Here is a 461,373-nt window from a genome sequence, read left to right on the forward strand (position 1 = left end):
TAATGCCATAATTCCAAATCCTGATGCTCCGGAAGCAATCAAATTATTTCTCCCTGGGATGTTTTCTCTTGCCAAACCCGAATTGGAATTTGCACTTTCCCAATAATATAAAAACCCTGCTTCTTGAACCATTGTTAATAATTCTTCTTCTGACAACTCCCTAGTCGATGCAGTAACCGAATTAGAAATCTCTGACTCTTTTTGATTGTAGTCTACGGCTGTTATTCGGTAATAAAATGGGGCTCTGTCTAATCCGACATAATCACTATACCTATTAAATTCTGGTCTTTGTATACCAATATCTTTAAACTTTTTCCCGTCTTTTGACCGATAAATTTTATAATACTTGACTAATCCATCAACAGATTCCCATGTAATATCTATATGACGATCATAACTACGTGCTTTTAAATTACTCGGTGCTTCTAATTGCTTAGATGAATTTCCATTGATAACAACAATATCATCAATGTAAATAATATGGTCTTCATTATCATCAATGCCTTGTGAAAAGGTAATTGTATTCATTAGGGAATGGTCAAAATCAAAATCATATGTGGGTTGTGCCATTTCTGGGTCGTAAACAAAACGATTGAATGGAATTTTTATGTGTATCCACTTACCTTCTTGAAGTACTTTGTCATCTATTAAATCTCTAAATGCAACAGTGGGTGTCCTCCCACCTTTACGGTTTTTCAATGACAAATCCGGAAGCTTATCAACTGAAATTTTCTTTTTTGAGAAACACCAAAAGGATAGTGTATCACCAATATAATTAGCTTGCCCTCTCCATCTCTTTTTATTTATCGATACATTCCAGTTTCCTCCTGGACCTGATTTCCATTGTAATTTTAAACTGTTAGGTGCACTTAAAAAGGTGATACTATCTGTTAGTAGTTTAGTATCTATAAATTTTAGACTACTTGGTTTGGAGTACTCTCCATAACTATAATGGTAGTTACTACCATGCTTAGCATTGTCAAAAAACATATGCTCATCATAAGAGTCTTGCGCATTGATGGTATTAGTTGTTACTAACAACATAAAGAAAACCAATACTATTTTTTTATGATTTTTATAATTGCTCATTAGTATACTTTCTATTTAAGTTTTAGCTTGGTTTCTTTTTTCTAATGCTTCTTTTATTTCTAGGCATCGCTCTTCTGTTAAGGTATAGCTCAGCGTAAATAGGATGGAGATTATACATAATACTAATGGCAAGCCTATTTCTACGGCTCTCATCATAAAAAGTGTATAGGGCGACTGTAGTATTAATACTGGTATACGATCTTTAATTTCTACAAGCTTTTTATCAAAAACATTTAGGTTATCAGTATTTTTCAAATCTGTAAGACCTATGTTAATACTAGTTATACTATGAATAAGCTTTTGATAATGTTCCTCACTTTTTGTGTTTTCTAATAATTTAGATTTTAAGTGTAACAAGAGTTGTTCGCCACTATTTCGGGCTTTTATTAAATCTACTTCTGTTAAAGTTAGGTTTAGCCTTTTAACTATATCTTCTAATTCTGAAGATTGATTGTGAAGATTTGGGTTATCTAAACGACTTTGAAATACTTCAAGTTTTTGATTTGTTGTTATTATTTGTGATAAATAGTTTTTTAAACCTTCTTGCTCTGATACTGAATTGATTTCACTATTAGAAATCTCATTTTCTAATTGCTTTTTATATTCAGTTGCTTTTTCTAATGCTACTACATTGAAGGCTTTTATGCTTTCTACTAATTGTGCTGGTGTGTCTTCTAAATTTTCTAAATTAGTTTTCCAGGCCTCCCTTTTATCTTGTATTTCATTGATAGTACCTTGTAGTTGGTCCACACTAGTTACCTGACTTTCATCAAATTGAGTAAACACAATTAATACTCCAGCTACAAAGCTTGCTAAAGCGGTTCCCATTTTAATAAACCACCAAAAAATAGAATAATAACTTCCTTCTGATCGACGACCCGTTTTTAAATCGTCTTCATCACATATATCACCTACCATTGATGAACCTAATGTGAAGAAAAAAAGCATTCCTGCTGAAAGCAGTATAGTTGGAATCACAACTAAATATGGATACTCTTGATTATAACATACAATTTTTGAAAGCTGAGCCAAACACATTAGTCCAATCGCAATCAATAATGTTTTACGCTTTCCTACTTTTGGGCTCAACCAATTTAATGGAAATACAGCAAGAAGCCCAGTAATAGCCCAAACCGTTCCGTTTACACCTAAGAGAGTTGAAGCAGCTACTTTATCTCCTTCAAAAACGTAAAAAATAGGAATATAATAGCCTAATAAATTAACAAAATTAAAGCCCATGGCCAATGTGAAAATTATTATAACTAACCTAAGAAATGTTTTATTTTTAAAAGTATGTTTAACGTCACTCCAAAAAGCTGTTTTTTTCTGTTTTGAAGCAGCTTTAAAGTAAGGTTCTTTTACCTTAAAAAACCACCAAAAAGAAAGCGGAATCAATATTGCGGCGACCATTATGGAAACATACTTCATTCCATCTGCTTCATTACCTCCAGCGCCTTTGAAATATTCCATATTTGCCAAAGCAAAAAGCCATGGTGTGCTCATAGCAAAAAGATTTCCAAGAAAACTTTTTGCACTAAATAACCTAGTGCGTTCGTGAGAATCCGTGGTCATTTCCATTCCCAATGCACCATGTGGAATTTCAAAAATTGTACATGCAGTAAAGAAAATTAGCAACCAAAATAAAATATAAAACAATTGAAACCATTGAAATCCAGACTCTGTTGGGAATAAACTATGAATCCATTCTCCATCCGGTATCCACCACATAAGCACAAAACTAACGGCTACTGCAATGCCTCCAACAAGTAGAAATGGTCGGCGTCTACCCCAGCGGCTTCTGAAGTTATCAGAAAAATGACCAACTATAGGATCGGAAATAGCATCCCAAAGTCTAGGAATAATTAAAATAACTCCTAACCAAAGTGCACTTAAACCTAAGCTAATATTCCCTATTAGCCCAATTAGTTGCCCTGCAATATTAAACAAAGCTATTGGAATAATACCTCCAAAACCATAAGATACTAACTGTAAGAATGGTATACGATTTTTTTGTCTTACAACACTTTTTACGTCATTTACTTGACTACCCATAATAACTTTGTGTTTTGTTTTTAATATTATTAATTACTTGATAATTATTGGCTAATCTTTAATTTTTTAAAAGAAAAAAGGAGAGAATATAATATGCTCTCCTTTTTAAATCAAACTACTAAAATCAAACTAATTTAAATTATACATTCTTAATTATAAATTCTTTTCCTTCTATATCAAGGCGCTTCAAATCTAATATCATCTATAAAATAATCATCTGTAGCGGTACCATTAGTTTCCCCTGCATTAAAGAATAATACTAATTTTGTGTTTCCAGCACCTGCTGAACTACTAAAATCAAAAGCATATTCAACCCATTTATCAACAACTGTAATATTAGCCCGAATCTCTTGTGCTGTACCCCCTTCTATTTTAGCTAGAATTGGAACTGTTTTAGTTGACAATACTTTAAATTTAAGTTGATTTTTAGTTGATAAATCAATAGGTGCTCCAAAATCTATAAGCAAATTATCCCATGGATTAGTTCCATCATCTGTATATTTCCCTACGTTAGAACTTCTATTTTCACAACTTGCATTAGGGTTTGTAACTATAGGTATCGTATTCACTCCATCAAAGTTTTGTTGACAATCAAAATCGTTAACAATACTTAAATCTTGAGTAACACCAGCACAGTTTTCTACAATAGCACTACAATCCATTGGTGAAAACTTGAAATCGTCTATGTAATACTTGTCAGTAGCAGTACCATCAGTTTGCCCTCCATTAAAGAATAAAACTACTTTTGTATTACCATTTCCTGCAGCAGCGCTAAAATCAAATGTGTAGTTCTTCCAATCTCCAGTTACATCAATTGTTCCCCAGATTTCCATAACTGTTCCACCTTCTAGTTTTGCTAAAATTGGCACTGATTTATCAGAAAGCACTTTGATATTTAATTGATTATTTGAAGATAAATCAATTTCTGCTCCAAAGTCAACAAGAAGGTTATCCCATGCATTTGTTCCATCATCTGTAAATTCACCTACAAAATCACTTGTATTCTCCCCACTTTTATTTGGGTTTGCTACAACGGGTGCACTATCGTTTTGGAAAGTATAATTTTGTTGGCATTCAAAATCACTAATAATACTTAAATCTGCTGGGATACCAATACATGGGTCTACCCAAGGAGCAAATTTTAAATCATCTATATAATAAACATCTTCAGTTGCACCATCGCTTTTTCCTCCGTTAAAGAAAAGTACTACTTTTGTATTACCATTTCCAGCAGCAGCTCTAAAGTCAAAAGTATATTCAACCCATTTATCCGTTTGATCTATACTTCCCCAAATTTCCATAGCTGTACCACCTTCTAACTTAGCTAATAATGGAACTGTTTTACTTGAATGTATTTTTACTTTTAATTGAGAATTGGTAGATAAATCAATTTCTTCTTCAAAATCAATTAATAAATTATCCCATGCATTTGTTCCATCATCTGTATATTTCCCTACAAATTCACTTTCATTAATTCCACTTTTATCTGGATTATCTACAACAGGAGCAGAAGTTTCTTTCGTTTTATCTCCTAAAAATCTATTTTGTTGACATTGGAAATCACTAATAATACTCAAGTCTGCTGTTACGCCTTCACAAGGGTCAATAGATTTATCCCAAAATAAATCATCGATAAAATATTCATCTGTACCACTGCTTTCAACTCCTGCATTAAAGAAGATTACTAATTTAGTATGGTTCTCAGTTGCTTCGCTACTAAAATTAAATTCATATTCTGTCCAACCACTATCTAACTCAATAGTATTATCTTTTTCTATTGGGGTAGATGTACCACCTTCTAACTTTACTTTTAGTATTCCTGAAACTTCAGTTCTAACCTTCATTTTAAAAACACCATGTGTAGATAAATCAATAGGAGAACCATAGTCTATGACCAATGCATCCCATGCATCTGGTCCATCAATTGTTTTACCAACAAACTTACTTTTATTAACTCCAGACTCACTAGGATTCCTTACAGTTTCAACTCCTGTCAATTCTACATTAGCCTGACATTGAAAATCAGTAAGAATATTTGTATCCTTTACAACATTTGGGTCATCACAAGATTGGTATACTATTGTTGGGTATTCTGTTAGCTCTTCTTCACAAGAAAAAGTTAACAAAACAATAGCTGAAAGCATTAGTATACTTCGAAAAATTTTGATTGTCTTCATAAGATTTATTAAATTTAAGTTGTTAATTATTCTTTTTTTACAGTTTTTATTTTTTAGTTAAAATTTTTTGTAATAAAATTTGTTGGTAAATTCGTGATTCGAATGTCCAGCAATAAATAACTGAAATTCTCCTTCATCGATAATAAACTCACCTCTATTGTTATGGAATTTTAATAGTTTATCAGTAATAACAAATTCTACTTTTTTTGTTTCCCCTTTTTTAAGAAATACCTTTTTAAATCCTTTAAGTTCTTTAATTGGTCTGGTAATACTTCCCACAACATCTTTAATGTATAATTGTACAATTTCTTCGCCATCATAATCTCCAGTATTAGTTACGGATACTGATATTTTTATTGGTGTTTCTGAGGTGAGTGTATGAGTATCTAGCTTAACATCACTATACTCAAAGGTTGTATAACTTAGCCCATATCCGAACGGATATAGTGGACTGTTATCTACATCTAAATATTTTGAGGTATACCTTGGATCAGCATTTTCTATATCTTTAGGTCTTCCAGTATTTTTTTGATTATAAAAAATTGGAATTTGCCCTACATTTCTAGGAAACGATACCGTTAGTTTTGCTGACGGGTTGTAATCGGCATATAATATGTCAGCTATGGCGTGACCTCCTCCTGTACCAGGGAACCAAGCTTCTACCATGGCATCTACTGTAGTACTTTCCCAAGACAGGTCTAATGGTCTTCCATTCATTAAAACCAATACTATTGGTTTTAATGTTTTTTTAATTTCTGCTATCAACTCCTGTTGGTGTCCTTAGCAATTTAATGTTGGTTCTACTTGCCGCTTCCCCACTCATATGAGCTGCTTCTCCTATAACCATAACCACAACATCTGAGTCTTCTGCTATTGCTATAGCCTCTTTAAACCCTGATGTGTCTCCACCAATAATTTCGCAGCCTTTTGCATATTTGTAATCTATAGCTCTGGTATCTAACGCTTCTTTTACACTTATTATGGCATCTGTGTTTTTATGTCCATGTGCCGCCCAACTCCCAAGAATATGTGATTGGTCATCTGCTAAAGGACCAATAAGAGCTACTTTTTTAGTATTACTTATTGGTAAAATCCCATCATCATTTTTAAGAAGTACTATTGACTTTCTGGCTGCTTCTCTTGCTAATTCAAGATGTGTCTCATTAAGAACAAGATTCTTTTCTTTAACTTCATCGCAGTATCTATAAGGATCATCAAATAACCCTATTTTAAATTTCATTCTAAGTATATCTCTTACTGCTTCATCTAATCGCTCTATAGAAATTTTTCCTTCTTCTATGGATTGCTTCATGTAGTTTTTATACACACCTCCTTGCATATCCATATCTGAACCTGCATTCATAGCTAACTCTCCCGCATGTTTCAAATCTTTTGCATAGCCATGATGTATCATTTCGTTAATAGATGTATAATCTGTAACCACAAAACCATTGAAATCCCATTCTTTTCTTAAGATATCATCAAAAAGAAATTTATTTCCTGTTGCTGGAACTCCGTTTAGTTCGTTGAAAGCCGTCATAAACGTAGAGACTCCTTCATCTAATGCTGCTTTAAATGGTGGTAAGTATACATTGTGCAACATAACCTCTGACATGTCTACTGTATGATAGTCTCTTCCAGACTGTGCAGCTCCATAAGCTACAAAATGTTTTGCACAGGCTAGTACTGTATTGTTATCTGCTAGATCGCCTTGAAAACCTCTTACTCTTACTCTAGCTATTTCACTTGCCAAATAGGTGTCCTCTCCTGCGCCTTCAGAAATTCTCCCCCAACGTGCATCTCTAGAAATATCAACCATAGGAGCAAAGGTCCAGTGCAACCCTACTGCTGTGCATTCTATTGCTGCAGTTCTTGCAGTTTGCTCCATTAAGTCTAAATCCCAACTGCATGATTCTGCCAATGGTATTGGGAAAATAGTTTTGTAACCATGAATAACATCGTAACCAAATAATAATGGAATACCTAAACGGGTTTCTTCAACTGCTATTTTTTGAAGTTTTCGTGTATATGCGGCTCCTGTTGCATTAAAAATTGCACCAACATATCCCTCTCTTATATAATTTTTATAATTCTTATCCAAAACAGGACCTGTGATGTCCATACTACTAGAATACATCACTGTTTGCCCTATTTTTTCCTCTAAGGTCATTTTTGACATTAAGGCATCAATTTTTGATTCCATCTCAAAATTTGGATCAAGTTTAGCTTCCTTTATTTCATTATTATAATTCATAAAAAAAATTACAATTAATATGTATGTTTTAATTCTCATTAAATTATTGGGCTTGAAAAACCAAGTTTATTTAATCCATTTTGTATCTCTAAATCTTGCATAAAAAGATTCCACAATAGTTGTGTTCTATAGTTCTCTATCATTGCTATTATTGGTCCTTGATCAATGGCCAAATATCCATCTGCTACCCAATTATGATGCTCTGAAAAGGCATCGTAAAACCCATATTGCCCCCATAGTTTATGGTTGAGATCGTAATAAAAATGCTCTAAAGCTTTTTTGGATTCTATGGGTGTATACGGAAAAGAGGATAATGCTGCAGTTGGTGTTATTATACCCAAATCATTACCTGGGTGGTGAGCTGAATATCCTGTATGATTATCACTTGCTGTTAAGCCCCAACAGCTATCACTATATCCCTTGAAATTATTTGGATTAGACTTACAGTATTCATAATTGATAAGTGTATGATTTCTATTTTGCTCGAAATAATTTTCTACGTACTCATCTTTTAGTCCTCTTGGATCCAGTCCAATAAATGAATACTGAGCTAAAAATAGTGGCCCACCCAAATCTTCTCCTAAATATAATTTATGGTTGTAAAAAGTTTTTCCATTATACATGTCTCCGTTTCGGGTCCAGCCATTAGAATAAACTTCTTTACTAATTGAGTGAGAAGGCGAAGAAGCTGCAAGAATATAAACTATCAACGCTTCATTCCATCCACTTATATTAAGATTAATTTTGAAATCATGGGTCTTAGACCAATGCCAAGTAATCGATTTATTCCCTTGAGTATACCAATCCCACTCTACATTTTCCCATATTTTAGTGATTCGATTTCTCAACTCATTTTCTTCTGAATTATTTTCAGAAAAAAACTGTCTATTTATAAGCAACCCTTGAATTAAAAATGCTGTCTCTACTATATCTCCTCCATCATCTATACCACTAAAAGGTTTTGTTTTCCCTGTTTTTCCAATATACCAATGAGAATAAGCCCCATGATAGGTTTCAATTTTCTCCAAGAAGGTTAAAACTTTTTTCAAATGAAAAATGGCTTCTTCCTTCGTAATCCAACCTCTATTAACAGCAATCGGAAAACAGGATAATCCAAACCCTGAGCCTCCAATTGTGATAATATCATGACCTTTACCATCAAAAGAATCTTTCTGTGAACGTTCCCTTGCTAAACCACTAATTGGCTCGGCAAAATCCCAAAAATAATTAAAGGATCTTTTTTGAACTGAATCCAATAAATCTTCAAATGGTATTGCTTCAATATTGACTTTTGTAATCTCTTTACTTTTGGTATCTTTATGCTTACAATTAAAAAGACAAAATAATATACAAAAGCACAATAGTAATAGTAAGCTATGCCTTTTAATCAAGTTGATTTTATATTTTTTCCTTTTAATTATCATACAAATACTTTAAAGATTACTAAAAAGTAAAGCCAAGCTTAGTTAAACCGTCTTTTACATTTTGATCATTCATAAAAAGATTCCATAACAACTGTGTTCTATAATTTTCTATCATGGCAACTATAGGTCCTTGGTCTATAGCCAAATACCCATCTGAGTACCACTTATGGTGTTCAGAAAGTGCATCATAAAATCCATATGGACCCCATAAATTACTTTTAAGATTCCCATAAAAATACCTTAATGCTTTCTCTGATTCTATAGGTGTATAAGGAAAAGAAGATAAAGCTGCCGTAGGAGTTATTACACCTAAATCATTGTTAGGTTCGTGGGCTGAATACCCTTGATGATTATCACTTGCTGTTAACCCCCAACTTTCACCATTGTAACCTTTATAGCCTTTTGGGTTAGCTTTACAATACTCATAATTAATTAGTGAATGTGCTTTATTCTGCTCAAAATAATTGGAAGCGTATTGGTCTGACAAATTTCTTGGGTCTAATCCTATGAATGAATAATGAGAAAAAAATAAAGGTCCACCTCTATCCCATCCTAACGGTTGTTTAATACCATAAAATGTTTTTCCATTTTTTATAGCACCATTTCGTCCCCAACCATTTATATAAGTTGACTTATCTACACTATGAGTAGGTGAAGAAGCTGCTAATACATATAGAATTAAAGCTTCATTCCAACCACTAACTATATGGTTCTTTTCGAAATTAAAATTTTTAGACCAATGCCAAGTAATCGATTTATTTCCTTGAGTATACCAATCCCATTCTACTGCTTCCCAAATAGCCGTTATACGATCTCGAATATCTTTTTCATCTCCATTACCATTAAAATACTGTCTATTAATTAATAAACCTTGTATTAAAAAAGCAGTCTCCACTATATCTCCTCCATCATCTTTAGCACTAAAAGGTCTTGTTTTTCCTGTATCGCCATAATACCAATGTGAAAAAGCACCATGATAAGTCTCAGCAGACTCTAAAAAAGTCAATATTTTTTTAAGACGAGCTATGGCTGCAGTTCGGGTTATCCAACCTCTTTCAACTCCCGCAGGAAAACTTGATATACCAAAACCTGAGCCTCCCATAGTTACAATTCTAGGAGATTCTCCTCCATAAGCATTATCTTGAGAACGTTCTCTAGCTAAACCACTCACTGGTTCTGCAAAATCCCAGAAATACTTAAAGGTTCTTTCCTGAACTATGTCTAAAAGTTCGTTTAAAGTAATTTTGTTAACAGGGTTGTTATCTCCACCTCCAACATCTGGTGGTGGAGGTGTTATTTTCTCTGAACTACAACTAAATAGTATAACTATTACACTTAAATATTTAATAAATAATTTGTTATTCATTGCGTTCAATTTTAAAATTTCACCTAAAAAGAGATTAGCCCTCCCAAAACAATAATTGGGAGGAGCAATTTTTAGTTTTTTATCGTTAATTAATATCCTTGATTTTGAATTAGCACGCCTCCAGATTTAACAATTTGCTCTTGAGGAATTGGAAATACCTCATGCTTATTATCAACAAAAGGAATTCCTTTTGAACGCAATACATCACCAGCTCTACCTTGTCTCACTAAGTCAAAATAACGATCATGTTCAAATGCTAATTCCCATCGTCTTTCTTTCCAAACATCCATTTGTGTAGGACTCGCAATATCTGTTAACCCAGCTCTATTACGTACTAAATTTAAAGGTGTAGCTGCATCGCCACCTATCTGAGTAGCTGCTTCTGCATTTATTAATAACACTTCTGCATAACGTAGAATTCTTATATTCTTCCCTGTTTCCCATGCATCAGAAAATTCACTTGAATACGCTTTTTGGTTGTACATTGGATTCACAGCATTTACATTAATCTCTCTTCCATCAAAAAGAATTTCTCCTCTAAACATGATAGTAGCATCTCTTCTAGTATCTCCTGATTCATAAGAATCAGCCAAATCTTGTGTTGGAGTATTAAAACCCCATCCAAAACCACCATCGCCTCTTGCTCCTTGGGAAACACTGTATCCTTGAACACCTGCTGCAGGTTGATCTGCTCTAGCTTGAATTTCAAATATAGACTCTATATTGTTTTCACTCGTTTCTTTCCAAATGTCCTCATAGTTAGGTGTTAACCCATACTCGTTAGATGAAATAATTTCATCAGTTAAAGTTTTTGCTTCCTGCCATTTGTTCTGGTACATACTAACTTTAGCTAGAAGGGCTTTTGCAGCTCCTTTTGTTGCTCTCCCAAGTTCAGAATTTGGGTAAGCACTTTTCTCTGGTAAAACTAAAATAGCGTCTTTTAAATCTTGTTCAATAAAAGCATAAGTGTCTTCTTTACTCGCTTTTGCTAAAATATCTGGAGTTACATCTTCTATGCTTGTTATAGCTTTTAATAAAGGCACTCCACCATATGTTTTTACCAACCTAAAATAGAATAATGCTCTTAAAAACTTAGCTTCTCCAATTAATCTATTTTTCAAATCTTCATCCATATCAAACAAAGGCAATCTACTCAAAGATTGATTTGCTCTCTGAATTCCTGCATAATGCGAACTCCAAACCTCTCTAACTGACAACAATGTTGCATCAATTTCTAAACCATCTAAAAGATTTTTATCTGTACCAGTATCACCAGCTGAACTTCCTTTAGATGCATCGTCAGATGTAATACTTGATATCCCTATCCATGAAAATGTACTTGTAGGCCATTGTAAAAACTGATTATATATTGCGTTTACTAATTCTGGTGCTTTTTCAGCAGTTAATGCAGATTCTGTTTCTTGATTAGTTTTGACATTAACAAAATCTTCACTACAAGATACAATTAGCAGAAGCATTAAAAATGCTAATGTTTTTTTTCCAAGATTGTTTTTTATAATATGTTTCATCTCTTTATTTTTTTTTAAAATGACAAGTTTAATCCTGCGTAGAATGATTTCAAAGTCGGGTAAGCATCTAACTCAATACCTGCTGTCCCTAGAGGATCTCCATTTCCACTACCAGCCAATTCTGGAGTAAATCCTGAAAATTTCTTAAATATAAATGGATTTTTAGCAGAAGCGTAAATTCTGATTTTTGAAAAATACTTCGAAATATTTTGAGGCAAAGTATATCCTAATGTAATATTATTGATTCTTAAGAAATCACCAGACTCTAAATAATAAGTAGAAGATAAAGGCACTGCATTGAACGCAATTGGCCCTGTATTACTAGCCCTTCCAGATGTCCAACGATTATTAAAGGTAGATCTCTCTATATTTTCACCCGAAAAACGTTGTGCTTTTTTACCATTATATACTTTGTTTCCAAAGTTTCCAAAAGTATCAACATTAAAGTCGAAATTTTTGTACTCAAATCCTAGGTTAATTCCAAAAAAATATTTGGGAAAATACGACCCGAAAAATTGTCTATCTGTTTCATCAATCGTTCCATCATTATTAACATCTTTATAAACAAATTCACCTCTATCATCTATTCCTTCAATATCATATAAAAAGAAGCTACCTAATGGCTGTCCAACAGCAACTCGCTTTGTATATTGTCCGTTATCAATATTTCCACCTGTTTGTTCATTAAAAAATGGATTTAACACTTTAGTCAACTCATTTTTATTGTATGAAAAATTACCTCCAATATGATATTTAAATTCATCGCTTATAGCATCAGACCAATATAAAGAACCCTCAACACCTTTATTTTGAATTTCTCCTACGTGAGAATTAAATGGAAGATAACCTACCACATCTGGCAGTTGTATCTCTAAAGTAGCATTAGTATTGACTCTTTTATAATAATCAATTTCTCCACTTAATTTACGATCTAGCAATGTAAATTCAACTCCTAAATTTAACTCATTGGTTACCTCCCAAGTTAAATCTTCTTGAACTGCTCCTGAAATTGTAATACCTTGTTGTACGTTTTGCCCTGAACCGAAAGGATAAAAACCACCAGCTCCTGTAGTTGCAGTTAAAACATTAAATCTAACATTATCATTTCCTAATTCTCCATAACTTGCTCTTAGTTTAAGAACATCAAACAAACCATCTTGCATAAAATCTTCTTCTGTAACTACCCATCCTGTACTAACTGCAAAGAAATCACCAGAACGACTACCTGCTTGGAATTTACTAGAGGCATCTCTTCTAAAAGAAGCATTTAAAAGATATTTGTCTTTATAATCATAATTTACCCTTGCGATATATGAATAAAGTCTATGCTGAACGTTTAAATTACCATCCGACTTTTGAGTAGTATCTAAATCACCAGTTCCTAAATTAAATCTTAAGTTTCTATCAATAGGCACATTATTTCGAGTTCCAGATAAAAACTCACCACCACGCTCTTCAGCAGTTATCCCTAAAGTAGCATTAATGTTATGCACTTCGTTAAAGGTTTTATTAATGGTTACATAGTTATCTACAAACCATCTATAACTATTAAAGTTAGACATGGTTAACCTTGTTTTTGCCGGGTTATCGATTCCTCCTTCAAATTTGGCTTCTGTATTATCAGGGTTAGATGCTAAGTAAGAACCTAAACGATTCCTAAAATCACGAAAACGATCATACTCTGATTCAATCGTAAAACGAGATGTGAATGTTAAAGGCTCTAATAATTTATAATCTAATTTAAATGCTCCTTGCAATCTAAATCTTTTCTCCTGTTGTTCATTGAATTCTATAATTGCAGGATTTCCTACGTTGTTAATTGCTTTAGAAGATCCATATCTCCCCTGATCATCTCTCACAGGAATGATTGGAGCTTGTTTGTAAGCTGTAGTAAACCTACTATCTATTGTGGGACTAGAACTAGATAATTGAACATTTATGTTATGTGAAAAATCTAGTTTGTCATTTATTTTATAATTTAAATTACTTCTTAGGGTAAGCCTGTTGAAATCACTGTCCTTAAGGATACCTTCTTCTTCGTATAATCCTGCACTAAAAAAAGATTGCAAATTTTCAGTACCTCCAGAAAGTGATAAATTATGGTTAGAAACTCTACCTATTCTAGTAATTACATCTAACCAATCAGTATTATAAGGTTGATTTGTAGGTAAAAACGAACTAACATCATTGTCATTAGATAAACTTCTTAAAATAGCTTCGTTAGTATAAATTACGTATTCTGAAGCATTAGCCATTTCCACTCTACTTAGTATATCTCTAAAACCAGTATAATTGTCATATGTTATTTTCATTTTACCTTCATGACCCTTTTTAGTAGTCACAACAATAACACCATTAGCCCCTTTATTACCATAAATAGCTAATGAAGCTGCATCTTTTAGAACATTCATCGATTTTATATCTGAAGAATTGATATTATCAATGTTATCTGTAATTAATCCATCAACCACATAAATAGGGCTACGACCACCTTGTACAGTACCTAACCCTCTTATCACAATAGTGGATGCTCTACCCGGAGCATCTGAAGCAATAATTTGCACACCTGCAGCCTTCCCCTGTAAAGCCTGTATCGCATTTACTACTGGTTCTTTTGCTAAATCTTCTCCTTTAACTTGCGTGACCGAACTTGTTAGAATAGCTTTTTTCTGAGTTCCATATCCAATAACTACGATTTCATCTAACTGATTTATTCCTTCTTCTAAAATAATTGCATAGTTACTAAAAGTTGTTAATACCACTTCTTTAGACTTATAACCTACATAACTAATGATTAATACGTCTCCTACTTTAGCAGTAATTGAAAACTTCCCGTCAAAATCTGTTTCAACACCTTTTTGAGTTCCTTTTACAACAATAGTTGCTCCTAGTAAAAAAGAGCCATCGTTAGATGAAACAGTCCCATTAAATTGTTTTTGAGCTGATACACTTTGCATCGAAAATGTGAAAAACAGCATTAACAAAATTTTAATTTTCATATCTTTCCTTATTAATTGAATTAAATTGATTACACTCATAATTTGTTTAATGTAAAATTAACAAAAACACACATGATATATTTAGTCTCTTAATTAGAAGAAAGCGTAAAAAACTGAAATACAATGTATTAGCACGTATACGTATATTAATTTTTAACTTTTAGATGTAGAAAATGATGTAGAAAATAAGGCAAAAAATGAGATGGAGATGAATAAAATTACACCTTAAAAAGAACTATCTCTAAAAAAACATATCAAAATTTAAGCAAAAATTTAGCAAGGGTTTCTTCAATAGTAATATTTAATTTTTTCCCTAATCTATATCTGTGTAATTCAACTCCTCTAACACTTATACCCATAAGTGGGGCAATTTTTTTAGAAGTAAGACCAGTTTTCACATATGCACAAAGCCTTAAATCTTTCTTTGTTAATTTTGGTTGTATATCTGTAAGCTTTTTAAAAAAATCTTGATTTAATTCATTGAAATTTGATTCAAATATTTCCCAATCCCTATTATTAAAAATATTTTTTTCTGCTATTTCAAGAATTTTTTTAGTTTTTACTGATTTTTTAGGACTGATTTCTACAAATCGCTTGAGCTCATTTCTTAATATCATAATTGACTCATTTTTTCTTATTGCAGCATCAGTAGTATTCAATAATTCTTTTCTTTTGGACTCTATTTCTTTTTTTAGATTTTCTTTTTCAATTTTGTTAATTCTATTTTGAGTTTCGCTAATATATTTTCTTTCAAGTGCTATTTGCTTTTTCTTCATTTTATTTTTATTAAAAATATAAATTAAATAAAAAACTAGTAGTAGCAGTAATACATATATAAACTTCATTAACAATGATAAGTACTAAGGTGGAAGTACTGTAAAATGAAGCTCTTTTATCTTAGAAATTTTTTCCTTTATACTATTATTTTTAATAGCTAAAACGTAATCTCCATATGCTAAATTTTGCAGGGTTAGTTTGCCTTTATTGAACAATTCATTTTGGTTTATTTTTCCATACAAATTATAACTATACTTACCTCCACCATATAGATAAGGTGTGCTAATTTCGAAAGATAAGTATTGAGCGTCTTTATAAGGAATCCGTAATTTAAACTCATTTATAGAGAACTCTTTATTTTTTGAATAGATCCTATTAATAATGGGGGTTTTAACCTCTTTATTATCTTTCTCTTCTATCTCATTCATAGTAAAGAGAGCAAAACCATCATTAAGGTTTATAATTCTTAATGAATCGTTCTGAGCTTTAATTTTCTCAAAACCACTTACAGATCTTCTTTTAACCTCAGACATATCAATTTGATTGATCTCAAGGTAATTTTCATCAAAATAAGTAATTCTATTCTCCTTATCTATTAACCAACCGCCTTTATCTCCATATGAAATTAAAGCTTTGTTATTGAATTTTTGAAACCTCTCATAACTAACAATACTGTCTTTGTTTTTTAGATAAGTAAACCATAATCCGGAATTATAAAACAAAATAGTATCATTTATTTTACAAATCTTAGTTTGATATAGATTGTGATTTTGGATTTTCTCGTAAGCTTTTATTTTTAAAGCTTCTGTATAGTTTTTATTAAGTTGTATTCTAAAAACTCCTTTATATGGATGTGAAGCCCAAATAACAGAATCCGATTCAAATACAATTTTGTTTACTAGAAAAGAAATATTTTTTACTGAAACAGAATACCAACTTTTTTCATTTTTCCGAACTAACCTTATTCCTGTATAAGTGCTTTGTAGGTATTGGTTCTTTTTTTTTGGTACCTTTATCATTCTATAGACTCCGTCAGAATGAATTTTTTCAGAGATAGTGTCTGAATTTATTACAAAACTTCCTTCATTGTGATTAACAAATAATTGATTATTTATTATATCTAAACTCCAAACATGACCTTCAGTATTATCAATTAATTTTAACTCTCTAGTCTTTGAAAGCATATAAACACCTGTATTGCTTGCCAGATAATATTTATTTTTAAAAAAGACTACATCATAAACTCTTCCTAAAATACCTGTATCATCTTTATAGAAAAGAAAAGGTGATTTAAAATTAATTTTACTTAGTCCATTATCCAAAGCAACCCAAAGTAACCCTTGTTTAAATTTTAAATCTAAAACCGTATTATTATTTAACCCTGAAATATTATTTATCTGCTTAAGTGTGTTTAACTTGATATTATAAAGAATTAACCCTTCTTTTATAGTGCCAAAAATTAATGTGTCTTCATCTAAAAAAGTGGCTTTATTTAAAATACTTTTGTAAAGAAATAAATTTATTTTCTTTGGTAGTGATTTAGCTTTTTTTAAAGTCGAATTGTATAAAAAACCTCCATTTTTAAGGTCGAAAAAAAACAATTGTTCTCCTACGGAAGCTACATTATTTATAGAATCCAATTTGGGTAAAACATCCTCTCTACCTCTATAAGGAATTAATTTATCATTATGTACTTGGAGAAGTCCTCTACTTCTATTACCAATTATCAATTTGTTTTGATATACCACCATATCAAAAGTATCTACGCTATTTTCAATATACTTAATAGCATCTCCATCGTATACATAAATTCCACCTGAAATTGATTTAAAAAATATTTTTTCTTTATACGAAGTTATTTGCCAGAATTGTTCATTTGTAAAATCATGTGAAGCATCAAACTTATTAACAAGTGATGTGTATTTTATACCTCCGTAACTATTCTTTGTCCAAAAACCAAACTCTTCATAAGAGCCTGTATAAATTCGATTTTGATCTACCAAAACTGAACGCACAATTGTATTGTTTGGAAGCTCAAAAAGTTTCCAAACCTCTCCAGTATACATTAGAAGTCCTTTGTTATTTGCTACATAAACAACTCCATCTGAATCAACATCAATTCCCCAGTTTTGATTATCCGCATTATAATCTTTAATCGAATAATTTTCTATCTCTGGATTAAAACTTTGAGAATTTAAGGGCAAGCAAACTGACATTAAAACAACAAACAAAGCGTATGTCCTCAAGTACAATGCTATTTTCATTCTTCTACGGTTATTGTTTTTATCGTAAATTTTAAGTAAATATAAGTAAATATATATGTTTTTACTAATATTTAATAATATTCATTTAAACAATATTATTTTTAGAAATGAGTGATATTATGCTTTGAATTATTTAAATTCCCTACATCTAATCTAGCTTTAAATAAAGTCATATTTATATAATAATTTTCAGTATCGCTTTGTATTTTAGCTGAAATAATAGATACAATATTTAAATTTTGTTTTTTTTATTTCATTTTTACTCTCCTTGCTTTTTTTGTTGAAACAACCCTGTTGACTGGAGGATTTGGAGGAGCAACTTGCTTTTGCAATAATGGACAAAAATGATAGGAGGAGATTGCCCATGGTGTGGACAAGTAGGCTCCATAAGAGGAGGCTACAAAGGGCTTTGCATTGAATAGCAAATAGTTCATAGTAATAACTGTAAGCAGCCCTTAAAACCCCACTGTTTAAAAGAATAAAAAATAGTACCTTTAAACAGAAAAAAAAAATCCCTTCCAAACTAACAGTTCAAAAGGGATTAAAAGCTGCTTTTGTTGGCCTACAAGGACTCGAACCTTGAATGTCGGTACCAAAAACCGGTGTGTTACCAATTACACCATAGGCCAATGCTTTATTGCGGGTGCAAATTTATAACAAAGTTTCAATTCTACAAGCATTTTCTAAAAAAAGATTCGGTTTAACAATCTTTTATGAAATTTTCAATGGGGTTCCCGCTATTTACGAGCATTTTATTCGGATTTATTAGTAAATTCGCAACACAATATTTTACAAATCATGACATCATTCAACTTTAAAAAATGGGATCTAATTTTAGGTTGGACCACATTTACTATAGCTTTAATTACCTATTCTTTAACCATAGAACCTACCGTAAGTTCTTGGGATGTTGGAGAATACATCTCAACAGCTGTAAAACTTGAAGTGGGTCATCCTCCTGGAGCACCTCTATTTCAAATGCTAGGGGCCTTTTTTGCGATGTTTACAACAGAGGTTTCAGAAATTGCTAAAATGGTGAATTTCATGTCTGCTCTTGCAAGTGCATTTACCATTCTTTTTATGTTTTGGACGATTTCTAATTTGAGTCAAAAATTGGCATTAAAATCGGGTGCACTAACCGAGGGAAAATACATTGCAATTTTAGGAAGTAGCCTTGTTGGATCCTTAGCATATACCTTTTCGGACAGTTTTTGGTTTAGCGCCGTAGAAGGTGAGGTTTATGCAATGTCTTCTTTTTTAATGGCGTTATTGTTCTGGCTGGGCTTGAAATGGGAAAGCGAAATGCACCTCCCTCGGGGGAACAAATGGTTGGTTCTAATCAGTTTTGTAGTGGGCCTCTCCTTTGGTGTTCACATTCTATCCTTATTAGTCATTCCGTCCATTGTCTTATTGTACTTCTTTAAAACCTATCCAAAAATCACCCTAAAAACAACTGCGATTGCAACCTTTATTGCGATTGTGATATTGATGCTTGTTTTTAAATTTCTATTTCCATTTACTTTAAAATTCTTTAGTGCTTCCGAATTATTTTTCATCAACTCTATCGGAATGCCTTACAATTCGGGCACCATTATCGCAGGAATTATTTTGATAGCTTTGTTTTATTATGGGCTCAAATGGACTCGAAAAAAGAAGAAAATAGCGCTTAATACATTCCTATTGTCCTTGTTATTTATCATGGTTGGGTTCTCTTCTTGGATCATGTTACCCATAAGGGCCAATGCCAATACTACAATTAACGAAAATAATCCATCGAGCGCACGTGAGTTACTCGCCTATTACAATAGAGAACAATACGGAGACGCCAATGTTTTTTATGATACCTATTATTCAAATTCTTACCAAAGAGAAATTGACCGAGACACTCCTTCTAAGGACGACAAACCAAAATACGAAAAGAAAGACGGAAAATATATTATAGTAAATCATTACAAAGATGTATTGCCAAATTATTCCGACAAGCACAAAGGATTTATTCCACGAATGGTAGACCCCTCTCCTGCAGTCATTAAGCGTTACAAAGCCATTGCTGGAATCCCTCAGAAAAGCGAACGAAGACCCACTTTTGGGGAGAACTTGACCTTTATGATCGACTATCAGTTTGGGTACATGTACGGACGATATTTTATGTGGAACTTTGTTGGAAGACAAAATGACATTCAAGGAAATCTTGATATCAACAACGGAAACTGGTTGAGTGGAATTGATTTCATCGATGAAGCGCGAATCGGTTCTCAACAAAACCTTCCATCTTATGTTCTTGAAAACAAAGGACGAAATACCTACTATTTTTTACCCTTTCTGTTAGGATTGATTGGTCTCCTCTACCAGATCAAATGGGATAAGGAAAACTTTTTCACTTTACTGCTCTTTTTTGCTTTTACAGGTTTGGCAATCATTTTTTACACCAACCCCAAACCATTCGAGCCTCGAGAAAGAGATTATGCCGTGGTCGGTAGTTTTTATATTTTTGCAATCTGGATAGGTTTTGGAGTGCTCTCCATGTATGAAGCGCTTAAAAAGTGTGCAAACCAAAAAACAGTAGCAATTGTCATCAGTTCGATCGCACTCGTTGCTGTACCTGCTTTAATGGCACAGCAAAACTGGGACGACCATGATCGCTCTAACAGATTTACTGCTCACCTGAATGCACAGGCCTATTTAGAATCTTGTGACCCCAATGCCATTATGTTTACCATTGGCGATAATGACACTTTCCCGCTCTGGTATATGCAAGAAGTAGAAGGCATTCGAACCGATATCAAATTGATCAATACTAGTTTGTTTGCAACCGACTGGTACATCGATCAAATGAAACGTGCTACTTATGATGCACCTCCGATTCCATCTCAATTGACCCATGATTTATACAAATTTGGAAGCTTGGATGTTGCATATTATTTTGATGAATTGAGAGCCATCCCAAAAGACTCTACCATTTCTATCAAAGACTTCATGCGTTGGATAGAAAGCAAAAACAGTCGAACTTTTTACGATTTAGATGAGGATGGTATTCCCGAAAAAATATTACCCTCCAACAATATCCGAATTCCTGTCAACAAAGAAAATGTCTTGGTGACAGGAATTGTACAACCCAAAGATGCGGATAAAATTGTGGACTATATCGACATTAAAATAGATCGCGGAATTACCAAAAACAGAATTTTAATGCTAGATATCCTAGCCAATAACGATTGGAAACAGCCGATATACTTTACCGGTGGTTCCAATGCAGATGAAGAATACATTTGGTTAAAAGACTATCTTCAGCTAGATGGATTGGGATACAAACTTGTTCCAATCAAAACACCAATTGGAAAAAAGAGCCTTTTTGACATGGGGAGAATCGATCCTGAAAAAATGTACAGTAATGTTCAAAAATGGAATTGGCGCAACATCAACGATGGAAAAATCTATTTGGACGAACAAAGCAAACGAAATGCCATTTCAATGCGAAATAGCTTAATGCGCTTATCTTCAGCCTTCGCACAGGAAGGGGACACTTTAAAAGCCATTGAGGTTTTAGACCTATCTCTAGACAAACTACCCATCAAAGATTTTGACCATTATAGTTTGTCCTTAGAATATCCAGAAATGTACTATCGCCTGGGCGAAGTTGAAAAAGCTAGAAAAACTGCTGAGATATTGATTGATTTGTTTAGAGAAAAACTCATTTGGCACAGTAGCTTTTCAAAAAATGACTTCGACTTGGTTTTTGAGGATTTTGACATGACCTTCCGCTATTTGTATCGAGGAGTATTAGAGCAGGTGCAAGAGAATGATCCCGAATTTGAATACTTGAAACAACTACAAGACGAATTTAATGGAACGCTGGATTTATTCAACCATATCATGCCTGCTGAAGAAGAAGAAACTGCTGGGGATGCTGATCTTTTTAAAGACTAAAAAGCAATAAAATCCTGCTGCCGTTCAGACGAAGGCAGGAAATTTTATAAAAATCAAAAAATCAAAGGTATTGTTGTACGAGACCAATCAGCGTATTGGCATCTTGCTCTCCTGTTTGGCGCCATTTCATTTCGCCATCTTTATAAATCATAAAAGTAGGATTTCCTTTGACACGCAAAGCTTCTGCAAGAGGTTCGTTCTTTTTGATGTCAATTTTAATCACTTTGGCACGATCACCCAAAGCAGCAGCAACATCACGAAGTGTTTCCACACCATTATCAACCTCATCCCAATCGAAATAGAAATCTATTAAAACAGGCTTCTGAACACTAATTAATTCACCAAATTTTGTCATAACATAAAATTTATATGGGGCAAAAACGTATAAATTATCGAATTCTTAATCTACAAATATACGAAATCTTAATGAATCCTTTGAGTATCAACCTTTTTTCAGTTCAATGACGGTAATTTCAGGCCAAATTCCTACTCTACCTGGAAAGGCATGATAACCAAAACCGCGGTTTACATTTATGAATCTTCCAGCCTCTTCGTACAAACCTGCCCATTGTTTGTAAACATATTTTGAGGGACTCCATTTGATCCAACCCGGAATTTCAATACCCAACTGCAAACCGTGCGTATGCCCACTCAAGGTCAACTGATAATTGAACGGATCTTGTTTTACTTTATATTCCCAGTGACTAGGGTCGTGAGACATTAAAATCTTAAAATCATTTTGATGAATCCCTGCAGAAGCTCGCTCTAAGTCCCCCGCTTGATTGAATCCTTTTCCCCAATTCTCAACGCCCAATAAGGCTATTTTTTGACCTTCTTTTTCTAAATATCGGTGTTCGTCCAACAACAAATCAAAACCAATTTTTTGATGTACGTTTTTGACTTCCTGAAAGTTTCTGACCTTGTCTTCAGGATTTTTCCAGTCCATATAATCACCATAATCATGGTTTCCAAGTATTGAAAACTTTCCATGTTTGGCTTCCAATTTGTCAAAAACAGAAATCCAACTGTCCATTTCGTCGGCTTTATTATTTACAAGATCTCCGGTAAATAAAAGCAGATCCGATTTTTGCTCATTGATCAAATCAACTCCGTATTCAATTTTCTCTTTATTGGTAAAGCTTCCCGAATGAATGTCTGAAATTTGGGTAATCGTAAACCCATCAAAAGCGGCAGGTAAATCATCAAAAGTAAGCGTGTATCTGACCACCTTATAGTTGTATTTTCCTTGTATGATTCCATAAATAAAGGAGGCAAAAGGAATCGCTGCCAACCCCAAAGCGAGTTGAGAGAGGAATTTCCTTCTATCAGCTAGAGGTTGTGTTTCTCCAGAAGAAATTACAGAAAAGAATTTTAAAATCCATCGGTAAACATCTTCTCCAAAAAGAATACAGAGAATTGCCAATTTGGGTAATAAGACCGTTAACATAGTCCCCATTGCCATTTGGAATTGGGGGGTTTGCCCCTGGCTTCGGTCATAGGTGATCATGACATATAAAAAATTACAGTAGGCAACCAAACTGATAATCACCCACGAATATCGAATCCATTTGCTTTTAGACACCGTTTTGAGCGCCTGAAAAGCATACAATTCGAGCACCACCATAATGATCACTAAAACACTTATCCTCACAATCCAACGCATATCCCTGAAGTCTTTAAAAATTTTGACAAATATACCTGTTAAAACACAAATCAATTTTAACATCCTGTTAAAGTTTTGTAGCTTTACTGCTGTGATTCTTTTTCTTTAGAAAACACATTGTTTTTCGTCAAGAAAAAAAATCCTTAACACAGATACCAACCCAATGTCAGACCAAAAAAGAGTTTTTTTAGTAGATGCTTTTGCATTAATTTTTAGAGGATATTACGCGTTTATAAAAAACCCACGAATCAATTCCAAAGGTCTAGACACGTCTGCTATTATGGGTTTTATGAATTCGCTACTAGATGTAATCAAACGAGAAAGACCCGATCATTTGGCAGTTTGTTTTGACAAAGGTGGTAGTGTTGACCGAGTAGAAATGTTTGAAGCCTATAAAGCCAACCGAGATGAAACTCCAGAAGCTATTAAAATTGCCGTTCCTTATATTCAAGAAATACTAAAAGCCATGCACATTCCAGTGATGGTCAAAAACGGTTTTGAAGCCGATGATGTCATTGGAACCTTATCCAAACAAGCAGAAAAAGAGGGCTACAAAACGTATATGGTGACTCCTGATAAAGATTTTGCCCAATTGGTTTCCGAAAATATTTTTATGTACAAACCCCGTTTTGGAGGAGGTTATGATATTTGGGGTATCCCCGAAGTTCAAGAGAAATTTGGGGTAACAGATCCTTTGCAAGTGATTGATTTTTTAGGAATGATGGGAGATGCGAGTGACAATATCCCCGGACTGCCTGGGGTGGGCGAAAAAACAGCGAAGAAATTTTTAGCTACCTATGGTTCTATGGAAAACTTGTTGGCAAACACCCATGAACTAAAAGGAAAAATGAAAGAGAAAGTAGAAGCTGCCAAAGAATTGGGACTGCTCTCCAAAAAACTTGCCACCATTATGTTGGATGTGCCAGTTACCTTTAACGCTCGGGACTTTGAGCTAGACGCTCCTGATTTAGGAAAAGTAACCGAACTTTTCAACGAGTTAGAATTCAGAAATTTATTGGTGAACTTCACCCGAACGTTTTCAGAAACAGAAGTGGCTACAGCAACTGAAAGTGTGAAAGTAGCACCTGTTGTAAAAGCAAAAGCTCCTGCTGATGACGGTCAATTCGATTTGTTTGCAGCTCCAGGAACTGGAAATATTTCCGAAGCTGACGTAGCCTCAGGGTTTAAAACCATTGAGAATACCAGTCATTTTTACCAGCACATCGACTCGGCCTTTTCAAGAAAACTATTGTTAAAAAAATTACTCCAGCAAACATCGGTATGTTTTGATACTGAAACTACTGGTCTAAAGGCTTTAGAAGTGGAACTAATTGGCATTGCCTTTTCATACGAAACTGGCAAAGGATATTATGTTTCGTTTCCAGAAGACCAAGAAGAAACCCAAACTATTTTAGAAGAATTTCGTCCCTTTTTTGAGTCGGAAACCATCGAAAAAGTAGGGCACAATTTAAAATACGACCTCAAAGTATTGTCCAACTATGCCATGGCTGTCAAAGGTCCTTTGTTTGATACAATGATTGCTCATTACCTCATCAATCCAGACATGCGCCATTCAATGGATATGTTGGCGGAAACCTATTTGAATTACCAGCCCGTATCGATTACGGAATTGATTGGTAAAAAGGGAAAAAACCAACTTTCGATGCGGGAGGTTCCACTAGCAGACCAAACCGAATATGCGGTGGAAGATGCCGATATTACGTTTCAGCTTAAGGAGCATTTTACCAAAGAATTAGAAAGTGGAAATGTAACCCAATTATTCAACAAGGTAGAATTGCCCTTGGTATCGGTCTTAACGGCGATGGAAATTGAAGGAATCAATATTGACGTCCCTTTCTTAAACCAATTGTCTGTTGCATTGACTGATGATATCAATAGGCTAGAAAAAAGAATTTACGAACAAGCAGGGGAAGAATTCAATATCGCTTCACCCAAACAATTGGGAATCGTTTTGTTTGAAAATATGCAATTGGTTGCCAAACCCAAAAAGACAAAAACAGGTCAATATTCTACAGCAGAAGACGTGCTGTCCTATTTGGCAAAAGAGCATCAAATTATTCGAGACATCCAAGAATACAGACAGTATAAAAAATTGCAAAGCACCTATGTAGATGCCTTGCCCAATGAGGTGAATTCAAAAACAGGAAGAATTCATACCCAGTATATGCAAGCAGTCGCGGCTACGGGAAGATTGAGTTCGAACAATCCGAATTTACAGAACATCCCTATCAGAACCAAGCGAGGACAAGAAGTACGGAAGGCTTTTATCCCAAGAGACGAGCATCATGTGTTGTTAGCGGCAGATTATTCTCAAATAGAATTGCGAATTATTGCGGCACTGAGCGAAGAAGAAACCATGATGAACGCCTTTAAAAATGGCGAAGACATTCATGCTTCTACAGCCTCAAAAGTCTTTGGAGTGCCTTTGGAACAGGTAACTCGTGAACAGCGTAGCAATGCAAAAACAGTTAATTTCGGAATTATCTACGGAGTTTCTGCTTTCGGATTGAGCAATCAGACCGATTTGAGCAGAAGTGAAGCCAAGGAATTGATTGACACCTACTACGAAACCTATCCAAAACTGAAAGCCTATATGTCCGGGCAAATAGATTTTGCTCGCGAACACGGCTATGTAGAAACGGTATTAAAAAGACGTCGTTATCTTAAAGACATCAACTCTCAAAACGCAATGGTGCGAAGTGGTGCCGAACGAAATGCTGTAAATGCGCCCATACAAGGTTCTGCAGCAGACATTATCAAATTGGCGATGATCAACATTCACCAGCGATTTGAAAAAGAAAACTTCAAATCTAAAATGCTCTTACAGGTACATGATGAATTGGTTTTTGACGCCCATAAAGACGAAATCGAAATCATCCGACCCATAATCAAATACGAAATGGAAAACGCCTTTACCATGTCGGTCCCTTTGGATGTAGAAGTGGGTCTGGGAGACAACTGGCTCGAAGCGCATTAATATTTCATCCCTAACAAATAGCTCCCTGTCTAAGGGTGTATTTGCTCCTTTTCAAATATCAAACCATCCTTTTTGAAAAACGGTATCTCAAAAACGAAGTAAGACCCGATTTTGAGCAGGAATCTAAAAATTCTGTTCAGGGGTGTGAAATCTTTATTAGCTGGAATGACTGGGGCTAAAACATTGACAATTTGTTATGTAGCAACAAAAGTGAGAGAAAATTATGTAAGCTGTGTTTTGAATTTTTGGAATAATGATAAAGTAACTGAAAACAGACTCGCACTTCTGTTGGAAAAAATAATATGGCATAACAATCGTAACCGTTGCACAAGCCCACGAATGTACTGTACTGTTTTAAAGGGCTTCCATAAGACCGAAAGAGCTTTGTAAGGCCAATCATTTCAGGTACTTTTTTAAATTATAAGCAATTGCTATTACAAACTTCTCTTTTTTAAGGAAGCCGCCAATATCACTTAAAATACTAAAGTTTGCTGTCGAAACGAAAAAACTCAATTTCAAAGTCACTTAGAACAAAATACATTTCTTTTTTTTGATTAAATTAGTCCCGAAATAAATTACCCATGGGAGAAAATACAAAAGAATTAGAGAGCTATTTAGCAAATCATTATATACACAGAAGCAATTGGCTGAGGGCAGCCGTCCTTGGAGCCAATGACGGAATTTTATCAACCGCAAGTATTGCTATTGGTGTTGCCGCTGCAAGTGATTTTCGAGAGCCGGTAGTATTGGCAACACTGGCAGGGCTAGTTGCGGGTGCTTTGTCTATGGCAGCAGGAGAATATGTTTCCGTTTGTTCTCAAACAGATATTGAAAAAGCAGACATAGAACGGGAAAAAGAAGAACTTCTTGAAATGCCTGAACTCGAACTTCAAAGACTCGCTGAAATTTACGAACATAGAGGCCTAAAAAAAGAAACGGCCATGCTAGTTGCAAAAGAATTTACAGCCCATGACGCTCTCGGAACCCACATTCGCGACGAGCTAGGAATCAACGAAATAAGTCAGGCCAACCCCATGCAAGCAGCTTTTGCTTCTGGGGCTGCATTTACCGTTGGAGGAATGTTACCCTTTTTAGTTACCCTCTTTCTCCCTCTGAAAAGTATGGAATATTCATTGTACGGTTTTGCCTTATTTTTCCTAGCCCTTTTGGGTGCCGTATCTGCCAAAACAGGAGGAGCAAGTATTGGAAAAGCAGTTCTAAGAATTTCTTTCTGGGGAACAATTGCAATGGGATTGACCGCCGCTGTTGGTCATTTATTCAATGTGAATATTGCCTAAAATAAGGTCATGAAAATTTTTAACTACGAAAAAGAAAACAGCTCTTTTGGGTACAAAACCATAATTAAGACATTAAAAAAACGAATTAGTTTCCAAAAAAAGTATTTTTGCTTTTACGAACCATACCACACTAATTTTGAGTCTTTTTCATCTATTTAAATCTGATGTTTCGAAAATTGAACTTCCTAAAAGGTTCACATTCCCGTTTTATTACGAACCACATAGGCTCGCAAAATTAGCCGCTAAAGAACTGCAAGATTACTTAGAAATTCAAACTGATTTTATTCACAATTTCGGATTCGATGCAAATGATTCCAAAAATGCCATTGGAAAAATGTTTGGAGTACTAGTCGTGAAAAATCAAAATGGTCAATTAGGCTATTTGGCTGCATTTTCAGGTAAATTGGAAGACGAAAGTTGCCCGGAGACATTTGTACCACCGGTTTTTGATTTAAGAACTCCTCATAGTTTTTATCGAAAAGGAGAAGAAGAAATCGGAAATATCAACCAACAATTGACTGCATTAAAAAAGGATCCAAAATACCTCCTTTTGAAAAAAAATGTCCAAAAAAAATCCAAAGAAATTGAAAAAGACCTTGAGCTGCAACGAAAAAAGATGAAACGCTCTCAAAAAGAACGAAAGCTTCGCAAAAATACTGCTGCTCAAAATTTAACTGCAAAAGATTTCGCCATATTCACGACTAAACTAACCCAAGAAAGTTTTAATGATCAATTTTTTTACAAAGAACTACTTGCCTATTACACCCTCAAAATTGATCAGAACAGAAAAGAATTTCTCTCGTATGAAACTCAAATTACAACCCTAAAAAAGCTTCGGAAAGATACTTCTGCATTGTTGCAAAAAACCTTGTTTGAAAAGTTCCAATTTTTAAATTCCAAAAAAGAATCCAAAGCTCTCATCGATATTTTTAACAATCCTGAAATAAAACCTCCAGCGGGTTCTGGAGAATGCGCTGCTCCAAAATTATTGCAATTCGCTTTTAAAAATGAGCTTACTCCCATTTGTATGGCCGAGTTTTGGTGGGGAGTCTCTCCAAATTCTGACATCAAAAAACATCAAAATTTCTATCCTGCATGTCAAGGTCGATGCAAACCCATTTTAACACATATGTTAGACGGGATTACGATGGATGAAAACCTACTTCTTAAAGAGATTTCTACAGACAAAGCACTGGAAATTATCTACGAAGACGATGCCTTGATTGTGGTAAATAAGCCTGCAGAATTTTTATCGGTTCCCGGAAAAGAAATCAGCGATTCTGTCTATACGCGCATCAAAGAACAATATCCAGATGCTACAGGGCCCTTAATTGTTCACCGACTTGACATGTCTACATCGGGAATACTGTTGCTTACCAAGACCAAAGAAGCAAACAAAGCATTACAAAGTCAGTTTATCAAAAGGACCATCAAAAAAAGGTACATCGCATTGCTTGAGGGTGATGTATCTGGAGAAAAAGGAAAAATTTCCTTGCCTTTGCGATTGGATCTTGATGACAGACCCAAACAATTGGTTTGTTTTGAACATGGCAAAAACGCAGAAACTATTTGGGAAGTCATCAACAGAGAACAAGGAAAAACTCGAGTGTATTTGTACCCAATTACAGGAAGAACCCATCAATTACGAGTTCATGCAGCCCATAAAAATGGATTGAACCATCCGATTCTCGGTGACGATTTGTATGGAACCAAACAAAATCGATTGCATTTACATGCAGAATTTATTGCTTTTACACACCCAACTACTCAAGAAAAAATGAGCTTTCGAGTTCCTCCTGATTTTTAAAATCAAAAAAAACAGAAAACGGGTCTTTTATAAAATTTTCTTAAATTGTCCTACTTTTTAAAATTATATGCGCCCATTTACTATTTTTCGGCTGCCAAAACGGTTTCAATTATTAAAAACCTTTGCCATTACCTTTCTTTTTATATCAGGTATTGTCAGGATTGTGCTGTATTTTTTAAGTTTTGAATATTTCACTTTTCATCCAGTACACTTATTTCAAATTTTCGGTATCGGATTTTTCTTCGACATCGGTGCTTTATCCTATTTTTTAGCATTGTATGCTTGTTACCTACTTCTTGTCCCTAAAAAGTATATTGGAAGTAAAATCGATAGGATCATTACAAAATTTACCTATGGGTTTTTGCTCTTTCTTCTTCTCTTTTCATTTTTAGCAGAAATTCCTTTTTGGCAAGAATATCAGCGTAGGTACAACTTTATTGCAGTAGATTATTTGCTATACACCTATGAAGTTCTGGAAAATATCCACCAGTCGTTTCCAATGCCAGCTCTATTAATTCTTATCACCTTACTTCTCATTGGATGTATTCTTTTTGCCAAACGAAAACTCGCATATCACTCCACTTTTCAAAATACAGATGACTTTGTTTCCCGACTTGTTCCAACTTCAATCACCCTGATGGTAATGGGCGTTTTCCATCTGTATGTATACAATAATCAAGCAGAAGTCTTTGAGAACATCAACGAAAATGAATTGGCAAAATCGGGCTTGTATTCATTTTTTTCAGCATACAAAAGCAATGAATTAAACTTCAATGAATTTTATCAAACAGCTCTCCAAAAAGACCACTTCAAAATTGCACGACAGCATCTAAAATCTCAAAATGAGCAATATATCAACAATTCAAATAGCATTTTACGAAAGGTCTCTCAAGAGGGCTTAGAACGTAAACCAAATATTATTTTTATCGGTCTAGAAAGCATGAATGCTAGTTTTTTAGAGCGCTATGGAAACACCCAAAACCTAACACCAACGATTGACGCGCTTCACAAAAAATCAATTGCCTTTACCAATATGTATGCCACTGGCACAAGGACCATTCGAGGCCTTAAGCAATCAGTTTGTCTATTCCACCAACCCCTGGAAGAAGTATTGTTAAAAGAAAAGACAATGAAAACTTGTTTACTATAGGAGCTGTTTTCAAACAGAAAGGCTATACTAGAACCTTTATCTATGGTGGAGATGCAGCATTTGACAATATGCTGAATTACTTCAGTAACAACGGATTTGACATCGTAGATCGAAAAAAATGGCACCGTGTAACCCCTGCCATCGATACCAAACGAGATCACCTCTCAGATGCCGAAGTGAGTTTTGAAAATGCATGGGCAGCTTGCGATGGGGATCTGTTAACGAAACTGCTACAAGTCGCCGACACACAGTACGAAAAGAAGCAACCCTTTTTTAATTTTGTGATGACCAGTTCCAATCACCAGCCCTATACATTTCCCGAAGGCGTCATCGACTCCAACGAGAAAACCAGAAATAATGCAGTCCGATATTCTGACAAGGCATTGGAGCATTTTTTTACAGAAGCGAAAACCAAGCCATGGTTTAAAAATACGGTTTTCGTGCTTATGGCAGATCATTGTGCTTACAGTGCTGGAAGAACAGAAATCAATATTAAGAACCACCACATCCCTGCTTTTATCTACAATATGGAAGCACAATCCCCTATTGAGGTAGATAAATTATCCTCGCAAATCGATATTTTTCCTACCCTATTTGGATATTTGAATTGGAATTATTTGAACAATTTTTTTGGAAAAGATATCACATTAATGACATCTGAAGAAGAACGCGCATTTATTGGAAATCACAGAAAGGTAGGACTTTTAAAAGACAAGAAATTGACCGTATTGGAAACACAAAAAAAGCATGCTACCTATACATGGAATCAAAAAGAAAACCAGCTGAGCTCCATCAAAACGGACTCACTACTACTTCGGGAAACCATTGGATACTACCAATCTGCATATGAGCTCTTTAAGAATGGAGGGCTTAAAATAAATACTCTCCAAAAATAATGGAATTGACTGTTTGAGAATCAAATAATTAACAGTACATTTGCACTCCTTTTTTAAGGAAAAGTTAATTTATATAAATATACAAAAACTAATAGTGTAATTATGAACACATTAAGTTACAAAACAGTATCAGCAAACAGCGCTACCGTAAACAAGGAGTGGCTTTTAGTTGATGCGGACGGGCAAACGTTGGGTCGTCTAGCTTCTAAAGTAGCAAAGCTCATTAGAGGTAAACACAAACCAAACTTTACTCCTCACGTAGATTGTGGAGACAACGTGGTTATTATCAACGCAGAAAAAATTGTTTTAACTGGTAAAAAATGGAGTGACAAGTCTTACATCCGTCACACAGGATATCCAGGTGGACAAAGATCGTTATCTGCAACAGAAATGTTCGCGAAAGATCCTACAAGATTGATCGAGAAAGCAGTAAAAGGAATGTTGCCTAAAAATATTTTAGGATCAGCGCTTTACAGAAACTTGTATGTATATGCAGGTGGAGAGCACAAACAAGCCGGTCAAGAACCGAAAGTTTTTAACCTAAACGATTATAAATAATGGAGACAGTTCACAAAATCGGAAGAAGAAAGACAGCGGTTGCTCGTATTTATCTTTCTGAAGGAAAAGGAAATATCACTGTAAACAATAAAGAGTATACAAAATATTTTACCACAGGGACTTTACAGTACAAAGTGCAACAACCATTAATGCTTACAGGAGACTTAGAATCGTATGATATCAAAGTAAATGTATATGGTGGTGGTGTTACAGGTCAAGCTGAAGCAATTCGTTTGGCAATCACAAGAGCATTAGTATCAATCAACGAAGAGCACAGATTAGTTTTAAAACCAGAAGGTTTATTGACTCGTGATCCAAGAATGGTTGAACGTAAGAAATTTGGTCAGAAGAAAGCTCGTAAGAAATTTCAATTCTCTAAACGTTAATCTTAGAATTCTTTCTAAATTAATTTTTAAGAGACTGTTATATAATTTAATATTAAACAGTTTAGCATCTAAATATAGAAGACTCGAAAGACTACTCCTATATTGATACAAAACAGAAAGTAAACACATTTATAAAATGGCAAAAGTAAATATTCAAGAATTATTAGAAAATGGAGTGCATTTTGGTCACTTAACAAGAAAGTGGAATCCAAACATGGCTCCTTATATTTATACAGAACGTAATGGTGTACACATCATTGACTTGTATAAAACAGCTGCAAAAATAGAAGAAAGTGCAGATGCATTGCAAAAAATTGCAAACTCTGGACGTAAAATTTTATTTGTTGCAACCAAAAAACAAGCAAAAGATATCGTTGCTGAAAAAGCAAAAGCAGTAAACATGCCCTTCATTACTGAAAGATGGCTAGGAGGAATGTTGACCAACTTTGTAACTATCAGAAAAGCTGTTAAGAAAATGGCAACGATTGATAGAATGAAGTTAGATGGTTCTTTTGATGCATTGTCAAAAAGAGAGAAATTACAAATCAATCGTCAGAGAGAGAAATTGGAAAAGAATTTAGGTTCTATTTCTGATATGACTCGTTTACCTGGAGCAATCTTTGTAGTAGATATCAAGAAAGAACACATTGCAGTTGCAGAAGCTCAAAAATTGAATATTCCAATCTTTGCAATGGTAGATACAAACTCTGATCCTAGATTAGTAGATTATGTAATTCCAGCAAACGATGATGCTTCAAAATCAATTGAAAAAGTTTTATTTCATGTAAGTGAAGCAATCGCTGAAGGTTTGTCTAGCAGAAAAGCAGATAAAGACAAAACTAAAGAAGAGCCAAAAGCGGAAGCAGTAGCAACAGAAGAAACTCCAAAGGCAAAGGTGAAAAAAGTGAAAGCGGAAGAAGTGAAAACTGAAGAAGTTGCAACAGAAGAAGTGAAAGCGGAAACTCCAGCCAAAGAAACAAAATAAGTACAACTTTAAAATAGATATAACATGGAACCAGTAAAGATTAGTGCTGCTGATGTTAAAAAATTAAGAGAAGCGACAGGAGCTGGAATGATGGACTGTAAAAAGGCATTAGTAGAAGCTGCTGGAGATTTCGATAAGGCAATTGATGTTTTACGTAAAAAAGGTCAGAAAATTGCAGCAAAAAGAGCAGATAGAGATTCTACTGAAGGAGTTGCTGTAACAAGAATAAACGCTGACAACACCACAGGTGTTGCGATCGTATTGGCTTGTGAAACTGACTTTGTTGGTAAAAACGATTCTTTTGTAGCATTGGGTGGTCAATTTGCAGACATCGCTTTAAATTATTCAGATAAGGAATCTTTCTTAGCTGCTGATTTTGGAGGAATGACTGTCGCTGACAAATTGATTGAACAAACAGGAGTGATTGGTGAAAAATTAGAAATCACTGCTTTTGAAAGAATTGAAGCTGCGTATGTAGGCGAATATACACACATTGGTAAAATTGCTGCTTTAGTGGGTTTATCAAGTGCTGTTAAAGGTGCAGATACCCTAGCAAAAGACGTAGCAATGCAAATTGCTTCAATGGGAGCTACTACACTGTCTTACAAAGATTTTGACCCTGCATTTGTTGCTTCAGAAACGGAAGCAAGAATTGCGGTCATCGAAAAAGATAATATTGAACTTGGTCGATTAGGGAAAACTTTGAAAAACGTTCCTCAATATATTTCAATGTCTCAATTATCTGACGCGGTCATTGCAAGTGCTGAAGAAGCTGCTAAAGCAGAATTAAAAGCCGAAGGAAAACCAGAACAAATTTGGGATCGTATCTTATGGGAAAAATGGAAAGATTCATTGCAGATAACACGACTTTAGACTTAGAACAATGTTTGTTAGATCAAGCGTTTATCAAAGACGAAAAGAAAAATGTAGCCGCATACGTTGATTCGTATGGTGATGTTTCTATCACTGGCTTTAAAAGAGTTACTTTAGGATAATACTTCCTTTTGAACCTATTGAAAAACCTCACATTTTTGTGAGGTTTTTTTGTTTTAAAAGAAGATGGGCATTCACTACTAATTCTTCACTATTGACAACACATTTTTTAGGTGAATTTTGGTTCGCGCATCATGAAGAATGCGATTCAAAGAACCCAATGAGATTAAGTGGATGATAAATTGTAGAATGGATTTGCGAAAAAATTAATGGACCCCTTGAATTCCCAAAAAAAACTCAAAAAAAAAACGTAATTTTGCGCGACACTTGTTTCCAACGAAGTGGGAGTCTAATCCTATAGAAAATACTATGCAATACAAAAGAATTCTTTTAAAATTAAGTGGAGAAGCCCTAATGGGGGAACGACAATATGGAATTGATCCTAAACGTCTGGCTGAATATGCTAAAGAAATCAAACAAGTTGTAGAATTAGGAATCGAAGTCGCCATTGTTATTGGAGGTGGAAATATTTTTAGAGGAGTTGCAGGTGCCGCAAACGGAATGGATCGCGTACAAGGCGACCATATGGGGATGCTCGCAACCTGTATCAACGGACTAGCCCTCCAAAGTGCCTTGGAAGATGAAGGCGTTATTACACGCTTGCAGACAGCCTTAGAAATCAAGGAAATTGCAGAACCTTATATCAAGAGAAAAGCAATTCGCCACTTGGAAAAAAAACGCGTTGTGATATTTGGTGCGGGAACAGGAAATCCCTACTTCACCACAGATACTGCAGCGGTTTTACGCGCTATTGAAGTAAATGCCGATGCCATTTTGAAAGGTACTCGTGTAGATGGAATTTACAATGTAGATCCAGAAAAGGATAAAAATGCGGTTAAGTTTGAAACCATTACATTTAAAGATGTGATTGAAAAAGGGTTGAAAGTAATGGACATGACTGCATTTACCTTAAGCGAAGAAAACAATTTACCAATCATCGTTTTTGACATGAATACCAATGGAAATTTATTAAAATTAATTACCGGAGAAGATATTGGAACGGTCGTTAGCAATAAATAATCATCCCTTTTAAAATTAGTACCAAAATGAATGAAGAAATTGAATTTATCATAGACAGCGCGAAAGAAGCAATGAATGCTGCTATGGAACATTTAGTGAAAGAATTACGAGCAATTAGAGCAGGAAAAGCAGCTCCTTCTATGTTGGTCAATGTAATGGTGGACTACTATGGTGCGCAAACACCTTTAAGTCAGGTTGCCAACGTCAGCACACCAGATCCTAGGACTATCTCGATTCAGCCTTGGGAAAAAAACATGCTTCAACCCATCGAAAAAGCCATTATGATTGCCAATCTTGGTTTCAATCCTATGAACAATGGAGATGTTATTTTAATCAATGTACCCCCATTGACAGAAGAACGAAGACGCGATTTGTCGAAACAAGCCAAAGCAGAAGCGGAACACGCCAAAGTAGGAATTCGAAATGCGCGTAAAGATGCCAACAACGAAATCAAAAAAACAGACATCGCAGATGATCTGAAAAAAGATTCGGAAGCTTTAGTACAAAAATTAACCGATTCTTATGTAAAGCAAATCGACGAAACCTTTGCTGTCAAAGAAAAGGAAATTATGACAATCTAATTCAACCTCCCTTTTGAAGCTTTTAAAAGACATTTGAGGCATCCATATACTTACCAGCTTGACGAAATGTTCTTGATTATCATATCAAAAACTTCGTCAGGCTTATTTTTTACCTAGCAATTTCCTCTTTTTAGAAACCCTCTTATTTTGTTTCGACCACCCTTAGTAATTCATTATCTTTGTAGAAATTTTTTTGGATGAACTTTTGGACAAAAGTCGCGGGTATTATATTAAGAAACCGTTTTTTAGTTTTAATCATTATTGCTGGTATTACTGCTTTTTTAGCTTCGCAGACCAAGTATATGAAATTTTCATATTCAGAAGCGAATCTCTTACCAGAAAACCACGAAGCCAATCTAGAGTACAATAAATTTTTAGAAATTTTTGGGGAAGAGGGAAACTTAGTGATTTTAGGAATCAAAGATTCAACCGTATTTACTCCCGAAAAATTCAACGCATGGAATAATTTAGTCAATAAATTTGATGATCGAGAAGAAATCGATTTTACCATTTCTATAGCCGATGTTAAAAAATTAAAAAAGGATACCAAAAAAAGAAAGTTTGTTCTAGAGCCTTTGTATGAGGAAGATCCAACGACTACTAAAGAGGTTTTGGCAATCAAAAAACAACTTTTTGAAAAGCTTCCGTTTTATGACAATTTATTGTTCAATAAAGAAACCGGAACTCTGCAAACTGCAATCTATATTAAAAAAGCGATCATTAATACGCCACTGCGTAGAGATTTTATTTTCAACTACCTCAAACCCACTATTGAAGCTTTTGAAAAAGAGACTGGCATGGATGTTCGTATTTCTGGAATGCCCTATATCAGAACCTTAAACGCACAAAATATTCAAGACGAAATTCAACTTTTTGTGGGAGGTGCACTTGGAATTACAGCACTGATTTTCTTTTTCTTTTTCCGTTCGTTTAGGGCAACTTTTATCACTCTTTTGGTGGTGATAATTGGAGTTGTTTGGGCATTTGGTTTTATCGGTCTCTTTCGATATGAAATTACGGTTCTATCTGCATTAATACCTCCCTTAATTATTGTGATTGGGGTTCCTAATGCTGTATTCTTGATTAACAAATATCAGCAGGAAATAAAGAAACATGGGCAACAGGCAAAAGCCTTGCAACGCGTAATTTCAAAAATTGGAAACGCGACCTTGATGACCAACATAACGACTGCATCGGGTTTTGCAACCTTTGTTTTTGTCAAAAGTAATCTCTTGAGAGAGTTTGGGATTTTGGCTTCAGTGAACATCATTAGTATTTTTATTTTGGCACTGTTAATCATTCCTATTTTATACAGTTTTATGCCACTTCCTAAGAAAAAACATTTGAATCACTTAGAAAAAAAGTGGATTGAAAATGTGGTCAATTGGATGGAAAAAATGGTGAGAAATCATCGAATTACGGTCTATTTCGCAACCGTACTTATTATTGTAATTAGTATTATTGGAGTTTATAAAATTAGAGTTTCAGGAAGTTTGATTGAAGACATGCCAAAAGGAATGGACTTCTACAAAGACATTCGTTTCTTTGAAAAAGAATTTGGAGGAATCATGCCCTTAGAGATTTTAATAGACACGAAGAAAGACAAAGGAGTCATGAAATTATCTACCTTAAAAAAGATGGATAAAATTAATGAAGCCATTGAAACGTTCCCAGAATTGTCCAAACCCATCTCTGTGGTGAATTTAGTAAAATACTCGAAACAGGCCTATTACAAAGGAAACCCGAGATATTACCAACTTCCAACTGGACAAGAACAAAGCTATATTTTTGCCTATACCAAAAATTCAAATAGCGATGCGAGTATGCTCAAGACTTTTGTGGATTCTACAGGACGCTATGCTAGAATTACAACATTTATGAAGGATATTGGAACCGACAAAATGGATGTCATCCAACAGCGTTTGAGGTCCGTCATCAACAAAGAATTTCCTTCAGATAAATATTCTGTTTCCATCACTGGAAAAGCATTGGTTTTCATCAAAGGAACCAACTATTTAATTACCAATTTGGTACTTTCTCTTTCATTGGCCATTTTATTGATTGCATTGTTTATGGCATGGATGTTCCGATCACCACAAATGATTCTTATTTCATTAATCCCAAATATTTTACCCCTATTGATCACTGCTGGACTCATGGGCTTTTTTGACATCCCAATAAAACCCTCTACCATCTTAGTTTTTAGTATTGCATTTGGAATTTCGGTCGACGACACCATTCACTTTTTGGCAAAATACAGGCAGGAGTTAATTGCAAATAATTGGCGGATTAAACCCTCTGTATATGCTGCACTGCGAGAAACCGGAGTCAGTATGTTTTATACTTCCATCGTCTTGTTTTTTGGGTTCTTGGTGTTTACGCTTTCCAGTTTTGGAGGTACGATCGCATTGGGAGGATTGGTTTCTGTGACTCTACTTTTGGCAATGGTTTCGAATTTAATTTTGTTACCCTCACTCCTTTTAACTTTCGAAAAGAAAATTGCCAATAAAAAGGTATTTAAAGAACCATCGATAAAAATTTTCCCTAATTCAGATGAAACCACTGAAGAAAGTGAATAACACAATGCTTTAAAGAGCCTCGTTTTATTACATTTTTTCACTTCAAAAAAAGTATATTTGTTTCTTTATTGAACAGATTTTATTCGCGCACATAATAAAATAAAAAGATGATACATAGCAGCGTTGCCACGATCTTAAAATCGGGTACAATTTTACAAGAAGTAACTTTAAATGGATGGGTTAGAACCTTTAGAAGCAATCGCTTTATTGCAGTCAATGACGGTTCTACAATTAATAACATTCAGTGTGTCATTGATTTTGAAAACACCCCAGAAGAAACTTTAAAAAGAATTACAACGGGAGCTGCAATCGCTATCAAAGGAACCTTAGCCGAAAGTCAAGGAAAGGGACAATCGGTAGAAATTCAGGTTTCTGAAATAGAAATTCTTGGAGATTCAAATCCAGATGAATATCCAATACAACCTAAAAAACACAGTTTTGAATTTTTAAGAGAAAATGCACATCTACGTGTGCGCACCAATACCTTTGGAGCTGTAATGAGAGTTCGTTCTGCTTTGTCTTTTGGTGTACATAAATACTTTCAAGAAAACGGTTTTAACTACGTCAATACCCCTATTGTTACTGGTTCAGATGCAGAAGGCGCAGGTGAAATGTTTCGAGTTACAACCTTTGAAGACAACAAAGCTCCCCTAACAGAAGAAGGAAAGATTGATTATGCAAAAGACTTCTTTGGAAAAGAAACTAACTTAACGGTTTCTGGTCAACTAGAAGCAGAAACCTTTGCCATGGCATTGGGGAAAGTTTATACTTTTGGACCCACATTTAGAGCCGAGAACTCCAACACAACTCGCCATTTAGCAGAGTTTTGGATGATTGAACCGGAAGTTGCTTTTATGGATTTGGACGGAAACATGGACTTGTCTGAAGATTTTATCAAATCTGTTTTGACATATGTACTCGAAAATTGTAAAGACGATTTGACCTTTTTGGACCAACGCTTAACTGACGAAGAAAAAACAAAACCTCAGGCAGAAAGAAGTGAGATGTCTCTATTAGAAAAGCTTCATTTTGTAGTAGACAATAATTTTAAGCGTGTTTCATATACCGAAGCTATTGATATTTTGCGCAATTGCAAACCCAATAAAAAGAAGAAATTTCAATATCTTATTGACGAATGGGGATCGGATTTGCAATCGGAACACGAACGTTATTTGGTTGAAAAACACTTCAAATGCCCAGTGATTTTATTTGATTATCCTGCAAATATAAAGGCTTTTTATATGCGTCTGAACGAAGACGGAAAAACAGTTCGAGCCATGGATGTCTTATTTCTGGAATTGGAGAAATGGTGGGAGGAAGCCAAAGAGAAGAACGCTATGATGTTTTGGTTGAAAAAATGAAAGCATTAAAAATCGATGAAAAAGAATTGTGGTGGTATTTAGATTTACGTAAATTTGGAACTGCTGTACATTCTGGTTTTGGATTAGGGTTCGAACGCTTGGTACAATTTACTACAGGAATGAGCAATATTAGAGATGTAATTCCATTTCCAAGAACTCCTCAAAATGCAGAATTTTAATTAGATTTTTGTATCTTTAAAATATGCTAAAGCAAAGTTTACAATACAAACTCTTACAAAAATTATCTCCTCAACAAATTCAGTTGATGAAGCTCATTCAATTGCCTACACAAGCGTTTGAAGAGCGTTTGAAACAAGAAATTGAAGAAAACCCTGCTTTAGATACAGGCAAAGAAGAACCTGATTCTTTTGAAGAAACTTTAGACGACGAATATGACGATGCTGGCACAGAAAAAATAGATACCGATGATATCAATATCGATGAGTATCTGAGTGATGACGACTTCCCAAGTTACAAAACACAAGCCAACAACTATTCAGCAGATGATGAAGAAAAAAATATGCCATACGAATCAGGCACAACCTTTCATCAATCTTTAAAAACTCAATTGAATACCTTTCGCCTTGACGAAGAAGAACGCTTAATTGCAGAATTTTTAGTGGGCAGTATTGATGACAGCGGCTATATCCGTAGAGAAATTATCGACTTAGTGGACGACTTGGCTTTTACGTCTAACATTTTTACTACTGAAGAAAAAGTGGTTTTCCTTCTCAAGAAAGTGGTACATACTCTGGATCCAATTGGAGTGGGGGCTAGAGATCTCAAAGAATGTTTGATTATCCAATTAAAAGGAAAAGAAAGAAACAAAATTCGAGATTTAGCCATACAGATTTTAGAAACTGCTTTTGATCATTTTGTCAAAAAACATTACTCCAAACTTCAAGAAAAATTTTCTATCTCTGAAGAAGAACTAAAAGAGGTAACCATTGAAATCTCTAAGCTCAATCCTAAACCAGAAGCTCCTTTGCCGGCAATAGTAAAATAGCCGAACAGATTGTTCCCGATTTTTCGATCCGAATTCTAGATGGCGAGTTGGACTTGACCTTAAATTCTAGGAATGCGCCAGAATTGCATATTTCTAGAGAGTACAGCAACATGCTTAAAGGCTATCAGGAAGCCAACATAAAAAGCAAGTCGCAAAAAGATGCAGTGTTCTTTATCAAACAAAAACTAGATGCTGCTAAATGGTTTATAGATGCAATCAAACAACGTCAGCAAACCTTATTGGTTACTATGAATACGATTATGCATTATCAATATGATTATTTTTTAACAGGTGATGAACGCAAATTGAAACCGATGATCTTAAAAGATATTGCTGATAAAATAAAGATGGATATTTCTACAGTATCAAGAGTTGCAAACAGTAAATATGTATCGACTCCTTACGGCACGAGATTGATCAAAGAGTTCTTTTCCGAATCGATGAAAAACGATCAAGGTGAAGATGTATCAACCAAAGAAATTAAGAACATTTTAGCATCTATTATTTCTGAAGAGGACAAAAGAAAACCTCATACTGATGAAAAACTAGCAGTCCTTTTAAAGGAAAAAGGCTATCCTATTGCAAGGAGAACCATTGCAAAATACCGAGAACAATTGGAAGTCCCAGTTGCCCGTTTACGAAAAGAAATTTAATGCGATTCCAGAAATTCATATCTGCCATCTTGCATCCCATCGTATTGCCAACAATTGGGGTTTTGATCTACTTTTTGGTGGTTCCTCATTCCATAAGAAGTATTCAAAGACAATACTTTCTTGGTTTCATATTTCTCTTTACCTATATCGTTCCTTTAACAATTTTAGCAGTACTCAAGGGATTGAAACTCATCCACTCTTTTCAGCTCCCTACCTTAAAAGAACGTAAAATTCCACTTTTTATAATGATTTTACTCTTTACCATCTTAGGGGGGATTTTTATAAAACTTTCAGTCTTCAAAGATTTTGGAATGCTTTTTTATGGAACATCATTTGGATTGATCCTTGTGTATGTCTTTTCAAAATTGAATCTAAAAGTTAGTTTGCACTTACTTTCAATGGGAGCAATGGTCGGTTTCTTTATGATGATGGGAATTGAATACATGACCTCTATGATCCCAATACTTGTTTTACTGCTATTGCTATCTGGTTTTCTAGGGAGTTCTCGACTGCATTTAAAGGCACATACACCCCGAGAAGTATACTTAGGTTTTTTCTTTGGAATCATAACGCAAATAAGCACCTACGTCTTCTTATAAAAAATAGAACACCAAACCAAACTTAAGAGCTTTGGTTCGTATGGATTCACCGGCAATGCTTCCCTCCTTATAGATTGGTGACAATCCGTAAAAAAGATGAAAATTAAAGGCATCATATCCTGCAGAAAGGGTCAATCCATACTGTAATTTGGTGTAGTCATTAATATTTGAATAGGAGGCCTGAAGCTCATTTGCATCGATATACTGAAAACGATTTGAAAAGTTATACAGCAGTTTCACCCCTGTATAGATTCTCCAAAATTGATACTTGTTGGCTGTTGAAGTCCTCCATCGAAGTTCAAAGGGAACTTCAATATTGTGAGAAAAATAGGTATTTGAATTGAGTGTATAGTCCTCAGAGAAGACTGTGCCACTATTGAATTCTTGTACTTTTAATTCGTGATTATAGAAATCAAATCCATACCCTGCTCCTAGTGCAATTGAAATTGTTCCTCCCTTGTTAAGAATGATATCTTTCATAAACCCTGTTGAAATCCCATAAGAAAAACCACTTCGTGAAATTGTACTGGGTTGATCGTACATTTGATTATAGGTAATCATGGCATACAATTGATCGTCAGCATATCGATCGCCTAGTTGCAAAGAATCTTTTTGAGCAAGTGCGAATGCACTGCAAAAAAGAAGAAAAGGGAGAAGTACTTTATTCATATTTTTGAAACGAATATTAAAGATACACTTTTTCACGAATTCGACTCAAGAATCCGTCTCAAAATAATTTATCCAAAAAAAAAGCAATCCAGGAAAGGATTGCTTTTTTTTTGTTTTCGATACAAAGAATTACTTTATATCCGAACCCGTATTGGTTGAATAACTTACTTTAAGCGCATTTACATCTCTTAATTTCAATCGAATATCAATAATAGTACCTACACTCGATTGTTTGTCTGCTTTTATAGAAGTCGTCATAAATGGAACCTCAGCTTCTGAAACTTTGGTTCTAGCATTGATAATAAATGCTGGAACTTGATCAGCAGAAGCGATCTTATCATTTAATTGAATCTTATTGTAACCAACACCATATTTAGCGTCTTTTGCTTTTCCGATATATATGGTACTTACCAAACTTTTATGTTCCAATTTCTTTACTTCTGTAGCAGAGGGTAAGGAAGGAGTATCAATTTGTAAGCTTGTTTCTCTCATAGTTGTTGTAACCATGAAGAAAAACAATAGCATAAAAACGATATCTGGTAAGGCTGCTGTATTTACCGCAGGGATTCCTTTTTTTCTCTTTTTAAATTTAGACATACGTGTTAAATTTTAAAATTAGTTTGCCGATGTTGGCTCAGCATCAGAAATAATTTGAGGATATGCACTTTTTATATCCTCCACTTTTTTCTTTAACTCTTCGTTATTTTTATCGTCGCTATAAGCTTTTTCAAGCTCTGTAAAAGACATTCTATAACGTTCTTGACACAATCTATTTCTTAATTCTGTATAAGCTTTCAACAACTCATTTTGTACAACGATATAGGTCCCATAATCAGTTCCTCGATCACTTTGAACAGAAATAATGGCTTTGTTTGGGTGATCGGAAGAAGTACTGCTTCGTTCACCTTTGCAATAGTCGCAAGGTCCTGTAGCTACACCATCTTCAATTTTACCTTCACCTCCACCATTGTCTATAAACTTTACCGCAGCATCTTTTAGTTCTCTAACATTCATCCTGTTCCCTTCTACTAAGAGTTCATTATTCCTGTTAATATTCACTTCAAAGATGTTTTTCTCCTTAATTACTGGAGGAACATAATCTGCTGGTGGCTTTTCAGATAATTTTTTAGATATACCCGAATCCACATTCATAGTCGTTGTTACTAAGAAAAAGATTAATAACAAGAAAGCAATATCTGCCATTGAGCCTGCATTAATTTCTGGAGTCTCTCTTCTTGCCATAATTTATGATTTTATTAATCCTTTAACTAAATCGTATACAAAGAATAAACTTGCTACCAATCCTAAAGCAATGCTAAACCAGATTCCAGTTCCAACCCATTGGTTTGTTGCTGTTCCAGCCTCACCGCCTTCTAGTACTTTATTTTGTGTATCAAGTACTGCGTTGCTGTCTGCCATAAAGTAACATATTATTAATACTACGGCTAAAAGACCTACTCCTAAAACCATTTTCTTTAGGTTTTGAGGATTTTTAATCATACTCCAGACCGATAGTACCAATGCGATAATAACGGAAGCGTACAAAAGAAATGCTGAAAACCATACAATAGGGTTGATCACACTTTGTTGCACAGCTGGGTCATTCTCTAAGGCAGTTGTATCTTCCATAAAAACTCTAATGAAAAGTACAGCACCTATAACAGCGATAACGGCTACGAATATGCTTAAATATTTTGCTAAATTATTATCTTTCATAATGATAATTATTTTTTGTATTTGACTAACAAATCGATTAAAGAGATAGAAGCATCCTCCATATTATTTACGATACTATCGATTTTAGATACGATGTAATTATAAAAAATTTGTAAAATAATTGCTACAACTAATCCAAATACAGTTGTCAAAAGTGCTACTTTAATCCCTACAGCAACTACTCCAGGAGAGATGTCATTCGCTACTGCAATCATATCAAACGCTTTTATCATTCCAATTACAGTTCCCATGAAACCAAGCATCGGTGCTAAAGCGATAAATAAAGATAACCAAGAAATGTTTTTCTCTAATTGTCCCATTTGAACACCACCATAAGAAACTACAGCTTTTTCAGCAGCTTCAACTCCTTCATCTAATCGATCTAACCCTTGGTAAAAAATTGACGCAACAGGTCCTTTTGAATTTCTACAAACCTCTTTTGCAGCTTCAACTCCACCAGAACTTAAAGCTTCATCTACACTCGCTACTAATTTCTTGGTATTGGTTGTTGCCATGTTTAAATAAATAATTCTTTCAATTGCAATGGCTAAACCTAATATTAGGGCTACTAATACAATTCCCATAAATTGTGGGTCACCTTCAATAAAACGTTGTTTTAATTCTTGGTGAAAAGTTTTTTCTTCAGTTACTGCTTCTTGCGCAAAAGTTGATTGAATAGCTCCAAAAAACATAAATCCTGCTACAGTTAGGACATTTACTACTTTTTTCATCTTGGTTATAATTAAATTTTAATAATTAACGGGTTAAAGGTATTCATTTTCGATTCTAAAAAAACAAATTATAAAAAGGAGTTTATTTTAAAACACATTTTTAACACATTCGTTGTTAAGAAGGGGCAATTAACAAAAAAATGTTGAACATTTAAAAAAAAATGAAAGGTTTTTATAAAGATTTAACGGAATAATTTCATTTTTCTGTGAATTGAAGAAAAATAAATTAAAATTTAACATTTCCAAAACTCCTTATCTTAAGAAATCTCACCTCTTAAAGAGCTTTCAAAGAACATTTTAAAGGTAGATGCCTCTAAATTTTCAGCCAATAAGTACATTAATTTCGCAATTGCACTTTCTGTAGTAATATCTTTTCCATTGATCACTCCAATTTCTTTTAAAGCAAGACTTGTTTCATAATGACCCATTACAACACTTCCCCCGGCACATTGTGTCACATTCACAATATGGATTCCTTTTTGGATTGTATCGGCTACTAAATCAAGAAACCATTTTTTGGTTGGTGCATTTCCTGCTCCATAGGTTTCTAAAATTACTCCTTTAAGATTTTTTATTGACAAAATATGCGCAACAACAGTTTCAGTAATCCCTGGAAATAATTTTAAGACAACAATATTAGTGTCTAATTTTTTTCTAATTATTAGTTTTTCTTTAGGATTTTTTTGGTGATGAATCAGATGCTCATTAAAATTCAAATGCACCCCACTTTCTGCCAAGGGAGGATAATTCAAGGAAGTAAAAGCTTCAAATTGTTCAGCATTTACTTTGGTGGTTCTATTGGCTCGGTACAATTTATATTCGAAATACAAACAAACTTCAGAAACTGCTGGTCTTCCATTAATTTTCGCAGCGGCTATTTCGATAGTAGTAATTAAATTCTCTTTAGCATCGGTTCTCAAATCTCCAATAGGTAATTGAGACCCCGTAAAAATGATGGGTTTCTGTAAATTTTCAAACATAAAACTAATGGCAGAGGAAATATAAGACATGGTATCAGAACCTGTCAAGACGACAAATCCGTCATATTTTTCATAATTTACTTCAATCAGCTCTGCAATCTGTACATAATATTCGGTATTCATATTAGAGGAATCGATCAACTCTTCAAACGAAATGCTATCGATACTACAATCCAATTGTTTTAATTCTGGAATTTTCTCTACAATCTGAATAAAATCAAAAGCTTTAAGAGCATTGGTTTTATAATCTTTAACCATCCCAATGGTACCCCCAGTGTAGACAATTAATATGTTGGTTTTATTTGTCATTTTGTCATTTTTACACTCCAAATGATAGAATGGAATACTTTATGCTGTAAAGCTATCAAACAAAAATGAATTACAATTTTAAAAATTAAAAATTATGATGGAATTTTATCTATTGATTGGCGTAATTTCATTGGCAAGCTGGGCAATTAGCAATACCTTGAAAAATAAATTTAAAAAATATTCTCAAATTCAATTGCGAAATGGAATGAGTGGAGCTGAAATTGCTTCCAAAATGCTAGTAGATCATGGTATTTCGGATGTCACTGTCATTTCTACTCCAGGAAAGCTAACAGATCACTACAATCCTCAAAATAAAACAGTCAATTTGAGTGAAGGGGTCTACAATCAAAGAAATGCAGCAGCAGCAGCTGTTGCGGCCCACGAAGTAGGGCATGCAGTTCAACATGCACGTGCTTATCAATGGTTGCAAATGCGTTCTCAATTAGTTCCCATTGTAAGTATCACTTCAAAATTCTCTCAATGGTTGGTTATTGGAGGAATCATTTTAGGAGCTGCTTCTGGCGCAACAGGCGTTGGATTTTATATTGCTGTTGCGGGATTAATTTTTATGGGCTTTGCCACCTTATTTAGTTTTATTACCCTTCCTGTAGAATATGACGCGAGCAATAGAGCATTGGCATGGTTACAAAACAAAAACATGGTTTCTCAACAAGAATTGGCAGGTGCCACCGACGCACTCAAATGGGCTGCAAGAACTTATTTGGTTGCTGCTTTGGGCTCTTTGGCTATGTTGCTGTATTGGGGATTGCAAATTTTAGGAAATCGAGATTGATTTCATCTAGGTACTGAGTAGATTTTTTGTTTAGAAAGCTAAAAATACGTTTGAATTTCAAACGTATTTTTTTTTGATGCAACCTTTCTTAAACTACACACGTCTAACAGTTGTAAAAGAGCAACAAAGTGATTCAAATTCTATGCGACTTAAAATTCCGAATGTAACAAATTGGCGTTTTAAAAGTCCTTTAATAAAAAACCTATGAAATTTTTAATCTCCATTGTACTACTTTTCCTGTTTGGAATGAATTCTGTTTTTTCTCAATATTCAATTAAGGGACAGATTACCGATTCTCAAGAGCAACCCCTGCCTTATGTCAATATAGTTCTATATTCCATTACCGATCTTAAAAATCCAAAAGGAACTGTTTCTGATGAGAATGGAGCATTTGAATTTCAGAAAATCGTTGAAGGAAACTACCGCATCGAAATCTCGAGCTTAGGTTTTGAAAATCAAAATATTGAGGAATTTGAACTAAAGGCTAACAAAATCTTACCCATCATCTTAAAAGAAGAAAGTACAGAACTAAACGAAGTCATCATTAAGAGTAAGCGACCAGTGATAAAACAAACTGCCGAAAAATTAATTGTAGACTTAGAAAAATCGGAAATGGTCAACACCTCTTTGCAGGATGTAATGCGGAAGATCCCAGGAGTTTTGGTCACCGACTCCGGCATTTCAATTGCAGGAAACAGTGGTGTTCGAATCTTAATCAATGGGAAAACAACGGCCTACATGGATATTGAAACCTTACTTCGTGATTTCCCTGCAGATAATATTTCAAAAATTGAAGTAGTAGAACAGCCTTAGTGCTGAATATGAAGCTACGGGTAGCGGTGCTATTATCAATATTATTTTAAAAAAGAACGTCAAATTAGGAACTCATGGAACTGTAAATTCGTGGATGGGTGAAGATCAAGGTTTTGAATGGGGTTCTGGATTTTCTATTGCTAGTTATAAAAACAAATTAAATTGGCAAACGAGTGTTAATTACTCACAACCTACTTGGCGAAAAGATTTATTTTTAGTAAGAACCGTTGGAAATGAGGTCTATGATCAAGTAAGCACAGAGCCTTTCGATCCTGATAATTTTACCATACGTGGAGGCATCGATTACTATATTCATCAAAATCACTCCATCGGAATTGGCACAAGCCTAAACACTATGAAATTGACAAGAATAGCGAGTAGCCGGACGATTATCTCCGATGACATTCAAACCAATACACTATTTTCTGAAAATTCGTTTGATCGAGATCGTAATGATTTCAACATCAACCCCTATTATGAATACAAAACAGACAGTGACAAACTCGTTGTTGATTTTAATTATGTAGATTTTACCAACGACAATACCAATATATTGTCTGACATAGCTGGGAGTACCGTCCCTTTTAAAGATCGTAGGTATATTCAAAATGGAAACTATAAAATCCAAACCTACCGTATCGATTACTCAAAAACCATTTCAGATCATTATAAATTGAGTGCAGGCTCTCGATATGCTGTTGTGAAAACAGATAATGACTTACAATCTTTTTTAGAAATTAACAACAATTTTGAGCCTCAAGAAGCTGAGAGCAGTCGATTTGTTATTGATGAACGTATTTTTGCAGTGTACACGAAAATAGATGCCAGTATAGACGACTGGTCTTTTTCTGGAGGCTTGCGGTATGAAGATAGTCAAACCGACGGAACCTCTACCTTTCTTAAGAATAAAGAACTGACTTCAGAAGTCCAAAAAAGACCAATTCAAAAACTATTTCCAAGTGCCTCCTTCAGTAAAAAATTGACAGATATTTTGGGTGCGAGTGTCTCTTATAGTTATCGAATCCAAAGACCCTCTTACAATAGTTTGAATTCTTTTACGACCTATTTAGATCCCTATTCTGCTGGAGAAGGAAATCCACAATTGACTCCTTCTTATACCCATAATTACCAATTCAATTTAACTTATAAAAACCAACCTTTTTTTACCATTGGATATCAAGAAACCGACGATGTAATTTTTGACTTGATTAAGCAAGACAATACGACCGCACAAATACGTCAACAAGAAGTCAATGTAGAACAGAACTCCAATTGGAACTTTCGCTTATTTGCTCCTGTAAACTTCCTCAAGGGCTTAGAAGGTTATACAGGTGTGATTGTAACCAATACCGATTATCAGTCATCTAATTTTACTATTGATTTGAATCAATGGAACTTCATTTGGTTTCTACAAGCAAATTATCAATTGCCATGGGAGGTGAATTTTGAAGTGAATGGAAATTATGGAACGGGTGCTTTGGAAGGACAAATTGAAGTTGAATGGCTAGCTGGTTTGGATTTTTCTTTTGGAAAGAAATTTTTTGACGATGCCTTAAAAGTAAATCTTGGGTTTAACAAAATGCTCAACAGAGGTTTTGTTGGAAATATCGATTATGGGAACGGAATTGCTGCCATTGAGAGCATTGACTCAAGACAAAATATTCAGTTAAAACTCATCTACAATTTTGGTTCTAAATTTGGAAAAAAGAAAGCGTCCAGAAACACCAATACTGATGAAGAAGATCGAATTCGAGATGGCCAATAAATTTTAAACATTGATTAAACTATGGAATCTTGAACACTATGACCTTCATTAATCGCCTTTCAAACTAGCTATGCATTCCTTCAAGCAAAAAACCTTTTCGATTGCTCAAAAAGGTTTTTTTGTATTTGAAAAGTATAAAATTTAGCATGCTAACGTTTAGTCATTTAACTTTAAAACTGCCATAAATGCTTCTTGCGGAATTTCAACATTCCCCACTTGTCGCATTCTCTTCTTTCCTTTTTTCTGTTTTTCCAACAACTTGCGCTTTCGAGAAATATCTCCTCCATAACATTTTGCTGTTACATCTTTACGCAAGGCCTTGGTCGTTTCTCTGGCAATAATTTTGGCACCAATTGCAGCTTGAATAGGAATATCAAACTGTTGTCTTGGAATTAATTGCTTTAATTTCTCTACAATTTTCTTCCCGATACCGTAAGCATTATCGGCATGCAATAAGGCTGAGAGTGCATCAACAGGTTGTGCGTTTAATAAAATATCTACACGAACTAATTTTGACTCCCGCATTCCGATAGGAGAATAATCAAAAGAAGCATATCCTTTTGAAACGGTTTTCAAACGATCATAAAAGTCAAATACAATTTCGGCCAACGGCATGTCAAAAGTCAACTCGACACGTTCGGTTGTTAAATAGGTTTGATTGGTGATTTCTCCACGTTTTTCAATACACAACCCCATTACTTGTCCAACAAAGTCAGACTTCGTTATAATTGAAGCTTTGATAAATGGTTCCTCAACTCGATCCAATCTCGAAGGATCGGGCAGGTCTGTAGGATTGTTCAACAAAATCATTTCCGTTGGATCTTTCCTCGTATAAGCGTGATAAGACACGTTGGGAACGGTGGTAATTACCGTCATATTAAATTCGCGCTCTAATCGTTCTTGAATAATCTCCATGTGTAACATTCCTAGAAATCCACATCGGAAACCAAAGCCTAAAGCAGCAGAACTTTCTGGAACAAAGACCAAGGAAGCATCGTTCAATTGAAGCTTTTCCATTGAATAACGAAGCTCTTCGTAATCTTCAGTGTCTACAGGATAAATTCCTGCAAAAACCATCGGTTTTACATCTTCAAACCCATCAACAATTTCTGTAGTTGGATTTACTGCATCGGTTATGGTGTCTCCTACTTTTACTTCTTTGGCTGTTTTTATTCCGGTAATCAAATACCCTACATCTCCTGTTTTGACAGATTGCTTTACAACTTGACTCAGCTTTAAAGTTCCTACCTCATCGGCAAAATACTCGTTATCGGTTGCCATGAATTTAATGCGCTGTCCTTTTTTAATTTCTCCATTAAAAACTCTAAAATAAGTTTCAATTCCACGATACGAATTGTACACTGAATCGAAAATTAAGGCTTGTAGAGGTGCATTGGGATCTCCTTTTGGAGCAGGAATTTTATTGATAATAGCTTCTAAAATATTTTCAATACCAAAACCAGTTTTTCCACTTGCATGAATTACATCTTCTGGGTCACAGCCTAACAAATCAACAATATCGTCAGTTACTTCTTCTGGATTTGCAGAAGGTAAATCTACTTTGTTTAGCACAGGAATAATTTCTAGATCATTCTCAAGTGCCAAGTATAAATTTGAAATTGTTTGTGCTTGAATACTTTGAGCTGCATCTACGATTAACAAAGCGCCTTCACAAGCTGCAATGGAACGAGAAACTTCGTACGAGAAATCTACGTGTCCAGGAGTGTCAATTAAATTCAAAATAAACTGTTCTCCATTATGAGTATAATCCATTTGGATGGCATGGGATTTAATAGTGATCCCGCGTTCGCGTTCCAAATCCATACTATCTAACAACTGGGCTTTCTTTTCCCGATCGGTTACAGTCTTTGTAAAATCTAACAATCTATCTGCTAATGTACTTTTACCGTGATCAATATGTGCGATAATGCAAAAGTTTCTAATATTCTTCATCTGTTAAATTTGATTTCTAAAGTGGTTGCAAAGATAGGTTTTTTCAATCTCAAAACAACAATAAGTATTGGTGTTCAAAGAAAGCCAAAAACACCTATATTTTGAATAGAATGTCCAACTCTTGAATCAAAAAACAAACTCAAATTATCCTATTGAAATCAGTCTAGCCATTCTGCAATAAACAAATTGGTGTCTCTGATTACTGTATTTCAGAATGGCAGTCCTGTTAGTCCTGCCATTCTGCAATAAACAAATTGGTGTCTCTGATTACTGAATTTCAGAATGGCAGTCCTGTTAGTCTTGCCATTCTGCAATAAACAAATTGGTGTCTCTGATTGCTGTATTTCAGAATGGCAGTCCTGTTAGTCTTGCCATTCTGCAATAAACAAATTGGTGTCTCTGATTGCTGTATTTCAGAATGGCAGTCCTGTTAGTCCTGCCATTCTGCAATAAACAAATTGGTGTCTCTCCCACCTCCATTATTTCTATTCGAAGAAAAGGCCAGTTTTTTTCCATCGTTTGAAAACACAGGAAACGCGTCAAAGGTTTCTCCATGGGTAACTCTTTCTAAATTTTTACCATCCAAATCGATCAAATACAAGTTGAATGGGAAACCTCTTTCTGCTTCAAAATTTGAAGAAAATAAAATCTTCTTCCCGGAAGGGTGAAAAAATGGACTCCAATTTGCGTTTCCTAAATCGGTCAATTGACGCAACTCAGAACCGTCTGCATTACAGATATACAATTCCATTTCGGTAGGTTCAACCATTCCATCGGCTAATAGATCTGTATACGCTTTGATAGCCTCTTTTGTTTTTGGCCTCGATGATCGAAAGATGATTTTTGACCCATCTGGCGAGAAAAAAGCACCTCCATCATACCCTAATTCGTCAGTAATTTGCAGCACATTCGATCCGTCAATATTCATGGTATACAACTCTAAATCTCCACTACGAGTAGACGTAAAGACAATCTTATCCCCTTTTGGCGATACGGTTGGCTCTGCATCATAACCTTTTTCGTTGGTCAATTGTTGTACAATATTTCCCTGAAGGTCTGCCTTAAAAATATCAAAACTATCATAAACTGGCCAAATGTATTTTCCGTTTTTACGCAATGGAACTTCTGGGCATTCATCATCGACCAAATGCGTTGAAGCATAAATAATATGTTTGTTGTCTGGCAAAAAATAGGCACAAGTAGTACGTCCTTTTCCCGTTGAAATCATTGGAGGGATTTGGTCTTTAAATGAAGCATTCGCGTTCATTAAAAACATTTGATCACAACTTACATTCCAGTTTTTGTTGTTCGATTGAAAAACCAATTGGGCATCGTCAAAACTCCAGTAAGCTTCAGCATTGTCACTCCCAAAAGTCACTTGTCGGAGGCTCTTAAAATGAACTTCTTCAGGATATATTAAGGAATCTTGAGTAACGACCTTTTCTACTGCTTTTATTTCAGGAGTTGTAGGAGTCTTTTTGCAAGACGCAAAAAACAAAGCAAATACTAATAGACAAACAATTCTCATTTTCTTTTTTATTAATTAACTTTACAAAAATAATAGTTATCGTCATGAGAAACCTCCTATTTATTATCTTTTTCTGTTTTTTAATTTCCTGTAAATCAGAAATTCAACAAGAAAATAGCATCAAAGAAGACGTTGCATATTTAGCTTCCGATGGGTTGGAAGGAAGACAAACTGGAACAAAGGGCGAAAAAAATTGCAGCAGACTATATTCAAAATCGATTTAAAGAATTGGGCCTGTCACCTAAAGGAACAAAAGGCTTTATGCAACCATTTACGTTTAGACCTAAAACAAATCCACATGACGAAATCAAATTTGATGTGAATGGTGACGGTACAATTACGGGCAACAATGTTCTTGGAATGATCGATAATAACGCATCGAATACTGTAGTTATTGGGGCTCATTACGACCATTTGGGCTATGGTGGCGAAGGGTCATTGTATAGAGATTCTGTCAAAGCCATTCATAACGGAGCCGATGACAATGCCTCTGGAGTTGCCATACTCTTAAACTTAGCCGCAAAATTGAGAAATCAACCTTCGAAAAACAATTATGTTTTTATGGCGTTTTCTGGTGAAGAAATGGGCTTGCTAGGCTCTAATTATTTTGTAAAAAACCCAACCATCGACGCAAAGAAAATCTCCTATATGATCAATATGGACATGGTAGGTCGTTTGAAAAAAGACAGTGCTTTGGCGGTATACGGAACGGGAACTTCTCCGATATTTAAACAAGTCTTGCAAGCACATAACGAGCATTTCAAACTCATTCAAAGAGCATCTGGTGTGGGACCTAGTGATCATACGAGCTTTTATTTGACAGACATTCCCGTATTGCATTTTTTTACTGGACAGCATGACGACTACCATCGCCCTAGTGATGATTCAGACAAACTGAATTATGAGGGGATGGAAACCATCAGCAATTATATTTTTAATATTGTTTCTGATTTGGATTCCAATGGAAAGCTCCCTTTTCGAAAAACAAAGAATGAAAGTGAAGAAACTCCCAGGTTTAAAGTTGGTCTTGGAGTTGTACCAGATTATTTGTTTGATGGAAAAGGAATGCGGATTGATGGAGTATCAGAAAATAAACCAGCGCAAAAAGCAGGGCTTCAAAAAGGAGATATTGTTATTCAATTGGGAGATCATCTGGTGGTCGACATGATGAGTTATATGAAAGCTTTAGCAACCTACAAAAAAGGAGACCAAACAAAAGCTGTCATAAAAAGAGGGGATGTGGAAATAGAAAAGGAAATCAATTTTTAAGAAAATCATGCTCAAAACCAAACACAATTTTATTTATAAAATACATTTACTAATTTCTAGCATCATTGTAATTCCAATTGCGTGGGTATATGGTTTCAATCCTGCATCTCAATTCGATATTCAATTACAAACTATTGATGAACATAATTTTTTTAAAGCCATTATGGGCTTGTATTTAGGCTGCACAGTTCTTTGGATTTTAGGGATTTTAAAAGAGCAGTATCTAAACACAGCACTGCACTCCAATATTGTTTTTATGTTGGGTTTAGGCCTCGGCAGGGTGGTCAGTCTTTTTATAGATGGCACACCGACCTTTGGGTATCTTTTTGGAACTTTTGCAGAACTTTTTCTTGGAGGCTACGGAATTTGGGTTTTGAGGATTAAAAACACTAATTTTGCAAAAAAATAATCTGTTTTGGTAAAAATAGGAACCATAGAACTCCCCGATTTTCCACTTTTATTAGCTCCAATGGAAGATGTTTCAGACCCCCCTTTTAGAGCTTTGTGCAAAGAAAATGGTGCGGATGTTGTGTATACCGAATTTATTTCTTCGGAAGGACTTATTCGAGATGCCGCTAAAAGTGTAATGAAACTAGACATCTATGAAAAAGAACGTCCTGTAGGAATTCAAATCTTCGGAGCCAATCTAGAGTCCATGTTGCGTTCGATTGAAATTGTAGAAAAAACAAATCCAGATATCATTGACATTAACTTTGGTTGCCCTGTTAAAAAAGTAGTTTCCAAAGGAGCTGGTGCCGGAATTTTAAAAGATATCGACTTGATGGTTTCTCTTACAGAAGCCATGGCAAAACATACCAATATACCCATTACTGTTAAAACCCGATTGGGTTGGGATGATGCTTCTATACGTATTGTTGAAGTTGCAGAACGGTTGCAAGATGTAGGTTGTAAAGCTATTTCCATCCATGGAAGAACCCGTGCACAAATGTACAAGGGAGATGCAAATTGGGAACCCATTGCTGCCGTAAAAAACAATCCAAGAATGCACATTCCGGTCTTTGGAAATGGAGATGTAAATACTCCTGAAAGAGCCATGGAAATGCGCGATAGATATGGATTAGATGGCGCAATGATTGGTAGAGCTGCCATAGGATATCCTTGGTTTTTTAGAGAAGTAAAACACTTTTTTAATACGGGCGAGTACTTGAAAAAACCGAGCATTGCAGAACGTACCGAAATGGCACGAAAACATTTGAAAATGGCAATTGACTGGAAAGGTGAAAACTTAGGCGTATTTGAAACCCGAAGACATTATACCAACTACTTTAAAGGAATTCCTCATTTTAAAGAACACCGAATGAAAATGGTTACTTCTGACGACTCACAAAGTGTATTTGCTGCATTTGACGAAGTACAAGAAAAATTTGGGCATTTAGAAATTCCTGAATTTGAATAACGGTCTGTTTTCTCTTCAAAAAAACCCTTTTGCTACCCTTCTATGAACTCTTTAGAAATTCTACTTCCTGCAATTTTCGAAGCAAAGAATCCCAAAACAGTAATGGTGAACACCACAATCCCTAGATTGGTCCATCGAAATTCAACAGGATAAGCAAAGTTTTGAGTAATCATAAACCAGCTAAATTTTTGTTGTAAAAACACCAGTATAATAGCAAGGCTGAGCCCGACCAACATTCCAAAAAAAGTGAGTAAAAATCCTTGTAAAACAAAAATTCGTTTGATTTCATTGATTCCTACTCCTAAGCTGTAGAGTGTCTTCAGATTGTTTTTCTTTTCGATAATCATCATAATAAGAGCACCAATTACATTGAATAAAGCAATGATGACAATCAGGGTAAAAATAAGATAAGAAACAAAATTTTCCGTATTGATAACCTTATAATACAAGGCATTCAATTGGGCTTTGGTTGCTACTTTATATGCTTCACCTAAAGAATTTTGCAACTGACTTGCAATTGCATCAGCATCAGCATCTGCGAGAAGTTTTAACTCAATTGCTGTAATTCTATTGAGCTCGAAACCCAACAGCGCTCTCGCCAAAGCGATGTTTACAAAAACATATTTGTTGGCAAACTCTTCTGTGCCAGAATAGGTCCCGATAATTTGTGCATCTACTTTAGAAAAAGCATTGCTTTCAGTCAAAAACTGGGTTCCAGGATTGGGAACATAGATTTCTAAAGGCTTTCCAAAATTAAGGATTCCCAATGAAAGTTTATAGGAAATTCCGTTTCCAATAACAGCGGTATTCAAATAATCTCCATCCAGCCAAGTTCCAATATCCAATACTGAATCGATCTGAGTAATTTGGTTGTAATTCGCATCCACCCCTTTTAAATAGGCAATGACATCTTTTTGATTGTATTTTAAAAAAACACGTTCTTCAATTACTTTTGAAGTAAGTACTACTGAAGGATTACTGGAAAGTACCTCGGCAAAATCAGGTGAATAAACAAATGACTTTCCTTTGGAAGCGGTAATTTTGATGTCGGGATCTGAAGCGTCCAACATGGCATAACTGAAGGTACGCAAACCCGAAAAACCTGAAAGAATTATGAACAAGGCCAACGATCCTACAATTACACCAAAAGAGGCAATAATCGTAATCATATTGATGGCATTATTACTCGCTTTTGAAAATAAATACCGTTTGGCGATATAGTAGGAAAAATTCAATTTTTTGATTTGATAATGTTGAAATATACCAATTAAAATTGACTTACTAGCCTCTTTTCCTTTTTGGAAGAATAGAAGGATTTTTGATTGGATCTTCGTCTTGACCTCTTAATGACTTGTCAATTTCCTCAATATAATCTAACGTATCATCTCCGAAAAATAATAATTCAGGCATTCTACGCAGTTGATTTTTGGTTCTTTTTGCCATTTCATGTCGAATTAATGGCGTATTGGATTGTACTCCTTTTACAATTGCATCTCTGTTGATGGATGGAAAAATACTTAAATATACTTTTGCAATCCCTAAATCGGAAGTTACATGGACTTTAGAAACAGATATTATGATTCCTTTCATACCCTCCTGTGCCGCTTTTTGCAAAACGTCTACCAAATCTTTTTGTAGTACTCCTGCGATTTTCTTTTGTCTGTTCGTTTCTTCCATTCGGCAAATTTACGACAAATTTACATTCCGTCATGATTTCCAAACCATAAAAAACAGGGAGTATCCCCTAAAAATGAAGGACATCCATAAGAAATAAGTCCTCTTAAAATACGAAATGTAGTATTTGATAAAAAAACTTATCTTGCCCCAAAATAAAAAATACCCTTTTAAAAGAGAATGTACTTATATTTGAAAAATAAGGCTTCCCTTTTTAACCAAACCATACTAACTAACAAACTATGCAATTCTTTACTTTTATTGGATTTACGGCTTTAGTAGCCATCATTGCTTATTACAAAACGCGAAACGAAGAAGCCACATCAGACGGCTATTTTCTGGGCGGACGAAGTTTAACTGCAGGAGTAATTGCGGGTTCTTTGTTACTTACCAATTTATCTACAGAGCAAATTGTAGGATTGAATGGTGCGGCATATCAAAGTGGATTATCGGTAATGGTCTGGGAATCTCTTGCAGCAATTGCCATGATTGTTACTGCCCTTTTTCTTTTACCAAGATATCTAAAAGGCGGATTGACTACAGTCCCTGGTTTTTTAGCAAAACGATTTGACACCTCTACAAAAACCTTAACCTCAGTTTTGTTTCTTTCTGGGTATGTAATTGTTTTACTTCCTGTTATTTTATATTCTGGATCTCTCGCAATCAGTGGGATGTTTGATATCCCTCAATTATTGGGAGTGACACATACACAATCTATTTGGATTTGTGTATGGGGAATTGGAATCATCGGTTCTATCTATGCTGTTTTTGGAGGGTTAAAAGCGGTAGCTGTGTCAGATTCGATCAATGCGATTGGGTTATTAATTGGAGGTCTTTTGATCCCTGTTTTTGGATTGATTGCAATTGGAGATGGAAGTGTTTTGGATGGATTAGCTGTCTTAGTCACTGAAAACCCTGACAAGTTTAAATCGATGGGAGGCCCAACAGATCCGGTGCCTTTTTACACCATTTTTACAGGAATGATGCTGGTACAGTTATTTTATTGGGGAACCAATCAGCAAATTATTCAAAGAGCTTTAGGAGCAAAAAATTTACAAGAAGGTCAAAAAGGATTGTTATTGGCTTCGTTCATTAAAATATTAGGGCCGATTATTGTGGTGTTACCTTGGTTTGATTGCCTTTCATTTATTTCAAGGAAATCTTGAATCTGCAGATAGTGCCTATCCAATGTTGGTAAAAAAAGTATTGCCAGGAGCTTGGGTTGGATTTTTTGCAGCGGTATTGTTTGGTGCTATTTTAAGTTCATTTAATAGTGTTTTAAATAGTTCTGTCACCCTTTTCGGAATCGATGTCTACAAACAACACATCAACAAAGATGCGAATGAAAAAACAGTCGTGAAATATGGGAAAACATTTGGGGTTGCTCTGGCTTTTGCCGCGATGTTTATTGCTCCTTTGATTGCAAATGCAGGAAGTCTATTTGATTACCTTCAAGAAATTAACGGAATTTATAGTATTCCTATTTTAACCATCATCATTGTAGGATATTTAACCAAACGTGTCCCTGCAATTGCCGCAAAAATTGGACTTGTTTCTGGATGTGTCTTGTATATTATCAGTCAGTTCTTTTTGAAAGATTACTTCATTGACAATGCCTTACAAGAAGCCTCATTAGCAGGAATTGTCGATACCGCTCAATTGGCATTAATTAAAGTGCAAGCATATCCTCACTTTTTGGACATCATGGCAATCTTATTTGTATTGAATATTTCAATCATGCTGCTCATCGGGAAATTATACCCTAGAGAAGAAGCATTTGTACATGAATACACAAAGCAAGTTGACATTACTCCTTGGAAATATACCAAACTTGTAGGAGGAATTATTTGTATGATCGTGATTGGTTTGTATATTTATTTCGCATAAATTCATTGTATAACAACATCCATTTCAGGGTTTAAACCCCTGAAAGGGATTATTGATAGAACCGTTTTTTTTTACGTTGACACTATGAATAAAATAGAACATATCGGCATTGCAGTGAAAGATCTTGACGCATCAAACAAACTATTTGCAGCCCTATTGGGAACGTCTCATTACAAAACTGAAGAAGTAACAAGTGAAGGAGTCAAAACTTCATTTTTCAAAGCTGGGCCAAATAAAATTGAGCTTCTAGAGGCTACAAATCAAGAGAGTCCAATTGCAAAATTTATCACAAAAAAAGGAGAAGGAGTTCATCACATCGCTTTTGCAGTCGATGATATTGAATCAGAAATTGAACGCTTACAAAAAGAAGGTTTTGTTGTTTTAAATGCGGTTCCAAAGAAAGGCGCAGACAATAAATTAGTGGCGTTTTTACATCCCAAATCTACAAGTGGCGTTTTGATTGAACTTTGCCAAGAAATCGTACCCTAACATTTAAGGTTTAATTAAGAGAATCTGTTTTACATCAGATTAAATTTCTAAAAGCTTCTTTGTATATTGCGAAGGATTAATCGCTACCATACACATGTCTTCAAAATTTGATACATACCAAAAAAGACGCTTAAAGTCGTCTTACTTTTCTGTAATCATTAGCATTGCCCTCGTCTTATTTATGGTAGGTGTTTTGGGATTGATCTTATTAAAATCGACTAAAGTAGCGAATCATTTTAAAGAAAAAGTAGCCATCAATCTCTTCTTAAAAGATGAAGTCTCTAAAAAAGAAATTCGAGGATTTACTGCTTTTTTAGAAAAAGAACCCTTCACCAAAAAAGTGATTTATATTTCAAAAAGTCAAGCAGCTAGAGATTATAGCCGAGAAATCGGAGAAGATTTTTTAACCTTTTTAGGAAAGAACCCTCTTAAAAATGGAGTGGATATCTATCTAAAAGCCGATTATGTTACTTCAGAAAAAATGCTCGCTTTGGAACAAAGATTTCAAAAAAATGCCTTTGTTGCAGACGTGACTTATGACAAACCTCTGATCCAACTTCTTACCAAAAATATACAACGAATCAGTTTTTGGCTGCTCGTGTTAAGCAGCTTTTTTGCCCTAATTGCCATTCTGTTGATCAATAGCTCCATTCGACTGACCATTTATTCAAAACGATTCAATATCAAAACCATGCAAATGGTTGGAGCAACCAAATCGTTTATCCGAAAACCTTTTCTTTGGAGAAGCATCCAACTAGGCATGTTAGGAGCACTGCTTTCCTTAATTGGGTTGGCGATCATTGTCTATTATGTAGACAAATACATTCCTGCTTTAGAGTTGCTAAAAGATTATATCACTTTAGTCTATTTGGTAAGTGGTGTCGTTGTTTCTGCATTTTTAATTACTTTGATCAGTACCTTTTTTGCAACACAACGTTTTTTAAATCTACAAACAGACGAATTATATTATTAAGATGAATACTCCAAAAGAAACAACGAAAGAATTTTTATTCGGTAAAAAAAATTACCTATTCATGGTGATTGGTTTGGTGGTCATTGCCATCGGATTTATGTTTATGGCTGGCGGTGGCAGTGAAGATCCTACTGTTTTTAATGAGGAAATTTACAACTGGAAAAGAATTCGCCTAGCTCCAACCCTAGTCCTACTTGGACTAGCGATTGAAATCTATGCTATTTTAGCAAATCCTAAAAAATAACGATGACTGTATTTGAAGCAATGGTTCTTGGAATCATTCAAGGTTTAACCGAATTTTTACCTGTTTCTTCTAGTGGGCATTTAGAATTGGCAAAAGTAATTTTAGGAGACACGTCTGTCCCTGAAGAAAGCTTAACTTTTACTGTAGTCTTACACTTTGCAACAGCATTAAGCACCTTGGTTATTTTCAGAAAAGAGGTTCTCGAAATTGTAAAAGGATTGTTTCAATTCAAATGGAATGATGCTTCTGAATTTTCTGTAAAAATCATCCTCTCAATGATTCCAGCAGTCATTATTGGGTTGTTGTTTGAACAACAATTAGAAGCTCTTTTTGGAGGAAAAATAGTATTGGTTGGCGTCATGCTTTTGTTTACTGCTCTTTTGCTTCTATTGGCAGACAAGGCCAAAAGCACCAACAAAAAAGTAAGCTTTTTAGACGCTGTACTCATTGGAATTTCCCAAGCTATCGCAATGCTGCTAGGAATATCGAGATCTGGTGCAACCATTTCAACCTCTGTATTACTTGGCATCGACAGAACAAGAGCAGCACGATTTTCATTTTTAATGGTTGTTCCGTTAATCTTTGGGAAAATTGGAAAAGACCTCATTAGTGGTGATTTGAATTTTCAATCTTCAGAAATCATTCCAATTTTAGCAGGTTTTATTGCGGCATTTGTTGCTGGATTGTTGGCCTGTAAGTGGATGATCACTTTGGTTAAAAAAAGCAAACTATCTTATTTCTCATTGTACTGCGCTCTGGTTGGGCTCGCTGCAATTTCATATGCTTTACTTCAATAAATGACAGAAGAAGATTATAAAAACGGGCAAGTTTTACTGATTGACAAACCTCTTGAATGGACTTCATTTCAGGCGGTCAATAAAATTCGCTGGCACATCAAACAGCGTTTTGGAATAAAAAAAATTAAAGTAGGCCACGCAGGAACTTTAGACCCTTTAGCCACTGGATTGCTCATTATTTGCACTGGAAAGCAAACCAAAGAAATCAATACCTACCAAGGGCAAATCAAAGAGTATACAGGAACCTTTACGATAGGGGCTACCACACCGAGTTACGATTTAGAAACAGCGGTCGACCAAACTTTTCCAACAGCCCATATCACTCCCGAAAAGATTCATGCTGCCACCCAACAATTTTTGGGTGAAATTGATCAAAAGCCTCCTATTTTTTCTGCTATCAAAATGGAAGGAAAACGACTGTATGAACTTGCACGAAAAGGAGAGACTGCCGAAATTAAATCGAGAAAGATTACCATTAGCGAATTTGAAATAACCCTTATCGACTTTCCAAAAGTCGATTTTAGAGTCGTTTGTAGTAAAGGAACCTACATTCGTTCGTTAGCATTTGACTTTGGAAAGGTCTTAGGATCTGGGGCACATTTATCCGCTTTAAGAAGAACAAAAATTGGAGAATTCAAAGTCTCAGATGCAAAATCAATCGAAGATTTTATCAAAACGTTAGAAATGGTATAGTTTTTGGCTAAAAGATGAGAAAGAAACTCCAATGAAAAAAACACTTCTCCTTGTTCTACTAATTGGTTTGGTGCAACTCAGCTTTTCACAAGAAACCTACAAAAGACCTTTTTTTACGACCTCTCTTGCAACCACGCTTACCATCAATGAGAACTACACCTTAGATCCTGACGACGGAGAACCTTTTTTAATTCCTAACTCTATCATTCTCAGAATGGGAGTTGGATATCAATTACATCGAAGGATATTACTGAGTGTACACACTGGCTTTGACCATCATTGGGGGTATGATATTACTGCAATCCAGGATATGGAACCCTTCGCTATAATATTACAGAAAACGATGGAGCTGCTTTTTTTGTAGAAACTAGTTATGGAAAATTGTGGCGCCCCACCAAAAGATTTAGCGATGGAAATTATTCCGGTATTGGGATTGGATTTGAATTGGAAAGCACATCAAATAGGAGTAGCAGCTTTCGTTTGAAATACCACAGGAAATCAATTTTAAATTTTGAAAACAATCGGCTAGACAGTTTTTCAATTGGATTTGGACTCTCGTTTTTCTAAGACTTTCTTGCGCCGAGTTGTTGGATTCCTGAAGTTAAAAAAGGAAGTAAAGGAAGGCTTTTCATAATTGTAAAATCATCAACAAGCGAACTCTCATTGCCTAAAAAAGCAAGTATTTTTTCGGCAGGCACTTTTTGAAAAATGGTTGCAAACACCTCTTTACCTGTTAATTTTTTAGTCAATAGCACATCAATTAAAGTACGATCATACCATTGATAGATGTTGTCCTTCAATGAATTGCGTTGGTTTGGGTTTTTACCTGATTTTAAATTCTCTACAATATCTGCAACATTTTTTTGGATAAACTGAAATGTATAGCCGCTGCTTGCTTTTGTATATCCACCAGCAGTCCCCAAATTCACAATAGCCCTTTTAGGATTTTTATCAAACCGTGCCAAAGACATTGGAATGACCCCAAACTCCTCATGTAAAAGTGTATATTGTTCAATCTTTAACGTTTCTTGAATGTACTTTTTCAAAGCAACTGTATACGCCTCTTTTTCTAACAAATTCGGGCTAAAGAGTGTGTATTCTACCAAGGCTTCTGTGGGGGAAGTGGGCAAAACGTACATAAAAGTTGCTCCATGTTCTTGAGACAAACTAAAGTCCATAAGCCTTCCAACTTTGGGATTAAAAACAGGCTCTTTAGCTTGAATCACCCAACCTTTAAAATGTTGTAATAGCGAATTTTCTTCGGTAATCTCTGGGCTGAAAAGAGCTGTAGAGTTGAAAATATATCTAGCTGAATAGCTATTTTCTGTTGTTTTTAAAACGGCTATTTCTGCATCAGCATCCATCGAAATAATGGTTTCTTGAACAAAGGTTACGTTTTTAAATTTCTTTGCAATGCTGAGGACGAAATTGTAAAAATCAATTCCCTGAATCATCTTATAGGTATATGCACCTAAGTCTAATTCTTTTTTAAAATCAGTAGTTATAAATTCTAAGCTTTTCCATTGGGCATGGACAATAGACTCAAACTTACTAAGGTTGTTTTTCCCAAAAACACCAAGTTCGATCATTGTGCTGTTTTTGATCTTGGTCGATCACTAAAATCGATGTATTTTGCAAAGAAGGCGTGTTCAGTAATGAGTGCAATAGACTTAGTCCTGCACATCCCGATCCTGCAATAATATAATCGTATTTCATGCTTTTATCTCAAAAATCGATTGTACCAACTATCTTCAATTGCCAATTCCCAATGATTGTCCAAATCTTCTTTGTTCGAAACAAGATTATCAAATATGATTGACTTCCCTGTAAGTGCTTTGTTCTTGAGTAATTTTTTAAAATCTTTCAATTCTTTGTACTGGACAAATTCCCCTTGCTTAAAACACACATTCATTTTGTCTAAAAGAGATACATGATAAGTTTCTTGTAATTCTAAAATAAAAGAAACAGAAATGTCAATATCTTCATTGGTAAGTTGATAGGATTCTACATCAACTGCAAAAATGATGAAACGATTGTATAAAAATTGATAGGAAGCTTTGAAGTTTTCATTATCAGATTTCCAATTTTCAATAAAGTTTTTAATTTTTCCCTCGATTTCCTCAATTTCATTTGGGTAAAACTTTCTATCAGAAGGATACACCCATACTTTTGAGTCTTCTGGTAATGAATTATAGTCTACGTACATCTCTCTGCTTTAAGTAAAAAGCAAAGATATTAAAAAGAAAAACCGTTTGGTATGAATTTAGAAAACGGTTTCTTAAAACTTTGTACTAAAACTAAAATTTCGATTTGTTGCCTCCCGAAACAACATTGGAGATTAGACGATTTACAAAATCTTCTTGAATGCTTTGCCCCTTGTTTTTATTGTACCAAACTTGTAACTCTTGTTTAAACTCAGGGTCTAAATCACCATGCAAGGCTTTGTATTCTTCTGCCATTTTAGTAGCTACCGTAGGCCTTGGCCCTCATAGGTGTAAAGTACGTTCTGTTCTTGATCAAGAGCAATTAATTTTGGTATGGCTCTTGCTCCGTGGGTTAAAAATAAATCCATGAGTTCTAAATGATCATCTCGAAGAACGATCTTCAAGTCAATGTTGTTATTTTCTTCAGCCATCTTATTGATCACAGGTAAATTTTGAGCAGCATCACCACACCACCCCTCTGTAAGGATTAACCACGTTTGTTTCTGCTTGACCTGTTGAATGACTTCTTTGGTTTGCTTTAAAATTTTGATTGTTCTGTCTAAGCGTTTCATTCGCTTGTCATTCAACAAACTGTAATTGGTAAGTGCCTCAGATTGATCTGGCCCTGTCGATTTTCCTCGGGCTAACAAATCACTAACAAGGATTTTATAATCTTGATAAGAGATTGCCTGCTCCAAACTTTGTTGTATTATTTTTTTCATAAAAATTTGAATATTGAATTCCTAGTATTAGACCTAAATATTTTAAAACTTACAGCTTCCATTGAGCAAAATTTATTTTTGAAGAATTGATATGATATCTTTGGTCATGGTTTCTAAATCGAACCTGTGTTGCCAATCCCAATCAATTCTTGCACTCGAATCATCGATAGACTGTGGCCAACTATCTGCAATTTTTTGTCTGAAATCGGGGACATAGCGTATTGTAAATTCGGGAATGTATTTTTGAATTTCCTTAGAAATTTCTTCCGGAGTAAAGTCAAAAGCAGAAATATTGTATGAAGTTCTTATTTTGATACTACTGACCTCTGCTTGCATCAACTGAATGGTGGCGCGAACGGCATCCTCCATATACATCATTGGTAAACGGGTCTCTTTGGATAAAAAACACTCATAGCGCTGCTCTTTCACTGCTTTAAAAAAGATCTCAACTGCATAATCGGTGGTACCTCCACCAGGTTTTGTTTTCCATGAGATGATTCATAGGTATCGCAAACTACGGACATCAACACCATAGTGTTGATGATAATAATTACACCAGAATTCTCCAGACAATTTACTAATTCCATAGACCGTAGAGGGCTCCATAAGGGTCTTTTGACGAGTATTTATTTTTGGCGTTGTAGGGCCAAAAACAGCAATAGAACTTGGCCAAAATACTTGTTGGATATGCTTTTCTTTTGCTAAATCTAGAACTGCAAAAAGAGAAGTCATATTGAGCTCCCAGGCTTTCTTTGGGTGATGTTCTGCTGTCACAGACAACATCGCCGCTAGCAAATATACTTGGTTAATTTGATATTTTTGTACCACCTGTAAAATGGCTTCTTTATCCGAAGCATCCAAAATCTCGAAAAGTCCAGAATGAATGTTTTCTGAATCCATTTTTTTGATATCGGAAGCAATGACTGCATCCTCCCCGTATAGCTCTCGTAACTTTTGAGTCAACTCTGTGCCAATTTGACCACAGGCTCCAAGAATTAAAATGCGTTCTCCCATTATCTATAATTCAATTTTATACAGAAACAAAGGTACTTATTTTAAGTATTCTTAGAAAACAAAATCGAAATTATAGTATCTATAAAAAATACTCCTTTTTAATTCATTTCTGTTAAACTTTAAAAAGACAAATAAGATATTTTAATAATGAGTATTTTAGCAGATCAAACAATCTTTTTTGTGAAAAAAATATATGCCCTTTTAGTACTCCTTGTTGCATACTCTTGTCAATCTAAGACTCAAGAAGACCCGAAAAAACCCGTAAAAAAGGAAAAATCGAGCGAGGTTGAACAACATCCCTTGAAAACGAAGATCCATTCTGAATTTGTCAAAGAGGTTGAAGAATGGAAGGAGTACAAAGTTCTTGAAGAGTTTATGGTGAAATTTTACAAGACATCTCCTAATGAAGCCTTGAGCAATGCCCTTGAATTGAAAAATGTCGTTACAAGCTTAAAAGACAGCATCAAACCTGCTGTTTTTCAGAGTCCATCTTTTGACGCAAGAGTAAATGTCCTTTATAATGAAGCCGAAAGACTTGCCGACATTACCTTTATTCCTGTGGTCAAAAAAGAAGAAATCAATGCCCAAGTTGAAAAAATAGTACAAGCATTTGCAGCGTTTAATTCGAAAATAAATGCGGTATTGTCTCAGAAAAAATTTGAAGATGAAATTACAGTTTCATCAGATAATATTGGATTGGATAGAAGTAAAATGGATTCAATCTCACAAAAAACCCTTTCAGATATTGACAAAAAACCACCCGTAAAAAAGTTTATCCCAAACCAAAAGCTACCTAAATTCAAAAAAAATAGGAACGGGAAAAAAAATCTAAAAAGAGAGATCGAAAATTAAAAAAGTACAACTCCATGAAACGCCTATTTTTTATACTCTTAGTAAGCAGTTTATTGTTGAATTGTCAACATCAAACAGCACCCGAGACAGAGACTATTATCAAAGAAAAAGTAGACAAACTCCTAAACAATTGGCATCAAGCGGCAACAGATGCTCATTTTGAAGACTATTTTTCTACTCTAAATGTAGCTTCTGTGTTTATCGGAACAGATGCTACAGAAAATTGGACAAAGAAACAGTTTGAAGCATTTAGCAAACCTTATTTTGACAAAGGGAAAGCCTGGGATTTTAAGACCTTAGAGCGAAACATCTACATAGGAAAACACAAAGAAATCGTTTGGTTTGATGAACTGTTAACAACTTGGATGGGTACCTGTAGAGGTTCTGGGGTTCTCGAAAAAACCGATACCACATGGACGCTAAAACACTATGTACTATCCGTTCCAATTCCGAATGAAGACATACAGGCAGTCATTGCTGCCAAGAAAAAAAACGATTCCATTTTTTTAGCACAATTTAAGCCCTAACTCATTTCTTCTTAAAAACCTTAACGGAGGGACAATTTATGCTAGAACTTCATTGACGACTTTGTAAATCAATTCGTTTTCAAATCCTTTTCGCATTAAAAAATCGATGAGTTTTTTCTTTCTTTTGAAAATATTGGGTTCAGAAATAACTGCATTTCTATTTTCTGTAATTCGATAGAGCGTTTCTATATATGCATCATCGTCAATTTCCTTTAGTGCTGTTTTAATATTATAGGCAGAAATATCTCGAAACTTTAACGCACTCACAATTCGTTGTTTTCCCCAGCTTTTAATTCGAAATTTCCCTCGTGCATAACTTTTAGAAAAACGTTCCTCATTCAAAAAATTTTCTTTCATCAAGCTTAATAAAATCAGTTCTCTGGCTTCCGGAATGAGCTGGTATTCGTGCATTTTTTGCTCTACTTCCTTGTGACATCGATCCTGATAAACACAATACAATTCAAGTTTGCGCTTGATTTCATCTACCGTAAACGATTTTTTCTTTTGAATCATGATTTCGAAAATACAAAAAGAGGATGAAACCAAAACCCTTCCATCCTCTTTTTTTCATTATGAACTAAGTACTACTCTATTGACGTTTGTGCTGGCTGAAATTGTTCTTTCAATTTCATTTTAAACTTGGTAATCAGGAAGAATAAAATAGGTACTACAATTAAGGTTAAGAAGGTGGCAATAAAAAGTCCATAGATGACTGTTTTCGCCAAAGGTCCCCAAAACACAACATTGTCTCCACCCATATATATATGTGCATCAAACTCGCTAAAGAGTGTGAAAAAATTGATATTTAAGCCAATTGCTAACGGAATCAGCCCTAAGATCGTCGTAATGGCAGTAAGTAAAACGGGACGCAAACGTGCTTTCCCTGCTTTTACCACAGATTCGTACAAACTTTCTAACGGGAGGTAATCTTCACTAGAGATGCCGTCTTTTATTTTTCTTCTATCGATTAACAACTCTGCATAGTCCAATAAAACCACCCCGTTGTTTACTACGATTCCTGCGAGAGAAATAATTCCTACCATAGTCATCATGATTACAAAAGGGGCTCCTGAGATAACCAAACCACCAAAAACACCTATAAAACTTAAAAAGATTGCCAGCATGATGATTCCTAGTTTTGAAACAGAATTGAATTGAAAAATTAAGATAAAGAATATCAGCATTAAACCCGTAAAAAAAGCTCCAACCAAAAAGGCCATTTGTTTGTTTTGTTCCTCAATCTGCCCAGTATAATCAATTTTGATTCCTTTGGGCAGGTCTTTAAAATTCTTCATAGCTCCCTGAATTCTTGCAACCACAGCACCTGCATCGGTTTCTCCAGGAGAAAGAGCAGAATAGACCGTAACGACTCTGTTGACATCTTTGTGTTTGATAGCACTAAAGCCAGAACTATTCATTTGTGATGCCACTGCCGAAACAGGAATCTCTTTTATTTTTCCTGTTGCTTGATCTCTAAAAGTGATTTTCTGATTGAAAATAGCACTTTTATTATAGCGATCATCTTTATTGAAACGAACATAGATATCATAATCTTCTCCATTTTCTTTATAAATTCCAGCTTTGTTCCCAAAGATAGCCGCTCTTAATTGTTGTCCAACTTGTCCTGTGCTTACTCCTAATTCACCCGCTTTTTTTCGATCGACCAAAACCTGCATTCCAGGTTTAGATTTGTTGACATCGATTTTCAATTCATCCACACCAGAAATACTTTGAGTATTTAAATAGTCGCGCATGCTTTCTGCAGTGAAAATCAATTCTTCGTAATCATCCCCCTTCAATTCAATATTGATAGGAGATCCTGCTGGGGGTCCATTTGCATCTTTTTCAACAGAAATCAAAACTCCTGGATAGATTCCTACCAAAGCTGCTTGGACTTTCTGACGTAAAACCTCACTGTCTTCTCCTCTTCGGTATTTGTACTCTCGCATTGAAGCGGTAATCTTTCCTTTGTGTGGCATTTCTGCAGAAGAACCTCCATCTGTTTGCGGATTACCCGCTCCTTCACCTACTTGAGAAACTGTACTCTCTACCAAAAAATTGAAGCCATTGTCGGTATACATTTCTTGATTTAAGACCCCTGCTACTTTTTGCTCAATTTCCTTTGTAATTTGATTGGTTTTTTCAATATCTGTTCCTTCTGGATATTCAATATATACAACAATTTGATTGGGCTTATTGTCCGGAAAAAACTCAACTTTTGTTCTTTGAGCTCCTAGCGACCATCCAAAACTTCCAAAAGCAAAAAATAGAAGAACAAACGTTCCAAGAACCAGAATGTAAGGTCTCCAGCCTGTAAGAGCTGCTTTTAATTGTCTTTCGTACCAGTTTTCAAGAGAGACCAAGGTGTTTTTTTGAAAGTAATTGGCAGCTTTTCTTAAGAACAATCGATAGACCCACAACATAATTGCTGTGAAAATAATTAAGGTTCCTAAAGCATGATGATCGCCCCCAAAAAAATAGATGAACAAACCAATAGCTGACATGATCGATGTAAGACGGATAATTTTTTTCAAAGGCATGTTTTTATCTTCAATACTCATGAATTGAGAGACCAACACCGAGTTGAAGAAAATGGCAACAAATAATGAAGATCCCAATACGATGGATAGGGTAATGGGTAAAATCACCATAAACTGCCCCATAATTCCTACCAAAGACCTAAAGGAATAAAAGCTGCAACCGTTGTTGCTGTAGAAATAATAATTGGAAAGGCAATTTCTCCAATACCTTTTTTAGCCGCTTCAACACGTGTCATTCCTTCTTCATCCATCAATCGGTAGACATTTTCTACCACAACAATCCCGTTATCTACCAGCATTCCTAGCCCCATAATCAGACCGAAAAGCACCATAGTATTTAATGTATAACCCAATCCACCTAAAATCATTAACGACATGAACATGGACATTGGGATGGCAAAACCTACAAAAATGGCGTTTTTAAAACCTAGAAAAAACATCAATACAATGACAACTAAAATAACTCCAAAAATAATGTTGTTGACCAAATCATCAACCTGACCGATGGTCTTCGGGGATTGATCATTGGTAATACTTACTTTTAAGTCAGGAGGGAAATTATTTTGGATAGCCTCTGCAACTATATTTCCAATTTTATCTGCAGCAGCCACCATGTTTTCACCTGATCGTTTCTTTACATCCAACATTACAACGGGGGCACCATTTTCTCTAGCATAGGTTGTTTTGTCTTTATCCTTGAAAGAAATTTTGGCAATATCTTTTAAATAAATTGCATTTCCATTTTCTGCTTTGATGACAAAATCTCCTAAATCAGAAGGTTTTTCGATTTCTCCAAGAATTCGAAGTGTTCTTCTTTGCTGGCTGGTAATAAAATTTCCCGCAGACATGGTGATATTCCCTTGATTGATCGCATTGGTAATGTCATCAAAACTTACTTTAGAAGCCATCATTTTATAAATATCTACCGCAACCTCTACTTCTTTGTCTTGAGCACCACGAATAGCAACTTTCTTAATTTCTGTCAAGTCTTCAATTTCGTCTTGTAAAAACTCTCCGTATTCTTTTAGTTTTGAAACTGGATAATTTCCAGAAATATTGATATTTAAAATGGGAACCTCTTCAGAAATACTCAATTCAAAAACATTGGGAGTTACTTTTGCACCGTTAAAGGTTGGCCAATCTTCTCCTGCAATTTCTTGATCTATTTCATCTTTTACTTTCTGTTTTGCTTTGTCAACAGAAATGTTTTCATCAAATTCTACCGTAACAATGGAGTAATCTTCCTGGGAGGTTGAAGTAATTTTCATCACATTACTCACCGATTTCAACTTGTCTTCTAAGGGATTTGTAATTAGTTTTTCAATATCCTCTGCTGTGTTTCAGGATACACCGAACTGATGTAAATCTTTGTTTCGTTGATCTCTGGAAAGTTCTCTCTAGGCATGCTAAAATAGGACGAGATTCCTAAATATAAAATCAGGAACATTAAAACATAAATGGTTGTTTTATTTTGGATTGCCCAAGAAGAAAGTTTAAACTCTTTGTCTACTTGTTTGTTTGTATTGCCCATTGTTTACTTTTTGTTAATCACTTTTACCACCTGACCGTTGTTGACACTTCTTGCCCCTTCCATAATAATTTCTGTGCCTGAAACAAGATTTTTAAGAACCTCGATAAAATCTCCTTGGGTTTTTCCAGTTTCAATCACCAGTCTTTTGGCAACGGCTTCTTGATTGTCTTTTTTATCCTTAATAATATAAATGAACTGCTCTCCTTTTGCATTTTCAGAAATGATCGACTGCGGAATTAAAATTGCTTTGGAATTTGTATAATCGTTTAATTTTAATTTTGCAGTGAGGTTGGGTTTGATGTTTCCTTTTGAATTGGGTACTGCAATTTCAATTTTAAATGAGCGGTTGTTGGGATTGATAAAGTTGCCCACCTGTCTAATTTTGGAATGAAGGGTTTCGCCAAGTACTGGAAAATGCACAACCACTTCTTTGTTTTTTGTGATACTACCAATATAGTTTTCAGGGACATCTGTTTCGATATACATATTGGAAAGATTGACGATTCTAAAAATTTCAGCGCCTTGACCGGGTACTACAACCGTTCCTTTTTCTTTAAAAACACCATCAATAATTCCAGAAAAAGGGGCTTTGATTGTCGCTTTTTCTAACTGTTGTTTCAGTTGGCTAACCGCACTTTTCTGAGTTTCATAGGTGGTTTTTGCTTGTAAAAACTGCATTTCAGAACCGATTTTAAGATCCCATAATCGTTTTTGACGTTCGAAAGTGGTTTTTGCAAGTTGTGCATTTGCTTCCATCTGTGCTACTTGTTGAGACAATCCCCCGTCATCAATACTCGCTAAGGTTTGCCCTTTTACAACCTGCTGTCCTTCGGTTACCAAAACCTCTCTTAGGATTCCCGGCATTTCTGGATAGACCAAAACGTTTTGCTTGGTTTGTACATTCCCTTGCAATTCGATAAGATGTGTAAACACCTCCTCTTTTGTGGTAAACGTAGTAATCAACGGAATGTTTTTGTCTTCGCTTAAAAGTGATAGCTGCTCATTCAATTTCTTCAAATCAACCGAAAATTCTTGGAGCTTCCCTTCAATTTTTGCCTTTTCAGCTTGCATCAATTCTACATTGTTAGATGCTAAAATTTCGTCAACAGAAGCTTCTTTTTTGGTTCCACAAGAAGTAATCATAAGTGCGGTGAAGATTCCTAAATATATCTTTTTCATGTTATTTTTTTGTTTTGATTGATAAGTTTAATGCGTTTTCTAGGGCTGCTTTTTTAGCAATGACATCCAACATCGATTGAACGTAATTTTGTTGCTGAGTATATAATTGATTTTGCGCTTGTAATAAATCGAAACTTGAAGAAATTCCTTCAAAAAACTTAAAGCGTTGCTTTTTTTCGATGCGTTCAGCAAGACCAACGTTTCTTTTTGCGGTGAGGTAATTGCCAACACTCAGTTGATAATCACTTTTTGCTTTTTGAGCAAGAAGGTTTAATCGTTGCTTGGTTTCTTCCAATCTAAAATCAGACGTCTCTAGAGCAATTCTGGCTTGAGCAATTTTTGCTTTTCTTCCTAAACTACTAAAAATTGGCAGCTTCAAACTGACGCCTAACAGGGAAGAGTCAAACCATTGCTGACTTCCTTTGAAAAAGGAAAATGAGTCCGAAAACGATTGACTTCCATAATTGACAAAAGTAGAGATACTTGGTAAGGCTTTGCTTTGTTCCAATCTCATCAGTAATTTTTTTGTTGCGCGATCATTTTCAGCAATTTTGAAATCGATATGATTTGAAACCTCAAAAGGTTCTGTAATGATTTCCAAACTGACATGTTGTTCGGCTAGGGTATCCAAATCATCGGTCAAAATCAGTTCGGTGTCAATAGCACTTCCCAAAGCAAGATTCAGCATCTGGTATGCAATTGCTTTCATTCTTACAATGTTGTTCAGTTGATTCTTTACAGTTCCCACTGTAATTTCAAGCTGCTCTACATCTTCTTCTTCGTTGAATCCATTCTCGTATATTTTTTGAGCATCCTGTAAATTCTTTTCTAATATTTCTAAATTTCCCTTTAAAATTTCGATACTTTTTTCCGAAACGAGAACAGTTCCATAGGCATTTATCACAGCCTCACGAGTCAACAATGTTGTTTTTTCATTGGCTTGTTCTGAGATTTTCAGATAGGCTTTGGACGCTTGTAGAGACACCAAGTAGGAACCATCAAAAAGCAATTGAGAAACTGTTACAGAAGCACTTAAGTTTTGTTTTCGCCCAAAAACAAACTGCTCGTCAACACCATCTCCATCAAAATCAGCCAAACTAACGGGCTGTTTTAAAAAATTTTGATAGTCGATACTTCCATTAATTTGCGGCAAACCACTAGCTGTTGTTTCCCATACGACTTTTTTTGCAGAAGAAATATCATTTTGGGTGGCTTGTATGTTATAACTGTTTTCTAAAGCAAATTGAATCGCTTCTTCAAGAGACAAATGCAGGCTTTTTTCTTGAGCAGTTGCTCCCAGACTAAAAGCAAGCGCAAAAAATAGCAGTCGTGTTTTTTTCATTTTTATTTTTGTGTTAATTGGTCTAATTGTTTGAGTCCTTTTTCAGTTGCAATTCCTCTCAAATGATATTCTAAATAATAGTCCGTCAACTCGTTCATTGAAAACTGTTGCAAAGGAAACAGGTCTCTGTCTTTGGTAGCCATCATTCCATGAAAATAAATTCTGGCAATAAAATCAATATCAATAGAAGCTCTAAAAAGATGCTGTTCGATCCCTTTTCGCAAGTTTTCTTTGATACAACTTTGCATAAAACCGAATTGCTTCTGTTTTAAATCGCGAAAAATTTTGGGATAGAATTTTTGCAATTGATACTGAGGAGATGATTTTTCATCTTTCAAAAACGTCATTACAAAGCGCTTCACCTCATACATTTCCAAAATCGGATTTTCTTCATGTGCCTGTATTTCAAAAATTCCTTGAGAAATTGTATGAAAGGCATTGTATGCAACTTCCTCTACCAAAAGACTCTTTGTAGCAAAATGTGTATAGATGGTTTTTTTTGAAATCCCCATAGCAGTGGCAATTTCATCCATGGTGACACTCTTAAAACCTAAGTTTAAAAAGAGCTCGGTTGCTTTGTCTACAATAATTGATTTCATAATTTTGGAATGCAAATATACAAATGGAAACTTTAGAAACAAAAAAAGTTTCCATAGTTTTTCGTTTTTTTTGCGATAAGTTTCAAGGAGCGACTTCTTTATATTATTTTTACAAAAAATTATCCCTTGGACATACTACATTATCAAAAATCGTTTCTAAACTATTTAGAGTCTAAAAACTGGATTCAAGAGCCTAAAAACCTTTACGAACCCATCGATTATATTCTACAATTAGGAGGGAAAAGAATTCGCCCCATACTAACACTCATGGCTGCAAATATTTTTTCTGGAAACTTTCAAAAGGCACTTCCTGCTGCACTTGCCATAGAAGTATTTCACAACTTTACGCTGGTGCATGATGACATTATGGACGATGCGCCACTGAGAAGAGGCCAAGCAACGGTTCATGAAAAGTGGGACCTTAATACAGGAATTCTTTCTGGAGATGCCATGTTAATTATGGCCTATCAGTATTTTGAAAACTATGAACCGTCTGTTTTTCAAAAACTTGCAAAATTATTTAGCAAAACAGCATTGGAGGTTTGTGATGGTCAGCAGTTAGATGTAGATTTTGAAACCCGTAACGATGTTTCGATTCCTGCTTATATCGATATGATTCGTCTTAAAACATCGGTCCTAGTCGCTGCTGCCCTAAAAATGGGTGCTATTGTTGCAGAAACTTCAGATGAAAATGCCGATTTAATCTACGATTTCGGACTCAACTTGGGATTGGCATTTCAGCTACAAGACGATTATTTAGATACTTTTGGTGATCCAGAAACTTTTGGAAAACAAATTGCAGGCGATATTATTGAAAATAAAAAAACATTCTTATATCTTAAATGTTTGGAGATTGCTAACGAAGAAGACCAACAAAAATTAACATTTTTCTATCAACAAAAGCTCCAAGAAAATTCGATGAAGATAACGGAAGTTACACAGATATTTGAACGATACGACATTCCTTCCTTGGTTCAGAAGCAGATCAATAGCTATACCGAAAAGGCATTTGAAACCTTGTCAGACATGGAAATGGAGGCCACTGGTAAACAAAATTTAAAGCAATTTGGACTTTGGTTAATGAATCGATCGGTATAATTTTTTTTTTGAATTATATGATCTAATATTTAAAATTAATAGTACATTTGCAGCCACTATTTCGGTCCCATAGCTCAGCTGGTTAGAGCATCTGACTCATAATCAGAGGGTCCTTGGTTCGAGCCCAAGTGGGACCACTTAAACCACTCTATTTAGAGTGGTTTTTTTTTGTTTAAGACCATTTCAATATTAATTTTGAAAGGAGTCGCTATGCATAGTTCACTTTAGATAGAGAAATACTTCATTGCTTTTGATAGCTTTTCAAGGGAACCTGTTTTTTTTAAAAAATAGCTTCTCATAAAAAATCCTTCTGGAAGTTTTATCTTTTTCTATGCAAATTAGTTAATGACTGTGGCTTTAATTTTTGTATATTGTACTAATTAATAATTTTTTAAATTAAAAACCTTATGAAGTTTATCAACAATTGGTATCCAGTGATTTTAGCATTTTTATGTTTGATTTATTCCGTAACCTATGGAATATTGGGTATGTACGAAGAAGCTCAGTATTCAGCACATTGGCTGGAACAATATTACTATTTGCAATTGCAATTAGACAACGAAGAAAAAAAGTATAATGAGTATCGGATTCTTCATAGTGGGTGGTGTTATTTTTGCAACATATATGGGATTAACTATATGGAACATCATTTACTCTAACAGAAAGCAAAAAGAAGAAAACTATCCCTCTTCACAAAAAGATGTAAATACGGAGGGTCTTTAGAAATTAATAGAGATCTCGGGAATTCTACTGCTTTTTAGTGCTAGAATTCCTTTTAAACACAAGAGATACCAAGCCTATTTGAATGTAGTTCTTTGTAATAAAAAACAGCCTAAAATTTTTCAAGAGTTGTTTTTAACTCCATACTTCCACAGAAAAATGAATGCTATTTCTGAGTAAGTCTCGCTACATATTTACCAATTACGTCAAACTCGAGGTTGACAACCGAATCAACCTGCATATTTTTAAACATCGTATTTTCGAGAGTATACGGGATAATAGCAACACTAAACTCGGTGTCTTTCGAATTAAAAACGGTTAAGCTAACTCCGTTGATGGTAATGGATCCTTTTTCGATCGTAATGTTTCCTTGATTAGAAGTGTAGGAAAAGGTAAAAACTGTACTCCCATTTTGGTCTTTAATTGCAGTACAGACTCCTGTTTGATCAACATGACCTTGAACCAAATGACCGTCCAATCGGTCTCCCAATTTCATGCCTCTTTCTAAATTTACAATATCGTTTACCTGCAGATGACTGATATTGGTTTTGTCAATAGTTTCTTTTATGGCAGTTACAGTATAGATGTCTTCAACAATCGCCACAACTGTTAAACAAACACCATTGTGTGCAACACTTTGATCGACCTTCAACTCTTTTGTAATCTTACTCTGAATGCGCAAATGAAGATTTTCTTGATCCCTCTCAACACCAACAACCACTCCAAGGGTTTCTATAATACCTGTAAACATATCCGTAAATTTTAACTACTTTTGTAGCGTTCAAAAATACGAATATTAGCGATTAAAAATGGATAAAGTAGACAAAATAATAGTAGGGATTTCTGTAGGAGATTTAAACGGAATTGGAATTGAGGTAATTTTAAAAACATTTGAAGACAAAAGAATGTTGGATTTCTGTACACCGGTTCTTTTTGGGTCTACAAAAGTTGTATCCTTTCATAAAAAGGCTCTAAACAGTCCAACTCTAATCAATGGAATTACAGAAATCAATCAAATCAACCACAGCAAGGTAAATCTTTTCAACATTTGGAAAGAGGATGTAGACATAGAACTAGGAAAAGAAACGAAGATCTCTGGGGTCTATGCCGCAAAATCTTTAGACATTGCAGTAGAACTTCTCAAAGAAAAGAAAATTGATGTGTTGGTTACTGCACCCATCAACAAAGAAACTATCCAATCCGAATCCTTTAATTTTCCAGGACATACGGAGTTTTTAGAAGAAAAACTGGAAGGAAAAAGCTTGATGATTTTAATGACAGATGTATTGAAAATAGGATTGATCACTGGTCACATCCCCATTTCGGAAGTCGCCTCCACCATTAGTCCAGAATTGATCAAAGAAAAAGTAGCCATTTTACATCATTCCTTACAACAAGATTTTGGCATCAATAAGCCAAAAATTGCTGTTTTGGGGTTGAATCCACATTGTGGAGATAAAGGAGTCATCGGGAAAGAAGAAGACGAAATCATCAAACCAGCCATAGAAGAAATCAAAGAAAGTGGAAAATTGGTCTATGGACCTTATGCTGCCGATGGATTTTTTGGTGCGAAAACCTACACGCAATTTGATGGAATCTTAGCCATGTATCACGACCAGGGTTTAGCTCCTTTCAAAGCGCTATCATTTGGCAATGGTGTAAACTATACCGCAGGCTTGTCAGAAATCAGAACATCTCCAGATCACGGTACAGGATTTGAAATTGCAGGAAAAAACACGGCAAATCCATCTTCATTTAAAGAAGCGGTGTTTCGTGCAATAGCAATTTTTAAATCTCGAAAAGAATACCAAGAGCTGACTAGAAACCCACTAAAAACAAAATAGCCACAAACGCATAGATTTTTTAATATAAAAGATGGTATGAATACATTTTTTTATATCTTTGCACGCTCAATTGATAATTGATAATGAAAGACTTGAAGGAATTTAATATCCACTTTGTAGGTTTTAAAGAAGGAATTCATTTATTTTCATATGAAATTGACAATACGTTCTTTGAAGCTTTTAATTATGATGAATTTTTAAGTTCAGCAATTAAAATCGATTTAAATTTTACAAAAAAAAGCACACATTTTGAGCTTGATTTTAGTGCTACAGGAAGTGTTACTATTCCTTGTGATACGACAAATGAACCCTTTGATATGGAGGTAAGTCCTACCTTATCAATGATTGTGAAATTTGGCCCTGAGTTTAATGATGACAACGAAGACATTATAACAATAGCCTATGAAGCAAACAAAATTGATGTTTCACAGTATATTTACGAAATGATTATTTTATCAATTCCTCAGAAGAGAGTCCATCCAAATGTGTTAGATGGTACGATGCAGTCCGAGGCATTGTCAAAATTAGAAGAACTAAAAATAACAACAGAAAAAAAAGTTTCAGAGGAAACAGACCCAAGGTGGGATAAATTAAAGAATATAACAACAGAAAAAAATACATAAAATGGCACATCCTAAAAGAAAAATATCTAAAACAAGAAGAGATAAAAGGAGAACACATTACAAAGCTGCTTCTCAACAAATTGCAACAGATCCAACAACTGGTGAAGCACACTTGTACCACAGAGCGCACTGGCACGAAGGAAAACTCTATTACAGAGGACAAATCGTATTAGAATCTGCAGTCGCTGAAGCTTAAAAAATATTTTACATTATTAAAAAAACTCTCAAAACTGAGGGTTTTTTTATGTTTAAACGCATAAAACGAGTGTTTTTTGCTGTTTTTAATCAAAAATTGAAATAAATTTCATTTCTTTGATTTCGAAATTTTCATTCGACAGAAATAGACATTATGACAAAAATCACTGCAGCAATTTCAGCAGTTGGGAAATATGTTCCTGAATATATTCTTACAAACAAAGAATTAGAAACATTGGTTGATACCAATGACGAGTGGATCACTTCCAGAACAGGAATCGAAGAAAGAAGAATCCTAAAAGGTGAAAATAAAGGGACTTCCTTTATGGCTATCAAAGCCGCCGAAGAACTAATTCAAAAATCAAAAATAAACCCCAAAGAGATTGACTTGGTCATTGTTGCTACCGCAACTCCCGATCTTATGGTTGCCTCAACGGCAGTATTTGTGGCTACAGAAATTGGTGCTACAAATGCTTTTGGATACGATTTACAAGCTGCCTGCTCTAGTTTTCTATACGGAATGTCTACTGCAGCAAGCTATATTGAGTCTGGAAGATACAAAAAAGTCCTATTAATAGGTGCCGATAAGATGTCTTCAATTATAGACTATACAGATCGAACAACTTGTATTATTTTTGGTGATGGAGCGGGAGCAGCCTTATTTGAACCCAATACCGAAAACCTAGGACTGCAAGACGAATATTTGAGAAGTGATGGAATTGGAAGAGAATTCTTGAAAATTGATGCTGGCGGCTCTTTACTACCCGCTTCAGAAGAGACTTTAAAAACCGGGCAACACTTTATCCATCAAGAAGGGAAAACGGTATTTAAACACGCTGTTTCGAACATGGCAGATGTATCAGAAAAGATGTTAACCCGAAACAATCTTACCAAAGAGGATATACAATGGTTAGTACCTCATCAGGCCAACAAACGAATTATTGAAGCCACTGCAAATCGAGTTGGGGTAGAAGCAGATAAGGTAATGATGAATATTCAAAAGTATGGAAATACTACATCGGCAACATTACCGTTATTATTAGCAGATTACGAAAGTCAATTAAAAAAAGGAGATAACTTAATATTTGCCGCATTCGGTGGAGGCTTCACGTGGGGAGCAATCTATCTAAAATGGGCATATAATTCATAAAAACAATCAACTAAATCATAAGAAAAATGGATATTAAAGAAATTCAAAATCTTATTAAATTTGTAGCAAAATCTGGCGCTAGCGAGGTAAAGTTAGAAATGGAAGACATCAAGATTACCATCAAGACTGGTTCTGAAAAAACAGAAACCACTATTGTTCAAGCTGCACCAATGGGAGCAATTCAAGCCGCACCAATTCAAGCTGCACCAGTTGCAAGTCCGGTTGCTGCTGTAGAAGTAGCGAATGATACCGACAAATACATCACTGTAAAGTCGCCAATCATTGGTACTTTTTACAGAAGACCATCTCCAGACAAAGCAAACTTTGTAGAGGTTGGTTCAGAAATTAGCGAAGGGGATACGGTATGTGTCATTGAAGCAATGAAGCTTTTTAATGAAATCGAATCAGAAATTTCTGGAAAAATTGTAAAAGTTTTAGTTGAAGATTCTTCTCCTGTAGAATTTGATCAACCTTTATTTTTAGTAGATCCATCTTAAACAATTAAACAGTTCATTTTAGATGTAACAGAGCAAACAATAGTTGTTTGACTTTGCGCTTTTTAAAATTTAAATGCTAAAAAACATGTTTAAAAAAATATTAATTGCCAATAGGGGTGAGATTGCACTTCGTGTGATCCGTACCTGTAAAGAAATGGGAATCAAAACAGTTGCTGTGTACTCTACAGCAGATGCAGATAGCCTTCACGTCCGATTTGCTGATGAAGCCGTTTGTATTGGCCCTGCTCCAAGTGCTGAATCTTATTTAAAAATGTCCAATATTATTGCTGCTGCAGAAATTACAAATGCAGATGCTATTCACCTGGATACGGTTTCTTATCAGAAAACGCAAAATTTTCAAACTTGTGCGAAGAGCATCATATTAAATTTATTGGTGCAACGGGTGCGATGATTGATCAAATGGGTGATAAAGCAAACGCAAAAACAACCATGAAAGCTGCCGGAGTTCCTTGTGTTCCTAGTAGTGAAGGAACCATTGCAGATTTCGCAGAATGTGAGAAAACAGCAAAAGAAACAGGATACCCTGTAATGCTAAAAGCTTCTGCTGGTGGTGGTGGTAAAGGGATGCGTGCAGTATGGAAACCTGAAGACTTAAAAGAGGCTTGGGATTCTGCGAGACAGGAATCAAAAGCAGCTTTTGGGAACGATGAAATGTACATGGAAAAACTCATTGAAGAGCCACGACATATAGAAATCCAAATTGTTGGAGATTCTTATGGAAAAGCGTGTCATTTGTCAGAAAGAGATTGTTCAGTACAACGTCGTCATCAAAAATTAACAGAAGAGACTCCTTCTCCATTTATGACAGATGAATTGAGAGAAAAAATGGGAACTGCAGCTGTAAATGCGGCAGAATATATTAAATACGAAGGAGCAGGAACGGTAGAATTCTTAGTCGATAAGCATCGTAACTTCTACTTTATGGAAATGAATACCCGAATTCAAGTAGAACATCCAATTACAGAAGAAGTGGTCAATTATGATTTAATTCGTGAGCAAATTTTAGTAGCAGCGGGTACTCCAATTTCAGGAAAAAATTACTACCCTAAAATGCACTCAATCGAATGTAGAATCAATGCTGAAGACCCCTATAATAATTTCAGACCTTCTCCAGGAAAAATTACAACTTTACACGCACCTTGGTGGTCATGGAGTTCGAATTGATACTCACGTCTACGCTGGCTATTCAATTCCTTCCAACTACGACTCAATGATTGCAAAATTGATTACAACTGCTCAAACACGAGAAGAAGCAATCAATAAAATGAAAAGAGCCTTAGACGAATTTGTTATTGAAGGAGTCAAAACTACCATTCCTTTCCACAGACAGCTGATGGATCATCCAGAATATGTTTCAGGGAACTATACCACTAAATTTATGGAAGACTTCGTAATGGAGTAAAAAAAGATAAATACATATTAGTATAAATAAAAATAGAGAATACAGTTTGTATTCTCTATTTTTTTTATATTTATACCTTATAAGTATTAACTGAAGATCTAAAAACGCCCCAGAATACAAATTTTTCACTTCTTTAGTTTGAAAAATCAATACAATTCTATGGATGAACCAAATTTAGACTATATCAATCAACTGGCAGATGGAGATGAGTCTTTTAAACGAAGTATTACTGCTATTCTTAAAAAAGAATTCCCCATTGAGATGGCAGCATTCTATAAAAGTTATCATTCGAAAGACTTTAAAGAAACTGCGAACATTATCCATAAAATTAAATACAAATTTAGCTTAATGGGTTTAGAGGAAGACTTTGAACTAGCTACCTATTTTGAATGTGAGGTCAAATCTGGATGCGTTGATTTATTCCCCAAGTTCGAAGGTATTTTAGAAAAAATAGATCAGTATATAAAATCGCTATAATACACTCAAAAACAATGAAATGTATCATTATTGACGATGATGAAATATCCCGCTTGATTGTAAAACAATTATGTGTGGGGTATCCAAACATACAAGTTCTTGAGGAGTTTTCCGACGCTATTGAAGCAATAAAATACCTGAACAACACTACTATAGACATCATTTTTTTAGACATCTATATGCCCTCATTTTCGGGTTTTGATTTTATTCAAACCCTAAAAACACCTCCTAAAATAATTCTAACAACTACGGATAGAAATTTTGCATTGAAAGCTTTTGAATATCATTGTATCATCGATTATTTGGTAAAACCCATCTCAAAAGAACGATTCAGTAAAGCCATTGAAAAAGCTACTATAAAAGAAATTCCAAATACGCATAACCTGAGTACCCCCCTAGATCATTCAGATTATTTATATGTTAGCTTAGATCGAAGGTTGATTAAAATTGACATTTCAAAAATATATTTAGTCGAGGCAAACGGAGATTATATCAATATTAAAACTTCAGAAAAGACCTATATTGTTCACTCCACACTCAAAAAAATTCTTGAAAAACTACCTCCTAGCACATTTCTTAAAATACATCGTTCGTTCATTATCAATATTTCAGAGATTGAAGACATTGAAGACAATAGTATTTTGATCAAAAAGAATGTAATTCCAATGAGTCGCGGTAGTAAAAAAGAATTGATGAAGCGAATTAACTTACTATAAACTCCTCTTCATCGACATTAAACGCCAGTTTGTCGACACAAAATACTCTTTCATCGAAAAGTTTAAATTGAGACTGGCATTATCTCTACATTTGAACATGGTTAAACGGTAAATTAATAACTTTAATTTATTTAGTATAATTAGTTCAATTGTAAGTTGGGGAATTTATTAATTGTTTTTTAAGAGAAGGACTGTTTCTACAGTTCTTCTCTTTGTTTTTTTTAGTATTTGCTAAACTTTTACATGACATACAATACTTAATACTGTATTGAGTGACTATTGAAGTTTGTTTTAACAAAGTTAAGAAACCCACCCCACTGCTATGGGGTGTTACGATTTCTATCTTCCTTCTTCATAATATGCTTACCACAGTTTTGTGAAGATTCTTCTAATTTCCTTTAACTACCGATTTTTGAGAATTTCTATAAAATCGACAATCATTAAATATTGCTCTCTACTTTAAAATGAGAATCAAATTTGGTAAATTAATTTGAAATTCTACATAATAACGAACCCCTTTAGAATCTCTCCATTTTAAAAAAAATAGCGAACCTAAAAACTGAAACCCAACCCCTACAAGGACATAAATAGACGAAAATAGAGTTTCGCCTATATTTTAAAAAGTACGTTTGTATCGGTTTTTTAATTATAAAAATTAGGTACATTTCAAAACAAATCCATACCTTTAGGGAGTTAACAAAATATTAAAGCTTTGAATAAAACTCCCCAAAAACTGCTCTTATTTGTGCTTTTCTTCTCTTTACAATTGGCTGCTCAAACCGATTTTGAAATTGAATCTAATTTTTTACTATTTGAAGACGCAAAAAATGGAAAGCCCGTTCTAATGTATAACGATAGCACTTTAGCAACTGGTTTTCATTTTACAAAAAAAATAAGAACTGCCTTCCCAAAAGAATTGGATACTGAATTTTTCAATTTCAATCAATACAAAGTCAAAGGGAACACCTACCTCGTCGATGCAGGAAATGGCCCTGTTGTTCAATACGAAGACGGAAAATTCACTCGCATTGATAAGTCATTTAGGCATCAAAATCAGTTTGGAGGAATTCCTTTTCAGAAAGAAGACGAGATGTATCTTTGGGGCGGATACGGCATCTTTTCCTATAAACAAATACTCACCAGATATGATTTTAAGGGCGGAGAATGGACTGAAGCAGAACAAGGCCTTGAAGAAACACTACCTCCAGCACAATCTTCAAAAATACATGTACAAATAGAAGACAAAGTCTACCTCTTTGGAGGATACAGCAAAAACTTTAGCGCTGTAAATGAAAAAACCTTTCTAGACAATACCGTTTGGGAATTTGATATCGCTCAAAAGATTTGGAAAAAATCTGGAAATCATGGAATGGATCAATATGTTACACTGGATAAAATTGGCGAGGCATTTGTTTTTGAACGTGAAAACGCATTGGTTCTAATTAAAGAAGATGTTTTCGAGATTGACATTCAGAAAGATCAAGTTGCCATGTACCGTCAAAAAAATTTCAAAAATATCAAAGCAATTGTTTACCATTCCAAAACAGATCAGGTTAGCTATGTATATGTAAAAGCAAACAGAAAACTAATAGCAATAACAGAACCATACAATTCTTTTAAGGGAGATCTTGTCCAAAAAGGATCCTTTTTTGCAACTTATAAGTTAACTACGCAATTACTATTAGTCATCCTTGTTCTATCCGCCTTTGTTGTGGTTTGGGTACTTCAAAATAATTATAAAAAAACGGCATACAAAAACAAGCTTGTGTACAAGTCGGGGTCCAACACCTTTATCTATAACGGTAGAGTCCTAAAACAACTGACAAAGCCTAAAAAAGAACTCTTGAAAATTTTAATGGAAAATCCATATGAATTTCTACCACTTGTCGAGTTGAATAAAGCAATTACGATAGATCCAAATGAAAGCTATGGGGCTATTAAGAAAAGAAGAGAAATTTTAATAAAAGAACTTCAAAAAGAACTTTCTCTAATTTTATCTATTGATAAAGAAGCTGTTTTTGAGACTCGTCAAAACCAATCGGATCGTAGAATCAAAGAAATTCGCCTCAACATTGAGGTCTTCCTTCGTTAAATTTACAAGCTTAAAAGAAGATTCAAAAAACGACTTTACAAAAAAAATAGGCATAAAAAAACCGTAACAAATGAATGTTACGGTTTTGTACTGAAGGCGGGACTTGAACCCGCACGGCCATTACTGACCACTGGATTTTAAGTCCAGCGTGTCTACCAATTCCACCACTTCAGCATGGTACTGCTAAATAGAGCGAAAGACGGGATTTGAACCCGCGACCCCCACCTTGGCAAGGTGATGCTCTACCCCTGAGCTACTTTCGCAGTCATTGTTAGTCTTATTAAAGAACTTTTTGCTCCTCCTCTTGGGCTCGAACCAAGGACCCTCTGATTAACAGTCAGATGCTCTAACCAACTGAGCTAAGGAGGAGTTTGCTTCACATTTGTGATTAGCGAGTGCAAATATATATCTTTTTAGAGTATCACCAAATATTTTGCATTAAAATAATATTTTTTTTTCATGCTAGATAAGCACTAAAAATAATTCTATTTATTACAAAAATTGTATTTTTACAGCCAGAATATGCTTACAAAAAAGGCACAAACTATTATATGGACAAATTTTCGTTCTTAAACGCAGCACATACTGGCTTTATAGCCGATTTATATGACCAATACTTACAAAATCCCGACGCAGTTGAACCTAGTTGGAGAAGTTTTTTTCAAGGCTATGATTTGGCCAACGAGAACTATTCTCTTACAGATGATGAAATAAACCAGGATTCTACGGTTTCAGCAGACATTCCAGAAAAAGTTAGAAAAGAATTTTTTGTGGTAGACCTCATCAATGGCTATCGAACTCGTGGGCACTTGTTTACAAAAACTAACCCCGTAAGAGAGCGTAGAAAATACGAACCTACCTTAGCAATTGAAAATTTTGGATTGTCTCAAGACGATTTGAACAAAACCTTCTCTGCTGGAGAGGTTTTAGGAATTGGGAAAACGACACTTTCGGAAATTATAAAACACTTGAAAAGGATTTATTGCGAATCTATTGGTGTGGAATATATGTACATGCGAAATCCAGAGAAACTGAAGTGGTGGCAAAATCGTATGACAATAAACGATAATCATCCTAATTACTCTGTCGACGCTAAAAAATACATCTTAACAAAATTAAATCAGGCAGTTACTTTTGAAAATTTTTTACAAACCAAATATGTAGGTCAGAAACGATTTTCGTTAGAAGGTGGAGAAACTCTTATTCCTGGAATTAGTGTTATCCTTAGAGACGCCTCTGAAAAATATGGTGTTGAAGAATGTGTAATCGGAATGGCACACAGGGGCCGTTTAAACACTTTGGTTAACATTTTTAAAAAACCAGTTCGTGAATTGTTCAGTGAATTTGAAGGAAAGGATTTTGAAGACCAAAATATCGATGGAGATGTCAAGTATCACTTAGGAATAACACTCAGCAAAACGTACAGAGATGGAAAGGAAATGAAGATGAACTTAGTTCCAAATCCATCACATCTAGAAACAGTAGCGGCTGTAGCAGAAGGGATTACCCGAGCTAAAATTGACAGAAAATACAACGGAGATAACAGTAAAATAGTCCCTATTATAATTCATGGAGATGCTGCAATTGCAGGGCAAGGAATTGCTTATGAAATTACACAAATGTCTAAATTGAACGGATATAAAACAGGAGGAACCATTCACATCGTTGTCAACAACCAAGTGGGTTTTACTACAAATTATTTAGATGCACGTTCAAGTACTTATTGTACAGACGTTGCTAAAGTAACTCTATCGCCTGTTTTACACGTAAATGCAGACGATGCAGAAGCAGTTTGTCATGCGATGGAAATGGCATTAGAGTTTCGAATGAAATTTAAGACCGATATTTTTATCGATTTATTGGGATACCGAAAATACGGGCATAACGAAGGTGACGAACCTCGTTTTACACAACCAAAATTATACAAAGCTATTGCTCAGCATCAGAATCCAAAGGATATTTATGCTGCTCGATTGTTACAAGAAGGGGCAATTAGCAATACCTATTTGGACGAAATTACCACTGAATTTAAAGAGATGCTTTCTTTAGAATTCGATAAATCCAAAGAAGACAGCACCTCAAAATTAAACGAATTCATGCCTTCTCTTATGGACAGGTTATGTGCGTAGACGATTGGATGCGATGTTGCAAATGGTTGACACAACCTATGCCGTAGACAAATTAAAAAACATCGCAAAAGTAGTTTCTACAGTGCCCGAAAATGTTCAGTTTGTCAGAAAAGCAGAACGTATTTTACAGGGAAGAGCTAAAATGGCTTTCGAAACGAATGAACTTGATTGGGGAATGGCAGAAAATCTTGCCTACGGAAGTTTACTAGAAGAAGGCTTCAATGTGCGTATTTCAGGACAGGATGTTGAAAGAGGAACCTTCTCGCATCGACATGCAATTATTCGTGATGAAATCACAGAAGAGCGAATCAACTTACTCAATAAAAACCCAAATAGTACTGGGGAAATGACGATTTACAACTCGTTATTATCTGAATACGGAGTTTTGGGCTTTGACTATGGATATGCCATGGCAAACCCAAACACATTGACCATCTGGGAGGCCCAATTTGGAGACTTCTCGAATGGAGCTCAAATCATGTTTGATCAATATATTTCTGCAGCGGAAGACAAATGGAAATTACAAAATGGAATTGTAGTCTTACTTCCTCACGGATATGAAGGACAAGGTTCGGAACATTCATCTGCACGAATTGAACGGTATTTACAATTGTGTGCAATTGACAATATGACCTTGGCGAATTGTACAACTCCTGCAAATTTTTATCATTTGTTGCGAAGACAAATGAAACGCGATTATAGAAAACCGTTGATTGTCTTTACACCTAAGAGTTTATTACGTCATCCTAAAGCTGTCAATTCAATTAAAGATTTAGCAACTGGTGAATTCGAAGAAGTTATTGACGATACAATCAATCCTTCAAAAGTAACCAAATTGGTCTTTTGTATGGGTAAATTCTATTATGATTTATTAGAAGAACGCGAAATTCTAGGAAGAGAAGATATTGCATTGGTTCGAATAGAACAACTATTCCCATTGCATTTGGAAAAATTACAAAAAGCAATCGATCGATATCCTAACGTAAAAGAATATGTTTGGGCGCAAGAAGAACCACGTAATATGGGGGCTTGGAGTTATCTATTAGAGCGATTTGACCTAGTTCAATTGACCGTTCGCTCACGTAAATATTATGCAGTACCAGCAGCGGGTTCTAGTACACGATTTAAAAAACGTCATAAAGAAGTAATCGATAGTGTTTTCAGAACAGAATAGGTAAATCGATTTTTTCACTATTTTCTTTTTTGAGTCAACTATCAAAAACAAAAAAGTACTGAACACAGTCTGAAAAGGATTTGAAAATAAAAAAATTAAATGCTGTTTTACAGCGAAATTAAATTAAGAACTGATGATTTTAGAAATGAAAGTTCCTTCTCCAGGGGAATCAATTACAGAAGTTGAAATTGCAGCTTGGTTAGTTGAAGATGGAGATTATGTTGAAAAAGATCAACCCATTGCAGAAGTAGATTCTGACAAAGCGACCTTAGAGTTACCTGCTGAAGAAAGTGGAATTATCACTTTAAAAGCTGAAGAGGGAGATGCAGTTGCTGTCGGTGAAGTCGTTTGTTTGATCGATACCAGCGCAGCCAAACCAACCGGTGATGCTCCTATAGTAACAGAAACACCAGTTGCAATTGAAAAAATAGTAGAACCAGAAGCGCCAAAAACAGTAAGCTATGCTACAGGAACTGCTTCGCCTGCGGCAAAGAAAGTATTGGCCGAAAAGGGCATCGATACAAGCGATGTTAAAGGGACTGGGAAAGATGGAAGAATTACCAAAGAGGATGCGATAAAAGCAGTTCCTTCTATGGGAACTCAACCCGCAAATGGATCTCGTAGCACCGAACGCAAAAAAATGTCAATGCTACGTAGAAAAGTAGCAGAACGCTTGGTTGCCGTAAAAAGTGAAACTGCGATGTTAACAACCTTTAACGAGGTAAACATGCAGCCAATTTTTGATTTACGCACCCAATACAAAGAAACCTTTAAAGCAAAACACGGTGTTGGATTGGGCTTTATGTCTTTCTTTACCTTAGCTGTGGTAAGAGCCTTAAAAATGTATCCTGATGTCAATTCAATGATAGATGGAGACTTTCAGGTAAAACACGATTTTCAAGATATTTCAATTGCAGTTTCTGGGCCTAAAGGTCTAATGGTTCCTGTAATTAGAAATGCGGAAGACCTTTCTTTTAGAGGAGTGGAATCAGAAGTAAAACGTTTGGCCATCCGTGCAAGAGACGGTCAAATTACCATTGATGAGATGACCGGTGGAACCTTTACCATTACCAATGGAGGAGTTTTTGGATCGATGTTATCGACACCAATTGTCAATCCACCTCAAAGTGGAATCTTAGGAATGCACAATATTGTAAACAGACCAATGGCAGTAAATGGTGAAGTTGTAATTCAACCGATAATGTATGTGGCTCTGTCATACGATCACAGAATTATTGACGGTAGAGAATCTGTTGGATTCTTAGTTGCGGTGAAAGAAGCCCTTGAAAACCCTGTTGAATTGTTAATGGACAACAATCCTACAAAAGCATTGGAAATGTAAACTTGCTTCAAACGGAACGTGAGGAAGTTTGAAAATATCCCCATTAAAAATCCTGAGTAAAATACTCAGGATTTTTTTCGTTAAAATAGGGAAACCAACCTAAAATCGTACTCCAAAATCGTTTTCAAAACCACTATCTTTGCTTAACTAAATCATAAAATGGCTCCAACTTTACTGTCCTCCCCTTTGCAAGGTTTTACCGATTTCAGATTCCGAAATGCATTTCATCACTATTTTGGCGGTATCGATACCTTTTATGCACCCTATATCCGCTTGAACGGGAAGTTGAAAATAAAGCAATCCTATCAAAACGATTTGTTGCCCGAAAACAATGCGAGCTTAGAAGTAATTCCGCAAGTAATTACCAACGATGCCGAAGAGTTTTTATTTGTTGCCAAATATGTACAAAGTTTGGGCTATAAAGAGTTGAATTGGAATTTAGGCTGCCCCTATCCGATGGTCACCAAATCAGGAATGGGATCTGGATTGATTTGCAATCCGTCAAGAATTGACGAAATCTTACACAGAGCACATAATGAAACCGACATCTTAGTTTCAATGAAAATGCGAATGGGTTATGAAAATGCAGAAGAAATATTAGACGCATTTCCGATTTTAGATGCATATCCTCTCAAGAACATTGCCATTCATGCTCGAATTGGAAAGCAACTGTACAAAGGTCCTGTCAACTTAGAAGCCTTTGATCGTTGCATGAAGAGCACCCAGCACAAACTGTATTACAATGGTGACATCACCTCTGTAAAGGCTTTTAATAATATTCAAGAGCGCTTTCCAAGTATCGATCATTTTATGATAGGTCGTGGCTTAATCGCAGATCCCTTTTTACCGAGCTTGATCAAAAATAATTCAACCACCTATCCCAAAAATAGGTGGGAAATTTTTGCTGAATTTCATGATACGATCTACAAAGAATATGATGACTATTTATCGGGACCAACTCCAATAAAAATGAAAATGTTAGGCTTTTGGGAATACTTTTCACAATCCTTTTCAAATCCACAAAAAACCTACAAAACCATTAAAAAAGCAGGGAATCCAGCAAAATATCAACAAGCAGTCGCTTCAATTTTTAAAAAAGCACAGTCCACATAAAAAGTACAAACAGGAAATTAAGTTCTCCTTTTTTATCATTTAAAACAACATCTTGAAAGACCTTTTACTCATAACTCCTCCTTTTACCCAATTAAATACACCTTATCCAGCAATTGCCTATTTAAAAGGTTTTTTAAACACAAAAGAGATCTCTGCATTTCAAATTGATTTGGGCATTGAAGTAATTCAGGCACTATTCAAGAAGAAAACCTTTGAAACACTTTTTGAAATTGCATTTAATAATGACAGTATTGTTTCAGAAAATTCACAGCGAATTTATGCGCTAAAAGAGGCCTATTTACAAACATTGGATGATGTCATTCTCTTTTTACAAGGCAAAAACCACACTTTAGCGAGACAAATTTGTACGCACAATTTTTTACCAAGAGCTTCTCGTTTTGAACAGTTAGACGATTTAGAATGGGCTTTTGGCGAAATGGGAATGCAGGACAAAGCGAAACATCTTTCTACCTTATATCTTGAAGATTTATCTGATTTTATTGTGGAATGTATCGATGAGAATTTTGGTTTCAGTCGCTATGCAGAACGCCTAGGAAGAAGTGCAAATCGTTTTGATGAGTTGTATCTCAGCTTGCAACAAGAGCAAAGTTTTATCGATGATATCACGCTTCAAATTCTTGAAGATGCTTTAAAAAAAACAGCCCCAAAGTTGGTATGTTTTTCTGTCCCATTTCCAGGAATTTATACAGCGCCTTTCGCTGTGCTCAATATATTAAAGCAAACTACCCCAAACTAAAAATAGCGATGGGTGGTGGATTCCCTAATACAGAGTTACGTTCTATTTCGGATATTCGTGTATTTGAGTTTTTCGATTTCATAACCCTCGACGACGGGGAACTACCTATAGAACTCTTACACGCAAAAGTTCAAAACCCAGATTCAACAGAATTTAAAAGAACCTTTCTTTTAGAAAATGGGAAAATCTCTTATAAAAATACAACCACAAAACCAGACTACAAACAAGCAGAAGTTGGCACACCAGACTACAGCAATTTAACATTGGATGCCTATATTTCTGTGATCGAGATCGCCAATCCGATGCACAGTTTGTGGAGTGATGGCCGCTGGAACAAACTAACTATGGCTCATGGCTGTTATTGGGGAAAATGCACCTTTTGCGATATCTCTTTAGATTATATTAAACTTTATGAACCCGTAGCTGCTGCACTTATTGTAGACAGGATGGAAGAAATGATTTTACAAACTAAAGAAAATGGATTTCATTTCGTCGATGAAGCTGCACCTCCTGCCCTAATGAAAGCCTTGGCTTTGGAAATTCTAAAAAGAAAGTTAACCGTTACATGGTGGACGAATATTCGTTTCGAAAAAAACTTTACCAAAGATCTTTGTTTGCTCCTAAAAGCATCGGGATGTATTGCCGTTTCTGGAGGTTTGGAAGTCGCTTCAGATCGTTTATTGAAATTGATAGACAAAGGAGTTACGGTTTCACAAGTAGCACAGGTTACTCGCAATTTTACAGAAGCAAATATCATGGTGCATTCGTATTTAATGTACGGATATCCTTCACAAACTATTCAAGAAACGATAGATAGTTTGGAAATGGTAAGACAACTTTTTGAACTTGGCATCATTCAATCTGGATTTTGGCATCAATTTGCCCTCACTGCACATAGTCCAGTGGGTTTAAACCCTTCTGAATATGGCATTACACCTACTTACAAAGACATTACATTTGCGAATAATGATGTTGATTTTATTGATCACACAGGAATTAATCATCAGCTATTTAGTGAAGGATTAAAAAAATCTCTCTTCAACTATATGCACAATGTTGGTTTTGATATGGACTTACAAGAATGGTTTGATTTTACAATTCCACAAAGTACAATCACCCCCTTTTATATTGAAGACTGCCTGACCGAAAACAGTCAGCTAAGCCTAAAACCAACAGCTAAAATTGTCTGGCTAGGTGGGTCTCCTCTGGTTCGCGAATTTTCAAAAAATAAAAAAGGTTTTCAAAACACGTTTCTTCAAATGACCTTTCACGACAAAACGGAAACAATTCAAATCAAAGTAGACAAAGACAAAGGGGAATGGTTTTTAAAAATCCTAGAGGAATTAAAACCTTCACAAAAAAAATTACCCACTTTTTTAGAATTAAAAAACGATTTTGAAATTCATTTTGAAGATTTTGAATTGTTCTGGTTTTCAAAACCAATACAAACACTCAATGATTTTGGTTTGTTGGCTGTCTAATTGTTCTCGAAAAAAACAAAATACATTCAAATTTTAGGAACCAATTTTTTATCTTGCTAAAAAAAAGCACAAATGCCAAAGAATCCTGAATTAGAGCTTGCCCTACAATTTATTGATAAAACAGATCGAAATCTATTTATCACTGGAAAAGCAGGTACAGGAAAAACTACTTTTTTACACCAAATTAAAAAAGAATCCCTAAAAAGAATGGTCATCGTAGCACCTACAGGTGTCGCAGCAATCAATGCAAAAGGAGTAACCATTCATTCTTTTTTTCAGATGCCTTTTGGTCCGATTCTACCCAATCAGATTGCAAATACGTCCAACGAACAGCGTAAATTTTCAAAAACAAAAATTGACATTATCAAATCCTTAGATTTAATCATTATTGACGAAATCAGTATGGTTCGAGCAGATTTGCTGGATGGAATTGACCAAGTGATGCGCCGTTACAAAAACCGAAATAAAGTGTTTGGAGGTGCTCAAGTGTTAATGATTGGGGACCTACAACAATTGGCTCCCGTAGTAAGGCCCAATGAATGGAGCTTACTGCAACAGCACTACAATACGGTTTATTTTTTCAGTTCAAAAGCCTATCAAGAAGCCAATGTAGTGTCTATTGAATTGAAGCACATTTATCGACAAAAGAATGAAGATTTTATCACAATCTTAAATGAGATTCGAAATGATAATTTGTCCGAGAAATCAACACAAATTTTAAATAAACGTTTCAACCCTAATTTTTCACCAAGCAAAGATGAAGGTTATATCACCTTGACCACTCATAATAGAAGAGCCGATTTAATCAACGATTCTGAGCTGAACAAACTCAACAATAAAAGCACTTATTATCAAGCAGAAATTTCAGGAAAATTCAATGAGAATGCATTCCCAAATTCAGAAAAACTAGAACTTAAAATCGGTGCTCAGGTCATGTTTATTAAAAATGATTCTTCTCCAGAGAAAAGATATTACAACGGAAAAATCGGAATTATTACCGATATATCAAGAGAGTCAGTTACGGTACAATGTGCCAATGAAATTGATGAAATTGTTACTGAAAAAGAAGTATGGGACAATATCAATTATTCCATCAATGAAGAAACCAAAGAGATCAAAGAAGATCTTATTGGTTCTTTCAAACAGATTCCTCTGCGATTGGCTTGGGCAATTACAATACATAAAAGTCAGGGATTGACCTTCGAGAGAGCGGTGATCGATGCCGAAGCTTCCTTTGCACACGGGCAAACCTATGTGGCTTTGAGTCGATGCACTTCCCTAGAAGGATTGGTTTTAAAAACCCCTATCACTAGTAGCGCAATCATCAATGATCAAACGGTGAGTCTGTTCAATCAAGAGGTAGAAGAAAATACCCCAAATGAAGAAATTTTAATAGCTTCTGAAAAAGAATTTCAATTGAATCTCATTTCAGAATTGTTGGATTATCAATCATTCTTATACCCTATCACTCGTTTAATTGATATTTTCTATAAAAATCAAACCAGTATCAAAGGGGAAGTTATTGAGCATCTACACACGATAAAAGATGAAGGGATTGTTGCTTTGATGAAGGTTTCCGCTGGATTTAAACATCAATTGGTAAATCTTTCAGAAGATGCTGTTCTCCCAGAAAATAGCAGCACCGTACAAGAGCGGTTTTCAAAGGCTATTTCATATTTTTTGACACAAACCCGAAACAATATTCAGAAACCACTGGATGCAATAGCGATTGCTACTGATAATAAAGCAGTCAAAAAAGATTTTAGCAAACAATATGACTCCTTACAAGAAAAGTTAAAAGAGAAACTATTTTCACTTGAAAAAATGTCGGACGGTTTCAACGTTCAGAACTTTTTGCAAATTCGCGCCAAAGCAGTTTTGCAAAAAAGTGAGCCTACTAAAAAGAAGACAATAGCCTCCAAGCGAGATCCGATTTTAACAATCAAATTACGAGAACTAAGAGATGAAATCTCAAAAAATCATCAGATTCCGCATTTTCAAATTTTCACTCAAGAAACCTTATATGCCTTATGTGATGCGTTGCCAAGAAATGAAAAAGAGCTTTTAAAAATTCCTGGAATGGGGAAAATTCGAGTCACTAAATATGGTTCAGAAATCTTAGAAGTAATTGAACAATACTGTCTAGAAAACAGGATTGATCAATTCAACCAACAGAAAAAAGAATATAAGAAACCAACCAAACAGGTTACTTTTGAATTGTTCCGATCTGGGCTCTCTATAAAAGAAATTGCCAAAGAGCGAAGCCTTACGACTGGGACTATCGAAAGTCATTTAGCAAGTTATATTCCATCTGGTGATGTAGATGTTTTAGAATTGATTCCTGTAAAAAAGTATAAAGAGCTTCTGAAAGCGATTGAAGAAACAGACTTTAAAAACCTCACCGAACTCAAAGAAAAAGTATCAAAAAAATTTACTTTTATGGAGTTACGAATGGTTTTGTTATCTATGGAAAATTAAGTTTCCATCTCTAAATCCCCCCTATTCTGTCTTCCAAAAACTGAATACCAAACATGAGGTACTCTTCACTTTATTCTTTTACAAGAAACTCAATTCAATTTTATTTTTTAATTTTAGTACATCAACCATAAAAATAGGCTTTATGAAATTAGGTGTATTCACGATGAGTTTAACAGTAAAAGATCTTCTGAAATCGAGAGATTTTTATGAAAAACTTGGGTTTTCTGTTTTTGCAGGTCAACCAGAAAAAAACTACCTCATCTTAAAAAATGGCAATTCTCTAGTTGGATTGTTTCAAGGGATGTTTGAGAAAAACATCCTAACCTTTTCTCCTGGATGGGATGAGAACGCTCAAAAGCTGGAAGACTTTGAGGATGTAAGAGTTCTTCAAAAGCGTTTGCTAAAAGAAGGTATTGAACTAGAATCTACCGTAAACGAAAGAACTTCAGGACCCGGACGCTTTATGCTTATTGACCCAGACGGTAATCCAATTTTAATTGACCAACACGTTTAAAATTAGGCACAAAAAAACCGAGCATAGCTCGGTTTTTTTTATACTTTAAAATAAATTTATTTTACTTCTTTAGTACTTAAATGAAACTCTTCATAAGTTTGTAACAAACTCATCAAAGCAGATATTAAATCTTTTGTTTCTAATAAAATACTAAAGTATAGCGAAGTATTTTTAGGACTTGTTTCATCCGTTCTAATTCTTTCAACTTGCTTTTCTATAGACTTCGAAACATCATTGAATAAGGCTTGTTTTTCAACTAAAACTGCATCTAAATGATCAAAAGTTCTGTTGTGAAATACTTCACTCACTTTGTTCAGTAAAGAAGTTAATTCATTATCAATTTCTTTTAAATCTTTTAATTGTGGTTTCTTTAAATTCTTATGATTATTATTTACGTGCTTATAACTAGCTCTAGAGATGTAACTAATAGATTGCGCTATATCTTGTAAATATCCTAAAACCATAATATAGAATCTACTTGCAGGTACCGAAGTTTCATCTAAGGATTTGATAAAATAGAACACACCGTCTTTTAATCCATCAATCTCATCATTCAATTTCCCAACATGCTTGTCAGTCTTTCGCAATTTATTCAAATCATGACTGGCCAAATCGTCAACAACATTTGTATACAATTTATTCACACGAGCTGCAACTTCAGAAATATGATCAGAACTCTCTTCAATCACACCATTGATGGTAATTAAATCAGCTCTTTCTATATATTCTTGTTTTTTAACTTCTTTCGATTTCTTTCTATGAATCAAGGTATTTCTTCCAATTAAAAGGGCAACAAAAGCTAGAAGAATAGGAATCATCACCATATCCCAGCTAATTAAATAGGCAACTAATGCAGCGGCTAAAAATGCTGTGATTGCTGTTAAAAACCATCCTCCAATAACATTGATAACTCCCGCAACTCGATACACTGCACTTTCTCTTCCCCAAGCTCTATCGGCCAAAGAGGTACCCATGGCAACCATAAAAGTTACGTAAGTAGTAGACAATGGTAATTTCATTGAAGTTGCAATAGAGATTAAAATACCCGCAACAATTAAATTTACAGCTGCCCTCACCAAATCAAAGGCAGGCAATTCATAGGTTTTATCTTTTGGCAATGCAATGACTGGTTTTTGAAACTTTGCATCTACAAAAGCTAGTGTTTTTTGTGGAATCACATAACTAATTCCCTTATTGATGGTCATAGCTGCCCGAACGACTACTCTAGACAAAGGGTTCGGTTGAAATTTTTCATGCCCTTCTCCTTGCCTCGATAAATCGATTCCTGTTTTAATTACATTTTGTGCTTTGCTTGAGGTCCACAATGTAACTACCATAATTCCTCCTGAAAACAATAACAACCAGATATTAGAAGGCACTTTTTTGGCTAGTACTCCCATGGAGAATGCGTCTGCCCCAATACCTGAAAGTTCCCATGCTTGGTATGAATTCCATGCTGCAATAGGTACTCCCACAAAATTAACCAAATCATTTCCAGAGAAAGCCATCGCTAAAGAGAACGTTCCTACTCCAATAATTAGTTTTAAAACATTTACTTTAAAAAACTGAATTAATAGTTGAGAGATCAATGACCAAACCACAAAACTTCCAGCAATTATCGTGAAGGTATTTCCTTCAATTAAAAATTTAACATCTTTATAAAAAGGAGTTCCTTTTAATCCTTTAATAATGATAAAGTAGGTAATTGCAGTAATTGCAAAACCACCAAATAGGGCGTTGATGTAAGAGGCTCTTTTTTCAAAATTAAAAGAGTAAATCAGTCTCGATGCAAATTGTACAATCGCTCCAACAGAAAAGGCTACTACAACCGAGAGTAGAATCCCAAAAATTATTTTTGTTGCGGTTTCATGGTTGATATAAGTCCAAAGATCTACAAAAGATTTTGTTCCATCAGGGCCATAAATTTTAATCAAAGAAATACAAACAGCAGCTCCTAACAATTCAAATACAATTGAAACTGTAGTAGATGTTGGCATACCTAACGAATTAAAAATATCCAACAAAAGAATATCGGTAATCATGACCGCCATAAAAATAAACATGATATCCTGAAACATAAACATGTTTGGATTGAAAATTCCTTTTCGAGCAACCTCCATCATACCACTAGAAGTGATGGCTCCGAAGAACACTCCTAAACTGGCAATGATCATTATATTTCTTACTGAAATTGCTTTTGAACCTATCGCTGAATTTAAAAAATTGACAGCATCATTACTCACTCCTACTACTAAGTCTACTATAGCTAAAACAGCCAAAGCAACTAACATTAAAATATATGGATCTCCCATTGGTTTATTTAAATTAAGATGTACAAATTTATAGTCTTTAAAAACTATCTATGTTACGTTAATGTTATCTTTTAAAAATGAATATCTACTTGTACTCGGTATAATAATTGATTGGTTTTAAACCCGATATCGGTATAACTTACATCGGTTTGCACTTTCAATTTGTGTCCAACTATATATTTAGAAAGCCCTATCGTGTATTGATTATCAGAACCTTTTCCAGTAACACTCTTGTCCCATTCAATATTGGTGTATCTTCCTGATAGCTCTACGGTTTTAGATAATAAATATCCTGTTTGTAAGTTCACACTACTTCCGACTTCTACCTTTGCTCCGGTAAGTGTACCATCTTCATTTTTTGCAAAGGGGTCAGCTGCATCTCTGTTGGCATATTCACCCATAAATGAAAAACCTTTGTACTTGTACATTGTGTCTATAAAAAATGTAGAAATATTGGTAGTATAGAAGCCTCCTGTATCATTTGCCATATAAGACCCTTGATTACTTCTAGTTTTTACCGCATCGTTATTAAAATCATATACAAACCCTAAAGAAAATTTTGGTTTTTCCTCAAACTTTAAATCACTTCCTCTATAATCTCCTTTGCTTGCAAAATTTCCGAATGGTAAAAACTCTACTCTAGCGGTATATTGATGACCTCCCAGATTTCCAGTAGTAACGTTTCGTCCTTCACCTTGAGAAATGGCAACGGCTTCTTTTACAATAAAACTATCCGATAGCTTAAAGTGGTGTCTTAACTGTACCCCCATATCACGATCAATATTAAATTTACTATTTAATAAAGAACGATCTACTTGTTGTAAATCTCCTGAAGAAATAACACGTTCTCTGTTTCAGGAAGTTTTGTTTGTCCTAACCATAAAACCAAGTTCCCGGAGAAATTCCATTTTACAACAGCGTCCAAAATATATTTTGGAGCATTATTGGTAAATGAAGAGGCTTTTCCAATATCTCTATTAGATAATCCCAATTCTAATTTGTAGGTCAATTTTGGTGAATAGGCAAATCCACTAAATTTTAAACGAGATCTTCTTACCAGAGCAGAAGATGTTGGGTTCGATAAACCATTGTCTGCATCCCATTGAGAAGTCGACAGAAATTGCATTCTTGCACTAATATTCATTGAAAAAGTATTGTCTTTTCCAACCAGGTTAAACAATCCTTTTCCAAATTTTGGTGCGTTTGTTTCTTGTGCATTGATCCCCAAAGAAACAATCATACACAAAATCATAGGTAATGATTTGTAATTCATAAGTATTAGTTTTTGTCGCTGCAAATAACCAATAATCATGTTAACTCAATGTTAATGAATCATTATTAAAAAGAAAAAACTGCCTTGATCAAAGGCAGTTCGTCAAATAAAATAGTTGACAAAAACTAAAAATTATGTTGACAATAATTCTTTAAAGAACATTACAAATATGATACTTCATTGTCAACGTATAGTTTCCTGAAAATTAAAAAAATGTTAACTGTCTTTATGGATTTAACCTTTCGGTAAAGGTTCTATAACACAAGCATAATTTTCAACACCCTAAAAATTTACATTGTTGTTAGAATTTTGCAAATATAATTTAACATGAATATGAAAAAAATTTTAATTGTTGTTGCATTGTTTATATCCCTCATTGGAAATGCACAAAGTAAAGGAACCGTAACGGGTGTTTTAACAGATAAGGAATATAACAATGACCCTTTGCCTTTTGCAAATGTACTGATAAAGGGAACCACATTAGGAACTACTACCGATTTTGATGGGATCTACACCTTATCGTTAGAACCATGAAATCATACTATTATTTTTAGCTTTTTAGGATACAAAACTATAGAGAAGTCGATAATCCTTACTGCTAATGAAACGGTGACCATAGACCAACTAATGTCTGCAGAAGAAGGAGTTGCTCTAGAAGAAATCACTATAAAGTCTACTGTCAATAAAGAAAAAGTAGCTGCATTGATTTTGGAACAGAAAAAAGCCGTTTCGATACAAACAACCATTGGAGCTCAAGAATTGTCTCAGAAAGGAGTTTCCAATGCTGCTGCTGCTGTTACAAAAACTGCAGGAGTCTCAAAAGGCGCTAAAAACGTAATCGTAAGAGGACTTGGAGATCGTTACAATTCTACCACACTTAATGGATTGCCTTTGCCTTCTGAAGATCCAGAATACAAAAATATATCACTAGACTTTTTTGATACCAACATCATCAAAAATATTGGAGTCAACAAAGTTTTTTCAAGCGCAAATGCTGGAGATGTTGGAGGAGCCAATATCAATATTGTATCGAAAGAACTCAACAAACTAAAAGAAGCAAGTATTCGTTTGGGGTCTGGCATCAATTCACAAACAGTTTCCAAAGAATTTTTAACCATTGATGGAGCCAATAAATTTGGAACTCAAAAATTGACCCATTCAATTACAGATTTTTCAGTATATAATTTTAAAAACTCTTTCCAACCAAATCGTCAAAACTTACAAATAAATAAGAGTGCTTCGTTTAAATATGGCAAAAAATTTGTGGTGGGAACCAACAACACATTCAGTGTGTTCCTAGTAGGAAATTCTTCTGGAAATTATCAATATCAAGAGGGAAACATCAAACAAAATACCAACGGTGGTTCCGTTTTTAGAGACTAGGAATTTTCAAAATATTCCTACACTGTTTCTCAACTATTGATGGGGAATCTAAAATTTAAATCTGAATTTTATTCACTAGAATTCAATCATTTATTTATTCACAACAACAAACAGTCTATTGGTGATTATTTAGGAACCGATGATCCACAACAAGGAGGAGATCTTTCGTTTCTAAGAAGACAACAAACCAATAATAATGAGCTGTATGTAAATCAGCTTATTGGAAATTATTCAATTTCAGACCGTTTACAATTCGAAGCGAAAGGAGCTTTCAATAGTATCAGAGGAAATGAACCTGACAGAAGATCTAACGAATACTTAATTCGAAATGGAGAAACGAGGCCCAATACAAATTCTGATGGAACCAATGAACGCTACTTTTCTAAACTACAAGAAAATGACTATGCAGCCAAAGGAAAAATAAGCTACAAGTTAAATGCAGATGAAGAAAATATAAGCAGTATCGATTTTGGGTTAGATTATAGATACACAGAACGTTTATTTTCAGCTAGCATCTTTAACCACCGATTTACTGGAAAGGGGCCGCTCATTTCTGTAGACAACCCTGATGCTATTTTCAATCAAAATGGAATAGATACAGGTATATTTTCATTAACCTCTTTGAATGTAAAAGCATCTGACCCTAATAAAATTGTACCGTTTACCTATAGAGGAAAACGTTTGGTAAGTGGCGCATTTACGAATCTTGTCTATGAAGCCAGTAACCGATTCGTTCTTTCTGGTGGAATCAAATTTGAAAAATCGATACAACGAGTTACCTATGCAACCAACATTGGAAATAGCGCTCTTGATGGTCCATCTAACATTAATAGATCATATGTTTTACCGAGCTTCAACATGAAATACAGTATCACTGAAGATCATATTTTACGATTGGCGGCCAGTCAAACTTATACCTATCCACAATTTAAAGAAACGGCTCCATTCAAATATCAGGAGATCAATTTTGCAAGTCAAGGTAATCCAGACTTAAAGCCTTCAGATAATTATAATTTGGATCTGAAATACGAATACTACTTGTCTTCGAATGAATTAATCACGCTAACTGGGTTTTACAAACACATCTTAAACCCAATTTCAAGAAGTGAAATATCAAGTGCAGGGAACACATTGACCTACTTGAATGTAGGTGCAGATGCATCTATTTTAGGAATAGAAGTAGCTGCTAGAAAAAATATTTTAAAAAGCGAAGTCCTTTCCGATAACGAATATTCTTTAAATGCTGGTTTCAATGCATCCTACTTAAATTCTAAAGTAAACTTAGACAGTAGTTCTATCGCTCAGTTTCAACAAGCTAGTTCACAGCTAGAAGGTGCTACTCCCTTTTTAATGAATGCAGATCTATCTTTCAATAAAAAATATGAAAATAATGAATTTACAGGAACTGTTGTTTTTAACTATTCTAGCGACCGCGTCTATTCTATTGGAACAAGAGGATTTGAAAATATTTTCGAAAAAGGAATTCCAACATTAGATATTGTATCGTCTTATACCCTTCACAAAAAATACCGTTTGAACATCAAAGCTACAAACTTACTAAATCCTTCGTTTCAGTTAAGTAGAGCCAGTACGACTGAAAATTCTGTGGTGTTAAGTAATTATAAAAAAGGGGTAAATCTAAGTGTGGGTATTTCTTACGAATTCTAAGGAAAATCCAATTTTAATAACAATTCTTTAAAAAAAAGAAATCATAAAGAAACATTCTCATTGCAAATTTGCAGTACACATATAAACAAATTAAAAAAAACAAAAAATGAAAAAATTAGTACTTTCAGTATTCGCAACAACAGCCATTTTATGCGCAAGCTGTTCATTAGACAACGATGATCAAAACACTGGTGGAAACACCAACAATGAAGTGACTGCTCAAAATTTAGCAGGAAACTTGACCACAGACTTACGACTTAGCTCTGGAATTGCACACAATTTAATTGGTGCCCTTTTAGTAAAAGACGGAGCTACTTTAACTATTGATGCAGGAACAAGAATCAATGCATTGGCAGGAGGAACCGATGTCTATATTATGGTAGAAAAAGGAGGGAAAATCATTGCTGATGGAACTATAGACAGCCCAATCATATTTACTTCAAATGCAACCAATCCACAACCAGGAGATTGGGGAGGAATTATTTTAAACGGGAAAGCGCCTTTAAGTAGACAAAGTGGATCTGAAAGCAACTCGGCCTCAGAAGTGAATACCTCGATTTTATATGGTGGAAACATTGCAGATGATACTTCGGGTATTTTAGATTATGTGAAAATTGAATACTCGGGAGCCAGAATTGATGACGAAGCAGAACACAATGGACTTACACTTAATGGTGTAGGATCTGGTACGGTGATTTCTAATATTGCAATTTTGAATGGTGATGATGATGCTATTGAATTCTTTGGAGGAACTGTAAATGCAACAAACATTTTAGTGATCAATGCAAAAGATGATATGTTCGATTTTACACAAGGCTATACAGGAACTTGCACCAACTTATATGGTGTTCGAGAAAATGGTTTTACAGCAGTAACTTCCGATCCTAGAGGAATTGAAGCAGACGGGAATTTAGATGGAAATACACCAACAGACAGTAATCAATCTGTATTTACCATCGATAAAGTAACCATTATTAACAATGCAGCAAATGTAGATCTATCTGACGGAATAAAAATAAGACGTGGGGCTACTGCTACAATTACCAATGCATTTATTCGTTTAGGAGCGGATGCAACCTTTGCAGATGTAGTAGACTTAAAAGACAGTAAAGGAGATGCAACGGATACTACATCTATTTTAGGAGTTGCCGATACAGCGAATGGACTTGACATTGCTGATGTTAAAAACACAACCTCTGGAAATGCAACTATCACCTTATCTGCTGGAACAACAGGAGGTGCAGATACTAGTGTTTTTGCTTGGACTGGATACAGCTTCTAAATAAAAGTGATCAACTATTCATAAAAAAACAGGCTTTTTAAGCCTGTTTTTTTATGAATGAAAATCTTTTCTATTCGTAAGTCGCAATATTGAATCCTGATGTAATCGTGTTCACATCTACTATTACATTGTTTTCATAGTGTATCTCTTTTAAAGCAGTTGAACTCCAAACCAACCATTTTCCTACTTTGTTTCCTTCATTATAAAATGCAGTTTGAATAGTATTCCCTTTTCTATCAAAACGGGTCCATTCTCCAGTAAGCCTTTGATCCTTGAAAAAACCAGTGGTGCTAACTGATCCATCCTGATAATAATATGTTGCTTTAACCAAATCTCCTTCAACAGTATAACTGGGTTGTTTTTCTTGAGATAATCCTACAAATCCAGTCATGAGCAATGCCAATAACAGTAGTTTTTTCATGGTAGTCTTGTTTTTTAAGTTCCTATTGAATCAAATTTAATAAATTAATTACAATTAACAAACATTTTGGTAACATTAATTTAACATTGCAATGAAAATCCATTTTTTATCGTCTAATGAAATTTTAAAATAAATCCTTTTTCTGTTTAGCAATTTCTTTGTCAAAAATCTAGAGGTTATAGATAAGAATTTATACTATTTGAAAAGTTCAAAGCAGTCCTTACAGAACACGCACCAACAGTATTAAGTGCATTGGCTATTTTAGTTATTAGGATGTATGCTATTAAAATTATTGTTAAAGAAAGTCGCCAATTAATGAAAAAAAATGGCGTAGACCTTACGCGACAATCTTTCTTAGAAAACCTCATCGGATGGACATTAAAAGCCTTGTTATTTATTACTGCAATTTCAAAGTTAGGGGTTACAACTACTTCATTTACAACCATTATTAGAGCTGCTGGTTTGGCGGTTGGTTTAGCACTTCAGGGTTCTTTATCTAATTATACTGTGAGGCCTTGGGTAAAACTAAGGATTATTGGGAAGTGTATTTTGATAGTAGAGAGAATACAAAAATTGCCCTAGATACAGCTGGCATTGAAATTCCATATCCTCATCGAGTCAATATTAATAAGTAGGCTTCTTTTTTTTTCTGGGATAATGATAAAGTCTTTTAAATAAAAAGGCTCAAAATAAGCGACGTCTTCAAAATCTCTTTGAGAAAATTTGTCAAACGAAAGTTGAGCCATCTGGGCTGCTGATGGAAATTTATCTGCAACAAAAACAGCATTCTTATGAGTAAGAATCGCTTGGCATTTTTCGGCACCATCTCCCAAAAAATACACCTTTCCTGCTTCCAAATAGTCAGAAAAAGAAGTTGCATCTATGATATCTGCTTGAATTGCTCTAAGAGGTTGATGGTTTGCAGAAAAAATAGCAGCATAAACTTCCATTCTTCGTGCATCTAACATGGGCACAATAACACCTTCAGCAATCGAAATTGAGGTTGATAGTGAAGCAAGAGTTTCAATAGAAATCAAAGGTTTATCGATGGCAAAACAAATCCCTTTTGCAGCAGAAACTCCAATTCGGAGTCCAGTATAAGAACCTGGCCCTTTACTAACCGCTACTGCATCGATCTGTTGAATCTCAATTTTTGCCTCTTTTAAAGCCTCATTGATAAACGGATGTAACTTCTCTGCATGAGAGTAATTAAGGTCGTTTAACTCTTTTAAAATAAGGACTTCTCCGTTTTTAGCAATACTTACAGAACAATTTTTTGTTGCTGTTTCAATATTTAAAATAATCGCCACTTTTAAAATTTTTTACAAATATAACTCTTACAAAAAACAAAACCCCGCAAAAAGCGAGGTCTTCTATATTGTATGTTCAAGAATCGGTTATTCTAAAATCAATTCCCCAGAATAAAATTGTAATATTTTTGATTTGAATGCATAATCATATTTTGAACGAATCAAAGCACCCTGTGCATTCACCAATCGAGTTCTTACTTGATCAAAATCGAACAAAGACATATCTCCAAAATTGTATCTCTCTTGAGAATTTTTAAAGGCTTCTTCTTGGGCTGCTAGAGAAATTTTTGCTGCTTGATAGCTGTTAAAAGAGGCTTTTACATCTAAAAATGCTTGTTCAATAGTTTGTTTTAATTGTATTTTCTCACTCTCTAATCGGGTGATGAAAATTTCCTTACTAATTTTTGATTTCGCAACATTATTTTTTGTTTGAAAGCGATTAAAAATTGGCACACTTATTTTGAACCCAAATCCGTATCCAAAATTATCATTCAATTGAGTTAGCAAGTTGGTGTTTGAAAATCCGTAAGGCAAATTAAGATTGTATCTATAATTTGTAGAAACCACTGCTGAAGCATTAATCGTAGGTAAAAAATTAGATTTTGCAATTTCAATACTTAAATCGGCACTTTCAATTGCCAATTTTGCACTTTCTATTTCAGGTCTGTTGATCAATGATTTTTCGAAAACAGACTCTGAATTGTTATAAAATAAATTTGATGAAGGTGTCTCTAACTCTAGGGTAGCAACATCAAAATCCTGAATCGGCACTTGAATTGCTTGTGCCAAGTTCAATAGGGCAATGCTTAAAATATTTTCTTGCGCAACTACCGCTTGAAAATTGGAGGCTGCTGCAGACTGGGTATTTAAAACCTCTCCTTTCGCAACATCACCAGCTTCAAATCTGCTTTGTACTGCTTCTATTTGTTTTTTACTAATCTCATATTGAACTTGAGCCACATTCAAATTTTCTTTGGCAAATAAGACATCTAAATATCCTCGAACTACAAAAAGAGAAATGTCGTTCTCCATTTTTTGCAAATCATATTGACTCGCTTCTACACCCAATTGTGCTTGCTTATAGGTATTTGTATTTCTAAAACCATTAAAAATTGTGTAACCAGCATCCAATCCTAAAGGTCCTCCAAAAAAACCTGTTGAAACCCTACTGTTGGTAACAGGGTCAATTCCTGAGCCAAAATTTAATTTTACATCAGTAATTCCGTTTAAATTTGGTAAAAAATTACCTTTGGCAATGGAAACATCTTTTTCGGCAGATAAAACATTGAGTTTGTTTTGCTGAACAGAAATATTTCTTTCTAAAGCTTGATCTACACATTCTTTAAGTGTCCATTTTTTTTGAGAAAAACTGACAATGGAAGTAAATAGAGCAACTGCAATTATGATTTTAGTTTTCAATATGTAATATTTTTGAATTGGTATCTTTATGATTCTTATAAAAAACAAAAAGTCAAGTCCCTAATAAGTTCTAATAAGACGAATAAAAGTAGAAAATGTTACAGTTATAGCTTCTTTTTGAAATGTTAATTTTTGTAGTTCTTTTTATAGCGATATAAAGAGTAAAAAAGAACTCCAATTAAAAGGTATGGAAAAACCATTAAATAGGCAATTCCGTCATTCACTCCTTCAGCCAAAGAAGGATCCCCATTTTCTACCACAGCTTTACACATAGCACATTGTGCGCTGCTTTCCATTGAGCTAAAGATTAAGAAAAGCGTAAAGAGTTTTATTTTATTGCACATAATAAGGAGCGATCATTAGATAAACAATTACACCTGTTACCGCTACATACAACCATAATGGAAATGTAATTTTTGCAATTTTTTTATGGGCTGGAAAATCTGTTAATTTTGCTCTCATATAGGTTGTAAGCACAAAAGGGATGACAACTACAGAGAGTATGATATGCGTAATTAAAATAAAATAATATACATATTTGACAAATCCTTCACCAAGAAAGGGTGTGGAATTTGAAGTCATATGATACGCAACATACATCACCAAAAAAAGTACCGAACAGAAAATTGCAAACGTATTCAGATTCTCGTGTAATTTTCGATTTCCTTTTTTGATTGCTATAACAGCTGCAATTAAAACAATTGCAGTCAAACCATTTACGGAAGCATAAATTGGAGGTAAAAAATTCATCGGTGCTACATCAAAGCCCAATTTTTGTAAGTTTATACCAAACAAAGCAGCAACTGCAATTGGAATTATAATGGATAAAGCAGTAATGATTTTTTTATACTTTTTCTCTAAGGCTAGATTCTTATTCATTTAATAACAGTTTAATATCTTCTTTTAATTCACTTATTTGGTCTGGAAAACGATGTTCTTCCAAGGCGCGATAAAACATAATTGGATTTCCAAATTCGTCTTTTCTAGAACGAAGATAGCCTTCTTTATCAACCAAAGCAAATAAGCCTGAATGTTCAAAGCCTCCATGCTCTCCACTGCTTTTCCCTGCATATAGAGAAAAACCATTGTTTGATAATGCGTATACAGCTTCTTCAGAGGCACCTGTCAGAAGATGCCAGTTTCGGTGTGTAATTCCTTGATCCTTTGAGTAAGCTTTTAGTACTTCAGGGGTATCTATGTCTGGAGTAATGGAAATTGAAGCAATTCCGAAATTAGAATTTCCGAAAAAGGCATCTTGAATGCTAAGCATTTTACGGTTCATAATCGGACAAATACTTGGACACGTTGAAAAGAAAAATTCAACCACATATACTTTTCCTGCATAAGTTTTGTTGGTTATTTTTTGACCTTCTTGATTGACAAATTCAAAATTAGGAACTTTGCGATATTCATCTTCGGAGGTAATTGATGCGATGTAGGAAAGAGGTTCCTTATTCCCAAATCGTTCAGCTATTTTGGGCACCGTATAGATTCCAAAAAGCAAGATGATAAAAGTGATACCAATATAAGAGTTTTTTTTGTTCATTTTTGATAACTTTAGGCTAGATCTCTCTATCCGCATCATTCTTTTTTAATGCCAATCTGTATTCTGCCAGTACGACTTTCACATCGTCTTTCATCTTCTTATTCAATTCAGAAACAGAATTCATATTATACCCGTACAATTTTCCTTCAAAACTATCTTCATCGGTCAATCTTCCTCTAAGATTAATTTCTTTATCAATTAAAAAAGCATTTTGACTATGAAGGTTATTCAATGGAGTTCCAGTTTGAAAGCTTTCGTGAAAAAGAGTTATCTCTTCTTCATTTGCAGCGACAAACTTCCATTTGACCATGTTAGTGAAATTACCAATTTCCTTCTTTAAGAGAGCAACTTCTGCTGCTTGAGCTATTGGATAAACCGCTACCAATTGAAAATTTTTAAACCCATAAAATGGTTTGTATATTTTTTGATTTAAGTTAAAAACTCCTCCTTGAATTCCTTTTATATCATTTCCTAAGAAACAAACAATCGAAATTTTTTGATCCAATGAAACTTGTTTTGTAGTGTCAATCAGAGAGACGTCCATCACACTTTTGGTAACTACAGGTAGTTTTCCGAAATTATTAATCCCTGTAGAAAGGACCAAATAAAACATTAGTGGAAATATAAAAAGTAAAAAAAGGACAACTCTTTTTTTGGATATTTTCATTTGATAATTGTTTTAAGCAAAAAAAAGGTGGTTATAAAACCACCTTCTATATGTATTACCACTTAACGAGTGGCCCTAAGGTGTCATAGACATAACCGCCCTCTATCAATAATAAGGTTACAAGATAACAGATTAGAAAAATGGGCGTCCAAACAATCGCACGTCTGAACCATTTTTTTTCTCCTTCCAAGTGCATAAAAGACCAAGCAATAAAATATGCTTTGACTAATGTTAAGATAATGAAAATCCAATTTAACCAACTTGTTCCTAAAAGGTTTGATAGATATAAAAAATCGGGCTTTATAATTCCTAACCATACTTCTACACCCGTAATTAGGGTTAAGATGATTAATACTATCCAAATTTTCTTTGTATTCGATTCGTGTGCGTGTGCCATTTGTATGCTATTTATTTTATTAAACTAAGTAGAAGAATGTGAATACGAAAACCCAAACTAAATCTACAAAGTGCCAGTACAATCCTACTTTTTCTACCATTTCGTAGTGACCTCGTTTCTCATACGTCCCAACAATGACATTAAAGAAAATAATAATGTTAATTAGAATTCCAGAGAATACGTGAAAACCATGAAAACCTGTTATGAAAAAGAAGAAATCTGCAAAAATGGTATTTCCATATTCATTTACCTCTAAATTTGCTCCTTCTACGACTAATCTTGTTTTAGCTAACTGTGCAGAACCCTCTTCTCTTGACAAAATAGTTTTCTTTTTTGTTTCTAAGTTGATCAATTCTGTCCTTACTTGAACTTCAGGGTGCGTGTTATAAGCTTCAATAATTTGATCTACCGAGTAGGTCGCTATCGTTGGTTCTTTTTCAAACCACAATCCATTTTCTTTTGTGTGTTGTTCTCTACCATCTGTTCTTTTTGTAGTGACAAAATCAGACAACGCGATTTGTTCCCCTTCAGCATTTACAAATTGTAGAATTTTTCCTTCAGTCGTTTTCACTGCACCATAAGAACCTTTGATAAATGTTTTCCATTCCCAAGCTTGAGAGCCTACAAAGATGATTCCAAAAATAATGGTTGCAAACATGTACCAAGCAACTTTATTTTTTTGCATTTTATGACCTGCATCTACTGCCAAAACCATGGTAACAGAAGAGACAATTAAGATAAATGTCATAATTGCAACATAAATCATTGGGTAATTACCGTGTACAAAAGGAACGTGAGTAAAAACTTCATCAGCAATAGGCCAAGAGTCAATAAATTTAAAACGTGTTAAACCGTACGCTGCTAAAAACCCAGAAAAGGTTAAAGCATCGGAAACGATAAAAAACCACATCATCATTTTACCGTAACTTGCGCCAAATGGTTTTATACCACCTCCATCCCAGGTTTCTTTTTTGTTAGAAGTTACCGCTGAATTTGATTTCATATTATTATTCTGTTAAATAGTTTTTTAATAGTTCGCCAAAATTAATCATTTTTCATCACTTAATAAAAGAGAAAAAGAAAAATAGATAAATCCATAATATATCTACAAAATGCCAGAAGATAGCACCTAGTTCAAAGCCTAGGAAATCATTTGGTTTGTATTTATATTTAAAATGATTATAAATAACAACAAGTAGTACAACTACCCCTGCCAATAGGTGTAAAACATGCAAAAATGTAATCCCGATGATAAACGATGTTGATACGGTGCTCTCGGGCCCTGTAAAGAACAAGCCAATGCTTTTTAGTTGATTGAAGCCTACATATTGTTGCCAAACAAAACCAAGTCCCAATACAAGTGTAAGTACTACAAAAAATAAAGAAAGTTGTCTTTTGTCGCTCTTAATAAATCGCTGCGATAACAACAAGGAAATGCTACTCAAAACGATCAAAACTGTACTGATATAGAATGCTTCTGGTAAATCGAAAGAAACCCAGTCATCTCTCCGCATACTAATGACGTAGGCACTCGTCAGTCCTGCAAAGAACATCACCATACTAATCATGGAAACCCATAACATTGGTTTTGCTGATTTGCGTTTTGCTACTAATAATTCTTCTTGTAATTTTTCTTCTGTTATCATTTCTTAATGTAAAAATTTATCAACCACATAAATCACTTGAACCAATGTTATGTACAAAACACTCGATAACATTAGCTTTCTAGCCTCGGTGTTCTGTAATGTTTTATGGAGCTGCACTGCATAATACAGCATTAAACAACCCAATAATGCAACGATTATAGCAGTTGCAGGGTAGATATAAAAATCTCCTGTAGCTCTTAAAACAGGTGCAACGGAGATCAAAATCATAATCACGGTGTAAAAAATTATTTGCTTTACTGCCCCCGTATCCTTCGTATTCATCGGAAGCATATTGAAACCGGCTTTCTTATACTCTTCATATTGCAACCATCCAATAGACCAAAAGTGAGGAAATTGCCAGAAAAATTGAATCATAAATAAGATTCCTGCTTCGATTCCAAATTGATTGGTGGCCGCAACCCAGCCCAACATAAATGGAATGGCTCCGGGAATTGCACCAACAAAAACAGTTAGAGGAGTTACAGGTTTTAAGGGTGTATAGGCACTTGTATATAAGAAAATAGAAATAGCGCCAAACAAAGCACTCTTCGCATTGATATAATAAAGGATGCTTAAGCCTACAACTGCAAAAAGAATGGCGATGAAAAATGCTGTTTGAACAGACATCCTACCCGTTGGCAAGGGTCGATTTTTTGTACGCTGCATCAATGCATCTGTATCTTTTTCAATAATTTGATTGAAAGCATTTGAAGCACCTACCATTAAAAATCCACCAACAGCAAGCAACAATAGAATGGTGTAATCGACTGTTTCTACGGCTAATAAATACCCTGCCACTGAAGAAAAAACTACACTTAAAGACAAACCAACTTTAATAAGCTGCTTTAGATCTGTAACTGTTGTTTTTAAAGATGTATTATTCTCCGAAATGGTAGTAGAATTCATGATCTATTTACTTGACTGCAAAGATATTTCATAAATATGACTTTACAATGAGTTTTTATGCTTAAAAAGAAAAACCCACACAGAAAAGAATCTCTTCTGAATGGGAAAATTGCTATGAAAAAGAAAAAGTGTGATTTAAACCACACATCAAAGACAATAAGAGATCTATACTAAAGTGTTAACGTTTTTTTTAACGAGTAAATGAGATTGATTAGGTCATTTTTGAAACATGATTGTTCTTCAATAGATATTTCTGTTTAGATTCCTTACAAATTGCAACTCCAGTATTGTCAAAATCTAAACGATGTCCATATTCACTTACCCAACCTATTTGTCTGGACGGATTCCCAACCACAAGTGCATAGGGTTTTACTGTTGTTGTGACCACGGTACCTGCACCTACGAAAGCATATTCACCAATGATATTCCCACAAACAATGGTAGCATTGGCACCAATACTTGCCCCCTTTTTTACCCGTGTTTCTAGATATTCACTTTTTCTATTGAGAGCACTCCTTGGATTGATCACATTTGTAAAAACCATCGAAGGTCCTAAAAAAACATCGTCTTCGCATTGAACCCCTGTATAAATGGAAACATTATTCTGCACTTTGACATTGTTCCCCAAAACTACCTGTGGAGATACCATAACGTTCTGACCAATAGTACAGCTTTCACCAATAGTACAATTTGGCATGATATGACTGAAGTGCCAAATTTTTGTATCCTTACCAATATTGCAATTTGGATCGATTACAGCCGTTTCATGTGCGAAATATTGTTTCAATATAAATTGTTTTTCGTTGTTGTGTTTTCCTGTGTGCAAATTTGTTTAGCCGATGAGGTTCCTATCCGATCGACTCCCAAAGCAATCATTTTTTCTGCCATCTGATAATCTCGAACACCTCCAGCTGCCTTGACTTGCAATGGTTTTGCATTGCCAACAATCAAGGGTATATTTTCTAAAGTAGCCCCATTGGGTTCATTGTTCTCTGTGCAATAAAATCCTGTTGATGATTTTACAAAAACACGCTGTGCAGCGTCTTGCTTAAAATGAGCCAAAACCAGTTCTTTTATCCGTTGTGAAATTACGACTATTTCTTCATTTGTTAAAGCAGCGGTTTCAATAATCCATTTCGCAACTTTCATGTTGCCTAAAGACAGTTTTGTACATTGGATAATTTCTTCATCAATCAATGCTAAATTTCCATTTTTAAATGCTGTATAATTCAATACAAAGTCGAGCTCGTCTGCTCCTAAATCAATGGCTTTTTGAGCTTCCTTCAATTTTTCTGAAACTGTTGCCCTTCCATCATGAAACCCGATAACCGTCCCTATTAATGTCTTTGAGTTTGACTGATTCAAAAGATCTCTTACCACAGGAATATATTCTGCGCGTATCATAACTAATTTGTACTGATACTGAATTGCCTCTTGAGTGAGTTCCACTACATTTTCCAAATTTTTTTCTTCAGAGATTCCTCCCTGAATTGCAGTCTTCAAATAGGTCGCGTCTAAAAATTGATGAATTTCCATTGGCCAAAAGTACACAATATTGAATTCTTTTTATTCGACCTGAAAGGAAATTGGAAGCGTATAGCGAACTTTAACGGGTTTCATTCGTTGTTTTCCAGGGGTGAACTGAGGTAGTTTTTGGATGATTCTTAGAACTTCTTTTTCTAATTTAGGATGGGGAGCTCTGATTTTAATATCGATCACCTTTCCATATTTATCAATTACAAATTGCGAATGCATTTTATGCTTTCCTGAGTGTAATCCTAATTCTTGTGCTAAATTTGAGTCAAAATTTTCAACAACAAATCGAGTCATCTTTTTGCCAAAACATTTCTTATTTTCTTCTTTTGATAAGCCCTCACAGCCCATGTACACAGGAGCATTTTCAATGAGTATAAATGGGACAGTTTCTGGTTCTGGACCTTTAGACTCATCTATATAGGTTACAGTATTAATATCCAAAATAACAGGATCTTCATTTATAGTTTCAGGAAAAAACGTTTCTATGACTGTGTCATCTCCAACCTTGAAATCATCTAAATCAAATACTTGAGGGGGTCTTTCTTTTCTTGTAGGAATTACTTTGGGTTCTTTTTGGAAGTGGCTATTTTGGGGCTCACTAGGAAAACAACGAATTGTCAGTTCCTTGGAAAGAGAATTTTGAACGTACAGCTGTTGTTCGGTTTGGTGCTCTAAAAACGCATAAACAATAGATAACGATAGGACTAAGCCCAACTGCATAAATACCGAAGAGAACTTTTCTAATTGTTTGGCAGGTACTTTTTTTGTGTTTTTCATCATTCGACTGTTTTAAGGTTACCCTGAAATAAAACCAAAGAACATGCCATAAAAAAAAGCGCAACCAAACGGTTGCGCTTTTAAAAACTATTTTTTTAAGTTACTCTACGATTAAAGTAAATGGGATGCTATATTTCACCCCTACTGCTTTTCCTCGCTGTCTTCCATAGTGTCATTTTCGGCAACATTTTCATCACCTTTACAACTTCACTTTTAATCTTTGGGTGTGGAGCTCTTGCTTGAATGTTTACAACGTTTCCATTTTTATCAATTTTAAAACCGATGAATACTTTTTTACGTCCTGGATTTAAACCCAATTCGTTTGGTAAGTCTGCATCAAATTTTCTAGAAAAATGTTTTTGAACCATTTTACTAAAGCAGGATTTCAATTCTGATTTATTTCCTTTACATCCAGGAAAAACAGGAACATCTTCAATAATCATAAAACTTACGTCCTCTACAACCTCTTCTGCCTCTTCTACCTCTACGATTTCTTCAACAACAATCTCTTCAGATTCATCTGTTTCTGTACTTTCAATTACAGTTTCTTCTACTTCTTTCTCGTCTTCTACAATTTCAATTTTTTCTGGAGCTGGTGGTGGCGGAGTTTTTGGCTTCACCTCTTCAATGCGCTCTGTAATAACGGTTTCTTCTTCCATATCAGCATTCATATTCACCACACCTAAATCTCCGATATTTCTATCATAGGTTTTCTTTTCTATGGCAGCATATGTTATGAATAGAGCTAATACTAGGCCTATTTGCATAAAAATTTTACTGTAGTTTTCTAAATTAGATTTTGGATTTTTTTTAATTTCCATCGTAAAAGGTTTTTAATAGTTGGCTAATTTAATTAAATTATTGATTTATCTGCAAGACTTCCACTTATTTTACTGTTTTTTTTCAAAAAAAAGATTGAAAAATAACAATGCAAGTAGAGCTCCTGTTGTATTTGCTAGAATATCAATGAAATCGCCAGTTCTATATGTTGTTAATACTGTTTGTAATACTTCAATAAATATGCCATAAATAATACAGGCTAGAAGAATGTAGTATTTGTAGTGTCTTTTTGTAAAAGTCAGCAACCAGCTCATCGTTAAAACAAAATAAGCAATCCCATGAAACAGTTTATCAATATTTGAAAGATGAACTACTGGTAACTCATTCGTTTTGATGAGACTTAAAAAGGCGATCCCTAGTGTACTGGCAATCGCAAGCCAAATACTCTTATCCTGCAATAAGGTCTTTATAGGCATCTGCATCTAATAAGGCGTCTATTTGAGAATCGTCTGTAAAAGCAATCTTAATCATCCACCCCTTTTCATACGGATCTGTATTGACCAATTCTGGATCATCCTCTAGAGCTTCATTAAACTCACAAACTTCACCAGTTAAAGGCATAAACAAATCGGATACTGTTTTTACAGCTTCTACAGAACCAAAAACATCTCCTTCTTCTACTGTATCGTCTAATGTGTCAACGTCTACATAGACTATATCGCCTAATTCTCCTTGTGCAAAATCGGTAATACCTACAGTGGCAATATTGCCTTCAATTTTAATCCACTCGTGATCTTTTGTGTATTTTAAATTTGATGGGATATTCATGCTAAAATGTGTTTATAGTTGCTATTAATTTCCTCCTAAATTGTAAATAATATTGAACCCACCATTAATTGCCTGTCTTGGAAATGTGGTAGAAATCGCATATTTTGACGTTTGATGATTGTAATAAAACGACGCGGTTAAATTACTATTTAATCTATAATCTGCAGTAAATTTTAATGAAAATAATCGCTGTCCACCACTAATTTGATTATTGTCGATATCTACCGATCGAATTTGCGTTAAATTATCTCTAAAAGAAATATCTCCTCTTAGGATGACATCTCCTTTTAAAGTTTCTTTTTTTCCTGTAAAACGGGTGCTAAATTTCACGTCTTTAAAGACATACCCCATCCCTACTATATATTCTGTCCCTTTGATATCTGTTAAAGTACTATTGTTGAAGTTCATCGTTAAGGTGCGGTCTCTTTTAACTTCTCCTCGAAAAGAAAATGAGTTCTTCATTTTCATGTCTACTTTTAATAATGGCGAAAATTCATCGACCAATGTCACTGCAGAAACTAACAATTCCGGTTCGTAATTTTTTGCTGTATTGATATTTGGATTTAATGCATCTCCACTATACTGAAGATTGTTGGTAAAACTTGAAACGGTATAGGAAGATCGATATCCGTGTGAAACCACAAATGTGCTAAAGTTTTTCTTAAACCATTTTTTCTTCATAAAACCGTTATACCTTAAGGTCCAGTTAGGAATTGGAACATCTCTAAAGAGTCCCGTACTTACTTTTTCTGGATTGCTTCCTGAATAGGCCGCCATAAAAGCAGGTAATAGAACTTGTTGGCTGTTCTCACCAAAACCGTCTATAGGTAAACCACTCTCTTCAGATAATCTCTTCGCAACGATTCCTCGATGGTCTTTCATTTTTTGAAACAAGGCATCCCCATTTGAAAAAGAAGTTCCGATCATTGCATAACTAGTGCTAAAGTTCCCTGTTTCAAAAGCGGCAGCTCTTGCATCTAGAACTCCAAAGGTATTCGCAGGATTGTTGGTGTCTACAATTACATCTAATTGTTGCTGTAAATCTCGAGTCTGAATTTTATTTCCAATAACATCAATATTTAAATCTTGAAACGGTTTTAACGTATAGGAATAATCTAATTTGTTATAATGTGTTTTCCGATAGGTCTTATTAAAATACGCCTTGGTCTGGATCTGTTGAATCGGGATTTCTTGGATCGATCAACCAACCATTGATCAAGGCTTTATTTCGAATGTCTACTTGACTCCCAAAAGCAAATGATGTCGGTGCTCCGCCTAAAAAACCAACGGTTTCATTATAGCCTATAGTAACAATTGTCCATTGTTTTCTGAATAACTAATTTTACCTTGTTTTACAGAAGTAACCAGATTGTATGCCCCTTTCAAAATTTGTGTTCCCAAAGGTAATTTTTTGCTTTTTGCAACGCCTCTTGGTGCTCCCTGAATGTTTGCCCCACTTCTAGCACTTCGATTTCGCTGTGATTTTTTAAGAAACAATTTTTCAATTCCAAGTTTTTTGTAAAACTTATCAAAATTAAACGTTGTGTTTAAATTGTGGGTGTTGGCATTCTGAATGACATTTCCAATTTTTTCGTTGATCGTGTTGTCTTGAGAGGTTACTTGCCAATCAAAATCTGCAGTGTAGGCATAGTCTGCTTTTACAAAATCTAAAAACGGAATTTTATTTATTGGCAACTTATAGGTCCCATTTAATTTTTGATGGTATTTGTTGGGTCTTCCCGTATTGAAAAAATCATCAAAAACTTCCAAATCTTCTCCTGAACCAAAGGCATCATAGATATGACTGTTGGTGGCATTGAAGTTAAGTTGGATTGATTTTGTCAAATCGAAACCAATGGCATAGTCCCAGTCAAACAAAAATCTGCGTTGTTTTAATTCGGGCTGTGCAGACAGTCCTTCAACCAAGTTCCGAGATTGTTGCGCACTGTATTGTCTATTAATTCTAGAATTTATGGCTAAAGAGTTGGGCACTAAATTAAAATTAAAGTCTTTTAATAACTGCCAATAGTCCCCTTGTAAAGAATCTAAATTTTTAAAAGGAGTAATTCCTTTGGATTGAAAATTAAAATTATAAGCCGCGGAAGCTGTCACACTTTCATTGAGGTATTTTTCAATATTATAATCTCTGTGAAACTCTTTGTTGTGTGCATAGGATACAGAAATATTTTCCACATCATAAGGTTGTGGTTTTTTTTCAGAACTAGGGTTTCGATTCTTTTTTACATTGTTAAAACTAATGCTAGTTCTTTTGGTATAATCTCTAGAAAACTCGCTATTTGGGTTTTGTACGATCGCATCTGCCAAAGCAACATCTTGATATTGCGGATCAAATTTTGGATCGATAAACTGCTCACCAATACTATAGCTCATTGGCAATTGAATGCCCCAATTTTTGGGTGTTAACACACTACCCAATTGAACTGTAGTAGCAAAATTATACTCTTTAGTTTCGTCTAAGCTTCGTTGATTTACACGATCCCCAACATTTCCAAAACCTACCGTTTGCATGCTTCCTGAAAGAGAAACATTGGCAACATCTGCAAAGTTGGCATCTGCATTCACAACTGCAGCCCAGCCTCCTTTGTTGTCAAATCCTGCTGAACGCAATTCGTTGAACCAAATTTCTGCACTTTTGGGCAAAGTGGTGTTATTTTTCAACCCAAGAACGATGGTTCTTAATTGCGCTAGGGTTGGATTTCCTTTTACACTTACTTTGACATCTTCAACGATAGAGGTATACAATTCATTGATAGCCGCATTTGACACATCTCTTTCCAACTTGATCTTCCCTAAACTCTCAAGCGCAACATCTAAATTGTTTTCTTCAGGCCATATATCCAAAGCAGAAATAGCTTTATTATCAGTTACTTTCAACGGAATTTCGATCTGATAAAAGTTGTCTTTCAAATCGGTTCCCAATCGGATTACAGCCGCCATATCTCCGTCAGAAATCGTATTGCCAATCTCTAATTCCTCTAAATGCATAAACATTTTAAGCTGTTTGAATCTCCTTAAATCGACACTGATATTTTTATAAATGGCTCTTGTTTTGTTGGGTTGTAAATTCGAAACCTTTAAGGTTACCGATTGTTCGTTTTGTTGCTGAACAGTGGTACTTCCTTGCAAACGTTCTCTCACAATTCCTGGAGGCAATACATAGCTACCTTCATTCTGTTCAATACTCACAACTCCAACTTCAAAATCGTTTAATTCAGTCTGGGTTAAATCGCGGTCTGGATTGATGTTTGGGTCTAGGGTTCTGACATAACGCCTCCAGTCGCCTCGAACTAAATCCAACTCCCCAAAACGTAAAACAACAGGCATTTTAAATCCAGAAACAAACATTCTCATAAATCGAATACTGTTAAAATCTGAGATTCCATTAATTGGAACTCCACTCCGAACAGGAACTCTAAATTGATACCATTTTGAGGTTTGCTTTTCACCGTTTTCTAAGGTAACAGTAGTCGATTTTTCATCAACAATAAAATTAGTTCCTTTGACCAAATCGGCTTTGTTCATAGAAATTTTATACTGAAAATAACTTTCAATGGTATTCATGGTTTGATCCCTGTTGATGTCTTCGACATCTGGATACGATGTAGATGCTGTTGGATAAGCTTCTGGTGATTGATTGATTGTAGGAGAATTCCCTTGTGTATTGTTAAAGTTTTTATACCTTTTGATGACTGAAGCACCTTCTGAATCCAGTGACCCTCCTCTAAAAAACTGGAAATTATCGGATGCGGGATCTCCCTTAAACATTGCAGAAATTTGAGAATCTGTAATATTAAATTCTGATATTGCTTTTGAAATTTCCTCTTGATCACTCAGTCCATCAAAACCAAGATCCTGATTGGCTCGTGCAGCGTCTTCTTCACTAAATGCATAAATAATAGAAGGATTGGCAGGAACTTTCCCCCAAAGAGTAGGTGTTGTATTTTCTGTCCCACCAATTTCTGGCAAGCCATTTTCATACATTTTTCGATTGTCCTTATTGATGTCTTCTGAGATATTTCCAAGGTTGAAATATAAATCTCCAACTTGATTGGAGGCGTCACTCCAATCCAAACCTTCGGGCAAACCTTCTTCGGTGCTAATCGAATAATTTTCATAGGGGTCCATCATCCAAAACTGAATGTATTCTACGTTGGCTTGATCAAAATTATTGGTGGTTAAAGGACGGGTAATTCCTGCCCAACGAGTTGCTGGATCTTTAAAAGTTCCATCGGGATTGACATTGATTCCAGTATCAAAATTGTAAGAACCTCTTTCATGTGGAAAGTAAGCCAAATCCAGCGTTCGAATCAAACTATTCTGTGTAATATCCAATTGTTGATTTGGAAATAATTCTCTATAGTTAATCTGTCTGGTCTCTGCTCTAGACAAATCATCTGCACTGACTCCTGGTGGGGTAGCACCCAAACCATAGAAAACTTGATCAATGGTGTACTAAGGCTAATTTTGCTCTTTTATAATTGTACTCAATGGTATTGTTACCTCCATTAAAAACGTCGTTGACAGTATTTTTTGGAGTACTCGCCAAATACCATTGCAAAGGAGATAATAATGAAATTGGTACTTGTGAGGCTTCAAAATCATCAATATAAGAAGTGGCTGCACCCGCCACATCAATTCCACTTGGTGTCCTGGTAATAAATAAGCCATATCTGCTCTTACAGACAAATTAGACGGTACATCGGTATCGACAAAAGGAAGCTTGTTTGCTAGTTTTGTGAAAAAAGGCACTTCTGTAGCATAATCTACATTCAACCCTAACATGGTATTGTTAATGGGTTCTGATCCAAAATTCACTTTGGGTGTCAGTGGTCTTTCTTCAACATTTAAAATAGTTCCTCCCAGAACAAAGTCATCTGAAAAACGATGCTCTACATCGATCCCCATGAACGTTTTTCTTTGCTGATTGAAAACTGCATTGTTTTCTGTAGAAACACTAATAGGCACTCCAGAAGCTTGTAATCCAGGGTCAATAATTTGTACTTTCCCTGCTAAATAATCAACCACATAATCAACACCTTCCACCAACTGTCTTCCTCCAGCAGTTACTTTTACAGATCCTCGAGGAACATTAAAAGCACCTATGGGGATTCCGCCAGAATCCTCGGATTTAAAATACCCTTTTAAGAAAAACTTATCTTTATTTTGATAATTGTTTTTGATATTGATCCTCGTATCTAAATAGAGTTCCTTAAAAACGAAAGTCTCTTTATCGCTCTGATCTGTTAATTGATCGTCTAGATTTCCTCCAAAAGGTTCTGGTTCTGGGAAAAAGATCAATCCATTTTGAGAATTCACAGTAACACCTTCTACATAATCAAAGTACCCATCGGCATCTCGAAACTGACTTTGATCCAATTGATCCAATCGCAATACTTGCAACAAGGGTTTGTTAGAGATCTCTAGTGTTTTTGCATTCTGAAGGGTATTTGAAGGAATTCCTGTGGCATCATCTCGATACTGAATTTCGAAACGAAAGCCTTCTTGTGAGAGTGGATAGGCACCTAAAGCATAAACGTTTTTCATCATTAACCTCCAAGTAGGAAATGGTTCAAAACCACCTTGCCCGTTCTCTCTTTTTGTGGTCAGCACCTCACTTCTCAATAGCTTTACTGCTAGGTTATTGGGAGCTTGAATTCCATCATTTGAAAATTCACCTACTTTAAAAGAATTTTGCTCGATTGGAGATCCATCTGCTTTTTGCACATTTCCTGCAACGGTATATTCGTAAGCAACTGCCAAAACTTCCCCGTCGTTGAGCCTTCTATTCAGTGATATAAATCCTAATTGTGGATTCAAGGTATACTCGTTTTCTTGTAATTTTCTTGCATTTTGAAGCATGGAATAATCTCTTCCTTCCTCCATATTATAGGGCCCAACAGGCAAAACTGTATTGATGGTTCCCACATCTCTAATAGCACTTCCTTCTGTCAATAAGTCAGAAATATTGTTAGTATTGTTGGAAGGAATGCTTTGCAAAGACGCAAATGGGCGGTCTGCATTGGGAGTAATATTTAACGGATTCCTATTTGTCAAATTCGATGCACCTTCCTCACCAAGATCGGCAAAGGCAACGATACTTCTAAAATCTTCGGTACTGGCATTACGGTTGGTAATCCAAACTTCAATTCTGGTAATATTAATCTGACTGCTGATCAAAGGATATTGTGACAGCGATTTCGCGTAATTATCTACAAAATATTGAGCTAAGAAAAAGTGCCTGTCTGTATCGTAATCTGTTGCTCTTAATTCGAAAGGTTGAATAGAGGCTCCTCCTTCAGAAGTAACTGTTTTACTTTCTGAATTTTGTTGTGAAAAAACAGCGGTAATGTTGGTATTTCCAAATTTTAAATCAGTCTTGATACCAAACAAACTTTGCGCTCCATTGATTAAAGAGTTTTTGATGGGCATCGAAATATTTCCTGCTTCAATTCCTTGAATGATTCCGTCTTCAGAAAAATTCGTTAAATCGTCTTTATATCCATCTGCTTTATTTGTCAAACGATCTCTGTATCCGTCTAACTTGTCGCTTAAACCTCCTATTTTGTTGTTGACCCCTTTTAAGATCCCTGGAGTTTCTACAGGCATGAATTCAATTTTCACCAAATTTTGAAAATCGAAAGAAGCCTGGGTGTCATAGTTGGCCGTAAATTGAAGTCGTGTTCCTACTTTTGCCTGAATACTTGCGTTAATTTGTTGGTCAAAATCGAAGGTGAAATTGCTTCTATTTTCTTCAGAAATTTGTGGATTTTCAGTATTTTGATACGTAAAACCTAATTTTAAATTTAAATTTCCTGTAGGAATTACCTCAACGGCATTGCTTCCAAAAACAGTTTCAAAAAATTTTGAATTAACATAATAAGTAGGTAATAAATTTTTCTGTGCCGCTTCTGCTCCTTTCTTTTTACCACTAGATGCGCTTACTTTTTCTTTAAAATAAAGCAACATATCTCTCTTTAATCGATATTTTGCATATTCCTCTGCGGTTAAGTATATGGGAGTTCTAGTTGCATACGCTCCAATTTTTTCAACAATTACGTATTTGTTGAGTACCTTATCAAAAATAATTTCTTTTTGTGCTAAATAATCTAAAAACAAACCCCCTGTTTGGTCATTTTTGAAGTTGTACCTTAGTTCTATTGAATCTTTTTTAACCGCTGTAGAATCATTCTCTGAACTTGTTTGTGAAAAGGAAGAAATGCTTGCTAAGAAAGCAAACAGTACAAACAAAAATATATTCTTCATATTTGTATTCAAGGATCTATAAATTCTTTAATGCTAATTTTATCAATTGCTCAACAGAGGCTTCTTGGTGGGTTTTTAAAATTGATGAAATTACTTTTTCAGATTGTTTTCGTGCAAAACCTAAAACCTCTAAAGCAGATAACGCTTCTTCTTTATTCGTATTGTTAGTGAAGACAGAAACTTCATCCAAATCAAACGTTTTTAATATTTTATCTTTCAGATCAACAATCATTCTTTGTGCAGTTTTTGCTCCAATCCCTTTTACGGATTGGATAACAGGCACATTTTCGGATGCTATGGCTTGTTGAATCTCTTCAGATGTCATTGAAGACAACATGGTTCTTGCTATACTAGGTCCAACTCCTGAAACAGAAATTAATAATTTAAAAACTTCTCGCTCGGTTTTATTTATAAATCCAAACAGCGTATGCGCATCTTCACGAATCGAAAGATGAGTATATAAAAGAACGGCTTCATCTGTTGGAAGGCTTGAAAAAGTATTTAATGTAATGTGCAATAAATATCCAACTCCATTACAATCTACGACTACATAGGTTGGGTTTTTTTCAACAAGTCTTCCTCTTAATTGTGTAATCATAGGTTCTATTTGAGCCGCTAATATAAAAATTTTATTTTGTCTGTTTTTTTCTTTTTCCTGAGCATCAACAACTGCCAGTGCTGCCATATTTACCATTTCATCAACACTCGCTCCTAATTGCATGATATGTACAGGCTTGCTGAAACCTAAAATAACAGGCCCAATAGATTCTGCGTCATCGACTTGTTTTAAGAGTTTATAGGTAATGTTTGCAGATTCTAAATTTGGAAAAATGAGCACATTTACTTTTTTTCCATTCAACTTAGAAAAAGGGAATTCTTTTGCCAACATCTCTGGATTCAGAGCAAAATCGGCTTGAATTTCTCCATCAATTACCACGTTTGGATGATTGCGGTGTATGTAAGAAACTGCTTCACGAATCTTCTTTGAAGTTTCTGTATTAGAAGATCCAAAATTAGAAAAGGAAAGCATTGCAATATTGGGCTTCATTCCAAAACGGGTAACAAAATTGGCGGTCATTTGAGAAATTTTTGCCAAATCTTTAGCAGAAGGATTCACATTGATTGTTGTGTCTGCCAAAAACAAGGGTCCTTGTTTTGTGAGCATTAAGTTACAAGCGGCAATTCTGGTAACACCTTTTTCTTTTTCAATCAGTTCCAACATCGGTTTAACAACTGCTGGATATGGTCTTGAATACCCTGTAATTAATGCGTCTGCTTCTCCTTCATTGACCATCATGGCTGCAAAATAATTACGTTCACGCATCAATTTTACAGCTTCAGAATAAGTTCTTCCTTTGCGTTGTCTGCTTTTCCAATAAACCTCACCAAAACGATCTCTACGTTCTTTTTGTTCGTCTGTTTTTGGGTCAATAATCGGAACATCTGCTGTAAACCCAATTTCTTCTTTGAGTTCTAAAATAACTTCTTTTCTTCCTAATAAAATCGGATGCCCAATTTTTTCATCAAACACTCTTTGAGCAGCTTTTAACACATCTAAATGATCTGCTTCAGCAAATACTATTCGTTTTGGTTTGCTTTTTGCTCTGTTGTGTAACAATCTGATTTCTTTCCGTCCAGTTCCAGATCTTTCCATCAATTCTTCTCGGTAGCGATCCCAATCTTCAATAGGCTCTAGAGCTACTCCCGAATCCATCGCTGCTTTTGCAACAGCTGGAGGAATTTCATAAATCAATCTTGGGTCAAAAGGCTTTGGGATAATGTATTCTTTTCCATAGGTAAGGCTTACCTCATCATAGACAATATTTACTTGTTCTGGAACCGATTTTTTAGCCAAGTCAGCTAAGGCATGTACGGCTGCCATTTTCATTTCTTCGTTAATTTTTGTTGCTCTCACATCCAAAGCCCCTCTAAAAATAAATGGGAAACCCAATACGTTATTCACTTGGTTTGGATGATCTGAACGTCCTGTAGCCATTAAAATATCATCTCTGGTTGCAACGGCTAAATCATATTCAATTTCTGGATCTGGATTTGCCATCGCAAATACAATTGGGTTTTTTGCCATTACCAAAAGCATCTCTGGTGTCACTATATTTCCTGTAGACAACCCGATAAAAACGTCTGCATTGTGCATCGCATCTTCTAATGTATGAAGATCTTGACTAGTAGCAAATTCTGCTTTTTGTGAAGTAAGGTTTGCACGATCTTTTCGAATGACCCCTTTGCTATCACACATGACAATATTTTCTTTTCTAGCGCCTAATTTCAAATACAATTTTGTGCAAGAAATTGCTGCTGCTCCTGCACCATTGACAACAATTTTTACTGTAGCAAATTCTTTTTCTGCAATGTCTATTGCATTTTTTAAAGCTGCTGCAGATATGATTGCTGTTCCATGTTGATCATCATGCATTACAGGAATATTCAACTCCTCTTTTAATCTTCTTTCGATTTCAAAAGCTTCCGGAGCCTTAATATCTTCCAAATTAATTCCACCAAAAGTGGGCGCAATGGCTTTTACGGTTTCTACAAACTTATCTACATCGGTTGCATCAATTTCAATATCAAAAACATCGATATCTGCGAAGATTTTAAATAACAATCCTTTCCCTTCCATTACTGGCTTAGAGGCCTCAGGTCCAATATCTCCCAAGCCCAACACAGCGGTTCCATTTGTAATTACAGCAACTAAATTTCCCTTAGCAGTGTATTTGTAAACATTATTTCTGTCTTTTGCAATTTCTAAACATGGTTCTGCAACACCGGGTGAATATGCCAAAGCCAAGTCGTGCTGAGTCGCATATTTTTTTGTTGGAACTACTTCAATTTTTCCAGGTTTGGGTTTTGCGTGGTATAGCAAAGCTTCATGTCTTTTTCTAGAATCGCTCATAAAAATATCGTTGGTTAATAACGAGCAAATATAAGGTTTTCAAACCAAGAGCAAATGTTTATTTGATTCTTTTACTAGGGATTCCAGAAGGTCATTTGATTCAAAAAATAAGCTAAAAAATAAATTGGTACAACCTTTGCGCGGAGTTTTTTTAAATAATCGTTTCTTTGTAACAAAGAGGATATTCGTACGTCTAATCAAAAAAATCTGCAGTGAAAAAAATTATTTTCTTATTTTTTATACTAACAAACTCCTCTCTTTTAGCACAAGTAACTGGGAACATCTCAGACTCCTTTGGAAACCCACTTTCTTTTGTGAGCATTTACCTTGAAAAAAACACTCTAGGAACCACCTCAAATGATGCTGGAGACTATATTTTGAATATTAAAAAACCCGGAAATTATACGATTTTATTTCAATTTTTAGGATACAAAACCTTGAAAAAGACTGTTTTTATAAAGGTGTTCCCATTTGTGTTAAATGCCACACTAGAAGAAGAAAGTATCGTCTTGGAAGCAATTTCAATTTCTAGCAAAGACAATCCTGCAAATACAATTATTAGAAATACCATTGCCTCCAAAGAAAAAAACACCAACAAACTGGCAAATTATACAGCAAATTTTTATTCACGAGGTCTGACTAAAATTAAAAATGCTCCTGAAAGTTTTTTAGGAATGAAAACGGGAGATTTTGGTGGAGGACTGGACTCTACCAGAAGTGGCATTGTCTATCTCTCTGAAACCATCTCTGAAATTACTTCTCAAAAAAAGCCAAAAAAATTTAAAGAAAAAATTATCGCTTCCAAAGTTTCTGGAAAAGACAATGGGGTGAGTTTTAACAGGGCTGAAGAGTCCAACATCAATTTGTACGAGAATAGCATTCCTATTTTTAATGATTTAATTTCTCCAATTTCTACCAATGCTTTTGGATATTATAACTACCGATTGGAAGGAACTTTTTATGATGAAAACAGAAAACTCATCAATAAAATTCAAATCATTCCCAAACGAAAAGGAGCGAGAGTATTTGAAGGACACCTCTATGTTGTAGAAGATGACTGGGCATTGTATGGAGCAGAACTAACTACCAACGGGGCTCAAATAGGTTTGCCAATGGTCAATTCCTTAAAACTAAAACAAAGCTATGCCTATTCAAGCAAAATCGACCTATGGACCTTGCGAACTCAGACCATCGATTTCGACATTCAACTTTTCGGATTCAAACCCAGAGGAAAATTTTCTTATGTCTATACAGATTATAAAATCTCACCCAAAAGCACCAAAAAAACATTTACAAATGAAGTTTTAACCTTTGAGAAAGAGGCGACTAAAAAAGACACTGTTTACTGGAAAAAAATTCGCCCAGTTCCGCTAACAATGGAAGAAGTAAACGATTATGCCTTAAAAGATAGCCTTAAAATTATTCGGAAATCAAAAAAATATTTAGACTCTTTGGATGCCACAAGAAATACTATAGGATGGATGAATCCAATCATGGGATATACCTACCGAAATTCTTATAAAGATTGGAATCTCTCATATGGCGGCCCCTTAGCAAGAACCAATTTCAACCCCGTACAAGGCTTTCATACTTCTGTGGAAATCAGTTACTTTAAAAGGCTCAATGAATATGGGAAATGGTGGAACAGTGGAATCAACCTCAACTATGGCTTTTCGGATCAAAAATTTCGACCGTCCTTCTTTTTTAACAAAAAATGGAACAATATTTCAAGACCCAAAATCGGAATTAGTGGAGGAATTACGACAGCACAATTTAACAATAGGAATCCAATTTTACCCTTAAACAATAGCGTCAGTACTCTTTTTAGGAAAAATAGTTATCTAAAAATATATGAAAAAACTTTTGCAAAAATAGACTACTCTGAAGAGATCCGTAATGGGATTTATCTCAATAGTTCCTTGGAATATGCAAATAGAAAACCTTTGTACAATACCACCAATTTCTCTTTTAAATATAAAAATGTTTCTTACAGCTCAAACAACCCTTTGGATGATACCAATTTTGTAAGCGCTCCCTTTCAGGAACATGAAATTGCAATCCTCAACTTGGGTGCACGTTTTGTTATTGGTCAAAAATACCTATCCTACCCCCATGAAAAAGAAAACCTTGGGAATGATAAATACCCGAGCCTTCATCTTAATTACAGAAAAACATTTGGAGCAGAAAATTCAGAACTAAATTCAGATGCACTTACTGGAAGAGTAACTCAAAATGTCAATGCTGGAAATTATGGGAGACTTTCCTATAATATTAGAGGAGGAATTTTCTTGGAAAAGAAAAATATTGCCTTTATGGACTATTTTCAACCTAATGGAAATCAATTCACCTTTCCTCTTGACATTTCATACATCAATAGTTTTGGATTGCTACATTATTATGAAATTTTCTCCAACGATCGCTATGCTGAAATGCACCTACAACACGAATTTAGAGGAGCCATTTTGGGAAAAATCCCAGGAATAAATCTTCTCAACCTTCAGTTGGTTACTGGAGGAAAAGCCTTATTTACCGCTGACAGAAAACCTTACAGCGAATACTCTATTGGACTGAATAATATTGGGTGGGGCAAATGGCGTTTTTTACGCGTAGATTATGTTCGATCTAATTTTGGAGGTATCCAAAGAAGTGATTGGCTTTTTGGCTTGAGTATGTTCAATTAGTTTTTATCTTTGGGCCTATGAAAATCAATCTCTTACTTTTTGGAATTACTGCAGATCTCATTGGGAAAAACACCCTAGATTTTGAAGTCTCAGAAAACACTACTGTGGAAGCTTTAAAGACTGCATTGCTCTCCAAGTTCGTACAACTCCAAAATTTAAAATCCTATGCCATCGCCGTTAATGAAAAGTATGCATCGGATGAAGTAAAACTTCAAGCAAATGACGTGGTGGCTATCATACCTCCCGTAAGTGGTGGCTAGCCCTAAGCCTGTTTTAAATATTTCTTATCAACATAAAAAGTACCAAAGGGTATTATAGAAGCAATTAAAACAATTCCGAGTGTTTTAAAACTCCACTTCATGGGTTTGAACAACATTATTGCGATAATGATATAGAGCATGAACAGCATTCCATGGGGCATTCCTAACATTTTGACATAAGAATCATCTCCTTGAAAATATTTGATTGGCACTGCAATAAAGAGCAATAACAAATAAGACAACCCTTCAAAAAAAGCAACAATTCTAAAAATAGTATTCATTTTTTTCAACTTCTTAAATAAGTGAAACAAAGATAGGTTTTGATTTCCTATTTTTGTGATTCTATATGGACAAAACATCGATAAAAATTACTTCTGAAAAACTTGACTTGCAAGAATGCTATGATTTTGTCACTGCCGATTCTTGTGGAGGAATTGCAGCATTTGTAGGTACCGTTCGAAATGACACTCAAAACAAAAAGGTAATACAACTAGATTTTTCAACCTACAAGCCGATGGCTGTTCAAGAAATGCAAAAAATTGCAGTTCTCGCGCTTGAAAAATTTGAGATTTATAAAATAGCTATACATCATGCAGAAGGAATGTTAAACATTGGAGAAATCCCCGTTATTATAACTGCTTCTGCAAAACATCGAAAAGCTGCTTTTGAAGCCTGTGAATTTGCAATAGACACTTTAAAAGAATCGGTTCCAATCTGGAAAAAAGAATTTTTTGAAGATGGGGAAGTATGGGTAAATGCACATCCTTAAAGAAAAAAATGATTCAATATCAACTCACCACAACAGCGAAAGAACTAGAACAGATTTTAGCTCTTCAACAACAAAATCTCTCCAAAAACCTTAGCACCCAAGAAAAAAAAGAACAAGGTTTTGTTACCTTAGAGCACTCTTTTCAGGAGTTAAAAAAATTTCACGATATCTACCCACATATTATTGCCAAAGACAACAATATCTTGGTTGGATATGCACTCTCTATGGATATAAGCTGCAAGGGTGATATTGAGCTTCTAAGACCAATGTTTGACGAAATTGATGCCATCTATTACGACCCCTATATCGTAATGGGGCAAATTTGTATTGACCATAACTATAGAGGGAAAGGTGTTTTTAAAGGTCTTTATGCTTTGATGCAAAAAACATTTGCTTCAAAATACACTGCCATCATTACTGAAATTGATGCGAGTAATTCCCGTTCTATGAATGCACATCAAAAAGTGGGTTTTACCGAATTAACTCGCTACTTTTCGAACAATCAAGAATGGGTAATTGTGATTTTGGAATCTGCAAAGAAAATTTGTTAGTAACTCGAGATTCCCCCTGTTAAACTATATACTACAAGTTTTGGATACCGTTTCTTTAACATTTCTGTCGCTTTATAGCTGTTAAAGCCCAGTTGACAAACCATGACATGGGTTTTATTAAAATCGATCTTGATCTTTTCAACAGCAAAGTCTTGAATCGGAATGGTTTGATGCACCTGAAATGGCAGCTCTAAATTGGGTAATACTGCAATTATTTCAAGATTATGCTCGGTTTCTACACCGTTTAATGAAGATTCTATTAATTTTTTTAAAGCTGCGGGAGAAATTTGTAATGCCTCATTTTGATATTCACAGGCAGTATCAATATAAGAGTGTTTCAGAAAGATCGATTCAATGTTTTCTTTCGATACTAGGGAAGTGATCTTCATTTTTAGCTGAGTATTTTCAAGTGAATTATAAATCAATAACTGATTTGTCAACTGGGATCCAATTCCAGTAACCACCTTTAAAACTTCATTTACTTGCTGAGTGGCTATCATCCCAACAATAGAATTTAGAGTTCCCGCTTCTTCACAATTGGGGACATCGGTTGCCATCTCTGGAAAAATATCTCTTAAGTTTGTAGAATAGGTCCCATCTTTTTGTTTGATATTGAAGGTGGCTACATAACCGTCATACTTATACAAAGAACCATATACGAGTGGTTTTCCCTTAAGAACACAAGCGTCATTTAATAGGTATTTTATAGGCAATGCATCCGTTCCGTCCACTACGATATCAATGGATGCTATCAATTCAAAGATGTTATCTTTTGAAATAGGTTGATTGCTAAAACTCACTTCTGTAAAGGGAGCTCTTTCTTTTAAAAAAGACGCTAGAACTTCCGCTTTGGGTTTCCCCACATCTTCCAATGTGTAAAAAACTTGTCGATGTAAATTACTGAATGAAACCGTATCAAAGTCGACCAAATGAATTTTCCCAATTCCACTTGCTGCCAAATAAACTGCAATCGGACTTCCCAAACCGCCACATCCCACCACCAAAACAGATGCGTTTTGTAGTTTTTGCTGACCCACTTCACCAATTTCTGGCAAAGTAGTTTGGCGTATAAAAAGTTGCTTTGAACTTGGTTTCATTGGTATCTGCTTCCTCCCCAAGAAAGAATTTATGTATTTCTTATTTGATTTTTGGCTTGTTCAAACTCTTCAGGCGTATTGACATTTTGAATATAATGATCTTCAATTTCTACAATCTCCACCTCCGAATTGATCAACATTTTACGAGGACATGAGTAACCTTGCGCTAGATATTGTAATAAAATTGGATAGGCTTTTGGTTCGTAAATTGTAACTAACGGCTCTACAAATTCCTTTCCTTTTCCTTTAATTGCCGTAGCAACCTTTGATGGGTTTCTTCTTTGCATCAAAGTCTGAATCACAGAATCATTTACAAATGGTACATCCGTTGCGAGCACTAACCACGCAGAATTTGGGTCTTTTTGAAAGGCAGAACAGATTCCGCCAAAAGGACCTAGATGTAAAAATGTATCTGAGATTTCATTTTCTTTTCCTGTAGCACTCCCCACTGAAGAATACGTTTTTAGGTTGTTCTTTTCTAGCAATTCTTTCAGAAACTCTTTTTGAGGTTTTCCGTGATAATCGAGTTCAGACTTGTCGGTTCCCATTCGAGTACTTTTGCCTCCCACTAGGACCAATCCTCTAACAGTGGGTGTTTTCTCTTGAATCAAACTCTCCAAATGATTTGTAATCTGATCGATTTCGTCAATGCCATAGCACTTTAAGTTTTTGATAGTTGGATACCGTTCTTCCAAAAAAGGAAAATAATCCATATCCTTTTGTAATTTGACTACAAACTGAATCTGATCCAATTGATCAAGTCTTTTTAAGACTGAAGCCTCTTTTTCGGGATCTAAGAGTAAAATTTGTTTGGCTCCTTGGTAATGATTTCCATTGACAAACACTAAATCATATTGCGCAAATTGCAAGCGCTGTTCATAAGGATTTATACTTCCCAGTGTGGATATGTGAACATTTCCCTCATGATGAAACGTAAATGTTGAAAGCAGGTTTGGACTCACCTCTTTTGCATGCGAAGCATCAAAATACGCCAAGCGATAACTGTTAAGTTTTTGGGATACTTGTTGAACAAGACTAGAAATCACTTTACAATTACTTCCTACAATTCCAATTTCGTTGGGTGCAAAATGATCAGTATCTCTTCTTTCTAAATGAGTATGCTTTTGGTGTTTTTTCAAATTCTTTTTTGTTTCAATATGTTAGGAGGATTTTCTTACTGATTTTTTTTGCTGATGTCTGATTTCCCTCCAGTTTTTTCTATTAATTTCACTTCTTTGATAAGCATTTCCTGACTGATGCTCTTACACATATCATAAATAGTTAAGCAAGTAATTGTAGCACCCATTAAGGCCTCCATTTCTACCCCTGTTTTTCCTTCAATAATTACTTTACACAAAACTTCTATGCTTTCCGAATCTAAAATCTGAATGTCAACATCTACTGCATTGATGAGTAACGGATGACACATCGGAATCAGCTCTGAGGTTTTTTTTACTCCTTGAATTCCTGCAATGATGGCTGTTTGAAAAACAGGTCCTTTTTTGGTCGTTAATTCTTCATTTGAAAAATGAGATATTACTTCCTTTCCTAAAAACATTATTGCGCTAGCAATGGCAGTTCTTTTGGTAATTTTCTTATCAGAAACATTGACCATCTTCGGATTGTTCTTTTTGTTGATGTGTGAAAAATTACTCACTAGCTGTTTTATTTATGGTTGTTCATTAATATTTTGTTCATTTCTCAATACAAATTTATTCAATTTATAGCAGATGACATTATGATGTGGCGTTTCTATTCTTTAAGAACTTCAGATACGTCCTTGATCCAATTTTTTAAGTCCCTTAAAAAAATCTTGAACTAACATAAAACTTAAAAAATTTATTTTATCGATACCGAATGACCTTATAGGCCCCTCCTTTTTCAAATACTGTTTGATCTTCAGGCAAGAAAATAAACCCATCTGCATTGACCAAACTTGCTAAGTCTCCTGAACCATTTCCTATAATTGGTGTTGCAGTTAAATGCCCATATCTGTAGCTTAATTTTACCTGCAAAAAATAGGTTAAATTTGGCTTAAAAGAAATTTTTTCTGTTAGAATTGCAGTTTCATCATCACTTTGTAAACCTACAGATTTGTAATACCATGAATAAAAATACAGCCTACAATTTACAAAAGTAGAAATTGGATTTCCGGGAAATCCAAACACCGTACAATCTTCTTTTGTCCCATAGAAAAAAGGTTTCCCAGGTCGTTGCGCAACTTTATGAAATAGTTTTTCTACTCCTAATTCATTTAAAATTTCAGGCAAAAAATCGAACTTCCCTTTGCTGACTGCTCCACTAAAAAGCAAAACATCATATTCTTGTAGATAAATTTCAATTTTCTTTTTTAATATCAATCTGTCATCTGTAAGATGGGCTATATCAGAAGAAATTTGAATTCTTTCTAACAACGACACTAAGCTAAACACGTTGGATCTTCTAATTTGATGATCCATAGGCATTTCATCAACCGCCACCAACTCGTCTCCTGTAGAAATGATGAGTACTTTAGGCTGTTTAGCAACTTTTACAACCGATTTTCCAACAGTGGCTAAAACGCCAATTTCTGCGGCAGAAATCTTGGTATTCTCATTAATTAAGACGTCGTTCTTTTTTCTATCTTTCCCTTTTGCATGAATATTTTGACCCTTTGTAATGGTGTCTACAGATAGGGTTGCAACACCGTTTTCGAGGATAAGGTCTTCATATCGGATTACGGTATTCGTTTGATTTGGCAGCATAGCTCCAGTCATCACCTCAATGCAATGTTGTTCATTTTTTAAAGTAAGCTGTACACTTCCTGCAGCTTGAATACCCTCAATGGCAAAGCTGCGTTGTCCTTTTTTAAAAGAGGCATAGTCGATTGCAATTCCGTCCATCGAAACTCTATTGAAAGGAGGAAAATCTCTATCGGCACGAAGCTCTTCTTTCAAAATCCTTCCTACAGACTTTATAAAAGGTAGCTCTTCAACCCCAAAGTTTTGGGCTGTAGATAGAACGATTTGTAAGGCTTCTGTTACTGATATCATTTTTATAAAATGTAAAATTGCATACTTATGCTTTGCGAAAATACTGAGATCTATCCTCCAATAGTACTCATACTTTCAGAAACTCCCCCTTTTGTTCGATTTGCTTCTGCTATAAAACCGTTTTCAGGTTTTTCTTTAACCAACGATAAAAAAAGTGCTTTCAAATCCTCATTACTGGCACCATTTCGAATAAAATCTCGCAAATTAAAAACACCGTCATCAAATAAACAATTTTTAAACGTTCCCGTTGAGGTAATTCTAATTCGATTGCAATCATTACAAATACTCCGTGTAAAGGCAGGAATAATCCCCACCGTACCAAGATGATTCTGTATAGAATAATTTCTTGAAGTTGAAGATTTTTCAGACTGAATTTCTTGTACTTTAAACTCGGTTTTAATTTCGTTTAAAATTTTTTTAAAGGTCCAATTTTCCTGTGTTTCACGAAGCCCTTTCCCGTTAAAAGGCATCTCTTCAATAAAACGAACACCAATATTTTTGTCTTTTGTAAACCTTACAAAATCTCTAATTTCATCGGTATTGATTCCAGATTGCACCACCACGTTTAACTTTAAATTCAAGCGACTTTTCTCTAAAGCTTCCAAAGTGGAAAAAACCTCATCAAAAACAGCTCTTCGTGTAATTTCATTAAAGCGATCAGCACGTAAACTATCAATACTTAAATTGATGTTTTTTACTTTTTCTAATTTTTCAATGGTAGAAATGTGTTTGGAAATTAGTGCTCCATTGGTGGTAATATTAATCGCATCTAACAAATCATTGTAAGACAACATCTCTAAAAAACCCACAAAATCTTTTCGAACAAAAGGTTCACCACCTGTTAAACGAACTTTTTTCACACCCAATTCTGTGAGCACCCGAATTAAACGATACATTTCTTTAAAAGTAAGTAATTCTTCTTTGGGAACAATATCAATCCCCTGTGCAGGCATACAATATTGGCATCGCAAGTTACAACGATCGGTAACCGCCAACCGTACATATTCTATTTGTCTTCCAAAATTATCTGTAAGTGTGCGCATTTAGTTTGATAATTTCTTGTGTAAGATTCCGAAAATAAATGTTCCTAAGATTGCTCCTAGCAAGACAATAAGAATTGCAAGTGCTCCGTGTCCAATCAAAACAAACATTGGTCCGGGACAAGCACCTGCTAAGGCCCAACCCATTCCAAATATGATTCCTCCAACTAAGGTGCTGGTTGTCCCATTCTCCTTTTTTTGGGAGTGATTTGATTTCCCAAATAATCTTTTATAATTCCTTTTTTGAAAAGCTGCATTACCACAATTCCAATAGCCACCGCAGAACCAATGATGCCATACATATGAAAGGATTGAAATTTGAACATTTCGTAAATTCGATACCAAGAAACTACCTCTGTTTTACTTAGAATGATTCCGAAGAGTATTCCTATGAATAAAAATTTGATGTTTTTCATATGGCTTTATTTTGTTGACAAAAAAATGAATGGGAATAAAAACCAGATCATCACCAAGCCCCCGATAAAAAACCCAATGACGGCTACTAACGAAGGTAATTGCAAATTGCTTAATCCTGATATTGCATGACCCGAAGTACATCCACCTGCATAGCGAGATCCAAAACCAATTAAAATTCCAGCTCCAATAAGAATGAGAAATCCTTTTAAAGAGAACAGGTTTTCCATACTAAAAATTTCTTCTGGCAAATAGGAACCCCCTGCATTAGCAAAGCCTAAATCGGCCAATTCTTTTACTGTATCTGGATGTAAGTCAATTCCTTGCGAGCTCATTAAAAATGCTGAGGAAATCAATCCACCAAGAAGAATTCCTAAAACAAAGACAAAGCGCCAGCTATTTTGTTGTATGTCGACTTTAAAATATTCTGATAATTTACCTGCTCCTGCAACACTACAAAAGGTTTCTAAAGTAGTCGAAACGCCAAATTCTTTTCCGAAATAAAACATCAGAAATAGTATCAATGCGATGAGTGGCCCACCAACATACCATGGCCAAGGTTGTGTAATAAATTCCATATTTACAATTTGTCGTTGATAAATTTTATGATCGATTGCGTGGCTCCCAAATGATCTTGAATGTATTTTTTATTGATGCCTCCTGTCTTTTTTCTGTATAAATCTTCAGTTTTTAGCTTTCGCAAAACTGTCGTCAATTCTTCTGTATTTTCAATCGAAATACACCCTTTCAATTCTACCAGATCAACTGCTTCTTTAAATTTACTAATGATATTTCCAATTACGACTGGAATCCCAAAAGTAGCCGGTTCTAAGACATTGTGCAAGCCAGTTTTCAAACCGCCCCCTACATAGGCAACATCAGCAGCCGCATAAATTTTTGTCAATAGACCAATAGTATCGATAATAAAAACTTGAGACTCTTTTACATCGTAATCGGATTTTTCTGAATACAAAACGGATTTTTTGTCTATGGATTTTTGCAATTCAACAATAGAAGTAGGATGTATAGTATGAGGTGCAATGATAAATTTTTCGTCTTCTGAAGCCTCGTTATTAATGTAGTTGATGAGTAGTACTTCATCTTCCTTCCAAGTACTTCCTGCTACTAGTGTATATTTCCCGTCTTTAAATTCATTGATGAAATCAAGAGTGTTCTCTTGTTCTAAAATCTTTGAAACTCTATCAAAACGAGTATCTCCTGCTACAGTAACATTGTCAAAATGGATGCTGCTTAGCAATTCTTTCGAAGAGTTGTCTTGTACAAAAAAATGTGCAAAGGACTTTAATGGCACTCTCATAAACCCTCCATATTTTTTAAAAAAGACTTGTTCTTTTCTAAAAATTCCAGAAACTAAAATTGTAGAAATTTCTTTCCTTTTTAATTCAAAAAGAAGATTGGGCCAAAATTCATATTTTACAAAAATCGCAAAAGCTGGATTTACAGTTTCAACAAACAACTTTGCATTTGAGCGACTGTCAAGCGGTAAATAACAAACGACATCTGCCAACTTGAAGTGCTTGCGAATTTCGTATCCTGAAGGTGAAAAAAAAGTGACTAGTATTTTATACTCTGCATGCGTCACTTTGAGGACTTCAATAAGCGGGATCGCTTGCTCAAACTCTCCTAATGAGGCAGCATGAAACCAAATTGTCTTTGAATTCTTTAATGTTGCAATTTTAGAAAAGGTTTGTTTTCTTCCATCAACAAAAAGTTTAATTTTTTTATTGAAAATCGCGACAACAGGCAACAGTAGGGATGCAAAAAAAACAATACAGTTGTACACAATTTTCATATGGGTAAAAATACAAAACGGAATCTTCTAAAACGAAAAAATGCTCAAACAAATAATTGTTTGAGCGATTTTTAAGTGATGAGGGCCTATTTACTAAGCTTCAAAAGGTGTAATAGAAACATACGATCTGTTGTTTCTTTTCTTTCTAAACTCAACAACTCCGTCAACTTTTGCATGTAAGGTATGATCCTTTCCCATGTAAACGTTTTCTCCTGGATTGTGAGTGGTTCCTCTCTGACGAACAATAATATTTCCTGCTATAGCAGCTTGTCCTCCAAATATTTTTACTCCTAGACGTTTCGATTCTGATTCTCTACCATTCTTCGAACTACCTACTCCTTTTTTATGTGCCATGATACGATGGTTTTAAAATTGAATTTTTATTTAGTTAAAGCTTCGATTAATTCAGCTTTCTTTAAAGAAGTGTATCCTGAAATACCTTGTTCTTTAGCAGCTGCTTTTAATTCTGCAACAGTCATAGAACTATAATCTGTTGTTGCTTCTTTTACCTCAGCTTTAGGAGCAGCTTCCTTTTTAGGAGCAGCTTCTTTTTTTGCTGGTTTTTTTGCACCAGATGCTGTGATGGATTCTATCTGAATCTCACTAAAAGCTTGTCTGTGTCCATTTTTCTTTTTGTAACCTTTTCTACGTTTTTTCTTAAAAACGATAACTTTATCACCCTGGAGGTGACCTAAGATTTTAGCCGTTACTGTGGCTCCTACTATAGCTGGGGCGCCAATAGTTACGTTTCCTTTGTCTTCAACAAGCATTACATTCTCAAAAGTTACTTCTGATCCTTCTGCTCCTTGTAAACGGTGTACGTATACTTTTTGGTCTTTTGCTACTTTAAACTGCTGCCCTGCTATCTCTACGATTGCGTACATACTATTTGTTTTGCGTATTTATACTGATTAATAGCACTTTCTTGCTGAAAATGCGGATGCAAATATACATCTTTTTTAAAAAGAACAATAGCCGAAAAGGAAAATATTAGTGATTAAAAGAAGATCCTGAACAATATCTACTTTCTGAGTTTCATTTTACATGTAAAAAAGCACAATTCACTATTGATCAAAAGCTACTTTTTTTTATTTACCAAATAGACTCCAAATAAAATGACAATCCCTGCTAGAAACTGAATCCAACTCAGTTTTTCTCCATCAATCACTCCCCATAAAATGGCTACTACAGGAATTAAATAGGTAACTGAGGAGGAAAAAATTGGTGTCGAAATTTGGACTAGTTTATTGAAAATCGTTTTAGCAATTCCAGTTCCAACAACTGATAAAATTGTAATATAACCCAGCGATTCAATTCCCTCATCTGTCGTTTCAAAGGTTGTGAAAAAGTCGGTACATATCAATACGATAAGTGCAGGAATCAGCAATAACAGAAAATTTCCAGTAGTTATGGCCAAGGCATCTAAATCTTGCAAATGTTTCTTTACAATATTTGCATTAAAGGAATAACCAACAGATGCAATGATAATTAGCAATGCAAACCAATAATTCTGATTGGGGTTCAAAACCGCCCCTTCTAAGATCAACACCAAAGCGCCTAAGAGCCCTACTACAATACCAATAAGCTGTTGCTTTTTGAATGCAAATCCAAAAAAGAGAGCTCCAAAAATCAAGGTATTGAAAGGCGTGAATGAGTTTAGGATTGAAACAATAGAACTATCAATCACGTTGACCGCGTAGGCAAATAAAAAACCAGGGATAAATGTTCCTAAAAGCGCCGTATAAACAATATAAATCCAATGTTTCTTTTGAATTTTTTTCAGGCTCTTAAATCCAATTAACCCTAAAAAAATAGCTGTAATAATCATTCTCAAAGCTCCCAACTGCATTGGAGAAACACCAATCAGTGCTTTCTTCATTAAGATAAAAGAACTCCCCCACACCAAGGAAAGCAAAGAGAGATATGCCCATTTTTTTTGTTGACTATTCATACAAATGTTAAAGTTTCTGCAATAATCCGATAAATCTTTAGAAATCAACGATATTCTTGATAAATTTGTAAAAAAATAAAATCATCCAAAAAATGAATGCTAAAAAATTAATATTTACACTCCTTGTTGCTTGTTGTACACTAACCAGCTGCAACTCTGAAAAGAAAACGATGACAAAAACAACCACAACTTTAACCGCAGATGCACAAAATATTTCTCTAGCAATATCAGGAATGACCTGTGAGATTGGCTGTGCAAAAACAATTGAATCTAAATTATCTAAAAAAGAAGGTGTTCTAGACGCTAAAGTAATTTTTTCTGATAGTATTGCCACCATCAAATTTGACGCTACTAAAACTTCAAAAACAGACTTGATTGCCTTTATAGACGGAATTGCCGGAGGCGACCTGTACAAAGCTTCTGAAACTTCAAAAAAAGCACATTCTTGCTCCGATGCTTGCAAACAAAAATGTGAGATGAATAAAGAGAAAAAAGAATAATTTATACCAATTCTAAAGAATAGGCTTCTAATTTTAGAAGCCTTTTTTTATGCCTTTTAACGTATCTTTGTAGTGAATATTTAGAGATAATAAGCTGTGAAGAAAAATTTTCCTACCATCGTACAAATCACCATCCTCTCACTGTATTTAATTTTTTTAGCAGGCGCCATTGTTCGAATGACAGGTTCTGGAATGGGCTGTCCCGATTGGCCAAAGTGCTTTGGATATTATATTCCGCCAACTTCAGAAGAAGAAATCACTTGGAAACCTTCCTCAGTTTTTGAAGAAGGAATGATCATCATCAAAAACAAAGAATTATTTGTTGCCAAGCAAGATTTAAAAACGGGAATGGAGTTCAATGCTGAAAACTGGGAAACTTATACAAAACACGATTACGCAAAATTCAACAAATACCATACTTGGACCGAATATATAAATCGCTTGGTTTCAGTTGTTGCTGGTTTTGTGTTTTTATTTTTAATTGCAGGTGCCTATCAATTTAGAAGAGAAAAAAAAATAATTCCAATTCTTGCATTTACAGCCTTTTTTTTAATGCTCTTTGAAGCCTTAGCTAGGAAAAACAGTTGTAGATACCAACCTAACCCCTGCAATCATAACTATTCATATGGTCGTTGGACTCATCATCATTGCCCTTTTATTGAAATTACAATTTGTGGTTTCTGAGAAAAAAACGAACTACATCTATAACTCACTTTTTAATAAATTACTCCTTATTTCTGTACTCTTCTCATTAATTCAAATTGCCATGGGGACACAGGTCCGTCAGTTTATCGATGAACAAGTAAAACTATTTGGCTTTGAAAATAAAAATTATAGTTTGTTAGACCCTAGTTTTAAATTCTACTTTCACAGATCATTTACCATCGCTATCGTATTGGTCAATTTTGGACTCTTATATTTAAATCAACTGAAAAACTTAGGGTACAAATTGGTAAACTGGATTGTCTTTTTGATTTTTTTAGAGGCCATTACTGGAATTCTAATGTATTATGCAGAATTTCCAATAGGTACACAGGCCATTCACTTGTTGTCAGGGGCGATCCTATTCGGAATGCAGTTTTATTTGTGGTTGCAAAGCAGGAATGCTATCCCTGTCAAGCTGTAAAGGGAAACATAAAGAGAATAGATTTTGAAATCGCTACTAAGGAATATAATTCTTAGTCGTTCCACTCTAATGTTTCCATCAAATGAAAAATGTCTTTTTCAATATAGGCAACAGCTGGCAGAATGGAGTCGTAGTTGGGTGTTGTATAAAAATACAAGGATCCTTTTATAAAATGATTCGTGCTATCTGTTGCATGAAACTGAATTTGAGAAGCGGCATTTCCTGTGATTTCGTATATACTTCCAAAAACTCTTTTCTTAGCATTCGAAAAATCTTTATAAATAATTTCATCGGCTTTCAAAGTGTGTTTAAAAACTAATTTTTCGGCTTCAGAGAGCAGTTCTCCCAGATTATGATCTACTTTTCGGTAAGTAATAGACACGGAGGCTTTTAATGCTGGATATTGAATTTTAAGCCAATCTTCTTGTTCATCAATTAGTTTACTACTTGCGAGTACCTCAAAAGAATAGGGTCTTAAAATTGATATTTTTTGGTATACTTTTTCGGGATATTCCAAACTTAAATAAGCGCTGGGTTTTGGCTGAGTCTGTGGATCGCAAGAAACAAAAACAAAAACGCCTAAAAAAAAGATCAGACTACGCATTTCGAGTTACTTTCAATTGTTTGATTCTTTTTCTATCTAAAGACTCAACAGTAAACGTATAATTTTTAAAAATTATTTTCTCTCCTTTTTTTGGGAATTTCCCAGAGATTTCTAAAATCAATCCCGCTAAAGTTTCCGACTCTCCTTTTTCTTGTTCAAAAATGGCTTCGTCTTCATCGTCTAAAACTCTACAGAAATCTTTGATATTCGTTTTTCCATCAAAAAGATAGTTGTTTTTATCAATTTTAGAAAAGGAGATATCTTCTTCATCAAATTCATCATTGATATCACCAACAATCTCTTCGATAACATCTTCTAAAGTAACCAAACCACTGGTGCCGCCATATTCATCAACAACAATCGCCAAATGATTTTTCTTCTCTTGAAACTCCGCCAATAAATCGTCTAACTTCTTATTTTCAGGCACAAAAAACGGTTCTCTAACCAATTTTTGCCATTGAAGAGATTTCTTATCCAAATGTGCCAATAAATCTTTGGCATATAAGACGCCAATAATAGTGTCTATGTTCTCGCGATATACAGGATTTCTAGAGTAGCCCATCTTTAAAATCTTTTCTAAAACAACTTCATAGCTTTCATCATCGGAGAGTGCAAAAATATCGATTCTTGGTTTCATGATTTGAACCGTTTCGGTATTTCCAAAAGTTACAATTCCTTCTAAAATTTTTTGTTGAGATTTTGTAGTTGCCCCTTTTGAAGTAAGTTCTAAAGCTTGCGACAAGGTTTCTACTGAAAAAATATGATTTTTACTTCCGAGACTTTTTTCTACAATATTTGTCAAGTTAATTAGGGGATAACTCAAAGGGGTTAACAACGTATTTAATACACTCAAGGGTCTCGACATCAACGTTGAAAAACGGACTGCATTTCTAGATGCATATATTTTTGGCAATACCTCACCGAATAAAAGAATTAGAAAGGTTATGAGGACTACTTCTATTAAAAAACGAACATTAAAACCAAAAATGGAATACTCAAAATCGCCCAAAAACTGTTCGCCCAAAGCGGCAAAAAGCAAAACGATAAGAATATTGATAAAATTATTGGTAATTAAAATTGTTGCCAATAATTTCTTTGGCTGCTCAACTAGCTTTACAGTACTATTATTTTCATTTTCTGAAGACAGCTCATCGATATCCACTTGCGATAGGGAGAAAAAAGCGACTTCTGTTCCAGAAATCAACGCAGAACAAATAAGTAATACGATCAGTACAATACAATTGAGTAGTGCCATAAAATCGATGGCTAAAAAAGAACTAAATAAGGGTTCGGGATCTGGGTCCAAATTTTATAATTTAAGTTTTAATATATTAAAATGGTAAATCGTCATTTTCTTCTGGTGCAATCGACTTTTCTGCTGAGGGTGGATTCGTTTGAGCTGAAGGAGTGGATTGTGTTGTCGTTTTATCTAAACTCTTTTTAGTGGATAAAAAAGTCATTTCGGATACATAGACCTCTGTTGAATAGCGTTTCACACCATCTTGTTCCCACTGTCTATTTTTCAATTTTCCTTCACAATATACTTTATCGCCTTTGGATAAATATTTTTCGCAAATTTCCGCAAGCTTGTTTCTCACTACAATATTGTGCCAATCGGTAGTTGTTACTTTTTCACCTGTCTGTTTGTTGGTGTAACTTTCATTGGTTGCAATGGGGAATCTTCCAATAGAATTTCCACCATCAAAATAATGCATTTTCATGTCATCGCCAAGATGCCCAATTAAAATTACTTTGTTTACTGTTCCTGCCATAATTTTGATCCCATTTTATTTTGTTATCAATTCAAGCGCTCAAGTGAACTGACAACCCATTAATCTATATCAAATATACTAAAAAAATTAATTAGTTTTCATCTTTATACGCTTTCAAAAAATTGGCAATTAAAACAGGAACAGGATACTTCTCAATATCGCCCCAATTAACCCTTGCTACAGAAGAACTTTTTGTTTTGACAATCCATAGCTGTGTGTGCAAATGCTGATGTGATAATTTATGTACAATTTCCTTTTTATTAAACAAAGACAGGGTAACTTTATCAGGAAATAGATCCACAAACTCAGGGTTAGAAATCAACTCTTTTCCATCGATGTTTTTAACCGATTCTATTAATGGAAACTGATACAATCCTTGCCATATCCCCTTTCCTTCTCGCTGGGTTAAAATAGTTTTACCGTCCTCTGTATGCACCACTAGATAATTAAAAAATCGTTTTTTTACTTTGATTTTTTTATCTTTTACTGGCAACTCTTTGGTTAATTTCTGTTCAAAAGCAAAACAACTACCAGCCAGAGGGCATGATTCACAGAGCGGATTTTGAGGTTTGCAATGCAAGGCTCCGAAATCCATAATGGCCTGATTGAAGGTCCCGGGCTGGGCTGGATCAATTAACGATTGTGCGAGAGCTTTAAACTCTTTTATTCCAGCAGAGGAGTTGGTGGAGGTGTGGATGCCGAAGTAACGAGAAAGCACCCTATAAACGTTTCCATCAATTACTGCAGCAGCTTCATCGAAACATATTGAGGAAATAGCAGAAGCAGTATAATCTCCGATTCCTTTCAATTTTACAATTTCTTTAAAGCTTGAGGGAAACTCCCCATTAAGATCGTTCGCAATGTATTTGGCTGTAAAATGTAAATTCCTAGCACGAGAATAATACCCCAATCCCTGCCACATTTTCAATACAGTACTTTCGTCAGCATTGGCGAGGTCGAAAACGGTTGGAAATGTCTCTGTAAATTCTAGATAATAAGACAACCCTTGAGCAACTCTTGTTTGCTGAAGCATCACTTCTGATAACCAAATGAAATAGGGGTTTTTACTTTTGCGCCATGGTAAATCTCTATTGTTTTGTAAATACCAGTATATTAATGTCTTAGAAAAACTCATGCTTCAAAAATCGATTTGTAAAAATACATTTTAAATTTCGCACAAATTTAGGCTTTAATTTTCTTGGAGTTGATTAATTATCATATATTTGCATCCGCATTTTTGAAATTAATATAATAAAAATATAGTAAAAATAAAGACATGACGAAAGCAGATATCGTATCAAAAATTTCAGACAAATCGGGTATAGAAAAGACCGATGTTTTAGCAACTGTTGAAGCATTTATGACTGAAGTTAAAGATGCATTAGAGAGTGGTGACAACGTTTATTTAAGAGGTTTTGGTAGTTTTATTATCAAAACAAGGGCAGAAAAAACAGGTAGAAATATTTCAAAAAATACAACTATTAAGATTCCTGCACATAACATACCAGCTTTTAAACCGGCTAAAACTTTTACGGAAGGAGTAAAGAATAAAGTAACTGTACAATAAAACATTAATCTGAATCTTAATTGATTTACAAAAACAACTCGCATTATGCCAAGTGGTAAAAAAAGAAAGAGAGCTAAGATCTCTACACACAAAAGAAAGAAAAGAGCAAGAGCAAATAGACACAAGAAAAAGTAAGCTTTTGCTTACTTTTTCGTTTATAGTTTAGCGAAAAGAAAAGTTCATTGACATCCGAAGATTTTAAAACTGCAAGCGCGGTAAATCTTCACACGGTATTTACAAATACCTGACACAATTAATCCATCTACACAATTCTTGTGTAGTGTTAAAACCAAATTCAGAATGAAAAGAACAGAACTAATAATTCGTACAAATTCATCTGATATTGATTTTGCCTTATTAAAAGATGGGAAACTTATTGAATTAAATAATGAAACAACTGGTAACAAATTCTCTGTTGGCGATATTTTTTTAGCCAAAATAGGAAAAGTGTTAACGGGCTTAAACGCAGCATTTGTGAATGTTGGATATCCAAAAGACGGATTTCTACATTATCACGATTTGGGAGCGCAAGTAAACTCATTAAATTCGTTCATTAAGAAAGTAAGCACAGGTAAGTATAAAGAATTCACTTTAAAGAACTTCCAGTTTCAGGGAGACATTAACAAAGACGGTAGTATTAACGAAGTACTAAAAACAGGTCAAAATCTGTTGGTACAAATTGTAAAAGAACCAATTTCTACAAAAGGCCCAAGATTAAGCTCAGAGCTTTCTATCGCCGGTAGATTTTTAGTTTTAGTTCCTTTTTCTAACAGAGTTTCGGTTTCTCAAAAAATAGAAGACCCAAAAGAAAAAGAACGCTTAAAAAGATTAGCAAAAAGCATCAGACCCAAAGGTTTTGGTGTAATCTTAAGAACTGTTGCCGAAGGCAAAAAAGTAGCAGAACTTGACAAAGATTTGCAAAACTCACTAGAACGTTGGAAAACCACGTGCAAGCGCATTGCGAACACCAACACACCAACAAAAATATTGAGTGAATTAAACAGAGCATCCTCTATCCTTCGGGATATTATGAATGAATCTTTTACAAATATTGTAACCAATGATGAAACCCTTCAGATTGAAATTAAAGAGTATTTACAAGAAATTTATCCTGAAAAGGAAAAAATCGTGAAACTCCACACATCTGAAATCCCTATTTTCGAGAAATACGGAATAGAGAGACAAATTAAAACGTCATTTGGAAAAACAGTTTCTATGAGTAAAGGTGCGTATTTGGTAATAGAACACACAGAAGCTTTGCACGTTATAGACGTGAATAGTGGAAATCGTTCCAACAAAGCGGGCTCTCAAGAAGACACTGCATTAGAAGTAAATTTAATAGCTGCATCCGAAGTAGCACGACAGTTACAACTGCGTGATATGGGAGGGATTATAGTTGTTGATTTTATTGACTTGCATTCGGCTGAAAATAGAAACAAACTCTATCAGCATTTAAAAGAAGAAATGTCTTTTGATAGAACAAAGCACAAGATTCTACCTCCGAGTAAATTTGGTTTGATACAAATTACTAGACAACGGGTAAGACCAGAGTTGAGTATTAAAACTACCGAAGCCAATCCAAATAAAAATGGAGAAGTAGAAGCACCAATAGTGCTGTTAGATAAATTAGAAGCAGACTTAGATAAGTTTCTTTTAAGCAATAGTAATAAAAAGATCAGCCTTCACGTGCACCCTTTTATTGCTGCGTATCTAACAAAAGGAGTATCATCTATTCGATTTAAATGGTACTTGAAACATAAAAAGTGGATTAAAATTATACCTAGAGACGCTTACACCTACTTATACTTTAGATTTAAAGCTTCAAAGAGCTAAAACTATTTTTAAGTAAAGGCAATAATTTTTTATCAAGAAAAAACCCGCACCTATTTGTTGCGGGTTTTTTTATTTTGTGATAGATCCAGTTCAAAAAACAGAATTTCTATTTCTTAAATTGCAACACTTCAGAGCGTCCTTTTTTAAAAATTTGATTGCTGTTCCCTTTGCCTTTTCTCAATTCTTTTTGTTCCTCACAGGGCAATTGAATTACCTCTTGACAATGAACAGAACATGTGTTTTCCATCTTTTCTGAGCAGTCATCACATTGAATAAATAACAAATGACAAGCTTCATTGGCACAATTTGTATGTGTATTACAAGGGGCTCCACATTGATGACAGCTAGAAATGATGTCGTCGGTTATTTTCTCTGCTCTTCGGTGATCAAAGACAAAATTCTTTCCGATAAACTTATTTTCGATGCCCTCTGTTTTCACTTGCCGAGCGTATTCAATAATTCCTCCTTCTAATTGAAAAACGTTTTGAAACCCTTTGTGTTTGTAATAAGCAGATGCTTTTTCACAACGAATACCACCCGTACAATACATCAATAAATTTTTATCTTTTTTGTGGTCTTTTAAATCGGCTTCAATAATATCCAATGAATCTCGAAATGTATCAACATCGGGAGTGATTGCTCCATCGAAATGTCCAATTTCACTTTCGTAATGGTTTCGCATATCGACACAAATGGTATCGGGACGAGCTAACATTTCATTAAATTCTTTGGCATTTAAGTGAACCCCTTTATTGGTCACATCAAAAGTGGAGTCATTGAGCCCGTCAGCCACAATTTTGTCTCTTACTTTTATTTTCAATTTCAAAAAAGATTTGTTGTATTGCTCTATTGCCACATTCAACCGAATGTCTTTCAAAAAAGAAATTTGGTCCAATTGCTCTTTTAGAGCATACAAATTTTCTGATGGAACAGACAATTGTGCATTGATCCCTTCGTAAGAAACATAAATTCTGCCCAAAACTTCCAATGCGTTCCATTCTAAGAATAATTTGTCTCTTAACACTTGTGGATTCTCAATCTTAGAATATTGATAAAAAGAAATGGTGAGACGGTCTTTGCCAGCCTCGTCGATTAAAGCTGCGCGCTCTTTGGCGCTTAACTTGTTGTACAGTTGCATGCTATACTTTTTTAAGTTGTACGTTGATTTTGTTCAATTTTAAGTAATGCACTTAAAATGAATACAAATTTACCATTTTTAAATGAAAGTTTAATTTTAAACACCAAAAAAAATTTTATAGTAATTTTAAACTTTCGTTGATTTACACCCTTTTAACTGATTTATTTTGTTCTTTTTTTTAGCATCTTTGCAGCAGCAAACAAAATCAATAATTGTCATTTCCGCGAAAGTGGAACCCAAAAAATAATCACTTATGAAAGTAGCTGTTGTAGGCGCAACTGGTATGGTTGGCACAGTAATGTTGAAAGTATTAGAAGAACGTAATTTACCCATAACGGAACTCATTCCAGTTGCATCGGCAAGATCTGCAGGTAAAAAACTATCGTACAAAGGAAACGATTATACTGTGGTGACTTTGGAAGATGCTCTTCAAATGAAACCAGATATTGCATTGTTCTCTGCAGGAGGAGAAACTTCTTTAGAATGGGCGCCAAAATTTGCTGAAGTTGGCACCACTGTTATTGACAACTCTTCTGCATGGAGAATGGATCCAACAAAGAAATTGGTCGTTCCAGAAATCAATGGAGATGTATTGACTGGTGATGATAAAATTATTGCAAACCCAAACTGTTCTACCATTCAGTTGGTAATGGCTTTAGCGCCTTTACACAAAAAATACACAATGAAACGTGTAGTGATTTCTACCTACCAATCTGTTTCTGGAACAGGTGTCAAAGCTGTCCAACAATTAGACAATGAAGAAGCTGGTATTGAAGGAGAAATGGCATATCCACATAAAATTGGTCGAAATGCATTGCCTCATTGTGATGTTTTTTTAGAAAACGGATACACCAAAGAGGAAATGAAATTGGTCAAAGAACCAAAGAAAATATTACGTGACAATTCTTTTTCTGTAACAGCAACTGCAGTGAGAATCCCTACTGCTGGAGGACACTCTGAAGCAGTAAATGTACAGTTTGAAAATGATTTTGATCTTACAGAAGTACGTCAACTTTTATCGGATACTCCAGGAGTTATTGTGCAAGATGATTTGGCAAACAACATCTATCCGATGCCTATACTTGCCTTCGATAAAGACGAAGTATTTGTTGGGCGTATTCGAAGAGATGAATCTCAAGAAAATACCTTAAATTTGTGGATTGTAGCTGACAACCTTAGAAAAGGAGCTGCAACCAACACAATTCAAATTGCCGAATATTTGATTGCAAATAATTTGGTGTAACATCAATTTTAATGGCAACATTTTATAAAGTACATATTAAAGAAATAAAACAAGAAACCGCTCATGCGGTTTCTGTTGTTTTTGAGATTCCTGAAAATTTACAATCTGAATTTGTTTTTTCGGCAGGACAATACATTACACTTCAACTAGAAATTAACGGTTCAAGGATTCGAAGAGCCTATTCAATTTGTTCAACACCAAAAAGTGGAGAACTTCGTGTAGCTATCAAAGCCGTTGAAAAAGGAGTGTTTTCTACCTATGCTACCTCAAAACTAAAAGCAGGAGATTCGATTGAAATCTCTGCCCCAGAAGGACGTTTTTTACTGAGCCCCGGAGCAAACAAAAATTATATTGGTTTTGCAGCAGGCTCTGGAATCACTCCACTACGTTCAATGTTGGAGACAGTTTTAGAAACCGAACCTAGCGCAACATTCACCCTAGTATATGGAAACAAAACGGTTGCTGATACAATCTTTTATGACGCCTTAAACAGTCTAAAAGAAAGATATACTGACAGATTCAATCTTCATTATATTTTCACCAGAGAAGAAGTGAAAAATTGTTTACGTGGAAGAATTGACGAAAACGTGACCAATTATATCGTAAAAAACAGGTACAAAGAAACTTCTTTTGACGCTGCCTTTTTGTGTGGTCCTGAAGAAATGATTAAAGAAGCTTCAAAAACTCTCGAAAAAAACAACATCAAAAAAGAGAATATTCATTTTGAACTTTTTACTGCTACAGTAGATGTTGAAAAAGCAGCACAAGTACAAGAAGGACTTACAGCAGTTACAGTCATTTTAGACGATGAGGAACTGACATTTACCATGTCTCAAACGGATGATCTTTTGGCAGCAAGTTTACGAAACGACATTGACGCACCTTATTCCTGCCAAGGAGGTGTCTGTAGCTCTTGTTTGGCAAAAGTTACAGAAGGAAAAGCAGTAATGGTTAAAAACTCTATTCTAACGGATAGTGAACTGGCAGATGGGTTTATTCTAACCTGTCAAGCGCATCCAACAACAGCTAGCATCACCATTGATTTTGATGATGTATAAAATGGTGTAATTCGATCTTCATCCCTTTTTTTCAGGGATTTGGACTCCCTTGAAAAAGAGAATTTAGAATCAAAATTATTATCCCTATTTTTAACAATGGATTTTTACGACTTTAAAAATGCTTTTTTTATTGGGTTTTTCATGGCATTCATGATTGGTCCTGTTTTTTTTATGCTGATCCAAACCAGTATAATAAAAGGTGCAAGAGCGGCTATTGCTTTTGATCTAGGTGTTATTTTAGGAGACTTGGCTTTTATTTTAATCGCGTATTATGGAAGCCGATCTTTGCTAGAAAAAATAAAAGATGACCCAAGACTTTTCTTCATCGGTGGTTTGGTTTTGATTATCTATGGTTTAATTACCTATCTAGAAAAAGAAAATAAAAAAGAAGCATTGGCTTCTGTAAACATAGTTAATGTTCCAATTCAAAACAACTACCTAAAACTTTTTATCAAAGGTTTTTTTCTGAACTTTATCAACGTGGGTGTCCTTGCCTTTTGGCTGGGTATTGTACTGTTGATTGGCCCGACACTTAAAATGAATCAAACAGCTATTTTTTGGTATTTTGGAACCATCCTAGTTGGATACTTTATGACGGATTTAGGAAAGATTTTTTTAGCAAAACAATTGAAAAGTAAAATGACCGCTCCAGTAATTCTTCGTGTAAAAAAAATTATGGGAATTCTATTAATTGTTAGTGGAGTCATCTTAATGCTAAAAGGGTTTATCCCCAATGAAAAATTAGATGGTTTTATACAAATGAGTGAATAAAAAAAGCAAGGCTTTCGCCTCGCTTATTTGAGCTATTTTTAATTAAAACTATTTTACTTCAAAAACATTGTTTTCATCATCGATATCTGCCATCAACTTACTGGTATCAATTGCAACAGCTGCAACCGTTTTTGAGGCTGTAAATGTATAGGTTGGATGTGCCCAAGCCCAGTCTTCAAGAACTGTTGCATCAGTTGGCTTACTTCCTCTCATCATTCTTAAAGGAATATTAAATGCTTCTGTAGAACCATCCGTATACCTTACCTCAACATCTATAGGCATTGGCATTTTTCCAATTCTTTCTAGAACTATTTGCTTGCCATCGACCGATTTTATTCCATAATCTATTGTATGCGTAGTTTGAATCCATTCATTCAAATACCACCCTAAATGAATCCCAGAAACCTTCTCCATTGTTCTTTTAATATCATTTGGAGTAGGGTGTTTAAAACTAAAATCGGTAAAATATTTTTTCAATCCATTGGCAACATTCTCAGCACCAATAATGTATTCTAATTGAGATAAAAACATACTTCCTTTTCCGTAGCTTCCAGTTCCATAGGCAGCGTTGGTATTGTATCGATCTGCATGTGTCGTTAAGGGCTCTTCCAACCCATTCTTTACGATATAGTTATATCCTCTATACGGACCCGTATTTGGATTCCCTCCAGTTCCTGCATCTAAAATTTCTGCAGAAGCTTTGTTGGAAATATAGGAAGCAAATCCTTCATCCAATATAGGTGCAAACTCTCGTTTGAGGCTAACAGAAATTGAAACCACGTATGTGCCATTTCATGAGCTGTAACACCAAAAAGGCTTCCAAATTTTCGTTGTCCTGTGATTAAAGTCGACATTGCATATTCCATTCCGCCATCTCCTCCTTGAATTACCGAATATTGCTTGTACGGATATTGCCCAACATGTTCACTAAAATACTTCATCAACTTTGCAGTAGGTTCTTGTAAGTCTTTCCAATTTTGCAAATATTCTGGAGCTAAATTTTTCTTATACAAAAAGTGTAAATCTATCCCATTCTTCATTGTAAGCACATCGTGTTTGTACTCTGGATCTGCTGCCCACATAAAATCATGTACATTGGGAGCTTTGAAGTGCCAAGTAAGTTTTTCTGAATCAGGAATGGCTAAAGGCTTGCTTGGGTCTTCATAGCCAAAGCCAATTTCTTGGGGATTTTGTAGATAGCCTGTTCCACCTACGATATAGGTTTTATCAAGATGTAAGGTTACATCAAAATTTCCCCAAACACCGTGAAATTCACGAGCAATATAAGGAGGTGTATGCCAACCTTGAAAATCGTATTCTGCCATTTTCGGATACCACTGCGCCATAGAAAGGGCAACTCCTTCTTTGTTATTTCTTCCCGTTCGACGTATTTGTAGAGGTATTTGTGCATCAAAAATCATGTCAAAAGTGACACTTTCTCCTGGTGCAATTGGAGCATCCAACCTAACTTCCAAAATCGTTCCAACAGTCTCAAAAGCAACTTCGGTTCCGTCTTGTTTTAGTGTTTGTACCTTGATGTATCCAATTTCATTTGGCTGTAATCTGCTAATTCGGTCCTGTACTCTTCTGTCTGGATCTTTAATATTTAAAGATCTTATATCCATTTGAGAACTAAGGCTGAAAGGCATTAAAGTAAAGATGATAAAATACTTTTGTCAATTCATCTGGTGAATTATTGGTATATACCGCTTTCTGTGTCCCTTTGTATTGATAGTTCTGAACATCAACGTCAATATCCATGGTATAATCGATGTGTTGTTGCCAATATTGGGACACATCCTTTGACTGCTTGTGAACCACAACTTTTGATTGAATACATGAAAGGAAAAACACTGCCGAAAGAGTTACTAAAAGTATTTTCTTCATTTTATAAAAATTAAATTGAATATTAAAAGTAACAAACAGCAAGGTTAATCTCGCTGTTTGTTTTTATTATTTTTTTCCGTTTACTATTTGATCCGCCATTCTTAAAGCATTGTATGCATTCACTACACGTCCAGAAACAGACATCTCTGCAAAGGGAATTTTATCTCCTGTAGGATTTTCATCAGATTGAGATCCTGGTTGGATAACATCAAAATCAATTTTAATACCCGAATTCATTAAAATATGTTTTACTTGACTTGCGGATAATTGTGGATAATACGATCGAACCAAAGCTGCAATACCTGCTGCAGAAGGTGCCGCCATAGAAGTTCCATTGTAAGAAGCATAGTCATCGTTTGGTATTGTAGAATAAATACCGACTCCTGGAGCAAAAACATCTACATTTACTTTTCCATAATTGGAAAAACTAGCAGGCAGTCTTTCATCATAATACATACTCATGGCTCCAAGCGTTAACACATTGTCTGAAATTTCATTGACCAAATCTTTTGAATCGTTAGGATAGGTTTTTTCAATATCAATATTTTTACCATCGTTTCCTGCAGCATTTACAATTAAAACATCTTTTTGGGCTGCATATTGAATTGCCTCAAAAACCCATTCTTTATTTGGGGAGTATTTTTTACCAAAACTCGTGTTGATAATTTTCGCCCCATTGTCAACTGCATAGCGAATTCCCAAAGCAACATCTTTATCGTGTTCGTCTCCGTCTGGAACTACACGTACTGCCATAATTTTTACATGGTTGGCAACACCATCAACTCCTTTGTTGTTGTTTCTTGATGCAGCAACAATTCCTGCAACATGTGTTCCATGACTTTCTAAATCTTTAGACCCAATGACATTATTATTTCCATACGATGTATCAGTAATATCATACAAATCATCCCCTAATGATTGACGTTCGTTAAATTCAAGATCGTAACTTTTCGTAGCCTCTTGACTTTCTTTGTACTCTAAAAGTCTTGCTTTATATTCTAATAAGCCTTTTTCTGTTGCCCCATTACTTAAAAGACCTATAAGATCCGCTATTTGTACAGCCTCCTTTGGGTCTTCTGTTTTTAGTGCTTTTAAGTCTTCTTCAGTAAAGTCTTCTTTTCCAACCAACTCCTTCACTGCTTTAAAGTTTTCTTCAATCTGAAGTATTCTTTCTGCAGTTTTCTCTAAGTTAGCGATCTCTGCTTTTTTTGCATCAGAAACAGATTTAAACTCTTCTTGTATTTTTAAAAAATTTTCATATTCAGTGCGATCTTCTTCAGCAATTTCTGAGGCAACTTTATCGCCAAAGACATCCATTCCTTTTTTTACAATACGTGTAATTTCTAACTGATCTGCTACAACAATATCACCATCTTCATTTCCTAAGAAATTCCATCCGTGAATATCGTCTACATACCCATTTTTATCGTCATCAATATTGTTTTATGGTATTTCTTTAGGGTTTGTCCAAGCTACGTTTTTTAAATCTTCATGTTCTATATCAACTCCAGAATCGGCAATGGCAACAACAACGGTGGTTCCTTTTTTTCCTTCTAAAAACTGATATGCTTTAGCGATACTCATCCTGGAATAGAATCTTTTTCTAAATCAGCATGACTCCATCGATACATCTCCTCATCGGTTAAATTTCCTTTTTTAGCAGGAATATTAATACTGAAAGAGCTTCCATTAGGAACAGGAATAGTTGTAATTGATGCTTTACAACTTGCGAACAAACATCCAGCAACAGCCGAATACAATAGTGGTCTTAGAATTTTCATAATATTATTTTTAGTGGTCATAAATAAGCTTTTTTTACCTGTTATTAAAATTTGCTTATCGATTTTTAAATTGATTTTTTTGTTAACTAAAGATTTCTGTAAATTTAAACGTTTCTTTCAATCGAACTCCTTTTTCTGTATGCGCTACAGTGCATAATTCGTGGGTCGCGTCGTGTTCTAAATATAGATAATAATTCTGAGTTGCCGCTTCATTTAAAAAAGCTGCTTTTTCTTCTATGGTTAGTAAAGGTCTGGTGTCATAGCCCATCACATAGGGTAGTGGAATATGCCCAACAGTAGGCAATAAGTCTGCCATAAAAACAATCGTTTTTTCTTGATAATGAATTTTTGGTAACATTTGTTTTTCTGTATGTCCGTCCATAAACAGTACATCAAAACCGATTTGGTCTATTGCATTGCTATGGATATAATTTAATTGTCCACTTTCATGAATTGGCTGAATGTTTTCCTTTAAAAAAGAAGCTTTTTCTCTAGGATTTGGATGGGTTGCCCATTTCCAATGATTGTCATTAGACCAGATTTTAGCATTCTTAAATGCAGGTTGTAAAAGGGTTTTTGAAGCATTCCATTCGATGACTCCTCCACAATGGTCAAAATGCAAATGTGTTAAAAACACATCGGTAATATCATCACTATGGAAACCGTGTTTTGCAAGTGAATTCGCTAAAGTGAAATCTCCAAACAGCGAATAATATCCAAAAAACTTTTGAGATTGCTTGTTCCCCAAACCAGTATCTATTAGAATTAGTCGATCACCGTCTTCGATCAACATACATCTCATGCTCATATCTATTAAGTTATTTGCATCTGCAGGATTGGTTTTTTGCCAAATGGTTTTAGGAACGACACCAAACATGGCACCTCCATCTAACTTAAAATTTCCGGTCTCTATTGGATATATTTTCATGGAGATCAAATATGCAGAAAAAAATGCACTTTATTGTTAATAAAATTCTAAAGCTTTTGTAGGGAATTTACCTCCTTCATTATTTTAATTTTATTTGCTGTGGTTAGATTGCCCAAAAAAATTACTTTTTACTCCTCTCACTCCTGGTATGACTTTGAAAACAGAGCCCGATAAAGGGTTTTCGTTCAGCTCTTCCAGAGTCATATCTTCTCTTGCTGTTGTAATGTAAAGGGTTGCTAAGTCATCACCCCCAAAAGCACATGAAGTAACATTGTGTGCAGGGACTTCAATTTTTCGATCAACGTTTCCAGTAATTGGATTGAATCGAACCACTGCATTCCCATTCCACATTCCAACCCAAAGCATGTCTTCTTCATCTATGGTCATTCCATCAGGAAAACCTAGAGAAGAGTCTACTTTTACAGCTACTCTTTCATTTGAAATTTCGCCAGTTGTGTCGTTATAGTCATAGCCCTTAATTTCGAGGGTAGGCGTATCGATAAAATACATGGTTTTCTTATCAGCAGTCCATACAATTCCGTTCGAAATCGTAATACGATCTTTTTTGATTGTAACAGTTCTAGAAGAATCTACTAAAAATAAATTCGCTTTTTGAGGCAATTGATCAAAGTGCATCGAACCTACCCAAAGACGTCCACTTGGGTCGCACTTTCCGTCATTCAGCCTGCTTCCAACCAAATCTGCAGCCATATTGACAAACGGTGTAGTTGAACCCGATGTTGTATTTACCCTATGAATTCCATCCTCCAAAGCAACCAAAACATAGGTACTATCAATAGGAACAACGGTTCCCGGCTTCGAAGGCATCACCAAAGTTCGATTCTCATTTGTTTTAGGCGTATAGATATGTAATTTTTCCCCATCAATATCTACCCAGTATAAAACTTCTTTTTCGGAATCCCATAGAGCGCCTTCACCCAAAAGAGATTGCATTTCAAAAGCCAAAACCGCTCTTTGATTTTTAGTTTTTGAACATGAAACTACAGAAAAACAGAACATCATAAATAGTACTCCTTTTAAAAGAATGGAGGTTTTAAAAATAGGTTTGAAATGACGATTTATTAGTATCATGTAGACGTGAATTTTCATAGCGTCTTGTAAATTAAAGACAATAAAACGAGAATTCAAAAAAAGGTGGTCTGTTTTGAAGAAAGTGTCAGAGAAGTTCTAAAAATAAAAAACTCCGAAATATAAATTATAGTTCGGAGTTTTTAGAGGTGTCGAGCGGACTCGAACCGCTGTAGATGGTGTTGCAGACCATTGCCTAGCCACTCGGCCACGACACCTTATTGTTTTTTCAAAGTCTCCTCTGATACCTTGCATGAGCATTCCCCTACAATGGGTTGTCAAATTTAAGGATTGCAAATTTACGTAAATTTACAAATATTGCAAGTCTTTTTTTGTGTTATCGCTTTTTTGTGAGAATGATCACAACTTCCTCTACATTCCCACCCATGGGTGGATTTATTTTTGAAACAGAAACCTTTGCTTTTTGAATCATGGAAAGTTCTTGAAAGAAACGGTCTAAAATTCGCTGTGCAACAACTTCTAATAATTCTGAACGAATAGCCATTTCTTGTTTTACGATATGATTTAGATGTACATAATCTACCGTATGTGCTAACACATCTGATTGTGCCGATTTTTTTAAGTCTGCTTTAATTGCAACATCAACACGATAATCGGAACCAATTTTCGCCTCTTCCTCCAAACAACCATGATAAGCGTACAACTTAATGTTGTTGATTTTTATAATTCCCATTTTGATGTATTTTAACCCTAAAAGGAGTTTAAACCCCTTTCAAAGCTTTATTTATTTTCCTCTATTTTTTCCCACATTTTATCTGTATTCAATCGAAAGGAACCGATATAGTCAAAACTGCATTGATCGGGTGAAATAATCGATAAAAAAGGCTCTGCATTCTTGTTATTATACAAGTAATAGGTTTCTCCAAAGATAGGCTCAAAACTAAATTTTGCATTGTAAATTAAATCGTTGTACTCAAACTTTAGCAATAAGCTTTCGTATTCTTTTTTAACCTCGTCAAACTTCGATTTCAACTGCTTGTTTACACGCTGTATCCCATCGTTTTTCCAACTCGCAGTATTCAATGGGGTAATAACGGGAGAGCTCGCAGAGGTTCCGTAAGGCTTTAAAGCAGCGTCATACTGCTTTGTTTCGTCATTAAAAACAACCAAATCTGGTTTTTTTGCTTCATCTTTCATACCCTGCAAAAATACGATAAAAAGCATATTCCCTCCTAAATTATGGAAATTTTAATCCGCAAAATGTATTTGATGATGCAATAAATCGCATCTACACAAAGACACCAAATAATTATACTAGGAATGAGTATTAATTCGTGAAAAAATCAAAAACATTGCTAATCGCGCTCGTTTTAGTTTTGTAGAATTCGGTATAGGTACATTGCTCACAGGTCACGCTAGTGAATTTCTGATTTTGAATGTCAAATATTTTTGACAAGGTCCCTCCTGTTGCGCGCATTTCTCCCAACTTATAGGTTTTGCAATTGCATTTTGGGCAAGTGTAGTTTCTAATTTGATCGCTCATGATATCTAATGTTTTTTTATTCGTTGCTCAATTTACACTTTTGTTACAAAACACTCAATGCCAATGAAGTATTTTGTGTAATTTTGTGTACTAATTTTGTCGCAACAATTTATGTCTGAAGAGAAAAAATCGCTCAATTTTTTAGAGCAAATTATTGAAGAAGATTTGGGAAATGGAATGCCAAAAGAAAATTTGCGTTTTCGATTTCCACCAGAACCAAATGGATATTTACACATTGGTCATACCAAAGCTATTGGAATTAGTTTTGGGTTAGGACAGAAATACAATGCTCCTGTAAACTTGCGCTTTGATGATACAAATCCTGTCAAAGAAGAACAAGAATATGTCGATGCAATTAAGCATGATATTTCTTGGTTAGGCTATACATGGGCAAACGAATGTTATTCTTCAGATTATTTTCAGCAATTGTACGATTGGGCAGTATTGTTGATTAAAGACGAAAAAGCATATGTTGACTCACAATCTTCAGAGCAAATGCGAATTCAAAAAGGAACTCCAACCACTGTTGGAACAAATAGCCCTTTTAGAAATCGTTCTGTAGAAGAAAACTTAGAATTGTTTCAGGGAATGAAAGATGGAAAATTTGAAGAAGGTGCACACACCTTACGAGCAAAAATTGACATGTCGAGTCCCAATATGTTGTTACGAGATCCATTGATGTACCGAATTATGTTCAAAGCACATCACAGAACAGGGAATGATTGGTGCATTTATCCGATGTACGATTGGACACACGGTGAGAGTGACTATATCGAACAAGTTTCACATTCTTTGTGTTCATTAGAATTTAAACCCCATCGAGAATTGTACAACTGGTTCCGTGATCATGTCTATGCATATAGCAAATCTGATTTGCCAAATCCCCCAAAACAACGTGAATTTTCTCGACTGAACTTAAGCTATACCATTATGAGTAAGCGAAAGTTGTTGAAATTGGTTGAAGAAAACATCGTTTCTGGTTGGGATGACCCAAGAATGCCCACAATTTCTGGTTTGAGAAGACGCGGGTATACTCCAGAATCCATCAAAAATTTTATTGAAACCGTAGGTGTTTCAAAACGTGAAAACATCATCGATGTGGCTTTATTGGAATTTAAAATTCGTGAGGATTTAAATAGTACAGCCAACAGAGTTATGGCCGTTTTAGATCCAGTAAAGGTGATTATTGACAATTACCCCGAAGGACAAGAAGAGCTATTGATTGCCGAGAATAATCAAGAAGATGAAAGCGCTGGCTATAGAGAGGTTCCTTTTTCAAGAGAAATTTATATTGAAAGAGAAGACTTTAGAGAGGAAGCTAATAAGAAGTTTTTTCGATTAAAATTAGGAAAAGAAGTTCGATTGAAGAACGCCTATTTTATTACGGCAACAAGTTGTGAAAAAGATGAAAACGGAGAAGTAACCGTAATTCACTGCACCTATGATCCCCTTACAAAATCTGGAAGCGACACCGAAGAAAGCAAACGAAAAGTAAAAGGAACATTGCATTGGGTTTCTATAAAACATGCTCTAAAAGCTGAAGTAAGGGCCTATGATCGTTTGTTTTTAGAAGAAGCTCCAGACGGACATAAAGACAAAGATTATATGGAGTTTGTAAATCCAAATTCTTTAGAGATCATTACTGCTTTTGTAGAGCCTAGTTTACAGACTGCAAAAATTGGTGAACGTTTTCAATTTCAACGTTTGGGCTATTTTAACGTGGATGATGATTCTACTTCCGACAATTTAGTATTCAACAAGACCGTTGGTCTGAGAGATTCTTGGGGAAGTGGACAATAGCATTGGTCTGTGGTAGAGAGTAGTTCATAATACACGATTATTTAAAATTCGATATCTATGAAAAAAATTTTCATTTTATGCTTGCTAGCACTAGCTTCATGTGGAAACAAAAAAGAAATTACAACTAGAACCGAAATTTCTTGCGGGCAATGCCAGTTTGAAATGGATTCTGAAAACGGATGTAGTTTAGCGGTCCGTTTTGAGAATCAAGCTTATTTTGTTGATGGATTTAGGATTGACGATTTTGGAGATGCCCATGACAAACAAACTGGATTTTGCGAAGTAATTCGAACAGCAGAAATAAGAGGTCTTATTGAAAATGGACGTTTTATAGCTAAAAAAATTACCATCACAGAATAACAGATTATTTTTTATAACAACCCCTATTTGTAAACAACGATTCAAATATAAAAAAACCCAAAAGAGATATTCTTTTGGGTTTTTTATGCGTTTTAAAACTTCTATTATGGTGCTGGATTTGGGATCTCTGCGTGCACTGCATTGATCTCTGCAAGTGTTTCAGCACTCAAGTCAATATCAATACTTCCAATATTCTCTTTCAACTGATCCATTTTTGTAGCTCCAATAATATTACTGGTTAAAAATGGTAATTGATTGATAAATGCCAACGATAATTCAGACAACGTTAATCCATTTTTCTTTGCAATTGCATCATATTGTCTTACGGCTTGAGTAGAGCCATCGCCCATATACCGCGCCACAAATCTTGGAAACAAATTTCCTCTAGATCCTTCCGGACTCTTTCCATCTAAATATTTTCCAGACAAAACTCCTTGTGCCAAGGGCGAATATGCTAACAAACCGATATTTTCTCGCATGGATACTTCAGACATTCCATATTCATAAGCTCTATGAATCATCGAATACGAATTCTGAACAGTTACGGGTCTGACTAAATTATGGGTAGCTGCAGTTTCTAAATACTTCATGGTACCCCACGGAGTTTCGTTGGAAAGTCCTATCGCTTTGATAGTTCCTGCTTTGACAAAAGTGTTTAAGGTTTCTAGAATCTCTAAATGATTTTCAGCTTCTTTGGTTGATGTTTCAAACGGATAATCTCTGACACCAAAACAATTGACTCCTCGAGAAGGCCAATGCAATTGGTACAAGTCTAAATAGTCTGTCTTAAGGCGTTGAAGGCTGCCTTCTATCGCTTCTGTAAGGTTTTGTTTTGTAAATCCTCCTGCTCTAATGTGTTTGGTATAATCTCCGCCACCAGCAATTTTACTTGCTAAAACGATCTGATCTCTATTTCCAGTTTTCTGAAACCAATTCCCAATTATCCTTTCCGTATCGGCATAGGTTTCTGGAGTTGCTGGCACTGGATACAATTCGGCAGTATCAAAGAAATTGACCCCTTGTGTTAAGGCGTAATCCATTTGTTCAAAGGCTTCTTCTTGGGTGTTCTGATTTCCACAGGTCATAGTTCCTAAACAAATTTTAGAAACTTTGATGGTGGTGTTGGGTAGTATTGTATATTTCATTTGTTGTTATAAAATTGTATGATTTTAATCGCTCAATAAGCTACGAAGTTAAAAACTTAAATTTTAATGCTAAAAAAAGCGTGTAGCTATTAAAAAAACTACACGCTTCCTAGGATTGTTTCTAGTGGTCTTCCTATTTTAAAATAGCGTCAATCCCTGGTAATGTTTTTCCTTCTAACATTTCTAACATGGCGCCTCCACCAGTAGAAACATAGCTTACTTTCTCTGCAAATCCAAACTGTTTTACAGCAGCAACTGAATCACCTCCTCCAACTAAAGAAAAAGCTCCATTTTTGGTTGCTTTGTCTATTGAATGTCCAAGTGCAATGGTTCCAGCAGCAAATGCTTCCATTTCAAAAACACCCAAAGGTCCATTCCATAAAATTGTTTTACAGGTATTGACAACAGCATCAAAATTTGCTCTTGATTTTGGTCCAGCATCGACACCTTCCCAACCTTCAGGAATTTGATTAATATCAATGATCTGAGTATTGGCATCGTTTGAAAAATCATCAGCAGCAACTACGTCAACAGGAATATGAACTTCAACTCCTTTTGCTTTTGCTTGTTTTAAAATTTCTAATGCCAACTCCATTTTATCATCTTCACAAATAGAATTTCCAATCGTTCCTCCTTGTGCTTTTATGAAGGTAAAACTCATACCTCCACCAATAATTAAATGGTCTACTTTGTCTAATATATTCTCGATGACAGTGATTTTTGAAGAAATTTTAGCTCCTCCCAAAATTGCCAATACTGGTCTTTCTGAATTGTTCAACACCTTATCGATACTTTCGATTTCTCTTGCCAATAAATTTCCGAAGCATTTGTTTCCTTCAAAAAATTGAGCAATAATAGTAGTAGAAGCATGTGCTCTGTGTGCAGTTCCAAAGGCATCATTCACATATATGTCTCCCAATTTGGATAGCTTTTCAGCAAAGTCAATAGCTCCTTTTTCTTCTTCTTCGTAAAAACGTAGGTTCTCTAATAATAAAATTTCACTAGGAACTAGATTGGCAACTGCCGCTTCAGCTTTTGCTCCAACACAATCTTCAACAAATTTCACATTACAACCGATAATATCAACTACCGATTTTACAATATGTTGTAAAGAAAATTCTTGTTGAAATCCTTTGGGCCTCCCTAAATGAGACATTAGCACACAGCTTCCGCCCTGTTCTAAAATATCGATAATGGTCGATTTTGCCGCCTGGATTCTGGTGGCATCTGTTACTTGAAACTCACTATTTAAAGGCACATTAAAATCCACACGGATAATGGCTTTTTTATTTTCGAAATTAAAGTCTTTTAAGGTTTTCATTTGATAATTATTTTCCACAAAAATACCGATTTCTTTAGGTTTAAAGAAATCGAGGACTTAAAAATTAAGATATCGTTTGCGTAGTAAACTATTGCTGCTAAATATTTTTACTGCCTTCCAATGGTTCAGAATTCAAGAAGTAAAGTTCATTCCTCATCATTATTTTGTAAAGAATTTATTTTTTGAGTTCTAAAATTGATGCATTAGTGCTGAACAAATTTTATATTTGCTAATGCTTTTCAACCAAATTATAGGCCAAGATCATATCAAAAATCATTTGCGGACTTCTGCAGAGAATGGTAGAATTCCACACGCACAGCTTTTTATTGGTAAAGAAGGCAGTGGCACCTTGCCCATGGCAATTGCCTATGCACAGTTTCTATTGTGTCATTTTTCTGATAGCCCTGAAGCCTGTGCCCTCAAATGCAACAAATTACAGCATCCCGATTTGCATTTTGCCTTTCCAGTAACCACCAATGAGAGTGTGAAAAAACACCCCATCAGTAACTTGTTTTTAGAAGATTGGCGCCATTTTGTAAAAGAACAACCCTATGCAAGCTTGTTCAATTGGCTGCGACATATAGGAGTAGAAAATAAGCAAGGAAATATTGGAGTAGAAGAAGCACAAGATATTGTCAAAAAACTCCAGTTAAAATCCTACGAAGGAGGGTTTAAAGTGATGATTATCTGGATGGCAGAAAAAATGAATATTGCCGCTGCAAATAAATTACTGAAACTCATTGAAGAACCACCTCAAAAAACAGTGTTTTTATTGATTACAGAAAATGAAGAACAGATAATCAATACCATTACCTCTCGTTGTCAAGCCTTACATTTTCCTGTTTTAGCAGAACAAGATATTTCCAAAGCATTAGTAGAACACGAACAATGCACTGAAAACGAAGCGGCAAAAATTGCTCATCAAGCCGAAGGAAATTATAATAAAGCGCTACATTTAATGCATCATGATGATGCCGATGTGGTCTTTGAAGAATGGTTTGTGACTTGGATTCGAACTGCCTTTAAAGCAAAAGGAAACGCGTCTGTTGTTCAGCAATTGATTTTTTGGTCAGACACCATTGCAAAAACAGGGCGTGAAACTCAAAAACGTTTTTTAGAATATTGTTTACAGTTTTTTAGACAAGCGCTGTTGTTGAATTATCAATCAGAAAACTTAGTCTTTATGGAAACCAAAACTGGGTTTGACCTTTCTAAATTTGCTCCATTTGTTCACGCAGGAAACATTTTAGAAATTGAAAAAGAACTCAATGATGCAATATATCATATTGAAAGAAACGGAAATGCAAAAATTATTTTGTTAGATCTTTCAATGAAATTGACTCGCTTTTTACATAAAAAAGAAGCTAGCGTTTAAGATTCTTACTCTAATCCTTTTGCAAGTCTTTTCTCAATATACAAGTCAGCTATTGTTGGATTTTCAGGACAGCTTTTTAATTGCTCAAACACATCACCTGCTTTTACAAAACCTGTTTGAAGTACTTTGAAATACACACCACACATCGTGGTATTCCAAAATTGTTTTACAATCCGAATATCATCAAAACGAATCCCTAATTTATAACAGGGATTCCTTTGAACAGTAGCTTCTAAAATAGCTTCTCCAACGGAAAAAACATCCCCTTGATGTATCTTGGTTTCGTCTAAATCATCGATGGTTAGGTTTTCACCAAACATTCCCATTTGCCACTCTAAATTGGGATACATCGGTTTGAAAAAATTGTAATGCTTTAAAGAATAGCCATAAATGGCCTGGAGAGTTCCCCCGTGATGCTCTCTATCGGTAATTTCGTCTCCTCGTACGTCTTGAGAATCTAAAAATATGGGCTGTGCAACGGGAAACTTAAATATCCCCGTAGAAACGGGTTTGCCCTTCCAAATCAGGTCTCTCTTTTCGCCAATGTTGGTTGTAATGATCTTCATACTCTATATCAATTTTTTCTCTTGGGGTTGAGCTTTCGTTATTCAACCAAAAAATCTTGTAAAACATCCGCTATTTTACGGTTATCCGACAATTGGGGTATTTTATTCTGACCACCAAATTTTCCAATCGATTTCATATACTCATGAAATCCTCCTTTTTTAACCCTTCGAATTACTAATGGGCGTAACACTTTCCCTTCGATTAGATCTAAATAATAAATATTTTGTGCTTGCATCGAAGCATCAATTTTTGTGGCAAATTGCTCCAAATGCTCAGGTTCATTTTCAAACTCTAAAAACCATTCGTGGTATGGCAATCCATTTTCAGGATTTACTTGTGGAGCTACAGTAAACTCACTAATATTAATTTCTGTATCTTTTATTGCGTCGTTCAATGCCTTCTCTACCTCTTTTCCGATAACGTGTTCGCCAAAGGCAGAAATAAAATGTTTGATTCGACCAGTTACTTTGATTCTGTAGGGAGCTGTTGATGTAAATTCAACAGTATCTCCAATATTATATCCCCACAAACCTGCAGTTGTATTCAGTATAATTACATAATTGACGCCTATTTTCACGTCTTCCAAAGAGATTCGGGTCGGATTGTCTTCAAAAAATTCGCTTGCAGGAATGAATTCATAGAAGATCCCTGAATCTAATTGTAACAACATTCCTTCTGCTGTTAGCGAGTCTTGGTAAGCAATAAACCCTTCGGATGCAGGGTACAATTCGATATAATCAATTTTTTTTCCGATCAAACTTTCAAATTTATTTTTATACGGTTCAAAATTGACCCCTCCGTAAATAAAGAAATTGAAATTTGGGAACAATTCTGAAATTGATTTTCCAGTTTTTTCAATCAGTTTTTCAAAATACATTTGAACCCAAGATGGAATTCCGCTTATCACAGACATGTCTTGATCGATGGTTTCTTCAACAATCGCGTTTACTTTTGTGTCCCAATCTTCAATACAGTTGGTTTCCCAGCTTGGCAACCTGTTTTTCAATAAATATTGTGGAATATAATGTGCGACAATACCACTTAAACGTCCTAGTTTCACTCCGTTTTTATCTTCTAAAACAGGGCTTCCTTGCAAGAAAATCATTTTTCCATTGACAAAGCTAGCGTCATTTTTTTCGACAATATAAAACAACAAAGCATCTTTGGCGGCCTTGATATGAGTAGGCATAGAATCTTTGGTAATAGGAATGTATTTTGCGCCTGATGTCGTTCCAGAAGTTTTGGCAAAATACAAGGGTTTTCCTAGCCAAAGTATGTCCGATTCTCCTGCAACAATTCGATCTACGTAGGCTCTTAAACCTTCGTAATCTTGAACGCTTACGCGTTTTTTAAAATCGGAATAGCTGTGAATATTTTCAAAATCATGATCTTTTCCAAAAGCAGTATTACCCCCCTTAGCTATCAAGTTTTTGAATACTTTCTTCTGTGTTTCGTGAGGTTTATCTGCCCACTTTTTCACTTTTTTAGTTACACTTTTAGCAAAAGGAATTGCAAAAAAAGATTTGATGCTCATTATTTAAAATCGATATATTTGACAGGGTCTACTGCATACCCGTCACTCCAAAGTTCGAAGTGCAAATGTGGCCCTGTTGTTAATTTTCCTGTAGACCCCACACTGGCAATTGCCTCACCGGACTGAACTAAATCAGACGCTTCTTTGAGTAAGTTTCCATTGTGTTTGTAAACAGAAATAAAATTGTTACTGTGTTTTAAAATTAGAACATAGCCCGTTTCTGTAGTCCAACCAGAAAAAATGACAGTTCCATCTGCTATTGCTTTTACAGGTGCGCCAATATTCGCTAAAATATCTACTGCATAATGCTTTACACTTGGATCAAACTCTTGTGAAATTTGACCGCTAACAGGTGCAAAAAAAACCAATTTCACATTTGATTCCATGTTGCTAACTAAAGGAAACCGATCACTCAGTTCTACCATTTCTCTGAACAAAGAATCTTCTTTAGTGGCATTCAATCGGCTTTCATCAATAATCCTACGTTCTTGCTGTAATACTAAAGAATCGATTTCTTCTGGCGCTAGTTCTCCGGTAAGGACAGGTCGTAGAGCTTTAGTGTAATTTTCTAAAATTGCTAATTGTACTTTTAAAGAATCCGCTTTCAGGGTAGCATTGATTGCGTTCGCCTTTAAAATAGTAGAAGAATAACCTGGAATATAATTTTTGATTGGAGTAAAGGCAACAACGGAAAAAGTTAAACCCATTAATACAATGGAGAAAAAACCTCCTAAAACAAATACATTTAAGCGTGATAATTTTAATGAAAATCGCTCTTCAAAAGTATCTTCATTTAAGACCACCAACCGATATTTATCCGTTAACTTTTGCTTGAACTTGCCTTTTTGTTTTTTGTTTTGACTCACAAAATGATGATTTAAGATTCACAAATATACAACGAAAAAATAGTGATTCTATTTTCTGTAAAAATTCATTTCGTCAACATATTCCCATACCTCTTTGGAGAGCAATGGCTGGATATTGATCCCTGATTTGATCCCATTTCGAATCATTGTTGATGAAATTTGAACAATAGGTGCTTCAATGGTATGAATTTTTGGATGGTTGTCAAATTGTGTTGCTAGCTTCCCCTCAGAAACTCTAGGATATACATAGAGGTGATGATGTTCTAAAATGGTTTCATAATTCTTCCATTTGTGAAAACTTCTCAAATTATCTTCACCCATGATCAAACTAAATTCATTGTCTGGATACACATCTGAAATATGCGCTAGGGTGTGTGAGGTGAAATTGGGCTGTGGTAACTTAAACTCAATATTGGAAGGTTTTATTTTCGAGTAGTCTTCAGTAGCTCTATATACCATTTCAAAACGATGGTGATTGCTTAATAAAGAACTCTTATTTTTAAAAGGATTATGAGGTGTAACTACCATCCATACTTCATCCAAATCGGAATGTTCTACCAAATGATTGGCAATGATTAGATGCCCAACATGGATGGGGTTGAATGTGCCAAAAAACAATCCTATTTTGCTCATAATTCTAAAAGATGTGCGAAAAAAGAGGAAGGCAATGAGATTGCAAACTCATCCCTTATTTCTCTAATTTTGCGTTTCGTCCAATCCTAAAAAATCACTGACCAACTCATCTGCCTCTTTCAAAGCGATGTCTAAATCGTAATTTTTAATAATTTTATCAAACTGGGGCGCTGTTGCCAATTCTACGGAAGCCTTAGCGATACGCATATTGATCTTATCTTCACTTTCAGTACTTCTCTTCTTTAAACGAATTTTTAATTCATCAATACTTGGTGGCTTAACAAAAACCGCCAAAGTTTGTTTTGGAAATTTACTTTTTATTCGTAATCCCCCAACCACATCAATATCAAAAATAACATGTTTTTTTTGAGCCCAGATGCGTTCAACTTCAGTTTTTAATGTTCCATAGAAATTATCTCTGTAGACTTCTTCCCATTCTAAAAAAGCTTCTTCTTTGATTTTATCTTTAAACTCTTGTAGCGAAATGAAATAATAATCTTCTCCATCTTTTTCAAACCCTCGCGGTTCTCGAGAGGTCGCAGAAATAGAAAACTCTAGATTGAATTTTTCTTGTTTCAACAAATGACGAACGATGGTTGTTTTACCAGAACCTGATGGTGCTGAAAACACAAATAATTTTCCTTGAAACTCTTTTTCCATGTACTACTATTGAAAATACTTCTCAAGCGAATCCAAACAGCTTAAAATCAGCTGGTCACTCGCATTGAAACTTTATTTATAAAACATTTAATATTTGCTCTTTTATTTGCTCTAATTCGTTTTTCATTTGAATTACTGCTTTTTGCATGGGTGCAAAATTGGCTTTGGAACCCGTAGTATTAATTTCTCTTCCCATTTCTTGTACAATAAATCCTAATTTTTTCCCATTAGAATCCTCTGAAGAGAGAGTTAATAAAAAATAATCTAAGTGGTTTGCCAGCCGAACTTTTTCTTCATTAATGTCTAATTTTTCTAGATAATAAATAAGTTCTTGTTCAAAACGATTTTCATCGGTATCAACTTTTAAATCATCAATCGCCTTTTTTAAGCGCGCCTTTACATTTTCTACACGATCTCCATCGAGTGCTTTGACTTCTTCTAAATAGTTGCGAATATTCAAAATACGCTCTTTGAAATCAATTTCTAAAGAAGCTGCTTCATCTAGTCGATATTGAATGATCTCTTTGATTGCAAGGTCTATATTTTCATTAATGAGCATCCACTCATTTTCATCTAATTCTTCACGTTCAGTTTTTAAGGCGTCGGGCATTCGCATTGCCATCTTTAGCAATTCTACGTCTTCTGATGATCCAGCTTGTACAACGTTTCTTAATTGCTGCATGTATTGTTTAACAACCCCATGATTGATACTTGTAGAAGTTTCGTCTGCAGTCATTTCTACATAGATGGAAAAATCTACTTTACCACGAACCAAAGCGCTTGCCAATTTTTTTCGCACACCCAATTCTTTCTCTTTATAATAAGAAGGAATCCGAACATTTAAATCGAGAGTTTTACTGTTTAAGGATTTGATTTCTATGGTTACTTTTTTGGTGGGTAATTGTAGTACAGATTTTCCGTAACCTGTCATAGATTGAATCATAAAATATTCATTTTAAATGAGTTGCAAAGATAGTTTTATTTTGTAGAATTTTCTGCTTGTTTGGTAACTAAATACACCCCTAAAAAGATGATCCCTGTAGCGAATAATTTGGTAGTACTTAGCGTATCACTCCCAACAGACAATGCAAAAATGGTAGCAATTACAGGTTGTAAATAAATAAAAACACTCACGGTTGTGGGTTTTAACTTCGACAATCCATACAAATTAAATAGGTAGGTCAAACAAGTGGTAAACACGACTACAAATCCAACTTTTAGTAAAATTGATATCGGCATTGTTCCCCATGAAATTTCTGAAATCTCAGTCCATCCAAAAGGAAGTACTAAAATGAGTCCAAACAAATAAAACCATTTAATAAAGGTGATGGGTGAATATTTTGAAATTAGATTTTTGACCAACACCAAATACAACCCATAGGATGCAGCATTCACAAAAACGAGAAAGTTTCCTAAAGTTGAATTGGATGCGGTATCATCCGAATTGTTTCCGTAGGTGATTAAAATAATTGTTCCTAGCAACCCCATGACCACCCCAATAATTTTTCTTTTGACGATTCTTTCTTTTAAAATAAAACTCGAAAAAAGCAAGACCATGATGGGTGAAGTTACCATCATAACCGAAGCACTAATCGGTGTGGTCATACTTAATCCCTTAAAAAAAGCCAACATATTCAATGCAATTCCAAAAACAGCTGCTAAAAGAATCTTTTTGTAATCTGCTTTTTCTATTTTCTCTTTTTTCACAAACAAGCCTATAAACCAAAAAATAGCGGTAGCTCCAAAAACTCGGATTAGAATAAATCCAAAAGGTTTGACATACAAGGGCATTACATCCTTTGCAATCGTGAATGTTACCCCATAAATAAGGGTCGCAATAGAAACCAAAAGAATAGCAATACTTCTTTGATTCATAAAATAATTAATTTTTTCAAGTTGCAAAGTTGAGGATGATTTTTAGATAAATGCACAAAAAAGTTTCAAATTTGTGCATTCATTGGAGGGTATAATTACCCCTCAAAAAGAAACTTTTGTTTCATTGAAGTATCTTTGGATCTCTAAGCCATAAAAATGAAGATACACCACCTTACTTTACAGAACTCAATATTAAATACATTTATTTCAGAAATTAGAGATCGAGTCATTCAAAAAGATTCACTGCGTTTTCGAAAAAATATGGAACGTATCGGTGAAATACTCGGTTATGAATTGAGTAAAAAATTGAAGTATGCCGTTGCAGAAATTGCAACCCCTTTAGGAAAAAAGAAGATGTATCTTCCTGAAAATGAGATCATTTTATGTTCCATTTTACGAGCAGGATTGCCCCTTCATCAAGGACTATTGAACTATTTTGACACTGCCGAAAATGCCTTTATTTCTGCCTATCGTCATCATCCTAATAATGATGACAAATTTGAAATAGTCGTCGAGTACCTTGCAGCTCCCTCAATGAAAAACAAAACCGTACTCTTGGCAGACCCAATGGTGGCAACAGGTCAGTCGCTAGTAGCGGTGTATGAAGCAATCAAGAAACATGGAGAAGCAAAACAGATTCATATTGTTGCTGTTATAGCTTCTCAAGAAGGAATTGATTTCATCGAACAACATTTCCCAAAAAACACCCACTTATGGATTGCTGCAATAGACACAGACTTGAATGACAAAGGATATATTGTTCCTAGTTTAGGAGATGCAGGAGACTTGGCTTTTGGCACTAAACTATAAAAAATATGGGCCAAAAAAAGCACTTAATACCAAAAGAAGAAGGATACTTTCTTTTAAAAACCCCTTAGGAACCAACTCAAATCCATTGGCTAGAATCACTGCTACTGGAAAAGCGGCTATCAGTAATTCTGAACCATTTCTCTCAAATGCAAAAAGGATGTAGGCAATGCCTATGAAAAGATGAATTAAAAGGAGTATCCAGCTTTTCTTAAAGGTATTATTCTCCAAAAGAGCCTTCCCTGTTTTCATAAAAATGGCAAAAACTACGGCCATTGAAAGTAGCGCTAAAGGGACATAAAACCTGTTTTCTGAATACAGACTGAAGTCATAAGGGCTATACAAGAGAAAATGAGCTGTAAATTGATCCATTTGTTCAAACCACAAACTATAGGTGAAAAATAAAAAAATAGGGATACTGAGGCCTATCAAAGGAATGAAAAGTGTTTGAAATCGAACTATTTTGTGAACAAGTAATGCACCATAAATAAGCCCGAAAAAAATACTCAAAAACGTATCCATAATACAGAGAATTCCCAGCCAAAAACCAGCATCAAACAGTTTTTTGAAAATATCATTTAGAGTCCGTAAACTATAAATCTTTCTAAAGAAAAAGAGCTGAACCAAACCCATAAAGAGCGGTTTATAGTCTAAGAAAAAAGACAAAAAAAAGGATATAAATAGGATGTAAAATAAAAAGGCGTAGGAATTGTTGTAGGTTAAATGATTCTTTATGACAATAAAATTTACAAAGAAAAGCAATGTGAAAATTCCAAGGACTCCAAACAAGAGATGTAATCCTGTTCTTGTAGAATAAAATCCTGTGAAAAGCTGAAAAAAAAAGACAGCAAGAAATAATAGTAATAAAACTATGAAATTGATTGGGTTTGATTTGCCTAAAAAATTGGCTAACATTATTTCTTTTGTTATTTTTGCAGCGTAAAGATAAATAAGTTATGATGACAAGCAATATTTTTAAGTGGATTGGTGCTTTATTTACTGAGTATTTATTCACTCCTTTTAACACTCTTCGTTCTGATTTGGCCTTAAGAGAATTTGGATGGTGGATTTCTAACGGAGTCAACTGGCTTTTTATGATTGTTTTTGTATTCCTTTTACGTTACTGGTTAAAAGAATCATACAAATTTAAGAGAGAAGGAACCGAAGACCGCGCACAATAATAGACTCCTTGGGAAGTAAAAATAAATTAAAACGTTTTAAAGAAAACGAAACGTTCCAAAATGTCATTCAACCAACAAGAGAAGAGGTTCTCAATAACTTCGCTCTGAAAGGTAAATGGCATTCTTTTTTTAAAAATGAGCACCCGATTGTTTTAGAATTGGGCTGTGGTAAAGGGGAATATACAATCGCATTAGCGCGTAAAAATCCGAATACCAACTATATCGGTATCGATATCAAAGGAGCTCGTTTTTGGCGAGGTGCAAAAACCGCTATCGAAGAAGGAATCAACAATGTTGCTTTTGTGCGAACTCAAATTGAATTGGTCGATTTTCTTTTTGCAGAAAATGAAGTTTCCCAAATCTGGATTACTTTTCCAGATCCTCAAATCAAATACAAGCGCACCAAACACAGAATGACAAATTCTTCCTTCCTAAAAAAATACCATCATATTCTAAATGAAAATGGAATCGTGAATCTTAAAACCGATAGCGAATTTATGCACGGTTATACATTAGGGTTGTTGCATGGAGAAGGACATGAAGTTTTAAACGCAAATCATAATGTGTATAAAAATGAAGGATCTCCAAAAGAAGTAACCGAAACCCAAACCTTTTACGAAAATCAATATTTAGAAGTAGGAAAACCAATTACCTATATTCAATTTCGATTAAAGTACTAGTCTCACAAATTTCAAAACCCAAAGCTATTTGATCAAATTTTAAAAATTTGATGTTTATACCTATCTTCACGTGGTGAAAGATTCAGATAATTTTTTTGAAAAAGTATATCAAACAGCACGTTTAATCCCCTACGGAAGAGTCACGAGCTATGGAGCTATTGCCAACTACCTTGGTGCAGCACGCTCTGCTAGAATGGTTGGCTGGGCGATGAACAATTCTCACAATCAAAAAGAGCAAGTCCCCGCCCATAGAGTTGTCAATAGAAAGGGCTTACTCACCGGAAAACATCATTTTGAAGGCAGCAACCTCATGCAACAACTCCTAGAAAATGAAGGGATTGTTGTTGTAGAAAACCAAATTCAGGATTTCGAAAAAGTGTTTTGGGATCCAATGAATGAAAATTCTTAAAAAATATCTCGATTATTTCTACTTATCAAACCATCAATAATCATAATCTACAATCTTTCTTTTTTAAGCAGTAAGCTGTATCTTTGTAGTCAATCTTTGATCATTGTAAAGATTTCACATAGAAGCAACTGCTGAAAAGCGTAAAGCAAAAAAATGAGTTTTAAAAAAGAAGATATCTACAAAGCATTAGAAACAATTACGGCTCCTTATGAAGGAAAAAGCCTTATTGAAAATAAAAATGTAACCAATGTTGTCAATTTTGGCAATGAAGTAGAAGTTGATGTTACCATTAGCAACCCAACTTTACAAGCAAAAAAGAAGATTGAAACAGAAATCACAAAAGCCATCAAAACCAATATTGATGAAACAATTGAGGTTAAAGTAAATGTATCTGTTGTCAAACCGACTCCAAAGGAAGATCCGAATATCATTCGAGGAAAAGAGATTCCAAACATCAAAAATATTATTGCAATTGCATCTGGAAAAGGAGGTGTTGGGAAATCAACAATCACTGCCAATACCGCAATTACTTTAGCTAAAATGGGTTTTAGTGTAGGCGTTTTAGATGCAGATATCTATGGTCCATCTCAACACATCATGTTTGATGTTGAGAAGGCAAAACCTTTGTCAGTGAATGTCGAAGGACGTTCTAAAATGAAACCCGTAGAAAATTATGGCGTAAAATTATTGTCTCTCGGTTTTTTTACAAATCCTAATCAAGCAGTAATTTGGCGGGGACCAATGGCATCGAAAGCATTGAACCAATTAATTTTTGATGCAGATTGGGGTGAATTGGATTTCTTATTGATTGACTTACCTCCAGGAACTGGTGATGTTCATTTATCAATTGTACAAGCCTTGCCTATCAGTGGAGCCGTAATCGTAAGTACTCCTCAAAATATTGCCTTGGCAGATGCCAAAAAAGGAGTTGCAATGTTTCAACAAGAAAGTATCAATGTGCCAGTTTTAGGGATCATCGAAAATATGGCGTATTTTACACCTGAAGAATTGCCTAATAATAAATACTATATCTTTGGACAAGGAGGTGCAAAAAACTTAGCCGAAGATATTCAAACAAAATTTTTAGGTGAAATTCCTCTGGTGCAAAGTATCCGAGAAGCAGGAGATGTTGGGCATCCAGTGGCACTGCAAAACGGAACCGTTTTAGAAAAGTCATTTTCTGAAATTACCAAAGAAATGGTTTCCGAACTATTGAAGAGAAATGAAAATTTACCCCCGACAGAAGTTGTACGAATTACAACAATGAGTGGATGTAGTTCTTAAAAAACCACCAAAACCTTTCAAAAGAAGGAATCTTGGTGTGAAAACAAGATAGCAGAAAAAGCTATTCTATTGATCAATATAGTATAAACTCAAATTACCCAATTTCAGCTTCTCCTATAGGGAAGATTTTAAGGGTTTTAAATTTATGGAAGCAAAAGAAACACGACATAATGTAGAAAAAGCTTTGGAAGAAATCCGTCCGTTCTTAATGAGCGATGGAGGAAATATCCAGCTTTTGTCAATAGAGGGGAATATTGTGAAAGTACAATTACAAGGTGCCTGCAATGGTTGTTCTGTAAACCAAATGACCTTAAAAAACGGTGTTGAAGCTACGATTAAAAAATATGCACCCCATATTTTGGAAGTCATCAATGTAGCTTAAAATTTAAATACGGCAAGGATATAATCCTCATGCGACCACAGAAAAAGAAAAGAGTTGACAGGTAGTACATAAGCTGCCGGGTCTAAATTGAAGAAAATGATTACCACAGATATTTTAATTATCGGCGCAGGTCCTACGGGATTATTTACTGTTTTTGAAGCAGGTTTATTAAAACTTAGATGTCATTTAATTGACGCACTGCCACAAATTGGCGGACAGTGTTCTGAAATCTATCCAAAGAAACCAATTTACGATATCCCTGCCTATCCAGAAATTTTAGCGGGAGATTTGACCGATAAACTCATGGAACAAATTAAACAATTTGAACCAGGATTTACCTTGGGAGAGCGCGCAGAAACGATTGAAAAACAAGAAGATGAAAGCTTTATTGTTACCACTAATAAAGGAACAAAACATCAAGCAAAAATTGTTGCGATTGCTGGTGGATTAGGGTCTTTTGAACCGAGAAAACCACCCATTCCCAATATAGCCGATTTTGAAGACAAAGGGGTAGAATACATCATTCGGAACCCAGAATTTTACAGGAATCGAAAAGTAGTAATCTCTGGAGGGGGCGACTCAGCTTTAGACTGGTCAATTTTTTTAACTGACATCGCTTCTTCGGTAACCTTAATTCACAGAAGAAACGAATTTAGAGGGGCCTTAGACTCTGTTGATAAAGTACAAGAATTAAAAGATGCTGGAAAAATCAACATGATTACTCCTGCTGAGGTTAAAGGAATTGTTGGAACCGATACTGTTGAGGGAGTTCGAATTGTCCAAAATGGTGAAGAAGAATTTACCCTAGAAACCGATCATTTTATTCCACTTTTTGGACTGTCACCAAAACTAGGACCTATTGCAAATTGGGGATTGGAAATTGAAAAAAACGCCATCAAAGTAAACAACGCATTGGACTATCAAACCAATATCCCCGGAATCTATGCCATCGGAGATGTAAATACCTATCCAGGAAATTAAAGTTGATTTTATGTGGTTTTCACGAAGCCACTTTAATGTGTCAAAGTGCCTATCAACGTATTTTTCCAAATAAAAAATATGTCATGAAATACACTACTGTTGGAGGTGTTGATGGTTTTGATGGAACCCGTAAAGAAGCTCCCAAAGCAGTTGTTAAAAAAATTGAGTAAATCTTGATCGTAAGGTCTCACAAGTTTTCAAAATCCTTTTGGACCTTCTTCTTTCTAAAATTTAAAAAAGCGCCCTAATTGAGCTGTCAAAAATCAAAATAGTTTTCTGTATCTTTGTAAAGAACAATCTTAAAATGTTCTACTATGTTTGCAGATTTATTAACTTTTTTAAAATTTTTAATCAAACGCAATCCTGAATGAGGGCCTAATGTATCCGTTTTTTCAATGTAAAAATGTAGCAATTCAATTCTAAAACGAAATTGTTATATAGTTATAAACTCATTAATACATTAGCAATATGCCTTTTTATCATCAGCTAGGAAAAATTCCACCCAAAAGACACACCCAATTTCGAAAAGAAGACGGGAGTCTGTATTACGAACAATTATTTGGTACAATTGGTTTTGACGGAATGTCCACCAACTCCTACCACGAACATAGACCTACCATGGTCAAAAAAATTGGTGCGCAATATTCAGTTTCACCAAAAATTGCAAAAGCAAACAATATTCAATCCTACCGTTTTAAAGGTTTTCAAGTTGAACCCGAAAATGACTATTTAGAAAGTAGAAAAATTGTTTTAACTAACTCCGATTGTCATATTATTTTAGCGGCTCCTAAAAAATCGACTACCGATTATTTTTACAAAAACACCGATGCCGACGAAGTGATTTTTATTCACAAAGGAGCCGGAAAACTAAGAACTCATCTTGGAAACATCGATTTTAAATACGGGGACTACTTGGTCATTCCTCGTGGAATTATATACAAGTTAGACTTTGACGATGAAAACAATCGCCTTTTTATTGTAGAATCTTATTCACCCGTCTATACCCCCAAAAGATATCGAAATTGGTTTGGTCAGCTGCTAGAACACGCTCCTTTCTGTGAGCGAGATATCCGAAGACCTCATGAGTTAGAAACCTATAACGAATTGGGAGATTTTTTAATCAAAGTGAAAAAACAAGGAGAAATTATAGAAATGATTTATGCCTCTCACCCTTTTGATGTCGTTGGCTATGACGGGTATAATTTTCCGTATGCATTTTCAATTCACGACTTCGAACCAATCACCGGAAGAATTCATCAACCGCCACCAGTACATCAAACTTTTGAGACCAATACCTTTGTTATTTGCAGTTTTGTACCCCGTTTGTATGATTATCATCCCAACGCAATTACTGCACCTTACAATCATAGCAATATCGATTCCGACGAAGTGTTGTATTATGTAGATGGGGACTTTATGAGTAGAAATGATATAGAGCAAGGACATATTTCATTGCACCCAGCAGGCATCCCTCACGGTCCACACCCAGGAGCAACAGAGAGAAGTATTGGAAAATCAGAAACTGGAGAATTGGCTGTAATGGTAGATACGTTCAAACCCTTGCAAATAACTGAAGAAGCAATGAAAATTGCAGATGAGGAGTATTATAAATCGTGGTTGGAATAGAATACGCCGATAAACCAATACAGCCGATAGTGATAGCTCAAGAGAAACGATCGCTTAAAACTCAAGGTTCAGATCATTAAAAAATTTCCAAAACATAGAACCCATAGGGGGTCTTAAAACCCTGTGAGGGCTCTAAAAAAACTAAAATCATCAAAAGATGGCAAAAGAAATACAATCAGTAAACTACGGATTAGAAAAAATATTTAAAGGAGCACAGGACTTCCTTCCTCTACTAGGAACAGATTATGTAGAATTTTACGTTGGAAATGCAAAGCAGTCGGCACATTTTTATAAAACCGCATTTGGATTTCAATCTTATGCATACAAAGGTCTAGAAACAGGAGCTACAGATGCTGTAAGCTATGTGTTGACACAAGACAAAATCAAAATTATTTTAACCACTCCATTACATAGTAGTTCACCAATCAACAAGCATCTGGTACAACATGGAGATGGTGTAAAAGTAATTGCCCTATGGGTAGAAGATGCTCGAAAAGCTTATCAGGAAACCCTCTCACGAGGTGCAATATCCTATCTAGAACCTGTGGTTGAATCTGACGAATTTGGAGAAGTTGTCAAATCAGGAATTCATACTTATGGTGAAACCGTGCATGTATTTATTGAACGTAAAAATTATAAGGGCGTTTTTCTACCAGGGTTTCAAAAATGGGAATCGGACTACAATCCACCCGCAGCAGGGCTTAAATACATTGATCATATGGTTGGAAATGTTGGCTGGAATCAAATGGATACTTGGGTGAAATGGTATGAAGACGTGATGGGTTTTGAAAATTTTTTATCGTTTGATGACAAACAAATTCACACAGAATACTCTGCATTAATGAGCAAGGTAATGTCGAACGGAAATGGTCGAATCAAATTTCCGATAAACGAACCTGCAAAAGGGAAAAAACGTTCTCAGATTGAAGAGTATTTAGATTTTTACGAAAGTGCTGGTGTACAACATATTGCTGTAGCAACCGATGACATTATCAAAACAGTCTCTCAATTAAAATCGAATGGAGTCGAATTTCTATCAACGCCTCCAGAAGCCTATTACAAGGCTGTTCCCAAGGCTTGAAGAATTTAGTCACGAGCTTAGAGAAGATATTGAAACGCTAAAAGGCTTGGGAATTATGATAGATGCAGATGAAGAAGGTTATTTATTACAGATTTTTACAAAACCGCTAGAAGACCGACCAACTTTATTTTTTGAAATCATTCAACGAATGGGTGCAAAAGGTTTCGGAGCAGGAAATTTTAAAGCCTTATTTGAATCGATAGAAAGAGAACAAGCAAAACGAGGTACCTTATAAATTTTGCAAGTAGGTTTTTAATGAAATTTGGTGTGAAAATATTTGCAGATATATTCATTAAAAACTATTTTGTGTCTGAAAAACAAAATTCTAAGAGTCGGTTTTTACAATCTATAGTGTTGTTAAATTTTGTCCTTATTTTTGCTTCAATTGTACATTATATCACTAAATAAAAAAAATGAATCGAGAAGAAATCATAAAAGCCATAGAGGTAAAGTATGATCAGCTTGGTGTTCCGGTAGACGTAATGCTAGAAGGTTTGTTATGGAGTACCCCAATTACTTATTGGGATTATATACAAACAGATGCCCTTTTGGGATTACAAACACCTAGAACTACTCTACCTGACGAAATGGTCTTTATTATGTATCATCAAGTCAATGAATTATTGTTTAAAATGATTTTGTGGGAAATTGATCAAGTAGCCAAAGTCGAAGCCGTTTCGGCTGAAAAATTCACGATGCACCTCCATAGAATAAGTCGCTATTTTGATATGCTGTGCAGTTCTTTCTCTGTCATGGCAGACGGAATGGAAAAAGAACAATACCTCAAATTCAGAAATACCTTAACTCCCGCAAGTGGATTCCAATCAGCACAATATCGAAAAATCGAGTTTGCTTCTACTGAGCTCATCAATTTAATCGATGCTCGCTTCAGGGATTCGATTGATAGAAATTCTACGTTTAAGAATGCTTACGATCACTTGTACTGGCAAGCCGCAGGTATTCATCATCAAACGGGAAAAAAAACAACCTTAGTAAAATTGTTTGACAAAAAATATTTGGGAGACTTTATTGACTTTATGGAAGATTATAATGAAATTAATTTATCTAAAAAATTCAAACAACTACCCAAGGATGTTCAAGAAAATCCAGAATTAATCAACGCAATGCGTCATTACGATTATACTGTAAATATCAAATGGGTGATGGCACACTACAATGCCGCTGGAAAATATTTAGGAAGGAAAGAGAAAGATCTCGAGGCAACTGGAGGTAGTAGTTGGCGAAAATATTTACACCCAAAATACCAAAGAAGAATCTTTTATCCCTATTTGTGGAGCGAAGAAGAACTGAAAAACTGGGGAACTTCTGTCGAATAAAAAAAAACGAAAACTTCCTTTTCAAATTCTTTTTTGTTTTTTGTAACAAAAAATGTCGATTGTTTTTTATATGTTTGAAAACCATGAAAAAAATAACCTTTCTATTGTCAGTACTTTTTTTGACACTAAATACATTTAGTCAAAAACAAGATCCTGTTTTTAAAGATGGTGAATGGCTTCGCTATAAAATGAGTTATAGTGGTTTTTTTCGTGCTGGAACTGCGATTTTAGAACTCAAAGAAGAAGAATTTGAAGGGAAAAAAGTACTTCACTCTATAGGTAAAGGATGGACTTCAGGAATGATCAAATGGTTTTTTAAAGTAGATGACACCTATGAAAGCTATTTTGACAAAGAATTAATAAAACCCTACTTTTTTAAACGAAAAATAGACGAAGGAGGCTATAAAAAAAATAGAAATACCACCTTTAACTATGAAACAAAAAAGGCATTCGTTCAAGATTTCATTAAACAGCAAGACACCGCTATTTCTTTCAATAATGTTCAAGATATGTTATCTTCTTTCTATTATTTAAGAAATCAAAACGTTGATCATTTAATCAAAGGAGAGGAGATAGCAATTGATATGTTTTTAGATTCCCAAGTATACAAATTTAAGCTTCGTTTTTTAGGAAAAGAAACCTTACAAACGAAGGTTGGAAAGATAAAAACATTAAAATTCAGACCTATCGTCCAAGCTGGAAGAGTATTTAGAGCTCAAGAGAGTGTCACCATTTGGATTACGGCCGATAAAAATAAAATCCCCATCAAAATGCGTGCAAATCTAGCTGTTGGATCTTTAAGAGCAGAGTTAGAATCGTACAAGGGATTGGCAAATCCTTTTGAAAGAATTTTTGATTGATCTTTTGATTAAAAAAGAAAAACCTTCCGGAACTTCCTGAAATTCATTCAAAAATTACTACATTTTATTTGTACTTTTGATGCCGAATGTAGAATAACAATTGAAATTAGTTTTTTTGAAAAACATCATCTCTCTATTATTTTTTAGTATGCTTTTTTTTTCTTGTGAGAAAAAAGAAGAAAAACCTATGGAAATAATTGAAAAAACACCCGTAATTATCAAAGAATATGGGTACGCAATCAAAGATTATACGGTAATCAAAGATACGATTCGGAGCGGAGAAAGTTTTGGAATTATTCTAGATCGACATCACGTAATGTATCCTACAATCAATAAAATTGCCACAACAATCAAAGACACTTTTGATGTTAGAAGAATTCGTGCAGGGAAACCCTACACCATTTTGGCAAGCAAAGATTCTACACAAAAAGCATCCGTTTTTATTTATAAGCATGATAAAATTAACGCGACCATTGTAGATTTTGCCGATTCAACAATTACTGCCTATCGGTATCAAAAACCCATCAAAATTGTTGAAAAATCAATTAGTGGAAAAATTTTTTCAAGCTTGTCCGTTGCTATGGATAGTCTTCATATAAATCCCGGATTGACCAACACCATTGCAGATGACATCTATCCTTGGACCTTAGATTTTTACAAGCTTCAAAAAGGAGATGAATTTAAACTAATTTATGAAGAAAAATACATCAACGATACTGTCTTTGCAGGCTATGGCGCTATCAAAGCAGCCGTATTTAAACACAAAAACAGAAATTTTTATGCCTTTAGATATCTAGCAGATAGCACCAAAGGACTTATTGATTATTTTGATGAAGAAGGAGATATTTTAAGACGTCAGTTTTTAAAATCACCTATAAAATTTGGATCTAGAATTTCTTCATCTTACAATTTAAAAAGAAGAATTAAGCATTACGGATACCGCATAAAACCTCATAAAGGAACCGACTTTGCCGCTAGAGAAGGCACCCCAATCATGGCGACAGCAAATGGTGTAGTAACTGAATCCACACAACGAAGAGGCAACGGGAAGTATGTTAAAATTAAACACAACAACACCTACGAAACCCAATATCTTCACATGAGAAGACAAAATGTTAAAAAAGGGCAATTTGTCAAACAAGGAGATGTTATTGGTTGGGTTGGAAGAACTGGAAGCACAGAGGGAAGACATGTTTGTTATCGTTTTTGGAAAAACGGGAAGCAAGTAGATCCTTTTAAGCAAAAATTACCTGCGGCAAAACCATTGAAAAAAGAAGTTAAAGTTCACTACCTAGCGTTTATTCAATCGCTAAAAACAACGTTAGATAATATAGAAATCACTAAAACGAAAAGTGATTCTTTAGAAATAATTGCTCAAAATTAAACCCAAACATGGCATTAAAAAATATCAATCCCACCTCTACAGACGCTTGGCAGAAATTATCAAATCATTTTAATGAAATCGAAAAGATTACACTAAAAGAATTGCACAAAGATACCAATAGGCAAGACGATTTTTCGATTCAACACGATGATGTGCTTGTCGACTTTTCAAAAAATAGAATTACTAAAGAAACCTTAGAGTTATTAGTTTCACTAGCAAATGAAATCGATTTGAAAGATGCCATTGAAAAGCAATATTCTGGAGAAATCATCAATGCTACTGAAGGCAGAGAAGTATTGCATACGGCATTGAGAAGCAGTACAGACGCGCCTATTTTTGTAAATGAAAAGAATATCAAGCCACAAATTCAGACTACTTTACGAAAAATAAAAAGCTTTAGTAATAAGGTGATTTCAGGAAAATGGAAAGGATTTACTGGAAAATCAATTACCGATGTTGTGAATATTGGGATAGGTGGTTCTGATTTAGGACCCGATATGGTGGTCGAATCGTTACAGTTCTATAAAAATCATTTAAATACTCATTTTGTATCTAACATCGATGGAGACCATGTTTCTGAAATCATAAAAAGGCTCAATCCAGAAACTACTTTATTTGTAATTGTATCAAAAACATTTACTACGCAAGAAACCATTACCAATGCCAATACAATTAAGGATTGGTTTTTGTCGCAAAAAAATGTCCTGCTACGATCTTTGATGTAGCAAAACATTTTGTGGCAGTCTCTACAAATTTGAAAGCTGTAGAAGATTTCGGAATTGACAAAGCGAACATTTTTCCGATGTGGAATTGGGTCGGTGGACGATTTTCATTGTGGTCTGCAGTAGGAATTTCCATCAGTTTGGCCGTCGGTTTTGAAAATTTTAAATCGCTTTTAAACGGAGCTGAAGAAATGGACATTCATTTTAAGAATGAAGATTTTGACAAAAACATACCCGTAATATTGGCGTTGATTAGCGTTTGGTATAACAATTTTCACTATAAGCAGAAACCGAGGCAATTTTGCCTTACACACAATACTTAACCAAGCTCTCCGCATACTTACAACAGGCCATTATGGAAAGTAATGGAAAAAGTGTTGATAGAAATGGAAACAAGGTCACTTATCAAACTGGAACAATTGTTTGGGGAAGTACAGGGACCAACATGCAGCATGCTTTTATGCAGCTTGTACACTAGGGAACTAAATTAATTCCTTGTGATTTTATTGGGTACAAAGAATCTTTATATGGTTTGACCGATCATCACCAAAAATTAATGGCCAACTATACTGCACAAATGGATGCCTTGGCTTTTGGAAAATCAAAAGAAGAAGTTCATTTAGAATTAAAGTTTTCAGGGAATCAGGATAAAATTGCATCATTGCTCCCTTTTAAGGTTTTTGAAGGCAACAAACCTAGTACCCGAATTTTGTTTGACAGGTTGACACCAAAATCATTAGGAAAACTCATTGCGATGTATGAACACAAGATTTTTGTGCAAGGAATCATCTGGAATATCTATAGTTATGATCAATTTGGAGTAGAATTAGGAAAAGAATTGGCAACAAAATTGTTAAATAAATCATAAAAAGACAGTAAAATAAGGCTCTTCCGATTCATTTTCCTTTTGTTAATAAAAGTGTTAACATGTAATTAATTGGTTTTCAGTTAAAAGAATAAATTTTATATAATTTTAAATATCTTAATTTTTTGTTAAAAGTTAACATTAAATTAACATTGCAACTCGCCAGAAATTGGACTTTTGCAAAACATATTTAACCATATAAAATATAACAATGAAAACTTTTAAAAACTTATTTTTAGTAGCTATGTTCTTTGTAACAGCTACAATTTTAGGACAGACTAAAATTTCAGGAACGATTGTCGATGCAAACAGTCAATCTTTACCTGGAACTAGTGTTCTAGAGAAGGGAACATTAAATGGAACAGAATCTGACTTTAACGGAGCATTCTCTTTGACCGTAAATTCAAATTCTGGTGTATTGGTAATCTCGTATATTGGTTACAAAACAGTAGAAGTTAATTATTCATCTACTGAATCAAATGTTGGAACAATAACCTTACAAGAAGATGCCAACGCTTTAGATGAAATTATTATTACTTCTGGAGTAATAGATATCGCGAAAGTTAGAGAAACTCCAATTGCAGTTTCTACAATTACCGCAAGAGAAATTTCATTAAAAGTAGGAAACATGGAATTTCCAGAAATTATGAATACAACTCCTGGGGTTTATGCAACCAAACAAGGAGGTGGATACGGAGATTCTCGAATTTCTCTTCGTGGATTTGACCAAACAAACACATCTTTTCTTATTAACGGACAACCTGTTAATGATATGGAAAATGGTCGTGTATATTGGTCTAACTGGCAAGGTTTAACAGATGTTGCTTCTGGAATTCAAATACAAAGAGGACTTGGTGCTTCACGTTTAGCAGTACCTTCAGTAGGAGGAACTGTTTCAATTTTTACAAAAGCTGCCAATAAATCTGAAGGAGGAAAAATTAGCCAAATGGCTGGTAATGACGGATATTTAAAATCTACAATATCTTACAATTCTGGGAAAAATAATCGTGGATGGGCCTCCTCTATTTTGTTTTCTAAATGGCAAGGTGATGGATACATCAACAACACTTCAGGTGAAGGGTATACCTATTTCTTTGCAGTGGGATATAAGCCAGAAGGTTCGAAGCATGATTTAAACTTTTCTTTCTTAGGCGCAGGACAGTGGCACCACCAAAGAGATGTTTGGGTTTCTATTAGAGATTACCAAAATTTTGGAGATGCAGGAATAGATAGAACATGGAACTCTAACGGAGGTACATTGAATGGGAAGGAATTCAGTATGAGAAGAAATTTCTATAACAAACCCTTAGCTACATTTAACTGGGATTATGAAATCTCGGATAATATAAAACTTTCAACATCATTTTATGGATCTGCAGGTCGTGGTGGAGGAACGGGTCCTCGTGGTTCAAATTTCAGAAATGCAACCTCAGACATATTACCATACCAAAAAGATTTAACAGAACACTACAATGAAAACGGTAGAGGTTCTAGAAACGCTGATGGATCAATCAACTTTGATGCAATTGTAGCACATAACAGAAGTGCAGCAACTCCATATACTGGTGCAATTAGTGGATTTGAAGGTCAATTAATTGGTTCGAATAGTTTTAGAGAAGATGGTGTAAGCAGAGAAATTCTTGTAAGAAGAGCCTCAATGAATTCACATGACTGGGTTGGAGCTATTTCTAATTTAGAAATAAATAGTGATAAATTTAAATATTCTATTGGTGTAGACTTACGTTCTTATACTGGATATCACTACCGCGTATTAAACGATTTGATGGGATTAGACGGTTATTATTCTTCAGGGAATAAAAATTCTGCAGGACAAATCATCAACACAACGATTGAAGCTTCTCCTTTTAAAAGTACAGGTCTTACTAACGGAGCTAAAATTGATTACTTCAACATAGGTAATGTAGGATGGCAAGGTGTTAATGGTTTAGTTGAATACAATGATGAAGGAAAGTTAACCGCTGTACTTCAAGGGGGATTGTCTAATCAATCTTTCCAAAGAGAAGATTTATTTGACGTTCCTTCTAACCCAATTTCTGACACAAAGAATCAAGGTGGTGGATACATTAAAGGTGGTGCAAACTACAACTTGAATGAAAAATCAAACGTATTCTTTAATGTTGGTCTTATCTCTAGACAACCACAATTTGGTGCTGTTTTTCCAAACTTTGGAAATGATATTAATCCAGACTTGCAAAATGAAGAAATTCGTTCAATAGAATTTGGATACGGATATACTTCAGCAAAAATTGATTTAAATGTAAATGTTTACAGTACCTCTTGGGGGAACAGATTTGTAACTCGTTCATTATCTAATCAACAGGGAGTAGACGGTACTGCTCAATTTAGAAATGTGGATGTTTTACACAATGGACTAGAATTTGAAGGAAAATATAGAGCAACTAATAATTTAACTTTCAAAGGAATGTTTTCAATCGGAGATTGGAAATATACAAAAGATTTTGAAGCTGAAATATTTGATGATAACCAACAGTTAATTGGTACAGGTACTCTATATACCAATGGTTCTAAAGTTGGTGATGCTGCACAGTTTACATCTTACTTAGAAGCTAATTACAAAATGGGTAGATGGAATTTTGATATTGGATATCGATTTGTTGATGGTCTATATGCAGATTATTCAATTACTGATTCTCAATTCACACAACCTGACAATAAAGGAGCTTTAAAACTTCCTTCTTATGGATTGGTTGACTCAGGTGTAACCGTTCAATTGGGTAAAGGATTTAGTTTCAGAGCAAATATTAACAACTTATTTGACACTACGTATATCGCAGAGTCTAACTCTAATATTCATGCTGATGCTTCTTCTGAAACATGGAATGGTGTAGATGTTCGTAATTCAGTTTGGTTTGGATTTGGACGTACTTGGAATACATCTTTAGTATACAGATTCTAAGATTTTCATTATAGATTTAAAAAACCACCTCCTAGAGGTGGTTTTTTTATGCAATAAATTGTTAACTTTACCAAACCTTAAGAACATCCAACAATATTATGAAAGACATTCACTCGTATTGGGCATATTTAGTTTTAGCCTTTTTAGCTTTTGCTGTTATCAATGCTCTAATTGGGCTTACTCAAAAAAAAGAATTTAAAGACAAAGACTTACGTATTGGACTTTTTACCCTTATCGTATCGCATATTCAATTATTAATCGGACTGGGATGGTACTTTATGTCTCCTTGGTACAAAGCACTCAGAACAAACAGTGCTTCTGCGATGTCAGATAAAGCTACTCGACTCCTCGCCGTAGAACACCCAATAATGATGATTATCGCAATTGTACTCCTTACAATCGGTTGGTCTAAACATAAAAAGAAAACAACAGCTGCTTCAAAGTTTAAAACCTTTGTGCTCTTTTACGGTGCTGCTCTCTTGTTAATCCTTTCAAGAATCCCATGGAATAACTGGTTGTAAACAATGAAATTGATTAGTTATATCTTATCACCAATTTTTATTTTGGTGTTTTTCCTCTTATTGGTCATTTTTCAATGCTTACAGTGGTTGAGTATGAATATTTTTGGCCCTAAAGCTCACAAAGTCGTCGTTGATGTTCTCAATTGGTTTTCAATAAAATCACTTTTGATTCTTGGAATACCCGTATATTTTGAAAACGACTATACATTACCTGAAAATACAACACTGATATTTACTGCCAACCATCAAAGTTTGTTTGATATTCCACCGTTGATTTTATTTTTTAGAAAATACCATCCAAAATTCGTGTCCAAGATTGAATTGGGCAAAGGGATTCCAAGTATTTCCTACAACCTAAGACATGGAGGTGCTGCGTTAATTGACCGGAAAGACCCTAAACAAGCCTTGACAGCATTGGCTGAATTTTCAAAAAGAATCCATAAAAACAACTGGTCTGCAGTTATCTTTCCTGAAGGAACTCGAAGTAAAACAGGAAAGCCAAAGAAGTTTTCGACAAATGGCATTAAAATGATCGCCAAATACAATAAAGAAGCCTATATTGTGCCGGTTACGATAAACAATTCATGGAAAGTATTTAAATACGGAAAATTTCCACTTGGAATTGGAAGCCCGATTACCATCAAAACCCATGAGCCTATAAAAATAGACTCCTTACCTTTTGACGAATTAATGGCAAAAGTTGAAACAACAATTATATCCCATATAAAATAACATCCCGATGTCTATGCAAAATATCAGAAAAGAGGTTATGAGAACTCTTGAAAAAAATATTGATTCTTTTGTCGATAAGTTTTTAATTCCAGCAGAAAAAATTTGGCAACCAACCGATTTTTTACCGAATTCACAGAAAGATACTTTTATCGATGAAATCAAAGAAATTCAAGAGCTTTCAAAAGATTTAAGTGATGATTTCTGGACTGTGATGGTAGGAGATACGATCACAGAGGAGGCCTTGCCAACCTATGAATCTTGGTTGTTAGATTTAGACGGCATTACACAACATCCTGACAATGGATGGGCCAAATGGATTCGCGCTTGGACTTCTGAAGAAAACAGACACGGAGATACCCTTAACAAATACATGTACCTTTCAGGACGAGTCAATATGCGTGAAGTAGAAATTACCACTCAGCATTTAATTACTGATGGGTTTGATATTGGTACTGCATCCGATCCCTATAAAAACTTTGTGTATACCAGTTTTCAAGAATTAGCGACCTACGTTTCACACAATAATGTGGCAAAAATTGCACGGAAAAATGGACACAAGGCGTTGGCAAAAATGTCTAAAATTATTGCTGGTGATGAGATGCGTCATCACATAGCCTATACTGAATTTGTAAAGCAAATTTTCGCAATCGATCCTAGTGAAATGATGTTGGCATTCCAACACATGATGAAACATAAAATAGTGATGCCAGCAATGCACTTAAGAGAATCTTTTGGAGCTAAAGGAAGCATCTTTAATGATTTCTCTACGGTAGCTCAAAGAGTCGGTGTATACACGGGTTTTGATTATATTGATATTTTAAGAAAATTAAATACCGCCTTAGAAATTGATAAAATTACCAACTTAACTGCTGAAGCAGAAAAAGCAAGAGACTATTTATTAAAACTTCCAGACAGAATGTTTAGGATTACGGAACGTATTGTAATTCCAGATACGAAGTTTCAGTTCAAATGGTTGAATCCAATATAAACCTTAAAATCTCCTTGTAAAATTGCAAGGAGATTTTTTTATCCCTGAATTTGAAAGGCATCTCTATCGTTTAAAAAACCTAATTTCTCTCTCACTTGGTTTTGACTCTTTTTTTCAAGAGTGAATACCGCTATGCCTGCTTCATTTTCTTTAAAATCAGCACACAGCTTTCCCAAGTAATCATAAGCAGAAGAATGTCCATTATATACAAGTCCATAGCCGTCTTTCCCGAGTCTATTGACTCCAATTGTATAAGACATGTTTTCGATGGCCCTTGCTTGTAACAAAGAGGTCCAAGCATTGATTCTTGGTCTTGGCCAGTTTGCCAAATACAACAACAGATCATAATTTTCGATATTTCTTGACCACACAGGAAAACGCAAATCATAACAAATCATTGGGCAAATGTTCCAATTTTTATAATTTACAATCAATTTTTGATTTCCAGCAGTATAGACCTCATGCTCCTTTGCCAGTGTAAAGGAATGGCGTTTGTCATAAATATCAATTTTTTGAGAAGGATGAACAAACAGTAACCGATTGTAAAATCGCCCTGAATCAGAAATCACCAAACTTCCAACAATCGCTGCTTGGGTTTTGTCGGCCATTTTTAGCATCCAAGAAACTGTTTTGCCATCCATCGCTTCGGCAACTTTTGCCGCATTCATAGTAAATCCCGTCGAAAACATCTCGGGTAAAACAATCAAATCTACAGCCTCTGAAATTCCTTCAAATTGTTGTTGAAAATTGAGACAGTTCTGAGTGGGGTTTTCCCAAACTAAATCGGATTGAAGAATCGCAATTTTTAATTCTGAAGCCATTTTGTATAAGATAAAAAGAAACATTGTTCCCTCAAAAATAAGATAAATAATGTATATTGTTTTTCAAATTGATACGAATGCACTCTTTTATTTCAGAAACCTTAGATACCATCTTAAAAACCACCAAATCATTTGAGAATGTGGTCTTTGTATTGCCTTCCCAAAGGGCTGGTATTTTTGTCAAACAACGTCTAAAAGAGAAGATTTCTAGTGGATTTTTACCCGAAATTCAAAATATTGGGGACTTTATTGAGCAAGTATCGGAAGTTAACAAGATTGATAGTATTGAACTATTGTTTCATTTTTACACCCTCTACAAAAGTGTTGAAAAAAATCCTGATCCCTTTGATAAATTTTCTTCATGGGCATTTACAGTGCTGCAAGATTTTAACGAAATCGATCAAAATTTAACCAACTCAAAAGATCTTTTCATATACTTACGTGACATACAACGATTAAAAAAATGGTCTGTTACTGGCACTTTTAAAGAAACAGCGCTGGTCAAAGATCACTTTTCTTTTATTGAAAAACTGGGGGATCTATACCCTAAGTTATACGCCTTTTTAAAAGAAAACAAGATCGGTTACCAAGGCTTTATTTATAGAGAAGCAACACTTCAAATTGATGCTTTTATTGAAAATAATCAGCATAAAAAATTCTTCTTTTTAGGATTTAATGCCTTAAATAAGGCCGAAGAATTTTTGCTTCAAAAAATGCTTTCAGCAAAGAATACCGATATCTATTGGGACATCGACCAAGCATTTTTAGCGAAAAATCAACAGACGGGACGCTTTATCAAAAGATATCAGAGTACCTGGAAATACTATGAAAAAAATGATTTCAAAACCATAGGAAATACCTTTTCTGAAGAAAAAAATATTGAAGTCATTGGGCTTTCAAAAAATATTTCTCAGATAAAATACGCTGGTGAGATACTATCAAAACTTCCAAAACTACACAATACAGCCATGGTATTGTCTGACGAAACCTTGTTGCCCATTACCTTAAATTCGTTGCCAAAAAATGTAGCTGCAGTCAACATCACCATGGGGTATCCTTTAAAAGATATTCCTTCTTCAAATTTAATTTTTTCAATATTCAAACTCTTTTTATCTCAGGAAAAACTACAAAAAAGAGCAGAAAATCTATTCTATCATAAAGATGTGATTCGCTTTGTTAAAGAGCCTGCAATCTATGAGCTGCTGCAGGTAGAAAAACATGCTATTGCAGATGAAATCACCGCTGCTATTGCCATAGAAAACAACACCTTTGTTGGGGTTGCATATCTAAATCCTTTTCTAAAAAAACTGGACGCAGAAACTCAAAAAACCATCACGACCCTCTTCAACCCTTTTTCAACAATTGATGATTTTATTACAAGAATCCTTCAATTGATTCACCTGTTAAAAGAGGATGCAAATCAATTGGACAAAGAATTTTTATTTCGCTTCTATACAATTTTTATTCAGCTTCAAAACCTGCATGCCAACTTTCACTATTTTCAAGATTTAAAGACCTTGCATTTGTTCTTTAAACAACTCATCGGTACAGAAAGTTTGTCCTTTCAGGGAGAGCCTCTAAAAGGGTTGCAATTAATGGGCATGCTAGAGACACGGGTTCTAGATTTTGAAAATGTCATCATCACCTCTGTAAATGAGGGAGTTTTGCCTGCCAATAGCCAACAACAATCTTTCATCCCATTTGATATAAAAGTAGAATTTGACTTGCCAACCTATCGCGAAAAAGATGCTATTTTTTCCTATCACTTTTTTAGATTATTACAGCGAGCCAAAAATATTTATCTTCTTTATAATACCGAACCCGATGTTTTTGGCAGTGGTGAAAAGAGTCGATTTGTAACCCAATTAGAAATGATGCGCGATGATATTCAGCAAAAAATCATCAGTCCAAAAGTAGTGACAGAAAAAACCGCTTTAAAAGAGATTCCAAAAAATGAAACGATTTTAGCAAGCTTAAAAAATTTGGCAGAAAAAGGAATCTCTCCTTCGGCATTGACGAGCTATTTGTACAACCCTATGCGATTTTACAAACAAAAAGTCTTAAAAATTAAAGAACTGGAAGACGTCGAAGAGACTGTTGCCTTCAATACCCTCGGAACGGTTGTTCACGAAACTTTAGACGAGCTGTACACTCCTTTTGTAGGTAGATATCTCACAGCCAAAGATATTTCAGAAATGCTGACCAAAACAAGCCGTTTGGTTACCAAACATTTTAAGGTATGGTTTAAAAACGGAGATGTACAAACTGGAAAAAACCGCTTAATTTTTGAAGTTTCCAATCGATTTGTCGAAAATTTTTTACAACAAGAAAAAACCCTTTTACAAGATCCAACCAATCGCTTAAAAATCATCGCTACCGAAGAAAATTTAGCCGCGACTATTAGCGTTAAAGGACTTGATTTTCCGATAAAAATTCACGGGCAAGTAGACCGCGTAGATGAACTGAATGGAATAACTAGAATTATCGACTACAAAACGGGAATGGTAGCGGACACAAATTTAAAAGTTCCCGATTTTACAAAAATTAGAGAGGAAAAACATCACAAAGCAATTCAAGTATTACTTTATGCCTATCTCTTTACAAAAAGTAAAAATTACAATTTCAACGCACCTCTTGAAGCGGGGATTATTTCTTTTAAAAATTTAAAAAGCGGCTTTTTGTCGACCAATTTTTCTGCCTCAAGAGTCAAAGAACATTCAATTACCGAAGAAAAATTGGCGGAATTTATTGAAGAAATCAAATTGATGATTCAAGAAATCTACGATATCAATATCCCGTTTATAGAACCTTCCGATTTGAAGTATTAAAGTTTTCCTCGTAAAATTAAAACAGGAACATTGCAATTAAATTCTTCTTTTAAGATCACATTTTTCTCCCAGAGTTTTTTAAAAAAGCCTCTTTTGCGTCTAAATACGCATAACAAATCGGGGTTTTGTTCTTTAATGTTTTCCAAAACACCTTGGTAGGTCGTTGCACTTTCTGTAATTGTAAGAGTGGATTTCAAGGCATCTAAATCAGGATCCAAAACCATATCTTCATCAGAATGACTTGGAGTTTTGACCATCAATAAATTGACCTTGGCATTAAAAATTTGTGCAAAGTGCTGTAAGGGCTTGAGTGTTTTTCTTTTATTGACGATTCCCGATTTGAAAGCTGTCAATATCGAAGTAAAGGGTTGGAATGCATAACCATTAGGAATGATCAAAACAGGAATCTGAGTCCTTTTTACAATACTTCCGGTAGTTCTTCCTAAGAAAAGCTCTTCTTTAATTGAATTACTTTTAGGTCCAACAATAATAATATCAATTCCAATCTCATTGTCAATTGAATCGATGGTGTCTAAAACACTTCCCTTTGCAGAAATTAATTTAATCTCAATGTTCTTTCTATCTACAGAATTTACAACAGAACGCATGTACAAGTTTGTTTCTCGCTCAATAATCGAATCTATATTGATAATTGTTCCTGCTTTGGTTTGAAAATTATAGGCTCTAAAAACAAAAATCTTTGCTTCGATGATCGTTGCAATATCAATCGCATACTGCAAGGTATTAGAGGCGTTTTCTGTGGATCCAATAGGGACTAAGATGTGTTTCATTAGGAATCGTTTTAGATAGGCACAAAGGTACATTTTTTTACACGATTCCCATTTTTAAGTTTTCAAGAAGTGTACCTTTGTGACTGAATTTTATTTTTTTTGAAAACCGACATCAGCTTTAAAAACATTCACAAATTAGCAATCCCCGCACTCATTGCAGGAATTACCGAACCCTTATTGTCCATTACAGATACTGCCATCATTGGAAATATTGACAGAAACGCAGTAGAAAGTCTGGCTGCCGTTGGCATTGTTGGTGCCTTTGTCTCTATGCTCGTTTGGGTTTTTGGGCAAATTAGAAGCGCTATTTCATCCATCATTTCTCAATATGTGGGTGCAAATGCATTAGACGAAGTAAGCGATTTACCTGCACAAGCTACTGGCATTGTCCTTCTAGGGAGTTTGTTTGTTTTGGCGATTTCGTACCCCTTTGCAACCCCTATTTTTGAGTTTTACAATGCCTCTGGATTGGTCTTAGACTATGCGGTCAAGTATTTTGAAATTCGCATTTTTGGCTTTCCTTTTTCCTTATTTGTCTTTGCCATTTTTGGAACCTTTAGAGGACTGCAAAACACCTATTACCCAATGATGATTGCAATTGTGGGTGCACTTTTGAATGTGGTATTGGATCTTGCTTTGGTTTATGGTATTGACGGATTTATCTCACCAATGCATATCGAAGGAGCGGCTTATGCAAGTGTCATTTCTCAAATATCGATGGCCATTCTTGCGGGAATTTTATTGATAAAAAAAACACCAATCTCTTTAAAAATTCAATTCCCTCTCAACAAAGAAATCAATCGATTGCTGGGGATGATTTCCAACTTATTTATCCGAACCATTGCCTTAAATATTGCTCTTTATTTTGGAACCTCCTATGCTGCAGCCTACGGAAAAGAATCTATGGCGGCTTATACTATAGGTCTCAATATTTGGTTCTTAGCCGCCTTTATGATTGACGGATACTCGAGTGCTGGCAATATTTTATCTGGAAAATTATTGGGTGCAAAGGCCTATACATCCCTGATAGAATTGAGCAACACCTTGACCAAATATGCCTTTGTAATGGGAGTGTTTTTAGCCTTAATCGGATTCAGTTTCTACAGTGCAATAGGAACTGTTTTTACAAAAGAAGCGGCAGTATTAGCTCCCTTTTATGATACCTTTTGGATCATTTTAGCCATGCAACCCCTCTGTGCAATTACCTTTATTTTTGACGGAATCTACAAAGGAATGGGAGAAATGAAAATATTGAGAAACCTATTAATCATCTCTACTGGACTGGTATTTATTCCTGTTTTAATTCTTTTTGACACCTACAACTATCAGCTACACGCTATTTGGATCGCATTTACTTTTTGGATCCTTGTTCGTGGATTCCCGTTAATCATCGTTTTTAGAAGAAAATTCATTCCACTTGCTGAAAAAAAATTATAAATCGGTGTTTTGATAAAACAGATTTGAGGAATAAAAACTTACTTTTGAACTAAATTAGCACCAAAATGAACACAGCTCGCAAAAACGGAAGTTTGTTTACCAAAATAGAACAGAAAATTGCTACGGTAGAATTTGGGCATCCTGCTAGCAATTCTTTTCCAAGTGAATTACTAGAAAGATTGACTCAAGAAATTCATTCTCTTTCTCAAAATGACGAAGTGGTGGTGATCATTTTACAATCGGAAGGCAAGAATGCATTTTGTGCTGGAGCTTCTTTTGACGAACTACTTGCAATTTCAAATAGTACTCAAGGAATCCACTTCTTTTCCGGATTTGCACAGCTCATTAATGCGATCAGGGTTTGTTCAAAATTGATTATTGGTCGCGTACATGGAAAAACAGTTGGCGGTGGTGTCGGTTTGGCAGCAGCCTGCGATTATGTTATGGCTACAGAAAAAGCAGCAATCAAATTATCGGAACTCAGTATTGGAATTGGTCCTTTTGTAATTGCTCCCGCTGTGGAACGCAAAATAGGGGTTGCTGGTTTGTCTGAATTGACAATGGCAGCTACAGAATGGAAAAGTGCCTATTGGGCAAAAGAGAAAGGCTTGTATGCCAAGGTTTTTGAATCTGACAAAGAATTAGATGCGGCTGTAGAGGTATTGTCCTTGAATTTAGCCTCCTATAATCCGGAGGCCTTGGTTGAACTCAAAAAAATACTTTGGAAAGGAACGGAACATTGGGAAACACTCTTACTCGAAAGAGCTACTATTTCAGGGAATCTGGTCTTGTCTGATTTCACTAAAAAAGCGTTGGCAAAATTTAAAAAATAATGAGAACACCATGGTTCTAAAAACAGCAAAACGATTTAAAACACTATTGATATGGGAGGAGATTATTTATTTGCAGGACTAGCTATAGGAGTGCTAGTGATGTATTTTTACAACAAATTGAAAACTAAAAGAAACCGACGTAAATGAGCACAATAAGAATTACAAAACAGTTTAATTTTGAAACTGGCCACGCTTTGTACGGCTATGACGGAAAGTGTAAAAACGTTCATGGACATAGTTATAAGCTCTCGGTAACTGTCTCTGGAGCTCCCATTACTGATACTGCAAATGTAAAATTTGGAATGGTCATCGACTTTTCTGATTTGAAAAAAATCGTAAAAGAAGAAATTGTTGATTTGTTTGATCATGCGACTGTTTTTAATCAGAATACCCCTCATGTTGAACTTGCAAAAGAATTGCAAATAAGAGGACATCATGTTATTTTGGTCGATTACCAGCCTACAAGCGAAATGATGGTCATCGATTTTGCCGCAAAAATAAAGAGCCGATTGCCCGAAAATATCAAACTTTTTTCTCTGAAGTTACAAGAGACCGAAACGAGTTTTGCCGAATGGTTTGCAAGTGAGAATTAATGTAGCAGTGCTACTTTCCATTAAAAGTATTCATCGTGTTGGCTAGGCCTGCGGTACCAAAAGAAGTAATTACTTTTACAGAAACTGGTAGGCGTTCTATGAGCAGACTGGTTTCTTCTTTGGTCCATTGCCCTAGGACAAAATCGACCTGCCTTCCTTTTCCGAAATTTCCACCTACCCCAAATCGAAAACGAGCATATTCTTGAGTATTCAGTTTTTCTTGAACGTCTTTCAGTCCATTATGTCCTCCAGCAGATCCTTTTGCTTTTAGGCGAATGGTTCCAAAATCGAGATGTACATCATCGGTAATAATTAAGACATTTTCGATCCCAATATTTTCTTTCTGCATCCAATATTTGACGGCTTTCCCGCTTAAATTCATATAAGTATTTGGCTTTAACAAAACAAACGTTCTTCCTTTCAACCGAAAGGTAGAAACATCTCCTAATTTATCCGTTTCAAAAGTTGCCTTGTGTTCTTCGGCAACCTCATCTACAATTTTAAAGCCAATATTATGGCGCGTATTGGTATAGGTCTCTCCAATATTTCCCAGACCCACAATTAAAAATTTTTTCATCACATCTTCTTTACAATCCTCTTTTACTCTGAATAATTTAGAAAAGATCTTTTTCAAATTCATTTTTCAAAAATACTAATTAATACGGTGTGTATGACCTTCAAAAAAAATGACATAAAAAAAAGCGTTACAGTTCAGTAACGCTTTCTTAAATTGTGTGTTGAAAATTTATTCTGCAGATTCAGTCGCTTCAGTAGCTTCTGCTACATCTTCAGTTTCTTCTTCTTCTAAATCTTCTGCAGTTGCATTACGAGAAGTTCTAACTTGAACAACTACGGTATTGTCTGGGTGCATGAATGTATAATCGTCATTAAATAATGAGGTTACCATTAATTTATTTCCAATTCTTAATTTAGAAATATCAGCAGTAACATAGTCAGGCAAGTTTGCTGGCAATGCTTTGATCTTTAATTTACGGTTTGTAAAACGTAAAGAACCTCCATTTAATACTCCTGGAGAAGTTCCTGTTAATTTTACAGGAATATTCATTGTTACTTCTTTATCATCATATAACTGATAAAAATCTACATGTAAGATTCTATCTGAAACAGGATGAAATTGGATGTCTTGTAAGATTGCTCCAATTTTTTGTCCATCAACATCAAGACTTGCAGTAAAAACGTCTGGAGTGTATACCAACTTTTTAAATGCTTTCTCTTCTGCTGAAAAATGCACTGGTTTATCTCCTCCGTATATAACGCAAGGAACCATACCAGCATTACGTAAGGCTTTAGTTGACACTTTACCTACGCTTTCTCTTTTTGATCCTTTAATTGTAATTGATTTCATTACTTTTTTTGTTAAAAATTTACATTAAAAATTGTCCACTTATCGAAGTATTGTCTTGCACTTTGCGCATAACATCAGCGAATAAGGGCGCGCAAGATACCACTTTTATTTTAGAAGTAGCCCTCTTTAATGGAATAGTATCAGACACGATAAGCTCTGTCAAAGCAGAGTTTTCAATCTTTTCATAAGCCCCCCCGAAAGGATTGGGTGCGTACATATTGCACGGACACTCAGGGCACCTCTTTCTTTCATCAGATTGGCCGCATGTGCTAAGGTCCCCCCCGTATCTATCATATCATCTACCAAGATTACATTCTTCCCTTCTACGTCACCAATAAGTTCCATATGAGAAATTACATTGGCTTTTTTTCGTTGTTTATAGCAAATAACAACATCTGAATGTAAATGCTTTGAGTAGGCGTAGGCTCTTTTAGATCCTCCCATATCTGGAGAAGCAATCGTTAAGTTTTCTAGCTGCAAGCTATTTATGTATGGCATAAAAATCGTAGAAGCATACAAATGATCAACTGGTTTTTCAAAAAAACCTTGAATTTGATCTGCATGTAAGTCCATGGTCATAATTCGGGTTGCACCAGCCGTTTGCAATAAGTTGGCAACGAGTTTTGCGCCAATGGCGACTCTAGGCTTGTCTTTTCGATCTTGTCTTGCCCAACCAAAATAGGGCATCACTGCTGTGATGTGTCGAGCAGAAGCTCTTTTTGCAGCATCAATCATTAGTAACATTTCCATTAAGTTATCGGCTGTAGGAAAGGTCGACCCAATTAAAAAGACTCTTCTTCCTCTTACAGATTCTTCGAAAGCGGGCTGAAATTCTCCATCACTAAAGTGAGTGGTGGTTACTTTTCCTAATTCGGCACCATACTCTTTGGCAATTTTTTTAGCCAATTCGGTACTCTGAGAACATGCAAAAAGTTTTGGGGCAAGTTGATTTGAAGACATTTAGTAGTGTTTTGTTGTTGTGCTCACAAAAATATAAATTATTTAATGAGTTTGAATAAGAAATAGGAGATTAAAACTAAAAATATTTATTAGATTTGCAGTGTACTTCAAAATGCTCAAGTGGCGGAATTGGTAGACGCGCTGGATTCAAAATCCAGTTTCCTCGGAAGTGCGGGTTCGATTCCCGCCTTGAGTACAATAAAGAACCCCTAACCCCTTAATTGTGAGGGGTGTAAGGGTTTTTATCGTTCAAGTTAGTACCTATTTTAATACCTATTTACTTTATTTTCAGCTTAATTTATTGGTTTTTGATTAACTGTGTATCATAGTATATCAGTTTAAATTTAATACATTTATAATCTAATAATTTTACTATGTTAAATACTTTCTTTTTTGGTTACCTATCCTTAAAAAATAAATAAAGATTATGAGAGTTGAAAAAAAAGTTGCCTATCCATTATTATCCCTCCCAATTTTAGTTTATTTGATAGGTTTTTTTGGGGTTTATATATATCGAGGGTTTGATAATTCTATGTTTAGCGAGAAACACCAGTTTTTTATTGTAGCGGGGTTGATTATTATTGTCAGAGCAATATTTTGGTATAGTGATAAAGGTGGATTAAAAAAATACGTAATAGATATGTTTACATATTATTTAGGTGTTTTTATTTTGGGGGGATTATGGATTTTCTTTAACTGGATTTATTCACTATTTTAATTAAAGAAGATTAAAAATGAAAAGGGAGTGATTTCAGAAACACCCCCATTTTCATCCTTACAGAAACCAAAAGAACACAAAAAAGAAAAGAAAAAAAGCGAATATTGTTTTAGTGAGATAGGAAACCCTATTTCTACTTGATAATTTCTTTGATAATTTCTTGATGCATTTCTTCTTCTTTTGAGTGTAATCCCTTGACTTGACGAATTCTTTTGCCACTCCTCATATATTGAATTGGTTGCTCGTTTTCTTGCTTTCTAAATGATGCTATAGCTTTTAATATGGTTTGAATTGATGCTGCAGTAACTTCTGTTATGCTCCCAGTTTCTGTATTTGTTAACTTAAATGTATATACTCCCATTAGTGCAATAGTGTTGAAAATGGACTGAACATTAATTTTCCCTCTCTTGAGAAACCTATATGTTTTCTTTGGTCTAAATCAAGTGCGTTATATGTCTCAATAATCTTCTCCAGAGTGTTTTTCGTTTTGATATCTTCATCTGTGTAATATTCTGTGTGTTTCTCTTTTATAGCGTCTATAAACGGCTTTTTAAGTTCTTTGTTTGGTGTTAAATCGTTACTGGTAATTCTTCCATCGATTTGTTTCTCGAGTTGCAGTAAACGTCTGTATTCATCTTCAAACCCAAATGCTTCAGCAGATAATCTTGCAGATACAAAACCAGATTTTTCATTGATTTTCAATTCAAATTCTCCGATTGATTTTACTTCAAGCTGTTCCAGTAGGTCTGAATACTCAACAGCCATTTGAACGACTGGTTCTAACTCTTGCAATTCTCTTTGAAATCTTGCTTCATAATACTTTTTAATTTGCTGTGTTTTCATTTTTTTTGGTGTTATAGTTATAGATATAAATTTTAGTATTTTTCCAAATGTTCTTTGGCAGTTCACTGCCCTTCCATTCTTTTAAAAGAGCAACCCTATCCTTAATGCTTGACCTACTCATCTGACTGTAAATTTGAAACAGCGTACCTAACAACGCTTGAAATTGAGCATTCGTTCTGAACAGCTAATGTTTCGAGATTACTTCTCATCTCACTTGGTATTCTTAAAGTGATAAAGCAGTCGTTTATTTTACTTCTCATTGGTTGGTTTTTTAGTTAACAGCTCCAAGACCTTTTTTAAGGTTTCGGTTGCTTTCATTTTACTTTCTGACTTCCTACGGTTTGAACCGTCTTTAACTCTTGTTTTAAATTTCATACAATAAGATAACTGCGTTTTTATTTTGTGTCACGTTTTCAAAAAGTGTGACTGTCATTATTTATATAATTAGTTGATTTTCAATGCCTATATCGAGTGTGTCATTAAAGCTGTCTTCTGAATTGTAAACGATATTGAATAGGGGTGTTTCGTCTGCTCCAGTAATCTCTAATGAATTTTGTGGCTTTGGTATTCTATGGGTTGCAAATAATCGCATTGCATAAGGTTTACCTTGTTGCATTGCTTCTTCGAGTTTAGAAAAGAATAAGTCATCCAGTACAGATAATTTCTCCAATACATCTTGTTCTTCGCTCTTTGATTTTCTACCACTATTTGAATTTCCCGCCATTCCTATTTGTTTAATATACTGGTGTAAATATTTCCCCAATCTTCATTTGAGATATCTCCCCAGTAACTATTTATGTAAACTTCATTTGCCATACTTATATAACAGTATTTGTGATACATTTTGTGTTTTCACTTTGAATTATTTCCGATTATTTCTATTTCTATCTTATCAAATGGGAATTCTTTTTCCACTACTGGAGCATCAATGCTTCTCATTGTAGGGATTACGAAATGCATTAATTTGAGGTATGTTTTGCAATAGTCAGCATCTGAAAGGTTTTCTAATCGCTCCCTAAAGGTTGATGCTTCACTCTCAACAAATTCTGCAATCATTCCTTTTACTTGTGAATTCACTTTATTAATTGAACCAGTTTTTCTCCCTTGTAAATTTGGTTTACCTCTAAACATTTATGTTATTTTACCATTGTTTGACATTCTATATTAGTATATAGTTATAAGTATCACACTTTGTATATTCAATAGATTTTTATCAAAAAGAAAACCCCTACTAAATTAATAGTAAGGGTTTTTAAAGTATTTTAAAATGGAGTGATTAATTAATTGCCCAACAAGATTTTCTTTAAACCAATTACTTTAGTATTAAATTCTTCTTGAGTTATGATACCTAACTCTAAAAACTCTTTTAATTCAAGGATTTCTTTTTTTGCTTCATTTTTGTTAATCAATAAGTTATTTTCAATTTTATCTCTTAATTCAAATGTTGCTACACCGCCTCTATAATCACTGGCGGCAAAAGTTTTTTCTAAATTATAGTTTATTATATTATAATTAGCTTTTAGATTTGATGAAATCTCTTTAACTTTTTTCAATAATTTCTTTTTTACAGATGATTTACTTCCCCAAAGGACGGCTGGAATTTTTATAGAATAGATACCATTCCCTATATAAGAATATCCTCTATTATTTTTAACTTTTTCATTTTTAACATTAAGATTAACTGTTTTTTCTTGCCCAAAAGAGATTAATGGAATAAATAATAAAATAAGAAGTAGTTTTTTCATAATGATTTTTAAGTTTTTCAAATATAATTAATTTCTAACAACTGAACTTATAGGTAAAGGAACATTAACTGTCGTTACTTTGAAAGAACCATTGTCTGTATAAAAAGTGAAATTATACTCTTTTATCATTTCTATTTGTATGATATTTTCAACCTTATTTAATTCTAATTTATAGCTTATAAATCTGCTTTGGATATCATCTATTTCAGTATTTGAAATAATGTAATGGAATAGCTTGTTTTGGGTTTGATTACTCATTATTATTTGTGTTTTAAAATGACGTTGTTTTACGTTGTTGTGTACGTACATCATTGTACGTTCATTCCTTTTTTAAGGAATTATGTTTTTCTGTTGAATTTCTGAAATAAAATTATTCCAATGCTCTGTGTTATGTTTATGTGTTTTCACACCTACTTCTTCCATATTTATAATGCTATAATATTGAAGTTTTAACTCTCTTCTTGCTCTTATGTTTTTAGGATGTAATTGATATGCTAATAATGGGACAACATCTTCAATACTCATTTGCTTATGCTTGGCTGTATAAAGACAAAGCAAGTATTTAGTCCTTTGATTTATTGTCATTTCATCTGCGTGTTTAATTTCTCTATAACCAGTCATATATGTAGACATTGGTCTTGTAAAAACTTTTAAAAACTTCACATCTAAAGCAATGTTTAATAACTCTTTTAAGGTTTTTGGATTATAGCCATATGTTTTAAAATGTTCCGTATTTTTAAGTGTAGTTTCAATTCTTATTAATTTCTCTAAATCGAAATATTTATTTTTTTCACATAGAACTTTACCTTGAATATCAATTAAAGGTTCATTTAAAGGTTTGAGAAGATGTTCTTTGTAAAAATCAGTGCTATTATATGTCAGTTCGATAGCTTTAGCATAATATTTAAGAAACTGTTTTTTTGTATATGACCTACCTACTTTATCTCTATGACCCCATTGGATACCAGTATTCTCTTTTTTTCTGTAAGGAATTACATTAATCTGCTTGTTTGGTTTAGTCAAATCATTACAAACAGATACTACTGAAGAAACTGTTCCTACATCTGTATCTAAATAATAATCAATACAAAAGTCAACATCTACAAATTCAGCATTTAAAAATACTTCTTTAGATATTTTTATTAATCCTTCCTCATTAATAAAATCAAAGCATTTTTGAATATTTAATTTATTTATTCCTTGAAAGTAATCCTCTTTCAGTAGCTTACTTGAAAAACCTATATGCAATAAACTTTCTCCTCCAAAAAAACTTCTAACAGCATAAGAACAAGAGATGATTGCTTCAGTATTAAAGTAATTTGTTTTAACGTGTTCATCTATTACTTCAAAATCGTCATTTATAGTTGTTAGCTTTCTAAAAAACTGACTATGCTCTGGATTAATTTCAACTTCAGATAAAGGAACACGTATTCTTAAACTGTCTATTTTCGGCTTATTTAATGGTATCATAAGAAGAGGGTGTAAACAAGTTCAATACATCTGATTTCTTAAATCGAACAGCAGTTTTTACTGTGTCTCCTTTAATCTTATAAGCTGAAAGTATGCCTTGACTAACTCTTCTATTTACTGTTGGGATTGAACACCTTAATAATTTTGATGTTTCTTCTTTGGTTAGGAATGTTTCCTCGTTTGATTTGGTTGATTTTTCTTTAACAACAATATCCATTAACTCTTGGAACTTGCTTTCTAAAGATTTCGTGGCTACTGATAAATCATTTGGTGTTACTACTTGAAATGTACTCATAATATTGATTTTGATTATGAGCATCTGGAATATAAAAATTCTCTTTATCTTTGAAGAACTAAATGTACCGACCAAAGTTATTTAGTAATCCTAAAGAGTGTTTCTTAATTGAGATGCTCTTTTTATGTTTGTGGACTATTCCACGTTTCTGATATTCAAAGTTATGTCATTGTGTATCTTTTTAAAAACACTACTTCTTAACAAATCCCACATAGTTCTTAACGTTTATAAACTTTTAATACTATTTTTTATTATTGATGTAATTTACAATCATCTGTAAATCAATTATTTAATTTTATAAAAAGCTGTAAACCCTTGAATTTACTGACTTTCTAAAAAGACGTCAATTTTCCTTTTCTTTTTCATACATATCAAACCAAATTTTATGGTTCATTTTAACTTCTTGAACATATCCTAAAAACTCTCTTTCAGATTTATGCCCAGATACTTTCATTATTTCTTGATTTGGTAACTTCCCAAAATAGTTAGTAATGAAACTTCTTCTAAACATATGGGATGAACAAAAGGTGTATTTTTTATCTTCTACCACTTTTACCCTCCAACCATTTGTAGTTTTAACAGATTTAGTAGATATAACAAGATTAGTCATTTCAGCTAATTCACATATTTCTTTCAAATATTTATCGAACTTCTGCAATGATATTTTATGAGGAAAATCCTTTAGTATTTCTTGAACTGGTGGTAGGATAGGTATATAGGCGAATGATTTGGTTTTCTGTTGTTGCTTTTTCAACAGCTTATTTTCAATGTCAAACTCATTCAAAGTTAAATTAAGCAAATCGCTTCCTCTAACAGCAGTATTAACACCAATGATTAACCATTTTCTTGCATTAATTAAACTGTCTTTTTTGAGGTTTAAATTATTGATAGCAGTCAATTCTTCATTTGTAAAAGTTACCTTATACACCCCCTCTTTCTTATTCTTTTCTGCTTTAGTTTCTCTTAATGGTTCTAAATCTCTAAAATCGTCTGGAACTTCATTGGGGTATTTCCTTTTTGCTTCTTTAAGGATAGTTTTTAAGAAACGTATTTTTCTATTCAGATTAGAAACACCAAAATCTTTTTCAAATTTTAAGAAATCTGTAAATTCATCAAATAGTTTAAATGTACAATCTGCTAATTCAATATTATCTCTGAAAGATTTTATAATGTTTTGAGATTGCCTATTGTCTTTAATTGTGTTAAATGCTCTCCCTAACTTTATTTGTTTTTCAATAAAATCAGTCATCTCATCATTTAGAAGATATCCGTTCTTTTTATTAGAATTAAAAAAACTATTAGCAGTTGCTGACAACCATTTTGTAGATGGTTCAAAATTTATTCTATTATAAAAATCATCTTCAATAAATTCGATACAGCTTTGAAGATTATATCTAATATCTTTTGATAACGCCTTTTCAATATTTTCTCCAGATTTTAATGAGTAATCTGTTTTAAACCAAATTCTTTTTTGCTTACCATTATGTGAATGATTTAAACGCAAATATACTGGCTCTTTAATTGAGTGTTTTTTCTGCTTTCTAAATCTGATATCAATCTTCATATAAACTTATTTAAGCAAATATAATGATTAGTACCTATTTTAGTACCTATTTTTTGATTTAATTTAAAGTATCACAAAATATCATATTATATAAAACCTTTTAAAACCCTACTGTTGTTGTATTATTTGAGTTTATATGATTTAACAAGAATAGATAGGTTAAACTCCCGCCTTGAGTACAAAAACCCTTGTTAATCAATTGATTTTCAAGGGTCTTTTATTTTCTTCAATTCTTTATGCACCATTTTCATACGATCAGATCTAACTAAAACTACTTACGATTGTTAATGAGTTGTATTTATTGCATTCTTTACGTCCGAAAAAAAGACTAAAAACCTCGACGCGTTTTACTTTTCTATACTCGCTGGGCAAAGTCTCCCAACAATGAGGCAGACAAAATGCAAAAATACGCTCCTACCAGTACTCGCTTAACAACGATTGCTGTCAGAAAACCAATCCACAGAAAATAACTATATTTACAATGCCATTGGGCAATTGATAGAAAATAAAGACGAAAACGTAAAATATGAATACAATGCCAGTGGCTTGGTAACTAAGGTATATTACAACAACAAATTGAAAGTCCAATTCTCATATAACGACAAAGGTTTTAGAGTACTAAAGAAAACCTATGCAACAGAGGGCACATCTGTAGAAAAAACCACCCATTATGTTCGCGATGTTTCAGGGAATACCATGGCTATTTACGAAAATAACCAACAAACTGAACTGCCTATTTACGGTGCCAGCCGTTTGGGTATTTACAAAAAACTTAGCAACACCAGTCTGTACCAATTGACAGACCATTTGGGCAATGTGCGTGCCGTCATTGCGAAAGATGCCTCAGGTAACGCCGCTGCCCTTACCCATGCTACAGACTATTATCCCGGCGGGATGGCGATGCCAGGAAGGCAAATTGTTGGTGGACAACCGTATAGATACAGTTTTCAAGGGCAAGAGAAGGATGCGGAGACTGGAAAAGTTGCCTTTCAATTACGATTATACGACTGTCGTATAAATAGATGGATGACTCCCGATCCTTACAAACAATATGCAAGTCCTTATATGGCAATGGGAAACAGCCCTATAAATAGAATAGACCCCGATGGTGGAACAGATTGTCCGCCAGGTGAAACTTGTGGGGGTAGTCATGTAAATCAATTAGACGAAATTGTTATTGGGGGTAGTGATTTTTCTATGCCTGATTTTGATAGTGACCTTATGATAGGATTTAATTTTCTTAATTCTAGTATATCAGTAGGAGTTGGAGCTCGTTTAAGTAGCATGGATTATTCTAATTTAATGAAAACACCATCGGGTTCTTTTTCGACTACTTATAATGGCGGTAGTGTGTCTTGGAACAATAATTTTAGAGGAAATAGTGCTGTCTCTGGAGATTTTGTAAAACAAGCAAAACTCGATTTTGCAAATAATTTAAGTAAGGGTAGAAATTTAACCAAAATAAAGGGAGTTGCTAATGGATTAGGTTATGGTTTAACTGCTGTATCTGTTGTCTTAGATTCAAGGGATTATATGTCAGGAGAAATAAGTGTCCATAGGTTTAGTTACAGAACAGGTGTTAATGGCTCTTCATTTGCGGCAGGTTATTTTTTAGGAGCAGGGCCTTGGTCTTATCATAGGAACTGCTGGAATGGCTGCTGAAGAAGGGTACGGTGTTTTGGTAGACCCTAAAGGGCCTGTTTGGAGTAACTTTGGTTCTTGGATACCAACAGATGCAGGTAGTATAATGAGAGGGTTTGGAGGGTGGTAGCAGGAAATAATAAAATATATAAAAACTTACCTTATAAAAAGATATATCTTTTTAGGTTTTTATTCATCATGTTATCCATAGCTACTGGATTAACCATTTATTTAGTATATACAACACCATTAGATATACTTTATAAAGTTCTCTATGTTTTAATAACTTGGACATTGGTTGGTTATTTAGGCCCAATGCTTATTTTATATTTTAACTATCGTAGTTATAATAAGAATACGATTTTTCAAATATCTAGTAATGCAATTATTTATGAGGATGCTTTAAAAAAGAGGGAGTTTACATTTGAAGAGATAGCTTATATAGAGTTTAATTTGTCTTATCCACTTTATGATAATCGATGGCGTTTATTTTTTTGGGATGAATACTATTATGCAGTAATTAAATTGAAAAATAGAGAAAGATTAATTGTAACTTGCTTATTATTTAACGAGCTAAAGCAAAGAATTCCTGTGAGTTTGATAAGAAAAAGAAGAAGGGTTTTTCCTCTTGTCCAAATTGAAGAAAGAGTAAACCTCAAAAATGAACTTGTCAATAAGAGTATTGAACTAGAAAAAAAAGTAAAAAGCTTTATGAAAAAATTTGAAAACAAATCTAAATTAGAGTTAGAGGGTATTGTAAAATCTAAAAATAAGTATCAATTAGAAGCTACTCAAGCAGCAGAGAATTTATTAAAGCTATTGGAAAAACCTGATAGCGCGGATATATAATCCAGCTCCCGATAGTTTGTAACTAGTGGCGTATCGAGTAAGAAACAAAACAGAAACACGATAGTAGGAGTTATTGTCTTTACTTCTAAACAAGTTAGAGATAAGTTAAGAATAATAGGTGCCTTTGTTATTTGGGTATGTAGTGGGTTTAAAAAAAAGTATTCTGATTTTTTTCTCCAAACACATATGCTGTCTTAGTAGGTATTGTTACGATTTTTGCGATGGTTTGGATAGTGTATGGCGTTTTTAGGTAGTAGAATTTTTGATATTAAAATATTGGATATAAGTTTTATTAAAATTTTAATATTTAGCCCTGATAGTGGGTATAAAACCAAATGGGGAAGATTTTGGGCTTGGGTTGGAAGTGGTTTTAAAGGGAGTTTTACTAACAGTGATAATCCAGGAACACCATGGCATAAGTATGGAATTGTAAGAGAAATAGATGATGGGTTATCTTTTGATTTTGGGTTAAATAATGGTGGTCATAAAGAATTAATAGATTATGGTTACCAAGTAAATAATGTTAATTATTTTAATAATGGCTATGGGTTTATGAGGGAATTTAAACCAAATAAAGCCGGGCAATGGAAAGAATCGGATAATATTTTGAAAAATTTTGCGTATAATTTTGCAAATGATTTATCTGTGACTGCTCAAACACTTAATCCATTTGATAAACAAGTTACTAATTTGGATGGCTCTGGTTTAATGGGCCAACAGGGAACAGATGCTCTTGTCGGTACTATATCAACAGTTGTTCCTTTCGGTAAAGGGGCTAAAGGACTAGGGTATGTAAAAAAGATAAATGCTTCAAAGTTTTCGTCAATATTTAAAGGAAATTTAAGTAAACTAAATCCAAAAACTAGGGGTTTAATAAACAAAACAGTTATAAATAATGGTATAATTAAGAGTATTAACTCAAAGATATCAGGAGGAGGAATATTGTTGGAAGTAAAGAATATTCATTCAAGTAATCATTAAGATTTTATGAATATTTTATTTGATATAATATTTAGACGTATACTGGTAAGAGTATTGGGTCTTTACACCAGATATTTTTTTTTTAAAGCATTAAGAATAAATAAAAATATTAATTACTTATCAGGAGATAAAAAAGAAGAAGATTTTTATTCTCAAGATTTTTTAAATGCTCTCGTAGGTATTGTTGTATTTCTTATTTTAATCCTAACAATATTTTTTGTAGTTCCGTAATTGGTTCCCCCGCTAGCGCGAGCGTCCCACTCGTGACAATAAAAGTAAAAAAAAGGGTAAAGAGATTAAAAAGAAAAGAACAAAATATAAAAGAGTAGAAACTATAAATTTCCCCTTATGGACAATATCACTCACCTTATATGGCTATGGATAATCGTTGGAATATGTCTATGGATCCAACAGGAGGTTGTACTGATGCAGACGGAAACGCTTGTGTAAGACCAGAGTTTGGAAGTACGGTATTGGATGGTGGTGGAAATTCTTGGTCTCATGATGGTGAATCTTGGAATTTAGAAACACCAATGGTAACATACAAACCTTACATAGAAATAAGAATACAGAAGATATCAATGGTGTACTCTCCAATACAATGGATTCCTTAACGTATCACTATAAAACAGGCAAACCCAATCAGTTAAAAAGAGTAAGTGATGCCGTTACTACTCCTACAAATGCCAATGACATTAAAAACCAATCCACAGAAAATAACTATATTTACAATGCAAGTGGCTTAAAGTTGTGTATTGTTTTGTGCATCTTTAAACATTGGACCAAGCATATCTAAAATCCTGTCTTAGTAGGCGGGATTTATTTTTTGTAGGAATTCAACACGGTATAGCATTTTTTAATCCTTTAGTAATACAGTAGGTGGGTATGGAAATTGATGTAAATTTGGTACTTTTACAGTATTATATTAGAGGTCATCAATATACAGCAAAAAGAAACGAATGAATACAATGGATTCTTATTGTAAACGAAGACGTCTTAAGCAAAGTAAGTGCTATTAAAAAAAACTGTAGCTGATGGAATTGTAGCTTATTTTACAAAAGGAGAACCTTTTACTAAAAAACAATATGTTAAGCATATTCATGGTATCAGGGAAAGTGTGCATAATGGAGCAAAGACCTACACTACAGAAGAAGTTAGAGAATACGTTTTAAACAGTAAAAGAACATAAGTATTGAAAGTAATTTGGACAGAGAAATCATAAAGAAGCACTTTTAGATTTTTTTAGCTATATATTCAAGAAAATGAAAGCACCCATTTCTTAAAACAAAAAAACAATTCACCAATGAAAAAAATTATTTGGAGCATTCTATTCCTCAGCTTCTTCAGTACTTCCGCACAAAACAGCACAACCACCAATTCTTCTATTTACGATATTAAAATTGAAGGCATTGATGGTGAGATTATTGATTTGCATCAATACAAAGGAAAAAAAATAATGTTTGTCAATGTGGCTTCAGAATGTGGTTTTACCTATCAGTACGACGGTCTACAAGAACTCTATGACAAGTACAAAGAACAATTGGTCGTAATCGGTTTGCCATGCAATCAGTTTGGAGGTCAAGAACCGGGGAGCACCCAAGAAATTCAAACATTTTGTCGCTTAAACTATGGAGTCAATTTTCCATTGACTGAAAAAATAAAGGTAAAAGGAAAACAACAACATGAACTCTATCAGTGGTTGACAATGAAGCAGAAAAACGGAAAAAGAAATTCTTCTGTAAAATGGAATTTTCAAAAGTATTTGATTGACGAAAATGGGGCATTGATGGATGTTTTTTATTCAATGACCAAACCAATGAGTGCAAAAATCACCAAATTAATTGAACTCCACTAACCAATTGATGCCATTCATTGTAAGCACTTAAGTGACAAAGTACATCAAACAATTTTCTAAAAAATCTTTTATTAAATTCGCAGCAGATAATCGCTTATTCCCAGAAGGATTCCATGAAATCAAAAAGGCTCCATTTTATAGACGCGATGCGTGCATTTGCAATTCTGATGATGCTGCAAGGCCATTTTATTCAACTTAGTTTCAAAAACTTCAAGGAACTCTCTCTTATTAAAAAAACCACTGGAACCTCAGGATCTGTTTTTTTTGATGGGTGGTATTTTATGAAAGGCATCACTGCACCCTTGTTTTTTTTCGTTACAGGTCTGGTATTTGTGTTTTTACTCTTGCAAACACATCAGTCGGGAAAAAAGAATCCTCGTATTAGAAAAGGAATCATTCGAAGTTGTGAACTCATCTTTTGGGGCTATTTGCTACAGCTAAATATGCGCTATTTCTTTAGTACCTTTTATAGCAAAACTCCAATTATCTATGCATTCCATGTATTGCAATGCATTGGTGTCAGTTTGCTGTTAATTATTGGGTTGTACCTTCTGTTCAAAGCTGTAAAAAAAATTCCTTTAGGGCTTTATTACTTAGGGGGAGGGATTGTCATTTTTGCGATCTATAAAAAATTAAACCTCCTAGAAGCCTTTCCTGAAAACGGCCCTCAACTCCTTCAAAATATGTTTAGGGGCCCTCATGCAATTTTTCCAATAGTCCCATGGTCAGGGTTTGTCTTATTTGGAGGGCTGTTTGGTGTAATTGTTCACTATTTTAAAGAGCGCATAAAAAGCATTCCTTTTAGCATTGTCTTGTTGAGCTGTGTTTTTATATTAAAACACCTCACCAATAGCTATGGGGCTGTATGGCTGTACAATCGATTGGCGGAAATACTCCTGATCACATTTATTTTTATCCAACTCGAAGGTTGGTTTACACACAAATGGAAATTGTTTTTAGAAGTAGGCCAAAAAACCCTGTTTGTATACCTATGGCATACCATTGTATTGTATGGTGGAATTGTTGGTTTGGGCCTACACAACCTGATCAAAGAAAAACTTACTGCTTATCAAGCAATTGCTGGAGCTGTGCTCTTTGTAGCCTTCTTTATTTTCTTTTCCAAACTGAGCCCCTTTTCTGATGCCCTAAAAGCGAAGGTATTTGTCTTTTTGAGAATTACTGAAAAATAAGACCTCTGCTGTGTTTCATTTAAGAAACACAACAGAAATTCTATTTCATTTTAATGAGGCAAGCGATCTTTGAGGACTCCATATAAAAAAGTACCTACCACCGAAGCAGCGATTACCACAAGAATTGGGACATACCCCACTCCTACCAAAGTAAACATAGGCCCTGGACAAGCTCCTGCCAATGCCCAACCCAATCCAAAAATAATTCCTCCAAATAAATAGCGTTGAAAACTCTTTTGTTTTGGGACAAAGTTGATTTTTTCTCCAAAGAAGGATTTGATTTGGAATCGTTTGATCAATTGAATGAGCACAACTCCCAAGAATACTGAAGAGCCTATGATTCCATACATGTGAAATGATTCAAATCTAAACATTTCATAGATCCGAAACCAAGAGGCTGCCTCCGATTTAAACATAGTAATTCCAAAAATAATTCCGATAAATAAATAGATAATTGTTCTCATGACTTAAAATAGAATAGGGAAAATTAGGTAAATCATTGTAAGGCCTCCGATAAAAAAACCGATTACTGCGATCAGTGAAGGTCCTTGTAAATTGCTCAATCCAGAGATGGCATGACCCGAAGTACAACCACCTGCATAGCGTGCTCCAAAACCAACCAATAAACCTCCAATTGCTAAGAGCAAAACATTTTTGACATCCAACAAAGCACTCATACCAAACATCTCGGTTGGAAGATATGCTGTTCCAGCACTTTCAAATCCAAGAGCTTTTAACTCTGAAATGGTATTGGGATGCAATACAACTGCACTATCTAGGCTTAGAAAATGAGATCCAATAAAACCGCCAATAATAGCTCCGAGTACAACGACTAAATTCCATTTTTGGGATTTCCAATCAAACTTAAAAAAATCTGCCGTATTCCCTGCACCACAGATCGTACACAAGGTGCGCAAGTTTGAAGACATTCCAAAGTTTTTTCCTACCATTAAGAGTAGCAACATAATAAAAGTAATCATTGGGCCTGCTACATACCAAGGCCATGGTTCATATATCCAGTTCATGTGTGTGGGGTTTAAGATGCAAAAAAACAACAATGATTGTCAACGGTTGGTAACCAATGTTACATTGGAAAAAAATTTTTCTTACGAGTTCATTCTGTTTCCTAAAAAACTGCACAAAGGATTGTCCATGGATAACTAGATCCATTGCAATTCTAAAAGCGTTCGTTGTGCATTGGGAAAATTAAGAGGGTTCTACTCAAAATTAGCTATCCAATACCTTTGTAACATTTGTTACAGTATTTTAGATGGATTCCCCCTATTTTTAACATTCTTAAAATTCTATCTATCCATGAAAAGAAGAAACTTTGTTAAGAAAGTCACACTGAGTTCACTTGCAACCTTAATTGGTGCCGAAATTGTTTTTGGGGCTACCATGCCCAAAGCATACGTTCCAATTGCACTGCAAGAAACAGATCCTTTTAAGCAATTTCTAAAAGATAAAGAAATGGTGATTCTGAACAACAAACCATGGAATATTGAAGCAAAAGCACATCTGTTAGACGATAAAATCACTCCAAACAGGAACATGTTTGTCCGAAACAATGGGTTACTTCCTACAGATCTTCAAGAAGATCAATGGACACTTACCATCGATGGAGAATCGGTTGAGCAACAAAAAACATATACCCTTTCAGAATTAAAGTCAAAATTCAAACACCATACATATCAATTAACACTTGAATGTGGAGGAAATGGAAGAAGTGAATTCAACCCTCCTGCAAAAGGAAATCAATGGACTATCGGTGCCGTTCATTGTGCCGAATGGACAGGAATTCGGTTAAAAGATCTTTTGGAAGATGTTGGTATTGAAAAGGATGCGGTTTATATTGGGTATCATTCTGCCGATACACACCTGAGTGGAGACCCAAGTAAAGAGCCTATTTCTAGAGGGGCTCCTATGGAAAAAGCATTGCAAGAAGAAACTCTTTTGGCTTTTAAAATGAACGGGGAAGACATTCCTTTGGCACATGGTTATCCTTTGCGATTGGTGGCAGGAGGATGGCCAGCATCAGTTTCTGGAAAGTGGGTCAACAGGATTAGTGTCCGAAATAAAGAACATGACGGAAGCAAAATGAAAGGCACTGCCTACAGAGTTCCTAAATTTCCTGTAGCACCTTTATGAAAAAGTGAAAGATGAAGACATGAAGATCATTGAATCGATGCCTGTTAAATCGTTAATTACGTCCCCTAAATCTGGAGGAATCCTAAAAAAAGGAAAAAGCATCGAAATCCGTGGACATGCATGGGCAGGAGAACTAGAGGTAACTAAAATGGAATATTCAATCGATTTTGGATCTAACTGGAGCAGCTGTAATATTGAGTCCCCTGTCAACCGGTTGGCGTGGCAACATTTTTCTACCAACATCGCCTTTCCAATCAAAGGATATTATGAAGTTTGGGCTAGAGCTACCGACAGTCAAGGAAATGCACAACCTATGATTTTACCAGGGTGGAACCCGAAAGGATACCTTAACAATGCCTGTCATCGAATCGCCATAAAAGTGATCTAATGAAGCACACTCCTGAATATCATAAAAAAATTAAAAAAGCAGAAAGAACTGCTAATGGAGCGCTTCTATTTTCAGGTATCGCCTCCATTTTATTGCTATTCTTGGTCTATGATCCTAGCTTTTCAACTTTCAAAAAAGAGAACACTGCCGTTTCTTATAGCGCTATTGAAATAGATGAAGATGCTATTGAAAATGGAATTCATATACGGACTGGTTTTGTCGACGCCGAAGGCTTGATGACGGTAGTAAACAATTGTACCAACTGTCATTCGGCAAAACTCGTCATTCAAAATAGAATGAATAGAGCGCGTTGGGAGGCAACCATACAATGGATGCAGGAAACACAAAACCTATGGGATTTGGGAGGTAACAAAGAAATTATTGTCAATTATTTAGTCACCAACTACCCTCCAATAGACAAAGGGAGGCGAGAAAATTTAACAAACATTGAATGGTATGAAGTTACAAATTAGTGTCATTTTTTTAGTGCTCGCTTTTGCCTCTTGTCAAGACAATACAAAGAAAACAATTGCTGCTACTATCAATTCTCCAGAAATCAATTATTTAATTGAAGTCGCCGACTTTTCAAAAATTGCAAAAGAGCCAAACATTACAATTTTGGATTTTAGGAAATCAGAATCTTATCAAAAAGAACATCTTGAAGGTGCAATAAACATCTGGAGAACGGACCTAGAAAATCCTTCTTTTCCCTACGGTGGAATGATGGCGCCAGCCGCTCAAATAGAAAAATTATTTAGTCGCTTAGGGATTAAAAACGGAAACACTTTGGTCATTTATGACGACAACGGACTGTGTGATTCGGCTCGGTTGTGGTGGGTTCTTCAGAATTACGATTATACAAACGTAAAGCTCTTACATGGTGGTATTGAAGCCTGGAAAGCACACAAAGGCAGTGTAACCAAAGACACAATTGCCGTTTTAAAATCGGACTTTAAATTGCCCAAAAACCCTTCCATGAAATACACGCTTTCCAAAGAGGAAATGCTTGCTGCAATTGATCAGAAAACCATCATTTTAGACACAAGATCTGTCGATGAATATTCTGGAAAACGACATAAAAAAGGAGCATTTAAAGGAGGTCGAATTCCGAAAAGTAAATTTGTAGATTGGGCAAATGCAATCGATTATCACGGAGGCAAAAAAATAAAACCCTTGAAAGAATTGGAATCTATATACACAAAACACCTTCCTTCTGTAAACGACACCATTTTTGTCTATTGTCATAGTGGAGTTCGCTCTGCACACACTACCTTTGTACTCACACAATTATTACAGTACAAAAATGTAAAAAATTACGACGGATCATGGATCGAATGGAGTTCTATGAACGAGTACCCATTTGAAAAAGACAGTATCACAACTATAATCAACTAAAGATGAATACCTATCTAGACGCATTTTTAAATGCATTTCGCGGAAACGTAAATTGGACTTTAAAATCAATTCTCTTTGAAGTACCCTGGTACACCAACTACTTTTGGGGACTCGTAGTAATTTCGCTCTTTGTATGGGGCTTAGAAATGGCCTTTCCATGGCGAAAAGAACAATCGGTTTTTAGAAAAGATTTTTGGATGGATGGCTTTTATATGTTCTTCAATTTCTTTGTCTTCTCTATTGCTATTAGTGGATTTTACAGACTGTTGCAAGTAGGCTTTGCCGATTTGGGGATTAATAATCAAAGTTTTGCTCTCATAGATCCGTCAGCATTACCCATGTGGGCGCAATTGCTCATTTTCTTTGTCGTACTCGATTTTGTACAATGGTTTACCCATACCTTATTGCACAAGTATCCCTTCTTTTGGAAGTTTCACAAAGTACATCACAGTGTGAAAGAAATGGGATTTGCTGCCCATTTGCGATACCACTGGATGGAAAATATCCTATACAAACCCTTAAAAACCTTTGGGGTACTAATTTTGTTTGGAATGGAACCACAACAGGCCTATATAGTGCATTTTATAGCCATTACCATCGGGCATTTCAATCACTCAAATATCAAGATTACTTGGGGGCCTCTAAAATACCTTCTGAACAACCCTGTCATGCACTTATATCACCATGCGTCGGAATTGCCTGAAGGAAAATATGGAGTAAATTTTGGAATCAGTTTAAGCCTTTGGGACTATCTTTTCAATACCCATTACATCCCAGAATCCAGTGGACAAGTTCCCCTTGGATTTCAGGAGATCAAACATTTCCAACCGATTTTATCGGCCAAAATGTATATGGATTTAAAAAAGAGTAGGGCGAATTCTAGAAAGCGTCAAATGCTATTTTTCAGAAGCGAAAACAGCTTAGTCTGAAAATACAAAAACTACTTTGAAATTTTTCCAATCGCACAACTTACAAAAGAAGCGGCTTTGGAAACGACTGTGTTTTTTGCTCCCACAATAGGGTATCCTAATTGGTGAAGGGTATTTATTACAAGTACTCGCTCGTCATCATTGGTATAGTTAAAATGCACCAGTGCCTTTTCAACATCAACTTCAACCTCCTCAACCCCAGTTAACGCAGAAATTTTGGTACTGATTGTATGGGCGCAACCTCCGCATTTTAGATTTTGAATGGCTAGACTTGTTTTCATTTTGGATGGTTTTTTTTCCAGGACTTGTAGCCTCCTGTAAAATCATAAATTTTTGTGAAACCATTTTTAAAAAGCACTTTGCTTGCACTTCGACTCCGACCCCCTGAATGACAATAAATGTACACGGGCTGTTCTTTGTCTAAAGATTCAATTTGCTTTAAAAAAGCGGCTGTTTCTAAAAAATTCATTTGAATTGCCGCTTCAATAAACCCTGCATTGTATTCTGCATCGGTTCTTAAATCTATCAGCTGAACCTTTTTCCCAAGGATATGGGTTCTAAATTCTTTGTATTCTAAAGGAATTATACCCTCCCCTTGCTGAGAAAAACAAGAAAATGACATCCATAAGACAAGTAATACTCCTGTTATTTTCATCATTTGATTCATTATTAGATCCCTATGGACGAACTTTCGCTGCATCCCATGCAAGCATTCCTCCCATCAAATTGACCGTGTTGTTGAAACCTAAAGCTTCCATCATTTGACAGGCATGTGCGCTTCTATTTCCACTTCTACAATATACAAAAAAGGTTTTAGATTTGTCAAGTTTCATGACTTCACGCTGAAAGAAATCGGGTTGAAAAAAATCAAACATCAACGCATTTTCCACAATTCCAGAAGCACATTCTTCCGCTGTTCTGACATCAATAATGACTGCATTGGGATCTTTAGCAACCTCAGTTCTCCAATCTTCTTGTGTTAAGTTTTTCATCTTTTTTTAATTTTTATAATGTCGATGGACAAACGTATTCTGAAACAGAAATTTCAGCCTCTTTCAGTTTGGCAAAACCTCCCGAAATATCAATAAAATTGTGAATCCCTCTGCTTTTTAAAATCGAAGCGGCAATCATAGAACGATAGCCTCCTGCACAATGCACAAAAAAGGTTTCTTCTGTTGAAAAATCGGTTAAGTGGTTATTTATATAATCTAACGGAGTATTCTTCGCCCCGATAACGTGCTCTGACAAGTATTCTCCTTCTTTTCGAACGTCAAATACAGGAATATTTTCGCTTTCGCTTAAGGATTTAAAAGTCTTTGCAGAAACAGAACTTACCGTATCATATTCTTTCGACGCTTGTTTCCAAGCGTTAAAACCTCCTTTTAGAAATCCTAAGGTCTGATCGAAACCAACACGAGATAAACGGGTAATAGCTTCTTCTTCTTTTCCTTCTTCAGTGACCAATAGAATGGGTTGTTGTACATCTGCAATTAAGGCTCCTACCCAAGGAGCAAAACCACCATCCAATCCAATAAAAATTGAACGTGGAATGTGTCCTTTTGCAAAAGCGTCTTGATGACGAACATCTAAAACGACCGCTTCTGTTTCGTTTGCTGCAGCTTCAAATGCTTCCGGAGAGAGTCCTTGTGCACTTCGTTCCAAAACATCTGCAAAATCGTCGTATCCCTCTTTATTCATTTTTACATTTAAAGGGAAATATTGTGGTGGTGGTGTCAAACCTTCTGTAACTTCTTCGATAAACTCTTCTTTTGTCATATCGGCACGCAAAGCATAATTGGTTTCCTTTTGATTTCCCAAAGTATCTACCGTTTCCTTACTTAAATTTTTCCCACAAGAAGAACCCGCTCCATGCGCCGGATATACAATAACATCGTCTGACAACGGCATTATTTTATTTCGCAAACTATCAAATAAATAGCCTGCCAAGTCTTCTTCTGTAATACTTCCTGCTTTTTGCGCCAAATCTGGACGCCCAACATCTCCCAAAAACAAGGTATCACCACTAAAAATTGCATGATCTTTTCCGTTTTCATCTTTTAAAAGAAAAACAGAACTTTCCATGGTGTGCCCTAGTGTGTGTAGTACTGTTATGGTAATTGCTCCCAGTTGAAATACTTGTCCATCTGTAGCAATAATTGCATCAAAGCTCGTTTCTGCATTGGGTCCATAAACAATTGGTGCACCCGTCTTTTTAGAGAGGGTAACATGTCCACTCACAAAATCTGCATGGAAATGTGTTTCAAAAATATATTTAATTGTTGAATTGCTGTCTGCTGCTTTTTCAATATAGGATTTTACCTCTCTTAAAGGATCTATAATCGCTACTTCTCCTTCACTTTCAATATAATAAGCTCCCTGCGCTAAACAACCTGTGTATATTTGTTCTATTTTCATTTTATATTCTTTTATTTTTTCAAAATTACGACTTATTTGAGCCCTCCACAGTAACATATGTTACACAGATCTCAAAAAGTTTTCTGTTTGTTCTGCTATTTTTGTTGATATCTCATTTTTATTATAACGACCGTCATAAGAATCTTCGGCTTCGTGGGTTCTTAAAAATAAGTTCTCTTTTCCTAACACCTCAATAATTCCGCTTTTGAACACAATATCTCTTGTAGGACCTACCGTTCCAGAAAGCATCATTTGAATGTTCTTTGATTTTAAATCTTCAATGATTTTGATCAATACATAAACACCACTACTATCGATATAACTGATAGACTCTGTATTTAGGATGACCAGTTTTAATTCATTACCTTTTTTTTCGATGTGTTTGTATAGCTGTTTTTTAAAGAAATCCTTATTCCCAAAAAACAATTGAGCATCCAATCGGATTGCTAAAATATCTTTTCGGTCTTCGACCACTCCCGAAAAACGGAGAATGTTTTTATAATAATCGGTATTTTTCACTCTCGCGATCACGGCAATATGAGGAACCGAAACTCGATAGACCATAAGCAGCAAAGAGAGCAAAACTCCTGCTAATATCCCTTCCTTTATTCCAATAATCAGTGTTACTAGAAAGGTAATGATAAGAAGTCCAAATTCATCTTTTCTGTGTTTAAATAAAGAGACCGCATAAGAGGTGTCGATCAAGCCAAAAACTGCAACCATAATGATTGCTGCCAATACAGCGTTGGGTAAGTAGTAAAACAAGGGGGTTAAAAATAGTAAGGTCAATCCAACCACAAGTGCGCTAATGAGTGGTGCAATTCCTGTTTTTGCTCCTGCTTGATCATTGACTGCTGTTCTTGAAAAACCCCCTGTGGTTGGATAGGATTGAAAGAGTGACCCAATAATGTTTGAAGTCCCCAAAGCAATGAGCTCTTGATTGGCATCGACTTCATAATCGCTGTGTTTTTCTTCAATGGCTTTGGCAACCGAAATGGCCTCCATAAAAGCAATTAGTGCCAAGGTTAGCGCAATGGGTGTCAATTCAGAAATTCGATCAAAAGGAACTTCGGGAGCTTGAAAAGAAGGGAGTCCGCTAGGTACTTCCCCTACAATTTGAACGCCTACTTCATACCATTCAAAAAAGTACACCACAGTAACCCCAAGGACCACCAGAACCAAAGCGGCTGGGAACCGTTTGTTGTATTTGCTGTTTAATTTTTTGATGACTTGAATTAGCACAATAGAAAAGAGTCCAATGCAAAGGGCATATCCATTTGTCAAGCGAATCTGATCAAATGCATTGGCTATTAATTTATGTACCTGATTGCTTCTGATGATTTCGATCCCTAACAAATGCTTTAACTGACTTAGTCCAATGATAATAGCAGCCCCAGAGGTAAATCCACTAATGACTGGTTTTGATAAAAAATTGACTAAAAACCCCATTCTTAAAACCCCTAAGAGCAGTTGAATTCCACCCATAAAGAGTGCTAAAAAAATCGCCATTGCCATGTATTCATCGATTCCTGACAAAGACAAAGCGCCCAATCCAGCGGCAACCAAAAGAGAGTCCATCGCAACAGGCCCCACAGCCAATTGTCTAGAGGTCCCCATAAAGGCGTATATAATTTGGGGAATTAAAGAAGCATACAATCCAAAAACAGGAGGCAGCCCAGCAATCATTGCATAGGCCATCCCTTGGGGAATTAACATAATTCCTACGGTAAGCCCTGCTGTTACATCACCAACAAAATAGGATTTCTTATAGGTAGGCAGCCATTGAAAAATAGGCAGTATATTTTTTAACATTCGATATTTTTCACAAAAGTAGTGGGGGAATATTTCTTCCGCAGTAACAATGGTTACATTCAGCTTACATATTTTTAATCAGAATATGATTTCTGTGCAGTTCTATGATGCCTAGATTTTCGAGCTTTTTTAACAATCTTGAAATCACCACTCTAGAAGTATGGAGTTCATAGGCAATTTCTTGATGCGTACTGTGGATGGTTTGATCCTCTGAAATTCTTGCTTTTTCTTTTAGATACTTTAAAAGCCGTTCATCCATTTTTAAAAATGCAATGCTATCGATGGTGGTAAACATTTCATTGAGTCGGTTGTGGTAACTTTCAAATACAAAATTTCTCCAACTTTTATATTTTCCAGCCCATTCTTCCATTTTTTGAATTGGAATCATAATGAATCTTGCATCGGTTTCTGCGATTGCTCTAATCTCACTTTTTGTATGTCCAATACAACAAGCTAAAGTCATGGCACATGTATCTCCTTTTTCAAGAAAATAGAGTAGAAGTTCATCCCCATCATTGTCTTCTCTTAAAATTTTAATGGCGCCTGAAACCAATAATGGCATCGAACGAACATAGTCTCCTATTTCCATCATTTTAAACCCTTCGGAAACATCCTTATAGGTTCCAACTTGATTAATTTCGTTTAGAAGTGCCTCTTCAAAAAGATGACCAAAGTTATTTTTGAGTTCCTGAATCATAGTTGACAAAAATATTTATCCATATTATTTTAGAAAATGCTAGTAATAAGGGTGCTAATAAAATTAAGCTAACGACCATTGAAATTACGGTAGAAAGATACGTTAAATTTGGTAAGAAGATTATTTTTAAAATCCACAAAACAATAAAAAGACCCACTCCCAAGCCATAGGAAACATAATAGGAACCTTGATAAAACCCAGGTTCGACAGCATATTTTAGATCACACTGTTCGCAAGATTCTTTAACCTCTCCCATTTTTTTCAAATTATAGGGATGTCCTTTAAAGAAATTTCCTTTTTGACATTGAGGACATTTCATTCGAACAATACTCCTAAACTTTGACCCTTTTCCAAACATAATTTGTATCAATTTTCAACAAAAATACGTGCCTTTAGAATTCTTTCAAGTAACAAATGTTACACAATAAAAGAGACTGAATCTCCCAAAAAAATGGCATCAAAGATTCGAAAATCATTTCTACAAAAGAGTTCTTCTTTTTTAATATCTTTGAATTTCTTGTTAAAACAAATCGAAAAATGGAAGACTTTATCCTTTATTTTAAAATGGGACTGTATCATGTGTTGGATTTTGCCGCCTATGATCACATTCTTTTTCTAATTGTGTTAGCGGTTGTTTTTACGATTGAACAATGGAAAAAAGTCTTGTGGCTGGTTACTCTTTTCACCATTGGACATTCAGTAACACTAGCGCTCTCTGCATACGGAGTTTTAAAAGTAAACATCCAACTCGTCGAGTTTTTAATCCCAGTGACCATTTTTGTAACCGGATGCTTCAATGTTTTTACAGCTAAAAAAACCTCGACTGAGAAAGTAAATACCAATCTTGTTTTTGCACTCTTTTTTGGATTGATTCATGGTTTAGGATTTTCCAATTACTTTAAAATGATGATTGGAAAAGAAGAGGATAAATTAGCTCCATTGATCGAATTTGCATTGGGAATTGAAGCAGCACAAATTAGTATTGTTTTTGGAATTTTAATCCTTGGAAGTTTTCTTCAGTATATTACCAAAGTTACCAAAAGAGACTGGATATTGGTCTGTTCTTCTATTGTAATTGGATTTTCATTGCAAATGATGATTGCAAGGGTATTTTGGTAATTCAAAAAACTCGAATAACAAAACCTCCCATTAAATCTCAAATTTTGTCAAATTATTAAGCCCTTTATTCTACAAATATTTTTACTTTCGTTCTTATGACAGAAAAAAAGCAATTAAAATACGATACTGCTTATTTAAAAATGGCAAACGAATGGGGAAAACTATCTCATTGTAAACGCAAACAAGTAGGTGCGTTAATTGTAAAAGACCGAATGATTATTTCTGATGGATTTAACGGAACTCCTACGGGTTTTGAAAACTGTTGCGAAGACGAAGAGGGACTCACTAAATGGGAGGTCTTGCATGCAGAAGCAAATGCCATTTTAAAAGTAGCCTCCTCTACGCAATCTGCAAAAAATGCCACCTTATACATTACCCTTTCGCCCTGTACTCAATGTAGTAAACTGATCCATAAGGCAGGAATAAAAAGAGTGGTCTATGCCAATGCATACAGAGATCGATCGGGTCTTGACTTTTTAGAAAAAGCAGGAGTACTAACATTGCACTTGCCTTATGAATAAAAACAACCTTCCTATTTATTTTGCGATTGCCGTCATTTTTGGAATCCTTATCGGTTCTTTTTTTAGCGGAAGTTCGACTGCACTCAGCGCCTTTTCTTCAAATTCTAAAAATGAAATCAAAATAAAAAAACTGCTCGACTACATTCAACGGGATTATGTAGATACTGTAAATACTGACAAGTTATTAGATGATGCCATTGCACAAATGTTGAACAAATTAGATCCGCATTCTGTCTATATTCCAAAAGAAAACTTACAGGCAATCACAGAAAACATGCAAGGAAATTTTGTGGGAATTGGGGTACAGTTTCGAATGATTAAAGATTCCGTTACCGTAATTCAGCCCATCAAAGGAGGTCCAAGTATAAAAGCTGGAATTCTGGCCGGCGATCGAATTTTAGTCGCAAACAACGATACTCTTTACGGAAAAAATATCCGAAGTAGCAACATTCCAAAATTCTTAAAAGGAAATCCTAACACGAAAGTGACCCTTCAGATTTACAGAAAAAGAAATGATTCTCTTTTTAATGTTGAAATTACTCGAGGAAAAGTAAATATCAAAAGTGTCGATTTGGCATACATGATCAACGATTCTGTGGGCTATATCAAACTCGATCGTTTTGCGAGAAATACTTACCGAGAGTTTAAAACCTCTTTACAAGAATTAAAAACCAATGGAATGACCGATTTGATTATAGATCTTAGAGGAAATGGCGGTGGTTTTATAGACATCGCAAATCAAATTGTGGATGAATTTTTAGAAGATGGAAAAAAAATTGTCTTTACTAAAAACAACAAAAATGAAATTAATGAGTCTTTTGCTACCGAAGAAGGAATCTTTGAAAACGGAGGGCTGTATGTCCTTATCGATGAGAATTCTGCTTCCGCTTCAGAAATTGTAGCGGGTGCTTTGCAAGATAATGACAAAGGAACTATCATTGGGCGTCGTTCTTTTGGAAAAGGGCTGGTACAACAAGAAATGGACTTAGGTGATGGCTCAGCAGTTCGGTTGACCATTGCGCGCTATTATACCCCTACAGGAAGATCAATTCAAAAACCCTATACAAAAAACGGTGATGAAAATTATTTTTCAAATTTTCAGGAACGTGTTTATAGCGGAGAACTTACGAATAAAGACAGTATTCCTGTAATAGATTCGTTGCAATACATCACACCAAAAGGAAAAATTGTCTACGGTGGCGGAGGTATTATTCCAGATGTTTTTGTTGGAATTGACACAACTTCATACCTCAATAACTTTTACTTTACCGCCATTACCAATTTTGCTTTTGAGTATGTAGACACCCATCGAAAAGAAGTTTCTGAAAAATGGACTTTAGATCAATTTAGCACTGATTTTGACACAGATGAACAAATTTTGAATGCTTTTTTTACCCAAAACAAAGAATTCATGCCTGCTGCTAAAGACAAAGAAACGATTAAGAAATTCTTAACTGCAACCATTGCAAACGCTATTTTTGGGGATGTTGGATTTTATAAAATTCAACACAAAGACGATCCGATGATTCAAAAAGTATTGGAGTTGGAAAATCATCAAGAATAACCTTTCTTTGTACTAATGATTACCATTTCAACCTCAGCAACCAAAAAAGTGTATTTTGCCTCAGATCAGCATTTAGGGGCACCAACACCCGAAGCCAGTTTTGTGCGTGAAAAAAAATTCCTTCTTTGGCTTGACACTATAAAAGAAGATGCAGAAGTACTTTTTTTATTGGGCGATTTATTCGATTTCTGGTTTGAATATAAAACCGTGGTCCCTAAAGGGTTTGTACGAATTTTAGGGAAATTAGCAGAAATTCGAGATCGTGGAATTCCAATTTATTTTTTTGTAGGAAATCACGACTTGTGGATGCATGACTATTTCGAAAAAGAACTATCGATACCGGTATTTCATGCTCCCCAAGAATTTTTAATCAATAATAAAAAGTTTCTTATTGGGCATGGAGATGGTTTGGGCCCTTATGACAAGGGGTATAAGCGCATGAAAAAAGTGTTTACCTTTCCGTTGTTTAAATGGTTATTTCGTTGGTTGCACCCAGATATTGGAATTCGATTGGGGCAGTATTTATCTGTAAAAAACAAATTGATTTCTGGAGAAGAAGATGCCAAATTTTTAGGGGAAGAAAATGAGTGGTTAGTTCAATACTGCAAAAGAAAACTCACCCAACAGCACTACGATTATTTTGTCTTTGGACACAGACACCTGCCCTTAAAGATCTCCTTACAAGAAAACTCAACCTATATCAATCTGGGCGATTGGATTCAGTATTATACATATGGAGAGTTTGAAAATGGATTTTTATTAAATAAACACTCGATCTAAAGAGGCAGTATTTCTCTAAATGTCCTGTTTTTTAAATCCCTTTTTATTCTTTTCAAAGCTCTTACTAAAAAGGTTTTTAGCAATTAAGATCCATTTGCATAAAAGTTTCAAAAACATTAGAGAAGAAACTTTTCTCTATTTTAGTTTTAAAAATTCATTGCAAAAAAAAGACTGCCTTTTCAGACAGCCTCTTTAAATTCAACGATTATTATTTTAAAACTGATAGTTTAAAGATAAATTAAACATGGTACCCAATTGACTAAAATGATAACCATCATATGTCATCTGAGAATAACGTTGGTTAAAAGTAATCAAGTTAGATTGCTCTTGAATAGGAGTAATGCCATACCAATTTGGAGTGGTATTATCGATTAAAGCTTGTCCAGCAGCATTTTCTGCTTTGAAAGCCCATTCTGGTAATACGTTTAATAAGTTATTTACGTTGAATGCAATAGTCAATTTGTCTGTTGCGTTGTAGTTAATTCCTAAATCAGTAACAATCTTAGGAGTAAATTCAGTTCTTAAATCAGAACTCATTCCTTGTTGTTTGAAAGTAGTCTTACCGAAATACGTATTGTTTAAAGATAATCCCCATTTGTTGATATCATAAGTAGTTCCTAAGATCCACTTTGTTTTTGGTCGAGAGGTAAAGAATAATGCTTCTTGGGTGTCATTTACAACGGATTGACCAGCATCAGCCACAATAGTAGGATTTTTTACAGCCCCATCTCTTTCGTTTTGGATGGTATAGTTCCCAGATAAGTTAAACCCTAAGGTTCCTAAACCAAGTCCTAATTTATTATAGGATAATACAATATCTATTCCAGATGTTTTTGTGTCCAAAGCATTTACAAAGAAGCTTAAGTCAGATAGGTTATTGCTAGATAAAATCTGATCTAATGCTTTGTTACCAATAGGATTTCCTAATGCATCTGTTTCTGTCATACCAATTTCAGTACTTAATACAATTCTGTCTTTTACAGCAATATTGTAGTAATCAAAAGTAAAGCTTAGGTTGTTGTTTACTTTACCTCCTATCCCTACTGTAAAATTTGTAGAGGTCTCTGCATCTAACTTAGGTAAACCTAATAATCCAGCTTGAGAGGATACATTATTTATCAAACCTCCAACTTGTATCCCTTGTCCAGGAACAAAGCTATACTGAGCCTTTTGTGTGTATATTTGGTGTAAGGTAGGTGCTCTAAACCCTGTGGAAACAGAGCTTCTCAAAGTGTATTTCTCTGAAATTGTAAAAGCACCACTCGCTTTCCATACAAAAGCGTTTCCAAAATCTGAATAATTTTCAGATCGAATAGTTCCGTCTAAGGTTAAGTTTTCAGAAGGATTCCAGTTTAAAGATGCATACCCTCCAAAGTTATACCGTGTAAATATTCCAGAATTTTCAGGACTGTTTCCTGCAAAAGAATCTGCACCACCTCCATCATAAGAAGCCAATTCTCCTTCAATTACTTCAAAAGTCTCATATCTAAACTCTGTCCCAAAAGCAACACTTAAGTTATCTGATAATATTTTTGAAATATCCATATTTCCTACGTTATGAGAAAATGCAGTTCCTCCTGGGTCGAAAGATTTCTTAGAGTTATCTCTGTATAATTGAGAACCTTCTGAAATTTCTCCAGAATCAACCATACCGTTTTCGTTACTATCTACCCAAGTTGAAGGTGAGTACACAAAATTTCTGTTATGAGAATCACTTACTTTATAGGTTTGTGAGTTTCCACCAGTTGTAAAACTAGCATCTACATTCCAATCGTTGATTACCGATTTGAATCCAACAGTTGCGTTGTAATCATTCAAATCTCCTTCAAAAGTAGGTACATACCCATCATATCCGCCAGCATTTGTTGGGTGATCTCCAGGAAAAAGTTAGCTAAATACGGATCATCATCAACAGTTCTCCAGTAAGGAGTTCTGTAGTTTGCAAATGAATTTACTTTTTTATTGATAAAAGCAGCATTGAAATATACTTCAGAATTTTCGCTTAAGTCGTAAGCTCCATTCACTAAAAATTTAGCAGCAGCAGTTTCAGGAGAACCATTAATGTTTCCTGCATCTGGTTTACGTCCTAAAAACTCTGTTACCTGAGGTTTTACAGCACTATTACCAGCAATAATGGCTGCATTTTTTATTAGATATTCTGCAGAGTTCATATAAGTATTGCTAAACAGCTTTTCTGCATCGTTTATGCTCATTCCCTTTAAATCTACTCCTCCTAAATATCTTTCTCCTGTCAGATAGCTTTTATAGGAAGTCGGATTTGTATAGAGAAAATCTGCAGCTTCTCCATCAACATTTACGGTACCTATGGTCTGTTTGATAAACTAGTTTTAGAGAAATCGATTGTGTAGTTTACAAACCCTTTGTTGTCACCAATAATAGAACCGTTGTTTACACTTACACCCACCATTTCACCGTCTCCTTCACCAGTCATTCCTGTTCTTAAAGTAGCAGAACCACCATTTGGTGCATCTTTTAAAATAATATTCATTACCCCAGCAATTGCATCAGAACCATATTGTGCAGAAGCTCCGTCTCTTAAAATCTCAACAGATTTAATTGCATCTGTTGGTATTCCAGAAATATCTGCTCCTGTTTCACCACGTCCGGGAGAAGTTTGTGTATATAACAATGCACTTAAGTTTTTCCGTTTCCCGTTAATTAAAATTAATGTTCTACTAGGTCCCATATTTCTAATTTCGTACGGATCTAATAAAGACGTTGCGTCATTTACTGGAGTCTGTACCGTGTTGAATGAAGGAATCTTGTACTGTAAAGCCTTGTCAAAAGTAGTTTGACCTGTTGAGACTAAATCTTTCGCAGATACAATATCAATTGGTAATGGACTTTTAGTATTCGACCTAGCAGGAGTTCTTGTTCCCGTTACAACAACTTCTTCCAAAATATTGTCTTCACTTACAACGATTGTAACATCATTACTGTTAGAAATCTTCACTTCTTTGGTCGCATACCCCATTGAAGATACAATTAATGTGGTTGGTAATTTAGATACCCTAATCGTAAACACCCCTAAATCATCAGTCGTTGTTCCGTTTGAAGTTCCTTTTTCAACTACATTCATGTATGGCAAACCATTACCAGATGAATCTTTTACATTTCCTTTTACTGTCTGTGCCATTAATCCTAATGGAAGCATCAGCATAAAAACAACTGTACATAATTTTAATAAAAACTTTTGTTCCATAATATGTTTTTTTGAGTTAATAGTAAATAAATGTATATATAAATTTTTCAATAATAAAATATTTTAACAAAAAAATTAAACATGTGATAATGTTTCAATGCGAGAAGAAAATGAAAAAGAAGCATTATCTTTAACCTTCTTTTAACAACAATCATTTTGTTAATATTGTAGCTTTGTTCTTCTAAAAAAATAACACCTAATAAACTATAAAAAATGGATATTGACGTAAGAGCTATAAATGAAAAAATTGAAAGAGAAAGCGCCTTTATTGAAGTTCTTTCTTTAGAAATGAATAAGGTAATTGTTGGTCAAAAACAAATGCTCGAAAGTTTGTTAATTGGGCTTCTTGGAAATGGCCATATTTTATTAGAAGGGGTGCTTATGGTTTGGCAAAGACCTTAGCCATCAATACGCTCTCTAAAGCAGTTCAAGCTAGCTTTAGCAGAGTGCAGTTTACACCCGATTTACTCCCCGCAGACGTTGTAGGAACAATGATTTACAATGTGAAAGAAAATGACTTCACCATCAAAAAAGGTCCTATTTTTGCCAACTTCATCTTGGCAGATGAAATCAACAGAGCTCCTGCAAAAGTACAATCTGCACTATTAGAAGCCATGCAAGAACGTCAAATTACTATTGGCGACACTACCTTTAAATTGGACGAACCTTTCTTAGTAATGGCGACCCAAAACCCCGTAGAACAAGAAGGAACCTATCCCTTGCCTGAGGCGCAAGTAGATCGTTTTATGTTGAAAGTGGTGATTGATTATCCAAAATTGCAAGATGAACAAATCATTATGCGTCAGAACTTATCTGGTGAATTCTCGACCGTAAACCCTGTCATTTCTGTAGATCAAATCTTAAACGCTCGTAAGGTGGTTAATGAAGTCTATATGGATGAAAAAATTGAAAAATATATTTTAGATATTATTTTTGCCACTCGGTATCCAGAAAAGTACAATTTGCCAAAACTAAAAGACTTGATCAGTTTTGGGGCCTCACCTCGTGGTAGTATCAACTTGGCAAAAGCCGCTAAATGTTATGCGTTTATCAAAAGAAGAGGATATGTAATTCCAGAAGACGTACGAGCTGTTGTATTTGATGTATTGCGTCATAGAATTGGAATTACCTACGAAGCAGAAGCAGAAAATGTAACCTCTGAAGACATTATCAATTCTATTATTAACGAAATTGAAGTGCCATAAAAAGCGTTTCGTGAGTTGCTTTTAGTACAAATCCTAGCTCAACAACAAAAAGCCAACAGCCTAAATGGACACCAAAGAAATACTTAAAAAAGTTCGAAAAATAGAGATCAAGACAAGACGCTTGTCCGATCATATTTTTGGTGGCGAATACCACTCCTCGTTTAAGGGACGTGGAATGACCTTTTCTGAAGTAAGACAATACCAATTTGGAGACGATGTTCGTTCAATAGACTGGAATGTAACAGCGCGTTATAACGAACCCTATGTTAAAGTTTTTGAAGAAGAACGCGAATTGACCATGTTGCTTATGGTTGATGTTTCGGGTTCAGAATCTTTTGGAACTAGCACTCAGTTTAAAAAAGATACAGTCACAGAAATTGCAGCAACACTGGCATTTTCTGCAACACAAAATAACGATAAGGTAGGGTTGATTTTGTTTTCAGACGCGATTGAATTGTACATTCCTCCCAAAAAAGGGAAGAGTCACGTCTTGAGAATTATCCGAGAGCTCATCGAGTTCAAACCAAAAAGTAAACAAACAAATATTTCTGAAGCTTTAAAATTTTTATCTAGTGTTACCAAGAAAAGAGCCATTGTATTTATGCTTTCTGACTTTATGGACGATGAATATGAAAAGACCTTAAAAATCGCTGGAAAGAAACACGATGTAACGGGAATTCGAGTCTATGATAAACACGATGAAGAAATTCCAAATTTAGGAATGGTTCCTGTGTTAGACTCCGAAACAGGAAGCCTACAACTCATCAATACTGCTTCCAAAAGAACAAGAACCAATTATAAGGCCAATGCGATACGACTCTTAGAGTATTATTCAAATACCTTTAAAAGAAGCGGTGCAGGAACAATCAATACACGAGTTGGTGAAAGTTACGTAAAAAAATTATTAGGCTATTTTAAACACAAAGGAAGATAAATACCTCCCCACTTTCGCGAGGAAAGAAAAACCGTTCAAAACCTAATCAAAAAAATATCCTTTAAAATTGAAAAAAAATAGCGCACATATCCATTTTCAAAAAGCGAATACCGCCAATCTTGTACTTTCTGTAGGAAACCGCACAAGAACGATCAGCTTTTTTCTTTTTTTATTGACGAGTTTTGTCTCTTTTGCTCAAAAGCCTCTTGTTTCTGTAGAAATTGACACAAGTTTTATTCGAATTGGAGAACAGTTCAATTTGAAAATTTCGGTCAATGAAACCCAAAATGTCATCATTCCTACACTGAATTTAAAAGGCTTAGAAGTTGTTGATTCAACAAAGGTCGATACCGTCAAAAATGGGTTGATTAAAAACTATCTGTTAACCGGTTTTGACAGTGGTTCTTTTTACATTCCACAACAACAAATCTTTGTTAAAAACCAAGCATTTTTAACTGACTCACTGCTTATAAACGTTGCAAGCGTTGCAGTAGATACTACACAAATTAAAAAATTTCCAATAAAAGCGATTCAAAGCGAACCCTATGTTTTAGATGACTTTAAAGGGTATCTATGGATTCTTTTACTCGGAATTATCATCATTGGTCTACTGCTCTATTTCTTTGTGTTTAGAAAAAAGAAGGGGGTTGAAGAAGAAGAAGAGATCGCTAAAATTCCAGCTTTTGAAGAAGCTTTAGAAAAATTACATCAATTGGATGAAAAACTGTTATGGCAAAACAATAAAATAAAAGAGTACTATAGTGAACTCACAGAAATCGTTAGAAACTATATTGGAAGAGATATTGAGATTCCGACTTTTGAAAAAACCTCAAATGAGATTATTGAATTGATCGAGGTTCAAAACAAAACAAAAAAACTAGGTCTTACTAGAGATACTTTAGATACGGTAAATTCTTTGTTAAAGAATGCCGACCTTAGTAAAGTTTGCTAAATCGAAACCATTGGCAACTGAAATAGAAGACGATAGAAAATCGGCAGAATTGATCATCAAAAAAATTCAACCAAAAGTGAATGAATACAAAGCCCTTCTCATAGAACAAGAAGCCAATGCACTTCATTCATCAAAAACAGCGACTAAAAATGTGGAATAATTTTGAATTTTTAAATCCTGGCTTTTTATGGTTTTTAGTGGTCGTCCCAGTCTTAGGATTTTGGCATTTTTTTACTCGAAAAAGAGATGCTGCCATATTAACTATGCCTAGCATAAAAGGATTTCAAGCGGAACAATCTTTTTTGCCAAAACTAAAACCCTTTTTGTATTTTTTACGATTGCTGGCTCTTGCACTCTTATTGGTTGCATTGGCAAGACCCAGAAATGTTTCTGTTAGTAAAAGAACGAAGTCAAATAAAGGAATCGACATTGTCATGGCAATCGATGTCTCTGCTAGTATGTTGGCGCGTGATCTAAAACCAAATCGCCTTGAGGCTTTGAAAAAAGTGGCAATCGATTTTGTGAACAGGAGGCCTAATGATCGAATTGGAATAGTAGTCTATGCAGGAGAAAGTTTTACACAAACACCAATCACGAGTGATAAAGGCATCATAAAAAATACCATTTCAGAACTGAAGTGGGGGCAATTGGAAGGAGGGACAGCTATTGGAATGGGGTTAGGCTCTGCAGTGAACCGCCTAAAAGAAAGCACCGCTAAAAGCAAGGTCATTATTTTACTGACCGACGGTGTCAACAATGCTGGCTTTGTAGATCCAAAAACTGCTACAGAATTGGCAAAAGAATTGGCAATCAAAACCTATACGATTGGAATTGGAACCAATGGAATGGCAGACTTTCCATGGAGTAAAGACCCGAGAACAGGAAAGCTTCAATTCAGAAAACAACAGGTAGAAATTGATGAAAAACTCTTAAAATTTATTGCCTCTGAAACACAAGGAAAATATTTTAGAGCTACAAACAACGCTTCTTTACAAGAAATTTATAATGAAATTGACAAGTTAGAAAAAACAAAAATTGAAGAATTCAAATATTACAATTATCAAGAAAACTACAGGAGTATCGTCCTTTTGGCTCTTGGACTTTTACTGCTAGAATTCGTATTGAAGAATACGGTGTTTAAGAGTTTTATTTAGCAAAAGGATTAGCAAGAATAATACATGAAGATAAAGCCCATTTTAGATCAATTGCTTGATAATTCAAAAGAGGTATAAGAAGAAAATTAGTGAACATAAAGAGAAAAAATTTACACAATAATAAAAAATGTATAAAATAGAAGAACCGATTTATTTTTATTTTCTTACAATCATCCCAGTAATGATTGTTGTATTCTTACTGGCTTTCATTTGGAAGAAAAGAACACAGCGAAGCTTTTCGAACGAAAGTTTATTGGCGCAATTGGCGCCCAATACCTCTACATTTAAATCTGTTTTAAAACTTGTTTTTTTACTCATCGGAGTCTCTTTATTAATCGTTTCATTGACAAATCCTAAAATGGGGACCCAATTGAAAACGGTAAAAAGGGAGGGAGTAGATGTGGTGTTTGCCCTAGATGTTTCCAAAAGTATGTTGGCAGAAGACATTGCTCCCAACCGTTTGGAAAAATCGAAACAGATTATTTCAAAAATTATTGGAAAACTGGGATCTGACAGGGTTGGAATTATCATCTATGCTGGAAATTCGTATCCATTATTGCCCATTACCACCGACCATGCCGCCGCAGAGATGTTTTTACAGAATGCAAATCCCGATATGGTATCAAGCCAAGGAACTGCCATCAACGAAGCCTTAGAGTTGGCAAAAACCTATTATAATAATGATGAGCAAACCAATCGTTTTTTAATCATTATTTCTGACGGTGAAGATCATCAAGAAGAAACCAAACAAATAGCCCAAAATATTTCGAACGAAGGAATCAAAGTGTATACCATAGGAGTCGGAACAGAAACAGGAGGTCCAATCCCGATGAAACTCAATGGTTCATTGATTGGGTATAAAAAAGACAGCAAAGGACAAACGGTAATTACCAAAAGAGTCTCCGAAGTTTTACAAGATATTGCAATCGCTTCTAACGGTTCTTATATTGATGGTAACAAAACCGAAACGCCTGTTAAGGAAATTTCAACCCTTATTGGAAATGCTCAAAAAAGCGAATTCGAAACCAAACAATTTTCCGATTATAAAGATCAATTTCAGTGGTTTATTGGTATCGGAATATTATTTTTGATCATCGATGGATTCTTTTTTGAAAAGAAAACAAAATGGTTGCGAAAAGTAGATTTATTTGATGAAGAAAAAAACAAAAAATAAGATTTCAATGAAACAAATTCAGACCCTCCTTTTTGTATTGCTATTGCTTTTGTCTTCAGTATTTTATGCGCAGCAAGACTCTATTGTAGCGCAACGGGAAGCGAGAACCTTAGTGCGAGAAGGAAATAAATTGTATCAAAAAGAGAACTATGAAGATGCGGCTATTGCCTACAGAAAAGCCTTAGATAAAAATAGTTTGTACAAAAAGGCAACCTATAATTTGGGAAATGCCATGTATCAGAATAAAAATTTTAAAGAAGCTGTTCCACAATACGAATTGTCTGTAAAGACAAGCAAAGACAAATTTGAAAAAGCCGATGGTTATCACAATATTGGCAATGCAATGTTGGAACAAAAACAATATCAACAAGCAGTCGATGCCTATAAAAATGCCTTGAGAAATGATCCTACAGACGATGAAACCCGTTACAATTTAGCAGTCGCACAACAATTGTTGGAAAAAGAAAAACAGGATCAAAAAGACGACAAAAACAAAGACAAGGACAAGAACAAAGACGAAGACCAAAAGGACAAAGACAAAGACCAAAAGGACAAAGATAAAGACAAAGATAAAGACAAGGACAAAGACAAAGACCAAAAGGACAAAGACGATAAAGGCGACGAGAAGAAGGACGATCAGAAGGATCCTAAAAAGAAGGATCAAAAGGACAAGAAAGAACAACAGAAACCAAAACAGGGTCAAATGTCCCCTGAACAAATAAAACAATTGTTAGAGAGTTTGAACAATGAAGAAAAAAAGACTCAGAAAAAAATGAATGCTCAGAAAGCAAAAGGAAAAAAGGTAAAACAAGAGAAAGACTGGTAGGAATCTCATAGAATCATAAAGAAGTTGTTGTTCCTCAAAAAAGAGGAAGCTAGAAAAAGCTTATGAAATATAAATTTTACATATTATTGTTTTTAAGTTTGCTGGGTCTTACATCGGTAGGACAAGAGGCAAAACTAACGGCAACTGTTAGTAAAAATAAGCTGGGTTTGAACCAGCGTTTACGAGTAGAATTTTCGATCAATGAAAAAGGTGCGGATAATTTTGCTCCACCAAATTTTAATGATTTTAGAGTCGTAGGCGGACCCAGTCAGTCCATAAGCCAATCTTATATCAATGGGAGAGTTAGCTTTAACAAATCGTATAGTTATGTAATTCAGCCAACCAGAAAAGGAGAGCTCACCATTCCTTCAGCGAGTATCTTTATCAATGGAAAAACAATACAATCTGAACCTATAAAAATTCGCGTTTTAGATCCTGTAGAAATCCCAAAAGACCCGAATGATCCGAACTATATTGCTCAACAAAACATTCATTTGGTAGCAGAGGTTTCAAATACCAAACCCTATGTTGGAGAAGCTGTCTATGTAGAATATCGCTTGTACATTAGCAATCAAATTAATGTCTATGATGCAGGGATTATTCAAGCTCCGAAATATAACGGATTTTGGAGCCAAGAAATTAAAATCAATGGATTAAGTGCCAAAAACGGGACATATAATGGAGAAGCCTATAAATATTTTACACTTCAAAAATCTCTTTTAATTCCAACAAAGTCGGGCAGACTTTCATTGGATCCAATGAAAATGGAAGTAGTGATTGGAGTCCCTACGGGTAGAGGTGATTTTTTTGGAAATCCAATCACAAAAAATATTCGAAGAGAATTTGCTTCTGCAAAAAAAATCATCAATTCCAAAGAACTTCCTTTGAAAGGTAAACCGGAAAGTTTTACAGGCGCTGTTGGAGACTACTCGTTTGTAGTCACCACAGACAAGAGTGTCTTGAAATCCAACGAAAGTTCACAAATAAAAGTATCTGTTAAAGGAAAAGGAAATTTGAAATTGTTTGAGATTCCAGAAATAGTTGTCCCTAAAGAATTGGAAGTATATGCTCCAGAAAGAAAAGAACGTGTTCGTATTCTTTCAAGTGGAATTTCGGGATCTATTAGTGATATCTATACAGTAGTCCCTCAATTTAAAGGAAAATATAAAATCCCAAATGTCACTTTTTCTTACTTCAATCCTTCACAAAAGAAATACAAAACTATTTCTACCGAAGATCTTTTTGTAGATGTTTTGGAAGGCAAGGAATTGGCCGTTGTTGATAGTGGATTTGTGCAAAAACAAGCCATTAAATCTACAGGTAAAAACTTTAGATATATTCAAACCTCCTCCACCTTTACATCAAAAAAGCAAGATGATTTCTTTAGTTCCAATCTCTTTTACTTCTTATTGTTTTTTCCATTTATTGCAGTTCCAATTGGAATTTTTATCGCCAAAAAGAATGAGGCTCGAAACCGAGATCTTATTGGAAACAAGTTGAGAAAGGCAGAACGATTGGCAAAAAAGTACTTAACCGAAGCTGCGAAAAATTTGGGCAAAAAAGAAGCATTTTACGAAGCACTGGAGCGGGCGTTGCACAACTATCTAAAAGCAAAATTAGGCATTGAAACATCAGAAATCAGCAAAGAAATAATCACGCAAATGTTACAGGAGAAAAAAGTGGCTACGGCAACAATCAATCAATTTATGGAAGTCCTTCAAGATTGTGATTTTGCACGCTACTCTCCAGCGACCAACCTCCAAATGAAGGAAGAATATGCAAAAGCAAAAGAAATTATAATTGAATTAGACAAACAATTTTAAGATGAAAAAAATACTCTTTTTACTGGTATGCATTTCGCATTTTGCATTTGCACAAACTTCAGAAGAATTGTTTGCAACTGGAAATACTTTTTACAAAGAGGGGGATATTGAAAAGGCCTTAGAAAGCTACCTCAAAATTGAAGACCAGGGGCGTATTTCTTCAGAATTGTTTTTTAATTTAGGAAACTGTTATTATAAATTGAATAAAGTAGGAGCTACGATTTATAATTACGAACGGGCATTGCAATTAGATCCATTAAATCAAGATGCTGCAAACAATTTAGTGTTTGCTAAAAGATTGACCATAGACAGAATTGAGGAATTGCCAAAATCAATTTTTGAAAAACTGAATGAGAAATACTTGCAGAAAATTTCATACAATCAATGGGCAATCGTTAGCTGTGTCTTTTCGTTATTAACAGCCCTCTTCTTTTTATTCTTTTACTTTTCCTATTCTTCTTCTAAAAAAAGATTCTTTTTTGTTACAAGTATTTTGTGCATTCTTTTCTTTTTTACTTCGTTAGCAATCACCTATCATCAATATAATTATGCGAAAGACTCCATTTATGGAATTGTCTTTACAGAAAAAACGACTGTCAAAAATGAGCCTACTTCAAATTCTGAAGAAGTTTTTACCCTCCACGAAGGAACCAAGGTAAAGGTTTTGGATACTGTAGATGATTGGAAAAAAATAAAACTTGTCGATGGAAAGATTGGTTGGATTCTCGCAAAAGAAATACAACTACTCCCCCAATTTTAAATTTTATTTAACAGCTAAGTTCATTTTCTTTTCTAACTTTGTCATCAATAATTTAAAACCAAATATTTGAGATCAATAACTGCCCTTTTTTTTACATTTCTTTTTACGATTGTGCTCGTAACACCGACTGTTATCAGTTTGGTAGATAACGCACAAGAAGTAAGTATTTTCCTTGACGTAAACGAAGAAGAAGAAAATAAAGAAGGAAAAGAATCGAAAACAAATGGTGAAATCAAATTGTTTGCTTCAACGCAAAGTGATGTAGCAAGTTTACATAGTATTCAAGAACTGAAAAACATTCGTTTTCAGTCAAAAATTTACATTTCCGAATACGCTAATATCGATACCCCCCCGCCTCGAAGAGCTCTTTCTTCATAAGTAATTCGTTCAGAAAATAAATCATTTATTATTAAAATACACTCTAAAACAAACCCTTTTAGAGTTTAAAATACACCTTGTATGTTTAAATATATTAAAAGCGATTTACCGGCAAGTATTGTCGTGTTTTTCGTTGCATTACCCTTGTGTTTAGGAATAGCATTGGCTAGTGGAGCACCCCTTTTTTCAGGATTAATTGCTGGAATAATTGGAGGAGTTGTCGTTGGTAGCTTAAGTGGATCAAAAATTGGAGTGAGTGGTCCAGCTGCAGGTTTAGCAGCTATTGTATTGACTGCTATTGGAACACTAGGAAGTTATGAAAACTTTCTTGTTGCCGTCGTTTTAGGAGGGATTATTCAATTACTCTTTGGAGTTTTAAGAGCAGGTATTATTGGGTATTACTTCCCTTCATCCGTAATCAAAGGAATGTTGACAGGTATTGGGCTGATCATTATTCTAAAACAAATTCCGCACTTTTTTGGCTATAATGCAGATCCTGAAGGGGATTTTGCATTCCTCCAAATTGATGGAGAGAATACCTTTTCAGAAATTTTTAAATCCATAAATAATATTAGCTTAGGCTCTACAATTATTGGAATTATTGGACTAGGGATCTTAATCCTTTGGAATAATGTTCTGTCGAAAAAAGGCCGTTTTTTTCAATTAATTCAGGGCCCTTTAGTTGCTGTAGTTGCTGGGATCGTTTATTACTTTATGACCGATTCAAATTCTAAATTCGGAATCAATGCTTCACATCTGGTAAGTGTTCCCGTTCCAGAAAATTTTGACATGTTTTTAGGTCAGTTTAGTTTTCCTAATTTTGAAGCAATCGCCAATCCTGAAGTTTGGATTGTCGCATTTACCATTGCCTTAGTCGCTAGTTTAGAAACCCTCTTGTGTGTAGAGGCTACCGATAAATTGGATCCTCATAAAAATGTAACGCCAACCAATAGAGAATTGCTAGCACAAGGAACTGGAAACATTATTTCGGGCCTCATCGGTGGGTTGCCAATTACCCAAGTAATTGTTCGAAGTTCTGCCAATATTCAATCTGGGGGGCGAACAAAATTATCCGCTATTGTTCACGGATTCTTTTTGTTGATTTCTGTAATTTTAATTCCTACCTTACTCAACAAAATTCCACTTTCTGTACTGGCAGCTATTTTGTTGATTGTTGGATATAATTTGGCGAAATAAGGTCTCTTCATAAAAATGTATCAACTCGGTTGGAAACAGTTTCTACCGTTTACCGTAACCGTTTTAGGAATCGTTTTTACAGATTTGTTAGTGGGTATTGGTTTAGGATTGGCTGTTGGGATTGTAGTAATTTTGATTAAGAGTTTCCAAAATTCTCATTTTCTTCATATTGAAAACAAAAGCAACGGGAAACATAAAATTAAAATGACTCTAGCGGAAGAAGTTACCTTCTTTAATAAAGGGGCTATCTTAAACGAGTTAGATCGTTTACCTAAAGAGACTTATTTAGAAATAGATGTCCGTAAAACCAGATATTTAGACAACGATATTATTGAAATTTTAGATGATTTTGCAATAAAAGCAAAAGAACGATCGATTGATATTCAATTGATTTCAGAAAGAGGAATTGCAGAAAACCCTTCAAGTTATCTTGAATTTTTTCAATTGAGACCTAAAAAATAAAACGAATAGGGTGCACCCTTCATGACAATACTTTAATTACCAAATAAATAACTCAAGGAATGTATCACAATTTTAAAAATAACACATATGAAAGCACATACAAAAGAAACACAAGCAACTCTAACCCCAGAAAAAGCCTTGACCTTTTTGAAAGAGGGAAATATACGATTTCAAAATAACTTGAAAGCAAATCGAAACCTGCTTGAACAAGTAAATGACACTAGCAGTGGCCAATTCCCATTTGCAACAATTTTGAGTTGTATTGACTCAAGAGTTTCAGCAGAATTAGTATTTGATCAAGGCTTAGGAGATATTTTTAGTGTACGAATTGCAGGAAATTTTGTGAATGAAGATATTTTGGGTAGCATGGAATTTGCAACTAAATTAGCAGGAACAAAAGTGATTGTCGTTTTAGGACATACAGCCTGTGGTGCAATAAAAGGCGCTTGTGACGATGCAAAACTTGGAAACTTAACCGCTTTGATTCAAAAAATAAAACCGGCTGTTGAAGCAGTTACAGAACCCAAAGATGCTACCCTAAGAAACTCTTCCAATATTGATTTTGTAAATACAGTTGCAGAAAAAAACATCTATTTAACCATCGATAATATTCGAAACCAAAGTCCTGTTTTAAAAGAAATGGAAGATGAAGGAACAATTAAAATCGTTGGAGCAATGTATGACATTAAAGACGGAGCAGTTACTTTTTATTAATTCATTCCAAAACTGATACTCAAACCAATCTTTTTAAAAGATTGGTTTTTTTTTAAAAAAATATTGTAATTTTATACTCATAAATTTAGATTTTGAGTAGATTATTTACAACTATTAAAGGAGATGCTTTTGGTGGAATTACTGCCGGAATCGTTGCGTTACCCTTGGCTCTTGCGTTTGGAGTGTCCTCGGGTCTTGGCCCTGCAGCGGGTTTATATGGTGCTATTTTTATAAGTTTTTTTGCTGCTCTTTTTGGTGGAACCAATACGCAAATTTCAGGACCGACTGCTCCAATGACTGCGGTAAGTATGGTTATTATTGCTGGAATTATTGCTACCAACGATGGGAATGTATCCAAAGCATTGCCTGCAATTCTAACCGTATTTTTATTGGCAGGAATCTTTCAAATAGGTCTCGGAGTCTTGGGCTTAGGGAAATACATTCGATACATTCCATATCCTGTTGTTTCTGGTTTTATGACTGCCATTGGATTGATCATTTTATTGACACAAATACTCCCTTCTGTAGGATATTATCCCAAAGAAGATACCGAATATGTACAACAATTTAAACCACATGCCGAGGAAGTTATTCTTCAAAATATCTTACAAGAAGAGGCTGGTGAGGGAATTTTAGTCCTAGAGAATTTTGAAGAAACCATCTTAAGAGGTCAAAAAATTACTCCTGAGCAAATCTTAACTGAATCCAAAACCCTCGCTGCTAAAGAGGCTTCTGGAACAATAGGAGCAATAAAAATATTACCTCGGGCGTTACAAAACATCAATTGGCTTGAATTCTTTCTGGCACTAGGGACCATCATTATTATTTACGGCTTCAAACGAATTACCAAAGTGGTCCCGAGCACTTTAGTCGCCTTAGTGGTCATGTCTGGAATTGCAGTAGCTTTTGGATTAGAATACAGAACTATTGAAGCAATTCCCACAGGGATCCCAACAATCAACTTTGAGATCTTTTCGAGCTTTGGCCTCGGTAGTATTACTCCATATATTTTTACCGCATTGACCCTTTCACTTCTAGGCGCAATCGACTCGTTATTAACCAGTGTTGTCGCTGATAATATGACAAAAACAAAACACAACCCCAATAAAGAATTGGTAGGACAAGGAATCGGAAATTCAATAGCAGCAGTTTTCGGTGGAATCCCAGGTGCGGGAGCCACTATTCGAACGGTCGTAAATATCAACGCAGGTGGGAAGACTAAACTTTCTGGAATGATTGCTGGTGTGATGCTACTCATTATCATGATGCTTTTTGCAGATGTAGCCTCTAAAATACCCGCAGCGGTTTTGGCAGGAATCTTAATTACAGTTGGAATCGGAGTAATGGATTATAAGGGCTTAAAAGCGATCCCTAGTTTGCCAAGAGATCTAAAATTGGGCCCATTAAAATTAAGTTCAGAAGTTCTTATTATGTTAGTTGTTCTGGGGCTTTCCACTTTTTGGGATTTAATTTATGCCGTTGGAATTGGTTTAATTATTGCTTCTTTAATGTTTATGAAAAAAATTGGCGACCTAACAGCGGAACGATCCAAAGTAAAACCTTTGAAAGAAGAATCCTGGTCGGACGAAGTTGACTTTCCAAAACAATTAAAGCAAAAAGTATTTATCAAACATATCAAAGGACCTTTGTTTTTTGGATCTACAAGTGATTTTCAGCAACTTTCACTACAAATCCCAAAGACAGCAAAAATTGTAATCATGCGATTGGGAAGAATGCAGTACATGGATCAGTCGGGACTATACGCCATGGAAGATATGTTACAAGAATTGAAGAAAAACAGTATTGAAATTCTGTTTGTCAACTTGTTAAAACAACCTCGATATATGATGGAAAGAATCGATATTATTCCCGATTTTATTCCACAAAGTCAAATTTTTATGTCCTTTCAGGAAAGTATTTTATGGATCAAAAAAAATATAGAAAATGAGAAATAAAATTTCTTGAGACGAATTATCCTCGAGGAATTCTTTTCAATTAAATTTCAAAAGGGCTTCTCAAAATTAAAGAATTTCATTTGTAAGCTCTTCAATAGCATCCTCTTTAATGATGGATGGGAAAATAAAAGGAGCAATGCTCTTTACGGGTTTAAACATGATAGACTCCTCTAAATTTTCTTGCTTTACAAAGGGAATGGTATTGTTCATTTTTCCAAAGAAAATAAAAACAACACTTAAAACGAGTCCAATTTTTAAGGCTCCAAAAACACCTCCTAAAATTTTATTAAGAATGCCCAAAGAAGCAAAATCTGCCAGTTTGGTAAGAAGTTTTCCAAGCAGAGAAATAACAACAATGATGATCAAAAAGGTTCCCGCAAATGCAGCCAAAGAAAGATACTCTTCACTCCAAGATACAAGGTCTTTTAAAAAATCTGAAATAAAATATGAAAAGTGTATTGCACCATAAACTCCAGCGATTAAGGCAGCCAAAGAAGCTACTTCAACAAAGAAGCCTTTCATAAGCCCTCTCACAAAACCAAAAATCAAAAGACCAGCAATTACAATATCAAAAATATTCATTTCTAATAATTTTTATCAAACCTACATCTTTTTTCCCAGATTATAAAAAGGGCGTTTGTATCTTTACCAATTATAAAAATTCGCGATGTCAAAAAATAGAGCATTAAAAGAAAAATGGGAGGTGTTGGTTGAGAAACTTTCCAATCAATTTGCAGATGGAGATGCGTTGGATTTAGACTCAATTATCTACCTTATTGGAATTCAAGAACTCGGAAAAGGGCACGCTACGTTTAAAAAAGACGAAAAAGTAAACCTCATGCATATTGCCATTTGCAAACTTCTAGAACCTTATGGATACTATGAATTTGATTATTACGACACCGATGGATGGCCACATTATAAAATCCTGACCGATTTGCCACACTTAAAAGCAGGGGAACAAACGGTTTTAATGAAAGAAGCCATCGTTAGTTACTTTGAAAACATTCAATTTTTTTAAGTAACACTTAGTTTTCGAATCATTTTCGAAAGCACCTTTGGAAAAAATCGCTTGACAACCACCGCTAGTCTTTCTTTAAAGCCTCCAATATAAACTTCCTCTTTTTTGTTTTGAATCGCTTTCACCATTAATTTTGCGAAACGAGCTGGGTCTATTCCATTTTGAGTAGCAGCATCTATTTTTTGTTGAGGACTTCCATCACCTGTTAATGCATTAAAAGAAATATTGGTGCTAACAAAACCAGGACAAACAAGGGTTACATGAATATGATCTTTATGGACTTCTGCTCGTAAACTATCAAAGAAACCGTGTAAAGCGTGTTTTGAAGCAGCATAAGAAGAACGCAACGGGGTTCCTATTTTACCAACAATACTGGTGGTAATTACAAAATGCCCCCTCTTTTTCTCAATAAAATAGGGCAATACTGCTTTTGTCAAAGCAACTGTACCAATATAATTCACGTCCATCATTCGTTTGTCTACAGCAATATCGGTGTCTAGTGCAAAAGACCGTTGACTGATTCCTCCGTTATTTATTAAAATATCTACTCCTCCGAAAAGCGCCATCGCTTCCGCTGTTTTTCCTTGTAATGAAGTATGATCTTCTAAATCCAAAACCAATATCTCTACATTTGAAGGAAATTTGCATGCATTTTTAACCAATTCTAAATCAGCTTTTTTCCGAGAGGATACTATCAATTTTACGTTTTGTTGAGAGAATTCAATCGCCAAGGCTTTGCCAATCCCCGAAGATGCTCCGGTAATCCAAATTACTGTATTCAAAAAACTCATGTTCCTGTTTTTTATCTAAATATAGGGTTTTTAATAGATAAACAGTATTTTTGATTTGCTAATTGAAAATTAAAAATCCATAGAAATGAAAAAATATTGTCTCCTTCTCCTCTTTGCTGTTACTTGTACCTATGGACAATTCTCTGTAAACGGTATTCTTACAAAGCCAATAAAAAATGATTGGGCCATCTTATACAAAATTGAAAGCAACCGAGAAGTTTTTGTCGCCAATACAAGTATCAAAATGGATTCATTGTTCGTAAACGGAGTTCAAAAGCCCATTAGCACTTTTGAGTTCCTATTGCCAAATGAGACCGAATCGGGCACCTACAGAGTTACCTATCGTTTAAAAGGTGCTCGTTTTATTGATTTTATTTTTAATAAAGAAAATGTGCGTTTTCAGTTACAACCAGACGCTCCAGATGCTACAATTAACTTTATAGAGTCTAGCGAAAATCAAATATACAAAGCATATCAAAACGAAATTTTTTTCAAACAACAGAAACTAGATTCTATTCAAATTGCTGTTTTAAGAAACAACGTCCTAGATCTAAACACCGATTATAAAAAAGCCTTAAAAGAAGTCAATACCGTTCAAAAAGAATTTTTAGCACGTAGCCAAGGAATGTATATCCAGCCTTTTATCAGAGCCTCTTTGAAAAAAAATGCCCTTGATATTTTAAAAACACCTCAAGAATATTTGACATACATCAAGGAGACCTATTTTGATCATTTCGACTTTTCCGATCCAACACTCATCAACTCCTCTTTTTTAAACAACAGAGTACTTGAATTTGTGTTTTATTTGAACTACTCAGACGACGAAAAACAACAACTTGAATTGTATCGTGAGGCGATTGACACAGTATTGTCAAAAATAAAAGACATTCGTTACAAAAAAGAAATGATTGCTTTTTTAATCGAACAATTTGAACCTACAAACCAGTTAAACATTATTGATGAATTATTCACTTCATATTATAATAAACTGCCCTTAGAGCTTCAAGATTCAGAATTTGTTGCTGAGAAAATGAAGCTTTTTAATACTGCTATTGGTAGAACTGCGCCCGATTTTACCTGGACAGAAAATGTAGTAACCCAACAGCTGCATGCCTTACAAGGAGCCGAAAATTATCTGCTTGTTTTTTGGAGTACCGCATGCTCTCATTGTTTGCGAGAAATCCCTGAATTGTATAAATTCCTAAAGGATGTAGAAAAAATAAAAGTCATTGCTTTTTCATTAGAAGACGATGCAATCCAATGGGAAGAGATGAAAAAAGACATGCCCAACTGGCAACATGTTTTAGGATTGGGTCGATGGGAAAACGAAACTGCTAGAAAATATACAATTTTTTCTACTCCAAACTATTTCATCTTAGACAAGGATAAAAAAATTATTGGAAGACCTGTCTTGTTTGAGGATCTTAAAACATTTTTAGAACAGCTTTAAAAATAGAGAAAAGCGTCTTTTAAATGTTCTATTTTATGTCTATTTTTATCATAAATAATGGCAATAATATCAAAACGAACTGATACGTCTAAATCTCTTTCGACCACATAATGGTCAATCGCAGAAACTAGTAATTTTATTTTTTTAGGAGTGATGAAATCTTGCGGATTTCCAAAATAATCGCTCGAACGTGTTTTTACTTCAATTGCTGCTAATATGTTTTTTTTCTGAGCAATGATGTCAACCTCTGCTTTTAGATAACGGTAATTTTTTTCGCGGATGGTATAGCCTTTATGTACTAAAAAATCGATTGCAAGCTGTTCTCCTTTTGTTCCGAGTTCGTTATGCGATGCCATATACTTATAGGTTAAAAAAAGTGTTTTCTATTCTAATTTTGATGCCTCCATTTGCTTCATTTTCAAGATATATACTTTGGTCTCTTTAATTACTTTTGGAGCAAGAATGATGGTCGCGAGCATTGTAGGGATAGCCATCAAAGCAAATGCACTATCGATTAAATTAATCATTGCACTCAAAGAAGTCGTTGCGCCAACAATAATGCTAAGCACATAAAAGTAATTATAATATTTTTTATTTTTTGCTCCAAACAAGAAAGACATGCATTTTGTGCCATAATAGGAATATGAAAAAAGAGAAGAAATACTAAAAATTGCAATACAAATTAACAATAGATAGTTTCCAATAACAGGCATGGCACTTGAAAAAGCAGAGGCTGTCAAACTTACACCATTCGCGTCTGAGGTTTGCCATACGCCGGTAACTAAAATTGCCAAAGCGGTAAGGGTACACACAATAATCGTGTCAATAAAAGGGCCCAGCATGGCCACCAAGCCTTCTCGAACAGGTTCTGATGTCTTTACGGCACCATGAGCCATGGGAGCTGTCCCTACTCCTGCTTCATTAGAAAATGCCCCTCTTTTGATTCCTAAAATGATTAAGGTTCCCAATACCCCTCCATAGATTGAATCTCCTTTGATAAAGCCAGCCGAAAAAGCATCGGTGAAAATGAGCTTTAAATACGTTGGAACTTGATCAATGTTTGAAAACAAAATAAAAAGAATCAACGTAAAATAGAGCAATACCATTGATGGAACTAATTTAGAAGCCACTTTACTAATTCTATTTAAACCACCAAAAATCACAATAGCGGTGATAATAACTAATGAAATTCCAATGATGAGGTTGGATATAAAATCGACCTCTACACCATTAGGCACCAAAATAATATCGTTGATCGCCTGTGTTAGTTGATTCACATTAAACACTGGCAAAGCACCGATCAACCCACAAAAACTAAAGATCATTGCCAATGGTTTCCATGATTTCCCCAAGCCTTCTGTAATAAAATACATTGGCCCTCCCTGAATGTCTCCGTTGCTATCTTTACCTCGGTACATGATTGCCAATGTAGAAGTAAAAAACTTTGTAGACATCCCGATAATAGCACTGATCCACATCCAAAAAACGGCACCAGGACCTCCGATCGTAATTGCAACAGCAACCCCTGCAATATTTCCCATTCCAACAGTAGCAGAAAGTGCAGTTGTTAAGGCTTGAAAGTGACTAATCTCACCCGGGTCATTGGGATTGTCATATTTTCCTCTTAATACCTGAACAGCATGTCCAAAAAGGCGAAACTGTAAAAATTGAGAGCGTATTAAAAGATAAATTCCTCCTCCTATTAATAAAATCAAAAGTGGAATTCCCCATATAAAAGTGGCAAAATCGGCTATAAATGCTTCGCTATTTTGAATCAAATTGTATCTGTATTAAGTTCGTTTCTAAAGGTTCGATTTTCATATTTCTCCCCATTATAAGAGCTCTGTTATCGAATTCATGTCCTGCTGGAAAATCAAAAATAACGGGAACATCTTTGGGAAGAGCGTCTAAAATGAGTGCTTCAATGGGACTTCCCCATTGGGTCGTATTGGGTTTAATGTTAGAAATGTCTCCAACAAGTACTGCTTTTACATGTGTAAAATAGCCCGCTCTTTTTAAGCTTTGTAGCATTCGATCAATGCTGTATTTGTATTCTCCAATTTCTTCTATCAACAGAATTTTTCCATCGGTGTTTAGTTGACTTTCAGACCCCAACATCGACGCTAAGAGAGTAAGATTCCCTCCTACTAATTGTCCTTCTATGGCTTTGTCAGGACTTGAGGAAGTTTGGATTCTATTGTAATCTGAGGAAGAAATTTGATAGTGTAACGCTTCTCCAAAAAGTGCTTTTTTAAACGTAGTAAGGCTTTCAACAATTTCTTCTAACTCATTTTGTAAGCTTGTAGCCATCATTCCATGAATACTTTCAACGCCTAATTGATGAAGATGGTTATGAAAAGCCGTGATGTCTGAATAGCCTATGATCCATTTTGGGTTGTTTAAAAATTTAGAGAAATTAAGACGGTCTAAAATTCGCACAGAACCATAGCCGCCTCTGGCAGCCCAAATTGCTTTAATATTTTCAGAGTCTAGTGCTTTTTGAAAGTCTTCGAGGCGCTCTTCATCGGTTCCGGCAAAATGCTTTCCATTATTGAAAATATTTTCTCCAAACACAACGTGTAACCCCCAGCTTTCAAGTATCATTTTTGCTTTATCGATAACCCCTTCTTTATGAAGTAAAATTCCTGCAGGCGCAACAATAGCAACGGTGTCTCCTTTTGTAAGAGCTTTGGGTTGAAGTAATTTCATAGGCGGTTCTTGGGCATTCAACAAAAAACAAGTCATCAATAAAACAAAGGTTAGAAAAGTGGTTTTCATCAGAATAAGTGTTGTTTCTTGGTTTTCGTTATCTAAAAATCATATCACTGTAAATGTATCAATTTTCAATGGTTATTTAAAACTCCGTTTTTTGTACTTTTGTCGTTCAAAAATCAATCTACAACATAAATCAAGGAAAATTCGATGAATACTCCAAAAAGATATACCATTACCGCAGCTTTACCTTATACAAATGGCCCGATTCATATTGGTCATTTGGCAGGAGTATATGTTCCCGCAGATATTTATGCTCGTTTTTTACGATTAACAGGCAAAGATGTGGCCTACATCTGTGGATCTGATGAACACGGAGTTGCCATTCCTATGCGTGCAAAAAAGGAAGGGATTTCTCCGCAAGATATTATTGATAAATATCATGGAATCATCAAACAGTCTTTTCTAGATTTTGGAATTTCTTTTGATAATTATTCACGAACATCTTCTAAAATTCATCATGAAACTGCCTCAGAATTTTTCACAAAATTGTATCATGATGGCGAGTTTGTTGAAGAAATTTCTGCACAATTATACGATGCTGAAGCGGACCAGTTTTTAGCAGATCGATTTGTAGTGGGTACTTGTCCAAAGTGTGGTTTTGAAGAAAGTTATGGGGATCAATGTGAAAGCTGTGGAACTTCTCATAATGCTACAGATTTGATCAACCCAAAATCTGCAATTACAGGAAATATCCCCACAGTAAAAGAAACCAAACACTGGTTTTTACCTTTAGACAAGCACGAAAAATTTTTGCGTGAATGGATTTTGAAGGGTCATAAAAAGGACTGGAAACCAAATGTATATGGACAAGTAAAATCGTGGATCGACGATGGATTACGACCAAGAGCAGTGACGAGAGATTTGGATTGGGGAATACCAGTACCCTTAAAAGATGCCGAAGGAAAGGTGCTTTATGTTTGGTTTGATGCGCCTATTGGCTATATTTCATCGACCAAAGAATGGGCCGCGAGAGAAGGGAAAAACTGGGAGGATTATTGGAAAAAAGACGATACCAAGTTGGTGCATTTTATTGGCAAAGACAATATTGTGTTCCACTGTATTATTTTCCCGAGTATGTTAAAAGCACATGGGGAGTATATTTTACCTGAAAATGTTCCTGCCAATGAATTCTTAAATTTAGAAGGAAACAAATTGTCCACCTCAAAAAATTGGGCCGTTTGGTTGCACGAATATTTGAAAGAATTTCCAAATCAGCAAGATGTATTGCGATATACCTTGACCGCAAATGCGCCCGAAAGTAAAGACAACGATTTTACTTGGAAAGATTTTCAAGCAAAAAACAACAACGAATTGGTGGCAATTTTTGGAAATTTCATCAACAGAGTGGTCGTTTTAACAAATAAATATTATCATGGGGTTTTGCCCGCTCCTCATCGTTTTTCAGAGGTAGATCAAGCTGTTTTAGCGGCCATCAAAGAGTTTCCGAATACCATTGGGAAATCAATCGAAAGATATCGTTTTAGAGAAGCCTCGCAAGAATTGATGAATTTGGCACGACTTGGAAACAAGTACCTTGGCAGACGAGGAACCTTGGAAAGTGATCAAAGAAAATGCAGATCGTGTACAAACAATCATGTATGTAGCTTTGCAAATTTCGGCTGCCTTGGCAATAGTCTCTGAGCCTTTTCTACCGTTTACTTCAACAAAATTGAAATCAATTTTAACCCTTGACAAGTCGCTTTCTTGGAATGATGTCAGTAACAAAGAAGTACTCCTTCCTGCAAAACATCAGATCGCAAAGGGAGAACTATTGTTTTCAAAAATTGAAGATGCTACCATCGAAGCACAAATAGCAAAACTGGAGGCAACAAAAATTGAAAATGCTTCTGAAGATTTGGCAAAAACACAAGAAAACAAAGCAGTAGCTGCACAAAAAGAGACGATTGAGTTTGACGATTTCACAAAATTAGATATTCGAATTGGAACGATCTTGGAAGCTTCAATAATTCCTAAGACCAAAAAACTATTGCAGCTAAAAGTAGATATGGGTATTGATGTAAGAACCATTGTTTCGGGGATTGCTGAAAGTTTTACTCCAGAGGAAGTGGTTGGGCAACAAGTGGCTGTCTTAATCAATTTAGCTCCACGAAAAATTCGCGGTGTTGAAAGTCAAGGAATGATCTTAATGACCGATACTCCTAAAGGAAAATTAGCGTTTATAGCGCCGAACATAGAAGTGAAAAATGGACAACCCATTGGTTAATATTTTCACTTTATGGCAAACAAAAAACCTAGACGCAAACGTCTAGGTTTTTTCTTTTCATCACATTTCTCCCGCATTTATTTTCCTCCTAAAAGCAACAAATCATGAACAAGAATTTCTGTTAGATATCTTTTTTCGCCTTCTTTAGTTTCATAAGAACGATTGGTCAACTTGCCTTCAACGGCAATTTCTTGTCCTTTTTTGACATAGTTTTGGACCACACTTACCAACCCTCCTTTTACAATAATGTTGTGCCAAAACGTGCGTTCAACTTTTTCACCATTTTTGTCTTTGTAGCTATCATCAGTAGCCATCGAAAATTTTGCAATTTTGTTTCCGTCTTGGAAAGTTACGATTTCTGGTTCTTGACCCAATCGCCCAATTAACTGTACTTTGTTTCTTAACGTATTCATAAGATAAGTTTTTAAAACACCTGCCTTCGCTCGGTGCATGTTTATATTCCATTTTGTTGATTCGTTTCAACACTGCAAAGTTGCGACAGCATTACAGTTCTATTCGGTTGGAAAGCAATTACTTTCGGTTGTAAGTATTTGTAGTCGTTTGTAAACGAATAATTGTCTATATTTGTCTCATGGAAAAAAGAGAATGCTTAGAATGTAAAGAACCTGTAAAAGGCAGAGTGGATAAGAAATTTTGCTCAGACTACTGTAGAAATGCCTATAATAACAATGTCAATAAAGACAGTAAAAACCTCATCAGAAACATCAATAATCGATTGCGAAAAAATTATAAAATTCTTTCCGATTTGAACATTTCTGGAAAAACGAAGGTGTCGAGAACCAAATTGTACGACAAAGGATTCGATTTTCAGTTCTTTACCTCTCTCTATAAAACAAAAACAGGAAACACCTATTTTTATATTTACAATGAAGGATATTTGGCCCTAGACAATGACATCTTCTTGCTCATCCGAAAAGAGCGTTGATAGGAAGCTTTTTCGCTCTTAATTCAGATTTCGTTTTTCAACAAAAAAACGTTTCAACAATTGCGAACATTCCTTTTCTAAAATTCCGCTAATTACTTTTGTTTTTGGATGCAAGGTCGTGTTGAGCCTGACAAAACCTCTCTCGAGTTCTGAAGCCCCATAAACGATAGTTCCAATCTGTGCCCAATAGCTTGCGCCCGCACACATTTGGCAGGGTTCTAAGGTCACATACAAAGTACATTCTTTTAAATATTTCCCGCCCAAAAAATCAGCAGCAGCTGTAAAGGCTTGCATTTCGGCATGGGCAGTCACGTCTGTTAAGGTTTCTGTCAAATTGTGGGCTCTTGCAATAATTTGCCCCTTTAAAACAATTACAGCTCCCACAGGAACCTCTCCTTTGTCAAAAGCAATTTCTGCTTCTTGCAAAGCTTTTTTCATAAAATAGGCATCATCAAAAGGCTGTATCATCTATTCGCTATATTGTTGGGTAAATTTAAGAATTATATTTCTGGTAGATTTGGAATTCTTTCTTCTTCTTTTTACAGACACCAAAAGTTAAATTGTATTTTTGTAACTCGAATGAATACTTTGTTAGAGCACATATCCAATCCTGCCGATTTAAGAAAATTAAATCCCATTCAGCTTCGCCAGTTAGCAAAAGAATTGCGCGCCTTTATTATTGATGTAGTTGCAACAAAAGAAGGGCATTTGGGGGCAAGTTTGGGCGTTGTAGAACTCACCATTGCCTTACACTATTTGTTTGACACTCCTAGAGACCTATTGGTTTGGGATGTGGGCCATCAAGCCTACGGGCATAAAATCTTAACGGGTAGAAAGGATATTTTTCACACCAATAGACAATTGGGAGGCATAGCAGGGTTCCCATCTCGAAATGAAAGTGAATATGATGCTTTTGGTGTAGGACATTCCTCAACTTCTATTTCTGCAGCTTTAGGAATGGCCATCGCTTCGAACTTAATGGGAGATACCCAAAAACAGCACATTGCAGTAATTGGCGATGCCTCTATCGCCAGTGGAATGGCTTTTGAAGCCTTGAATCATGCAGGAGTTTCCAATGCCAATCTATTGATTATTTTAAATGACAATGCTATTGGAATTGATCCTTCTGTTGGTGCCTTAAAAGAGTATTTGACAAAGGTAAAAACTGATCGAAAACTCGCCACTCAAAACAACATTATCAAAGCCTTAAATTTTGACTATTCTGGACCTATTGACGGACATGATCTGCCAAAAATTCTTTCCGAATTGGAACGCCTCAAAGAAGTCAAAGGACCTAAGTTTTTACATATCATTACCACTAAAGGAAAAGGGCTACAGCAAGCCGAGGAGGATCAGGTAACCTACCATGCGCCTGGAAAATTTGATAAAATTTCAGGGGAGCGAATTCCTCAAAAAGAAAGTATCTACAGTAAATATCAGGATGTTTTTGGAAAAACAATCGTCGAATTGGCTTCGAAAAATGAAAAAATTGTGGGGATAACTCCTGCCATGTTAACAGGTAGTTCATTGAAATTTATGATGGAGAAATTTCCAAAACGAACTTTTGATGTTGGGATTGCGGAACAACACGCAGTAACTTTAGCCGCAGGAATGGCAACCCAAGGAATCATCCCATTTTGTGCTATTTACTCTACTTTTTTACAACGAGCTTACGACCAAATAATTCATGATGTTGCCCTACAAAATCTACCCGTAATCTTCTGTTTAGACAGAGCCGGTTTGGTAGGAGAGGATGGAGCGACCCATCACGGAGTTTTTGATCTGGCATATTTGCGATTGATTCCGAATTTAATCGTCTTTGCCCCAAGAAATGAAATTGAACTCCGCAATATTTTATTTACCGCACAATTGGGACTGAAAAATCCGATTGCAATTCGCTATCCCAGAGGAACAGGAAGCCTTATCGATTGGAAACAACCTTTTTCAAAAATCAATATCGGAGAAGGTGTACAACTGAAAAAAGGAAGTACCACTGCGATTCTTTCTATTGGAACAATTTCTAAAAACGTTACCGAAGCATTCAACCTAATGGATGCAACGAATGACACCTCCAACTCAAGTAGCGCCTTTGCACATTATGACATGCGTTTTGTAAAACCCTTAGATGAAAACTTACTGCGCCTTATTTTCAAACAATATACTTCCATCATTACCATTGAAGATGGAACTCTAAAAGGGGGCTTTGGAAGTGCTCTCTTAGAGTTTGCCTCAATACAAAAATTTCCATATCCAATTACTCTTTTAGGTATTCCTGATGCCTTTGTAGAGCATGGAAGTGTGGTTAAGCTTCAGAAAAAAATTGGCCTTGATGCGATTTCTTTAGCACGCTTTTTTAAAAATCTTTCCTAAAAAAAGTACCTAAAATAGCGCCTCGATTGATTTTGTATGAAACACAACGTTAATTAATATTGCCTGTTAATTTTTTATGAACTCTTATGGCATAACTATCTGACATTCTGGAAACATAACTACAAATTTGCATAATTCTATGGTATATATTAGAATCTTCAGATTGGTATTCTTTTGGCAATAGGTTTAAAATTAACTGATCGTAGTTCGTGTAATTCTCATCAAACTTATTATTGACTGCGTTGACAAAGACGTCTAGTAAATCGGCGATGATTCGGTATCCAGCAACCTCTTTTTCAACGACTTCTTTACTCTTATAAATCTTGTCAATACTAATGTTAATAATGTCGTTTATTTGTGCTTCGTACTTGCATTTTTCTAGCAATGACTTGTCAAAATTTCCGTTTAAAATTTCAGATTCATATGCTAAAAAAATATGTACTGCCTATAGTTGATTAGGGTGTTAATTGCCAAGGCACGCAAATAACTCACTCTATCTTTTGTGTGCTGTAAACTATGATATTTCTTAGAATCAATACTGTCTCTAACCAAATTGATTAGATATTCTAGGGCATACTCTTCTTCAATCAATCCTAAATTGATTCCATCTTCGAAGTCGATAATTGTATAACAAATATCGTCAGCAGCTTCGACCAAATAGGCCAGGGGTGCCTGTAAAAAGAAAGACCTTCTGTGTTCGATTTTTGCAACATTCCTAAATCGTGAACCACATCTAAAAATTCGTTTTTTTCTGACTGAAATACCCCATATTTTTTATCTACAATATGTGGTGTGGGTTTTTTAGGCAAACTTTCTTTGGGATATTTTAAAAAAGCTCCCAAAGTTGCATACGATAGACGTAATCCTCCCAAAACACCATCTTTACTTTCAGTCAATATTTTAAAGCCATTTGCATTTCCTTCAAAATCAATTAAGTCTTGATATTCCTTTGGAGAAAGCTGCGCTTTGTATTTTGCCCCATTTCCAGATTTAAAATATTCTCCAATTGCTTTTTCTCCAGAATGCCCAAAAGGAGGATTCCCAATATCATGCATGACAGAGGCAGCGGCTACAATGGCACCAAAGTCGTTGAATGTATAGCCAAGTGTGGTCAGGTTTGGATATCGTTCCAAAAGTACTTTCCCAACTTTTCGTCCCAACGTTCTACCCACTACGGACACTTCTAAACTATGAGTCAAACGCGTGTGTACAAAATCGGTCTCTGAAAGTGGAATGACTTGAGTTTTATCTTGCAAACTTCGAAATGCAGATGAAAAAATGATTCGATCAAAATCGACATCAAAGCCCAAACGGGTTTCGTCTTGTGCTTCTCTCGGGCGTTTTTGAGTATCGCCAAAGCGTTTTAAAGAAAGGAGTTGTTCCCAGTTCATTTTGGAAGAATTTAGTTCAGTATGGTTTGCTATTTGCTTCCTGCTTCTGCAGAAATAACGGGTTTTACGAAAATACAAAAAAGAGAAGCATTTCTACTTCTCTTTTTAGGGTCTTTTTATTTCTTACCTCCTACTATTGCTAGGAGTGAGAATCTTAGCTCTAAGAACCGCACATTTCGCAATCATCTGGTTCTGCATTTCTAGAAGCAGCCACCATGGCTTTAAATTCTTCTGGACTCATTTCTGCATCTGGCTCTGTTGCCAATTTTTCTTTCGAAAGCGTGAACTGAATCGCGTTTACTGCCGATTTGGTTCTTAAATAATACATTCCTGTTTTAAGACCCGACTTCCAAGCATAAAAATGCATGGAGGTTAATTTTGCATAATCTGGATCTTTCATAAACAAGTTTAAGGATTGTGATTGATCGATAAAATATCCTCTATGGCGTGCCATGTCAATGATATCTTTCATACTCATCTCCCAAACTGTTTTGTATAATTCTCTTAATTCTGCTGGAATTGCTTCAATGTGTTGTATCGAACCATTTGCACGCATAATATCTTCTTTCATATCATTGTCCCACAAGTTCAATTCTACTAGGTCTTCTAGTAAATGCTTGTTGACAACAATAAATTCACCCGATAAAACTCTTCTGGTATAAATATTTGAAGTATATGGCTCAAAGGCTTCATTGTTCCCTAGGATTTGAGAGGTAGATGCTGTTGGCATTGGCGCGACTAACAACGAATTTCTAACTCCGTGCTTTATCACTTGCTTTCTCAATTTTGCCCAGTCCCAGTTTCCACTTAATTCATCATCTTTAATTCCCCACATATTGTATTGGAATTCTCCTTCCGACATTGGTGAACCTTTGAAAGTAGAATACGGTTCTTTTGCTTTTGCCATCTCCATTGAAGAGGTTACTGCACCAAAATACATGGTTTCAAAAATTTCTTGATTCAATTTTTTTGCTTCATCTGAAGTAAATGGCAAACGCAACATAATAAAGGTATCTGCTAGCCCTTGAATCCCTAAACCTACTGGTCTATGTCTAAAGTTTGAGTTTTCTGCTTCTTTTACTGGATAAAAGTTGGCATCGATTACTGTGTCTAAATTACGTGTTACTTTCTTGGTAACCTCGTATAGTTTTTTGTGGTTGAAGAATTTCTCTCCATTCTCTCTTTCAGAGACAAACATTGGCAATGCAATAGAAGCTAAGTTACAAACAGCAACTTCGTCTTTTGCAGTATATTCCATAATCTCGGTACATAAATTTGAAGAACGTATGGTTCCCAAATTCTTCTGATTCGATTTACGGTTTGCTGCATCTTTATACAGCATGTATGGAGTTCCTGTTTCGATTTGAGATTCTAAGATCTTCTCCCAAAGATCACGCGCTTTGATTGTTTTTCTTCCTTTTCCTGCTGCTTCATAACTTGTGTACAAGCGTTCAAATTCTTCTCCATAGGTATCATATAAATGAGGGCATTCATGAGGACACATCAAAGTCCAGTCTGCATTCTCTTCTACGCGTTTCATAAATAAATCTGAAATCCACATGGCATAGAACAAATCTCTTGCACGCATTTCTTCTTTACCGTGATTCTTCTTTAAATCTAAAAAAGAAAAAATATCTGCATGCCATGGCTCTAAGTACATTGCGAAAGAACCTTTTCTTTTCCCTCCTCCTTGATCTACATATCGTGCAGTATCATTAAAAACCTTTAACATCGGAACGATTCCATTGGAAGTTCCGTTGGTTCCTGCAATATAAGATCCTGTTGCACGAATATTGTGTAATGACAATCCGATTCCTCCGGCAGATTGTGAAATTTTAGCTGTTTGTTTTAAGGTATCATAAATTCCTTCAATGCTATCATCTTGCATTTGCAATAAAAAACAAGAAGACATTTGTGGTTTTGGAGTCCCTGAATTAAATAAAGTAGGCGTTGCATGGGTAAAATATTTTTTACTCATTAACTCATATGTTGCAATAGCTTCATCAATATCATTTTTATGAATACCGATAGAAACACGCATGAGCATGTGTTGTGGACGTTCAGCAATCTCTCCATTTAATTTTAGTAAATAAGAGCGTTCTAATGTTTTAAAACCAAAATAATCATAATTAAAATCTCTATTGTAAATAATCGTAGAGTCTAGTTTCTCTGCGTTTGCTTTTACAATTTCATACACCTCATCGGACAATAAGGGTGCTTTTTTCTCTGTTCGAGGATTTACATAATAGTACAAATCGTCCATTGTTTCTGAGAACGATTTTTTGGTGTTTTTATGTAAGTTAGAAACGGCGATTCTAGCTGCTAATTTTGCGTAATCCGGATGCGCTGTTGTCATGGTAGCGGCAGTTTCTGCTGCTAAATTATCCAATTCTGACGTAGTAACTCCATCATATAAGCCTTCAATGACACGCATAGCAACTTTTACAGGATCAACAATTTTGTTTAATCCGTAACACATTTTTTTTACTCTTGCCGTGATCTTGTCGAACATCACTGGCTCTTTTTTGCCGTCTCTTTTTAGTACAAACATGAATTTATGATTTTATTTGGGTTATTATTTTAGCCAACAAAAACGTCCAATTATTGATGACCTATGTATTTCTTATAATGGGATTCTCTAGAAATCGGAATCGAAACTAATACTTCCTGTTCCTCCAGATTTTACTCCTGCTTTTTGGTATTCTGAAACTCTTTTTTCGAAGAAATTAGTTTTTCCTTCTAAAGAGATCATCTCCATAAAATCGAAAGGATTGGTGGTATTGTATTCATTTTCACAATTGAATTCGCCCAACAATCTATCAGTTACAAATTCTAAGTATTGTGTCATCAATTTTGAATTCATTCCAATCAAACTTGCTGGCAACGATTCTGTAATGAATTCACGTTCAATATTTAATGCTTCAACAATAATTTCTCTAATTCGCTCCTTTGAAACTTTATTAACAATGTGGTGGTTGTGCAAATGCACGGCAAAATCACAATGCATTCCTTCATCACGAGAGATTAATTCGTTTGAAAAAGTCAATCCTAGTAATAAGCCTCTTTTCTTTAACCAGAAAATAGAACAAAATGCTCCTGAGAAGAAAATCCCTTCAACTGCTGCAAAGGCAATTAATCGTTCAGCAAAGGAATCAGACTCAATCCACTTTAAAGCCCAATCTGCTTTTTTCTTAATGGCTGGGAAAACTTCTATAGCTCTAAATAATTGGTCTTTTTCAACTTCATTTTTTACGTACGTATCAATGAGTAAAGAATAGGTTTCTGAGTGAACATTTTCCATCATGATTTGAAAACCATAGAAAAATTTCGCTTCTGAATACTGAACTTCATTTACGAAGTTTTCTGCCAAATTTTCATTCACAATTCCATCTGATGCTGCAAAGAAGGCTAAGATATGTTTGATAAAATATCGCTCATCGTCTGACAGTTTATTGTTCCAGTCTGAAATGTCTTCCGATAAATCAATTTCTTCTGCTGTCCAAATACAGGCTTGTTGTTTTTTATACCACTCCCATAAATCATCATGTTGGATTGGAAAAATAACAAATCTGTTATCATTGGGTTGTAAAATTGGTTCAACGGAAAGGGCTGCTTCTTTGACTGACATTGGGTATATTTTTTTAGTAAGATTTTATAGTTTGTTTAACCTATCTATTTGTTAAAAACTACTCTAACAAAGATTGAAATTTTTGTTCCAAAATGAAAGCCATACTTATCCACAAATCCTATGAAGTTTTTAACAATATGCTCTTTTTTTGATTTTTTGACGATTTGTAAAGTTTTTTTAATTTACTAAAAATCAATTACTTACAAAAAAATAAAATCAAAAACTGTTGATTCTACTGGGTTTAAATGAAGATTCTTATTTGTGTTTTTTTTTGCCTTTTTTGTAAAAAAATAAAATCCGCCTTTGATTTAAAAAGTTAGACAAAAGTAATTGGGAGTATTTTCTCTCAAGAAAGGATTGACAAAAGAAGCTTTTGTTTCAAAAATTGCTAAGTAAAAAAGAGTGTTTCCGAGAAGAAACTCTTTATAAAGTCTATTTATTTAGGTGTTTTTCAGCTACCTTTTCTAACTCATGATACCAGTCTTGTCCAAATTTTCTAACAAGGGCTTGTTTTACAAACTTGTATACCGGCACTTGAAGTTCTTTTCCCAAAGAACAAGCATCATCACAAATTTCCCACTTATGATAATTGACTGCTGAAAACTCACTGTAGTCTTTTACTCGAATTGGATACAAATGACAAGAAAGTGGTTTTTTCCAATTGATGACTCCAGAGTTATAGGCTTCTTCTATTCCACAGAGTGCTGTTTTTTTATTGTCAAAAATCACATAGGCACAGTCTGCTCCATTTATTAAGGGAGTTTCTAACTCGTTCCATTCATTACTGATGGAAGTTCCCTCCTTCTCAATCACAGCAATCCCTTCCTTTCTTAAAAAAGGTTTTACTTTAGGATAAATTTCTTCTAAAATTTTAATTTCTTCTTTATCTAAGGGTGCTCCAGCCTCACCAGCAACACAACAGGCTCCTTTGCAGGCAGATAAATTACACACAAAATCCTTTTCGATAATCTCTTCCGAGACAATGGTTTTTCCTAATTGAAACATCTCACAAAAATAGTGTAAAAATTTTCTATATTTTAATCAAATCATACCGTTAGTTTTCTAATTTTGTAAAAAAATGAGATGAATTTTAATTTTAAAGAAATTTTTACCGCGTTTATGGTTTTATTTGCGGTAATCGACATTATTGGCAATATTCCTATTATTATTGATTTGCGAAAAAAGTTTGGGCATATTCAATCTGAAAAAGCAGCATTGATTGCTGGCTTTATTATGATTCTATTTCTTTTTTTGGGAAAGAGTTTATTAAACTTGATTGGCATTGATGTCAATTCGTTTGCTGTTGCTGGTTCCTTTATTTTATTTTTTATTGCCTTAGAAATGATTTTAGGCATCACATTATACAAAGATTCAGATAATGGAACCCCTATTTCTGCAACTGTTTTCCCCATGGCATTTCCATTGATTGCTGGTCCTGGAAGTTTGACTACATTACTTTCGCTAAGGGCAGAGTTTTATATTGAAAACATCATTATTGCCGTTTTATTTAATGTGATTTTAATATACATCGTTTTAAAAACCTCAATTAAAATTGAACGAATTATTGGTGGAAACGGAATTCAAATTATTCGAAAAGTTTTCGGAGTCATTCTACTTGCAATTTCTGTAAAACTCTTTACACATAACATAAAAATGTTGTTCCTATAACTATGAAATATAGTGCTCTTATTATTGGTGGAGGAGTTGCTGGAATGCAATGTGCCTTAGTATTGGGCTCTGCAAAAAACAAGGCTTTTGTAGCAGATAAACAAATCGGTATTTTACTGCATCAAAAAACATCGCAATTACAAAATGCGCTGTTCAATAATGTTCTAGGACTTCCTTCTGGAACCGTAGGGCGCGATATTTTATCTGAAGGAAAAGAACAACTTGCATCTTTGTATCCCTCAATTTCTCAAATTGAAAACGAAAAAGTAATTGCGATTTCTGAGTTTGAAGAGGGCTATAAAATAACAACCAATAAAAAGGACTACTTTTCTGAAATTGTAATTTTAGCACTCAACTACACAAAACCTTTTCACATAAAAGGCTTGGAGCCTTATGTCATTCCTCATGAAAGAGCCGCTCTTTCAAAGGACCGTATTCAGTTAAAAAATCAAGATCATCGAATCAAAAAAGGATTGTATTGCTGTGGAACCATTGCGGGTTGGCGAAGCCAGTTTGCGATTGCTGCTGGAAGTGGCGCCAGTGTTGCTACCGATGTTCTGACTCTTTGGAATGACGGAAATCACACCAAAGTCCATGACAAAATATAAAAAGGATTACTCCCTTTTTATGATTCTTTTGGTTATCGCACCTTTGTCTGAAAAAATTCTAATTAAATAAAGACCATTTGATAGAGTGCAAGTATCAATAGATTCAAAATTGGAATGAACTTCCTTTATTTTTTTTCCTAAAATAGAATATATTGCAATCTTAGAAATTACAATTGTTTTAGACTTAACTGATAAAATATCCTTCAACGGATTGGGATACAATTGAATAGATTGCTCTAATTCCTGATCCGCTACACTTAATTGACTCTCTGAAACAGTTAATTGTCCGCTCTCTAAAGCCAAACTGCTAATATCTTTATTTTCAATATTTGTAATAATTACATTATTAAAATTAAAGGTATAATTTCCAACTAAAACGGTACTACTTATAAAAACAGGAAAGTTTAGTATCGAAAGACTTCCCTTATTTAGTGATGTATCCGTCATTGAATACAAAAGAACTCTGTATTTTGAACCTTCAATATTAGAGGCTACAACTTCATATTCATCGGATCTGGATGTAGTCTCTATATTCTTCGTTTCCAATTCGAAACCCATAGGCAATTCAACATCAAATTGAAGTGCTCGTGCTTGGTCATTATTTTTAAGCAGTATTTGTAACACATTCGTTTCATTTACAAAGGCTTCCTGACTTTCTAATAAAACATAGTTTGGAGAAAACACTGATCCTCTCGCGGTAATGAAACTCTCTTCGTTAAAACCGTTACTCTTAAAAGAGATGGTTTCTGAAAATTCACCTGTAACTAAAGGGCTGTATATCAAATTAATATCTTGAGAGGTTCCACTAACAATCGTCAAAGGTAATTGAATGTCTAAAGTGATCTCAGAAGCATTGAAAACAACTTCATCTATTACCAAGGATGCATCTCCAGTATTGGTAAGTCTCAAAGATTTTTGGCTTGGTCCCGTTAGGGGTATACTTTCAAAATCAATATCTAAAGGGTTTATTAACAAATTAGGGGTTTTGATTTGAAAATACCCATTATACGAATTGGATAAAATATTTTCTTGTAGACTGTTTGATATCACCGCATTCGAAATCTCTAGAGGAAAGTAACCCGTATTCACCGTGGGTTTTAACTTAAAACTGAATAGCTTTCCAGAACTCCCAACAAACTTTTTATTTGAAGGAGAGTACCCTATAAATCTTAGGGTATTCCCGTTAATAAGGTTTGCTACCACCACATGATCATCAAACCTACTAGTTTGATTAGCTATTGAGTTTGGAACAAATTCTAAGCCTTCTGGAACTAATAAATCAAACTGAAATGCTATAAATTCCTCCATATTTTCAAAAGAGACTGGGATCTCAACCTCAGTATCTTTGGCTGCAGAATTGTTTCCAACTACAATTGTGTTTGTTGCATAAACTGTTGCACTTACTTGCACTTTTTGAACATTTCGAACTGTATCAACATCATTATTCACAAAACTCAGCTCTTTAATTTCATTCAATTTTGCTGATGTGTCTAATAAAACGGTTAAGTTGGTTGTTTCATTGGCTGCAATACGAATAGGAAAACTCTCTTGTATACTAAAAGGTAAAGCTTCATTTACACTTGAAATTACTAAAGCTTCATTTCCTTCATTTTTTATATATAAAAGCCTTGATTGATTTGAACTTAATAACACATCCCCAAAATTAACTTGAGAGTTTAAAATCCCCATTTTAGGGCCCAATACAGTTATCTGTCCGTCATTGTTGGTTGCAGAAATTGAGGTACCACTTGAAGAAGAAAGGACAACATTAGATAGCGCAAAAGTAAATTCTCCTGGGTCAGTCTTCGATTCAAATTCAAGGTGCGCTAAAACCCCTGAGCTCTCTTTTAAAACTTTATTATTCATAGAAAAAATAAGCACCCTTAAAACACCCTCTGAGACCGGATTGGTCGTAATAGAGTGATCTTCTTTTCGACTTGTTAAACGATGTCCGGATAGTAAATTAAATTTACTAACATCGTAAGTTAAGTCAAATTGAATTGCCGCGACTAACTCGGTGTTTTCTAATGAAATACCTAGTTCAAATACTGTGGAGTATGCTACATTTTCCGACTGTACTCTAAGTTCATTTTGTGATAAAACTTCACCAGAGAAAATAAGAAAAGGTAGCGCCCATAAAAATGATTTCAACTTCAAAATTATTTTTTTATTATTAATCGTTTCACTTCGTTTTGTTGCAGTAGTCCTTTGCTATATTGGTTTATACGAATAAAATAGAAACCATTCGATAAAAAGGAAAGATTAAGAGGCATTGTTTGCGTACCTTCCATCGTCTTTATTTGATCACTAGACCAAACCTTTTTTCCATTTATATTATATACATTTAAAAGAAGCATATCCGTTGCTTTAGGTAGGTTATAAAATAAATTCATCTGACCACTTGACGGATTAGGGCCTAAAATAAATGCTTCCAATTGATTCACAATATTAGGTGTAAATTGAACCGATAATGTTAATCCTTTCAAGGCACCAGCTGCAGATTTTTCAACATTTAAATTTACATTTTTGTCTTCAAACTTGGTTAATAATTTTGTTTTCCATAGGTGTAATTGAAGTTTCACTAAAACTGTATATCATCAATGTATTATTACTGCCTTTACCAAAGTTTAGCGTATTGAAATTAGCTAAGTTTTCAGAAACTTTATATTCAAATTCCTTATCAAAGACCAACTGCATTCCTGCAATTTCTTTATCTGTAGAAACATACAAGTCATTGCCTTCCCAAGAAAATAAAGCATCTCCAACTGGGGTGTTTGAATAATAAGTGAATCCCTTAATAGAATTCCTATTTTTATTTGATGTTTCTGATAAAATAATATCAACAATACCTACAATATCTCTTACATCTATAAAACTGTCATTGTTAACATCGCCAGCTTTAAAAACAAAAGGCGTTGGATTATTTCCTAAAATATAACTTACGGACGTTACTAAATCAGTAACATTTACTGTTTTATCACCGTTACTATCGCCCAATGTTGCATCAACACTACAGCCATTTTCATCAACCGCGTCACCTTTTGGAGTATCTGGACAGTTATCTAAATCATTTTCAATCCCATCACCGTCACTATCAGTATCAATCCCCGAAGCAGAAACCTTAAACTGAACTGGATCTGAAAATTCAGAACCTGAATAAGAAGCATCAACAGCCTGCACCGACCAATAATAAGTGCCCTCTGGTAAGCTTAATTTCCACTTTAAGTTATGTTCAACATTCCCTTTTTCAGCATCTTTTTTAACTCCATTGGCATTCGAGTTTGAAGACATAATCTCTTCACCTCCTGGAGTAGTTCCAATTTTAAGAGCATATGTTAAACCGATGCTTGGTGTATGATCATCTGTCGCTGCATTCCAGGTAAATTCTAAAGGAATATCTTTAGAACCTTCAGCTTCTTCCAGGAAAACAATATCATTAATAACTGGAGCAGATGGAGGATCGTTTACTGTGAAGTTCTGATTTAAAGCATATATATTTGCATTCCTCCCTTGGTACTCCGGTTTTCTTAAAGAACTTTTACTTGCTAAAACAGTTGCAGATTGATTTCGAACGTTTATATAAGTCCTAAAAATATTATCGTTACTATTATTTCCAAATTGATCTTCTTCATTGCTTTTACCAGCAATTACAAAATCTAAATCACCATCACCATCCAAGTCGCCAAACTCTACTTCTGCCTTAATAATATCGCTAACATCAAATGCACTGTCTACATATGTTTTTGTACTCGAATCATATTCATTTAGTTTCGTAATCTCTCCACTTCCTGAAAAAGTTCCAGAATACAATAAATCTGCATATCCATCTCCATTAAAATCTCCTAAATCAATTTTACCCTCTCTCATAGGGGCTAAACTATTTGGTAATTTTGAGAAGGTAGCACTACCGTCAATTATAGTATTCATGTAAATTTCAAAAACATCGCCATCTTTACTTTCTCCTGTAAATACAGCATCTAAATCGCCATCACCGTCGAAATCAATAAAATCTGTTGTTCCATTTTTAACAGCTACTAAATTATTACTGGTTTGTTCTAATGTAAATGAACCCCCTAATTCTGTTGTGTTTTCATAAACAAACGTTTTAAAACCATTTTCAGCACTAAAACCACTTATCACAAAATCAATATCTTGGTCATTATCTACATCTCCTAAATCATAGGAAGCGTATTGCAATGCAGCTATTTGATCAGATACATCATTTAATTCAAAATAACCACTACCATTTGCAGGAGAAACATTATACTCGTATAAGTATAATTTTGGAATTCCTGATAATGAACTAGAAGACATTCCTACCAAAAATATTTCTGCCTGTCCATCATTATTTAAATCCACAACTCTAGCCTTTGCATTGAACAAACCTGCTCCAACTTCTTGTTGAATGTAATCTGAATTTGAACTTAAATAAATATTTAAGTAATAATTTGAATCATATGCCGTATTTACTATAATATCAGCAACTCCATCTCCATTGATATCGCCTACTTCAGTATTTGTAACGTTACTAATATATCTTAATGGACTATTATTATCTCTTATTAATTGTGTTCCATCATATTTTAGTAATTGCGAACTACCATCTGTTTTTGAACCATAGATTACATCTAAATCATTGTCATTATCAACATCTCCTAATTTTATAACTGGATTATTAACACCAGCAACAGTTCTGTCTACAATCCCTCCTTGATTTAATATTTTCCATTCATAGACTAGGGTAAACGAATTTTCTTCTGAGAAAACACCCCCTTTGAGTCCTGGATCTACCGCCTGCACAGACCAATAGTAATTTCCTGGATCTAACTGCATATCATAAAAGTTGTTATAGATAGGAGGTGCCTTGGAAATAAGGCGTTCACCTGTTGCTAAATCACTCTCTGTATTCGACAATTCTGTTCCTCCAGGAGTTGTCCCTACTCTTATAACATATCCTAGGTTGGTAGCATAATCATCTTCAGGTAAATCCCAATTAAAACGTACGTTTCCGTTTCCTAAATCTACTAGTTCTAGACCTGTAATCTGAGATGGTGCACTATTTTTCTTATTTGCAATTTCAGTTTCGTACAACAAGGTCTCAGCACCTGATTCTCCAACTCCTGTTAAAAACAAATCTAAATCGCCATCCATGTCATAATCTACCCAATTTGCGGTAGATGCCCTCAAACCTATTAGTTCAATTCCTGAATCTTTAAAATCATAACTTTCTGCGATATTACTTGATGCGGGTACTTGCTTGAATAATTTAGTTACAGGATCTCCTGATTGATTTTCCCCTGTAAATAAAATATCATTTTTGCCATCATTATTATAATCTGCAACAGCAATATCTCCTTTTTTTAATATTGGGTAGGTATCACTTTGATATTCCTGACTATTAAAGTATAATTTTAGATTCCCTTGGTCGTCTTGTCCATTTGAAATCACAGAGATATTATTACTCTGTACTGATAATTTTGCTACTTCAATCGAAGAGTTTTTTAAACCCGGAGTATAATTATTATAATAGTTGTTATAATTATTAGAAGCTTTTATATAGGTATTAAAAATAGTACCCCCAATCGCATTTCCATTTCTATTTTCTCCAGTAAAAATAATATCATTATCTCCATCTAAATCGCTATCTACTATTTTAAGATCACCATTAATAAAACCATTTCCATCATTGCTAATTCCATCATAACGAAATCCATCGTCTCTTATATAATTATTTGTAGTATCATCTTTAAAATACACATGAAAAACAAAATTATCTTCTGCATCCTGACCTGCAATTGCTAAATCAATATCGCCATCATTATCTAAATCCCCCCAAGCCATTTTTGTAGAGAATAATTGTGGCAATTCGTATCCTTCAGTTGGTTCAATAAAAATATTTGAAGCCCCTACAATAGTGTTTATATACACTTTTGTTACGGGTGTTCTTTCTACCCCATCATAACCTGAAACTACCAAATCTATGTACCCATCTTTATTTAAATCTACCCAGGTAATGTCTCCTCCAAATACATTTACAAAGTTTTGTTCGGTATCCTCAAATACTCCTTCATTATTTTGATATAGTATAGTAACGGCACCAAGAGAACTACTTTGTCCCATAACAGCAACATCTTTATCGCCATCATTATCGTAATCTCCCCAAGAAACAGCACCTTCAGATAAGCCTAAAAACGGACTTTCTTGAAGTGTCATTGTTATCTTATTATTTAGTATAACGATGGATAATTCATCCGTATCGTTTAAAATTGCATTACTAGCCAATGTTTTGGTGAATACAATGAACTCTTCGTCCTCATCATTTAACTCATCCTCTATACCGGCAATAACCAGTGCGCCTGAAGTCTCACCTGCTTTTACTTTTACTTGCAAACTAAACTCATATTTCTGTATACGTCTATTGCCATTGTCTGATATATAAAGATTTCCCAAAGCATCAAATGCAAAATTTCGAGCATCACTTAACTGATCTTGTTGAGAACCACGGCCATTTGACGTGACTACCATAGTCGATTCATAGGATGTTTTATCATGCTTTAAGATCCCTGACATCTGATTCCAATTATTGTCATAATACTCAATTAAAACAAAAATATTTCCTTCCGAATCAATATCAATACCTTGAGGATATGTATTATAATAATTATTTTCTTCATTGTAAGAAAACAATGTTTCTCCTGAATCTGCTCCTGGAACCCATTTTTGAATGCGATTATTGCTTCTATCTACTATTAACAAGTTTCCTTCTAAATCTATAATGAAGCTGTGAGGATACGATAATTGATTATCACTATTCCCTTCTCCATTTCCTCCTGCTACGGTAACTCCCTCAGTAGCTCCAGGTGCCCATTTTTGAATACGATTATTACCTGTATCTGCTATGAAAATATTCCCTTCTGTATCAACTAAAATAGATTGTGCTTCTGATAACTGATTTGATGCTTGACCTATATCATTACCTCCTGCAACAATCTCTTTACTATTCGTTCCCTTTGGAATTTTAAAAACAGTTCTACCGTAGTTTCCTATATAAAAAATATTTCCAGAAGCATCAACAAATACATCTCTCACATCTCCCCAACTATAACCATCAGTTATGACTACCTCTTGTCCTTCCTTAGCACCAGGGGTCCATTTTTGAATCCTTGAATTCGCAGCATCAGCAACGTACACAGTGCCATTTTCAGTAATATGAATTCCTCTTGGATCTGCTACTTGATTTTTAGCACTCCCGTAACCGTTTCCACCAGCTACTGTTTGAATTTCAATAACAGAGTTTCTTTTAAAATCTGCATCAAATATAGCAGTACCTATAGATTTTAGACCAACAACAACATCTTTTGAAGTTGCGGCATCTAAAGTTGCCACAATATTAAAGGTTTCGTGTTCTGCTATCGTTGTTCGTGAAGCTGAAAGCACTACATTAGGGCTTTCATTACTTTCTAAAAATAAGGTAGCAGTGTCTGTTTCTGCTGTCGCGTTTGTAATTTCTGTAACTTTAAATATAATAGTATCCAACACCTCTACTACACCATCTGCTGGGATCTCTACTGTAGAAATAGTAATGGTCCCTGAGGGGGAGTCTGCCGGAATGGTAATCGTTTTACCACTTAACTTATAATCTGTAAGCTCTGTTGCAGTCCCTTCCATTGAAAAAATAACTTTAACCTCTTTTCCAGAAACGGCAGACAAAGTTGCGGTAAGTGTTACATCCGTGTTTGAAGTTTCAGTAATTTTATCTTGATTAAATTCAAATTTAAGTGTTGGTATTTCCGAAGTATCTGTTAATTTTACAGAAAGTGCATCTGTACTGACCAAAATACCATTCGTGATATTCGTATTTAAAATAATTGTTTCATCATCCTCATCCCTTGTGTCTTCTAGTCCAGAAAACAACAATTCAGCTACCGTTTCCCCTGCTTTCACTACTAACTGTGGTGAAAAATTATACTTCTGAACACGTTGATTCTCTGAATCTGAAACATAAATATTTCCTATTTCATCAACAAAGAAGTTATGTGGATAATTTAAATTATTAGCACTACTTCCACGCTGACCTCCTGCAACTAATATTCCCGTTGATGAATTGGATGGGTATTTTTTAATACTGTGATTATCTCGCTCTAAAACGTACAAACTTCCAGCACCGTCTATAGAAACACTTTGAGGTTGTCTTAAATCCTGAATAAGTGTTTCTCCCTGAATTGCATCAGGGGCCCATTTTTGAACTCTGCCGTATGCCTCATCAGCAACATAGATATTGCCTTGGGCATCTACAGCTACACCTCTAGGATTATATAATTGATTTAACTCTCCTCCACTGCCGTTACCTCCTGCTACGATTACTCCTTCTGTAGCTCCAGGCGCCCATTTTTGAATACGATGATTCTCAGTATCTGCTATATAAATACTACCCTCTGTATCTATAAAGAAACCCGATGGATTGTATAATTGATTTAATTCTGCTCCATACCCATTACCTCCTGCAACAACAGTACCACCAGACCCCTCTGAACTCCATTTTGTAACACGGTGAGCACCCTGTTCTAAAACATAAATATCTCCATTTACATCTACGGATACATCTATCGGTTGAGAAAGACCACTAATTAATATTTCTCCTTCAATATCACCCGGTGCATATTTTTTAAGATTACCATCGTAAACTTGTGCAACATATAGATTCCCCTCGTTGTCAACGAAAACACCTCTAGGATATCTTAACGTTTGATTATTGTTCGAATCTAATGAACTCCCAGCTACTGTTGTTATTCTTACCTCTGTATTACTTGTAAAATCTGAATTGTACTTTGCATCACCTACAGAATTTAGATTAAGTATAACATCTTTTGACGCTGCAGCACTTAAAGTCGCAATCACATTAAAGGTTTCGTTTTCTGCAATACTTTCTTGTGAAACAGTAAGTGCAACCTCAGGATTTTCAATACTTTCTAAAAATAAAGTAGCACTGTCTTCTATCGCTGTCGCATTGGTAATTTCTGCTACCTTAAATACTATAGTGTCCAATGCCTCTACTTCCCCATCTGCTGCAATACCTGCTGTAGATATAGTAATCGTTCCTGAAAGTGAATTTGCTGGAATCGTAATTGTTTTACTTGTCAATGTATAATCTGCATCTTCTACTGCTGTTCCGTCCATCGTGAAAACAACTTGAACCTCTTTTCCAGAAAGTGATGATAGAGTTGCAGTAAGTGTTACATCTGTACTAGAATTTTCTTTAATATTTTCTTCACTAAAAGTGAAGGCAGCCGTAGGTGGATCGTTGATGTCTGTTAAGTTAACAGTCAATGCAGTTGAACTCGCTAAAACAGCATTCGTTATTGAAGTGTTTAAAATAATTGTTTCATCAAGCTCATCTCTTGTGTCTCGTATTCCAGAAAACAACAATTCAGCTACCGTTTCCCCTGCTTTCACTACTAACTGTGGTGAAAAATCATACTTCTGAACACGTTGATTCTCTGAATCTGAAACATAAATATTTCCTATTTCATCAACAAAGAAGTTTTCTGGCTGATTTAAATTATTAGCATTACTCCCACGTTGACCTCCTGCAACGACTGATCCAAAAGTAGATTTTGATAGATATTTTTTCAAAACATGCCCAGATGCCTCCAAAACATACAGGTTCTCATTTGCATCTAAAAAAATGTCCGTTGTATAGTTTAATCCTTCAAGAACTGTTGTTCCTTGAATTGCTCCAGATTCCCATTTTTGAACTCTACTATAATATCCATCAGCAACATAAATGTTGCCTTGAGCATCTACAGCTACACCTCTAGGATTTCCTAATTGATTGAATTCTCTGCCTTCTCCATTACCTCCTGCTACGGTTACTCCTTCAATAGCTCCAGGCGCCCATTTTTGAATACGATAATTCTGTGTATCTGCTATATAAATACTACCCTCTGTATCTATAAAGAAACCCGATGGTTTGTATAATTGATTTGAATCTGCTCCATACCCATTACCTCCTGCAACAACAGTACCACCAGACCCCTCTGAACTCCATTTTGTAACTCGATGAGCCTCCTGTTCTAAAACATAAATATCTCCATTTACATCTACGGATACATCTATCGGTTGAGAAAGACCACTAATTAATATTTCTCCTTCAATATCACCCGGTGCATATTTTTTAAGATTACCATCGTTAACTTGTGCAACATATAGATTCCCCGCGTTGTCAACGAAAACACCTCTAGGATATCTTAACGTTTGATTATTGTTCGAATCTAGTGAACTCCCAGCTACTGTTGTTATTCTTACCTCTGTGTTACTTGTAAAATCTGAATTGTACTTTGCATCACCTACAGAATTTAGATTAAGTATAACATCTTTTGACGCTGCAGCACTTAAAGTCGCAATCACATTAAAGGTTTCGTTTTCTGCAATTGTGGCCTCTGAAATGTCTAGAGTAACAATTTTATCATCTATGATATTTACAGTTCGTATTACCTCTAATGCTGCATTTGTTGCTGCATCAGCTACATTATAAGTAATTGTATAAGTACCCAAGGTATTGACATCTACGAAATCACCACCCACAACAATATTTGTGGTAATATCACCATCTATAGAATCAACTGCAGTTGCACCTGCATCTGTGTATGCTGTTCCTAAGGTTGAAGAAATAATTGTAAAGCCTGTTAAAGTTATTATGGGCGGTGTGGTATCTATTAAAAAGTCTGGTAATGTTAAACTGGAGGTATTCCCTGCGGCATCCGTTACTGTTAAAGTTTCTCCTGAATAACTTCCTACAGCTAAAGTATTAAACGTAATGGTGTTATTTCCTGTAATTGCATTTGTAGCTGTAGAGAACCCAATACTACTAGTGATTGTTCCCGCTTCATCAGTATTAAACACATAACTAGGTGTCTCAGAATTTCCTGATGGAGCAATTGCTGTTACCTCAGTAAGCGTTGGCGCCTTTAGATCGTTAAACGGAACTGTTGTTGATATAAGTGCACTATCCGTTGCACTATTATAAACTGTTCCTGCGAGTGTAAGAACTTCTGCACCATCCGAAGTCCCCAATAAAGTTAATGCAAATGTAAAAGTTGTATTATCTGTAGTGGCTAGTGTATAACTACTTAGTGTTGCTGTTCCTGAAGCAATGGTTGGAACCAATTCAGCATCCGTTAACTGTGTTGATCCATCAGATTGGAAAACAGCCTTAGCTAAAAGTAATAGTTGCAGACGTATTGATCGTATTTACAGCTAAAGCTTCTGATATAGTTGGGGATACTTGCGAAAAAATTGATAACGTAAAAATTGATACCGTTAAAAAAAGTAACTTTTTTTTCATAATAATTGTATTTAAAATAAAATTAATGTCTTTTGTATCTAATTATTTACAGTAATAAAAATAATTTTCAACAGATAGAAACCAAAAATACAATCATAAAATTTAATTTTTAGCCCATATATAGCCCATTAACTTTTAGATGAAAAAAATATCAACTTAATAGCGAAAAAGATTATGAATGGAAAAAACTCAAAAGGGTTTGCTATAAATGTTTCTGAATATTTAGATGACACTTTTACGATGCTACTCTTCAAAATGTTCATTAAAAAAATGTTTTATATAACAAACACTGTTAATCTTTGGAACAAGAACAACTCTAAGGAGGAGTTGTTCTTGTTAATATTGAGAATGTTTTAAGTAGTTTATAGGAGTAAGAGTAATTGTCACGAGCACTACTCCACCGTGACCGATTTTGCTAAATTTCGGGGTTGATCCACATTTTTATTCAACATTACCGCTATGTGATACGAAATTAACTGAAAAGGAATTGTTGTTAATAAAGGAGTCAATGCTTCCATTGTTTCCGGAATTTCAATTACGTGATCTGCAATTTCTTTTACTTGGGTATCTCCTTCGGTAACGATTGCAATAATTTTTCCCGATCTAGATTTTATTTCTTGAATATTACTCACAACTTTTTCGTAATGTCCTTTATTGGTTGCTATAACAAAAATTGGCATATTTTCGTCGATCAAAGCAATCGGCCCATGTTTCATTTCAGCGGCTGGATACCCTTCAGCATGGATATATGAAATCTCTTTTAATTTTAAAGCACCCTCTAAAGCAACTGGAAAATTAAATCCTCTCCCAAGATACAAGCAGTTTGTTGCATCTTTATACACAGCAGCAATTTCTTTTACGCTATCATCAATTTTCAACATCTGTTCTATCTGACTAGGAATCAACTCTAAAGTTCTTAAATAGTTTTGAAAAGCTGACGTTGACAAAGTTCCTTTCTCTTTTGCTAGTTTTAATGCGATTAATGAAAGTACCGTAATTTGAGTTGTAAATGCTTTTGTTGAGGCTACTCCAATTTCTGGCCCAGCATGGGTATATGCTCCGGCATCAGTTTCTCTCGCGATAGAAGAACCAACAACGTTGCAAACACCAAAAACAAAAGCTCCCTTAGATTTTGCTAATTTTATAGCCGCCAAAGTATCTGCTGTTTCTCCAGATTGAGAAATGGCAATCACAACATCTTTGGATGTGATAATTGGATTTCTATAACGAAATTCAGACGCATATTCTACTTCAACGGGAATTCTTGCCATATCCTCAAAAAGATATTCTCCAACCAAACCAGCATGCCATGAGGTTCCACAAGCAATGATAATAATCCTATCGGCATTTAAAAACTTAGACATATTGTCATCTACCCCCGACATTTTAATAATACCTTGATCAGGCAACATTCTCCCTCTGTATGTGTCTATAATTGCCTTCGGTTGTTCGTGAATTTCTTTTAACATAAAGTGCTCGTAACCGCCTTTTTCAATTTGCTCCAAACTCATTTTAAGCTTTTGAATAGTGGCATCAACCAAAGAGTCGTCCATGATTTTACGAACCTTGATTCCCTTTCCAATCTTTATAATCGCAAGTTCCTCATCTTCTAAGTAAATCGCATTCTTAGTATATTCTAAAAAAGGGGAAGCGTCAGAAGCAACAAAAAACTCATTATTCTCTTTCCCAACACCAATGGCAATAGGGCTTCCTAGCCTTGCAACCACTAATTCATCAGGTTTCGTTTTATCGAAAACAGCTATCGCATAGGCGCCAACAACGCTGGTTAATGCCAATTGAACAGCCTTTCCTAGTTTGCAGTCCTCGTTCTTTTTTACTTCTTGAATTAAATTGATCAGAACCTCTGTATCGGTGTCACTTTTAAAAGTATATCCTCTTGTGACAAGCTCTTTTTTTAAAGTATCGTAATTTTCAATAATTCCGTTGTGAACAATGACCAAGTCCCCTGATTCGGAAAAATGTGGATGGGAATTAGTGTCGTTTGGCACACCATGAGTAGCCCAACGAGTATGACCGATTCCTATTTTTCCTACTTTTCTTTTTTCTTCATTATTGACAATCAATTCGAGATCAGAAACTTTTCCTTTTGTTTTGGATAATTTCATTTCTTTCCCGTCATACATCATAATTCCTGCACTATCATAACCACGGTACTCCAACCTCTTCAGTCCATTGATCACAATAGGGTAAGCATCTCTGTACCCAATATATCCAGTAATTCCACACATTTTCTTTCTTTTTAGCTAATTCGTAATTTTTTTGGGGTCCGCTTTCTTTAATTTCCCTTCTGAGAATAGGAAATTTTTAAAACTGCTTTTTTTGTATCATTTGTTGGCGATTCGTTTAGAAGAGTAACTGCTTTTGGAGTCCAACTATAAGGTCTAAATATGGTGTCATTTAAATTCAAATCTGTGGGATTTAAAGCTTTCAATGACAATTTAGGATTGTAATTTGTTTCGGCACTCAATAAATCAGAAATATAATCGGTAATTCTAAAACTATATTTTGTCTTTACTTCGTCTTCACTCTCAACAGAACCCCCAAAAGTGGCGTTTTCTGTAAAAATATCTTTGATATGGCTTTGAATTCGTTTGCCTGTCGTTGGATCTAAATGATCCTTATACAAATACAACCTTTCTGGAACCATTGACACGTCAGCAGATTGATCTATATAAAGGGTCAATAATGCATCATTTACCAACACATTTTTTAAACGCAATTCTTCCAACTGATCTGCAATTCCATTAAGATCGTTATCTGCTCCAAACAAAGAGATAGAACCCTCAGCCCCTGCAGTCCCTTGTATTTTAATCTGTTCGTTTGCTGGATAATCCCGGTTGCCCATTTTATAATAGCTTCGTCTAGTAAGAGTAGCTCCACCCAAAGAAAAAGAAGTGTTCTTTTTATTACTGTGTAAAACCTCGGTTCCTCCTTTTAAAACGGTGTTGGTGTAATAGACCTCTATGGACGGATTCAATGCAGGATTTGAAGCATTGTTGAAGTTGAACGAAATCAGAGATCCATCATTCCCTGAAGCCTCTATTATTAGGCCTCTAAAATAATTGTTAAAGGCGTCTTGAGAAGAAAAATCAGAAGTCTCATAGTTGTCAAAAATAAGTTGTTTAAAAACGACCTCGTCTAATGGAATTCTAGCAAAAGGAACAGGAATTGTACTTGTTGCCGCAGTAAACTTAATTGTGTCGGTAGCATACAGAGTGTTTTCACTTGTTCTTCTTTTAACGTAAATAAGCGTATCGTTTTCATTCGGAAGAAAAGAATAGTCTACAACACTATTTAACGGACTTCCTGTCGGTTGAAAAACAGCATCTGATAGGTACTCATTTCCTTCTGTTGGATCTTGTGGGTTAAGTTTGTTCAAATACTCTTCTGACTGATACAAATTTAAACTAAATGCCTCCGTAAGGTTCCCAAAAACAGAATCTAATTCGTAAGAAGGTCCATCGGTCGAATTGTCTTTTAACGTTGCTTGATAGGGTAATTTTAAAAATACGGTGTCAATCGTAGAAATGTAGGTAGTATCTCCTACGTAAATAGTATCTGAATATTTCAATTCTGCTGGAAGTGCAACTTGAGATACAAGTGATGCTTCTAATTTTTGATAATCGGCATTATTATAAACCCCTAACAAATACTGTCCTGGCTCCACATTAATATTGTCTGCTCTCATTCGCTCAATAGGCTTGTTCTCTACAGCAATATCTACCAAAACGCTTTCAGTAGAAAAAATGTTGTTCTTAATAATCGATGTTCCAATGTCTGTAAAGTCTTTTTCGCATGAAATGATTCCTGAAAAAAGGAACACGAAACCACTAACATATAGAGTACTTTTGAGGATGTTTTTCACTTCTAAAAAAATATTAGTTTACCGATAAAAGATCGGTATAAAAATTTAAATAAGGTTCTTTTAAGTCGTCTGTTTGAAACTCTAAGACCGGCTTGTTTTGCGCTGTGATAAAAGAAGCGATATCATCGGGCATTTCTTTACTTCCGTAAATAATAGCATCCGAATTTTCTATTGCACTTTTTAAAATATTGGTATGCGTTGGACTTTGAATCGTTGCAATTTTGTCATCAGCTATTTCATCAAATTTTACTTTTGCAGCCAATTCCGAATTCAATTCTCCTTCAAACGGATTGTTGTACACAGAGGTAATAATTTTGCTTTCGGTAAAAAGAGGCTCTTCTTTGTAAAACTCTTTTAAATAGAGTGGTAAAAGTGACGCCAACCAACCGTGAACATGAATAATATCTGGTGCCCAATTTAGTTTCTTTACCGTTTCTACAACTCCTTTTGCAAAGAAAATCGCACGTTCGTCATTGTCTGAAAACAACTGATCATCTTCATCTGTAAATACTGCTTTTCGTTTGAAATATTCTTCATTATCAATAAAATAAACTTGCATTCTTTCTTTTGGAATCGATGCAACCTTAATGATTAATGGCATGTCCATATCATTAACAATCAGATTCATTCCAGACAAACGAATCACTTCATGCAATTGATGTCTTCTCTCATTAATCACCCCATAACGAGGCATAAATATTCGAGTCTGAACACCTTTAGAGTGTGAGTTCTTAGCAACATTGAATGCTGTGGAAGATAGTTCTGTTTCTGGTAAATATGGAATTACCTCCGACGATACATATAAAATTCTTTTGTCCTTCATTAAATCAAACTCTTTTATAAGGTTGCAAAAATACAAATTATTATGCTAATATCGTGTTAAAATGGTAAGTTTGCACATATTTCACCTAGACCTCCAATGAATATTTTCTACACAAAGACAGACTTAAAAGCCTATTTAGATGTACTTAAAACCCAAGAAAAACAAATTGGCCTAGTACCTACCATGGGTGCTTTACACAAAGGGCACATTTCTCTTTTAAAAAAATGTGCAAAAGAAAATGATGTTTCCGTGGTGAGTATTTTTGTAAACCCTACTCAATTTGACAACTCCGATGATTTAATAAAATATCCTAAAACATTTAAGGCAGACGCAAAGCTTTTAGAGGCTGCAAATTGTGATGTTATTTTTGCCCCTTCTGTACAAGAAATATACCTCGAAAATGTGGCTGCAACAACATTTAATTTTGAAGGGCTAGAAGATGAAATGGAAGGAAAATATAGACTGGGGCATTTTAATGGTGTTGGAACCATTGTAAAAACCCTTTTTGAAATTGTTGAACCTCATAGGGCTTATTTTGGGCAAAAAGATTTTCAGCAACTACAGATTATTAAGAAAATGGTAGCCTCTGAACAGCTGCCCGTACTGATCAAAGGATGTAAAATTCATAGAGAAGAGGATGGTTTGGCAATGAGTTCTAGAAATAGTCGCCTAACCGATGCCCATCGAAAAGTGGCTCCAATGATCTTTAAAACACTTCAAGAAGTACAAGAAAAATTTACCCTAGAGCCAGTTGAAAGTATTCTCAAGTGGGTAGAAGATGAGTTTCAAAAACAACCCTTATTAAGCCTTGAGTATTTTACAATCGCTGATGAAAAAACGCTCAAAAATTGTGTGCACAAGGATCCAAAAACACAGTACAGAGCATTCATTGCCGTTTTTGCAGGAGAGATTCGGTTGATAGACAATGTTCCTCTTTAATTTTCAGCCTTCAAAAAAAGAAATAAGAATTTAAAACAGTATTTTTGCATCATGTTAGTACAAGTCGTAAAATCTAAAATCCACCGAGTTAAAGTAACGGGTGCCGATTTAAATTATATAGGAAGCATTACCATTGATGAAGATTTAATGGATGCTGCCAATATTATAGAAGGCGAACGCGTCCAAATTGTGAACAACAATAATGGAGAGCGTTTAGAAACCTATGCAATTCCATGGTCCTCGTGGTAGTGGAGAAATTACATTAAATGGTGCTGCAGCAAGAAAGGTTGCCAAAGGTGATGTTTTGATCTTAATAGTTTACTGCTATATGGAATTGGATGAAGCAAAAAACTTCAAACCTTCTTTGGTTTTTCCAAATGAAAAAGACAATACATTAACCTAACTCGAACTTGAATTACAATTTCAAACAAATAGTACAAACCATTCTACCGCTTCTTTTAGGCGGTTTTTTAGTTGGGTATTTATTTACGATCATTCCCCCTGCAACATTGTTCGAGTACTTTAAAAAGGCGAATTATGGATGGGTCGTTCTAGGGTTGTTTTTTGGGGTATTAAGTCATTTATCAAGGGCATATCGTTGGAAATTCATGCTCGCACCGATGGGCTACCAACCCAAATTTGCAAATAGTATTTTGGCAGTTTTAATTGGCTATTTTGTAAACCTAGCCATCCCAAGAGCTGGTGAAGTATCAAGAGCTACCGTTATGGTAAATTACGAAAATATTCCTTTCGAAAAAGGTTTTGGAACCATTGTCGCAGAAAGAATAGCCGATTTAATCATGATGTTTATCATCATGGGGATTACGCTTTTTTTTCAATTTGACTTTATCATTGAGTTAGTTTTAAAAAATTTCGATCCAGTAAAAATTGGATTGCTTATTACTGCTGTTGTTGGCGGAACTATCATTTTTATTTTCTTTGTAAAAAAAGCCACAAAAGGCTTTTTATTAAAAATCAAAAATTTCGTCCTCAGTCTGGTAGAAGGAGTCCTAAGTATCTTAAAAATGAAGAAAAAATGGGCTTTTCTTTTTCATACCGTTTTTATTTGGACAATGTATGTTGCCATGTTTTGGATAACCATTCCTGCAATTGAAGGCTTAAAAGTTCCTATTGGAGCAGTACTGGTGGGATTTATTGCTGGAGGATTTAGCATTGCTGCAACCAATGGAGGAATTGGCTTGTATCCAGTTGCCGTAGCTGGCGCCTTTCAACTTTTTGGAGTTTTGGAAGAACCTGCCACTGCTTTTGGAAGTGTAATGTGGGCAGCACAGACTGCTATGATCATTGTTTTTGGAGGACTGGCTTTTTTAATCCTCCCAATTTTCAATAAGAAAAAATAATTCCTTTCAAACGTTGTAACTTTGTTTCTTTACAACGCTTTAACTTTGAACTAAAAAAATGGCAAAAACCAAAACAACTTTTTTCTGTCAAAATTGTGGCACTCAACACGCAAAATGGGTGGGTCAGTGTGGTGCTTGTAAAGAATGGAATACCATTGTAGAGGAAATCGTCCAAAAAGAAGAAAAACGGGTTTGGAAACAAGCGTCCACTGCAAAACAAACCCTCAACAAACCACTAAAGGTTGCCGATATTCAACTCAACCCTGAAGAACGAATTGTTACCAATAATAAAGAATTAGATACGGTTTTAGGGGGTGGCTTGGTTAAAGGTTCTGTAACTTTATTGGGAGGTGAACCTGGAATTGGAAAATCAACCTTACTGCTGCAAGTTGCCTTAAATATCAACCAAAAGGTCTTGTATGTTTCAGGAGAAGAAAGTCAGTCTCAAATTAAAATGAGAGCAGAACGATTGGAAGCATCTAACTCAAACTGTTTGATACTTACAGAAACGAATACCCAACAAATTTTCAAAAATATTGAAGAAACCGAGCCCGATGTTTTGGTAATTGACTCCATACAAACACTCCACACAAATGCCATAGACGCCTCTCCAGGAAGTATTTCACAAATCCGAGAAGCGGCTGCAGAGTTGATTAAATACGCTAAAGAAACAGCAACCCCGGTGTTGTTGATAGGTCACATCAACAAAGAAGGAAATATTGCAGGACCAAAAATTCTAGAACACATGGTCGATGTAGTTTTGCAATTTGAAGGCGACAGAAACCATACCTATCGAATTTTAAGATCCCAAAAAAACAGGTTTGGCTCTACTTCTGAATTGGGAATTTACGAAATGCTTTCTTCTGGTTTGCGAGAAATTACAAATCCCTCTGAAATTTTAATTTCGAAAAAAGATGCCGATTTAAGTGGAACCGCAATTGCCTCTACTTTGGAAGGGATACGCCCATTAATGATAGAGATTCAAGCCTTAGTCTCTACCGCAGTGTACGGAACGCCACAACGCTCTACTACGGGATATAACCTAAAACGATTGAATATGATTTTAGCCGTTTTAGAAAAACGTGCTGGATTCAAACTAGGCGCAAAAGATGTCTTTTTAAATATCACAGGAGGAATCAATGTTGATGATCCCGCAATTGATTTGGCCGTGGTCGCAGCAATTTTATCTTCCAATCAAGATGTAGCAATTAATCCAAATGTATGTTTTGCAGCCGAAGTTGGTTTGGCAGGAGAAATTCGTCCCGTTTCTAAAATTGATCAACGTATTTCTGAAGCAGAAAAACTAGGATATAAAACTTTCGTTGCCTCTAAATACAATAAAATCGCCTCGAAAAATCAACACATTAAATTGATTTTAGTTGGCAAAATTGAAGAAGCTTTTGCAACCTTATTTGCATAATCCGTATTTTATAAATCCAAAAAACCGAACAGAATTGTTCGGTTTTTTTTATCATTCAAGGTTTCTGAAATAGATTCAGAACAATTATTTCTTATTTACTTCTTTTAGGTATCGCTCCAAAGCCATTGTCATTGAAGGCATTTCTGGGGTTGGTGCAATAACATTACACGTCAACCCAGCGTCTTCTACTGCTTTGATAGTCGTTGCTCCAAAAGCAGCAATTCGTGTGTTATTCTGTTGAAAATCTGGAAAATTCTTATACAAAGAATCAATTCCCGAAGGACTGAAGAACACTAACACGTCGTAAAAAACATTTTCCAAATCAGATAAATCACTCATCACTGTTCTGTAAAAATCAGCTCTCTTCCAATTGATTCCGATACTGTCTAATTCTTCTGGAATTAATGGTTTTAATTTATCTGAAGAAGGCAATAAAAACTTTTCTTCTTTGTGCTTCTTGATCAGTTTTGTTAATTCAGGAAAGGTTCTTTTTCCAACATAGATTTTACGTTTTCTGTAAACGACATACTTTTGTAAATAATACGCAACTGCTTCAGACTGACAGAAATACTTCATAGCGTCTGGAACAGAAAATCGCATTTCTTCAGCGACTCTAAAGAAATGATCTACCGCATTTCTACTCGTTAAAATAATAGCAGTAAATTTAGATAAATCAATTTTTTGAGCCCTTATATCCTTAACAGGGATACCTTCAACATGTATAAAAGATCTAAAATCTATTTTTACTTTTTGTTTTTCAGACAGGTCAAAATAAGGAGAAGTTTCCGTTTTTGGAGCTGGCTGGGATACCAAGATGGTTTTCACTTTCATGCGATTAATTTTGTATTTAAAACATCCATTTAAATAAAATAAATAGGGGCGCAATTTCAACGGCACAAAGGTACAAAATTATATAAAATAACTTACTTAAAATCAGGTTTTTGTTATTGGAAAATAACAGCAAGATCTTTATCAAAAATAGAACCGCAATGATAATGAATAAAATCAATTTATTAAATTGGGTATAAAAAAATACAATTAGGATTGGAAAAATCCATAGAGCTAGGGTATCCGTATATATTTTTTTAGCAGTTAAGAAGAAAATTGTTTGGGATTGTATTGAAAACAGCATCGGAAGCAAAAACTCTAAAATTCTTTTTAAACTAAAATACAAAAAAACAATTCCTAAAATTTTTGAAAAAAAAGAACTGTTTAACTCCGTTTGATTGGTAAAATAATTGATTGCAAAAAAACTAAGCATCGAAAAAATGAGGATTGTAAAAGAAAATAGTATGAGAGAAAACCGATTGAATACAGAAACTCTTTCTTCGATTTCTGAAATGATAAAGCCGTCATTAAAGAAAGCCCTTCCATATTCATTTAATTTGGTACGATCAAATCCTTTAAGTAAAAAAATGCAAAACAGTAATCCCATAAAAATGAGGGTTACCCAATTTGTAGAAATATCAATTCTTTCTATTGCTTGCAAGTTTTTTGGTTTTCTAAGATTAACACAAAATTAGTAATTAAATACTGTATATTTGCTTTCTTACTCCCTGAAAATTGATTTATGTCAGACGCGTTGGTTATTATCCCCACCTATAACGAAAAAGAGAATATTGAAGCCATCATTAGAGCTACTTTCAATCAAAAAAAGGACTTTCATCTTTTAATTGTAGATGACAATTCCCCTGACGGTACGGCTAGAATTGTTAAACAATTAATTTCTGAATTTCCTCAAAAACTATTTATTGAAAACAGAAAAGAAAAAAACGGTTTAGGAACTGCTTATATTCATGGTTTCAAATGGGCAATTGATAGAAAATATGAGTATATCATAGAAATGGATGCCGATTTTTCGCACAACCCAAACGATTTGATTCGCCTTTACAATGCCTGTGCGCTCGAAGGAGGGGATGTTGCTGTTGGTTCTCGATACGTAAACAATCAAGTAAACGTAGTTAATTGGGACATCAAGCGATTGTTGCTCTCATATTTTGCCTCCAAGTATGTTCGTTTCATTACGCGAATTCCTGTTTTTGATACCACTGCAGGTTTTGTTTGCTACAAACGCAATGTCTTAGAAACCATCCAATTGGACAACATAAAATTTGTTGGGTATGCTTTTCAAATTGAAATGAAATTCAAAGCATGGAAACACAGATTCAAGATCAAAGAGGTTTCTGTAATTTTTACTGACCGAACTTTAGGGGCTTCTAAAATGAGTGGAAACATTGTATCTGAAGCTCTTTTTGGAGTGATCAAAATGAGAATAAACGGATTGCCAAAATAAATGTATGGAGAATTCAATTTCGATCAGAACGGCAAAAGCGAGTGATTTAGAAACCTTATTAGAATTTGAACAAGGAGTTATTGAGGCTGAAAGACCTCTAGATCCTTTTTTAGCTGAAGGAACCTTGACGTACTATAACATTCCAGAATTAATTTCTTCTGATCAAATCCATTTTGTAGTGGCAGTTAGTAGAAATGAATTAGTTGCTTCGGGCTATCTTCGAGTGGAAAACTCAAAGCATTATCATAAAAACCCAACCCATGGATATATTGGATTTATCTATGTAAAACCAGAATTTAGAGGAAAAAGAATTAGTAACTTTGTGATAAGCTCCCTGCAAGACTGGGCAAAAGAAAAAAAATTAAATGAACTCCGATTAGATGTTTACAGCAATAACCTTTCGGCAATAAAAGCTTACGAGCGTTTTGGGTTTGAAAAGAGTTTAGTAAACATGCGAATCGATATTTAAAAAAATATGACAGCATCTACTTTAATTAAAAATGCCAATATCGTTAACGAAAACAAGACCTTTACAGGGGATGTTTTGATTGAAAATGAACGCATTAAAAAAATTGCTCCTTCCATTTCGATCACAGACCCTACTAAAGTTACAGTAATCGATGCAAAGGGAAAGTATCTAATTCTGGATTTATCGACGATCAGGTTCATTTTAGAGAACCTGGTTTAACACACAAAGCAAACATTGCTACTGAAAGTAAAGCAGCGATAGCAGGTGGAATTACCACCTTTATTGAAATGCCAAATACAGTACCTCAAGCAACAACACAGTCCTTATTAGAAGAAAAGTTTACAATTGCATCTAAAGATTCATATGCAAACTATTCGTTTATGTTTGGTGGCACCAATGACAACCTCGAAGAATTGTTAAAAACCGATCCCCAAAAAGTGGCAGGAATCAAATTATTTTTAGGTTCTTCTACCGGAAATATGTTGGTAGACAATGAAGCTGTCTTGGAAAAAATATTCTCGTCAACAAAAATGATCATCTCAGTGCATTGTGAAGACGAAGCAACCATTCGAAAAAATACTGCAACCTATGTAGAAAAATACGGTGATGCCATTCCAATCAAATACCACCCATTCATCAGAAGTGAAGAGGCTTGCTATTTGTCATCGTCCAAAGCGATTGAGTTGGCAAAAAAAACAGGTGCTAGATTGCACGTTTTTCACCTATCAACTGCAAAAGAAACGGCTCTTTTTAGAAATGACATTCCTTTAGCGGAAAAACAAATTACATCAGAAGTTTGCATTCATCATTTGTGGTTTTCAGATGAGGATTACGATAAAAAAGGAACTCATATTAAATGGAATCCTGCAGTAAAAACGACCAAGGATCGACAAGGTTTATGGGAAGCCCTACTGGACGACCGAATTGATGTCTTGGCAACCGACCACGCTCCGCATACTCTAGAAGAAAAAAACAACAGCTATTTAAAAGCACCTAGTGGTGGACCCTTAGTTCAACATGCCGTATTAGCTATTTTAGAAAAAGTTAAAGAAGGTGTCATTCCTATTGAAAAAGCTGTTGAAAAAATGAGTCACAATCCAGCGATTTTATTTCAAATAGAAAAACGAGGATTTGTGAAAGAAGGTTTTTTTGCCGACTTGGTATTAATTGACCCAAACCAAGCTCAAACCGTCTCCAAAGACAATATTTTGTATAAATGTGGCTGGTCTCCCTTTGAAGGAACCACTTTTTCTTCGACCATCACCCATACCTTTGTGAATGGAAATTTAATGTATCATAATGGGATTTTTAATGAAGAAATCAAAGGAAAAAGAATCACTTTTAATCGATAAAATGAAAAAACAAATTGTCTTTGTCTTTGTAGTGATGTTCTTGTACAACTGTACTAGCAATACCATTTATAAAAAACCTACAGATTTGATTCCAAAGGACACCATGGCGATTTTGATTCATGAAATGATCATTGCTGCTTCAGCAAAAAATATCAAGACCATCAATTTACAACGGAAAATAAATTACTTCCCTTTTGTGTACGATCGCTTCAAAATAGATTCAACACGTTTTATGAAAAGTAGCCTGTATTACACCTCTAGAATTGATGACTATGACGAAATTTTATCCAAGGTAAAAACAACGCTGGAAATCGAAAAAAAGAAATACAGTACCTTAAAGACAATAAACGATTCAATTACTAGAGACTCCATACAACAGCTCAATTCAAAAAAACCGTTACTAAAAGACGATATCGAAGAAAATAGGAATCTCCTGAAAAAAAGCAAGAAGTCAAAACCAAAAATGTAAATGGATAAAACAATCCCTTTCAGGGTTTTGAACCCTGAAAGGGCGACTTATTCTTTCAAGTCCTCTAAAAAATGACCCCCTGCCTTCAAAATCACTTTGTCAATTTCTGTAAATTGAAACCCTTGAGTTTGTTTGATTTTTTCTGAAGAATATTTAGAGATCTGATGGGCACTTCTAGCCGAATACTTGCTCAATAATGGCTCTTTTCTTGTAATTATGGAGAAGAGGCTTGAAACTCGCCATAGAATATTGGTTTGCCATGAGGAAATCTTTTTCACAGGTCTTTTTGCACCTAAAACAAGTGCAATAGCGTCTAAAATTTCTTTGTAGGTTTTATTTTGAGCAACTAAAATAAATCGCTCATTTTTGGTCCTAGACTCCATCAAAAGGATCATTGAATTAACAACGTCTTCTACTCCAACAAATCCAGTCACTCCTTCTGTATAGTATCTGAATCCTTGAGCGCATTTACTGAATAATTTCCCAGAACCTGAATTCCAAAAACCACTTCCTAAAATAACTCCAGGGTTTACAACGATTACATCAACACCCTCCTAGCTAGCACGCCAAATTTCCATTTCAGCACCATATTTGGTAATTGCATACCCACTATTGTCTGCTTCTTTATTCCACTCGTTGTCTTCGGTAATAAGTCCTCCTTGTAAAGAATCTCCCACTGAAGCAATGGAACCCACAAAACAGATTTTTTTTATCTTGGCATCAATCGCAAGATTAACAAGAATTGCTGTTCCGTGAATATTTACTTTTCGCATCTCTCTGTAATCTTTAGGATGAAAAGAAATAAGAGCGGCACAATGATAAACTTTCTCAACACCAATAAAGGCAGGAATCATATCCGGAACATTGGTGATATCGGCTTTAAACCATTCTATCTTTGACACAAGAGACGCGTCTTCTGAATAATAGGAAAACACTTTTTTTACGGCTTCAATCTTTACTTCAGTTCGATAAATAGCTCGAACTTTCTGATCCTTTTTGATCAAATGATACAATAAATGTGCCCCTACTAAACCTGTTCCCCCTGTAACTAAAATCATACAGCGAAGTTATGGTTTTTTGATTGATAAGTTTATCTTTGCTTCGTTAAAAAGAAGTTCTGTGATCTTCTTTCGCAATGGAAAACAACGCTTTTTGAAATCGAAAACAAAAAGCCTACAACTTCAACACATTCCGTTGAGCACCTGTATTTAAAGAAAATACATAATATTTAAGTTTGGATGAAAAATTTTATTGAAGAATTACAATGGAGAGGAATGTTGCACGACAGCATGCCAACAACAGAGGAGCATTTATTAGAAAGTATGAGAAGTGCCTATGTAGGTTTTGACCCTACTTCCGATTCTTTGCATATTGGAAATTTAGTACCAATTATGTTGCTTGCACATTTTCAGAGATGTGGTCACAAACCAATTGCATTGGTGGGTGGAGCTACAGGAATGATTGGAGATCCCTCTGGGAAATCTGCCGAACGAAATTTATTAGACGAAACAACTTTACGCTACAATCAAGAGGCTATTAAAGGGCAATTAAGTCATTTTTTAGACTTTACGTCCAATGCAGAAAATGCAGCCGTTTTGGTAAATAATTACGATTGGATGAAAGATTTTTCTTTCTTAGAATTTATTCGTGATGTTGGAAAACATATTTCTGTAAATTATATGATGGCAAAAGATTCTGTAAGAAACAGAATTGGATCTGAGTCTAAAGAAGGAATGTCCTTTACAGAATTTACTTACCAATTGGTTCAAGGATATGATTTCTTGCATTTGTATCAAAATCACAACACCTCAATTCAGATGGGAGGTTCCGACCAATGGGGAAATATTACAACAGGAACGGAATTGATTCGAAGAATTGGTGGCGGAAAAGGCTATGCAATTACCTGTCCTTTAATCACAAAATCAGATGGAACTAAGTTTGGGAAATCTGAAGGAGGAAATGTTTGGTTAGATGCCAAAAGAACTTCTCCATATAAATTTTATCAATACTGGTTAAATGCTTCTGATGAGGATGCTGAAAATTATATTAAAATCTTCACCTTTTTAGAAAAGGAAGCCATCGATGCGTTAATTCTTGAGCATAAAGAAATGCCTCATTTGCGTTTGTTGCAAAAGAGAATAGGAGAAGAAGTTACCTTATTGGTTCATGGGCAAGATGCTTTTGAAAATGCAATAAAAGCCTCGAATATTTTGTTTGGAAAATCTACCGCCTCCGATTTAAAATCGTTGGACGAACAAACTTTTTTAGATGTTTTTGACGGAGTACCACAAGCAACTGTTTCGATTACTGATGTTGAAGAAGGTTTGGACATGATTGGTGCTTTGGCAGCAAAAACGAACTTTTTAAGCTCCAATGGTGAAGCAAGAAGAGCCCTCAAAGAAAATGCCATTTCTGTAAACAAAGAAAAAGTAAGTGAAGACTTTAGCATCTCTAAAAAAGATTTGATCGCACAGAAATATGTACTCTTACAACGTGGTAAAAAAACCTACTATTTATTAGTTGTTGTCTAATCTTATTTAAGAATATGTTGCCTTCTATGGAGGAACTGAAAGAACCCAAAAAGGTTCTGAGTATGACTCAGAACCTTTTCAATCTATAAAAAACTCAATCCTCAATAATTTTTTGCCAATTGATATCGGCTTGTTTTTGTAGTTTCTCAGCACCTTCTTCGTTCCAAAGATCTAAGGTGTTTGTGCCCCAAGAATTGTAAAAGAGGTACAGTTTCCCTTCTCTAATTTCAAAGGTTTTTGGGTTAATACCAACTTTTTTCCCTTTCAATCCGATGGCATAAGCGCAGTATCCTCCATATTGAGGAACGTATTGTTCAGGCGCTTTTTGAAAAGCTTCTAAATGGGCTTTGGATGCAAATTTAAATTGAACTCCATCATAGGAAGTCGTAAATTTTTTGTCTCCTTTTTCAGCTTTTTGCTGAAAGTAACTGACAAGGTCATAGCCTTCAGCTACATAGCCTTTATTGGTATTATACTGTGATTTTTGTGCGAATACACTGCTAGTGATTGCGATACAAAATAGCAAGTAAAAAGGTTTCATAATATTGTTATTTTGGATTGTATTCACAAAAATTGAGGACCGCTTACAACACCATCAAATTACATCCCCTAATGTCTGAATGATCAAAGCGCCCTATAATTTCAAAGGTTCCGTCTGGAAATACTCTTCCCAAATCTTGAGTCGCAATAAATGCGCAGGAATTGAAGTTTGCTAGATCGATGACATTGATTCCGCCATTTTTCCCTGTAGTCTGTATTGTCAAAGCATCTTCTGGGTCTCTTGTTAAAACCTGCATCCAAGGAGGTGTTGTAAAAACCCCATTTCCTTTAGAATATGCCTGACTTAACAATTCGGTCATTCCGTATTCTGAGTGAATTATATCAACTCCAAATCCGTTTTGTAAAAGACTATGCAATTCAGCTCTCACCAACTCCTTTCGCCTACCTTTCATCCCTCCAGTTTCCATAATAACGGTGTTTTTTAAATCAAATTGCTGCATTTCAATAAAATCCAACAACGCGAAAGAAACACCTATTAAGAGTACTTTTTGCCCCTTTTGCTCTAATTTCAAGAGTTTTTGAGCCAATTCTTCCAAATTATGAAGATAAAATCCACTTTCAGGATTTTTAGATTTCACAATTAAATCTTCAACCATATACACCAACGAAGAACCCTTGCGTTCTAAATAATTGGGTAATAAAGCCAAAACGGTATAATCTTCAATATTGCCATAAAAATGATGAAAACCTTTTAAATAACTTTCTTTGTAAACCTCCATATCGGTTACAAAATGCTTGCCTGTAATGCTTCCTGTAGTTCCAGAACTGGTAAATATTTCTTGAGCCTCATCGGTAGTAGAAACAACTTTTTTACTTTTAAAAAATTGAATGGGCAAAAACGGAATCTCTGCTACTTTATGAACATCGGAAGGATGTACGTTGATCAAATCGCAAAAAGAACGGTACACTTTGTTGTTCTTAAACTGGTGTTTAAAAACTTGAAGAGCTGCTTCTTTGAATTCTTCTGTAGATTGTATGTTAAAAATTGCTTTGTGCATAAGTTCCTGCAAAAATAAGATTATTAGCCGCAGCTAAATGAAGGAATCAAGATAAAATGAGCAATTGTCCTTATTCTTTATAAATTTTTACAATCAGGGTTCCTTGATCGTTCATAGAGGCTCGGTACATTCCTGCGGTATTGAATTCAAAAGACATATTTCCATCTTTATCCAGTGCCACAACACCCCCTGTTCCGCCTAGTTGTGTCAATTTATGTTGAATAACATCTGTGGTAGCCTCTTTGAGTGATTTGTGCTGGTATTCCATCTGAGCAGAAATATCATAGGCAACCTGACCTCTGATAAAATATTCTCCCCAACCTGTAGCAGAAACTCCGCAGGTCAAATTATTTGCATAGGTTCCAGCACCAATAATAGGAGCATCTCCAATCCTTCCCCAGCGTTTGTTGGTCATTCCGCCTGTAGAAGTTCCAGCAGCAATATTTCCGCTCTTGTCTAATGCTACACATCCCACCGTTCCAAATTTTGAGTTTTTAATCTCCGCGTCGTAAAAAGCGGCTTTTAAATCCTTTTCTCCCATCTTCGTTTTCTCTTTCTTTTGGATTCTTTGTAAAGACTTAAACCTTTTTTCAGTATAAAAATAGCTAGGAGGCACAATTTCTAAACCCTGTTCTTTGGCAAAACGAGAAGCGCCCTCACCAGAAAGCATCACATGATCGGAATGCGTCATGATTTTAATCGCCAAGGCAATTGGACTTTTTACATTCTTTACTCCTGCAACCGCACCTGCATTTCGAGTTTTTCCATCCATAAAAGAAGCATCCAGCTCGTTGGTTTCATCGTGGGTAAATACGGCTCCTTTTCCTGCATTGAATAAAGGAGATTCTTCCATTACCTGAATGGTTCTCATTACAGCCTCTTGACTTGTTCCTCCAGTTTTAAGAATTGTATGTCCCACTTTAATCGCTTCTTCTAGTTTCAATTTGTACGCAATTTCATTTTCTTCTGACATATTTTTCTTCAAAATAGTTCCTGCACCCCCGTGAATAATGATTGCAAACTTATTTTCTTTTTGAATCGTTTTTTCAAGAGCCTCATTGGATGATGCCTCCCTATGGCATCCAAAAGAAAGGAGTAAGACTCCAACAATAAATGATAGTGATTTCATAACCTATATGTTTGAAATTAAACAAAAAACATTATTTGTGTTTAATTTATTGATGTCTAAAATTATTCGTAAATTCGAGCTTCAATTTAATCAACTTAAATTTAACTACAAAATGACAGATTTCGGAATGCAAGAGGCCCTAAATAAATTGGGTGTTAAAGATATGAATTACGGAACTTCTACAGGGTCTCATCATTTCTCTTCAGGCGAAGTGATCGAATCGTATTCTCCAGTAGATGGAAAATTAATTGGAAAAGTAATAACAACTTCCAAAGAAGATTATGAAAGAGTAATGACTTCCGCGACAGAAGCTTTTAAAGCTTTTAGACAGATGCCAGCTCCACAAAGAGGAGAAATTGTTCGTCAATTTGGAAATAAATTAAGAGCCTTAAAAGAACCCTTGGGAAAACTCGTTTCTTATGAAATGGGGAAATCCTTACAAGAAGGATATGGAGAGGTTCAAGAAATGATTGATATCTGTGATTTTGCAGTTGGACTCTCTAGACAATTGAACGGACAAACCATCCCGTCTGAACGCCCAGAACATGTGATGAGAGAGCAATGGCACCCAATTGGAGTTGTCGGTATTATCTCTGCATTTAATTTTCCAGTAGCTGTTTGGGCTTGGAATACTGCTTTGGCATGGATTTGTGGAGATGTTTGTGTGTGGAAAGGATCTGAAAAAGCGCCTTTGTGTTCGATTGCATGTCAAAATATAATTGCTGAAATTTTAAAAGAGAACAACTTACCTGAAGGAATTTCTTCCATCATCAATGGAGATTATACCGTCGGTGAAATGATGACAACCGACACTCGAATTCCTTTAGTTTCTGCGACTGGATCTACCCGAATGGGAAGAATCGTTGGGGCTACAGTTGCAAAGCGTTTTGGGAAATCACTTTTAGAATTAGGGGGAAATAATGCAATCATCATTACACCAACTGCAGATTTAAAAGTGGTTGTTCCTAGTGCTGTATTTGGCGCTGTGGGAACTTGTGGACAGCGCTGTACTTCTACCAGAAGATTAATCATTCACGAATCGGTATATCATAAAGTAAAAGACGCCATTGTAGGTGCTTACCAACAAATTAAGATTGGAAATCCTTTGGATGAAACCCAACACGTAGGGCCCTTAATTGATACCGACGCCGTAAAAGCTTACCTATCTGCCATTGAAAGAGCAAAAGCAGAAGGTGGAAATGTATTGGTTGAAGGAGGTGTTTTGGAAGGTGAAGGTTATGAAAGTGGTTGCTATGTAAAACCTACAATTATTGAAGCAGAAAATCATTTCGAAATTGTACAACAAGAAACTTTTGCTCCGGTTTTGTATCTCATGAAATATTCAGGTGATGTAGAAAATGCCATCGAAATGCAAAATGGCGTTGCACAAGGATTGTCCTCTGCAATTATGACCAACGAACTAAAAGAAGCTGAAAAATTCTTATCCTATGCAGGATCAGACTGTGGAATTGCCAATGTAAATATTGGAACTTCTGGTGCTGAAATTGGAGGCGCTTTTGGAGGAGAAAAAGAAACTGGAGGTGGCCGCGAGTCGGGCTCTGATGCATGGAAAGTGTATATGCGAAGACAAACCAATACAATCAACTATTCGGACCAGTTACCATTGGCACAAGGAATTAAATTTAATTTGTAAACCGGTTTCTACCGTTTTTAATTAAGATGCATTACCAACTTTTCGGAGTTGGCTTTTTGCTTTCCAATAATTATGGGTTGTCTCGATTGGCTCCCAAATCATATCAGTGCAAATCAATAGAAGAAAACGTTTAACAAGCCTTTTAAAATAGCACTAATTGACGTAGATTGTGGAGCTATATAAAGGACTGAATTATGCAAGACAATACCCTATTACTTTCGATTCAAAAAATCATAGAACACATGCCATTGAGTTGGATTAATTTAACAACTCACCGACTCGACATCTATGACGAAAAATTGGCAAAAACACAATTTTTAGAAGAAATTGAAGTCTTAATTCGTACCAATACCATTGAAACATCGGCACTCAATAAACTACCTACTGCCTATGATTACATTCGTTTGGGACACCCACTATCTTGTATTTTAGAATGGGGAATTGCCAACTTACACCAGCTCAATCCTGAAAATATAATTAGTTTTTCCTCTCAGACGATTCCAATTTTGGCAATCCTACGCAAAAATTTAATCTCAAAAACAAAGACACAAATCGTCTATACTGGGTCTTTTCCAACTTCAGTAGATGTTGAGGTATTGAAACGCGTTTATGGTTATGATTTTGAATTGAGAAAAATTGTAAAAATGGAAGATTTGTCTGAATTTGATGGCAATACTCTTTATATTTCACAACAAGAAGATCTTTCTAAAATTACACTCTCTAAAAACATCGATTTTTATATCACTAGCAACCCACAGCTTGGTAGTCTTTTATACATTCATGGAAAACATAACAACTCTTCAATTTCTGACATTCAACATGTTCGAAGAAGAGAAACAATTGCCATGACTCCTACAAATTGTCTTACTGCTTTAAAACAGCTCGTCGGTCAATCAGTTTCTACCGAACCAAAGACCTTATCAGTCACCAATAAAAATGCTGTTCTCAATTCCATTAAAGCCATCACCAAAACTACAATAACTCCAGTAGTTGGTTCAAGTGGCCTTTCGGTACAATATGCTATTATGATGGGACTTATTCATCATGCGCAAGAAAATCATCCAGGAAAGGCTATCAAATTTATTGTACCTCCAAATTGTTATGGAGGGACCAATGACCAAGCAAGGCGTGTTGCTGCTTGCATTGACAATGTAGAAGTAGTCGATTTACCTGTAGATGGTGATAATGAGATGGTGCAAAGTATTGATCTAATTCTATCAAAAACAGCAGAGGAAAATGCAATTCCATATATCATTGCTGAAATTCCTACAAACCCAAGGGTGGAAGTCCCCGATCTTATCGAGTTAAAAAACGTATTGAGTACGGTTCGAAAAACAGCTTCTGGTGAAGTTGCTATTGATCCTGTTTTTATTTTAGACCAGACCTTTTGTCCAAATGTTCTCTTTTTAGGGAGTGGTGAAATTCTTTCCACGGTTCGATCCCTTTCCTATGCCAGTGGATCAAAGTTTCCAAGCGGAGGGAAATGTACTGCTGGATACTGCGTGGGAAATACTAAAACCACAGACTTGATGGAGAAAATTGACCTCCACCTAAACCTTTGTGATAACGAGGCAACAGCGCTTCAATATGAAATCTTGGCTGCACAATTGCCTTCTATGAATCAAAGAATTCAAGAAGCCTATGAGAATACCCGTGAGTTTGTCAACTATATCGAAAAGACCTTACCCGCTGCGAAAATTAATTTTGTTTCCCAAGAATTGGCTTCACAAGGGTTTACCCCCTCTGTATTTTCATTGGACCTACCCACTCAGGGAAATTCAGATGCAGAAAAAGAAGCTTATAAGAGAGTCTTAAACCTGAAATTAATCAATTTGATGATCGCCGAAATTCCAAATGAAAGTAAGTTTTGTGTGAGCTATGGGCAATTGAACGGATGCTATTGGACCATTCCTGCAACCTCTACTCAAGGAACTACAAAAGAAGGCGACAAGGATTATATTGTACGTGTGGCGCTTTCTCCATCAATGAATCTCGAGCTGCATAAAAAAGTCTTTCTAAAATTTGTTGAGGGGATCTAAAAACTCCAATTATTTTAAAAAAACATCCTTACTGATACTTTAATTTCCGAATTACCCGAAGGGCCTCTTTGTATTTGAGATAGGTTGTTTCATCAGTAAAATCTTTAATATAATTTTTTGCCTTTTTAAGCTGGTCTGCGACTTCTAGAAAACCGTGCACATAACAAATTAAATAGTTCGTTGGCAATCGTAAAACATCTTCATGCTCAGTAACTGAGAGAGGAATTTCTTTCATAATTTTTCGAACAATTGCGTTGCAGTTTTGATAAATGTGATTGATAATACTATCCTCAAATTTAAGGGGTTGAAATAGAAATTCATTGACAATATCGTGTTGTCCGTTTTCTTTAAAATTGATGATGGTCTTTTCTAAGGGATAGTGTTTTTCTTGTTGTTCCAGTCCTAATAAAATAAATTCAGTCACAATAAATGAGGTAGAATTATAGCTGATTTGAACATCATCCAATGCTGAGTAAAAAAGCTGTACTTGTTCATTTATTAGTTCAATATCTACTCTAGAAAAATACTCCTCACCATTACTCCTTTTTTGTTTTCCTGCCCAACACAATACAAACTGTTCGTTGAAAACTTTATATTGAGGATTGTACTCGGGCTTGTGATTCTTCATAAAGTCGAATACCCCATTGAGGGTGAGTTCGATATGATTACTGGCGTTCTTCTGAATCGCCTCAACCCTTTGTTGATTGGTATTTCGAAGTTTAAAATGTTCTCCAAAAAACGGCATAGAAATACTTCCTCTTCGATAAAAAATACTTTTCCGCTTGTATTTCCATGCATTTTTTAAAAAAGAAGTAACCGTATTTGTTGGAAAAATAGTAACCAAACCAATTACTTTATGCCTTGGCAAGCTAGAAAAAGGAACATTTTCATAGGTTATTTTTGGCGGGTTTTCCAAATAGGCATTGATAAGGTTTTGAATTTTACTGTCATCAAAAAAATCGACCCCAACAATTTTGTTTTCTTTGTCTTCAATTCCAATAACGATGAACGAGTTGTTGGATGGATTCGAGTTTGAAAGGGCACAGATATGTTTTAAAAACTTGGCTTTTCCTTCTTTTGACCCTAAGGATAACTTTTGCTTCTTGTCATAAAAACTATTCTCATCATTGTGAGAAAGTAGGTTTTTGATAAGTAAGCGTTTGTTGATCATTTTAAGGGACTTGGTGGCCTTGACTTGCAATGAGCAATTCAAACCAGTCTTCAATTTCTAATTCGGTTTGAAAAGCTTTGTTGGCATTTTGGATTCGATTTTTATTGGTAGTTCCAATTACTGGCGAAACATTCGCTGGATGTTTTAAAACAAAAGCCAATAAAATAGCATCTTCTGTAAGAGCATATTTTTCCGATAAGCGTTTTAAAACCGGTTGTATTCTGTCCGTTTGTTCATTTTTGGTCTTAAAAATACTCCCCAAAGGACTCCAGCTCATCGGCTGGATTTCTTTTTGAATCATATGATCTAAAGACCCATTAAACATTGCGGTATGTTGTGTCAAAGAAAATTCAATTTGATTGGTAACAATAGGAATTTTTGCATCAATCAGATCCACTTGTGAAGGGGTAAAATTCGAAACACCAAAGGCGTTTATTTTTCCACTTGCCTGTAAACTCGTAATGGCCTCTGCAATTTCATCGGGATGCATTAATGGGCTTGGTCTGTGCAATAAATAAGTGTCTAAATAATCCGTTTTTAGATTTCTTAAAGATTCTTCAGCACTCCAAATAATATACTCTTTCGAATACTTATAGTGTTTGATGTCACCTTTTCGAGTTTGCCCAGGATTTAAAATTCCACATTTAGAAATAATTTCAATGTCTTCCCGTCGGACTCCATTTTCTACAAAGGCTTTTCCAAAATCTGCTTCGTTTGTATAATCGCCATACAAATCTGCGTGATCAAAGGTGGTGTTTCCATTTTCAACACAAAACTGAAGAAGATCTGCTTGTTCTTTTGTTGATAATTTTTTGCCCCAAAATCCCCAAGACATGCATCCTATTATAATTTTTTTTGTGGTCATTTTTTATTGTTTGTTTAAAATTGTTGCACTTGCTTGTGCAGTTGAATAGACTACCAAATCTTCGATGTTTACATGATAGGGTCTAGTGATTACAAAATGTATAATATCTGCAATATCCTCTGCCTGCAAGGCTTTATAGCCTTTGTACACATTTGCTGCTTTTTCTATGTCGCCTTTAAAACGAACCTCTGAAAATTCGGTTTCAACTGCTCCTGGATGAATTGCTGCAACCCGAATGTTGTGCTTATGTAAATCGATTCTCATTGCCTTATTTAAGGCGTTTACAGCGTGTTTTGACGCGCAATATACATTTCCATTGGGATACACTTCTTTTGCTGCTATAGAGCCGATATTCACAATAAAACCCTTGTTTCTTTCTGTCATTTGGGGAATGATTGCTTTAGAAACATAGAGTAGTCCTTTTACGTTGATATCAATCATGGCATCCCAATCGTCTAAATCTCCATCCTGAAGGGTAGACAATCCGTGTGCATTGCCAGCATTATTGATTAAAATATCAATCTGTTTGAAATTTTCTGGGAGCGAATCGATCGCCGTTTTCACTTCAGTTCTCTTAGAGACATCAAACTCTAAAGTGATTACATCAGTCAATTTACATAACGATGTCTGCAATGCTTTTAAACGATCTGCTCTTCGTCCACAGAGAACTAAACGAATGTTGTTTTTTGCAAAAATTTCTGCAGTGGCTTTTCCAATACCTGAGGTTGCGCCTGTAATAAATGCGGTTTGTTTCATTTGGTATAATTGTGTTCTGTAAATAAATTTTTAAGGTAATGGTTTCTGATTTTGCAAAATAGTTTTGCAGTCATAAAAGTAAAAAAAGAAATGGGAGATCCGTTTGTTTTTGTACTGAATTATCAACAAAGAAGAAACCGCTCCATCTCTAGAGCGGTTTCCCTTTCAATTGGTTCTCTTTAATAACCAATTGAAAATCAACTAACCAAACTTTATTTTTAATTTCTTTTAGACTTTAATTTTCTTGCTATTTTTACTCGTTTTCGGTTGCTGTTTCTAACCGCTGGCACTGTAGTTTCTAATGCTTTACCTCCTTTTAAATACTGAATAAACCCGCGACCAAAAAACTCGTAAGTAGTTTTACTATTGATGTGATATAGACTAATCGTCTCATCATCTAGAACGCTTAACTCAAATTCTTCCACATCGCCAGCATCATAGTTAAGTGTTAAAATTTTCAGGTCTTCATACCCTCTTACATCAAACACTTCATATCCTCCAACATAACTCCAATCAATACCCCCAACCTCTATGCCAATTGTATCTTTAGAACTATAAAATGTAGAGGTGTTTTCTGGAGTAAATTGCAGGTAATTTTCTGCATCAAATGCATTTGGAGTTCCACCAGTAGTTGCTATTTTTTCCCATGCTCTAAATTCTTGCAAAAAGTATTCGATATTTTCATAGAATAGCTTGTCGTAATCAAAGTTATTTTTATGATAACCAATTAAATAATAACTCACATTTTCTCGATAATTATAGATTCGAATTTCATTGACAGATAGTTGTGTTACTTCAAAATCGTGAAAGCCATCTAGATCGTGATTCGTGCCTAAAATTCCTTGATAGGTATTATAGGATCCTACTGAAATCCCTAAGCCATTTCCAGTTCGTCCAATATCTACAATATTGTTATTAGCATATAAAATTCCGTTTCTAAAAGAAATTGTAAACGCTCTGGATAAAAAAGGAACATCTCCGGCACCAGTAGTTCTGTGATAATCTACATACCATAGGTCATATTCTGAAAGCGTAGACTCTAAGTAAATTTCAGCCTCCAATTCGTGGTCTATATCATCATACACTACAGTACAAGCAGTAAAAAACATTCCTGTAATGAATGCTGTGAAAAGTAGTTTTGTGAGGTTCATGGGCTTTGGTTTAAGATTCTTTCTTTCTAGTTTCAAAAGGCGTGCCAAAAAAAAAGCACCCAAAAATGGATGCTCTTATGATACTTAATTGCCTTGTTCTTATTGATAAAAATTCGTCTTACTCTTTTTTAGCTCCGTAATTTTATAATACTTTGTATTGCTTCCATCTTTGTAGCTTATAACGGCTTCATGTTCTTTTAAAACAAATGGAATTTTTTTTTCTGGAAGTGAATTGCCTGCTTCTTTTTTTGATTCTTTGTGTAATATAAAATCTAAGGTACTATTACCTGAAGAAGTGCTAAAATACCCTGCTATTGAGTTTTTGCCATTTTTTGAAACAGATTCCAATCGCACTCCTTGATTTCGAAAGTAGATCGAATCAAAAGCCACTGTAGTTGTTGATGTATAGTTAATAAAAACATTGATTCCACTGACACTTATGGTTGGCCTCCAATCCAAGTATTGTAAGTTGCTTCTGTTATTTGAAAGGGTGGAGTTTGATCAAACTGAATACTTTTACAAGTCATAAAGCTCAATGCTAATAAAATAAATACGGCTGTTTTCATGATCTTTTTTTTTAGTCTCAGACAAATGCTATGCCAAGGTAAAAAAAAGAGCGAATCTTTTTGATTCGCTCTTTGATAATTTTATGTTTTACTAGAATACTAATACAAACTTAGGTTTAACTCCGCTATCGCTTCGTTTAATTATTCAGTGCTTCTGCACATTTATCAAATTTAACTCCGCTATTGCTTCGTTTAATTATTCAGTGCTTCTGCACCTTTATGAAATTTAACTCCGCTATCGCTTCGTTTAATTATTCAGTGCTTCTGCACATTTATGAAATTTAACTCCGCTATCGCTTCGTTTAATTATTCAGTGCTTCTGCACATTTATGAAATTTAACTCCGCTATCGCTTCGTTTAATTATTTAGTGCTTCTGCACCTTTATGAAATTTAACTCCGCTATCGCTTCGTTTAATTATTCAGTGCTTCTGCACCTCCAACAATTTCTAAAATTTCATTAGTGATCGCTGCTTGACGAGCTTTGTTATACGTTAACAATAAATCATCCCGTAAGTCTTTTGCGTTGTCCGTTGCCTTATGCATTGCTGTCATACGTGCTCCGTGCTCGGCTGCAAAGCTATCCCTGATTGATTTGTACAACTGCGTTTTTAAAGACTTTGGAATCAAAGCCAATACAATCTCTTCTTTTGATGGCTCAAAAATATAATCAGAATTTGCAACTGTGGTTCCTTCCTCTACTGGTTTGATTGGTAAAAACTGCTCTACCTGTGGGATTTGAGTTGCCGCGTTTTTAAACCTATTGTATACCAATTCAATTTTATCATAAGATCCATCGATATATAATTCCATCAATTGTGTTGCAATTTCAGCTACACTCTCAAAGTTCAAATTTTCAAAAATATCGTCTCTAGAGTCGACTACTTTAAACGTTTTTCCTAAAGTAGCATTCCCTTTTTTACCAATGGTAAATAATTCCACCGTCTTATCTGCATATTTTTCAGCAACGGTTCGAACGACTTCTTTTGTAATAGAAGAATTAAAACCTCCACACAAACCTCTATTTGAAGTAACTACAACAAATAAAACTTTCGAAACTTCTCTTTGTGTAGAATAGTTCCCACCTGCATTACCGTCTAAAGTTGCACTTAAATTTTGCAATAATTCGGTTAATTTAGAAGAATAGGGTCTCATTGCAGTAATTGCATCCTGTGCTTTTTTCAGCTTTGCAGCAGAAACCATTTTCATGGCACTGGTAATCTGCATTGTCGATCCAATGGATGTAATTCTGTTACGTATTTCTTTTAAATTTGCCATATGTTCTTAATTAGTTGTTAGTAATTAGTTTTTAGTAGCTTGCTACTAACACTAACTTCCAATTTAATATTTACTTGAAATTTCTTTTGCAGCTTCTGTTAAAGTAGCAATCACCTCATCGGTTAATTTCCCTGCTTTTAAGGTGTCTAAAGTATCTCTGTGTTTCCCATTCAAATAAGAAATATAATCTTTCTCAAATTCTTTTACTTTATCTACAGGAACATCTTTCAATAAGTTCTTAGAACCAGCATAGATAATTGCAATTTGATCTTCTACTGAATACGGATCATTTTGCGCTTGCTTTAAGATTTCAACATTACGTTGTCCTTTAGAAATCACACTCATGGTAGCTGCATCTAAATCAGATCCAAACTTAGCAAATGCTTCTAATTCACGATAAGCTGCTTGATCTAATTTTAAAGTACCCGATACTTTTTTCATCGATTTAATCTGAGCATTACCTCCTACACGTGATACCGAAATACCTACGTTAATTGCCGGACGAACTCCTGAATTGAATAAGTCTCCATCTAAGAAAATTTGTCCATCAGTAATCGAAATTACGTTTGTTGGAATATATGCAGAAACATCTCCTGCTTGTGTTTCAATAATTGGCAATGCAGTTAAAGAACCTCCCCCTTTTACAATTCCTTTTAAAGAATCTGGTAAATCGTTCATTTCACTTGCAATCTTATCATCATTAATCACCTTGGCAGCTCTTTCTAATAATCTAGAATGTAAATAAAATACATCTCCAGGATATGCTTCACGTCCTGGTGGTCTTCTTAACAATAAAGAAATCTCACGGTATGCTACTGCTTGCTTTGACAAATCATCAAAAATAATTAAAGCAGGTCTTCCAGAATCTCTAAAAAACTCTCCAATAGCTGCTCCAGCAAATGGTGCATATACTTGCATTGCTGCAGGATCTGATGCATTCGCAGCTACGATGGTTGTATAAGCCATTGCGCCTTTTTCTTCTAACATGTTTGCAATAGATGCAACAGTAGAAGCTTTTTGACCAATAGCAACATAAATACAATAAACTGGCTCACCAGCATCGTAAAATTCTTTTTGATTTAAAATCGTATCTAAAGCTACGGTAGATTTTCCTGTTTGACGGTCGCCAATAATCAACTCTCGTTGACCTCTTCCGATAGGAATCATTGCATCAATAGATTTGATTCCAGTTTGTAAAGGCTCTGTTACAGGCTCTCTAAAAATAACTTCCAGGAGCTCTTCGCTCTAGAGGCATTTCGTAGGTTTTTCCTTCAATAGGTCCTTTCCCATCAATAGGATTTCCTAATGTATCTACGACTCTTCCAACAACACCTTCTCCTGCTTTTAAAGAAGCAATTCTTTCTGTACGCTTTACGACAGAACCTTCTTTAATAGAGGTAGAAGCTCCCAATAATACAACTCCTGCATTATCTTCTTCTAAGTTTAATACAATTCCTTCTAAACCGTTTTCAAATTCTACCAACTCACCATATTGTACGTTCGATAATCCGTATACACGTGCAATACCGTCTCCTACTTGTAGAACAGTTCCAACTTCGTTTAACGTTGCGTTTGCATCGAAGTTTGTTAATTGTTGCTTTAAAATTGCTGATACTTCAGCGGGTTTAATTGATGCCATCTTTCTATTATTTACATTAGGCTTTAAGCTTTGGGCTTAAAACTTTATATTTTTGGAATAAAGTGACTGTTGTCAAATTCCTTTTTCAATTGTGTCAAGTGATTGGAGATACTTGCGTCATACTGCATGTCTCCAACGCGCAATACAAATCCTCCTAAAATAGCTGGATTGATTACATTTTCTAAATTTGCATTATTCCCCGTAAGGGCAACAATCTTTGCTAATATTTTTGCTTCTAATTCTTTTGTTAATGGAACGGCTGTTGTCACTTTTGCAACCTGCATGTTCTTTAAAAAGTCATAGATAATTGTATATTGTTTCGCAATCGACTCTAACATCCCAAGACGTTTGTTTTCCTGCAATACGTCAAAAAGGCCTAAAGCAACAGCATTGACTTTACCAGTAAATACGGCTTTTAATACATTCATTTTTTCTGAAGATCTAATGACTGGACTTTTTAGCAACACTTTCAATTCACTACTGTCTTGAATAGTGCCAGCGATTAATAACATGTCATGGTTTACCTCATCTTCAATCTGAGTATCTTTGGCGAGGTTTAAAACTGCTTTTGCGTACCGTAATGCTGCTCTTGCGTCTTTCATAACTCTCTTAATTTAAAGTAACCTCTTTTAAGATTCCTTCAACCAATTCTAGTTGATCCTCTTTAGACGCTAATTCTCTTTTTATGACAGACTCTGCAATATTGATAGACAGTTCTGCTACACTCTTTTTAATTTCTGCTAAAGCGGCTTGCTTTTCTTGCTGAATAGAAGCTTGTGCGTTTTGAATTAAAATTGCTGCAACTTCTTTTGCTTCATCTTTAGCTTCAGAAATCATTTTATCTTTAATTTCTCTAGCTTCTTTAAGCATTGCATCTCTTTCTTCTCGTGCTTCTCTTACCAACGATTCGTTATCGGCTTGTAAGTTTTGCATTTCTTTACGTGCATTCTCTGCTGCGTCTAATGCTTTTTGAATTCCTGTTTCTCTTTCTTCTAAAGAATTTAAAATAGGTTTCCAAGCAAACTTTACCATTAAAGCGATCAACGCTAATAATAAAATTGTAGAGACTATAAATAATCCTGGTGAAAAGTCGTTTAATAAAGTTTCCATTCTATAAACTAATTATTTTTTTGTTACTTTTTGTGGAATTTAAAAGGGCTCGATTAAGCTTCTCTTAAATCTGTCATTCCCTTACAACGAGAACTTAAAAACAGGCTCTGCAACCAACCGTTGCAGAACACTGATTTTTGTTTTTGTTTTGGATTATTTTCCTAAGAATAATGCTCCAAATGCTAAACCTTCTAATAATGCGGCAATGATAATCATGTTGGTTTGAATTTTCCCTGTCGCTTCTGGCTGACGAGCAATACCTTCCATTGCTTTTCCACCAATTTGACCTAAACCAATTCCTGCTCCAATTACGATTAATCCTGCTCCAATTAAATTGTACATAATAACTGTATTTATATTAAATTAAACAAACTTGTATTAATGATGTTCGTGATCATCTACTGCCATCCCAATAAACAATGCTGAAAGCATTGTAAAGATATACGCTTGTAGAAAAGCCACTAAAACCTCAATTAATGTTATAAAAAATGATAATAGAAAAGACAACCCCGTTGCACCTACAACTCCTAAAGACTCTGTAAGTGTAAACATGATTGCAATTAAACTCATTACCACAATATGACCTGCTGAAATGTTTGCGAACAAACGAACTAATAACGAAAATGGCTTGATGACCAAGGCTCCTGCCAATTCAATAATTGCCAATACTGGACGAATTAAAATTGGAACTCCTGGAGTCCATAACATGTGCAACCAATATCCTTTTGTTCCACTTACGGTATAAATTACCAAAGTGAAAATCGCCAAACAAGCGGTTACTGCGAGCTGACCTGTTACATTAAACCCTAGAGGTGTTAAACCTGCTAAATTTAATATCCAAATAAAGAAAAATACTGTTAATAAATAACCTGTAAATCTTCTGTAATGTTTGTCTCCAATATTGGGTCTTGCAATTTCGTCTCGAACATACAAAACCAAGGGCTCCAAAATACGTCCAAAACCAGTAGGAACTTTCTTGGTTTTGTATTGTCTTGCTAATTTAGAAAACCATATAAGCATCAACAATCCAATCAAAATTAAACCAAAAGCACTCTTTGTAATTGAAAAATCTAATACCTTGTGAGCATTTGTTGCATGATGATCTTTATCAAAACTCACTGTGGTTGCGTTCGCATCAAGTTGGTAAATTTTTGAATGAATTTTTGCGAATTTCAATCCCTTTTTCTCAACAACAACATGTCCATCATCATTGTGGTGAAACTCAGAAGACATGAATGTTACCAATCCCTCACTAGACCAAAGAATTACAGGTAAAGGAAAACCAACATGTTTTCGCTCCCCAGCATCATTGGTATATGACCATAAAGAAAAATCGTGTGAATCCTTAATGTGATGCAAAATATATGCTTCAACTTCGGTTTTTGTATTGACACGTCCACCATCATTTGTGTTGTCGTGTTTTTGGTCAGAGTCAATAGCAAAAACACTCATAGAAAAAAGTGTTAGGAACGCTATTGTAAGAAACTTGATTGGTTTTTGTGCAATCTTCATTGTAAAAATACGCTTTCTAAATTCGGTGCAAAAGTACGCAATAAATTAATATTACAAACCATTTTTATGTATAATTGTATTTGCCTTATTTTTTTTGATAATCTTCAACACAAAAACAACTTCTGTTAATAAAAAAACAAACAATGGGATGAGCAATGAAAAAGCCTCTTGATTTGAGAGATAATCTCTTGTAAGGATAGACTCGTAGAAGACAATTGAAAAAAGAGTGATTTTTAATATGATGCCTGCTATGTATATAAAACCGAGTTGATGATACACTTTATCAACAGTCGAAAGCATCCCAAAATTAAAGCATAATAGGCTCGAAAAAGTAGCGTGAAATAGGTATACTTTTTGCAAATTAAAAGGCAATTCAATCCCTAGTTTTTCATTTACAAAAAGGTGAAGATTGACTGCAAAAAGATACAATATAAAAAAAGCAAAAAGTTGAAAAATAATTTTACTACTCATTGATGTTCTTGGCTTGTTTTATTAAAGAGTACATGGCCAAAAAAATTGCCAATAGTGTAATCGTTTCGGTAAAAAAATGAGCTTCAAATTCCTCATCAATCCAGGTGCCCAATAAAAAACCTAGGTAAATGGTTGCACCCATTTGCAAACCCGCTCCCGATAACTGTAAGGCTTTGTTAAGCGGTTTTTTCTGAGAGTTTTTGTTGCTCATTGGCTTGGTTCAGTTCTTTTACTGCTCCTTTCATAGAACAGGTGGCATTAAAGGTTGCTCCTAGCTCCACAGATAACTTCCCTACAATGACATCCCCTGTAATAAGTGAAGTTGCTTTAATGGTTAATGTTTTGGAAATTAGTACTTTCCCTGAAATTTTCCCCTCAATATCTGCGTTTGATGCCTCAATATTTCCTTTAACAAAACCCTCTACACCTATAATTACACGGCCATTTGTAATTAGAGACCCCTCTAGGGTACCATCAATTCTAAAATCTCCATCCGATTTAATATCTCCAACGATAACTGTGTTTTTTGCGATTACATTTCTTTCCATAACTTTCGGATTTTGTGCTTTTTTTACGTTTTTACTAAACATTTTTAATTGCTTAATTGTTCAACAATCTGTTTTGCTTTTTTCCCTTCCTCAGTGTTTCCATATTGAACAGAAACAAATTCTAGGGCTTTCAAATAAGCCTCTTTTTCTTGATATTTACCGATTGCAAATGCTTTTAAAAGTTCAAATTTAGGAATTAAAATCGAATTTTGAATTGTCGATGTAATTTCATCAATTTTTTGAACCACCACCTCATACTTTTCTTCCTTGTAGAGATAGTAACACTTTTTATAAAATTCTTCTGTTTCGTTAATTGATGTTTCGTCTGTGAATTTTTTATTTGGATACTGAATAATTTGAGCAAACTTCGTGTCAGCATACTCGGTTAAAATTTTATTTCTAAAAAATGTGGCTTTTTCGTTGTTGTTGATTTCAGTATATATTTGATATAAGTGATAATAAATTGGAAGTATTTTGTTTTCTTCGGGCCCTAAAGAGCGCAATCGTTCTAATTTTTGGATGGACAGGGGAAGATTTACAAATTGCTGCTTGTAGATCAATCCCAGCTCATACAATCCTTCATTTCGCTCAATTTTCAAACTGTCAATTATTGCTGTGCTGGTTGGAATGGTTGCCACATAACTCGCCACATCATATCTATCAGACACTATTGTTTCTTGCGAATCGTCTCCTTCTTGAGAATCGGGAATTCTCAATTGAGAAGCCCAGCGCCAATCATCTGCTAAAGCTCTGTTCCCCCATACTTTTTGAAATTCGTTTTTTCCAAAAGACAAAGACTGTCCGTTATAAAAGTACCACTTTCCTTTGTTGGTCGACTGTAGTGATGTTCCAAAAGAATTACCAAATGCCAATTGCTTTAGTTTTTTTTGAGCTACTGCCGCATCTTTCTTTTTTAAGGCATCCACATACTCTTGAAAATAGGCTTCTTTCGCCTCTACTGGCATTGCTGCGATATTTAAAATGCTGTCATTCACCTGAACCGTTTTTTCAAACTTGATAAGAGAAGCTAAATTTTTAAACTTTCTCTTCACTCGTCTAATTCTTAGTTCCGTTGAATCTGTTGAAGCTTTTAAAACACTATCAAAATAGGCGCTTGCCAATTGAAATTCGTTATTTTTAAAATACAAATTCCCTAAACTTTCATAGGTATGGGTTTTTTGTTCAGATTGGCCATTTTTAACTCGCAAGGATTTATTGTAATTTTCAATCGCTAATGAAATGCTGTCTTTACGCTCTTCAATCGCTCCAACCTGATAATACAAAGCATCCAGATAAGGCCTGTTGTCTCGATCCTTAATCAGTTTTTTTAGGTTTTTAAGCAATTCGTCCGCAGTAGAACTTTCTGAAAAGTTTTTTGCAATTTCAATCTCTGCGTGAATTTTAAATTTATGGGGTGCTTTCTTAAAATCTAAAATTCTTTTAAAGGCCGTTCTTGCAGAATCTTTTTTATTTTCTAAAGCATACATCTGCCCAAGAATAAACATATTTCTTGTCGCTTGTTCATGATCTATGGTGGTTCTTGTTGCTTTAAGTAAGCTCTCTTTTGCTTTTTGAAGGCTGTCTGTTTGCACATAAGCCATCGCCAGGGCTGTATACCCTTTTTCTTTAATCACATCAGGTAAATCCGCTTCCAAAGTATCTCTAATAACTAATAAAAGCTGTAAGGTTTCAATCGCAAATTCTTCATTTTCCAATCGAATATTGGACTTTGCTCTCCAAATTTTAGTTTCATTGATCAAACTTGCCGTTGGATAATTTGCTATCACATAATTAAACGCCTCAATCGCAGGAATAAATCGCTGTGAATAATACCGCGCTTTTCCTAACAGTAAATAGGCATCGTCAATTTGACGATTTCGTTCTTTGCCAACAATATTCATTGAGTGTTTCTGAATCGCTTTGACGGCTTTTTCTTCTGCCAAATCGAAAGGAGACCTAGACTTCACACTTTCTTTTTCAGAAGATGTCTCCGAATCAAAACCCGAAAACTCACCTGTTGAAATTTTTGGAATGATGATCGTTTCTTCTTTAAACTCTAGGGGCTCTATTGGTAATTGTTTCCAAAAATTATCTTCATAGGTCTCATTAATGGCGGCGATTCCTTTTTTGAAGGCTTCTTTTCCATTAAATAAAACATTAAATTTTGTAGTGAGGACATGATAGTTCCTGTTAATTACAGTATCTTTCTTTGTAGTACAAGAAAAGACAATTGTAAAAAAAACGGCAAACCATACTATTTTTTGAATGTATTTCATATGACTAAAAACTCCTATTAACAACCCCTTTTTTTAAAAAATATTGCAGTTAGGGGTGTAAAAATAGGAATAAAATCAGAATAGAAGCCTTATACAGAAAAATAGCGCTCTAATTCTTTTAAAGTTGCAGCAGATGTTTGAATGTCTTTTACCACATTTCCATGATCCAAGACCACAATTCTTTCACACACTTCGGTGACATGAGTAAGGTCGTGACTTGATACTAAAAGTGTTATTTCTGGGTCGTCTGTTAGTTCTTTAAGAATTTTTTTTAAGCGGATTTGTGTGGTTGGATCTAGATTTGCAAAAGGTTCGTCCAAAATTATCACTTTTGGGTTTCCTAATAAAGCTCCTACAATTCCTATCTTTTTTTGATTTCCTTTGCTCAAATCTCTCAAATACTTTTTCTTTCCAATGATTTCTCCGTTAAAAAAATCTTCGAAATTACTTATAAACAATGCAATATCCGCTTTGTTCATGCCTCGTAAATCGCCAATAAACTCAAAATATTCTTCAGGTGTCAAATATCCAATTAAAAAAGATTCATCGATAAAAGAACCTGTAAACTGTTTCCAATCTTCACTGGTATTTACAACAATATTGTTATTTGTAATCTTACCTGTAGTGGGTCTTATTAAATCTAGGAGAATGTTAAATAAGGTGGTTTTTCCTGCTCCATTGTTTCCCACCAAACCAAAACTTTGCCCTGTTGGAATGGCAATCTTTTCAATAGTTAAAACCTCTACTTTGCCATATTTTTTTGAAATCGTTTCTATAGTAATCATTATTTTCTCTTTAAATTTTGACTCGTTTATGCTTCTTTTCCAAATGCGTTAATCATAGCGTATTTATCCTTAATATATTTTTTCTCGATAAAATTCATCGCATTCTTTTTTAACAACAAACAAATGACCCCTACAGCTGCAATAGCGATAAATCCGAAATTATGACCCAGATACTTTTCGAAAACCCAAAACAACAACATTGGAAATAACATTAACGGAATGATAATAAGAAACTGTGTTGCGCTGGTACCTTGTGTATTCCCAAAACCTCCTTTGGTTAAATCTATTCGTTTCCTATTGAAAGAACCTGCATACAATAAAAAGAGGGAATTAAAACCAATATTAAAGATTGCCCCTGCGGTAATCATTAAAAAAATATCGATTCCAAAATACAAATATGGAAGGCTTAAAAAATATAAAATTGTAGTCATGGTAACCATTAAAAACCACTTAGACTCTAAAAATTTTCTATATTTAAAACTCTGACTCATTAGCATTTTATAATGAGCACTATCCCAAAGCAGGTATAAACTGACCGTAGTTTAAGGTAAAACCTCCAGTTATAAAAAGTGCTGCAAAAATTAACATTATTGGCATTTTTTTAATAACGCCTGGATTGTTAAAGAATAGTAATCCATAAAACAAAAAAACGAATGACATTAAAAACACTGTTTTAGTTCTTTTATTTCTCCAAATCAAACGAATATCATTTTTTAGAAATGGTGCTACATCTCCGAATTTATTTGTCCAAGACAAATCTGCAGAATTTGCTTCTTCAACTTTAATTGCTACTGCTTGGTCTAAATACACCTGACTTCGTAATTGTCTGTAATTCAATAGGTACAAGACAGATAGAACAATTGCCCCGAACAAAGAAGATAATGGATGGGAATAAATAGAGTCGAAAATTAACCCTCCATAACCAACAACGTCTACAATACCATATTTCTGCAATCCAACGAAGCTTAACAATATCGATGCATAAACCACAAGTGCACTCTTGTTTTTATTGATCAGAAAATTTAAAAAATTAGCAGATTGAATTAGTGTGATCATAGTGAATAACCATCCCAAGACACCCGCCATATCGTATCCTTCTTTTGTTAAAATAAAAGAGAAGGGAATGTAAAAAAACAGTCCCATAAAATTAAAAACTGAAAAGGCCGATTTTCCAAGAACATAATGAACCAATTTGTTCTTCTTAATTGGTAAGGTCAACAAAGGTTTGATATTCATTACGGGTAATTTCTGCATTAAATAGCGGAAAATTAAATCTCCAAAAAAGGCATAAAGCAAAAATGAATTTACAAGTTGTAAAGGGTCTTGTTCAGGGAATTCTTTTTTAAGGATATAATAGCCACCAATACCAATAGCTAAAAAAGAAACTAAAAAATAGAGTACCACAAAACCCATTATTATTTTTAGCGCAATACTTTTACCAAAAGCGACAGAACGAATAAACTGTTTCCATTCTAATTTTAAAAAGTGTAAAATCATTTTTGTAGACTTCGTTAAGTTAATACATCAGTCGCAACACTTTCTGCTTTGTTACAACGTATTCATTTGTTTGTATTCTGGGTAGTTTTCTTCGAGCAATTCTTCTGCTCTTTTTGGGATGACAATGAGCACAATATTTGAAAAAAGAATTGCTACTGTAAAAAGGCCTGCGAACACCCATTTTTCCAATACGGCAGGGATGTATTTGATGTGGATGATAAATTGTAAAAAATTAGTAAAAAGAAGGATTAAGTTAAAAATCCCTGTCCTAAAAATAATTTCTTCTAAAAGGTATTTTCGCTCTTTTTCTATAAATCGTTGTTTTGCTTTTCTCCATAACCTAGCAGCCAAAACACCATCAATAATTCCCAATAATAATAGTAAGATCACTAACAAAAAGTCTGAGCCTGTCTTAAAATCGAGTAAGCCATAAAAAAAACAAAAGAGAAGTCCTGTTAAAATTAGTTTTGGCATCGAAAACCACTCTTTTAAAAACCGCCATAAAATCTTTGCATATCTTCTACCAAGTTGTTTCTGTTTGGCTTCCACAACCTCCATAAAACCAAAAACACCAAATTTATGGAAAGATGTATCTCGAGCTTCTTCAAAAGAAATAGAAGGCTGTTTGGCCCAGATCTGTTCAATATCGTTTGCCAAATGATCAACTAATTCCGTTTGTATATCGTAATGTTCTACAAAATGAATTCGAGTAAATTTGTAAAGTTCTTCAATCTGAGTCTGTGTTAATTCCATCTTACTCTAAGCTAAATTTTGGATTCACTAAATGCTGCATCGTTTTTAAAAACTCTTGCATTTCTGCTAATTTGTTAGCCGTTTCTTTGGTGCCAGATGCAGTGAGTTTATAATATTTTCGGAAACGATTTCCTACTTTAACAACCTCAACATCCAACAAGCCGTCGGATTCCAACTTATGCAATGCAGGATACAACGCCCCCTCAGTAATTTGCAATTCCCCTTTGGTGAGCTCCTTAACGTGTTGAGTAATTTCATAGCCATACATCTTTTCGTTATTTTCCAACAACGTCAGAAGTATCGTCTGCAACGAACCTTTGTATAATTTCTGATTTCCCATGATTTGAATTGGAATTGAACAGTTTCTTTGTTTCCAACTGTTCAAATATATTAATTTTTTTTAATACATAAAACTCTTATGTATTAATTTTAAAATTCAAAAAAACCTGAAATGGTATTTTTCAGGTTATAAAAATTTTATTTCTCCACTCCTAAAACATCAGCAATAATGCGTTCGAGTTCTGCTTTTGGTAAGGCTCCATTTGCCATTTGTGGCTGTCCCTCCATTGGGCAAAACAACATAGAAGGGATGCTTCGAATCGCAAAAGCAGCTGCCAATTCTTGCTCTGCTTCTGTATCTATTTTATAAATGGTTAATTTATCTCCGTATTCCTCAGACAACTCTTCCAATATGGGTGCAATCATTTTACACGGGCCACACCAGTCTGCATAAAAATCAATTATTGCAGGAACCTTGCCTTCAAAAGACCATGCTTGATTGTTTTCAAAATTAAATACCTTTTCTAAAAAACTTGCTTTTGTTAAATTTTCTGTCATTTTTATATTTTTTCTCCTGTAAAACAGCGAGATATTTTATGCAATGATACTTATTTTATCTTATTTCAATTCCACATTAACAATTCGTCTTTAAAAAATACAACTCTTTTTTTGTATCTTTTGACCTTACTTTTAATTAACTAAATCTTTTTATTATGAATTCAACAGTAACAAAAGTCGCACGCATTTTATTGGCAATCATCATGTTAGTCTTTGGAGCAAACAAATTTTTTAGTTTTTTACCAATGCCTCCTTTACCTGAAGAAGCGGGAGCTTTTATGGGAGCTCTCGGGGAAAGTGGATATATTTTTCCTATTTTAGGAATTGTGTACATTCTTGTAGGTCTCTGTCTATTATTCAATAAAGCAGTACCTTTTGCATTGGTAATGTTGGTTCCTGTTTCTATAAATATTGTCGCTTTTCACTTGCGATTTGATCCCGAAGGAGTGGGAGCTGCAGCCTTGGTTGCTATCTTGAACCTCTTCCTATTATATGTATATTTCGACAAACTCAAAGCGCTTTTTGAATAAATAAATGTTAAACTTTGTTAAAACCTCCTATTTCTTTCGAAAGGGAGGTTTTTTTTATGCTAACTTTGAGTACTTTAAAATGACATCTTATGAAAAAAATCATCCCTCTCTTTCTTTTTACAAGTGCAATTTTTGTTTCTTGCCAAGAAGAATTCAAACAAAGAAATATCACCGTGAAATACCCAGAGACAAATAAAATTCCTGTTGTAGATACTATTTTTAAAACAGCTGTTACTGACAATTACCGATGGCTCGAAAACGACCGAAGTGTAGAAACAGAAACCTGGGTAAAAGCAGAAAACGAAGTTACCTTCGATTATTTGCGTAAAATCCCGTATCGAGAACAACTCAAGTCTCGTTTGACCGCTTTATGGAATTATGAAAAAGTTGGAACTCCTTTTGTTGAAGGGGCATATACGTATTTTTACAAAAATGATGGGCTCCAAAATCAATATGTCGTTTATCGTAAAAAAGGCAATTCAGAACCCGAAGTTTTCCTAGATCCCAATACTTTTTCAGAAGATGCCACAACTTCTTTAGGCTCTTTGCAGTTTTCGAAAGATGGAAAAACAGTTGCCTACTCCATTTCTGAAGGAGGATCTGATTGGCGTAAAATTTTAATCATGGACGCCGAATCTAAAACGATCATAGAAGACACTTTGGTGGATGTGAAATTCTCTGGAATTTCCTGGTTCAAAAACGAGGGTTTTTATTACTCTAGCTACGACAAACCTGAAGGAAGTGAACTGTCAGCAAAAACGGATCAACACAAATTATATTATCACAAACTGGGAACGCCACAAAAAACTGACAAAATTATTTTTGGCGCGAAAACTGCTGAAAAACATCGATATGTTGGAGGCTACGTAACAGAAGATAATCGGTATTTGGTGATTTCTGCTTCTACTTCTACATCTGGAAACAAACTTTTTATCAAAGACCTCTCAGTTCCCAACGGAAAACTAATTACAATCATTGACACTTTCGAGAGTGATACCTATGTTGCTGAAAACAGTGAAAGTAAGTTATACCTCGTCACTAATTTAAATGCTCCAAACAAAAAAGTTGTTACAGTGGACGCTAAAAATCCATCTCAAAAAAACTGGAAAGATTTTATTCCTGAAACAGAAAATGTATTGAGCTTCAATTCTGGTGCAGGATATTTCTTTGCAGAATACATGGTCGATGCTGTTTCAAAAGTTTTACAATATGATTATGATGGAAATTTAATTCGTGAAGTACAATTGCCGGGTGTGGGATCATCGAGTGGTTTTGGAGGAAAGATCCATGACACAAAACTCTATTTTTCGTTTACCAATTACAACACGCCAAATTCATCTTATCAATTTAATCCACAAGACGGAACCTATACTTCTTACTGGAAACCTTCCATTGCTTTTAATTCTGACGACTATGTAAGTAAACAATTTTTTTATACTTCTAAAGACGGTACCAAAATTCCAATGATCATCACCCATAAAAAAGGAGTAACATTAAATGGGAAAAACCCAACAATCTTATATGGCTATGGGGGATTCAACATTAGTCTAACTCCGAATTTTAGTATTGCAAATGCTGTTTGGATGGAACAAGGTGGTGTGTATGCCGTTCCAAACCTACGAGGTGGTGGGGAATATGGTAAAAAATGGCACGATGCAGGAACTCAATTAAAAAAACAAAACGTCTTTGACGACTTTATCGCAGCTGCAGAATATCTAATTTCAGAAAAATATACTTCTTCACAATATTTAGCCATTAGAGGGGGGTCTAACGGAGGATTATTAGTAGGTGCCACAATGACCCAAAGACCCGATTTAATCCAAGTAGCCTTGCCTGCTGTAGGCGTATTGGACATGTTGCGCTATCACACATTTACCGCAGGTGCTGGCTGGGCATATGATTACGGGACTGCGAATGATAATAAAGAAATGTTCGACTACTTAAAAGGCTATTCTCCTGTTCACAATGTCCAAAAAGGAGTAAACTATCCCGCAACCTTGATTACAACTGGAGATCACGATGATCGTGTTGTCCCAGCACATAGTTTTAAATTTGCCGCAGAATTGCAAGAAAAACAAGCCGGACCCAACCCTGTGCTCATAAGAATTGAAACCAATGCTGGCCATGGAGCAGGAACTCCTGTGGCTAAAACGATCGAACAATATGCCGATATTTTTGGTTTTACTTTATTCAATATGGGCTTTGACCAATTGCCAAATCCTCAAAAAAAGAAAATGAAATCCTAATTTTTGCACCCTATTAAAATTAGAATACAAACACATGAATCTAAAAATTATTTACAATGAAAAACTATAAAAAAATAATGCTTGTAGTGGCGGTTTCCTTTTTAGGGTTGACTGCATGTAAACAAGACCGCCCAGAAAAAGTTGGGATTGTATTGGAAAACATGGATCGATCTGTCAAACCAGCCGATGACTTTTTCAGGCACGTAAACGGAACTTGGTTGGATAATACAGAAATTCCAGACGATCAAACATCTTGGGGAGGATTCAATCAGCTCCGTAAAAAAACAGATGCTGATGTTTTAAGTATTCTAAACAAAGCCATTGAAGAGAGCGATTTCCCAAAAGTAAATGACGCACAAGGAAATGAAATTGATTCGGACCAAGAAAAAGCAGTCAACTATTACGAAAGTATTATGGACACCGTTTCTAGGAACAAACAAGGCAAAGCGCCCATACTTCCTTTTTTAGCAAAAGTCGCTGAGATTAAAACTAAAAAAGACATCGAAAACTATATCACAAACATGGCTCCATACGGAGGAGGAGGGTTTTATGGTTTTGCTGTTTTTAACGACTTGAAAAATAGTAGTATGAATGCTGGGTATATTTTTCATGGCGGACTCGGATTGTCTAGAGACTACTATGTAGACGAAAATGTAAAAGACAAGTTGGAAAAATACCAAGAATTTGTAGCGAAGATGTTACAAGAATTTGGAGATGATAATGCAACGGCTTCAAAAAATGCTGCTGTAATTGTTGATTTTGAAACTCGTTTGGCAACTCCAATGATGACCAAAGAGGAAAGCAGAGATACTCGTAAAATGTACAATCCAATGTCTGTCGAAGAGCTTCAAAAATTTGTTCCTGTTGTCAATTGGAAGGACTATTTAACAGGAATTGGTGTTACGGATATCGACAAAGTGATTCTTACAGACCTCGGGTATTTTAAAGCAATGAATACTATTTTCAATAGTAGTTCTGTTGAAGACATGAAATTACTTCTGCGCTGGAACACCATCAATACTTCTTTGAGTTTGCTTTCTACTGATTTAGAAAAAGCTAATTGGGACTTTTACAGCAAAGAAATGCGAGGGGCTAAAAAACAACGCCCCAGAGATGAACGTGCTTTGGCAAACTTAAATGGTGCTATAGGAGAAGCTCTAGGAAAATTATATATTGAAAAAATGTTTCCTCCTGAGGCAAAGAAAAAAGCCAAAGAAATGATTGACAATGTAATGCTTGGATTTGAAGCTAGAATTGCTCAATTGCCCTGGATGAGTGAGGTAACTAAAGAAAAAGCCCTGGAAAAACTACACAAACTAACCGTTAAAATTGCCTATCCAGACAAATGGAGAGACTATTCTGAATTGCAAGTGAAAGGCATACGGAACGGTGGAACCTATTTTGAAAACGCTATCAATGTGACCAAATGGAACTTTAACAATGACATGGCAAAATTAGGGAAAGAAGTAGATAGAACCGAATGGGGAATGTCTCCTCAGACGGTAAACGCTTACTTCAACCCTGTAAACAACGAAATTGTTTTTCCTGCAGCAATATTACAACCTCCTTTTTATGACTACAAAGCAGACGAGGCAGTCAATTATGGTGGAATTGGAGCTGTTATTGGGCACGAAATTTCGCATTGTTTTGATGATTCTGGAGCTCGCTTTGACGGAGATGGAAATCTAAAAAACTGGTGGACAGAAGAGGATTCTTCAAAGTTTAAAGAAGTTGGTGGAAAATTGGTGAAACAATATTCTGATATTGTTGCCATTGACAGTTTGCACCTCAATGGAGAATTTACCCTAGGAGAAAATATTGGAGACTTAGGAGGTGTGCAAGCAGCCTATGAAGGTTTGCAGATCTTCTTAAACAAAAACGGAAGACCCGAAAATATTGATGGGTATACTCCTGAACAACGCTTTTTCCTTTCTTGGGGAACTATTTGGAGAACCAAAATGCGCGATGAAGCTTTGAAAAATTTAATTATGACCAACCCTCATGCTCCAGGGATGTATAGAGCGTATATGCCTCTGAAAAATGTAGACGCTTTTTATGCTGCCTTTGAAGTAAAGGAAGGAGATCAAATGTATTTATCCCCAGAGGAAAGAGTCAGAATCTGGTAACTTTGTTCTTGAAGTAGAACTTTATCATTTTAAAGAATATTTTAAAGCCGATACTTCTGTGTCGGCTTTCTTTGTCAAGGACATTTCTTGCCTTTCGTGTGTTTTTGATTTGAAACCTATTTCCAATTTGTAGATCCCAAACTTCATAGGCTGCACAAGAAACCTTATTTTTGCTCTATGCTAGACGTGCAAAATATTTCTTTTGGATATACTTCTAAAAAAATTGTTTTAGACAATTTTAATTTCACTCTACAAGAAGGGGCGCATTTATGTGTTATGGGAGAAAGTGGATGCGGAAAATCAACGCTCTTAAAAGCTATTTATGGATTACTCGATTTACAAAAGGGGAGTATTTCGTGGAAAGAACAACCCGTTTTAGGTCCTAAATTTCATTTGGTTCCAGGAATGGATTTCTTTAAATATGTAGCACAAGATTTTGATTTGATGCCCTACATTTCAGTAGCTGAAAATATCAAAAAATTTTTATCTCGTTTTTATCCTGAAGAAAGTGAAAAACGAACACAAGAGCTTTTAGAAGTAATTGAAATGACCGCTTTTAAAAACGTGATCGTAAAAAATTTAAGCGGGGGTCAAAAACAACGTGTTGCCATTGCTAGAGCACTTGCAAAAGAGCCTGACTTACTGTTATTGGATGAACCTTTTGGACAAATCGACAATTTTAAGAAAAACTCTTTACGAAGAAATTTATTTCGCTATTTAAAGGATAATAAAATTGCCTGCATAGTGGCGACTCACGATAAAGAGGATGCGCTTTCTTTTGCAGACAGCTTGATTGTCATTCGCAATAAGAAGATCATCGCAAACGCATCTCCAAAAGAAATTTACAGCATTCCCAAAGAACGCTATGTGGCCGCTTTATTTGATGATGTAAATGAGTTTTCGGTGGACGGTAAGCCTTTTTTAGTATATCCACATCAGCTTAAAATGGTTAAAAAGAAGACCCCTAATTCTAAATGTGTCAGTATTTCAAATTCATACTTTAAAGGTTCCTATTGGCGAATTGAAGCGAATTCTGAAAATCAAACGGTCTTTTTTAATCATACCTCTGAGTTGAAGAAAAACGATCAGGTTTTTCTATCTATTCAATACTGATCACCCTTTCTCTTATGCTATTTTAGTAATCTTTATGTGCTTTCCATTCAAATAAACTTCTTCCTTTTCTTGTTTTCCCAACAACAATTTCCCAATAGGAGAAGAAATAGAAATGGCATAATAATCAACTCCCTCAACAATCAGCTTCCCAGCTGCAATCGATAAAAAAAAGTTCCTGTATTTGTAAAAACAATGCTTCCTAAATGGGCGTATTTAGATGCCTCTGAAAGCTCTACTTTTGCAAGTACATCTTTCATCAAAAAAATCCCCGACAATTGCTGTCCCGCTTTTTCCATCTCCAATTGCAACATGGCACGACTCGTTTCGTGTTTATCTCCTGCAGAACTTTTGGTCTCAGATTGTAAGGCTTTTTGGTTGGAAGAAATAATTTCTTGAACCGTTTCTAAACGTTTGTTTACATAGTCTCTACACTGACGATACAATTCTTTTTTTAAATTCATTTTCTAAGGTAAATGCATAAGCTCCGTAATTTCCGTGATGAGAAATTGAACACGATTGGGTAATTAATTTCTCTTTATGATAATACAAAGGAGCTCCAATGGAAGTTTTTTGTTGTGTGATTTCTGCTGCAGAAATCCCAAGCTCGTTTTGAAGTTTCTCTTTAATGTCTTGGTCAATAGTCGTAGGTAAACTCATTGCCGAAAAAACAGTTTCTTCTTCTCTCTGTCCTTGCGCTATTGTAAAAAGATAGTCTTTCCCGAAAATAGTACGGGTATAAAATTGCTGCCCATTAAATACAACAACTCCCTGATCCTCTGAAAATAAAGTACACTCAAATTTTTGAGGTGCAAAAAATCGCTTTTCAACCTGTTGTGTAAAACATTTGTATGCCGCTTCTTTCATGCTCCAAAATAACCAAACTTGTACAAAAGAATCTACTTCACTGAAAATACTCTTTTGCTCTTTTATGGTAAATTGCTTTTCTAAAAAACCCGGTCGTTGCCAATTACTTTGTCTTTCCGCAAGATTTAAATCGACAATATCGTTCCCGATCATTAGGCTTGTTTTTCTTGAATGATCGCTACAACCGCTTTTACAGAGGTCATTTTTTCCATCGAGTCGTTGTCAATTTCAATTTTAAATTCATCTTCCACATCCAAAACAATATCTACTAAGTTTGCTGAATTGATCTCTAGGTCGGAAATAAAATCCGTATCTTCTGAAATGTTGTCAAAAGCTTCCTGATTTTGAATATAAGGTTGTACAATACCCGTTAATTTATTTGTAATTTCTTCTTTTGTCATTGAATGTTCTATTTAGGCTTCGACCTATGAATCAAAATCATGTCAAAGTCTTAGGTTGAATATTTCTTAAAGATAACACAAGCATTTACATCTCCAAAGCCAAAACTCGCTTTTGCAATAATTTGGATGTTTTTTTCAATTGCTTTTTGTGGAATGCACTCCGAAGAAATCAACGCCAAAATTTCTGGATGAAGATCTTCACAGTTGATTGTTGGAAATACAAATTGCTCTTTTAATTGCAACACAGAAGCCACAGACTCTATTGCTCCTGAAGCGGCCAAGCAATGACCTATCATCGCCTTTATCGAATTGATCATTGGGAATTCAGCTCCCTTTCTTTGCAATGCAAGCGTCCAATTTTCAATTTCTAAAGCGTCTTTTGAGGTCGCTGTTAGGTGCCCGTTGATCACATCAATTTCGTTGGGGTGAATTCCGGCATCCTTCACGGCATTTGTTATACATTTCTGAACAGCGATTGGGTTTGGAGCCGTTAAAGTGCCCCCATTTCTTTGCCCTCCAGAATTGACATTTCCTCCTAAAACCTCTGCATAAATGGTCGCCTTTCTTTCTAAAGCGCTTTCTAAAGACTCTAAAACTAAGGCTCCTGCACCAGCACCAGGAACAAATCCTGCAGCAGTTTTACTCATGGGCCTAGAACCTTTTTGAGGAAACTCATTGTGTTTATAAGACATCACTCTCATGGCGTCAAATCCTCCCCAAGTATACAAACTGCTATCGCTAGAACTTCCTACCAACATTCGTTTTGCTTTTCCACTTTGAATGCGCTCAAAACCCATTATCAATGCCTCCGTTCCAGTAGTACAGGCAGATGAATTGGTTGTAACTTGATTTCCAAAACCTAAAATCCCTCCCAAATAAGCCGAAATTCCACTCGACATCGTTTGTACTACAGAGGTGCTCCCTAGTCGACGAACTTGTAGATCATCAATTTTATAGATTGCTTCTCGAAGTTTTTCAATCCCTGAGTTACCAGTTCCAAAAATCAACCCTGAATGCTCGTCTAGTTTCGAATTTTCATTCACAGAAAAACCCGCATCTTTCCAAGCATCAACTCCTGCCATACAACCGTATAAAATAGAGCTACTCTGAAATCCGCGCAATTGTAGAAGAGAAAAATAGGCGGCTTTTTTTTCCTCTGATACGGATGGAATTCCTCCAATACAACAAGAAAAACCTTTGTCTTTTAATTCCTGATGAAATCGAATCCCTGAAGTTCCTGCCTTGATCGCTTCGGTAAACGCTTCTAATCCAACCCCATTTGGTGCAACAACTCCTAAGCCGGTAATTACAACTCTATTTTTCATTTTCTTTTGCATTTATCATTCCAGAAATAGTTCCTCTACAGACCAATTCGTTTTTCTCATTTAGCATCTGAACCCTGCATTTTAATTTGTTGAATCGAAAATATTCTTTCTCAGAAATAACAGTTACTTTCTCGTTGGGGAAAACTGGAATAAAAAAATCAATCTGGTGAGAGGTCAAAGCAATTTGTGGATTTCTGGCTGCTGAAATTTGATCTTTTAGTAGATAAATCCCCAAACAAACGACTCCAATCTGCGCCATGGATTCTACCAAAATCACCTACAGGTGTGATGGGGCTATTTTTAAAATGCCCTTCGTAGAAAAATTCATTTGCTTTAAACCTGTAACTTCCAGTAACTCCAGTTTCTGAAATTGCTGTGAGTACATCAACAAACAAAAAAGGTTTTTGATAAGGAAGTTGTTGTATGATTTGATTTGAATTCATTGTCTGTTTTTTTAGACCTCATCGGTTTTTTAACCCCTAAAAATCTTATTGTTTTACCATTCTAATAAAATACGTTGTGCGGAAAAACCAGGACCAAAACTCAGCATAATTCCTCGTTCTCCTTTGCCCGGGCTTCTGTCCATAAATCGTTCCAAAACATAGAGCACCGTTGCGCTCGACATATTTCCGTACAGTCGTAAAACCTCTTTGGTGTCGTCAATATTTTTACCAAGTACTCCAAATAACTCCTCTACGGTTTGCACGATTTTTTTTCCACCAGGATGAAAAATTAAATGATCAATATCGTCTATCGTCAGATGATTCCTTTCTAAAAAAGGGTGAATAATTGCAGGAAAATGTTCCGATATTTTCTGTGGAACTTCCTTGTCTAAAATCATTTGCAAACCTGTATTCACCAACTTGAATCCCATCATGCTTGTAGCATCATAAAAATGATACATGGCTTCATCAATAATTTCAGGTCCTTGATCTTCTTCATGAGAAGAAAGAATTACACTAGAAGCTCCATCTCCAAATATTGCTGCGCTGACAATATTGGTCATCGAATAGTCGTCTAACTGAAACGTCGCTGTTGGTGCTTCTACAGCAATCACTGCAGCTCTTTTATTTGGGTTCGCTTTTAAGAAGTTGTTTGCGTAAATAATTCCAGAAACACCTGCAGCACAACCCATTTCTGTAACTGGTAAACGGACAATATCTTGTTTCATTTGCAAAGAATTAATCAAATATGCATCCAAGGAAGGAATCATAATTCCAGTACAACTTACCGTAATAATATAATCAATTTCAGAAGCCTTACGTTTTGCTTTTTCTAAGGATTTTTTGAGGGATTGTTCTGCCAATAGTACCACCTCTCTTATATAAATATCGTTTTTTTCCTGAAAAGAAGTCGCAATAAAAACCTCGGCAGGATCCATAATCGAATAACGCTTGTCTACACCCGCTCCCTCAAAAAGTTTAATGACTTTCCGTTGAAAACGCTCCTCCTGATTTTGCATCCATAATTTTACAAAAGGAATGATGTCTTTGGTTTCTCGATAGTATTTTGGAAGCTGTTTTGCAACTGAAATTATTTTTACTTTCTTCATTTTATTTCTTTCTCTTTAATTTTAACCCTTAAACTCTTATCATCCATAAATACCGAAATGCCCATTTCCATGAAATCTCAGGTTGAACGTTTATTTTTTTTGCCATTTCTGTAATTTCCTTACGTTTAAATCCTCGTAAAACAGAAGTAAGTCCATCTTCAATAATCATTGTATTTTTTATAAAAAGAGACAAGGCCATGAATAAATAATAGGCCAGTTTGTGCCGATGCAAATCATTGATAACAATCCCAATTCGTACTTGTTTGATTGTGTTTTCTAAAAAGCGGGTTAAGGGTTCTTCTTTAAAATGATGTAAAAATAGAGTCGCCAACACCACATCAAATTCTCTTTTTTGAAAAGCCTCAGAAAAAATATCTTCCGTTTCGAAACTCAATTCTAAAAAATCTTTCGAAAGCGTTTTGGCATACTCAATTGCCGTTGGGTTGGCGTCAATGCCTACTAACTTCATAGAATAGCCCTCCTCTCGACCAAACTTGGCAACGTCTCGCAAAATATCTCCATGACCACAACCAATATCTACAATAGTAACTTGCTGTTCTTTAGGATGCTTTTCCAGCATCTTTTTCAATCCAGTTATGGTCACTTTATTTCCTCCCAACCACCGATTAATTTTTTCTAATTTGTCCAGCGTATCACGCAACAATTCGCCGCCAATGGAAAAATCGTCCATCAACTCTTCTTTGTCTGTTCTGTACTTCGTGCTAATAAAATAGTCCATTAATTATCAATGGGTTTTCCATGGGTTTGTTTGATGATGATGGGCATTAAAAATGGAAGTCGCTTCAAAACCTGTAATAAAAAGGCTGCAATAGAGTCGTTTCGAAACAATAGGGCAATAAAATGACCTGCATTCAATCTCCATTTAAATTGTCGATTCCATTGTCTAATATAGTTTTTTTCTAATTGATCTCTTGTCATCCCTTTTCCATTTAGGAAATTTAGAATGAGTTTCGATGCAATTTGTGCAGACTGAATCGCCATACTCATTCCATTTCCACAAAGTGGATGAATCATTCCTGCCGAATCGCCACAGAAAATAATATGATTCTCTACAGGTTTTTTAGTTTCAAAAGAAATCTGACTAATGGTCAATGCTTTCTCAAAAATAGGAGTTGACTCAGAAAAAATTTCTTTTAAAAACGCATTTTGAAAAACAACCTGCTCTTGAAAATCAGTTATGTTTTTATACTTCTGAAACTCAAAATAATTCGTAATATAACAAAGATTAATTGCGCCATTTTCTACTTTAGAAACCCCACAATAACCTCCTTTAAAATTGTGAAGCGCTACCAAATCTTCAGGAAAATCTACTTTTACATGAATTTTAACTCCCAGATAGGGTGCTTTTCTTTGAATAAAATTACGGTTCATTTTCACGTCCAACAAAGAGCGTTTTCCAAAAGAGCCAATACATATTTTCGCCCTAAATTTCTGCTTTTGTTTTGTTGAAACATGAAATAGTTCTTTATGAAAGTCAACTTCAACCACAGTATCTTGAATTAACAAAACGCCATTTTCTTTTGCCTTTTTAGCTAGCATAAAATCGAGTTGATACCGAGAAATCCCGAATCCTCCCAAAGGTAGTTTTGCAGAAATTAATTTATTTTTTCTGGTAGAAAGCTGAAACTGATCAATTTTTACAGCACCAAAATCAAAGGGGTGGATGTCTAAAAACGATAAATAAGGTAGAACTTCGTTGGAAATGTATTCACCACAAACCTTGTGTTTTGGATATTCGTTTTTTTCAAGGAGAAGTACAGAGGTTCCAAATTTTGACAAATGAATTGCATTGCACAATCCTGCTAAGCCTCCGCCAATAAGAATCACATCAAAAATTTTAGCGGTCTCTTTCATTCTATAAATCTATAAGCTCTGCGAGTTCCTTTCCAACTAAACTACCTATTGCAACACCCATTCCACCGAGACGAATTCCACAAAAGACGTTGTTAGAAAGCTGTTTGACAATGGCTTTTTTCTGAGCTCCAACACCCATTATTCCACTCCATCGATGTTCTATTTCAAAGGAAATATTGGGTAAAATCGTCTCTTTTAAAATACGTTCTAATTGAGTCTGAATGATTTGTGTTTGCCCAAAAACAGTGGTTTCTTCTGTAAGAAAGTCAAGATTTCTTCCTCCGCCAAATAAAATTCGATCGTTGATGTTTCTAAAATAATAATAGCCTTTATCGAGATGAAAAGTTCCTTTGATCTGTAAGTTTTTGATGGGTTTTGTAATCAGAACTTGAGCTCTTGCAGGTTGTACTTTTTCTGCCAAGAGCTGATTTGAAAACCCATTAGTAGCAACGAATAATTTGTTGGTTGAAAACGTAATTTCACTGGTATGTACCTCAACTTGATTTCCAATATCAGTATACCCTTCCACAGAAACTCCGTTGAAGATTTTTACCCCTAATTGCTGCACTTTATCAAGAAGTTCAGCAGCCATTTTTCCAGTATCTATTTGCCCTTCAAAATTGTTGGTAATATATTGTGAATGTATTTTTTGAAAGCCAAATCGATTCTCAGTAACAGAAAATACATCGGTCTTAAAAATGGGTCGTAACAGCTGATTGATATCCTCTTTCTGGGAAATGCAGGCTTCAAAAAACTCCTTTGTTTTACACAATTCAAAGCCTTTGTTTTGCTGAAAATCAATAGGCTTATCTCCTAAATTTTTACGCAATAAGGCCAGTCCTTCCCAGCGTTTTTCAACCAACTGATAAACTTCTTCAGGTCGATGTGTTTTTAAATCATCTATCAATTCGGACAAACTTCCAAAACAGGCAAATCCTGCATTTTTAGTACTTGCTCCTTGAGGAAGAATTCCTTTTTCTAAAATTAAAATTCGTGCTTGAGGATGGTCTTTTTTTAATTGCAATGCGCAATTTAGACCGACAATTCCGCTCCCAACAATTGTAAAATCAATGTTGGAAAACCATTCTTTTAATTCCCAATAACTGTAATTCATTTAAAGCGTTTTTTGGAAGCAAATGCTATTTGCCATCTCTTTGTATTGCCCATAATTTTCAATAACTGAATATCCGCAATTGTGATAGAATTTTACGGCTTCAATTTGTCTTTTTCCTGTTTCTAAAATACATCTCTTGTAACCCAATTTTCTTGCCCATATTTCTAATTCTTTTATTACTTTTTGTGCATATCCCTTTCCCCTGTATTGAGGAGAAACATACATCCTTTTCAATTCTACCGTTGTTGAATCCAATTTTTTTAGCGCCCCACAACCTACTGCAACGGGAAGTAAATTGTTTAATTTTGAAGCATAAATAACAACCACTTCTTGTAATAATTCTATCGAATTGAACTGATTGTAAAAATCGTGCTCCTCTTCATCTGTGATTTTTAAGTAAGCGTCCAAGTCAATGACTAACTTGATAAAGTCGGGGTTTTCTGAGGTTGTTCTCTTAATTATCATTGAATTGCTATTTCAAAAAGACACACTGTTGCATTGTAATAATGTTCTGGAAGCCCTTTGGTTTCGCTTAATTGAAAGAGTCCCAAAAAGGCGAATCCGCAATTTTGATAATGTTGAATCAATCCATTATTCTCTCCAACTGTATCCAAACGTATATAATTGATATTTCTGTCTTTTACATATTCTTGAGCCCAATTTACAATCTTTTGGACAAAATTATTTCCTCTAAAAATAGGATTGGTAGCAATTCTATGAATATAAATAGCAGCATCGGTGTTTTTCTCTTTCCATATTTGAGGATCAGAAAAAGCAATCGCCCAAACACAGGCAATCTGTCCATCAACTACTAATTTAAATTGTTTCCCTTCTTCTAGCTCTTGCACTATCATTTTTCTAGAAAAAGAGGGCCAGACAACCCTTTTTAAATAAGCCTGAAGATCTCTTGCATGAGTGTACAATCTTTCGATTTCGGCCAAATCTTGTTGGGTACTATTTTCTATTGTCATTGGGGTCCTTTCTCTATTTGTTAAATATACGCCATTTTAGCAATCCTCAAAGTCCTTAAAATTCAAATTGCAATTGCACCCAAACTGGCTCCTTTTTTTCGGTATTTAAATTCCCAAAGGAAATTCCCAATAAACGGACAGAATTAATCAATGGATCTTGAAAAAATAATTCTTTAACTACAGGAAAAAACTCACTTTTCAACTGCATGAAATTTGCTTTGGTCTTACTTCTTGTTTGTTGTGTAAAGTCGGAGTATTTAATTTTTAAAGTAATTGTTTTTCCTTTGGTTTGGTTCTTTAGCATCCTTCTTTCTAGTTCTTCTGCAATTTTTTCCAGCCGTTCTAACATGAAATTTTCCGAAGAAATATTTTCTTCAAAAGTTCTTTCAGCACCAACAGATTTTCGAATTCGATCGGGTTTAACTGGACTGTTGTGAATACCTCGTACAATATTATAATAATGTGCTCCTGATTTTCCAAAAAGAGCAACTAATTCTTCTTTGGTTTTTTTCTTTAAATCATTCCCTATAAAAATTCCTAAATTGTACATTTTAGCAGCTGTAACTTTACCAACACCATAAAATTTTTGAACAGGTAATTCTTCTAAAAAAGATAAAACTTCTTCTGGATGGACTGTTTTTTGTCCATTCGGTTTGTTAATGTCAGAAGCAACTTTTGCAATAAATTTATTGATCGATATTCCCGCAGAAGCTCGCAAACCTGTTTCATCATAAATTTTTTGACGAATTTCCCTAGCAATGCTATTTGCAGAAGGGTTTCCTTTCTTATTTTCAGTGACGTCTAAATAGGCTTCATCCAAAGAAAGAGGCTCTACCAAATCGGTGTATTCATAAAAAATTTCTCGAATCTTAGCCGACAACTCCTTGTATCGAGGAAAATCAGATTTTACAAAAATAATATGAGGGCATTTTTGTTTTGCCAAAAAACCACTCATTGCAGATCTTACTCCAAATTTCCTTGCCTCGTAACTTGCAGCAGAAACAACTCCCCGTACTTCGTTGCCCCCAACGGCAATTGCTTTCCCCCTCAATTCAGGATGATCCAATTCGGCTACAGAAGCATAAAAAGCATCCATATCTACATGAATTATTTTTCTGAAGGGAGGTTGTAGTTCCACGGTTAAAATTTAGACAAGTTTCTTAAGACTTCCAGAGCTTTTTCAGTATGTTTTTTCGCCACAAAAAGATGGTCGTGATAGTAGCCAGCAACCACATTACAACTGATTTTACTCTCCGCCAGAGCAGTAGAAAATGCTGCTGTCAAACCAACCGATTCTAACGAAGAATGGACCTCTAAACAAATCCAAGAACAAACAAATTCATAGGGTAACTGTAGAGCATCTGCCTTATTTTTTTCTAAAATTAGAGTAATCCCTTCTTCCTCTTGAAACTCAAACAAAGTGTCTCTTCTAAGTATAGAATCAAAATTGGGGACAGATACATACACATACTCTCCTGAATTTAAAATCGGTTTTAACTGCTTAAGCATCTTCTTTAAGTCTGTTTCTCCAAGGCATGCGGTCTTATTTTTGGGATTCCATAAAAATACAAAAAAAAAGAACTGCTTTATTCCTTTAGAAAATCGACACAGTCGTTTACGGTTTGTGCAAGCTCAGGAGAAAGGTGCTTTGCAATCCAAGGATGTGAAACATTGAAAACATGATCTGCATTTGGGATAATTTTAAAAATACTTTTTGGATTCCAAGAATGGATTTTTTCACCTTGCGCAATAGGAATCGAAGAATCCAACGCACCATGAAGAATCAAATGAGGGATGTGAATGTTTTTTGCTGCCCGCTCAATATTTAATCGGTTTTTGTTTCTTATAAAATCTTCGTAAAACTGATAAAAATGAGGCATGTGTTGTTTGGTTCTCCCGTTTACAACATACTTTACTCCCGTTTTTTTCCAAGTTTCTAATTCGCCGACGGTTGCTGTTCTGGTAGAAAAATTACAAACTCCAGCTAGACTAACAACTTTTTGTATACGAATATCTTCGGCAGCCTTAATGGTTACAATTCCGCCACCTCTACTATGACCAATAATCGAAATATGGTTTGACGCTGCCTCTTGATGAAACTGGGAGGCATTCGAAATCCAATCAATTACAGACGCTAGATCATCTAATTCTTTGCTATAATTATTATTTCCAAAAGCTTCTAGGTCTGGAAAATCAATAGGCTGTTCTGGTGTTCCTCCATTGTGAGAAAAATTGAATTTTATAAAGAAAAATCCTGCATTCGCAAAAGCTTCTGCCACGAGATTCCAAGCGCCCCAATCTTTGAATCCTTTATAGCCATGACAAAAAATAAGGATCTTTTTTGGTTGTTGGGTTTCTTTAAAAAAAACATCGGTTACAATGGGTTTTTTGTGAACGCCTTCAATACAAAAATTTCTTACAACTTTCATTGCTATAGATATTTATACCCTTGTTTTATAATAGAAATTACTGCAACAAGTGCAATTAAAATACTTAAAAATAGATTGATGTCTTTGGTGATTTTTCCTGTTTTTCGTTGAATACCTTGTGCATATTTTACATACAAAAACAAGATTCCATAGGTTCCAATACCCGAACCAAAACAAAAAAGAAGGACCGGAAAAAAGTCAAATGAAAACAAATGAATGAACTCTAAAAAAGCAACAACTCCACAAAAAAAAGGAATGCCAAACATATTTAACGCAGAAAGTGTCATTCCAAAAAGGATCTTATTAGTTTGTTTGGTCTTTGGTACCTGAATGGTTAATTTCTCTTTATTAGATTCTTTGTAAAAATAAAAAGAAAGCAACAAAAATATTCCGATTCCAAATTGTTCTATCAACTCTAAAATGGAAGGATTTTCAATGACATATTTTGATAAAAAAACAGCAATATAGGTTTGTAACACCACCACAATTGAAACTCCAAAAATGTATTGCTTAGCAGCTTTTACATCGTGTTGAATACTTGTTTTCAAGGCAGCCATATTGAGCATGCTAGGGGGGATGGAACCGATAAAAGCAACAAGAAACCCAAACAAAAAAGGAGTGATCAAACTCATAAAATGATGACTGATTTGTTTGGTAAAGAAACCTTTTTTAAAACTGTTGTACAAAAAAACGCACTAAAAAAATTTAATGCGTCTTGATTTTATAAGTCCGAAGATGGATTATACGACTCCTTGTGCCAACATTGCATCGGCAACTTTCACAAAACCAGCAATATTTGCTCCTTTGATATAGTCTATAGAACCCTCTTCATTTTTTCCATATTGTACACAAGAATTGTGAATGTCCTCCATAATAACTTTTAGCTTTGCATCTACCTCTTCACGTGTCCAACTCAAACGAAGTGAATTTTGACTCATTTCCAATCCTGAAGTTGCAACTCCTCCAGCATTACTTGCTTTTCCAGGGGCAAAAAGAATTTTTGCCTTTTGAAATTCATGAATTGCTTCTGGCATAGAAGGCATGTTTGCTCCTTCAGAGACACATATACATCCATTGGCAACCAATTCTTTTGCTTCATCTCCATTTAACTCATTTTGAGTTGCACAAGGCAAAGCAATATCACATTGAATAGACCAAGGTCTTTTTCCTTCAACATAAGTTGCTGTGGGATATTTTTCTAAATATTCACTTATTCTTCCTCTTTTGGTATTTTTAATGAACATCACGTGTTTCAACTTTTCAGTAGTAATTCCATCTGCATCATAAATGTATCCCCCTGAGTCGGATAAAGTCAAGACAGTTGCTCCCAATTCTATGGCTTTTTCTGCAGCATATTGAGCAACATTTCCCGAACCAGAAATCACTACTTTTTTTCCTTGAAAAGAATCCCCTTTGCGCTGTAACATGTTTTGTGCAAAATATACTGTTCCATATCCGGTAGCTTCAGGTCTTATTAAAGATCCTCCCCAAGAAGCACCTTTTCCTGTTAAGACCCCTGTAAACTCGTTGTTTAATTTTTTATACATTCCAAACATATATCCAATTTCACGGCCACCTACACCAATATCTCCAGCAGGCACGTCTGTGTTGGGACCAATATGTCTAAACAATTCACTCATAAAGGCATGACAAAAACGCATAATCTCATTGTCTGATTTTCCTTTAGGATCAAAATCAGAACCACCTTTTCCACCTCCCATTGGAAGAGTGGTTAGCGAATTTTTAAAGACCTGTTCAAAAGCCAAAAACTTTAAAATACTTGCATTTACTGACGGATGAAAACGCAGCCCTCCTTTGTAGGGTCCAATTGCAGAATTCATCTGAATTCGGTATCCTCTGTTTACTTGTATCTCTCCTTGATCATCTACCCAAGAAACTCTAAAAGAAATTAATCTTTCAGGTTCTACCATTCTTAATAAGATATTTTTACCGTGATAAATATCGTGTTGAACAATATAAGGAATTACAGTTTCTGCAACTTCTTGAACAGCTTGTAAAAATTCTGGCTCATGGTTATTTCTCTTGATAACCAAATCCATAAACTCTTTAATTTTTAACTCCATAATTTTTGATCTCCTTTTTTATGAATTTTATAAAATATTACTCAAGCAAAGATAGTTAATTTCCGAATTCGCAAATAAAAATTTATTTAAATTATATTCCAAAATCTTCCTTATTTCAATCGATTTCGAACCCTCATTTTCTTTTGTCTGAAAAAGCATTCTAAAACTCTATAAAAAACACTAAATTTGTCCTCTAATTTTACCCGAAAATGTTAGATAAAGTAAAAGAACTGATTGGTGATGTAAAGGCATTTAAAGCAACTTCTAAGGAAGAACTTGAATCTTTTAGAATTCAATATCTAGGAAGCAAAGGTGTACTAAAAGATTTATTTGCTGAATTTAAAAACGTGGATGCCCATTTGCGAAAAGATTTTGGACAAGCATTGAATAGCCTAAAAAATGCTGCTGAGGGTAAAGTTACTGAATTGCAAGAGCTTTTAGAAAATTCAACAGAACAAAAGCGTTTTTTTGGAGATCTAACCCGTCCCTCAGAACCAATTGAGTTAGGATCTCGTCATCCAATTTCATTGGTAAAAAATCAAATTATTGATGTTTTTAATCGAATTGGTTTTACGGTTTCTGAAGGCCCAGAAATTGAAGACGATTGGCATAATTTTACTGCCTTAAATTTACCTGAATATCATCCTGCTCGAGACATGCAAGACACGTTTTTTATAGAGCAAAATCCAGATATTTTATTAAGAACACATACTTCCTCTGTACAAGTACGATATATGGAAGAAAATCAACCCCCTATTCGAACCATTTCTCCAGGAAGGGTCTTTAGAAATGAAGATATTTCTGCACGAGCACATTGTATTTTTCATCAGGTGGAAGGTTTGTATATTGATACCGACGTTTCTTTTGCTGATTTAAAGCAAACGCTATTGTATTTTACAAAAGAGATGTTTGGAAAATCTAAAATTCGTTTACGTCCTTCCTATTTCCCTTTTACAGAGCCTAGTGCGGAAGTAGATATTTATTGGGGACTGGAAACCGAAACCGATTATAGAATAACTAAGGGAACAGGATGGTTAGAAATCATGGGCTGTGGAATGGTGGATCCAAATGTGCTAAAAAACGCAAATATTGACCCTACTAAATACTCTGGCTATGCCTTTGGTATGGGAATTGAACGAATTGCCATGCTGCTGTATCAAATTCCAGATATTAGAATGTTTTATGAAAATGACAAGCGTTTCTTAGAGCAATTTAAATCTGTCATTTAAATAGAATGTTAAAACCTTAGAAAGTATTGTCGCTTTCTACTTTAAAAATAGCATAAACTAATTTGAAGAAAGACCTCCAAATCCCTGATGTAAAGGGTGTAGAAATTGCTGCTGTATTCGAATACAACGAATTGTATAAAACCGATGATTGGAACATCTATATCATTAATAATAATTCTGTTGAATTGGAAATGATTGTGGTTGTATCTCAAGGTTTTTCCGAAACCAAAACAACTTCTTTACTTCGAAAAAAATTGGAAACCCTACCCGCAAACTCTTTTGCAAAAGTAGAGTTCATTCAGCCCGAATTGTTTGCTCTAAACAATCGCTTTCAAGTTTCTTTCTTTGAAAACAATCAATTGAAAGACAAAACGTTTCTCTTCAAAAAAGACAGCATCAAAGAAGCTTCGCTGCGAATGATTCCTGAAATCAAAAAAAGAGGGATTTTTGCTTCTTAAAAATCACCGCTCTCCTAAAAGTACTTTATCAAGAAAATAATAAAAAAACACTATTTTTTCTGTTAATTGCGAAATATTTTATAAATTTATGTTGTGAAACATAAATTTATTCTTTTTACAGCCTGTTTACTCGTGTTAGCCTCATGTGTGGTAAAAGCACTACATCCTTTTTATATAAAAGAGAGCATCTCTTTTGATGGTCGTATTCTTGGATATTGGAATGATGATGATAATGGAAAATGGGACATTAGCTCTTTTGTTAATGGTGTTACAAAAAAGAGCCTTGATAAAATGAAAAAAGAAGACTTGAAATTATATACAAACTACATTCACAGCTATTACATTAAAAGAACTCATAATGATACAGAAACTCTTTTTTTAGCAACACCCTTCGTTGTTAATAATCAAACCTTTTTAGACTTCTTCCCTTTAGAGCATAAAAATGATCTTGACAATTTATTGGAAAGTCATATTGTATATGCACATAGTTTAGTGAAATATGATGTTCAAAAAAACGGAAATATAAAAATTCGTTGGCTGGATGAAGATAAGATTAAATCTTTACTTAAAGAAAATACGCTAAAGCTTCAACACGAAAAAATTGGCGTTTTAAATGAAAAATATTTATTAACCGCAAAGTCAGAAGAGTTATATCAATTTATTGAAACTTATATGAATTCAAATGAGCCGAATAAATGGGAAACTTCTACAAAATTTACGTTGAGTAAATCCGTTCCTTAAATTTCTTTGTTTGCTCTTGAAAGATTAATCCTCTTCATGTGCTTCTAGGTCTTTGGTGAGGTCTAGCTTTCTCAAGGTTGGATTTACAATTCCAGTAGTAAGTACAGTTATTAAGGTCATGGTGCCCCCGAAAACAACAGCTGTTGCAGTTCCCATAAGTTTGGCGGTAAGACCGCTTTCAAAAGCTCCTAATTCATTAGAAGAGCCGACAAACATTGAATTTACAGAAGACACTCTGCCACGCATATGATCGGGTGTTTTTAATTGTAGGATGGTTTGCCTAATCACCATAGAAACACCGTCTGTAACCCCACTAAAAAATAATGCTATAACAGATACCCAAAAAATTGATGACAATCCGAAAACTATAATACAAATCCCAAAACCAAAAATAGCTGCCAGCAACTTCATTCCTGCGTTTTTACTAATAGGAATATAGGCTGTAACCAACATTGTTAAAAAAGCACCAACAGAAGGTGCAGCAACCAAAATACCAAATCCTTGTGGTCCTACTTTTAAAATATCTTCAGCAAAAACAGCGAGAAGGGCAATAGCACCGCCAAATAAAACAGAAAACATATCTAAAGTTAAAGCTCCTAAAATCGCTTTTGTTTTGAAGACAAAATGAACGCCTTCTTTTAAGCTTTGAACAATAGGCTCTCCAATTTTAGGATTCAAAACGGGTTTCCTTTTAATTTTGAATAAAATAAAAAACGAAAAAGAGACCAAACCAAAAATAATACATAGCGACCAATGTACACCAATCCAATTGATAGAAAAACCAGCAAAGGCAACTCCCAAAACGCGTGCCATTTGCCACAAAGAACTATTCCAAGTTGCGGCATTTGGATATACTTTCTTGGGAACAATCAAGGCAACCAAAGAAAAAATAATCGGCCCAAAAAAAGATCGTAAAAATCCCCCGAAAAAAACCAAGGCATAAATTAAATACAAAATAGTCTGAGTAGACAATGCTTGACTTACCTTTTCTGAAGTAAGCCAAAAAAGACCAAAGCTAATCAAAGAAAATAAAGCAATACAGAGTGCTAATAGGTCTCTTTTTTCTTTTTGATCTACAATATGACCTGCAAAAAGCGCCATTGATAAAGCGGGAATAATTTCCATCAAACCAATCAAACCAAGGTAAAGGGGATCTCTGGTAAGTTCATAAACCTTCCATTCAATTACAATAAATTGCATTGACCAACCAAAGATGAGTGCAAAACGGACTAATAAAAAAATATTAAATTCTCGAAACCTTAAGGCTGCATAGGGGTCTTTTTTGTTCATTTTGAAATGGGTGCTTACACCATTTTTATATTCATTAAAATCCCAAAGGTTTCATTGATGTCTTTTTCTTTTACCACAATTGTCATTTCATTTGTTGTAGAAATAACTTCTTGTAAAGAAATATCTGCCTAAGGCAAGTTGCTTTAAAATAAAATAATAAATCCCTGATTGCTCTAAATTATTTTGTGGAAGTTTAATGGTGATGGAAGCTAAATCCAACACGCTATTGATACAAGTTTCATTTTCAAAAATACGCTCAATAAAAGCTTGCAAACTTTTACTTGCGACAATATTCGTTTCAAAAATCCCTTGAGAAATGGTCAAAAAAGCGTCATTTTGATCTGCTGTTTTGGTTAAAATCTTTGCAATTTCTTTTAATAAGGTAGGCGTGTTTTTAAATGTAAAGTCACATAAATCTGAACGAACTATAAAGTCCCCCAAATTCGCAGCAATTTTTTTAATATTCTTTCGAATTCGCAACTCACTCGCTGGAGATAAGCGGTTAATTGCCATCATTACCGCACCCACTTTTATGTCTTTTTTTAAGGTTCTGGATACTTCAGGTAAAATTACTCGTGCCAAAGAAGACACGTTGATTAACTTTTCATGCAAAGCCTCCTCAATAAAAGGGGTTTTACGAACTGTGCTTTCTACAACTTCTTGTATAGTTTTCATTTTAAAGTTTAATAAATAATATAATTGTTCAAAATTAAACAATTAATCTAATTTATTTGTCAACTTTTCAAATTCTTTTTTAGGATCTTTATTTGCATACAAAACATTATAAACGGCATCGATAATAGGGGTGCAGGTCCCTTTTTCTTCCTTTATTTTGTATGCACTTTTAGTTGCATAATAGCCTTCAGCAATCATGCTCATCTCCATTTGAGCTGATTTCACCGTATATCCTTTACCAATCATGTTCCCAAACATTCGATTTCTACTAAAGGTGGAGTATCCAGTTACCAACAAATCCCCTAAATACGCAGAGTTGTTGATATTCCGTTTCATTTTGTGAACCTTTTTAATATAGCGCTTCATCTCGCGAATTGCGTTGCTCATCAAAACCGATTGAAAATTATCTCCATATCCTAAACCATGAGCAATTCCTGCAGCTACTGCATAAATATTTTTTAACATGGCGGCATATTCTGTTCCAATGATATCATCAGAAATTTTTGTTTTGATGTACCTACTTCTAATACAATTACTTAGCATTTCTGCCTTCTCTTCATCATTACATGCAATGGTTAAATAAGACAAACGCTCCATTGCAACCTCTTCTGCATGGCAAGGTCCTGTAATTACACCAATATCATGATAAGGAATCTGATAGGTTTCAAAAAAATGTTCTCCAACAATTAAACCTGTTTCTGGAACAATCCCTTTGATGGCTGAAAAAATAATTTTTCCTTTAAAAGACGTGGACAGTTTCTCTAATTCTGTCGTTAAAAATGCAGACGGGATTGCAAAAATCAACACATCATATTGTTTGATGGTTGTATTGATATCATTCGAAAAATCCAATTGCTCAGGATGTAACTCAGCAGAACTTAAATAGTTTGGATTGTGTTTGTTTGCAATAATGTGTTCTATTGTACTAGCACTTCTCATGTACCAACCCACAGTTTCTAAATTTTCGCACAACATTTTTACAATGGCTGTTGCCCAACTACCGCCACCAAAAACAGCTACCTTAGGATGTGAATTCATGAATTGTTTGATTTATGATTTCAAAAATAAGAAAAGTATTAAGTTTTATAAGATAGTTCCTTGTTTTATTATATTTGTAGGAGAACTTAACTCTCAAAAATGAACGTACAAATCATCAATAAATCGAAACATGCGACTCCTAATTATGAAACAGAAGGTGCTGCAGGTATGGATTTGCGGGCCAATATTGAAGATCCAATAACCTTAAAGCCTTTAGAAAGAGCGATCGTAAAAACAGGTTTGTTTATTGCCCTGCCTATTGGGTTTGAAGCACAGGTTCGCCCTAGAAGTGGTCTTGCTGCTAAAAAGGGAATCAGTGTTCTCAATTCTCCAGGGACTGTAGATGCTGATTATCGGGGTGAAATTGGAGTGATTTTAGTGAATCTATCTCCTGATGATTTTACAATTAACGACGGAGAACGGATTGCACAATTAATTATTGCAAAACACGAAAGAATCGATTGGAAAGAAGTGACTGTTTTAAGCGAAACCGAACGAGGTAATGGTGGTTTTGGCAGTACTGGAGTTTAGTACAATAGCTTATAAATTTGGCTCATTTTCCGAAAGGAGGCATGCATCAATTCGAAGTCTAAAACCTTGTGCCCATAATAGTTGTACCCTCTTTTTCTATAAAATTCAAAAGCTTGTTTCTGAGAATCCATTGCGTCTAACCAAATAACTGTAACGTTCTTTTTTATAGCTAGCCCTTCCAACCATGTTAACAAATGCTTTCCTAAACCTTTGTTTTGGTCTTTTGGGTGAAGATAGATTCGATGCAATTTTACTTGTTTTTCTTCAGAAAGGCCTAGTAAGTTTTCATCCCAAACAAAACGAAAGTTTCCAATAATTTCTCCTTTATAGACAATAAAATAATAGGGTGAATTTTCTTGAGAAAGCTCTTTTAAAATATTCTCTTCAGAATATTGTTTGTCAACATAAAAATCCCCGCCATCTTTCCAAAAATGCTGATATGCTGCTGGATAAATATTTTGCATCAACGTTTGAAGTAGAGTTACGTCGTTTACTGTGATGGACTGTAAACTAAGGTCTTGTGTGATAGAGATCATGGAAAAAAAATAAAACTCTCAAAAAAATGATTGTGGTTTTTTGAGAGTTTCCTTGATAAATAGTTAGAACTTAAAACTTATTCTTGATTTTCAATAGCTTCTTTTATTTTACCTTCAAGTTCTTCTGCTAGTTCAATATTGTCCTTAATTAGTCCTTTTACTGCATCTCTACCTTGTCCTAATTTTGTGTCACCGTAACTAAACCAAGAGCCGCTTTTCTTAACAATTCCTAATTCAACTCCAATATCTAAAATTTCACCAACTTTAGAAATTCCTTCTCCATACATAATATCAAATTCTGCAACTTGAAAAGGAGGTGCTACTTTATTTTTGACAACTTTTACTTTTGTACTATTACCAATAACACGATCTCCATCTTTTATTTGTGTTCTTCTTCTGATATCTAAACGTACAGAAGCATAGAATTTTAAAGCATTTCCACCAGTAGTAGTCTCTGGATTTCCAAACATCACACCAATTTTTTCTCGCAATTGGTTGATAAAAATAACAGTACAATTGGTTTTAGAAATCGTTCCAGTCAGTTTACGCAATGCTTGAGACATTAAGCGTGCATGAAGACCCATTTTTGAATCTCCCATTTCTCCTTCAATCTCTGCTTTTGGTGTTAATGCTGCAACAGAATCTATTACAACGATATCAATTGCACCAGAACGGATTAAATTTTCAGCAATTTCTAAAGCTTGCTCACCGTGATCAGGTTGAGATATAATTAAATTATCGATGTCGACTCCTAAATTTTGTGCGTAAAATTTATCAAATGCATGTTCAGCATCAATAAAGGCAGCAATACCTCCAGCTTTTTGAGCTTCTGCAATTGCGTGTAACGTTAATGTTGTTTTTCCTGAAGATTCGGGTCCGTAGATTTCAATTACTCTTCCTCTTGGGTATCCACCAACACCTAAGGCTAAATCTAATCCTAAAGAGCCTGATGAAATTGCATCTATTTCTTCGGTAACCACATCCCCTAGTTTCATGACTGAACCTTTTCCGTAGGTCTTGTCTAATTTATCTAAGGTGAGCTGTAATGCTTTTAATTTTGCTGTTTTTTCTTTATCTTCTGCCATAAATCGTGCTAAAATGTTGTTTTTAAAAAGTGAGACAAGTTACAAAAACAACTTTAAATTTCGCAAGATTTAACCTTCATTTTTGTACTATTGTTTGTTTAAAAATAAAAGATGCCCGATTTTATTGAATTCACTACCAAAAACCCAGATAAAACTCTTCATAAAATAGAATCTTCTTCTTTAACTAAAGAGCCAGTTCACCAACATTTTATTATTCATAAGCCTTGGGGAATGATTTCTCAATTTGTAAATCCTGCTAAAAGAAAGAAAAGACTATTAGGTGAGTTGCATGATTTTCCTTCTGGCACCATGGCTATTGGCCGTTTGGATGTCCCTTCTGAAGGCCTATTACTTCTTACTACGGATGGAAAAATATCAGAGAAAATTAGAAGTTCTCAATTTGAAAAAGAATACTATGTACAAGTAGATGGAAATATAGATGATGAAGCTGTAGAAAAACTAAAAAAAGGAGTAGAAATCGGCTTTAATGGAAAAAAATACATTACAAAACTAGGAAAAGCTTTTTTAATTGAAGACCCTAAATTTCCACTTCGAAGTCAGAAAATTAGAGACGAACGTCACGGACCTACAAGTTGGGTGGCTATCATTATACGAGAGGGAAAATTTAGACAAGTTCGAAAAATGACTGCTGCGGTTGGCTTTCCAACACTCCGTTTAATTCGAATTCGCATAGGAACTATAAAATTAAACAACTTAAAAGTAGCTGAAGTTATTAAAGTTGATACTTTACTCTAATTATTTGTTTTCCTTTTTTTACCATCAAAATAAATCGCAGCAAGCAAACAAAAACCGATTAAAATTCCGCCTAAAGAATCAAATAATTTTTGACCACTGTTTATCACATAAACTGAAAATAGAACAGAAGCAATACTGATTGCTATGATAAAAAATTTTAGTAGTTTACTCATACTTATTTATTTGTTTTATCCATTCGAATATGAGGGATTCCATCTTCTAAATATGATTCTCCAATTTTGAAAAAACCATGAGACTCATAAAATTTTTGTAGATATACTTGAGCAGAAATTGTAATATCAATTACTTGATACTGATCTTCAATCGCTTTTATAGAAGCTTTCATTAAATCGTGTCCAAAACCAAATTTTCTTTCTGAAATACTAACTACAACTCTTCCAATACTCGCGTTTTGAAAATAGTCTCCCGGTTTAAAAATTCTTGAATATGCTACAATTTTGTCTTCTTTAAAACCAATAACATGTAATGACTTCTGATCTTTCCCGTCTAAATCTTGATAAACACAGTCTTGCTCTACAACAAAAACTTTAGATCGTATTTGAAGTATTTCATACAATTCTGTAGTAGTTAATTCTGTAAATTTTTTAGTGATAAAATGCATACTTTCAAAAGTAGAATACTATTTAAAATAAAATTAAAAACTAACCCGCACAAGAAATTTTCTGCACCCGTTGTCCATGTCGCCCACCTTCAAAGTCAGTATTTAAAAAAATATCTACAAAACCTAATGCTTGTTGTAAAGAAACAAAACGAGCAGGAATCGTTAGAATATTTGAATCATTGTGTTGTCTTGTTAAAGCAACTAATTCATTATTCCAACATAAAGCAGCTCGTATTCCTTGATGTTTATTAGCTGTCATCTGTGCTCCATTTCCACTTCCACAAAGAATGATACCAAAATTTGCTTTCCCGGACTCTACAGCATCTGCAGTAGGATGAATAGCATCTGGATAATCCATAGAATCATTGGTGTCAGTTCCAAAATTAAGAACTTGGTATCCTTTTTCTTCTAAATAATTAATAATCTCGAACTTATACTCTGTTCCAGCATGATCATTACCAATTGCGATTGTCTTCATAAAAATGTTTTCTAAGGTTAAGTACAACAAAAATACAGAAACGGATGGTTTTCTAAGGTTATGAACAGTCTATTTTTTACTATATTTAGTAACAGTTTCTTTTTTAGAGTTTTATCCTTTTTTTGTAAATGTTAAGAAGTATCAGTAATTTCTTAAAACTTTTTTTGTGAGATTTAAAAAATATTTCAATACAAGACCACTAAGCACATACACAAGTATTATTATTAGATTTTGATAAAAGTTTATCAACATAAATAAGAAGATTTATTTACATTGTTTTCATTTTAAAATATTAATAATTTGTAGTGAATTACAATTATTACGTTTTGTTAACAAGTCAATTTTGAGTTTGATTCAGAGGTTCTTATAAATAAATTAAATGTGAATACTTTTTAATAACTGATATAAAAAAATAAATTATCAATTTTTTATTGTTACTATTCACAGACTATTATAAACAACATGTTTTTTTAAAAATTTATAAAAGAAAAATGAATATACTATAGAATGTTGATAAGTCTAAAATAATAAATTGATTCAAAATTTTAAATTATGACAAAGTGAATGGCTTTTTCAATAATTGAAACAGATATTGTTCCTTTTCCTATCAATTCTCCATCAGCTTGAATAATGGTCTTTGGATTTTGAGGAACAACAGTTATTTTTTTTGAACGATAAGTTTCAATTTTTGGATGATGCACAATTTTTCCATTATACAATTTTTGAATATTGAACAACAGATCAAATAAAGTCAGATTTTTAGCAATAGTAATATCTAAAAAACCATCACTACTATCCACTTCTTTAGTAAACTGCATACCACCTCCAGAGAACCTACAAATACCAAAAATTGTCATTAAGCTTCTCGTTTTAATTTTTTTATGATCGAATTCAATTTTGAAATTTCCTTTCTTATAAAACAATAATCCATACAATCCAGCAAGTAAATATGCGATGGATCCAAATTTTTTTAAAGAATTGAGTTTTTGGACAATATATCCATCGTACCCTAAACCCGCTACATTGTTAAAATATGAAATTATTGAGTTTTTCTGCATTAAAACACCGATATCTTGTAAAATTGTATTTTTTTGAGTGATGATATCTATAGATTTTTTAATATCTTCAGGAATATTATAGGTTTTAATCCAATCATTACCAGTTCCTAATGGAATCACTCCAATAGTTATATCGGAAGTTTTTACATATCTTTGCAACATTATTCCGTTAACTACTTGATGTAGTGTTCCATCTCCACCTACGGATATAAAATTTCTAAAACCTTGCTGAATTGCTTTTTGCACCAATTCTATTTCGTGTTTAGAAAATTGTGTAAAAGCGAAAGAATATGCTAATTTATTTTCGTTTAGTATTTGCTGAATTTCTTTCCAAAGAACAGAAAATTTCCGATTTCCAGAGGTAGGGTTTGCAATTATAAACCATGAGTTAGCATCAATTAAATCAATAGGAGACATAGTAAAATATGAATTAATAGTTTAGCAAAATACAATATTGATTCATAACAATTTATAAATATAATACAAATGAATAAGTTGTATTTTTGAAACATATAAAAAAGAAGTAAGAATAGATGACGAAAAAGAAACACAAAATATATAAGAAGAAAGGGAATGTTGTAAAAGACCTCACTAAAAATATATTTAAGATATTAAATGAAGATTCCAGTAAAACATATAATTACAAACAAATTTCTAACAAATTAAATATTTCCGATACAGATGGAAAAACTCAAATTTTAAAAAAATTAGCAGAATTAACAGGAGAAAAAAAATAAAAGAAGTAGATCGTGGTAAGTTTCAAATTAATATTGATAGAAAGTACTCAATAGGGACTTTGGATATTACAGCAAACGGAAATGGTTATTTTATTACAGATGACTACGATGACGATATCTTTATACCCAACATCAATCTTGGAAAAGGCTTGCACAATGATACTGTAAAAGCTTTTGTTTATAAGAAGAGGAGCGGGAAAAAATATGAAGCGGATGTTGTTGAAATCTTAGAGCGCTCTAAAACAGAATTTGTGGGTGTGCTACAAAAGAATAAAAATTTTGGTTTTGTTGTTCCAGATAATAATAAAATGTACGCTGATATCTTTATATCAGAAAGTAATATAAATGGTGCTCAAGATGGAGATAAAGTACAAGCTTCCATTACAGATTGGCCAGCAAAGTCTAAAAACCCTTTTGGAAAAATTATAAATGTTTTAGGAAAACCAGGAGAACATAATACAGAAATGCACTCTATTTTATTAGAGTATGATTTACCCTATGAATTTCCAACTGAAGTAACGGAGGAAGCTAAAAATTTACCTATAGAAATTACCAAACAAGAAATAGGAAAGCGTAGAGATATGCGTAAAGATTTAACTTTCACCATAGATCCAAAAGATGCAAAAGATTTTGATGATGCTTTGTCATTTACAAAATTAGAAAATGAAAATTTCGAAATTGGAATTCATATTGCAGATGTATCACATTATTTAGAACCAAAAACAGTACTTGACGATGAAGCTTATGAAAGAGCTACTTCTGTGTATTTAGTAGATCGTGTGGTTCCAATGCTACCAGAAATGTTAAGTAATGGAGTGTGTTCTTTAAGACCAAACGAAGAAAAGTTAACTTTCTCAGCAGTTTTTGAGATCAATTCCAAAGCACAAATTGTAAATGAATGGTTCGGAAGAACAGTCACTTATTCAGACCAACGTTTTGCCTACGAAGAAGCTCAATCAATTATTGAAAACTGTACATTATCAGATCAGGGAACAGTTTATACAATGCCTGAGGAAATTTCAATTACAAATAAAGCATATCCAGTAACCCCAGAAATTGTTGAAGCAACGCTTAAATTAGATGAATTAGCTAAAATACTCCGTAAAAAAAGAATGCAACAAGGGGCAATTTCTTTTGATAGAGTAGAGGTAAAATTTGATCTGGATGAAGAAGCAAATCCGGTTGGGGTGTTCTTTAAAACATCTAAAGATGCAAATAAATTAATTGAGGAATTTATGTTACTTGCCAATAGAAAAGTTGCTGAGTTTATCGGTTTTTCAAAAGGAAAAGCAACCAATAAAACTTTTATTTATAGAGTTCATGACGAGCCAGATATTGAAAAATTAGCGGCCCTACAAAATATCATCAGTAAATTTGGCTATAAAATAAATACCGAGTCAAAAGAGACAATTTCTGAATCTTTGAATCAATTATTAAGCGATGTAAATGGAAAGGCGGAATCAAATATGATTGAAACCTTAACAATTCGCACGATGAGTAAAGCAGTCTATACTACTCAAAACATAGGGCACTATGGGTTGGCTTTTAACTACTACAGCCACTTTACATCCCCTATTAGGCGATATCCTGATGTAATGACACATCGATTACTTCAACACTATTTAGATGGTGGAGACTCTCCGAAAGCTCTTTCCTACGAAGAAAAATGTAAACACTCTTCAAAAAGGGAGGAACTCGCTTCAAAAGCGGAAAGATCTTCTATCAAATATATGCAGATTAAATACATGCAAGATCGTCAAGAAGAAGTTTTTGATGGGGTAATTACGGGAGTTACAGAATGGGGAATTTATGTAGAAATTTCTGCAAACAAATGTGAAGGGATGGTTCGTATTCGAGATATTAAAAGTGATTTTTATATTTTTGATGAAAAACAATTTGCTATTGTTGGGCAATCAACAAAACACATTTATCAACTAGGTGATGATGTAAGAGTTCAAGTTAAAAAAACCGATTTAGAACGCAAACATTTAGATTTTAATTTAATAGAAGAGTAATTTATTTAACATAGATGATACAATAAAAAGGTAAAAAACCATTTATATTCGTATAAAATTTGAAATAGAAAAATCAATTATGAAAAAAACAATTTGTATGGGAGTGTTCTTGTTATTGGTGTTTTCAATTCAAGGACAGTCAACTGTTACAAAAAATTTAGGAGACTATTCCGTTCTAAAAATCTATAATGGGATCGATGTAGAGTTAATAAAATCTAATGAACATCGATTGGAGATTACAGGAGAAAAGTCTGAAATGGTAAAAATTAAAAACGTAAATAACACTCTAAAATTATCCTTACCTTTTTCATTAAAGCCAGCGAATAATTATGCAGAAGGGGAGGTTTTAATCAAAATTTATTACAAAAATAATATTGATGTTATTGACGCAAATGAAGGAGCTACCATAACAGGAAAAGATTTTAAACAAGAAAAGGTTGAAATAAAAGCACAAGAGCGGGCTTTTATCAATTTAGTTATTGATTCCAAAAACATTATAGTGAGTGCTGTTTCTGGTGGAATTGTTAAACTTTCTGGCACAGCAAGCAATCAAGATGTGAGGGTCGATTTGTATGGCATTTATCATGGTTTTGGATTAAAGGTTGAAAACAGCTCGATGGTGAAAGCTGGAACTGGTGCAAAGGCCGAAATTTTAGCAGGAAAGACCTTAAATGCAACGGTTAGTTTTGGAGGTTCTATCTTTTATAAAGGAAATCCAGAGTTGATTCGAGACAAAAAAGTAATCGGGGGTATTATTCAAAAAAAGGATTAATAATTTCTTTCTAGTACTATAAAATCGTTTTTGTATATTTGTCCTATAAAACGTAACAAAATGAATACTTTAAATATATTTTTATTAGGGATGCCAAGCGGAGGATCTTGGATCATTATTGCTATTGCAATCTTATTGTTATTTGGTGGGAAGAAAATACCAGAGCTTATGAAAGGTTTAGGTGGTGGTATTAAAGAATTCAAAAAAGCCTCTAAAGAGGAGAAAAAAGAAGAAAAATTAGAAGAAGGAAACTAATTCTAATGTTATTTATAAAGTAAAAAGCTCGGTTTGAAATTTTCAAACCGAGCTTTTTTTATGAACGATTAAGAAAAAATTACTCTTTTAATTTCTTAGTTTTCGTATTTTTTATTGCTTCACCAATTTGGTTACTAGCCGTAAAACTAGCGACCATGTCATTTAACATTTGACTACCCGCTTGAGGTGAATTGGGCATTAAAATCAAATTACTGTTGGTTTGTTGACCAATCGATTGTAGAGTGTCATAATGTTGTGTGACAACAATTAATGCAGAAGCTTCTTGAGAGTTGATTCCTACCTTGTTTAAGACCTCTACAGATTCTTCCAAACCTCTAGCAATTTCTCTACGTTGATCAGCAATCCCTTGTCCTTGTAAACGCTTACTTTCTGCTTCTGCTTTTGCACGTTCAACAATTAAAATACGTTGTGCATCTCCTTCATACTGAGCGGCTACTTTTTCTCTTTCAGAAGCGTTGATTCTATTCATTGCTTCTTTTACTTGCGGATCTGGATCAATATCGGTTACTAAGGTCTTAATAATATCATATCCGTAATCCATCATCGCATCATTCAACTCTGATTTTACAGCGATTGCAATATCATCTTTCTTTACAAACACGTCATCTAATTTCATTTTTGGAACTTCTGCTCTTACTACATCAAAAACATAGGAAGTAATTTGATCATGAGGATAGTCTAATTTATAGAAAGCGTCGTATACTTTGTCATAGATCACTTTATACTGAACAGAAACTTTCAATTTTACAAAGACATCATCGAGGGTTTTGGTTTCTATAATGACATCTAATTGTTGTATTTTTAAACTCAATCTTCCTGCGATTCGTTGGATTCCAGGAATTTTTAAATGAAATCCAGCTTGACGAATACTGGTAAATCTTCCAAAGGTTTCAATAATTGCTGCCGTTTGTTGTTTAACAATAAAATAGGAAGCAAAAAGAAGCAAAATAATTGCAATGACAATAATAAATGGAATTGTTGGCATAATGTAGGTTTTAAAGAATAGGTTTTTTCTAGTAAAGGTTTCGTTTAACAATTAAAGATAAGACGTAAGAATTTATAAATGTTACAAACGAATATTAAGAAATTGAATTTCAAAACCCAAAAAATCGAACCTTCTGGTTTGCTTTGTATAAAAGGTCAGGAGATTCAGCGCTGTATGTAATTGAACTGTAAATATAATTACAGGGTTGCGATTGCTTTTTCAATTCTGGAAATAGTCGCTTCTTTTCCAATCATTTCCATAATATCAAACAGATGAGGTCCTTTTAAGGCTCCAACTAAACTTAATCGAAGCGGTTGCATTACTTTTCCAAAACCAATTTCCTTCGCGGTGATCCATTCTTTTACAAGGATTTCTGTATTTGAGGTAGAAAAATCGTCGATAGCAGAAAGAATAGCTATTAATTCTTGCATTAATTCATTTGTTTCTGGTTTCCAGTTCTTCTTTGTTGCTTTTTCATCGTATTCAGAAGGATTTTGAAAATAAAAATCAGAGAGTTCCCAAAAATCTGCAACAAAAACAGCACGTTCTTTTATTGCTTGAACTACCTTTTGAACATATTCTTTGGGTTTTGAAATTCCCTTTTCTGAAAGTATAGGAAGAAATAATTCAGTCAACTCAACATCGTCTTTGGATTGCATATATTGTTGATTGAACCAATTGGTTTTTTCAGGATTAAATTTTGCACCAGATTTACTTACTCGCTTTAAATCAAATGCTGCAATCAATTCTTCTAATGAGAAAAGTTCTTGCTCTGTACCGGGATTCCAACCCAACAATGCTAGCATATTGATAAATGCATCTGCAAAATATCCATCCTCTTTGTATCCACGTGAAACATCTCCTGTTTCTTGATTCGTATATGCCAAAGGAAATACAGGAAAACCTAATTTATCCCCATCTCGCTTGCTTAATTTCCCTTTTCCAACAGGTTTTAATATCAACGGCAAGTGTGCAAATTTTGGGGCATCCCAACCAAAAGCCCTGTAGAGTAAGATGTGCAGTGCCATCGAAGGCAGCCACTCTTCACCACGAATTACGTGTGAGATTTCCATGAAGTGGTCATCAACAATATTTGCCAAATGGTAGGTGGGCATACCGTCTGATTTAAATAAAATTTTGTCGTCTAAAACATTCGTGTCGATACTTATTTCTCCACGAACTTCATCGTTCATCACAAGGGTTTCGTCTTGTGGAGATTTAAAACGAATGACATATTTATCACCGTTTTGAATTCGGGCTTGTACTTCTTTATCTGTTAGAACTAAAGAATTGACCAAACGACCCCGTTCTCTGTTGTGCCAATTATAAATAAAGGTTTTCCCTTGTTCTTCGTGACTTTTTCGCTCTATATCTAATTGTTCTGCCGTATCAAAAGCATAATATGCCCAGCCAGATTCTAATAAAAGAGCGGCATGTTTTTTATAGAGGTCTTTTCGTTCCGATTGTCTGTAAGGACCAAATGTCCCTTTTATTGAGTTGTTAGTAGGGCCTTCATCAAAAGGAATGGCACACCAATCTAAAGCATCTACTATATATTGTTCTGCATTGGCAACATACCGGGTTTGGTCTGTGTCTTCAATCCGTAGGATAAAAGTACCCTTGTGTTTTTTAGCAAATAAATAATTATACAAAGCGGTTCTTACACCACCAATATGTAAAGGCCCGGTTGGACTTGGTGCAAAACGAACACGAACATTAGATTCCATTTTTCTGTTTTTTTAGTGTTGCAAAGATACTTTTTAAAGAAAAAACACGCTACTTAATCATTGATTATTACAGAAATTTAATTACATAATTTTTTACTAGGTTTAGAGATATACAAGCTCTTTTGAGAATTATTTGGTTGTAGATCAATCGAAAAACTGTATTTTTATTCATCGATTATGGAAGGATATCAAGCAATAACAGAGAAGCTTCGTTTTTTTACACGTAAGTTTTACAGAAATGAATTAATCAGAGGGGGAATCCTATTTTTCTCTTTGGGATTGGTCTACTTTTTTGTAACTCTTTTTATTGAGTACTTTCTCTGGCTTCAACCGCGTGCAAGAACTATTTTATTTTGGGTATTTGTTGTGGTAGAATTGTATTTGCTATTTCGATTTGTTTTGCAACCGGTTTTTAAACTGATAGGATTGCAAAAGGGAATTTCTTTTGAAGAATCTTCCAAAATTATTGGAAATCACTTCCCTGAGGTTCAAGACAAACTCTTGAACATCCTCCAGCTTCAAGAAAATCCAAATCATTCTGATTTATTGTTAGCGAGTATTACTCAAAAAGCAAAAGAGTTGCATCCAATAGCTTTTGTTAAAGCAATTGATTTTTCAAAAAACATCCAGTATCTAAAGTATGCTTTGATTCCTCTTTTGATATGGGTACTTTCTTTTTTTATAGGCAATGGCGATATTTTCAAACAAAGTTTCAATCGTGTTGTCAACTATAAAACAGCTTATTCACCACCCGCTCCTTTTTCCTTTTATCTTCAAAACAACTCCCTAGAGGTTCTACAAGGAAAACCATTTACAGTTCAGGTTCAAACACATGGGAGCGTTCGTCCAGAGGAAGTAAAGATTGTGTTCAATAACTAGGAATATTTTCTTCCAAGAAGCAACAATACTACTTTTGTATATACTTTTTCAGAGGTTCAGGAGGAGACGATTTTTTATTTGACAGCCAATGGAATTCAATCACAAGACTACATCCTTTCTGTAATAAAAACACCAACAATTTTGTCGGTGTCTATGGATGTAAATTATCCTAGCTATCTCAGAAAGCAGAACGAAACGATCCAACATACAGGAAATCTTGTTTTACCTGAAGGAACCTCCGTTTTATGGAATGTAACAACCAAAACAACCGATAGTGTTTCCTTTATTTTGAATAAGAAAAGAAGTCTTTTTAGAACCCTTTCTGATAATCATTTTGAATACCAGAAACGAATTTTAAAACCATTTTCTTATCAAATCTCTTCTTCAAATTTCAAGTTACAAGACTATGAGCGTTTGTCTTTTACCATCGATGTTATGAAAGATGAGTTTCCTAGAATTGCTGTTCAATCAAATATTGATTCTATTTCTCATGGCCCAGCTCAGTTTGCGGGTCAAATATCCGATGACTATGGACTTCAAAAATTACAATTAGTTTATTATGATATTGAAACTCCTGAAGAGAAACAAACCTTAGAGCTTCCAATCAGAAAGCAAAATCTGCAAACCTTTTATTATCAATTTCCTGAAGGGTTACAACTTACTGATGGCAGGAATTACAAACTTTTTTTTCAAGTTTTTGATAATGATGCTGTAAACGGAAGCAAGAAGACACTATCTACCATTTTTGATTATCATCAAAAAGCAGTTTTAGAGATTGAGCAAGAACTTTTGGATGCTCAAAAAAACACCATTTATGACTTAGAAAGAACAATTCAAAAACAACGTTCTCAACAATCAGAACTTAAAAAAATTCAACAAGAAATAAAGCAGCAAAAAAACATCAGTTGGAATGATGAAAAGAAAGTTCAGGCATTTATAAAACGTCAAAATCAATACCAAAAAATGATGCAACGTCAAACAGACCTGTTGCAAGAGAATATTAATGAGAAAACCTTCGATAATCAAAATCTAGCGTCCAAAAAGGAAGAGCTGGAACAGCGAATTGAAGAATTGAAAAAGTTGGAGAAACAACAGAAACTATTGGATGAAATTGCAAAAATTGCAGAGAAACTCAACAAAGAAGACTTTACCAAAAAAGCCAAAGAGTTGGCTCAACAAAACAAACAACAAGAGCGAAGTTTAACGAGAACTCTTGAACTTGTAAAACGCTTTTATGTGGAGCAAAAGGTCATGCAAATTGCAAATCAATTAGACCTTCTTTCAAAAAAGCAATTAGACCTTTCTCAAAAAAAGGACACGCTTTTGTCTCCTCAAAATGAGATTCAAAAAGAGTTTGAAGAATTGAAAAAGGAATTGGAAGCTCTAGAAAAGGACAATGAAAAATTAAAAGAACCCATTGAACTTCCTGACACTTTTGACGAGCAGGAGCATATACAAGAGGCATTGAAAAAGGCGGAAGAAAATTTTTTAGAGAAGGATTTTAAAGCGACTTCACAAAATCAGAAAAAGGCTGGACTAGAGATGAAGAAAATGAGCGCTAAGATGCAGCAGGCCATGTTAGACATGGAGTCCGATTCTATGGAAGAGAACATAGAGGACTTGAGAAAGATTTTAGAAAATCTTCTTACCTTTTCATTTCAACAAGAAATTTTAATGAATAAGTTTGAGGAGTCTTCAACTACACACCCCAGTTTCGGTGCAGACCTTAGAAAGCAAAACGAGCTTAAAACATATTTCGAACATATTGACGATAGTCTTTATGTTTTGGCAATGCGATTGCCAAAAATTAGCACAAAAATTCAAGACGAATTGTCTTCTTCCCATTACAATTTAGGACAAGCTTTAGCGAATTTTTCAGAAAATAGCTTTTCAACAGGTACATCTAATCAACGTTATGTGCTTACAGCCGTCAATACCTTAGCAGATTATTTAAGCGGAATTTTAGAGAGTATGATGAACCCGAAGTCGATGAAAATGGGAAAAGGAAAAGGGAATCGTTTTCGCCTACCAGACATTATTCAAAAACAAGGAGAATTGTCTGAGAAGATGAAAAAAGGCATGCAAAAAGGAAGAAAGCCTGGAGATGAGAAAGGAGACGGTAAGCCCTCTCAGTTTGGAGAGAAAGGGAAAGACGGTGAGAGCGGTCAAAAAGGAGGGAAGGATTCCTCTGGTTCTGAAGGAGAAGGCAATGAAAATTCCGATGGAGAGCTTTATGAAATATTTAAACAACAAACGTTATTAAGAAAGCAATTACAAGACGCAATTCAAGAAAATACAGGGGCAAATTCTTCAGGGAATGCAGCAACAAAGAAAGTTCTTAAGACGATGGAACAGTTGGAAAATGAGATTTTAGAGAAAGGTTTTGCTCCAGAAACACTTCAAAAAATGCAACATCTACAGTATGAGTTATTAAAACTAGAGAATGCGGTTTTAGAACAAGGAAGAGACCATAAGCGAAAATCTGAAACAAATCTATTAAGAAGAACACCGAATCAAATTAAAGAACTAGAGTTTAAGAAGTTGTTTTACAATCAAACGGAGATATTAAACAGACAATCATTACCTTTGCAGCAAAATTTTAAAGTGAAGGTTCGTAAATATTTTTCGGATTCTCAGAAATAATAAGCAATGATTAGTTTTAATTACGAAATTGAATTTTGTATAGAGGATGAAGTCCGTCTTGAAAACTGGATTAAAGAGGTGATTTCAAATCATGGTTTTACTCCTGGAGAAATCAATTATATTTTTTGTGACGACTCGTATTTGCACAAGCTGAATGTTGAGTTTTTACAACACGATACGTTGACTGATGTAATTAGTTTTGACAATACAGTAGGAAAGAATATTAATGGAGATATTTTTATTTCAGTAGAACGCGTTACAGACAACGCGAATGATTTTAGAGTTTCCTTTGAAGAAGAGCTACATCGAGTGATGATTCATGGTGTTCTACATTATTTAGGATACAAAGACAAATCGCCCCAAGAGGAATTGGAAATGAGACGGCAAGAAAACAATGCTATCTTGTTGTTAAATAATTGATTATCAAATAGTTAAATTAATAGTTTCACGTGGAACAATCTTATGAGTTTATTTTCAACAGTATTTGATGTAATTGTAGTAGGTGGCGGTCATGCTGGTAGTGAAGCAGCAGCAGCAAGTGCCAATATGGGTGCACATACCTTGCTAATTACTATGAATTTGCAGAACATTGCGCAAATGAGTTGCAACCCTGCTATGGGGGGAATTGCAAAAGGACAGATTGTAAGAGAAATTGATGCCTTAGGAGGGTATAGCGGAATTGTAACCGATAAGACTGCGATTCAGTTCAAGATGCTGAACAAATCAAAAGGACCTGCAATGTGGAGTCCAAGAGCTCAATCCGATAGAATGCAGTTTGCAGAGTGTTGGAGAACTATGTTAGAACAGACAGAGAATTTGGATTTTTATCAGGATTCAGTTAACGGTTTGTTGTTTGATGGAGACACGATTATTGGTGTTAAAACTGCTCTAGGATTAGAAATTAAAGCCAAAACGGTTATCATTACCGCAGGAACATTTTTGAACGGATTGATTCATATTGGCGAAAAAACATTTGGAGGCGGTAGAGCAGGAGAAGGAGCTTCTACAGGAATTACCGAAGATTTAGTTCAAAAAGGTTTTGAGTCTGGAAGAATGAAAACTGGAACACCTCCTAGAGTAGACAGTCGTTCTTTAGATTTTTCTAAAATGATTGAGCAGCCTGGTGATGATAATCCTGAAAAATTCTCATTCCTACCAAGTACTACTTCCTTGGTAAAACAACGGTCTTGTTATTTAACATATACCAACCAAAAAGTGCACGATCTTTTACGTGAAGGATTTGATCGGTCTCCAATGTTTAACGGTAGAATTCAATCTACAGGGCCAAGATATTGTCCTTCTGTTGAAGATAAAATTGATCGTTTTGCAACCAAAGAGAGGCATCAAATATTTGTAGAACCTGAAGGATGGACCACAGTTGAAATCTATGTAAATGGTTTTTCCACTTCTTTACCTGAGGATATTCAAGACAAAGCTATTCGAGCCATAGAAGGTTTTGAGAATGTGAAGTTTTTACGATACGGATATGCAATAGAATATGATTTCTTTCAACCCACACAGTTAACCCATTCCTTGGAAACAAAGTTGGTTAAAAATTTGTTTTTTGCTGGTCAGATTAATGGTACGACAGGGTACGAAGAAGCGGCCGCTCAAGGTTTAATGGCAGGTGTAAATGCCGCATTAAAAGTGCAAGGGAAAGCCCCTTTTATCTTGAAAAGAAATGAAGCGTATATTGGAGTTCTAGTAGACGATCTGATAACAAAAGGGACCGAAGAGCCATACAGAATGTTTACCTCTCGCGCAGAATACAGAACCCTATTGCGTCAAGACAATGCAGATTTACGGTTGACACCCCTAGCCTATGAATTAGGGCTTGCTTCTAAAGAGCGCCTTGATCGAGTTACGGCAAAGAGGGAGAAGACGGCATTGTTAATTCAGTTTTTAGAACAAACGAGTGTCAAAGAATCTGAAGTAAATCCCATTCTAGAGGCAAAAGGATTGGCAACAGTAAACCAGTCTATGAAGCTTTTTAAGATTGCAGCAAGACCTCAATTGGCGTTTCAAGACTTTACTTCAATAGAGAAATTAAATCAGTTTATTCGCCTTCATGAAATTGATTCTGATGTGATTGAACAGGTGGAGATTCATCTTAAATATTCCGGATACATAGAGAAGGAAAAGAACAATGCAGATAAATTAAACCGTTTAGAGAACGTAATGATTCCCTCTACATTCAATTACCAGAAGCTTCAGTCCATTTCTTTTGAGGCTAGAGAAAAATTGTGTAAGATTCAACCTACATCCATTTCTCAAGCGAGTAGAATTAGTGGTGTATCTCCAAGTGATATTTCAGTTTTGCTGGTTCATATGGGCAGATAGAAAACATGAAATTACAAGATGTTCCACGGGGAACATTTAATCTTTTTTGTAGGTATGTTGAAAGAAAAAGTATTTCGAGAGAATTTAATTCCTTTTTTAGAGTGTAGGGATCACACTGTTTCAGGAGAGGTTTATGCCGTGTTAAAAAATCCAAAATATGATCTTTTGGTGACTTCTCCTGTTCCAAAAGATTTGGAAAAATACTATCAGAGTGATGCTTATATTTCACATACAGATGCAAAAAAATCCATTTTAGACAAAGTATACTAAGGCGGTAAAATCACATACGATTCAGAAAAAAGTAGCGCTAATCAATTCTTTTTCCCCTTCCCAAAAAACACTCCTAGATATTGGTGCCGGAACGGGAGACTTTTTAAACGAATGTCTTCAAAAGAACTGGAAAGCTTTTGGAGTAGAGCCGAGTTTGAAAGCAAGAGAAATTGCAAAAAGTAAAAATGTAGTACTTGAAAAAGATCTTGCTTCTTATGCAAACCAAAAGTTTGATGTGATTACCCTTTGGCATGTATTGGAACATGTAGAGAATTTAGAAACCTATATTCAATCGTTAAAAAAGCTATTGAAAAAAGAGGGGACTCTTTTTGTCGCAGTTCCTAATCATAAAAGTTTTGACGCAATTTATTATGGAAAATTCTGGGCAGCTTATGACGTGCCTCGACACCTATGGCATTTTTCTCAAACGAGTATCCACAAAATATTTAAGCACATTTCTATCAAGGTGGTTCAAGTTATTCCAATGAAATTTGATTCCTATTATGTTTCGCTGTTAAGTGAGAAATATAAAAAAGGTAAAACAAATATTTTTAAATCTTTTTGGATAGGCTTTTTGTCAAATTACAGAGCAAAAAAAAGTTCTGAGTATTCTTCCTTGATCTATGTACTCAAAAACGAGTAAAAAAGCACAGAAAGCGTCCTGAATCTACCCGAACACTCCCTGTAAAGGAATATGTCTAATAATATATAAAAAGCTCTTAAAACACTCGTTTTTAAGAGCTTTTTATATAAAGATAATTTATGGTTTTAAATTATGTATCAGTTTTAGCTATTTAATAAATACAACCCGATGATGGAGATGATAAAATAGACAGCTAAGCTCATCGCTCCTGCATAGTCTTTGGCTAGACGTTGCCCTATTAATAAAAAAATCAAACTAAGCGCAGAAAGTTCAACTCCTACAATTGCCAACTTTTTCAATTCAGAAGTATACAATTGATAAACTCCTACAATCATAAAAAAACTAGCAGCCAATTCTACGACAAGAACAATTCCCAACAAAAGGGGAACACTATTTTTTAATGGGGAATTTTTAAAGTGACCTTTTATGAAAGAGACATTTCCTTTCCAGTCGGTAAGTTTATCAATTCCAGATTGAAAAAAGGTTACAATTAAAAACAAGAGTGTTAATACTTCAGCAGGGTATTTAGAAAATAAGTTCATGAAAAGAGTTTTTTAAAATCAAGTATTTGTCACCAGATTTAATTTTTTATAAATTTATAAAAAAGTGCGCTTAATTAGTTCTCAAAGGATCGTTTTTATTTCTTTTTGAGAATGGTCTCATAAGTTGTTATCCATTCGTCTACTGTCATTTTAGTACACAAGTCCCCAATTAATTCATAAGGGATCTCATTTGTAGATTTAAATCTGATACAGCTTTTTCCCATATCAAGTTTTCTGGTTGAATGTTTTGGATACTCTTCTACAAACCAATTAAACAGCTCTTTGTTTGCGTAAATACCTGAATTATATACCACGATGCTATTTTTTTGAGAAGCAATACTCATAAAAGGTAAAGGATTCTTTGGGTTGCAATGATAGCCATCAGGATATTTTGAATGTGGGACAACGTAGCCAATCATTCCATAATTCATACATTCTTCAAAACCTTTGGGTAAATTTTCTGTAATCACGGAGCGTAATTTTCTTATGGGACCTTGGCGTTCAGTTGGAAGTTGTTGGATATATTCTTCTGGAGTGCTTGCTTCGTATTTCATCGATTTGGAATTTAATGGATGATTTAAAGCCGAAAGTTAATAAAATTTATTTTTAATTTTATTGACAATTGTTTGAGCCAGTTTTTCTTTGCTCTCAATTGTCCAGCCTGCAATATGAGGAGACAAGAGCACGTTTTCAGCGTTGATTAAATACTTAAACGCTTCTGGTAATTCAATGTCGTTTGACAATGCTCCTTTTTGAAAGAGGTTTTCAAACGAAGCTTTCTCATATTCTAAGACATCCAAGCCAGCTCCTAATATCTTACCAGATTTTAAAGCATTAACCAATTCAGTGGTTACGACAGAAGTTCCTCTTGCGGTATTGATTAACCAGAAATTTTTTTTGAAACCGTTGATGAATTTGGTGCCTACCATGTTTTTGGTAAGCTCAGTTTGTGGTGTATGAAGACTCAATACATCACAGTTTTGTTGGAGTTCTTGTAGGGAAACTTGCGTGCAGTTTTCATCTCCAACATTGGGTTTTAGATCATAACAAAGGACACGAACCTCAAAACCTTTAAGTTTTTTTGCGAAAGATTTTCCCATGTTTCCGTAGCCAATTAAACCGATTGTTTTTCCGTCAAGTTCAATTCCGCGATTGTCTTCACGCAACCATTTTCCGTTTTTCACCTCTCGATCGGCCTTGTTCAATTTGTTAAAAAGAGATAGTAACATGGCCAAAGAATGCTCTCCAACTGCATTTCGATTTCCTTCAGGAGCAGCGATCAACTCAATATTTTTAGAGGCAGCGTACTCACAATCGATGTTTTCTAAACCCGCTCCTACACGGCCAATAAATTGTAAGTTCGTTGCTTTTGCTAAAAAAGCAGTGTCAATTTTAAATCGACTTCGAATGATGAATCCATCATACAAATGAATTTTAGCCATTATTTCTTCTTTAGAAGAAGTGTAATCTTCGTCATTCTCAAAACCACATTCACGAAGTTGGTTTATTAATAATGGGTGATTGCTGTCTAAGTGTAATATTTTCAAAGGGTGAAAGTATAAGATTATTGGTGATTAGTCAATCCAGAAATTAGCTGCACGAATGCTATTAATATTGCTCTTTTTCATTTGGGAAATCACCTGTTTTTACATCCGAAATATAGCCTTCAAATGCAGAGGTCATTTCAGCATACAAATCCAAATAACGTCTTAAAAAGCGTGGATGAAATTCATGAGTCATTCCAATCATATCATGGGTTACCAAAACTTGTCCATCTACTCCGTTTCCTGCTCCAATTCCGATCACAGGTATGGTCAACGCATCTGCTACTTTTTTTGCCAATTTTGCAGGAACTTTTTCCAAAACAATAGAAAAACAACCAATTCTTTCCAACATCAACGCATCTTCCATTAATTTTTCAGCCTCTTCGTCTTCTTTTGCTCTTACGGTATAGGTTCCAAATTTATAAATTGACTGAGGGGTCAGTCCCAAATGTCCCATCACAGGGATTCCAGCATGTAAAATTCGTTTGATCGATTCTTTAATTTCTTTTCCACCTTCCATTTTGATAGAATGCCCTCCCGATTCTTTCATGATTCGAATAGCTGAACGCAAGGCTTCTTTGGGATCTGATTGGTAACTTCCAAAAGGCAAGTCTACGACCACCAAACACCGTTCGATAGCCCTAACAACAGAACTTGCATGGTAGATCATTTGATCCAAAGTAATCGGCAAGGTGGTTTCATGACCTGCCATTACATTTGAAGCAGAATCGCCGACCAAAAGCACATCTATTCCAGCCCTGTCTAAAATCTTTGCCATGGTATAATCGTAGGCAGTTAGCATTGAGATTTTCTCTTTATTTGCCTTCATTTCTACTAATGATTTCACGGTAACTCTCTTATATTGCTTTTTTGCTACAGACATATATCTTGTTGTTTTACGAGGTAAAAGTACTAAATAATGAATGATAATTCGAGAGTTTCTTTTTTTCGCATCAAGAGGGTATTATTTTTTTAATTCTTCAATTTTTTTGTAGATTTAGCCTATAATTTGGCCCTGTATGATAAAGTTAACCTCCCTCCTTCTTCTGTTTTTTGTAACCTTCCAGTTTTCTGCTCAGGAGAAATTAGAAGAAAAAGCGATCAAAGATGTCATTGCTACTTTTTTTAAGGCCTTGCATGAAGGAGATAGCACATTGATGAAGACAACCCTAAACAAGGAGGTGAAAATTCAAACAACTTTTACCAATAAAACGGGCACTAAAATATTAAAAACGGAGCCTATCAGTCAATTACTTTCAGCAGTTTCAAATAAAAAACCTACAGATCAATATGAAGAAAAATTGCTTTCAATAAGAATTGAAGTAGATGGTAATTTAGCCTCTGTATGGACCCCTTATGAGTTCTATCTCAACGGAACTTTTAGTCATTGTGGTGCAAATTCTTTTCAGTTGTTTGATGATAATGGGCAGTGGAAAATTATCTACTTGGTTGATATGCGAAGACGAGTAAATTGCAATGCACTTCTTCTTAAAGATTAGCCTATTTCTTTAATTTTTAAGAAATTGGGAAGTGAAGCAAAAGCGCAAAAATCAGTCTCAAGGCCATAGGTAGAGTGTTATGTAAATGATCTCTACGCCTATGCAATTGTTCGGGAAAATCACTCCAAGGCTGCCACAGATAAGGTACAAGAAACGTTTTTTGTAGGAATTAAATCGGCTAAAAAATTTCTTGGAAAATCTACAGATCAAACCTGGTTGGTTTCTATTTTAAAGAGAAAGCGAACTTGAAAAAAAATTTTAAAGTAAGAAAACGGTTTCAATTTAAACGGTTGGTTGTTCCAATCTTACAAATCAGATTTTAAATTATAGCACAACACCTCCTGTTTTTTTGTAGCTTTGAGCCAAATTTAGAAACGATGTTTTTACCAGAAAAAATAGACGAATACGTTGTATCCCATTCGCAGGGAGAGCCAATAATTCTACAAGAGTTGACTAAAGAAACTTGGCAAAAAGTCCTTAACCCTAGGATGATTAGTGGTGCATATCAAGGACGTATTTTGTCTATGATTTCGAAGTTGATTCAACCGAAAAATGTTTTAGAAATAGGAACTTTTACAGGCTATTCTGCTTTGTCTATTGCAGAAGGGCTACCCGAAAATGGCATGATTTATACCATTGACAAAAACGAAGAATTGGAAGAGTTACAGCATAAGTATTTTAACGCATCAGTATACAAAGATCAAATTAAAACCTTTTCAGGGAATGCTTTAGACATTATTCCTACACTTGACATTCAATTTGATTTGGTTTTTATTGATGCTGATAAGTCAAACTATTCCCGCTATTTTCATTTGATTATTGACAAAATGAACTCAGGAGGAATCATCTTATCAGACAATGTACTTTGGTACGGAAAAGTTGCTGAAATGGCTGATGAAAAGGATGTAGATACGATTGCTTTGCAAGCTTACAATACCATGTTAAATACTGATGAGAGAATAGAAACTGTAATGCTGCCGATTAGAGATGGCTTAACGATTAGTAGAGTAAAATAACGGTTAAAGATTTCGTTTGATAGGACCGGTAAAGTCGTCAATACCGCCTTTTACATCCTCAATTTCTTTTTGAATACTTTTGGAAATATCAGTGTCTATACCATGATTTTTTGCACTGTCGTTAATTTCTTTTTTTATATCATTGGTTGCGTCTTTTACCTGACGAATTCCTTTCCCCAATCCTCTTGCGATTTCAGGTATTTTATCTGCACCAAAAACCATCACGACGATTAATAGAATCACAAAGATCTCAGGCCCTCCAATAAATAAAAAAGTTGTTTTCATTTGAGCACAAAGATAATTACTTTTTTGTCAACATTCTTTTTATTTCATTCAATTTCATCAAGGCTTCTATAGGGGTCAGCGCATCAATATTGGTTGCTAAAATTTCTTCTTTAATATTTTCTAGCAAAGGGTCGTCCAGTTGGAAGAAGCTCAACTGCATTTCTTCGTGCTGTGCCTGTTTGAGAACGTCTTTTACTTCCACATTTTTATTGTTTTTTTCCAGTTGAGCCAATATTTTATTTGCTCTATGAATCACCACATTTGGCATTCCAGCTAATTTTGCAACATGAATACCAAAACTGTGATTGCTACCCCCAGAGACTAATTTTCGCAAAAACACAATAGTGTCTTTGAGTTCTCTTACAGAGACATTAAAGTTTTTAATTCGCTCAAAAGTACTGGTCATTTCGTTCAGTTCGTGATAATGGGTTGCAAACAGTGTTTTTGGTTTTGAAGGGTGTTCATGCAAGAATTCTGAAATTGCCCAGGCAATTGAGATTCCGTCATAGGTAGAGGTTCCTCGACCAATTTCATCCAATAAGACCAAACTACGGTCAGAAATATTATTTAGAATAGAGGCGGTTTCGTTCATCTCTACCATAAAGGTTGATTCGCCCATAGAAATATTGTCACTCGCCCCTACTCTTGTAAAGATCTTGTCGACAACACCAATTTTAGCATTTTGAGCAGGGACATAACTTCCCATTTGCGCTAGCAATACAATCAGTGCTGTCTGACGTAAAATCGCAGATTTACCTGACATGTTGGGCCCAGTAATCATAATAATTTGTTGTTGATTCCGGTTCAACACCACATCGTTTGCAATATAATTTTGATCAACGGGTAATTGTTTTTCAATAACTGGGTGTCTTCCGTTTTTGATTTCCAAATCGGTCGATTCATCCATTTGAGGACGTACATAATTATGGTCAATGGCTAAAACCGAAAAAGACAACAAACAGTCAATTTTTGCAATAATTTGCGCATTTTCTTGCACTTTTTGAACAAATTGCATGATATATTGCAATAATTTAGAAAAAACCTCTTGCTCTATTTTTTGAATTTTTTCTTCAGCACCTAAGATTTTGGTTTCGTATTCTTTCAGTTCTTCTGTAATGTAGCGTTCTGCATTTACCAACGTTTGTTTTCGAATCCATTCTTCTGGAACCTTGTCTTTATGTGTATTTCTAACTTCGATATAATAGCCAAACACATTGTTAAACGCAATTTTCAAACTTGAAATTCCGGTGCGTTCTGTTTCACGCGCCAACATTTGATCAAGATACTGCTTTCCAGAACTTGAAATGGCACGCAAATCGTCCAATTCTTGATGAACTCCCGTTGCAATCGCATTCCCTTTATTAATGTTTACGGGGGCATCGTCAAACAACGTTTTGGAAATCTTTTCAATCAAATCATCACAAGGATGTAATTGGTTTCCGAGTTCTTTTACGGTTGTATTGTTACTTTTTTCTGCGTTGTTTTTTATGGGTAAAAGGGCCTTCAATGAATTTTTCATCAAGACGATTTCTCTTGGAGAAGCCTTGGCGGTAGCCACTTTAGAAATCAACCGTTCTAAATCGGAGATTTGTTTTAGTTGATAGGTGACCGTTTGTGAAAAAGATTCAGAATCGATAAAAAATTTCACCAATTCATGGCGGTTTCTGATTTCGTCAATATTCTTCAATGGAAGTGCTAGCCAACGTTTTAACAATCGTCCTCCCATAGGAGAAATGGTTTTGTCAATAACATCTAGAAGCGTGACTGCATTTACAGAATTTGGGTTGTACAATTCCAAATTTCGAACCGTAAATCGATCCATCCATACATAATGATTTTCTGCAATTCTACGAATTGTTTGGATGTGTTTTAATTGTTTGTGTTGTGTTTCGGATAAATAGTAAAGAACGGCGCCAGCAGCAATAATTCCGTGTTTTTGCTCTTGAACACCAAAGCCTTTTAGACTTTTCACTTCAAAGTGATTTTGTAAAGTTTCGGTTGCATACGCTACTTGAAAAACCCAATCGTCTAAATAAAAGGTATAATATCGGTTTTCGAACAATTCTAAAAATTGCTGTTTGTGTTGTTTTTGAACCAACACTTCACTGGGACTAAAATTTTGTAATAATTTATCGATGTATTCTGCATTTCCTTGTGCCACCAAAAATTCACCTGTAGAAACATCCAAAAAGGAGATTCCAAGTTGAATTAAGCCTCCATTTCGGGAGGGTTTTTCAAAATGAACTGCAGCCAAAAAGTTGTTGGTTTTGGTTTGTAAAACCTCGTCGTTTAAAGAAACTCCAGGGGTAACTAATTCTGTAACCCCCCTTTTTACGATGGTTTTGGTCATTTTAGGGTCTTCCAACTGATCGCAGATTGCCACCCGCATCCCTGCTTTAACCAATTTTGGCAAATAGGTATTTAAGGAATGGTGAGGAAACCCTGCCAAGGCCGTTTCGGTTTCACTCCCAGCACCCCTTTTTGTAAGGATAATCCCTAACACATGAGCCGCTTTTTTGGCATCTTCACCAAAGGTTTCATAAAAATCGCCTACGCGAAACAACAACATGGCATCAGGATATTTCACCTTAATGGCATTGTACTGTTTCATTAATGGAGTTACCTTTTTAGGGATGGATTTTGCCAAGTTTTTGGAAATTTTCAGTTAGTTTTGTCACGATATCTATTTGAGTTTAAAGATATAATTTTTTATGAGAAAACTAAAGAATAACGAGTTAAATAGAATTAGTGTTGCTTCGTTTAAGGCTACTCCTAAAACACCAATAATTGTTGTTTTGGACAATATTAGAAGTCTGAACAATATTGGCTCTGTATTTAGAACTTCGGACGCTTTTCTGATAGAAAAAATATATTTATGTGGCATTACAGCAATTCCACCCAACAAAGACATTCATCGAACTGCTTTGGGTGCAACAGAATCTGTAGATTGGGAATATGTTGAAGATACCTTAGAGTTGGTTCACAAACTGAAAAACGAGGGTGTTAAAGTCCTTGCTATTGAACAAGCTGAAAACAGCACAAAACTGAATACTTTTACCCCAGAAAAAAATGAAAAATATGCAATTGTGATGGGAAATGAAGTCAAAGGAGTGCAACAAGAAGTAGTGAATGCTTCCGATTTGTGCATCGAAATTCCACAGCTAGGCACCAAACATTCTTTAAACATTTCTGTAACTACGGGTGTAGTTTTATGGGACTTGTTTGTGAAAATTTCTTTAGATTCCTAGAATCATTTTGGCAATCATAAAATAAATTAGGATTCCAAAAATATCGTTGGAAGTTGTAATAAAAGGACCTGTCGCAATTGCAGGGTCTATTCCTCTTTTGTTTAGGAATAAAGGAACAAAAGTTCCGATCAAACCCGCAACAATAATTACCACAATTAAAGATACAGAAATTGCTATGGCCAAGTTGATCGTTCCTTGATATAGCCAGACGAATAGAAACAGAAAAACGGCTAAAAGAAAGCCATTTAAAGCAGCTAAGAGCATTTCTTTAATCAATCGGCTATTGATACTTCCTTTGATGTCATCGTTTGCCAAACCTTGTACAATAATTGCAGAAGATTGTACACCAACATTTCCTGCCATAGCAGCAATCAAAGGGGTAAAAAAGAAAAGCGCAGAATAAGATTCAAACACCTGCTGAAACCCTTCCATAATAATAAAAGCTCCAACTCCCCCTAAAAGACCTAAAAACAGCCACGGAAGCCTTGCTTTGGTAAGGTCTAAAATACTGTCATCTGCTTCTACATCTTGGGTAATTCCCGCAGCCATTTGGTAATCTTTGTCTGCTTCATCTTTGATCACATCAACAATATCATCAATCGTAATTCTACCCAATAAAATTTGATGATCATCTACGACAGGGATGGCCTCTAAGTCATACTTCCGCATGATGTTTGCAATGTCTTCTGCATCATCAAGAACGTTTACAAAATCAACTTTTGGGATATAAATTTCTGAAATATGTGTGCGTGTTGACGCAACCAATAAATCTTTTAATGACAAACGTCCTTTCAATTTCCCCGAATCATCGACTACATAGATCGAGTGAACGCGTCGAACCTCTTCTGCTTGAATGCGCATTTCTTTGACGCACTTCAAAACAGTCCAATTTTCGTTGACCCTTACCAGCTCTTTTGCCATTAATCCCCCTGCTGAATTTTCATCATAGGAGAGTAATTCTTCAATTTCTTTTACATGTTCTTGGTCTTCAATTTTCGACATTACTGCTTCTTGCCGATCTTCTGGCAATTCTGCAATCATGTCTGCGGCATCATCAGAGTCTAACTCGTCAATTTCTTCTGCAATTTCTTTGGCAGTAAGATTTTGAAGGATTTTTTCTCGGGTATCTTCATCGGTTTCCATTAAAACCGCAGAAGTGGTTTCACTGTCTAAAAGTTTAATGATATATACCGCTTCTTCAAACGGAATTTCATCGATAACTTCGGCAATATCTGCATGGTGAACCTCTATAAAAAGAGACTTAATAGCTGCATCGTCTTTGGTGTCGATGTATCGGCTTAGGTTTTCAAAAAGCTCATTTGTGATATCAAATGCCATTGAGGATAAGTTTTTTTGTCAATTCAATAAAGTCGTTTACTGACAATTGTTCTGGACGCTTCGCAAATATAGGGTCTTCTTTTAAAGAATCCGAAAGATTAAAGGTTTTTAAACTGCTTCTCAACATTTTTCTTCGTTGATTAAAGGCTGTTTTTACCACTCTAAAAAATAATTTTTCATCTACAGGAAGCGAATACTCTTTCTTTCGAATCAAACGAATTACTCCAGAATCCACTTTAGGTGGCGGGTCAAAAACGACAGGTGGTACCGTAAATAGATATTCTACATCAAAAAAGGCTTGTGTTAAAACAGAGAGAATTCCGTAAACTTTACTTCCTTTTTTTCTGCAATTCTTTTGGCAACTTCTTTTTGAAACATTCCAGCAAATTCGGGAACAAATGCTCTAAATTCAATCGCTTTAAAAACAATTTGAGTTGAAATATTGTAAGGAAAATTTCCAATAATTGCGACTTGTTTTTTCTTAAAAATAGTCTTTAAATCGTATTTTAAAAAGTCGCCTTCAACGATTTCAAATTTCTCTTTCGAGGTATTGAGTTGAATGTGCTCGCTTGGAAAGGAATCTTTTAAATAGGCAACCGACTCACGATCCAATTCTATGACTGTGATTTTCGATTTTTTTTGCAATAAGTATTTGGTTAAAACACCCATTCCAGGACCAATTTCTAAAATCTCATCATAGCCTTTTTCGGTCAAAGCATTTGCAATGTCTTTTGCAATACCTTCATCCTTTAAAAAATGTTGTCCTAAATGTTTTTTTGCTTTAACCTCCATGTTTTAATGACTTGTTGTTGGGAAAAATTCGTTGATGATTTTTAATTCGGTCCGAAAAGACAACATGCGTTCTCCAAATTTTTCGACTCCAGATTTTTGGATTTTTGCAGCATCAAATTGGTAATACGCTTCCAAATCCTTTTTTGTTTTTGCGGTAAATTGCACCGAATATGTTTTTCCACCCATTTCTTCGTCAACCAACACTTCTGTAAATTTCGCAGATACAAAACGACCTGTATTTAAAACCAAAGCAATTTGTGATTCGATCCAAGCCCTCCATTCGTCATGAACACTTTCTTCGATATTAATGGTTACGTTGTAGATATACATTCTTGTTGATTTTTTTTAGAGTTCGTTTATTCGGGGGTATCGCCTCGTAATTTGCGAAACTTTTTCCGAGCAGCTACCAAATAAATACTCGAAGGGATGTCAAAAATAATCTTTTGATAATATTCTGATGCCTTTTCTGGATTATTAAGTTGATAATTATACAATTCTGCCAATTCGTAATTCGCATTATCGATTAAAATTCCGTCAGGATTTAGTGCGATTACCTTTTCAAAATTGGCAATTGCATTTGTTAAATCGTTCTTTTTAATCATCAGTTGTGCTTGCTTAAAGAGGGCTTCATCTTCAATAGGATGTCCTTTGAAATCATGAATAATTTCGTTTAAAGTCTCTATTGCCTCTGTGTCTTTATTTTGAAATGAAAGCAAATCTGCTTTGGCATATTGGAGCAATCCAGAAGGAATAGAATCAACCGGCTCATTGTCAGAAATTATTAAAAAAAGGGCTAGGGCATCGTTTGCGATGAGCTGTGTTGTAGCGCCTTTTAAGACTTTTAATTGTGCTTTTGCCCAAGTAAAATCTCCTTTAAAATAACTGGTTTGTGCTACTTTAAATCTTGCTTCTTGTGCCAAGGGATGGTTTTTTAATTGTGCCTGAATTTGAGAAAAATAGAGCAATGCTTTGTTTGGTCTTCCAGTAAAGACCAAGACTTCTCCCAGTTTTATTTTGATGCGTGCTTTGTCAAATTTAGAAACTGAAAAACGAAGGGCATTTTCTAAAACTTCAATTGCTTTAGTAGGGTCGTTTTTGTGAAAACTTAAAAAATCGGCATACGAAACTTGAACCTTAATGGTAGAATGATTTTCTCCAAATTGCTTAAAAATTGACAAAAACTGGTTTTCTGCTTTTGGATTTTTGGTTTCAACCGCAATTTTTGCCAGAAACAACAGTGCTTCAATTTTCTCTTCAGAAATGTTGGTGTTTTGATTCACAAAATCAAAACTTTCTTGAGCTGTTTTAAAATCGTTGTTTTCGAAAGCAATTTTTCCCAATCCAAAAATTTTAGAAAGATTTTCAGGAGTTCGTTGATACAAGGCCTTTTCTTGAATGAGGGCTTTGTCGTAGTCTTTTTGCAGAGCAAACAACCAACTCAACAAAATATTCCAAACATCTTTCGGGTTGCTAGCAGCCTTGCGTAAAAGGGTTTTTTTAAATAAAACATTACCCTCATTTTCTCCATCATTGGTGAGGTAGCGACTTAGATAGCGTTGCACCGTCTGGAGGTAATTTGGGTTGATATCAATCAGTGAAATATAAGATGGAAACATTTTTTCATAGTTTCCTTGTTCTCCATAAATCTGTGCAATTTGAAAGCTATAATTTGCATTTGGGTTGTGTTCTACTGTTTTTTCATAAGCAAGAACGGCTTCATCTAAGAGCGTGTAGTTTTTAAAAACAGACGCAATTAAACCTCCGTAATTGGGGTTTTTTTCAATGGATAAGAGTGCTTTTTCGTAATAGCTTGCCGCTTCTTCTTTTTGTTCTTGTCGCTCGTAATTGTGTCCCAAAAGCACATACAAATATCCTTGTGAAGGATTTTGTTTGATTCGTGCCTTAAGCAGGGTTTCTGCTGTTGAAAATTGATTGGTTTCTTGATAGCAAGCAATCAATTTTTCCAGATAGGTGGTATTATAAGGACTTCGATCGTATAGTTTTTTGAAGAGGATAGTTGCTTTTTCATATGCTCCATCTGCAAAGTAATTATTGGCAATCTCGTAGTTGTTTTGAGCATAGCTAAAACTACTGATTAGCAAAATAAAAAGGAGAATACGTTTTTTCATTTGGACTCAAATATAATCAACAAAAAGAAATTTTATGTAAGCTCTTGGCAATTTCATTTTTTAGGGATCATTTTGATCTGGCATGAAGCTTGTCTTTAGGACTAGAGAATCCATACAGAATCGTCATGAAAGAGCAAACCAAACAAACAGTACCAAATCAACAAAAAAAATGCCAAAGGGTATTTGCAACGGACAATTGAGTGCTTATCTTAAAGCATTGTCAAATTGAATTCCTATAATAGGGTGATGAAGGCGATGGTTTCTAACCGGTACACGTTAGATGCGATCAAACCCACAATAAGGAATCAATGCCTCTGGAATTTGAATTCCATCTTCTGTTTGATAGTTTTCTAAGATTGCGGCTAAAACACGAGGTAAAGCCAAGGAACTTCCGTTTAAGGTATGTGCCAATTCACTTTTACCGTCACTATTTTTGAAGCGCAATTTCAATCTGTTAGCTTGAAAGGTTTCACAGTTAGAAGCTGAACTGATTTCTAACCATCTATTTTGTGCTGTAGAAAAAACTTCAAAATCGAAGGTCAAAGCTGCGGTAAAACCAGTGTCTCCACCACACAAACGTAGAATTCGATAGGGTAATTTTAAATCTCGTAAAATTCCTTTAATATGTTCCACCATTCCATCTAAAGCTTGGTATGAGTTATTGGGATGCTCAACACGTACAATTTCTACTTTGTCAAATTGATGCAGTCGATTTAACCCACGAACATGTGCACCATAACTTCCTGCTTCCCGTCTAAAACAAGGCGTATATCCTGTATAGGTAATTGGAAAATCCGATTCTTGCACCAAGTTTCCTCTAAAAATGTTAGTAATAGGCACTTCACCTGTTGGAATTAAATAGAGATCATCTTCTCCAATATAATACATTTGTCCTTCTTTGTCGGGCAATTGCCCTGTGCCAATTCCAGAAGCTTCATTTACCAAATGGGGAACTTGAATTTCTGTGTAGCCTGCTTGGGTGTTTTTATCTAAAAAATAGTTGATCAATGCGCGCTGAAGCCTTGCTCCTTTTCCTTTGTAAATTGGAAATCCAGCCCCTGTAATTTTAGTTCCTAATTCAAAATCGATGATATCGTGTTTTTTTGCCAATTCCCAATGAGGAAGGGCGTTTTCGGGTAAAACAGGGATGGTTCCTTCTTGAAAAATTTCCTCATTATCTTCTTCAGAGGTTCCTGGTTTTACAGATGTATGTGGAATATTTGGAATCTGGTATAGTACGTTTTGGAGTTCCTCTGAAAAAATAGTCAACCGCTCGTTCAATTCTTTTGAGAGTTCTTTTAATTGTCCTGTTTTTTCTTTTAATAGAGTTGCTTTTTGAACTTCTCCTGTCTTAAAAAATGTTCCGATCTCTTTAGAAAGCTTATTAGATTCTGCCAGTGTATCGTCAAGAAGAACTTGTGTTTTTCTTCGATTTTCATCTGCAGTTAAAACTTGCTCAACAATGGTTTCGGCATTTGCAAAATTTCTTTTTACCAATCCGTCTAAAACAACCTGCTTGTTTTCTCTAATAAAGTGTACTTGTAACATTTTTTCTAAGAATTATGTATTGCAAAGATATCATTTGTGAAATAGTTTTCACATGAATTTATAAATAAAAGTAAGATTTATGGGAAGAAGGCATTGGATGAAAATAAAATACTATAAGAGTCCCTTTAGATGAGTCCGAGCTATTTTTTCGTCTTCTTGAAGTTGAGAAATTAACAGCTCTAGTGTGTCAAATTTTTTCTCATCTCGGAGAAAATAAATCAATTCAATAGTAAGATATTGATGGTATAGGTCACTATTGAAATCAAAAAAATGAACTTCGATCGTTTGGTGTTTTCCAGAAACTGTTGGGCGATTTCCAATATTCATCATTCCGTAGATGGCCTCTTCGTTGATGGTCGATTTTACTACATACACTCCCGTTTTTGGAATCAATTTATACGTTTCAATGACTTCAATATTTGCAGTTGGAAAGCCAATTTTTCCACCTAATTTTTTACCGTTGACAACTTTTCCCGACAACATGAAATGGTAGCCCAAATATTTGTTGGCGGTTTTTAAATTTCCAGAAGCTAAGGCTTTTCGGATTTTGGTAGAGCTGACAGAGACATTGTCAATGTCTTGTGCAGGAATTTCTTGTACAGAAAAATTGAATTGTTGGCTGTACTCGGTCAATTGTTCGATATTCCCTTCACGGTTTTTTCCAAAATGATGGTCATACCCGATGATTAATTTTGAAATATTCAATTGCTTTACCAAGAGATCGCGAACGAAATCGAAAGCAGTTAGTTTTGAGAAGGCAATGTTAAAAGGATGAATGATGAGGTAGTCCAACCCTGTTTTTTTTAAAAGCGTCGCTCGTTCTTCAATGGTATTGATCAACGCAATGTTGGTGTCTTTTTGTAGCACCATTCTAGGGTGTGGAAAAAAGGTTAGTAATACTGATTTTTTTCCTGCTCTTTTTGCATCTTCAACCAGTTTGCTGATAATTTCTTTGTGACCAAAATGGACTCCATCAAAAGTTCCAATAGTTACAAAGGTTTTTTCGTTGGTTTCAAAGGTGGAAATGTCGTGAAAGGTTTTCAAAAAGTGGATAATTTATAAGTACAAATGTACACTTTGTTCAATTTAAATAAAGGCTTTTTTTGAATTATAGTATCGATAATTAAAAATGGATCAGTTATTAATTAGCTAAAAAAACTGTTAAAATAATTAACAAATCAAAAAAAAGTGTATTTTCGTAGAGTTAACTAATAATTCAAATTATGATAAAAAAGATTTTACTACTAGCTTTTGTGGTTTTTGGAAGTGCAGCTATGTTTGCCCAAACAACGATTACAGGGACAGTAAATGACGCAAACACAGGAGAAACTCTGCCTATGGTGCAAACATTAAAGTGGCTAGAAAAGCTGTGGGAACAAGCACAGATTTTGATGGAAGTTTTGTATTACAAGTTACAGATACCCCACCATTTACAATTGAAATTTCAATGATAGGCTATCAGCCTGCAAATGTTGAAATCACGACCAACAACCAAGAAGTCGTTGTGAACCTTACTGAAAATGCAACTTCTTTAGATGAAATTGTTGTTTCGGCATCTAGAACTCCAGAACGTATTATGGAGTCTCCAGTTACAATAGAAAGAATGGACTCAAGAGCCATTAAAAACACTTCTGCTCCTTCATTCTATGACGGGTTAGAAAATTTAAAAGGGGTAGATATAAACACAAGTAGTTTGACTTTTAAGTCTGTAAACACTCGTGGTTTTGCAACTTTTGCCAATACGCGTTTTATGCAATTGGTAGACGGAATGGATAATTCTTCTCCAGCCTTGAACTTTGCCCTAGGAAATTTATTAGGAATGTCTGAATTGGACGTTGAAACGGTTGAATTACTTAGGAGCTTCTTCTGCGCTATATGGTGCTAACGCTTTTAACGGAATTATGTTTATGACCAGTAAAAGTCCTTTTGATCATCAAGGAATTAGCCTTTCGTACAAAGACGGGTTGACTAGTCAGGATGCTGCAGGAGACAATAAATTTTATGATGTCAATATTAGAATGGCACATGCTTTTTCAAATAAATTTGCTGCCAAAGCCACGTTATCATATTTAGATGGAACTGAATGGTTTGCAACAGACTATAGAAACACATTTGAGGGCGCTTACACTTCAGGAGATAGAAACTCTGATAGAAATTATGATGGGCTAAATGTTTATGGAGATGAGGTTTCTACAAATATAAAAGGAGTTGCAGAAACGTTAGAATCTATGGGGATTTTTCCAAGTGGAGCTGCTGCTTTAATTCCAAGTGAAACAATCAGTAGAACAGGATACGATGAAAAGGACTTGATGTCTTATGACGCAAGAAGTTTGAAGTTTGGCGCTTCGTTAAATTATCGTCCTTTAGGAGATGACCGTTTGGAAATTATCTGGAATTCTAAATACGGAAATGGAAACACGATTTATCAAGGAACTAATAGGTACAACATCAAGAACTTCTTTATGGAGCAACACAAACTTGAGGTTAGAGGGAAAAGTTTTTTTGTAAGAGGATATATGACAAACGAAGATGCGGGAGATTCTTATGACACTCGTTTTGCAGCCATTAACATTAACAGAGCGTGGAAAGATGACAACACTTGGTTTGGTGAATATACAGGAGCATACCTTCAAGGAACTTTAGGAGGAATGAACTCTGACCAAGCTCACGCATTGGCTAGACAAACTGCTGAAGCAGGGCGATTATTACCAGGGTCTGCAGGTTTTCAAGAAGCTTTTAATAGAATTACATCAGACCCTGATTTAGTAACAGGATCTAAATTTCAAGACAATACCAAATTATATCATGCAGATGCAAATTACAATTTGAATGAAGTCATTAATTGGGCAGAGTTTCAAGTTGGAGGTTCGTATAGATTGTACTCTTTAAACTCTAACGGTAGTATTTTTACCGACTATGATGGTGCGATTAATTATAATGAATATGGGATTTATACTCAAATGCAAAAAAACTTTTTAGAGGAAGATCGTTTAAAATTAACCGCTTCTGTTCGCTATGACAAGGCGCAAAATTTTGAAGGTAATTATTCACCAAGAGTTTCTTTTGCCTATGCAGGAGGAGAGAACAAAAATCAAAACTTTAGAGCCTCCTTTCAAACAGGATTTAGAAATCCAACTACGCAAGATCAGTATATTGGTTTAAATGCAGGGAGAGCTTATTTAATCGGTTCGGCACCAGATAATTTAGATCGTTTTTCTACGCCAGCATTAGATGTAAGTGGATTGGGTCAAAATTTTACAGGAACTGGAACAATTTCAATTTCTGGAAGGTCTGCCTATGAGAATGCATTTTCGGCAACGTCTGTGAGTGCTTTTGCAGCAGGAAAGGTTGCAACACCTTCGAAAGCTAATATTGCTTTGGTAAAGCCAGAAAAAGTTACCGCATATGAAGTTGGATACAGAGGTTTGATTGATATTGAATCTTCTCGTTTTACGGTTGATTTAAGTGTATACTATAATGCATACGAAGATTTTATTGCAGGGAAAAACGTAGTTGTTCCATTTTACGGTGACACTGCTTTAACTCAAACAGCACCTGTAGGTCCTGGAGGAGCTCAAGTACCTTTATCAATCGTTGCTTTAAGCGCTGGAGATTATGTAGCTTTTGCAACGTATACCAATACCTCTGCAGAAATAAGTTCTTATGGGGCGACTATCGGAATAAACACAAAGCTATTTGAAGAATATAACTTAGGAGTAAATTACACGTATGCAAAGTTTGATTTTGATCAAGCTTCTGATCCTGACTTTGAGGCAGGATTCAATACACCTGAACACAAAGTAAAAGTGCAATTTGGAAATCCAAATGTATTTAAAAACTTTGGGTTTAATATCAATGCTAGATGGCAAGACGAATATCGCTGGGAATCTACCTTTTTAGATGCAGATATCGCTTCTAGAACTGTTCTAGATGCTCAAGTAAATTACAGTGTTCCAGCTTGGAAGTCTGTGTTTAAGGTGGGAGGCGCAAACTTAACAGGAAAAGAGTACTTAAGCGCACCAGGAGTTGGTGCAATTGGTTCTCAATACTATGTTTCTTGGACAATTAATAACTAATTAAAATGATTATTTCAATGAAAAATTATAAATATATAGGGTTGTTCCTTTTATCATTAGGATTGGTTTCCTGTGATGTCAACAACGAATTAGACGAGATTGAAGCAGAAATCGTAGAGGAGGTTTTATTAAGTACCAACGGACTTGATTTCTCAAAATATGTTTCTATTGGAGCATCATTTACTTCTGGATATTCAGATGGAGCTTTATTTATAGCGGCACAAGAAAATTCTTTTCCAAATATTTTGGCAGGGAAGTTTGGAACCGATTTTACCCAACCTTTAATGAATGATAATGTTGGAGGAATGGTATTTGGAGCTTCGGTAGTTTTAGAGCCAAGACTGTATTTTAATGGAGCTGGACCTGCACGTTTGGCTGCGACTCCAACCACACAAGTAACCGATGTAATTTCGGGACCTTTTAACAATATGGGAGTTCCTGGTGCCAAAAGTTTCCACTTAGGAGTTCCTGGCTATGGGACTTTAAACCCATATTTTGGCAGAATGGCTTCTAGTCCTACAGCTACGGTATTGGGAGATGCTTTAGCACAAAGCCCAACCTTTTTCACCTTATCAGAAATTGGAGGAAATGATGTTTTAGGATATGCAACTTCTGGAGGTTCTGGTGTAGATCAAACAGGAAATTTTGACCCTTCAACGTATGGAGGGAATGATATTACAGATCCAAATGTCTTTGCACAAGTTTTTTCCGGAATGGCTATTGCTCTAACAGCAAATGGAGCAAAAGGTGTTGTGGCAAACGTACCTTATGTTACCTCATTGGCATACTTTACTACGGTACCTCACAATCCTGTTCCTTTAGACGCAGCAACGGCAGCATTTGTAAACGGTGCTTATGCGGCGTATAATGGCGGAGTTCAACAAGCTTTTGGAGCTTTGGTAGGATACGGATTAATGACACAAGAACAAGCTGACGCAGAGGTAGCACAAAGAACAATTTCTTTTGCAGCAGGTCAAAATGCTGTTGTGATTGTAGATGAAGATTTAACAGATTTAGGAGCTATCAATCCTGCATTTGCAGCAATTCCTCAATACAGACAAGCAACGGCAAATGATTTAATTGTATTGACTGCGGCGTCATTTATAGGAACTTTAGCAGACCCTAACAATCCAGTAACGGTGAATGGTGTTGGTGTTCCTTTGGCAAACCAATGGGTTTTAACTGCCAAAGAGCAAGCCAAAGTAAAAACGGCAACAGATGCTTATAACAACACGATTGAAGCAATTGCAAATGCAAATCCAAATCTAGCTTTAGTCGACTTCAAAGGAGTTTTACAAGAAGCTTCTACAGGAATTCAGTTTGATCAATATGTAATGAATACAAGCTTGGTTTTTGGAGGCTTGATAAGTTTGGATGGAGTTCACTTAACAGCGAGAGGGTATGCTTTAATGGCAAACAAAATCTTAGCTGCTATGGATGCTGAATTTGGTTCTAACTTTACAATGGCCACTGGAGGTTTGGCGAAAGCGAAAGACTATGTAACAAATTTTTCTCCAATGTTACCATAAACATTGAGAAATATGAGATGAAAAAAAGGTTGTGCATTGGCACAACCTTTTTCTATGTAAAATTTACAGATGAAAGCCCTTCAGAAATTTTATGAGAGCATTAAAATTGCTCTTTTAAGAGCTGAAATGAAAGTATCAATTTCATCTTTGGTATTGTAAAAAGAAAAGGAAGCTCTGATGGTTCCTGGAATTTTATAGAAATCCATAATAGGCTGTGCACAGTGATGTCCAGTTCGGACAGCAATCCCTAATTTGTCTAAAATTACCCCAATATCATAGGGGTGAATTTCACCAACATTAAAAGAAATTACGGCTGTTTTGTGTGTGGTTGTTCCATAAATTTTCACACCTTCAATCTTTAAAAGTTCCTGAGTTCCATAGTTTAACAATTCGGATTCGTAAGCAGCAATGGCATCAAAACCAATAGAGTTCATATAGTCTAAGGCAACACCAAAAGCGATTCCTCCACAAATATCTGGTGTTCCAGCTTCAAATTTATGCGGCAATCCAGCATAGGTTGTTTTTTCAAAAGTAACGGTATCGATCATTTCTCCTCCACCTTGATAGGGAGGGAGTTTTTCTAGCCATTCTTTTTTTCCGTATAAGAAACCGACTCCCGTAGGGCCGCATAGTTTATGGGCCGATGCCACATAAAAGTCAACATTTAAAGCTTGTACATTGGGTTTTATATGGGGGGTTGCTTGAGCTCCGTCAATCAAAACAGCAGCACCAAATTGGTGTGCTTTTTCAATAATTTCCTCAATAGGGTTGACAACTCCCAAGGCATTTGAAACATGATTGCAAAACACAATTTTGGTCTTTTCGTTCACCATATTGTGATAAGTATCCATTTGTAAAGAGCCGTCCAAATTCATTGGGATGACCTTTAAAAGAGCACCTGTTTTTTCACAAAGCATTTGCTAAGGGAACAATATTTGAATGATGTTCCAAAGCAGAAACAATAATTTCATCTCCTTTTTTAAGAAAGGAAGCAAATCCAGAAGCAACTCGATTAATACTGTCGGTGGTGCCAGAAGTCAAAATAATTTCATACGCATGGGCTGCATTAAAGTGCTGCTGTACCTTGATACGAGCTTCCTCGTACTTGTCGGTAGCCTCTTGGCTTAAGCTGTGAACGCCTCGGTGAATGTTTGCATTGTAATTGCTGTAATAATCAACAATCGCATCGATTACAATTTGCGGGGTTTGTGAAGTTGCCGCATTGTCAAAGTACACCAACGGTTTTCCGTTGACCATTCTTTTTAGAATTGGGAAATCTTCACGAATTTTGTCAATATGTATCATACCAATTGTATTTATAGTGCAAAGATAAAGGTTGAGTTTTTAAAGTTTTGATAAACTCAATATGTTTTTCTTATTTTTACATCACTAAAATAAAAATGATGATAATTTTAAAGCGAATTTTACTTTTACTGGTCCTTTTTGTAAGTGCCATTGTTATTTATAATTATCCAAAATTAAATATTCTTGCAGGTTATTCTGCAAAAAGTACGGCTTCCTCTGTTTTTTTAGCGAAGCGAAGTTTAGCGTTTACAGATCAGAATGACAATAATTTTTCACCCGTGCATTTGGCAGCCGATGCCGTAGATCTTGAAAAGAAGACAGCCACTTCGTCTGTTTTGGGATTGCTGACAAGAAAAGCCATCATGCGAGAAGGTTTGGGATCTGTTTTAACGCTCACTGAAGCCGACGAAACCGCCCCTTATTTAGTTCCTAAGCGATCAAAAACAAAGAACCACACAGAACCCTACCCTTATGGAAGTGCGGCCCCAAAAGATACTGTTTTCACAAATATAGATTATGAAAGAGTTGAAACTTCGGTCAATTCAATTTTTGGAAGTGATCAAACGAGAGCTGTGGTGGTGCTTTACAAAGATCATATTATTTCTGAAAAGTATTCACAAGGCTTTGATGCTTCCTCCAGAATATTAGGCTGGTCGATGACTAAAAGTATTTTGAGTACAGTTTTTGGAGTATTGGCACATCAAAAAAAAATAAACATTCAAGACAAAGCTCCCGTTGCCTCCTAGCAAGATGATGCTAGAAAAGAAATTACCATTCATCATTTATTGCAAATGAATTCGGGCTTGGAGTGGGATGAGAACTATGATGAAATCTCCGATGCTACCAAAATGTTATTTTTAGAACGAGATATGACGAAAATGCAGGCAGAAAAACCTTTGGTAGGGAAGCCTAATGAATCTTGGTATTATTCCTCTGGCACAACCAATCTATTGTCGGGAATTCTGCGGTCACAGTTTGAAAGTCATCAAGCATATTTAGATTTTTGGTATACCGATTTGATTGATAAAATAGGAATGCACTCCATGATTTTAGAGGCCGATTTGGCAGGGAACTATGTTGCTTCTTCCTATGCTTGGGCTACTGCAAGAGATTGGGCAAAATTCGGATTGTTGTACCTACACAACGGGAACTGGAATGGCGAACAATTATTTAGCAAAGATTGGGTTGCATATGCTACTACTCCCACACCCACCTCTGAGGGAAGCTATGGAGCACAGTTTTGGTTAAATACAGAAAAGCAATTTAAAGATGTACCTAAAAGCATGTATTATGCAGATGGATATCAAGGGCAGCGAGTCTATGTTTTTCCTGATCAAGAAATGGTCATTGTCCGTTTTGGATTGTTGAATTTTGACGAAAATTTGTTTTTGAAGGGGGTTTTGGAAAGTATAAAGTAGCATTTCAGAATTGCCGACTCCTTTTTTCAATGGAATAAAAAAAACCACACAATTTGTGTGGTTTGTATTATTTAACAAATGCAAGAAGAATACTTACAAATCAAAGCCAATATCAACACCTAGTTTTTTGGCAATCAACTTGGTAATTCGTTGTTTTACTTCTGGTATTTTTACGCTCTCCAACACTGTATTTGCAAAGGCATACATCAGCAAAGCTTTTCCTTCCTTTTTTGGAATTCCACGTTGTTGCATATAAAACAAAGCATCGTCATCCAATTGTCCAATGGTACATCCGTGAGAACATTTTACATCATCAGCAAAAATCTCTAACTGAGGTTTTGCATTGATGGTCGCTTTGTCACTCACTAAAACATTGTTGTTTTTTTGGTATGCATTGGTTTTCTGTGCCTCTTTTTCGACAACTACTTTACCATTGAACACTCCTGTTGAGCGTTCGTCATATATTCCCTTATAATCTTGATGACTTTCACAGTTTGGCTCAATATGATGCACCAAAGTATGGTGGTCTACATGTTGTTTTCCTTCAATAATAGTGATCCCTTTTAAAATAGAATCGATGTACTCTCCACGTTGGTAAAAGTTCAAATTGTTTCGGGTAATATTCCCTCCAAAAGAAAAAGTGTGCACAGAAACGATACTATTCGACTTCTGTTCTATATAAGAATTGTCTACCAAAGAAGCGTTGTTGTCATCATTTTGAATTTTGTAGTAATCTACAAAGGCACGTTTATCAGCATAAATTTCAGTTACTGCGTTCGTTAAAACAGGGTTGCTAGTCAAACTTTGATGACGTTCAATAATTTGAACATGAGAGTTCTCTTCAACAACGATTAAATTTCTAGGCTGCAATAGGGTTGCTGCTTCTGAACCGGTTGTAAAATTGATGATTTGAATCGGCTTTTCAACTTCCGTATTTTTAGGAATATGAATGTAAGCCCCTTCAGAAGCAAATGCTGTATTTAAAGAAGTTAAATTGTCTTGTGTGGCAATTTTATTGAAATAATTTTCAATAACCGCTTTGTACTTGGGTTTGGTTAAGGCAGAAGACATTAAGCAAACATCCAGTTTGTCGTGTGAAGTTTCTGATAAAAAAGAACTGTAGGTACCGTCTATAAAAATAATTTTATAGCTATCGATATCGTGAATAAAATACTTTTTTACATCGGCCAATTCAATAGAAACCTCTTTGTTTGGAAACAAACTGTAGTCCTGCTTTAAAACTGAATTTAAAGAGGTGTATTTCCAAGCTTCTAGTTTTTTGGTAGGAAAGCCTAATTTTTCAAAGCTCTGAAGCGCTTTAGAACGAATTTCATGAACATCTGAATCGATCTCTACTCGATTTTCAAAGGCTACGTAAGAGGCTACTAATTTATCTTTTAATTCCATTATTTTTACAAGTTTCAGGTGTAAAGGTTCTTTCTTTTCAAGTTTTCTCTCTTGAACTTCGGCCTTTAAAATCTCTTTTATTTAAATAGCTAATAAAATTTGCTGTCTTAATTGTTTTAATAGTTGCACTCTGTAATTCTTCTTCAGCAATATTGTCCTTTACGTAACCTGAAAAAGTATTCATCTCATTTTTAAGTTCAGTAGGTTGGAAATTTGCAAAATATGTTGAGATAAATTACAAGCAAGTTGCCAAAAAAAAAACGTATTCAACAACAGAAACGATATTAAACCAGCTCCTGTTTAATCCAATCATATCCTTTTGCTTCAAGCTCTAAGGCCAAAGAAGCGTCTCCAGATTTTACGATTTTACCATCGTGTAAAACATGGACAAAATCGGGAACGATATAATCCAACAAACGCTGATAATGCGTAATTACGATGACCGCATTGTCTTTCGACTTTAGCTTGTTTACTCCGTTTGCTACAATACGCAGAGCGTCAATATCCAATCCAGAGTCTGTTTCATCTAAGATGGCTAATTTTGGTGCTAGCATTGCCATTTGAAAAATTTCGTTTCGTTTCTTCTCTCCTCCAGAAAATCCTTCGTTTAATGAACGGGATAAAAATTTACGATCGATTTCTAATAATTCTGATTTTTCACGAATCATTTTCAACATGTCTTTTGCAGGCATGTCTTCCAGCCCTTTTGCTTTACGGGTTTCGTTGATGGCTGTTTTGATAAAGTTGGTTACAGAGACTCCAGGTATTTCTACGGGATATTGAAACGATAAAAACACTCCATTGTGAGCTCTTTCTTCTGGAGATAATTCGCTGATATCTTCTCCGTTTAATTCAATATTTCCAGCAGTTACTTCGTACTCTTCTTTTCCAGCGATAATGTTTGCCAAAGTACTTTTTCCAGCACCATTGGGTCCCATAATTGCATGAACTTCACCTGCTTTTACTTCTAAATTCAATCCTTTTAAAATTGATTTATCTTCGATACTTGCGTGTAAATTTTCTATTTTTAACATCTTATTATTTGCTATATGTTATGAGCGTTTCCTATTTTCTAATTTGATTCTCTTCAGCTGTAGTTGTGATTGAAAGGTGCGTTTCCTATCCCACAGAGCCTTCCAAACTAATCTCTAATAATTTTTGAGCTTCTACTGCAAATTCCATTGGGAGTTTGTTCAAAACCTCTTTACTAAACCCGTTTACAATCAATGCGATTGCTTTCTCAGTATCAATTCCTCGCTGATTGCAGTAGAACAATTGTTCTTCTCCAATTTTACTCGTGGTTGCTTCGTGTTCTACTTGTGCTGATTTGTTTTTTACTTCGATATACGGAAAGGTATGAGCGCCACATGCATTTCCCATTAATAAAGAATCACATTGAGAGAAGTTTCTTGCGTTTTCTGCTCTAGCTCCAATTTGAACCAAACCTCTATAACTGTTTTGAGATTTTCCTGCAGAAATTCCTTTTGAAATAATGGTTGATTTTGTGTTTTTCCCTAAATGAATCATTTTAGTTCCAGTATCTGCTTGCTGATGATTATTGGTTACTGCAATCGAGTAAAATTCGCCTACAGAATTGTTTCCTTTCAATATGCATGAAGGATATTTCCATGTGATGGCAGAACCTGTTTCTACTTGTGTCCAAGAGATTTTTGCATTGTTTTCACACAAGCCTCTTTTGGTTACAAAGTTGTAAACACCCCCCAATCCGTCAGCATTTCCTGGATACCAGTTTTGTACAGTTGAATATTTTATTTCAGCATCGTCTAAGGCAATTAATTCAACTACAGCTGCATGCAACTGATTTTCGTCTCTACTAGGTGCAGTACAGCCTTCCAGATAAGAGACAAAACTTCCTTTATCTGCAACCACCAATGTTCTTTCAAATTGTCCTGTTCCTCCTTGATTAATTCTAAAATAGGTTGATAATTCCATCGGACAACGCACTCCTTTTGGGATATAGCAAAAAGAACCGTCAGAAAAAACGGCCGAATTTAAAGCTGCATAAAAGTTGTCTGTTGTTGGGATAATGGTTCCTAAATATTTTCGAACCAATTCAGGATGTTCTTGAATGGCTTCAGAGATCGGCATAAAAATAATCCCTTTTTCTCCTAGTGTTTTTTTGAAAGTGGTCGCTACAGAAACAGAATCGACAACAATATCGACGGCAACATTTGCTAACTTCTTTTGTTCGTCTAAAGAAATTCCCAAACGTTTAAAAGTGTCCAATAATTCTGGATCAACTTCGTCCAAAGAATTTAGTTTAGGTTTTTTTGTTGGTGCAGAATAATAAGCAATGTCTTGAAATTTTGGTTTTTCATAGTTCACATTTGCCCATTCTGGCTCTTCCATTTTTTCCCAAACACGGAAAGCTTCAATCCTCCAATCAGTCATCCATTGAGGCTCGTTTTTCTTTTTAGAAATTGCACGAACCACATCTTCATTTAACCCCTTTGCAAAGGTTTCACTTTCAATATCTGTATAAAAACCGTATTCATACTCTTTGGTTTTTAATTCTTCTCTTAAGTCGTCTTCTGTATACTTCATAATTCAAAGTTCATTGTTAAAAATTCAAGGTTGTTTGTACTCACTTTTATACCTACTTCCTTGAAACTCACTTTTCTTTAAATAATCGATCAATTCACTTATCAATTTGTTCAAAACCAATGATTGTTCTTTTTATTTTTTAAGTCCTTCAGTAAAAGTGCTCATTATAGCGCTTGAAGAACTGTTTGTTTGACTGTATAATCTTTTTTAAATGTTGTGCCTACTGCTGTCGTATGCATCGTCTCCAAATTTTTTAAAGAGAAAATGACTCTCCACATCCACATGTTCTATTTGCATTTGGATTGTTAAACACAAATCCTTTTCCGTTCAATCCGCCAGAATATTCAAGGGTCGTCCCTACTAAATATAAAAAGCTCTTTTTGTCAACGATTATTTTGATATTATTTTCTTCAAAAACCTTGTCGTTTTCCTCTCTCTTATTGTCAAAAGTTAAGTCGTAAGATAAACCAGAACAACCTCCACTTTTTACACCTACTCGAACAAAGTCGATGGCAGCGTCAAAACCCTCATCGGTCATTAGCTCAATGACTTTTTTCTTTGCTGTGTCTGAAACTTTTATCATAATTTTAACTAGATTAAATCTAAATTGATTGCAAATATACAATTTAAGTCGTAAAAAAGAATGAAACTTTCATTTACAAGAACAATATTACTATTGGTTTTTTTGATTATTCTCTGAAGGCTGGATTATTGATAAATTCTGGATCTGAAAGGCTAAGTAAAAAGGCTTTTAAATCCATTTTTTCTTGAGGAGATAATCGAACGCCTCCTTGAGCTACTTTTTTCATTAAGGGATCGATGGTTGATGATTGCTTTAATCCGTTAGAATAATGATTGATGACTTGTTCTAAGGTTGTAAAGCGTCCATCATGCATGTAAGGTGCCGTAAAACGTAAGTTACGGAGCGAGGGAGATTTGAATTTTCCGTTGTCGTTGGGGTCTCCAGTAACAGCGCCCAAGCCAAGGTCAGAGAATGTAGCGTCCAAGCCATTATTGTGAAACTTATTATCTGTCCAAAGTGGATTTTGATTACTGCCATGGCAGTGAAAACAGTCTCCTTTCGCTTCGTCCATAAACACATCAAAGCCATTTTGTTCTTCAGAAGATAAGGAGGTTTCTCCTCTTAAAAAACGGTCAAATTTCGAATTTCCTGAAATAATGGTTCTTTCAAATTGTGCGATGGCTTTAGTGATTCCAATTGAGTCTATTTTTGAGCTCCCAAACGCTCGTGCAAACATATCTGGGTATTCTGGGCTTGCTGCTAGTTTTTCAGCAACTCTTTTCCAATTGGAGTGCATCTCTATAGGGTTTCTCACGGGTTCTAATGCTTGTCTTTCAAGACTCAGCTCTCTACCATCCCATGCAAAGCGCTCGTCAAAATTCCATGCAAGATTGAATATTGGCATTGCATTTCTGTTTCCAAAAACGCCATCGATTCCTTCACTAAACGGTTGATTTTCTGCAAATGAGTTTCGAGGATTGTGACAACTTGCACAGGATTGTGTATGGTCCCCAGAAAGGCGCTTGTCAAAAAATAATTTTTTCCCTAAGGCAACACCTTCCTCTGTAAGTGGATTATTTACAGGAAGTACGGGTGCAATTAATTTGCTTGCAAATAAGGACGGTATTTCTAAAGTATAAGGAACGGGGGTATACACCTCGTCTTCTTCTTTGGAAGCGCAATTCATCAAAAAAAGAAAGGAGAAAAGAAATAAATAGGTGTTTTTCATTGATTTCATTTTTTTTACTGAATGTATTGTGATGGATCTCCTAGGCTAAAAACAGATTTTCCATTTTGACTCATTAAAAGTTGTGCCTCAAAATTGGGCATTAAAACCGTATTTCGTTGATTCAAATCCCAGATATTAGGGTTTTTAAACCATTCTGCAATGTTCATTTTCACTTCAATTTCTTTAGAGTTCTTCACAGAAAGGACACCTAGCTCTACTTTAAATGAGGTATCTTGAAATACAATTGCATTTGGATTTTCTCTGTTTACCGCTCTAATTGCATGATAATTGAAGGGAGCTGGGGCTAAATTTTGTCCGATATATTTTCCGTCAAATTGCATGTAATGGTACCCTCCTCCCAACATGGTCGGAACATTGAAAGAGGCCGAATTTAAGTCGGGGTAACTTCCATCTGTATTTTGAGCGTCTGTAAAACCAAAGATAAAAGAAAGCGTGTAGGTTCCGAGAGGAACTTCAATCGCAGGAATATCAATTTGATTTTCTCCAAGATTGATTAATTGGTATTTTGAAAGCTCGAAGGTGTTGTTATTTGCATCGGTCAACATCACATTAGAAACGAGATATCTCAATCTTTCAATACTAATCTTTTCTCCATTTTCAGTTATAAATTTTAGAGAATTAAAATCGGCTGTGCTTACAGAAGTACTGTCCCAGAAATGAGAGAAATGGATGCCAACAGGTGCTTCTAGATCTTTTTTTGATGAGGTACACGAAAAAAGAAAAAGTAGACTTGCACAAAGGAATAGAACTTTTTTCATGGCTATTTTATTGTTATAATTAAGGCATCTGAAAAGCCTTTATTTTCGTTTAAATCGCCGTTAGAGCTTTGGGTTTCGCCAACAGCAATGATTGTATTATTATTGAGTTGTACTGCATCATACAAAAAATCGATTTCAGAACCTCCAATTGTTTTTTTCCACACGAGGGTCCCCTCTGCATTTATTTTGAGAACTAAAGCATCGTTCTGACCTTGATTTGTAAAACTATTGTCTTCACTTCGAGAACTTCCTGAAATAAGAAAACCGTTATCTTGAGTTTGAGAAACAGATCGGCCAACATCAAAACTAGATCCACCATAGGTTTTTTCCCAAAGTAAATCGCCCAAAGGACTCATTTTTACAACCCACAAATCGGCTGCGCCGTTAGTATTGGAAACATCATTGTTGGCACTTCTTGTATCGCCAACAATAAGAAAGTTACCATCATTTGTGTTTGTAATAGCTCTTGCTTCATCAATTTCTGACCCTCCAAAACTTTTTTCCCAAAGAAGATTTCCCTCGGGAGAAATCTGAAGCACCCAAAAATCATAAGATCCATTGTTGTTTGAGATGTCAATATCCGCACTGTCGGAGGAACCCACGATGATAAAATTTTTGTCTGCTGTTTCGATCACTCCAAAAGGAGTATCTGTATAGGATCCGCCAAAATAGTTCCTCCACAATAGTTCTCCATTTTCACTGAGTTTTATTGCCCAAATATCGCCACCCGCATGTCGTTGAGAATTTCGAGAATTGCCCTGCCCACCAGAAGCAGTCACGTCCAAAACTCCGGTAATTAAAAAACTGTTGTCTGAGGCTTGCAGTAAGGTCGTTCCAAAGTCGGCTCCCGAATACCCAAAGGTTTTACTCCAAGAAATAGTGCCTTGTGCATCGAGTTTAAGGATCCAAAAATCTTGTGATCCTGCATTTTCCAGCACATCTACATCTGAACTAGTACTATAGCCTAAAACAGCAAAGCCGCCATCATTGGTTTGAATAATGTCGTTCCCGCGATCGTCTTGGGTACCCCCAAAGGTTGTACTCCATTCGATGTTGCTTTCAGCATCCAATTTGAGGACCCAAAAATCAAAATTTTCATCGGTTTTGTCGGAAATATCTCCATCGGTACTTTGAGAATAGCCTAGAACAGCCGCTCCACCATCGATTGTTTTTACAACGGATTTTGCGATATCGTTTTTAGAACCTCCAACGGTTCTTGTTAAAATTATTTCTGCTAAGTTTGGAACAACTGTAGTCGTCAACAGCAACTCTTTTTTTGAACAGTTGTACAAGAAAAGAAAACTAAGGAAGTAGCAGATTTTTTTCATGAATTCAAAGCGTTAATCAATAATAATTTTTTGAGTAAGGTTGTCGTTAATTTTTATCAGATATATTCCACTATTTAGCCCTTTTGTATTTAAAATATATTGAGTTTTAGCAATATTTTTCTCATCCATTACCTTTTGTCCTAGAATTGAAAAAACTTGGATATTTTTAATAGTTTGGTTGTTGGATATGGTGATTGTTGCTTTTTCAGATACAGGATTTGGAGAAATAGAAAACGTTGTTTTTATCTTTTTGTTATCTAGGCCTAATGTTCCACTTTTTCGAATCACAAAAAAACCATTGTCAATATCACTGATAATAATATTACCGCTGGGGAAATAAGGATACACGTTCCATGTTCCATTAAAGTCAGTATTGTTGTTAGCTGGATAGGTGTCAAAATAGCCAATTTCTGTAAAGTTTTTGTTTTCTATATCAGACACTGCTATCATTCGAACACCTGCGTTATAATTTGCTTGATAATAAATATTGTCTTTTACATATCCGTTGTGGTCAATGGCAGCCGATGGGCCAAAATAATCGAAATGATGAACAGGGTTGTCTAAGTCTGTAAAGTCAAAAACAATAGTTTTTGTATTGTTTCCAATTCTTAATTCATCTAATTCATCGCCTAAAATGAAATATTTTAAATCCTCTGTAAACCAACCCTGATGCGCATATCTAACATTTGAATAACTAATTGTAGTAATTATTGTTGGGTTTGTTTTGTTTGTAACATCAGCAATTACAATTTCATTTTCATTACTTCCAATAAGAATTTCTTTGTTGGTATAATCTGTATCAGGGCCGTTGTACGTGATTACTTGCGCATCATGACTGTATCCGCCAGAGAGCAACCCTCCTTCCATTACTGGATTTATTGGGTCTTGGATATTTATAAATATAGGAGCGCCACCATAGGTCAAATTCCTGTTAGTTCCCACGATGTAAGCATATCCGCTTTCTTCATTAATTACGATGTTATGGGCGCTTCCAAATTCTGTAAAATGTGCATCTGCACTAAATTCTACAGGAGGGCTAGAGACGTTTCTCAATCGTGTTAAATCAAAAACTTGCATTCCATGGTTAGAAGCCTCACTTACAATAAATGCATGAGACTTATATACTTTTACATCTCTCCATGGACTATTAGAGGTACTTGTTTTTAGAGTTCCTAAAATAGTTAGTGCAAGGGGATTGGTAATATCAATAAAAGTAATGCCTTTATTTGTGCCCATTAAAGCATATTCTTTTTGTGTCTGTGGATCTGTCCAACCCCAACTATCATTTCCTTCAGTACCAAAACTTCCAATGGTAAAAAGCGAAACATGAGAAAGTAAATCATATCCATTACATGGATAGTCTCCTGCAAAACCGTTTTCACAGGGTGTTTGTGCTTTTACAAATACCGATGATACAAGCAAAAAGCAAAAAAAAGAAAGGGAATTTTTCATAAAAAAAAGGTTTATACATACAAATGTACTGTTATTCTTTTTTTAGCAGGACAGAACTATGTTAAAGTAAGTCGGACAATTGATAGGAATGTGATTATCTTTGCAGTATGTTAGAAGATAAAAATCCACAAAAAACTTCATTATCTGAACTCGGTGAGTTTGGATTGATCAACCATATTACACAATTTTTTAGTGTCAAAAACACCTCTACTACCTATGCAATTGGAGATGATGCTGCAGTGATTTCAAATACCGATGAAACCTTAGTAACGACGGATTTGTTGATTGAAGGAGTTCATTTTGATTTGAGCTATATGCCTTTAAAGCATCTTGGGTACAAGGCAGTGATGGTCAATCTTTCGGATGTCTATGCGATGAATGGAAAAGCAACACAAATTACTGTTTCAATTGCTGTTTCAAACCGGTTTCCTTTAGAGGCGATTGAAGAGTTGTATGCAGGAATTCAGTTGGCATGCGATACTTATGAGGTGGATTTGGTAGGTGGAGATACAACCTCGTCAACCAAAGGAATTCTAATTTCTGTAACGGCTATTGGAACGGCCAAAAAAGACGACATTGTTTATAGACACGGTGCAAAAGCGACCGATTTAATTGTGGTTACCGGAGATTTAGGAGCAGCTTATTTGGGTTTGCAAGTTTTGGAAAGAGAAAAGCAAGTTTTTAAAGTAGATCCAAACAACCAGCCCGATTTAGATAGTTATACCTATTTAATTGAGCGACAATTAAAACCTGAAGCTCGAAAAGACCTTGCAGGATGGTTGAAAGAATTGGAGGTTAATCCTACTTCGATGATTGATATTTCTGACGGACTTTCCTCTGAAATTATGCATATCTGTTCACAAAGTAAAGTTGGGTGTAAACTCTACGAAGAGAAGTTGCCTTTAGATCCGCAGGTGATTTCTACTTGTGAAGAATTTGAATTGGATTCTACCATGGTGGCTTTAAGCGGAGGAGAAGATTATGAAATTCTCTTTACAGTACCTATTGCCGATTTTGAAAAAATAAAAGGGAATCCTAATTTCTCTATCATCGGTCATATTACTGAAGAAAATCAAGGGCTCAATTTGGTTACGAGAGCGGGACAAGAAATTGAACTCAAAGCACAGGGCTGGAACCCTTTGAAAGGGGAATAGTGTTTGGATGAAAATGAACAAAAATTTTATTGTTGAGTGTCGTTATGCATAGCGTTCTGAAGAACTCGAGTAAGGTTCTTTAGATTTTCAATGAAAGTTAAAAATATTTTTAGGCAAATAGACATTCAAAGAAAAGGGTTTTTTTTGAAAAATGATATTACGGCTCTTAACTTAGGAATGATTGAAGCATTATAAAACGGGGCTTAGCAACGCTTTACAAAATCAGTCAGAGCAAGGGTCAATTCACTAGTGTTTTCTATATGGCTCATGTGCCCATCGGGAAAAATGACAGCTTCCGAATGGGTTTTTGTGGCTTCTTCTAAGGAAATTTGAGGATTTAATACTGGGTCGTTTTCGCCAATAATAATGAGTTTTTTAAAATTATTTTCAGATAAAATGTGGGTTCTGTTAGGGCGAATTTTCATGCCTTCCTGCCCAGCCATATATCCTTGAATTGGGGTTCGTAGTGCTTCCTGTAAAGCGGCTTCCAATTCTTTTTTGTGTAAAACTCGACTCTTTTCGCCAAACAAATTGGTGAAAGACATCCGTACCATGGCAGCAAAATTGTTTTGAATCATTTTGTTGGCGCGAGTTCGTAATTTTTTTCGGGCTTCGTCATCTTCATACGAAGTGGAATTGAGCAAGCAGAGTCCTTTTACTTTTTGGGGAAGTTTCTCAGCAAAGGCCAAGGCAACATAGCCCCCTAAAGAATGTCCAATCAAAATACATTTTCGGATGCGTAAGTGCTTTAAGACGGCTTCCACCGTTTCGGCAAACAGCTCCATGGAATGAATATATCCCAAACAGTCGGAGTTTCCATGCCCTAACAAATCGATGGCTATTACCCTATTCCTTTTTGAAAGCTCAGATGAGAGTTGTTTCCACATCGAACTGTTTTCTAAAAACCCATGCAACAAAACCACTGCAGTTCCTTTTCCAGTATCTGAAAAAGAAAGCGATGCGTTTTTAAAAGGAATTGATGTTGACATTATAGTTTTAACCATTTTTCTAAAGAAGTTATCTCCATTTTTTGCTGATGGCAATAGATGAAATTCTCTTTGTTTTCAAATTGAGCAAGAACTTTGTCCCTTTCAATTGCTGTTTTTTGATTTGAAATTATTGAAGTATACGAGCTCCAGCGATACTGTTCTATTTTTTCAACAAAGTTATGTTGTATTGGGTTGTTATGAATGTATAAAATTAGATTTTTTAAGAAGCTTTCATTTTTAATGTGTTTTCTTCTAAAAGGGGTTTCTAATAGGGATCCATGTCTGGCATTTTGTTTGTTGATGGCCTGAACATAAGCATTGAAAAGATGGGCAAATTGTTGAGAGGGTTTTCGAGCAGCTTTTTCTTTTTTGATGGAAAAGAAATCACAAATCTCTGAGGCAGATCTAATTTTCACCAAAAAGTGGAAATGGTTTTTTAAGAGACACATAAGGCAAATGTTTCCGCTACTGGAGGGATATATTTTTTGTATAAATTTAAAAAATGGTGGTAATTTTTATCGGTATAAAATAAGTTTTCACCGTTAATCCCTCGATTAAAAATGTGATAGAAATTATTGAATTGAATCGTTTCTAATTGTCTCATTGTGATTTGATTTTTAGAAGTTTTTTTGTTTATACCATTCCTTGAAGGGTTTCAAATCCTTCAAGGGATATTAGCAGGGTTGATTGTGGGGAATGTATCTATTTTTAATCTACCCTCATCAGTATTGATGTGTTGTATTTCATTTTAAAAATAGTAAAATTTTTTATGGTGAAGACAATTTATTCATTTCTCCCTCAAAGGGTTTCAAACCCTTTGAGGGTTTTCAAGTCTTTGATTAGTTTCAAACCTTTCAAGGGAAGATACTCGGTGGATACTATCAGGGGTGATAGGGGAGAGTGTATCTATTTTTAATCTACCCTTATCAGTATTGATGTGTTGTATTTTAAAAATAGTAAAATTTTTATGGTCAATACAATTTATTCATTTCTCCCTCAAAGGGTTTCAAACCCTTTGAGGGTTTTCAAGTCTTTGATTAGTTTCAAACCTTTCAAGGGAAGATACTCAGTGGATACTATCAGGGGTGATAGGGGAGAGTGTATCTATTTTTAATCTACCCTTATCAGTATTGATGTGTTGTATTTTAAAAATAGTAAAATTTTTATGGTCAATACAATTTATTCATTTCTCCCTCAAAGGGTTTCAAACCCTTTGAGGGATCCTTCAAACTCTTTGAGGGATCTTTGAAGGTCTCAAAGTAGTAGGACTAAACAAGAGATCCTAAAATCTAAAAAAAGATGTATATTTCACGAATATAAATCCACCAAAAAAATGAATAAAACAAAAGAGATTTGGATGACTGGTTTTGCGTTATTTTCACTCTTTTTTGGAGCTGGAAATTTGATTTTACCACCAACTTTGGGTGTAAAAGCAGGAGCAGATTGGGGTTTTGTTGTTCTTGGGTTTTTTATAACGGCTGTGGTTATTCCTATTTTGGCAATTTTTGCCCACGCAAAACTACAAGGAACTCTTTACGATTTTGGGAAGAAGGTTTCACCTCTTTTTAGCAGTGTTTTTTGTGTGTTGATTTATGGGATTGCCATTGCAATTCCTTCTCCAAGAACCGCTTCTGTAACTCATGAAATGACTGTCCAGCCTTTTTTCAATTCTGCACCGATTTATACCAGTATTTTCTATTTTGTATTGGTCTTTTTATTTGCCATCAATCGTTCAAAAATCATCAGTATTATTGGGAAGTTTTTAACGCCAATTATTGTTTTTATTTTACTGACAATGATTGCCTTGGCGATGGTCTCTTCGCCAGATGCGATACCCTCTTCTGTTTTTAAATCTCCTTTTATTGATGGTATTTTAGAAGGCTATCAAACCTTTGATGCAATTGCTGGTGTTGTAGTTGGAGCTGTGATTATCATCTCATTAAATTTAAGAGGACATACTGCTTTTAAAGACAAAAAAGAACTGATTACCAAAGCAGGTTTTATATCTGGGGTTGGCTTATTTGTTATTTATGGAGGGTTGATTTTTAGTGGTTCGTTATTGAATGCTTCTTTTGTTGCAGATGCTGGTAGAATTGAAATTTTATCGGGATTAAGTACGCAAACCTTAGGGAGTTTTGGAACAAAATTTCTAAGTATTTTAGTCGCTTTGGCGTGTTTTACTACGGCTGTTGGAATCGTTACTGGGACTGCCGATTACGTTCAAAGCATTTTTAAAGGGTCAAAAACAGCCTATATTTCAACTGCTGCATTGGGGGCGCTTCTGGGAATTGTAGTAGGAAGTTTTAAGGTTGATTTTATCATTGCCATTGCGGTTCCTAGGTTGATGTTTTTATATCCAATCACCATTGTTTTGATTTTACTCAATGTAGTCCCTGACAAATGGGCTTCAAAATTGGTTTTTCGAAGTGTGGTGTTTGTCACCTTTGTGTTTAGTATTCCCGATTTTTTAGGATTTATCATCTCTGGAGATTATCTCGTTGATATAAAAAATGGCATTCCTCTGGCAAACGAGAGTTTGGGTTGGGTACTTCCTGCATTTTTTGTTTTTTTGAGTTTAAATTTCAACAATTTTTCAAAGCAGAGTGATTATTAATAAAGCCTTAAAAAAGAGTTTCTGCGGTTATAAAAATTAAATAGGCTATTTTTGTTTTTCTATTTTAAATCGATCCCTTGTTAAACTACTATTTATATCCTCATACCACTTCGCAAGAGTGGGTCACTTTTGTTCATGGAGCAGGAGGCAGTAGTTCAATTTGGTTCAAACAAGTGCGGGATTTTAAAAAACAGTTCAATGTGTTGATTTTAGATTTGCGGGGTCATGGAAATAGCAAACCCACTTTAAAAGACACTTTTAATCCAAGATATACTTTTGATTCCATTACGAATGATATCGTTGAGGTTATCAACCATCTTCAAATTAAAAAATCTCATTTTATTGGAATTTCTTTGGGGACTATTTTGATTCGAAATTTGGCAGAAAAAAGGCCAGAATTGGTGCAAAGTATGATTATGGGTGGGGCGATAATCAAATTGAATTTTCGTTCTCAATTGTTGATGAAAGTGGGAAATCTATTCAAGTCAGTTGTACCATATATGATGTTGTACAAGCTTTTTGCCTTTATCATCATGCCTAAGAAAAATCACAAAAAATCGAGATTATTATTCGTAAATGAAGCGAAAAAACTGTATCAAAAAGAATTTTTACGCTGGTTTAAATTGACTTCAGAGATTAATCCCCTATTGCGTTTTTTTCGAACCAAAGACATTCAAATCCCAACCCTATATGTAATGGGTTCCGAAGATCATTTATTTTTACCTTCGATTAAAAACATTGTATCTAAACACAGCACTTCTTCTCTTTTTGTGGTTGAAAATTGTGGTCATGTTGTGAATGTGGAACAGCCTGAATTGTTCAACAATCACACCATTGGGTTTATCAATTCATTGACATAAAAAAAGCGAGTTTAGAAACCCGCTTTTTAAAATAGAATTTCTTTATTATCCTTGCATAATCTCTTCGATCTCATCCGCTTCAATTGGAATGGTTCCCATTAAATTGAAAGGAGCTCCTTTTTCCTGAATGACAACATCATCTTCTAGACGAACTCCAAATTTTTCTTCTGGAATATAGATTCCCGGTTCTACTGTAAAAACCATATTTGCCTGCATTGGCAGATGCAATAATCCATAGTCATGGGTATCTAATCCTATGTGGTGACTGGTTCCATGCATAAAGTATTTCTTATAAGCAGGCCATTTTGGGTCTTCATTTTGAACATCTGCTTTGTCGATCAATCCCAATTGAAGTAACTGAGATGTCATGATTGCGCCTACTTCTTTATGGTACTCTTTCCAGATTGTTCCAGGAACTAATAGTTTTGTTGCTTCTTTTTTGACATGGTTAACGGCATTATACACCGCTTTTTGTCTTGGAGAAAATTTTCCAGAAACAGGAACCGTTCGAGTCAAATCACTTTTGTAATTGGCATATTCTGCCGCTACATCCAATAAAATCAAATCACCCTTATTACATTGTTGGTTGTTCTCGGTATAGTGCAAGACATTCGCATTGTTTCCTGATGCGATGATCGGTGTATATGCAAATCCTTTAGAGCGATTTTTTATAAACTCATGCACCAACTCTGCTTCAATTTCATATTCCCAAACACCCGGTTTGATGAAGTCTAATATTCGGCGAAATCCTTTCTCTGTAATGTCACATGCTTGTTGCATTAAATCCAATTCAATTGGATCCTTTACAGCGCGTAAAGTTTGTAAAATTGGATTGCTCTTCGCAACAGAATGTGCGGGGTATTTTGCCAGTAAATTTTTGATAAAACGATCTTCACGAGTTTCTGTTTCAACCGCGGCTCTGTAATGTTCGTTGGTGTTGATGTAAAAACGGTCGCAATATCCTGCCATTTCAAACAAGATTTTTTCTAGATCTTGTAGCCAAAAGACAGACTGAATTCCTGCTATTTTAAAAGCAGCTTCTTTGGTAAGTTTCTCTCCTTCCCAAACAGCAATATGCTCGTTGGTTTCTTTTAAAAACAAAACTTCTCTTAATGATTCATTTGGGCAATCTGGAAATACCATTAAGACACTTTCTTCTTGATCAATTCCTGATAAATAGAAAAGATCACGGTGTTGTTCAAACGGCATAGTGCTGTCTGCACCGATGGGATAGATATCGTTTGAATTAAAAATCGCCAAACTATTTGCCTTCATTTGAGCTGCAAAATTTTTACGATTTTTGATAAAAAGAGCTGAATTAATTTGATGATATTTCATAACTTGTTTTTTTGATAAAACAAATGTAACAATAATAAGCACAAGTTTTTGGAAGCGCTGGAGAGTTGCTAAAAAAAATCCCCATAGACACATGGTTTTTGGCGTTGTGTTGCTATGGAGATGATCTTGTACTCTAAAACGAGTAATTTTGTTATGAATCGCGGTTTCTTTTTGGAGCGCCGGATCTTCCACGCCCTGAAGGAGGTGTTGAATTATTTCCTTTAAAATGAGGTTTGTTTTTTGGTTTACTTCGATTGGAAGAATTTCCGTTAGATCCTCCTTTCTTTTTCCCGAAAGAACCTTTGCTTTGAGTTGCAGCTCTTTTTGGAGGTGCGGTATCTGTAGGTTCAAAACCCTCTAAAATAACCGATTCCAACTTTTCTTTAAGGAGTTTTTCAATTTCGTTTTGATATTCGACTTCTTCACTACATACTAAAGAAATTGCTTCTCCAGCTGCTCCGGCTCTTCCTGTTCTACCGATTCTGTGAATATAGTCTTCAGGGACATTTGGGAGTTCGTAATTGATTACATGAGGCAATAATGGAATGTCTAACCCACGGGCTGCAATATCTGTTGCAACCAGTATTTTGATGGTATTGTCTTTAAAGTTTCGCAAGGCTTTGGTACGTGCACCTGGCTTTTATTTCCATGAATAGCTGCTGCAGAAATACCAGACTTTACGAGTTTTTCGGTCAATTTGTTGGCGCCATGTTTGGTTCGGGTAAAAACCAAGACTTGAGTCCAATTGTTTTCTTTGACCAATTGAATTACAAGATCTGTTTTTCTCTTTTTATCAACTTGAAAAACCTTGTGTGTAACTTTTTTTGCAGTAGAGTTTTGAGGGGCAGTTTCTACAGAAACGGGATTTCTTAAAATTCCTTCGGCTAATTTTTTGATGTCTTTAGAAAAGGTTGCGGAAAACATCAAATTTTGACGTTTTGCTGGCATAAAGCTAATGATTTTATTGATGTCTCTAACAAAGCCCATATCTAGCATTCTGTCTGCTTCGTCTAAAATTAACACTTCAATTCGGTTAAAAGAAAGTGCCTTTCGATCGTGTAAATCCAACAATCGACCTGGGGTTGCTACCAAAATATCAATCCCGTTTTTTAAAGTTGCAATCTGTGGTTTTGCATTTACACCTCCAAAAATAACCGTAGATTTTATATTTACATACTTACTGTATTCACGGACGTTGTCATAAACCTGTGCTGCCAATTCTCTTGTTGGAGTCAATACTAAGGCGCGTATAGGTCTATATTTTGGGTGTTTGGTTTCTGCCAAGTGTTGTAAAACGGGTAAGGTAAATCCAGCTGTTTTTCCTGTTCCTGTTTGAGCAGATGCTAAAATATCTTTACCGGCTAAAATATGTGGAATTGCTTTTTCTTGTATGGGAGATGGTTTGGTGTATCCTTTTTCTTCAACTGCTTTAACCAAAGCAGGAGACAAACCTAAATCTGAAAATGTCATAGAATGTATTTAAGAAACAGGCTTTATGTAGCCGTTTCTGGGAACAAAGATACACTCTTTTAAGTTTAGACTTTACAAAGTATTCCACAGCTTTTTATGTTAATTTTTTTGGTATTGACCTTACAAGTGTTAATTTCATCATTTCAAACCAATTCACCATCTCTATGAAAACTGTTTTCCATGTTTTATATTTATGCTTTTCTGTGTCTTTTTTCGCACAGCAGTCAACTAGTGTGGAGCAAATTCAAGAAGCTCTTTCCCAAAAAGCAGTCCTTAGTAGCAATTCTTTAGTAAAAAATATAGTGTTTACTAACATAGGACCCACAGTGATGAGTGGTCGCGTAGCCGATATTGCTGTAAACCCAGTAAAACCAATCGAATTTTACGTGGGGTATGCTTCTGGAGGATTGTGGTACACAAACAATAATGGAACCAGTTTTACGCCTGTTTTAGACAATTCTCCAACTCAAAATGTAGGAGATATTGCAGTCGATTGGAATACCGGAACGATATGGGTGGGTACAGGTGAGAAAAATTCGTCGAGGTCAAGTTACGCCGGAATCGGAATGTTAAAATCGACCAATAAAGGGAAAACGTGGTCGAATGTTGGTTTGTTTGATGCGCATCATTGTAGTAGAATTTTGATTAATCCAACAAATCCTGATGAAGTTGTAGTGGGTGTGATTGGTCATTTGTATTCTTCCAACGCAGAACGGGGAATCTTTAAAACTACCGATGGCGGTAAAACATGGAATAAAACATTATTTATCAATCAAAATACAGGAATTATTGATGTTGCTGTGGCTCCAGAAAATTTTAAGGTGCAATATGCGGCTTCTTGGGAAAGAGCTCGAAAAGCTTGGAATTTTGATGGCAATGGAGCGAACTCTTCAATTTATAAAAGTACAGATGCTGGAAGCTCGTGGACCAAAATTTCTGACCAGAGCGGTTTTCCAACGGGTGATGGAGTAGGACGAATTGGCTTGGCTGTTTTCAATGAAAGCACTGTGTATGCCCTGCACGACAATCAATACAGACGTCCGAAAGAAGATGCTCCAAAAACATCCTCAGAGTTGTCTAAAGAAGATTTTAAGCGTATGTCCTCGGGGGATTTTTTGAAATTATCAGATGAAAAATTGAACACCTACTTACAAAACAATGGGTTTTCAAAAAAGTATAGTGTTGAAAACGTAAAACAAATGGTAAGTGTGGGGACGGTAAAACCCATCGATTTGGCAAGGTATATAGAAGATGCAAATTCACGCTTATTTGACACCCAGGTTATTGGTGCAGAGGTTTTTAAAACTACAAATGGTGGAAAGTCCTGGAAGAAAACACATGAAAACTTCTTAGACGGGGTTTACAATTCCTATGGATATTATTTTGGTGAAATCCGAGTAGATCCGCAAGACCAAAACGGAATTTATGTAATGGGTGTTCCGATTTTAAAATCTAAAGATGGAGGAAACACCTTTGTCTCTATAAGTAAAGAAAATGTGCATTCAGATCATCAAGCCCTGTGGGTCAATCCAAAAAAGGCAGGACATCTCATCAATGGAAATGATGGAGGTCTTAATCTTTCTTATGACGACGGAGAAAACTGGATCAAGTTGAATCGTCCAGCGGTTGGGCAGTTTTATACCGTATATGCAGACAATCAAGAAAAGTATAAGGTCTATGGTGGTTTGCAGGACAATGGAGTTTGGGTAGCTTCAAATGACGCAAAAATGGATAAAGCTTGGGAACAATCAGGCCACAACCCTTACGAATCTATTTTAGGAGGTGACGGGATGCAGGTTCAAGTTGACGATCGAAATCCGAGCCTAGTGTATACAGGATATCAGTATGGAAATTATTATAGAATTAACACAGCAACAAAGCAAAGCTCCTCGATACAGCCCAAACATACCTTGGGAGAAAGCCCCTATCGTTTTAACTGGCAAACTCCAATTCATTTGTCAAAGCACAATCAAGATATTTTATATTTAGGCGGAAATAAATTGCATCGTTCGTTGGATAAAGGGGATACTTGGGAAACAATTTCAGGAGACCTAACTACAGGAGGAAAAAAAGGAAATGTTGCTTATGGAACTTTGACAACAATTTCGGAAAGCCCTTTTCAATTTGGACTGATTTATGTTGGATCTGACGACGGGTATATCAATTTTACCAAAAACGGAGGCGGAAGCTGGTCACGTATTTCTAACAATTTGCCACAGAATTTATGGGTATCAAGGGTCATTGCTTCAAAATTTAAAAAAGAACGGGTGTATGCTGCCTTGAACGGATATCGGTTTGATGATTTCAAGACGTACTTATTTGTTTCAGAGGATTATGGACACACTTGGAAGTCGATTCATATTGGTATTCCGGCATCCTCAGTTAATGTTATAAAAGAAGACCCTATCAATGAACAGATTTTATATGTGGGTACAGACAATGGGTTGTATATTTCTTTCAATCAAGGGAGGTCTTGGGAAGCCTTTGGGAAGCAACTTCCGAGTGTTGCGGTACACGATTTGGTCATTCAGCCAGCAGCCAAACATTTAATTGTAGGGACTCATGGGCGCAGCTTGTACAAGGCTGAAATTGGACCCTTACAACAAATGACAGAAGATGTTCTGAAAAAAGAGACGCATATTTTTGAGATTAAAAATATCAAAAAAAGCAATTATGGGGGCGTTCTTGGAGTCCGTGGAGGGAGGCTTATTTGCCAGCGCTAAAAATTCCTTTTTATGTGAAATCTAACCAGCCAATCACTGTGGATATTTTCAAAAAAAATCTAAAAGTAAATTCAATTAGTACAGATGCAGAACGCGGGTACAACGAAGTATTGTTTGATCTTTCTTTTTCAGAAAAAGGAAGAAAAGCAGTTCAAAAAGCATCTACGTTGCATTCGGAGTTAAAGGCTTCAAAAAATGGAGTTTTTTATCTTCCCAAAGGCAGATATCGTGTGAGAATTGGGGCGGCTGAAAGTCAATTTGAGATTGAGTAATTTGCAATAGGTTTTTTAAAAAAACCTTGAGGCAAAAGCCTCTGATCTTGTTTTTTTGAAACGATCGTTTTCACAAATCAGTTTTGGTCTTGTGTTACGGTTACTATTATTTAAAATAATTCTAAATTCTGGCGAAAACGTTGTAAATTCTTTGCTTCTGGAGTTGTTTCGGCGTATTTTTGCAGCTAAAATTATAATTAATTATACAATGAGCGGATTTTTTAAATCTTCAATTGGAAGAAAAGTAGCAATGGCGCTATCTGCGTTCTTTTTAATGTTCTTCTTATTACAGCATTTGGCAATAAATATTTTATCGGTATTTAGCCCAGAGCTTTTTAATGAGGTTTCTCATTTTATGGGAACCAATCCATTGGTTCAACTTGCATTGCAACCGGTTTTAATTTTTGCGGTTGTTTTTCACTTTGTAATGGGCTTTATTTTAGAGCTTAAAAATTATAAAGCAAACGGGGTTAGCTATGCAAAAAACAATGGCGCTGCAAATTCTACTTGGTATAGTAGAAATATGATTTGGAGCGGTTTGGCAATTTTAGCCTTTGTATTATTACACTTTGTCGATTTTTGGTTTCCAGAAATCAATACAAAATTTATTCAAGGCGATTGGTCTGGAACTATAGAAGGTGTAGAAGGTTTTCGTTATCATGAAGAATTGGTTCATAAATTTGTCAATCCAATTCGGGTTGGTGCGTATGCGCTAGCTTTTGTGTTTTTAGGATTGCATTTAGCTCATGGATTTACTTCTGCTTTTCAATCTGTTGGAGGCACTGCAGGAAGAAAGAAAACATTACAAAATATTGGTAAGGCCTATTCCATTCTTGTCCCTTTAGGGTTTATTTTTATTGCTATATATCATCACTTTAACCATTAATCGTATAACATTATGGCTTTAGATTCAAAAGTACCACAAGGTCCACTCAAAGACAAATGGACAGAGTATAAAAATCATATTAATTTAGTAAACCCAGCCAACAAGCGTCACATTGACGTGATTGTTGTAGGAACTGGTTTGGCGGGAGGTTCTGCTTCTGCAACCTTAGCCGAATTGGGATACAATGTCAAAGCATTTGCGTATCAAGATTCTCCTCGTAGAGCGCATTCTATTGCAGCCCAAGGAGGAATCAATGCAGCAAAAAATTACCAAGGAGATGGAGATTCTACCTACAGGTTGTTTTATGACACTGTAAAAGGAGGAGATTATCGTTCTCGTGAAGCAAACGTATACCGATTGGCAGAGGTTTCTGCAAATATCATAGATCAATGTGTGGCACAAGGAGTTCCTTTTGCTCGTGATTATGGAGGATTGTTAGACAACCGTTCTTTTGGAGGGGTATTGGTTTCAAGAACTTTTTATGCCAAAGGACAAACAGGACAGCAATTATTATTAGGGGCTTATTCTGCTATGAATCGTCAAATTGCTCGTGGTAAGATTGAAATGTTCAATCGTCACGAAATGTTAGATGTTGTAATTGTAGATGGAAAAGCAAGAGGAATTATTGCACGAAATTTAGTGACTGGAGAGATCGAACGTCATTCTGCACACGCTGTTGTAATTGCTTCTGGAGGGTATGGAAATGTCTATTTCTTATCTACCAACGCCATGGGGTCTAATGTAACGGCAGGTTGGAAAGTACATAAAAAAGGAGCTTATTTCGCGAACCCTTGTTATACACAAATTCACCCAACATGTATACCACGTTCTGGAGATTATCAGTCAAAATTAACCTTGATGTCAGAGTCTTTAAGGAATGATGGTAGAATTTGGGTTCCTAAAAACATAGAAGACGTTTTAGCAATCCGTGAAGGAAGATTAAAGCCAACAGAATTAACAGAAGAGCAAAGAGATTATTATTTAGAAAGAAGATATCCAGCATTCGGGAATTTGGTTCCTCGTGATGTTGCGTCAAGAGCAGCAAAAGAACGTTGTGATGCTGGTTATGGTGTAAATGCAACTGGTGAAGCAGTGTATTTAGATTTTGCAGATTCTTTTGAACGTTACGGAAAAGAACAAGCAAAGATTCAGAACCTTTCGAATCCTTCCGCAGCAAAAATAAAAGAATTAGGACAGGAAATAGTAAGAGCTAAATACGGAAATTTATTCCAGATGTACGAGAAAATCGTAGATGAGAACCCTTACGAAACTCCAATGATGATTTATCCAGCAGTGCACTATACCATGGGTGGTGTTTGGGTTGATTATAATTTGATGACTACCATTCCTATTGTTATGCAATTGGAGAAGCAAACTTTTCTGAGCATGGAGCCAATCGATTAGGAGCTTCTGCTTTGATGCAAGGACTGGCCGATGGATATTTTGTTTTACCTTATACTATTGGAGATTATTTATCGGATGACATTCGTACTGGAAAAATTCCAACAGATACTCCAGAATTTGATGCTGCAGAAAAAGAAGTAGCCGATAGAATTGCCTTTTTCATCAATAACAAAGGAACACGTTCTGTAGATTATTATCACAAGAAATTAGGAAAAATCATGTGGGATAAATGTGGAATGTCTCGAAATGCGGAAGGACTAAATGAAGCGATTGAGGAAATTTCGGCATTGAGAAAAGATTTTTGGCAAAATGTAAATGTCCCTGGAACAGATTCAGAATACAATGAGCAATTGGCAAAAGCAGGTAGAGTGGCAGATTTCTTAGAATTAGGAGAATTGTTTGCAAAAGACGCATTGGTTCGAGAAGAATCTGCTGGAGGACACTTTAGAGAAGAGCACCAGACAGAAGAAGGAGAAGCAATGAGAAAGAAAGAATTCCAATTTGTTTCTGCATGGGAATACAAAGGTGAACCAAAAGATTCTGTACTGCACAAAGAAGAATTGGTCTACGAGAATATTGAAGTAAAAGAAAGAAGTTATAAATAAAAATAGTTTATGGTTGTTACTTTAGGGAAACAACAACTAACAGCTAAAAACTAATACCTATAAAGATGAATTTAACACTTAAGATTTGGCGTCAGGTAGATGCAAAGGACAAGGGGAAAATGGTAGATTATAAAGTTACTGAAATTTCAGAGCATATGTCTTTTTTAGAAATGATGGATGTATTGAATGAACAGTTGGTAAATTCAGGGGAACAACCTGTCGCTTTTGATCACGATTGTAGAGAAGGAATTTGCGGTATGTGTTCTATGTATATCAACGGGGAAGCTCATGGACCCGACAGAGGGATTACCACCTGTCAGTTGCATATGCGGATGTTTAAAGACGGAGATACGATTACGATAGAGCCTTTTAGAGCAGCAGCTTTTCCTGTAATTAAAGATCTAGTGGTAGACCGATCTGCCTTTGATAGAATTCAGCATGCAGGAGGATATATTTCTGTAAACACTTCAGGAAATACCCAAGATGCGAACTCAATTCCAATTTCTAAGCATGCAGCAGACGAAGCAATGGATGCCGCAACTTGTATTGGGTGTGGAGCCTGTGTTGCTACGTGTAAAAACTCCTCTGCAATGCTTTTTGTGGGTGCAAAAGTATCACAGTATGCATTACTGCCACAAGGACAGATAGAGGCCGCAGATCGTGTACAAAACATGGTAGCCCAAATGGATATAGAAGGTTTTGGGAACTGTACCAATACAGGTGCTTGTGAAGTAGAATGCCCCAAAGGAATTTCTTTAGACAATATTGCAAGAATGAATAGAGAATTGATGAAAGCGTCCATTTAATTTTTGTACACTTTTGACTAGTCCTAAATAACCGTCTCAGTTTTGAGACGGTTTTTTTGGTTAAAATTTAGATAAATTGATTAATATTTAAGAATTGATAATTTACGATATTAATACTTTTTTAACTTTATAACCAATAGTCAAATAGGTTATTTATACTATTAATTTAAGAATTAATTCTTAAATATTATTCCGTTTGAATTGTCTAGTATCATTGTGTAATTATATTTAAAATTATTTATTGATCAAATACACAATAAAGAAAAAAATGTAAAAAAACGTATTAAGTAAAATAGTACTATTAAGGTTGGCTTAAACATGCTAGGTAATTTTATAGCTTTTCAAAGGGGAAAAACCTTTGAAATATTTTGAAAGTAACTGTTATTAAAACACATATTATTTTCAAATTTAAAATTTTCACTTATATTTATGCATTATAAGTGAAGATACTCTACTTCAATAATAAAATGAATATTTTTTTTTACAGAAATATTAGATTGCATTTGTCTGTAGTAATTTTTAATTGGATGTTTTTTTATTCTATTTTTTCTAATAAGATTTATTCTCAAGAAAAGATAGAAAACAAATATAAGTATAGTTTAAAATTTGCTGTTGGATTTGGTAAATATAAACTTAGAGACAAGGTGTTTTCTCCATTAAGATATGGCGGAACAAGTGTTCCTATCTCATTACAATTTAAATCTAATAGAAATAAAAAGCTTATTCATAATATTTCTTTCTTTTACGATAATTTTGAAGCATCTTCTTCTATTACTAGGAAATATGATTGGTCTGCAAATTATGTAAATGCTTTTTCTGGAGAGTTAAATTACACTATAGCTAAAAAAATGAAACCCTCTTTTGCTAAATGGTTTTCAAATGTCTATGTAGGTTTGGGATGGAAAAATTTCTTTTCCTTAAAGCAGTATCAGATTACTAAAAATAATAGCCAAGGATCTGTAGATTTTATTTCTTCTCTAAATTTCTGTTTAAATATGGAAAAAAAACTAAATAGAAGAAGTTTCTTGCTTTTCAACGTAAGGTATGCTTTTTTTGCTTATGTGTGGGGTAGAGTAAGACATCCCTTAGATATTCCTAATCTTATTGATGTTGATGAAGTAAACAATTTTTCAAATGATAATGATATTGGTTTGGGTGGTATAAGTGTTGGAGATGCCTTGCGAACTGGAGATTTCCTCACCCTAAATAGATTGATTCAGTTAGAAACTCAATTGGAATATAAATATTCATTTTCAAAAAGAATTGATTTTGTAGCTACTTATCATTTTCGATTTTATCAGTACAAAAAATTTTCACTTACCTCGGTAGGAAACAGTAATTTGCTAACTGGAATAATATTTAAATTGTGAAGAAAAAAATCAGCACATACGTTTTATTAATCATGTGTTTATTTTCTTGTGAAGAGATATTTGTAGGTTCTGATCCTCCAAATACATACGCGACCAACTTTGAATTACTATGGAAAGATTTTGATCAAAACTATCCTTCTTTTATCATCAAAAAAATAGATTGGGAAAGTATTTATCAACAGTCTTCAAGTGAAATTGAATTCATTAATAATGACAGAGAGTTTTTCGACCTATTATCGAAAATTACCTTGAACTTTAAAGATGGACATGTTGCTTTAATTGGTCGTTTTGGAGACATAAGATATATAAGAAGCAATGGCATAACAGAAAATACTCCTAACAACATACAAAATTATGTCTCAAATATAAAAAATAGTAATCAAGCTATTAGCTACGGAGATATTAATGGAAATAATTTTGGATACATAAGAGTAAAAACATTTAGTAGTTTTTTATCTCCAAGTTATTTTGAAGTTATTGATGAAATTTTAACTATATTTAGTAATAAAAGAGGAATTATACTGGACCTTAGATCTAATGATGGAGGGGCTTCAGTCAATGCAAATACGATAGCTTCAAGATTTATTAATAATTCTTCTTGTGCTATAAAATTAAAATATAGAAATGGTCCTAATCATAATGATCTAACAGAAGGAATTAAAATATTTATAGAATCAGAAGGAGTTTCTTATACAAAACCAATAGCTATATTAACTAATAGACGAACTGCTAGTGCATCAGAATATTTTACTCAATCATTAATGGACTATTCGAACGTTACAATTGTAGGAGATACCACAAGTGGATCATTGGGAAATTCAGTATGGAGAGAACTACCCAATGGTTGGACCTATCGGATGACAATAAATTTAGCTGAAACTTGCAACAATGTGAGTTACGAAGATATCGGTATCCCTCCTGATGTTCCTATTTGGATATCGAAACAGGACTCGATTAATGGAATAGATACTATACTAGAAAAAGCGATATCGATTTTGGAGTAAAAAAAAGAATATTTTAAAAGTGTTATTAATTAAATAATCAGAAAAAGGCAACGATTCTTTAATAGTCGTGATGGAAAGTATTATACAAAATCTCAAAGAAAAAATTAGTCAAAATAAATGCTTATCTAATTCGTTGATAAAAAAATAAACGATATCAATAGCAGTTCACAAGATATTATATATCTGTATTATCCACTACTTTTTAATTCTTATATGTAATTCAATTATTTAAAAACTAATTGTTTATGTGAAGCATTATAGATTAGGAGTTTATTTTCTTCCAAAATCTGCGGGGATTTCACCCCAAGCTTTGGTTTCCCATTTCAGTATTGGGTTTTTATAGGTATGTTCTTTCAGCCATTTTTCGGCTCTTTTGATGAGCTCTAGCAAGTCTTTGTTCGAATCGTCAAAATGAATATTGGTTTTGCATTTTTTCTGTTTTACCCAGCTCATCGCAGTTCTTGAATCTGAATAAATAGGAACGGATTCTTTATTTTTGCTTTTTAATAAAGCAATGCCGTGCACCAAAGCTAAAAATTCACCAATATTATTGGTGCCATTTAAGTAAGGCCCTTTCAAGAAGAGTTGTTGTTTGTTGTGGGTCAATACACCTCGGTATTCCATTTTTTCTAGGTTCCCAGAACAGGCAGCATCTACAGAAATACTTTCTAAATTTGGCTTTCCGTAGGCTTCTTTTTCAGAAGCCGTCAATGTGGGTTTTTTGGTGTTTTTTCCTTTGTAGTCTTCATAGGTTTTGGAGAACGCAAGAGCCGCTTCGTCGAGGTTTGCAAACGATTTGTACTGCGCACCTTCAAAGCTTTCTACTTGTTTTTTACAGACATTCCAAGAAGTAAAAACTCCTTTTTTTCGTCCGTTCCAAACCACATAAAACTTTTTTTTACTCATTGGTATCCAAAATTACGCTTTCAATAACTCTGGGGAAATAGCGTTGCTCTAAAAGGTGAATTTTTTCGGCAATTGTCTCTGGAGTATCTTCTTCCGAGAGGGCTGTTTTTTTTTGAAAAATAATAGCACCTTCATCATAATTTTCATTGACAAAATGAATGGTAATGCCCGTTTCAACCTCATTATTTTCTTTTACAGCCTTGTGAATGTGCATTCCATACATCCCTTTTCCACCATATTTTGGCAACAAAGCGGGATGGATATTGATAATTTTTTTTGGAAAAGCAGTCACAATTTTTTCTGGAATTTTCCATAAAAATCCTGCCAAAATGATATAATCTGCTTCCTGTTGTAAAAACTGAAGGACGGTATCTTCTTTGGAAAAAACGTCTTTATCAATTAGAGAGGCTTCGATGTTTAAACGTTCGCATCGCTCAAAAACTTTGGCACGTTCATTATTACACAATACATGGGTAACCTTTGCAGTTTGGGTATCATTAAAAAATTTGATAATATTTTCTGCGTTCGAACCAGAACCCGATGCAAAAACAACAATTCGCTTCATATAACTACATTTCTAGACTACAAAAAAAGGAATAATTATTAACAAAAAGATTATTTTATGGAAGATTAAACATTTTTAACTACATTTAGTCATCATTTTTGGAACAAAAATTAGATAAAACTAATAAGATTTGTATTTTTGTCACCGATTTTAATTTAAAAAAACTAACAATTATGTCAGACATTTCATCAAGAGTAAAAGCTATTATCGTAGACAAATTAGGAGTAGACGATAATGAAGTAACAACAGAAGCTAGCTTCACAAACGACTTAGGAGCAGATTCTTTGGATACTGTTGAGTTAATTATGGAATTCGAAAAAGAATTTGATATTCAAATTCCAGACGATCAAGCAGAAAATATTGGAACTGTTGGACAAGCAGTAAGCTATATCGAAGCAGCAAAAAAGTAATTTATATATGCAATTAAAACGAGTAGTAGTCACTGGACTTGGAGCATTGACGCCCATAGGAAATAATATTGATGGATATTGGAACGCTTTAGTTAATGGAGTTAGCGGAGCAGCACCTATTACGCATTTTGATGCTTCCAAGTCCAAAACTCGTTTTGCTTGTGAAGTAAAGAATTTTGACCCTACAGATTTCATTAATAGAAAGGATGCTCGTAAGATGGATCGTTTTACGCAATATGCAATGGTCGCTTCTGACGAAGCAATTGCAGACGCAAAATTAGATCTAGATACCATTAATAAATTGCGAGTGGGTGTTATTTGGGGAGCAGGAATTGGTGGCTTAGAAACTTTTCAAAATGAAGTTTTAAACCATGCTGCTGGTGATGGAACGCCAAAATTCAATCCTTTCTTTATCCCTAAAATGATTGCAGACATAGCGCCGGGTCATATCTCTATAAAACATGGTTTTATGGGGCCAAACTACACTACGGTTTCTGCTTGTGCATCTTCTGCAAACGCGATGATCGACGCTTTAAACTATATTCGACTAGGCTACTGTGATGTGATTGTTACTGGTGGTAGTGAGGCTGCAATTGCGATTGCAGGTGTTGGAGGATTTAGTTCTATGCAAGCATTGTCTACAAGAAACGAAAGCCCAGAAACCGCTTCAAGACCCTTTGATGCAAACCGAGAAGGTTTTGTATTGGGTGAAGGTGCTGGAGCAATTGTTTTGGAAGAATACGAATACGCCAAAGCAAGAGGTGCAAAAATTTATGCAGAAGTCATCGGAGGCGGAATGTCTTCGGATGCTTACCACATTACGGCACCCCATCCAGAAGGAATTGGTGTGATTGCAGTAATGAAAAACTGTTTAGAAAATTCTGGAATCAATCCAGAAGATGTTGATCATATCAACACCCATGGTACTTCTACTCCACTTGGCGATGTTGCCGAATTAAAAGCGATCTCTGCTGTTTTTGGAGATCACGCCAAAAACATCAACATCAACTCTACCAAGTCTATGACAGGTCACTTATTAGGCGCAGCAGGTGCGGTAGAATCCATCGCAGCAATTTTGGCCATGGAGCATGGAATCGTTCCACCAACCATCAACCATTCTACTGTAGACGAAAATATCAATCCAGAATTAAACTTAACCCTCAACAAGGCTCAGAAAAGAGAAATCAAAGTGGCAATGAGCAATACTTTTGGATTTGGAGGACACAATGCATGTGTTGCTTTTAGAAAGCTTGACGCCTAGTAGATGAATTTTATTCGTAAATTAGTTCAGTCACATTCAACAGAAGATATTGAATTTTACAACGAATTAAAAAAACTACTCAATTTTTCACCTAGAGATATTCTTAAATACAAAAAAGCCTTTACACATCGATCTGTTCATTTAAAAGACGATAAAGGAATTCCAATCAATTACGAACGCTTAGAGTTTTTGGGCGATTCTATATTGGGGTCTGTAATTGCGTCGTATTTATACAAAAAAGTACCAAAAGGATCGGAAGGCTATCTTACTCAAATGCGTTCAAAAATTGTAAGTAGAGAGCATTTAAACGAATTGGGAAAAGATCTAAATTTAATTCAATTTGTAAAAAGCAATATTGACCGTTCTAATGTGGGCGATAATATTCATGGAAATATTTTTGAAGCACTCATTGGGGCTATTTATTTAGACAAAGGCTATGCTTTTTGTCAAAAATTTGTACACGAAAATGTGATTGTACCCTATGTTGATATTGAAAAATTAGAAGGAAAAATTACCAGCTATAAGGGTTTGATTATTGAATGGTGTCAGAAACAGAAAAAGAGATATTCCTTTGATATTTATGAAGATTCTGGGAATGAGTCCGTTAAGCACTTTAGTGTAAAAATCAGTATTGATGACGTGTTGATTGCAAAAGGGCGCGCAACATCTAAGAAAAAAGCAGAAGAACTGGCCTCTAAAAGAGTTTACTTTGCGCTTCAAGAAGAAATTAAAAGCTTCGATACTTAACGACATCGTTTTCGTTGATTTAATCCACAGTTTGCGAAACAATCCGTAATTTAGCTAATTGAACGTAGCGTAAAATTTGCCCCTAAAATATGCAAGTACACTCTTTAGATTTTAATGATTTTCATGAAGAAGAGTATTCTTTATTAGGGATTCATACTACTTTAGAAGACTACAAATTAGCATATTTATTAAATCATCATTTAAAAGTTCGTTTTGGAAAAGCAAGTTTTAACTTAGATTTTGAGAACGAAAAAAGTGATGCCTCTTTTTCAATTTTTACATATCAAAATTTAAAAGACGATTCCGAGTGGCATCTTATCGCAAATAGTGAAAAAAAGAAAATAAAGTTCGAGAAGAAGGTTTATTGCTTAGTACAGAAATAAAAAATTACTTAATTCCTGAGAAAAAGAACATCGATTATTTTATCAAGATTGTAGAGGATATCAGTTTGAAAAGATTGACCGAAACGGTAACTAAAATAAAAAAAATCAATCAGGTGATTACCATATATATAGTAGATAAAAACACATTAAAGTCGAAAGACAGCTTAATTTTTTAGAAAATGCCAAATAACAAAAGAACAAAAATAATAGCAACTCTAGGACCTGCAACAAGTTCAAAAGAAGTGCTGTATCAATTAGCAAAAGAAGGTGTAAACGTTTTTAGAATTAACTTTTCTCATGCAGATTACGAAGATGTAAAAACTCGTATCAAGCTCATTAGAGAAATCAATGAAGAAAACGGATATAACGTTGCAATTTTAGGAGATCTACAAGGGCCAAAATTACGTGTTGGAGTGATGGAAGACGATGTTATTCTAGAAGATGGAGACACGTTTAAGTTTACAACAGAGAAATGTATTGGAACCAAAGAAAAGGCCTTTATGACCTACCAACGTTTCCCAAAAGATGTAAAAGTCGGGGAACATATCTTGGTTGATGATGGAAAATTAATGTTCGAAGTAATTTCCAGCAACAAAGAAACGGAAGTGGTTGTGAAAGTAATTGTGGGAGGAGCCCTAAAGTCAAAAAAAGGAGTAAACTTACCAAACACAGCAATCTCGTTACCCGCTTTGACTGAAAAAGACAAAGCAGATGCAATTTTTGCTTTAGAACAAGAAGTAGATTGGATTGCTTTGTCTTTTGTAAGAACCCCAGAAGATTTAAAAATGTTACGTGATTTAATCGATCAGCATTCAGAATATAGAGTTCCAGTAATTGCCAAAATTGAAAAGCCAGAAGCGGTAGAAAATATTGATTCTTTGATTCCATTTTGTGACGGATTAATGGTTGCTCGTGGAGATTTAGGAGTTGAAATTCCAATGCAAGAAGTTCCATTAATTCAAAAAATGTTGGTAAGTAGAGCCAAAAAAGCAAGAATTCCTGTAATTATTGCAACGCAAATGATGGAAACCATGATTGAAAACTCTGTTCCTACAAGAGCAGAGGTAAACGATGTTGCCAATTCTATTATGGACGGTGCAGATGCAGTGATGCTTTCTGGAGAAACTTCGGTTGGAAAACATCCAATTAGAGTGATTCAAAAAATGACGGAAATTATTAAAAGTGTTGAAAATTCACCATTAATTAAAGTACCTCAAAACCCACCGCATATTAGAACCCATCGTTTTATAACTAAATCGATTTGTCATCATGCTGCTCAATTGGCAAATGCTACAGATGCAAAAGCCATATCAACACTAACCAATAGTGGGTATACTGCTTTCCAAATCTCAGCTTGGAGACCAAAATCGCATGTATTGGCCTATACTTCCGAAAGAAGAATTTTAGGAAAATTAAATTTACTTTGGGGAGTAAAAGCATTCTACTATGACAAGAATTTAAGTACCGATGATACCGTAGTCGATATCAATAATATTTCGAAAGCAAAAGGCTTTGTAGAAGAAGGAGATTTGATGATCAACTTAACGTCAATGCCAGTAGAAGCAAAAGGAATGGTAAATACCTTACGTGTTTCTGAAATAGAATAATAAAGAAGTTCGTTTCTTTTTAAAAAGCATTCCGTTATATGGAATGCTTTTTTTTTGGCATCATTGCTTCAGCTATTGGAGGCAATGAGAATGTCGTATTTCTGAGCAAGTCATAAGAATTTTTATTCATTACAACCGTTATGGATCTCTTTTCATGAAGTGAAACGGAAAGGGTAGGCTTCTTTGTCTTCATTTCCTAAATGATAAAAAAGGAAAGTCCCTCCATTTGTTCTGTTAGGGTCCCCTTATTCACCAATACATTATTGACTTTCAATTACATGAACGCAATGGGTTTCATTGTAAAGAATTCCAGTTTATTTAGAAGTTGTTGAGGTGTAATTACCACTTCTACCAACCTTTTAAGGGCGATTATACTCTCCAACTCAATTTGAAGCATAGAGGTAGGAAAAGCTCTAAAATCAGTTTTTGTGTGCTGGGTAAATTGCGGATTGTATTTGCTTTTTGGCTCTGCCTTCGTAATGCTCTTCGCTACGTACAGTCTTCCTACTTTGAGCGATATGATTTTTTTCTTCCCACTGTCAGGCCTCTTTTTATTAACAGCTTTTCAATATTGCAGCTCCGTAACTGAGACCTTTTTTGCTTAAGTCATAGAGTATGGAGCGGGTAAAAGAGATGTGCCTTTTTTTATGTACATTAAGGATTAATTTGTATTTTTCAAAAAAAAACAGTCATTTGATATTCTATATTCAAACAATATCTTTGGAACCTATTTCACAGAACAACATTTTTTTATAGATTTAGATGAATGGAAGGAATAAAAAAAATGGAATGTTTTTTATAAAAAAAGACTAACTTTAAATCAAAATAAAACAACTTCATCATGGGTATAAAAAGTTTTCAAGGAAAGAGAGATACGTCTCAAGGAAAAGAATCCGTACAAATTTTAGTGTCAGATTATATGACCAAAAAACTTATTACATTCAAACCAGAAGATTCTTTAGATCATGTCATTCATCTTTTAATTTCGAATAAGATTTCTGGAGGCCCAGTTGTGAACGATCAAAATGAGTTGATTGGAATTATCTCTGAAACCGATTGTATCAAACATATTTCTGAAAGTAAATACTACAATATGCCTTCTGACAGCAACAATACAGTTGCTAAAAAAATGATTACAAATGTAGATACCATAGACAAAGACATGAATATTTTTGATGCTGCCACCAAATTTATCAATTCTAAAAGAAGAAGATTTCCAGTGGTAGAGAACGGAAAATTAATTGGACAAATCAGTCAAAAAGATGTTTTAAAAGCTTCGTTGAATTTTAAAGCGAATACCTGCAAATAAAAAACTAGACCTTTTTGATGACGTTCGTGACAATTCCCCAAATGACAAAATCGAGGTCTTCGGTTATTTTTATTACTGGATAATCAGGATTTTCTGGCTGTAGCCAAACGTCTTTTCCTTCAACACGTAAGCGTTTTACTGTAAATTCGCCATCTAAAAAACAGACCGCAATTTTGTTGTTTACAGGTTCTAAACTTCGGTCAATAACCAGTAGGTCATTATCGTCCAAACCTGCGCCAATCATTGATTGACCGCGAACTCTCGCAAAAAAAGTAGCTTCTTTGTTGGTAATTAGCTCAGCATCTAAAGAAATACGTGTTTCTCTGAAATCGTCCGCTGGCGATGGGAACCCTGCTGAAATTCCGACATCAATTAAAATGCTTCCTTTTTCAGAAGTGATTTTTGGGGTAAAAAAACGAAGGTTGTTTTTTTTGCTTGTCATATTAGTGTACACTGATGATTTCTTTGATATTGGTGGTAAATTTTGAAGACAAGCGTTCTTGACGCATTTTCCAAGTGCGGTTTAAATCTTGATTTCCCAATTTAATTTTATCCGATTTAAATTTTCTGTTCAAGCCATCGATGGCAGCCATTAAAGGTTTGTGTTTTGGGTTTTCTTGTGTAAATAAATTGAGTTGAAAGTTGTCATTTGGCACCAATCCTGCAACAATAACTCCTGCCCTTTTGTATTTAATTCCCGGTTTAAAAATAGTCTTTATAGCGGTTACTGCAGCATTTGCAAGGACTAAGGTAGAGTCTGTTGGATATGAAAAAACAACGGTTTTACTTTCCCGATGCTGTGGGGCTTCTTTTTGAAAACGGTCACTAGAAAGTTGTACAATAAGCATGTGGCAGCTCGACTCTTGTTTGCGTAATTTTTCAGCACATCGTGCCGCAAAAGTAGAAATACGTTCTTTTATATTTTCAATATCCGAGTAGGTTTGCTCAAAACTTCGGGTGGTAGCAATTACTTTTTTGGAGGAAATTTCCTCTAAAGGAATTTTAGAAATGCCCTGCAAATCTTTTTGCAATCGCCATACGACAATAGAGAGTTTCTTTAAAACCCAATCGCTAGGGAGTTGTGTAAAGTCGTAGGCAGTTTGGCATCCTTTGGCTTCCAATTGTTTTTTGAGTTGACGACCAATTCCCCAAACATTTCCAATTTTTGTCCATTTCAAGGCTTTAATTCTTTTTTCTTCAGAATCGATCACACAAATTCCTTTCGATTGTTTCAAGTTGGAACGAGCAATTTTATTGGCAACTTTACAGAGTGCTTTTGTGGGGGCAATACCGACACAAGTAGGAATCCCTGTCCACTTTAAAACCCTGCTTCTCATGGTTGTCGCATATTCAGAGAGGTTGTACTTTTCAAATCCGTCCAATTTCAAAAAAGATTCATCTATAGAATAGACCTCTACTTCTGGAGAAAATGCCGCCAAAATAGTCATTACCCGTGCACTCATATCTCCATACAACGGATAATTGGAAGATAAAATCGTAATGTTTTGTTCTTTGCAAAATCGTTCCCATTTAAAAATAGGTGCGCCAAAAGGCAATTGTAATTTTTTGGCTTCATCGCTCATAGAAATCACACAACCGTCATTATTGCTTAAAATAGCAATCGGTTTTCCTTGTAAATTCGGATTAAAAACCCGCTCACAAGAGGCATAAAAGTTATTACAATCGATCAATGCAAACATGACCACAAAGATACCTAAAAGACCTAAAAGACTAAGGTTAAAAATAAAGTTGAATTTAAATAAAAACTTGTTTTGGTCGAATTGTTGATCAGATTCGTTATAGAGACTGTTTTAGCGTATTCTAAAGCTAGAAAACTATTTTTCCATCTTTCTCAGAGTAACCTTTTGATAAGCTTTTTTTAGTTTTTTAATAACAGTTGCTATTTCGTCTTTATCTAGGTGCCCAAAACCAAAGCGAATGGCACAGGTGTTTTTGTCTTGATAAAGAATAATTTTTGGTAGAAATAAATCCTCTTTTTCGGCTTCTTCTGCTAATTTCACTAAGGATATTTTAGGTTCAAATTGCAACCAAATTGCCAATCCTCCAGAGGGGATTTTCCATTGTGCTATTGTTGCAAAATATTTGGTCAGGAGCGTGCATACATTATCTCGTCTTTGTCTATATATCATAATGTTTTTTTTCATGAGACGATAAATCTCACCTTCATTAATTAGATCCGAGAGTATTTGTTCTTGTATTAAATCGCCTTGCTTATCCAATAATTCCAGATAATTTTTTGCTTCCGAGATGAGGTTTTCTGGTGCTACGACAAAACCTGTTTGAAAACTTGGAAATAATGATTGTCCAAGTTTCCCTAAATAAATAACCATACCGTTAGCATCTGCACTTGCCATAGGCAACATTGCAGAGCCTTCAAACTGAAAGTCGTAATCGTAATCATCTTCAATAATAGCAAACTCATACTCTTTAGCAAGTTCTAACAATTTTAAGCGACGTTCTGCGCTGAACTTTACTCCTGTTGGATAATCTCTATGAGCACAGATGTATACACATCGAATACTTCGTTTTATAAAATGGGTTTTTATGTATTCAATATCCAAACCATCAGTATCTACAGGAATTGTTTTGATGGTTGCACCGGCTTGTTGAAAAATCATATTTGAGGCATAGTTGCTTAACCGTCCAACCAATACGACATCATTTTGTTGTATTAATAATTGAGATACGATGTATAAACTCAGTTCTGTACTGCGCGTACTTATTAGATTATTAGGTTTTATATGAAAACCTCTAGTTGTATTTAAATAATTACACAGTTGAGTTTGAAACAAAGAACAGGAAGATTCGTTGGGGCTGTCCCATTTTTTTATCAGCGTTTTTCGTTTCATGGACGCACTGTACCACCGTGTAAACTCATGCACAGGGTGCAATCGTAAATCGGGTTTCCCATCGTTAATGGTATACATTGCGTTAGTTAATTGAACAGTCGATGCTAAATGAAATGATTTTTGGAAAAGAAATCCTGTTGACTTTGCATAGGTATTTGCGCCATTTATTTTTTGTGAAGGCGCTGTGATACTTGCTTTTTTAAGGACTGATTCTATAACAAATGTACCTTTGTTGGGGATTATTTCTACCCAACCTTGAGAAGCCAGCTCCTCGTAGATAGCAACGGCTGTGTTTCTGTGAATTTTTAATAACTGACCCAATACACGAGTTCCCGGTAACATTGTACCTTTGCTAATATATTTCCGTTGTATGGCATTTACAATTTGCTGTGAAACTTGGATATAAACAGGTTGAGATACCGATTTATCAAAATTAATTAGCTGTTTAAAAAGAGCAATAACCGGACTATCTATCATTTTAAAACGGGTCTATTTTAGGCGTCCGGAAAGTTACCACTTTTGTAGCATCTTTAAATTAAAATAATAATCAAAATGACACGAAATAAATTACTACTTTTTTCATTTGTTCTGATGCAAGTGCCATTTTTTTCTCAAGAAACGGTGGTTCCTCAACAATTAGATACCATTGTAATCAAATCGACGAGAATTGATTTGCCGTTCAAAGAAAATTCGAGAACAATACAAATGATCACTTCACAAGACATTGCTAATAGCGCTGCAACCAATGTAGCCGATTTGTTGCAACAAGTCGTTGGAGTAGATATTAGAAGGCGCGGAACCGCCGGAAGTCAGGCAGATTTATATATAAGAGGAGGAGGTTTTGATCAAACCTTACTGTTAATTGATGGAATAAAAATGGATGATGCACAGACTGGACATCATACCATGAACGCCGCTTTGCCTATTGAAGTAATTGAACGAATAGAGATTATTAAAGGACCTGCAGCAAGAGTTTTTGGACAAAACGCCTTTACGGGAGCCATCAATATCGTAACCAAAAAGAAGTTGAACAACAGCGTTTCTGTCCATCAAGAAAAGGGCTCTTTTGGACAAACAAACGGATCTTTAACCGTAGGAAAGAGTTATGAAAATACCTCAGTAATTGCGCATGTGGGGGTATTGTCTTCAGATGGATACCGAGACAATTCTGATTATAAGAATTCCAACTATTTTTTGAAAGGTGTTTTCAACAAAAAGAAACAACCGATTGAAATGATTGCCGCTTTTTTCGATAAAAAATTTGGTGCACAAAATTTTTATACGCCAGAATCTTTTGGATTTAACGAGTATGAAGAGACACAGAGTAGCTTGATTGGTGTTTCAACTACTTTTAATACGGGAAATTTTAAAATCAAACCCAGAGCTTATTGGAAGAGAGGACAAGATATTTTTCTTTTGAAAAGAGAGAATCCTGGGTTTTTTAGAAATCAACATATTACACATAAAGTGGGAGTAGAAACCAATGCATCGTATACTTCGAATGTTGGAATTACCGGATTTGGAGTTGATATTTCTAAGGTTTCCATCAGCAGTAATAATTTGGGAGATCGAGAGCGAACTATGGCAAATTTATTTTTAGAGCATCGTTTTCATCTGTTGAATGACAAATTAGATATTACACCAGGGGTTGCGGTAACATATTTCTCTGATTTTAAATTTCATGCCTTCCCAGGATTAGATATTGGATATCAACTATCGGCCAACTTAAAAGCTTACGGAAATGTAGGGGTTACCTACAGAATCCCTACCTATACCGATTTGTTTTACAATTCACCAAGCACAAGTGGAAATCCAAACTTAGCACCCGAAGAAGCTTTTTCTCAAGAAATAGGAATGAAATATCGCGGAGCTAATTTTACTGGTTCCATTGCTTTTTTCAACCGAAATTCAGATAATTTAATCGATTTTATTAGAGCAAATACTGCGACAAGTGTTTTTACTGCAACAAATATTACCGATGTAAAAACACAAGGGATGGAGTTGGACGGATTGTATCATTTTACTGCCAACAACTTTCGTCAAACACTTGCTTTTGGATATTCTTATTTAAAGGATGATATTTTAGATCAAAACAAAGACTTGTCGCGGTATTCTTTAAATACCTTACGACACCAATTGAGTACTCGCTTTAGTTCTCAGTTCTTTAAAAATATACGTCAAAACATTATTCACAAATATGCAGAACGAACTATAGGAACTAGTTATCATGTATGGGATGCCTCTGTGATTGTTTCTCTTCCTAACATCAGCTTTACGCTAACGGCTAATAATATTTTCGATGCAGCATACATCGAGTCTGGTTTTGTACCAATGCCTCCAAAGTCTTTTCTATTTGGAATGAGATTTCACCTCTAGTGAAAACAACCACGTTTTTTATAATGCCTCGAGATTTTTTCGAGGCATTTTTGTTTTTTTTGTAACAAAACAGAAGTTTATACTACCTATATAAGTAGCAGGGGGTATTTCTTTTAAAACAGGAATCGAATTTACAGGTTTTTGTGTAGTGCTTTTTTGGTTTTATCAGTGAAGATTTATCCGTTGTATTGTTAGAACGATATATTCACTTTAAAAACAAAATGTTATGACAGAATGGTTTTCAGGATTATCCTCTTTCCAACAAACCTATTGGATAATCACAGGGATCTCAACTCTTATTTTTTTATTTATTTTAATAGGCACTTTTATTGGTGCAGAAGGAGATGATATTGGCGATGTAGATGTGGAAATTGAAGCAGATACGGGTGCTGGCTTTCAATTTTTTACATTTAAAAACCTTGTTGCTTTTTTCGCCCTTTTTGGGTGGAGCGGAATTGCTAGCATCGATGTAGGAAATTCAAAAGCAATTACCATTTTAATTTCTATTGCCTGTGGTCTGCTAATGATGTTTGTAATGGCGGCCATGTTTTACTACATCAGTAAGTTAAGTTCTAGTGGAACGTTAAAAATGAAAAATGCCTTATACGAGATTGGAGAAGTGTATTTAACAGTAGGAGCAAACAGGTCTAAAATTGGAAAAATTCAAATAAAAGTTCAAGGAGCTTTAAGAGAACTCGAGGCTTTAACAGATGCCGATGAAGATTTAACTCAAGGAAAAGTAATTAAAGTGATAGAAGTAACAAGTAACGGAATATTAATTGTAGAACCTCAAAAATAAGAAATCATGATGCTTAATTTAATAGGATTGCAAAGTAGTAGCCCATTTGCAGGCTTGGTAGGAATTGGAATTGCCATAGTATTTATTTTTATTCTTATCGTTGGAATACTCAAACGATATAAAAGGTGTCCTTCCGATAGGATTTTAGTTGTGTATGGAAAAGTGAGTGGCGGTGAGTCTGCCAAATGTATTCATGGGGGTGCAGCGTTCATTTTTCCAGTAATTCAAGATTATCAGTTTTTAGATTTAACGCCAATTTCTATTGAAGTCAATTTGGTAAACGCTCTTTCTAAGCAGAATATTCGTGTAAATGTTCCCTCAAGATTTACCATCGGAATTTCTACAGAACCAGGATAATGCAGAATGCGGCAGAACGGTTATTGGGATTGGGCCAAAATGAAATTCAAGAATTGGCACAGGAAATTATTTTTGGGCAATTGCGTTTGGTGGTTGCTTCAATGGATATTGAAGAAATCAATTCAGACAGGGATAAATTTTTAACCAATATTTCTCAAAGTGTAGAGTCGGAATTGAAGAAAGTTGGATTGAAATTAATCAACGTAAATATTACCGATATTGTTGATGAGTCAGGATATATTGAAGCTTTAGGGAAAGAGGCAGCTGCCCATGCCATTAACGCTGCAAGGAAATCGGTTGCTGAAAAGAATAGAGACGGATCTATTGGAGAGGCAAATGCGTTACAAGATCAAAGAACAAAGGTTGCGGCAGCGAATGCTCAGGCCGTAGAAGGAGAAAATACTGCAAAAATTGCGATAGCCAATTCTGACTCTAAACGAAGACAGCGTGAAGCAGAAGCAGAGCGAGTTGCAATCGCATCAGAGAAAGTACAAAGTGCTAAGGCCTTAGAAGAGTCGTATGCTGCCGAGCAGTTAGCAGAGTTAGTAAGAGCAGAGCGTGAGCGTTCTTCCCAAATGGCAGATGTTATTGTTCCTGCTGAGATTGACAAGCGGAAAGTAGAAATTGATGCAGAAGCACGTGCAGAAAACATCAGAAGAATTGCAAAAGGAGAAGCAGATGCGATTTTCTTAAAAGCAGAAGCAGAAGCAAAAGGAGTTTATGAAGTTCTGACCAAACAAGCTGCGGGTCTTGATCAGATTGTAAAAGCTGCAGGAAACGATTCTCATAATGCAGCACTCTTATTGATTGCAGACAAATTACCGGAATTAGTAGGTCTTCAAGCTGAAGCGATTAAAAACATTAAGATTGACAAGGTAACGGTTTGGGAAAATGGCAGTGGAAAAGACGGAAAATCGTCTACCTCAAATTTTATTTCAGGAATGTACAAAGCTGTACCACCGCTTCAAGAAATGTTCAACATGGCAGGAATGCAATTGCCAGAATATTTAAAAGGAAAAGAAACTGAAGCGGAACCTGCAGAAGGAGAAACAGCAAAAGACACTTCTTCTAAAAAATAACTTTTTCTAAGAGAAAAGCCTACAGTCAACCTATTGCGAGGACCTCATACGTTTTTAAAATCTCTGAGGTCTTGTAAAACAGCAAAGAGTTGAATTCAAAAGTAAAAAGCGAGCCATTGGCTCGCTTTTTACTTTTATGATATTGCTAATTCGTTATTTTAAGAGCTTAAAAATGTCATTTCCATTTGCGAATAATAACAGTCCAACCAATAAGAAGAATCCGATAATTTGTGCGTATTCTAAAAATTTGTCACTTGGTTTTTTACCTGTAACGATCTCCCAAAGAGTAAACACCACATGTCCACCGTCTAAAGCAGGGATGGGTAAAAGATTCATAAAGCCCAACATGATGGATAAGAATGCGGTAATTGTCCAGAAAGACTCTGCACTCCATTCTGAAGGAAAGATGCTTCCAATCGATATAAAGCCTCCCAAACCTTTATAGGCACCTGTTTCTGGATTAAAAATTTTCTTTAATTGTTTTACATAATTGGTCAATGTGCTCCAAGATTTAGTCATTCCTGCAGGAACAGCTTCAGTAAAAGAATATTCAATATCAGCCAATTGGTAGTAGCCCAATCGTTCCAAATCTTTGTAAGGAATGTTTGTGAATTGCACCCCAATATAGCCGTTATTGGAAACGCTTACCGGAACTTCTTTGAGTTCCCCCTCTCTTCGTACTGTTACTGTAATGTCTTGTCCTTTGTAGGTGTCTAAAATTCCTTTAGCCTCATCGTAATACTTAATAGGGTTTCCGTTGATGGCAGTAATAAAGTCTTTCGCTTTTAAATCGCTCTTTCCATTTAAAGAGTCTTTTTGTACTTTTCCAATCACAAAAGGATATCTTGGAGCTACAATAGGTCCTTCAGCATTGTTTTTTCGAGCAATTAATTTTGAAATAAAGTCTACAGGAAGATCTTTGGCAATGGTTTCTCCATTTCGATCAATGGTAAAATTATTTCCGTTGATAAATCCGACGGTGATATCGTTAAATTTTCGAATTTTTTCTCCATCAATCGTTAAGATTTTGTCGCCGTTTTGCAATCCAATTTCAGTAGCCAATTCTCCTTGCACCCATACTCCATCTTTTACGCTGTCATTGGGTAAAAATTTCTCTCCATAGGCCCACATCAAACAGATGTATATAAAAATACCCAACACAAAGTTGACAAAAACACCCCCTAGCATGATGATCAAACGTTGCCAAGCTGGTTTCGAACGAAATTCCCAAGGTTTTGGTTCTTCTTTCATTTGATCAGTGTCCATGCTTTCATCAATCATTCCAGAGATTTTTACATATCCTCCAAGCGGAATCCAACCAATCCCATACACAGTATCTCCAATTTTTTTCTTAAAAATGGAATATTTATAATCGAAGAAAAGATAAAATTTTTCTACTCGTGTTTTGAATAATTTTGCAGGGATAAAATGCCCCAACTCGTGCAAAACAATGAGTAAAGAGAGACTTAGAATAAACTGAGATGCTTTTATGAATATTTCCATTTGGTATGATATCAAAATTTTGAACGAGCAAATGTACGGTTTTAAAGAGAGTTCTAAAAACAAGAGCTTGTCTAGATTTTGATTTTAACATAGATTTTAGAGTGGATTTGTAATTGCTTGCTTTTTTTAGGGTTTTTTATGTTGTAAATTTGTAGAAATATCATGTAAAATGGATTTCAGCTTCTTTAAAAAATCTTTTCCAACCCTCCTTTTTTTGGCATTGTTCTCACTTGTTGCGTTGCCGGTTTTTTACCAATTATTAAAAGTAGATCAAAAGCTAAAAATCTATAACCCTGCAGATGTAAATCCGCGCTTGGTTGATGAAAGTCTTAGGCATGTTCAAAAAAATCACACCATTGCAAATTTTGAATTGATCAACCAAAATGGAGAAACCATTACCCATCAAGATTATCAAGATAAAATTTATGTTGCCGATTTCTTTTTCACGCGCTGTCAAACAATCTGTATTACTATGGCTTTTCATATGAGCGAGTTGCAAGAGGAGTATAAGGATGACGATGACATTCTGTTTTTATCACATTCGGTTACTCCAGTGATGGACAGTGTTTCGGTCTTAAAAGCATACGCAGAAAGCAAAGGCGTGATCGACGGAAAATGGAATGTAACCACTGGAAGTAAAAAACACATTTATGAATTGGCAAGAAAAAGTTATTTTGCAGTTGTAGATGAAGGAAATGGTGATGAGAACGACTTTATTCATACAGAACAATTTGTGTTGGTCGATAAAGAAAGACGCATCCGTGGCTATTATGACGGTACCGAAAAAAAAGACATGGAAAAATTGAAAACAGACATTTCTGTGTTAAAAGAAGAATATAGAAATGATTAACTTGTTTAGAATCATTCTAAACGTTTATCTTTGCTGCTCAAATTAAAAAAAGTGAATACAATTGCATCATTACGTATTGGCGAAATTGGATATATTTCTGAAGGAGCATTGGATGCTATTCCATTGAAACTATTAGAAATGGGTTGTTTGCCTATGGGGCTGAGGTTGAGCTCATCCAAATTGCACCCTTAAAAGACCCCTTATATATTTGTGTCAATGGGAGTCATTTGGCAATCAGGAAAGAAACAGCTGCCCAAATTCAAATTCTTAAAAGCTAATATTGAATGGCTAAAAACGATATAAAAGTTGCTTTAATTGGAAACCCAAATACGGGAAAAACATCCCTGTTCAATCAGTTGACAGGGTTGACGCAAAAAGTCGGGAATTATCCAGGGTAACTGTCGATAAAAAGATAGGAAGGTCTAAGCTGTCAGCAACACAAAACGCGATCATTACAGATTTGCCTGGAACCTACAGCATCAATCCTACTTCGATGGATGAAAGTATTGTTTTAAAAACCTTATTAAAGAAAGACATCAAAGAATCTCCAGATGTGATTTTAGTAGTTGCAGATGTAGAAAATTTAAAAAGAAATTTACTCCTTTTTTCTCAAATTAAAGATTTAGAAATTCCAACAGTTTTGGCAATCAATATGGTTGACCAAATGAGCAGAAAAGGAATTTCTATCGATTTAACTGCATTAAAAGAAGAGCTCAATACTGAAGTTGTTTTAATCAGTGCCCGAAAAAATCAAGGAATAAATGCTGTAAAAGACGCAATTATAAAGTGTCATGTTGCGGCAAAAGCATCTCCGATGTGTGATGCGAACTACAAAATTGATCCCGAGTATTTTGATCGTCTCAAGGCCATCAACCCGAATTTTAGTTTGTATGAATTGTGGTTAATGGTGACTCAAAAAAATTTTCCAGAAGGAATTTCAAAGAAAGAAAAAGACGAGCTCCTTTCTTTCAATAGAGATGTGTCGCGATTGAAAAAATACCAGCACAAAGAAACGATTTATCGCTATCAAGAAATTAACAAAGTCTTGAAGAAAACCTATCTCGTAGATAAGAGCAAAGCAACAGATTTAAGAGGAAAACTCGACAAAGTATTTACCCACAAAATTTTCGGATACGTACTCTTTTTACTAGTATTGCTGCTTATTTTTCAAGCTATTTTCGATTGGTCTTCATTACCAATGGATTTGATTGACACCACTTTTGCTCAGTTATCTGACTTTGCAAGAGGCAATTTACCCGCTGGAGTTTTATCAGATTTAATAGTCGAAGGCATCATTCCTGAATTGGTGGGGTGATTATTTTCATCCCTCAAATAGCCATTCTATTCCTGTTTATTGCCGTTTTAGAAGAAACTGGATATATGAGTCGCGTAGTCTTTTTAATGGATAAAATTATGCGTAGGTATGGAATGAATGGGAAAAGTGTGATTCCATTAATTTCTGGAACTGCATGTGCAATACCAGCAATTATGGCGACAAGAACTATTTCTAGTTGGAAAGAACGCCTCATAACAATTTTGGTTGTGCCCTTCACCACTTGTTCTGCAAGATTGCCTGTCTATGCGATTTTAATTTCTTTGATCATCCCCAATACAAAAATATTAGGCTTTTACAATTTGCAAGCATTTACCTTACTCATGTTGTATGCCTTAGGGTTTGTAACAGCAATTATTGCGGCCTATACATTACAGAAAACGTTAAAAATAAAGAGCAGTTCTTTTTTTGTGGTAGAGATGCCCAATTACAAATTACCTTCGATCAAAAATGTTCTTTTTGATGTTTTAGAAAAAACAAAAGCTTTTGTTTTTGGAGCAGGAAAAATTATTTTGGCGCTGTCTGTTGTGTTGTGGTTTTTGGCATCTAATGGTCCCGAATCATTCAAAAATGCAGCAAAAGAGGTAACTGAAAACACTGCAAATTACTCATTGACAGAAACAGAATTGCAACAAAAAATTGGAGCGGTAAAACTAGAAAATTCTTATATTGGAATTATGGGAAAATCCATAGAACCAGCCATAAGACCTTTGGGGTACGATTGGAAAGTGGGGATTGCATTGATTACTTCTTTTGCAGCCAGAGAAGTTTTTGTGAGTTCTCTCGCAACCATCTACAGTGTTGCAGCTGATGACGAAAATACCACAACAATTAAAGAAAAAATGAGATCGGAAATCAATCCCATTACTGGGAACAAGCGATTTAACTTTCCAACAGGAATGTCTTTGCTTGTTTTTTATGCCTTTGCAATGCAATGCATGGCTACATTGGCAATCGTAAAAAGAGAAACCAAGACCTTAAAATGGCCTTTGATCCAATTGTTTGGAATGACTGGATTGGCATATATTTCATCATTCGTTGTCTATCAAATTTTAAGTTAATGCAACAAATTCTTGTATATTGCATCTTATTTGTAGCCCTTGGGTTTTTAGTGAAAAAGTATTTTTTCTCTTCAAAATCTAAAAAAAAATGTAATACAGATTGCGGCTGCTCTTAATGTGCATTCAATGTTTAACAATTAAAAAAGTATTAAAATGAAAAAATCAATTCTTTCTATTGCAATTTTTGCAATCACATTTATTAGTTCTACAGAAATTGCAGCTCAGGCATTTAAAGATCTAGATAAAAGTCCAATGGATGCTGCGGCATATCCAAGCAGTTATAAGGTTTCGGACAAAATTGTAAAAGTAGTTTACAGTCGTCCTCAACTAAAAGGAAGAGATCTAGCAAAATTAGCCCCTGCTGGAAAAGTATGGAGAACAGGAGCAAATGAAGCCGCAGAAATTACTTTTTATAGAGATGTTACTTTTGGTGGTAAAGCTGTCAAATCAGGAACCTATTCGTTATTTACAATTCCTTCTGAAGAGGGTGATTGGACCGTTATTCTCAATACCGCAAGAAATGTTTGGGGATCATATTTTTACAAAGAAGACCAAGATATTGCTCGTGTTTCTGGAGCTGTTTCCAAATCAGAAAAAAACATCGATGCTTTTTCGATGGTTTTTGACGAAGACATGACTTTAAAAATGGGATGGGGAAACACGATTGTTTCCGTGCCTATTCAGTAAAATACGTTTTAAAAAAGCTAAAAAACACAACGGTCTACCTTTACAAATAGACCGTTTTTTTGTGCCCATAATTTAAGAGAACTATAGACTTTACTCTTTAGGAGAATAAACGTAAATTTGCCCCTCAAATCAAGAAGTAATAATGCAGTACAATCATAAAGAGATCGAAGAAAATTGGCAAAAATTTTGGGCAGAGAACCAAACTTTTAAAGCAGAGAATAATTCTGAAAAGCCAAAATATTATGTGTTAGACATGTTTCCTTATCCATCTGGAGCTGGCCTGCACGTTGGACATCCTTTAGGATATATTGCAAGTGATATTTATGCGCGTTACAAACGACATAAAGGATTTAATGTATTGCATCCACAAGGATATGACTCTTTTGGGTTGCCCGCAGAACAATATGCGATTCAAACTGGACAGCACCCTGCAACCACCACCGAAGCCAATATTACAACCTATAGAAAACAACTGGATAAAATTGGCTTTTCTTTTGACTGGTCTCGTGAAATTCGAACCTCCGACCCGAATTACTATAAATGGACTCAGTGGATTTTTATTCAGCTTTTTAATTCATGGTATCATATTGATACTGATAAGGCAGAAGACATTTCAACTCTGATTGCAATTTTTAAAAAAAACGGAAATACAACTGTCAATGCAGTTGCGGATGAAGATATTACTCCTTTTTCTGCAGCCGAATGGAACGCATTTTCAAAAAAGGAACAGGAAGCAATTTTGTTGCAATACCGATTGACATTTTTGTCGGATACACAAGTAAATTGGTGCCCTGCATTGGGAACAGTTCTAGCCAATGACGAAATTGTCAATGGTGTTTCAGAACGAGGAGGACACCCTGTTGTTCGTAAAAAAATGACCCAATGGTCCATGCGAATTTCTGCATATGCACAGCGTTTACTTGACGGATTGGAGCACATAGATTGGCCACAGCCTTTAAAAGATTCTCAAACTAATTGGATTGGACGCTCTCAAGGCGCCATGGTCTCTTTTAAAGTAGATGGAGTTTCTTCAAAAGAAAGTACAGATGTAAAGTTATCATACAAAGAATTAGAAGCCTTAAAAGAATTGCGATTGAATTTATCAAAAGCAGAAGGAATTCTTTGGGATGAATTAAAAAATAAAAAAGGAGCAGCAAAATTCAGAAAAAAATATACCATCGGTACTTTTTTAGTAGATTATGTATGCTTGGCAAAAAATACCATTGTAGAATTTTCTGGAAAAGAAGATGAAGCTTCGAGAACTGCTTTTTTCGCAAAAGAAGGTTTCAATGTGGTTCGTTTTACCAACGAAGAGGTCATCGATAATGTATTGCAAGTTGTTTCTAAAATCAATACTGCATTGCAATTTCCAACAGTTGTAAAAACAGAAAAAGAAGTAGAAAAGAAAACGTCTAAAGCCTATACTATTGAGGTGTTTACAACACGACCAGACACCATATTTGGAGTGTCTTTTATGACCTTAGCTCCAGAGCACGAGTTGGTGTCAAAAATTGTAACAGACAAACAAAAAGCAAAAGTAAACGCCTATATTAAAGCAACCGCAAAACGTTCTGAACGCGATAGAATGGCAGATGTAAAAACCATTTCGGGAGTGTTTACAGGGGCATATGCATTGCATCCGTTTACGGGAGCAAAAATTCAAATTTGGATTGGAGATTATGTGTTGGCAAACTATGGAACAGGTGCTGTAATGGCAGTTCCTTGTGGAGACCAACGGGATTTTGATTTTGCATCTCACTTTGGAATTGAAATCCCAAATATTTTTGAAGGGGTTGAACTTTCTGAAGGGGCACACACAGACAAAGAAGGAACAGTGCTTGCAAATTCCGATTTTTTAAACGGACTTTCTTACAAAAAAGCAATGCAATTGGTCATTTCCGAATTGGAAAAAAGAGGCATTGGATATGGAAAAATCAATTATCGTTTGCGCGATGCCGTTTTTAGTCGACAACGCTATTGGGGAGAACCTTTCCCAGTGTATTATAAAGATGGAATGCCACAAATGATTGACGAAAAATACTTGCCAATCGTATTACCAGAAGTTGAAAAATACTTACCCACTGAAGATGGAAAACCGCCTTTAGGAAATGCAACTGAATGGGCTTGGGATGCTCGTGGGAAGAAAGTTGTTTCAATCGATAAGTTGAAAAACAAAACCGTTTATCCACTTGAATTAAACACCATGCCAGGTTGGGCAGGGAGTTCTTGGTATTTCAATAGATATATGGATGCGACCAATGATGGCGCATTTGCTAGTAAAGAATCGTTGAACTATTGGAAAGAAGTAGATCTATATATAGGAGGATCTGAACATGCCACGGGACATTTATTGTATGCGCGTTTTTGGCAAAAATTCTTGTTTGACAAAGGAATTGTTTCTGTCGATGAGTTTGCAAAAAAACTCATCAATCAAGGAATGATTTTGGGAACTAGTGCTTTTGTTTATAGAGCAACTCCGTTTATCAAGTCTGACTGTTTTACGGAACACACCAGTGAAGAAACCTTAAAAAAGCTTCCGACACTTATTGTTTCCAAAAACCTATTTAGCTCAGAAACCGAATTTGAAACGATTGTTAAAAATTATTTATTAGACAATGGTTTTTTAAAGCCTGATCAAGCAGACAGCATCATGATTGTTCAAACAGCAATCCATGCGGATGTTTCTTTAGTAAACGCCTCCGACGAATTGGACCTAGAAGGGTTTAAAAACCACCCTATCAATCAGGATTATACAGAGGCTCTTTTTCTTTTAAAAGACGGAAAGTATGTCGTTGGTAGAGAGGTTGAAAAAATGTCGAAGTCGAAACACAATGTGGTCAATCCAGATGATATTGTTGCAGAATACGGTGCCGATGCATTGCGTTTGTTCGAAATGTTTTTAGGTCCTTTAGAACAAGCAAAACCTTGGAAAACTTCAGGGATTTCGGGAGTGTATTCGTTCTTAAAGAAATTATGGAAATTGTATGTAGACGAAAATGGCATTGCTGTTACTGATGAAAAACCAACTCAAGACGAGTTGAAAACTTTGCACAAGACCCTAAAGAAAGTGTCAGAGGATATCGAGAACTTCTCTTTCAACACCTCTGTGTCTACCTTTATGATTGCGGTCAACGAATTGACTGCACTAAAGTGCAATAAACGAGAAATTTTAGAGCCTTTACTGGTATTATTATCACCCTATGCACCTCATATTTCAGAAGAATTATGGAGTTTGTTAGGAAATAAAGCCTCAATTGCTACTGCCAATTTCCCAGTTTTTGAAGCAAAGTATTTGGTAGAAAGTACAAAGAACTATCCCATTTCATTTAATGGAAAAATGCGTTTCACCATTGAATTGCCGATGGATTTATCGAAAGAGGAAATTGAAACAGCCGTATTGAATGACGAAAAAACAATAGCACAATTGGAAGGAGCAACTCCAAAAAAAGTAATTATTGTTCCTAGTAAAATAGTAAATATTGTTGCATAACCAACTCAGAAGAAGCTTTGCTCTTACCAATAGCTAAAAAAACAAAGTCATTACAACTACGGTAATGGCTTTTTTAATTTGGTTATCTTTCGAGAACATCTATGTGCAGTTATTTTAGTATTTTCGAAATACTTTTTGGTTGTTTGGAAGAAGAAAAATGATTCACATTAAAAAAAAGAGGCTTGAGTAATTTTAAAAACATATCACTTCGCATACGGATCTTTTTATCGATGATCCTATTGGTATTGCTGGCATCCGTTTTAATTTTGGGGGTTACAGTATACCAATATGACGAACAAACCAAAGATTATAACATTCAGCGTTTTGAGCGTAAAGAAGCAATTACCAAAGAAACAATTGAATTAGAATTAAAAAACAAAACGCAATATCCGGTAAACACAATCAACCTTCCTTTAATTTTTCAAGATCGTATTTATGAAATTTCTGCCATTAACAAATTAAACATTTCGCTTTATGACTTGGAGGGGAAACTTTTAAAAACTTCTTTGGGAAACGCTTTTGAGAGGATAGAAAAAAAACCACTTTCTCAGGACATCATCTCCAAATTGGCACAAAATTCAAACCATCGAATATTAAAAACATCTCATGAAGACGATATGGGTTTTCAATCTTCCTATTCCTATATCAATGATCCAAAATTCAAACGAATCGGAATTCTAGAAGTTCAGTTTACCCAAGACAATTCAGAAATTGAAGACGAATTAAAGGAGTTTATCACACGGTTAAGTTTGGTGTACATTTTAATGTTTCTCATCGCCATTGCCTTGGCATATTTTTTATCGAGCTACATCACCCGTTCCATTAAAACAATTTCAGATAAAATTCAGCAGACAAAATTAAATAAGCGAAACGAGAAAATTATTTTAAATGCAGCAAGTTCAGAGATTGAAGTGTTGGTTGATGCTTACAATAGTATGATCGATGAGTTGGCAGAAAGCGCAGTCAAGTTGGCAAAAAGCGAGCGTGAACAAGCTTGGCGAGAAATGGCAAAACAAGTAGCACATGAAATTAAAAATCCGCTAACTCCAATGCGATTAACAGTGCAAAGTTTTGAACGAAAGTTCAATCCGACCGAGGAGAACGCAAAAGAAAAATTGGCAGAATACAGTCAGACCTTAATTCAGCAAATCGATGTCATGAGTTCGATTGCTTCAGCATTTTCTGATTTTGCAAAAATGCCTTCTCAGAAAAGAGAAAAAATAGAAGTGATTGGCGTGGTCAAAATGGCCTTAGATATTTTTAATGAAGAATATATTGAATACCTACCCTTGGAAAAAGAATTGTTTGCTTATTTGGATAAAACCCAATTGATTCGAATTGTGACTAATTTGGTGAAGAACGCTGACCAAGCCTCAGAAAATTGCACGAATAAGCGTATTGAAGTAAAAGTGTCCTCTGAAGGGAATAACATTAAAATTACGGTTTCCGATTCTGGTAAAGGAATTTCTGAAGAGGTAAAGCAATTGATTTTCGAACCTAAATTTACGACAAAAAGTAGCGGTATGGGCCTAGGATTGCCAATGATTAAAAATATTATCGAAGCCTATGACGGTAGTATTTCATTCACTTCTGAAGAAGAAATTGGAACGGTTTTTACCGTCATTTTACCCAAGACATAATCCTCGATAGGCAGCAATTTAAAACTTAAAGAAATGAAATTGAATACCATTCTACTTGAGACCCAAAAAGGACAGGCAAAAGTAACCATCAATCGTCCTAACAAATTAAATGCATTGAATAAAGAAACGATTGAAGAGTTGAGTACTGCTTTTAAAGCTTTGGAAGAGGATCCAACCGTTCAGGTAATCATTCTTTCAGGAAGTGGAGAAAAAGCCTTTGTCGCTGGAGCAGATATTTCAGAATTTGCGAATTTCTCTGTCGATGAAGGAGGCGCTTTGGCGCAAAAAGGGCAAGAGATGTTGTTTGATTTGATCGAGAATCTATCTACCCCTGTGATTGCTGCTATTAACGGTTTTGCTTTGGGCGGAGGACTAGAATTGGCAATGGCTTGTCACTTTAGAATTGCTTCCGAAAATGCAAAAATGGGATTGCCAGAGGTTTCTTTAGGAGTGATCCTGGATATGGCGGAACACAACGGTTGCCTCAATTGATAGGAAAAGGAAAAGCCATGGAATTGATTTTGACTGCCGCGATGATTTCTGCACAAGAAGCTAAAGAATGCGGACTAGTCAATCATGTGGTAGCTCAAGAAGAATTAGTTCTTTTGGCAGAAAAGCTGGCAGGAAAAATAACCCGAAACTCTTCTGTTGCGATTAGTGCAGCCATCCGAGCTGTAAATGCTCATTTTGAAGAGGGTGTAAATGGGTATGATACAGAGATCGCAGAGTTTGCTGATTGTTTTGGAACCGAAGATTTTAAAGAAGGAACCACTGCTTTTTTAGAAAAAAGAACGGCAAATTTTCCAGAAATTAGAGCATCAAAAAAACAGCAATTTTTACAGGATCCCTTTCCATTCGGCATAAAACTGTTCTAAAAACTGTTCCATATAACGGTGTCTCTTAGTAGCAATTTTTTGTCCTGTTTTGGTGTTCATTGTATCCTTTAATAAAAGAAGCTTTTCATAAAAATGATTGATGGTGGGTGCCTCCGAATTTTTATATTCCTCTTTGGTCATGTTGAGGTTTGGAGAAATTTCAGGATTGTACAAAGCACGGTTTTTAAATCCTCCATAATTGAAACAACGGGCAATTCCAATGGCGCCAATCGCATCGAGACGGTCAGCATCTTGCACCACTTCCAACTCTTTTGAAGTGAATTTCTCAGCCCCTTTTTCAAATGAATTTTTATACGACATTTGCTCGATGATCTTTACCACATGTGCAATGGTTTCAGAGTTTACCTTTTGAAGTAGTAAAAATTCTTGCGCTTTTTTAGGGCCAATGGTTTCATCACCTTTATAAAACTTAGGGTCAGCAATATCATGTAAAAGTGCCGCTAAGGAAACCGTAAACACATCCACCTTTTCTTGTTTCGAAATCAAAAGAGTGTTTTTATAGACTCGTTCAATATGAAACCAGTCATGTCCTCCTTCCGCATTTTGAAGTTCGCTTTTTACAAAAGCAATTGTATTTTCTAGAATAGTTGGGTGATTCATTTTTGGATAAAAATAGAAAAACCACGCAAATTTGCGTGGTTTTTTAGGTGTTATTTTAATCGTTTCAATTGATTAAAAATTAACAAAACTCTTCATAGGCTTGTGCCAAGTTTTGTGCAATCATTTGTGCAGAACGGCCTTCAATATGGTGACGTTCTAACATGTGAACTAAATTACCATCTTTAAATAATGCCATAGCTGGTGAAGATGGAGGAAATGGAATCATAAACTCACGTGCTTTTTGAGTAGATTCTTTTTCAACACCTGCAAAAACAGTTGTCAAGTTGGTTGGAGTTTTCTCGGCAGCTAAAGAAGCAATTGCTCCCGGTCTTGCAGTTCCTGCTGCACATCCACAAACAGAATTTACCACTACTAAAGTTGTTCCTTTTTTTGCCAATGCATTTTCAACATCTTGGCTTGTATATAATGCTTCAAAACCAGCGTTGATTAACTCGTCTCGCATTGGTTTTACTAATTCTTCTGGATACATAATTTTAAATATAAATTCAATTGCAAATATAAAACATTTTACAGCAGGAAACAAAACTCACTGGAGGCATGTTTTTACAGCAACATCAATAAAATGGATGGTGCTGGATATCTCATAAAAACTTCTGGGTTTTCTGAAGATTCTCTTATATTTGATGAAATAAGAAATGTAAAAATGGGAAATTTTTCAAAATGGTTAGGAGCCGGACTGGGCTTTACTTTAGGAGGGCCAATTGGTGCAGCGCTTGGGTTTGCGCTGGGGAGTTTTGTCGATGGATTTAGTGCAGAAGATCTAACTAGCGAGCAGCAACAATATCGTCAGCAAGGGAATCGGAATACCCAATCGGGAGATTTCGAAATTAGTCTTTTGGTTTTGGCATCCATTATCATCAAAGCAGATGGAAAAGTAGACACCAAAGAGTTGGATTTTGTAAGGAATCAATTTGTGGGAATGTATGGCAAAGAACGAGCTAATAATGCGTTCCAGTTGTTTAAAGGGGTGATTAAAAAGGATATTTCTGCCAGACAAGTTTGTCTACAAATCAGACAACACATGCCGCACGCTTCTCGATTGCAATTGCTTCATTTTTTATTTGGAATTGCAAAGGCAGACGGACAGGTTGCGGAGATTGAAGTAGAAGAAATTCGAAAAATTGCTGGATATTTATACATCAATCCTTCCGATTTTGAATCGATCAAGGCCATGTTTTACAATGCTTCAGAAAATAATTATAAAATCTTAGAAATTTCCAAAACAGCAACTAATGAGGAGGTGAAAAAAGCTTATAGAAAAATGGCTAAAAAATACCATCCCGATAAAATACAAGATTTAGGCGAAGCCCACATGAAAGGTGCAAAAGAAAAGTTTCAAAGCATTCAATCTGCCTATGAAAATATCAAAGCAGGACGAGGAATGTAAGTCTTTTTTGTAAGGATATTCAAGGCGAAAAGCCTTCAATTTTTCAAAACCACTAGGATTTGCAACTTCGTTCTCTACAAACTCAAAAAATTACAAGAAAATCCTTAATTTCGCATTCTTATAAGAAAAGATAGAAAATGAGCGCGAAATTTCCTGAATATAAAGGACTTGACTTACCAAATATAGCTGAAGAAATTCTACAATATTGGGAAGAACACAACATCTTCGAAAAAAGTGTTAGCACTAGAGAAGGGAAAGAACCCTACGTTTTTTATGAAGGACCACCTTCTGCAAACGGATTGCTAAGGTGTTCACCATGTTTTGGCGCGCGCAATAAAAGATATTTTTCCTCGATACAAAACCATGAAAGGATTTCAGGTGAAGCGAAAAGCTGGCTGGGATACGCATGGTTTGCCTATTGAATTAGGAGTAGAAAAAGAACTCGGGATTACCAAAGAAGATATTGGAAAGAAAATTTCGGTTGAAGATTACAATGCAGCTTGTAGGAAAGCAGTCATGCGCTATACAGATATTTGGAACGACTTAACCCAAAAAATGGGATATTGGGTAGACATGGACGATCCCTACATTACCTACGAACCTAAATATATGGAGTCTGTTTGGTGGTTATTGAAAGAGATTTATAACAAAAAATTAATTTACAAAGGCTATACCATTCAGCCATATTCACCAAAGGCAGGAACGGGTTTAAGTTCACATGAACTAAACCAACCTGAACCTACTAGGATGTGACAGACACCACCATTGTTGCACAGTTTAAAGCGATTGAAACAACATTACCTTCTTTTTTACAAAACCTAGGCCCTGTTTATTTCCTTGCCTGGACAACGACTCCTGGACTTTGCCAAGTAACACAGCACTAACTGTTGGTCCAAAAATTGAATATGTTTTAGTAGACACGTTCAATCAATATACCTTTGAACCTACCAAAGTAGTTTTAGCTAAAAAGTTAATTGGGAAGCAATTTGGAGGAAAGAACAATGTACAAGTAGAAACTTCAGAAGCGCTTTCTAGCTATATTGCTGGAGAAAAACAAATTCCTTTTTACGTGGTCAAAGAGTTTGTGGGAAAAGATTTAGTAGGAATCCGATACGAGCAAATTTTAGACTATGTTCTTCCAAATGACAATCCACAAGATGCATTTCGAATTATTTCTGGAGATTTTGTTACTACTGAAGATGGAACTGGAATTGTCCATACAGCACCTACTTTTGGAGCAGATGATGCTCTGGTTGCCAAACAAGCTGTTCCTGAAATCCCACCATTATTGGTTAAAGACGAGAACGAAAATTTAGTTCCCTTGGTCGATTTACAAGGAAAATTCAGGCCTGAAGTTACCGACTTTGCTGGTAAATACGTGAAAAACGAATATTACCCAGAAGGAGAAGCTCCCGAAAAATCAGTCGATGTTGAATTGGCAATCAAATTAAAAACTGAAAATAAAGCCTTTAAGGTTGAAAAATACAAGCACAGTTATCCTAACTGTTGGCGAACTGACAAACCAATTTTGTACTATCCACTAGACTCTTGGTTTATCAAAGTAACGGATGTAAAAGAGAGAATGCATTCATTAAACAAAACCATCAACTGGAAGCCAGAGTCAACGGGAACAGGTCGTTTTGGAAACTGGTTGGCGAATGCAAACGATTGGAATTTATCGCGTTCTCGCTATTGGGGAATTCCGTTGCCTATCTGGAGAACAGAAGATGGAAAAGAAGAAATTTGTATTGGTTCTGTCAAAGAACTAAAAGAAGAAATGACCAAAGCGGTTGCAGCTGGAGTCATGAGTGAAGATATTTTCTCAAGTTTTGAGGTTGGAGACAACAGCGAAGAGAACTATGCAAAAATCGATTTGCACAAAAATATTGTTGATGAAATTGTCTTAGTTTCAGCATCAGGACAACCGATGAATCGTGAAAGTGATTTGATAGACGTGTGGTTCGATTCGGGATCTATGCCTTATGCACAATGGCATTACCCGTTTGAAAACAAAGATTTAATAGATGAAAACAAGTCCTTTCCTGCAGATTTTATTGCAGAAGGAGTTGATCAAACACGTGGGTGGTTTTATACCTTACACGCTATTGCGACCATGGTTTTTGATTCGGTTGCTTACAAAAATGTTGTTTCTAATGGATTGGTTCTAGACAAAAACGGACATAAAATGTCCAAACGTTTAGGAAATGCGACAGATCCTTTTACAACCTTATCGACCTATGGTGCCGATGCGACACGTTGGTACATGATTGCTAATGCAAATCCATGGGACAATTTAAAATTTGACTTAGAAGGAATTGAAGAGGTAAAGCGTAAGTTCTTTGGAACCCTGTACAACACCTATTCGTTCTTTACTTTATACACCAACATTGACGGTTTTTCATATAGCGAAGATGACATTGCATTGGAAAAGAGACCCGAAATTGATCGATGGATTTTGTCAGAACTTCATACCTTAATTCAGAAAGTAGATACTTTTTACGCAGAATACGAACCGACTCGAGCGGCAAGAGCGATTTCAGATTTTACTCAAGATTACTTAAGTAATTGGTATGTTCGATTGAGCAGGAGACGTTTTTGGAAAGGAGATTATCAAACCGATAAAATTTCGGCATACCAAACTTTGTACACTTGTATGGTGACCATCGCAAAGTTAGGAGCTCCTATAGCGCCTTTCTTTATGGACAAGCTGTATCAAGATTTGAATTCGGTTACCAGAAAAGAAGCTTCTGAAAGTATTCATTTGGCAGATTTTCCAAAATCCGACTCGAGTTTTGTTGATCCTTCTTTAGAACGAAAAATGGAAAATGCACAAATCATTTCCTCTTTAGTTTTGTCATTAAGAGCCAAAGAGAAGATTAAGGTGCGTCAGCCACTTCAAAAAATCATGATTCCTGTAGACAGTGAACAGCAAAAAGAAGAAATTTTAGCTGTAGCAGACTTGATTAAGCACGAGGTTAATATTAAAGAAATTCAAATTTTGGAGGATGCTTCAGAAATTTTGATCAAACAAATTAAACCCAACTTTAAAACATTAGGACCTAAATTTGGGAAAGAGATGCGTTTTATAGCTACTGAAGTTCAGGGGTTTACGAAAGAAGATATTCAAAAAATAGAAAAAGAGGGTAATATTTCTTTAGAAATTAATGGAAAAGAGATAACTTTAGATCGTGAAGATGTAGAAATATCTTCAAAAGATATCGAAGGTTGGTTGGTTGCAAACGAAGGTGGAGTAACAGTAGCTTTAGATGTTACCATTTCGGAAGCGTTGCACAAAGAAGGAGTTGCTCGAGAATTGGTCAATAGAATTCAGAATGCACGGAAAGACAATGGACTGGAAGTAACTGATAAAATTAAATTGACAGTTTTGAATTTTGAAACCCTTCAGGCTTCAATTTTAGAAAATAAAGCGTATATTATGAGTGAAACATTGACTCAAGAACTGGTTTTTGTGGATTCATTGAGAGAGGGTACAGAGATTGAGTTTGATACGATTAAAAGTAGAATATTAATTGAAAAAATGTAAAATTATGTCAGAAGTTAAAGTAAAATATTCAGATGAAGATTTACAAGAGTTTAAAGCAATTATTGAAAAAAAAATAGAAAGAGCTAAATCTGATTTAGCCTTATTGCAAAGCTCATACAAAAACGGTTCAGACAACGGAACTGATGATACATCACCTTCTTTTAAGTCTTTTGACGAAGGTTCGGATGTGATGAGTAAGGAGGCCAATGTTCAATTGGCAATACGACAAGAAAAGTTCATTCGTGATTTAAATAATGCGTTGTTACGGATTGAAAACAAAACCTATGGTGTTTGTAGGGTTACTGGAAAGTTAATTCAAAAAGAGCGGTTAAAATTAGTTCCACATGCTACTTTAAGTATTGAGGCAAAACGCAAACAATAATTTTTTGATGTTGCTATCCTAAAATTTTTTGTTTTTCCAGTCTGAAATTTTTTCAGATTGCTAAAGCAAATTGAACAGTAGTACACTGAGAGTGTAAATAATTTCAGAACTACCAATTTACTCTTTTCAGCTACCCCCTTTTTTTGACGAATGCCGCTGGTTTTATATTTTTTAAAAAGATCAATGCAAACATAAAAATGGCTCATAATTTTTAATTGGATGAAAAAAAGGTATGCAATTTTCTTGTTTTTAGGATGCTCCATCTTCGGGTTTTCTCAGAAAATAGCAGAAAAGAAAGTCCAATCTCTTGCGACTCAAATTGAAATTTCTACTTTGGGGCTTGATGAGGTTGTCCTAGAAAATTCTACTTCAGAGTTTATTGAAATGTATTTAACGGCAGAAAACCCCAATCAACAGCATCTAGTGTATAAAGAAGCGGGTGAAACGGTATACATCAAATTTCACATTCCAGAAATGTCAACAGAAGATCCTGTTTTCAGAAAATTTATTACCCAAAGATTGCAAAGAGCCTCTGCAATTATCAAAATTCCTCAACAGAAATCGGTCATTATTTTTGGAGACAATATCAATATTACTTCAAAAAGCTATAAAGGACCTTTGGATGTCTATATTGAAAATGGGATCTTAAAACTCGATACTGTTCAAGCCAGCACAAAGGTAAAATTGTATGAAGGGAGTGTTTTTGCGAGTTTAAAAGATGCAAATATTCAGGCAGTATCGACCAGTGGAACCATCTCTATTGATCAAAAAATACAACAGGAAAACTTTTACAAAAAAGCAGCAAATTCAGCCATTCACTTTACAATCACAACCAGTAAAGCAAATATCTTTTTAACCACCTATAAAACACAATAATATTCTTATTTTTGTGAATACAAAATTCAACATAATGTCCAAAAAGACGCTGGCAATTCTTACCATTTTTATCGCAATTCTTTTAGATCAAGTTCTAAAAATTTATGTAAAAACACACTTTGTTCTTAATGAAGAAGTGGTATTTTTTGATTGGTTCAAAATTCATTTTACAGAAAATAATGGGATGGCCATGGGCTTTGAATTTGGAGGTAAAGCAGGAAAGTTATTTCTTACTCTTTTTCGATTGGTTGCTGTTTCTGCAATCATATACTGGTTGGTCCAACACCTTAAACGAGGAACCCATAAAACAGTAATTTTTGCGATTGCGTTGATTTTTGCAGGTGCCGTCGGAAACATTATTGATTCTGTTTTTTATGGTGTTCTTTTTGATTCTTCCAATCATCAGGTTGCAACACTTTTCTCTGATAAACCTTATGGAGAACTTTTTTATGGGAAGGTGGTCGATATGTTTTATTTCCCATTTATTCAAAATGCAACACTCCCTGAATGGATTCCTTTTGTAGGAGGAGATAACTTCACCTTTTTTCAATACATCTTCAATCCAGCAGATGCTTTTATAACTACTGGAGTTGCCTTGCTTTTTATCTATAGCAAACAGGCGTTCCCAAAAGAGGAAACTCAAAAAGTAGCTTAAGCTTTTCGACACGAATTTGTGATGCATTAATTTAACATTTAATTTTTAAAGTCTCCCTATCTATCCTACATTAAAATGTGTATTTTCGTTAGATGTCAGCACCACTAGAACTTCAGCTACAAACGTTACCAGATAGTCCTGGTGTGTATCAATATTTTGATAAAAATGAGGTGGTTATTTATGTGGGGAAAGCGAAGAATTTAAAGAAAAGAGTTTCTTCTTATTTTACTAAAAACCACGAAAACGCTAAAACTCGCATATTAGTAAAGCAAATTACCCACATCAAACATATTGTTGTAGATACGGAAACGGATGCACTTTTATTAGAAAACAATCTGATAAAAAAATACAAACCAAAGTACAATATCTTATTAAAAGATGATAAATCGTATCCTTGGATTTGCATCAAGAAGGAACGTTTTCCAAGGGTTTTTATGACTCGTAGGCACATCAAAGATGGTTCAGAATACTATGGTCCTTATACTAGTATCAAGACTGTAAGAGTTTTACTCGACCTAATCAAAGAACTGTATTCCATAAGAACCTGTAACTATGATTTGAGTCAACAAAAAATCAACGAAGGAAAATACAAGGTGTGCTTAGAATTTCATTTGAAAAATTGTAAAGGGGGATGCGAAGGGTTTCAAACTGAAGCAAAATATTTAGAAGAAATTGCCGCCATTCGAAACATTGTAAAAGGGAATTTTAAAGAAAGTGTAGAGAAATTCAACCAAATGATGCTTCAATTTTCTAAAAACATGGAGTTTGAAGAAGCGCAAAAAATAAAAGAGAAAGTTCATTTACTGTCCAACTATCAAGCAAAATCGACCATTATCAATCCGTCAATTAACAATGTAGATGTATTTTCAATTATTTCTGATGAAACTCATGGGTATGCCAATTTTTTTAAGATTTCAAATGGAGCGATCATCCAGTCGCATACTACAGAAATTAAGAAAAAACTAGATGAGACCGACAAAGAAATGCTCGAGTTGTTTATTGTCGAAATTAGACAGCGTTTCAATTCGTTGACCCAAGAAATTTATGTTCCTTTCAAGGTCGATTTAGGGGAAGGGATAAAAGTAACCATCCCAAAATTAGGGGATAAAAAACGAATTATTGAACTCTCTGAACGCAATGCAAAATACTATCGCCAAGAACAATTCAAGCAAATTAAAATTGTAGATCCAGATAGACATGTAAAACGAGTTATGGCACAAATGAAAGCAGATTTACGTCTTTCTGCTGAACCACGACATATTGAGTGCTTTGACAATTCGAACATTCAAGGAACACATCCCGTTGCAGCTTGTGTGGTTTTTAGAGATGGGAAACCCAGTAAAAAAGAATACCGACATTACAATATCAAGACTGTAGAAGGACCAGACGATTTTGCGTCGATGGAAGAAGTAGTTTTCAGGCGATACAAACGATTGTTAGAAGAGGAAGCTTCGTTGCCACAACTTATTATTGTAGATGGAGGAAAAGGACAACTGTCTTCGGCCTTAAAAAGTTTGGATCTTTTGGGTTTGCGGGGTAAAATTGCCATTATTGGGATTGCCAAAAGATTGGAAGAAATTTATTATCCGGACGACCCCATTCCTTTATATTTAGACAAGAAATCAGAGACACTAAAAATTACCCAATATTTGCGAAATGAAGCCCACCGATTTGGGATTACCTTTCATAGAAACAAACGAAGTAAAAGCGCGATCAAAAGTGAAATGGAACAAATTCCTGATATTGGAAAGCAAACGATTACCAATTTATTGCGTAAATTTAAGTCGGTAAAAAGAGTAAAAGAGGCTTCTTTAGAAGAACTGAAAACCGAGATCGGTAACGCAAGAGCTTTAAAAGTATACCAATATTATCATCCGCCTAAAAAATGAAAAAGGAATTCTTCATCACTTTTTTACTAAGCACAACCTTGATTTTTGCACAACAAAAGCAGCCTAAGGTGGGATTGGTGCTTAGTGGTGGTGGTGCCAAAGGATTTGCTCATGTAGGAATCTTAAAAGAAATTGACAAAGCAGGATTACAAATAGATTATATTGGAGGGACAAGTATGGGTGCTGTGATTGGTGGCCTCTATGCTATCGGATACTCTGGAGAGCAGATAGAAAAGATTGTAGTTGAGACTGATTTTGTTTCATTACTCAGAGACAAATTGCCAAGAAGTACCACCCCTTTTGTTGAAAAAGAATTCGGAGAAAAAACGATTCTTTCACTGCCTGTTTCAAAAGGTAAAATTGGTTTGCCAAAAGCAGTTTCAAAAGGGCAAAACATGTTGAGCTTACTTATCGAATTGATCTCTGAAACAGAAGCAATTTCTGATTTTTCAAAATTTCAAATCCCCTTTTTTTGTATTGCCACTGATGTAGAAACAGGAGGAGAAGTTATTTTAGAGAAGGGCTCCTTGCCAATTTCATTACGAGCAAGTGGCTCTTTCCCAACCCTTTTAAACCCTGTTGAAATTGCGGGTAAATTACTCATTGACGGGGGAGTTGCCAATAATTTTCCAGTTGATATTATGAGAGAAAAAGGCGTAGATATCATTATTGGTGTCGATGTGCAGGGGCAACTATACCATAAAGACAAACTCTCGTCGGTTGTAGCTATTTTAAATCAAATCATGAGTTATCAGATGTACAACAAAAGAGACGCTGATAAAAATAAGATTGAGATCTATATTCGACCAGATATTTTGACCTATAATGTTGTTGATTTTGATCAAAAAATGAAAATCTTAGAAGCTGGAGATCGGGTTGCTGTAAATTATTCAACAGTTTTTGAGGAAATTGCAGCTCGACAAGTTGATAAGAAAAAAAGAAAAAAAGTAACGACAGACACTAAAAAAATAACCATTTCCGATATCACTATTCAAGGAATCCAAAGTCATTCAAGAGCTTATGTTTTAGGGAAGTTAAATCTTGTCGAAGGCGATCGACTCTCAAGAAATGACATTACAAGACGAATTTATAAGCTGTCCGCTACCAAAAATTATGAACGAATATCATACAAGTTAAAGAAACGCTCAGAGAATGATGCCGAAATTGTGATACACTTAACTGAATTGTCGAAAAAACCCACTTTAGAGCTGGGTCTGCATTATGATTTATTGTATGAATCAGCAGTTATAGCGAGATATAAGGATGAAGGAGTTTTCAACCCCAACGACGTTTTTTCTTTTGATGCCATTTTAGGCGATAAATTGCGCTACAGTCTCAACTATTTTGTGGATAATGGGTTTTATTTTAGCTATGGTGTTCGGTCCCGATACAATCGTTTTATTGCAAATTCAAAATTCAATAATATTACCTCCAATTCTGTTGAAATAAATAGCATTAATTTAAAATACACAGATTTTACCAATCAATTGTTTGTGCAAACAACCTTTGATCGTAAATTCGCCCTAGGTGTTGGTTTGGAACATAAAAAATTACGGATCACTTCAGAAACCATAGTTGAGAATAACAAGGAAACTGTCTATGACGATAGTAATTATTTGAATACTTTTGGATATATAAAACTTGACACCTATGATCAAAAGTATTTTATAACTAAAGGGTATTTTGCAGATTTAGGCTTTCAATGGTATTTCAATTCTACGGGGAGCAGTGATTTTAAAAATTTTGGACAAGCAAGAGGAACCTTGGGCTTTGCGACCACTTTTTTTGATAAATTGACCTTTCAAAACACCCACGAGGCAGGGTTTACGATTGATAGTCCCACCTCAACTATTTTTGATTTTTATCTAGGGGGGTACAATCAAAACTATATAAATTCTTTTATTTCTTTGTACGGATACGCGTTTGCAGAACTTGCAAATCATTCTTTTTTAAAGACAGAATTGTTATTCAGATACCAGTTTTTAGAAAAGAATTACATTTCTTTTATTGCCAATTACGCCCGTCTGGATGACAATGTATTAAAAGACACTCGAATTTTTAAAGACATAAAATCAGGCTATGCTCTTGGTTATAGTTTGGATTCTTTTATTGGGCCTATAGAACTAAAATATAGTTGGTCACCAGACACAAAGGAAGGCGCAATTTTATTCAATTTAGGGTATTGGTTTTAGTTCTTTCCATTTATTAAGAAATCCTAATTTGGCATTTATTTTTCTGTATAAAATTCAGTATATTTACTGATTAATGAAGTAAAGAAGGGTACTTGATACTCGTTTGAAAATCAAATTATAAACAGAAAAAAGGTCGAGACAAAGTTCCAGACTTTTCTAAAATATACTCACATGGGATGTAGTAGTTGTGCTACTGGTAAAGACGGTGTTCCAAAAGGATGTAAAAGTAACGGAAGTTGCGCTACAGGTGGATGCGAAAAATTATCAGTTTTTGATTGGTTGTCTAATATGACATTGCCAAATGGAGAAGAATCATTTAACATCTTTGAAATTCGTTTTAAAAACGGAAGAAAAGAGTTTTATAAAAACACAGAGAATATACGAATTGCTATGGGCGATATTCTAGCCGTAGAAGGTTCGCCAGGACATGATATTGGTTCTGTTTCTTTAGCAGGCGAGCTGGTAAAGGTTCAAATGAAAAAAAGAAATGTTCCGATTGATAGTCCAGAAATTAAAAAAATCTATCGAAAAGCAAACCAAAAAGATATTGATGTTTGGCAAGCTTCACGAGAAAAAGAAATTGAAACGCAACGCAAAGGAAGAGAAATTTTAGGTCGTTTAGGCTTAAAAATGAAACTGTCCGATGTAGAGTATCAAGGCGATGGAAATAAGGCAACGTTTTATTATACAGCTGAAACAAGAGTCGATTTTAGACAGCTTATTAGAGATTTGGCAGGAGCCTTTTCTATTCGAGTTGAAATGAAACAAGTGGGTGCTCGACAAGAAGCGGCAAGACTTGGTGGGGTTGGTTCTTGTGGAAGAGAATTGTGTTGTTCTACTTGGTTAACAGACTTTAGAAAAGTAACCACTTCAGCAGCGCGCTATCAGCAATTGTCTTTGAATCCATTAAAATTGGCAGGACAATGTGGTAAGTTGAAATGCTGTTTAAATTTTGAATTGGATACTTATTTAGACGCACTAAAAGAATTCCCAAAACAAGAAACCATTTTACTTACAGAGAAAGGACCCGCTGTTTTTGTTAAAATGGATATTTTTAAACAGCATCTTTGGTATACCTACAAAGAAGAAAGATCGAAATGGTTTTTATTAACCTTGGAGCAAGTTCAAGAGATCATAGCGTTGAATAAAAATAAAGAGAAAGCTTCTTCGTTAGAAGAGTATGAATACGAGGTTGAAACTCCAGTGAAAGTGAATTTTGAAGACGCTGTTGGACAAGATAGTTTGACTCGTTTTGATGTTCCTAAAACTAAAAAACGAAGAAATAACAAAAACCGCAACCAACAGAAGGCCAGTATCGGAAATCCAAATCAGCCAAAAACAGCTGTTCGACAAGCCCCAAAAAGGAATTCTAACAGAAAACCAAAACCAAAAACTGCTGGAGAACAACCCAAAGGAGACGTAAAAAGCACCAATAAACCAAGAAGAAAAAACAATAGAAATCGGAACTCTAACACTCCAAAAAATGAAAACGATTCAGAAAAAAAATAAGGTTTTAAGCCTACTGATTCTTTTACTGGTAGCCTTTTCTTGTTCTTCTGATGTTGTGTATACCAGTTATACTGCTGTGGAAAATAATTCATGGGACACGCATAAAAAAATCACCTTTAATTTTTCGATTACAGACACGATTTCTAAACAAAATGTATTTATCAATATTCGAAATAACAATGCCTACAAATACAGCAATTTGTTTTTAATAACAGAATTAGTCTTTCCTAATAACACCAGAGTAATTGACACCTTGGAGTATGAAATGGCAGATCGTAGGGGCAAGTTTTTAGGAAAAGGATTTACTGAAACCAAAGAGAATAAATTATTTTATAAAGAAGAAAAAATATTTCCAATCTCTGGAGCATATTCCTTTCATGTGCGGCAGGCAATGCGAAAAAACGGGAGAACAGAGGGTGTTAAGACCCTAGAAGGGATCCTTTCCGTTGGATTGAGTATTGAAAAAATAAAGTAATATGGCACGTAAAAAAAAATCAGACTTTAAGAAGTATATCAAAGGCTTTTGGATTTTAATCACAAGCGGAGTTTTGGCACTTTTTTTAGTGTTTTATTTTACCTCATTAGGCGATTTACCAACCTTTGAGGAATTAGAAAATCCACAAATTAATCTTGCTACAGAAGTCATTTCTGCAGATGGAGTAACCATTGGAAAATATGCTACTGAAAATCGAACCCCGATTCATTATAGAGAATTGCCTCAAAATATTGTAAATGCGTTAATTGCTACTGAAGATGAGCGCTTTTACGAACATTCAGGAATCGATTTTAGAGGAACAGCAAGAGCCATTTTAAAACCAGGAAGTGGTGGCGCGAGTACCATTACACAGCAACTAGCAAAAATGTTGTTTACAGGAAGAGCCTCAAAAAACATTGTGATGCGAGTGCTTCAAAAAGTAAAAGAGTGGATTGTTGCAACAAAATTGGAAAGACAATACACCAAGCAAGAAATCATTGCCATGTATTTGAATAAATACGACTTTTTAAATCAAGCAGTCGGAATTCGTTCTGCATCTAGAATTTACTTTGGGAAAGAGCCAAAACAGTTAAATATCGAAGAATCTACCATGCTGGTAGGAATGTTGAAAAATTCTTCGTATTTCAATCCTCTTAGACGAAAGGCAAAGGTAAAACAACGAAGAAATGTAGTTCTGCTGCAAATGAATCGAAATAACTTTATTACAAAAAAAGAAAAAGATTCGTTACAACAACTACCCCTCAAATTAAATTACACCCCAGAAAGTCATAGTGATGGGTATGCTACCTACTTTAGATCGTATTTGCAGAAACAATTAAGAACCTGGGTGCAAAACAACCCAAAACCGAGTGGAGAGCAATACGACATTTTTAAAGATGGGTTAAAAATTTATGTAACCTTAGACTCTCGAATGCAACAATATGCAGAAGAAGCCGTAAAAGAACACATGTCTAATTTGCAAACTCATTTTTTTAAGGAACAAAAATATAATAAAACGGCTCCTTTTTATGATATTGAACCAACCGATGTTTCTATAATTTTTGACCGCGCAAAGAAAAATTCTGACCGGTATAAAAAGATGAAAATTGCTGGAAAATCAGAGAAAGAAATTGATGCTATTTTTCAGAAAAAAACAGGGATGAGCGTTTTTTCTTGGAAAGGAACTATCGATACCATTATGTCACCTATGGATTCCATTCGATATTACAAACATTTTTTACGATCCGGATTGCTTTCAGTAGAACCTCAAACGGGTCATGTAAAAGCATGGGTAGGAGGTATTAGTAATAAGTATTTTAAATATGATGCAGTACAGCAGCAAAAAAGACAAGTAGGATCAACTTTTAAACCTTTTGTATATGCAACCGCAATCAATCAGTTAAAATTATCGCCTTGCGATACGTTTCCAAATGTACATTATACCATTCCTAAAGGAAAGTACGGAATCCCTGAAGAGTGGAGACCTGATAATTCGAACAAAAAGTATGGAGGGATGCTGTCTTTAAAAGAAGGTCTAGCACGTTCAGTAAATACCATGTCGGCTCGATTGATTGATATGGTCAAGCCGGAAAATGTAGTTCGTCTCGCTAAGTTGGCAGGAATCGAAACTAGGATTCAGGCAAATCCTTCGATAGCTCTAGGAGCAGTAGATTTGTCGTTGATGGAAATGGTTAGCGCATATGCTACTTTTGCCAATAAGGGTTTACGAGTTACTCCAATGATTTTGACAAGAATTGAAGATAAAAATGGGACTGTTTTAGAGCAGTTTACTCCAGAGACTAAAGAGGTTTTAAGCGAAGAGTCTTCTTATGTGATTTTAGATTTGTTGAAAGGTGTTACAGAAGCGGGATCAGGACAACGTTTAAGGACCTCATATACGGCTCTTCCAGAGGTGGTTACCGGGTTTCCTTATAAATTTGAAAATCCGATTGCTGGTAAAACAGGAACCACTCAAAATCAGTCCGATGGTTGGTTTATGGGAATTGTACCCAATTTGGCCACAGGAGTTTGGACTGGCGGTGAGGATCGATCGATTCATTTTGAAGGCATTGCAAAAGGGCAAGGAGCAACCATGTCTTTACCTTCCTGGGCATTGTATATGAAAAAATGTTATGCAGATCCAACTCTAAATATCAGTATAGAAGATTTTGAAAGACCCGAAAAAGTCTCTATTGACATTAATTGTGGAGCTAAGAAAAAAGGAGAAGATGATGAAGAGGGCGAAGAAGAGGTAAAAAAAGTAGTGATTAAAGAAGATCTGGATTTTTAATATTTGTAAACTTGAGTAGCTAGAATTGATTTTAATATTTACCTAATAGTTCATCAAATGATTCAAAAAAAGTAAACAATGCACAAGAAGCTTTAGCGGGGGTAAAAAGTAACATGACCCTTATGTTGGGCGGATTTGGTTTGTGTGGAATTCCTGAAAATGCTATTGCAGAGCTGGTGAAACGAAATGTGAGAGCGCTTACTTGCATATCTAATAATGCTGGTGTTGACGATTTTGGATTAGGATTTTTGTTGCAGAACAAACAAATTAAAAAAATGATTTCTTCTTATGTTGGAGAGAATGAGGAGTTTGAAAGACAAATGTTATCGGGAGAATTGGAAGTAGAGCTTACGCCCCAAGGAACTTTAGCAGAAAAGTGCAGAGCGGCACAAGCAGGTTTCCCAGCGTTTTATACCCCAGCGGGTTACGGAACAGAAGTTGCAGAAGGAAAAGAAACAAGAGAGTTTGATGGTAAAATGTATGTTTTAGAACCTGCATTTAAGGCCGATTTTGCATTTGTGAAAGCTTGGAAAGGAGATGCTGCAGGCAATTTGATTTTTAAAGGAACTGCCAGAAACTTCAATCCAAATATGTGTGGGGCAGCAACGATTACGGTTGCTGAAGTTGAGGAATTGGTTCCCGTTGGAGCCCTAGATCCAAACAATATTCATATTCCAGGAATATTTGTACAGCGTATTTTTCAAGGCGAAAACTATGAGAAAAGAATTGAGCAAAGGACTGTTCGCAAGCGCGATTAAACGGTGTAGATTGAGCAAGTAGTACTGAAGTTTAAAACACCGAGAGTAAAAAGCATTTTAAATCATAAAATTTTCAAATTGTAATGTTAGATAAAATAGGAATCGCAAAGCGAATTGCACAAGAAGTTCAAGACGGATTTTATGTCAACTTAGGAATTGGAATCCCTACTTTAGTAGCAAATTATGTTCGAAAAGACATTGAGGTTGAGTTTCAAAGTGAAAATGGGGTATTAGGAATGGGTGCTTTTCCTTTTGAAGGTGAGGAAGATGCAGATATTATCAATGCTGGAAAGCAGACCATTACAACTCTTCATGGTGCAAGTTTTTTTGATTCAGCAACGAGCTTTTCCATGATTCGTGGAAAACATGTAGATCTTACCATTCTTGGTGCAATGGAAGTTTCTGAAAATGGAGACATTGCCAACTGGAAAATTCCAGGAAAATGGTAAAAGGAATGGGTGGTGCTATGGATTTAGTGGCTTCTGCAGAGAATATTATCGTTGCCATGATGCACACCAATAAATACGGAGCGTCTAAGATATTAAAACAATGTTCATTGCCCTTAACCGGCGTGGCCTGTGTTACAAAAGTTGTTACCAATTTGGCAGTTTTAGAGGTAAAAAACAATGCCTTTTACTTACGAGAAAGAGCTCCTGGAGTTTCTGTTGAAGAAATCAAAGTTGCTACAGAAGGAACCTTAATTATTGAGGGAGATATTCCAGAAATGATCCTTTAGACTGTCTAAAATTTAACCATAGTTGCTCAATTAAAAACAAATACCCTTAAAATGAAAATTATATCTTATAATGTAAACGGAATCCGAGCTGCTTTGAAAAAAGGATTTTTAGATTGGTTGGAAGCCGCAACTCCCGATGTGATTTGCATTCAAGAAACTAAAGCACACAAAGATCAATTGAACTTAATCGATTTTGAGAACGCAGGTTATCCGTATCACTATTGGTTTTCTGCTCAAAAAAAAGGCTATTCATCGGTCGCTATTTTTTGTAAGAAAGAGCCCAATCATATAGAATATGGAACCGGGATTGAATCGATGGATTTTGAAGGCCGAAATCTTCGAGTAGATTTTGATGAGGTTTCAGTTATGAGTTTATATCTCCCTTCAGGAACCAATTTAGAACGCCTAGAGTTTAAGTTCAAGTACATGGATCAATTTCAACAATACATCCAAACATTAAAGCAAGAAATTCCAAATCTAGTCATCTGTGGCGATTACAATATATGCCATGAGGAAATAGATATTCACAATCCAAAAATGAAAGGGGTATCAGGGTTTTTACCTGAAGAAAGAACTTGGATTGGAGAGTTTATCAATGACGGGTTTGTGGATAGTTTTAGATATCTTCATCCTGAAAAGCAAGAATATTCTTGGTGGAGCTATCGAGCAAATTCTAGAGCTAATAACAAAGGATGGCGTTTGGACTACGCTATGGTTTCAACTTCATTAAAAGAGAAGATCGCACGGTCATATATTTTATCAGAGGCAAAACATTCTGACCATTGCCCTATTGCCGTAGAATTGAATTTATAAAATATTACTAGAAAACTACATGAAAAATATATTCCTGCTCTTATTTTTTAGCACCGGTGTTTTAGCACAAATGCCCAACGATATAGTTTCTAAAAGAATCGATGCTTCAGATTTGTTTTCTGATTATGATATTGCGCTCATAGACAGTTTATTGATGGATTCAAAATACAAGTCTCCCTTGTATTATTCCTCTGAATATTTGATGGAGGATGTAGAAAAAAAAATGTCACAGATGTTCCGTTAACAACCGAGATTTTAAAACAAAGATTGGCGAAAATTGATGCAAAAACACCTTTTCACATTGCTTACAATCCAGCCTTAGAAAAAGTAATCAAGTCTAATTTAAAATATCGAAAAAGATATTATCCAGCATTGATGGCAAAAGCGACTTATTATTTTCCAATGTTTGAGAAGTATTTGGATCAATACGATATTCCGTTAGAAATGAAATATTTGGCAATTGTAGAATCGGCTTTAAATCCAACCGCAAAGTCGCGAGTTGGGGCAACAGGTTTGTGGCAATTCATGTATTCAACGGGAGTTCAATACAAATTAAAGGTCAGTTCCTATGTAGATGAGCGCCAAGACCCTTTAAAAGCAACCATTGCCGCTTGCCAATATTTATCGGATTTATTTACCATTTTTGGCGATTGGGATTTGGCTTTAGCTGCCTATAATTCGGGGCCCGGAAATGTTTCAAAAGCGATAAAACGTTCTGGAGGGTATCGAAATTATTGGAATATTCGCCCTTTTCTACCCAGAGAAACGGCAGGTTATGTTCCCGCTTTTTATGCAACCATGTATTTGTTTGAATATCAAAAAGAACATCAGTTGGTTGCCGATCAACATCAAATTCGACACTTTGAAACAGATACTATTCGTATTCAAAACACGGTTAGTTTTGATCAAATATCAGAAACTACAGGAATGAGTTTAGAATTGATTCAATTTTTAAACCCCTCCTATAAGTTAGAGATCATTCCATTTATCGAAGGAAAAAATTATGCGATTACTTTGCCCAGAAAAAATACCTTGTCTTTTTTAGACAAAGAAGAAGAGGTGTATGCCTTGGCAAAAAGGGATGCTGCTAAAAGAGAAAAACCACTGCCTAAATATTTCGAATTGGATAAGCGTATTCGCTACAAAGTAAGAGATGGAGATTTTTTAGGAAAAATTGCCAATCGATTTGGAGTGAGAGTCAGTGATATCAAACGTTGGAATCGCTTAAAAAATAATCGATTACAAATTGGACAAAGATTGAGTATTTATCCTAAAAAAATTGCAGTTCCAAAGGCTTAATCTATTGCGCTGTCAAAAAGGAAAAATAATTCATATAAAATTGATTTCTGAGCTAATCTTTTGAAGTCGATGTATAAGTGGAACAATATTTGCTTGCTATTTGCAAACACAAAAATTATAAGGATATAATATGAATTTCATGAAAAAATTAGGCTATTTAGTATTGATACTTTTGATTTTGTCAGCTTGTGATGGTAAAAGTTCTTTTGTTCAAAAACAATCTGTAGGGAGTATCAATAAAGTCATGGTAGTGATTAAAAGTAGTGATTGGATGGGTGAAGTGGGAGACAGTCTTCGCAGTTCCTTTGGAAAAATTGTGGTGGGATTGCCCCAACCTGAGCCGACCATTACACTTTCCCAAGTTGCTCCTTCTGGCTTTGGAAACATGATGAAATCTTCTAGAAGTATTATAATTATTGAGGAAAGTGAAAAAGAACAGTTCTCTATAAAATACAATGTATACGCGAACCCACAAACCGTTGTGTACCTCTCTGCAAAAGAGGATGCCGATTTGATTCGGATCTTCAAGCAACACGAAAAAGAAATTTTAGCAGCTTTTAGGCAGGCAGACATTACCACCACTCAAAAGATTTTTTCAAAATCAAAGATGGATGTATCTACTTTCAAAACGTTACAAAATTTAGGGCTTTCATTTACGATTCACAATCAATATAGAACCGTAGAAGATACGGGAGAATTTTTGTGGTTGCGTCATCATCTAAAAAGCGGAATTGCACAAACTGGGAGTAATAATATTTTGGTGTATAGTGTTCCTTTGGAAGATGAAACTAAGGTTGCAGACCGAATTATTGAAGTACGAAATGCGATTGGAAAAAAGTACATTCCAGGATCAAATCCAGAAACCATGCACATGATTACTGAAGAGGCCTTTACTCCGATTACTTATGATGCAAAAATTGACGGGAAAAAAGCTTATGAAACTCGAGGGAAATGGGAAGTAAAAAATGACTTTATGGCAGGGCCTTTTTTAAATTATTCTGTTATCGATGATAAGAACAACAGAGTGGTCGTTTTTGAAGGATTTACATATGCTCCATCAATTAACAAAAGAGAATTTCTATTCGAATTGGAAGCAATTGGAAAATCGATGAAGATTAGGTAAATAAAAAAATGAGCATGAACCGAGAGTGAATCTCTTCGGTTTTTTTATGCAATATTTTAAAAACCAGAAACTTAGTTTTATATTTGAGATTCAATTAAAAAACAATCAATTATGGAAATGAATTATAATATGCTGTTTTTAACAGCCTTAGTGCCAATGATTATTGGGTTTGTTTGGTATGGTCCATTGTTTGGAAAAGCTTGGATGGTAGAAATGGGATTTACCAAAGAATCTCTAGCAAAAGCCAATATGTTCAAAATATTGTTCTTCAGTTATTTGTTTAGTTTGATGATTTCATTTTTTTTAGCAACCGTAGTCATCCATCAGACAGGAATTTTTTCAACCTTAGCGGGAGAGCTAAGGCTTTGCTGATAAAACTGGTGCAGCCTTCGGTTATTATCAAGACTTTATAAGTACTTATGGAGATCGCTTTCGGACCTTCAGTCATGGAGCTCTTCATGGTGCCATAGCGAGCATTTTTTTTATACTTCCAGTTGTATCGATTATCGCACTCTTTGAAAGAAAATCGTTCAAATATGTTGCTCTCAATGTTGGGTATTGGATGGTAACCTTAGCGATTATGGGCGGCATTGTTTGTAAGTGGAACTACTAATACAAGTTTCTTTATCAGTACAGTTTACAGAAAAAACCTGACCGATTTTACGTCGATCAGGTCTTTGATATACAATAGAATTTTTAGTAGCCTACTTTTGCTCTCACTCTTTGAATGACTGCTGTTGCTACTTTTTTTGCTTTAACTTTCCCAATGGCGAGTGCCTCATCAATTTCGTGTTGGTGCTCCATAAAATGGGTATATCTAGCTCTAATTGTTGCAAATTTTGAAATCACCAATTCATAGAGTGCTTGTTTTGCATGGCCATATCCATAGTTCCCTGCCAAATAGTTGGCACGCATTTCTTCGGTTTGTTCAGGAGAAGCTAGTAATCTATAGAGGGCAAAAATAGTGTCGGTTTCTGGATCTTTTGGATCTTCTAAGGCCAAACTATCCGTTTTAATTCCCATAATTTGCTTGCGCAATTGTTTGTCGGGCAGAAAAATATTGATGGTATTATTTCTCGATTTGCTCATTTTTTCACCATCAGTTCCTGGAACCAATTTGGTGTTCTCTTGTATTTTAGCCATGAGGCGCTACTAGGGTTTCTCCGATAACATTATTAAATCTGTTGGCAACATCTCTAGCCATTTCTAAATGTTGCAATTGGTCTTTTCCAACGGGAACAATTTCGGCATCATACAATAAGATATCAGCAGCCATCAGCATTGGGTAGGTAAATAATCCCGAGTTTACATCTCCCAATCGATCTGATTTGTCTTTAAAACTATGTGCTAACGTCAGCCGTTGATAGGGGAAAAAACAGCTCAAATACCAGCTTAATTCAGTAACTTCTGGAATATCACTCTGTCGATAGAAAATCGTCTTAGAAACATCTAAACCACAGGCCAACCATGTTGCTGCAGTACTGTAGGTGTTTTTTCTTAATTCGTCACCATCTTTTATTTGTGTCAAAGAATGCATGTCTGCAATGAATAGAAAAGATTCGTTATCAGGATTATTTGCCATTTCAATGGCAGGTAATATTGCACCTAGTAAATTTCCTAAATGGGGTGTTCCAGTACTTTGTACGCCTGTTAAAATTCTTGACATTTGCTGTGTTCTTTTTAATGTGTAAGTGGGTTTTTTGGGTCCACTTTCAAGGCAAAAATAAGGTTTTGTTTCAGAAAACCAATCATACAAAAGAATATTAGTACTTTTGATTTCCTATGAGATTTATAAAGATTCCGTTTCTGTTAGTTTGGCGAATTTGGTTTTATGTCCTAATGTTTGGAACCATTATTCTTATGTCCCCAGTATTATTTCTTTTAACCATCAAAGAAGTACATTACCACCACTTATGGAAACTGATCCGAATATGGGCCAAGGGACTTATTTATGGAATGGGGTTTCGTTTAAAATTTCAATTTGACGAACAAATTGATCCTGAAAAAAGTTACATGTTTTGCCCCAATCACGGTTCATTTATGGATCCCTTTGTATTAATTGCGTCTAGCAAAAATCCAATTGTATTTGTAGGAAAAAAAGAACTGGTTAAAATTCCCATTTTTGGTTTCTTTTATCGAAGAATTGTAATTATGGTGGATAGGAGTAGTCCTAAAAGTAGAAAGAGAGTCTATGAAATGGCGAAGAAAAGATTGCAGAATGGCACTAGTATTGCGATCTTTCCAGAAGGACTTGTTCCAACAGAAGATGTGGTGTTGGCTCCCTTTAAAAATGGAGCTTTTAGTTTGGCTATTGAATATCAAATTCCAATTGTTCCGCAAGTGTATTATGATTGTAAACGATTTTTTTCTTGGGATTTTTTCAAAGGAAGACCTGGTGTATTTCGCATACGTCAACACCCCTTTATTGAGACAAAAGGACTTAGTGAGTCTGATTTAGAGAATCTGAAAGAGACTGTCTTTTCAACGATTCATACCGATTTGTTGGCTGACGAAAAATATATGAAAGACACAAATCGAAAATTACAATGAGCGAAAAACTAAATCATAGGTACAGCGAAAAAGAAGAATTTTTAAATGTCCTTTCCCATGGTTTTGGATTGGTACTCTCATTGATTGCTTTTCCTTTTTTAATCCTAAAAGCCTTGAATTACAATGGTTTTTGGAAGCCTATAAGTTTTATTATTTATGGGTTTAGTCTAATTCTCTTATATGCTGCCTCTACCTTTTATCATGCTGCTAAAAAACCCAAACTTAGAAGAAAGTTAAATATTTTTGACCATGCTGCCATCTATATCCTGATAGCAGGCGGATATTCCCCTTTTTGTTTGGTTGTACTGAACACTTCATTAGGTTGGTATGTATTTCTATTTGTGTGGATTTTTGCATTGGTAGGAGTTGTTTTAAAGCTTTTTTTACAGGGAAGTACGATAAGATTTCGACCGCGATGTATTTATTAATGGGATGGCAAGTTGTTTTCTTTGCAAAACCCTTAGCAAAGAGCCTTTCTGAAACTAGTCTTAATTTATTAATTTTAGGGGGGATATTGTATACACTCGGAGCCCTTTTATATTCTATAAAAAAGTTGCCCTACAATCACGCTATTTTTCATGTGTTTGTTTTATTGGGAAGCCTCAGCCACTTTGTAAGCATTTATTTTTTAGCTGAAACCGCTTGAGCACTTTTTATTTCCAATCTTTATATGGAACCTTACTTAATTTAGAGTTGTAATATTTTTCGTCTCCTGTAACTTCGTTACCTAACCACAAAGGTTTTTCAAAGGAATCGGATTCATTTTCCAATTCAACTTCGGCAACAATCAAGCCGCTGTTGTCTCCAAAAAATTCGTCAATTTCAAAAACATGATGATTGCTTTTTACATAAAAGCGAGTTTTTTGGATGATACTTGGTTCGCACAACTGCAACAACGCTTTCGCTTCTGCAAAATCAATTTCTTTTTCCCATTCAAATCGGGTTGTCCCCGAAGTATTTGATTTTCCTTTGACAGTCATATAGGCTTTATTGTCAGTAATTCTGACACGAACAGTCCTGTTTTTATCGGAGTTTAAATAGCCTTGATGTATTGTTTTTTGAGCAAAACTTGCCGCTTTAAAAGAGCTGTCTTTTACCAAAAATTTTCGTTCTATTTCCAAAGCCATTCAAAAGATTTTTAAGAAGTACTAATGTATTTAATTTTGTCGTTATTATAACAATAAATAAATATCTTTGAGAGACTTATTTTCACTATGAAAAAAATACTGTTTTTAATTTTTCTATTATGCTCATTTTCTGTTTTCGGACAAACCGATTATAGTGCCTCTTGGGAAGATTTTTATTCCTACAATAATGTAAAGGATTTTGTAAAGGTAGACAATATAATGTATGCCCTTTCTGACAATGGTGTTTTTACTTACAATACCCGTTCTCAGGAAATTAACAAAATCTCATCCATCCAAGGTCTCTCTGGCGGAACAACATCGGCGATCTATTACAGTACTTCTTTCAAAAGGTTGGTAATTGGCTATCAAAACGGGTTAATTGAAGTTGTGGACGAAGATGGTAGCATTACCATTTCTTCCGATATTGTCAATTTTAATCAAAACGGAGAAAAAAGCATCAATCATATTTTAGAATACAACAACAAATTATACCTGTCAACCTCTTTTGCTATTGTGGTGTACAACCTTGAAAAGTTAGAATTTGGAGACACTTATTTTATAGGAAAGAATTCTTCAGACATCGGCATCAATGAAACGGTCATTTTGAATGAGACGATCTATGCCGCAACAACTTCTGGCATTTTTTCTGCAGACATCAACAGCAAATTACTGATTGATTTTAACCTTTGGCAGCAGAATTTTATTGGAACAGAATTTACGGGAATTACTGTTTTTAACAACAACCTCTACACAACCTCAGCTTCACAGTTATTTCGAGTGGAAGGAGTGAGTTTGATTACTCAAAGCAATTTTTTTCAAACGATTTATGGGATGAAAAGTTCATCTTCAAATCTCGCTTTAACATTGAATACCTCAGTCAAAATTTTTGACAACTCAATGAGTTTAGTCGCAACCATTGAGACCAATGACGATTTTGAGTTTACATTAAATACTTCTTTTGTTGCAGAGGATACTGTTTGGTTGGCAACTAAGGAATTTGGAGTTCTAAGGGCATCCCTAATAAATCCAACTGGGTTTACTGAAATTCATCCAGAAGGTCCTTTGTCGAACGAGGTCTTTGCAATTGATGTTTTAGATGCTAATTTCTGGATTGTTTATGGAGGATACGATGCTACCTATACCCCCATTCAAAAGAGACAAGGTTTTTCGCATTTTAATGGAGAACAATGGATCAACCATCCCTACAATTCGAACGCTCCTATTGGAGATCTAAGTGCTATATCTATCGATCCAAATCATGAGAACAGGGTGTATATTAGTTCTTTTGGCGATACTGGAAGAATCAATACTTCATTGACAGGAGGTTTATTGGTCGTTGAGGATGATGAAATCAAAACCTTTTACAATCAATTAAATAGCCCATTGGAAGATATTGTTTTTAATTTACCCGATCGAGTAACGATTAGAATCAGTGGTACTGGGTTTGACAATCAGGGGAATTTATGGGTCACCAATATTGGAGGAACCAAAGAGTTGAAAAAACTTTCTACAAATTTGCAATGGTCTGGAGTCGATTTAAATCCTATTACAACAAATATTGCTCTTGGATTGAACGAGGTAGTGGTGGACCAAAACAACAGTATTTGGATTGGAACTCGAAGAAATGGAGTTTATGTGTACAACGAAACTGGAGATCGAAAAAAAGCGCTCACTACCGATGCGATTTCGGGTGCATTGCCCGATTTAAACGTTCGAACGGTTGCCGTCGATCGGAATAATAGTGTGTGGTTGGGCACAAAGTCGGGGCTGGTTGTATTTAGCAATGCCTCTTCAATTTTTGATGAAGGGAAACAGGTAGCACTTCCTATTATTATTAATGTGAATAGTGATGGTTTTGGAGATCGTCTTTTAGGAGATCAAACGATCAACACCATTGCCATAGACGGAGGAGATAATAAATGGTTTGGATCCGATAAGGGAGGGGTTTTGTATACAAGTCCTAATGGGAAAACCACTTTGGCTAATTTTAGCAAGAGAAATTCGCCATTACCATCCAATAGGATATTAAAAATTAAAGTTGATAAAAATAATGGGAAAGTATATTTTGCTACGGATAAAGGGATCGTTGCCTACAATAGTAAGGTGGCTCCTTTTGGAGCGTCTTTGGGAGCTGTATATGCCTATCCAAACCCCGCCTTACAAAATCATGAAACGGTTACCATTGACGGTCGAAATGGAACGCATTTACCAAAAGGAACCAATGTTAAAATTGTAGATGTGGCAGGGAATCTAGTTTATGAAACCAATGTTGTGGAAGGGGAACAACTACAAGGAGGAAAAGTAGTATGGAACAAAAAAATCTTGCAGGAAACCAAGTAGCCTCTGGAATTTATATTGTTTTACTTTCCAATGATGATGCGTCAGAAACTTCGATTACTAAAATTGCAATTGTAAATTAATGGCAATTATCAGTACAAAAGCAATTGTTTTGAGCGCTATAAAATACAGCGATTCTAGCTTAATAGTAAAATGTTTTACTGAGAAATTAGGAGTCAAAACCTATTTAATTCGTGGGGTTTTAAAAAACAGGAAAGGGGTTATCAAAGCAGCCTACTTTCAACCTCTCACGCAACTTATACTAGAGGCAAATCACAAGCAAAAATCGAATCTTCATTCGCTTAAAGAAGTACATGTCTCACATGCCTACACCTCAATTCATAGAGACATCGTTAAGCAGTCAATTGTATTATTTTTATCCGAAATTTTGTCAAGTAGTATTCAAGAAGAAGAGGAAAATTCCGTATTGTATGAGTATTTAGAAACCGCTTTGATCTGGTTAGATACCCACGACAAAATTGCGAATTTTCATTTGCTTTTTTTACTCAACTTTACAAAGTATTTAGGGTTTTATCCTGATCTCTTCGATCAAGAGACAGCCAGTAGTTTTAATTTGTTTGAAGGGAGCTTTTCTAATGCCTTTACAGACAAAAATTGTATTGTACACCATAATTTATTTCTTTTTAAAACCCTCTTAGGCATAAATTTTGATGCTATAGAAAATGTGTTGTTTAGCAAACAGGACAGACAGGCTCTTTTGCAAATTATAATTCGGTATTTTGAATTACATTTAGACGGTTTTAGAAAGCCAAAATCCCTAACGATTTTAGAAACGGTATTTAGTTGATGAGAATATTTTTTATTATTTTTCTAGTAGGTCTAAACTTAAGCTCTTTTTCTCAAGAAATTAAAGTTTTAGATAAAGAAACAGGTAAAATAGTGAGAAATGTTACTATTTTTAACCAGAATCAAACCATCACTCTGACGACAAATAATAATGGAATCGCAGAGGTTTCTTCTTTTGAGGAGGATGAAATCATCTATTTTTCACATATTTCCTATGCATTATACAAGCTGCGAAAGTCCAAATTAAAGCCCACTCTTTTTTTAACCAAAGAATCAGAACAGCTGAACGAAGTCGTTTTATCTGTTTTTAAGAGTAAAGAGAAGAGCAATCGAATTGCAGAACAAGTTGCTGTTTTATCACAAAAAGACATCTTGAAAATTTCTCCTCAAACTTCTGCAGATTTATTGGCGGGTATTCCTGGGATTAAAGTTCAAAAATCGCAATTTGGTGGTGGAAGTCCAGTGCTTCGGGGAATGGAGTCGAATCGTGTCTTATTGGTGGTCGATGGTGTTCGAATGAACAATGCCATCTATCGAAAAGGACACCTACAAAATGCTATTTCAATTGCTCCAAATCAACTCGATAGAACCGAAGTAGTGTTTGGACCGTCTTCTGTAATCTATGGATCTGATGCGTTGGGTGGAGTTATTCACTATTATACAAAAACGCCAAAACTTTCGGAAGAAGCCAAAGTAAAAACAAGTTTTTTCAATCGATATTCAGGTGTCAATTCTGAAATCACGACCAATGCTTCTGTGGCATTAAGTTTTAAAAAATGGGCTTCTTTTACTAGTGTTTCCTACAGTAACTTTGGAGATTTACAAATGGGAAAAAAGCGATCTCATGGTTTTGAGAATTGGGGAAAAGTTTTTTATTTTTCTGAAAATAAAAATAGTGAATACAATGCCGCGCCAACCTTAAACCCAAATGTTCATCTTCAAAAAAACACTGGATATTCTCAAACAGATGTGTTGCAGAAATTCTATATTCCAATATCAGAAAACACCGAATTGAAATTGAATATTCAATTTTCGAAGTCCTCAAATATTCCCAGATTTGACCGACTAACAGAGCGAACCAATCCACTCGACCCGTCTTCTTTAAAATTTGCAGAGTGGTATTATGGACCTCAACAGCGATTTTTATTTTCACCGCAATTGATTCTTAATCCAGGGGAAAAGTGGTTAGAAAAAGGAACTTTAACTTTTGCGTATCAAAATATCAAAGAGAGTCGAGTTCAGCGTAAATTTGGAAGTTTGAAACGCTCCTATAGAGAAGAAACGGTGAACCTTTTTAGTGTTAATGGTGATTTTTCGGTGCCGCTTACCCAAGACCAAAAACGTACTTTAACCTATGGTTTTGAGTTTGCATACAACGATGTTGATTCCAATTCTTTTGGAAAAACATTGGATGTAATCAACCCTCATGAGACTGGTTTTGCAGACGATTTTTTAGTGCAATCAAGATATCCAGATGGTGGAAGTAGCTATGTGAGTGCTGCAGTCTATCTAGGATACCGACAAGATATCAATAGCAAGTCAACCTTAAATTCAGGGATCCGGTTTACCAATACGTATTTAAAGGCAAATTGGGAAGATCAATCCTTCATTCGTTTGGCTGACCCTAGTATCTCAGCAAACAATGCTGCCATCACGGCAACTTTAGGTCATGTATACAAACCTTCACCAAATTGGCAAATTAATAGTGTTTTGTCTTCAGGGTTTAGATCTCCAAATATAGATGATGTTGGGCGTGTGAGAGAAAAAGCAGGCAATGTGACCATTCCGAATGTTCATGTCGATCCAGAGTTTGCTTATAGTGCAGAATTTGGTATTCAGAAATACTTCAACAATAGACGATTTCGTTTTGGAGGAAGTGTTTTTTATACACTTTTAGAAGATTATATTCAAAGAGATTTTGTGTACAATCCAGATGGAAGCATTCTGCAGGTAGCATTCGATGGAGAATTTGACAATGCAGTAAACAATCAAAATAAAGGGAATGCTTATATCACAGGGTTTACCACAAGTTATTTAGGAAAAATATCGAAGCACTGGAACACATCTGCCTTTATTACCTATACCAAAGGAAGGACGTATGACAGCAAAGAACCGATGTCTTCCATACCACCTCTATTTGGTCAACTGGAAGTAAATTATACCTTGGACAAATTTGAATTTGGAGCCAATTTCCGATTCAATAGTAAAAAAGAGATTTCAGATTTTAATTTTACTGAAGGGATCGATAACCACGAACTTACCCCAGTAGTAAATGCAACTGCGACCAACGATGTTGAAAAGTATTATGGAACACCTAGTTGGCAAACGATCGGAATTAACGGAAGGTATCTCATCAATGAAAATCTCTCTTTTCAAGCGAGAGTAGCAAATCTATTCGACGAACATTATATTGAATTTGCCTCGGGGGTTTCTGCTCCAGGACGTAATGTTTCGGTCTCTTTTTTAGCTACTTTTTAATAGCTTTAAGAATCCAAACATCTTGTTGAGGCTTGCTGTTTTGTATTTCCTAAGGTATATGATTTAAAACAATTAAATTATTTTTAGCAAAAACATCTTTAAGGAATTTCGGGGATTGATAGGAAGCAAATAGCCTATTTCCTTCCTTTTTGTATGTATGAGTAATGAGACTTCCAGAGTTGTAT

Annotated in this window: 398 protein-coding genes, 7 tRNA genes and 47 pseudogenes (2 of these 452 only partly in view); 216 read left to right on the forward strand and 236 right to left on the reverse strand. The window is 35.0% G+C overall.

The window, feature by feature from the left end:
* The 13 genes from RRF69_RS03640 to RRF69_RS03700 form a co-directional block, all read right to left on the reverse strand.
* Window positions 1-1,089: the 5' portion of a glucoamylase family protein gene (locus tag RRF69_RS03640; protein ID WP_316940607.1), read on the reverse strand. 777 nt of this gene lie to the left of the window's left edge; only the first 1,089 of its 1,866 coding nucleotides appear in the window; its start codon is at window positions 1,087-1,089; its stop codon lies off the left edge, out of view.
* Between the two features lie 15 nt (window positions 1,090-1,104).
* On the reverse strand, window positions 1,105-3,141 hold the full coding sequence (locus RRF69_RS03645) for an MFS transporter (protein ID WP_316940608.1): 2,037 nt from the start codon (window positions 3,139-3,141) through the stop codon (window positions 1,105-1,107).
* A 176-nt stretch (window positions 3,142-3,317) separates the two neighbouring features.
* Window positions 3,318-5,318: a hypothetical protein gene (locus tag RRF69_RS03650; RefSeq protein ID WP_316940609.1), complete on the reverse strand. Its 2,001-nt coding sequence runs from the start codon at window positions 5,316-5,318 to the stop codon at window positions 3,318-3,320.
* Window positions 5,319-5,375: 57 nt separating this feature from the next.
* On the reverse strand, window positions 5,376-6,083 hold the full coding sequence (locus RRF69_RS03655; protein WP_316940610.1) for a glycoside hydrolase family 3 C-terminal domain-containing protein: 708 nt from the start codon (window positions 6,081-6,083) through the stop codon (window positions 5,376-5,378).
* Window positions 6,067-7,521, reverse strand: coding sequence for a glycoside hydrolase family 3 N-terminal domain-containing protein (locus RRF69_RS03660; protein WP_316940611.1), 1,455 nt, complete (start codon window positions 7,519-7,521; stop codon window positions 6,067-6,069). The genes RRF69_RS03655 and RRF69_RS03660 overlap by 17 nt, the downstream gene beginning before the upstream one ends.
* Before the next feature lie 89 nt (window positions 7,522-7,610).
* Complete coding sequence (locus RRF69_RS03665) at window positions 7,611-8,996, reverse strand: glucoamylase family protein (protein ID WP_316940612.1); 1,386 nt, start codon at window positions 8,994-8,996, stop codon at window positions 7,611-7,613.
* Between the two features lie 19 nt (window positions 8,997-9,015).
* Entirely contained in the window at window positions 9,016-10,362 is a 1,347-nt protein-coding gene (locus RRF69_RS03670; protein WP_316940613.1) for a glucoamylase family protein, read from the reverse strand.
* An 89-nt stretch (window positions 10,363-10,451) separates the two neighbouring features.
* The gene (locus RRF69_RS03675; protein WP_316940614.1) at window positions 10,452-11,891 is read right to left on the reverse strand and encodes a RagB/SusD family nutrient uptake outer membrane protein; all 1,440 of its coding nucleotides are present in this window, start codon (window positions 11,889-11,891) and stop codon (window positions 10,452-10,454) included.
* 14 nt (window positions 11,892-11,905) lie between these two features.
* Entirely contained in the window at window positions 11,906-14,890 is a 2,985-nt protein-coding gene (locus RRF69_RS03680; RefSeq protein ID WP_316940615.1) for a TonB-dependent receptor, read from the reverse strand.
* Between the two features lie 254 nt (window positions 14,891-15,144).
* Window positions 15,145-15,666 (reverse strand): helix-turn-helix transcriptional regulator, encoded by a 522-nt coding sequence (locus tag RRF69_RS03685; RefSeq protein ID WP_316940616.1) that lies wholly within the window; start codon window positions 15,664-15,666, stop codon window positions 15,145-15,147.
* Window positions 15,667-15,750: 84 nt separating this feature from the next.
* Window positions 15,751-17,931: a hypothetical protein gene (locus tag RRF69_RS03690; protein ID WP_316940618.1), complete on the reverse strand. Its 2,181-nt coding sequence runs from the start codon at window positions 17,929-17,931 to the stop codon at window positions 15,751-15,753.
* A gap of 248 nt (window positions 17,932-18,179) precedes the next feature.
* Window positions 18,180-18,365 (reverse strand): hypothetical protein, encoded by a 186-nt coding sequence (locus RRF69_RS03695; protein WP_316940619.1) that lies wholly within the window; start codon window positions 18,363-18,365, stop codon window positions 18,180-18,182.
* 123 nt (window positions 18,366-18,488) lie between these two features.
* A tRNA-Gln gene (locus RRF69_RS03700) sits at window positions 18,489-18,560 on the reverse strand.
* 169 nt (window positions 18,561-18,729) lie between these two features.
* Between RRF69_RS03700 and RRF69_RS03705 the strand changes: the two genes are divergently transcribed.
* Complete coding sequence (locus RRF69_RS03705; RefSeq protein WP_316940620.1) at window positions 18,730-21,858, forward strand: DUF2723 domain-containing protein; 3,129 nt, start codon at window positions 18,730-18,732, stop codon at window positions 21,856-21,858.
* Between the two features lie 61 nt (window positions 21,859-21,919).
* Here RRF69_RS03705 and RRF69_RS03710 read toward each other — a convergent pair whose 3' ends face one another.
* Together RRF69_RS03710 and RRF69_RS03715 are read right to left on the reverse strand one after the other, a co-directional pair.
* Entirely contained in the window at window positions 21,920-22,213 is a 294-nt protein-coding gene (locus RRF69_RS03710; protein WP_316940621.1) for a thioredoxin family protein, read from the reverse strand.
* An 87-nt stretch (window positions 22,214-22,300) separates the two neighbouring features.
* A complete protein-coding gene (locus RRF69_RS03715; RefSeq protein WP_316941105.1) occupies window positions 22,301-23,521 on the reverse strand; it encodes a metallophosphoesterase in 1,221 nt (406 codons plus the stop codon).
* 163 nt (window positions 23,522-23,684) lie between these two features.
* On the opposite strand from RRF69_RS03715, the gene polA reads away from it, so the two are divergent.
* From polA to RRF69_RS03790, 15 genes and pseudogenes are all read left to right on the forward strand, one after another.
* A complete protein-coding gene (gene polA, locus RRF69_RS03720) occupies window positions 23,685-26,519 on the forward strand; it encodes a DNA polymerase I (RefSeq protein WP_316940622.1) in 2,835 nt (944 codons plus the stop codon).
* A 581-nt stretch (window positions 26,520-27,100) separates the two neighbouring features.
* On the forward strand, window positions 27,101-27,817 hold the full coding sequence (locus RRF69_RS03725; RefSeq protein WP_316940623.1) for a VIT family protein: 717 nt from the start codon (window positions 27,101-27,103) through the stop codon (window positions 27,815-27,817).
* 136 nt (window positions 27,818-27,953) lie between these two features.
* A complete protein-coding gene (locus tag RRF69_RS03730) occupies window positions 27,954-29,624 on the forward strand; it encodes an RluA family pseudouridine synthase (RefSeq protein WP_316940624.1) in 1,671 nt (556 codons plus the stop codon).
* 67 nt (window positions 29,625-29,691) lie between these two features.
* A complete protein-coding gene (locus RRF69_RS03735) occupies window positions 29,692-30,774 on the forward strand; it encodes a sulfatase-like hydrolase/transferase (protein WP_316940625.1) in 1,083 nt (360 codons plus the stop codon).
* Window positions 30,762-31,670 (forward strand): LTA synthase family protein, encoded by a 909-nt coding sequence (locus RRF69_RS03740; protein WP_316940626.1) that lies wholly within the window; start codon window positions 30,762-30,764, stop codon window positions 31,668-31,670. Before RRF69_RS03735 ends, RRF69_RS03740 begins: the two co-directional genes overlap by 13 nt.
* Before the next feature lie 102 nt (window positions 31,671-31,772).
* Complete coding sequence (rplM, locus tag RRF69_RS03745; protein WP_316940627.1) at window positions 31,773-32,228, forward strand: 50S ribosomal protein L13; 456 nt, start codon at window positions 31,773-31,775, stop codon at window positions 32,226-32,228.
* A complete protein-coding gene (gene rpsI, locus RRF69_RS03750; RefSeq protein ID WP_316940628.1) occupies window positions 32,228-32,614 on the forward strand; it encodes a 30S ribosomal protein S9 in 387 nt (128 codons plus the stop codon). Before rplM ends, rpsI begins: the two co-directional genes overlap by 1 nt.
* Before the next feature lie 136 nt (window positions 32,615-32,750).
* Window positions 32,751-33,599, forward strand: a complete 849-nt coding sequence (rpsB, locus tag RRF69_RS03755; protein ID WP_316940629.1) for a 30S ribosomal protein S2 — start codon at window positions 32,751-32,753, stop codon at window positions 33,597-33,599.
* A gap of 24 nt (window positions 33,600-33,623) precedes the next feature.
* Window positions 33,624-34,594, forward strand: a pseudogene (gene tsf, locus RRF69_RS03760) (translation elongation factor Ts).
* 307 nt (window positions 34,595-34,901) lie between these two features.
* The gene (pyrH, locus tag RRF69_RS03765; RefSeq protein ID WP_316940630.1) at window positions 34,902-35,612 is read left to right on the forward strand and encodes a UMP kinase; all 711 of its coding nucleotides are present in this window, start codon (window positions 34,902-34,904) and stop codon (window positions 35,610-35,612) included.
* Between the two features lie 26 nt (window positions 35,613-35,638).
* The gene (gene frr, locus RRF69_RS03770) at window positions 35,639-36,193 is read left to right on the forward strand and encodes a ribosome recycling factor (protein WP_316940631.1); all 555 of its coding nucleotides are present in this window, start codon (window positions 35,639-35,641) and stop codon (window positions 36,191-36,193) included.
* Between the two features lie 197 nt (window positions 36,194-36,390).
* Window positions 36,391-38,772, forward strand: coding sequence for an efflux RND transporter permease subunit (locus RRF69_RS03775; protein WP_316940632.1), 2,382 nt, complete (start codon window positions 36,391-36,393; stop codon window positions 38,770-38,772).
* 107 nt (window positions 38,773-38,879) lie between these two features.
* Window positions 38,880-40,312 (forward strand): annotated as a pseudogene (gene asnS / locus RRF69_RS03780) (asparagine--tRNA ligase).
* 23 nt (window positions 40,313-40,335) lie between these two features.
* Window positions 40,336-41,792 (forward strand): annotated as a pseudogene (rpoN, locus tag RRF69_RS03785) (RNA polymerase factor sigma-54).
* Window positions 41,792-42,391, forward strand: a complete 600-nt coding sequence (locus tag RRF69_RS03790; RefSeq protein ID WP_316940633.1) for a hypothetical protein — start codon at window positions 41,792-41,794, stop codon at window positions 42,389-42,391. The pseudogene rpoN and the gene RRF69_RS03790 overlap by 1 nt, the downstream one beginning before the upstream one ends.
* On the opposite strand, the gene RRF69_RS03795 is transcribed toward RRF69_RS03790, so the two are convergent.
* The 6 genes from RRF69_RS03795 to RRF69_RS03820 all read right to left on the reverse strand — a co-directional run bounded on the left by RRF69_RS03795 (window position 42,386) and on the right by RRF69_RS03820 (window position 46,796).
* Window positions 42,386-43,060, reverse strand: a complete 675-nt coding sequence (locus RRF69_RS03795; RefSeq protein WP_316940634.1) for a porin family protein — start codon at window positions 43,058-43,060, stop codon at window positions 42,386-42,388. The genes RRF69_RS03790 and RRF69_RS03795 overlap by 6 nt on opposite strands.
* Window positions 43,061-43,189: 129 nt before the next feature.
* Window positions 43,190-43,657, reverse strand: a complete 468-nt coding sequence (locus tag RRF69_RS03800; RefSeq protein WP_316940635.1) for a biopolymer transporter ExbD — start codon at window positions 43,655-43,657, stop codon at window positions 43,190-43,192.
* A gap of 18 nt (window positions 43,658-43,675) precedes the next feature.
* The gene (locus RRF69_RS03805; protein WP_316940636.1) at window positions 43,676-44,302 is read right to left on the reverse strand and encodes a biopolymer transporter ExbD; all 627 of its coding nucleotides are present in this window, start codon (window positions 44,300-44,302) and stop codon (window positions 43,676-43,678) included.
* 3 nt (window positions 44,303-44,305) lie between these two features.
* On the reverse strand, window positions 44,306-44,776 hold the full coding sequence (locus tag RRF69_RS03810; protein ID WP_316940637.1) for a hypothetical protein: 471 nt from the start codon (window positions 44,774-44,776) through the stop codon (window positions 44,306-44,308).
* An 8-nt stretch (window positions 44,777-44,784) separates the two neighbouring features.
* Window positions 44,785-45,507, reverse strand: coding sequence for a MotA/TolQ/ExbB proton channel family protein (locus tag RRF69_RS03815; protein ID WP_316940638.1), 723 nt, complete (start codon window positions 45,505-45,507; stop codon window positions 44,785-44,787).
* A 257-nt stretch (window positions 45,508-45,764) separates the two neighbouring features.
* Window positions 45,765-46,796: an asparaginase gene (locus RRF69_RS03820; protein ID WP_316940639.1), complete on the reverse strand. Its 1,032-nt coding sequence runs from the start codon at window positions 46,794-46,796 to the stop codon at window positions 45,765-45,767.
* Window positions 46,797-46,890: 94 nt separating this feature from the next.
* Here RRF69_RS03820 and RRF69_RS03825 point away from each other — a divergent pair, with 94 nt between their 5' ends.
* The 3 genes from RRF69_RS03825 (at window position 46,891) to RRF69_RS03835 (ending at window position 50,167) form a co-directional block, all read left to right on the forward strand.
* Window positions 46,891-47,589 (forward strand): zinc metallopeptidase, encoded by a 699-nt coding sequence (locus RRF69_RS03825; RefSeq protein WP_316940640.1) that lies wholly within the window; start codon window positions 46,891-46,893, stop codon window positions 47,587-47,589.
* Window positions 47,590-47,793: 204 nt separating this feature from the next.
* Entirely contained in the window at window positions 47,794-48,402 is a 609-nt protein-coding gene (locus RRF69_RS03830) for a TonB-dependent receptor (RefSeq protein WP_316940641.1), read from the forward strand.
* A 94-nt stretch (window positions 48,403-48,496) separates the two neighbouring features.
* Window positions 48,497-50,167 carry an outer membrane beta-barrel family protein gene (locus RRF69_RS03835; RefSeq protein ID WP_316940642.1) on the forward strand — a complete coding sequence of 557 codons (1,671 nt, stop codon included), beginning with the start codon at window positions 48,497-48,499 and terminating at the stop codon, window positions 50,165-50,167.
* 156 nt (window positions 50,168-50,323) lie between these two features.
* On the opposite strand, the gene lepA is transcribed toward RRF69_RS03835, so the two are convergent.
* Complete coding sequence (gene lepA, locus RRF69_RS03840) at window positions 50,324-52,120, reverse strand: translation elongation factor 4 (protein ID WP_316940643.1); 1,797 nt, start codon at window positions 52,118-52,120, stop codon at window positions 50,324-50,326.
* Between the two features lie 430 nt (window positions 52,121-52,550).
* Window positions 52,551-53,648 carry a hypothetical protein gene (locus RRF69_RS03845; RefSeq protein WP_316940644.1) on the reverse strand — a complete coding sequence of 366 codons (1,098 nt, stop codon included), beginning with the start codon at window positions 53,646-53,648 and terminating at the stop codon, window positions 52,551-52,553.
* 44 nt (window positions 53,649-53,692) lie between these two features.
* On the opposite strand from RRF69_RS03845, the pseudogene RRF69_RS03850 reads away from it, so the two are divergent.
* The 3 genes and pseudogenes from RRF69_RS03850 (at window position 53,693) to dusB (ending at window position 56,334) form a co-directional block, all read left to right on the forward strand.
* Window positions 53,693-54,917, forward strand: a pseudogene (locus tag RRF69_RS03850) (M28 family peptidase).
* Between the two features lie 7 nt (window positions 54,918-54,924).
* Window positions 54,925-55,326, forward strand: coding sequence for a DUF4345 domain-containing protein (locus tag RRF69_RS03855; protein WP_316940645.1), 402 nt, complete (start codon window positions 54,925-54,927; stop codon window positions 55,324-55,326).
* 6 nt (window positions 55,327-55,332) lie between these two features.
* Window positions 55,333-56,334: a tRNA dihydrouridine synthase DusB gene (dusB, locus tag RRF69_RS03860; protein ID WP_316940646.1), complete on the forward strand. Its 1,002-nt coding sequence runs from the start codon at window positions 55,333-55,335 to the stop codon at window positions 56,332-56,334.
* A gap of 32 nt (window positions 56,335-56,366) precedes the next feature.
* Here the strand turns inward: dusB and RRF69_RS03865 are convergent, their stop codons facing one another.
* Together RRF69_RS03865 and rbfA are read right to left on the reverse strand one after the other, a co-directional pair.
* Window positions 56,367-57,569, reverse strand: a complete 1,203-nt coding sequence (locus RRF69_RS03865; protein WP_316940647.1) for an ABC transporter permease — start codon at window positions 57,567-57,569, stop codon at window positions 56,367-56,369.
* A gap of 46 nt (window positions 57,570-57,615) precedes the next feature.
* A complete protein-coding gene (rbfA, locus tag RRF69_RS03870; protein WP_316940648.1) occupies window positions 57,616-58,011 on the reverse strand; it encodes a 30S ribosome-binding factor RbfA in 396 nt (131 codons plus the stop codon).
* Window positions 58,012-58,250: 239 nt separating this feature from the next.
* Between rbfA and RRF69_RS03875 the strand changes: the two are divergent.
* The 7 genes and pseudogenes from RRF69_RS03875 (at window position 58,251) to RRF69_RS03905 (ending at window position 63,455) form a co-directional block, all read left to right on the forward strand.
* Window positions 58,251-59,895, forward strand: a pseudogene (locus RRF69_RS03875) (solute:sodium symporter family transporter).
* Between the two features lie 84 nt (window positions 59,896-59,979).
* The gene (gene mce / locus RRF69_RS03880; protein ID WP_316940649.1) at window positions 59,980-60,384 is read left to right on the forward strand and encodes a methylmalonyl-CoA epimerase; all 405 of its coding nucleotides are present in this window, start codon (window positions 59,980-59,982) and stop codon (window positions 60,382-60,384) included.
* Between the two features lie 94 nt (window positions 60,385-60,478).
* A complete protein-coding gene (locus RRF69_RS03885; protein ID WP_316940650.1) occupies window positions 60,479-61,357 on the forward strand; it encodes a cell division protein FtsX in 879 nt (292 codons plus the stop codon).
* A gap of 1 nt (window position 61,358) precedes the next feature.
* Window positions 61,359-61,601 (forward strand): DUF3098 domain-containing protein, encoded by a 243-nt coding sequence (locus tag RRF69_RS03890; RefSeq protein WP_316940651.1) that lies wholly within the window; start codon window positions 61,359-61,361, stop codon window positions 61,599-61,601.
* A 2-nt stretch (window positions 61,602-61,603) separates the two neighbouring features.
* Window positions 61,604-62,398, forward strand: a complete 795-nt coding sequence (locus RRF69_RS03895) for an undecaprenyl-diphosphate phosphatase (RefSeq protein WP_316940652.1) — start codon at window positions 61,604-61,606, stop codon at window positions 62,396-62,398.
* Window positions 62,399-63,091: a tRNA pseudouridine(55) synthase TruB gene (gene truB, locus RRF69_RS03900; protein WP_316940653.1), complete on the forward strand. Its 693-nt coding sequence runs from the start codon at window positions 62,399-62,401 to the stop codon at window positions 63,089-63,091.
* A 31-nt stretch (window positions 63,092-63,122) separates the two neighbouring features.
* Window positions 63,123-63,455 (forward strand): hypothetical protein, encoded by a 333-nt coding sequence (locus tag RRF69_RS03905; RefSeq protein ID WP_316940654.1) that lies wholly within the window; start codon window positions 63,123-63,125, stop codon window positions 63,453-63,455.
* 199 nt (window positions 63,456-63,654) lie between these two features.
* On the opposite strand, the gene RRF69_RS03910 is transcribed toward RRF69_RS03905, so the two are convergent.
* The 6 genes and pseudogenes from RRF69_RS03910 to RRF69_RS03935 all read right to left on the reverse strand — a co-directional run bounded on the left by RRF69_RS03910 (window position 63,655) and on the right by RRF69_RS03935 (window position 67,031).
* On the reverse strand, window positions 63,655-64,680 hold the full coding sequence (locus tag RRF69_RS03910; protein ID WP_316940655.1) for a lycopene cyclase family protein: 1,026 nt from the start codon (window positions 64,678-64,680) through the stop codon (window positions 63,655-63,657).
* On the reverse strand, window positions 64,643-64,807 hold the full coding sequence (locus RRF69_RS03915) for a hypothetical protein (RefSeq protein ID WP_316940656.1): 165 nt from the start codon (window positions 64,805-64,807) through the stop codon (window positions 64,643-64,645). The genes RRF69_RS03910 and RRF69_RS03915 overlap by 38 nt, the downstream gene beginning before the upstream one ends.
* A gap of 4 nt (window positions 64,808-64,811) precedes the next feature.
* Complete coding sequence (locus RRF69_RS03920) at window positions 64,812-65,297, reverse strand: ABC transporter ATPase (protein ID WP_316940657.1); 486 nt, start codon at window positions 65,295-65,297, stop codon at window positions 64,812-64,814.
* A 91-nt stretch (window positions 65,298-65,388) separates the two neighbouring features.
* The gene (locus RRF69_RS03925) at window positions 65,389-65,550 is read right to left on the reverse strand and encodes a hypothetical protein (protein WP_316940658.1); all 162 of its coding nucleotides are present in this window, start codon (window positions 65,548-65,550) and stop codon (window positions 65,389-65,391) included.
* Between the two features lie 8 nt (window positions 65,551-65,558).
* Window positions 65,559-66,017 (reverse strand): thioredoxin family protein, encoded by a 459-nt coding sequence (locus RRF69_RS03930; protein ID WP_316940659.1) that lies wholly within the window; start codon window positions 66,015-66,017, stop codon window positions 65,559-65,561.
* A 72-nt stretch (window positions 66,018-66,089) separates the two neighbouring features.
* Window positions 66,090-67,031, reverse strand: a pseudogene (locus tag RRF69_RS03935) (NAD-dependent epimerase/dehydratase family protein).
* Window positions 67,032-67,211: 180 nt separating this feature from the next.
* On the opposite strand from RRF69_RS03935, the gene RRF69_RS03940 reads away from it, so the two are divergent.
* Entirely contained in the window at window positions 67,212-67,883 is a 672-nt protein-coding gene (locus RRF69_RS03940; protein WP_316940660.1) for a hypothetical protein, read from the forward strand.
* Between the two features lie 14 nt (window positions 67,884-67,897).
* Window positions 67,898-68,410, forward strand: coding sequence for a nuclear transport factor 2 family protein (locus RRF69_RS03945; RefSeq protein WP_316940661.1), 513 nt, complete (start codon window positions 67,898-67,900; stop codon window positions 68,408-68,410).
* A gap of 36 nt (window positions 68,411-68,446) precedes the next feature.
* On the opposite strand, the gene RRF69_RS03950 is transcribed toward RRF69_RS03945, so the two are convergent.
* The 5 genes and pseudogenes from RRF69_RS03950 to RRF69_RS03970 all read right to left on the reverse strand — a co-directional run bounded on the left by RRF69_RS03950 (window position 68,447) and on the right by RRF69_RS03970 (window position 75,601).
* Window positions 68,447-68,923, reverse strand: a complete 477-nt coding sequence (locus RRF69_RS03950; RefSeq protein ID WP_316940662.1) for a regulatory protein RecX — start codon at window positions 68,921-68,923, stop codon at window positions 68,447-68,449.
* A gap of 71 nt (window positions 68,924-68,994) precedes the next feature.
* Window positions 68,995-72,481 (reverse strand): annotated as a pseudogene (locus RRF69_RS03955) (efflux RND transporter permease subunit).
* A gap of 3 nt (window positions 72,482-72,484) precedes the next feature.
* The gene (locus RRF69_RS03960; protein ID WP_316940663.1) at window positions 72,485-73,660 is read right to left on the reverse strand and encodes an efflux RND transporter periplasmic adaptor subunit; all 1,176 of its coding nucleotides are present in this window, start codon (window positions 73,658-73,660) and stop codon (window positions 72,485-72,487) included.
* Between the two features lies 1 nt (window position 73,661).
* Window positions 73,662-75,002: a TolC family protein gene (locus tag RRF69_RS03965; protein ID WP_316940664.1), complete on the reverse strand. Its 1,341-nt coding sequence runs from the start codon at window positions 75,000-75,002 to the stop codon at window positions 73,662-73,664.
* A gap of 2 nt (window positions 75,003-75,004) precedes the next feature.
* Entirely contained in the window at window positions 75,005-75,601 is a 597-nt protein-coding gene (locus RRF69_RS03970; RefSeq protein WP_316940665.1) for a TetR/AcrR family transcriptional regulator, read from the reverse strand.
* A 126-nt stretch (window positions 75,602-75,727) separates the two neighbouring features.
* On the opposite strand from RRF69_RS03970, the gene RRF69_RS03975 reads away from it, so the two are divergent.
* The 3 genes from RRF69_RS03975 (at window position 75,728) to RRF69_RS03985 (ending at window position 77,358) form a co-directional block, all read left to right on the forward strand.
* On the forward strand, window positions 75,728-76,699 hold the full coding sequence (locus RRF69_RS03975; RefSeq protein ID WP_316940666.1) for a polyprenyl synthetase family protein: 972 nt from the start codon (window positions 75,728-75,730) through the stop codon (window positions 76,697-76,699).
* 63 nt (window positions 76,700-76,762) lie between these two features.
* A tRNA-Ile gene (locus tag RRF69_RS03980) sits at window positions 76,763-76,836 on the forward strand.
* Window positions 76,837-77,106: 270 nt separating this feature from the next.
* Window positions 77,107-77,358: a hypothetical protein gene (locus RRF69_RS03985; protein ID WP_316940667.1), complete on the forward strand. Its 252-nt coding sequence runs from the start codon at window positions 77,107-77,109 to the stop codon at window positions 77,356-77,358.
* A gap of 227 nt (window positions 77,359-77,585) precedes the next feature.
* Here the strand turns inward: RRF69_RS03985 and RRF69_RS03990 are convergent, their stop codons facing one another.
* Entirely contained in the window at window positions 77,586-78,170 is a 585-nt protein-coding gene (locus RRF69_RS03990; protein ID WP_316940668.1) for a riboflavin synthase, read from the reverse strand.
* 58 nt (window positions 78,171-78,228) lie between these two features.
* On the opposite strand from RRF69_RS03990, the gene pdxA reads away from it, so the two are divergent.
* The 11 genes and pseudogenes from pdxA to RRF69_RS04035 all read left to right on the forward strand — a co-directional run bounded on the left by pdxA (window position 78,229) and on the right by RRF69_RS04035 (window position 86,436).
* Window positions 78,229-79,263, forward strand: coding sequence for a 4-hydroxythreonine-4-phosphate dehydrogenase PdxA (pdxA, locus tag RRF69_RS03995; protein ID WP_316940669.1), 1,035 nt, complete (start codon window positions 78,229-78,231; stop codon window positions 79,261-79,263).
* Between the two features lie 83 nt (window positions 79,264-79,346).
* Entirely contained in the window at window positions 79,347-79,886 is a 540-nt protein-coding gene (locus RRF69_RS04000; RefSeq protein ID WP_316940670.1) for a DUF177 domain-containing protein, read from the forward strand.
* 1 nt (window position 79,887) lies between these two features.
* Window positions 79,888-80,082: a 50S ribosomal protein L32 gene (gene rpmF, locus RRF69_RS04005; RefSeq protein ID WP_316940671.1), complete on the forward strand. Its 195-nt coding sequence runs from the start codon at window positions 79,888-79,890 to the stop codon at window positions 80,080-80,082.
* A 153-nt stretch (window positions 80,083-80,235) separates the two neighbouring features.
* Window positions 80,236-81,231, forward strand: a complete 996-nt coding sequence (locus RRF69_RS04010) for a beta-ketoacyl-ACP synthase III (protein ID WP_316940672.1) — start codon at window positions 80,236-80,238, stop codon at window positions 81,229-81,231.
* A 26-nt stretch (window positions 81,232-81,257) separates the two neighbouring features.
* Window positions 81,258-81,728 carry an acetyl-CoA carboxylase biotin carboxyl carrier protein gene (gene accB / locus RRF69_RS04015; RefSeq protein ID WP_316940673.1) on the forward strand — a complete coding sequence of 157 codons (471 nt, stop codon included), beginning with the start codon at window positions 81,258-81,260 and terminating at the stop codon, window positions 81,726-81,728.
* Between the two features lie 85 nt (window positions 81,729-81,813).
* A pseudogene (locus RRF69_RS11740) lies at window positions 81,814-82,076 on the forward strand (biotin carboxylase N-terminal domain-containing protein); the annotation flags it as partial.
* A 60-nt stretch (window positions 82,077-82,136) separates the two neighbouring features.
* Window positions 82,137-82,913, forward strand: coding sequence for an ATP-grasp domain-containing protein (locus RRF69_RS11745; protein ID WP_410479474.1), 777 nt, complete (start codon window positions 82,137-82,139; stop codon window positions 82,911-82,913).
* On the forward strand, window positions 82,825-83,151 hold the full coding sequence (locus tag RRF69_RS11750; RefSeq protein WP_410479465.1) for a hypothetical protein: 327 nt from the start codon (window positions 82,825-82,827) through the stop codon (window positions 83,149-83,151). Before RRF69_RS11745 ends, RRF69_RS11750 begins: the two co-directional genes overlap by 89 nt.
* Window positions 83,152-83,310: 159 nt before the next feature.
* On the forward strand, window positions 83,311-83,628 hold the full coding sequence (locus RRF69_RS04025) for an Hpt domain-containing protein (protein ID WP_316940674.1): 318 nt from the start codon (window positions 83,311-83,313) through the stop codon (window positions 83,626-83,628).
* 14 nt (window positions 83,629-83,642) lie between these two features.
* Window positions 83,643-84,344 (forward strand): LytTR family DNA-binding domain-containing protein, encoded by a 702-nt coding sequence (locus RRF69_RS04030; RefSeq protein WP_316940676.1) that lies wholly within the window; start codon window positions 83,643-83,645, stop codon window positions 84,342-84,344.
* Between the two features lie 712 nt (window positions 84,345-85,056).
* A complete protein-coding gene (locus tag RRF69_RS04035) occupies window positions 85,057-86,436 on the forward strand; it encodes a kelch repeat-containing protein (protein WP_316940677.1) in 1,380 nt (459 codons plus the stop codon).
* Window positions 86,437-86,524: 88 nt separating this feature from the next.
* Here RRF69_RS04035 and RRF69_RS04040 read toward each other — a convergent pair.
* From RRF69_RS04040 to RRF69_RS04050, 3 genes are all read right to left on the reverse strand, one after another.
* Window positions 86,525-86,610: transfer RNA gene (locus RRF69_RS04040), tRNA-Leu, on the reverse strand.
* A gap of 17 nt (window positions 86,611-86,627) precedes the next feature.
* A tRNA-Gly gene (locus tag RRF69_RS04045) sits at window positions 86,628-86,699 on the reverse strand.
* Window positions 86,700-86,731: 32 nt separating this feature from the next.
* Window positions 86,732-86,805, reverse strand: a tRNA-Asn gene (locus RRF69_RS04050).
* Window positions 86,806-86,987: 182 nt separating this feature from the next.
* Here RRF69_RS04050 and RRF69_RS04055 point away from each other — a divergent pair.
* The 6 genes and pseudogenes from RRF69_RS04055 to RRF69_RS04080 all read left to right on the forward strand — a co-directional run bounded on the left by RRF69_RS04055 (window position 86,988) and on the right by RRF69_RS04080 (window position 97,424).
* Window positions 86,988-89,739, forward strand: a pseudogene (locus tag RRF69_RS04055) (2-oxoglutarate dehydrogenase E1 component).
* A 133-nt stretch (window positions 89,740-89,872) separates the two neighbouring features.
* Window positions 89,873-91,081: a 2-oxoglutarate dehydrogenase complex dihydrolipoyllysine-residue succinyltransferase gene (odhB, locus tag RRF69_RS04060; protein WP_316940678.1), complete on the forward strand. Its 1,209-nt coding sequence runs from the start codon at window positions 89,873-89,875 to the stop codon at window positions 91,079-91,081.
* A 159-nt stretch (window positions 91,082-91,240) separates the two neighbouring features.
* On the forward strand, window positions 91,241-92,194 hold the full coding sequence (locus RRF69_RS04065; protein ID WP_316940679.1) for a tRNA-dihydrouridine synthase family protein: 954 nt from the start codon (window positions 91,241-91,243) through the stop codon (window positions 92,192-92,194).
* A gap of 52 nt (window positions 92,195-92,246) precedes the next feature.
* Window positions 92,247-94,432: pseudogene (locus RRF69_RS04070) on the forward strand (B12-binding domain-containing radical SAM protein).
* Between the two features lie 72 nt (window positions 94,433-94,504).
* Window positions 94,505-96,910, forward strand: coding sequence for a helix-turn-helix domain-containing protein (locus RRF69_RS04075; protein ID WP_316940680.1), 2,406 nt, complete (start codon window positions 94,505-94,507; stop codon window positions 96,908-96,910).
* Between the two features lie 142 nt (window positions 96,911-97,052).
* The gene (locus tag RRF69_RS04080; protein ID WP_316940681.1) at window positions 97,053-97,424 is read left to right on the forward strand and encodes a VOC family protein; all 372 of its coding nucleotides are present in this window, start codon (window positions 97,053-97,055) and stop codon (window positions 97,422-97,424) included.
* Between the two features lie 56 nt (window positions 97,425-97,480).
* Here RRF69_RS04080 and RRF69_RS04085 read toward each other — a convergent pair whose 3' ends face one another.
* Entirely contained in the window at window positions 97,481-99,736 is a 2,256-nt protein-coding gene (locus tag RRF69_RS04085; RefSeq protein WP_316940682.1) for an inorganic phosphate transporter, read from the reverse strand.
* Between the two features lie 71 nt (window positions 99,737-99,807).
* Window positions 99,808-101,009 (reverse strand): annotated as a pseudogene (locus RRF69_RS11755) (porin).
* Between the two features lie 333 nt (window positions 101,010-101,342).
* On the opposite strand from RRF69_RS11755, the gene RRF69_RS04100 reads away from it, so the two are divergent.
* The 4 genes from RRF69_RS04100 (at window position 101,343) to RRF69_RS04115 (ending at window position 105,342) form a co-directional block, all read left to right on the forward strand.
* Window positions 101,343-101,543: a carboxypeptidase-like regulatory domain-containing protein gene (locus RRF69_RS04100; RefSeq protein ID WP_316940685.1), complete on the forward strand. Its 201-nt coding sequence runs from the start codon at window positions 101,343-101,345 to the stop codon at window positions 101,541-101,543.
* A gap of 75 nt (window positions 101,544-101,618) precedes the next feature.
* Window positions 101,619-102,392 (forward strand): Plug domain-containing protein, encoded by a 774-nt coding sequence (locus RRF69_RS04105; protein WP_316940686.1) that lies wholly within the window; start codon window positions 101,619-101,621, stop codon window positions 102,390-102,392.
* A gap of 39 nt (window positions 102,393-102,431) precedes the next feature.
* The gene (locus RRF69_RS04110; RefSeq protein ID WP_316940687.1) at window positions 102,432-104,060 is read left to right on the forward strand and encodes a TonB-dependent receptor domain-containing protein; all 1,629 of its coding nucleotides are present in this window, start codon (window positions 102,432-102,434) and stop codon (window positions 104,058-104,060) included.
* Between the two features lie 106 nt (window positions 104,061-104,166).
* Window positions 104,167-105,342, forward strand: a complete 1,176-nt coding sequence (locus RRF69_RS04115) for a hypothetical protein (protein WP_316940688.1) — start codon at window positions 104,167-104,169, stop codon at window positions 105,340-105,342.
* Window positions 105,343-105,412: 70 nt separating this feature from the next.
* Here RRF69_RS04115 and RRF69_RS04120 read toward each other — a convergent pair whose 3' ends face one another.
* The gene (locus RRF69_RS04120) at window positions 105,413-105,763 is read right to left on the reverse strand and encodes a nicotinic acid mononucleotide adenyltransferase (RefSeq protein WP_316940689.1); all 351 of its coding nucleotides are present in this window, start codon (window positions 105,761-105,763) and stop codon (window positions 105,413-105,415) included.
* Between the two features lie 315 nt (window positions 105,764-106,078).
* On the opposite strand from RRF69_RS04120, the gene RRF69_RS04125 reads away from it, so the two are divergent.
* Complete coding sequence (locus tag RRF69_RS04125) at window positions 106,079-106,345, forward strand: hypothetical protein (RefSeq protein WP_316940690.1); 267 nt, start codon at window positions 106,079-106,081, stop codon at window positions 106,343-106,345.
* On the opposite strand, the gene tsaB is transcribed toward RRF69_RS04125, so the two are convergent.
* The 20 genes and pseudogenes from tsaB to RRF69_RS04225 form a co-directional block, all read right to left on the reverse strand.
* Complete coding sequence (tsaB, locus tag RRF69_RS04130; protein WP_316940691.1) at window positions 106,342-107,073, reverse strand: tRNA (adenosine(37)-N6)-threonylcarbamoyltransferase complex dimerization subunit type 1 TsaB; 732 nt, start codon at window positions 107,071-107,073, stop codon at window positions 106,342-106,344. The genes RRF69_RS04125 and tsaB overlap by 4 nt on opposite strands.
* An 87-nt stretch (window positions 107,074-107,160) precedes the next feature.
* Window positions 107,161-108,492, reverse strand: coding sequence for a TolC family protein (locus RRF69_RS04135; protein WP_316940692.1), 1,332 nt, complete (start codon window positions 108,490-108,492; stop codon window positions 107,161-107,163).
* A 125-nt stretch (window positions 108,493-108,617) separates the two neighbouring features.
* Window positions 108,618-108,788 (reverse strand): hypothetical protein, encoded by a 171-nt coding sequence (locus RRF69_RS04140; RefSeq protein WP_316940693.1) that lies wholly within the window; start codon window positions 108,786-108,788, stop codon window positions 108,618-108,620.
* A gap of 37 nt (window positions 108,789-108,825) precedes the next feature.
* A complete protein-coding gene (locus tag RRF69_RS04145; RefSeq protein ID WP_316940694.1) occupies window positions 108,826-109,371 on the reverse strand; it encodes a DUF420 domain-containing protein in 546 nt (181 codons plus the stop codon).
* Window positions 109,364-110,038, reverse strand: a complete 675-nt coding sequence (locus tag RRF69_RS04150) for an SCO family protein (protein WP_316940695.1) — start codon at window positions 110,036-110,038, stop codon at window positions 109,364-109,366. The genes RRF69_RS04145 and RRF69_RS04150 overlap by 8 nt, the downstream gene beginning before the upstream one ends.
* Window positions 110,039-110,054: 16 nt before the next feature.
* Window positions 110,055-110,705, reverse strand: coding sequence for a hypothetical protein (locus tag RRF69_RS04155; RefSeq protein ID WP_316940696.1), 651 nt, complete (start codon window positions 110,703-110,705; stop codon window positions 110,055-110,057).
* Between the two features lie 55 nt (window positions 110,706-110,760).
* On the reverse strand, window positions 110,761-111,102 hold the full coding sequence (locus RRF69_RS04160; RefSeq protein WP_316940698.1) for a cytochrome C oxidase subunit IV family protein: 342 nt from the start codon (window positions 111,100-111,102) through the stop codon (window positions 110,761-110,763).
* A 19-nt stretch (window positions 111,103-111,121) separates the two neighbouring features.
* On the reverse strand, window positions 111,122-112,105 hold the full coding sequence (locus RRF69_RS04165) for a cytochrome c oxidase subunit 3 (RefSeq protein ID WP_316940700.1): 984 nt from the start codon (window positions 112,103-112,105) through the stop codon (window positions 111,122-111,124).
* Between the two features lie 55 nt (window positions 112,106-112,160).
* Window positions 112,161-112,748 (reverse strand): heme-copper oxidase subunit III, encoded by a 588-nt coding sequence (locus RRF69_RS04170; protein ID WP_316940701.1) that lies wholly within the window; start codon window positions 112,746-112,748, stop codon window positions 112,161-112,163.
* 3 nt (window positions 112,749-112,751) lie between these two features.
* Window positions 112,752-113,654: a heme o synthase gene (gene cyoE, locus RRF69_RS04175; RefSeq protein ID WP_316940702.1), complete on the reverse strand. Its 903-nt coding sequence runs from the start codon at window positions 113,652-113,654 to the stop codon at window positions 112,752-112,754.
* 211 nt (window positions 113,655-113,865) lie between these two features.
* The gene (locus tag RRF69_RS04180; protein ID WP_316940704.1) at window positions 113,866-114,441 is read right to left on the reverse strand and encodes an acyltransferase; all 576 of its coding nucleotides are present in this window, start codon (window positions 114,439-114,441) and stop codon (window positions 113,866-113,868) included.
* Window positions 114,438-115,190 carry a deoxyribose-phosphate aldolase gene (gene deoC / locus RRF69_RS04185; protein WP_316940705.1) on the reverse strand — a complete coding sequence of 251 codons (753 nt, stop codon included), beginning with the start codon at window positions 115,188-115,190 and terminating at the stop codon, window positions 114,438-114,440. The genes RRF69_RS04180 and deoC overlap by 4 nt, the downstream gene beginning before the upstream one ends.
* A gap of 30 nt (window positions 115,191-115,220) precedes the next feature.
* The gene (locus RRF69_RS04190; protein WP_316940706.1) at window positions 115,221-115,970 is read right to left on the reverse strand and encodes an energy transducer TonB; all 750 of its coding nucleotides are present in this window, start codon (window positions 115,968-115,970) and stop codon (window positions 115,221-115,223) included.
* A 97-nt stretch (window positions 115,971-116,067) separates the two neighbouring features.
* A pseudogene (locus tag RRF69_RS04195) lies at window positions 116,068-116,788 on the reverse strand (energy transducer TonB).
* Between the two features lie 69 nt (window positions 116,789-116,857).
* Window positions 116,858-117,223 carry a VanZ family protein gene (locus tag RRF69_RS04200; RefSeq protein WP_316940707.1) on the reverse strand — a complete coding sequence of 122 codons (366 nt, stop codon included), beginning with the start codon at window positions 117,221-117,223 and terminating at the stop codon, window positions 116,858-116,860.
* Complete coding sequence (gene gcvH, locus RRF69_RS04205) at window positions 117,195-117,575, reverse strand: glycine cleavage system protein GcvH (protein WP_316940708.1); 381 nt, start codon at window positions 117,573-117,575, stop codon at window positions 117,195-117,197. The genes RRF69_RS04200 and gcvH overlap by 29 nt, the downstream gene beginning before the upstream one ends.
* Window positions 117,576-117,599: 24 nt before the next feature.
* Window positions 117,600-122,042, reverse strand: a pseudogene (gene sprA / locus RRF69_RS04210) (cell surface protein SprA).
* Between the two features lie 12 nt (window positions 122,043-122,054).
* A complete protein-coding gene (gene sprA / locus RRF69_RS04215) occupies window positions 122,055-124,871 on the reverse strand; it encodes a cell surface protein SprA (RefSeq protein WP_410479466.1) in 2,817 nt (938 codons plus the stop codon).
* Between the two features lie 4 nt (window positions 124,872-124,875).
* Window positions 124,876-125,457, reverse strand: a complete 582-nt coding sequence (gene ruvA, locus RRF69_RS04220) for a Holliday junction branch migration protein RuvA (RefSeq protein ID WP_316941106.1) — start codon at window positions 125,455-125,457, stop codon at window positions 124,876-124,878.
* A 39-nt stretch (window positions 125,458-125,496) separates the two neighbouring features.
* Window positions 125,497-127,770: pseudogene (locus tag RRF69_RS04225) on the reverse strand (NADP-dependent malic enzyme); the annotation flags it as partial.
* Window positions 127,771-127,982: 212 nt separating this feature from the next.
* Here RRF69_RS04225 and RRF69_RS04230 point away from each other — a divergent pair.
* Both RRF69_RS04230 and RRF69_RS04235 read left to right on the forward strand, forming a co-directional pair.
* Window positions 127,983-130,451 carry a DUF5686 and carboxypeptidase regulatory-like domain-containing protein gene (locus RRF69_RS04230; protein ID WP_316940710.1) on the forward strand — a complete coding sequence of 823 codons (2,469 nt, stop codon included), beginning with the start codon at window positions 127,983-127,985 and terminating at the stop codon, window positions 130,449-130,451.
* Between the two features lie 17 nt (window positions 130,452-130,468).
* Entirely contained in the window at window positions 130,469-130,711 is a 243-nt protein-coding gene (locus RRF69_RS04235) for a MoaD/ThiS family protein (RefSeq protein ID WP_316940711.1), read from the forward strand.
* A gap of 2 nt (window positions 130,712-130,713) precedes the next feature.
* Here the strand turns inward: RRF69_RS04235 and RRF69_RS04240 are convergent, their stop codons facing one another.
* On the reverse strand, window positions 130,714-130,992 hold the full coding sequence (locus RRF69_RS04240) for a DUF3817 domain-containing protein (protein WP_316940712.1): 279 nt from the start codon (window positions 130,990-130,992) through the stop codon (window positions 130,714-130,716).
* Between the two features lie 65 nt (window positions 130,993-131,057).
* Between RRF69_RS04240 and RRF69_RS04245 the strand changes: the two genes are divergently transcribed.
* Both RRF69_RS04245 and RRF69_RS04250 read left to right on the forward strand, forming a co-directional pair.
* Window positions 131,058-131,480 (forward strand): molybdenum cofactor biosynthesis protein MoaE, encoded by a 423-nt coding sequence (locus RRF69_RS04245; protein WP_316940714.1) that lies wholly within the window; start codon window positions 131,058-131,060, stop codon window positions 131,478-131,480.
* A gap of 8 nt (window positions 131,481-131,488) precedes the next feature.
* Window positions 131,489-132,031, forward strand: a complete 543-nt coding sequence (locus tag RRF69_RS04250; RefSeq protein WP_316940715.1) for a GNAT family N-acetyltransferase — start codon at window positions 131,489-131,491, stop codon at window positions 132,029-132,031.
* Here the strand turns inward: RRF69_RS04250 and RRF69_RS04255 are convergent.
* The 11 genes and pseudogenes from RRF69_RS04255 to RRF69_RS04310 all read right to left on the reverse strand — a co-directional run bounded on the left by RRF69_RS04255 (window position 132,028) and on the right by RRF69_RS04310 (window position 141,378).
* The gene (locus RRF69_RS04255; protein ID WP_316940716.1) at window positions 132,028-133,128 is read right to left on the reverse strand and encodes a HesA/MoeB/ThiF family protein; all 1,101 of its coding nucleotides are present in this window, start codon (window positions 133,126-133,128) and stop codon (window positions 132,028-132,030) included. The genes RRF69_RS04250 and RRF69_RS04255 overlap by 4 nt on opposite strands.
* Before the next feature lie 29 nt (window positions 133,129-133,157).
* Window positions 133,158-134,267, reverse strand: coding sequence for an NTP transferase domain-containing protein (locus tag RRF69_RS04260; RefSeq protein WP_316940717.1), 1,110 nt, complete (start codon window positions 134,265-134,267; stop codon window positions 133,158-133,160).
* A gap of 35 nt (window positions 134,268-134,302) precedes the next feature.
* Entirely contained in the window at window positions 134,303-134,785 is a 483-nt protein-coding gene (moaC, locus tag RRF69_RS04265; protein ID WP_316940718.1) for a cyclic pyranopterin monophosphate synthase MoaC, read from the reverse strand.
* A gap of 187 nt (window positions 134,786-134,972) precedes the next feature.
* Window positions 134,973-136,160, reverse strand: coding sequence for a molybdopterin molybdotransferase MoeA (locus tag RRF69_RS04270; RefSeq protein ID WP_316940720.1), 1,188 nt, complete (start codon window positions 136,158-136,160; stop codon window positions 134,973-134,975).
* Window positions 136,161-136,210: 50 nt separating this feature from the next.
* On the reverse strand, window positions 136,211-137,203 hold the full coding sequence (moaA, locus tag RRF69_RS04275; protein WP_316940721.1) for a GTP 3',8-cyclase MoaA: 993 nt from the start codon (window positions 137,201-137,203) through the stop codon (window positions 136,211-136,213).
* Window positions 137,204-137,616, reverse strand: a pseudogene (locus RRF69_RS11760) (DUF6691 family protein).
* Window positions 137,617-137,622: 6 nt separating this feature from the next.
* The gene (locus tag RRF69_RS04290) at window positions 137,623-138,192 is read right to left on the reverse strand and encodes a YeeE/YedE family protein (RefSeq protein WP_316940724.1); all 570 of its coding nucleotides are present in this window, start codon (window positions 138,190-138,192) and stop codon (window positions 137,623-137,625) included.
* A 2-nt stretch (window positions 138,193-138,194) separates the two neighbouring features.
* The gene (locus RRF69_RS04295; protein WP_316940725.1) at window positions 138,195-139,427 is read right to left on the reverse strand and encodes a 3-deoxy-D-manno-octulosonic acid transferase; all 1,233 of its coding nucleotides are present in this window, start codon (window positions 139,425-139,427) and stop codon (window positions 138,195-138,197) included.
* A gap of 93 nt (window positions 139,428-139,520) precedes the next feature.
* Window positions 139,521-139,781, reverse strand: coding sequence for a 50S ribosomal protein L27 (gene rpmA / locus RRF69_RS04300; RefSeq protein ID WP_087521108.1), 261 nt, complete (start codon window positions 139,779-139,781; stop codon window positions 139,521-139,523).
* A 26-nt stretch (window positions 139,782-139,807) separates the two neighbouring features.
* Entirely contained in the window at window positions 139,808-140,311 is a 504-nt protein-coding gene (gene rplU / locus RRF69_RS04305; protein WP_316940726.1) for a 50S ribosomal protein L21, read from the reverse strand.
* Window positions 140,312-140,505: 194 nt separating this feature from the next.
* On the reverse strand, window positions 140,506-141,378 hold the full coding sequence (locus tag RRF69_RS04310; RefSeq protein WP_316940727.1) for a DMT family transporter: 873 nt from the start codon (window positions 141,376-141,378) through the stop codon (window positions 140,506-140,508).
* 170 nt (window positions 141,379-141,548) lie between these two features.
* Here RRF69_RS04310 and RRF69_RS04315 point away from each other — a divergent pair, with 170 nt between their 5' ends.
* The 3 genes from RRF69_RS04315 (at window position 141,549) to RRF69_RS04325 (ending at window position 143,004) form a co-directional block, all read left to right on the forward strand.
* Window positions 141,549-141,878 carry a heavy metal-associated domain-containing protein gene (locus tag RRF69_RS04315; protein WP_316940728.1) on the forward strand — a complete coding sequence of 110 codons (330 nt, stop codon included), beginning with the start codon at window positions 141,549-141,551 and terminating at the stop codon, window positions 141,876-141,878.
* 96 nt (window positions 141,879-141,974) lie between these two features.
* On the forward strand, window positions 141,975-142,562 hold the full coding sequence (locus RRF69_RS04320; protein WP_316940729.1) for a COX15/CtaA family protein: 588 nt from the start codon (window positions 141,975-141,977) through the stop codon (window positions 142,560-142,562).
* Complete coding sequence (locus tag RRF69_RS04325) at window positions 142,504-143,004, forward strand: COX15/CtaA family protein (protein ID WP_316940730.1); 501 nt, start codon at window positions 142,504-142,506, stop codon at window positions 143,002-143,004. The genes RRF69_RS04320 and RRF69_RS04325 overlap by 59 nt, the downstream gene beginning before the upstream one ends.
* A gap of 52 nt (window positions 143,005-143,056) precedes the next feature.
* Here the strand turns inward: RRF69_RS04325 and gldD are convergent, their stop codons facing one another.
* The 4 genes from gldD to mutY all read right to left on the reverse strand — a co-directional run bounded on the left by gldD (window position 143,057) and on the right by mutY (window position 146,515).
* Window positions 143,057-143,608 carry a gliding motility lipoprotein GldD gene (gldD, locus tag RRF69_RS04330; protein ID WP_316940731.1) on the reverse strand — a complete coding sequence of 184 codons (552 nt, stop codon included), beginning with the start codon at window positions 143,606-143,608 and terminating at the stop codon, window positions 143,057-143,059.
* Window positions 143,601-144,914 (reverse strand): gliding motility-associated protein GldE, encoded by a 1,314-nt coding sequence (locus tag RRF69_RS04335; RefSeq protein ID WP_316940732.1) that lies wholly within the window; start codon window positions 144,912-144,914, stop codon window positions 143,601-143,603. The genes gldD and RRF69_RS04335 overlap by 8 nt, the downstream gene beginning before the upstream one ends.
* Window positions 144,915-144,939: 25 nt before the next feature.
* Window positions 144,940-145,380, reverse strand: a complete 441-nt coding sequence (locus tag RRF69_RS04340) for a single-stranded DNA-binding protein (protein ID WP_316940733.1) — start codon at window positions 145,378-145,380, stop codon at window positions 144,940-144,942.
* A gap of 91 nt (window positions 145,381-145,471) precedes the next feature.
* Window positions 145,472-146,515, reverse strand: a complete 1,044-nt coding sequence (mutY, locus tag RRF69_RS04345; protein WP_316940734.1) for an A/G-specific adenine glycosylase — start codon at window positions 146,513-146,515, stop codon at window positions 145,472-145,474.
* A gap of 141 nt (window positions 146,516-146,656) precedes the next feature.
* Here mutY and RRF69_RS04350 point away from each other — a divergent pair, with 141 nt between their 5' ends.
* Together RRF69_RS04350 and RRF69_RS04355 are read left to right on the forward strand one after the other, a co-directional pair.
* Window positions 146,657-146,947: an HU family DNA-binding protein gene (locus RRF69_RS04350; RefSeq protein WP_316940735.1), complete on the forward strand. Its 291-nt coding sequence runs from the start codon at window positions 146,657-146,659 to the stop codon at window positions 146,945-146,947.
* Between the two features lie 300 nt (window positions 146,948-147,247).
* The gene (locus tag RRF69_RS04355) at window positions 147,248-148,780 is read left to right on the forward strand and encodes an Rne/Rng family ribonuclease (RefSeq protein WP_316940736.1); all 1,533 of its coding nucleotides are present in this window, start codon (window positions 147,248-147,250) and stop codon (window positions 148,778-148,780) included.
* A 106-nt stretch (window positions 148,781-148,886) separates the two neighbouring features.
* Here RRF69_RS04355 and RRF69_RS04360 read toward each other — a convergent pair whose 3' ends face one another.
* The gene (locus tag RRF69_RS04360; protein ID WP_316940737.1) at window positions 148,887-149,918 is read right to left on the reverse strand and encodes a rhodanese-related sulfurtransferase; all 1,032 of its coding nucleotides are present in this window, start codon (window positions 149,916-149,918) and stop codon (window positions 148,887-148,889) included.
* 253 nt (window positions 149,919-150,171) lie between these two features.
* Here RRF69_RS04360 and RRF69_RS04365 point away from each other — a divergent pair, with 253 nt between their 5' ends.
* The 3 genes from RRF69_RS04365 (at window position 150,172) to RRF69_RS04375 (ending at window position 152,990) form a co-directional block, all read left to right on the forward strand.
* Window positions 150,172-151,161, forward strand: coding sequence for an aspartate-semialdehyde dehydrogenase (locus RRF69_RS04365; RefSeq protein WP_316940738.1), 990 nt, complete (start codon window positions 150,172-150,174; stop codon window positions 151,159-151,161).
* Between the two features lie 11 nt (window positions 151,162-151,172).
* Entirely contained in the window at window positions 151,173-152,219 is a 1,047-nt protein-coding gene (locus RRF69_RS04370) for a ferredoxin--NADP reductase (RefSeq protein WP_316940739.1), read from the forward strand.
* Between the two features lie 96 nt (window positions 152,220-152,315).
* Window positions 152,316-152,990, forward strand: a complete 675-nt coding sequence (locus RRF69_RS04375; protein ID WP_316940740.1) for a LysE family translocator — start codon at window positions 152,316-152,318, stop codon at window positions 152,988-152,990.
* A gap of 48 nt (window positions 152,991-153,038) precedes the next feature.
* Here the strand turns inward: RRF69_RS04375 and RRF69_RS04380 are convergent.
* From RRF69_RS04380 to RRF69_RS04425, 10 genes and pseudogenes are all read right to left on the reverse strand, one after another.
* A pseudogene (locus tag RRF69_RS04380) lies at window positions 153,039-154,877 on the reverse strand (M1 family metallopeptidase).
* Between the two features lie 66 nt (window positions 154,878-154,943).
* Window positions 154,944-156,194, reverse strand: a complete 1,251-nt coding sequence (locus tag RRF69_RS04385; protein WP_316940741.1) for a S8 family serine peptidase — start codon at window positions 156,192-156,194, stop codon at window positions 154,944-154,946.
* Window positions 156,195-156,320: 126 nt separating this feature from the next.
* Window positions 156,321-156,461 carry a hypothetical protein gene (locus RRF69_RS04390; protein WP_316940742.1) on the reverse strand — a complete coding sequence of 47 codons (141 nt, stop codon included), beginning with the start codon at window positions 156,459-156,461 and terminating at the stop codon, window positions 156,321-156,323.
* Complete coding sequence (locus RRF69_RS04395; RefSeq protein ID WP_316940743.1) at window positions 156,458-156,658, reverse strand: hypothetical protein; 201 nt, start codon at window positions 156,656-156,658, stop codon at window positions 156,458-156,460. Before RRF69_RS04395 ends, RRF69_RS04390 begins: the two co-directional genes overlap by 4 nt.
* Before the next feature lie 82 nt (window positions 156,659-156,740).
* Window positions 156,741-157,586: an MBL fold metallo-hydrolase gene (locus RRF69_RS04400; RefSeq protein WP_316940744.1), complete on the reverse strand. Its 846-nt coding sequence runs from the start codon at window positions 157,584-157,586 to the stop codon at window positions 156,741-156,743.
* 90 nt (window positions 157,587-157,676) lie between these two features.
* On the reverse strand, window positions 157,677-158,678 hold the full coding sequence (locus RRF69_RS04405) for an SMP-30/gluconolactonase/LRE family protein (RefSeq protein WP_316940745.1): 1,002 nt from the start codon (window positions 158,676-158,678) through the stop codon (window positions 157,677-157,679).
* A 144-nt stretch (window positions 158,679-158,822) separates the two neighbouring features.
* Window positions 158,823-158,893: transfer RNA gene (locus RRF69_RS04410), tRNA-Cys, on the reverse strand.
* 119 nt (window positions 158,894-159,012) lie between these two features.
* Complete coding sequence (gene folB / locus RRF69_RS04415; RefSeq protein ID WP_316940746.1) at window positions 159,013-159,369, reverse strand: dihydroneopterin aldolase; 357 nt, start codon at window positions 159,367-159,369, stop codon at window positions 159,013-159,015.
* Window positions 159,370-159,416: 47 nt separating this feature from the next.
* Window positions 159,417-159,833: a DUF2452 domain-containing protein gene (locus RRF69_RS04420; RefSeq protein ID WP_316940747.1), complete on the reverse strand. Its 417-nt coding sequence runs from the start codon at window positions 159,831-159,833 to the stop codon at window positions 159,417-159,419.
* A gap of 130 nt (window positions 159,834-159,963) precedes the next feature.
* Window positions 159,964-160,179: a zinc ribbon domain-containing protein gene (locus tag RRF69_RS04425; RefSeq protein ID WP_316940748.1), complete on the reverse strand. Its 216-nt coding sequence runs from the start codon at window positions 160,177-160,179 to the stop codon at window positions 159,964-159,966.
* Window positions 160,180-160,290: 111 nt separating this feature from the next.
* Here RRF69_RS04425 and RRF69_RS04430 point away from each other — a divergent pair, with 111 nt between their 5' ends.
* Window positions 160,291-161,979, forward strand: a complete 1,689-nt coding sequence (locus tag RRF69_RS04430; protein WP_316940749.1) for a glutamine--tRNA ligase/YqeY domain fusion protein — start codon at window positions 160,291-160,293, stop codon at window positions 161,977-161,979.
* Between the two features lie 57 nt (window positions 161,980-162,036).
* The gene (locus RRF69_RS04435; protein ID WP_316940750.1) at window positions 162,037-162,339 is read left to right on the forward strand and encodes a DUF6370 family protein; all 303 of its coding nucleotides are present in this window, start codon (window positions 162,037-162,039) and stop codon (window positions 162,337-162,339) included.
* Window positions 162,340-162,443: 104 nt separating this feature from the next.
* On the opposite strand, the gene RRF69_RS04440 is transcribed toward RRF69_RS04435, so the two are convergent.
* Both RRF69_RS04440 and RRF69_RS04445 read right to left on the reverse strand, forming a co-directional pair.
* Window positions 162,444-163,484, reverse strand: a complete 1,041-nt coding sequence (locus RRF69_RS04440) for an aldo/keto reductase (RefSeq protein WP_316940751.1) — start codon at window positions 163,482-163,484, stop codon at window positions 162,444-162,446.
* A gap of 133 nt (window positions 163,485-163,617) precedes the next feature.
* Window positions 163,618-164,805: a phosphoglycerate kinase gene (locus RRF69_RS04445; protein WP_316940752.1), complete on the reverse strand. Its 1,188-nt coding sequence runs from the start codon at window positions 164,803-164,805 to the stop codon at window positions 163,618-163,620.
* Between the two features lie 232 nt (window positions 164,806-165,037).
* On the opposite strand from RRF69_RS04445, the gene RRF69_RS04450 reads away from it, so the two are divergent.
* The gene (locus RRF69_RS04450) at window positions 165,038-166,180 is read left to right on the forward strand and encodes a DNA polymerase III subunit delta' (protein WP_316940753.1); all 1,143 of its coding nucleotides are present in this window, start codon (window positions 165,038-165,040) and stop codon (window positions 166,178-166,180) included.
* Window positions 166,181-166,185: 5 nt separating this feature from the next.
* Here the strand turns inward: RRF69_RS04450 and RRF69_RS04455 are convergent, their stop codons facing one another.
* The 7 genes from RRF69_RS04455 to RRF69_RS04485 all read right to left on the reverse strand — a co-directional run bounded on the left by RRF69_RS04455 (window position 166,186) and on the right by RRF69_RS04485 (window position 172,315).
* Window positions 166,186-166,746, reverse strand: coding sequence for an MOSC domain-containing protein (locus RRF69_RS04455; protein WP_316940754.1), 561 nt, complete (start codon window positions 166,744-166,746; stop codon window positions 166,186-166,188).
* A gap of 38 nt (window positions 166,747-166,784) precedes the next feature.
* Complete coding sequence (locus RRF69_RS04460) at window positions 166,785-168,281, reverse strand: GH3 auxin-responsive promoter family protein (RefSeq protein WP_316940755.1); 1,497 nt, start codon at window positions 168,279-168,281, stop codon at window positions 166,785-166,787.
* Window positions 168,281-169,147, reverse strand: coding sequence for a M23 family metallopeptidase (locus RRF69_RS04465; protein WP_316940756.1), 867 nt, complete (start codon window positions 169,145-169,147; stop codon window positions 168,281-168,283). Before RRF69_RS04465 ends, RRF69_RS04460 begins: the two co-directional genes overlap by 1 nt.
* 48 nt (window positions 169,148-169,195) lie before the next feature.
* Window positions 169,196-169,780 carry a nicotinate (nicotinamide) nucleotide adenylyltransferase gene (gene nadD, locus RRF69_RS04470; protein WP_316940757.1) on the reverse strand — a complete coding sequence of 195 codons (585 nt, stop codon included), beginning with the start codon at window positions 169,778-169,780 and terminating at the stop codon, window positions 169,196-169,198.
* Between the two features lie 63 nt (window positions 169,781-169,843).
* Window positions 169,844-170,440: a guanylate kinase gene (gene gmk, locus RRF69_RS04475; protein WP_316940758.1), complete on the reverse strand. Its 597-nt coding sequence runs from the start codon at window positions 170,438-170,440 to the stop codon at window positions 169,844-169,846.
* Window positions 170,441-170,516: 76 nt separating this feature from the next.
* A complete protein-coding gene (locus RRF69_RS04480; RefSeq protein ID WP_316941107.1) occupies window positions 170,517-171,371 on the reverse strand; it encodes a YicC family protein in 855 nt (284 codons plus the stop codon).
* 47 nt (window positions 171,372-171,418) lie between these two features.
* Window positions 171,419-172,315 carry a DMT family transporter gene (locus RRF69_RS04485; protein WP_316940759.1) on the reverse strand — a complete coding sequence of 299 codons (897 nt, stop codon included), beginning with the start codon at window positions 172,313-172,315 and terminating at the stop codon, window positions 171,419-171,421.
* A gap of 156 nt (window positions 172,316-172,471) precedes the next feature.
* On the opposite strand from RRF69_RS04485, the gene upp reads away from it, so the two are divergent.
* Window positions 172,472-173,125, forward strand: coding sequence for a uracil phosphoribosyltransferase (gene upp / locus RRF69_RS04490; protein WP_316940760.1), 654 nt, complete (start codon window positions 172,472-172,474; stop codon window positions 173,123-173,125).
* On the opposite strand, the gene RRF69_RS04495 is transcribed toward upp, so the two are convergent.
* Window positions 173,120-174,037, reverse strand: a complete 918-nt coding sequence (locus tag RRF69_RS04495) for a DUF6427 family protein (protein WP_316940761.1) — start codon at window positions 174,035-174,037, stop codon at window positions 173,120-173,122. The genes upp and RRF69_RS04495 overlap by 6 nt on opposite strands.
* Window positions 174,038-174,078: 41 nt before the next feature.
* On the opposite strand from RRF69_RS04495, the gene RRF69_RS04500 reads away from it, so the two are divergent.
* The 16 genes and pseudogenes from RRF69_RS04500 (at window position 174,079) to RRF69_RS04575 (ending at window position 191,093) form a co-directional block, all read left to right on the forward strand.
* Window positions 174,079-174,303 (forward strand): DUF6341 family protein, encoded by a 225-nt coding sequence (locus tag RRF69_RS04500; protein ID WP_316940764.1) that lies wholly within the window; start codon window positions 174,079-174,081, stop codon window positions 174,301-174,303.
* 8 nt (window positions 174,304-174,311) lie between these two features.
* The gene (gene trmB / locus RRF69_RS04505) at window positions 174,312-174,983 is read left to right on the forward strand and encodes a tRNA (guanosine(46)-N7)-methyltransferase TrmB (protein WP_316940766.1); all 672 of its coding nucleotides are present in this window, start codon (window positions 174,312-174,314) and stop codon (window positions 174,981-174,983) included.
* Window positions 174,984-175,056: 73 nt separating this feature from the next.
* Window positions 175,057-175,392 (forward strand): MGMT family protein, encoded by a 336-nt coding sequence (locus RRF69_RS04510; protein ID WP_410479475.1) that lies wholly within the window; start codon window positions 175,057-175,059, stop codon window positions 175,390-175,392.
* Between the two features lie 153 nt (window positions 175,393-175,545).
* The gene (locus RRF69_RS04515; RefSeq protein ID WP_316940768.1) at window positions 175,546-176,676 is read left to right on the forward strand and encodes an Mrp/NBP35 family ATP-binding protein; all 1,131 of its coding nucleotides are present in this window, start codon (window positions 175,546-175,548) and stop codon (window positions 176,674-176,676) included.
* A gap of 145 nt (window positions 176,677-176,821) precedes the next feature.
* Window positions 176,822-177,058, forward strand: a complete 237-nt coding sequence (locus RRF69_RS04520) for a NifU family protein (protein ID WP_316940769.1) — start codon at window positions 176,822-176,824, stop codon at window positions 177,056-177,058.
* A gap of 96 nt (window positions 177,059-177,154) precedes the next feature.
* Window positions 177,155-178,209: pseudogene (locus RRF69_RS04525) on the forward strand (NAD(P)/FAD-dependent oxidoreductase).
* A 298-nt stretch (window positions 178,210-178,507) separates the two neighbouring features.
* Entirely contained in the window at window positions 178,508-179,665 is a 1,158-nt protein-coding gene (locus tag RRF69_RS04530; RefSeq protein WP_316940770.1) for a homogentisate 1,2-dioxygenase, read from the forward strand.
* A 157-nt stretch (window positions 179,666-179,822) separates the two neighbouring features.
* Window positions 179,823-180,981: pseudogene (hppD, locus tag RRF69_RS04535) on the forward strand (4-hydroxyphenylpyruvate dioxygenase).
* A gap of 178 nt (window positions 180,982-181,159) precedes the next feature.
* Entirely contained in the window at window positions 181,160-182,083 is a 924-nt protein-coding gene (locus RRF69_RS04540) for a tryptophan 2,3-dioxygenase family protein (protein WP_316940771.1), read from the forward strand.
* Between the two features lie 83 nt (window positions 182,084-182,166).
* Window positions 182,167-182,943, forward strand: a complete 777-nt coding sequence (locus tag RRF69_RS04545; protein ID WP_316940772.1) for a DUF3108 domain-containing protein — start codon at window positions 182,167-182,169, stop codon at window positions 182,941-182,943.
* Between the two features lie 115 nt (window positions 182,944-183,058).
* The gene (locus tag RRF69_RS04550) at window positions 183,059-184,327 is read left to right on the forward strand and encodes a peptidoglycan DD-metalloendopeptidase family protein (RefSeq protein ID WP_410479467.1); all 1,269 of its coding nucleotides are present in this window, start codon (window positions 183,059-183,061) and stop codon (window positions 184,325-184,327) included.
* An 8-nt stretch (window positions 184,328-184,335) separates the two neighbouring features.
* Window positions 184,336-185,917: pseudogene (pgi, locus tag RRF69_RS04555) on the forward strand (glucose-6-phosphate isomerase).
* A gap of 208 nt (window positions 185,918-186,125) precedes the next feature.
* A complete protein-coding gene (locus tag RRF69_RS04560) occupies window positions 186,126-188,852 on the forward strand; it encodes a TonB-dependent receptor (RefSeq protein WP_316940774.1) in 2,727 nt (908 codons plus the stop codon).
* Between the two features lie 98 nt (window positions 188,853-188,950).
* Entirely contained in the window at window positions 188,951-189,373 is a 423-nt protein-coding gene (locus RRF69_RS04565; RefSeq protein ID WP_316940775.1) for a hypothetical protein, read from the forward strand.
* 3 nt (window positions 189,374-189,376) lie between these two features.
* Window positions 189,377-190,105 (forward strand): lysophospholipid acyltransferase family protein, encoded by a 729-nt coding sequence (locus tag RRF69_RS04570; protein WP_316940776.1) that lies wholly within the window; start codon window positions 189,377-189,379, stop codon window positions 190,103-190,105.
* Window positions 190,106-190,112: 7 nt separating this feature from the next.
* A complete protein-coding gene (locus RRF69_RS04575) occupies window positions 190,113-191,093 on the forward strand; it encodes an acyl-ACP desaturase (RefSeq protein ID WP_316940777.1) in 981 nt (326 codons plus the stop codon).
* A 38-nt stretch (window positions 191,094-191,131) separates the two neighbouring features.
* Here the strand turns inward: RRF69_RS04575 and RRF69_RS04580 are convergent, their stop codons facing one another.
* Window positions 191,132-191,914: an amidohydrolase gene (locus RRF69_RS04580; RefSeq protein WP_316940778.1), complete on the reverse strand. Its 783-nt coding sequence runs from the start codon at window positions 191,912-191,914 to the stop codon at window positions 191,132-191,134.
* 77 nt (window positions 191,915-191,991) lie between these two features.
* Between RRF69_RS04580 and RRF69_RS04585 the strand changes: the two genes are divergently transcribed.
* A complete protein-coding gene (locus tag RRF69_RS04585) occupies window positions 191,992-194,742 on the forward strand; it encodes a PD-(D/E)XK nuclease family protein (RefSeq protein ID WP_316940779.1) in 2,751 nt (916 codons plus the stop codon).
* Here the strand turns inward: RRF69_RS04585 and RRF69_RS04590 are convergent.
* Window positions 194,739-195,533 (reverse strand): universal stress protein, encoded by a 795-nt coding sequence (locus RRF69_RS04590; RefSeq protein WP_316940781.1) that lies wholly within the window; start codon window positions 195,531-195,533, stop codon window positions 194,739-194,741. The genes RRF69_RS04585 and RRF69_RS04590 overlap by 4 nt on opposite strands.
* A gap of 99 nt (window positions 195,534-195,632) precedes the next feature.
* On the opposite strand from RRF69_RS04590, the gene RRF69_RS04595 reads away from it, so the two are divergent.
* The 3 genes from RRF69_RS04595 (at window position 195,633) to RRF69_RS04605 (ending at window position 198,396) form a co-directional block, all read left to right on the forward strand.
* Complete coding sequence (locus RRF69_RS04595; protein WP_316940783.1) at window positions 195,633-196,970, forward strand: MATE family efflux transporter; 1,338 nt, start codon at window positions 195,633-195,635, stop codon at window positions 196,968-196,970.
* Window positions 196,971-197,035: 65 nt separating this feature from the next.
* Complete coding sequence (locus RRF69_RS04600) at window positions 197,036-197,803, forward strand: enoyl-CoA hydratase/isomerase family protein (RefSeq protein WP_316940784.1); 768 nt, start codon at window positions 197,036-197,038, stop codon at window positions 197,801-197,803.
* A gap of 143 nt (window positions 197,804-197,946) precedes the next feature.
* Window positions 197,947-198,396 (forward strand): 6-carboxytetrahydropterin synthase, encoded by a 450-nt coding sequence (locus RRF69_RS04605; RefSeq protein ID WP_316940785.1) that lies wholly within the window; start codon window positions 197,947-197,949, stop codon window positions 198,394-198,396.
* A gap of 10 nt (window positions 198,397-198,406) precedes the next feature.
* Here the strand turns inward: RRF69_RS04605 and pth are convergent, their stop codons facing one another.
* The 3 genes and pseudogenes from pth to RRF69_RS04620 all read right to left on the reverse strand — a co-directional run bounded on the left by pth (window position 198,407) and on the right by RRF69_RS04620 (window position 200,722).
* Window positions 198,407-199,036, reverse strand: coding sequence for an aminoacyl-tRNA hydrolase (gene pth, locus RRF69_RS04610; protein WP_316940786.1), 630 nt, complete (start codon window positions 199,034-199,036; stop codon window positions 198,407-198,409).
* Window positions 199,037-199,141: 105 nt separating this feature from the next.
* A complete protein-coding gene (locus tag RRF69_RS04615) occupies window positions 199,142-199,762 on the reverse strand; it encodes a 50S ribosomal protein L25/general stress protein Ctc (RefSeq protein ID WP_316940787.1) in 621 nt (206 codons plus the stop codon).
* A 19-nt stretch (window positions 199,763-199,781) separates the two neighbouring features.
* Window positions 199,782-200,722: pseudogene (locus RRF69_RS04620) on the reverse strand (ribose-phosphate pyrophosphokinase).
* Between the two features lie 114 nt (window positions 200,723-200,836).
* Between RRF69_RS04620 and RRF69_RS04625 the strand changes: the two are divergent.
* Window positions 200,837-200,918: transfer RNA gene (locus RRF69_RS04625), tRNA-Leu, on the forward strand.
* Window positions 200,919-201,149: 231 nt separating this feature from the next.
* On the forward strand, window positions 201,150-201,440 hold the full coding sequence (locus RRF69_RS04630) for a hypothetical protein (protein WP_316940788.1): 291 nt from the start codon (window positions 201,150-201,152) through the stop codon (window positions 201,438-201,440).
* A 133-nt stretch (window positions 201,441-201,573) separates the two neighbouring features.
* Here RRF69_RS04630 and RRF69_RS04635 read toward each other — a convergent pair whose 3' ends face one another.
* From RRF69_RS04635 to RRF69_RS04675, 9 genes are all read right to left on the reverse strand, one after another.
* Window positions 201,574-201,801: a hypothetical protein gene (locus RRF69_RS04635; RefSeq protein ID WP_316940790.1), complete on the reverse strand. Its 228-nt coding sequence runs from the start codon at window positions 201,799-201,801 to the stop codon at window positions 201,574-201,576.
* The gene (locus tag RRF69_RS04640) at window positions 201,801-202,283 is read right to left on the reverse strand and encodes a hypothetical protein (protein ID WP_316940791.1); all 483 of its coding nucleotides are present in this window, start codon (window positions 202,281-202,283) and stop codon (window positions 201,801-201,803) included. The genes RRF69_RS04635 and RRF69_RS04640 overlap by 1 nt, the downstream gene beginning before the upstream one ends.
* A 436-nt stretch (window positions 202,284-202,719) precedes the next feature.
* Complete coding sequence (locus tag RRF69_RS04645; protein ID WP_316940792.1) at window positions 202,720-203,007, reverse strand: hypothetical protein; 288 nt, start codon at window positions 203,005-203,007, stop codon at window positions 202,720-202,722.
* Between the two features lie 128 nt (window positions 203,008-203,135).
* Window positions 203,136-203,414: a hypothetical protein gene (locus tag RRF69_RS04650; protein ID WP_316940793.1), complete on the reverse strand. Its 279-nt coding sequence runs from the start codon at window positions 203,412-203,414 to the stop codon at window positions 203,136-203,138.
* A gap of 149 nt (window positions 203,415-203,563) precedes the next feature.
* Window positions 203,564-204,028 (reverse strand): hypothetical protein, encoded by a 465-nt coding sequence (locus tag RRF69_RS04655; RefSeq protein ID WP_316940794.1) that lies wholly within the window; start codon window positions 204,026-204,028, stop codon window positions 203,564-203,566.
* 27 nt (window positions 204,029-204,055) lie between these two features.
* Window positions 204,056-204,286: a hypothetical protein gene (locus tag RRF69_RS04660; RefSeq protein ID WP_316940795.1), complete on the reverse strand. Its 231-nt coding sequence runs from the start codon at window positions 204,284-204,286 to the stop codon at window positions 204,056-204,058.
* Window positions 204,287-204,358: 72 nt separating this feature from the next.
* Window positions 204,359-205,498, reverse strand: a complete 1,140-nt coding sequence (locus RRF69_RS04665) for a hypothetical protein (protein WP_316940796.1) — start codon at window positions 205,496-205,498, stop codon at window positions 204,359-204,361.
* A complete protein-coding gene (locus RRF69_RS04670; RefSeq protein WP_316940797.1) occupies window positions 205,482-205,793 on the reverse strand; it encodes a helix-turn-helix domain-containing protein in 312 nt (103 codons plus the stop codon). Before RRF69_RS04670 ends, RRF69_RS04665 begins: the two co-directional genes overlap by 17 nt.
* Window positions 205,794-206,136: 343 nt before the next feature.
* Window positions 206,137-207,357: a tyrosine-type recombinase/integrase gene (locus tag RRF69_RS04675; protein WP_316940798.1), complete on the reverse strand. Its 1,221-nt coding sequence runs from the start codon at window positions 207,355-207,357 to the stop codon at window positions 206,137-206,139.
* 438 nt (window positions 207,358-207,795) lie between these two features.
* On the opposite strand from RRF69_RS04675, the gene RRF69_RS04680 reads away from it, so the two are divergent.
* The 7 genes from RRF69_RS04680 (at window position 207,796) to RRF69_RS04710 (ending at window position 213,873) form a co-directional block, all read left to right on the forward strand.
* Entirely contained in the window at window positions 207,796-209,019 is a 1,224-nt protein-coding gene (locus tag RRF69_RS04680) for an RHS repeat-associated core domain-containing protein (protein WP_316940799.1), read from the forward strand.
* 102 nt (window positions 209,020-209,121) lie between these two features.
* Window positions 209,122-209,847 carry a hypothetical protein gene (locus RRF69_RS04685; RefSeq protein WP_316940801.1) on the forward strand — a complete coding sequence of 242 codons (726 nt, stop codon included), beginning with the start codon at window positions 209,122-209,124 and terminating at the stop codon, window positions 209,845-209,847.
* A gap of 237 nt (window positions 209,848-210,084) precedes the next feature.
* The gene (locus RRF69_RS04690; RefSeq protein WP_316940802.1) at window positions 210,085-210,828 is read left to right on the forward strand and encodes a hypothetical protein; all 744 of its coding nucleotides are present in this window, start codon (window positions 210,085-210,087) and stop codon (window positions 210,826-210,828) included.
* A gap of 371 nt (window positions 210,829-211,199) precedes the next feature.
* On the forward strand, window positions 211,200-211,442 hold the full coding sequence (locus tag RRF69_RS04695; protein WP_316940804.1) for a hypothetical protein: 243 nt from the start codon (window positions 211,200-211,202) through the stop codon (window positions 211,440-211,442).
* Complete coding sequence (locus RRF69_RS04700; protein ID WP_316940805.1) at window positions 211,430-211,624, forward strand: hypothetical protein; 195 nt, start codon at window positions 211,430-211,432, stop codon at window positions 211,622-211,624. Before RRF69_RS04695 ends, RRF69_RS04700 begins: the two co-directional genes overlap by 13 nt.
* 507 nt (window positions 211,625-212,131) lie before the next feature.
* Complete coding sequence (locus RRF69_RS04705; RefSeq protein WP_316940806.1) at window positions 212,132-212,683, forward strand: glutathione peroxidase; 552 nt, start codon at window positions 212,132-212,134, stop codon at window positions 212,681-212,683.
* A 113-nt stretch (window positions 212,684-212,796) separates the two neighbouring features.
* Entirely contained in the window at window positions 212,797-213,873 is a 1,077-nt protein-coding gene (locus RRF69_RS04710; protein WP_316940807.1) for a heparan-alpha-glucosaminide N-acetyltransferase domain-containing protein, read from the forward strand.
* Window positions 213,874-213,923: 50 nt separating this feature from the next.
* Here RRF69_RS04710 and RRF69_RS04715 read toward each other — a convergent pair whose 3' ends face one another.
* A complete protein-coding gene (locus RRF69_RS04715; RefSeq protein ID WP_316940808.1) occupies window positions 213,924-214,337 on the reverse strand; it encodes a DUF6691 family protein in 414 nt (137 codons plus the stop codon).
* Between the two features lie 3 nt (window positions 214,338-214,340).
* A complete protein-coding gene (locus RRF69_RS04720; protein WP_316940809.1) occupies window positions 214,341-214,898 on the reverse strand; it encodes a YeeE/YedE family protein in 558 nt (185 codons plus the stop codon).
* Window positions 214,899-215,187: 289 nt separating this feature from the next.
* Between RRF69_RS04720 and RRF69_RS04725 the strand changes: the two are divergent.
* The 4 genes and pseudogenes from RRF69_RS04725 (at window position 215,188) to RRF69_RS04740 (ending at window position 218,675) form a co-directional block, all read left to right on the forward strand.
* Window positions 215,188-216,409, forward strand: a pseudogene (locus tag RRF69_RS04725) (sulfite oxidase).
* Window positions 216,409-216,882 (forward strand): monoheme cytochrome C, encoded by a 474-nt coding sequence (locus RRF69_RS04730; protein ID WP_316940811.1) that lies wholly within the window; start codon window positions 216,409-216,411, stop codon window positions 216,880-216,882. The pseudogene RRF69_RS04725 and the gene RRF69_RS04730 overlap by 1 nt, the downstream one beginning before the upstream one ends.
* Window positions 216,866-217,804: a sulfurtransferase gene (locus tag RRF69_RS04735; RefSeq protein WP_316940813.1), complete on the forward strand. Its 939-nt coding sequence runs from the start codon at window positions 216,866-216,868 to the stop codon at window positions 217,802-217,804. Before RRF69_RS04730 ends, RRF69_RS04735 begins: the two co-directional genes overlap by 17 nt.
* Before the next feature lie 2 nt (window positions 217,805-217,806).
* Window positions 217,807-218,675, forward strand: a pseudogene (locus RRF69_RS04740) (sterol desaturase family protein).
* Window positions 218,676-218,744: 69 nt separating this feature from the next.
* Here RRF69_RS04740 and RRF69_RS04745 read toward each other — a convergent pair.
* The 7 genes from RRF69_RS04745 to RRF69_RS04775 form a co-directional block, all read right to left on the reverse strand.
* Complete coding sequence (locus RRF69_RS04745) at window positions 218,745-219,014, reverse strand: cation transporter (RefSeq protein WP_316940814.1); 270 nt, start codon at window positions 219,012-219,014, stop codon at window positions 218,745-218,747.
* Window positions 219,011-219,391, reverse strand: coding sequence for a rhodanese-like domain-containing protein (locus RRF69_RS04750; RefSeq protein WP_316940815.1), 381 nt, complete (start codon window positions 219,389-219,391; stop codon window positions 219,011-219,013). The genes RRF69_RS04745 and RRF69_RS04750 overlap by 4 nt, the downstream gene beginning before the upstream one ends.
* A 19-nt stretch (window positions 219,392-219,410) precedes the next feature.
* Complete coding sequence (locus tag RRF69_RS04755; protein WP_316940816.1) at window positions 219,411-219,725, reverse strand: rhodanese-like domain-containing protein; 315 nt, start codon at window positions 219,723-219,725, stop codon at window positions 219,411-219,413.
* Window positions 219,726-219,738: 13 nt separating this feature from the next.
* Window positions 219,739-221,148: an MBL fold metallo-hydrolase gene (locus RRF69_RS04760; RefSeq protein WP_316940818.1), complete on the reverse strand. Its 1,410-nt coding sequence runs from the start codon at window positions 221,146-221,148 to the stop codon at window positions 219,739-219,741.
* Between the two features lie 60 nt (window positions 221,149-221,208).
* Window positions 221,209-222,960 (reverse strand): sulfate permease, encoded by a 1,752-nt coding sequence (locus RRF69_RS04765; RefSeq protein ID WP_316940819.1) that lies wholly within the window; start codon window positions 222,958-222,960, stop codon window positions 221,209-221,211.
* A gap of 64 nt (window positions 222,961-223,024) precedes the next feature.
* Window positions 223,025-223,657, reverse strand: coding sequence for a Crp/Fnr family transcriptional regulator (locus tag RRF69_RS04770; RefSeq protein WP_316940820.1), 633 nt, complete (start codon window positions 223,655-223,657; stop codon window positions 223,025-223,027).
* Window positions 223,635-224,027: a DUF983 domain-containing protein gene (locus RRF69_RS04775; protein ID WP_316940821.1), complete on the reverse strand. Its 393-nt coding sequence runs from the start codon at window positions 224,025-224,027 to the stop codon at window positions 223,635-223,637. Before RRF69_RS04775 ends, RRF69_RS04770 begins: the two co-directional genes overlap by 23 nt.
* Before the next feature lie 167 nt (window positions 224,028-224,194).
* Here RRF69_RS04775 and RRF69_RS04780 point away from each other — a divergent pair, with 167 nt between their 5' ends.
* From RRF69_RS04780 to RRF69_RS04795, 4 genes are all read left to right on the forward strand, one after another.
* Window positions 224,195-224,776 carry a HupE/UreJ family protein gene (locus tag RRF69_RS04780; RefSeq protein WP_316940823.1) on the forward strand — a complete coding sequence of 194 codons (582 nt, stop codon included), beginning with the start codon at window positions 224,195-224,197 and terminating at the stop codon, window positions 224,774-224,776.
* 95 nt (window positions 224,777-224,871) lie between these two features.
* Entirely contained in the window at window positions 224,872-225,297 is a 426-nt protein-coding gene (locus RRF69_RS04785) for a dCMP deaminase family protein (protein ID WP_316940824.1), read from the forward strand.
* On the forward strand, window positions 225,290-226,861 hold the full coding sequence (locus tag RRF69_RS04790) for a S41 family peptidase (RefSeq protein ID WP_316940826.1): 1,572 nt from the start codon (window positions 225,290-225,292) through the stop codon (window positions 226,859-226,861). The genes RRF69_RS04785 and RRF69_RS04790 overlap by 8 nt, the downstream gene beginning before the upstream one ends.
* 15 nt (window positions 226,862-226,876) lie before the next feature.
* Entirely contained in the window at window positions 226,877-227,641 is a 765-nt protein-coding gene (locus tag RRF69_RS04795) for a UDP-2,3-diacylglucosamine diphosphatase (protein ID WP_316940829.1), read from the forward strand.
* Window positions 227,642-227,854: 213 nt separating this feature from the next.
* Here RRF69_RS04795 and RRF69_RS04800 read toward each other — a convergent pair.
* Window positions 227,855-230,864 (reverse strand): annotated as a pseudogene (locus tag RRF69_RS04800) (TonB-dependent receptor).
* A gap of 213 nt (window positions 230,865-231,077) precedes the next feature.
* Between RRF69_RS04800 and RRF69_RS04805 the strand changes: the two are divergent.
* The 13 genes and pseudogenes from RRF69_RS04805 to RRF69_RS04865 all read left to right on the forward strand — a co-directional run bounded on the left by RRF69_RS04805 (window position 231,078) and on the right by RRF69_RS04865 (window position 244,398).
* Window positions 231,078-232,069: pseudogene (locus tag RRF69_RS04805) on the forward strand (AAA family ATPase).
* A 64-nt stretch (window positions 232,070-232,133) separates the two neighbouring features.
* Window positions 232,134-233,003, forward strand: a complete 870-nt coding sequence (locus RRF69_RS04810) for a DUF58 domain-containing protein (RefSeq protein ID WP_316940831.1) — start codon at window positions 232,134-232,136, stop codon at window positions 233,001-233,003.
* Window positions 233,004-233,070: 67 nt separating this feature from the next.
* On the forward strand, window positions 233,071-233,955 hold the full coding sequence (locus tag RRF69_RS04815; protein ID WP_316940833.1) for a hypothetical protein: 885 nt from the start codon (window positions 233,071-233,073) through the stop codon (window positions 233,953-233,955).
* A 10-nt stretch (window positions 233,956-233,965) separates the two neighbouring features.
* Window positions 233,966-234,115 (forward strand): hypothetical protein, encoded by a 150-nt coding sequence (locus RRF69_RS04820; protein WP_316940835.1) that lies wholly within the window; start codon window positions 233,966-233,968, stop codon window positions 234,113-234,115.
* The gene (locus RRF69_RS04825; RefSeq protein ID WP_316940837.1) at window positions 234,105-235,109 is read left to right on the forward strand and encodes a VWA domain-containing protein; all 1,005 of its coding nucleotides are present in this window, start codon (window positions 234,105-234,107) and stop codon (window positions 235,107-235,109) included. The genes RRF69_RS04820 and RRF69_RS04825 overlap by 11 nt, the downstream gene beginning before the upstream one ends.
* Before the next feature lie 127 nt (window positions 235,110-235,236).
* Window positions 235,237-236,283: a VWA domain-containing protein gene (locus RRF69_RS04830; RefSeq protein ID WP_316940839.1), complete on the forward strand. Its 1,047-nt coding sequence runs from the start codon at window positions 235,237-235,239 to the stop codon at window positions 236,281-236,283.
* 7 nt (window positions 236,284-236,290) lie between these two features.
* Complete coding sequence (locus RRF69_RS04835) at window positions 236,291-237,109, forward strand: tetratricopeptide repeat protein (RefSeq protein ID WP_316940842.1); 819 nt, start codon at window positions 236,291-236,293, stop codon at window positions 237,107-237,109.
* Between the two features lie 62 nt (window positions 237,110-237,171).
* A complete protein-coding gene (locus tag RRF69_RS04840; protein ID WP_316940843.1) occupies window positions 237,172-238,932 on the forward strand; it encodes a BatD family protein in 1,761 nt (586 codons plus the stop codon).
* Between the two features lies 1 nt (window position 238,933).
* Window positions 238,934-239,692, forward strand: coding sequence for an SH3 domain-containing protein (locus tag RRF69_RS04845; protein WP_316940845.1), 759 nt, complete (start codon window positions 238,934-238,936; stop codon window positions 239,690-239,692).
* 66 nt (window positions 239,693-239,758) lie between these two features.
* Window positions 239,759-240,070, forward strand: coding sequence for a hypothetical protein (locus tag RRF69_RS04850; protein WP_316940846.1), 312 nt, complete (start codon window positions 239,759-239,761; stop codon window positions 240,068-240,070).
* Window positions 240,071-240,151: 81 nt separating this feature from the next.
* Window positions 240,152-241,729: pseudogene (locus RRF69_RS04855) on the forward strand (SulP family inorganic anion transporter).
* An 87-nt stretch (window positions 241,730-241,816) separates the two neighbouring features.
* A complete protein-coding gene (locus RRF69_RS04860) occupies window positions 241,817-242,443 on the forward strand; it encodes a carbonic anhydrase family protein (RefSeq protein WP_316940848.1) in 627 nt (208 codons plus the stop codon).
* A 92-nt stretch (window positions 242,444-242,535) separates the two neighbouring features.
* The gene (locus tag RRF69_RS04865) at window positions 242,536-244,398 is read left to right on the forward strand and encodes a SulP family inorganic anion transporter (protein ID WP_316940850.1); all 1,863 of its coding nucleotides are present in this window, start codon (window positions 242,536-242,538) and stop codon (window positions 244,396-244,398) included.
* A gap of 66 nt (window positions 244,399-244,464) precedes the next feature.
* Here the strand turns inward: RRF69_RS04865 and RRF69_RS04870 are convergent, their stop codons facing one another.
* The gene (locus RRF69_RS04870) at window positions 244,465-244,980 is read right to left on the reverse strand and encodes a CvpA family protein (protein ID WP_316940852.1); all 516 of its coding nucleotides are present in this window, start codon (window positions 244,978-244,980) and stop codon (window positions 244,465-244,467) included.
* A gap of 85 nt (window positions 244,981-245,065) precedes the next feature.
* Between RRF69_RS04870 and RRF69_RS04875 the strand changes: the two genes are divergently transcribed.
* Window positions 245,066-245,419 carry a hypothetical protein gene (locus RRF69_RS04875; protein WP_316940854.1) on the forward strand — a complete coding sequence of 118 codons (354 nt, stop codon included), beginning with the start codon at window positions 245,066-245,068 and terminating at the stop codon, window positions 245,417-245,419.
* Here RRF69_RS04875 and RRF69_RS04880 read toward each other — a convergent pair.
* Entirely contained in the window at window positions 245,416-246,210 is a 795-nt protein-coding gene (locus tag RRF69_RS04880) for an SDR family oxidoreductase (protein ID WP_316940856.1), read from the reverse strand. The genes RRF69_RS04875 and RRF69_RS04880 overlap by 4 nt on opposite strands.
* A gap of 85 nt (window positions 246,211-246,295) precedes the next feature.
* Between RRF69_RS04880 and RRF69_RS04885 the strand changes: the two genes are divergently transcribed.
* Entirely contained in the window at window positions 246,296-247,660 is a 1,365-nt protein-coding gene (locus RRF69_RS04885) for a thioredoxin-like domain-containing protein (protein WP_316940858.1), read from the forward strand.
* Here RRF69_RS04885 and RRF69_RS04890 read toward each other — a convergent pair.
* The 3 genes from RRF69_RS04890 to RRF69_RS04900 are packed head-to-tail and all read right to left on the reverse strand — an operon-like array spanning window position 247,657 to window position 250,438.
* A complete protein-coding gene (locus tag RRF69_RS04890) occupies window positions 247,657-248,016 on the reverse strand; it encodes a YraN family protein (RefSeq protein WP_316940859.1) in 360 nt (119 codons plus the stop codon). The two genes, RRF69_RS04885 and RRF69_RS04890, sit on opposite strands and share 4 nt — an antisense overlap.
* Window positions 248,017-248,043: 27 nt before the next feature.
* Complete coding sequence (locus tag RRF69_RS04895) at window positions 248,044-249,435, reverse strand: alanine/glycine:cation symporter family protein (RefSeq protein WP_316941108.1); 1,392 nt, start codon at window positions 249,433-249,435, stop codon at window positions 248,044-248,046.
* Complete coding sequence (locus RRF69_RS04900; RefSeq protein ID WP_316940861.1) at window positions 249,425-250,438, reverse strand: LD-carboxypeptidase; 1,014 nt, start codon at window positions 250,436-250,438, stop codon at window positions 249,425-249,427. The genes RRF69_RS04895 and RRF69_RS04900 overlap by 11 nt, the downstream gene beginning before the upstream one ends.
* Before the next feature lie 144 nt (window positions 250,439-250,582).
* Here RRF69_RS04900 and metG point away from each other — a divergent pair.
* Window positions 250,583-252,659: pseudogene (gene metG, locus RRF69_RS04905) on the forward strand (methionine--tRNA ligase).
* A 77-nt stretch (window positions 252,660-252,736) separates the two neighbouring features.
* Here metG and RRF69_RS04910 read toward each other — a convergent pair.
* Window positions 252,737-253,072 (reverse strand): single-stranded DNA-binding protein, encoded by a 336-nt coding sequence (locus tag RRF69_RS04910; protein ID WP_316940863.1) that lies wholly within the window; start codon window positions 253,070-253,072, stop codon window positions 252,737-252,739.
* 179 nt (window positions 253,073-253,251) lie between these two features.
* Here RRF69_RS04910 and RRF69_RS04915 point away from each other — a divergent pair, with 179 nt between their 5' ends.
* Entirely contained in the window at window positions 253,252-253,605 is a 354-nt protein-coding gene (locus RRF69_RS04915) for a hypothetical protein (protein WP_316940865.1), read from the forward strand.
* An 18-nt stretch (window positions 253,606-253,623) separates the two neighbouring features.
* Here RRF69_RS04915 and RRF69_RS04920 read toward each other — a convergent pair whose 3' ends face one another.
* A complete protein-coding gene (locus RRF69_RS04920) occupies window positions 253,624-254,073 on the reverse strand; it encodes a nucleoside deaminase (protein ID WP_316940867.1) in 450 nt (149 codons plus the stop codon).
* Window positions 254,074-254,184: 111 nt separating this feature from the next.
* Between RRF69_RS04920 and RRF69_RS04925 the strand changes: the two genes are divergently transcribed.
* Window positions 254,185-255,975 carry a 1-deoxy-D-xylulose-5-phosphate synthase gene (locus tag RRF69_RS04925; protein ID WP_316940869.1) on the forward strand — a complete coding sequence of 597 codons (1,791 nt, stop codon included), beginning with the start codon at window positions 254,185-254,187 and terminating at the stop codon, window positions 255,973-255,975.
* 49 nt (window positions 255,976-256,024) lie between these two features.
* Here the strand turns inward: RRF69_RS04925 and RRF69_RS04930 are convergent.
* The 4 genes and pseudogenes from RRF69_RS04930 to RRF69_RS04945 all read right to left on the reverse strand — a co-directional run bounded on the left by RRF69_RS04930 (window position 256,025) and on the right by RRF69_RS04945 (window position 261,999).
* Window positions 256,025-257,366 (reverse strand): annotated as a pseudogene (locus RRF69_RS04930) (deoxyguanosinetriphosphate triphosphohydrolase).
* Window positions 257,367-257,526: 160 nt separating this feature from the next.
* Window positions 257,527-259,917, reverse strand: a complete 2,391-nt coding sequence (locus RRF69_RS04935) for a ribonucleoside-diphosphate reductase subunit alpha (protein WP_316940871.1) — start codon at window positions 259,915-259,917, stop codon at window positions 257,527-257,529.
* An 87-nt stretch (window positions 259,918-260,004) separates the two neighbouring features.
* Window positions 260,005-260,994: a ribonucleotide-diphosphate reductase subunit beta gene (locus RRF69_RS04940; protein WP_316940872.1), complete on the reverse strand. Its 990-nt coding sequence runs from the start codon at window positions 260,992-260,994 to the stop codon at window positions 260,005-260,007.
* Between the two features lie 432 nt (window positions 260,995-261,426).
* Window positions 261,427-261,999 (reverse strand): DUF3109 family protein, encoded by a 573-nt coding sequence (locus RRF69_RS04945; RefSeq protein ID WP_316940873.1) that lies wholly within the window; start codon window positions 261,997-261,999, stop codon window positions 261,427-261,429.
* 78 nt (window positions 262,000-262,077) lie between these two features.
* On the opposite strand from RRF69_RS04945, the gene RRF69_RS04950 reads away from it, so the two are divergent.
* Window positions 262,078-262,662 (forward strand): MarC family protein, encoded by a 585-nt coding sequence (locus tag RRF69_RS04950; RefSeq protein ID WP_316940874.1) that lies wholly within the window; start codon window positions 262,078-262,080, stop codon window positions 262,660-262,662.
* Between the two features lie 2 nt (window positions 262,663-262,664).
* Window positions 262,665-263,270 (forward strand): NAD(P)/FAD-dependent oxidoreductase, encoded by a 606-nt coding sequence (locus RRF69_RS04955; RefSeq protein ID WP_316940876.1) that lies wholly within the window; start codon window positions 262,665-262,667, stop codon window positions 263,268-263,270.
* Between the two features lie 6 nt (window positions 263,271-263,276).
* Here RRF69_RS04955 and RRF69_RS04960 read toward each other — a convergent pair whose 3' ends face one another.
* From RRF69_RS04960 to RRF69_RS04985, 6 genes are all read right to left on the reverse strand, one after another.
* Window positions 263,277-265,427, reverse strand: coding sequence for a choice-of-anchor D domain-containing protein (locus RRF69_RS04960; RefSeq protein ID WP_316940877.1), 2,151 nt, complete (start codon window positions 265,425-265,427; stop codon window positions 263,277-263,279).
* A 2-nt stretch (window positions 265,428-265,429) separates the two neighbouring features.
* Entirely contained in the window at window positions 265,430-265,852 is a 423-nt protein-coding gene (locus tag RRF69_RS04965; RefSeq protein WP_316940879.1) for a T9SS type A sorting domain-containing protein, read from the reverse strand.
* Complete coding sequence (locus RRF69_RS04970) at window positions 265,803-274,436, reverse strand: FG-GAP-like repeat-containing protein (RefSeq protein ID WP_316940882.1); 8,634 nt, start codon at window positions 274,434-274,436, stop codon at window positions 265,803-265,805. The genes RRF69_RS04965 and RRF69_RS04970 overlap by 50 nt, the downstream gene beginning before the upstream one ends.
* Before the next feature lie 570 nt (window positions 274,437-275,006).
* On the reverse strand, window positions 275,007-276,863 hold the full coding sequence (gene glmS, locus RRF69_RS04975) for a glutamine--fructose-6-phosphate transaminase (isomerizing) (protein WP_316940884.1): 1,857 nt from the start codon (window positions 276,861-276,863) through the stop codon (window positions 275,007-275,009).
* A 47-nt stretch (window positions 276,864-276,910) separates the two neighbouring features.
* Window positions 276,911-278,500 (reverse strand): DUF4270 family protein, encoded by a 1,590-nt coding sequence (locus tag RRF69_RS04980; protein ID WP_316940886.1) that lies wholly within the window; start codon window positions 278,498-278,500, stop codon window positions 276,911-276,913.
* A 13-nt stretch (window positions 278,501-278,513) separates the two neighbouring features.
* On the reverse strand, window positions 278,514-279,323 hold the full coding sequence (locus RRF69_RS04985; RefSeq protein ID WP_316940888.1) for a glycogen/starch synthase: 810 nt from the start codon (window positions 279,321-279,323) through the stop codon (window positions 278,514-278,516).
* Window positions 279,324-279,419: 96 nt separating this feature from the next.
* Here RRF69_RS04985 and panC point away from each other — a divergent pair, with 96 nt between their 5' ends.
* The 4 genes and pseudogenes from panC to radA all read left to right on the forward strand — a co-directional run bounded on the left by panC (window position 279,420) and on the right by radA (window position 283,043).
* A complete protein-coding gene (gene panC / locus RRF69_RS04990; protein WP_316940890.1) occupies window positions 279,420-280,262 on the forward strand; it encodes a pantoate--beta-alanine ligase in 843 nt (280 codons plus the stop codon).
* A gap of 51 nt (window positions 280,263-280,313) precedes the next feature.
* Window positions 280,314-280,665: pseudogene (gene panD, locus RRF69_RS04995) on the forward strand (aspartate 1-decarboxylase).
* 7 nt (window positions 280,666-280,672) lie between these two features.
* A complete protein-coding gene (locus tag RRF69_RS05000) occupies window positions 280,673-281,623 on the forward strand; it encodes a lysylphosphatidylglycerol synthase transmembrane domain-containing protein (protein WP_316940892.1) in 951 nt (316 codons plus the stop codon).
* Between the two features lie 58 nt (window positions 281,624-281,681).
* Window positions 281,682-283,043 (forward strand): DNA repair protein RadA, encoded by a 1,362-nt coding sequence (gene radA / locus RRF69_RS05005; protein ID WP_316940895.1) that lies wholly within the window; start codon window positions 281,682-281,684, stop codon window positions 283,041-283,043.
* Between the two features lie 84 nt (window positions 283,044-283,127).
* Here radA and RRF69_RS05010 read toward each other — a convergent pair whose 3' ends face one another.
* Together RRF69_RS05010 and RRF69_RS11765 are read right to left on the reverse strand one after the other, a co-directional pair.
* Window positions 283,128-283,874 carry a uroporphyrinogen-III synthase gene (locus RRF69_RS05010; protein WP_316940898.1) on the reverse strand — a complete coding sequence of 249 codons (747 nt, stop codon included), beginning with the start codon at window positions 283,872-283,874 and terminating at the stop codon, window positions 283,128-283,130.
* 16 nt (window positions 283,875-283,890) lie between these two features.
* Window positions 283,891-284,478 (reverse strand): DUF4271 domain-containing protein, encoded by a 588-nt coding sequence (locus RRF69_RS11765; RefSeq protein WP_410479476.1) that lies wholly within the window; start codon window positions 284,476-284,478, stop codon window positions 283,891-283,893.
* Window positions 284,479-284,613: 135 nt separating this feature from the next.
* On the opposite strand from RRF69_RS11765, the gene RRF69_RS05015 reads away from it, so the two are divergent.
* From RRF69_RS05015 to RRF69_RS05030, 4 genes and pseudogenes are all read left to right on the forward strand, one after another.
* Complete coding sequence (locus RRF69_RS05015; protein ID WP_316940901.1) at window positions 284,614-285,336, forward strand: polyprenol monophosphomannose synthase; 723 nt, start codon at window positions 284,614-284,616, stop codon at window positions 285,334-285,336.
* Between the two features lie 4 nt (window positions 285,337-285,340).
* Window positions 285,341-285,805 (forward strand): GNAT family N-acetyltransferase, encoded by a 465-nt coding sequence (locus tag RRF69_RS05020; RefSeq protein WP_316940903.1) that lies wholly within the window; start codon window positions 285,341-285,343, stop codon window positions 285,803-285,805.
* Window positions 285,806-285,811: 6 nt separating this feature from the next.
* Window positions 285,812-287,157: pseudogene (locus RRF69_RS05025) on the forward strand (dihydroorotase).
* A gap of 1 nt (window position 287,158) precedes the next feature.
* Window positions 287,159-287,626, forward strand: coding sequence for a DUF4296 domain-containing protein (locus RRF69_RS05030; protein ID WP_316940906.1), 468 nt, complete (start codon window positions 287,159-287,161; stop codon window positions 287,624-287,626).
* 47 nt (window positions 287,627-287,673) lie between these two features.
* On the opposite strand, the gene RRF69_RS05035 is transcribed toward RRF69_RS05030, so the two are convergent.
* Both RRF69_RS05035 and RRF69_RS05040 read right to left on the reverse strand, forming a co-directional pair.
* Window positions 287,674-288,060, reverse strand: a complete 387-nt coding sequence (locus RRF69_RS05035; protein ID WP_316940909.1) for a hypothetical protein — start codon at window positions 288,058-288,060, stop codon at window positions 287,674-287,676.
* Window positions 288,061-288,180: 120 nt separating this feature from the next.
* On the reverse strand, window positions 288,181-288,684 hold the full coding sequence (locus RRF69_RS05040; RefSeq protein ID WP_316940912.1) for an NAD-dependent epimerase/dehydratase family protein: 504 nt from the start codon (window positions 288,682-288,684) through the stop codon (window positions 288,181-288,183).
* 180 nt (window positions 288,685-288,864) lie between these two features.
* Here RRF69_RS05040 and tyrS point away from each other — a divergent pair, with 180 nt between their 5' ends.
* Window positions 288,865-290,157 (forward strand): tyrosine--tRNA ligase, encoded by a 1,293-nt coding sequence (tyrS, locus tag RRF69_RS05045; protein WP_316940914.1) that lies wholly within the window; start codon window positions 288,865-288,867, stop codon window positions 290,155-290,157.
* A gap of 94 nt (window positions 290,158-290,251) precedes the next feature.
* On the opposite strand, the gene RRF69_RS05050 is transcribed toward tyrS, so the two are convergent.
* From RRF69_RS05050 to RRF69_RS05060, 3 genes are all read right to left on the reverse strand, one after another.
* The gene (locus RRF69_RS05050; RefSeq protein ID WP_316940915.1) at window positions 290,252-290,698 is read right to left on the reverse strand and encodes a YHS domain-containing (seleno)protein; all 447 of its coding nucleotides are present in this window, start codon (window positions 290,696-290,698) and stop codon (window positions 290,252-290,254) included.
* A gap of 43 nt (window positions 290,699-290,741) precedes the next feature.
* Entirely contained in the window at window positions 290,742-291,716 is a 975-nt protein-coding gene (locus RRF69_RS05055; RefSeq protein ID WP_316940916.1) for an acyl transferase, read from the reverse strand.
* Between the two features lie 70 nt (window positions 291,717-291,786).
* Entirely contained in the window at window positions 291,787-292,845 is a 1,059-nt protein-coding gene (locus RRF69_RS05060; RefSeq protein ID WP_316940917.1) for an isoaspartyl peptidase/L-asparaginase, read from the reverse strand.
* A 112-nt stretch (window positions 292,846-292,957) separates the two neighbouring features.
* Here RRF69_RS05060 and RRF69_RS05065 point away from each other — a divergent pair, with 112 nt between their 5' ends.
* A complete protein-coding gene (locus tag RRF69_RS05065) occupies window positions 292,958-294,499 on the forward strand; it encodes an aldehyde dehydrogenase family protein (RefSeq protein WP_316940918.1) in 1,542 nt (513 codons plus the stop codon).
* Window positions 294,500-294,693: 194 nt separating this feature from the next.
* A complete protein-coding gene (locus RRF69_RS05070; RefSeq protein WP_316940919.1) occupies window positions 294,694-296,538 on the forward strand; it encodes a cystathionine beta-synthase in 1,845 nt (614 codons plus the stop codon).
* A 28-nt stretch (window positions 296,539-296,566) separates the two neighbouring features.
* Here the strand turns inward: RRF69_RS05070 and RRF69_RS05075 are convergent, their stop codons facing one another.
* The 22 genes and pseudogenes from RRF69_RS05075 to trxA form a co-directional block, all read right to left on the reverse strand.
* Complete coding sequence (locus tag RRF69_RS05075) at window positions 296,567-297,709, reverse strand: ATP-binding protein (protein ID WP_316940921.1); 1,143 nt, start codon at window positions 297,707-297,709, stop codon at window positions 296,567-296,569.
* Window position 297,710: 1 nt separating this feature from the next.
* Window positions 297,711-298,574, reverse strand: coding sequence for an aldo/keto reductase (locus RRF69_RS05080; protein WP_316940923.1), 864 nt, complete (start codon window positions 298,572-298,574; stop codon window positions 297,711-297,713).
* A gap of 3 nt (window positions 298,575-298,577) precedes the next feature.
* The gene (locus RRF69_RS05085) at window positions 298,578-299,330 is read right to left on the reverse strand and encodes an SDR family NAD(P)-dependent oxidoreductase (RefSeq protein WP_316940925.1); all 753 of its coding nucleotides are present in this window, start codon (window positions 299,328-299,330) and stop codon (window positions 298,578-298,580) included.
* Between the two features lie 218 nt (window positions 299,331-299,548).
* Entirely contained in the window at window positions 299,549-300,481 is a 933-nt protein-coding gene (locus tag RRF69_RS05090) for a hypothetical protein (protein ID WP_316940927.1), read from the reverse strand.
* 99 nt (window positions 300,482-300,580) lie between these two features.
* Window positions 300,581-300,829, reverse strand: a complete 249-nt coding sequence (locus tag RRF69_RS05095; protein WP_316940928.1) for a hypothetical protein — start codon at window positions 300,827-300,829, stop codon at window positions 300,581-300,583.
* 89 nt (window positions 300,830-300,918) lie between these two features.
* Window positions 300,919-301,047 (reverse strand): hypothetical protein, encoded by a 129-nt coding sequence (locus tag RRF69_RS05100; RefSeq protein ID WP_316940930.1) that lies wholly within the window; start codon window positions 301,045-301,047, stop codon window positions 300,919-300,921.
* A gap of 412 nt (window positions 301,048-301,459) precedes the next feature.
* The gene (atpG, locus tag RRF69_RS05105) at window positions 301,460-302,323 is read right to left on the reverse strand and encodes an ATP synthase F1 subunit gamma (protein ID WP_316940932.1); all 864 of its coding nucleotides are present in this window, start codon (window positions 302,321-302,323) and stop codon (window positions 301,460-301,462) included.
* A 63-nt stretch (window positions 302,324-302,386) separates the two neighbouring features.
* A pseudogene (gene atpA / locus RRF69_RS05110) lies at window positions 302,387-303,962 on the reverse strand (F0F1 ATP synthase subunit alpha).
* A gap of 44 nt (window positions 303,963-304,006) precedes the next feature.
* The gene (gene atpH, locus RRF69_RS05115; RefSeq protein ID WP_316940934.1) at window positions 304,007-304,564 is read right to left on the reverse strand and encodes an ATP synthase F1 subunit delta; all 558 of its coding nucleotides are present in this window, start codon (window positions 304,562-304,564) and stop codon (window positions 304,007-304,009) included.
* A gap of 7 nt (window positions 304,565-304,571) precedes the next feature.
* Complete coding sequence (locus RRF69_RS05120; protein WP_316940935.1) at window positions 304,572-305,072, reverse strand: F0F1 ATP synthase subunit B; 501 nt, start codon at window positions 305,070-305,072, stop codon at window positions 304,572-304,574.
* A 153-nt stretch (window positions 305,073-305,225) separates the two neighbouring features.
* Window positions 305,226-305,414 carry an ATP synthase F0 subunit C gene (gene atpE, locus RRF69_RS05125; RefSeq protein ID WP_316940937.1) on the reverse strand — a complete coding sequence of 63 codons (189 nt, stop codon included), beginning with the start codon at window positions 305,412-305,414 and terminating at the stop codon, window positions 305,226-305,228.
* 36 nt (window positions 305,415-305,450) lie between these two features.
* Window positions 305,451-306,584, reverse strand: a complete 1,134-nt coding sequence (gene atpB, locus RRF69_RS05130) for a F0F1 ATP synthase subunit A (protein ID WP_316940939.1) — start codon at window positions 306,582-306,584, stop codon at window positions 305,451-305,453.
* A 51-nt stretch (window positions 306,585-306,635) separates the two neighbouring features.
* The gene (locus RRF69_RS05135) at window positions 306,636-307,055 is read right to left on the reverse strand and encodes a DUF6168 family protein (protein ID WP_316940941.1); all 420 of its coding nucleotides are present in this window, start codon (window positions 307,053-307,055) and stop codon (window positions 306,636-306,638) included.
* Window positions 307,048-307,266 carry an AtpZ/AtpI family protein gene (locus RRF69_RS05140; protein ID WP_316940942.1) on the reverse strand — a complete coding sequence of 73 codons (219 nt, stop codon included), beginning with the start codon at window positions 307,264-307,266 and terminating at the stop codon, window positions 307,048-307,050. The genes RRF69_RS05135 and RRF69_RS05140 overlap by 8 nt, the downstream gene beginning before the upstream one ends.
* Complete coding sequence (locus tag RRF69_RS05145) at window positions 307,232-307,645, reverse strand: polymer-forming cytoskeletal protein (protein WP_316940943.1); 414 nt, start codon at window positions 307,643-307,645, stop codon at window positions 307,232-307,234. Before RRF69_RS05145 ends, RRF69_RS05140 begins: the two co-directional genes overlap by 35 nt.
* Before the next feature lie 2 nt (window positions 307,646-307,647).
* Window positions 307,648-309,879, reverse strand: coding sequence for a hypothetical protein (locus RRF69_RS05150; protein WP_316940945.1), 2,232 nt, complete (start codon window positions 309,877-309,879; stop codon window positions 307,648-307,650).
* A gap of 89 nt (window positions 309,880-309,968) precedes the next feature.
* Complete coding sequence (locus RRF69_RS05155) at window positions 309,969-310,664, reverse strand: ABC transporter ATP-binding protein (protein WP_316940946.1); 696 nt, start codon at window positions 310,662-310,664, stop codon at window positions 309,969-309,971.
* A gap of 26 nt (window positions 310,665-310,690) precedes the next feature.
* Window positions 310,691-311,155, reverse strand: a complete 465-nt coding sequence (locus RRF69_RS05160; protein WP_316940947.1) for a DUF5687 family protein — start codon at window positions 311,153-311,155, stop codon at window positions 310,691-310,693.
* A gap of 19 nt (window positions 311,156-311,174) precedes the next feature.
* Complete coding sequence (locus RRF69_RS05165) at window positions 311,175-312,161, reverse strand: DUF5687 family protein (RefSeq protein WP_316940948.1); 987 nt, start codon at window positions 312,159-312,161, stop codon at window positions 311,175-311,177.
* Window positions 312,162-312,212: 51 nt separating this feature from the next.
* Window positions 312,213-312,914 carry a hypothetical protein gene (locus tag RRF69_RS05170; protein ID WP_316940949.1) on the reverse strand — a complete coding sequence of 234 codons (702 nt, stop codon included), beginning with the start codon at window positions 312,912-312,914 and terminating at the stop codon, window positions 312,213-312,215.
* A gap of 1 nt (window position 312,915) precedes the next feature.
* Window positions 312,916-313,254, reverse strand: a complete 339-nt coding sequence (locus RRF69_RS05175) for a PadR family transcriptional regulator (protein WP_316940950.1) — start codon at window positions 313,252-313,254, stop codon at window positions 312,916-312,918.
* A gap of 137 nt (window positions 313,255-313,391) precedes the next feature.
* Window positions 313,392-313,751 (reverse strand): thioredoxin, encoded by a 360-nt coding sequence (trxA, locus tag RRF69_RS05180; protein ID WP_316940951.1) that lies wholly within the window; start codon window positions 313,749-313,751, stop codon window positions 313,392-313,394.
* A gap of 155 nt (window positions 313,752-313,906) precedes the next feature.
* On the opposite strand from trxA, the gene RRF69_RS05185 reads away from it, so the two are divergent.
* The 4 genes from RRF69_RS05185 to RRF69_RS05200 all read left to right on the forward strand — a co-directional run bounded on the left by RRF69_RS05185 (window position 313,907) and on the right by RRF69_RS05200 (window position 319,766).
* Window positions 313,907-314,281 carry a DoxX protein gene (locus tag RRF69_RS05185; RefSeq protein WP_316940952.1) on the forward strand — a complete coding sequence of 125 codons (375 nt, stop codon included), beginning with the start codon at window positions 313,907-313,909 and terminating at the stop codon, window positions 314,279-314,281.
* Window positions 314,282-314,370: 89 nt separating this feature from the next.
* The gene (locus RRF69_RS05190) at window positions 314,371-316,527 is read left to right on the forward strand and encodes a prolyl oligopeptidase family serine peptidase (protein WP_316940953.1); all 2,157 of its coding nucleotides are present in this window, start codon (window positions 314,371-314,373) and stop codon (window positions 316,525-316,527) included.
* Between the two features lie 56 nt (window positions 316,528-316,583).
* A complete protein-coding gene (locus RRF69_RS05195) occupies window positions 316,584-318,653 on the forward strand; it encodes a M13 family metallopeptidase (RefSeq protein WP_316940954.1) in 2,070 nt (689 codons plus the stop codon).
* A gap of 177 nt (window positions 318,654-318,830) precedes the next feature.
* Window positions 318,831-319,766, forward strand: a complete 936-nt coding sequence (locus RRF69_RS05200) for an ABC transporter ATP-binding protein (RefSeq protein WP_316940955.1) — start codon at window positions 318,831-318,833, stop codon at window positions 319,764-319,766.
* A gap of 140 nt (window positions 319,767-319,906) precedes the next feature.
* Here RRF69_RS05200 and RRF69_RS05205 read toward each other — a convergent pair whose 3' ends face one another.
* The 16 genes and pseudogenes from RRF69_RS05205 to gdhA form a co-directional block, all read right to left on the reverse strand.
* On the reverse strand, window positions 319,907-320,227 hold the full coding sequence (locus RRF69_RS05205) for a 3-oxoacyl-ACP synthase (RefSeq protein WP_316940956.1): 321 nt from the start codon (window positions 320,225-320,227) through the stop codon (window positions 319,907-319,909).
* Window positions 320,193-320,783 carry a 4'-phosphopantetheinyl transferase superfamily protein gene (locus RRF69_RS05210; protein WP_316940957.1) on the reverse strand — a complete coding sequence of 197 codons (591 nt, stop codon included), beginning with the start codon at window positions 320,781-320,783 and terminating at the stop codon, window positions 320,193-320,195. The genes RRF69_RS05205 and RRF69_RS05210 overlap by 35 nt, the downstream gene beginning before the upstream one ends.
* Complete coding sequence (locus RRF69_RS05215; RefSeq protein WP_316940959.1) at window positions 320,783-321,031, reverse strand: acyl carrier protein; 249 nt, start codon at window positions 321,029-321,031, stop codon at window positions 320,783-320,785. The genes RRF69_RS05210 and RRF69_RS05215 overlap by 1 nt, the downstream gene beginning before the upstream one ends.
* A gap of 50 nt (window positions 321,032-321,081) precedes the next feature.
* Window positions 321,082-322,356 carry a beta-ketoacyl-[acyl-carrier-protein] synthase family protein gene (locus RRF69_RS05220; RefSeq protein ID WP_316940960.1) on the reverse strand — a complete coding sequence of 425 codons (1,275 nt, stop codon included), beginning with the start codon at window positions 322,354-322,356 and terminating at the stop codon, window positions 321,082-321,084.
* Window positions 322,346-322,799 (reverse strand): annotated as a pseudogene (locus RRF69_RS05225) (3-hydroxyacyl-ACP dehydratase FabZ family protein). The gene RRF69_RS05220 and the pseudogene RRF69_RS05225 overlap by 11 nt, the downstream one beginning before the upstream one ends.
* Before the next feature lie 53 nt (window positions 322,800-322,852).
* On the reverse strand, window positions 322,853-323,908 hold the full coding sequence (locus RRF69_RS05230) for a type III polyketide synthase (RefSeq protein WP_316940961.1): 1,056 nt from the start codon (window positions 323,906-323,908) through the stop codon (window positions 322,853-322,855).
* Window positions 323,909-323,936: 28 nt separating this feature from the next.
* On the reverse strand, window positions 323,937-324,647 hold the full coding sequence (locus RRF69_RS05235; protein ID WP_316940962.1) for a methyltransferase domain-containing protein: 711 nt from the start codon (window positions 324,645-324,647) through the stop codon (window positions 323,937-323,939).
* A complete protein-coding gene (locus tag RRF69_RS05240; RefSeq protein ID WP_316940963.1) occupies window positions 324,647-325,783 on the reverse strand; it encodes an NAD(P)/FAD-dependent oxidoreductase in 1,137 nt (378 codons plus the stop codon). The genes RRF69_RS05235 and RRF69_RS05240 overlap by 1 nt, the downstream gene beginning before the upstream one ends.
* Before the next feature lies 1 nt (window position 325,784).
* The gene (locus RRF69_RS05245) at window positions 325,785-326,897 is read right to left on the reverse strand and encodes an FAD-dependent oxidoreductase (protein ID WP_316940965.1); all 1,113 of its coding nucleotides are present in this window, start codon (window positions 326,895-326,897) and stop codon (window positions 325,785-325,787) included.
* Window positions 326,898-327,362, reverse strand: a complete 465-nt coding sequence (locus RRF69_RS05250; protein WP_316940966.1) for a GNAT family N-acetyltransferase — start codon at window positions 327,360-327,362, stop codon at window positions 326,898-326,900.
* Window positions 327,359-327,868, reverse strand: a complete 510-nt coding sequence (locus RRF69_RS05255) for a GNAT family N-acetyltransferase (RefSeq protein ID WP_316940967.1) — start codon at window positions 327,866-327,868, stop codon at window positions 327,359-327,361. The genes RRF69_RS05250 and RRF69_RS05255 overlap by 4 nt, the downstream gene beginning before the upstream one ends.
* A 55-nt stretch (window positions 327,869-327,923) precedes the next feature.
* Complete coding sequence (dinB, locus tag RRF69_RS05260) at window positions 327,924-329,006, reverse strand: DNA polymerase IV (RefSeq protein WP_316940968.1); 1,083 nt, start codon at window positions 329,004-329,006, stop codon at window positions 327,924-327,926.
* 2 nt (window positions 329,007-329,008) lie between these two features.
* Window positions 329,009-329,377: an ACT domain-containing protein gene (locus tag RRF69_RS05265; protein WP_316940969.1), complete on the reverse strand. Its 369-nt coding sequence runs from the start codon at window positions 329,375-329,377 to the stop codon at window positions 329,009-329,011.
* Between the two features lie 77 nt (window positions 329,378-329,454).
* On the reverse strand, window positions 329,455-330,297 hold the full coding sequence (locus RRF69_RS05270; RefSeq protein WP_316940971.1) for an alpha/beta hydrolase: 843 nt from the start codon (window positions 330,295-330,297) through the stop codon (window positions 329,455-329,457).
* Between the two features lie 2 nt (window positions 330,298-330,299).
* Window positions 330,300-330,929: a glutamate dehydrogenase gene (locus RRF69_RS05275; RefSeq protein ID WP_316940973.1), complete on the reverse strand. Its 630-nt coding sequence runs from the start codon at window positions 330,927-330,929 to the stop codon at window positions 330,300-330,302.
* A 108-nt stretch (window positions 330,930-331,037) separates the two neighbouring features.
* Complete coding sequence (gene gdhA / locus RRF69_RS05280) at window positions 331,038-332,381, reverse strand: NADP-specific glutamate dehydrogenase (RefSeq protein WP_316940975.1); 1,344 nt, start codon at window positions 332,379-332,381, stop codon at window positions 331,038-331,040.
* A 209-nt stretch (window positions 332,382-332,590) separates the two neighbouring features.
* Between gdhA and pheS the strand changes: the two genes are divergently transcribed.
* The 3 genes from pheS (at window position 332,591) to RRF69_RS05295 (ending at window position 334,809) form a co-directional block, all read left to right on the forward strand.
* Window positions 332,591-333,610: a phenylalanine--tRNA ligase subunit alpha gene (pheS, locus tag RRF69_RS05285; RefSeq protein ID WP_316940977.1), complete on the forward strand. Its 1,020-nt coding sequence runs from the start codon at window positions 332,591-332,593 to the stop codon at window positions 333,608-333,610.
* A 62-nt stretch (window positions 333,611-333,672) separates the two neighbouring features.
* Window positions 333,673-334,068 carry a hypothetical protein gene (locus RRF69_RS05290; RefSeq protein ID WP_316940979.1) on the forward strand — a complete coding sequence of 132 codons (396 nt, stop codon included), beginning with the start codon at window positions 333,673-333,675 and terminating at the stop codon, window positions 334,066-334,068.
* Between the two features lie 93 nt (window positions 334,069-334,161).
* Window positions 334,162-334,809, forward strand: a complete 648-nt coding sequence (locus RRF69_RS05295; protein WP_316940981.1) for a hypothetical protein — start codon at window positions 334,162-334,164, stop codon at window positions 334,807-334,809.
* A 24-nt stretch (window positions 334,810-334,833) separates the two neighbouring features.
* On the opposite strand, the gene RRF69_RS05300 is transcribed toward RRF69_RS05295, so the two are convergent.
* The 3 genes from RRF69_RS05300 to RRF69_RS05310 form a co-directional block, all read right to left on the reverse strand.
* Window positions 334,834-336,099: an MFS transporter gene (locus RRF69_RS05300; RefSeq protein WP_316940983.1), complete on the reverse strand. Its 1,266-nt coding sequence runs from the start codon at window positions 336,097-336,099 to the stop codon at window positions 334,834-334,836.
* 87 nt (window positions 336,100-336,186) lie between these two features.
* Window positions 336,187-336,774, reverse strand: coding sequence for a hypothetical protein (locus RRF69_RS05305; protein WP_316940985.1), 588 nt, complete (start codon window positions 336,772-336,774; stop codon window positions 336,187-336,189).
* 42 nt (window positions 336,775-336,816) lie between these two features.
* Complete coding sequence (locus RRF69_RS05310) at window positions 336,817-337,812, reverse strand: NAD(P)H-dependent glycerol-3-phosphate dehydrogenase (RefSeq protein WP_316940986.1); 996 nt, start codon at window positions 337,810-337,812, stop codon at window positions 336,817-336,819.
* Between the two features lie 99 nt (window positions 337,813-337,911).
* On the opposite strand from RRF69_RS05310, the gene dut reads away from it, so the two are divergent.
* Window positions 337,912-338,343 carry a dUTP diphosphatase gene (gene dut / locus RRF69_RS05315; RefSeq protein WP_316940987.1) on the forward strand — a complete coding sequence of 144 codons (432 nt, stop codon included), beginning with the start codon at window positions 337,912-337,914 and terminating at the stop codon, window positions 338,341-338,343.
* Here the strand turns inward: dut and RRF69_RS05320 are convergent.
* On the reverse strand, window positions 338,340-338,879 hold the full coding sequence (locus tag RRF69_RS05320; protein ID WP_316940989.1) for a GNAT family N-acetyltransferase: 540 nt from the start codon (window positions 338,877-338,879) through the stop codon (window positions 338,340-338,342). The two genes, dut and RRF69_RS05320, sit on opposite strands and share 4 nt — an antisense overlap.
* Window positions 338,880-338,956: 77 nt before the next feature.
* Window positions 338,957-339,964 carry a recombinase RecA gene (recA, locus tag RRF69_RS05325; protein ID WP_316940991.1) on the reverse strand — a complete coding sequence of 336 codons (1,008 nt, stop codon included), beginning with the start codon at window positions 339,962-339,964 and terminating at the stop codon, window positions 338,957-338,959.
* 231 nt (window positions 339,965-340,195) lie between these two features.
* Between recA and RRF69_RS05330 the strand changes: the two genes are divergently transcribed.
* Entirely contained in the window at window positions 340,196-340,720 is a 525-nt protein-coding gene (locus tag RRF69_RS05330) for a pseudouridine synthase (protein ID WP_316941109.1), read from the forward strand.
* Here RRF69_RS05330 and RRF69_RS05335 read toward each other — a convergent pair.
* The 4 genes from RRF69_RS05335 to RRF69_RS05350 form a co-directional block, all read right to left on the reverse strand.
* A complete protein-coding gene (locus RRF69_RS05335) occupies window positions 340,717-340,893 on the reverse strand; it encodes a hypothetical protein (protein ID WP_316940992.1) in 177 nt (58 codons plus the stop codon). The genes RRF69_RS05330 and RRF69_RS05335 overlap by 4 nt on opposite strands.
* Before the next feature lie 2 nt (window positions 340,894-340,895).
* A complete protein-coding gene (locus RRF69_RS05340; protein WP_316940993.1) occupies window positions 340,896-341,342 on the reverse strand; it encodes a GNAT family N-acetyltransferase in 447 nt (148 codons plus the stop codon).
* Window positions 341,343-341,382: 40 nt separating this feature from the next.
* Complete coding sequence (gene rpiB / locus RRF69_RS05345; RefSeq protein WP_316940994.1) at window positions 341,383-341,820, reverse strand: ribose 5-phosphate isomerase B; 438 nt, start codon at window positions 341,818-341,820, stop codon at window positions 341,383-341,385.
* 545 nt (window positions 341,821-342,365) lie between these two features.
* Window positions 342,366-343,295 (reverse strand): diacylglycerol kinase family lipid kinase, encoded by a 930-nt coding sequence (locus tag RRF69_RS05350; protein ID WP_316940996.1) that lies wholly within the window; start codon window positions 343,293-343,295, stop codon window positions 342,366-342,368.
* Window positions 343,296-343,411: 116 nt separating this feature from the next.
* On the opposite strand from RRF69_RS05350, the pseudogene rnr reads away from it, so the two are divergent.
* The 3 genes and pseudogenes from rnr (at window position 343,412) to tatA (ending at window position 346,657) form a co-directional block, all read left to right on the forward strand.
* Window positions 343,412-345,630: pseudogene (gene rnr, locus RRF69_RS05355) on the forward strand (ribonuclease R).
* A gap of 79 nt (window positions 345,631-345,709) precedes the next feature.
* The gene (locus tag RRF69_RS05360; protein ID WP_316940997.1) at window positions 345,710-346,402 is read left to right on the forward strand and encodes a head GIN domain-containing protein; all 693 of its coding nucleotides are present in this window, start codon (window positions 345,710-345,712) and stop codon (window positions 346,400-346,402) included.
* Between the two features lie 60 nt (window positions 346,403-346,462).
* A complete protein-coding gene (tatA, locus tag RRF69_RS05365) occupies window positions 346,463-346,657 on the forward strand; it encodes a twin-arginine translocase TatA/TatE family subunit (RefSeq protein ID WP_316940998.1) in 195 nt (64 codons plus the stop codon).
* A gap of 79 nt (window positions 346,658-346,736) precedes the next feature.
* On the opposite strand, the gene RRF69_RS05370 is transcribed toward tatA, so the two are convergent.
* Together RRF69_RS05370 and gltX are read right to left on the reverse strand one after the other, a co-directional pair.
* On the reverse strand, window positions 346,737-347,663 hold the full coding sequence (locus RRF69_RS05370; protein WP_316940999.1) for an SPFH domain-containing protein: 927 nt from the start codon (window positions 347,661-347,663) through the stop codon (window positions 346,737-346,739).
* A gap of 197 nt (window positions 347,664-347,860) precedes the next feature.
* Window positions 347,861-349,390: a glutamate--tRNA ligase gene (gltX, locus tag RRF69_RS05375; RefSeq protein ID WP_316941000.1), complete on the reverse strand. Its 1,530-nt coding sequence runs from the start codon at window positions 349,388-349,390 to the stop codon at window positions 347,861-347,863.
* A gap of 177 nt (window positions 349,391-349,567) precedes the next feature.
* Between gltX and RRF69_RS05380 the strand changes: the two genes are divergently transcribed.
* The 6 genes from RRF69_RS05380 to RRF69_RS05405 all read left to right on the forward strand — a co-directional run bounded on the left by RRF69_RS05380 (window position 349,568) and on the right by RRF69_RS05405 (window position 356,165).
* Window positions 349,568-350,269, forward strand: a complete 702-nt coding sequence (locus RRF69_RS05380; protein WP_316941001.1) for a hypothetical protein — start codon at window positions 349,568-349,570, stop codon at window positions 350,267-350,269.
* Between the two features lie 78 nt (window positions 350,270-350,347).
* A complete protein-coding gene (locus RRF69_RS05385; RefSeq protein ID WP_316941002.1) occupies window positions 350,348-352,912 on the forward strand; it encodes a DUF4175 family protein in 2,565 nt (854 codons plus the stop codon).
* A 6-nt stretch (window positions 352,913-352,918) separates the two neighbouring features.
* Complete coding sequence (ybeY, locus tag RRF69_RS05390; RefSeq protein ID WP_316941003.1) at window positions 352,919-353,332, forward strand: rRNA maturation RNase YbeY; 414 nt, start codon at window positions 352,919-352,921, stop codon at window positions 353,330-353,332.
* Window positions 353,333-353,374: 42 nt separating this feature from the next.
* Window positions 353,375-355,252 carry a tRNA uridine-5-carboxymethylaminomethyl(34) synthesis enzyme MnmG gene (gene mnmG / locus RRF69_RS05395; protein WP_316941004.1) on the forward strand — a complete coding sequence of 626 codons (1,878 nt, stop codon included), beginning with the start codon at window positions 353,375-353,377 and terminating at the stop codon, window positions 355,250-355,252.
* Window positions 355,253-355,270: 18 nt separating this feature from the next.
* The gene (locus tag RRF69_RS05400) at window positions 355,271-355,522 is read left to right on the forward strand and encodes a hypothetical protein (RefSeq protein ID WP_316941005.1); all 252 of its coding nucleotides are present in this window, start codon (window positions 355,271-355,273) and stop codon (window positions 355,520-355,522) included.
* 79 nt (window positions 355,523-355,601) lie between these two features.
* Window positions 355,602-356,165 carry a class I SAM-dependent methyltransferase gene (locus tag RRF69_RS05405; protein WP_316941110.1) on the forward strand — a complete coding sequence of 188 codons (564 nt, stop codon included), beginning with the start codon at window positions 355,602-355,604 and terminating at the stop codon, window positions 356,163-356,165.
* Between the two features lie 143 nt (window positions 356,166-356,308).
* Here the strand turns inward: RRF69_RS05405 and RRF69_RS05410 are convergent, their stop codons facing one another.
* The 4 genes from RRF69_RS05410 to panB form a co-directional block, all read right to left on the reverse strand.
* Window positions 356,309-356,707 carry a DoxX family membrane protein gene (locus RRF69_RS05410; protein WP_316941006.1) on the reverse strand — a complete coding sequence of 133 codons (399 nt, stop codon included), beginning with the start codon at window positions 356,705-356,707 and terminating at the stop codon, window positions 356,309-356,311.
* A 95-nt stretch (window positions 356,708-356,802) separates the two neighbouring features.
* The gene (locus tag RRF69_RS05415; RefSeq protein ID WP_316941008.1) at window positions 356,803-357,261 is read right to left on the reverse strand and encodes a DUF1801 domain-containing protein; all 459 of its coding nucleotides are present in this window, start codon (window positions 357,259-357,261) and stop codon (window positions 356,803-356,805) included.
* A 36-nt stretch (window positions 357,262-357,297) separates the two neighbouring features.
* Window positions 357,298-358,254, reverse strand: coding sequence for a 2-hydroxyacid dehydrogenase (locus RRF69_RS05420; protein WP_316941010.1), 957 nt, complete (start codon window positions 358,252-358,254; stop codon window positions 357,298-357,300).
* 61 nt (window positions 358,255-358,315) lie between these two features.
* A complete protein-coding gene (gene panB / locus RRF69_RS05425) occupies window positions 358,316-359,134 on the reverse strand; it encodes a 3-methyl-2-oxobutanoate hydroxymethyltransferase (RefSeq protein WP_316941011.1) in 819 nt (272 codons plus the stop codon).
* 136 nt (window positions 359,135-359,270) lie between these two features.
* Here panB and RRF69_RS05430 point away from each other — a divergent pair, with 136 nt between their 5' ends.
* The 3 genes from RRF69_RS05430 to RRF69_RS05435 all read left to right on the forward strand — a co-directional run bounded on the left by RRF69_RS05430 (window position 359,271) and on the right by RRF69_RS05435 (window position 360,766).
* Window positions 359,271-359,750 (forward strand): nuclear transport factor 2 family protein, encoded by a 480-nt coding sequence (locus tag RRF69_RS05430; RefSeq protein ID WP_316941013.1) that lies wholly within the window; start codon window positions 359,271-359,273, stop codon window positions 359,748-359,750.
* 105 nt (window positions 359,751-359,855) lie between these two features.
* Window positions 359,856-359,999, forward strand: a complete 144-nt coding sequence (locus RRF69_RS11770; protein WP_410479477.1) for a hypothetical protein — start codon at window positions 359,856-359,858, stop codon at window positions 359,997-359,999.
* Window positions 360,000-360,127: 128 nt separating this feature from the next.
* The gene (locus RRF69_RS05435; protein ID WP_316941015.1) at window positions 360,128-360,766 is read left to right on the forward strand and encodes an O-methyltransferase; all 639 of its coding nucleotides are present in this window, start codon (window positions 360,128-360,130) and stop codon (window positions 360,764-360,766) included.
* A 3-nt stretch (window positions 360,767-360,769) separates the two neighbouring features.
* On the opposite strand, the gene RRF69_RS05440 is transcribed toward RRF69_RS05435, so the two are convergent.
* Window positions 360,770-361,051 (reverse strand): twin-arginine translocase TatA/TatE family subunit, encoded by a 282-nt coding sequence (locus RRF69_RS05440; RefSeq protein ID WP_316941016.1) that lies wholly within the window; start codon window positions 361,049-361,051, stop codon window positions 360,770-360,772.
* A gap of 16 nt (window positions 361,052-361,067) precedes the next feature.
* Complete coding sequence (gene mutS / locus RRF69_RS05445) at window positions 361,068-363,698, reverse strand: DNA mismatch repair protein MutS (protein ID WP_316941017.1); 2,631 nt, start codon at window positions 363,696-363,698, stop codon at window positions 361,068-361,070.
* Between the two features lie 64 nt (window positions 363,699-363,762).
* Between mutS and RRF69_RS05450 the strand changes: the two genes are divergently transcribed.
* The gene (locus RRF69_RS05450; protein WP_316941018.1) at window positions 363,763-364,299 is read left to right on the forward strand and encodes an RNA methyltransferase; all 537 of its coding nucleotides are present in this window, start codon (window positions 363,763-363,765) and stop codon (window positions 364,297-364,299) included.
* On the opposite strand, the gene mgtE is transcribed toward RRF69_RS05450, so the two are convergent.
* The 6 genes and pseudogenes from mgtE to RRF69_RS05480 form a co-directional block, all read right to left on the reverse strand.
* Entirely contained in the window at window positions 364,288-365,637 is a 1,350-nt protein-coding gene (gene mgtE / locus RRF69_RS05455) for a magnesium transporter (RefSeq protein ID WP_316941019.1), read from the reverse strand. The genes RRF69_RS05450 and mgtE overlap by 12 nt on opposite strands.
* Window positions 365,627-366,429: pseudogene (gene rsmA / locus RRF69_RS05460) on the reverse strand (16S rRNA (adenine(1518)-N(6)/adenine(1519)-N(6))-dimethyltransferase RsmA). Before rsmA ends, mgtE begins: the two are co-directional and overlap by 11 nt.
* A 3-nt stretch (window positions 366,430-366,432) precedes the next feature.
* Complete coding sequence (locus tag RRF69_RS05465) at window positions 366,433-366,759, reverse strand: DUF4286 family protein (RefSeq protein ID WP_316941020.1); 327 nt, start codon at window positions 366,757-366,759, stop codon at window positions 366,433-366,435.
* Between the two features lie 26 nt (window positions 366,760-366,785).
* Window positions 366,786-368,558 (reverse strand): tetratricopeptide repeat protein, encoded by a 1,773-nt coding sequence (locus RRF69_RS05470; RefSeq protein ID WP_316941021.1) that lies wholly within the window; start codon window positions 368,556-368,558, stop codon window positions 366,786-366,788.
* A gap of 276 nt (window positions 368,559-368,834) precedes the next feature.
* Window positions 368,835-370,106, reverse strand: coding sequence for a serine--tRNA ligase (serS, locus tag RRF69_RS05475; RefSeq protein ID WP_316941023.1), 1,272 nt, complete (start codon window positions 370,104-370,106; stop codon window positions 368,835-368,837).
* Between the two features lie 111 nt (window positions 370,107-370,217).
* A complete protein-coding gene (locus RRF69_RS05480) occupies window positions 370,218-371,150 on the reverse strand; it encodes a bifunctional riboflavin kinase/FAD synthetase (RefSeq protein WP_316941025.1) in 933 nt (310 codons plus the stop codon).
* Between the two features lie 179 nt (window positions 371,151-371,329).
* On the opposite strand from RRF69_RS05480, the pseudogene RRF69_RS05485 reads away from it, so the two are divergent.
* Together RRF69_RS05485 and RRF69_RS05490 are read left to right on the forward strand one after the other, a co-directional pair.
* A pseudogene (locus RRF69_RS05485) lies at window positions 371,330-374,182 on the forward strand (TonB-dependent receptor).
* A gap of 17 nt (window positions 374,183-374,199) precedes the next feature.
* Complete coding sequence (locus RRF69_RS05490; RefSeq protein WP_316941026.1) at window positions 374,200-375,711, forward strand: SGNH/GDSL hydrolase family protein; 1,512 nt, start codon at window positions 374,200-374,202, stop codon at window positions 375,709-375,711.
* Between the two features lie 89 nt (window positions 375,712-375,800).
* On the opposite strand, the pseudogene RRF69_RS05495 reads toward RRF69_RS05490, so the two are convergent.
* Window positions 375,801-377,016: pseudogene (locus RRF69_RS05495) on the reverse strand (aminotransferase class V-fold PLP-dependent enzyme).
* Window positions 377,017-377,111: 95 nt separating this feature from the next.
* Here RRF69_RS05495 and RRF69_RS05500 point away from each other — a divergent pair.
* Together RRF69_RS05500 and RRF69_RS05505 are read left to right on the forward strand one after the other, a co-directional pair.
* Window positions 377,112-377,762 carry a hypothetical protein gene (locus tag RRF69_RS05500; protein WP_316941027.1) on the forward strand — a complete coding sequence of 217 codons (651 nt, stop codon included), beginning with the start codon at window positions 377,112-377,114 and terminating at the stop codon, window positions 377,760-377,762.
* Between the two features lie 45 nt (window positions 377,763-377,807).
* On the forward strand, window positions 377,808-378,434 hold the full coding sequence (locus RRF69_RS05505) for a serine hydrolase domain-containing protein (RefSeq protein WP_316941028.1): 627 nt from the start codon (window positions 377,808-377,810) through the stop codon (window positions 378,432-378,434).
* Window positions 378,435-378,527: 93 nt separating this feature from the next.
* On the opposite strand, the gene sufD is transcribed toward RRF69_RS05505, so the two are convergent.
* The 9 genes from sufD to RRF69_RS05550 all read right to left on the reverse strand — a co-directional run bounded on the left by sufD (window position 378,528) and on the right by RRF69_RS05550 (window position 387,716).
* Window positions 378,528-379,841, reverse strand: a complete 1,314-nt coding sequence (sufD, locus tag RRF69_RS05510) for a Fe-S cluster assembly protein SufD (RefSeq protein ID WP_316941029.1) — start codon at window positions 379,839-379,841, stop codon at window positions 378,528-378,530.
* A 37-nt stretch (window positions 379,842-379,878) separates the two neighbouring features.
* Window positions 379,879-380,025 carry a hypothetical protein gene (locus RRF69_RS05515; protein ID WP_316941030.1) on the reverse strand — a complete coding sequence of 49 codons (147 nt, stop codon included), beginning with the start codon at window positions 380,023-380,025 and terminating at the stop codon, window positions 379,879-379,881.
* A gap of 100 nt (window positions 380,026-380,125) precedes the next feature.
* Window positions 380,126-380,875 carry a Fe-S cluster assembly ATPase SufC gene (gene sufC, locus RRF69_RS05520; protein ID WP_316941031.1) on the reverse strand — a complete coding sequence of 250 codons (750 nt, stop codon included), beginning with the start codon at window positions 380,873-380,875 and terminating at the stop codon, window positions 380,126-380,128.
* A gap of 85 nt (window positions 380,876-380,960) precedes the next feature.
* Window positions 380,961-382,406 carry a Fe-S cluster assembly protein SufB gene (gene sufB, locus RRF69_RS05525; protein ID WP_316941032.1) on the reverse strand — a complete coding sequence of 482 codons (1,446 nt, stop codon included), beginning with the start codon at window positions 382,404-382,406 and terminating at the stop codon, window positions 380,961-380,963.
* Between the two features lie 253 nt (window positions 382,407-382,659).
* Complete coding sequence (locus RRF69_RS05530; RefSeq protein ID WP_316941033.1) at window positions 382,660-382,989, reverse strand: iron-sulfur cluster assembly accessory protein; 330 nt, start codon at window positions 382,987-382,989, stop codon at window positions 382,660-382,662.
* Window positions 382,990-383,095: 106 nt separating this feature from the next.
* Entirely contained in the window at window positions 383,096-384,166 is a 1,071-nt protein-coding gene (locus RRF69_RS05535; RefSeq protein ID WP_410479468.1) for a cytochrome-c peroxidase, read from the reverse strand.
* A 5-nt stretch (window positions 384,167-384,171) separates the two neighbouring features.
* Window positions 384,172-384,936 carry an MbnP family protein gene (locus RRF69_RS05540; protein ID WP_316941034.1) on the reverse strand — a complete coding sequence of 255 codons (765 nt, stop codon included), beginning with the start codon at window positions 384,934-384,936 and terminating at the stop codon, window positions 384,172-384,174.
* 2 nt (window positions 384,937-384,938) lie between these two features.
* Complete coding sequence (locus tag RRF69_RS05545; RefSeq protein WP_316941035.1) at window positions 384,939-386,198, reverse strand: hypothetical protein; 1,260 nt, start codon at window positions 386,196-386,198, stop codon at window positions 384,939-384,941.
* Window positions 386,199-386,276: 78 nt separating this feature from the next.
* Window positions 386,277-387,716, reverse strand: coding sequence for a choice-of-anchor B family protein (locus tag RRF69_RS05550; protein ID WP_316941036.1), 1,440 nt, complete (start codon window positions 387,714-387,716; stop codon window positions 386,277-386,279).
* A gap of 107 nt (window positions 387,717-387,823) precedes the next feature.
* On the opposite strand from RRF69_RS05550, the gene thiL reads away from it, so the two are divergent.
* Window positions 387,824-388,870 carry a thiamine-phosphate kinase gene (gene thiL / locus RRF69_RS05555; protein ID WP_316941037.1) on the forward strand — a complete coding sequence of 349 codons (1,047 nt, stop codon included), beginning with the start codon at window positions 387,824-387,826 and terminating at the stop codon, window positions 388,868-388,870.
* Window positions 388,871-389,073: 203 nt separating this feature from the next.
* Here the strand turns inward: thiL and RRF69_RS05560 are convergent, their stop codons facing one another.
* From RRF69_RS05560 to RRF69_RS05570, 3 genes are read right to left on the reverse strand one after another with little or no spacing between them, the layout of a single operon-like run.
* Entirely contained in the window at window positions 389,074-389,859 is a 786-nt protein-coding gene (locus RRF69_RS05560; RefSeq protein WP_316941038.1) for an alpha/beta hydrolase, read from the reverse strand.
* Window positions 389,859-390,278 (reverse strand): hypothetical protein, encoded by a 420-nt coding sequence (locus RRF69_RS05565; RefSeq protein ID WP_316941039.1) that lies wholly within the window; start codon window positions 390,276-390,278, stop codon window positions 389,859-389,861. The genes RRF69_RS05560 and RRF69_RS05565 overlap by 1 nt, the downstream gene beginning before the upstream one ends.
* Before the next feature lie 17 nt (window positions 390,279-390,295).
* On the reverse strand, window positions 390,296-390,463 hold the full coding sequence (locus RRF69_RS05570) for a hypothetical protein (RefSeq protein WP_316941040.1): 168 nt from the start codon (window positions 390,461-390,463) through the stop codon (window positions 390,296-390,298).
* Between the two features lie 729 nt (window positions 390,464-391,192).
* Between RRF69_RS05570 and brnQ the strand changes: the two genes are divergently transcribed.
* Window positions 391,193-392,473 (forward strand): branched-chain amino acid transport system II carrier protein, encoded by a 1,281-nt coding sequence (brnQ, locus tag RRF69_RS05575; RefSeq protein ID WP_316941041.1) that lies wholly within the window; start codon window positions 391,193-391,195, stop codon window positions 392,471-392,473.
* 77 nt (window positions 392,474-392,550) lie between these two features.
* Window positions 392,551-393,333 carry an alpha/beta hydrolase gene (locus tag RRF69_RS05580; RefSeq protein WP_316941042.1) on the forward strand — a complete coding sequence of 261 codons (783 nt, stop codon included), beginning with the start codon at window positions 392,551-392,553 and terminating at the stop codon, window positions 393,331-393,333.
* Window positions 393,334-393,378: 45 nt separating this feature from the next.
* On the opposite strand, the gene RRF69_RS05585 is transcribed toward RRF69_RS05580, so the two are convergent.
* Together RRF69_RS05585 and RRF69_RS05590 are read right to left on the reverse strand one after the other, a co-directional pair.
* Entirely contained in the window at window positions 393,379-394,671 is a 1,293-nt protein-coding gene (locus RRF69_RS05585; RefSeq protein WP_316941043.1) for an aminopeptidase P family protein, read from the reverse strand.
* A gap of 151 nt (window positions 394,672-394,822) precedes the next feature.
* A pseudogene (locus RRF69_RS05590) lies at window positions 394,823-396,141 on the reverse strand (DEAD/DEAH box helicase).
* A 164-nt stretch (window positions 396,142-396,305) separates the two neighbouring features.
* Here RRF69_RS05590 and RRF69_RS05595 point away from each other — a divergent pair.
* From RRF69_RS05595 to RRF69_RS05620, 6 genes and pseudogenes are all read left to right on the forward strand, one after another.
* A pseudogene (locus RRF69_RS05595) lies at window positions 396,306-399,136 on the forward strand (glycosyl hydrolase).
* Window positions 399,137-399,344: 208 nt separating this feature from the next.
* Window positions 399,345-400,022: a succinate dehydrogenase cytochrome b subunit gene (locus RRF69_RS05600; RefSeq protein WP_316941044.1), complete on the forward strand. Its 678-nt coding sequence runs from the start codon at window positions 399,345-399,347 to the stop codon at window positions 400,020-400,022.
* A gap of 12 nt (window positions 400,023-400,034) precedes the next feature.
* Window positions 400,035-402,031 (forward strand): annotated as a pseudogene (locus RRF69_RS05605) (fumarate reductase/succinate dehydrogenase flavoprotein subunit).
* Window positions 402,032-402,096: 65 nt separating this feature from the next.
* On the forward strand, window positions 402,097-402,837 hold the full coding sequence (locus RRF69_RS05610; RefSeq protein ID WP_316941045.1) for a succinate dehydrogenase/fumarate reductase iron-sulfur subunit: 741 nt from the start codon (window positions 402,097-402,099) through the stop codon (window positions 402,835-402,837).
* A gap of 467 nt (window positions 402,838-403,304) precedes the next feature.
* Window positions 403,305-404,207 (forward strand): hypothetical protein, encoded by a 903-nt coding sequence (locus RRF69_RS05615; protein ID WP_316941046.1) that lies wholly within the window; start codon window positions 403,305-403,307, stop codon window positions 404,205-404,207.
* Window positions 404,204-405,211 carry a S41 family peptidase gene (locus tag RRF69_RS05620; protein WP_316941047.1) on the forward strand — a complete coding sequence of 336 codons (1,008 nt, stop codon included), beginning with the start codon at window positions 404,204-404,206 and terminating at the stop codon, window positions 405,209-405,211. Before RRF69_RS05615 ends, RRF69_RS05620 begins: the two co-directional genes overlap by 4 nt.
* Before the next feature lie 270 nt (window positions 405,212-405,481).
* On the opposite strand, the gene RRF69_RS05625 is transcribed toward RRF69_RS05620, so the two are convergent.
* A complete protein-coding gene (locus tag RRF69_RS05625) occupies window positions 405,482-406,117 on the reverse strand; it encodes a ribonuclease H family protein (protein WP_316941048.1) in 636 nt (211 codons plus the stop codon).
* Window positions 406,110-406,682, reverse strand: a complete 573-nt coding sequence (locus RRF69_RS05630) for a phosphoribosylglycinamide formyltransferase (RefSeq protein WP_316941049.1) — start codon at window positions 406,680-406,682, stop codon at window positions 406,110-406,112. The genes RRF69_RS05625 and RRF69_RS05630 overlap by 8 nt, the downstream gene beginning before the upstream one ends.
* 173 nt (window positions 406,683-406,855) lie before the next feature.
* On the opposite strand from RRF69_RS05630, the gene RRF69_RS05635 reads away from it, so the two are divergent.
* The 5 genes and pseudogenes from RRF69_RS05635 to pyk all read left to right on the forward strand — a co-directional run bounded on the left by RRF69_RS05635 (window position 406,856) and on the right by pyk (window position 411,090).
* The gene (locus tag RRF69_RS05635) at window positions 406,856-407,092 is read left to right on the forward strand and encodes an acyl carrier protein (protein WP_271860380.1); all 237 of its coding nucleotides are present in this window, start codon (window positions 406,856-406,858) and stop codon (window positions 407,090-407,092) included.
* Window positions 407,093-407,099: 7 nt separating this feature from the next.
* The gene (gene fabF, locus RRF69_RS05640) at window positions 407,100-408,353 is read left to right on the forward strand and encodes a beta-ketoacyl-ACP synthase II (protein WP_316941050.1); all 1,254 of its coding nucleotides are present in this window, start codon (window positions 407,100-407,102) and stop codon (window positions 408,351-408,353) included.
* A 3-nt stretch (window positions 408,354-408,356) separates the two neighbouring features.
* A complete protein-coding gene (rnc, locus tag RRF69_RS05645; protein ID WP_316941051.1) occupies window positions 408,357-409,100 on the forward strand; it encodes a ribonuclease III in 744 nt (247 codons plus the stop codon).
* 89 nt (window positions 409,101-409,189) lie between these two features.
* A pseudogene (locus RRF69_RS05650) lies at window positions 409,190-409,659 on the forward strand (IPExxxVDY family protein).
* Window positions 409,660-409,662: 3 nt separating this feature from the next.
* Window positions 409,663-411,090: a pyruvate kinase gene (gene pyk / locus RRF69_RS05655; protein ID WP_316941052.1), complete on the forward strand. Its 1,428-nt coding sequence runs from the start codon at window positions 409,663-409,665 to the stop codon at window positions 411,088-411,090.
* A 34-nt stretch (window positions 411,091-411,124) separates the two neighbouring features.
* Here the strand turns inward: pyk and RRF69_RS05660 are convergent, their stop codons facing one another.
* Entirely contained in the window at window positions 411,125-411,283 is a 159-nt protein-coding gene (locus RRF69_RS05660) for a hypothetical protein (RefSeq protein ID WP_316941053.1), read from the reverse strand.
* 648 nt (window positions 411,284-411,931) lie between these two features.
* Between RRF69_RS05660 and RRF69_RS05665 the strand changes: the two genes are divergently transcribed.
* Window positions 411,932-412,399 carry a CBS domain-containing protein gene (locus RRF69_RS05665; protein ID WP_316941054.1) on the forward strand — a complete coding sequence of 156 codons (468 nt, stop codon included), beginning with the start codon at window positions 411,932-411,934 and terminating at the stop codon, window positions 412,397-412,399.
* A 4-nt stretch (window positions 412,400-412,403) separates the two neighbouring features.
* Here the strand turns inward: RRF69_RS05665 and RRF69_RS05670 are convergent, their stop codons facing one another.
* From RRF69_RS05670 to RRF69_RS05680, 3 genes are all read right to left on the reverse strand, one after another.
* Complete coding sequence (locus RRF69_RS05670; RefSeq protein ID WP_316941055.1) at window positions 412,404-412,841, reverse strand: translesion error-prone DNA polymerase V autoproteolytic subunit; 438 nt, start codon at window positions 412,839-412,841, stop codon at window positions 412,404-412,406.
* A gap of 1 nt (window position 412,842) precedes the next feature.
* Complete coding sequence (locus RRF69_RS05675; RefSeq protein ID WP_316941056.1) at window positions 412,843-414,099, reverse strand: Y-family DNA polymerase; 1,257 nt, start codon at window positions 414,097-414,099, stop codon at window positions 412,843-412,845.
* A 135-nt stretch (window positions 414,100-414,234) separates the two neighbouring features.
* Window positions 414,235-415,746 (reverse strand): PLP-dependent aminotransferase family protein, encoded by a 1,512-nt coding sequence (locus RRF69_RS05680; protein ID WP_316941057.1) that lies wholly within the window; start codon window positions 415,744-415,746, stop codon window positions 414,235-414,237.
* Between the two features lie 75 nt (window positions 415,747-415,821).
* On the opposite strand from RRF69_RS05680, the gene RRF69_RS05685 reads away from it, so the two are divergent.
* From RRF69_RS05685 to RRF69_RS05695, 3 genes and pseudogenes are all read left to right on the forward strand, one after another.
* Window positions 415,822-417,645 carry a TonB-dependent receptor plug domain-containing protein gene (locus RRF69_RS05685; protein ID WP_316941058.1) on the forward strand — a complete coding sequence of 608 codons (1,824 nt, stop codon included), beginning with the start codon at window positions 415,822-415,824 and terminating at the stop codon, window positions 417,643-417,645.
* Window positions 417,646-417,871: 226 nt separating this feature from the next.
* Window positions 417,872-418,444, forward strand: coding sequence for a hypothetical protein (locus RRF69_RS05690; protein ID WP_316941059.1), 573 nt, complete (start codon window positions 417,872-417,874; stop codon window positions 418,442-418,444).
* A gap of 9 nt (window positions 418,445-418,453) precedes the next feature.
* Window positions 418,454-419,880, forward strand: a pseudogene (locus RRF69_RS05695) (flotillin family protein).
* A 153-nt stretch (window positions 419,881-420,033) separates the two neighbouring features.
* On the opposite strand, the gene rseP reads toward RRF69_RS05695, so the two are convergent.
* Window positions 420,034-421,383 (reverse strand): RIP metalloprotease RseP, encoded by a 1,350-nt coding sequence (gene rseP, locus RRF69_RS05700; protein ID WP_316941060.1) that lies wholly within the window; start codon window positions 421,381-421,383, stop codon window positions 420,034-420,036.
* Window positions 421,384-421,552: 169 nt separating this feature from the next.
* Between rseP and RRF69_RS05705 the strand changes: the two genes are divergently transcribed.
* From RRF69_RS05705 to RRF69_RS05745, 9 genes and pseudogenes are all read left to right on the forward strand, one after another.
* Complete coding sequence (locus RRF69_RS05705; protein ID WP_316941061.1) at window positions 421,553-422,233, forward strand: SCO family protein; 681 nt, start codon at window positions 421,553-421,555, stop codon at window positions 422,231-422,233.
* Between the two features lie 51 nt (window positions 422,234-422,284).
* Window positions 422,285-422,511 (forward strand): annotated as a pseudogene (locus RRF69_RS05710) (ferrous iron transport protein A).
* 6 nt (window positions 422,512-422,517) lie between these two features.
* Window positions 422,518-422,586, forward strand: a pseudogene (locus RRF69_RS05715) (GTPase); the annotation flags it as partial.
* Window positions 422,574-423,548 (forward strand): FeoB small GTPase domain-containing protein, encoded by a 975-nt coding sequence (locus RRF69_RS05720; RefSeq protein ID WP_316941112.1) that lies wholly within the window; start codon window positions 422,574-422,576, stop codon window positions 423,546-423,548. The pseudogene RRF69_RS05715 and the gene RRF69_RS05720, both read left to right, overlap by 13 nt.
* Window positions 423,545-424,627, forward strand: coding sequence for a ferrous iron transporter B (locus RRF69_RS05725; protein ID WP_316941062.1), 1,083 nt, complete (start codon window positions 423,545-423,547; stop codon window positions 424,625-424,627). The genes RRF69_RS05720 and RRF69_RS05725 overlap by 4 nt, the downstream gene beginning before the upstream one ends.
* 153 nt (window positions 424,628-424,780) lie before the next feature.
* On the forward strand, window positions 424,781-425,314 hold the full coding sequence (locus RRF69_RS05730) for a DUF2911 domain-containing protein (protein WP_316941063.1): 534 nt from the start codon (window positions 424,781-424,783) through the stop codon (window positions 425,312-425,314).
* Window positions 425,315-425,456: 142 nt separating this feature from the next.
* A complete protein-coding gene (locus tag RRF69_RS05735) occupies window positions 425,457-428,804 on the forward strand; it encodes a leucine--tRNA ligase (RefSeq protein WP_316941064.1) in 3,348 nt (1,115 codons plus the stop codon).
* A 230-nt stretch (window positions 428,805-429,034) separates the two neighbouring features.
* Window positions 429,035-430,444 (forward strand): sensor histidine kinase, encoded by a 1,410-nt coding sequence (locus tag RRF69_RS05740; RefSeq protein ID WP_316941113.1) that lies wholly within the window; start codon window positions 429,035-429,037, stop codon window positions 430,442-430,444.
* Between the two features lie 33 nt (window positions 430,445-430,477).
* Window positions 430,478-431,250, forward strand: a pseudogene (locus tag RRF69_RS05745) (enoyl-CoA hydratase/isomerase family protein); the annotation flags it as partial.
* Window positions 431,251-431,280: 30 nt separating this feature from the next.
* Here RRF69_RS05745 and RRF69_RS05750 read toward each other — a convergent pair.
* Window positions 431,281-431,940: an HD domain-containing protein gene (locus RRF69_RS05750; RefSeq protein WP_316941065.1), complete on the reverse strand. Its 660-nt coding sequence runs from the start codon at window positions 431,938-431,940 to the stop codon at window positions 431,281-431,283.
* Between the two features lie 79 nt (window positions 431,941-432,019).
* The gene (locus tag RRF69_RS05755; RefSeq protein ID WP_316941066.1) at window positions 432,020-432,430 is read right to left on the reverse strand and encodes a BrxA/BrxB family bacilliredoxin; all 411 of its coding nucleotides are present in this window, start codon (window positions 432,428-432,430) and stop codon (window positions 432,020-432,022) included.
* A 174-nt stretch (window positions 432,431-432,604) separates the two neighbouring features.
* Between RRF69_RS05755 and RRF69_RS05760 the strand changes: the two genes are divergently transcribed.
* The 18 genes and pseudogenes from RRF69_RS05760 to RRF69_RS11780 all read left to right on the forward strand — a co-directional run bounded on the left by RRF69_RS05760 (window position 432,605) and on the right by RRF69_RS11780 (window position 452,502).
* Complete coding sequence (locus tag RRF69_RS05760; protein ID WP_316941114.1) at window positions 432,605-433,348, forward strand: TerB family tellurite resistance protein; 744 nt, start codon at window positions 432,605-432,607, stop codon at window positions 433,346-433,348.
* Between the two features lie 137 nt (window positions 433,349-433,485).
* Window positions 433,486-436,892, forward strand: a pseudogene (gene ileS, locus RRF69_RS05765) (isoleucine--tRNA ligase).
* A gap of 4 nt (window positions 436,893-436,896) precedes the next feature.
* Entirely contained in the window at window positions 436,897-437,274 is a 378-nt protein-coding gene (locus tag RRF69_RS05770; RefSeq protein WP_316941067.1) for a TraR/DksA family transcriptional regulator, read from the forward strand.
* A gap of 219 nt (window positions 437,275-437,493) precedes the next feature.
* Window positions 437,494-438,150: a hypothetical protein gene (locus RRF69_RS05775; protein ID WP_316941068.1), complete on the forward strand. Its 657-nt coding sequence runs from the start codon at window positions 437,494-437,496 to the stop codon at window positions 438,148-438,150.
* A 34-nt stretch (window positions 438,151-438,184) separates the two neighbouring features.
* Entirely contained in the window at window positions 438,185-438,805 is a 621-nt protein-coding gene (locus tag RRF69_RS05780) for a lipoprotein signal peptidase (RefSeq protein ID WP_316941069.1), read from the forward strand.
* Between the two features lie 92 nt (window positions 438,806-438,897).
* Window positions 438,898-440,694, forward strand: coding sequence for an excinuclease ABC subunit UvrC (gene uvrC, locus RRF69_RS05785; RefSeq protein ID WP_316941070.1), 1,797 nt, complete (start codon window positions 438,898-438,900; stop codon window positions 440,692-440,694).
* Complete coding sequence (locus tag RRF69_RS05790; protein ID WP_316941071.1) at window positions 440,691-442,886, forward strand: patatin-like phospholipase family protein; 2,196 nt, start codon at window positions 440,691-440,693, stop codon at window positions 442,884-442,886. The genes uvrC and RRF69_RS05790 overlap by 4 nt, the downstream gene beginning before the upstream one ends.
* 171 nt (window positions 442,887-443,057) lie before the next feature.
* A complete protein-coding gene (locus tag RRF69_RS05795; protein ID WP_316941072.1) occupies window positions 443,058-444,395 on the forward strand; it encodes a regulatory iron-sulfur-containing complex subunit RicT in 1,338 nt (445 codons plus the stop codon).
* Complete coding sequence (locus RRF69_RS05800; protein WP_316941073.1) at window positions 444,370-444,870, forward strand: gliding motility lipoprotein GldH; 501 nt, start codon at window positions 444,370-444,372, stop codon at window positions 444,868-444,870. Before RRF69_RS05795 ends, RRF69_RS05800 begins: the two co-directional genes overlap by 26 nt.
* Window position 444,871: 1 nt before the next feature.
* Window positions 444,872-447,160: a penicillin-binding protein 1A gene (locus RRF69_RS05805; RefSeq protein WP_316941074.1), complete on the forward strand. Its 2,289-nt coding sequence runs from the start codon at window positions 444,872-444,874 to the stop codon at window positions 447,158-447,160.
* Between the two features lie 113 nt (window positions 447,161-447,273).
* A complete protein-coding gene (locus RRF69_RS05810; RefSeq protein ID WP_316941075.1) occupies window positions 447,274-447,918 on the forward strand; it encodes a CoA transferase subunit A in 645 nt (214 codons plus the stop codon).
* An 83-nt stretch (window positions 447,919-448,001) separates the two neighbouring features.
* A pseudogene (locus RRF69_RS05815) lies at window positions 448,002-448,654 on the forward strand (3-oxoacid CoA-transferase subunit B).
* A gap of 51 nt (window positions 448,655-448,705) precedes the next feature.
* A complete protein-coding gene (locus RRF69_RS05820; protein ID WP_316941076.1) occupies window positions 448,706-449,467 on the forward strand; it encodes an exodeoxyribonuclease III in 762 nt (253 codons plus the stop codon).
* Window positions 449,468-449,486: 19 nt separating this feature from the next.
* Window positions 449,487-449,711, forward strand: a complete 225-nt coding sequence (locus tag RRF69_RS11775) for a hypothetical protein (protein WP_410479469.1) — start codon at window positions 449,487-449,489, stop codon at window positions 449,709-449,711.
* A gap of 23 nt (window positions 449,712-449,734) precedes the next feature.
* Entirely contained in the window at window positions 449,735-450,766 is a 1,032-nt protein-coding gene (locus tag RRF69_RS05825) for a transglycosylase SLT domain-containing protein (RefSeq protein WP_410479470.1), read from the forward strand.
* Between the two features lie 139 nt (window positions 450,767-450,905).
* The gene (locus RRF69_RS05830; protein ID WP_316941077.1) at window positions 450,906-451,889 is read left to right on the forward strand and encodes a DUF4837 family protein; all 984 of its coding nucleotides are present in this window, start codon (window positions 450,906-450,908) and stop codon (window positions 451,887-451,889) included.
* A gap of 111 nt (window positions 451,890-452,000) precedes the next feature.
* Window positions 452,001-452,261, forward strand: coding sequence for a DUF1761 domain-containing protein (locus RRF69_RS05835; RefSeq protein ID WP_316941078.1), 261 nt, complete (start codon window positions 452,001-452,003; stop codon window positions 452,259-452,261).
* 94 nt (window positions 452,262-452,355) lie between these two features.
* A complete protein-coding gene (locus tag RRF69_RS11780; RefSeq protein ID WP_410479478.1) occupies window positions 452,356-452,502 on the forward strand; it encodes a DUF1761 domain-containing protein in 147 nt (48 codons plus the stop codon).
* Between the two features lie 83 nt (window positions 452,503-452,585).
* Here the strand turns inward: RRF69_RS11780 and trpS are convergent.
* Window positions 452,586-453,555: pseudogene (gene trpS / locus RRF69_RS05840) on the reverse strand (tryptophan--tRNA ligase).
* A gap of 194 nt (window positions 453,556-453,749) precedes the next feature.
* Between trpS and RRF69_RS05845 the strand changes: the two are divergent.
* Both RRF69_RS05845 and trhA read left to right on the forward strand, forming a co-directional pair.
* Complete coding sequence (locus tag RRF69_RS05845; RefSeq protein WP_316941079.1) at window positions 453,750-454,439, forward strand: lysophospholipid acyltransferase family protein; 690 nt, start codon at window positions 453,750-453,752, stop codon at window positions 454,437-454,439.
* A pseudogene (gene trhA, locus RRF69_RS05850) lies at window positions 454,436-455,085 on the forward strand (PAQR family membrane homeostasis protein TrhA). Before RRF69_RS05845 ends, trhA begins: the two are co-directional and overlap by 4 nt.
* A 7-nt stretch (window positions 455,086-455,092) precedes the next feature.
* On the opposite strand, the gene RRF69_RS05855 reads toward trhA, so the two are convergent.
* Window positions 455,093-455,566 carry a CYTH domain-containing protein gene (locus RRF69_RS05855; RefSeq protein WP_316941081.1) on the reverse strand — a complete coding sequence of 158 codons (474 nt, stop codon included), beginning with the start codon at window positions 455,564-455,566 and terminating at the stop codon, window positions 455,093-455,095.
* Window positions 455,567-455,653: 87 nt separating this feature from the next.
* On the opposite strand from RRF69_RS05855, the gene RRF69_RS05860 reads away from it, so the two are divergent.
* From RRF69_RS05860 to RRF69_RS05870, 3 genes are all read left to right on the forward strand, one after another.
* Window positions 455,654-457,906 (forward strand): hypothetical protein, encoded by a 2,253-nt coding sequence (locus RRF69_RS05860; protein WP_316941082.1) that lies wholly within the window; start codon window positions 455,654-455,656, stop codon window positions 457,904-457,906.
* Between the two features lie 79 nt (window positions 457,907-457,985).
* The gene (recO, locus tag RRF69_RS05865) at window positions 457,986-458,711 is read left to right on the forward strand and encodes a DNA repair protein RecO (protein WP_316941083.1); all 726 of its coding nucleotides are present in this window, start codon (window positions 457,986-457,988) and stop codon (window positions 458,709-458,711) included.
* Complete coding sequence (locus tag RRF69_RS05870) at window positions 458,711-461,188, forward strand: TonB-dependent receptor plug domain-containing protein (RefSeq protein ID WP_316941084.1); 2,478 nt, start codon at window positions 458,711-458,713, stop codon at window positions 461,186-461,188. The genes recO and RRF69_RS05870 overlap by 1 nt, the downstream gene beginning before the upstream one ends.
* A 49-nt stretch (window positions 461,189-461,237) precedes the next feature.
* Here RRF69_RS05870 and RRF69_RS05875 read toward each other — a convergent pair whose 3' ends face one another.
* A protein-coding gene (locus RRF69_RS05875) for a class I SAM-dependent methyltransferase (protein WP_316941085.1) crosses the window boundary here: on the reverse strand, window positions 461,238-461,373 show its final stretch. 617 nt of this gene lie beyond the right edge of the window; 136 of the gene's 753 nt are visible here — the last part of the coding sequence; the start codon falls outside the window, past its right edge; the stop codon is at window positions 461,238-461,240.

The sequence above is a fragment of the Polaribacter sp. HL-MS24 genome (assembly GCF_032758595.1).
Classification (GTDB): domain Bacteria; phylum Bacteroidota; class Bacteroidia; order Flavobacteriales; family Flavobacteriaceae; genus Polaribacter.

Excerpts from the sequence above, each read along its gene's own strand:
- RRF69_RS03645 (WP_316940608.1), bottom strand. The coding sequence starts at position 3,141 with ATGGGTAGTCAAGTAAATGACGTAAAAAGTGTTGTAAGACAAAAAAAT.
- RRF69_RS03650 (WP_316940609.1), bottom strand. The coding sequence starts at position 5,318 with ATGAAGACAATCAAAATTTTTCGAAGTATACTAATGCTTTCAGCTATT.
- RRF69_RS03660 (WP_316940611.1), bottom strand. The coding sequence starts at position 7,521 with ATGGAATCAAAAATTGATGCCTTAATGTCAAAAATGACCTTAGAGGAA.
- RRF69_RS03665 (WP_316940612.1), bottom strand. The coding sequence starts at position 8,996 with ATGATAATTAAAAGGAAAAAATATAAAATCAACTTGATTAAAAGGCAT.
- RRF69_RS03670 (WP_316940613.1), bottom strand. The coding sequence starts at position 10,362 with ATGAATAACAAATTATTTATTAAATATTTAAGTGTAATAGTTATACTA.
- RRF69_RS03675 (WP_316940614.1), bottom strand. The coding sequence starts at position 11,891 with ATGAAACATATTATAAAAAACAATCTTGGAAAAAAAACATTAGCATTT.
- RRF69_RS03680 (WP_316940615.1), bottom strand. The coding sequence starts at position 14,890 with ATGAAAATTAAAATTTTGTTAATGCTGTTTTTCACATTTTCGATGCAA.
- RRF69_RS03685 (WP_316940616.1), bottom strand. The coding sequence starts at position 15,666 with ATGAAGAAAAAGCAAATAGCACTTGAAAGAAAATATATTAGCGAAACT.
- RRF69_RS03690 (WP_316940618.1), bottom strand. The coding sequence starts at position 17,931 with ATGAAAATAGCATTGTACTTGAGGACATACGCTTTGTTTGTTGTTTTA.
- RRF69_RS03695 (WP_316940619.1), bottom strand. The coding sequence starts at position 18,365 with ATGAACTATTTGCTATTCAATGCAAAGCCCTTTGTAGCCTCCTCTTAT.
- RRF69_RS03705 (WP_316940620.1), top strand. The coding sequence starts at position 18,730 with ATGACATCATTCAACTTTAAAAAATGGGATCTAATTTTAGGTTGGACC.
- RRF69_RS03710 (WP_316940621.1), bottom strand. The coding sequence starts at position 22,213 with ATGACAAAATTTGGTGAATTAATTAGTGTTCAGAAGCCTGTTTTAATA.
- RRF69_RS03715 (WP_316941105.1), bottom strand. The coding sequence starts at position 23,521 with ATGCGTTGGATTGTGAGGATAAGTGTTTTAGTGATCATTATGGTGGTG.
- polA (WP_316940622.1), top strand. The coding sequence starts at position 23,685 with ATGTCAGACCAAAAAAGAGTTTTTTTAGTAGATGCTTTTGCATTAATT.
- RRF69_RS03725 (WP_316940623.1), top strand. The coding sequence starts at position 27,101 with ATGGGAGAAAATACAAAAGAATTAGAGAGCTATTTAGCAAATCATTAT.
- RRF69_RS03735 (WP_316940625.1), top strand. The coding sequence starts at position 29,692 with ATGCGCCCATTTACTATTTTTCGGCTGCCAAAACGGTTTCAATTATTA.
- rplM (WP_316940627.1), top strand. The coding sequence starts at position 31,773 with ATGAACACATTAAGTTACAAAACAGTATCAGCAAACAGCGCTACCGTA.
- rpsI (WP_316940628.1), top strand. The coding sequence starts at position 32,228 with ATGGAGACAGTTCACAAAATCGGAAGAAGAAAGACAGCGGTTGCTCGT.
- rpsB (WP_316940629.1), top strand. The coding sequence starts at position 32,751 with ATGGCAAAAGTAAATATTCAAGAATTATTAGAAAATGGAGTGCATTTT.
- pyrH (WP_316940630.1), top strand. The coding sequence starts at position 34,902 with ATGCAATACAAAAGAATTCTTTTAAAATTAAGTGGAGAAGCCCTAATG.
- frr (WP_316940631.1), top strand. The coding sequence starts at position 35,639 with ATGAATGAAGAAATTGAATTTATCATAGACAGCGCGAAAGAAGCAATG.
- RRF69_RS03775 (WP_316940632.1), top strand. The coding sequence starts at position 36,391 with ATGAACTTTTGGACAAAAGTCGCGGGTATTATATTAAGAAACCGTTTT.
- RRF69_RS03790 (WP_316940633.1), top strand. The coding sequence starts at position 41,792 with ATGCGATTCCAGAAATTCATATCTGCCATCTTGCATCCCATCGTATTG.
- RRF69_RS03795 (WP_316940634.1), bottom strand. The coding sequence starts at position 43,060 with ATGAATAAAGTACTTCTCCCTTTTCTTCTTTTTTGCAGTGCATTCGCA.
- RRF69_RS03800 (WP_316940635.1), bottom strand. The coding sequence starts at position 43,657 with ATGTCTAAATTTAAAAAGAGAAAAAAAGGAATCCCTGCGGTAAATACA.
- RRF69_RS03805 (WP_316940636.1), bottom strand. The coding sequence starts at position 44,302 with ATGGCAAGAAGAGAGACTCCAGAAATTAATGCAGGCTCAATGGCAGAT.
- RRF69_RS03810 (WP_316940637.1), bottom strand. The coding sequence starts at position 44,776 with ATGAAAGATAATAATTTAGCAAAATATTTAAGCATATTCGTAGCCGTT.
- RRF69_RS03815 (WP_316940638.1), bottom strand. The coding sequence starts at position 45,507 with ATGAAAAAAGTAGTAAATGTCCTAACTGTAGCAGGATTTATGTTTTTT.
- RRF69_RS03820 (WP_316940639.1), bottom strand. The coding sequence starts at position 46,796 with ATGACAAATAAAACCAACATATTAATTGTCTACACTGGGGGTACCATT.
- RRF69_RS03825 (WP_316940640.1), top strand. The coding sequence starts at position 46,891 with ATGATGGAATTTTATCTATTGATTGGCGTAATTTCATTGGCAAGCTGG.
- RRF69_RS03830 (WP_316940641.1), top strand. The coding sequence starts at position 47,794 with ATGAAATTTTTAATCTCCATTGTACTACTTTTCCTGTTTGGAATGAAT.
- RRF69_RS03835 (WP_316940642.1), top strand. The coding sequence starts at position 48,497 with ATGGGTGAAGATCAAGGTTTTGAATGGGGTTCTGGATTTTCTATTGCT.
- lepA (WP_316940643.1), bottom strand. The coding sequence starts at position 52,120 with ATGAAGAATATTAGAAACTTTTGCATTATCGCACATATTGATCACGGT.
- RRF69_RS03845 (WP_316940644.1), bottom strand. The coding sequence starts at position 53,648 with ATGAGAATTGTTTGTCTATTAGTATTTGCTTTGTTTTTTGCGTCTTGC.
- RRF69_RS03855 (WP_316940645.1), top strand. The coding sequence starts at position 54,925 with ATGCTCAAAACCAAACACAATTTTATTTATAAAATACATTTACTAATT.
- rbfA (WP_316940648.1), bottom strand. The coding sequence starts at position 58,011 with ATGGAAGAAACGAACAGACAAAAGAAAATCGCAGGAGTACTACAAAAA.
- mce (WP_316940649.1), top strand. The coding sequence starts at position 59,980 with ATGAATAAAATAGAACATATCGGCATTGCAGTGAAAGATCTTGACGCA.
- RRF69_RS03885 (WP_316940650.1), top strand. The coding sequence starts at position 60,479 with ATGTCTTCAAAATTTGATACATACCAAAAAAGACGCTTAAAGTCGTCT.
- RRF69_RS03890 (WP_316940651.1), top strand. The coding sequence starts at position 61,359 with ATGAATACTCCAAAAGAAACAACGAAAGAATTTTTATTCGGTAAAAAA.
- RRF69_RS03895 (WP_316940652.1), top strand. The coding sequence starts at position 61,604 with ATGACTGTATTTGAAGCAATGGTTCTTGGAATCATTCAAGGTTTAACC.
- truB (WP_316940653.1), top strand. The coding sequence starts at position 62,399 with ATGACAGAAGAAGATTATAAAAACGGGCAAGTTTTACTGATTGACAAA.
- RRF69_RS03905 (WP_316940654.1), top strand. The coding sequence starts at position 63,123 with ATGAAAAAAACACTTCTCCTTGTTCTACTAATTGGTTTGGTGCAACTC.
- RRF69_RS03910 (WP_316940655.1), bottom strand. The coding sequence starts at position 64,680 with ATGATCGAACTTGGTGTTTTTGGGAAAAACAACCTTAGTAAGTTTGAG.
- RRF69_RS03915 (WP_316940656.1), bottom strand. The coding sequence starts at position 64,807 with ATGAAATACGATTATATTATTGCAGGATCGGGATGTGCAGGACTAAGT.
- RRF69_RS03920 (WP_316940657.1), bottom strand. The coding sequence starts at position 65,297 with ATGTACGTAGACTATAATTCATTACCAGAAGACTCAAAAGTATGGGTG.
- RRF69_RS03925 (WP_316940658.1), bottom strand. The coding sequence starts at position 65,550 with ATGGCAGAAGAATACAAAGCCTTGCATGGTGATTTAGACCCTGAGTTT.
- RRF69_RS03930 (WP_316940659.1), bottom strand. The coding sequence starts at position 66,017 with ATGAAAAAAATAATACAACAAAGTTTGGAGCAGGCAATCTCTTATCAA.
- RRF69_RS03945 (WP_316940661.1), top strand. The coding sequence starts at position 67,898 with ATGAAACGCCTATTTTTTATACTCTTAGTAAGCAGTTTATTGTTGAAT.
- RRF69_RS03950 (WP_316940662.1), bottom strand. The coding sequence starts at position 68,923 with ATGATTCAAAAGAAAAAATCGTTTACGGTAGATGAAATCAAGCGCAAA.
- RRF69_RS03960 (WP_316940663.1), bottom strand. The coding sequence starts at position 73,660 with ATGAAAAAGATATATTTAGGAATCTTCACCGCACTTATGATTACTTCT.
- RRF69_RS03965 (WP_316940664.1), bottom strand. The coding sequence starts at position 75,002 with ATGAAAAAAACACGACTGCTATTTTTTGCGCTTGCTTTTAGTCTGGGA.
- RRF69_RS03970 (WP_316940665.1), bottom strand. The coding sequence starts at position 75,601 with ATGAAATCAATTATTGTAGACAAAGCAACCGAGCTCTTTTTAAACTTA.
- RRF69_RS03985 (WP_316940667.1), top strand. The coding sequence starts at position 77,107 with ATGAAGTTTATCAACAATTGGTATCCAGTGATTTTAGCATTTTTATGT.
- RRF69_RS03990 (WP_316940668.1), bottom strand. The coding sequence starts at position 78,170 with ATGTTTACAGGTATTATAGAAACCCTTGGAGTGGTTGTTGGTGTTGAG.
- pdxA (WP_316940669.1), top strand. The coding sequence starts at position 78,229 with ATGGATAAAGTAGACAAAATAATAGTAGGGATTTCTGTAGGAGATTTA.
- RRF69_RS04000 (WP_316940670.1), top strand. The coding sequence starts at position 79,347 with ATGAAAGACTTGAAGGAATTTAATATCCACTTTGTAGGTTTTAAAGAA.
- rpmF (WP_316940671.1), top strand. The coding sequence starts at position 79,888 with ATGGCACATCCTAAAAGAAAAATATCTAAAACAAGAAGAGATAAAAGG.
- RRF69_RS04010 (WP_316940672.1), top strand. The coding sequence starts at position 80,236 with ATGACAAAAATCACTGCAGCAATTTCAGCAGTTGGGAAATATGTTCCT.
- accB (WP_316940673.1), top strand. The coding sequence starts at position 81,258 with ATGGATATTAAAGAAATTCAAAATCTTATTAAATTTGTAGCAAAATCT.
- RRF69_RS11745 (WP_410479474.1), top strand. The coding sequence starts at position 82,137 with ATGATTGATCAAATGGGTGATAAAGCAAACGCAAAAACAACCATGAAA.
- RRF69_RS11750 (WP_410479465.1), top strand. The coding sequence starts at position 82,825 with ATGCTGAAGACCCCTATAATAATTTCAGACCTTCTCCAGGAAAAATTA.
- RRF69_RS04025 (WP_316940674.1), top strand. The coding sequence starts at position 83,311 with ATGGATGAACCAAATTTAGACTATATCAATCAACTGGCAGATGGAGAT.
- RRF69_RS04030 (WP_316940676.1), top strand. The coding sequence starts at position 83,643 with ATGAAATGTATCATTATTGACGATGATGAAATATCCCGCTTGATTGTA.
- odhB (WP_316940678.1), top strand. The coding sequence starts at position 89,873 with ATGATTTTAGAAATGAAAGTTCCTTCTCCAGGGGAATCAATTACAGAA.
- RRF69_RS04065 (WP_316940679.1), top strand. The coding sequence starts at position 91,241 with ATGGCTCCAACTTTACTGTCCTCCCCTTTGCAAGGTTTTACCGATTTC.
- RRF69_RS04075 (WP_316940680.1), top strand. The coding sequence starts at position 94,505 with ATGCCAAAGAATCCTGAATTAGAGCTTGCCCTACAATTTATTGATAAA.
- RRF69_RS04080 (WP_316940681.1), top strand. The coding sequence starts at position 97,053 with ATGAAATTAGGTGTATTCACGATGAGTTTAACAGTAAAAGATCTTCTG.
- RRF69_RS04085 (WP_316940682.1), bottom strand. The coding sequence starts at position 99,736 with ATGGGAGATCCATATATTTTAATGTTAGTTGCTTTGGCTGTTTTAGCT.
- RRF69_RS04100 (WP_316940685.1), top strand. The coding sequence starts at position 101,343 with ATGAAAAAAATTTTAATTGTTGTTGCATTGTTTATATCCCTCATTGGA.
- RRF69_RS04110 (WP_316940687.1), top strand. The coding sequence starts at position 102,432 with ATGGGGAATCTAAAATTTAAATCTGAATTTTATTCACTAGAATTCAAT.
- RRF69_RS04115 (WP_316940688.1), top strand. The coding sequence starts at position 104,167 with ATGAAAAAATTAGTACTTTCAGTATTCGCAACAACAGCCATTTTATGC.
- RRF69_RS04120 (WP_316940689.1), bottom strand. The coding sequence starts at position 105,763 with ATGAAAAAACTACTGTTATTGGCATTGCTCATGACTGGATTTGTAGGA.
- RRF69_RS04125 (WP_316940690.1), top strand. The coding sequence starts at position 106,079 with ATGAAAAAAAATGGCGTAGACCTTACGCGACAATCTTTCTTAGAAAAC.
- RRF69_RS04140 (WP_316940693.1), bottom strand. The coding sequence starts at position 108,788 with ATGGAAAGCAGCGCACAATGTGCTATGTGTAAAGCTGTGGTAGAAAAT.
- RRF69_RS04145 (WP_316940694.1), bottom strand. The coding sequence starts at position 109,371 with ATGAATAAGAATCTAGCCTTAGAGAAAAAGTATAAAAAAATCATTACT.
- RRF69_RS04150 (WP_316940695.1), bottom strand. The coding sequence starts at position 110,038 with ATGAACAAAAAAAACTCTTATATTGGTATCACTTTTATCATCTTGCTT.
- RRF69_RS04155 (WP_316940696.1), bottom strand. The coding sequence starts at position 110,705 with ATGAAAATATCCAAAAAAAGAGTTGTCCTTTTTTTACTTTTTATATTT.
- RRF69_RS04160 (WP_316940698.1), bottom strand. The coding sequence starts at position 111,102 with ATGGCACACGCACACGAATCGAATACAAAGAAAATTTGGATAGTATTA.
- RRF69_RS04165 (WP_316940700.1), bottom strand. The coding sequence starts at position 112,105 with ATGAAATCAAATTCAGCGGTAACTTCTAACAAAAAAGAAACCTGGGAT.
- RRF69_RS04170 (WP_316940701.1), bottom strand. The coding sequence starts at position 112,748 with ATGATAACAGAAGAAAAATTACAAGAAGAATTATTAGTAGCAAAACGC.
- cyoE (WP_316940702.1), bottom strand. The coding sequence starts at position 113,654 with ATGAATTCTACTACCATTTCGGAGAATAATACATCTTTAAAAACAACA.
- deoC (WP_316940705.1), bottom strand. The coding sequence starts at position 115,190 with ATGGAAATTCATCAATTTTTAGACGCGACCTATTTGAAGACTGCAATT.
- RRF69_RS04190 (WP_316940706.1), bottom strand. The coding sequence starts at position 115,970 with ATGATGAAAAACACAAAAAAAGTACCTGCCAAACAATTAGAAAAGTTC.
- RRF69_RS04200 (WP_316940707.1), bottom strand. The coding sequence starts at position 117,223 with ATGCCTATAAAGACCTTATTGCAGGATAAGAGTATTTGGCTTGCGATT.
- gcvH (WP_316940708.1), bottom strand. The coding sequence starts at position 117,575 with ATGAATATCCCATCAAATTTAAAATACACAAAAGATCACGAGTGGATT.
- ruvA (WP_316941106.1), bottom strand. The coding sequence starts at position 125,457 with ATGATTACACAATTAAGAGGAAGACTTGTTGAAAAAAACCCAACCTAT.
- RRF69_RS04235 (WP_316940711.1), top strand. The coding sequence starts at position 130,469 with ATGAAAATCAATCTCTTACTTTTTGGAATTACTGCAGATCTCATTGGG.
- RRF69_RS04240 (WP_316940712.1), bottom strand. The coding sequence starts at position 130,992 with ATGAATACTATTTTTAGAATTGTTGCTTTTTTTGAAGGGTTGTCTTAT.
- RRF69_RS04245 (WP_316940714.1), top strand. The coding sequence starts at position 131,058 with ATGGACAAAACATCGATAAAAATTACTTCTGAAAAACTTGACTTGCAA.
- RRF69_RS04250 (WP_316940715.1), top strand. The coding sequence starts at position 131,489 with ATGATTCAATATCAACTCACCACAACAGCGAAAGAACTAGAACAGATT.
- RRF69_RS04255 (WP_316940716.1), bottom strand. The coding sequence starts at position 133,128 with ATGAAACCAAGTTCAAAGCAACTTTTTATACGCCAAACTACTTTGCCA.
- RRF69_RS04270 (WP_316940720.1), bottom strand. The coding sequence starts at position 136,160 with ATGATATCAGTAACAGAAGCCTTACAAATCGTTCTATCTACAGCCCAA.
- moaA (WP_316940721.1), bottom strand. The coding sequence starts at position 137,203 with ATGCGCACACTTACAGATAATTTTGGAAGACAAATAGAATATGTACGG.
- RRF69_RS04290 (WP_316940724.1), bottom strand. The coding sequence starts at position 138,192 with ATGGAATTTATTACACAACCTTGGCCATGGTATGTTGGTGGGCCACTC.
- RRF69_RS04295 (WP_316940725.1), bottom strand. The coding sequence starts at position 139,427 with ATGAAAATTGTGTACAACTGTATTGTTTTTTTTGCATCCCTACTGTTG.
- rpmA (WP_087521108.1), bottom strand. The coding sequence starts at position 139,781 with ATGGCACATAAAAAAGGAGTAGGTAGTTCGAAGAATGGTAGAGAATCA.
- rplU (WP_316940726.1), bottom strand. The coding sequence starts at position 140,311 with ATGTACGCAATCGTAGAGATAGCAGGGCAGCAGTTTAAAGTAGCAAAA.
- RRF69_RS04310 (WP_316940727.1), bottom strand. The coding sequence starts at position 141,378 with ATGAATAGTCAACAAAAAAAATGGGCATATCTCTCTTTGCTTTCCTTG.
- RRF69_RS04315 (WP_316940728.1), top strand. The coding sequence starts at position 141,549 with ATGACAAAAACAACCACAACTTTAACCGCAGATGCACAAAATATTTCT.
- RRF69_RS04325 (WP_316940730.1), top strand. The coding sequence starts at position 142,504 with ATGGTCGTTGGACTCATCATCATTGCCCTTTTATTGAAATTACAATTT.
- gldD (WP_316940731.1), bottom strand. The coding sequence starts at position 143,608 with ATGCGTAGTCTGATCTTTTTTTTAGGCGTTTTTGTTTTTGTTTCTTGC.
- RRF69_RS04340 (WP_316940733.1), bottom strand. The coding sequence starts at position 145,380 with ATGGCAGGAACAGTAAACAAAGTAATTTTAATTGGGCATCTTGGCGAT.
- mutY (WP_316940734.1), bottom strand. The coding sequence starts at position 146,515 with ATGAGTTTTTCTAAGACATTAATATACTGGTATTTACAAAACAATAGA.
- RRF69_RS04350 (WP_316940735.1), top strand. The coding sequence starts at position 146,657 with ATGACGAAAGCAGATATCGTATCAAAAATTTCAGACAAATCGGGTATA.
- RRF69_RS04355 (WP_316940736.1), top strand. The coding sequence starts at position 147,248 with ATGAAAAGAACAGAACTAATAATTCGTACAAATTCATCTGATATTGAT.
- RRF69_RS04360 (WP_316940737.1), bottom strand. The coding sequence starts at position 149,918 with ATGCAACTGTACAACAAGTTAAGCGCCAAAGAGCGCGCAGCTTTAATC.
- RRF69_RS04365 (WP_316940738.1), top strand. The coding sequence starts at position 150,172 with ATGAAAGTAGCTGTTGTAGGCGCAACTGGTATGGTTGGCACAGTAATG.
- RRF69_RS04370 (WP_316940739.1), top strand. The coding sequence starts at position 151,173 with ATGGCAACATTTTATAAAGTACATATTAAAGAAATAAAACAAGAAACC.
- RRF69_RS04375 (WP_316940740.1), top strand. The coding sequence starts at position 152,316 with ATGGATTTTTACGACTTTAAAAATGCTTTTTTTATTGGGTTTTTCATG.
- RRF69_RS04385 (WP_316940741.1), bottom strand. The coding sequence starts at position 156,194 with ATGGATGTCTTTGGCGATAAAGTTGCCTCAGAAATTGCTGAAGAAGAT.
- RRF69_RS04390 (WP_316940742.1), bottom strand. The coding sequence starts at position 156,461 with ATGAGTATCGCTAAAGCATATCAGTTTTTAGAAGGAAAAAAAGGAACC.
- RRF69_RS04395 (WP_316940743.1), bottom strand. The coding sequence starts at position 156,658 with ATGAAAATTCTAAGACCACTATTGTATTCGGCTGTTGCTGGATGTTTG.
- RRF69_RS04400 (WP_316940744.1), bottom strand. The coding sequence starts at position 157,586 with ATGAAAATATATCCAATAGAGACCGGAAATTTTAAGTTAGATGGAGGT.
- RRF69_RS04405 (WP_316940745.1), bottom strand. The coding sequence starts at position 158,678 with ATGATACTAATAAATCGTCATTTCAAACCTATTTTTAAAACCTCCATT.
- folB (WP_316940746.1), bottom strand. The coding sequence starts at position 159,369 with ATGGGAATTATAAAAATCAACAACATTAAGTTGTACGCTTATCATGGT.
- RRF69_RS04420 (WP_316940747.1), bottom strand. The coding sequence starts at position 159,833 with ATGAAAGATGAAGCAAAAAAACCAGATTTGGTTGTTTTTAATGACGAA.
- RRF69_RS04425 (WP_316940748.1), bottom strand. The coding sequence starts at position 160,179 with ATGAGCGATCAAATTAGAAACTACACTTGCCCAAAATGCAATTGCAAA.
- RRF69_RS04430 (WP_316940749.1), top strand. The coding sequence starts at position 160,291 with ATGTCTGAAGAGAAAAAATCGCTCAATTTTTTAGAGCAAATTATTGAA.
- RRF69_RS04435 (WP_316940750.1), top strand. The coding sequence starts at position 162,037 with ATGAAAAAAATTTTCATTTTATGCTTGCTAGCACTAGCTTCATGTGGA.
- RRF69_RS04440 (WP_316940751.1), bottom strand. The coding sequence starts at position 163,484 with ATGAAATATACAATACTACCCAACACCACCATCAAAGTTTCTAAAATT.
- RRF69_RS04445 (WP_316940752.1), bottom strand. The coding sequence starts at position 164,805 with ATGAAAACCTTAAAAGACTTTAATTTCGAAAATAAAAAAGCCATTATC.
- RRF69_RS04450 (WP_316940753.1), top strand. The coding sequence starts at position 165,038 with ATGCTTTTCAACCAAATTATAGGCCAAGATCATATCAAAAATCATTTG.
- RRF69_RS04455 (WP_316940754.1), bottom strand. The coding sequence starts at position 166,746 with ATGAAGATCATTACAACCAACATTGGCGAAAAGAGAGACCTGATTTGG.
- RRF69_RS04460 (WP_316940755.1), bottom strand. The coding sequence starts at position 168,281 with ATGAGCATCAAATCTTTTTTTGCAATTCCTTTTGCTAAAAGTGTAACT.
- nadD (WP_316940757.1), bottom strand. The coding sequence starts at position 169,780 with ATGAGCAAAATAGGATTGTTTTTTGGCACATTCAACCCCATCCATGTT.
- gmk (WP_316940758.1), bottom strand. The coding sequence starts at position 170,440 with ATGGAAAAAGAGTTTCAAGGAAAATTATTTGTGTTTTCAGCACCATCA.
- RRF69_RS04480 (WP_316941107.1), bottom strand. The coding sequence starts at position 171,371 with ATGACAGGTTACGGAAAATCTGTACTACAATTACCCACCAAAAAAGTA.
- RRF69_RS04485 (WP_316940759.1), bottom strand. The coding sequence starts at position 172,315 with ATGAATCAAAGAAGTATTGCTATTCTTTTGGTTTCTATTGCGACCCTT.
- upp (WP_316940760.1), top strand. The coding sequence starts at position 172,472 with ATGAAGATACACCACCTTACTTTACAGAACTCAATATTAAATACATTT.
- RRF69_RS04495 (WP_316940761.1), bottom strand. The coding sequence starts at position 174,037 with ATGTTAGCCAATTTTTTAGGCAAATCAAACCCAATCAATTTCATAGTT.
- RRF69_RS04500 (WP_316940764.1), top strand. The coding sequence starts at position 174,079 with ATGATGACAAGCAATATTTTTAAGTGGATTGGTGCTTTATTTACTGAG.
- RRF69_RS04515 (WP_316940768.1), top strand. The coding sequence starts at position 175,546 with ATGAGTTTTAAAAAAGAAGATATCTACAAAGCATTAGAAACAATTACG.
- RRF69_RS04520 (WP_316940769.1), top strand. The coding sequence starts at position 176,822 with ATGGAAGCAAAAGAAACACGACATAATGTAGAAAAAGCTTTGGAAGAA.
- RRF69_RS04530 (WP_316940770.1), top strand. The coding sequence starts at position 178,508 with ATGCCTTTTTATCATCAGCTAGGAAAAATTCCACCCAAAAGACACACC.
- RRF69_RS04540 (WP_316940771.1), top strand. The coding sequence starts at position 181,160 with ATGAATCGAGAAGAAATCATAAAAGCCATAGAGGTAAAGTATGATCAG.
- RRF69_RS04545 (WP_316940772.1), top strand. The coding sequence starts at position 182,167 with ATGAAAAAAATAACCTTTCTATTGTCAGTACTTTTTTTGACACTAAAT.
- RRF69_RS04560 (WP_316940774.1), top strand. The coding sequence starts at position 186,126 with ATGAAAACTTTTAAAAACTTATTTTTAGTAGCTATGTTCTTTGTAACA.
- RRF69_RS04565 (WP_316940775.1), top strand. The coding sequence starts at position 188,951 with ATGAAAGACATTCACTCGTATTGGGCATATTTAGTTTTAGCCTTTTTA.
- RRF69_RS04570 (WP_316940776.1), top strand. The coding sequence starts at position 189,377 with ATGAAATTGATTAGTTATATCTTATCACCAATTTTTATTTTGGTGTTT.
- RRF69_RS04575 (WP_316940777.1), top strand. The coding sequence starts at position 190,113 with ATGTCTATGCAAAATATCAGAAAAGAGGTTATGAGAACTCTTGAAAAA.
- RRF69_RS04580 (WP_316940778.1), bottom strand. The coding sequence starts at position 191,914 with ATGGCTTCAGAATTAAAAATTGCGATTCTTCAATCCGATTTAGTTTGG.
- RRF69_RS04585 (WP_316940779.1), top strand. The coding sequence starts at position 191,992 with ATGCACTCTTTTATTTCAGAAACCTTAGATACCATCTTAAAAACCACC.
- RRF69_RS04590 (WP_316940781.1), bottom strand. The coding sequence starts at position 195,533 with ATGAAACACATCTTAGTCCCTATTGGATCCACAGAAAACGCCTCTAAT.
- RRF69_RS04600 (WP_316940784.1), top strand. The coding sequence starts at position 197,036 with ATGAACACAGCTCGCAAAAACGGAAGTTTGTTTACCAAAATAGAACAG.
- RRF69_RS04605 (WP_316940785.1), top strand. The coding sequence starts at position 197,947 with ATGAGCACAATAAGAATTACAAAACAGTTTAATTTTGAAACTGGCCAC.
- pth (WP_316940786.1), bottom strand. The coding sequence starts at position 199,036 with ATGAATTTGAAAAAGATCTTTTCTAAATTATTCAGAGTAAAAGAGGAT.
- RRF69_RS04615 (WP_316940787.1), bottom strand. The coding sequence starts at position 199,762 with ATGAAATCAATTACAATTAAAGGATCAAAAAGAGAAAGCGTAGGTAAA.
- RRF69_RS04630 (WP_316940788.1), top strand. The coding sequence starts at position 201,150 with ATGAGAGTTGAAAAAAAAGTTGCCTATCCATTATTATCCCTCCCAATT.
- RRF69_RS04635 (WP_316940790.1), bottom strand. The coding sequence starts at position 201,801 with ATGGGAGTATATACATTTAAGTTAACAAATACAGAAACTGGGAGCATA.
- RRF69_RS04640 (WP_316940791.1), bottom strand. The coding sequence starts at position 202,283 with ATGAAAACACAGCAAATTAAAAAGTATTATGAAGCAAGATTTCAAAGA.
- RRF69_RS04645 (WP_316940792.1), bottom strand. The coding sequence starts at position 203,007 with ATGGCGGGAAATTCAAATAGTGGTAGAAAATCAAAGAGCGAAGAACAA.
- RRF69_RS04650 (WP_316940793.1), bottom strand. The coding sequence starts at position 203,414 with ATGTTTAGAGGTAAACCAAATTTACAAGGGAGAAAAACTGGTTCAATT.
- RRF69_RS04655 (WP_316940794.1), bottom strand. The coding sequence starts at position 204,028 with ATGAAAAAACTACTTCTTATTTTATTATTTATTCCATTAATCTCTTTT.
- RRF69_RS04660 (WP_316940795.1), bottom strand. The coding sequence starts at position 204,286 with ATGAGTAATCAAACCCAAAACAAGCTATTCCATTACATTATTTCAAAT.
- RRF69_RS04665 (WP_316940796.1), bottom strand. The coding sequence starts at position 205,498 with ATGATACCATTAAATAAGCCGAAAATAGACAGTTTAAGAATACGTGTT.
- RRF69_RS04670 (WP_316940797.1), bottom strand. The coding sequence starts at position 205,793 with ATGAGTACATTTCAAGTAGTAACACCAAATGATTTATCAGTAGCCACG.
- RRF69_RS04675 (WP_316940798.1), bottom strand. The coding sequence starts at position 207,357 with ATGAAGATTGATATCAGATTTAGAAAGCAGAAAAAACACTCAATTAAA.
- RRF69_RS04690 (WP_316940802.1), top strand. The coding sequence starts at position 210,085 with ATGGCGTTTTTAGGTAGTAGAATTTTTGATATTAAAATATTGGATATA.
- RRF69_RS04695 (WP_316940804.1), top strand. The coding sequence starts at position 211,200 with ATGGCTATGGATAATCGTTGGAATATGTCTATGGATCCAACAGGAGGT.
- RRF69_RS04700 (WP_316940805.1), top strand. The coding sequence starts at position 211,430 with ATGGATTCCTTAACGTATCACTATAAAACAGGCAAACCCAATCAGTTA.
- RRF69_RS04705 (WP_316940806.1), top strand. The coding sequence starts at position 212,132 with ATGAAAAAAATTATTTGGAGCATTCTATTCCTCAGCTTCTTCAGTACT.
- RRF69_RS04710 (WP_316940807.1), top strand. The coding sequence starts at position 212,797 with ATGAAATCAAAAAGGCTCCATTTTATAGACGCGATGCGTGCATTTGCA.
- RRF69_RS04715 (WP_316940808.1), bottom strand. The coding sequence starts at position 214,337 with ATGAGAACAATTATCTATTTATTTATCGGAATTATTTTTGGAATTACT.
- RRF69_RS04720 (WP_316940809.1), bottom strand. The coding sequence starts at position 214,898 with ATGAACTGGATATATGAACCATGGCCTTGGTATGTAGCAGGCCCAATG.
- RRF69_RS04730 (WP_316940811.1), top strand. The coding sequence starts at position 216,409 with ATGAAGCACACTCCTGAATATCATAAAAAAATTAAAAAAGCAGAAAGA.
- RRF69_RS04735 (WP_316940813.1), top strand. The coding sequence starts at position 216,866 with ATGAAGTTACAAATTAGTGTCATTTTTTTAGTGCTCGCTTTTGCCTCT.
- RRF69_RS04745 (WP_316940814.1), bottom strand. The coding sequence starts at position 219,014 with ATGAAAACAAGTCTAGCCATTCAAAATCTAAAATGCGGAGGTTGCGCC.
- RRF69_RS04750 (WP_316940815.1), bottom strand. The coding sequence starts at position 219,391 with ATGATGAAAATAACAGGAGTATTACTTGTCTTATGGATGTCATTTTCT.
- RRF69_RS04755 (WP_316940816.1), bottom strand. The coding sequence starts at position 219,725 with ATGAAAAACTTAACACAAGAAGATTGGAGAACTGAGGTTGCTAAAGAT.
- RRF69_RS04760 (WP_316940818.1), bottom strand. The coding sequence starts at position 221,148 with ATGAAAATAGAACAAATATACACAGGTTGTTTAGCGCAGGGAGCTTAT.
- RRF69_RS04765 (WP_316940819.1), bottom strand. The coding sequence starts at position 222,960 with ATGTTAAAAAATATACTGCCTATTTTTCAATGGCTGCCTACCTATAAG.
- RRF69_RS04770 (WP_316940820.1), bottom strand. The coding sequence starts at position 223,657 with ATGATTCAGGAACTCAAAAATAACTTTGGTCATCTTTTTGAAGAGGCA.
- RRF69_RS04780 (WP_316940823.1), top strand. The coding sequence starts at position 224,195 with ATGGAAGACTTTATCCTTTATTTTAAAATGGGACTGTATCATGTGTTG.
- RRF69_RS04785 (WP_316940824.1), top strand. The coding sequence starts at position 224,872 with ATGACAGAAAAAAAGCAATTAAAATACGATACTGCTTATTTAAAAATG.
- RRF69_RS04790 (WP_316940826.1), top strand. The coding sequence starts at position 225,290 with ATGAATAAAAACAACCTTCCTATTTATTTTGCGATTGCCGTCATTTTT.
- RRF69_RS04795 (WP_316940829.1), top strand. The coding sequence starts at position 226,877 with ATGATTACCATTTCAACCTCAGCAACCAAAAAAGTGTATTTTGCCTCA.
- RRF69_RS04810 (WP_316940831.1), top strand. The coding sequence starts at position 232,134 with ATGGACACCAAAGAAATACTTAAAAAAGTTCGAAAAATAGAGATCAAG.
- RRF69_RS04825 (WP_316940837.1), top strand. The coding sequence starts at position 234,105 with ATGTGGAATAATTTTGAATTTTTAAATCCTGGCTTTTTATGGTTTTTA.
- RRF69_RS04830 (WP_316940839.1), top strand. The coding sequence starts at position 235,237 with ATGTATAAAATAGAAGAACCGATTTATTTTTATTTTCTTACAATCATC.
- RRF69_RS04835 (WP_316940842.1), top strand. The coding sequence starts at position 236,291 with ATGAAACAAATTCAGACCCTCCTTTTTGTATTGCTATTGCTTTTGTCT.
- RRF69_RS04840 (WP_316940843.1), top strand. The coding sequence starts at position 237,172 with ATGAAATATAAATTTTACATATTATTGTTTTTAAGTTTGCTGGGTCTT.
- RRF69_RS04845 (WP_316940845.1), top strand. The coding sequence starts at position 238,934 with ATGAAAAAAATACTCTTTTTACTGGTATGCATTTCGCATTTTGCATTT.
- RRF69_RS04860 (WP_316940848.1), top strand. The coding sequence starts at position 241,817 with ATGAAAGCACATACAAAAGAAACACAAGCAACTCTAACCCCAGAAAAA.
- RRF69_RS04870 (WP_316940852.1), bottom strand. The coding sequence starts at position 244,980 with ATGAATATTTTTGATATTGTAATTGCTGGTCTTTTGATTTTTGGTTTT.
- RRF69_RS04875 (WP_316940854.1), top strand. The coding sequence starts at position 245,066 with ATGTCAAAAAATAGAGCATTAAAAGAAAAATGGGAGGTGTTGGTTGAG.
- RRF69_RS04880 (WP_316940856.1), bottom strand. The coding sequence starts at position 246,210 with ATGAGTTTTTTGAATACAGTAATTTGGATTACCGGAGCATCTTCGGGG.
- RRF69_RS04885 (WP_316940858.1), top strand. The coding sequence starts at position 246,296 with ATGAAAAAATATTGTCTCCTTCTCCTCTTTGCTGTTACTTGTACCTAT.
- RRF69_RS04890 (WP_316940859.1), bottom strand. The coding sequence starts at position 248,016 with ATGGCATCGCATAACGAACTCGGAACAAAAGGAGAACAGCTTGCAATC.
- RRF69_RS04900 (WP_316940861.1), bottom strand. The coding sequence starts at position 250,438 with ATGAAAACCACTTTTCTAACCTTTGTTTTATTGATGACTTGTTTTTTG.
- RRF69_RS04910 (WP_316940863.1), bottom strand. The coding sequence starts at position 253,072 with ATGAATACGTTAAGAAACAAAGTACAGTTAATTGGGCGATTGGGTCAA.
- RRF69_RS04915 (WP_316940865.1), top strand. The coding sequence starts at position 253,252 with ATGGAAAAAAGAGAATGCTTAGAATGTAAAGAACCTGTAAAAGGCAGA.
- RRF69_RS04920 (WP_316940867.1), bottom strand. The coding sequence starts at position 254,073 with ATGATACAGCCTTTTGATGATGCCTATTTTATGAAAAAAGCTTTGCAA.
- RRF69_RS04925 (WP_316940869.1), top strand. The coding sequence starts at position 254,185 with ATGAATACTTTGTTAGAGCACATATCCAATCCTGCCGATTTAAGAAAA.
- RRF69_RS04935 (WP_316940871.1), bottom strand. The coding sequence starts at position 259,917 with ATGTTTGTACTAAAAAGAGACGGCAAAAAAGAGCCAGTGATGTTCGAC.
- RRF69_RS04940 (WP_316940872.1), bottom strand. The coding sequence starts at position 260,994 with ATGTCAGTCAAAGAAGCAGCCCTTTCCGTTGAACCAATTTTACAACCC.
- RRF69_RS04945 (WP_316940873.1), bottom strand. The coding sequence starts at position 261,999 with ATGTTTCAATTAGGAAAAACCATTGTCTCGGAAGAGATTATCGAAAAG.
- RRF69_RS04950 (WP_316940874.1), top strand. The coding sequence starts at position 262,078 with ATGAATTTTAATTTTAAAGAAATTTTTACCGCGTTTATGGTTTTATTT.
- RRF69_RS04955 (WP_316940876.1), top strand. The coding sequence starts at position 262,665 with ATGAAATATAGTGCTCTTATTATTGGTGGAGGAGTTGCTGGAATGCAA.
- glmS (WP_316940884.1), bottom strand. The coding sequence starts at position 276,863 with ATGTGTGGAATTACTGGATATATTGGGTACAGAGATGCTTACCCTATT.
- RRF69_RS04985 (WP_316940888.1), bottom strand. The coding sequence starts at position 279,323 with ATGAAGGACAAAAGAATTTTATATGTATCGTCGGAGGTAATTCCATAT.
- panC (WP_316940890.1), top strand. The coding sequence starts at position 279,420 with ATGAATATTTTCTACACAAAGACAGACTTAAAAGCCTATTTAGATGTA.
- radA (WP_316940895.1), top strand. The coding sequence starts at position 281,682 with ATGGCAAAAACCAAAACAACTTTTTTCTGTCAAAATTGTGGCACTCAA.
- RRF69_RS05010 (WP_316940898.1), bottom strand. The coding sequence starts at position 283,874 with ATGAAAGTGAAAACCATCTTGGTATCCCAGCCAGCTCCAAAAACGGAA.
- RRF69_RS11765 (WP_410479476.1), bottom strand. The coding sequence starts at position 284,478 with ATGGGATTACTGTTTTGCATTTTTTTACTTAAAGGATTTGATCGTACC.
- RRF69_RS05015 (WP_316940901.1), top strand. The coding sequence starts at position 284,614 with ATGTCAGACGCGTTGGTTATTATCCCCACCTATAACGAAAAAGAGAAT.
- RRF69_RS05020 (WP_316940903.1), top strand. The coding sequence starts at position 285,341 with ATGGAGAATTCAATTTCGATCAGAACGGCAAAAGCGAGTGATTTAGAA.
- RRF69_RS05030 (WP_316940906.1), top strand. The coding sequence starts at position 287,159 with ATGAAAAAACAAATTGTCTTTGTCTTTGTAGTGATGTTCTTGTACAAC.
- RRF69_RS05040 (WP_316940912.1), bottom strand. The coding sequence starts at position 288,684 with ATGATTTTAGTTACAGGGGGAACAGGTTTAGTAGGGGCACATTTATTG.
- tyrS (WP_316940914.1), top strand. The coding sequence starts at position 288,865 with ATGAAAAATTTTATTGAAGAATTACAATGGAGAGGAATGTTGCACGAC.
- RRF69_RS05050 (WP_316940915.1), bottom strand. The coding sequence starts at position 290,698 with ATGAAACCTTTTTACTTGCTATTTTGTATCGCAATCACTAGCAGTGTA.
- RRF69_RS05055 (WP_316940916.1), bottom strand. The coding sequence starts at position 291,716 with ATGCACAAAGCAATTTTTAACATACAATCTACAGAAGAATTCAAAGAA.
- RRF69_RS05060 (WP_316940917.1), bottom strand. The coding sequence starts at position 292,845 with ATGAAATCACTATCATTTATTGTTGGAGTCTTACTCCTTTCTTTTGGA.
- RRF69_RS05065 (WP_316940918.1), top strand. The coding sequence starts at position 292,958 with ATGACAGATTTCGGAATGCAAGAGGCCCTAAATAAATTGGGTGTTAAA.
- RRF69_RS05070 (WP_316940919.1), top strand. The coding sequence starts at position 294,694 with ATGCAAGACAATACCCTATTACTTTCGATTCAAAAAATCATAGAACAC.
- RRF69_RS05075 (WP_316940921.1), bottom strand. The coding sequence starts at position 297,709 with ATGATCAACAAACGCTTACTTATCAAAAACCTACTTTCTCACAATGAT.
- RRF69_RS05080 (WP_316940923.1), bottom strand. The coding sequence starts at position 298,574 with ATGACCACAAAAAAAATTATAATAGGATGCATGTCTTGGGGATTTTGG.
- RRF69_RS05085 (WP_316940925.1), bottom strand. The coding sequence starts at position 299,330 with ATGAAACAAACCGCATTTATTACAGGCGCAACCTCAGGTATTGGAAAA.
- RRF69_RS05090 (WP_316940927.1), bottom strand. The coding sequence starts at position 300,481 with ATGAACCTCACAAAACTACTTTTCACAGCATTCATTACAGGAATGTTT.
- RRF69_RS05100 (WP_316940930.1), bottom strand. The coding sequence starts at position 301,047 with ATGAAAACAGCCGTATTTATTTTATTAGCATTGAGCTTTATGACTTGT.
- atpG (WP_316940932.1), bottom strand. The coding sequence starts at position 302,323 with ATGGCAAATTTAAAAGAAATACGTAACAGAATTACATCCATTGGATCG.
- atpH (WP_316940934.1), bottom strand. The coding sequence starts at position 304,564 with ATGAAAGACGCAAGAGCAGCATTACGGTACGCAAAAGCAGTTTTAAAC.
- RRF69_RS05120 (WP_316940935.1), bottom strand. The coding sequence starts at position 305,072 with ATGGAAACTTTATTAAACGACTTTTCACCAGGATTATTTATAGTCTCT.
- atpE (WP_316940937.1), bottom strand. The coding sequence starts at position 305,414 with ATGTACAATTTAATTGGAGCAGGATTAATCGTAATTGGAGCAGGAATT.
- atpB (WP_316940939.1), bottom strand. The coding sequence starts at position 306,584 with ATGAAGATTGCACAAAAACCAATCAAGTTTCTTACAATAGCGTTCCTA.
- RRF69_RS05135 (WP_316940941.1), bottom strand. The coding sequence starts at position 307,055 with ATGAGTAGTAAAATTATTTTTCAACTTTTTGCTTTTTTTATATTGTAT.
- RRF69_RS05140 (WP_316940942.1), bottom strand. The coding sequence starts at position 307,266 with ATGAGCAACAAAAACTCTCAGAAAAAACCGCTTAACAAAGCCTTACAG.
- RRF69_RS05145 (WP_316940943.1), bottom strand. The coding sequence starts at position 307,645 with ATGTTTAGTAAAAACGTAAAAAAAGCACAAAATCCGAAAGTTATGGAA.
- RRF69_RS05150 (WP_316940945.1), bottom strand. The coding sequence starts at position 309,879 with ATGAAATACATTCAAAAAATAGTATGGTTTGCCGTTTTTTTTACAATT.
- RRF69_RS05155 (WP_316940946.1), bottom strand. The coding sequence starts at position 310,664 with ATGATTACTATAGAAACGATTTCAAAAAAATATGGCAAAGTAGAGGTT.
- RRF69_RS05160 (WP_316940947.1), bottom strand. The coding sequence starts at position 311,155 with ATGAGTCAGAGTTTTAAATATAGAAAATTTTTAGAGTCTAAGTGGTTT.
- RRF69_RS05165 (WP_316940948.1), bottom strand. The coding sequence starts at position 312,161 with ATGATTTTACACTTTTTAAAATTAGAATGGAAACAGTTTATTCGTTCT.
- RRF69_RS05170 (WP_316940949.1), bottom strand. The coding sequence starts at position 312,914 with ATGGAATTAACACAGACTCAGATTGAAGAACTTTACAAATTTACTCGA.
- RRF69_RS05175 (WP_316940950.1), bottom strand. The coding sequence starts at position 313,254 with ATGGGAAATCAGAAATTATACAAAGGTTCGTTGCAGACGATACTTCTG.
- trxA (WP_316940951.1), bottom strand. The coding sequence starts at position 313,751 with ATGACAGAAAATTTAACAAAAGCAAGTTTTTTAGAAAAGGTATTTAAT.
- RRF69_RS05185 (WP_316940952.1), top strand. The coding sequence starts at position 313,907 with ATGAATTCAACAGTAACAAAAGTCGCACGCATTTTATTGGCAATCATC.
- RRF69_RS05190 (WP_316940953.1), top strand. The coding sequence starts at position 314,371 with ATGAAAAAAATCATCCCTCTCTTTCTTTTTACAAGTGCAATTTTTGTT.
- RRF69_RS05195 (WP_316940954.1), top strand. The coding sequence starts at position 316,584 with ATGAAAAACTATAAAAAAATAATGCTTGTAGTGGCGGTTTCCTTTTTA.
- RRF69_RS05200 (WP_316940955.1), top strand. The coding sequence starts at position 318,831 with ATGCTAGACGTGCAAAATATTTCTTTTGGATATACTTCTAAAAAAATT.
- RRF69_RS05205 (WP_316940956.1), bottom strand. The coding sequence starts at position 320,227 with ATGAATTTAAAAAAAGAATTGTATCGTCAGTGTAGAGACTATGTAAAC.
- RRF69_RS05210 (WP_316940957.1), bottom strand. The coding sequence starts at position 320,783 with ATGATCGGGAACGATATTGTCGATTTAAATCTTGCGGAAAGACAAAGT.
- RRF69_RS05215 (WP_316940959.1), bottom strand. The coding sequence starts at position 321,031 with ATGACAAAAGAAGAAATTACAAATAAATTAACGGGTATTGTACAACCT.
- RRF69_RS05220 (WP_316940960.1), bottom strand. The coding sequence starts at position 322,356 with ATGAAAAATAGAGTTGTAATTACCGGCTTAGGAGTTGTTGCACCAAAT.
- RRF69_RS05230 (WP_316940961.1), bottom strand. The coding sequence starts at position 323,908 with ATGAAGAAAGTAAAAATAATTTCAGTTGCAAAACAGCTTCCAAAATAC.
- RRF69_RS05235 (WP_316940962.1), bottom strand. The coding sequence starts at position 324,647 with ATGGACTATTTTATTAGCACGAAGTACAGAACAGACAAAGAAGAGTTG.
- RRF69_RS05240 (WP_316940963.1), bottom strand. The coding sequence starts at position 325,783 with ATGAAAGAGACCGCTAAAATTTTTGATGTGATTCTTATTGGCGGAGGC.
- RRF69_RS05245 (WP_316940965.1), bottom strand. The coding sequence starts at position 326,897 with ATGAATTACAGTTATTGGGAATTAAAAGAATGGTTTTCCAACATTGAT.
- RRF69_RS05250 (WP_316940966.1), bottom strand. The coding sequence starts at position 327,362 with ATGATAATTAAGAGAACAACCTCAGAAAACCCCGACTTTATCAAGTTA.
- RRF69_RS05255 (WP_316940967.1), bottom strand. The coding sequence starts at position 327,868 with ATGACAATAGAAAATAGTACCCAACAAGATTTGGCCGAAATCGAAAGA.
- RRF69_RS05265 (WP_316940969.1), bottom strand. The coding sequence starts at position 329,377 with ATGCTTAAGCAGTTAAAACCGATTTTAAATTCAGGAGAGTATGTGTAT.
- RRF69_RS05270 (WP_316940971.1), bottom strand. The coding sequence starts at position 330,297 with ATGAAAGTTGTAAGAAATTTTTGTATTGAAGGCGTTCACAAAAAACCC.
- RRF69_RS05275 (WP_316940973.1), bottom strand. The coding sequence starts at position 330,929 with ATGAGTTTGATCACTCCTTTTTTGTTTGGGTTTCTTGTTGCTTTTATC.
- gdhA (WP_316940975.1), bottom strand. The coding sequence starts at position 332,381 with ATGGAGTTAAAAATTAAAGAGTTTATGGATTTGGTTATCAAGAGAAAT.
- pheS (WP_316940977.1), top strand. The coding sequence starts at position 332,591 with ATGTTAGATAAAGTAAAAGAACTGATTGGTGATGTAAAGGCATTTAAA.
- RRF69_RS05300 (WP_316940983.1), bottom strand. The coding sequence starts at position 336,099 with ATGAACAAAAAAGACCCCTATGCAGCCTTAAGGTTTCGAGAATTTAAT.
- RRF69_RS05305 (WP_316940985.1), bottom strand. The coding sequence starts at position 336,774 with ATGAAAACTATACAAGAAGTTGTAGAAAGCACAGTTCGTAAAACCCCT.
- RRF69_RS05310 (WP_316940986.1), bottom strand. The coding sequence starts at position 337,812 with ATGAATTCACATCCTAAGGTAGCTGTTTTTGGTGGCGGTAGTTGGGCA.
- dut (WP_316940987.1), top strand. The coding sequence starts at position 337,912 with ATGAACGTACAAATCATCAATAAATCGAAACATGCGACTCCTAATTAT.
- RRF69_RS05320 (WP_316940989.1), bottom strand. The coding sequence starts at position 338,879 with ATGATCTCTATCACACAAGACCTTAGTTTACAGTCCATCACAGTAAAC.
- recA (WP_316940991.1), bottom strand. The coding sequence starts at position 339,964 with ATGGCAGAAGATAAAGAAAAAACAGCAAAATTAAAAGCATTACAGCTC.
- RRF69_RS05330 (WP_316941109.1), top strand. The coding sequence starts at position 340,196 with ATGATTTCTCAATTTGTAAATCCTGCTAAAAGAAAGAAAAGACTATTA.
- RRF69_RS05335 (WP_316940992.1), bottom strand. The coding sequence starts at position 340,893 with ATGAGTAAACTACTAAAATTTTTTATCATAGCAATCAGTATTGCTTCT.
- RRF69_RS05340 (WP_316940993.1), bottom strand. The coding sequence starts at position 341,342 with ATGCATTTTATCACTAAAAAATTTACAGAATTAACTACTACAGAATTG.
- rpiB (WP_316940994.1), bottom strand. The coding sequence starts at position 341,820 with ATGAAGACAATCGCAATTGGTAATGATCATGCTGGAACAGAGTATAAG.
- RRF69_RS05350 (WP_316940996.1), bottom strand. The coding sequence starts at position 343,295 with ATGTCTCCTATTGATTTAATTGATGCTAACTCATGGTTTATAATTGCA.
- RRF69_RS05360 (WP_316940997.1), top strand. The coding sequence starts at position 345,710 with ATGAAAAAAACAATTTGTATGGGAGTGTTCTTGTTATTGGTGTTTTCA.
- tatA (WP_316940998.1), top strand. The coding sequence starts at position 346,463 with ATGAATACTTTAAATATATTTTTATTAGGGATGCCAAGCGGAGGATCT.
- RRF69_RS05370 (WP_316940999.1), bottom strand. The coding sequence starts at position 347,663 with ATGCCAACAATTCCATTTATTATTGTCATTGCAATTATTTTGCTTCTT.
- gltX (WP_316941000.1), bottom strand. The coding sequence starts at position 349,390 with ATGGAATCTAATGTTCGTGTTCGTTTTGCACCAAGTCCAACCGGGCCT.
- RRF69_RS05380 (WP_316941001.1), top strand. The coding sequence starts at position 349,568 with ATGGAAGGATATCAAGCAATAACAGAGAAGCTTCGTTTTTTTACACGT.
- ybeY (WP_316941003.1), top strand. The coding sequence starts at position 352,919 with ATGATTAGTTTTAATTACGAAATTGAATTTTGTATAGAGGATGAAGTC.
- mnmG (WP_316941004.1), top strand. The coding sequence starts at position 353,375 with ATGAGTTTATTTTCAACAGTATTTGATGTAATTGTAGTAGGTGGCGGT.
- RRF69_RS05400 (WP_316941005.1), top strand. The coding sequence starts at position 355,271 with ATGTTCCACGGGGAACATTTAATCTTTTTTGTAGGTATGTTGAAAGAA.
- RRF69_RS05410 (WP_316941006.1), bottom strand. The coding sequence starts at position 356,707 with ATGAACTTATTTTCTAAATACCCTGCTGAAGTATTAACACTCTTGTTT.
- RRF69_RS05415 (WP_316941008.1), bottom strand. The coding sequence starts at position 357,261 with ATGAAATACGAAGCAAGCACTCCAGAAGAATATATCCAACAACTTCCA.
- panB (WP_316941011.1), bottom strand. The coding sequence starts at position 359,134 with ATGTCTGTAGCAAAAAAGCAATATAAGAGAGTTACCGTGAAATCATTA.
- RRF69_RS05430 (WP_316941013.1), top strand. The coding sequence starts at position 359,271 with ATGATAAAGTTAACCTCCCTCCTTCTTCTGTTTTTTGTAACCTTCCAG.
- RRF69_RS05435 (WP_316941015.1), top strand. The coding sequence starts at position 360,128 with ATGTTTTTACCAGAAAAAATAGACGAATACGTTGTATCCCATTCGCAG.
- RRF69_RS05440 (WP_316941016.1), bottom strand. The coding sequence starts at position 361,051 with ATGAAAACAACTTTTTTATTTATTGGAGGGCCTGAGATCTTTGTGATT.
- RRF69_RS05450 (WP_316941018.1), top strand. The coding sequence starts at position 363,763 with ATGAGAAAACTAAAGAATAACGAGTTAAATAGAATTAGTGTTGCTTCG.
- mgtE (WP_316941019.1), bottom strand. The coding sequence starts at position 365,637 with ATGGCATTTGATATCACAAATGAGCTTTTTGAAAACCTAAGCCGATAC.
- RRF69_RS05465 (WP_316941020.1), bottom strand. The coding sequence starts at position 366,759 with ATGTATATCTACAACGTAACCATTAATATCGAAGAAAGTGTTCATGAC.
- RRF69_RS05470 (WP_316941021.1), bottom strand. The coding sequence starts at position 368,558 with ATGAAAAAACGTATTCTCCTTTTTATTTTGCTAATCAGTAGTTTTAGC.
- serS (WP_316941023.1), bottom strand. The coding sequence starts at position 370,106 with ATGTTACAAGTACACTTTATTAGAGAAAACAAGCAGGTTGTTTTAGAC.
- RRF69_RS05490 (WP_316941026.1), top strand. The coding sequence starts at position 374,200 with ATGAAAAATTATAAATATATAGGGTTGTTCCTTTTATCATTAGGATTG.
- RRF69_RS05500 (WP_316941027.1), top strand. The coding sequence starts at position 377,112 with ATGATGATAATTTTAAAGCGAATTTTACTTTTACTGGTCCTTTTTGTA.
- RRF69_RS05505 (WP_316941028.1), top strand. The coding sequence starts at position 377,808 with ATGAATTCGGGCTTGGAGTGGGATGAGAACTATGATGAAATCTCCGAT.
- sufD (WP_316941029.1), bottom strand. The coding sequence starts at position 379,841 with ATGGAATTAAAAGATAAATTAGTAGCCTCTTACGTAGCCTTTGAAAAT.
- RRF69_RS05515 (WP_316941030.1), bottom strand. The coding sequence starts at position 380,025 with ATGAATACTTTTTCAGGTTACGTAAAGGACAATATTGCTGAAGAAGAA.
- sufC (WP_316941031.1), bottom strand. The coding sequence starts at position 380,875 with ATGTTAAAAATAGAAAATTTACACGCAAGTATCGAAGATAAATCAATT.
- sufB (WP_316941032.1), bottom strand. The coding sequence starts at position 382,406 with ATGAAGTATACAGAAGACGACTTAAGAGAAGAATTAAAAACCAAAGAG.
- RRF69_RS05530 (WP_316941033.1), bottom strand. The coding sequence starts at position 382,989 with ATGATAAAAGTTTCAGACACAGCAAAGAAAAAAGTCATTGAGCTAATG.
- RRF69_RS05535 (WP_410479468.1), bottom strand. The coding sequence starts at position 384,166 with ATGAAATCAATGAAAAACACCTATTTATTTCTTTTCTCCTTTCTTTTT.
- RRF69_RS05540 (WP_316941034.1), bottom strand. The coding sequence starts at position 384,936 with ATGAAAAAAGTTCTATTCCTTTGTGCAAGTCTACTTTTTCTTTTTTCG.
- RRF69_RS05550 (WP_316941036.1), bottom strand. The coding sequence starts at position 387,716 with ATGAAAAATTCCCTTTCTTTTTTTTGCTTTTTGCTTGTATCATCGGTA.
- thiL (WP_316941037.1), top strand. The coding sequence starts at position 387,824 with ATGTTAGAAGATAAAAATCCACAAAAAACTTCATTATCTGAACTCGGT.
- RRF69_RS05560 (WP_316941038.1), bottom strand. The coding sequence starts at position 389,859 with ATGTCAACATCAATTCCTTTTAAAAACGCATCGCTTTCTTTTTCAGAT.
- RRF69_RS05570 (WP_316941040.1), bottom strand. The coding sequence starts at position 390,463 with ATGAGACAATTAGAAACGATTCAATTCAATAATTTCTATCACATTTTT.
- brnQ (WP_316941041.1), top strand. The coding sequence starts at position 391,193 with ATGAATAAAACAAAAGAGATTTGGATGACTGGTTTTGCGTTATTTTCA.
- RRF69_RS05585 (WP_316941043.1), bottom strand. The coding sequence starts at position 394,671 with ATGAAATATCATCAAATTAATTCAGCTCTTTTTATCAAAAATCGTAAA.
- RRF69_RS05600 (WP_316941044.1), top strand. The coding sequence starts at position 399,345 with ATGAGCGGATTTTTTAAATCTTCAATTGGAAGAAAAGTAGCAATGGCG.
- RRF69_RS05610 (WP_316941045.1), top strand. The coding sequence starts at position 402,097 with ATGAATTTAACACTTAAGATTTGGCGTCAGGTAGATGCAAAGGACAAG.
- RRF69_RS05615 (WP_316941046.1), top strand. The coding sequence starts at position 403,305 with ATGAATATTTTTTTTTACAGAAATATTAGATTGCATTTGTCTGTAGTA.
- RRF69_RS05625 (WP_316941048.1), bottom strand. The coding sequence starts at position 406,117 with ATGAGTAAAAAAAAGTTTTATGTGGTTTGGAACGGACGAAAAAAAGGA.
- RRF69_RS05630 (WP_316941049.1), bottom strand. The coding sequence starts at position 406,682 with ATGAAGCGAATTGTTGTTTTTGCATCGGGTTCTGGTTCGAACGCAGAA.
- RRF69_RS05635 (WP_271860380.1), top strand. The coding sequence starts at position 406,856 with ATGTCAGACATTTCATCAAGAGTAAAAGCTATTATCGTAGACAAATTA.
- fabF (WP_316941050.1), top strand. The coding sequence starts at position 407,100 with ATGCAATTAAAACGAGTAGTAGTCACTGGACTTGGAGCATTGACGCCC.
- rnc (WP_316941051.1), top strand. The coding sequence starts at position 408,357 with ATGAATTTTATTCGTAAATTAGTTCAGTCACATTCAACAGAAGATATT.
- pyk (WP_316941052.1), top strand. The coding sequence starts at position 409,663 with ATGCCAAATAACAAAAGAACAAAAATAATAGCAACTCTAGGACCTGCA.
- RRF69_RS05660 (WP_316941053.1), bottom strand. The coding sequence starts at position 411,283 with ATGAAGACAAAGAAGCCTACCCTTTCCGTTTCACTTCATGAAAAGAGA.
- RRF69_RS05665 (WP_316941054.1), top strand. The coding sequence starts at position 411,932 with ATGGGTATAAAAAGTTTTCAAGGAAAGAGAGATACGTCTCAAGGAAAA.
- RRF69_RS05670 (WP_316941055.1), bottom strand. The coding sequence starts at position 412,841 with ATGACAAGCAAAAAAAACAACCTTCGTTTTTTTACCCCAAAAATCACT.
- RRF69_RS05675 (WP_316941056.1), bottom strand. The coding sequence starts at position 414,099 with ATGTTTGCATTGATCGATTGTAATAACTTTTATGCCTCTTGTGAGCGG.
- RRF69_RS05680 (WP_316941057.1), bottom strand. The coding sequence starts at position 415,746 with ATGATAGATAGTCCGGTTATTGCTCTTTTTAAACAGCTAATTAATTTT.
- RRF69_RS05685 (WP_316941058.1), top strand. The coding sequence starts at position 415,822 with ATGACACGAAATAAATTACTACTTTTTTCATTTGTTCTGATGCAAGTG.
- RRF69_RS05690 (WP_316941059.1), top strand. The coding sequence starts at position 417,872 with ATGACAGAATGGTTTTCAGGATTATCCTCTTTCCAACAAACCTATTGG.
- rseP (WP_316941060.1), bottom strand. The coding sequence starts at position 421,383 with ATGGAAATATTCATAAAAGCATCTCAGTTTATTCTAAGTCTCTCTTTA.
- RRF69_RS05705 (WP_316941061.1), top strand. The coding sequence starts at position 421,553 with ATGGATTTCAGCTTCTTTAAAAAATCTTTTCCAACCCTCCTTTTTTTG.
- RRF69_RS05730 (WP_316941063.1), top strand. The coding sequence starts at position 424,781 with ATGAAAAAATCAATTCTTTCTATTGCAATTTTTGCAATCACATTTATT.
- RRF69_RS05735 (WP_316941064.1), top strand. The coding sequence starts at position 425,457 with ATGCAGTACAATCATAAAGAGATCGAAGAAAATTGGCAAAAATTTTGG.
- RRF69_RS05740 (WP_316941113.1), top strand. The coding sequence starts at position 429,035 with ATGATCCTATTGGTATTGCTGGCATCCGTTTTAATTTTGGGGGTTACA.
- RRF69_RS05750 (WP_316941065.1), bottom strand. The coding sequence starts at position 431,940 with ATGAATCACCCAACTATTCTAGAAAATACAATTGCTTTTGTAAAAAGC.
- RRF69_RS05755 (WP_316941066.1), bottom strand. The coding sequence starts at position 432,430 with ATGTATCCAGAAGAATTAGTAAAACCAATGCGAGACGAGTTAATCAAC.
- RRF69_RS05760 (WP_316941114.1), top strand. The coding sequence starts at position 432,605 with ATGGGAAATTTTTCAAAATGGTTAGGAGCCGGACTGGGCTTTACTTTA.
- RRF69_RS05770 (WP_316941067.1), top strand. The coding sequence starts at position 436,897 with ATGTCAGAAGTTAAAGTAAAATATTCAGATGAAGATTTACAAGAGTTT.
- RRF69_RS05775 (WP_316941068.1), top strand. The coding sequence starts at position 437,494 with ATGAAAAAAAGGTATGCAATTTTCTTGTTTTTAGGATGCTCCATCTTC.
- RRF69_RS05780 (WP_316941069.1), top strand. The coding sequence starts at position 438,185 with ATGTCCAAAAAGACGCTGGCAATTCTTACCATTTTTATCGCAATTCTT.
- uvrC (WP_316941070.1), top strand. The coding sequence starts at position 438,898 with ATGTCAGCACCACTAGAACTTCAGCTACAAACGTTACCAGATAGTCCT.
- RRF69_RS05790 (WP_316941071.1), top strand. The coding sequence starts at position 440,691 with ATGAAAAAGGAATTCTTCATCACTTTTTTACTAAGCACAACCTTGATT.
- RRF69_RS05795 (WP_316941072.1), top strand. The coding sequence starts at position 443,058 with ATGGGATGTAGTAGTTGTGCTACTGGTAAAGACGGTGTTCCAAAAGGA.
- RRF69_RS05800 (WP_316941073.1), top strand. The coding sequence starts at position 444,370 with ATGAAAACGATTCAGAAAAAAAATAAGGTTTTAAGCCTACTGATTCTT.
- RRF69_RS05805 (WP_316941074.1), top strand. The coding sequence starts at position 444,872 with ATGGCACGTAAAAAAAAATCAGACTTTAAGAAGTATATCAAAGGCTTT.
- RRF69_RS05810 (WP_316941075.1), top strand. The coding sequence starts at position 447,274 with ATGACCCTTATGTTGGGCGGATTTGGTTTGTGTGGAATTCCTGAAAAT.
- RRF69_RS05820 (WP_316941076.1), top strand. The coding sequence starts at position 448,706 with ATGAAAATTATATCTTATAATGTAAACGGAATCCGAGCTGCTTTGAAA.
- RRF69_RS11775 (WP_410479469.1), top strand. The coding sequence starts at position 449,487 with ATGAAAAATATATTCCTGCTCTTATTTTTTAGCACCGGTGTTTTAGCA.
- RRF69_RS05830 (WP_316941077.1), top strand. The coding sequence starts at position 450,906 with ATGAAAAAATTAGGCTATTTAGTATTGATACTTTTGATTTTGTCAGCT.
- RRF69_RS05835 (WP_316941078.1), top strand. The coding sequence starts at position 452,001 with ATGGAAATGAATTATAATATGCTGTTTTTAACAGCCTTAGTGCCAATG.
- RRF69_RS05845 (WP_316941079.1), top strand. The coding sequence starts at position 453,750 with ATGTCCCCAGTATTATTTCTTTTAACCATCAAAGAAGTACATTACCAC.
- RRF69_RS05855 (WP_316941081.1), bottom strand. The coding sequence starts at position 455,566 with ATGGCTTTGGAAATAGAACGAAAATTTTTGGTAAAAGACAGCTCTTTT.
- RRF69_RS05860 (WP_316941082.1), top strand. The coding sequence starts at position 455,654 with ATGAAAAAAATACTGTTTTTAATTTTTCTATTATGCTCATTTTCTGTT.
- recO (WP_316941083.1), top strand. The coding sequence starts at position 457,986 with ATGGCAATTATCAGTACAAAAGCAATTGTTTTGAGCGCTATAAAATAC.
- RRF69_RS05870 (WP_316941084.1), top strand. The coding sequence starts at position 458,711 with ATGAGAATATTTTTTATTATTTTTCTAGTAGGTCTAAACTTAAGCTCT.